General features: G+C 64.5%; 413 protein-coding genes, 1 tRNA gene and 16 pseudogenes (2 of these 430 only partly in view). 189 read left to right on the top strand and 241 right to left on the bottom strand.

The features are described from left to right. The 4 genes from RX327_RS11515 to RX327_RS11500 all read right to left on the bottom strand — a co-directional run. On the bottom strand, positions 1-589 hold the start of the coding sequence (locus tag RX327_RS11515) for an amidase family protein (protein ID WP_317250299.1). Its footprint begins 842 nt before the window's first position; only the first 589 of its 1431 coding nucleotides appear in the window; the start codon lies at positions 587-589; its stop codon lies beyond the left edge, outside the window. Positions 590-628: 39 nt separating this feature from the next. Next, positions 629-2047 (bottom strand): amidase family protein, encoded by a 1419-nt coding sequence (locus RX327_RS11510; RefSeq protein WP_317250298.1) that lies wholly within the window; start codon positions 2045-2047, stop codon positions 629-631. A 44-nt stretch (positions 2048-2091) separates the two neighbouring features. Beyond that, complete coding sequence (locus tag RX327_RS11505; RefSeq protein ID WP_050387872.1) at positions 2092-2886, bottom strand: FadR/GntR family transcriptional regulator; 795 nt, start codon at positions 2884-2886, stop codon at positions 2092-2094. Between the two features lie 208 nt (positions 2887-3094). Further along, the gene (locus tag RX327_RS11500) at positions 3095-3433 is read right to left on the bottom strand and encodes a hypothetical protein (protein ID WP_244482670.1); all 339 of its coding nucleotides are present in this window, start codon (positions 3431-3433) and stop codon (positions 3095-3097) included. A gap of 81 nt (positions 3434-3514) precedes the next feature. Here RX327_RS11500 and RX327_RS11495 point away from each other — a divergent pair, with 81 nt between their 5' ends. Next, positions 3515-3865 (top strand): hypothetical protein, encoded by a 351-nt coding sequence (locus RX327_RS11495; RefSeq protein ID WP_167350464.1) that lies wholly within the window; start codon positions 3515-3517, stop codon positions 3863-3865. Positions 3866-3892: 27 nt separating this feature from the next. Here RX327_RS11495 and RX327_RS11490 read toward each other — a convergent pair whose 3' ends face one another. Further along, on the bottom strand, positions 3893-5014 hold the full coding sequence (locus RX327_RS11490) for an amino acid ABC transporter permease (RefSeq protein ID WP_317250297.1): 1122 nt from the start codon (positions 5012-5014) through the stop codon (positions 3893-3895). 1 nt (position 5015) lies between these two features. Then, entirely contained in the window at positions 5016-6203 is a 1188-nt protein-coding gene (locus tag RX327_RS11485) for an ABC transporter permease subunit (RefSeq protein WP_050387875.1), read from the bottom strand. A gap of 177 nt (positions 6204-6380) precedes the next feature. Between RX327_RS11485 and RX327_RS11480 the strand changes: the two genes are divergently transcribed. The 5 genes from RX327_RS11480 (at position 6381) to RX327_RS11460 (ending at position 11643) form a co-directional block, all read left to right on the top strand. Next, entirely contained in the window at positions 6381-7256 is an 876-nt protein-coding gene (locus tag RX327_RS11480; protein WP_050387876.1) for a MurR/RpiR family transcriptional regulator, read from the top strand. Positions 7257-7261: 5 nt separating this feature from the next. Then, positions 7262-8617: an aspartate aminotransferase family protein gene (locus RX327_RS11475; RefSeq protein ID WP_050387877.1), complete on the top strand. Its 1356-nt coding sequence runs from the start codon at positions 7262-7264 to the stop codon at positions 8615-8617. An 88-nt stretch (positions 8618-8705) separates the two neighbouring features. Next, positions 8706-9716, top strand: a complete 1011-nt coding sequence (locus RX327_RS11470) for an amino acid ABC transporter substrate-binding protein (protein WP_028336994.1) — start codon at positions 8706-8708, stop codon at positions 9714-9716. Between the two features lie 161 nt (positions 9717-9877). Next, positions 9878-10513 carry an aspartate/glutamate racemase family protein gene (locus RX327_RS11465; RefSeq protein ID WP_317250296.1) on the top strand — a complete coding sequence of 212 codons (636 nt, stop codon included), beginning with the start codon at positions 9878-9880 and terminating at the stop codon, positions 10511-10513. A gap of 299 nt (positions 10514-10812) precedes the next feature. Then, entirely contained in the window at positions 10813-11643 is an 831-nt protein-coding gene (locus RX327_RS11460) for a YiiG family protein (RefSeq protein WP_244482671.1), read from the top strand. 122 nt (positions 11644-11765) lie between these two features. On the opposite strand, the gene RX327_RS11455 is transcribed toward RX327_RS11460, so the two are convergent. Continuing rightward, complete coding sequence (locus RX327_RS11455; protein WP_028336997.1) at positions 11766-13100, bottom strand: MFS transporter; 1335 nt, start codon at positions 13098-13100, stop codon at positions 11766-11768. Between the two features lie 341 nt (positions 13101-13441). Between RX327_RS11455 and RX327_RS11450 the strand changes: the two genes are divergently transcribed. Beyond that, on the top strand, positions 13442-14641 hold the full coding sequence (locus RX327_RS11450) for a multidrug effflux MFS transporter (protein ID WP_410712185.1): 1200 nt from the start codon (positions 13442-13444) through the stop codon (positions 14639-14641). A gap of 232 nt (positions 14642-14873) precedes the next feature. Here RX327_RS11450 and RX327_RS11445 read toward each other — a convergent pair whose 3' ends face one another. Then, positions 14874-15299: a DUF983 domain-containing protein gene (locus tag RX327_RS11445; RefSeq protein WP_038377853.1), complete on the bottom strand. Its 426-nt coding sequence runs from the start codon at positions 15297-15299 to the stop codon at positions 14874-14876. 95 nt (positions 15300-15394) lie between these two features. Between RX327_RS11445 and RX327_RS11440 the strand changes: the two genes are divergently transcribed. Both RX327_RS11440 and RX327_RS11435 read left to right on the top strand, forming a co-directional pair. After that, a complete protein-coding gene (locus RX327_RS11440; RefSeq protein WP_050387881.1) occupies positions 15395-16771 on the top strand; it encodes a PLP-dependent aminotransferase family protein in 1377 nt (458 codons plus the stop codon). Positions 16772-16878: 107 nt separating this feature from the next. Beyond that, entirely contained in the window at positions 16879-18177 is a 1299-nt protein-coding gene (locus RX327_RS11435) for a serine hydrolase domain-containing protein (protein WP_410712155.1), read from the top strand. Between the two features lie 12 nt (positions 18178-18189). On the opposite strand, the gene RX327_RS11430 is transcribed toward RX327_RS11435, so the two are convergent. Further along, positions 18190-18390 carry a hypothetical protein gene (locus RX327_RS11430; protein ID WP_028337002.1) on the bottom strand — a complete coding sequence of 67 codons (201 nt, stop codon included), beginning with the start codon at positions 18388-18390 and terminating at the stop codon, positions 18190-18192. Positions 18391-18582: 192 nt separating this feature from the next. Here RX327_RS11430 and RX327_RS11425 point away from each other — a divergent pair, with 192 nt between their 5' ends. Then, positions 18583-19641, top strand: coding sequence for a hypothetical protein (locus RX327_RS11425; protein WP_050387882.1), 1059 nt, complete (start codon positions 18583-18585; stop codon positions 19639-19641). A gap of 720 nt (positions 19642-20361) precedes the next feature. On the opposite strand, the gene RX327_RS11420 is transcribed toward RX327_RS11425, so the two are convergent. Together RX327_RS11420 and RX327_RS11415 are read right to left on the bottom strand one after the other, a co-directional pair. Further along, positions 20362-21126, bottom strand: a complete 765-nt coding sequence (locus RX327_RS11420) for a phage minor head protein (RefSeq protein WP_050387883.1) — start codon at positions 21124-21126, stop codon at positions 20362-20364. Then, positions 21116-21493 carry a DUF935 domain-containing protein gene (locus tag RX327_RS11415; RefSeq protein WP_244482673.1) on the bottom strand — a complete coding sequence of 126 codons (378 nt, stop codon included), beginning with the start codon at positions 21491-21493 and terminating at the stop codon, positions 21116-21118. Before RX327_RS11415 ends, RX327_RS11420 begins: the two co-directional genes overlap by 11 nt. On the opposite strand from RX327_RS11415, the gene RX327_RS11410 reads away from it, so the two are divergent. Beyond that, positions 21483-22106: a hypothetical protein gene (locus RX327_RS11410; protein ID WP_152977957.1), complete on the top strand. Its 624-nt coding sequence runs from the start codon at positions 21483-21485 to the stop codon at positions 22104-22106. The two genes, RX327_RS11415 and RX327_RS11410, sit on opposite strands and share 11 nt — an antisense overlap. Before the next feature lie 5 nt (positions 22107-22111). Further along, positions 22112-22471, top strand: a complete 360-nt coding sequence (locus RX327_RS11405) for a hypothetical protein (RefSeq protein WP_050387885.1) — start codon at positions 22112-22114, stop codon at positions 22469-22471. Between the two features lie 71 nt (positions 22472-22542). On the opposite strand, the gene RX327_RS11400 is transcribed toward RX327_RS11405, so the two are convergent. After that, a complete protein-coding gene (locus RX327_RS11400; RefSeq protein WP_028337005.1) occupies positions 22543-24117 on the bottom strand; it encodes a winged helix-turn-helix domain-containing protein in 1575 nt (524 codons plus the stop codon). A gap of 149 nt (positions 24118-24266) precedes the next feature. On the opposite strand from RX327_RS11400, the gene RX327_RS11395 reads away from it, so the two are divergent. Then, on the top strand, positions 24267-24590 hold the full coding sequence (locus RX327_RS11395) for a DUF1127 domain-containing protein (protein ID WP_080667239.1): 324 nt from the start codon (positions 24267-24269) through the stop codon (positions 24588-24590). A gap of 404 nt (positions 24591-24994) precedes the next feature. On the opposite strand, the gene RX327_RS11390 is transcribed toward RX327_RS11395, so the two are convergent. Continuing rightward, positions 24995-26242 carry a rhodanese-like domain-containing protein gene (locus tag RX327_RS11390; protein ID WP_317250293.1) on the bottom strand — a complete coding sequence of 416 codons (1248 nt, stop codon included), beginning with the start codon at positions 26240-26242 and terminating at the stop codon, positions 24995-24997. A 247-nt stretch (positions 26243-26489) separates the two neighbouring features. On the opposite strand from RX327_RS11390, the gene glgC reads away from it, so the two are divergent. Then, positions 26490-27752: a glucose-1-phosphate adenylyltransferase gene (gene glgC / locus RX327_RS11385; RefSeq protein WP_317250292.1), complete on the top strand. Its 1263-nt coding sequence runs from the start codon at positions 26490-26492 to the stop codon at positions 27750-27752. After that, positions 27749-29203: a glycogen synthase GlgA gene (glgA, locus tag RX327_RS11380; protein ID WP_317250291.1), complete on the top strand. Its 1455-nt coding sequence runs from the start codon at positions 27749-27751 to the stop codon at positions 29201-29203. The genes glgC and glgA overlap by 4 nt, the downstream gene beginning before the upstream one ends. Before the next feature lie 65 nt (positions 29204-29268). Here the strand turns inward: glgA and RX327_RS11375 are convergent, their stop codons facing one another. The 4 genes from RX327_RS11375 to RX327_RS11360 form a co-directional block, all read right to left on the bottom strand. Then, complete coding sequence (locus RX327_RS11375) at positions 29269-29583, bottom strand: hypothetical protein (RefSeq protein ID WP_050387887.1); 315 nt, start codon at positions 29581-29583, stop codon at positions 29269-29271. Positions 29584-29714: 131 nt separating this feature from the next. Then, positions 29715-30845, bottom strand: coding sequence for a serine hydrolase (locus RX327_RS11370; protein WP_082190842.1), 1131 nt, complete (start codon positions 30843-30845; stop codon positions 29715-29717). A 525-nt stretch (positions 30846-31370) separates the two neighbouring features. Next, complete coding sequence (locus tag RX327_RS11365; RefSeq protein ID WP_050387888.1) at positions 31371-31859, bottom strand: DUF417 family protein; 489 nt, start codon at positions 31857-31859, stop codon at positions 31371-31373. A gap of 196 nt (positions 31860-32055) precedes the next feature. Next, a complete protein-coding gene (locus tag RX327_RS11360) occupies positions 32056-32691 on the bottom strand; it encodes a TetR/AcrR family transcriptional regulator (RefSeq protein WP_317250290.1) in 636 nt (211 codons plus the stop codon). A 249-nt stretch (positions 32692-32940) separates the two neighbouring features. Between RX327_RS11360 and RX327_RS11355 the strand changes: the two genes are divergently transcribed. From RX327_RS11355 to RX327_RS11320, 8 genes are read left to right on the top strand one after another with little or no spacing between them, the layout of a single operon-like run. Continuing rightward, on the top strand, positions 32941-34251 hold the full coding sequence (locus tag RX327_RS11355; protein ID WP_317250289.1) for a phytoene desaturase family protein: 1311 nt from the start codon (positions 32941-32943) through the stop codon (positions 34249-34251). A gap of 5 nt (positions 34252-34256) precedes the next feature. Beyond that, a complete protein-coding gene (locus RX327_RS11350) occupies positions 34257-35111 on the top strand; it encodes an ABC transporter ATP-binding protein (RefSeq protein ID WP_317250288.1) in 855 nt (284 codons plus the stop codon). Then, positions 35108-35902, top strand: coding sequence for an ABC transporter ATP-binding protein (locus tag RX327_RS11345; RefSeq protein WP_317250287.1), 795 nt, complete (start codon positions 35108-35110; stop codon positions 35900-35902). The genes RX327_RS11350 and RX327_RS11345 overlap by 4 nt, the downstream gene beginning before the upstream one ends. Further along, positions 35902-37836: an AMP-dependent synthetase/ligase gene (locus tag RX327_RS11340; protein WP_317250286.1), complete on the top strand. Its 1935-nt coding sequence runs from the start codon at positions 35902-35904 to the stop codon at positions 37834-37836. The genes RX327_RS11345 and RX327_RS11340 overlap by 1 nt, the downstream gene beginning before the upstream one ends. Next, complete coding sequence (locus RX327_RS11335; protein WP_317250285.1) at positions 37837-38709, top strand: branched-chain amino acid ABC transporter permease; 873 nt, start codon at positions 37837-37839, stop codon at positions 38707-38709. Positions 38710-38713: 4 nt separating this feature from the next. After that, the gene (locus tag RX327_RS11330; protein WP_317250284.1) at positions 38714-39760 is read left to right on the top strand and encodes a branched-chain amino acid ABC transporter permease; all 1047 of its coding nucleotides are present in this window, start codon (positions 38714-38716) and stop codon (positions 39758-39760) included. A gap of 33 nt (positions 39761-39793) precedes the next feature. Beyond that, complete coding sequence (locus RX327_RS11325; RefSeq protein ID WP_317250283.1) at positions 39794-40954, top strand: ABC transporter substrate-binding protein; 1161 nt, start codon at positions 39794-39796, stop codon at positions 40952-40954. A gap of 4 nt (positions 40955-40958) precedes the next feature. Further along, positions 40959-41711, top strand: a complete 753-nt coding sequence (locus RX327_RS11320) for an NAD(P)H-dependent oxidoreductase (protein ID WP_050387896.1) — start codon at positions 40959-40961, stop codon at positions 41709-41711. 5 nt (positions 41712-41716) lie between these two features. On the opposite strand, the gene RX327_RS11315 is transcribed toward RX327_RS11320, so the two are convergent. Genes RX327_RS11315 through RX327_RS11290 form a run of 6 tightly spaced genes read right to left on the bottom strand, consistent with a single transcriptional unit; the run spans position 41717 to position 47153 of the window. Continuing rightward, complete coding sequence (locus RX327_RS11315; protein ID WP_317250282.1) at positions 41717-42910, bottom strand: acyl-CoA dehydrogenase family protein; 1194 nt, start codon at positions 42908-42910, stop codon at positions 41717-41719. Next, positions 42907-43935, bottom strand: a complete 1029-nt coding sequence (locus tag RX327_RS11310) for an alpha/beta hydrolase (RefSeq protein ID WP_317250281.1) — start codon at positions 43933-43935, stop codon at positions 42907-42909. Before RX327_RS11310 ends, RX327_RS11315 begins: the two co-directional genes overlap by 4 nt. Next, positions 43841-44590 (bottom strand): SDR family NAD(P)-dependent oxidoreductase, encoded by a 750-nt coding sequence (locus RX327_RS11305; protein ID WP_317250280.1) that lies wholly within the window; start codon positions 44588-44590, stop codon positions 43841-43843. The genes RX327_RS11310 and RX327_RS11305 overlap by 95 nt, the downstream gene beginning before the upstream one ends. A gap of 1 nt (position 44591) precedes the next feature. Then, complete coding sequence (locus RX327_RS11300; protein ID WP_317250279.1) at positions 44592-45386, bottom strand: enoyl-CoA hydratase/isomerase family protein; 795 nt, start codon at positions 45384-45386, stop codon at positions 44592-44594. Positions 45387-45399: 13 nt separating this feature from the next. Next, positions 45400-45894: an aromatic-ring-hydroxylating dioxygenase subunit beta gene (locus RX327_RS11295; protein ID WP_317250278.1), complete on the bottom strand. Its 495-nt coding sequence runs from the start codon at positions 45892-45894 to the stop codon at positions 45400-45402. Further along, a complete protein-coding gene (locus RX327_RS11290) occupies positions 45894-47153 on the bottom strand; it encodes an aromatic ring-hydroxylating dioxygenase subunit alpha (RefSeq protein WP_317250277.1) in 1260 nt (419 codons plus the stop codon). Before RX327_RS11290 ends, RX327_RS11295 begins: the two co-directional genes overlap by 1 nt. Positions 47154-47295: 142 nt before the next feature. Here RX327_RS11290 and RX327_RS11285 point away from each other — a divergent pair, with 142 nt between their 5' ends. The 4 genes and pseudogenes from RX327_RS11285 to RX327_RS11270 all read left to right on the top strand — a co-directional run bounded on the left by RX327_RS11285 (position 47296) and on the right by RX327_RS11270 (position 49831). Next, positions 47296-47565 carry a hypothetical protein gene (locus RX327_RS11285; RefSeq protein WP_050387900.1) on the top strand — a complete coding sequence of 90 codons (270 nt, stop codon included), beginning with the start codon at positions 47296-47298 and terminating at the stop codon, positions 47563-47565. Positions 47566-47734: 169 nt separating this feature from the next. After that, positions 47735-47968, top strand: coding sequence for a hypothetical protein (locus RX327_RS11280; protein WP_050387901.1), 234 nt, complete (start codon positions 47735-47737; stop codon positions 47966-47968). 397 nt (positions 47969-48365) lie between these two features. Beyond that, positions 48366-48617: pseudogene (locus RX327_RS11275) on the top strand (TonB-dependent siderophore receptor); the annotation flags it as partial. Beyond that, positions 48617-49831 (top strand): PepSY-associated TM helix domain-containing protein, encoded by a 1215-nt coding sequence (locus RX327_RS11270; protein ID WP_317250276.1) that lies wholly within the window; start codon positions 48617-48619, stop codon positions 49829-49831. The pseudogene RX327_RS11275 and the gene RX327_RS11270, both read left to right, overlap by 1 nt. Positions 49832-49853: 22 nt before the next feature. Here RX327_RS11270 and RX327_RS11265 read toward each other — a convergent pair whose 3' ends face one another. Together RX327_RS11265 and RX327_RS11260 are read right to left on the bottom strand one after the other, a co-directional pair. Then, on the bottom strand, positions 49854-50336 hold the full coding sequence (locus RX327_RS11265) for a DUF4269 domain-containing protein (RefSeq protein WP_244482676.1): 483 nt from the start codon (positions 50334-50336) through the stop codon (positions 49854-49856). Between the two features lie 268 nt (positions 50337-50604). Further along, positions 50605-52242, bottom strand: coding sequence for an isocitrate lyase (locus RX327_RS11260; protein WP_317250275.1), 1638 nt, complete (start codon positions 52240-52242; stop codon positions 50605-50607). A gap of 145 nt (positions 52243-52387) precedes the next feature. Here RX327_RS11260 and RX327_RS11255 point away from each other — a divergent pair, with 145 nt between their 5' ends. Beyond that, positions 52388-53821 (top strand): short-chain fatty acyl-CoA regulator family protein, encoded by a 1434-nt coding sequence (locus RX327_RS11255; RefSeq protein ID WP_028337032.1) that lies wholly within the window; start codon positions 52388-52390, stop codon positions 53819-53821. 9 nt (positions 53822-53830) lie between these two features. Here RX327_RS11255 and serA read toward each other — a convergent pair whose 3' ends face one another. The 3 genes from serA to RX327_RS11240 all read right to left on the bottom strand — a co-directional run bounded on the left by serA (position 53831) and on the right by RX327_RS11240 (position 56250). Beyond that, positions 53831-55084, bottom strand: coding sequence for a phosphoglycerate dehydrogenase (gene serA / locus RX327_RS11250; RefSeq protein WP_317250274.1), 1254 nt, complete (start codon positions 55082-55084; stop codon positions 53831-53833). Positions 55085-55431: 347 nt separating this feature from the next. After that, entirely contained in the window at positions 55432-55767 is a 336-nt protein-coding gene (locus tag RX327_RS11245) for a BA14K family protein (RefSeq protein ID WP_050387906.1), read from the bottom strand. A 186-nt stretch (positions 55768-55953) separates the two neighbouring features. Further along, positions 55954-56250, bottom strand: coding sequence for a hypothetical protein (locus tag RX327_RS11240; protein ID WP_317250273.1), 297 nt, complete (start codon positions 56248-56250; stop codon positions 55954-55956). A gap of 540 nt (positions 56251-56790) precedes the next feature. Here RX327_RS11240 and RX327_RS11235 point away from each other — a divergent pair. Further along, the gene (locus tag RX327_RS11235; protein WP_244482677.1) at positions 56791-57789 is read left to right on the top strand and encodes a helix-turn-helix transcriptional regulator; all 999 of its coding nucleotides are present in this window, start codon (positions 56791-56793) and stop codon (positions 57787-57789) included. A 31-nt stretch (positions 57790-57820) separates the two neighbouring features. Here the strand turns inward: RX327_RS11235 and RX327_RS11230 are convergent, their stop codons facing one another. The 8 genes from RX327_RS11230 to deoC form a co-directional block, all read right to left on the bottom strand. Further along, positions 57821-58912 (bottom strand): ABC transporter ATP-binding protein, encoded by a 1092-nt coding sequence (locus RX327_RS11230; RefSeq protein ID WP_050387909.1) that lies wholly within the window; start codon positions 58910-58912, stop codon positions 57821-57823. Between the two features lie 83 nt (positions 58913-58995). Next, positions 58996-60435: an extracellular solute-binding protein gene (locus RX327_RS11225; RefSeq protein WP_317251245.1), complete on the bottom strand. Its 1440-nt coding sequence runs from the start codon at positions 60433-60435 to the stop codon at positions 58996-58998. A gap of 49 nt (positions 60436-60484) precedes the next feature. Beyond that, the gene (locus RX327_RS11220) at positions 60485-61522 is read right to left on the bottom strand and encodes a carbohydrate ABC transporter permease (protein WP_050387911.1); all 1038 of its coding nucleotides are present in this window, start codon (positions 61520-61522) and stop codon (positions 60485-60487) included. Beyond that, entirely contained in the window at positions 61519-62394 is an 876-nt protein-coding gene (locus tag RX327_RS11215; RefSeq protein WP_050387912.1) for a carbohydrate ABC transporter permease, read from the bottom strand. Before RX327_RS11215 ends, RX327_RS11220 begins: the two co-directional genes overlap by 4 nt. A gap of 7 nt (positions 62395-62401) precedes the next feature. Continuing rightward, positions 62402-63325, bottom strand: coding sequence for a ribokinase (locus RX327_RS11210; protein WP_028337041.1), 924 nt, complete (start codon positions 63323-63325; stop codon positions 62402-62404). A gap of 4 nt (positions 63326-63329) precedes the next feature. Further along, on the bottom strand, positions 63330-63785 hold the full coding sequence (locus RX327_RS11205) for an RbsD/FucU family protein (protein ID WP_028337042.1): 456 nt from the start codon (positions 63783-63785) through the stop codon (positions 63330-63332). Between the two features lie 79 nt (positions 63786-63864). Next, positions 63865-66252 (bottom strand): aldehyde dehydrogenase family protein, encoded by a 2388-nt coding sequence (locus RX327_RS11200; RefSeq protein WP_050387913.1) that lies wholly within the window; start codon positions 66250-66252, stop codon positions 63865-63867. 10 nt (positions 66253-66262) lie between these two features. Continuing rightward, complete coding sequence (gene deoC, locus RX327_RS11195; RefSeq protein WP_050387914.1) at positions 66263-67285, bottom strand: deoxyribose-phosphate aldolase; 1023 nt, start codon at positions 67283-67285, stop codon at positions 66263-66265. 243 nt (positions 67286-67528) lie between these two features. Here deoC and RX327_RS11190 point away from each other — a divergent pair, with 243 nt between their 5' ends. Then, positions 67529-68320, top strand: a complete 792-nt coding sequence (locus tag RX327_RS11190; protein WP_410712184.1) for a DeoR/GlpR family DNA-binding transcription regulator — start codon at positions 67529-67531, stop codon at positions 68318-68320. An 80-nt stretch (positions 68321-68400) separates the two neighbouring features. Here RX327_RS11190 and RX327_RS11185 read toward each other — a convergent pair whose 3' ends face one another. From RX327_RS11185 to RX327_RS11175, 3 genes are all read right to left on the bottom strand, one after another. Then, the gene (locus tag RX327_RS11185) at positions 68401-69552 is read right to left on the bottom strand and encodes a substrate-binding domain-containing protein (RefSeq protein ID WP_050387915.1); all 1152 of its coding nucleotides are present in this window, start codon (positions 69550-69552) and stop codon (positions 68401-68403) included. 101 nt (positions 69553-69653) lie between these two features. After that, on the bottom strand, positions 69654-70646 hold the full coding sequence (locus tag RX327_RS11180; RefSeq protein ID WP_050387916.1) for an ABC transporter permease: 993 nt from the start codon (positions 70644-70646) through the stop codon (positions 69654-69656). Beyond that, on the bottom strand, positions 70643-72223 hold the full coding sequence (locus RX327_RS11175; RefSeq protein WP_317250271.1) for a sugar ABC transporter ATP-binding protein: 1581 nt from the start codon (positions 72221-72223) through the stop codon (positions 70643-70645). Before RX327_RS11175 ends, RX327_RS11180 begins: the two co-directional genes overlap by 4 nt. Before the next feature lie 261 nt (positions 72224-72484). Between RX327_RS11175 and RX327_RS11170 the strand changes: the two genes are divergently transcribed. Further along, positions 72485-74317, top strand: a complete 1833-nt coding sequence (locus RX327_RS11170) for a PQQ-binding-like beta-propeller repeat protein (protein ID WP_050387917.1) — start codon at positions 72485-72487, stop codon at positions 74315-74317. 284 nt (positions 74318-74601) lie between these two features. Here RX327_RS11170 and RX327_RS11165 read toward each other — a convergent pair. Beyond that, a tRNA-Pro gene (locus RX327_RS11165) sits at positions 74602-74678 on the bottom strand. A gap of 78 nt (positions 74679-74756) precedes the next feature. Between RX327_RS11165 and RX327_RS11160 the strand changes: the two genes are divergently transcribed. The 4 genes from RX327_RS11160 to RX327_RS11145 all read left to right on the top strand — a co-directional run bounded on the left by RX327_RS11160 (position 74757) and on the right by RX327_RS11145 (position 78370). Then, entirely contained in the window at positions 74757-75743 is a 987-nt protein-coding gene (locus RX327_RS11160) for an L-threonylcarbamoyladenylate synthase (protein WP_317250270.1), read from the top strand. 134 nt (positions 75744-75877) lie between these two features. Next, positions 75878-77305 (top strand): FAD-binding oxidoreductase, encoded by a 1428-nt coding sequence (locus RX327_RS11155; RefSeq protein WP_317250269.1) that lies wholly within the window; start codon positions 75878-75880, stop codon positions 77303-77305. Between the two features lie 14 nt (positions 77306-77319). Then, positions 77320-77769, top strand: a complete 450-nt coding sequence (locus RX327_RS11150; RefSeq protein WP_317251244.1) for a GNAT family acetyltransferase — start codon at positions 77320-77322, stop codon at positions 77767-77769. 19 nt (positions 77770-77788) lie between these two features. Further along, positions 77789-78370 carry a GDP-mannose pyrophosphatase gene (locus tag RX327_RS11145; RefSeq protein ID WP_317250268.1) on the top strand — a complete coding sequence of 194 codons (582 nt, stop codon included), beginning with the start codon at positions 77789-77791 and terminating at the stop codon, positions 78368-78370. A gap of 154 nt (positions 78371-78524) precedes the next feature. On the opposite strand, the gene RX327_RS11140 is transcribed toward RX327_RS11145, so the two are convergent. Continuing rightward, the gene (locus RX327_RS11140; RefSeq protein ID WP_317250267.1) at positions 78525-78965 is read right to left on the bottom strand and encodes a hypothetical protein; all 441 of its coding nucleotides are present in this window, start codon (positions 78963-78965) and stop codon (positions 78525-78527) included. 273 nt (positions 78966-79238) lie between these two features. Between RX327_RS11140 and RX327_RS11135 the strand changes: the two genes are divergently transcribed. Further along, positions 79239-79493, top strand: coding sequence for a hypothetical protein (locus RX327_RS11135; RefSeq protein WP_317250266.1), 255 nt, complete (start codon positions 79239-79241; stop codon positions 79491-79493). Positions 79494-79582: 89 nt separating this feature from the next. Here the strand turns inward: RX327_RS11135 and RX327_RS11130 are convergent, their stop codons facing one another. Beyond that, the gene (locus RX327_RS11130) at positions 79583-80056 is read right to left on the bottom strand and encodes a hypothetical protein (RefSeq protein ID WP_028334835.1); all 474 of its coding nucleotides are present in this window, start codon (positions 80054-80056) and stop codon (positions 79583-79585) included. Positions 80057-80182: 126 nt separating this feature from the next. Here RX327_RS11130 and RX327_RS11125 point away from each other — a divergent pair, with 126 nt between their 5' ends. Beyond that, positions 80183-80950, top strand: a complete 768-nt coding sequence (locus RX327_RS11125) for a 3-oxoacyl-ACP reductase FabG (RefSeq protein ID WP_317250265.1) — start codon at positions 80183-80185, stop codon at positions 80948-80950. Between the two features lie 169 nt (positions 80951-81119). Next, positions 81120-81380, top strand: coding sequence for a helix-turn-helix domain-containing protein (locus RX327_RS11120; protein WP_016840962.1), 261 nt, complete (start codon positions 81120-81122; stop codon positions 81378-81380). A gap of 113 nt (positions 81381-81493) precedes the next feature. On the opposite strand, the gene RX327_RS11115 is transcribed toward RX327_RS11120, so the two are convergent. Then, positions 81494-82489, bottom strand: a complete 996-nt coding sequence (locus RX327_RS11115) for a hypothetical protein (protein WP_317250264.1) — start codon at positions 82487-82489, stop codon at positions 81494-81496. Between the two features lie 130 nt (positions 82490-82619). Here RX327_RS11115 and RX327_RS11110 point away from each other — a divergent pair, with 130 nt between their 5' ends. After that, a complete protein-coding gene (locus tag RX327_RS11110) occupies positions 82620-83147 on the top strand; it encodes a collagen-like protein (RefSeq protein ID WP_050387341.1) in 528 nt (175 codons plus the stop codon). Positions 83148-83203: 56 nt separating this feature from the next. Here RX327_RS11110 and RX327_RS11105 read toward each other — a convergent pair whose 3' ends face one another. Further along, positions 83204-83428 carry a hypothetical protein gene (locus RX327_RS11105; RefSeq protein WP_028334831.1) on the bottom strand — a complete coding sequence of 75 codons (225 nt, stop codon included), beginning with the start codon at positions 83426-83428 and terminating at the stop codon, positions 83204-83206. Between the two features lie 86 nt (positions 83429-83514). Then, a complete protein-coding gene (locus tag RX327_RS11100) occupies positions 83515-83781 on the bottom strand; it encodes a DUF2277 domain-containing protein (protein WP_317250263.1) in 267 nt (88 codons plus the stop codon). 119 nt (positions 83782-83900) lie between these two features. Between RX327_RS11100 and RX327_RS11095 the strand changes: the two genes are divergently transcribed. Further along, a complete protein-coding gene (locus RX327_RS11095) occupies positions 83901-84146 on the top strand; it encodes a DUF2188 domain-containing protein (RefSeq protein ID WP_016840968.1) in 246 nt (81 codons plus the stop codon). Between the two features lie 15 nt (positions 84147-84161). Here the strand turns inward: RX327_RS11095 and RX327_RS11090 are convergent, their stop codons facing one another. Next, positions 84162-84851, bottom strand: coding sequence for an ArsR/SmtB family transcription factor (locus RX327_RS11090; RefSeq protein WP_152977900.1), 690 nt, complete (start codon positions 84849-84851; stop codon positions 84162-84164). 139 nt (positions 84852-84990) lie between these two features. Between RX327_RS11090 and RX327_RS11085 the strand changes: the two genes are divergently transcribed. The 5 genes and pseudogenes from RX327_RS11085 (at position 84991) to RX327_RS11065 (ending at position 88052) form a co-directional block, all read left to right on the top strand. Then, complete coding sequence (locus RX327_RS11085; protein WP_244482601.1) at positions 84991-85392, top strand: nuclear transport factor 2 family protein; 402 nt, start codon at positions 84991-84993, stop codon at positions 85390-85392. Between the two features lie 111 nt (positions 85393-85503). Then, a pseudogene (locus RX327_RS11080) lies at positions 85504-86559 on the top strand (alpha/beta fold hydrolase). A 40-nt stretch (positions 86560-86599) separates the two neighbouring features. Further along, positions 86600-86923, top strand: coding sequence for an MmcQ/YjbR family DNA-binding protein (locus RX327_RS11075; protein WP_050387343.1), 324 nt, complete (start codon positions 86600-86602; stop codon positions 86921-86923). A 152-nt stretch (positions 86924-87075) separates the two neighbouring features. Continuing rightward, positions 87076-87429: a hypothetical protein gene (locus RX327_RS11070; RefSeq protein ID WP_317250262.1), complete on the top strand. Its 354-nt coding sequence runs from the start codon at positions 87076-87078 to the stop codon at positions 87427-87429. A 215-nt stretch (positions 87430-87644) separates the two neighbouring features. Further along, on the top strand, positions 87645-88052 hold the full coding sequence (locus tag RX327_RS11065) for a hypothetical protein (protein WP_063779990.1): 408 nt from the start codon (positions 87645-87647) through the stop codon (positions 88050-88052). 100 nt (positions 88053-88152) lie between these two features. Here the strand turns inward: RX327_RS11065 and bfr are convergent, their stop codons facing one another. Then, on the bottom strand, positions 88153-88641 hold the full coding sequence (bfr, locus tag RX327_RS11060; protein WP_317250261.1) for a bacterioferritin: 489 nt from the start codon (positions 88639-88641) through the stop codon (positions 88153-88155). 189 nt (positions 88642-88830) lie between these two features. Beyond that, positions 88831-89103 carry a bacterioferritin-associated ferredoxin gene (locus RX327_RS11055; protein ID WP_028334823.1) on the bottom strand — a complete coding sequence of 91 codons (273 nt, stop codon included), beginning with the start codon at positions 89101-89103 and terminating at the stop codon, positions 88831-88833. Positions 89104-89494: 391 nt separating this feature from the next. Here RX327_RS11055 and RX327_RS11050 point away from each other — a divergent pair, with 391 nt between their 5' ends. Both RX327_RS11050 and RX327_RS11045 read left to right on the top strand, forming a co-directional pair. Then, complete coding sequence (locus tag RX327_RS11050; protein WP_016843729.1) at positions 89495-89800, top strand: hypothetical protein; 306 nt, start codon at positions 89495-89497, stop codon at positions 89798-89800. Between the two features lie 236 nt (positions 89801-90036). Continuing rightward, positions 90037-90321, top strand: a complete 285-nt coding sequence (locus RX327_RS11045) for a hypothetical protein (RefSeq protein ID WP_016843728.1) — start codon at positions 90037-90039, stop codon at positions 90319-90321. Positions 90322-90415: 94 nt separating this feature from the next. On the opposite strand, the gene RX327_RS11040 is transcribed toward RX327_RS11045, so the two are convergent. Beyond that, entirely contained in the window at positions 90416-91642 is a 1227-nt protein-coding gene (locus RX327_RS11040) for a lytic murein transglycosylase (protein ID WP_317250260.1), read from the bottom strand. An 82-nt stretch (positions 91643-91724) separates the two neighbouring features. Here RX327_RS11040 and RX327_RS11035 point away from each other — a divergent pair, with 82 nt between their 5' ends. After that, a complete protein-coding gene (locus RX327_RS11035) occupies positions 91725-92576 on the top strand; it encodes a toll/interleukin-1 receptor domain-containing protein (RefSeq protein WP_050387346.1) in 852 nt (283 codons plus the stop codon). Between the two features lie 20 nt (positions 92577-92596). Here the strand turns inward: RX327_RS11035 and RX327_RS11030 are convergent, their stop codons facing one another. Continuing rightward, a complete protein-coding gene (locus tag RX327_RS11030; protein WP_317250259.1) occupies positions 92597-93181 on the bottom strand; it encodes a TIGR00645 family protein in 585 nt (194 codons plus the stop codon). Positions 93182-93347: 166 nt separating this feature from the next. Further along, positions 93348-94997, bottom strand: coding sequence for an energy-dependent translational throttle protein EttA (gene ettA / locus RX327_RS11025; protein WP_317250258.1), 1650 nt, complete (start codon positions 94995-94997; stop codon positions 93348-93350). A 273-nt stretch (positions 94998-95270) separates the two neighbouring features. Here ettA and RX327_RS11020 point away from each other — a divergent pair, with 273 nt between their 5' ends. Next, on the top strand, positions 95271-95522 hold the full coding sequence (locus RX327_RS11020; protein WP_028334817.1) for a hypothetical protein: 252 nt from the start codon (positions 95271-95273) through the stop codon (positions 95520-95522). A gap of 117 nt (positions 95523-95639) precedes the next feature. Then, positions 95640-96603, top strand: a pseudogene (locus RX327_RS11015) (D-2-hydroxyacid dehydrogenase family protein). A gap of 18 nt (positions 96604-96621) precedes the next feature. On the opposite strand, the gene RX327_RS11010 reads toward RX327_RS11015, so the two are convergent. Both RX327_RS11010 and RX327_RS11005 read right to left on the bottom strand, forming a co-directional pair. After that, the gene (locus tag RX327_RS11010; RefSeq protein ID WP_050387349.1) at positions 96622-97365 is read right to left on the bottom strand and encodes a DUF4336 domain-containing protein; all 744 of its coding nucleotides are present in this window, start codon (positions 97363-97365) and stop codon (positions 96622-96624) included. A gap of 101 nt (positions 97366-97466) precedes the next feature. Beyond that, positions 97467-98714, bottom strand: coding sequence for a L,D-transpeptidase (locus tag RX327_RS11005; RefSeq protein WP_317250257.1), 1248 nt, complete (start codon positions 98712-98714; stop codon positions 97467-97469). Positions 98715-99043: 329 nt separating this feature from the next. Between RX327_RS11005 and RX327_RS11000 the strand changes: the two genes are divergently transcribed. Beyond that, positions 99044-99883 carry a hypothetical protein gene (locus tag RX327_RS11000; RefSeq protein ID WP_317250256.1) on the top strand — a complete coding sequence of 280 codons (840 nt, stop codon included), beginning with the start codon at positions 99044-99046 and terminating at the stop codon, positions 99881-99883. A gap of 17 nt (positions 99884-99900) precedes the next feature. Here RX327_RS11000 and sseA read toward each other — a convergent pair whose 3' ends face one another. The 3 genes from sseA to RX327_RS10985 all read right to left on the bottom strand — a co-directional run bounded on the left by sseA (position 99901) and on the right by RX327_RS10985 (position 102595). Then, positions 99901-100758 carry a 3-mercaptopyruvate sulfurtransferase gene (gene sseA, locus RX327_RS10995; RefSeq protein ID WP_317250255.1) on the bottom strand — a complete coding sequence of 286 codons (858 nt, stop codon included), beginning with the start codon at positions 100756-100758 and terminating at the stop codon, positions 99901-99903. A gap of 117 nt (positions 100759-100875) precedes the next feature. After that, positions 100876-101292 carry a rhodanese-like domain-containing protein gene (locus tag RX327_RS10990; protein WP_317250254.1) on the bottom strand — a complete coding sequence of 139 codons (417 nt, stop codon included), beginning with the start codon at positions 101290-101292 and terminating at the stop codon, positions 100876-100878. A 127-nt stretch (positions 101293-101419) separates the two neighbouring features. After that, the gene (locus RX327_RS10985; protein ID WP_317250253.1) at positions 101420-102595 is read right to left on the bottom strand and encodes a VWA domain-containing protein; all 1176 of its coding nucleotides are present in this window, start codon (positions 102593-102595) and stop codon (positions 101420-101422) included. A gap of 182 nt (positions 102596-102777) precedes the next feature. Between RX327_RS10985 and RX327_RS10980 the strand changes: the two genes are divergently transcribed. The 3 genes from RX327_RS10980 (at position 102778) to RX327_RS10970 (ending at position 107282) form a co-directional block, all read left to right on the top strand. Continuing rightward, entirely contained in the window at positions 102778-104676 is a 1899-nt protein-coding gene (locus tag RX327_RS10980; protein ID WP_317250252.1) for a diguanylate cyclase, read from the top strand. Positions 104677-104858: 182 nt separating this feature from the next. Next, complete coding sequence (locus RX327_RS10975) at positions 104859-105701, top strand: MoxR family ATPase (RefSeq protein ID WP_317250251.1); 843 nt, start codon at positions 104859-104861, stop codon at positions 105699-105701. A gap of 78 nt (positions 105702-105779) precedes the next feature. After that, positions 105780-107282: an NAD(P)/FAD-dependent oxidoreductase gene (locus tag RX327_RS10970; protein WP_317250250.1), complete on the top strand. Its 1503-nt coding sequence runs from the start codon at positions 105780-105782 to the stop codon at positions 107280-107282. A gap of 209 nt (positions 107283-107491) precedes the next feature. Here the strand turns inward: RX327_RS10970 and RX327_RS10965 are convergent, their stop codons facing one another. The 6 genes from RX327_RS10965 to RX327_RS10940 all read right to left on the bottom strand — a co-directional run bounded on the left by RX327_RS10965 (position 107492) and on the right by RX327_RS10940 (position 116848). Beyond that, positions 107492-109132 carry a GMC family oxidoreductase gene (locus RX327_RS10965; RefSeq protein ID WP_317250249.1) on the bottom strand — a complete coding sequence of 547 codons (1641 nt, stop codon included), beginning with the start codon at positions 109130-109132 and terminating at the stop codon, positions 107492-107494. 28 nt (positions 109133-109160) lie between these two features. Continuing rightward, positions 109161-109754 (bottom strand): GNAT family protein, encoded by a 594-nt coding sequence (locus RX327_RS10960; protein ID WP_317250248.1) that lies wholly within the window; start codon positions 109752-109754, stop codon positions 109161-109163. Positions 109755-109878: 124 nt separating this feature from the next. After that, the gene (locus tag RX327_RS10955) at positions 109879-110805 is read right to left on the bottom strand and encodes an SMP-30/gluconolactonase/LRE family protein (RefSeq protein WP_317250247.1); all 927 of its coding nucleotides are present in this window, start codon (positions 110803-110805) and stop codon (positions 109879-109881) included. 1023 nt (positions 110806-111828) lie between these two features. After that, positions 111829-112716: a 4-(cytidine 5'-diphospho)-2-C-methyl-D-erythritol kinase gene (locus RX327_RS10950; protein ID WP_317250246.1), complete on the bottom strand. Its 888-nt coding sequence runs from the start codon at positions 112714-112716 to the stop codon at positions 111829-111831. Between the two features lie 255 nt (positions 112717-112971). Next, entirely contained in the window at positions 112972-114756 is a 1785-nt protein-coding gene (locus tag RX327_RS10945) for a tetratricopeptide repeat protein (RefSeq protein WP_317250245.1), read from the bottom strand. Between the two features lie 430 nt (positions 114757-115186). Further along, positions 115187-116848, bottom strand: a complete 1662-nt coding sequence (locus tag RX327_RS10940; protein ID WP_317250244.1) for an electron transfer flavoprotein-ubiquinone oxidoreductase — start codon at positions 116846-116848, stop codon at positions 115187-115189. A gap of 293 nt (positions 116849-117141) precedes the next feature. On the opposite strand from RX327_RS10940, the gene RX327_RS10935 reads away from it, so the two are divergent. After that, positions 117142-117963 carry a uracil-DNA glycosylase gene (locus tag RX327_RS10935; protein WP_317251243.1) on the top strand — a complete coding sequence of 274 codons (822 nt, stop codon included), beginning with the start codon at positions 117142-117144 and terminating at the stop codon, positions 117961-117963. Between the two features lie 106 nt (positions 117964-118069). Here RX327_RS10935 and RX327_RS10930 read toward each other — a convergent pair whose 3' ends face one another. The 4 genes from RX327_RS10930 to RX327_RS10915 all read right to left on the bottom strand — a co-directional run bounded on the left by RX327_RS10930 (position 118070) and on the right by RX327_RS10915 (position 122441). Then, the gene (locus RX327_RS10930) at positions 118070-119578 is read right to left on the bottom strand and encodes a glycosyltransferase family 39 protein (protein WP_317250243.1); all 1509 of its coding nucleotides are present in this window, start codon (positions 119576-119578) and stop codon (positions 118070-118072) included. A gap of 257 nt (positions 119579-119835) precedes the next feature. After that, complete coding sequence (locus tag RX327_RS10925; RefSeq protein ID WP_317250242.1) at positions 119836-120612, bottom strand: ribonuclease HII; 777 nt, start codon at positions 120610-120612, stop codon at positions 119836-119838. 94 nt (positions 120613-120706) lie between these two features. After that, on the bottom strand, positions 120707-121153 hold the full coding sequence (locus RX327_RS10920) for a VOC family protein (protein ID WP_028334799.1): 447 nt from the start codon (positions 121151-121153) through the stop codon (positions 120707-120709). Positions 121154-121274: 121 nt separating this feature from the next. Beyond that, complete coding sequence (locus tag RX327_RS10915; protein ID WP_317250241.1) at positions 121275-122441, bottom strand: PA0069 family radical SAM protein; 1167 nt, start codon at positions 122439-122441, stop codon at positions 121275-121277. A 190-nt stretch (positions 122442-122631) separates the two neighbouring features. On the opposite strand from RX327_RS10915, the gene RX327_RS10910 reads away from it, so the two are divergent. Then, positions 122632-123201 carry a glycosyl transferase gene (locus RX327_RS10910; RefSeq protein ID WP_317250240.1) on the top strand — a complete coding sequence of 190 codons (570 nt, stop codon included), beginning with the start codon at positions 122632-122634 and terminating at the stop codon, positions 123199-123201. Between the two features lie 45 nt (positions 123202-123246). Continuing rightward, a complete protein-coding gene (locus RX327_RS10905; RefSeq protein ID WP_317250239.1) occupies positions 123247-124188 on the top strand; it encodes a helix-turn-helix domain-containing GNAT family N-acetyltransferase in 942 nt (313 codons plus the stop codon). 199 nt (positions 124189-124387) lie between these two features. On the opposite strand, the gene moaB is transcribed toward RX327_RS10905, so the two are convergent. Together moaB and RX327_RS10895 are read right to left on the bottom strand one after the other, a co-directional pair. Continuing rightward, positions 124388-124921 carry a molybdenum cofactor biosynthesis protein B gene (gene moaB, locus RX327_RS10900; protein ID WP_317251242.1) on the bottom strand — a complete coding sequence of 178 codons (534 nt, stop codon included), beginning with the start codon at positions 124919-124921 and terminating at the stop codon, positions 124388-124390. A gap of 213 nt (positions 124922-125134) precedes the next feature. Continuing rightward, positions 125135-126073 (bottom strand): neutral zinc metallopeptidase, encoded by a 939-nt coding sequence (locus RX327_RS10895; RefSeq protein ID WP_317250238.1) that lies wholly within the window; start codon positions 126071-126073, stop codon positions 125135-125137. A gap of 382 nt (positions 126074-126455) precedes the next feature. Here RX327_RS10895 and RX327_RS10890 point away from each other — a divergent pair. The 3 genes and pseudogenes from RX327_RS10890 (at position 126456) to RX327_RS10880 (ending at position 128924) form a co-directional block, all read left to right on the top strand. After that, a pseudogene (locus tag RX327_RS10890) lies at positions 126456-127588 on the top strand (site-specific DNA-methyltransferase). A 216-nt stretch (positions 127589-127804) separates the two neighbouring features. Beyond that, entirely contained in the window at positions 127805-128101 is a 297-nt protein-coding gene (locus RX327_RS10885; protein WP_244482632.1) for a hypothetical protein, read from the top strand. A gap of 136 nt (positions 128102-128237) precedes the next feature. Continuing rightward, complete coding sequence (locus tag RX327_RS10880; RefSeq protein ID WP_317250237.1) at positions 128238-128924, top strand: glutathione S-transferase family protein; 687 nt, start codon at positions 128238-128240, stop codon at positions 128922-128924. A 78-nt stretch (positions 128925-129002) separates the two neighbouring features. Here the strand turns inward: RX327_RS10880 and RX327_RS10875 are convergent, their stop codons facing one another. Further along, the gene (locus RX327_RS10875; RefSeq protein WP_050387360.1) at positions 129003-129425 is read right to left on the bottom strand and encodes a nuclear transport factor 2 family protein; all 423 of its coding nucleotides are present in this window, start codon (positions 129423-129425) and stop codon (positions 129003-129005) included. 151 nt (positions 129426-129576) lie between these two features. Between RX327_RS10875 and RX327_RS10870 the strand changes: the two are divergent. Next, positions 129577-130487: pseudogene (locus RX327_RS10870) on the top strand (LysR family transcriptional regulator). Between the two features lie 79 nt (positions 130488-130566). Here the strand turns inward: RX327_RS10870 and RX327_RS10865 are convergent. Next, entirely contained in the window at positions 130567-131187 is a 621-nt protein-coding gene (locus RX327_RS10865) for a glutathione S-transferase family protein (RefSeq protein ID WP_317250236.1), read from the bottom strand. A 170-nt stretch (positions 131188-131357) separates the two neighbouring features. Between RX327_RS10865 and RX327_RS10860 the strand changes: the two genes are divergently transcribed. After that, on the top strand, positions 131358-132623 hold the full coding sequence (locus tag RX327_RS10860; RefSeq protein ID WP_317250235.1) for a flavin-dependent oxidoreductase: 1266 nt from the start codon (positions 131358-131360) through the stop codon (positions 132621-132623). Positions 132624-132759: 136 nt separating this feature from the next. On the opposite strand, the gene RX327_RS10855 is transcribed toward RX327_RS10860, so the two are convergent. After that, entirely contained in the window at positions 132760-133179 is a 420-nt protein-coding gene (locus tag RX327_RS10855; RefSeq protein WP_317250234.1) for a PaaI family thioesterase, read from the bottom strand. Positions 133180-133326: 147 nt separating this feature from the next. Then, entirely contained in the window at positions 133327-134418 is a 1092-nt protein-coding gene (gene mutY / locus RX327_RS10850; RefSeq protein ID WP_317250233.1) for an A/G-specific adenine glycosylase, read from the bottom strand. A gap of 141 nt (positions 134419-134559) precedes the next feature. Between mutY and RX327_RS10845 the strand changes: the two genes are divergently transcribed. The 8 genes from RX327_RS10845 (at position 134560) to RX327_RS10810 (ending at position 144602) form a co-directional block, all read left to right on the top strand. Beyond that, complete coding sequence (locus RX327_RS10845) at positions 134560-135039, top strand: DUF721 domain-containing protein (protein ID WP_317250232.1); 480 nt, start codon at positions 134560-134562, stop codon at positions 135037-135039. 122 nt (positions 135040-135161) lie between these two features. Beyond that, the gene (locus tag RX327_RS10840) at positions 135162-135818 is read left to right on the top strand and encodes a DsbA family protein (RefSeq protein ID WP_317250231.1); all 657 of its coding nucleotides are present in this window, start codon (positions 135162-135164) and stop codon (positions 135816-135818) included. 332 nt (positions 135819-136150) lie between these two features. Then, positions 136151-139615: a chromosome segregation protein SMC gene (gene smc / locus RX327_RS10835; RefSeq protein WP_317250230.1), complete on the top strand. Its 3465-nt coding sequence runs from the start codon at positions 136151-136153 to the stop codon at positions 139613-139615. A gap of 134 nt (positions 139616-139749) precedes the next feature. After that, a complete protein-coding gene (locus tag RX327_RS10830) occupies positions 139750-140715 on the top strand; it encodes a small ribosomal subunit Rsm22 family protein (protein WP_050387364.1) in 966 nt (321 codons plus the stop codon). A 248-nt stretch (positions 140716-140963) separates the two neighbouring features. Continuing rightward, positions 140964-141524: a LemA family protein gene (locus RX327_RS10825; protein ID WP_317250229.1), complete on the top strand. Its 561-nt coding sequence runs from the start codon at positions 140964-140966 to the stop codon at positions 141522-141524. A 146-nt stretch (positions 141525-141670) separates the two neighbouring features. Then, positions 141671-142900 carry a M48 family metallopeptidase gene (locus tag RX327_RS10820; RefSeq protein WP_317250228.1) on the top strand — a complete coding sequence of 410 codons (1230 nt, stop codon included), beginning with the start codon at positions 141671-141673 and terminating at the stop codon, positions 142898-142900. Positions 142901-143126: 226 nt separating this feature from the next. Next, on the top strand, positions 143127-143873 hold the full coding sequence (locus tag RX327_RS10815) for a hypothetical protein (protein WP_317250227.1): 747 nt from the start codon (positions 143127-143129) through the stop codon (positions 143871-143873). Positions 143874-143933: 60 nt separating this feature from the next. Beyond that, positions 143934-144602 (top strand): hypothetical protein, encoded by a 669-nt coding sequence (locus tag RX327_RS10810; RefSeq protein ID WP_317250226.1) that lies wholly within the window; start codon positions 143934-143936, stop codon positions 144600-144602. Between the two features lie 156 nt (positions 144603-144758). Here RX327_RS10810 and RX327_RS10805 read toward each other — a convergent pair whose 3' ends face one another. Both RX327_RS10805 and RX327_RS10800 read right to left on the bottom strand, forming a co-directional pair. Then, a complete protein-coding gene (locus RX327_RS10805) occupies positions 144759-145298 on the bottom strand; it encodes an adenine phosphoribosyltransferase (protein ID WP_317250225.1) in 540 nt (179 codons plus the stop codon). A 115-nt stretch (positions 145299-145413) separates the two neighbouring features. Beyond that, the gene (locus RX327_RS10800; RefSeq protein ID WP_317250224.1) at positions 145414-147579 is read right to left on the bottom strand and encodes an anthranilate synthase component I; all 2166 of its coding nucleotides are present in this window, start codon (positions 147577-147579) and stop codon (positions 145414-145416) included. 357 nt (positions 147580-147936) lie between these two features. Between RX327_RS10800 and RX327_RS10795 the strand changes: the two genes are divergently transcribed. Next, positions 147937-148935, top strand: a complete 999-nt coding sequence (locus tag RX327_RS10795; protein ID WP_050387570.1) for a VOC family protein — start codon at positions 147937-147939, stop codon at positions 148933-148935. Positions 148936-149150: 215 nt separating this feature from the next. Here the strand turns inward: RX327_RS10795 and RX327_RS10790 are convergent, their stop codons facing one another. From RX327_RS10790 to petA, 3 genes and pseudogenes are all read right to left on the bottom strand, one after another. Next, positions 149151-149825 (bottom strand): dienelactone hydrolase family protein, encoded by a 675-nt coding sequence (locus RX327_RS10790; protein ID WP_317250223.1) that lies wholly within the window; start codon positions 149823-149825, stop codon positions 149151-149153. A gap of 183 nt (positions 149826-150008) precedes the next feature. After that, on the bottom strand, positions 150009-152081 hold the full coding sequence (locus tag RX327_RS10785; protein WP_317250222.1) for a cytochrome c1: 2073 nt from the start codon (positions 152079-152081) through the stop codon (positions 150009-150011). A gap of 72 nt (positions 152082-152153) precedes the next feature. Continuing rightward, a pseudogene (gene petA / locus RX327_RS10780) lies at positions 152154-152677 on the bottom strand (ubiquinol-cytochrome c reductase iron-sulfur subunit). Positions 152678-152956: 279 nt separating this feature from the next. Between petA and RX327_RS10775 the strand changes: the two are divergent. The 6 genes from RX327_RS10775 to RX327_RS10750 all read left to right on the top strand — a co-directional run bounded on the left by RX327_RS10775 (position 152957) and on the right by RX327_RS10750 (position 156493). After that, positions 152957-153442: a tRNA (cytidine(34)-2'-O)-methyltransferase gene (locus tag RX327_RS10775; protein ID WP_028333182.1), complete on the top strand. Its 486-nt coding sequence runs from the start codon at positions 152957-152959 to the stop codon at positions 153440-153442. A 10-nt stretch (positions 153443-153452) separates the two neighbouring features. Beyond that, complete coding sequence (gene queE / locus RX327_RS10770) at positions 153453-154085, top strand: 7-carboxy-7-deazaguanine synthase (RefSeq protein ID WP_317250221.1); 633 nt, start codon at positions 153453-153455, stop codon at positions 154083-154085. A gap of 27 nt (positions 154086-154112) precedes the next feature. Then, positions 154113-154478: a 6-carboxytetrahydropterin synthase gene (locus RX327_RS10765; protein WP_317251241.1), complete on the top strand. Its 366-nt coding sequence runs from the start codon at positions 154113-154115 to the stop codon at positions 154476-154478. Between the two features lie 2 nt (positions 154479-154480). Next, positions 154481-155377 (top strand): oxygen-dependent coproporphyrinogen oxidase, encoded by an 897-nt coding sequence (gene hemF / locus RX327_RS10760; protein WP_317250220.1) that lies wholly within the window; start codon positions 154481-154483, stop codon positions 155375-155377. Next, a complete protein-coding gene (locus tag RX327_RS10755; protein ID WP_317250219.1) occupies positions 155374-156114 on the top strand; it encodes an HAD family hydrolase in 741 nt (246 codons plus the stop codon). Before hemF ends, RX327_RS10755 begins: the two co-directional genes overlap by 4 nt. A 112-nt stretch (positions 156115-156226) precedes the next feature. Continuing rightward, positions 156227-156493 (top strand): YodC family protein, encoded by a 267-nt coding sequence (locus RX327_RS10750; protein WP_050387370.1) that lies wholly within the window; start codon positions 156227-156229, stop codon positions 156491-156493. A gap of 142 nt (positions 156494-156635) precedes the next feature. Here RX327_RS10750 and RX327_RS10745 read toward each other — a convergent pair whose 3' ends face one another. Genes RX327_RS10745 through RX327_RS10730 form a run of 4 tightly spaced genes read right to left on the bottom strand, consistent with a single transcriptional unit; the run spans position 156636 to position 159458 of the window. After that, positions 156636-157892: a CCA tRNA nucleotidyltransferase gene (locus RX327_RS10745; protein WP_317250218.1), complete on the bottom strand. Its 1257-nt coding sequence runs from the start codon at positions 157890-157892 to the stop codon at positions 156636-156638. Continuing rightward, positions 157889-158152 (bottom strand): DUF6111 family protein, encoded by a 264-nt coding sequence (locus RX327_RS10740; RefSeq protein ID WP_317250217.1) that lies wholly within the window; start codon positions 158150-158152, stop codon positions 157889-157891. Before RX327_RS10740 ends, RX327_RS10745 begins: the two co-directional genes overlap by 4 nt. After that, complete coding sequence (locus RX327_RS10735) at positions 158149-158784, bottom strand: CoA pyrophosphatase (RefSeq protein ID WP_410712183.1); 636 nt, start codon at positions 158782-158784, stop codon at positions 158149-158151. The genes RX327_RS10740 and RX327_RS10735 overlap by 4 nt, the downstream gene beginning before the upstream one ends. 32 nt (positions 158785-158816) lie before the next feature. Then, positions 158817-159458, bottom strand: a complete 642-nt coding sequence (locus RX327_RS10730) for a DUF1285 domain-containing protein (protein WP_317250215.1) — start codon at positions 159456-159458, stop codon at positions 158817-158819. Positions 159459-159699: 241 nt separating this feature from the next. On the opposite strand from RX327_RS10730, the gene RX327_RS10725 reads away from it, so the two are divergent. The 6 genes from RX327_RS10725 to RX327_RS10700 all read left to right on the top strand — a co-directional run bounded on the left by RX327_RS10725 (position 159700) and on the right by RX327_RS10700 (position 169584). Then, entirely contained in the window at positions 159700-160704 is a 1005-nt protein-coding gene (locus tag RX327_RS10725; RefSeq protein ID WP_317250214.1) for a MoxR family ATPase, read from the top strand. Further along, complete coding sequence (locus RX327_RS10720) at positions 160704-161645, top strand: DUF58 domain-containing protein (RefSeq protein ID WP_317250213.1); 942 nt, start codon at positions 160704-160706, stop codon at positions 161643-161645. Before RX327_RS10725 ends, RX327_RS10720 begins: the two co-directional genes overlap by 1 nt. Beyond that, a complete protein-coding gene (locus tag RX327_RS10715) occupies positions 161645-164455 on the top strand; it encodes a DUF4159 domain-containing protein (RefSeq protein WP_317251240.1) in 2811 nt (936 codons plus the stop codon). The genes RX327_RS10720 and RX327_RS10715 overlap by 1 nt, the downstream gene beginning before the upstream one ends. A gap of 1 nt (position 164456) precedes the next feature. Next, positions 164457-166520 carry a hypothetical protein gene (locus RX327_RS10710; RefSeq protein ID WP_317250212.1) on the top strand — a complete coding sequence of 688 codons (2064 nt, stop codon included), beginning with the start codon at positions 164457-164459 and terminating at the stop codon, positions 166518-166520. 163 nt (positions 166521-166683) lie between these two features. Further along, positions 166684-167106: a DUF2946 family protein gene (locus tag RX327_RS10705; RefSeq protein ID WP_050387374.1), complete on the top strand. Its 423-nt coding sequence runs from the start codon at positions 166684-166686 to the stop codon at positions 167104-167106. A gap of 111 nt (positions 167107-167217) precedes the next feature. Then, positions 167218-169584 (top strand): TonB-dependent receptor, encoded by a 2367-nt coding sequence (locus tag RX327_RS10700; protein ID WP_317250211.1) that lies wholly within the window; start codon positions 167218-167220, stop codon positions 169582-169584. Positions 169585-169754: 170 nt separating this feature from the next. Here RX327_RS10700 and RX327_RS10695 read toward each other — a convergent pair whose 3' ends face one another. From RX327_RS10695 to RX327_RS10685, 3 genes are all read right to left on the bottom strand, one after another. Next, positions 169755-170072 carry an EthD family reductase gene (locus RX327_RS10695; protein ID WP_016839733.1) on the bottom strand — a complete coding sequence of 106 codons (318 nt, stop codon included), beginning with the start codon at positions 170070-170072 and terminating at the stop codon, positions 169755-169757. A gap of 113 nt (positions 170073-170185) precedes the next feature. Next, positions 170186-170698, bottom strand: coding sequence for an N-acetyltransferase (locus tag RX327_RS10690; protein WP_317250210.1), 513 nt, complete (start codon positions 170696-170698; stop codon positions 170186-170188). Between the two features lie 39 nt (positions 170699-170737). Further along, a complete protein-coding gene (locus RX327_RS10685; protein WP_410712154.1) occupies positions 170738-171262 on the bottom strand; it encodes an NUDIX domain-containing protein in 525 nt (174 codons plus the stop codon). 112 nt (positions 171263-171374) lie between these two features. Here RX327_RS10685 and RX327_RS10680 point away from each other — a divergent pair, with 112 nt between their 5' ends. Further along, positions 171375-172262, top strand: coding sequence for a metallophosphoesterase family protein (locus RX327_RS10680; protein ID WP_050387575.1), 888 nt, complete (start codon positions 171375-171377; stop codon positions 172260-172262). Here RX327_RS10680 and RX327_RS10675 read toward each other — a convergent pair. The 3 genes from RX327_RS10675 to RX327_RS10665 all read right to left on the bottom strand — a co-directional run bounded on the left by RX327_RS10675 (position 172259) and on the right by RX327_RS10665 (position 174115). Further along, a complete protein-coding gene (locus tag RX327_RS10675; protein WP_050387378.1) occupies positions 172259-172999 on the bottom strand; it encodes a glycine-rich domain-containing protein in 741 nt (246 codons plus the stop codon). The two genes, RX327_RS10680 and RX327_RS10675, sit on opposite strands and share 4 nt — an antisense overlap. Positions 173000-173020: 21 nt before the next feature. Beyond that, positions 173021-173593: a hypothetical protein gene (locus RX327_RS10670; protein WP_317251238.1), complete on the bottom strand. Its 573-nt coding sequence runs from the start codon at positions 173591-173593 to the stop codon at positions 173021-173023. Positions 173594-173905: 312 nt separating this feature from the next. Then, the gene (locus RX327_RS10665) at positions 173906-174115 is read right to left on the bottom strand and encodes a hypothetical protein (protein ID WP_317250209.1); all 210 of its coding nucleotides are present in this window, start codon (positions 174113-174115) and stop codon (positions 173906-173908) included. Between the two features lie 428 nt (positions 174116-174543). Here RX327_RS10665 and RX327_RS10660 point away from each other — a divergent pair, with 428 nt between their 5' ends. Then, entirely contained in the window at positions 174544-175989 is a 1446-nt protein-coding gene (locus RX327_RS10660) for a short-chain fatty acyl-CoA regulator family protein (RefSeq protein ID WP_317250208.1), read from the top strand. A gap of 8 nt (positions 175990-175997) precedes the next feature. Here the strand turns inward: RX327_RS10660 and RX327_RS10655 are convergent, their stop codons facing one another. After that, positions 175998-176255, bottom strand: a complete 258-nt coding sequence (locus RX327_RS10655) for a hypothetical protein (protein WP_063779991.1) — start codon at positions 176253-176255, stop codon at positions 175998-176000. A 531-nt stretch (positions 176256-176786) separates the two neighbouring features. Further along, positions 176787-177245: a GYD domain-containing protein gene (locus RX327_RS10650; protein ID WP_244482605.1), complete on the bottom strand. Its 459-nt coding sequence runs from the start codon at positions 177243-177245 to the stop codon at positions 176787-176789. A 281-nt stretch (positions 177246-177526) separates the two neighbouring features. Here RX327_RS10650 and RX327_RS10645 point away from each other — a divergent pair, with 281 nt between their 5' ends. Beyond that, entirely contained in the window at positions 177527-178477 is a 951-nt protein-coding gene (locus RX327_RS10645) for an aldo/keto reductase (protein ID WP_050387382.1), read from the top strand. A 254-nt stretch (positions 178478-178731) separates the two neighbouring features. Here RX327_RS10645 and htpX read toward each other — a convergent pair whose 3' ends face one another. Continuing rightward, on the bottom strand, positions 178732-179664 hold the full coding sequence (htpX, locus tag RX327_RS10640; protein WP_317250207.1) for a zinc metalloprotease HtpX: 933 nt from the start codon (positions 179662-179664) through the stop codon (positions 178732-178734). A gap of 238 nt (positions 179665-179902) precedes the next feature. After that, positions 179903-181555: an ATP-binding protein gene (locus tag RX327_RS10635; RefSeq protein WP_317250206.1), complete on the bottom strand. Its 1653-nt coding sequence runs from the start codon at positions 181553-181555 to the stop codon at positions 179903-179905. Positions 181556-181740: 185 nt separating this feature from the next. Between RX327_RS10635 and RX327_RS10630 the strand changes: the two genes are divergently transcribed. The 4 genes from RX327_RS10630 (at position 181741) to RX327_RS10615 (ending at position 185995) form a co-directional block, all read left to right on the top strand. Beyond that, complete coding sequence (locus tag RX327_RS10630) at positions 181741-183087, top strand: lytic murein transglycosylase (protein ID WP_317250205.1); 1347 nt, start codon at positions 181741-181743, stop codon at positions 183085-183087. A gap of 256 nt (positions 183088-183343) precedes the next feature. Further along, positions 183344-183847, top strand: a complete 504-nt coding sequence (locus RX327_RS10625) for a DUF1993 domain-containing protein (protein ID WP_317250204.1) — start codon at positions 183344-183346, stop codon at positions 183845-183847. Between the two features lie 100 nt (positions 183848-183947). Next, positions 183948-184808: an SDR family NAD(P)-dependent oxidoreductase gene (locus RX327_RS10620; RefSeq protein ID WP_050387386.1), complete on the top strand. Its 861-nt coding sequence runs from the start codon at positions 183948-183950 to the stop codon at positions 184806-184808. Positions 184809-184894: 86 nt separating this feature from the next. After that, positions 184895-185995 carry an alkene reductase gene (locus tag RX327_RS10615; RefSeq protein ID WP_317250203.1) on the top strand — a complete coding sequence of 367 codons (1101 nt, stop codon included), beginning with the start codon at positions 184895-184897 and terminating at the stop codon, positions 185993-185995. 202 nt (positions 185996-186197) lie between these two features. On the opposite strand, the gene RX327_RS10610 is transcribed toward RX327_RS10615, so the two are convergent. The 21 genes and pseudogenes from RX327_RS10610 to RX327_RS10515 all read right to left on the bottom strand — a co-directional run bounded on the left by RX327_RS10610 (position 186198) and on the right by RX327_RS10515 (position 210290). Then, complete coding sequence (locus RX327_RS10610) at positions 186198-187940, bottom strand: ABC transporter substrate-binding protein (RefSeq protein WP_317251237.1); 1743 nt, start codon at positions 187938-187940, stop codon at positions 186198-186200. Positions 187941-188055: 115 nt separating this feature from the next. After that, entirely contained in the window at positions 188056-188382 is a 327-nt protein-coding gene (locus RX327_RS10605; protein ID WP_317250202.1) for a DUF2160 domain-containing protein, read from the bottom strand. 10 nt (positions 188383-188392) lie between these two features. Next, positions 188393-189199 (bottom strand): carbohydrate ABC transporter permease, encoded by an 807-nt coding sequence (locus tag RX327_RS10600; RefSeq protein ID WP_028179651.1) that lies wholly within the window; start codon positions 189197-189199, stop codon positions 188393-188395. Then, positions 189199-190101, bottom strand: a complete 903-nt coding sequence (locus RX327_RS10595) for a sugar ABC transporter permease (RefSeq protein WP_317250201.1) — start codon at positions 190099-190101, stop codon at positions 189199-189201. The genes RX327_RS10600 and RX327_RS10595 overlap by 1 nt, the downstream gene beginning before the upstream one ends. Beyond that, on the bottom strand, positions 190101-191186 hold the full coding sequence (locus tag RX327_RS10590; RefSeq protein WP_317250200.1) for an ABC transporter ATP-binding protein: 1086 nt from the start codon (positions 191184-191186) through the stop codon (positions 190101-190103). The genes RX327_RS10595 and RX327_RS10590 overlap by 1 nt, the downstream gene beginning before the upstream one ends. 12 nt (positions 191187-191198) lie before the next feature. After that, positions 191199-192338 carry an ABC transporter ATP-binding protein gene (locus RX327_RS10585; protein WP_317250199.1) on the bottom strand — a complete coding sequence of 380 codons (1140 nt, stop codon included), beginning with the start codon at positions 192336-192338 and terminating at the stop codon, positions 191199-191201. Then, entirely contained in the window at positions 192335-193879 is a 1545-nt protein-coding gene (gene glpD, locus RX327_RS10580) for a glycerol-3-phosphate dehydrogenase (RefSeq protein ID WP_317250198.1), read from the bottom strand. Before glpD ends, RX327_RS10585 begins: the two co-directional genes overlap by 4 nt. A 199-nt stretch (positions 193880-194078) precedes the next feature. Further along, on the bottom strand, positions 194079-194348 hold the full coding sequence (locus RX327_RS10575) for a hypothetical protein (RefSeq protein WP_050387393.1): 270 nt from the start codon (positions 194346-194348) through the stop codon (positions 194079-194081). Further along, complete coding sequence (locus tag RX327_RS10570) at positions 194345-195103, bottom strand: hypothetical protein (RefSeq protein WP_152977906.1); 759 nt, start codon at positions 195101-195103, stop codon at positions 194345-194347. The genes RX327_RS10575 and RX327_RS10570 overlap by 4 nt, the downstream gene beginning before the upstream one ends. Positions 195104-195217: 114 nt before the next feature. Then, a complete protein-coding gene (locus RX327_RS10565) occupies positions 195218-196057 on the bottom strand; it encodes a DeoR/GlpR family DNA-binding transcription regulator (protein ID WP_317250197.1) in 840 nt (279 codons plus the stop codon). Between the two features lie 136 nt (positions 196058-196193). After that, positions 196194-196388, bottom strand: coding sequence for a hypothetical protein (locus RX327_RS10560; protein WP_016846235.1), 195 nt, complete (start codon positions 196386-196388; stop codon positions 196194-196196). 175 nt (positions 196389-196563) lie between these two features. Next, positions 196564-196995, bottom strand: a complete 432-nt coding sequence (locus RX327_RS10555) for an acyl-CoA thioesterase (protein WP_317251236.1) — start codon at positions 196993-196995, stop codon at positions 196564-196566. A gap of 26 nt (positions 196996-197021) precedes the next feature. Then, on the bottom strand, positions 197022-199118 hold the full coding sequence (locus RX327_RS10550) for a 3-hydroxyacyl-CoA dehydrogenase NAD-binding domain-containing protein (RefSeq protein WP_317250196.1): 2097 nt from the start codon (positions 199116-199118) through the stop codon (positions 197022-197024). A gap of 2 nt (positions 199119-199120) precedes the next feature. Continuing rightward, positions 199121-200404, bottom strand: a complete 1284-nt coding sequence (locus RX327_RS10545; protein WP_317250195.1) for an acetyl-CoA C-acetyltransferase — start codon at positions 200402-200404, stop codon at positions 199121-199123. After that, positions 200404-202546, bottom strand: a pseudogene (locus RX327_RS10540) (acyl-CoA dehydrogenase). Before RX327_RS10540 ends, RX327_RS10545 begins: the two are co-directional and overlap by 1 nt. Further along, on the bottom strand, positions 202479-202661 hold the full coding sequence (locus tag RX327_RS39245) for a hypothetical protein (RefSeq protein ID WP_410712153.1): 183 nt from the start codon (positions 202659-202661) through the stop codon (positions 202479-202481). The pseudogene RX327_RS10540 and the gene RX327_RS39245 overlap by 68 nt, the downstream one beginning before the upstream one ends. 376 nt (positions 202662-203037) lie before the next feature. Further along, positions 203038-204279 carry an SMP-30/gluconolactonase/LRE family protein gene (locus tag RX327_RS10535; protein ID WP_317250194.1) on the bottom strand — a complete coding sequence of 414 codons (1242 nt, stop codon included), beginning with the start codon at positions 204277-204279 and terminating at the stop codon, positions 203038-203040. A gap of 310 nt (positions 204280-204589) precedes the next feature. After that, complete coding sequence (locus RX327_RS10530) at positions 204590-205213, bottom strand: flavin reductase family protein (protein ID WP_317250193.1); 624 nt, start codon at positions 205211-205213, stop codon at positions 204590-204592. A gap of 160 nt (positions 205214-205373) precedes the next feature. After that, the gene (locus tag RX327_RS10525) at positions 205374-205982 is read right to left on the bottom strand and encodes a TetR/AcrR family transcriptional regulator (protein ID WP_317250192.1); all 609 of its coding nucleotides are present in this window, start codon (positions 205980-205982) and stop codon (positions 205374-205376) included. 21 nt (positions 205983-206003) lie between these two features. After that, positions 206004-209142: pseudogene (locus tag RX327_RS10520) on the bottom strand (efflux RND transporter permease subunit). Positions 209143-209186: 44 nt separating this feature from the next. Then, positions 209187-210290 carry an efflux RND transporter periplasmic adaptor subunit gene (locus RX327_RS10515; protein ID WP_317250191.1) on the bottom strand — a complete coding sequence of 368 codons (1104 nt, stop codon included), beginning with the start codon at positions 210288-210290 and terminating at the stop codon, positions 209187-209189. Between the two features lie 183 nt (positions 210291-210473). Here RX327_RS10515 and RX327_RS10510 point away from each other — a divergent pair, with 183 nt between their 5' ends. Next, positions 210474-210755 (top strand): hypothetical protein, encoded by a 282-nt coding sequence (locus tag RX327_RS10510; protein ID WP_028333229.1) that lies wholly within the window; start codon positions 210474-210476, stop codon positions 210753-210755. Between the two features lie 33 nt (positions 210756-210788). On the opposite strand, the gene RX327_RS10505 is transcribed toward RX327_RS10510, so the two are convergent. The 3 genes from RX327_RS10505 to RX327_RS10495 form a co-directional block, all read right to left on the bottom strand. Beyond that, a complete protein-coding gene (locus RX327_RS10505; RefSeq protein WP_317250190.1) occupies positions 210789-212114 on the bottom strand; it encodes an MFS transporter in 1326 nt (441 codons plus the stop codon). Positions 212115-212335: 221 nt separating this feature from the next. Continuing rightward, on the bottom strand, positions 212336-213499 hold the full coding sequence (locus RX327_RS10500) for a winged helix DNA-binding domain-containing protein (protein ID WP_317250189.1): 1164 nt from the start codon (positions 213497-213499) through the stop codon (positions 212336-212338). A 78-nt stretch (positions 213500-213577) separates the two neighbouring features. Continuing rightward, a complete protein-coding gene (locus RX327_RS10495; protein WP_050387403.1) occupies positions 213578-213820 on the bottom strand; it encodes a hypothetical protein in 243 nt (80 codons plus the stop codon). A 157-nt stretch (positions 213821-213977) separates the two neighbouring features. Here RX327_RS10495 and RX327_RS10490 point away from each other — a divergent pair, with 157 nt between their 5' ends. Then, positions 213978-214610: an OmpA family protein gene (locus RX327_RS10490; RefSeq protein WP_317250188.1), complete on the top strand. Its 633-nt coding sequence runs from the start codon at positions 213978-213980 to the stop codon at positions 214608-214610. A 62-nt stretch (positions 214611-214672) separates the two neighbouring features. Here the strand turns inward: RX327_RS10490 and RX327_RS10485 are convergent, their stop codons facing one another. The 4 genes from RX327_RS10485 to RX327_RS10470 all read right to left on the bottom strand — a co-directional run bounded on the left by RX327_RS10485 (position 214673) and on the right by RX327_RS10470 (position 218345). Continuing rightward, positions 214673-215977, bottom strand: coding sequence for a phospholipid carrier-dependent glycosyltransferase (locus tag RX327_RS10485; RefSeq protein ID WP_317250187.1), 1305 nt, complete (start codon positions 215975-215977; stop codon positions 214673-214675). 289 nt (positions 215978-216266) lie between these two features. Beyond that, positions 216267-216755, bottom strand: coding sequence for a VOC family protein (locus RX327_RS10480; protein ID WP_028333235.1), 489 nt, complete (start codon positions 216753-216755; stop codon positions 216267-216269). A gap of 30 nt (positions 216756-216785) precedes the next feature. Then, positions 216786-217223: a VOC family protein gene (locus RX327_RS10475; RefSeq protein WP_317250186.1), complete on the bottom strand. Its 438-nt coding sequence runs from the start codon at positions 217221-217223 to the stop codon at positions 216786-216788. A gap of 105 nt (positions 217224-217328) precedes the next feature. Next, positions 217329-218345: an alpha/beta hydrolase gene (locus tag RX327_RS10470; protein WP_050387407.1), complete on the bottom strand. Its 1017-nt coding sequence runs from the start codon at positions 218343-218345 to the stop codon at positions 217329-217331. 216 nt (positions 218346-218561) lie between these two features. Here RX327_RS10470 and RX327_RS10465 point away from each other — a divergent pair, with 216 nt between their 5' ends. Next, a complete protein-coding gene (locus tag RX327_RS10465) occupies positions 218562-220088 on the top strand; it encodes an amidohydrolase family protein (protein WP_317250185.1) in 1527 nt (508 codons plus the stop codon). A 112-nt stretch (positions 220089-220200) separates the two neighbouring features. Here the strand turns inward: RX327_RS10465 and RX327_RS10460 are convergent, their stop codons facing one another. Further along, positions 220201-220938: an enoyl-CoA hydratase/isomerase family protein gene (locus RX327_RS10460; RefSeq protein WP_050387408.1), complete on the bottom strand. Its 738-nt coding sequence runs from the start codon at positions 220936-220938 to the stop codon at positions 220201-220203. A gap of 75 nt (positions 220939-221013) precedes the next feature. After that, complete coding sequence (locus tag RX327_RS10455; protein ID WP_317251235.1) at positions 221014-221532, bottom strand: cupin domain-containing protein; 519 nt, start codon at positions 221530-221532, stop codon at positions 221014-221016. Between the two features lie 130 nt (positions 221533-221662). Here RX327_RS10455 and RX327_RS10450 point away from each other — a divergent pair, with 130 nt between their 5' ends. Beyond that, positions 221663-221866, top strand: a complete 204-nt coding sequence (locus RX327_RS10450; RefSeq protein WP_028333241.1) for a CsbD family protein — start codon at positions 221663-221665, stop codon at positions 221864-221866. A gap of 57 nt (positions 221867-221923) precedes the next feature. Here RX327_RS10450 and RX327_RS10445 read toward each other — a convergent pair whose 3' ends face one another. The 3 genes from RX327_RS10445 to RX327_RS10435 all read right to left on the bottom strand — a co-directional run bounded on the left by RX327_RS10445 (position 221924) and on the right by RX327_RS10435 (position 224595). Next, complete coding sequence (locus RX327_RS10445; protein ID WP_050387409.1) at positions 221924-222931, bottom strand: D-2-hydroxyacid dehydrogenase family protein; 1008 nt, start codon at positions 222929-222931, stop codon at positions 221924-221926. Positions 222932-222978: 47 nt separating this feature from the next. Then, the gene (locus RX327_RS10440; RefSeq protein WP_317250184.1) at positions 222979-223437 is read right to left on the bottom strand and encodes an FKBP-type peptidyl-prolyl cis-trans isomerase; all 459 of its coding nucleotides are present in this window, start codon (positions 223435-223437) and stop codon (positions 222979-222981) included. Between the two features lie 63 nt (positions 223438-223500). After that, positions 223501-224595, bottom strand: coding sequence for an NAD(P)/FAD-dependent oxidoreductase (locus tag RX327_RS10435; RefSeq protein WP_028333244.1), 1095 nt, complete (start codon positions 224593-224595; stop codon positions 223501-223503). On the opposite strand from RX327_RS10435, the gene RX327_RS10430 reads away from it, so the two are divergent. Further along, a complete protein-coding gene (locus tag RX327_RS10430; RefSeq protein ID WP_050387410.1) occupies positions 224536-224727 on the top strand; it encodes a hypothetical protein in 192 nt (63 codons plus the stop codon). The genes RX327_RS10435 and RX327_RS10430 overlap by 60 nt on opposite strands. A gap of 100 nt (positions 224728-224827) precedes the next feature. On the opposite strand, the pseudogene ggt reads toward RX327_RS10430, so the two are convergent. Beyond that, positions 224828-226295 (bottom strand): annotated as a pseudogene (ggt, locus tag RX327_RS10425) (gamma-glutamyltransferase). A 290-nt stretch (positions 226296-226585) separates the two neighbouring features. On the opposite strand from ggt, the gene RX327_RS10420 reads away from it, so the two are divergent. Beyond that, positions 226586-227377 carry a rhodanese-related sulfurtransferase gene (locus RX327_RS10420; RefSeq protein ID WP_317250183.1) on the top strand — a complete coding sequence of 264 codons (792 nt, stop codon included), beginning with the start codon at positions 226586-226588 and terminating at the stop codon, positions 227375-227377. Further along, positions 227370-227585, top strand: coding sequence for a SlyX family protein (locus RX327_RS10415; protein WP_050387413.1), 216 nt, complete (start codon positions 227370-227372; stop codon positions 227583-227585). Before RX327_RS10420 ends, RX327_RS10415 begins: the two co-directional genes overlap by 8 nt. 29 nt (positions 227586-227614) lie before the next feature. Here the strand turns inward: RX327_RS10415 and RX327_RS10410 are convergent, their stop codons facing one another. Then, on the bottom strand, positions 227615-228502 hold the full coding sequence (locus RX327_RS10410) for a LysR family transcriptional regulator (RefSeq protein WP_244482612.1): 888 nt from the start codon (positions 228500-228502) through the stop codon (positions 227615-227617). 380 nt (positions 228503-228882) lie between these two features. Here RX327_RS10410 and RX327_RS10405 point away from each other — a divergent pair, with 380 nt between their 5' ends. The 3 genes from RX327_RS10405 to RX327_RS10395 all read left to right on the top strand — a co-directional run bounded on the left by RX327_RS10405 (position 228883) and on the right by RX327_RS10395 (position 231408). After that, the gene (locus RX327_RS10405; RefSeq protein WP_028333249.1) at positions 228883-229296 is read left to right on the top strand and encodes a TadE/TadG family type IV pilus assembly protein; all 414 of its coding nucleotides are present in this window, start codon (positions 228883-228885) and stop codon (positions 229294-229296) included. A 1-nt stretch (position 229297) separates the two neighbouring features. After that, a complete protein-coding gene (locus tag RX327_RS10400) occupies positions 229298-230968 on the top strand; it encodes a pilus assembly protein TadG-related protein (protein ID WP_050387414.1) in 1671 nt (556 codons plus the stop codon). A gap of 152 nt (positions 230969-231120) precedes the next feature. After that, the gene (locus RX327_RS10395) at positions 231121-231408 is read left to right on the top strand and encodes a PilZ domain-containing protein (protein ID WP_152977908.1); all 288 of its coding nucleotides are present in this window, start codon (positions 231121-231123) and stop codon (positions 231406-231408) included. Between the two features lie 124 nt (positions 231409-231532). Here RX327_RS10395 and RX327_RS10390 read toward each other — a convergent pair whose 3' ends face one another. Next, positions 231533-231718: a hypothetical protein gene (locus tag RX327_RS10390; protein ID WP_028333252.1), complete on the bottom strand. Its 186-nt coding sequence runs from the start codon at positions 231716-231718 to the stop codon at positions 231533-231535. A 122-nt stretch (positions 231719-231840) separates the two neighbouring features. Between RX327_RS10390 and hemE the strand changes: the two genes are divergently transcribed. Beyond that, complete coding sequence (gene hemE / locus RX327_RS10385; RefSeq protein WP_317250182.1) at positions 231841-232887, top strand: uroporphyrinogen decarboxylase; 1047 nt, start codon at positions 231841-231843, stop codon at positions 232885-232887. A gap of 102 nt (positions 232888-232989) precedes the next feature. On the opposite strand, the gene RX327_RS10380 is transcribed toward hemE, so the two are convergent. From RX327_RS10380 to RX327_RS10370, 3 genes are all read right to left on the bottom strand, one after another. Then, entirely contained in the window at positions 232990-234603 is a 1614-nt protein-coding gene (locus RX327_RS10380; RefSeq protein WP_317250181.1) for a choline dehydrogenase, read from the bottom strand. Positions 234604-234760: 157 nt separating this feature from the next. Continuing rightward, on the bottom strand, positions 234761-236350 hold the full coding sequence (locus RX327_RS10375; protein ID WP_050387417.1) for a bifunctional 3-(3-hydroxy-phenyl)propionate/3-hydroxycinnamic acid hydroxylase: 1590 nt from the start codon (positions 236348-236350) through the stop codon (positions 234761-234763). A 1-nt stretch (position 236351) separates the two neighbouring features. Continuing rightward, positions 236352-237347, bottom strand: a complete 996-nt coding sequence (locus RX327_RS10370; RefSeq protein ID WP_050387418.1) for a VOC family protein — start codon at positions 237345-237347, stop codon at positions 236352-236354. Between the two features lie 271 nt (positions 237348-237618). On the opposite strand from RX327_RS10370, the gene RX327_RS10365 reads away from it, so the two are divergent. Further along, positions 237619-239580, top strand: a complete 1962-nt coding sequence (locus RX327_RS10365; protein WP_317250180.1) for a putative bifunctional diguanylate cyclase/phosphodiesterase — start codon at positions 237619-237621, stop codon at positions 239578-239580. A gap of 37 nt (positions 239581-239617) precedes the next feature. On the opposite strand, the pseudogene RX327_RS10360 reads toward RX327_RS10365, so the two are convergent. The 5 genes and pseudogenes from RX327_RS10360 to RX327_RS10340 form a co-directional block, all read right to left on the bottom strand. Further along, a pseudogene (locus tag RX327_RS10360) lies at positions 239618-240575 on the bottom strand (PDR/VanB family oxidoreductase). 85 nt (positions 240576-240660) lie between these two features. Further along, positions 240661-241650, bottom strand: coding sequence for a DUF2778 domain-containing protein (locus RX327_RS10355; protein WP_050387419.1), 990 nt, complete (start codon positions 241648-241650; stop codon positions 240661-240663). Between the two features lie 261 nt (positions 241651-241911). Further along, the gene (locus RX327_RS10350) at positions 241912-244278 is read right to left on the bottom strand and encodes a putative bifunctional diguanylate cyclase/phosphodiesterase (RefSeq protein WP_317250179.1); all 2367 of its coding nucleotides are present in this window, start codon (positions 244276-244278) and stop codon (positions 241912-241914) included. Positions 244279-244415: 137 nt separating this feature from the next. Continuing rightward, a complete protein-coding gene (locus RX327_RS10345) occupies positions 244416-244826 on the bottom strand; it encodes a DOPA 4,5-dioxygenase family protein (RefSeq protein ID WP_317250178.1) in 411 nt (136 codons plus the stop codon). 21 nt (positions 244827-244847) lie between these two features. Then, positions 244848-245468: a class I SAM-dependent methyltransferase gene (locus RX327_RS10340; protein ID WP_050387422.1), complete on the bottom strand. Its 621-nt coding sequence runs from the start codon at positions 245466-245468 to the stop codon at positions 244848-244850. 188 nt (positions 245469-245656) lie between these two features. Here RX327_RS10340 and RX327_RS10335 point away from each other — a divergent pair, with 188 nt between their 5' ends. After that, entirely contained in the window at positions 245657-246361 is a 705-nt protein-coding gene (locus tag RX327_RS10335) for a hypothetical protein (protein WP_028333263.1), read from the top strand. A 21-nt stretch (positions 246362-246382) separates the two neighbouring features. On the opposite strand, the gene RX327_RS10330 is transcribed toward RX327_RS10335, so the two are convergent. After that, complete coding sequence (locus RX327_RS10330; RefSeq protein WP_317250177.1) at positions 246383-247036, bottom strand: PilZ domain-containing protein; 654 nt, start codon at positions 247034-247036, stop codon at positions 246383-246385. Positions 247037-247427: 391 nt separating this feature from the next. Here RX327_RS10330 and RX327_RS10325 point away from each other — a divergent pair, with 391 nt between their 5' ends. Continuing rightward, positions 247428-248240: an enoyl-CoA hydratase gene (locus RX327_RS10325; RefSeq protein ID WP_317250176.1), complete on the top strand. Its 813-nt coding sequence runs from the start codon at positions 247428-247430 to the stop codon at positions 248238-248240. 277 nt (positions 248241-248517) lie between these two features. Here RX327_RS10325 and RX327_RS10320 read toward each other — a convergent pair whose 3' ends face one another. The 8 genes from RX327_RS10320 to RX327_RS10285 form a co-directional block, all read right to left on the bottom strand. Next, positions 248518-249300: an SDR family oxidoreductase gene (locus RX327_RS10320; protein WP_317250175.1), complete on the bottom strand. Its 783-nt coding sequence runs from the start codon at positions 249298-249300 to the stop codon at positions 248518-248520. Beyond that, complete coding sequence (locus tag RX327_RS10315) at positions 249297-250304, bottom strand: DUF1932 domain-containing protein (RefSeq protein WP_317251234.1); 1008 nt, start codon at positions 250302-250304, stop codon at positions 249297-249299. The genes RX327_RS10320 and RX327_RS10315 overlap by 4 nt, the downstream gene beginning before the upstream one ends. A gap of 5 nt (positions 250305-250309) precedes the next feature. After that, complete coding sequence (locus RX327_RS10310) at positions 250310-251179, bottom strand: hypothetical protein (protein ID WP_317250174.1); 870 nt, start codon at positions 251177-251179, stop codon at positions 250310-250312. 19 nt (positions 251180-251198) lie between these two features. Continuing rightward, positions 251199-251930, bottom strand: coding sequence for a TetR/AcrR family transcriptional regulator (locus tag RX327_RS10305; RefSeq protein ID WP_317250173.1), 732 nt, complete (start codon positions 251928-251930; stop codon positions 251199-251201). Between the two features lie 59 nt (positions 251931-251989). Beyond that, a complete protein-coding gene (locus RX327_RS10300) occupies positions 251990-252868 on the bottom strand; it encodes an SMP-30/gluconolactonase/LRE family protein (protein WP_317251233.1) in 879 nt (292 codons plus the stop codon). Positions 252869-252903: 35 nt separating this feature from the next. Beyond that, positions 252904-253974: an aldose epimerase family protein gene (locus RX327_RS10295; RefSeq protein ID WP_317250172.1), complete on the bottom strand. Its 1071-nt coding sequence runs from the start codon at positions 253972-253974 to the stop codon at positions 252904-252906. A 2-nt stretch (positions 253975-253976) separates the two neighbouring features. Further along, on the bottom strand, positions 253977-254906 hold the full coding sequence (locus RX327_RS10290; RefSeq protein WP_317250171.1) for a Gfo/Idh/MocA family oxidoreductase: 930 nt from the start codon (positions 254904-254906) through the stop codon (positions 253977-253979). Positions 254907-255143: 237 nt separating this feature from the next. Next, a complete protein-coding gene (locus tag RX327_RS10285; RefSeq protein WP_317250170.1) occupies positions 255144-256169 on the bottom strand; it encodes a histone deacetylase family protein in 1026 nt (341 codons plus the stop codon). A gap of 178 nt (positions 256170-256347) precedes the next feature. Between RX327_RS10285 and RX327_RS10280 the strand changes: the two genes are divergently transcribed. Then, a complete protein-coding gene (locus RX327_RS10280) occupies positions 256348-256959 on the top strand; it encodes a TetR/AcrR family transcriptional regulator (RefSeq protein ID WP_317250169.1) in 612 nt (203 codons plus the stop codon). Between the two features lie 3 nt (positions 256960-256962). Here RX327_RS10280 and RX327_RS10275 read toward each other — a convergent pair whose 3' ends face one another. Next, positions 256963-257913, bottom strand: coding sequence for a fatty acid desaturase (locus RX327_RS10275; RefSeq protein ID WP_317250168.1), 951 nt, complete (start codon positions 257911-257913; stop codon positions 256963-256965). A gap of 14 nt (positions 257914-257927) precedes the next feature. Then, entirely contained in the window at positions 257928-258959 is a 1032-nt protein-coding gene (locus RX327_RS10270; protein ID WP_317251232.1) for an alpha/beta fold hydrolase, read from the bottom strand. Between the two features lie 213 nt (positions 258960-259172). On the opposite strand from RX327_RS10270, the gene RX327_RS10265 reads away from it, so the two are divergent. From RX327_RS10265 to RX327_RS10235, 7 genes are all read left to right on the top strand, one after another. Continuing rightward, positions 259173-260510 carry an MFS transporter gene (locus tag RX327_RS10265; RefSeq protein WP_317250167.1) on the top strand — a complete coding sequence of 446 codons (1338 nt, stop codon included), beginning with the start codon at positions 259173-259175 and terminating at the stop codon, positions 260508-260510. A 316-nt stretch (positions 260511-260826) separates the two neighbouring features. Beyond that, on the top strand, positions 260827-261732 hold the full coding sequence (locus RX327_RS10260; RefSeq protein WP_317251231.1) for a LysR substrate-binding domain-containing protein: 906 nt from the start codon (positions 260827-260829) through the stop codon (positions 261730-261732). Between the two features lie 124 nt (positions 261733-261856). Continuing rightward, positions 261857-262798, top strand: coding sequence for a 5-dehydro-4-deoxyglucarate dehydratase (gene kdgD, locus RX327_RS10255; protein WP_317250166.1), 942 nt, complete (start codon positions 261857-261859; stop codon positions 262796-262798). Positions 262799-262826: 28 nt separating this feature from the next. Further along, entirely contained in the window at positions 262827-264182 is a 1356-nt protein-coding gene (gene gudD, locus RX327_RS10250; protein WP_317250165.1) for a glucarate dehydratase, read from the top strand. Positions 264183-264200: 18 nt separating this feature from the next. Beyond that, positions 264201-265649: an aldehyde dehydrogenase family protein gene (locus RX327_RS10245; protein WP_317250164.1), complete on the top strand. Its 1449-nt coding sequence runs from the start codon at positions 264201-264203 to the stop codon at positions 265647-265649. 108 nt (positions 265650-265757) lie between these two features. Continuing rightward, positions 265758-267299: a galactarate dehydratase gene (gene garD, locus RX327_RS10240; RefSeq protein WP_317250163.1), complete on the top strand. Its 1542-nt coding sequence runs from the start codon at positions 265758-265760 to the stop codon at positions 267297-267299. A 93-nt stretch (positions 267300-267392) separates the two neighbouring features. Continuing rightward, a complete protein-coding gene (locus tag RX327_RS10235; protein WP_410712152.1) occupies positions 267393-267560 on the top strand; it encodes a hypothetical protein in 168 nt (55 codons plus the stop codon). 11 nt (positions 267561-267571) lie between these two features. On the opposite strand, the gene RX327_RS10230 is transcribed toward RX327_RS10235, so the two are convergent. Together RX327_RS10230 and RX327_RS10225 are read right to left on the bottom strand one after the other, a co-directional pair. Beyond that, positions 267572-269077: a CYTH and CHAD domain-containing protein gene (locus RX327_RS10230; RefSeq protein ID WP_050387436.1), complete on the bottom strand. Its 1506-nt coding sequence runs from the start codon at positions 269075-269077 to the stop codon at positions 267572-267574. 92 nt (positions 269078-269169) lie between these two features. Further along, complete coding sequence (locus tag RX327_RS10225) at positions 269170-269427, bottom strand: hypothetical protein (RefSeq protein WP_028333285.1); 258 nt, start codon at positions 269425-269427, stop codon at positions 269170-269172. A 197-nt stretch (positions 269428-269624) separates the two neighbouring features. On the opposite strand from RX327_RS10225, the gene RX327_RS10220 reads away from it, so the two are divergent. Further along, positions 269625-269801, top strand: a complete 177-nt coding sequence (locus tag RX327_RS10220; protein ID WP_167350459.1) for a hypothetical protein — start codon at positions 269625-269627, stop codon at positions 269799-269801. A gap of 48 nt (positions 269802-269849) precedes the next feature. Here RX327_RS10220 and RX327_RS10215 read toward each other — a convergent pair whose 3' ends face one another. The 6 genes from RX327_RS10215 to leuC are packed head-to-tail and all read right to left on the bottom strand — an operon-like array spanning position 269850 to position 275797. After that, complete coding sequence (locus RX327_RS10215; RefSeq protein WP_028333286.1) at positions 269850-270722, bottom strand: ABC transporter permease; 873 nt, start codon at positions 270720-270722, stop codon at positions 269850-269852. After that, positions 270719-271552, bottom strand: coding sequence for an ABC transporter ATP-binding protein (locus tag RX327_RS10210; RefSeq protein ID WP_050387437.1), 834 nt, complete (start codon positions 271550-271552; stop codon positions 270719-270721). The genes RX327_RS10215 and RX327_RS10210 overlap by 4 nt, the downstream gene beginning before the upstream one ends. Then, on the bottom strand, positions 271549-272610 hold the full coding sequence (locus tag RX327_RS10205; RefSeq protein WP_050387438.1) for an ABC transporter substrate-binding protein: 1062 nt from the start codon (positions 272608-272610) through the stop codon (positions 271549-271551). Before RX327_RS10205 ends, RX327_RS10210 begins: the two co-directional genes overlap by 4 nt. After that, positions 272610-273743, bottom strand: coding sequence for a 3-isopropylmalate dehydrogenase (gene leuB, locus RX327_RS10200; protein ID WP_082190804.1), 1134 nt, complete (start codon positions 273741-273743; stop codon positions 272610-272612). The genes RX327_RS10205 and leuB overlap by 1 nt, the downstream gene beginning before the upstream one ends. Continuing rightward, the gene (leuD, locus tag RX327_RS10195; RefSeq protein WP_050387439.1) at positions 273740-274390 is read right to left on the bottom strand and encodes a 3-isopropylmalate dehydratase small subunit; all 651 of its coding nucleotides are present in this window, start codon (positions 274388-274390) and stop codon (positions 273740-273742) included. The genes leuB and leuD overlap by 4 nt, the downstream gene beginning before the upstream one ends. 3 nt (positions 274391-274393) lie before the next feature. After that, positions 274394-275797 carry a 3-isopropylmalate dehydratase large subunit gene (gene leuC / locus RX327_RS10190; protein ID WP_050387440.1) on the bottom strand — a complete coding sequence of 468 codons (1404 nt, stop codon included), beginning with the start codon at positions 275795-275797 and terminating at the stop codon, positions 274394-274396. 145 nt (positions 275798-275942) lie between these two features. Between leuC and RX327_RS10185 the strand changes: the two genes are divergently transcribed. Further along, positions 275943-276731, top strand: a complete 789-nt coding sequence (locus tag RX327_RS10185; protein ID WP_028333292.1) for an IclR family transcriptional regulator — start codon at positions 275943-275945, stop codon at positions 276729-276731. A 277-nt stretch (positions 276732-277008) separates the two neighbouring features. On the opposite strand, the gene ald is transcribed toward RX327_RS10185, so the two are convergent. Further along, the gene (gene ald / locus RX327_RS10180) at positions 277009-278124 is read right to left on the bottom strand and encodes an alanine dehydrogenase (RefSeq protein ID WP_317250162.1); all 1116 of its coding nucleotides are present in this window, start codon (positions 278122-278124) and stop codon (positions 277009-277011) included. Between the two features lie 126 nt (positions 278125-278250). Here ald and RX327_RS10175 point away from each other — a divergent pair, with 126 nt between their 5' ends. The 4 genes from RX327_RS10175 (at position 278251) to RX327_RS10160 (ending at position 281836) form a co-directional block, all read left to right on the top strand. Next, a complete protein-coding gene (locus RX327_RS10175) occupies positions 278251-278739 on the top strand; it encodes an Lrp/AsnC family transcriptional regulator (protein WP_028333294.1) in 489 nt (162 codons plus the stop codon). A gap of 192 nt (positions 278740-278931) precedes the next feature. Further along, positions 278932-279870: a hypothetical protein gene (locus RX327_RS10170; protein WP_317251230.1), complete on the top strand. Its 939-nt coding sequence runs from the start codon at positions 278932-278934 to the stop codon at positions 279868-279870. Between the two features lie 85 nt (positions 279871-279955). After that, complete coding sequence (locus tag RX327_RS10165) at positions 279956-280666, top strand: type 1 glutamine amidotransferase (RefSeq protein ID WP_317250161.1); 711 nt, start codon at positions 279956-279958, stop codon at positions 280664-280666. A 138-nt stretch (positions 280667-280804) separates the two neighbouring features. Further along, positions 280805-281836 (top strand): serine hydrolase domain-containing protein, encoded by a 1032-nt coding sequence (locus tag RX327_RS10160; RefSeq protein ID WP_082190793.1) that lies wholly within the window; start codon positions 280805-280807, stop codon positions 281834-281836. Positions 281837-281867: 31 nt separating this feature from the next. Here RX327_RS10160 and RX327_RS10155 read toward each other — a convergent pair. Together RX327_RS10155 and RX327_RS10150 are read right to left on the bottom strand one after the other, a co-directional pair. Continuing rightward, a pseudogene (locus RX327_RS10155) lies at positions 281868-282216 on the bottom strand (hypothetical protein). Between the two features lie 187 nt (positions 282217-282403). Beyond that, complete coding sequence (locus RX327_RS10150) at positions 282404-283339, bottom strand: LysR substrate-binding domain-containing protein (protein ID WP_028333299.1); 936 nt, start codon at positions 283337-283339, stop codon at positions 282404-282406. 186 nt (positions 283340-283525) lie between these two features. Here RX327_RS10150 and RX327_RS10145 point away from each other — a divergent pair, with 186 nt between their 5' ends. From RX327_RS10145 to RX327_RS10120, 6 genes are all read left to right on the top strand, one after another. Further along, a complete protein-coding gene (locus RX327_RS10145; protein ID WP_283089734.1) occupies positions 283526-284512 on the top strand; it encodes a hydroxyacid dehydrogenase in 987 nt (328 codons plus the stop codon). A gap of 51 nt (positions 284513-284563) precedes the next feature. Next, positions 284564-285895: an MFS transporter gene (locus RX327_RS10140; protein ID WP_050387444.1), complete on the top strand. Its 1332-nt coding sequence runs from the start codon at positions 284564-284566 to the stop codon at positions 285893-285895. 29 nt (positions 285896-285924) lie between these two features. Then, complete coding sequence (locus tag RX327_RS10135; protein ID WP_050387445.1) at positions 285925-287253, top strand: MFS transporter; 1329 nt, start codon at positions 285925-285927, stop codon at positions 287251-287253. Positions 287254-287274: 21 nt separating this feature from the next. Continuing rightward, entirely contained in the window at positions 287275-288300 is a 1026-nt protein-coding gene (locus RX327_RS10130) for an amidohydrolase family protein (protein ID WP_050387446.1), read from the top strand. 33 nt (positions 288301-288333) lie between these two features. Beyond that, a complete protein-coding gene (locus RX327_RS10125; RefSeq protein WP_028333303.1) occupies positions 288334-289008 on the top strand; it encodes an RraA family protein in 675 nt (224 codons plus the stop codon). A 617-nt stretch (positions 289009-289625) separates the two neighbouring features. Next, on the top strand, positions 289626-291818 hold the full coding sequence (locus RX327_RS10120) for a TonB-dependent receptor (protein WP_028333304.1): 2193 nt from the start codon (positions 289626-289628) through the stop codon (positions 291816-291818). Between the two features lie 17 nt (positions 291819-291835). Here RX327_RS10120 and RX327_RS10115 read toward each other — a convergent pair whose 3' ends face one another. From RX327_RS10115 to RX327_RS10105, 3 genes are all read right to left on the bottom strand, one after another. Then, positions 291836-292609, bottom strand: coding sequence for an SDR family NAD(P)-dependent oxidoreductase (locus tag RX327_RS10115; protein ID WP_050387447.1), 774 nt, complete (start codon positions 292607-292609; stop codon positions 291836-291838). A gap of 195 nt (positions 292610-292804) precedes the next feature. Continuing rightward, on the bottom strand, positions 292805-293425 hold the full coding sequence (locus RX327_RS10110) for a hypothetical protein (protein ID WP_028333306.1): 621 nt from the start codon (positions 293423-293425) through the stop codon (positions 292805-292807). 63 nt (positions 293426-293488) lie between these two features. Continuing rightward, complete coding sequence (locus tag RX327_RS10105) at positions 293489-294397, bottom strand: LysR family transcriptional regulator (protein WP_050387448.1); 909 nt, start codon at positions 294395-294397, stop codon at positions 293489-293491. 135 nt (positions 294398-294532) lie between these two features. Between RX327_RS10105 and RX327_RS10100 the strand changes: the two are divergent. Further along, a pseudogene (locus tag RX327_RS10100) lies at positions 294533-295305 on the top strand (SDR family oxidoreductase). Positions 295306-295324: 19 nt separating this feature from the next. On the opposite strand, the gene RX327_RS10095 reads toward RX327_RS10100, so the two are convergent. After that, complete coding sequence (locus RX327_RS10095; RefSeq protein WP_050387449.1) at positions 295325-299668, bottom strand: translocation/assembly module TamB domain-containing protein; 4344 nt, start codon at positions 299666-299668, stop codon at positions 295325-295327. Continuing rightward, entirely contained in the window at positions 299668-301731 is a 2064-nt protein-coding gene (locus RX327_RS10090; protein ID WP_317250160.1) for an autotransporter assembly complex protein TamA, read from the bottom strand. Before RX327_RS10090 ends, RX327_RS10095 begins: the two co-directional genes overlap by 1 nt. A 1034-nt stretch (positions 301732-302765) precedes the next feature. On the opposite strand from RX327_RS10090, the gene RX327_RS10085 reads away from it, so the two are divergent. From RX327_RS10085 to RX327_RS09990, 20 genes are all read left to right on the top strand, one after another. Further along, complete coding sequence (locus RX327_RS10085) at positions 302766-304016, top strand: ABC transporter substrate-binding protein (RefSeq protein ID WP_317250159.1); 1251 nt, start codon at positions 302766-302768, stop codon at positions 304014-304016. A gap of 136 nt (positions 304017-304152) precedes the next feature. Further along, complete coding sequence (locus tag RX327_RS10080) at positions 304153-304971, top strand: AraC family transcriptional regulator (protein WP_317250158.1); 819 nt, start codon at positions 304153-304155, stop codon at positions 304969-304971. 120 nt (positions 304972-305091) lie between these two features. Continuing rightward, positions 305092-306102 carry a branched-chain amino acid ABC transporter permease gene (locus RX327_RS10075; RefSeq protein WP_317250157.1) on the top strand — a complete coding sequence of 337 codons (1011 nt, stop codon included), beginning with the start codon at positions 305092-305094 and terminating at the stop codon, positions 306100-306102. Between the two features lie 3 nt (positions 306103-306105). Further along, the gene (locus RX327_RS10070; RefSeq protein WP_317250156.1) at positions 306106-307191 is read left to right on the top strand and encodes a branched-chain amino acid ABC transporter permease; all 1086 of its coding nucleotides are present in this window, start codon (positions 306106-306108) and stop codon (positions 307189-307191) included. Next, complete coding sequence (locus tag RX327_RS10065) at positions 307184-307966, top strand: ABC transporter ATP-binding protein (protein WP_317250155.1); 783 nt, start codon at positions 307184-307186, stop codon at positions 307964-307966. Before RX327_RS10070 ends, RX327_RS10065 begins: the two co-directional genes overlap by 8 nt. Continuing rightward, positions 307959-310172 carry an ABC transporter permease gene (locus RX327_RS10060; protein WP_317250154.1) on the top strand — a complete coding sequence of 738 codons (2214 nt, stop codon included), beginning with the start codon at positions 307959-307961 and terminating at the stop codon, positions 310170-310172. The genes RX327_RS10065 and RX327_RS10060 overlap by 8 nt, the downstream gene beginning before the upstream one ends. A gap of 3 nt (positions 310173-310175) precedes the next feature. Continuing rightward, positions 310176-311009, top strand: a complete 834-nt coding sequence (locus RX327_RS10055) for a phosphoenolpyruvate hydrolase family protein (RefSeq protein ID WP_317250153.1) — start codon at positions 310176-310178, stop codon at positions 311007-311009. 26 nt (positions 311010-311035) lie between these two features. Then, positions 311036-313933: a flotillin domain-containing protein gene (locus tag RX327_RS10050; RefSeq protein WP_317250152.1), complete on the top strand. Its 2898-nt coding sequence runs from the start codon at positions 311036-311038 to the stop codon at positions 313931-313933. A 9-nt stretch (positions 313934-313942) separates the two neighbouring features. After that, on the top strand, positions 313943-314380 hold the full coding sequence (locus tag RX327_RS10045) for an SRPBCC family protein (protein WP_061882131.1): 438 nt from the start codon (positions 313943-313945) through the stop codon (positions 314378-314380). A 216-nt stretch (positions 314381-314596) separates the two neighbouring features. Next, positions 314597-315040, top strand: a complete 444-nt coding sequence (locus tag RX327_RS10040; RefSeq protein WP_317250151.1) for an SRPBCC family protein — start codon at positions 314597-314599, stop codon at positions 315038-315040. Positions 315041-315055: 15 nt separating this feature from the next. Beyond that, the gene (locus tag RX327_RS10035; protein WP_317250150.1) at positions 315056-315874 is read left to right on the top strand and encodes an FAD binding domain-containing protein; all 819 of its coding nucleotides are present in this window, start codon (positions 315056-315058) and stop codon (positions 315872-315874) included. A gap of 5 nt (positions 315875-315879) precedes the next feature. Then, entirely contained in the window at positions 315880-316359 is a 480-nt protein-coding gene (locus RX327_RS10030; protein ID WP_317250149.1) for a (2Fe-2S)-binding protein, read from the top strand. 12 nt (positions 316360-316371) lie between these two features. Next, positions 316372-317964 carry a xanthine dehydrogenase family protein molybdopterin-binding subunit gene (locus RX327_RS10025; protein WP_317250148.1) on the top strand — a complete coding sequence of 531 codons (1593 nt, stop codon included), beginning with the start codon at positions 316372-316374 and terminating at the stop codon, positions 317962-317964. Next, complete coding sequence (locus RX327_RS10020; RefSeq protein WP_317250147.1) at positions 317965-318987, top strand: xanthine dehydrogenase family protein molybdopterin-binding subunit; 1023 nt, start codon at positions 317965-317967, stop codon at positions 318985-318987. It abuts the gene before it with no gap. An 8-nt stretch (positions 318988-318995) separates the two neighbouring features. Further along, complete coding sequence (locus tag RX327_RS10015) at positions 318996-319877, top strand: MoxR family ATPase (RefSeq protein WP_317250146.1); 882 nt, start codon at positions 318996-318998, stop codon at positions 319875-319877. Beyond that, a complete protein-coding gene (locus RX327_RS10010; protein ID WP_317250145.1) occupies positions 319874-320992 on the top strand; it encodes a vWA domain-containing protein in 1119 nt (372 codons plus the stop codon). Before RX327_RS10015 ends, RX327_RS10010 begins: the two co-directional genes overlap by 4 nt. After that, positions 320989-321879: an amidohydrolase family protein gene (locus RX327_RS10005; protein ID WP_317250144.1), complete on the top strand. Its 891-nt coding sequence runs from the start codon at positions 320989-320991 to the stop codon at positions 321877-321879. The genes RX327_RS10010 and RX327_RS10005 overlap by 4 nt, the downstream gene beginning before the upstream one ends. A gap of 51 nt (positions 321880-321930) precedes the next feature. Next, the gene (locus RX327_RS10000) at positions 321931-322779 is read left to right on the top strand and encodes an MBL fold metallo-hydrolase (RefSeq protein WP_317250143.1); all 849 of its coding nucleotides are present in this window, start codon (positions 321931-321933) and stop codon (positions 322777-322779) included. A gap of 12 nt (positions 322780-322791) precedes the next feature. Continuing rightward, positions 322792-324363: an isochorismatase family protein gene (locus RX327_RS09995; protein WP_317250142.1), complete on the top strand. Its 1572-nt coding sequence runs from the start codon at positions 322792-322794 to the stop codon at positions 324361-324363. Positions 324364-324372: 9 nt separating this feature from the next. Next, positions 324373-324999, top strand: coding sequence for an FMN-dependent NADH-azoreductase (locus RX327_RS09990; protein WP_317250140.1), 627 nt, complete (start codon positions 324373-324375; stop codon positions 324997-324999). Between the two features lie 218 nt (positions 325000-325217). Here RX327_RS09990 and RX327_RS09985 read toward each other — a convergent pair. The 3 genes and pseudogenes from RX327_RS09985 to RX327_RS09975 form a co-directional block, all read right to left on the bottom strand. Further along, positions 325218-326153 (bottom strand): annotated as a pseudogene (locus RX327_RS09985) (sensor histidine kinase); the annotation flags it as partial. A 424-nt stretch (positions 326154-326577) separates the two neighbouring features. Then, the gene (locus RX327_RS09980; RefSeq protein WP_317251229.1) at positions 326578-327270 is read right to left on the bottom strand and encodes a response regulator transcription factor; all 693 of its coding nucleotides are present in this window, start codon (positions 327268-327270) and stop codon (positions 326578-326580) included. A 150-nt stretch (positions 327271-327420) separates the two neighbouring features. Further along, a complete protein-coding gene (locus RX327_RS09975) occupies positions 327421-327945 on the bottom strand; it encodes a hypothetical protein (RefSeq protein ID WP_080667014.1) in 525 nt (174 codons plus the stop codon). Between the two features lie 437 nt (positions 327946-328382). Here RX327_RS09975 and RX327_RS09970 point away from each other — a divergent pair, with 437 nt between their 5' ends. Next, the gene (locus tag RX327_RS09970) at positions 328383-329846 is read left to right on the top strand and encodes a catalase (protein ID WP_317250137.1); all 1464 of its coding nucleotides are present in this window, start codon (positions 328383-328385) and stop codon (positions 329844-329846) included. 184 nt (positions 329847-330030) lie between these two features. On the opposite strand, the gene RX327_RS09965 is transcribed toward RX327_RS09970, so the two are convergent. From RX327_RS09965 to RX327_RS09955, 3 genes are all read right to left on the bottom strand, one after another. Further along, a complete protein-coding gene (locus RX327_RS09965) occupies positions 330031-332370 on the bottom strand; it encodes a Tex family protein (protein WP_317250136.1) in 2340 nt (779 codons plus the stop codon). A 98-nt stretch (positions 332371-332468) separates the two neighbouring features. After that, entirely contained in the window at positions 332469-333347 is an 879-nt protein-coding gene (locus tag RX327_RS09960) for an amidohydrolase family protein (protein ID WP_244482616.1), read from the bottom strand. Continuing rightward, positions 333344-334390: an aldo/keto reductase gene (locus tag RX327_RS09955; RefSeq protein ID WP_050387461.1), complete on the bottom strand. Its 1047-nt coding sequence runs from the start codon at positions 334388-334390 to the stop codon at positions 333344-333346. Before RX327_RS09955 ends, RX327_RS09960 begins: the two co-directional genes overlap by 4 nt. A gap of 349 nt (positions 334391-334739) precedes the next feature. Between RX327_RS09955 and RX327_RS09950 the strand changes: the two genes are divergently transcribed. Then, positions 334740-335900 carry a hypothetical protein gene (locus tag RX327_RS09950; protein ID WP_244482617.1) on the top strand — a complete coding sequence of 387 codons (1161 nt, stop codon included), beginning with the start codon at positions 334740-334742 and terminating at the stop codon, positions 335898-335900. Here RX327_RS09950 and RX327_RS09945 read toward each other — a convergent pair. Next, positions 335897-336211 (bottom strand): hypothetical protein, encoded by a 315-nt coding sequence (locus RX327_RS09945; RefSeq protein WP_050387586.1) that lies wholly within the window; start codon positions 336209-336211, stop codon positions 335897-335899. The genes RX327_RS09950 and RX327_RS09945 overlap by 4 nt on opposite strands. A gap of 81 nt (positions 336212-336292) precedes the next feature. Here RX327_RS09945 and RX327_RS09940 point away from each other — a divergent pair, with 81 nt between their 5' ends. Beyond that, the gene (locus RX327_RS09940) at positions 336293-336871 is read left to right on the top strand and encodes a TetR/AcrR family transcriptional regulator (protein ID WP_050387462.1); all 579 of its coding nucleotides are present in this window, start codon (positions 336293-336295) and stop codon (positions 336869-336871) included. 180 nt (positions 336872-337051) lie between these two features. Next, positions 337052-337324 carry a GFA family protein gene (locus RX327_RS09935; RefSeq protein ID WP_244482618.1) on the top strand — a complete coding sequence of 91 codons (273 nt, stop codon included), beginning with the start codon at positions 337052-337054 and terminating at the stop codon, positions 337322-337324. A 149-nt stretch (positions 337325-337473) separates the two neighbouring features. Here the strand turns inward: RX327_RS09935 and RX327_RS09930 are convergent, their stop codons facing one another. Together RX327_RS09930 and RX327_RS09925 are read right to left on the bottom strand one after the other, a co-directional pair. Then, on the bottom strand, positions 337474-338592 hold the full coding sequence (locus RX327_RS09930; RefSeq protein ID WP_050387587.1) for a branched-chain amino acid ABC transporter substrate-binding protein: 1119 nt from the start codon (positions 338590-338592) through the stop codon (positions 337474-337476). 86 nt (positions 338593-338678) lie between these two features. After that, positions 338679-339119 (bottom strand): hypothetical protein, encoded by a 441-nt coding sequence (locus tag RX327_RS09925; RefSeq protein WP_050387463.1) that lies wholly within the window; start codon positions 339117-339119, stop codon positions 338679-338681. A gap of 47 nt (positions 339120-339166) precedes the next feature. Between RX327_RS09925 and RX327_RS09920 the strand changes: the two genes are divergently transcribed. Together RX327_RS09920 and paaZ are read left to right on the top strand one after the other, a co-directional pair. Continuing rightward, positions 339167-339424 (top strand): hypothetical protein, encoded by a 258-nt coding sequence (locus RX327_RS09920; protein ID WP_317250135.1) that lies wholly within the window; start codon positions 339167-339169, stop codon positions 339422-339424. 468 nt (positions 339425-339892) lie between these two features. Further along, positions 339893-341920, top strand: a complete 2028-nt coding sequence (gene paaZ / locus RX327_RS09915; protein ID WP_050387464.1) for a phenylacetic acid degradation bifunctional protein PaaZ — start codon at positions 339893-339895, stop codon at positions 341918-341920. Between the two features lie 8 nt (positions 341921-341928). Here paaZ and RX327_RS09910 read toward each other — a convergent pair whose 3' ends face one another. Next, entirely contained in the window at positions 341929-342588 is a 660-nt protein-coding gene (locus RX327_RS09910) for a TetR/AcrR family transcriptional regulator (protein ID WP_050387465.1), read from the bottom strand. A gap of 585 nt (positions 342589-343173) precedes the next feature. Here RX327_RS09910 and RX327_RS09905 point away from each other — a divergent pair. The 3 genes from RX327_RS09905 to RX327_RS09895 all read left to right on the top strand — a co-directional run bounded on the left by RX327_RS09905 (position 343174) and on the right by RX327_RS09895 (position 344561). Further along, on the top strand, positions 343174-343512 hold the full coding sequence (locus tag RX327_RS09905) for an FAD/NAD(P)-binding protein (protein ID WP_317250134.1): 339 nt from the start codon (positions 343174-343176) through the stop codon (positions 343510-343512). Positions 343513-343761: 249 nt separating this feature from the next. Continuing rightward, positions 343762-344121, top strand: coding sequence for a hypothetical protein (locus RX327_RS09900; RefSeq protein ID WP_317250133.1), 360 nt, complete (start codon positions 343762-343764; stop codon positions 344119-344121). A gap of 8 nt (positions 344122-344129) precedes the next feature. Beyond that, positions 344130-344561, top strand: coding sequence for a hypothetical protein (locus tag RX327_RS09895; RefSeq protein WP_317250132.1), 432 nt, complete (start codon positions 344130-344132; stop codon positions 344559-344561). A gap of 89 nt (positions 344562-344650) precedes the next feature. Here the strand turns inward: RX327_RS09895 and RX327_RS09890 are convergent, their stop codons facing one another. The 3 genes from RX327_RS09890 to RX327_RS09880 all read right to left on the bottom strand — a co-directional run bounded on the left by RX327_RS09890 (position 344651) and on the right by RX327_RS09880 (position 347193). Then, positions 344651-345448 (bottom strand): MetQ/NlpA family ABC transporter substrate-binding protein, encoded by a 798-nt coding sequence (locus tag RX327_RS09890; RefSeq protein ID WP_028333343.1) that lies wholly within the window; start codon positions 345446-345448, stop codon positions 344651-344653. Positions 345449-345481: 33 nt separating this feature from the next. Continuing rightward, positions 345482-346807 carry an O-acetylhomoserine aminocarboxypropyltransferase/cysteine synthase family protein gene (locus tag RX327_RS09885; RefSeq protein ID WP_050387466.1) on the bottom strand — a complete coding sequence of 442 codons (1326 nt, stop codon included), beginning with the start codon at positions 346805-346807 and terminating at the stop codon, positions 345482-345484. Positions 346808-346935: 128 nt separating this feature from the next. After that, a complete protein-coding gene (locus tag RX327_RS09880) occupies positions 346936-347193 on the bottom strand; it encodes a hypothetical protein (RefSeq protein WP_152977913.1) in 258 nt (85 codons plus the stop codon). 30 nt (positions 347194-347223) lie between these two features. On the opposite strand from RX327_RS09880, the gene RX327_RS09875 reads away from it, so the two are divergent. After that, entirely contained in the window at positions 347224-348624 is a 1401-nt protein-coding gene (locus RX327_RS09875) for an LLM class flavin-dependent oxidoreductase (RefSeq protein WP_317250131.1), read from the top strand. Between the two features lie 41 nt (positions 348625-348665). Here RX327_RS09875 and RX327_RS09870 read toward each other — a convergent pair whose 3' ends face one another. Both RX327_RS09870 and RX327_RS09865 read right to left on the bottom strand, forming a co-directional pair. Continuing rightward, complete coding sequence (locus RX327_RS09870; RefSeq protein ID WP_410712151.1) at positions 348666-349445, bottom strand: MetQ/NlpA family ABC transporter substrate-binding protein; 780 nt, start codon at positions 349443-349445, stop codon at positions 348666-348668. A 25-nt stretch (positions 349446-349470) separates the two neighbouring features. Further along, positions 349471-350265: a MetQ/NlpA family ABC transporter substrate-binding protein gene (locus RX327_RS09865; RefSeq protein ID WP_317250130.1), complete on the bottom strand. Its 795-nt coding sequence runs from the start codon at positions 350263-350265 to the stop codon at positions 349471-349473. Between the two features lie 372 nt (positions 350266-350637). Between RX327_RS09865 and RX327_RS09860 the strand changes: the two genes are divergently transcribed. After that, positions 350638-351588, top strand: a complete 951-nt coding sequence (locus RX327_RS09860) for an aliphatic sulfonate ABC transporter substrate-binding protein (protein ID WP_193395278.1) — start codon at positions 350638-350640, stop codon at positions 351586-351588. Between the two features lie 13 nt (positions 351589-351601). On the opposite strand, the gene RX327_RS09855 is transcribed toward RX327_RS09860, so the two are convergent. The 4 genes and pseudogenes from RX327_RS09855 to RX327_RS09835 all read right to left on the bottom strand — a co-directional run bounded on the left by RX327_RS09855 (position 351602) and on the right by RX327_RS09835 (position 355369). Beyond that, a complete protein-coding gene (locus RX327_RS09855) occupies positions 351602-352267 on the bottom strand; it encodes a methionine ABC transporter permease (protein ID WP_317250129.1) in 666 nt (221 codons plus the stop codon). Continuing rightward, positions 352257-353381 carry a methionine ABC transporter ATP-binding protein gene (locus tag RX327_RS09850; RefSeq protein ID WP_317250128.1) on the bottom strand — a complete coding sequence of 375 codons (1125 nt, stop codon included), beginning with the start codon at positions 353379-353381 and terminating at the stop codon, positions 352257-352259. The genes RX327_RS09855 and RX327_RS09850 overlap by 11 nt, the downstream gene beginning before the upstream one ends. Positions 353382-353430: 49 nt before the next feature. Then, a complete protein-coding gene (locus tag RX327_RS09845) occupies positions 353431-353751 on the bottom strand; it encodes a ferredoxin family protein (RefSeq protein WP_016840109.1) in 321 nt (106 codons plus the stop codon). Beyond that, positions 353748-355369 (bottom strand): annotated as a pseudogene (locus RX327_RS09835) (FAD-dependent oxidoreductase). The gene RX327_RS09845 and the pseudogene RX327_RS09835 overlap by 4 nt, the downstream one beginning before the upstream one ends. A gap of 313 nt (positions 355370-355682) precedes the next feature. Between RX327_RS09835 and RX327_RS09830 the strand changes: the two are divergent. Continuing rightward, on the top strand, positions 355683-357023 hold the full coding sequence (locus RX327_RS09830; RefSeq protein WP_028333353.1) for an LLM class flavin-dependent oxidoreductase: 1341 nt from the start codon (positions 355683-355685) through the stop codon (positions 357021-357023). A gap of 5 nt (positions 357024-357028) precedes the next feature. Here RX327_RS09830 and RX327_RS09825 read toward each other — a convergent pair whose 3' ends face one another. Next, positions 357029-358120, bottom strand: a complete 1092-nt coding sequence (locus RX327_RS09825) for an LLM class flavin-dependent oxidoreductase (RefSeq protein WP_028333354.1) — start codon at positions 358118-358120, stop codon at positions 357029-357031. A gap of 417 nt (positions 358121-358537) precedes the next feature. Between RX327_RS09825 and RX327_RS09820 the strand changes: the two genes are divergently transcribed. The 6 genes from RX327_RS09820 to epsC all read left to right on the top strand — a co-directional run bounded on the left by RX327_RS09820 (position 358538) and on the right by epsC (position 364082). Continuing rightward, positions 358538-359293: an ABC transporter permease subunit gene (locus RX327_RS09820; RefSeq protein ID WP_152977927.1), complete on the top strand. Its 756-nt coding sequence runs from the start codon at positions 358538-358540 to the stop codon at positions 359291-359293. After that, positions 359290-360015: an ABC transporter ATP-binding protein gene (locus RX327_RS09815; protein WP_050387473.1), complete on the top strand. Its 726-nt coding sequence runs from the start codon at positions 359290-359292 to the stop codon at positions 360013-360015. The genes RX327_RS09820 and RX327_RS09815 overlap by 4 nt, the downstream gene beginning before the upstream one ends. Before the next feature lie 10 nt (positions 360016-360025). Then, on the top strand, positions 360026-361030 hold the full coding sequence (locus tag RX327_RS09810) for an NrtA/SsuA/CpmA family ABC transporter substrate-binding protein (protein ID WP_050387474.1): 1005 nt from the start codon (positions 360026-360028) through the stop codon (positions 361028-361030). Positions 361031-361072: 42 nt separating this feature from the next. Continuing rightward, a complete protein-coding gene (locus tag RX327_RS09805; RefSeq protein WP_317250125.1) occupies positions 361073-362302 on the top strand; it encodes an acyl-CoA dehydrogenase family protein in 1230 nt (409 codons plus the stop codon). A 136-nt stretch (positions 362303-362438) separates the two neighbouring features. Next, entirely contained in the window at positions 362439-363011 is a 573-nt protein-coding gene (locus RX327_RS09800; RefSeq protein WP_050387590.1) for a flavin reductase family protein, read from the top strand. Positions 363012-363128: 117 nt separating this feature from the next. Beyond that, entirely contained in the window at positions 363129-364082 is a 954-nt protein-coding gene (gene epsC, locus RX327_RS09795) for a serine O-acetyltransferase EpsC (protein ID WP_050387476.1), read from the top strand. Positions 364083-364091: 9 nt separating this feature from the next. On the opposite strand, the gene RX327_RS09790 is transcribed toward epsC, so the two are convergent. From RX327_RS09790 to RX327_RS09770, 5 genes are all read right to left on the bottom strand, one after another. Beyond that, positions 364092-364961, bottom strand: coding sequence for an ABC transporter permease (locus RX327_RS09790; protein WP_317250123.1), 870 nt, complete (start codon positions 364959-364961; stop codon positions 364092-364094). Next, on the bottom strand, positions 364954-365820 hold the full coding sequence (locus RX327_RS09785) for an ABC transporter ATP-binding protein (RefSeq protein WP_317250122.1): 867 nt from the start codon (positions 365818-365820) through the stop codon (positions 364954-364956). Before RX327_RS09785 ends, RX327_RS09790 begins: the two co-directional genes overlap by 8 nt. Continuing rightward, entirely contained in the window at positions 365817-366872 is a 1056-nt protein-coding gene (locus RX327_RS09780) for an ABC transporter substrate-binding protein (protein WP_317250121.1), read from the bottom strand. Before RX327_RS09780 ends, RX327_RS09785 begins: the two co-directional genes overlap by 4 nt. 25 nt (positions 366873-366897) lie before the next feature. Next, positions 366898-367827, bottom strand: coding sequence for a TauD/TfdA family dioxygenase (locus tag RX327_RS09775; RefSeq protein WP_317250120.1), 930 nt, complete (start codon positions 367825-367827; stop codon positions 366898-366900). A 97-nt stretch (positions 367828-367924) separates the two neighbouring features. Continuing rightward, the gene (locus RX327_RS09770) at positions 367925-369361 is read right to left on the bottom strand and encodes an FAD-dependent oxidoreductase (protein ID WP_050387592.1); all 1437 of its coding nucleotides are present in this window, start codon (positions 369359-369361) and stop codon (positions 367925-367927) included. A 388-nt stretch (positions 369362-369749) separates the two neighbouring features. On the opposite strand from RX327_RS09770, the gene RX327_RS09765 reads away from it, so the two are divergent. From RX327_RS09765 to RX327_RS09755, 3 genes and pseudogenes are all read left to right on the top strand, one after another. Continuing rightward, positions 369750-370313, top strand: a complete 564-nt coding sequence (locus tag RX327_RS09765) for a hypothetical protein (RefSeq protein WP_050387479.1) — start codon at positions 369750-369752, stop codon at positions 370311-370313. A 27-nt stretch (positions 370314-370340) separates the two neighbouring features. Continuing rightward, the gene (locus RX327_RS09760; protein ID WP_317250119.1) at positions 370341-371681 is read left to right on the top strand and encodes an LLM class flavin-dependent oxidoreductase; all 1341 of its coding nucleotides are present in this window, start codon (positions 370341-370343) and stop codon (positions 371679-371681) included. A 71-nt stretch (positions 371682-371752) separates the two neighbouring features. Further along, positions 371753-372575 (top strand): annotated as a pseudogene (locus tag RX327_RS09755) (MetQ/NlpA family ABC transporter substrate-binding protein). On the opposite strand, the gene RX327_RS09750 reads toward RX327_RS09755, so the two are convergent. After that, complete coding sequence (locus RX327_RS09750) at positions 372572-373330, bottom strand: SDR family NAD(P)-dependent oxidoreductase (RefSeq protein WP_028333369.1); 759 nt, start codon at positions 373328-373330, stop codon at positions 372572-372574. The pseudogene RX327_RS09755 and the gene RX327_RS09750 overlap by 4 nt on opposite strands. A gap of 81 nt (positions 373331-373411) precedes the next feature. Further along, positions 373412-374677, bottom strand: a complete 1266-nt coding sequence (locus RX327_RS09745; RefSeq protein ID WP_050387482.1) for an ROK family protein — start codon at positions 374675-374677, stop codon at positions 373412-373414. Between the two features lie 241 nt (positions 374678-374918). Between RX327_RS09745 and RX327_RS09740 the strand changes: the two genes are divergently transcribed. From RX327_RS09740 to RX327_RS09725, 4 genes are all read left to right on the top strand, one after another. Further along, positions 374919-375884, top strand: coding sequence for a sugar-binding protein (locus RX327_RS09740; protein ID WP_082190794.1), 966 nt, complete (start codon positions 374919-374921; stop codon positions 375882-375884). Positions 375885-375948: 64 nt separating this feature from the next. Continuing rightward, a complete protein-coding gene (locus RX327_RS09735; RefSeq protein WP_317250118.1) occupies positions 375949-377475 on the top strand; it encodes a sugar ABC transporter ATP-binding protein in 1527 nt (508 codons plus the stop codon). Continuing rightward, positions 377472-378533 (top strand): ABC transporter permease, encoded by a 1062-nt coding sequence (locus RX327_RS09730; protein WP_028333373.1) that lies wholly within the window; start codon positions 377472-377474, stop codon positions 378531-378533. Before RX327_RS09735 ends, RX327_RS09730 begins: the two co-directional genes overlap by 4 nt. A 310-nt stretch (positions 378534-378843) precedes the next feature. Further along, complete coding sequence (locus tag RX327_RS09725; protein ID WP_050387484.1) at positions 378844-380196, top strand: carbohydrate porin; 1353 nt, start codon at positions 378844-378846, stop codon at positions 380194-380196. Positions 380197-380338: 142 nt separating this feature from the next. Here RX327_RS09725 and arcC read toward each other — a convergent pair whose 3' ends face one another. Genes arcC through RX327_RS09685 form a run of 8 tightly spaced genes read right to left on the bottom strand, consistent with a single transcriptional unit; the run spans position 380339 to position 389981 of the window. Continuing rightward, a complete protein-coding gene (arcC, locus tag RX327_RS09720; RefSeq protein WP_028333375.1) occupies positions 380339-381298 on the bottom strand; it encodes a carbamate kinase in 960 nt (319 codons plus the stop codon). Beyond that, positions 381282-382763: an acyl-CoA synthetase FdrA gene (fdrA, locus tag RX327_RS09715; protein ID WP_317250117.1), complete on the bottom strand. Its 1482-nt coding sequence runs from the start codon at positions 382761-382763 to the stop codon at positions 381282-381284. Before fdrA ends, arcC begins: the two co-directional genes overlap by 17 nt. A gap of 57 nt (positions 382764-382820) precedes the next feature. Next, on the bottom strand, positions 382821-384071 hold the full coding sequence (locus RX327_RS09710) for a DUF1116 domain-containing protein (protein WP_028333376.1): 1251 nt from the start codon (positions 384069-384071) through the stop codon (positions 382821-382823). A 10-nt stretch (positions 384072-384081) separates the two neighbouring features. Continuing rightward, complete coding sequence (locus RX327_RS09705) at positions 384082-384273, bottom strand: hypothetical protein (RefSeq protein ID WP_050387486.1); 192 nt, start codon at positions 384271-384273, stop codon at positions 384082-384084. Between the two features lie 54 nt (positions 384274-384327). Then, positions 384328-385380, bottom strand: a complete 1053-nt coding sequence (locus tag RX327_RS09700; protein ID WP_157340700.1) for a DUF2877 domain-containing protein — start codon at positions 385378-385380, stop codon at positions 384328-384330. 31 nt (positions 385381-385411) lie between these two features. After that, the gene (locus tag RX327_RS09695) at positions 385412-387946 is read right to left on the bottom strand and encodes a branched-chain amino acid ABC transporter ATP-binding protein/permease (RefSeq protein WP_317250116.1); all 2535 of its coding nucleotides are present in this window, start codon (positions 387944-387946) and stop codon (positions 385412-385414) included. Further along, on the bottom strand, positions 387943-388818 hold the full coding sequence (locus tag RX327_RS09690) for a branched-chain amino acid ABC transporter permease (RefSeq protein WP_028333379.1): 876 nt from the start codon (positions 388816-388818) through the stop codon (positions 387943-387945). Before RX327_RS09690 ends, RX327_RS09695 begins: the two co-directional genes overlap by 4 nt. Before the next feature lie 38 nt (positions 388819-388856). Continuing rightward, positions 388857-389981, bottom strand: coding sequence for an ABC transporter substrate-binding protein (locus tag RX327_RS09685; RefSeq protein WP_028333380.1), 1125 nt, complete (start codon positions 389979-389981; stop codon positions 388857-388859). 232 nt (positions 389982-390213) lie between these two features. Here RX327_RS09685 and RX327_RS09680 point away from each other — a divergent pair, with 232 nt between their 5' ends. The 3 genes from RX327_RS09680 to RX327_RS09670 all read left to right on the top strand — a co-directional run bounded on the left by RX327_RS09680 (position 390214) and on the right by RX327_RS09670 (position 393381). Then, positions 390214-391212, top strand: coding sequence for a polysaccharide deacetylase family protein (locus RX327_RS09680; RefSeq protein WP_410712150.1), 999 nt, complete (start codon positions 390214-390216; stop codon positions 391210-391212). A gap of 54 nt (positions 391213-391266) precedes the next feature. Beyond that, positions 391267-392478, top strand: a complete 1212-nt coding sequence (locus RX327_RS09675; RefSeq protein WP_050387490.1) for an amidohydrolase family protein — start codon at positions 391267-391269, stop codon at positions 392476-392478. Positions 392479-392604: 126 nt separating this feature from the next. Continuing rightward, complete coding sequence (locus tag RX327_RS09670; RefSeq protein WP_244482619.1) at positions 392605-393381, top strand: TetR family transcriptional regulator; 777 nt, start codon at positions 392605-392607, stop codon at positions 393379-393381. Between the two features lie 54 nt (positions 393382-393435). Here the strand turns inward: RX327_RS09670 and RX327_RS09665 are convergent, their stop codons facing one another. Beyond that, entirely contained in the window at positions 393436-395028 is a 1593-nt protein-coding gene (locus tag RX327_RS09665; protein WP_317250115.1) for a gamma-glutamyltransferase family protein, read from the bottom strand. A 233-nt stretch (positions 395029-395261) separates the two neighbouring features. On the opposite strand from RX327_RS09665, the gene RX327_RS09660 reads away from it, so the two are divergent. Beyond that, entirely contained in the window at positions 395262-396827 is a 1566-nt protein-coding gene (locus RX327_RS09660; RefSeq protein WP_050387493.1) for a winged helix-turn-helix domain-containing tetratricopeptide repeat protein, read from the top strand. Between the two features lie 231 nt (positions 396828-397058). Here the strand turns inward: RX327_RS09660 and RX327_RS09655 are convergent, their stop codons facing one another. From RX327_RS09655 to wecB, 5 genes are all read right to left on the bottom strand, one after another. Beyond that, positions 397059-397502, bottom strand: coding sequence for a hypothetical protein (locus RX327_RS09655; RefSeq protein WP_152977914.1), 444 nt, complete (start codon positions 397500-397502; stop codon positions 397059-397061). Positions 397503-397587: 85 nt separating this feature from the next. Next, on the bottom strand, positions 397588-398568 hold the full coding sequence (locus RX327_RS09650; RefSeq protein WP_050387495.1) for a WecB/TagA/CpsF family glycosyltransferase: 981 nt from the start codon (positions 398566-398568) through the stop codon (positions 397588-397590). A gap of 4 nt (positions 398569-398572) precedes the next feature. After that, a complete protein-coding gene (locus RX327_RS09645; RefSeq protein ID WP_244482620.1) occupies positions 398573-399559 on the bottom strand; it encodes a glycosyltransferase in 987 nt (328 codons plus the stop codon). A 4-nt stretch (positions 399560-399563) separates the two neighbouring features. Continuing rightward, a complete protein-coding gene (locus RX327_RS09640; protein WP_050387496.1) occupies positions 399564-401771 on the bottom strand; it encodes a GumC family protein in 2208 nt (735 codons plus the stop codon). A 12-nt stretch (positions 401772-401783) separates the two neighbouring features. Continuing rightward, entirely contained in the window at positions 401784-403001 is a 1218-nt protein-coding gene (gene wecB / locus RX327_RS09635) for a non-hydrolyzing UDP-N-acetylglucosamine 2-epimerase (protein WP_082190795.1), read from the bottom strand. A gap of 580 nt (positions 403002-403581) precedes the next feature. Here wecB and RX327_RS09630 point away from each other — a divergent pair. Together RX327_RS09630 and RX327_RS09625 are read left to right on the top strand one after the other, a co-directional pair. Further along, positions 403582-404715 carry a glycosyltransferase gene (locus RX327_RS09630; RefSeq protein WP_050387498.1) on the top strand — a complete coding sequence of 378 codons (1134 nt, stop codon included), beginning with the start codon at positions 403582-403584 and terminating at the stop codon, positions 404713-404715. Between the two features lie 109 nt (positions 404716-404824). After that, positions 404825-406369: a hypothetical protein gene (locus RX327_RS09625; RefSeq protein WP_152977915.1), complete on the top strand. Its 1545-nt coding sequence runs from the start codon at positions 404825-404827 to the stop codon at positions 406367-406369. Between the two features lie 16 nt (positions 406370-406385). On the opposite strand, the gene RX327_RS09620 is transcribed toward RX327_RS09625, so the two are convergent. From RX327_RS09620 to RX327_RS09595, 6 genes are read right to left on the bottom strand one after another with little or no spacing between them, the layout of a single operon-like run. Next, positions 406386-406874 carry a hypothetical protein gene (locus RX327_RS09620; protein ID WP_028333393.1) on the bottom strand — a complete coding sequence of 163 codons (489 nt, stop codon included), beginning with the start codon at positions 406872-406874 and terminating at the stop codon, positions 406386-406388. Between the two features lie 15 nt (positions 406875-406889). After that, positions 406890-408461, bottom strand: coding sequence for a lipopolysaccharide biosynthesis protein (locus RX327_RS09615; protein WP_157340716.1), 1572 nt, complete (start codon positions 408459-408461; stop codon positions 406890-406892). Then, on the bottom strand, positions 408424-409605 hold the full coding sequence (locus RX327_RS09610) for a hypothetical protein (protein ID WP_160321819.1): 1182 nt from the start codon (positions 409603-409605) through the stop codon (positions 408424-408426). Before RX327_RS09610 ends, RX327_RS09615 begins: the two co-directional genes overlap by 38 nt. Beyond that, entirely contained in the window at positions 409545-410198 is a 654-nt protein-coding gene (locus RX327_RS09605) for a PIG-L deacetylase family protein (protein ID WP_028333396.1), read from the bottom strand. Before RX327_RS09605 ends, RX327_RS09610 begins: the two co-directional genes overlap by 61 nt. A gap of 5 nt (positions 410199-410203) precedes the next feature. Further along, positions 410204-410998 (bottom strand): glucose-1-phosphate cytidylyltransferase, encoded by a 795-nt coding sequence (locus RX327_RS09600; protein WP_028333397.1) that lies wholly within the window; start codon positions 410996-410998, stop codon positions 410204-410206. After that, positions 410995-412284 carry a class I SAM-dependent methyltransferase gene (locus RX327_RS09595; RefSeq protein ID WP_317250114.1) on the bottom strand — a complete coding sequence of 430 codons (1290 nt, stop codon included), beginning with the start codon at positions 412282-412284 and terminating at the stop codon, positions 410995-410997. Before RX327_RS09595 ends, RX327_RS09600 begins: the two co-directional genes overlap by 4 nt. Before the next feature lie 208 nt (positions 412285-412492). On the opposite strand from RX327_RS09595, the gene rfbC reads away from it, so the two are divergent. Then, positions 412493-413023, top strand: coding sequence for a dTDP-4-dehydrorhamnose 3,5-epimerase (rfbC, locus tag RX327_RS09590; protein WP_028333399.1), 531 nt, complete (start codon positions 412493-412495; stop codon positions 413021-413023). A 4-nt stretch (positions 413024-413027) separates the two neighbouring features. Here the strand turns inward: rfbC and RX327_RS09585 are convergent, their stop codons facing one another. From RX327_RS09585 to RX327_RS09565, 5 genes are all read right to left on the bottom strand, one after another. Next, positions 413028-414287 (bottom strand): DUF4910 domain-containing protein, encoded by a 1260-nt coding sequence (locus tag RX327_RS09585; protein ID WP_410712182.1) that lies wholly within the window; start codon positions 414285-414287, stop codon positions 413028-413030. A gap of 77 nt (positions 414288-414364) precedes the next feature. Then, positions 414365-415435, bottom strand: coding sequence for an NAD-dependent epimerase/dehydratase family protein (locus RX327_RS09580; protein WP_050387504.1), 1071 nt, complete (start codon positions 415433-415435; stop codon positions 414365-414367). 120 nt (positions 415436-415555) lie between these two features. Then, positions 415556-416539, bottom strand: coding sequence for a GNAT family N-acetyltransferase (locus RX327_RS09575; protein ID WP_244482621.1), 984 nt, complete (start codon positions 416537-416539; stop codon positions 415556-415558). Between the two features lie 247 nt (positions 416540-416786). Beyond that, on the bottom strand, positions 416787-418643 hold the full coding sequence (locus tag RX327_RS09570; RefSeq protein ID WP_317250113.1) for a hypothetical protein: 1857 nt from the start codon (positions 418641-418643) through the stop codon (positions 416787-416789). Positions 418644-418793: 150 nt separating this feature from the next. After that, complete coding sequence (locus tag RX327_RS09565; protein ID WP_244482623.1) at positions 418794-420170, bottom strand: O-antigen ligase family protein; 1377 nt, start codon at positions 420168-420170, stop codon at positions 418794-418796. 600 nt (positions 420171-420770) lie between these two features. On the opposite strand from RX327_RS09565, the gene RX327_RS09560 reads away from it, so the two are divergent. Continuing rightward, positions 420771-421919, top strand: a complete 1149-nt coding sequence (locus RX327_RS09560) for a polysaccharide biosynthesis/export family protein (protein ID WP_317250112.1) — start codon at positions 420771-420773, stop codon at positions 421917-421919. After that, positions 421916-423193: an acyltransferase family protein gene (locus RX327_RS09555; protein ID WP_050387508.1), complete on the top strand. Its 1278-nt coding sequence runs from the start codon at positions 421916-421918 to the stop codon at positions 423191-423193. The genes RX327_RS09560 and RX327_RS09555 overlap by 4 nt, the downstream gene beginning before the upstream one ends. Here RX327_RS09555 and RX327_RS09550 read toward each other — a convergent pair. After that, positions 423129-423530, bottom strand: coding sequence for a glycosyltransferase (locus RX327_RS09550; protein WP_317250111.1), 402 nt, complete (start codon positions 423528-423530; stop codon positions 423129-423131). The genes RX327_RS09555 and RX327_RS09550 overlap by 65 nt on opposite strands. After that, positions 423451-424347 (bottom strand): glycosyltransferase, encoded by an 897-nt coding sequence (locus RX327_RS09545; RefSeq protein WP_317250110.1) that lies wholly within the window; start codon positions 424345-424347, stop codon positions 423451-423453. Before RX327_RS09545 ends, RX327_RS09550 begins: the two co-directional genes overlap by 80 nt. 347 nt (positions 424348-424694) lie before the next feature. On the opposite strand from RX327_RS09545, the gene asnB reads away from it, so the two are divergent. Beyond that, positions 424695-426635, top strand: a complete 1941-nt coding sequence (gene asnB, locus RX327_RS09540; protein ID WP_317250109.1) for an asparagine synthase (glutamine-hydrolyzing) — start codon at positions 424695-424697, stop codon at positions 426633-426635. A gap of 13 nt (positions 426636-426648) precedes the next feature. Here asnB and RX327_RS09535 read toward each other — a convergent pair whose 3' ends face one another. Next, positions 426649-426927 (bottom strand): hypothetical protein, encoded by a 279-nt coding sequence (locus RX327_RS09535; RefSeq protein WP_038377337.1) that lies wholly within the window; start codon positions 426925-426927, stop codon positions 426649-426651. 2 nt (positions 426928-426929) lie between these two features. After that, positions 426930-427142 (bottom strand): hypothetical protein, encoded by a 213-nt coding sequence (locus RX327_RS09530; protein WP_028333410.1) that lies wholly within the window; start codon positions 427140-427142, stop codon positions 426930-426932. A 141-nt stretch (positions 427143-427283) separates the two neighbouring features. On the opposite strand from RX327_RS09530, the gene RX327_RS09525 reads away from it, so the two are divergent. After that, on the top strand, positions 427284-427445 hold the full coding sequence (locus RX327_RS09525; RefSeq protein ID WP_160321820.1) for a hypothetical protein: 162 nt from the start codon (positions 427284-427286) through the stop codon (positions 427443-427445). Positions 427446-427566: 121 nt separating this feature from the next. Here RX327_RS09525 and RX327_RS09520 read toward each other — a convergent pair whose 3' ends face one another. The 17 genes and pseudogenes from RX327_RS09520 to RX327_RS09440 all read right to left on the bottom strand — a co-directional run bounded on the left by RX327_RS09520 (position 427567) and on the right by RX327_RS09440 (position 444081). Next, complete coding sequence (locus tag RX327_RS09520; RefSeq protein ID WP_244482625.1) at positions 427567-428763, bottom strand: NADH:flavin oxidoreductase/NADH oxidase; 1197 nt, start codon at positions 428761-428763, stop codon at positions 427567-427569. A gap of 55 nt (positions 428764-428818) precedes the next feature. Next, on the bottom strand, positions 428819-429826 hold the full coding sequence (locus RX327_RS09515; RefSeq protein WP_244978375.1) for a LacI family DNA-binding transcriptional regulator: 1008 nt from the start codon (positions 429824-429826) through the stop codon (positions 428819-428821). Positions 429827-430045: 219 nt separating this feature from the next. Next, on the bottom strand, positions 430046-430933 hold the full coding sequence (locus RX327_RS09510) for an MBL fold metallo-hydrolase (RefSeq protein ID WP_028333413.1): 888 nt from the start codon (positions 430931-430933) through the stop codon (positions 430046-430048). Then, positions 430930-431754, bottom strand: a complete 825-nt coding sequence (locus tag RX327_RS09505) for an aspartate/glutamate racemase family protein (RefSeq protein WP_028333414.1) — start codon at positions 431752-431754, stop codon at positions 430930-430932. Before RX327_RS09505 ends, RX327_RS09510 begins: the two co-directional genes overlap by 4 nt. Continuing rightward, positions 431751-433124: an MmgE/PrpD family protein gene (locus RX327_RS09500; protein WP_050387512.1), complete on the bottom strand. Its 1374-nt coding sequence runs from the start codon at positions 433122-433124 to the stop codon at positions 431751-431753. The genes RX327_RS09505 and RX327_RS09500 overlap by 4 nt, the downstream gene beginning before the upstream one ends. A gap of 11 nt (positions 433125-433135) precedes the next feature. Next, positions 433136-434338 carry an acyl-CoA dehydrogenase family protein gene (locus RX327_RS09495; protein ID WP_050387513.1) on the bottom strand — a complete coding sequence of 401 codons (1203 nt, stop codon included), beginning with the start codon at positions 434336-434338 and terminating at the stop codon, positions 433136-433138. Between the two features lie 11 nt (positions 434339-434349). Then, complete coding sequence (locus RX327_RS09490; RefSeq protein ID WP_283089683.1) at positions 434350-435285, bottom strand: hydroxymethylglutaryl-CoA lyase; 936 nt, start codon at positions 435283-435285, stop codon at positions 434350-434352. Between the two features lie 13 nt (positions 435286-435298). Beyond that, a complete protein-coding gene (locus RX327_RS09485; protein ID WP_050387515.1) occupies positions 435299-436093 on the bottom strand; it encodes an enoyl-CoA hydratase/isomerase family protein in 795 nt (264 codons plus the stop codon). Beyond that, a complete protein-coding gene (locus tag RX327_RS09480) occupies positions 436083-437246 on the bottom strand; it encodes a CoA transferase (RefSeq protein WP_317250108.1) in 1164 nt (387 codons plus the stop codon). The genes RX327_RS09485 and RX327_RS09480 overlap by 11 nt, the downstream gene beginning before the upstream one ends. A gap of 79 nt (positions 437247-437325) precedes the next feature. Next, entirely contained in the window at positions 437326-437589 is a 264-nt protein-coding gene (locus tag RX327_RS09475; RefSeq protein ID WP_317251227.1) for an SDR family oxidoreductase, read from the bottom strand. Between the two features lie 157 nt (positions 437590-437746). After that, positions 437747-438136: pseudogene (locus RX327_RS09470) on the bottom strand (SDR family NAD(P)-dependent oxidoreductase); the annotation flags it as partial. Beyond that, complete coding sequence (locus RX327_RS09465) at positions 438133-439452, bottom strand: MmgE/PrpD family protein (protein ID WP_317250107.1); 1320 nt, start codon at positions 439450-439452, stop codon at positions 438133-438135. The pseudogene RX327_RS09470 and the gene RX327_RS09465, both read right to left, overlap by 4 nt. 75 nt (positions 439453-439527) lie before the next feature. Further along, entirely contained in the window at positions 439528-440220 is a 693-nt protein-coding gene (locus RX327_RS09460) for an ABC transporter ATP-binding protein (RefSeq protein ID WP_050387518.1), read from the bottom strand. Further along, on the bottom strand, positions 440220-440978 hold the full coding sequence (locus RX327_RS09455; protein ID WP_050387519.1) for an ABC transporter ATP-binding protein: 759 nt from the start codon (positions 440976-440978) through the stop codon (positions 440220-440222). The genes RX327_RS09460 and RX327_RS09455 overlap by 1 nt, the downstream gene beginning before the upstream one ends. Continuing rightward, the gene (locus RX327_RS09450; RefSeq protein WP_028333423.1) at positions 440975-442012 is read right to left on the bottom strand and encodes a branched-chain amino acid ABC transporter permease; all 1038 of its coding nucleotides are present in this window, start codon (positions 442010-442012) and stop codon (positions 440975-440977) included. Before RX327_RS09450 ends, RX327_RS09455 begins: the two co-directional genes overlap by 4 nt. Positions 442013-442016: 4 nt before the next feature. Continuing rightward, on the bottom strand, positions 442017-442883 hold the full coding sequence (locus RX327_RS09445) for a branched-chain amino acid ABC transporter permease (RefSeq protein ID WP_028333424.1): 867 nt from the start codon (positions 442881-442883) through the stop codon (positions 442017-442019). A gap of 10 nt (positions 442884-442893) precedes the next feature. Beyond that, the gene (locus tag RX327_RS09440) at positions 442894-444081 is read right to left on the bottom strand and encodes an ABC transporter substrate-binding protein (protein ID WP_152977919.1); all 1188 of its coding nucleotides are present in this window, start codon (positions 444079-444081) and stop codon (positions 442894-442896) included. Between the two features lie 377 nt (positions 444082-444458). On the opposite strand from RX327_RS09440, the gene dctP reads away from it, so the two are divergent. The 5 genes from dctP to RX327_RS09415 all read left to right on the top strand — a co-directional run bounded on the left by dctP (position 444459) and on the right by RX327_RS09415 (position 450364). After that, complete coding sequence (gene dctP, locus RX327_RS09435) at positions 444459-445481, top strand: TRAP transporter substrate-binding protein DctP (RefSeq protein ID WP_050387520.1); 1023 nt, start codon at positions 444459-444461, stop codon at positions 445479-445481. Positions 445482-445490: 9 nt separating this feature from the next. Then, positions 445491-445994, top strand: coding sequence for a TRAP transporter small permease (locus RX327_RS09430; protein WP_028333427.1), 504 nt, complete (start codon positions 445491-445493; stop codon positions 445992-445994). A 110-nt stretch (positions 445995-446104) separates the two neighbouring features. Next, complete coding sequence (locus RX327_RS09425; RefSeq protein ID WP_028333428.1) at positions 446105-447388, top strand: TRAP transporter large permease; 1284 nt, start codon at positions 446105-446107, stop codon at positions 447386-447388. Positions 447389-447420: 32 nt separating this feature from the next. Further along, positions 447421-448950, top strand: a complete 1530-nt coding sequence (locus tag RX327_RS09420) for a class I adenylate-forming enzyme family protein (protein WP_063779994.1) — start codon at positions 447421-447423, stop codon at positions 448948-448950. 745 nt (positions 448951-449695) lie between these two features. Further along, positions 449696-450364, top strand: coding sequence for an outer membrane protein (locus RX327_RS09415; protein ID WP_028333430.1), 669 nt, complete (start codon positions 449696-449698; stop codon positions 450362-450364). A gap of 363 nt (positions 450365-450727) precedes the next feature. Here the strand turns inward: RX327_RS09415 and RX327_RS09410 are convergent, their stop codons facing one another. Further along, entirely contained in the window at positions 450728-450940 is a 213-nt protein-coding gene (locus tag RX327_RS09410) for a hypothetical protein (RefSeq protein ID WP_317250106.1), read from the bottom strand. 462 nt (positions 450941-451402) lie between these two features. On the opposite strand from RX327_RS09410, the gene RX327_RS09405 reads away from it, so the two are divergent. Next, positions 451403-451639, top strand: coding sequence for a hypothetical protein (locus RX327_RS09405; protein ID WP_028352098.1), 237 nt, complete (start codon positions 451403-451405; stop codon positions 451637-451639). Positions 451640-452166: 527 nt separating this feature from the next. On the opposite strand, the gene RX327_RS09400 is transcribed toward RX327_RS09405, so the two are convergent. From RX327_RS09400 to RX327_RS09380, 5 genes are all read right to left on the bottom strand, one after another. Beyond that, a complete protein-coding gene (locus RX327_RS09400; RefSeq protein WP_028333433.1) occupies positions 452167-452577 on the bottom strand; it encodes a hypothetical protein in 411 nt (136 codons plus the stop codon). A 93-nt stretch (positions 452578-452670) separates the two neighbouring features. Next, entirely contained in the window at positions 452671-454215 is a 1545-nt protein-coding gene (locus RX327_RS09395; protein WP_050387598.1) for an ABC transporter permease/substrate-binding protein, read from the bottom strand. A 5-nt stretch (positions 454216-454220) separates the two neighbouring features. Further along, positions 454221-455084, bottom strand: coding sequence for an ATP-binding cassette domain-containing protein (locus RX327_RS09390; protein WP_317250105.1), 864 nt, complete (start codon positions 455082-455084; stop codon positions 454221-454223). A 124-nt stretch (positions 455085-455208) separates the two neighbouring features. Next, entirely contained in the window at positions 455209-456147 is a 939-nt protein-coding gene (locus RX327_RS09385; RefSeq protein WP_050387524.1) for a hypothetical protein, read from the bottom strand. A 786-nt stretch (positions 456148-456933) separates the two neighbouring features. Next, complete coding sequence (locus RX327_RS09380; protein ID WP_244482627.1) at positions 456934-457920, bottom strand: transporter substrate-binding domain-containing protein; 987 nt, start codon at positions 457918-457920, stop codon at positions 456934-456936. A gap of 401 nt (positions 457921-458321) precedes the next feature. On the opposite strand from RX327_RS09380, the gene RX327_RS09375 reads away from it, so the two are divergent. Next, positions 458322-458963 carry an FAD-dependent oxidoreductase gene (locus RX327_RS09375; RefSeq protein ID WP_050387525.1) on the top strand — a complete coding sequence of 214 codons (642 nt, stop codon included), beginning with the start codon at positions 458322-458324 and terminating at the stop codon, positions 458961-458963. Positions 458964-460003: 1040 nt separating this feature from the next. Beyond that, on the top strand, positions 460004-461373 hold the start of the coding sequence (locus tag RX327_RS09370; protein WP_317250104.1) for an AAA family ATPase. 2518 nt of this gene lie beyond the right edge of the window; only the first 1370 of its 3888 coding nucleotides appear in the window; the start codon lies at positions 460004-460006; its stop codon lies beyond the right edge, outside the window.

Below are 461373 nucleotides of genomic sequence, written 5' to 3'. Positions count from 1 at the left end.
TGGCGACGCCGTTGCAATGCGCCGGCCAGCGCAGCGAGCCGCCGATGTCGTTGCCATGGGCGATGGTGCCGATGCCTGCCGCGACCGCCGAACCCGCACCGCCCGAGGAGCCGCCGCAGGTGATATCGGGATCCCAGGGGTTCAGCGTCAGCCCGTGCAGGGGATTGTCGGTGAAGCCGCGCAGCGAGAACTCCGGCGTGTTGGTGAGGCCGATGATGACGGCGCCGGCCTTCTTGAGATTGGCCGTCACCGGCGAGTCGCCCGGCGCGATGTTGTCCTTGAATGCCACCACGCCATTCGAATTGGCCTGCCCCTCGACGTCGATGTTGATCTTGATCGTGACCGGCACGCCGTGCAGCGGCCCGACGGCGCCGCCTCCGCGCTTGCTCGCGGCCAGCGCCTCGTCCGCGGCCTTGGCGGCCTGCATCGCTGAGGCGCCGAGATCGACCACGACGGCGTTGAGCGCCGGGTTGGCCTCCTTCATGCGGTCGAGATGCGCGCGAACCACCTGCTCCGAGGTCACTTCGTTCTCTCGGATCGCCTTGGCCGTGTCGACGGCGGACCATTGCCAGATCGGTGCATTCGTCACGTGATATTCTCCCTTGATGCTCAGTGCTTTGTTGTTGGTTTAGTCTCGCGGGTCGATCGGCGTCAGCTTTGATGCGCGCGCCTCGATCAGCTCGGCCACCGCGAGACAGACGTCTTCCCGGAAGCGGCCGGCGATCACCTGCACGCCGACCGGCACGCCGCCGGCGGTCCCGGTCGGCACCACGACCGACGGAAAGCCGAGCGCGGGCACCGCAAGCAGCGGCCGCTGCGCGTCGAGCAGCGCGCGGACCACCGTCGCATCTTCCTGATCCTGATCGAAACGGAACGGCAGTTGCGCCGAGACCGGCAGGATGATGACGGGATAGCGCTCCTGGAACAGCTGCCAGGCCCGCACGATCGCCAGCCGCTGCTCGAAGCAGGCGAGCACCTGATCGCCGTCGAGCTCGGGCGCGTAGGCGATATGGCACTCGAGATTGTAGCGGCTCCGATCGTCGCCGAACTTGCGGATCATCGGCGCCAGCACGCGCCGCTCCTCGTTGATGACGAGGCGATGCCAGAGATCGGCGGCCTCCGCGAGCCGCGGCGGCACGGTCTCCTCCACGGCAAAGCCGGCCTCCGCGAGCCAGCGCCCGGCGGCGCGTACCGCCGCGCTCACCTCCGGCGCCTCGTCGCCGAACGGCACCGGCGCGATCGCAACGCCGATCGGATGCTTGAGCTCTGGACCTTGCAGCGGCACCGGCAGCCAGGTGCCGTCGCGCGCGTCCGCCTGCGCCATCGCGGCGAGGCCGAGCCCGAGATCGGCGACCGAGCAGGCCAGCGGCCCCTGCACCGACATCATCTGCGCGGTGATCGGACGATCGCTGGTTGCCGACGGATTGAACGCCGGGATCCGCCCCGGCGTCGGACGCAGGCCGGCGACGCCACAGGCGTAAGCGGGATAGCGGATCGAGCCGCCGAAATCATTGCCATGCGCGATCGCGCCCATTCCGGAAGCGACCGCCGATGCGGCGCCACCGCTGGAGCCGCCCGGCGTCAGCCGACGGCTCCACGGATTGTAGGTCGCGCCGTGCAGGTTGTTGTTGGTGAACCAGCGGTGCGAGAAGGCCGGCGTGTTGGTGCGCCCGACGATGACCGCGCCCGCCTTGCGAAGATTCGCGACCACCGGGCTGTCCTCGGTGGCGATCACGTCGCGGAAGGCGACGACGCCGTTGGTGGTGGCTTGGCCGCGCTGGTCGACATTGACCTTGACCGTGACCGGCACGCCATGCAGCGCGCCGAGCTCCGCGCTTGACTTCACCGCGGCATCCGCCGCGTCCGCGGCGGCCAGCGCCTCGTCGGCGAGGACCGCGACGATGGCGTTCAAAGCTGGATTGACCTCGGCGATGCGATCGAGACTGGATTGCACCGCTTCCCGGCTGGAAATCGCGCGCGTCGCGATCGCACGCGCCAGATCGACGGCCGACCAGCTCCACAACTCATTCTCGCGCCGCGTGTCCATTGTCGTTTTCTCCAGGGCGTGATGCAGCAGTCGGCCGATGCGGTTCAATCGAGCCGCAACGGCTGATGAAAGACGGGCAGATCGATGCGCCGGTCTTCCGCGGGAACGACCACCGCTTCGGCGCTCAGCACATGATCGAGCATCACGCGCCGGGCGCGCGCGGCATTGCCGGAGCGGAACGCGGCCATCAGACGCTTGTGAAACTCGATATTCTCGCAAGTGAAGCTGGATGCGAATTCCTGCACGCCGAGCTTGCCGATCAGATGCCTGATGGCCTCGTTGACGAACCGGCACATCAGGCCGAGCAGCGGGTTGGGACAGGCCTCGATCAGGATGTCGTGGAAATCGATCTCGGCGTGGCGATGATGTTCCCAATCGGCGTCGCCGTCGGGATGATGCTCCTGGACCGCGATCGCCTTTTCCAGTGCGGCGAAATGCTCGGCCGTGAGGTGGCCGATCACGCTGAAGGCGAGTTCCGGCTCGATCAGCCGGCGGATCTGGTAGATTTGCGCGGTAGAGACCGACTGGAAATAGAAGTAGTTGCTGAGCAGGCCGACGATCCGGTTGATCGATACCGGCGCCACCCGCGCGCCGCCGCCGGGACCGGTGGTGTTCTGCACCAGCCCCTGTACTTCCAATGACTTGAGCGCCTCGCGGATGGTCGAGCGGCTGCAGCCGAACATCTCGATCAGCTCCCCCTCCTGCGGCAGCCGGTCATTCGGCTGCAAGCCGGCCTGGAAGATGTGGCTACGGATCAGGTCGGCGACCGCGTCGGAGCGCTTGCGCTTGATCGAGGCGCGGCGCGAGGGGTCGAGCGACGGGAGGACCGATTTATCCATTTTATGATCATAAATAGGATCGCAATCACTTTGCAAGCCCACTGGGGCCACACACGTCTCCGGACCTCGTGATGCCGGCCCGCCATGACCGGAGTATCCCCGTCGCCTGGCACCGACCGGGGCGAAGCGCCTACGCGGTCAAAGCCCGACAGGGCGCGGGAAGATGACGACGACAAAGGGACCGCGCGGAACCGAGGCGGCGTCACGCTTAAAGCGGGCTATGGTTCAGCGTGTGGCGCATCTGGCGACAAAATCCTTCGACCAGCTGTGCAAGCGCCTCGAAATTGACCAGCAGCCTTTCGGCCTGCTCCCGGTCAGCCGAATCCGGTGCGAACGAATCCGTCAAACGCCGTTGACGATCTGCACGATCCCGGCACGCTGCGGCCCTGCTTTCGGCAAACTCCAGTTGCTCGCGTCGCCGGCCGAGCTTGTCTTCTTCCTCGAGCAGCCGCTTGTTGAGCATCGATCTCGTGTTGGTCGGAACGTCCGGGCGCTTCAGAAGATCCAGATAGTGGTCGATGTTTGCGCGCGCGGTATACTCGCTCACGTATGTGCCTCCGGCCAGTCGCAGTCTCGGTCGGCGAGGCACAGCTTCAACACTCAGGAGTTGCTCGATCTCTGCCAGGAGTTGGCGAAGCTCATCGGTCGAAAACCCTTGCAGGGCATCGTCGACCTGGCTTCGGGTGCTCTCCGGATAGACGGGGTTGTCTTCGGCCATTGGCGTACGGCAAAAATCAAAAGTGAAGCCCTGTCAGGCACGCACCAAATCAACAAATCAACGGCACCTCGAACGATGCTCACGCGAACAATGATTTCCGTCATCGCGCGCGCTCGCGAATCCACGGCGCTCAAGATAAATGAGGGGCGGAACATCGCCCAGTGCAATCTGTGCCAGCCGCGCTTTTGCGCCAACCATCGGCGACGTCTTGGTTGCCGCATCGTTAAGGCCGGGACGGGCCAGGCCGGCACCGGCATGTGAGGGCAAGCGACGGAGAATCCGGATCGCTCAGCCGTGCGCGCGCTGCGCCTCGAGGCCGCGGCTGTAGCGCGACATCGCAAAGCAGAACACGAAGTAGATCACGCCGACGAACACATAGACCTCGACGCTGAAGGCCTGCCAGGCCGGATCGACGATCGCGGTCTTCGCGGTCGTTAGCAGGTCGAAGATGCCGATGATCAGGACCAGGCTGGTGTCCTTGAAGAAGGCGATGAAGGTGTTGACCAGCGGCGGGATCACATGGCGGATCGCCTGCGGCAACACGATCAGTGCGTTTTTCTCCCAGTAGGACAGTCCGAGCGCATCGGCGGCCTCATATTGTCCGCGCGGCACCGCCTGCAGGCCGCCGCGCACGACTTCCGCAAGGTAAGCGCCGGCATAAAGGATGAAGGCGATCTGGGCGCGCAGCAATTTGTCGATGTTGACGCCGTCGGGCATGAACAGCGGAAACATGACGCTCGCCATGAACAACAGGCTGATCAGCGGCACGCCGCGGATCAGCTCGACATAGAGCACGCAGAGCGAGCGGATCGCCGGCAGCTTGGAGCGGCGGCCGAGCGCGACCAAAATTCCGAGCGGGAAGCCGAACGCCAATCCGAAAGTCGCCAGGATCAGCGTCACCGGCAGCCCGCCCCAGCGATCCTGCGTGACAAAGGACATGCCGAGAAAGCCGCCCCACATCAGGCATCCGATCGCGATCAGGGCCACGACCCATAGCAGGAACAGTTCCTTGCGCCAGAAGCTGCGGCGGCTCGAGACCACGAACAGCGCAATGAAGATCAGAACCGCGAGCGCCGGCCGCCACTGCTCGCTGAACGGATAGGTGCCGAACAGGATGAAGCGGTACTTCTCGGGGATCACCGCCCAGCAGGCGCCGACGCCGCGCAGCGCGCGGCAGGCGCTAGTGTTGTTGCCTGAGACGATCCAGACCGCGTTGGCGATGCCCCACTGCCAGAGCGCGATGCACGCCTTGCCGAGCACGAACAGAAGCAGCAGCGTCATGATGCTCGACGTCACGGACGCGAACAGGTTCGCACGCAGCCAGGCCACGATCTGGCCGCCGAGCGTGCGCTGCGCGCGGCGCCGGCCGATCGGCAGCGGATCCTGCGGAAGGTGTGCGACCGAGCTCATTTCAGCGCTCCACCAGCGCGATCCGCGCATTGTACCAGTTCATGAACAGGCTGATGCCGAGGCTGATGGTGAGGAACACCATCATGATCAGCGCGATCGACTCGATCGCCTGCCCGGTCTGGTTCAGCGTGGTGTTGGCGATCGAGACGATGTCCTGGTAGCCGACCGCGACCGCGAGCGAGGAATTCTTGGTCAGGTTCAGATACTGGCTGGTCATCGGCGGGATGATGACGCGCAGCGCCTGCGGCAGCACGATGTGCTGCAACACGAAGCTGCGCTTCAGCCCGAGCGCCTTGGCGGCGTCCGACTGACCGCGCGGCACCGCCTGGATGCCGCTGCGCACGATCTCGGCGATGAACGCCGAAGTATAGGTGACGAGCGCGATCAGCAGCGCGAAATATTCCGGCGCGAGCGTCAGCCCGCCGACGAAGTTGAAGCCGCGCAGCTCGGGCAGCATGACGCTCCAGCTCGCACCCAGAAGCCACGACACCAGCGCAGGCAGCGCGATGATGAGGCCGAGCGCGTAGGGCCAGGCCGGCCGCGCCTTGCCATCGAGCATCTGCTGCGCGATCAGGCGGCGCCTGACGATGAGGAAGACGATCACGCCGGCGGCCAGCGCAACGAGCGTCCAGTCATTGGCCTCATGCAGCGGCACCGACGGCAGCACCAGGCCGCGGTTGGACAGATAGACCCCGTCGACCGGCTTCCACGCCTGGCGCGCCGCCGGCAGGCCCTGCATCAGCACGTACCAGAACAAGAGTTGCAGCAGCAGCGGCAGGTCGCGCAGCACCTCGACATAGACGGCGGCGAGCCGCGCCAGCAGCCAGTTCGACGACAGCCGCGCGATGCCGACCAGCGTGCCGATCACGGTCGCCAGCACGATGCCGATGACCGCGACGCGCAGCGTGTTGACGACGCCGACGATGAAGGCGCGCAGGTAAGTGTTCTTCGGCGTGTAGTCGATCCAGCTGTCGGCGATCGGCATGCCGGCTTCACGGCCGAGGAAGGCAAAGCCGGTCGAGATGCGCCGCACCGAGAGATTATGAACCGCGTTGGACCACAGCCAGGCGACGACGGCGACCGCGATGGCGACCACCAGGATCTGCCAGAACAGGCCCGCGACGCGGGGATCGCTGAGCGAAAGCCGCCAGGGCCGGGCGGGAGGGCGTTTCGGCGTCGATGTCGTCACAGCACAAGGACCCCAGTGAGAAGCGATCTTCTGCCATGCGCAAGAGCGTTTTCGAGCGAAGCCTGTCCCGGACTTGAACCGGGATGGATACCGGTTCGCGTGAGGAAGACGCGTCAACCTCAAATCCTGCGCACTTCATATGTTGCACCAAATTAAGATTCATGCAACATATGTTTCATGGCCCAGGCTCAGCCGAAACCATCGCCCCTCAACGAATTGTGCAGCGCACTGCCGTCGCTGCCGATGCGCTTGCAGGAGGTCGGCCGGTTCGTCGCCGCCAATGATTACGACGCCACCACCCGCTCGATGCGCGAGCTCGCGTCCGTCGCCGGCGCCGATCCTGCCTCATTCACCCGTCTTGCCAAGGCGCTCGGCTATTCCGGCTGGGACGAATTGCGCGCCGCGCTCACCGAGGCGCGCCGGCCGGCGCAGGGTTCGCCGTTCTCCGGCCGCGCCAGGAGCCGCCGCGCCGGGCCGAATGCCGATGTCAAACTGGTGCACGACAAACTGGAAGCCGAGGCCGCGGGCCTTGCGCGGATTTCAGCGAGCGCGATCGCGGAAGCCGCGCGTGCGCTGCACTCCGCGGACAGGATCTGGATATCGGGGTTTCGCAGTTGCCGCAGCGTCGCGGAACTGCTGACCTATCAGCTCCGCCTGTTCCGCCCCGACGCCGTGCAATTGGTCGGCGGCTCCGGCCCGTTCGATCTCGACCACGGCGCCTTCCGCTCAGGCGACGCCGTGGTCGTGATCGGCTTTGCGCCCTACACCCTGGTCAGCGTCGAGACGGCGCGCGCGGCGCATCAGGCGCGCGCCGCGCTGATCGCGATCGCCGACACCATCAGCGCGCCGATGGCCGAAGGCGCCGATCATCTGCTGCTGTTCGAAGCCGCCTCCTCCCCCGGCTTCTTCCCGAGCCTCACCGGCGCGATCGCAGTCGCCCAGTCGCTGGCCGCCGTCGCCTTCACGCTGGGCGGCGCCGGGGCAAAGCACAAGCTGGAGGAGACCGAGGGCCGGCTTGCCGAGATGTCGCAATATTTTGTCGAGAAAGGATGAGTGTCATGGCAGCCAACAAGAGCCGCGTGATGCATCGAAGCCTGCGCGAAACCCCGCCAAAAGCGATCGGCGGCGACGGTGTCTGGCTGATCGCGGAGGATGGCCACCGGATTCTGGACTCCTCCGGCGGCGCCGCGGTGTCATGCCTCGGCCATCAGCATCCGCGCATCCTGGCCGCGATCGCCAAGCAGGCTTCAAGGATCGCCTATGCCCATACCGGCTTCTTCTCCTCCGAGCCTGCGGAAGAGCTCGCCGAGCGGCTCGTCGGCCACGAGCCCGGCGGCCTCGGCTATGTCTATTTCGTCAGCGGCGGGTCGGAAGCGATCGAGGCCTCGATCAAGCTGGCGCGGCAATATTTCATCGAGCGCGGCGAGCCGAAGCGTGCGCGCTTCATCGCGCGCCGCCAGAGCTATCACGGCAACACGCTCGGCGCGCTGTCGGCCGGCGGCAATGCCTGGCGCCGCGAGCCCTACGCGCCGCTGCTGTCACCCTCGTTCAGCCATGTCACGCCGGCCTTCGCCTATCACGAGAAGCGCGACGATGAATCGGAGGCGGCGTTCGTGGCGCGCCTTGCCGCCGAACTCGAAGCCGAATTCCAACGGCTCGGCCCCGATACGGTCGCGGCCTTCATCGCCGAGCCCGTGGTCGGCGCCACCGCCGGCTGCGTGCCGGCGCCGGAGGGTTACTTCAAGACGGTGCGCGAGATCTGCAACCGCCACGGAGCGCTGTTGATCCTCGACGAGGTGATGTGCGGCATGGGCCGCACCGGCACGCTGCATGCCTGGGAGCAGGAAGGCATCTCGCCCGACATCCAGGCGGTCGCCAAGGGGCTCGGCGGCGGCTATCAGCCGATCGGCGCGATGCTTGCCAGCGGCACGATCGTCGACACGGTGCGCAACGGCTCCGGCGCGTTCCAGCACGGCCACACTTATCTGGCGCATCCGCTCGCCTGCGCCGCCGCGCTCGAGGTGCAGAAGGTGATCGCTGAGGAGAAGCTGCTCGACCAGGTCAAGGAGCGCGGCCGCCAGCTCGAACAGCGGCTCACCGAACGGTTCGGCAATCACCGCCATGTCGGCGACATCAGGGGCCGCGGCCTGTTCTGGGGTGTCGAGCTGGTCGCCGACCGTGCCACGCGGCAGCCGTTCGATCCCAAGCTGAAGCTGCATCAGCGGATCAAGTCTGCGGCCTTCGCCGGCGGGCTCGGCTGCTATCCGTCGGGCGGCACCGCCGACGGCCAGCGCGGCGATCACGTGCTGCTCGCCCCGCCCTATATCGCGACGTCCGGCGACATCGACATGATCGTCGAACGGCTAGGCGCTGCGGTAGACAGCGCGCTGAAGGATATTGGTCACGGAGCATGATCCGGAAAAACGGGCACCGGTTTTCCCGCGACAAACGCGAAGCGTTTGCGCAGAGATCATGCTCAAACGTTAGGAGGAGGAGGAAGACATGCTGAGGGGTATCATCACTCTGACCGTTCTCGCCGCAGGCATCGCGGGCGCAAGCGCGGCGACGCTCGACACCGTCAAGCAGCGCGGCACGCTGGTGTGCGGCGTCTCGACCGGCTTTGCCGGCTTCTCGGCGCCGGACTCGCAAGGCAACTTCAAGGGTCTCGACGTCGACTATTGCCGTGCGCTTGCCGCCGGCGTGCTCGGCGATCCCGCCAAGGTGCGCTACGTCGCGCTGACCGCCCAGAACCGCTTCACGGCGCTGCAATCGGGCGAGATCGACGTGCTCTACCGCAACTCGACGCAGACCTTTCTGCGCGGCACCACGCTTGGGCTGCGGCAGGGACCGGTCAATTTCTACGACGGCCAAGGCTTTGTCGTGAAGAAGGACCTCGGCGTGAAGGAGCTGAAGGACCTCAAGGGCGCCACCGTGTGCGTCGCCCAGGGCACCACGCATGAAGTGACGCTCGGAGACTACGGCCGCGCCAACGGCATCGACTGGAAGCCGCTGGTGTTCGACCGCGTCGACACCATGTACCAGACCTTCTTCGGCGGCCGCTGCGACGCCATGACCCAGGATGCTTCCGCGCTCGCGGGCGCGGTCGCGACCGCAGCCCCGAAGGCCGACGACTACGTCGTGCTGCCGCAGACCATCAGCAAGGAGCCGCTCGGTCCGTTCACCCGCAACGGCGACGAGGTCTGGAGCGACATCATCACCTGGCTGCATTACGGCCTGATCGAGGCCGAAGAGCTCGGCGTCACCCAGGCCAATGCCGACGAGATGGCGAAGTCGCAGGTCCCGGCGATCCAGCGCCTGCTCGGCGCGTCGGGCGATCTCGGCTCACGCCTCGGGCTCGACAACAAATGGCTGGTCGGCGCGATCAAGGCCGGCGGCAATTACGGCGAGATCTTCGAGCGCAATGTCGGCAAGGCCAGCCCCTTGAAGCTCGAGCGCGGCCTCAACGCCACCTGGAGCAAGGGCGGGTTGATGTACGCGATCCCGTTCAAGTAAGTGAAGTCACCTCGCCCCGCCTGCGGGGAGAGGTCGGATTGCGCAGCAATCCGGGTGAGGGGGAGCCTGCGCGCATACTCCTCTCACCTGTTACGATGATAGAACCCCTCATCCCAGGCCTCTCCCCGCAAAATGAGCAGGGAGAAGGAGAAACGCCGATCATGCGCATCACCCTCATTCACGCCTTGAAGCACTCGATCGTGCCGATCGAGGCATCGTTCGCACGGCATTGGCCCGAGGCACGGCTGATGAACCTGCTCGACGACAGCCTGTCTGCGGATCTCGCCCGCGACGGTAAGCTCGACGAGCGCATGACCGAGCGATTTCTGACCATGGGGCGCTATGCTGTCGGCACCGGCGCCAATGGCATTCTCTTTACCTGCTCGGCGTTCGGCCCCTGCATCGAGGCGGTCGCGCGCGCGCATGCGTCGATGCCGGTGCTGAAGCCGAACGAGGCCATGATCGAACATGCCGTAACCATGGGTGAGCGCATCGGCCTGCTCTCGACCTTTCCGCCGACGCTGGCCTCGATGCCGCCGGAATTTCCGTCACAGGTCACGCTGGTGCCGAAGCTTGCCGAGGGCGCGCTGGCGGCGCTCGACCGCGGCGACCGCGCCGAACATGACCGCATCGTGATCGAGGCGTCCAAGGAGCTGCGCGACTGCGACCTGATCGCGCTCGCGCAGTACAGCATGGCGCCGGCCGCCGAGCGCGTCGCCGAAATCACCGGCCGCGAAGTGCTGACGACGCCCGACAGCGCGGTCAAGAAGCTGAAGGCGATGCTGGGGATCAGCTAGGCGCGTACCTTATCGCTAAGTTCGGCGGTCGTGACTTCCGGCCCGTAGCCGACAATCAAGTCTGTCGATAGTGTGCCGCGCGGCCTCGGCGGAGGCTCGTGTGACGTTATTCTCTGCCGTCACATAGACTTCCGGGCTGAGGCGGCCAACTTCCGGCTGAGATGAGGGCAAACTTCCGATGCGAAATCTCCCCTTTCCTTGCGATTGCGGCCATCGCTACTTTCCTCGCACCTGCCGCTGCCCAACAGGCCCCGCCTGCGCCGTCGGGGAGCGCCTCCTCCGCGCAACTGACGCTCAAGATGAACGCCTATGTCGGGTGCATCAACCGCCTCTCGGCGCGCTCGTACGAATCCCGCGAACGCTACTTTTCCTGGGCCGCCAAGGGCGGTCCCACCGGCAAGGAGCGGATCATCTACGGAACCTACACGATCTACGACACGTCCGACTGCAAGACGAGCGTCGCGGCTGCCAATGCAGCGGACCCGCACGACGCCGAGCTTGAAGACGCCGCGAACGCGTATGTTGCGGCCGTCACCACGCTTGAGCCGCTGCTGAAGGAGGCGGACGACTATTACACCCAGGAGAACTACAAGGACGACAAGATGGCCAAGGGCAAGACGCTGCATCCGCGCTTGGTCGCGGCCTGGGATGCGTTTGCCGGCGCCGACAAGGCGCTGCGCGCCGGCGTCGAGGCCATCAATGACAAGCGCGCCGCCGAGCAGCTGGCCGCGATCGAGGCCAGCGAAGGCCGCAAGTCGCACTACTATGTCGAGGCCCTGATGATCCAGGCCAAACGCGTGCTTCGCGCGCAGCAGGCCGACAAACCCAACCTCGACGCGATAACCCAGGCGCTCAACGAGTATGAGGCCACGGTGAAGGCAATGGACGAGGCCTCGGGCAAGGACGACGACGCCAAGCTCGGCTCGATGTTCATCGGCAGCGCCAAATCATTCCTCACCACGGCGAAGCAGCTCATGCGCCGCGTTCGCGACAAGGTGCCCTACAGCTCCGGTGAGAAGATGATGCTGAGCAACGCCGGCGCCGGCTGGATGGTGGAAGGATCGCCGGCGCGGCTGATGCGCGACTACAATCAGCTCGTCGACGGCTACAACCGCGGCGCCCGGATCTGAACGACCGCGCTGCGATCGCAGGCGATGCACCGCTGCGCGGGTGGATTGGCCGAAGGCGCAATCCACCCGCGACGCAGAGACGAGGCCGGATTGCGCCTTGCGGCTAATCCGCCCTACAAGGCCTAAGTGCCGGCGTCGTGCACGTTCAGATCGACGCCTTGCGGATCCCTGATCGTCGACACCGTGATCAGCGAGATCAGCGATAGCACCGCGATGTAGACGCCGACGCGCCAGGACTGGCCGTAGGTGCCGATGATCCACTGCGCGATCATCGGCGCGAAGGCGCCGCCGAAAATGGCGCCGAGCGCATAGCCGATCGAGACGCCGGAATAGCGCACCTTGGCCGGAAACAGCTCGGCATAGAGCGCGGCCTGCGGGCCGTAGGACAGGCCGAGCGCAACCGTGAGCCCGACGGCGCTGACGAAGAACAGCAGCAGGTTCTTGCTGTCGATCAAGAACCACATCGGCACCGCCCACAGCACCATCAGCCCATAGCCGATCTGGAAGCAGCGCACGCGCCCGATTTTGTCGCCGAGGATGCCGCCGAGCAGCGTGAAGATGAACCAGCTGACCGCCGCGAGCGTGCCGATCAGCAGCAGTTGCTCGGACGGCATCTTCAGCGTGTTGGCGCCGTAGCTGATGATGAACGCGATCAGGATGTAGCCGGCCGCATTGTTGGCCATGAAGATCAACGCGGTGCGCAAAATCTCCTTGCTGTGATTGCGCATCAGCTCCTTGAGCGGCGCGGAGGATTCCTTGTGCCGGCGCTGCATCGCCTGGAACACCGGAGACTCTTCGACCGTGCGACGGATCACGATGCCGACGACGATCAGCACGATCGAGAGCAGGAACGGAATCCGCCAGCCCCATTCGATCATCGCCTGCTTGCCAAGCGTCGCGGTCAGCACCCACAGCACGCCGGTCGCCAGGATCATGCCAAGCGGCGTGCCGATCTGCGGGAACGAGCCGAAGAAGCTGCGCTTGTCGACGGGCGCCGATTCCACCGCCATCAGCGCCGCGCCGCCCCACTCGCCGCCGGCCGAGAAGCCTTGCAGGATGCGCAACAGAATGAGCAGCGCCGGCGCCCAGGCGCCGATCTGCGCATAGGTCGGCAGCAGGCCGACCAGCGCGGTCGCCGCCCCCATCAACAGCAGCGTGACGACGAGCATGTTCTTGCGCCCGAAGCGGTCGCCGAGATGGCCGCAGACGATGGCCCCCAACGGGCGGAACAGGAACGACAGGCCGAGCGTCGCGAACGAGACGATCTGCGCCAGCAGCGGATTGTTCGCATTCATCGGCGCGAAGAACAGCGCGCCGAACACCAGGCCCGCCGCCTGGGCGTAGACGAAGAAGTCGTACCACTCGATGGTAGTGCCGACGAGCGTTGCAGTGAGGACCTTGCGCTCCTCATCCGACAGTTCAGCGCCGCGCGAGCGCGCGGACAGTTCGATGGACATGTGGCCTCCCCAAACCCGTTCTTGAACCTGTTCTTGAGCCTGTTCTTGGCCGCGCGGGCGTGATCGGCGGCTATGCGCCTGCCCCGCACGGATGCCGGGCCCGGGATTAGCAGAGGTTTCCGCGCCGCACGAGCAAAATAGTTGCATCCGCAACGATATTCGGCGAATTGTGCTTTTGGCCCTGGTTCCCGACCCCGCTACCTCGACCGCGATCGGCGGGCAGCTATCCCGAAACGCCGATTGTGCATCGCAGCAAGATCGCTACGATGCGAGGATTCCCAAGAGGTTGCTAAGTGTCTGACGTCAATGCCGACGATTGGGTGTCCGCGGGACACCGCCCGATGGGTTTTCCAGAATTCGTCATCGTGATCGCGTCCATCATGGCGCTCAATCCGCTTGCGATGGACATGATGCTGCCGGCGCTGCCCAACATCGGCACCGCCTTCCAGATTCCCGTCGCGAACCATCTCCAGCTGGTGCTGTCGACCTTCCTGATCGGCTTCGGAGCCGGACAGTTCGTCATGGGGCCGCTGTCGGACCGTTTCGGCCGCCGGCCGGTGCTGCTCGGCGGCATGGCGGTCTATGCGGTCGCGAGCGTGCTGGCGGTCGCGGCGCCCTCGTTCGAGACGCTGCTGCTGGCGCGCGCGCTTCAGGGGCTCGGCACCGCGGCGACGCGCGTGATCGCGACCTCGATCGTGCGCGACTGCTATGTCGGCCGCCGCATGGCGAGCGTGATGTCGCTCGCGATGATGGTGTTCATCGCGGTGCCCGTGATCGCGCCCTCATTCGGACAGGCGGTGCTGCTGGTGACGGCGTGGCGCGGCATCTTCGTGGTGCTGATGCTCTACGGGGTGATCGCGCTGGCCTGGAGCGCGATGCGGATGCCGGAGACGCTGCCGCTTGAGCTGCGCAAGTCACTGGCGATCCCGGAGGTGCTGTCCGCGTTCCGCCAGACCATCACCAACCGCCAGACGCTCGGCTACGCGCTTGCCGCCGGCGGCGTGCAGGGCTCGCTGTTCGCCTTCGTGTTCTCCTCGCAGCAGATCTTCACCGAGATCTTCAAGCTTGGGCATTACTTCCCGGTGGCGTTCGCGGCCTGCGCGGTCGGCGTCGCGATCGCCGGCTTCCTCAACTCGCGCATCGTCGGCCGCATCGGCATGCGCGTGATCTCGCACGCCGCGCTGACCGGCTTTGCGGTCGTCGCAGGCGTCCTGCTGCTGGCGGTGAAGACCGACACGCTGTCGCTGCCGCTGTTCATGGTGCTGTCGGGCCTGATGATGTTCGCGTTCGGGCTGATGATGGCGAATTTCACCGCGCTCGCGATGGAGCCGCAGGGCAAGATCGCCGGCACCGCCTCCTCGCTGTACGGCACGATCACGACGTTGCTCGGGATCGGCGTCGGCACCACGATCGGACAGGATTACGACGGCACGCTGGCGCCGTTCGCGACCGGCTTCTTCCTCTGCACGCTGGCCGCGCTCGCCGTCGTGCTGGTGACGGAAAAGGGCCGGATGTTCCGGCCGCACCATCATCCGATTTGATTGATCCGTAGCCCGGATGGAGTGCAGCGCAATCCGGGGTTCTTCGTTGTGCAGGAGTTACCCCGGATTTCGCTGAGCCTGTCATCGGGCGCGCGTTCGCGCGACCCGTTGGCTCCTCCGGGCTACGATCCTGACGTGACCCAGCGCTGTAGCCCGCATGAGCGAAGCGATATGCGGGGCCGCTGTTCCCGGATGTCGCTTCGCTCATCCGGGCTACGATTCTGGGATCGCGTCAGGCTTCGCGAGTTCGTCCGACGCTGCTTTGCGCCCGGGCGGGCGCCACCGCACGCCGGGTCGCCGCGAAACCCTCCATCCCCAGCTGCCACTGCAGGCCGACGATCGCGCCCTTGGTCGGCTGCAGCAGCGCCAGCGCGCTGAACAATGTCACCGGCAGCCAGATCGCCAGTTGCAGCCAGGCCGGCGGCGCGTAGTTCATCTCCAGCCACAGCAGCGCCGGCACCACGACGTGGCCGACCACGACGATCACGAGATAGGCCGGGAAATCGTCCGCGCGCTGCGGCGTGAAGTCCTCGCTGCAGACCTCGCAGTGATCGGCGACCTTGAGGAAGCGGCCGAACAGATGGCCGCGCCCGCAGTTCGGGCACTTCATGGTGAAGCCGCGCCACATCGCCTTTGGCAGGGAAACCGTCTCGGTCATCGTCGTTTTCCTTTGGCCGTTGTCCTTGACCTGATCTGATGATCCATACAATATGCTTTCGACAGCATACAATCAAAGACAAAGCGCTGGATTGCATGGATTGGATCCCTACGGTTTCGGAATGGCACGGCCCGATGTTCCTGCGCATCGTCGATGCGCTGGCCGCCGACATCGCGAGCGGCCGGCTGACTCGCGGCCAGCGGCTGCCGACCCACCGTGCGCTGGCAACCGCGCTCGATATCGATCTGACCACGGTGACACGGGCCTATGGCGAGGCACGGCGGCGCGGCCTGCTCGACGCCCGCGTCGGCCAGGGCACCTTCGTCTCGGAGACCACCGCGCGCGCGGCGTCCGACCTGCCCGCGCCCGTCAACATCGACCTGTCGATGAACCTGCCGCCGCAGCCGGTCGAGGCCAATCTCGACCTGCGCATCGCTCAGGGACTTGCCACCATCCGCGCCGAGGCCGGGTTCTCCGCCTATCTCGGCTATACGCGTCCCGGCGGCACCACTGAGGAGCGCCAGGTCGGCGCCGCATGGCTACAGCCGCGCGTGCCGAACGCATCCGCCGACCGCATCGTGATCTATCCGGGCTCGCAGGCGATCATCTTCAACGCCCTGCTGGCACTGACGTCGCCCGGCGACGTGGTGCTGACCGAGGCGCTGACCTTTCCCGGCATCAAGGCCGCGGCGGCGCGGCTCGATGTTCGCCTGGTCGGCGTCGCGATGGACGCGGAGGGCGCGAGGCCCGACGCGCTCGACGAGGCCTGCCGCAAGCACAAGCCGAAGGCGGTGTACCTGATTCCGACGCAGCAGAATCCGACCACCGCGACCATGGGCGCGGCGCGGCGCAAGGCGATCGCCGATATCATCAGCAAGCGCGGCTGCGTCCTGATCGAGGACGACGTCTACGGCCCGCTCGAACCGCAGATGGCGCCGATCGCAACACTGATTCCGGAGCGCACGTACTACGCCGCGAGCATCGCAAAATGCATCGCGCCGGCGCTGCGCGTCGCCTATCTCCTGGCACCCGATGCCGCCGCCGAGCAGCGCATGCGCGCCAGCATGCAGGCCACCATGCAGATGCCGCCGTCGCTGATGGTCGCGCTGGTCACGCAATGGCTGCGTTCTGGCGTCGCCGCCGACATCATCCGCGCGATCCGCAACGAGGCGGCCGCGCGCCAGCTGCTTGCGACCCGCTTCCTCAAAGGCGTCAGCTATGCGGCGCGGCCGGCGAGCCACCATCTCTGGATGCCGCTGCCGAAGCATTTCGACGGCACCGACCTGCTGTCGCACCTGATGCGCAACGGTCTCGCCGTGGTCGGCGAAGACGCCTTTGCGGCGGGCGAAGCCGCGCCGCGCGGCCTGCGCGTGTCGCTGGGTGCGGCGCGCAACCGCGCCGAACTGAGCCAGGCGCTGCAGGTGCTGTCGAATGCCGTGCGCACGCCCGTCGGCGCTACCCAAATCGTATAATTCCGGCCATCGCCGGGAATAAACTCGCTCCAAAATGATTATGGTGCGCGGGAGCGCACGCCGTTAAAACTCTGCGCTCAGGGCATCAGGCAGGGGCGGGCTTTTCAATGTCGTGCGGGTATGATCGGGCAGTCCACCGTGCTGTGCTGACGCTTCGCGGAGCAGTGACCGCGATCGGTTGTCTTGCAGTTGTCATATCAGGCGCGGCGCGCGCCTCCGATGCCCCTGCCCCGGTGCCGGAAAAACTCGAACGCATCACCGCATTCTTTGACAACGAGGTTGCGGCAGGAAAAATTCCGGGCGCGGTGATCCTGATCCAGCAGCACGGCAAGCCGGTCTATCTGAAGACCTTCGGGTATCGCGACGTGACAACCAAGTCGCCGATGCGGCCGGATACGATGTTCGCGCTGCACTCGATGACCAAGCCGATCACCAACACCGCCGCGATGATGCTGGTCGACGAAGGCAAATTGTCGCCGCAGGACCCGCTGTCGAAATACATCCCGGCGTTTGCCGACGTGAAGGTTGCCATCGAACCGGACGGTGGAAACGATCCGGCCAAGGTTGAGCTGGTGCCGCCGATCCGGCCGGTGACCATTGAAGATATCATGCGGCACACTTCGGGCATCACCTACGAATATATCGGCGCCGACTGGATCCAGAAGATCTACCGTGCGGGACACCTGTTCGACGGCAAGTTCGACAACGAGGAATTCGTCGCACGGCTGGCCAGGCTGCCGCTGGCACGGCAGCCTGGAACGCTGTGGCGCTACGGCCATTCCACCGACGTGCTCGGCAGCATCATCGAGATCGTCTCGGGCCAGACGCTGTATCAATTCGAGAAGGAGCGCCTGTTCGATCCCCTGAAGATGAACGACACCAGATACGTGCTCGATGCGGAGACCGAACGGACAAGGCTCGCCGAGCCGCTGCCCTCGGACACCATCCTGATCGAGGGCGAGAACGACCGGCGCGCCCATCCCGAATGGCAATCCGGCGGCGGCGGCCTGCTCTCGACCATCACCGACTATCAACGCTTCTCGCAGATGCTGCTCAACGGCGGAGAGTTCGCGGGCAGGCGCTATCTCAGCCCGGCCGCGTTCGAGGCCATGACGACCGATCACATCGGACCGGGCTCCGGCGTCGCACGCGACTATTTCTATTTCCCGGGCGACGGCTTCGGCTATGGCTACGGCCTTGCGGTGCGGACCGATCCCGGCAACGCGAAACCGCCGCCGCCGGGCTCGCTCGGCGAACTGAAATGGGACTCCGGCAGCGGCACCTATTTCGGCGTCGATCCCAAGCTCGACATGGTCTACCTCATGATGCAACAGACCCAGAACGAGCGCGGCCGCATCACACCCGCGTTCCGCAAGCTGGTCTACGACGCGTTCAGCCCGGATTGAGTTTAGTCGCACCTATTTGCGCCGAACTGCCTCCTGCCTGGGCCGTGCTGCGGCCGCGATCAGACTCGCGGTGCATTCGTTGCAGGCGAATGCACACTCATCCGTAAACACGCCGATCCGTGCATCGAGGCCGATCGCGCCATCGTCGACGATCCCCCCGATAAGGCCACCGCAGCACACGCATTGGTGGTGCAGCGCCAATTCCCGTTCCATGACGCGCCATCCGGCCGTCGCAGCTTCCTCTCTGCTGCTTCCCTCTCGCTATATACTATCGTATATATCGAAACGACAAGGCAGGCGGGTGAACAATTCGGTCGGGAACCCTGCAGACAACAACCATCGACCGGAGACGATCGCCAAGAAAATCCTGCCTGGTCCAACCAGGTTCATTGAGGAAACGCGATCATGATAAAGAACAATGGCGCCGCGGGACGTCCGCGCGCAACGGGAGAACTGCTCAAGATCCGCCGCGCATCGCTGGAGCGTTTTCGAGCGAAGGTTCGCGTGAAGAAAACGCGCCAAAACAAGAATCTAGCGAGCGCTGCGGCCATCGTCCTTGCGCTTGGCATGGCCGGCGCGGCTCGCGCCGAAACGGCTCCGGTCGGCGTTCCCGACAAGAGTTTTCCGGAGAGCGTGACCTCGACCTCCGACGGAACGCTTTACGTCGGCAGCTTCAACCATGGCGGCGTGACCAAGATCTCGGCCGGCAAGGCCGAGCAGCTGGTCAAGCCGGGCGCCGCCGACAGCCGCTCGACGCTGGGCGTGCTCGCCGACGAGAAGAGCGGCACGCTCTATGTCTGCTCCAACGACATCAGCGCGATGGGCGTGGCGGGGCCGAGCGACGTCAAGGGCGCCTGGCTGAAGACCTTCGATCTCAAGAGCGGCGCGCCGAAGGGCAGCTTTGCCCTGAGCGATCCGAAATCGTTCTGCAACGACATCGTGGTCGGTGCCGACGGCACCGCCTATGTGAGCGATTCCTTTGCGCCATTCGTTTATAGCCTGAAACCCGGCAGCACGGGGCTGGCGACGTTCGCCACCGATCCGCAGCTCGCGCCGGCCAAGGACGGCGTCGGGCTCGACGGCATCGCGATCGGCGCCGACGGCAATCTTTACGTCACGACCTTCATTCCGGCCAAACTGTTCAAGATCGAGATGAAGGACGGCAAGGCGGGCGCGGTGACCGAGCTGAAGCCGTCGCGGCCGCTCGATCACGCCGACGCGCTGCGGGCGCATGGCGGCGGCTTCCTGCTGATCGAGGGCAACGGCAAGCTCGACAAGGTCACGGTGAAGGGCAACGAGGCGACCATCGACACCATCAAGGATGGTCTCGCTGAGCCGGTCTCGGTGACGCAGGTCGGCGATGTCGGCTGGGTCGCCGAGGGCAAGCTGTCCTACGTGATCGGCGACAACAAGGGCAAGGACCCCGGCCCGTTCAAGCTGACGCCGATTGCGTTGCCGAAGTGAAGACCGAAGTATCGCGATCTCGGTCCACTGACTAGCTGTACCTCTCTCGTTTGCGGGGGAGGTCGACGCGCGACGAACGACGCGAAGCGTCGTCCGGAGCGTGGCCGTATATCGTCGTCCACCGCCGTCATCGCCCGGCTCGACCGGGCGATCCAGCACGCCGCGGCTTCTCGATTCAAGCACAGACGTCTCTGGAATACTGGATCACCGGCATGCGTGGGTGATGACACCGCGTGGTGTGACACCTTATCGAGAACCATCCTCATCGTCGTCCCTGCGAAAGCAGGGACCCATAACCACAAATGCCGATTGTGGGCGATGCTGGAACGACGAGTCCCTTCAACAAGGTCCGCCGCAGCGTATGGGTCCCTGCTCCTGTGCGCAATTTGTGACGCGCTGTTTCGTATGACACCCCTGGGCAATTCCGGGATTGACCGGGAATGCGCGGGAAGTGGCGAGTTCTCAAAGGGTTGGACGGGCGGCGGCGCGCGATTGGCGAGACGACAGCGCGCGTGATCGAATGGCACGCAACGGCGCGGCGGCACCAAAAACCCTATTCGATTCAGTCGGCGTCTGGCCGAAGTGGGACTCGATAAGCCCGGCGGCGCGCGCCGAGTCCCACCTAGCTTCAAAGCTTGCTGAAAGCTCTTTAAAACTAGGCTTAACCGCCACTTCGGCCGCAGCAGCACCGCGGACAGGTGGGACTCGCAGGCGGGACTCCTATTCGTCATCGGTTGCGGCCGGTTGCTCACCCGGTCGATAGGCAAAGCCGGGATCGATTCCTTCGGGCACCATGACGGTCCGGCCGCCGACGATATGAGGCACCAGGCGCGACGGTGGCGCCTGGTCGGACACCTGATAGCCGTAGCGATCGAGGTCGGCATCGGAGAGACTTTCAACCCAGCAATGGCAGAACCAGCCGTTCGGCGGGAAATGCGTCTGCCACCACGGGTCGTCGACCGGCAGAATGGTGCCGTCCCAGGCCTCGTGCTCGGCGCGCGGATGGACCTGCCCGGCAAGGTGCTTGTACATCAGGTAAGGCCGCCGCGCCTTCACCTGCTGAATCTGGTCCCAGCGCCCGGCGGCGTAGGCCATGTTGACGTTGGTGTCGAAGATCACGCTGCTGCGCCAACCGCGCGAGCCGTTATAGCTCCAGCCGTACTTTTCGACGATGTCGTCGAAGTCCTTCTGGAACTCCTCCAGCGTGGTGCCATCCTCGATCGCCTTGTTGACGGCGTCGTGGAAGTCCCGGACCAGGTCCTTCGAGGTCGCGCCGGCGACCGTAAATGCGACCGAGTGCTGCTGCTGCCACAGGTCGGTCCAGCTCGACGTCGGCACGTCGAGCTTATCGCGGATGCACCGGATCGCCTCCAGCGGATCGGTGCTGAAGGCAGCGACATCGACGGCGTTCATCGCAAGATGCGCCTGACCGCAGCAACAGCCGCGGAAACTCAGCTTGCGCGGCAGAATGACCCTAGTGTTCATCGGCGATATCGTCGCGGCCGGCGAGCTTCGCCATCACCAGGGCGAGCTGGATCGCCTTTGTCATGTTCTTCGGATCAAGCTTCAACCTTGTCAGGCTGTGACGCACGTCCTCCAAGCTCGTCGCACTCTGCAGCACGACCTTCAGTCTATCGACCAGCTCCTGGAACGCAGGCTGCGCCAGATCTTCAGCAGCGAGCGCCAGCTGGGCCACCTCGTCCGCGGAGCGCAGCGCCGGTCGTCGCGCATGCAGAGATTGGAACGGCTGCTGATCCCCGAACAGCCCGCCGCCGCCGAACATGGGAGCCGTCGGCATGACCAGCAGTTCCTCTTGTGGGCCGGGCTCGGGCAGACCGAGCTTGTCGCGCATCGTCGACATCCCGACTTTCAACCCCATGGGGACGAGCTTTACGACGCCGTCGATCGTCGATACCGGAGCGCTAGCGAACGGCTTCTATCATGTCTTCGTGATAAAGAATCCGACGACGGCGGCAGTCGATGTGCTGATGTCCAGGAGCGCGACCGCGCCGACAATGCCTGCCGGATATACGTTGTTACGTCGCGTCGGTGCCGTTTGGCACAACTCGGGCCGCCTATTCTCGCAGATCCTACAGCGCGGTCGGGAATTCTTTTGGGTCGGCTCGTCGCTGGATTTCACCACAAATACACTCGGAACGACGTTGCAAACGTTCGCGTTGGGAAGCATTCCTACGGGTGTTCGCGTCAAAGCATACATCAACATTATCGCTTGGTGCCCTACGATCAACACCGTTTGGTGGACGCACGAAACCGGTCTTTTCGACAACGCGCCGGGTTACAGTGTCGGCGGTAACGGCATCGAAGTGACAAGCTCGACTTCTGGCAACGCCAACGATTTGCAGATTTGGACGGATACTGCCGCGCAGATTTGTGCGCGATCGGCGGCAGCGAACACATCTTATCGGTGTTTTACGCGCGGCTGGTTCGATCCGTTGGAGAATTAATCATCATGGGCTTCATTGAACGAAACGAAGCGGGCGCAATCGTCAGTTGGTTTAAAGGTCCGCAGCCCCATCTTGTGCTTGAAGGAATCGCTGATGACGATCCGGCTGTTGTCGCATTCCTCAATCCGCCGGCCCCTGTGCCGTCTTCCTGCACCAAGCTCGGTCTCAAGAGGGCCTTTGACGAGCTTGGCACCTGGGCTTCCGTGAAGGCCGCAATTGCGGCGGATGCGGACGTCCAGGAGGAATGGGACTTGGCGACCGAGATCAGGCGGTCTGACCCCTTGGTTCAGCATATGATCGCCGTCGTGGGCCTGTCCGACGAGCAGGTCGATGCCCTTCTGGTCCGCGCCAACGCCCTGGTCTAGGGCGGTTCGGGCTCCAAAGCGGACTATTGGATCGCCGTTGCTTCATGTCGCCTTTTGACCCCTCTGCGACGTTACCCCTCCGGTACTCCTGCCAATCGCATGCCCTCATAAATGCGCTCACGTTTGGCAAGATAAGCTGGATTATCGGTCGACGGGCTGGCGCGGAAGCGGCGGATGCTGAAATTAGGTTGAAGCGCGAGCCCTGCTTGCGCGGCGGCCCGCGCGTCATCGAGTGCTCCAAGCAGTGCTAGGGCAGCGGCGAGCCCAAGATGCGCAAACGGATAATTTCGGTTGGCGTCGATGCTCCTGCGGAGCCAACAGACGGCTTCCTTATCGGCACTAAGTTGCAACTTAGCGAAACCGACATACTGCATCCACATGAAGGCATGAATGTCGCGGGGAGACAGACGGAGTGCCTCTAAGACATGCGCCTCAGTCTCCCCGCCGCGACCGAGGAAAATCTTGGCTTGACCGATTAACCCGTGCGCGTGGGCCAGATTTCGGTCCAGCGCCAAAGCGTGTTGTAGTTCGTCAATGCCCTCAAACACGCGGTTCGTGAAAATTTTTGCTGTTCCCAAATGTAAGTGAGCCAAGGCGTGGTTCGGCGCGAGGGTCAGGGCATGCATGACGGCCGCTTCTGCTGCGGTAAGGTACTTTATCCGATCGTCGGTCATGTAGCCGGCACCAACAATGCCATCAACATGCGCTAAACCCAGACGCGCTTCGATATTGCCGGGATCAAGCGTCAGGGCGCGCTCGAAAAAGTGGCGCGCCTGCAAGATATATTCGGAAGTCAACCCCATATTGAGCTTAGCTCTGCCCTGGAAGTACAACTCCATTGAATTGGGATGCGCCGAACGTTGTGCTCTCATGGCCTCGGCTGCGACGAGCTGCGCGTCCAAGGAGTTAGCTAGTCTAGATATGATCTCGTCCTGCATATCGAACAGATCGGCTAGGAGTTTGTCAAAGCGGTCCGCCCAAAAATGCGTGCCGGTTTCAGCGTCTATCAGCTGCGCGTTGACGCGAAGTCGGCTTTCGCGGCGCTGTACGGAGCCTTCTAGCACATACCGGACGTTCAACTCGCGACCGATTTGCTTGAGGTCAGCCGCTTTGCCCTTGTAGGTGAATGCGGTGTGTCGCCCGATCACCAATGAGCCGCTGATCCGCGACAAGTCCGTAGTGAGGCTTTCCGTCACACCATCGACGAAGTAGTCTTGCTCGGGGTCACCACTAAGATTGACGAATGGCAGGACAACGATAGAAAGACGAGGCGGTGACACCGCTTGCTCCGTGCCGTCGCTCTGCGCCGTCGAACTACTCGAAGTTGCCGGCTTCTGCCCTTCGTGCACTGCGCCAACAAATCGGAAGCCTTTGCGCGGCAATGTTTTTATTAGGCGCTGCCTTTCACCGTCGTCACCGATTGACGCCCGGGCGGCATTGATGCGGGTCGTCAGCGCGGCATCTGAGACGATGCGTCTATTCCAAACCGCGCTGATGAGATCGTCTTTGCTGACGACGCGCTCCCTATTGCGGATAAGGTAATCAAGTAAATCGAATACCTGCGGTGTGATGGAGACGAGGCTCGCCCCGCGATGCAGTTCGCGACGGTCGGTGTCGAATACGTACTCCTCGAAGAAATAACGCAATTGAGGGTCCCTTAGGCGGCCTTCGATCTTCTGCGCCGCTCGGACGCAAAGAATAAGCTGCCGGCAAGGAAAATGTAAGCCGGATGTCAAGCGTGGCCCCCTAACCATGGGGTACCGTCGATACAAGCAATACCGAGGAGGATGCTCCGATGAGCATGACCTATGGTGCAACAGGGTTGGGACAAATTTCCGCATTGACGCGGCGCGTCTCCAGCTTTTTAGGGAAATATTGGGGTGCGCTTCAGGAACGGCGCGAACGCCAGAGGTTACAAGCCGCCTTGTGCGACCTAAGTGATCGTGAGTTAATGGATATCGGCACGACGCGAAGCGAGATTGACTACGTCGTGTCGAACAGAGATATCGACCCGCGAGGCATACGAGCCGAATGGGTCCAATACCTGCCAACAGTGGACGGCCAAATCCACCCACATTGGGACAAGCAGCTCTTAGAAACACGCGTCAAACCTCGCTAACGCAATGCGCGGAAACCCATCGCGGTCCGCTACGCAAGCCGTTATGACTGCGTCTGGCCCTTCTGCGACCTCGGGAGACGTCCGCAATCCGCCGCTGTCGACCGCGAAGCGGACGTCGACCCTGCCATCGGCAGGGGCCAACTTGAGGGGTGACAAACGAACTTGCGCGCGGTGCCATTCGATTTTGCGCGCTACACAATTGCGCGCTAGGCAGGGACGACGTGTTGGAGGAGCCCCGGACTCACATCACGATTTCTGAATAATGGAAGAATACCGCTGATTTGCCCGACGAGTCAAGTTGCCGTGTCCGCCGGCAGCCACCGGCTCCTTTGCATGGGGTTGTTTTCGATATTTTGGCAGTGCGCCCCTGCGACTCGGCACCGACCGATGCGGTCGCACCGCCGTCACCACGCCATCCGCCAGATCACGTAGAACCCATGCGTGCCGTCGCGGCGGAGCTGCTCGACGAGGCCGTATTCCCAGTCGAGATAGGCCTGCATCGCCTGCTCCGCGACGCCGGTGCCTTCATAGGGTCGCCGGTAGCGGTGCGCAGGATCGGGCCGCGGCACCATGCGCGGTGGTCCGACTTCGAGCCGGCCGTCATAGCCGCCGTCGAGCACATAGACCTCCCAGCCCATCTGCGCGAGCCAGGACGCTGTCATGTCGGCGCGGATGCTCTTGTCGTCGCTCAGCACGATGCGCGCGCCGCGCACGGGAGCGGCCATGTCGATTTCCTGCACCAGCTGGCCGCCGGCATAGTGGCGGAAGCCGGCAAGGTGACCGGCCGTGTATTCCTCGGCATCGCGCACGTCGAAGCGATACAGCGTACGGTGCGCGTCCTCGTCCAGCGCGGCGAGTTCATCGATCCCGATGTGACGGACGCCGGCGCGATAGGCGACGTCGCGCGCATTGTCGCCTGCGCCCTCGAACGGAGCGATGCCGCCGCGCTTGCCGGCGCCGTGCTCGAGATCGTGCTTCGCCAGCGTCCAGCCGATGGTGCCGTTGCGCAGCGCGCGCACCCTGTTTGGCACCCCGGCATTGATCAGTGACTGGGTGCCGATGATCGAGCGGGTGCGACCGGCACAGTTGACGATGATCGTCGTCTCGGGATCGGGTGCGGCTTGCCCCGCCCGCAGCACCAACTCCGCGCCGGGCACGCTGACCGAGCCCGGAATGTTCATGGTCGCATATTCGTCGAAACGGCGAACGTCGAGGATGGCGATGTTGGCCTTGTCGGCGATGAGCTTGGCCACCTCGTCGGCGCTGAGCGAGGGCGTATGGCGTCGCGACTCGACCAGTTCGCCGAACGCCTTCGAGTACGAATTGACGTCCTCGAACACCTCGTAACCTGCCGCCTTCCAGCCCCCCAGGCCGCCGGCGAGTGCAGCGACATTGCTATAGCCCAGCGCCATCAACTGCACCGCGGCGGCAGCGACCAGCCCCTCGCCATTGTCATAAAGGACGATCGGCACGTCCTTGCGCGGCAGTCGCAGCTCGGCTTCGAGCGCGATCCGGCCGGACGCCATGTTGGCGGCGAACAGCGGATGTCCCGTCGCGAACTCGGCCTCGTATCTGAGGTCGAGCAGCGCGATCTCCTCGCGCAGCAGCAGCGTTGCGCGGATGTCCTGTGGCGTGACGGAAGAAAGTGTCATGGGATGCTGGCCTGACAGAAGAAAACGGCAGGCTTGCTCTAGGCCGAAATCGCGCCTCGTCAATAGCTTTAACCGGCTCGCAACCCCGATCTTCACGAGCGGGGGTCCGGGGAACGAAAGCCCGCCATCCCGCTTTGCTCAACCGGGATGCACTTGCTACGTTCCCAATCGGCCCCGTTGGCGCCCGATCAGGCCTTCCGGACAAGAGAAGGTAGCGGGGCCAGCCTGAAGTTCTGGGAGGATGACCATGAGATCAGTCGGAAATGAACCCTTGTCGCGTCACGCCCTCGCCTTCGTCCTGGCCGGCGGGCGCGGCAGCCGGCTCCTGGAGCTGACCGACCGGCGTGCCAAGCCCGCGGTTTATTTCGGCGGCAAGTCCCGCATCATCGATTTCGCGCTGTCGAACGCCGTGAACTCGGGCATCCGCCGCATCGCGGTCGCGACCCAATACAAGGCCCACAGCCTGATCCGGCATCTCCAGATGGGCTGGAACTTCTTCCGCCCCGAACGCAACGAGAGTTTTGATATCCTTCCCGCCAGCCAGCGCGTCTCCGAGACCATGTGGTATGTCGGCACGGCGGACGCGGTGTACCAGAACATCGACATCATCGAATCGCACGGCACCAAGTACATCCTGGTGCTCGCCGGCGACCACGTCTACAAGATGGATTATGAGATCATGCTGAAGCAGCATGTCGAAAGTGGCGCCGACGTCACGGTCGGCTGCCTTGAAATGCCGCGCGCGGAATCCTCTGCCTTCGGCATCATGCATATCGACGAGACCGGCCTGATCCAGTCCTTCCTCGAGAAGCCGGCCGATCCGCCGCCGATGCCCGGCAAGCCCGACAAGTCGCTGGCCAGCATGGGCATCTATGTCTTCAATTCGGAATTCCTGTTCGACGAGTTGCGCCGCGATGCCGCCGACCCGAACTCGGCCCACGATTTCGGCAAGGACATCATCCCCTATATCGTGAAGCATGGCCGGGCGATCGCGCATCAGTTCAATGATTCCTGCGTCCGCTCCGGCGACGATCCCCGCTCCTACTGGCGCGATGCCGGCACCGTCGATGCCTATTGGGGCGCCAATATCGATCTCACCGACGTGGTGCCCGAGCTCGACCTCTACGATCGATCATGGCCGATCTGGACCTATGCCGAGATCACCCCGCCCGCCAAGTTCGTGCATGACGAGGACGGACGGCGCGGCCAGGCGGTGACCTCGCTTGTTTCCGGCGCCTGCATCATCTCGGGCGCGTCGCTGCGCCGCTCCCTGCTGTTCACCGGTGTCCACGTCAATTCCTACGCGAATGTCGAGAATGCGGTGATCATGCCTTACGTGAATGTCGGCCGCGGCGCGCGGCTCAGGAACGTCGTCATCGATCGCGGTGTCGAGATTCCGGAAGGCCTCGTCGTCGGCGAGGATCCCGAGTTCGACGGAAGGCGCTTTCGCACCACCGAGCAGGGAATCTCGCTGATCACCCAGCCGATGATCGACAGGCTCAATACATGACGCCTGTTCGCGTCCTCGCGGTCGCCTCTGAAGTCTATCCTCTCGTCAAGACCGGCGGCCTCGCCGACGTGGTCGGCGCGCTGCCGGCGGCGCTGAAGCAATACGGCGTCACGACGCGGACGCTGGTGCCCGGCTATCCCGACGTGCTCAAGGCGCTGGCCACGGCGGAGACGCTGCTGCACTGGCCGGAATTCTACGGCGGGCCGATCCGCGTGCTGGGCGGCACGCATGATGGCCTCGATCTGTTCGCGCTCGACGCGCCGCATCTCTATGCGCGGCCCGGCAATCCCTATGTCGGCCCGGACGGACGCGACTGGCCGGACAACGGCATCCGCTTTGCCGCGCTGTCGCGGATGGCGGCGGAGATCGGCCAGGGCGCGATCACCTCCTTCGTCCCCGACATTGTGCATGCGCATGACTGGCAGGCGGGCCTCGCACCCGCCCTCCTGCATTATGCCGGGCAACCGCGGCCCGGCACGGTGATGACCGTGCACAACCTCGCCTATCAGGGCCAGTTCTCGCCGGACATGCTGACCGCGTTCGGCCTGCCGGGCGAATCCTACGCGCTCCACGGCGTCGAATATTTCGGCGGCATCAGCTTCTTGAAGGCCGGCCTGCGATTCGCCGATCGCATCACCACGGTGTCGCCGACCTACGCGAAGGAAATCCAGAGCGACGAAGGCGGCATGGGGCTCGGCGGTCTGCTTCGTGAACGATCCGGCGTGCTGAGCGGCATTCTCAATGGCATCGACATATCAGTGTGGAATCCGGCCACCGATCCCGACATCGCGGCGCGCTTCAGCGCCGAGCAGCCGGCGGAGCGCGCGGCGAACAAGGCGGCGCTGCAGCGCCGCTTCGGGCTCGATCCCGCGCCGGATGCGATGCTGCTCGGCGTCATCAGCCGGCTGTCGTGGCAGAAGGGGCTCGATCTCCTGCTCGAGGTCATTCCGACCATTTTGCGCGAAGGCATGCAGCTCGCACTGCTCGGTAGCGGCGACCGCGATCTGCAGGATCGCTACGCCGCGCTGGCGCGCGACAATCCCGGACGGATCGCGGTCGTGATCGGTTACGACGAGGCGCTGGCGCATCTGATCCAGGCCGGTTCGGACGCCCTCGTCGTTCCTTCGCGGTTCGAGCCGTGCGGCCTGACCCAGCTCTGCGCGCTGCGCTATGGCGCCGTGCCGATCGTCTCCCGCGTCGGCGGCCTTGCCGACACCGTGCTCGACTTCGACGAAGTCGCGATCACCGGCGATGCGCCGACCGGCGTCAAGTTTGCACCCGTCACTTCGGATGCGCTCGCCCACGGCTTGCGCAAGGCAAACCTGCTGTTCAACGACAAGGTGACGTGGCGCCGGCTGCAGCAGGCCGGCATGGCCACCGATGTCTCCTGGCACAATCGCGCCGGCCGCTACGCCGCGCTCTATCGCGAGCTCGCGACGACGCGGCGCTAAAGCATGATCCCGGGAAGTGCGAAGCGGTTTTCCCGCGACAGAACGCAAAGCGTTTTGCGCCGCGATCAGTTCAGCAGATCGCAGGACGCGACGCGGTTGATGTCGGCGAGGCGCCGGTCGGGATTTCCCTTGAGATCAAGGCTTGCGACGAGATCGAGCAGCCGGCCATAGGCGCGGTCGGCGACCGCGACGGGCAGCGGCTCCTCGTCGAAGGTCTCGACGTAATTGCCGACGAGTCCGCTCAGCAGCCGGCAAACGCCGCGTTGCTCCGGGTCGTCCTTGCTCAGAATCTCGAGTTTTTGCTGGAAGGTCCTGAAGGTTCGCAACCCATGGGGCTGTTGCGAAAGCCAATTGTGCAAATCAGGATACAGATCGGTCATATCAGCCTCTTCAAAATGGAGAAGAAGCTACCGCCTTATACAGCCGATCACGGTTCCGCGCCATCGCGATTTTTGCATGCATCCCCTGCCCTGCTGCGCAGGCCGTGTCATTGGACCGGCACGTGCTGCGACTACAGTCGCGCGAGGGCCGGCAAGATCCTGTAGCGCGCGATCTCGTGCGGATAGTCGCCGCGATTGGCGAGCAGCACGATGCCGAGCCTGCGCGCCGGCACCAGGCCGACATAGGCTGAGGCGTTATTGAGACCGCCCGGTTTGTCGATCACGGTGACGCCGTCCAGCCGCACATGCTCCCATGCCATCGCCTGGCCGAACTTCTCGTCGACGCGAAAACTCTCCCGCTCGGTCATCTGCAACGCCGCGCGCAATTCCGGATCGATCACCGCGCCGTCAAGGCAGGCGCCCAGCAATATGCCGAGATCGCGCGCCGTTGAGAACATCTGGCCGGTGCCTGGAAAATCATAATAGCGCTGCTGATTGCCCGGCGGACCGATCGCCGTGCCGTCGTGGGAGTAGCCCTGAACCACACGCTGCATCATCTCGGGCGCCATCGTCGAGCGATTGTCCTCGCTACGGTCTGGAACGAAGGTCGACGTCATGCCGAGCGGCTTGAGGATACGGTTCCCGATCAACGTCGCGATCGGCATGTCATAGCGCCGCTCCAGCACGAGCTGCAGCAGGACATAGCCGGCATGGCTGTAGACGCGCTGCTTGCCCGGCTGCTCTCCCGCCGGTGGAGTCCATGCATTGAGCATCGCGATGAACTGATCACGGCTGAACGTCCCGTCCGGCCATGGCGGATGATCGGTCGGCAGCAGCAGCCCCGACGTATGATTGACGAGTTCGCCGATGGTGACGCGGCTGACGTAGTCGGCGTTGAGCTCGGGCAGATACTTGCCGACCGGATCGTCCAGCCGTAATTCGCCGCGCTCGGTGCCGAGCGCGACCAGCGTCGCCTCGAACAGCTTGCGCAACGAGGCGAGGTTGAACAGCGTGTCCGGGGTGACCGGTCGCTTCGCTGCGGCATCAGCGAAACCGTAGTTGAAGAAGGCGACCCGGCCGCCGGCATAGACGGCCACGGCGAGGCCGCCCGGGTCGGCCGCAGTCGCGGTCGGCGCGAGTTCCGTCGTGACGATGTCCCTGATCTGCGCGTCCATGTCGGAATCGGCGCGCGCGACCCCGAGCACGCCAACAGCGACGACGAGCAGGACGGCTGCGATCCGGACGGTGAGCCATTGTCTCATGAAGAACGAAATCGGGACGATGTTGCGATGTGACCCGCGGGCGAGTCTGTTCACCATCGAGAGATGGCAACATCACGATCCTAGCGGTGGAACCGATGCGTCCGAATTCACGATTGCGCGTCTTGCGCCCGTTCCCCGTCCGGCTGGGAACGGGGCGGCCCGATCGCTGTTCCGGTGGTCACTTCCGGAAGCCGCGATCGCGACCGCCCTCCCACTCCAGCCACGGTGCGGGAACTGCAATCGAACAAAAAATGCGGGACGTTTGAAAATGACGGGAGTGGGCTTGGACGAAAAGGCAAGATCGGCGCTTGCCGATCGGGCCAAGGATATTTCTGACTTCGTCACATTCCGCTCCCAACCGGGGACGTTTCTTCCTAGCAACAATTCGTCAATCGAAGGTTGCATAAGCCGGTTGGATTCGATTTCCAAGACACGGTCGTCCGCGACGTTTTGTCCTGTTCCAGATGCCGGATACTCGCGATGGCTGTTTAAGCATCGGTTAACCATCGATGCGCGGCGCGAGACCTATGGGGCGCGCGAGCGGACGATCGACCGCGGCAACGACGCCAACAGCAGCACGAGGCAGACGCACAGCAGCACGATGTCCTTGAACAGGAACTCGCCGGCCAGGTTCCAGGCCATCGGATCGGCCGACAGGCTCCATTTCACCACGCCGGGCGTCGTAAAAAAGAACGACCACGTCACCGCAAACGTGACGACGCCCATCAGCGCGCCGATCGCCGAGAGAAGCGGGCTGAACGCGCCGGCGGCGAGCAGCGCCGCAATGCCGAACTCGGCCACCCCGAGAACATAGGCCTCACCCCGGAGACCGAACACCGACAGCCACGAAATGAACGGGCTGTTGCTGATGAACTGCGCGATGCCTTGCGCCGATTGCAGTGTGAACTTCTGCATGCCGAACGACACGAAGATCACGACCATGACCCAGCGCAGGATCGCGAGCGAACGATAGGACCCCTCGCCCCGTTCGGCGATGTTGAACGACAAATTCATGCGGATGTTGCTTCCCTCGCTGCGATGTCACCATCGGCCGCCGTTGCGGCGCTCGTGTCAGGACTACGCAGCGCGCCGCGCGCGCGTTACGCGCGGGACAACGTCTCGGCCTTCACGATGATGTGCAGCTGAGATGAGGAATAATCGCCGCGAGAGATATCATCGGCGCGAAGCCGCCGTGCGGGCCGCGACGGCCTCACGCGCGCTGGCGCAGCGGCCGCGCGGCATCCTTTGCCGGCACCGGCATGGTGAAACCGTACAGGAACAGATCCACCACCATGTCGGCGAACTCCCTTGGATCGATCCCTCCCTTGGGATCGTACCAAGTGTGGCTGAAGTTCAGTGTGCCAAAGAGCATCATGGCGTAGACCTTCCGCGTCCGCTTGACGATCTTGCCCTCCTTGTCGAGCTTGACCAGGAGATCCGAGACCGTGTCGACCAGCTGGCGCTCCAGCGCCTTGATCGCATCCTGCTCGGTCTCTCCGAGGAACGAGAGGTCGTTGAGGATCACGCGCTGCTCGTCGCTCGAACGCGCATTCAGCGCGACGATGGCCTGGATCGCGGCGCGGAACTGCTCCAGCGTCGTCGCCTTTTCGGCCATCGCGGCTTCGACGTCCACGATCATCTCGCGGATATGGGCGTCGAGGATCGCGAACAGGATCGCTTCCTTGGAATCGAAATAATGGTACAACGCGCCGCGCGACAGCTTGCAGGCATCCGCGAGGTCGGCGATCGAGGCACGCATATAGCCCTGCCGTGCGAACAGGCCGCAGGCGGTGGTGAGAATGTTCCGCTGAATCTCGTCGTAATTCTCTGAGCGCGTCCGCGCCATTGCCGTCTCTCTCGTGCACCATCGGCGCCGCCGGAATCGGGCGACTGCCTCTCTCTATACTACCGCCACCCCACGCTCTCCTCCCTTTTGCGGGCACCATCCACCAGAACTCTTCCATCGTCCGTGCGATGAGCGACCTGCGTCAAAAAATAATTTGAACGACCGGTCGGATTATATTAGACTGCCTTCCATCAAGCAAGCGGATTGCGCATGCCGGGAGCAACCCGGCGGCATCGCGGGAGGTTGCGCGTGGATTCTCAGAGGATCGATGCTGTCGTGATCGGAGCCGGTGCCGGCGGGCTGTGTGCCGCGGCGCGCCTCGCCCATGGCGGGCTGCATACGCTCGTCGTCGACGACAAGGACCGGCTGGGCGGCCGCGCCTCCACCGAGGAAATCGACGGCTTCAAGGTCAATATCGGCGCGATCGCGATCGAGTTCGGCGGCGTGTTCGAGGAGACGTTTCGCACCGTCGGCGTCCCGCTCGACATTCGCGCGCCGGAGCCGGCAAGCTCCTTCTTCATCGACGGCAAGCTGATCGACGTCGGCCGCGGCGGCTGGTCGCTCTTGCTCGGGCAACTGACCAAGCAGGCCTCCCGCATCCTCGAGAAATTCGCCGACGCCCGCTCCGGCAATCTGCCCGACGGCCGGCAATCGACCGAAGACTGGCTGAAGGGCTACACCAGCAACGCCACCGTACATGCGCTCTTCCGCAATCTCTGTGCGGCGATCTTCGCCTGCAATGCGGCCGAGCTGCCGGCTCGCGCCTTCCTCACCTATTTCACCAGCAAGGGCGCCTTCAAGAAGTTCGGCTTCTGCCCGGAAGGGACAGTCGGCGTCTGGAACAGCCTGGGCAATGCCGTCAGGCGCAATGGCGACATCTGGCTTGGAACGCCGGCGACCACGATCCACACATCAGATGGCCGCGTCGAAGGCGTCACCGTTCTGCGCAATGGTGAACGGGTGCGGATCGACACCGATCTCGTCATCAGCAATGCCGGCCCTAAGACAACCGTCGCGCTTGCCGGCGAAACCGCTTTCCCCGCTGATTATGTCACGAGAGTCAGGAACGATCTTCGTCCGGCCGCCAACATCGTCATCAATGTCGCGAGCCGCGAGCCGCTGCTGAACCATCCCGGTATCGTGACGTTCGGCAAGACGCGCCGGCTGTGCAACATGGCGAACCTCTCCGCCACCTGCCCCGAGCTCGCGCCGCCCGGCTGGCATCTCTATGTTGCCTATGCCGTGCCGGTTCCCGCACTCGCCGATTTCGATGCGGATGCGGAGGTCGCGCTCGCGCTCGAGGATCTGCGCGAGCAGTTCAGCAATTTCGATCAGGCCAAGATCCTCTCCATCCGCGTGATGCGCGGCGACTGGCCGGCGCAACGGAGCTGCGCCGGCTACGACCTGCCGCGCGAGACCGGCATCGAGGGCCTGTGGTGCGTCGGCGATGCGGTCAAGCAATACGGCAATGGCGGCACGCAGGCCTGCGCCGAGACGGCGAAGATCGTCACCGACGCCATCCTCGCCACGCGGCCGCGCTTAACGGCAGGCCGGGTCTGAGCACGATGCCGACGACCATCCCGCATCCGATGCCGCAAGCAGCGCCGCAGGCCGCGCCGGCGCAGGATGGCCTGCTCGAATTCCGCAACATCCGCATCGTCTATGACAACGCGATCGAGGCCATTCGCGACGTATCGATTGCGGTGCCCGAGGGTCGCATCGTCGCCCTGCTCGGCTCCAACGGCGCCGGCAAGTCGACGCTGCTGAAGGCGATGTCCGGCATCCTCTACACCGAGGAAGGCGTGATCGAGAACGGCAGCATCCGCTTCCGCAATGACGAAGTGCATCGCCTTGCGCCGGACGAACTGGTCCGCCGCGGCATCGTGCAGGTGCCGGAGGGCCGGCGCGTGTTCGCGGCACTCACCATCGACGAAAATCTCCAGATGGGAGGCTACACGAGGACCGCTGCGGAAGCGCGCGAGCGTCGCGACAAGGTATTCTCGCTGTTCCCGCGACTCCACGAACGGCGCGACCAGATCGCCGGCTACATGTCCGGCGGCGAGCAGCAGATGCTCGCGATCGGCCGCGCACTCATGACCGATCCGGTTCTGCTCGCGCTCGACGAGCCTTCGCTGGGGCTCGCGCCTCTGATTATCGACCGCATCTATGAGGTGATCGCCCGCCTGCGCGACGAGCTGAAGATGACGGTGCTGTTGGTCGAGCAGAACGCGCAGCGCGCGCTGGATCTCGCCGATTATGGCTACATTCTCGAAACGGGGCGCGTCGTGCTTGACGGCACTGCCAGCAAGCTCACAGCCAACGAGGATGTCCAGGAATTCTACCTCGGCGTCTCCTCGGCCGGCCGCAAGAGCCTGCGCGAGGTCAAGCACTACAAGCGGCGCAAGCGGTGGCTATCGTGACCGCGCTCCTCACCGTCGAAAACCTCAGCAAGCGTTTCGGCGGCCTCCAGGCCATTGCCGACGTCAGCCTCACGGTCGCGCCCGGCGAGATCTGCAGCGTGATCGGCCCGAACGGCGCCGGCAAGACCACCCTGTTCAACATGATCTCCGGCGTGCTGCGGCCGAGCGGCGGGCGCATCGTATTCGAAGGCGTCGATGTTTCGACCATCTCGCCCTGGAGGTTTGCCGCGGCCGGGATCGGCCGCACCTTCCAGAACCTCGCTCTGTTCAAACACGGCACGGTGGTCGAGAACATCCTGACCGGCCGCCACACCCACCTGCGCTCCAACGTGATCGATGCCGTGTGGTTTTACGGGCGTACCCGCAAGGAGGAAATCGCTGCACGGCAGCGCGTCGAACACATCATCGAATTCCTCGAGATCGAGCATGTCAGGGACGCGGTCGTCGGGACGCTGTCCTATGGCCAGCAGAAACGCGTCGAGCTTGCACGCGCGCTCGCCTCGGACCCCAAGATCCTGCTGCTCGACGAGATGGTCTCGGGCATGAACCAGGAGGAGACGGAGGACATCGCCCGCTTCGTCCTCGACATCAGGGACGAGCTCGGCATCACCGTATTGATGATCGAGCATGAGATGCGGATCGTCATGGACATCTCCGATCGCGTCCACGTGCTCAATTTTGGCCGCAAGATTGCCGAAGGCACACCTGGTGAGATCAGGCGCGATCCGGCAGTCGCGGAGGCCTATCTCGGCGGCCAGCGCTCCGAGGCGATGGCAAAGGCGGGCGCGTGATGTCGACGCTGGACAGCCTGCGCACCGCTCATCCGCCGTTGCAAGCGAGCACGCCGCGCAACCCACCGGCAACCGGCGCCGACGCGTTGCAGGCTACGCTTGCGGATGCCGCCATCACCATCCCACAATTGCTGCGGCAGCGCGCCGCCATGCACGGCGAAGCGCGGGCCTTGCGCGAAAAGGACTACGGCATCTGGAATCCCCACTCCTGGCGCCACTATCACGAGACGGCGCGTGCGGTGGCGCTGGGCCTGCTGTCGCTCGGCATCAAGGCGGGAGACCGCGTCGCCATCGCCGGCGAGAATACGCCGGAATGGTTTTACGCCGATCTCGGCGCGCAGATGATCGGGGCCGTGACCGTCGGCATCTATCCAACCAACCCCTGGGTCGAGCTGCAATACATCGTCAAGCATTCCGGCGCGCGTGTCGTCGTCACCGGCGACCAGGAGCAGACCGACAAGGTGCTGGACGCAATGGCCAACAATGGCGGGCTTCCCGGTGTCGAGGCCATCGTCTGCATCGACATGAAGGGCCTGCGCCACTACCGCCAGCCGGCGCTGATGTCGTTCGACGCGCTGTGCGAGCGTGGCAAGACCTACGCCCAGCAGAATCCGGAGGCCAACGCGACGCTCGACCGCCTAATCTCGCAAGGCGCGCCCGACGACGTCTGCATCCTGGTCTACACCTCCGGCACGACGGGCCCGCCCAAGGGCGCGATGCTGACGCATCGCAATCTCGTCTACGCCGCCTTCACCTACGCGGAAGCCGTCGGCATCGCGGACAAGCCGTTCGAGGCCGTCAGCTACCTGCCGCTGTGCCACGTCGCCGAGCGTTGCTACGGTATGGTGACGCATCTGGTGCTCGGGGGCACGGTGAGCTTTGCCGAATCGATCGACACCGTCGCCACCAATATCCGCGAGATCGCGCCGACCTTCTTCGTCGGCGTGCCACGCATCTACGAGAAGCTGCAGCAGGGCTTTCTGTTCCGACTCGGCGAAAGCGGCAGGCTGCGGCAAGGCCTGACCAGGGCCTGCCTCGCCTGGGGCCGCACACTTTCCGACCGCCGGCAGGCGGGCAAGGCCAATGTGCTCGACCGCGCCGCCCATGGGCTCCTCTATCTCCTGATGTTCCGGAATCTGCAGCGTCACCTCGGCTTCGCCTATAGCCGCCATCGGCTCTGCGCAGGCGCGTCGATCTCACCCGAGACCCTGCGCTTCTTCGACATCATCGGCCGCCCAGTCTCGCAGGGCTACGGGCTCACCGAAAGCGGCGGCGTCGCCTTCGTCCAGTCGGCAAGCCACCACCGGATCGGCGGCTGCGGCCTGCCCCTTCCCGGGACGGAATGGAAGCTCGACGACGACGGCGAGATCCTGCTGCGCAGTCCCGGTGTCTTCAAGGGCTACTTCCTCGACGAAAAGGCCTCGACGGCCTCCCTCGAGGCCGGCGGCTGGCTGCGCACCGGCGACATCGTCGAGGTGCTCGACGATGGCGAGATCGCCGTGGTCGACCGCAAGAAGGCCATCATCATCACCGCCGGCGGCAAGAACATCGCGCCCTCCGAGATCGAGAACGCGCTGAAGGATTCCGAATTCGTCAAGGAAGCGATCGTGGTCGGCGAGGCCAAGAAGTATCTCGGCGCCATCATCCAGGTCGACTACGACAATGTCGGCCGCTGGGCGCGCGACCGGGCGCTGGCCTATACCAACTACAAGTCGCTGTCGCAGCTTCCCGAGGTTCACGAGCTGGTCGAGCGCATCGTTGGCGAGACCAACAAACGCTTTGCCCGGGTCGAGAACGTCAGACGGTTCGCGATCCTGGAGAAGGAGCTCGACCACGATGACGGCGAGCTGACCGCCACGCAGAAGGTACGCCGCGCCATGATCGAGAAGAAGTTCGCGCGCGAGCTCGCCATCATCTATCCCGCGGAGGACTGAATGCAGTATCTCCTGCAGCTCCTGATCTCGGGCCTTGCGATCGGCGCGATATACGGCCTGATCGCGATGGGCTTTGCGGTCATCTACAAATCGACCGGGCTGGTCAATTTCGCGCAGGGCGAGATGACTATGATCACGGCCTATATCGCCTGGACCATCTCGACCACCGTCAGCGGAAACGTCGTCGTGGTCGCGTTCGGCGCCATCCTCGCCGCGGTCCTGCTCGGCCTGATCATCGAGCGCGTCGTGATGCGGCCGATGCTGGGCGAGCCGGTGTTCGCGACCGTGATGGTGACCATTGGGCTCGCGGTGATCCTGCGCTCGGCGATCAACTTCGTCTGGGACGCCTATCCACATGGCCTCGACGTCGGCATGGGTCGCGACATCGTCCGCCTGGGTGGAATTGGCGTCCGCACCGGACAGATCGCCGTCATCGCGACGCTGCTGTCGCTGCTCGCGGCGATCTGGGCGTTCTTCCGCTACAGCAAGATGGGGGTCGCGATGCGCGCGGTTGCGGCCGACGACCGGACCGCGTTGCTGATGGGCATCAGCGCCACCCGCGTCCATGCGCTGGCCTGGGCGGCCTCTTCGGTCATCGCTGGGATCGGCGGAGTGTTCTTCGCGCTTTCCTACGATCTGTCACCGGCCATGTTCCAGCTCGGGCTGAAGGCGTTTCCGGCCACCATCCTGGGCGGGCTCGATGCCGTGCTCGGCTCCGGCCTCGGCGGCCTTTTGATCGGCATCACCGAAAATCTCGCCGGCGGCTATCTTGGCTCCGGCATGAAGGAGATCGCGGGCTTCGCGATGATCATCGTCGTGCTGATGATCCGCCCGTTCGGAATGTTCGGCGAACGCGACATCGAGAGGGTCTAGGACGATGCGCACCGGCGACTACAAGCAGACCTATGGCGAACTCGTCGCCCTGATCGATTCACCCCCGGTCTGGCTGTGGTCGGCGGTGCTGATGCTGGCGCTGATTGCCGCTCCCTACGTGCTGAACGCCTACGCGCTGTCGTTCCTGATGATCATCCTGATCACAGTAATCGGCGCGCTCGGCCTCAACATCCTGACCGGCTACACCGGATTGATCTCGCTTGGCCACGTCGGCTTCCTCGTCGCCGGCGCCTATGCTTATGCGGTGCTGATCACAAAGTACCACATGCCGCCGCTGGTCGGCTTCCTCGGCGCGGGCCTCGTCCCGGCGCTGGCCAGCCTGATCGTCGGTGCGCCGTCGCTGCGCCTGAAGGGCCTCTACCTCGCGATCACGACGCTTGCGTTCTCGTTCATCATCAACACGGTGATCCTGGAGATGCGCTGGCTCACCAACGGCGCCCGCGGCATCTCCGTGCAGCGGCCGGAGATTCTCGGCATCAGCTTCGACGGCGACGCGGCCTTCACCTACCTTTGCCTCGGCGTTGCCACGCTGACCCTGTTCGCCACGCTCAACATTCGCCGCAGCCGGGTCGGTCGGGCTTTTGTCGCGATCCGCGACAACGACACTGCGGCCCGCGTCATGGGCATCAACCTGCATGCCTACAAGCTGCTCGCCTTCGTCACGTCGGCCTTCATTACCGGCCTCGCCGGCGCCCTTTACGGCATCTACCTCTCCTTCGTCAGCGTCGAAGGCTTTCCGTTCCTGCTATCGATCGAGGCGCTCGCGATCCTGATCGTCGGCGGCCTCGGCTCGGCGCTCGGCGCCGTGCTCGGGACCGTTCTGATCGTACTGCTTCCCGAGGCGACGCGCCTCGTCTTCAGCCTCTTCAGCGCGCAGCTCGACGCGGTGTTCACGACCGGGGCGCAGGAGCTGAAGAGCATGCTCTACGGCCTCGTCATCATCCTGTTCCTTCGGTTTCAGCCGCGCGGCCTGGTCGGTGCCTGGCACGACATCCGCCGCGCCTGGGTGAACTGGCCGCTGCGATACTAATCAAAAAAGACGCAACACCATGAGGAGGAGACGATGATCAAACACCTGGCGGCGGCCTCGCTGCTGCTCACCACGGCCTGTCTCGCGACCGGCCCGGCTACTGCCGCCGACCCTGGTATCACCGACACGGAGATCCTGATCGGCGACGTCGAACCGCTCACCGGTCCACCGGCGCTACTTGGCGTCGCCGCTTCGATCGGCCACAAGATCGCGATCACGGAAGCCAACGCCGCCGGCGGCATCAACGGCCGCAAGATCAAGTACGTGCTGGAGGATGACGGCTACGTCACCGCACGCACCATCCAAGGCGCCAAGAAGCTGATCGAGGTCGACAAGGTCTTTGCCATGCTCGGCATGTCCGGCTCCGGCCAGTCGATCGCCGTGATGCCCGTGCTGGAGAAGGCAGGCATCCCGACGGTGATTGACGTCGCGCCGGTCAAGCTGCTGTGGGAGCCGCCGCGCAAGAACGTGTTCGTGGTCGGTCAATCCTACGAGGAAGGAATCATTCATCTCGTCAACTACCTCGCGGAAAAGAACCCCGGCAAGAAATGGGGTCTCATCACACAGGACGACGACTACGGCATCACGGTGCGCGATGGCTTCGATTCCGTGGTCAAGTCGAAGAATCTGAACGTCGTCTACAGCGGCAATTACAAGAAGGGCCAGCAGGATTTCTCGTCCGACATGCTCCAACTGAAGGATTCCGGCGCCGAAGTCTTTCTGGCCGGCGGTATCATCGCGGAGAATATCGCGATGATGAAGGAGCTCGAGAAGCTCAACGTCAAGCCGGTGACCGGCATCTTCTGGCCCGGCCGCGTCGAGCCGGTGCTCAAGCTGATGGGACCGGCCGGCGATGGCATCTTCGCGGTGGACTATGTCGAGCCTTTTGCCGGCGAAGCCGGCAAGGCGTTCCTCGATAAGGCAAAGCCGCTCGTGTCGGAAGCCGAGTTCAAGGGGATCAATCGCTACACGATGAGCGGCTATGCCGCGGCCAAGGTCCTGATCGCGGCGATCGAGCGTTGCGGCAAGCAGCCGACCTGGGCCTGTACGATCAGCGAGCTGGAGAAGACCAAGAATGTCGAGACCGGCGTGATGGCTCCGATCAGCTTCGGACCCGGCATCCGCTTCTCGAACCAGAAGCTGCAGATCATGCAGGCCGATACGGCGACGGTCAGCTTCAAGCCGGTAAACTAGAGAGATGAAGGTCCTGATCGTCTTTGCCCATCAGGAGGCGCAGTCGTTCAACGCTGCACTGCTGGCGCGGTCGGTGGCGGAACTGACCGCGCTCGGGCACACGGTCAGGATCTCCGATCTCTACGCCATGCGGTTCAACCCGGTGGCGACCGCCGAAGATTTTGGCGCGCGGCGGTTTCCCGACCGGCTGCAATATGACCGCGAGCAGAAATACAACCTGCAGCACGGGGCACTCAGCGGCGATATCGCCGCCGAGATCGAGAAGCTGCTGTGGTGCGACCTCTTGATCCTGCAGTTTCCGCTGTGGTGGTTCTCCGTCCCCGCCATCATGAAAGGCTGGATCGACCGCGTGTTCGTCAATGGCGCAATTTACGGCAGCGGCCGCCGCTACGACACCGGCGGCCTCAACGGCCGCCGCGCCATGGTCGTGACCTCGACCGCCGCCTATCCCGGCATGTGCGCGTCCGACGGGCTGGTCGGTGCGCTCGATGTGGTGCTGTGGCCGATCCAGAACGGCATGCTGGCCTATGCCGGCTGCAAGGTGCTGCCGCCGTTTGTGTCGTATTCAGTGAACTTCGTCGACGAGGCCACGCGGCACCGCTATCTCGACGACTATGCCGAACGGCTGCGGCAGCTCGAGACCACCGAGCCGCTGTTCTTCCATCCGCTCGCGGATTTCGGCGAGGACTGGCGGCTGAAGCCGGGCATTGCGGCGCGGACGGTCGGCCAGGGCAAGCCGGCGGCCCGTAGGGGCTGAGCCCCTCACATCCGCTTCGCGACTTCTTCCAGCATGACTTCGGTGGCGCCGCCGCCGATGGTCAGGACCCGCGCATCCCGAACCATGCGCTCGATCGGCGTGCCGCGCATGAAGCCGCTGCCGCCGTGCAACTGCAGACAGCCGTGCACGACTTCGTGCAGCACCTCGGGCGACAGCGCCTTGACCATCGACACTTCGCGCAGGCAATCCTGCCCGGCCGCCGCGAGCTCGGCGGCCTGATAGGCCAGCGCCCGCGCCGCCGCCGCCTTGGCCGCGAGCTGGGCGAGCTTCAGCCGCACGGCCTGCTGGTTCCAGAGCGGTCCGCCGAACACCTGCCGTGTCTTCACGTAGTTTGCCGTCAGCTCGATCGCCTTGGCGGATTCCCCGGCGCAGATGCCGCCGATGCAGATGCGCTCGTTCTGGAACGTCTCCATGATGCCGTAGAAGCCCTTGTTCTCCTCTCCAAGCAGAGCACTGGCCGGTACACGGACGTCCTGGAAGGCGATTTCGGCGGTGTCCGAGCAGAGCCAGCCATGCTTGTCGAGCTTGGTCACGGCGATGCCGGGCAGATTGCGCTCGACGACGAACAGCGAAAGACCGCGGCTGCCCTTGGCATGCGGATCGGTACGGGCCGCGACGATCAGGATATCGCCGTAGACCGCGTTGGTGATGAACATCTTGGAGCCGTTGATCACCCAGCCGTCGCCATCGCGGGTTGCCCGGGTCTTCAGGCCCGCAACGTCGGAGCCGGCGTCTGGCTCGGTCACTGCGATCGAGCAGATGGTCTCGCCGCGGATGATCGCCGGCAAATATTTCTGCTTCTGCTCCGGCGTGCCGCGCAGCGAGATGTGCACCGCCGACATGTCGGTGTGCACCAGGGTCGACGACGTAAACCCGCCGAAACTCGAGCGTCCCAGCTCCTCGGCGAACACCATCGAGGCCAGCGGTCCCATGTCGGCGCCGCCATACTCCGGCGCATGGCGCATGCCGAGGAATCCGAGCGCGCCCATGCGGCGAAAGATCTCGCGCGGGATCTTGCCGTCGCGCTCCCAGCCGTCGCCATGCGGCACCACCTCCCTCTCGACAAAGCGGCGTACCTGCTCGCGCAGCATGCGAAGCTCCTCGGGCAGATTGGGCTGCTCCGAGAATTGGAATTCGGTCTCAGTGAGCTGGCGCGGATCCGACGTCATGACGTTCATTGTGGCGCCCTCTGATGGCCGATGTGAAGATGGTTGCGCAAAAAAGCTGCCAGCGATGCGATCGCCTCGCGCGCCTGCGGGATTTCCGGGAACATCTGGAACACGTGGATCATGCCATCGAAGACCTGCAGCTCGACGTTGACGGCGGCAGCCCTGGCTCTGGCGGCGAGCTCGGTCGAATCGTCGCGCACCGTCTCGCGGTCGCCGACCTGGATCAGAAGCGGCGGCAGACGGCTGAGATCGGCATAAAGCGGCGAGGCGAGCGGATTGCTGACATCGCCGTCCTTGCCGAGATAATTCCTGGCGAGCGCCAGGATCATAGCACGCTGGTGGATCGGATCGGCCTCGGCCCTGCTCTGATAGCTGGCGCCGCTCGCGGTAAGATCGGTCCAGGGCGACATCAGCGCGCCGGCGGCGGGCAGCGGCAAACCACGGTCGCGCGCCGCCAGCATTGTGCACAGCACGAGATTGCCGCCGGCCGAATCCCCGGCGAAGGCGATATCCGCCGGATGCAGCCCCTGCTCGCGCAGATATCGATAGGCAATCAGCGCATCATCCAGCGCAGCCGGAAACCGATGCTCAGGGGCGAGCCGGTAATTGATCGAGAGCACGCGGCAGCCGGATGCATCGGCAATACGTGCGGCCAGGTCGCGATGCGACGCGACCGAGCCGATGCGGAAACCACCGCCGTGAAAATAGAGGATCACCTTGTCGTGTGGCGCATCTGTCGGCACGAGCCATTCGCCGTCGACCTCGCCGGCAGAGACCGGCTGGCACGTCACCGGCACCGAGCAGCCGGCAAAGGCGGCGTCCCAGTCGTCGCGCATCTGCGCCACTGACGTCTCGCGGGTCCAGCCGCGATAGATCGTGCGCAAGCGCTCGATCGCGCGATCGACAGGCGTGATTGCGATATCGTCCGCGCTGTCCATTTCAGCCGCCGATGCCCATGCCGCCGGAAACGCCGAGCGTCTCTCCGGTGATATAGGCGGCCTGGTCGGAAGCCAGGAACAGCGCGGCAGCCGCAACCTCTTCGGGCTCGCCGAGGCGGCCGAGCAGCGTTGCACCGGTCATTGCCTGCAGGATCCTGTCGCCGCCCTTTGCCACCGCCTTCTCCAGCATCGGCGTGCGGATCGGTCCCGGCGCGATCGCGTTCGCGGTGATGCCATAGCGTGCATTCTCCCGCGCGATGCTCCGGGTGAACGAGATCACGCCGCCCTTGGCCGCGGAGTAGACCGCACCCCCTTTTGAGCCGAGCCGGGCGGCTTCGGAAGTGATGTTGATGATGCGGCCGTACCTTGCAGCCTGCATCGCCGGCAGGACGGCGTGGGTGCAGGCCAGAACGGACGTGAGATTGACCGCGATCAGCTTCGCCCAGTCCTGCGGCGTTGTTTCCGTGAAAAAGGCGTGCTGGTCGATCCCGGCATTGTTGACCAGGATGTCGAACGGCCCGTGCTGCGCCATCACGGCCTGCACTGCTGTAGCATCGCTGACGTCCAATCCTGCAACGCCGGCGCCGGTTTCGCGCGCCAGCTCCGAGGCCGCGGCGACATTGAGATCGGCGATCACGACCCTCGCGCCCGCGCCGGCAAAGCTGCGGGCGATCGCAGCACCGATGCCCCGCGCGCCGCCGGAGACGAAGGCGCGGCGGCCATCGAGACGTCCGAATGGCAAGCTCGCCACCTCAGCGTCCCGCGAAGACGGGCTTGCGCCGCTCGATGACGGCGGCAAGGCCCTCGCGCGCGTCGGCCATGCCCGACAGCTCCGAGACCGTGCGCGCCTCTTCGGACAGGCATTGCTCGATACTCGTCCCGGTGCCGGCCCAGACCAGGCGCTTGGTCGCGGCAAGCGCCTTCGGCGCGCCGGCGGCGAGCTCGCGCGCCAGCGCCAGCGAGGCCTCAGTGAGTTCGTCGTCAGGAACGACCTTGGTGACGATTCCCATGTGCAACGCTTCCGCCGCCGGGATCACGGGATTGGTGAGGAGGATCGACATCGCGCGCCGCAGGCCCACCAGGCGGGACAGCGTGACGGATACGCCCGCATCCGGCGCCATCGCCACCCGCGTCGCCCCCGCAAGGAACCTGGCCGACTCGGCCGCGATGACGATGTCGGAGGCGCAGACGAGGCCGAAGCCGCCGCCGCCCGCCGCAAAGCCGTGCACCGAGGCGATGACGGGTGCTTCGAGCCGCAGCAAACCGGTGACCGCATTCTGCAGATAGGCCGTCGCCTGGCGGATATAGTCCGGCAATTTCTCGCCCTTGGATGCAAAGGCACGCACGTCGCCACCGGCGCAGAAGTTCGCGCCCTCGCCGCTCAGCAGCACCACGCGCAGATCGGGGTGGCCGTGACACGCCATGATGGCATCGCAGAGCGCGCCGAGAAGCTCGACGCTCATCCCGTTCGCGGCATCGGGCCGGTTGAGACGCAGATGCGCGATGCCCTCGGTGATGTCGAGCAGAACGGGGCCCTTGTCGATCATGGCGCGTTTTCCTCTAGACTAGGAATGACAGCGTGTAGATCGCCTTGTCGTTGTTGACGAGCACCACCTTCTTGTAAGCCATGCGCAATTCGCCATCGACATGGCGCAGCCGGTATTCGTTGCGAGCGGCCCACAGCGTGTCGTCGCGCAAGCTCGATTCGAAGATCAGGCTGTTGCTGGCCACCGCAATGTCGCCGCCCGGCTGCTCGTCCATCAGCTCGATGTTGGAGACGAGCCGGCGCAAATTCGATTGCGGCGTCTGGGTGAAATGCTTGCCTGTCATGAGCTGGCGCACGCGCAGGGCTATCCGCGATCGATTGTCGTAGATGATGGACATCTCCCGCTCCGGATCGATATTGGCGCCGTTGGCCGGCACCCAGTAGACGCCGTCATCGGTCCAGAGCCTTTCCCAGGCTTCGTATTGATGCTCGTCCTGCAAGCGCGCCTCGCGATTCAGGAAGGCGGTCACGGCGCTCATCAGCGTGGCGCTGCTCTCGCGCGACAGCATCAGGCGGCCTCCATCAGCTTGCGATAGTGGGCCCAGATGCCGCGCGACGGCACCTCGTCCGTGACGTGGCCGACCTTGAAGCCGAGCTCGTCCCGGCGCTCGCGCTTTTCGCCGCGGCCGAGAAAGACCCACTCCGGATTGCGCGCCAGCACGCCGCGATGGCAGCGCTCGTACATCTCGGAATCATCGGCGAGCAGGAAGCCGGCCGGGCCGACGGAGCCCATGGTCTGCTGGCGCAGGCGGCGGTTGAGCTCGGGCGCCCCCTTGAACTGGAGCGCAGTGACGTGCTGCACGCTGTCGTCGACACCGAGCGGTTGAATGACGAACATCTGGATTTCGGCAATGAACAGGTTCGGGAAGATCATCACATGCGGCGTGCCGTCGATCATGATCTCGCGCGCGGACGTATCGCCATAAGCCGCCTTCATGCGCGCCGCGTAGTCGGGCAAGCGCTCTTCACTGGTGCCGAACCAGCTCATCGGCAGATCGCGCTTGCGAAACTCGGGCCGCAGGTCGATCTCCGTGTGGCCGTTGCCGTAGTCGCGGGTCAACGCAGTCGAGGTCCCGCCATAGAGCTTGCCGATCATGCTGTCGGCGACGCCGAAGATCGAGGTGTGAACGAAGGCCGGATGGTACCCGTCACACTCGTTCTCCAGGATGAACTTCCAGTTCGCCTTCACGCGATGCTTGAGGAAGCCCGCCGTGATCTCGACCTCGCCCTCCGGCGAGGTGCGCGCCAGCCGGTCGATGGTCTCGGCGGCGCCTCCGAGATGCTCCTTCAGCGTTGGCCCATCGGCGGCGAAGGAGCCGAACACGAACCCGCGGTAGGATTCGACGCGCGTCACCCGACCGAGCGCGAGCTCGGCCCTGTCCTGTCCCTCGTAGCCGTCGGGGAAGGCATAGCCGACCAGGCGGCCGTCATTGGCGAACGTCCATGAGTGGAACGGACAGGTGAAGGACCGCGCATTGCCGCGCTCATAGGAGCAGACCTGATTGCCGCGATGGGAACAGCGGTTGAGCAGCAGGTTGACCTTTCCCTGCTCGTCGCGCGTCATGATCACGGATTGCGGGCCGATCGACTTGACGACGTAGTCGTTGGCCTTAGGGACCTCGCTCTCGTGGCCGACATAGACCCAGGTCCGATACCAGATGTTCTGCAGCTCCGCCTCGAAGATCTCGGGATCGGTATAGAGCGACCCATGCACCCGGTCGGGCCGGATCAACCGTTCCCATGGCGAGGCGCCGGTCATTATGTTCATCGTTCCGTCTCCCTCACCGATCGCCTGCGGCCGACGTTTTCTTCGACGGTCAATAATAATCCGAACGGTCGTTCGACTAATAGCACACCTGGGACAGGCCAGCAAGCGGCTTTACGATCGCCGCCCCGGCCCATGCGGACAGATGCAATTCTCGGTGGTCGGCGACGGCACGGGTCAGCCTGGCGCGACGGCTTCGCTGCGCCCGCGATCTGCGATCTGGCGCTACATCGACTCCCGCGTCGTCGCGAACGCTACCTTGAGCGGAGCGCAGATCCTGCGCCGCAGCGGCCGTTCGATCTCAGCGCGGCATCGCAATTGTGACCGCCGCGGAGATTCGCGCCGCGGCTTCCCCCTCAAGGAAGGGCAACCCATCACCAAACAACAGTTGAAGCCACATGGCGGTCGCGGCTGAGTTGCAGCCATTGCGGGTCATCGGTTCCATCGCCTGTTGAGTCCCGGCAACACCGCCGAACAAAATGCGCAATCGTGCAGATTGCGGCGTTGTGAACCACGAAGGTGCCGCATCCCTGTCAAATCCTGTCTGCGGGTGGCGCAACAAAAACACTTTGGGGAAAACCTACATGCAGCAGGCACCGCTGGGCGCACGGAGTGCGGAATCGTCTGGATATGTTCTCTACTTCCAGTTCGCCAGCAATGGCACAAGACGCGCGTGCAGTCTGACGATCCAGGCGGAAAGTGCCAACGAGGCGGCGCGGATCTTTCGCGAGAACTGGAACGAGATCGAATCGATGGCGCGCGACGGCGTGAGCACCGGAGTGGTCGGCAAGGCGCCGGTCAGCCTGGCGTTGTCGTGAGGCGCATCGCGCGGCCGACGGCAAACCATACACCCGAGATGTGACAGGACCACGGCCGCAACCTCAGGCGACGATGGCACGGCCATTTGACGCGCAGACGCGACAAGCAGGTCACGAGGTTCAGGGCTCGCGCACGCGCGCGAGCCCTGTCGCGTCTTAGAATAATTCAAATCCATTCCGGTTAGAGAGATTCAAGTCTGCTCCGGTTCTTTTCGCGCGCGCCGACTGCTAGAGGCGCGCCGTGAACGAGTTCGCGTGAATCGGAAGTGCAAGAGTGCCCGTGAATGCTGATGGCCGGGTTGTCGGCGACCGTCGAAATGCCGCCGACAAGGGCCGCACCCATCTGCTGATCGGCGCAGCGAAGCCTGCCGGGCAGGGTGGTGCCGAAATCATAGATCGCCTCGGCGGCGGCGCGCGCTATGTCGGCGACCGGCCAGGCGATGCCGCGAACAGCTTCGTGCCGCCAGCCTACACGGTCGCGGACGTGTTTGCGACCTACGAGACCAAGGTCCAGTCGTTCCCGGTAATCTATCAGCTCAACGTCAAGAACCTGTTCGACACCGTCTACTATACCTCCGCCAACAGCATCCTGACGGTCGCGATGGGCGACGCGCGGCGCTTCTCGCACTCGGCGACGGTGAAATTCTGATGCGTGACGTTTGGCGCCCGATCAAGGCTGCACTGCTGCAGGTCCATTCCCTGGTTGGCCTTGTGTTGGCGCTGGTATGGGCCGTGGTCGGCCTCACCGGCGCGACGATGGCCTTTGAGGATGAGATCGAGGCCAGCCTGAACAGTCAGATGATGCGCGTCGAGGCCAGCGCGACCCAACGGCTCACGCCGGACGAGTTGATCGCGCGGCTGGCGGCGGCGGGCGATTTCAGCAAGGTCTCGGCCGTGACGATGTCGAGCGATCCATCGGCCGCGGCCCGCATCCGTTTCGCTCGCAGCGAAGGCGGCACGCGGCCGTCCTCGGTCTATGTCGACCCCTATGACGGGCACGTGCTCGGCTCGCCGCGCGGCGAGGACTTTTTCGCAACCGTCCGCAAGCTGCATCGCTGGCTGCTGTTGCCGGGTGACGGCAATGGCATCGGCCGCAAGATCACCGGGTCGGCTGCGATCTGCCTGATCGTGATGCTGATCACCGGCCTCGTGTTGCGCTGGCCGCGCCGCGCTGGCAGCGTGAAGATGTGGCTGAAGCCGAATCTCGCGCTGAGCGGCCGCGGACTGCACCGGTCGCTGCATGCGGTGATCGGCACCTGGGTGCTTCCGATCTATCTGGCGATGACGCTCACCGGGCTGTGGTTCTCTTTCGAATGGTATAAGGACGGCGTGACCTGGCTGTTGGCGCGGCCTCAGGCCATAGCAAACGCGATGCAATCCAAGCCGCCGCGCGGCGGCGCGGCTGCCGAGAGCAAGGGTCAAGCCAAGACCGAAGCGAAGGCCGAGGCAAAGCCGCTTGCCTTCGATCACGTCTGGTCGGCGTTCCTGCAGCAGGAGAACAACAGTTACGGAAGGGCCCTCATGACGCTGCCGGCCGGCGCGGGCACGGCCGTGCGCGTGCGGTCATGGCCGCAGGATTCGACACGCGAGGCGGTGCGTGACGAATTCCGTATCGATGCCCTTACCGGCCGCCTCATCTCATCGGATCGCTACGCCGACAAGACGTTTGGCGAACGCGTCCTCGCCAGCGTGCTCGACATCCACCGCGGTGCGATTCTGGGATGGCCCGGCAAGCTCGCGTTCATGCTGGCCGCCGCCATGATGCCGCTGTTTGCCGCGACCGGCCTGCTGCTTTATCTGTCCCGCCGCAAGCACCGGCGCCTGGCGCGGCCGCCGGTCGGCCACCTCGTTCCCGGTGAATGAAGCCGTTTCATCAATTTGGCGCTCAGCCGAGATCGCACGCCGCGAGCCGGGCACGTAACTCGGCGTCCGTTTCGGCCGCGAGCTCAAGCAATCCACGATAGGGGTCGCCCGATATCCCGAGCACGGCAGCGAACGCAGGCTCGGTCTTGAGACCGCCCGCCCTCAATTCGCTGACGGCTCGCCGCAGCGGCCCATCGTCAAGCGCAAGCAGCCGCCGTTCGACCTCGAAGTGGATCCAGCCTCGTTGCTGCTCCACTGGACGCTGATCACCGAACAGTTCGAACGGCCAGCCGTCGCACACAAAGCGGGCAATCACCGGCCGCGTCCCCGAGGTCCATCGGAAAAGAGCGAAATCATCGCGCGCTTGATAGTGAGCCCAAACGACGTCCGCGAATGCGTTCGGGTCGGACGCATGGCAGACGATATCGATGTCGCTGCCGGGCACGGCGAGACCGAGCGGCAGCGTTCCGACGATACGGGGATCGAACGGCTTCAGCCGTTCCATCACGGCGGAGCTGGTGACGGCGGATGCGTAGTGCCCGACACTCATCGCGTGGCATGCCCTCGAGATCGCAGCGACGCATTACCACACGCGCATGGTACGCGCGAACCTCTGCAGATGGGCGGGCTTGAGGGGAAGCGAGCCCAAAAACGTTACGGGGCGATCTCGACCGCGTCACCGTGGTCGAAGATCGCCCCGCCGCCGGCGGACAGGCCAGGCTGCTCGCGCGCCAGGCCGTCCGGCCGATAGTCGAAATGATCCGTTCGATCGATTAGCCGAACTGGTTCATCGTGTTGTGGGCGCCGCCCGCCTTCAGGGCCGCCTCGCCGGCGAAGTACTCCTTGTGGTCGTCGCCGATGTCGGAGCCGGCCATGTTCTGATGCTTCACGCAGGCAATGCCCTGACGGATCTCGGCGCGCTGGACGTTCTTGACGTAACCCAGCATGCCCTGCTCGCCGAAATACTCCCTGGCCAGATTGTCGGTCGAGAGCGCTGCCGTGTGATAGGTCGGCAACGTGATCAGGTGGTGGAAGATGCCGGCGCGCTTGGCCGAATCCGCCTGGAAGGTGCGGATGCGCTCGTCGGCTTCCTTTGCCAGCGGCGTGTCGTCGTACTCCGCCTTCATCAACTCGGCACGGTTGTACTTGCTGACGTCCTTGCCGGCCTCCTTCCAGGCGTCGAAAACCTGCCAACGGAAGTTGAGGGTCCAGTTGAACGAGGGCGAGTTGTTGTAGGCCAGCTTCGCGTTCGGAACCACCTTGCGGATGCGGTCGACCATCTTCGCGATCTGCTCGATATGCGGCTTCTCCGTCTCGATCCAGAGCAGGTCGGCGCCGTTCTGCAGCGAGGTGATGCAGTCCAGCACGCAGCGATCTTCGCCGGTGCCCGGACGGAACTGGTAGAGGTTGGAGGGCAGCCGCTTCGGACGCATCATCTTGCCGTTGCGGTTGATGATGACGTCGCCGTTCCTGGCGTTCTCCGCCGTGACTTCCTCGCAATCCAGGAAGCTGTTGTACTGGTCGCCGATGTCGCCGGGCTTGTGGCTGACGGCGATCTGCTGCGTCAGGCCGGCACCGAGCGAGTCGGTGCGGGTCACGATGACGCCGTCTTCGACGCCGAGCTCGAGGAAGGCGTGGCGGCAGGCACGGATCTTCGCCAGGAAGACCTCATGCGGCACGGTGACCTTGCCGTCCTGGTGGCCGCACTGCTTCTCGTCCGAGACCTGGTTCTCGATCTGCAGCGCACAGGCGCCCGCCTCGATCATCTTCCTGGCGAGCAGATAGGTCGCCTCGGCATTGCCGAAGCCGGCGTCGATGTCTGCGATGACGGGCACGACATGGGTCTGGAAGTTGTCGATCTTCTCGATCAGCTCCTTCTCACGGGTCTTGTCGCCTTCCTTGCGCGCCTTGTCGAGGGCGCGGAAGATATCGTTCAGCTCGCGCGAATCCGCCTGGCGCAGGAAGGTGTAGAGCTCTTCGATCAGCGCCGGCACCGAGGTCTTCTCGTGCATCGACTGGTCGGGCAGCGGACCGAACTCGGAGCGCAACGCGGCGATCATCCACCCCGAGAGATAGAGGTAGGTGCGATCGGTCTTGCCGAAGTGCTTCTTGACCGAGATCAGCTTCTGCTGGGCGATGAAGCCGTGCCAGCAGCCGAGCGACTGGGTGTACTTGGTGGGGTCGCCGTCATAGGCGGCCATGTCCGCGCGCATCAAGGCCGCGGTGTAGCGGGCGACGTCGAGACCGGTCTTGAAGCGGTTCTGCAGGCGCATGCGCGCGACGGCCTCGGCCGTCACACCGTTCCAGGTGTCCTTGGTCTTGAGCAGCGCTTCGGCCGCCTCGATCTCGCTCTGATACGAAGCCGGTCCCTGGATGGCCCGGTCGCTGATCCCGCGCGGTTGGAAGTTCATGTCCGTGATCCCTTCGGTGACGAAATAACTGCACCGTTTGTCACCCGCGGCGCCATCCGGAGCTAGACCTGGCGCGGAAAACTTGTCATAACTTACAAGAAAGCGTTGTATTGTTGTAAGAATCTTACAAACCTTGGATAAGGCGATGGTAACCTCAAGCGCCCGTTCCGTTTTCATGGGTCCACGACTGCGCCGGCTGCGGCGCGACCTCGGGCTGACCCAGGCCGACATGGCCGCCGATCTCGAAATCTCGGCCCCCTATGTGGCGCTGCTGGAACGCAATCAGCGCCCGGTGACGGCCGACATGCTGCTGCGGCTTGCCCGCACCTACAAGATCGATCTGGCCGATCTCGCCGGTGACGGCGGTGCCGATCACACCGCCCGCATGCAATCGATTTTGAAGGAACCGATGTTTGCCGACATCGACATCCCCGCGCTCGAGGTCAGCGACCTCGCAGTCAGCTACCCCGGAATGACCGAGGCGTTCCTGCGCCTCTACACCGCCTATCGCGAAGAGCAACTGGCGCTTGCGGAGCGCAGGGCTCCGGACATGGCGATCGCTTCACCGGGTCAGGAGAACTTTGACGCCAACGATCCCGTCGCGGAGGTCCGACGATTTCTCGCCGCGCGCCGCAACAATTTTGCCAGCCTCGACGATGCCGCCGAGCGGCTCGTCCACGAACCGGCCGGACCGGCCGGATTTATCGAGCGGCTTCGGGAGCGACATAAACTCCAGGTCCGTTATCTGCCGCCGAACGTCATGCTGGGTTCGATCAGGCGACTGGACCTTCATCGCAGACAATTGCTGCTGGAGGACTCGCTCGATACCGCGGGCCTCAATTTTCAGCTGGCCAAGCAACTTGCCTATCTGGAACTGGAAAACGAGATCGGTGCCGCCGTCGAAGCCGGCAAGTTCACGACCAAAAGCGCCGAACTGCTGGCCCGCCGTGCGCTTGCGGCCTACGCCGCCGCCGCACTCATCATGCCGTATTCCGTATTCGCGAAAGCGGTCGAGGCGCGCCGCTACGATCTGGAAGCGCTGGCGCGTCAATTCGGCACCAGCTTCGAGCAGATCGCGCACCGCGTCACGACCTTGCAACGGCCGGGTCTTGAGAAGGTCCCGTTCTTCCTGATCCGGGTCGATCCGGCCGGCAACATTTCCAAGCTGCTTGACGGCGCCGGCTTCCCGTTTGCAAAGCACGGCGGCGCATGTCCGCTGTGGTCAGTGCATGATATCTTCAAGACGCCGCGCCAGATCGTCACGCAATGGCTGGAATTGCCCGACGGACAGCGGTTCTTTTCGATCGCCCGCACCGTGACCGCCGGCGGCGGCGCGTTCGGCGCCATCCGCGTCGAGCGGGCGATCGCGATCGGCTGCGCCGCCGAACATGCGGGCCAGTTGATCTACACGCGCGACGGACAGGGACCGAATGCCGACGAGCCGACGCCGATCGGCGTCGCATGCCGGGTCTGTCATCGCCCAAGATGCGCGGCGCGGTCGGCGCCGCCGATCGGACGCGAGATTCTTCCGGACGATTTCAGGACCTCGAGCGTGCCGTTCGGCTTCTCGGCGGATTGACGAAGTCGATCACCCCTGCGGCCGGTTCGCGTCATACAGCACCCGCACGCGGATCGTGCCGTCAATGGCTCTCAAATCGGCCAACAATCCCTCGCCCTCGCCGCCGACCACGTCGGTCTCGAGCACGACATAGCCGACTTCCGGATCGGTCTGCAGATATTGCGCCAGGATATTGATCCCGTGCCGGGAGACCGCGTCGTTGACCTGGCGCATGACGCCGGGAACGTTGCGATGAACATGGATGAAACGGGTGCCGGTCGGTCGCGCCGGCAATTGCACCTGCGGAAAATTGACCGCGCCGAAGGTCGATCCGACATCGGAATAGTCGATCAGCTTGCGCGCGACTTCGCCGCCGATGCGATCCTGCGCTTCTTCCGTCGAACCGCCGACATGCGGCGTGAGGATGACGTTAGGGAGACCTTGCAGCGGCGAGACAAAGCGCGCCTCGTTCGACACCGGCTCGACCGGAAACACGTCGACCGCAGCACCCGCCAGCCGGCCCTCACGCAGCGCGCTCGCCAGCGCATCGAGATCGACCACGGTCCCGCGCGAGTTATTGATCAGATGGGCCTCAGGCTTCATCAGCTGGAGCTGGGCCGCGCCAATCATGTTGGCGGTGGCCGGCGTCTCCGGCACATGCAGCGATACGACGTCGCTGGCTGCGAGCAACGCGTCGAGCGATTCGGCGGGCTCCGTATTGCCGTGACGAAGCTTGTCGGTGCGGTCGAAGTAGATCACGCGCATGCCCATGGCTTCGGCCAGCGTCGAGAGCTGCGAGCCGATATTGCCGTAGCCGACGATGCCCAGCGTGCGGCCGCGCACCTCGCGGCTGCCGGTCGCCGACTTGTCCCAGCCGCCCTGATGGGCCGAGACCGAGCGCGGAAAGATCCGCCGCAGCAGCATCACGATCTCGCCGATGGTCAGCTCCGCCACGCTGCGGGTGTTGGAGTATGGCGCGTTGAAGACGGGGATCCCCAGCTTCCGCGCGGCGTCGAGATCGACCTGATTGGTGCCGACCGAAAAGCAGCCGACAACGAGCAATCGGTCGGCGGCCTCCAGGATGTCCGCGGTCAACTGGGTTCGCGAGCGAATTCCCAGCATATGGATGCCTGACAGCGCCTGCCTGAGTTCTTTGGGTCCCAGCGCCTTGGGCAGACGTTGCAGCTCGGTATAGCCGTTCGCCTCGAACATCCGGGCCGCGGATTCGTTCACGCCCTCCAGCAGCAGCACGCGTATTTTGGTCTTGGGAAGCGACAACATCATCGAGATCCGGATTCGTAAGGTTCGGGCAGATCCTGCCACGAGCGCAGTTTCGACGGATCGCGTGATAGCATAGAAAACGATCCCGTCAGAAGCCGCCGTGGGCCGCCCGCGCTGCGATTCCCGATGAAGCCCTTCGATCCGCGCATCCAGGCGCGGAGCGGGAACCCGTTCAGTCAAAGGTCCTGGCCAATTCGCCGGCAGAAGCCGCGTTGCAGCTCCTGGGGCGCTCGAACGCCCGCTCCGGCTCCCTGGCCGGAGCTCCATTCGTGCTCAGCTCGGCGCCGAAGGCTATTGTCTGGAGCGGCGGTTTCACTTCCCCGTCCCGGCGCCGCAAGGCTGCTGCCGTCTCATTGGCAGGGATATCGCCGGCCGTCCTTTGCCTGGAACGTATTCGACGCCGCATCGTACGACCGATAACGCTGGGCGCAGGACGCTGCATGCTGCTGGGCGGCAGCAGCTTCCTGCTGCGCGGCGGCGTTGGCTGCGCCGGCCGCGATAACGCCGCCGATGAGGCCACCGACCAGTCCGCCGACGGCCGCGCCGCCGCCATTGTCGTAGCACTGCCCGTAACGGCACCAGACCTTCTCCGTCAACGACGGCACTGCTGCCGCAACGCCGGCACCGTGCTGCAACGGAGCCGAAATGGCGGAGGCCGAAAACACCGTGGCAGCGGTGGCGGCCATCAAAACGACTCTCAGAAAGCGAGCCCTACGCATCATATCTCCTGCTTTATTGCTGTGGGCGCAGGCCGACACCTGCGCCCCGATTCCCAAACATGGATGGGCTCGCCTGGTCTCAGACCGGACACACCCGGACACGCGCGGCCGGTTACAATTCGCGCGTCAGCCTGAATTCACGGATGGGCGAGTTCATTGGCCGGCTGCGTTCACGACGCGGCAGAGGTTATCGCCGATACCTGGAGCCAACTGTCCCGGCGGCAGGATGAAGGTCGCATCGACGCGGCTGCCTTTGCCATCCTTGCGGACGACGACTTGCAACGTTTGCGGCCGGCCGGAGCCGGTGGTCTCCTGCTGGGTGGTCAGCGTGCCGAGTTTCTTGTCGACGTTCACACCGACAAAACCCTCGGCCAGAACGGCGCGGGACACCTTGTCGAGGGCAGCACCGGGATTGACCGACGGAAAGGTCATCCAGGTCTTGTGCGTCATGCCCGTTACCATCGGAACGCCGGTGCTCTGGACGTGATCTGCGCAACCATCGGCCAGCGCGGGCATGGACGAAAGAACTGTAAGCGCGAGTACGCAAGTAATCCTTGTAAGCATGCTTTCATAACCCGTTTGAGTTGGTCGTGACGATTTAGGCCAAATGGGCTACGAGTCCATGGACGACGTCGCATTCCGGATGCAGGCGTTCGGATTGTGGCTAGGACGATCGATTGCGAACGTTGTGCATTCTCCCGTGCACTCGAACGTCGGCGCGACAGGATTGATTTGAAGCTTTCGCGCAATACCGGCGGAGCCAATGAGATCAAATGGTACCTTTGACGGCCCGATTGCGCGATCTGGATATCCCGTTCGAAAATCGGATATTGAGAGGATCAACAGAAAGAGAGCACGACCGGAATTCACCGAAAGCCGTGCTAGTGTGATGGCGCGATTTGTGCGTGTGGCAGCGGCTTCAACGATGATTGCCCGGTCCGACGGACCGGGTCACTTCGCGGACAGCAAACTTCCGATGGTTGGGATTTGATGGTCGACGACGTACTCGCTGCAGCTCCCACGCGATCGGGATCTTCGTTTGAAGAACTCCTTGAAATGCTTCAGCCGCACGGGATCAATGCGCATTCCTCGCCGCAGCGTGATGAATCGTTTCGCTGGCATGCGGATATAGCCATAGGCGCAGAACTTGATGTCGTGCGGGCCGATCTGTCGGCCGGTTGGGATTGGCGCTATTCATACGAGAATTCTGCCGGAGAGCTCGCTATAGGCGTGCTGAATGCCGGCAACGCCGAAATGCTCATTGCAGGAAAGAGCATCCAGCGAACCCCCTCCGAGATCGCCATCGTGCCCCTTCCGACGATGCAAGCGCAGCGGGTCGAAGCGGTCGATGGACGATACTCAAGCGTCACGCTCACCTTGCATACCGGCGCAGTTACCAAGGTGCTGTCTGCGACGTTCGGGAGCACGGCGCTGGAAGATCTCAATCTGACGCCGATCGTCGACTTGTCGACCGGCGTTGGACAGACCCTTCTTCAGCTTGTCCGCACGAGCACCACCGGTCTGTATGACGGGATCCTGGCACGCTCTCCGAAAGCCAGTGCGCTGCTATCGGAAGCGGCGATACAGCTCATCCTTGAGAACGTTCCTCATCGGTTGACCGACCGGTTGAGCCGCCACCCGCTGGATGCGCCGCCGCGCTACATTCGCCGTGCGGTCGAGCATATGCGGGCCAATCCGCATCTGCCGCTGACGATATCGGATATTGCCGCAACGGTTGGGGTCAGCAGCCGGCTGCTGCAATTGGGCTTCCGCAAAGTTCACGGCACGACGCCGGTCGCCTATTTGCGACAAATTCGGCTGGAGGCCATCCACGACGAACTGTCGCGACCGGAAAACATGCTCCCGGTCAGCGAAGTTGCCCTGAAGTGGGGCTTTACGCATATGGGCCGTTTCGCTGCGGTCTACCGCTCGGCTTTCGGCCTGTATCCGTCCGATACGGTCCGGCGCGCGCGAGGGTTCTGCAGCTAGGCAAGCGGTTGTCGAGCCAGGCTGCGGCAAATCAGCAAATAGCCGTCCCGGACGCCTTGTCGAACAAGTGCGTTCGCTCGAGATCGAGCGCGACGTCGATGACATGATCCGGCTCCGCGGCGACGCCGACCGGCATTTGCGCCGTGAACGCGAATGGGCCGACGGTCCCGATCACCAGCGTGTGCGGCCCGAGCGGCTCCACGTCTTTCACAAGGATCCGGATCGAAGAGCCCGCCGGTGCGTCTTGCCGCAACACATGGTCGGGCCGGACGCCGAGCACCACGGGCTTGCCGACGCTGCCGGCATAGGCCGCCTCGCGTGACTTCGGCACTCTCAACGCCGTGCCCGACGGCTCGGTGAAGGTGAGCGCGCCGTCGCGGGCGACGAGCTCGCCATGGATGAAATTCATGCTGGGCGCGCCCATGAAGCCGGCGACGAAGAGATTGCTGGGCTTCTCGTAGATCGTGATCGGATCGGCCGCCTGTTCGATGCGGCCGCGGTTCATCACCACGACGCGGTCGGCCATGGTCATGGCTTCGACCTGGTCGTGCGTGACATAGACGATCGTCTTGGCGAGACGGCGGTGCAGCGCCTTGATCTCGGTCCGCATCTCGATACGGAGCTTGGCGTCGAGATTGGACAATGGCTCGTCGAACAGAAAGACATCCGGGCTGCGCACGATGGCCCGCCCGATCGCCACGCGCTGGCGCTGGCCGCCGGAGAGCTGCTTGGGCCGGCGCTGCAGATATTGTTCGAGGTCAAGCACGCGTGCCACGTCATTGACGGCCTTCTCGATACTGGCGCGCGATTCGCCCCGCACCTTCATGCCGTAGCCGATGTTCTCTCCGACCGTCATATGCGGGTAGAGCGCGTAGTTCTGGAACACCATCGCGCAATTGCGCAGGCCTGGACGCAATTGCGTCACGTCGCGATTGCCGATGCGGATGGTTCCGCTCGTCACCGCCTCCAGTCCCGCGATCATGCGCAACGTCGTCGTCTTGCCGCAACCGGACGGGCCGACAAGCACGACAAACTCCTCGTCGGCCACGTTGAGGTCGAGCCCCTCGATGATCTTGTAGGGCCCGTATGCCTTGCTGACGTTCTCGATCTCGACATGCGCCATGGATGCCTTTTCCGTCCCTTCGTCGACGGCAAGTAAAGTCCCGGACGATGCTCGCGCATCATCCGGGACGTCTCGCTGGAAAGCTAGTTCTTCGGCGGAAGACCCATCGCCGCGCGATAGGCCGCAAGCTGCTTGGCCCGGCCGAACTCGTCGGTCAGCCGATTCCACTCCTTGGCCATCGCGTCGAGCGCCGCCTGCGGCGTGGTTTGGCCGGCCAGCGCCTTGCCGAGCTCGATCTCCACCACCTCGGTATAAGAGAAGTAGCCGGGCAGACGCATGTCGAGCGCGACGTTCTTGGCATTGATGGAGTTGGATTGCGCGCCGAGATATTGCTTGGCCTCTTCCGGCGAGAAGATCTTGCTCCACAGTTGCAGATTGGCAGTGTGCGATTTGCGATAGGGATTGACGCCGCTGCCGCCGGTGATCGCCGCCTGGCCCGACACTTCAGGGCTTGTCAGTGTCTTGACGAAATCCCACGCCGCCTTCTGGTTCTTGCCGGCCTTCGGCACCGCGATCTGCCAGCCGCCGAATGCCATGAACGGGCCCGGAAGCACGCTCGGGAACTTGTCCCACTTCTTGGTCTTGGCGTTCCAGATCTCGTCCGAACCGGGCAGCATCGCCGAACCGACCTTGCCCGAGATCTTCGACTGCTTCGGGTCGGCGGCGATGACGCCGGTGTCGCCCCAGCCGATCGATTCCGCAACCTGGCCGCCGGCCACGGCAGCGTTCACCTCGCCGAACGAGAAATTCAGCGCGTTGGGCGGCCCGAGCTTCGATGCCCTGATGTATTCCTCGAGCCCCTTCACCCATCCCGGGTTGTTGATCTGCGCGTCCATCGTCTCGGGGTCAAAGAACATCGCGCCCGGATAGTTCGGATTGTTGGTGTAGGCCGCCGCATGGCTGAAGAAGAACCAGAACTGCTGACCGCCGCGGCGGAAGGCTTCCGCCGTTCCCCACAGCCCCTTGTCGGGCCGCTGGAAGAACTCCGCAATGTCGAGATACTGCTTCCAGGTCTTCGGCGGCGCGAGGTCGTAGCCGTATTTGGCCTTGAAGGCGTCCTTCTCCTTGGGATCGCTGAACAAGTCGGTGCGGTAGGTATAGGTGTGGACGTCGCCATCCATCGACTGCGAGTAGATCTTGCCTTCCCACACCATCAGCCGTTCGCGATAGGCCGGCTCGATATCGTCCCAGTCCTTGCCGGACTGCATCTCCTTAGGCATCTCGCTGAGATAGGGCACGAAGTCCGGCAGCCAGGCCGGCGCGAAGCTGACGAGGTCGAACGTCGCGTCCGACGCCGTCAGCGATGTCGCGATCTTCGGATAGAGCTCGGACCACGGGAATTCGACGACATTGACCTTGCCGCAGGTCTTCTTGGCCCATTCGTCCGCGCCGAGCTTGAGCGCGGAGGCGATATACGGCCCGGTCTGCGACGCCACCGTCAGGGTGACGCCGGTATAGTCCGGGCTGCAGACCGCATTCGCCTGACTCGCGGCACAGGCCATCGCGAGCGAGGTGGTCAGCATCAGGAACGTCCGTCGCAACATCGTCTAGTCCTCCCTACAAGGTTTTTTGCTATTTGATGGCCCCGAGCAGCAGGCCCGACCGCATCATCCGGCTGAGCAGGCCCGCCATGATCATCATGGGAACGATGGCGACGAGCGCCGCAGCCGAGATCGCCCACCATTCGTCGCCGCGCTGGCTGTTCTGTCCCGCCACCAGGATCGGCAGCGTCTGCCATCTGGAATTGGTCAGGAACAGCGCGAACAGAAACTCGTTCCAGACGAAGGCCAGCGTGATCATGAACGTCGCCAGCAGCCCGTTCATCGACATCGGCACAACGATTCCAAAGAAGATGCGCCAGCTCGGCACATTGTCGACCATCGCCGCCTCCTCGACCTCGATCGGCACAGCCTCGAAGAAGTCGCGCATCAGCCAGACGACGATCGGCAGCGAGAAGGCGACGTAGCACAGCGTCAGGCCGATAAAGCTGTCGATCAGCTGGAAGCCCAGCCGGCCGATCTCGCTGTAGAGCAGATACAGGGCGAAGGCGGTGACGATGGGCGGGAACATGCGCTGGCTGACGAACCAGAACAGGATGTCCTCATTGCCGAGGATCGGTCCCGGCAGCGGCAGGCGGTTGGCGGCGACGGCCACGATCAGCGCAATCGGAAAGGCCAGCAACAGGGCCTGCGGGCGGGTGAACCCGAACGTCGTGTTGAACAGCAGGTAGCCGCCGAGCGCGAGCAGGAAGAACACGAGGCCCGCGCCGAAGCGGACCTTGAATTCGAACCGCACCAGCGCATAGGCCGCCATCGCGCCGATCGCCGTGGCGATCGCTGCCGCGGACAGGCCAACAATGGTCGAGTTCAGGAAGGTCCGGAAGAACTCGCCGCGGATGCCCTGATAGAGATCGATGAAGGGCTGCAAGGTCGGCGTGAAATCGATGAACGGCAGATAGGTAGGTCCGCCGACGACGCCGGGCGGCGTCTTGAAGGCGGTCACCACCACCCAATAGAGCGGAAACACCGTGATCAGGCACCAGACGAGAACGCCGGCTGCGACCAGGCGGCGGCTCCATGGCGACAGTCCCGTCAAGCCCTGCCCGCTCATCGGCGCTTCTCCAGATGCGGCCGCAGCAGCGCAACATACGTGACACCGATGATCGTGATCGCGATCAGGAACAGGAAGCTGAGCGCCGATGTGTAGCCAAGATTGAACTTCTTGAAGCCTTCCTGATAGGCGAACAGCGTCAGCGTCTCGGTGTCCACACCCGGCCCCCCGCCGGTCATCACGAACACCGTGTCCATGATCTTGTAGCTCTCGATCAGGCGGATGAAGACGACGGCGGCCGAGATCGGCAGCATCATCGGAAAGGTGATACCCCAGAACTGCTGCCAGGCGCTGGCATTCTCGAGCTCGGCGGCCTCGTAGACATCTTCGGGAAGCGTTTGCAGCCCGGCCAGCATCATCAGGATGATGAACGGGGTCCACTGCCAGACCTCCACCGCGATGATGCAGGCGAGTGCCCAATGTCCATTGGTGAGGAACGGCAGGTTGACCAGGCCGAACTTCGACAGGAACTGATTGAGCGGTCCCATCGTCGGATTGAAGATCATGCGCGCCACCAGCGCGACCGCGACGGGCGCCAGCAGCATCGGCAGCAGCAGGGCGACGCGGAACAGCCGCTCGCCCGGCACCCGCGCATTCAGCGCCAGCGCGACGCCGAACCCGATCGCGTATTGCAACCCGACCGCGATGAGCGCAATCAGCGTCGTGGTGAAGAGCGCATTCCAGAACCGCGGCTCCTGCAACAACGTCGCATAATTGCCGAGCCAGACGACGCGCGGTGGGATCGGCGGAATCAGGCGGTAGCTGAGGAAGCTCGTGGTCAGCGAATAGATCAGCGGAAATATCGAGATCGCCAGCACGACGAGCACCGCCGGCCAGATGAAGACGTGCTTGATCGGATCATTCCGCATCATCGCAGCATCATCCCCTCAGCAGCGCTTCGATCTCCGCGCGCCGCGGCATCGCGGGCGCGGTGCCCGGCCGGGTCACCGAGATTCCCGCCGTCGCCGAACCGAACCGCGCAGCCTCGAGCGGATCGACGCCGTCCGCGAGCGCCGCCGCGAAGCCGCCGACGAATGCATCGCCCGCGCCGGTGGTTTCGACGACTTTGCCGGCCGCGAAGGGCGGCACGTGCAGCGAGCGATCCCGCGCATGGAATAGCGCGCCGCGCTCGCCGAGGGTGATCAGCGCCGTCCCGGCGCCTTTGGCCAACAGGGCGTCGCCGGCACGGCGGGCTCCGGCGAGATCGCCCACCGCGATCCCGGTCAGCGCTTCGGCCTCGGTCTCGTTCGGAACGACATAATCGCACAGCGCAAACAGGCCATCGTTGAATTGGATCGCCGGCGCCGGATTGAACACCGTGATGCTGCCGGCGGCGCGCGCGATCTCGAGCCCGCGCCGCGCTGCATCGAGCGGCTGCTCAAGCTGCGTCACGAACACGCGGCTGTCGCGGATCGCGTCCGCCACCGCGTCGACATCGGTCGGGCCGATACCGCCTGCTGCACCCGGCACGACGATGATGGCGTTGTCGCCGCGCGTCTCATGGACGTAAATGAAGGCTGCGCCGGTCGGCGCGTCCGCCGTCCTGGCCACGCGCGGCCGAATTCCCTCGGCCTCCCAGGTCCTGATCGCAAGCTCGCCGAAGGCGTCGCTACCGATCCGCGAGATGAAGCTCACGCCGGCGCCGGCCCGCGCGGCCGCGACAGCCTGGTTGGATCCCTTGCCGCCCGGCCCCATCGCGAATCCCGAACCGGCGATCGTCTCGCCGATCGCCGGCATGTTGCCGGCGCGGAACGCGAGGTCGACGACGAAGACGCCGAGGACGGCGACGCCACTCTTGCTCATCTCGTCACTCCCCGTCCGGCCCGATCACGCCCTTGCTGAACAGGAAGCAGCCGTAGAAGCGCCGCTCGCCCGTCGCGATCACGCAATAGGCCGCCTTGGCCTTTTCGTAGAAAGCGTGGCGCTCGACGCCGACCAGCGGCCAGGACCGTCCCTCCGCGCGATCGATCGCGACCTGCACCTCGCGCTGCACGGGTGGCACTTCCTGCGCCTGGCCGACAATCTCCATGCGGATCGCGGCATCGTCGACAAACGTATCGAGCGGCATCACCGACAGGATCGCCTCAATCGCCCTGGCCGCGCTGACATTGTCGATGCGCAGCAACCGGCCGAGAACCGTCTGGCGCGCGATCGAGTCGGCCGGAAAATTGGTATCGCACACCACCAGACGATCACCATGCCCCATCGCCCGCAGGGCGTAGAGCACGTCGGCATTGAGCAGTGGATCGATGCCCTTGAGCATGTTGCGTCCCTCCCTTGTCTTCAAACTCGCCGGACTCTGACGGTCCGAACCCCATCGATATCACCGCAAGGTGACGTCGCTAGTCGCCGTACGGAATCCAGATGTTCTTCACCTGCACCGCGTGGCGGAGCAGGATCGGGCCCTCGCTCGCGGCCTTGTCGTACCAATCGAGCGCGAGGCCATGATCGACCAGCGTGCGCTTGAGGTTGCCGATCGACAGCCGTTCGGCGGCCGCTGAGGCATCCTGCGATCCGAACGCCCAGAGCGCGTCGACATCGTCATGCTCGGCGAGCACCTTGACCAGCTCGCTGTGGTCTCCGGTGACGATGTTGACCACGCCGCCCGGCACGTCCGAGGTCTCCAGCACCTGGTAGAAGTCGGTCGCGGCGAGCGGATGCCGCTCGCTGGGCAGGGCGACCACCCGGTTGCCCATCGCAATCAGCGGCGCCACCAAGCTGATGAAGGCGAGCAGCGGCGCCTCGTCGGGACAGGCGACGCCGACCACGCCAATCGGCTCATGCATCGCGAGCGCCACGCCGCGCAGCGGCGGCGCGTGGATGGATCCTTCGAATTTGTCCGCCCAGGCGCCATAGCTGAACAACCGCTCGATGCTCGCATCGACTTCCGTGCGCGCCTTCGCAGCCGACACGCCGGTCATGTCGGCGATGCGCCGGGCGAATTCGTCGCCGCGCGCGGAAAGATTCTCGGCAAGGTAATAGAGGATCTGGGCGCGATTATGCGCCGTTGCCCGCGTCCAGGACTCGGCGGAGCGCGCCGCGGCCACCGCATTGCGGATATCCTTGCGATTGCCCTCGCCTGCCTCGCCGAGGCGCCGGCCCTTCGGCGACATCACCGGACGCGAATAATTACCGTCCGGGCGCACCTGCTTGCCGCCGACGAACAGTTTTGCCGTCCGATCGATCGGCGGCACATCGAATCCGGCGCTGGCGCCAGAAGCCGTCGGCAGCGGCGATGCCTTGGTCCGCGCCTTGCGCCCGCTCCAGGCCTTCGGCTTGAGATACTCGTACATGCCTTCACGGCCGCCCTCGCGGCCGGATCCGGACTCGCGATAGCCGCCGAAGCCGACGCTGGCGTCGAACAGATTGGTGGCGTTGACCCAGACCACGCCGGCCAAGAGCTTCGGCGCGACATCGAGCGCCAGACCGATCGTCTCGCTCCACACGCTGGCGGCAAGGCCGTAGCGCGTGTTGTTGGCGAGCATCACGGCCTCGTCGGGGGTGCGAAACGTCATCGCCACCAGGACAGGGCCGAAGATCTCTTCGGTCGCTACCGTCGAGGACGGATGCACGTTCCAGAGCAAGGTCGGCGGATAGAAACATCCTTCCGCCGGGATCGCACCGGACGCCTGATATTTCTCGGCGCCCTCCTTCACTCCGGTCTCGACCAGCGACTTGATCCGTTCGAGTTGAACCGGCGCGACCACCGCGCCCATGTCGATCGCCTTGTCGAGCGGCATGCCGACGCGAAGCGTCTCCATGCGGCGGATCAGGCGCCTGCGGAAAGTGTCCGCGATCCCCTCCTGCAGCAGCAGCCGCGAGCCGGCGCAGCAGACCTGCCCCTGGTTGAACCAGATGGCATCGACCACGCCTTCCACCGCGCCGTCGATATCGGCATCGTCGAACACGATGAATGGCGACTTGCCGCCGAGCTCGAGTGTCAGCGATTTGCCGGTGCCCGCGGTCGACTGGCGGATCAGCCGCCCGACCTCGGTCGAGCCGGTGAACGCGATCTTGTCAACACCGGAACTTTCGACCAGCAATGCACCGGTCGCGCCATCGCCGGTCACGACGTTCAACACGCCCGGCGGCAAGCCGGCCTCAGCCGAAAGCTCGGCGAACAGCAGCGCGGTGAGCGAGGTGAACTCCGCCGGCTTCAACACCACCGTATTGCCCGCGGCCAGCGCCGGCGCGATCTTCCAGGCCAGCATCAGCAGCGGGAAATTCCACGGAATGATCTGCCCGATCACGCCAACCGGCACCTGATCGGCGAGTTCGCGCTCCTGCAGCTGCGCCCAGCCGGCGTGATAGAGGAAATGGCGCGCAGCGAGCGGCACGTCGAGATCGCGGGTTTCCCGGATCGGCTTGCCGTTGTCGATCGCCTCCAGCACGGCGAACAGCCGGGCGTGACGCTGCAGCATGCGCGCCAGCGCATAGAGATGACGCGCACGGCCGTGACCGCCGAGCTTTGCCCACGCTGCCTGCGCGGTGCGCGCGGCGCTAACCGCCGCCTCGACATCGGCAGCAGCGCCCTGCGCGATGCGCGCCAGCGACTTGCCGGTGGCGGGCTCGGTCGTCGTGAGGTGTTTACCGGCATGCGGCGCTGTGAACTTGCCGGCGATGAAATGCCCGAACACGGCGTCATGCCGCGCCAGCCAGGCGCGTGCCTCGCCGTCAGCCTCCGGCGCGGGGCCATACTCCATGGTCTCGAAATAGTTTGCGACGCTCATCGCTGGAGTCTCATCCCACGGGGTGGCGATTGAAGGCCGAATAGTGGCCAGTCACGTGATGCTCGAGCTGTCGCTCGATATCGGCGAGCAGGCTGGAGGCGCCGATGCGGAACAGGTCCGGCTCGAGCCAGTCGCGTCCCAGTTCCTCCTTCATCAGGAACTGATAGTTGAGCACGTCCTTTGCCGTCGAGATTCCGCCGGCCGGCTTGAAGCCGATCTGGTAGCCGGTGCGCTCCTGATAGACGCGGATCATCCGCAGCATCGCGAGCGTCACCGGCAGCGTCGCGTTGACGCCTTCCTTGCCGGTGGAGGTCTTGATGAAGTCGGCTCCGGCCATCATGCAGACCATCGACGCCTTGGCGACGTTGCGCAGCGTCTTGAGATCGCCGGTGGCCAGGATCGTCTTCAGATGGGCGTCGCCGCAGGCGGCGCGGAAATCCCGCACTTCGGCGTAAAGCGCCCGCCAATCGCCGGTCAGCACATGCTCACGCGTGATGACGATGTCGATCTCCTCCGCGCCATCGCGGACCGACGCCTCGATCTCCTTCAGCTTCAGATCGTGCGGCACGAGACCTGCGGGAAATCCGGTCGAGACCGCAGCGACCGGGATGCCGGATCCTTCGAGCGCTTCGACGGCCGTCGCCACGAACCGATGGTAGACACAGACCGCGCCGGTATGCAGCTCGCGGCCCGCAAAGCCGAGACGCTCGAGAAGGTCGCCGCGCACCGGCGCTTTGGCCTTGGCGCAGAGGCGCTTCACCCGTTCGGTCGTATCGTCGCCATTGAGCGTCGTCAGGTCGATGCAAGTGATCGCCTTGAGAAGCCACGCCGCCTGCGCGTCCTTCTTGACCGTGCGCCGGCCCGGCAGGCTCGCAACGCGGCGTTCGGCGGCCGACAGATTGATCCTGATCTCGTCGACCCAATCCATCTCGAGCGCACGGCCGCTGTTGCGCGGGAGCGGATGCTCGCCGCCCGGGGAAGGCGGCTGCGCTGCCAATGGGGACGGATTCTGTATGAAGACGCTCTGCGTCATGGAGGCGCCGTGCGGTCCTAGCGAATCGACGAGATCGCCAGATAGACTGAATGTGTCGATCGCAACATGTGATCCTCCCTGACCTTGCCGCGGGGTTTGCCGACTGCCTGAGGACGACATCGTCCCCGACCCTCGATCAGCCCGCCGAACTGGATGTTATTATTGTAACAAATCGACGTTGATAAACTCACAACATTGTAAGATCATTGTCAATCGGATAAGCAAGCCCGGCGATCAAAATGACTGAAACATCGAACGCACGACCAAGCGAGACGCGCGTGCAGCGCCTGCAGAGGCTGCGCCGCGCCGTCGAGTTCGAGCGGCACGCTGCATCTGAAGGACGCCGCCGAGCTCCTCAAGGTGTCCGAAATGACGGTCCGGCGCGATCTCGCCGGGCCGGACGCCGCGCTGGCGCTGCTCGGCGGCTACGTCGTCAATGCGGCGTCGCCGACCGGGGTCAAGTACACGTTCGAGCAGGAGATCGATCAGCACACCCAGGACAAGCGTCTGGCCTGCCGGTCTGCCGCGGCCTCGATCAAGGAAGGCGATACGATCTTCATCGATTGCGGCACAACGATGCAGTCGCTGGCCGACTGCCTGCCCGAGGACCTGCCGCTTTCGGTGATCTGCTATTCGATGAACGTGGCGTCGATCGTGACGCGACGGCCGGCCACGCAGGTGATGGTGATGGGCGGGCTCTACCATCCGTCGTCGCAATCCTTTGCGTCGGACGACGGCCTGTCCTATCTGCGGCGGCTCGGTATCAACAAGGCCTTCATCTCCGCAGGCGGCGTGCACTGGACCCGCGGCGCGAGCTGCTCGAATTTTCACGAAGTCGCCGTCAAGCAGGCCGTCATCGAGACCGCGATGGAAAGCATCCTGGTGATCGACGCGAGTAAGCTCGGCAGCCTCAAATCGGCATTCTTCTCCGATATCGGCGCGTTCTCGCGGATCATCGTCGGCGGCGCGGCGTCGGCGGACATGCGCAAGCACTTCCGCAGCCTTCCCGTCGAATACGTGACCGGCGCAACCTGATCCGAGCGGGGGCTGGCACGCCCGGATCAGGCTGCTCACGATGCGCGGGCTCGCGGGACCACGCATCGAACTCCCGTAGCTCAGTTGCAGGCAGGCTTCGCCTTGTTGCAGGCGTCGGTCAGCTCCGGCGGCGGCTCCTTCTTGAACACCGTCTTGTAGGATTCCAGCACGTTGGACTGCGTCACCGGCAGCGACTGCACGCCGATCCAGCCCGGCGTTTCCTTGCCGAGCAGCGCGTTCATCATCGCCATCGCTTCCGCGACACCCTGGTCATAGGGACGCTGCGATCCGGTTGCCTTCAGCGGTCCGCCCTTGGCGATCTCGATCGCCGATTGCAGGCCGAGATCGACGGTGGTGACCGGAATGTCGATGCCCTGCGCGCGCATCGAGCTCAGCGTATCCAGCGCCGGCTGATCCCAGACCGCGAACAGGCCCTTGATATCAGGATTGCCGGTGAGGAAGTCGCCCGCGATCTGCGACACTTTGGGCGGGTCGGTGAAGTCGACCTGCTTCATCTTGATGTCGGGACGATTCTTCTGCATCCACTCGCGGACGCCCTTGGTGCGCTCGTTGGTGCTGAAATAATCGACGCCGAAATTGACGAGACCGATGGTACCGCCCTGCGCGACGCAGGACGCCAGGATCTGGGCCGCGATCAGGCCGTTGCCCTGGCTGTCCGCCGAGATCATGGACGCATATTCCTCCGGATGCTTCAGGCCGGTCGGGATGCTGTCCATCAGTACCAGCTTGATGCCGGCCTTGGCGATCTTCTTGTAGGTCGGCGCGGTCGCGGTGAAATCGACCGGGATCGAGATGATGCCATCCGGATGCTGCTGGATGGTGTTCTCGATGTCGGCGATCTGCTTGTCGACCTGATATTCGGCGGACGCGACGCCGGTGACGGTCACACCATACTTCTTCAGCGTGTCGGTGATGCCCTGGATCTGCAGTTGCGCCCAGTCGAGATTGACGGTCTGCATGGAGATGCCGACCTTGAAATGCTTCTCCTTGATCCTGGCGGCATCGGCGTCCGACAGCGCCAGCACCTCGGGCGAGGCGGCCTTCTCGCCATGAGGCCCCTGACCGACGATCGATTTCGGTCCAAGCGTCGCGAGATCGACGCCCTTGACGCAGGTTGCAGGCACTTCGGCGCGAGCCGAGGCGGCGATCGAAATGGCCGTCGCCGCGATCAGCGCGGTCAGTGGCAGGGTTTGTCGCAAGATTGGCTTCATTGTTTCCTCCCGTTTTGGTCGCCGATTGACCGGAGGCCGGCGACCTTGCCCTTACCCTTGCAACGCCTGACCGTGCGGCGCACGCGCTGCGCCATCGTGCTCTAGCGTTTCGTGAAGGCGACCGCGGCCACGATGATCGCTCCCTTGATGACGAGCTGCAGCGGCGAGCTGACGCCGAGCAGCACGAGGCCGTTGTTGAGCGTGCCGATGATGAGGCTGCCGAACAGCGTCCCCAGGATGTAGCCACGCCCGCCGAACAGGCTGCAACCACCGAGGATCACGGCGGCGATGACGTCAAGCTCCATGCCCTGCACGACGTCGGGCCGCGCGGCGTGCGAGCGCGCGGACAGCACCAGCGCCGCAAGCCCGGCGAGCGCGCCGGTCAGCACAAAGGCCGCGGTCGTCACCCATTTGGTGTTGATGCCGGAATACAGCGCCGCGGTCGGATTGCCGCCGACCGCATAGATGCGGCGGCCAAACACGTTATAGTGCAGCAGCAGGATGCCGACGATCATCGCCACCAGCGTCCAGGCGATCGGAACCGGTATGCCCAGGAACGAGCCCTCACCGAAGATCGCGAAATAGGTCTCGTTGGTGATGATGACAGGCTTGGTATTGGTCACCATCATCGCCAAACCGCGTGCCATGCTGAGTGAACCCAGCGTCACCAGGAACGACGGGATCGAGAGCTGCGTGGTCAGGATGCCGTTGAGCAGCCCGACCAGCGCACCGGTGCCGAGCCCGGCAGCGGCGCCGACGATCCAGCTGTTGTTGATCTGGCTCATCGCGAGCGCCGCGGCCATGCCCGACAGCGCCAAGGTCGACGCGACCGACAGATCGATCTGGCGCGCGATGATCACAAAGGTCATGCCGACCGCGATGATCGAGACCAGCGTGGTCTGGCGTCCGATGTTCAGGAAGTTGTCGACCGACAGGAACCAGGGCGAGGACAGGCTGAACACGACCAGCAGCACCACGAAGGCGATGTACAGCATGTAGGGCCGCTCGCCCCGCAGCAGATTCTGCAGCAGCTTGCGGCGTCGATCGGATCGGGTCGACGAGGCGACGAGGTTGGGCGCAGTCAGTTCGGTCATGCGTGTGGCTCTTGCAATACGCCTTGTTCGGAAGCCTGGTAGATCTGCAGCAGATGATGGAGCTCTTCGGCATCATCGATCTCCCCGCGCACCAGCGTTCGCGCCACGCGTCCATCGACGATCACGGAGATACGGTCGCAGAGCTCGATCAGTTCGACGAGGTCCGACGAGACCACCAGGACGCCGGTGCCGTCGCGGGCAGCATTGCGGATCACGCCGTAGATCTCCTCGCGCGCGCCGACGTCGACGCCGACCGTCGGCTCGTCGAGCAGCAGCACGCGCGGCCGCGGATCATTCCATTTTCCGAACACGACCTTCTGCTGGTTGCCGCCGGACAATGTCCTGACGAGGCTCGAGGCGCCTTGTGCCTTCACCGATAGCTTCGCCACCGCAGCGTCGGCACGCCGTGCGGCGGCGCGCTGCTGCATGAAGCCCCAGCGCGAGAAATGCGGAATCCGCGGCAACGTGATGTTGCGCTCGATCGAATGATCCAGCACCAGGCCCTGCACGTGCCGGTCTTCCGGCACCAGCGCGACACCCTGTGCGATCGCATCGGCCGGGCTCCTCGGCAGCCACGGCCGGCCGTCGATCTGGCAGGCGCCGCTGTCGACCGGCCGAAGACCGAAGATCGTCTCCAGGACCTCGGTGCGTCCGCTGCCGATCAGTCCGGCAAGGCCGTGGATCTCACCCTTCATGACGGACAAATCGACGGCCGACAGGCGATCGTTCGACACGCCCGACAACGACAGGACCGGCGACGGATCGAACGAACGCGCGGCCGCAGCCTCGGCGCGCAACGCCGCGGGCGCCAATCGGTCGGTGCCGATGATGGCGTTCACCAGCCGCTTCATGTCGGTCTCGGCGGTGACGAACGTGCCGGCATTGGCGCCGTCGCGTAGCACCATGACACGCTGCGAGATCTCGAAGACCTCGTTGAGCCGATGGGTCACATAGATCACGCCGACACCGCGGCGCGTCGCCTTGCCGATCGCATCGAACAGGATGCGAACTTCATCCGAAGTCAGGGACGATGTCGGCTCGTCGAGGATCAACAGGCGCACCTCGCCCATCAGCGCCTTGGCGATCTCCGTCATCTGGCGGTAGGCGAACGGCAGCGAGCCGACCGTCGCCTTGGTATCAAGGGGAATGCCGAGCTCGCTCAGGAATGTCCCGGCCCTGGCCATCAGTTCGCGCTTGCGGACAAAGCCGAACCGCGTACGCGCCTCGCGGTCGAGCAACAGATTGTCGGCGACGCTCAGCGACTCGACGAGACTAAGGTCCTGATAGACGACGGCGATGCCCGCCTCGCGCGATCTAGCCGGACTGTCGAACGTCGCTGGTTTGCCGGCGATCTCGATCGTGCCGCTGTCGGCCGCATGGACGCCACTGAGGATCTTGATCAGCGTGGACTTGCCGGCCCCGTTCTCGCCCAGCAGCGCGTGCACCTCGCCGGCCCGGACATCGAGGTTGACGTCGCGCAATGCCCGCACGCCGCCGAAGCGCTTGCTGATGCCACCGACCATCAACAGCGCCGTCGACGGCCGAGGCTCGGCTGCGATCGAACCGGACAATTCCAAATTTTCCTCCCGTCGACCGCGCGAGGCGCTGGTACGATGGTGACATGTTGTTATTTTTGCAACTTATTGTGTTATAATTCTATCACATCGGCCGGCCTGTCAATGGGAGATCGCGCGGGCGGGCGCTCGAATTGAAGGCGGCGGCGATCGGATCCTGCACCGTCATGCATGCCGCCGGCCTCCGCCAGGCACGATGGCAGCCGGAAGGTTGTGCTAAGCTGCAATCGCTCTCTTCATCAAAGCCAACGCCGGTGAATCACGATGAAACCGAGTGCTGCGATTGCCATCGCCCTGATCTCGTCTTGCCTGCCCGCAACCGCACAGCAAGGCGGTGCCGACCTCTACGCGCAACGCTGCGCGCAATGTCACGACAGCAGCAACACGGGTATTCGCGCGCCGAGCCGCACTGCGCTGCAATCCAGATCGTTCGACGAGGTGCTTGGTGAGATGACCACCGGCCCGATGGCATCCTTCGCGCAGGGACTGACCAGCGACGAGCGGGCGGCGATCGCCTCGCTCGTCACCGGAAAGGCCGCTTCGCTCGCGGCAGCCGAGAGCGCGGGACAATGCGCGCAGAACGAGACCGGCTTTCCGCAGCCGATCGACGGGCCGCGGTGGAACGGTTGGGGCGCGGACATCAACAACAGCCGGTTTCAGCCGGCGGCAATGGCCGGCCTGGCGCAAGATCAGGTCCCGCGACTGCGTCTGAAATGGGCGTTCGGATTTCCTGACACGTCCAACGCCAACGCGCAGCCGGCTGTCGTCGGCGGCTTGCTGTTCGTCGGTGGCGGCGACCGCAAGGTCCATGCCCTCGACGCCAAAAGTGGCTGCACGCGCTGGGCGTTTCCGACCGAGGCGCCGGTGCGGACGGCCATCAGCTTTGCCCCGCTGGACAACGGCCAGCCTGCCATCTTTTTTGGTGATGTGCGTGCCAACGTCTACGCCCTCAATGCCGCGACCGGCAAACTGATCTGGAAGAGTAAGGTCGACGATCATGTGGCGGCCCGGATTACCGGTGCGCCAGTGTTCTATTCCGGCGTCGTCTATGTCGGCGTTTCATCGATCGAGGAGGCCATCGGGTCTCGCCCCACCTACCAGTGCTGTACGTTTCGCGGCAGCGTCGTTGCGCTGAAGGCCGAGACCGGCGCACCGATCTGGAAGGCCTACACGATCCCCGAGGCACCGCATCCGACACGGGCGAACGCGATCGGGACCCAGCTGTTCGGTCCGGCCGGCGCGTCGGTCTGGTCCGCGCCGACGATCGATGTGCAGCGCCAGGCGCTCTATGTCGCGACCTCGAACAGCTATGCCGACCCGGCAACCGACACCAGCGATGCCATCCTCGCGCTCGATCTCGCGACCGGCCGAATGCTGTGGCATCAGCAGGCCACGCCGAAGGACAGCTTCGTCGTTGCGTGTTTCGGCACCGATCAGAGCAACTGTCCGGAAGACCGCGGCCCCGACCATGACTTCGGCCAATCGCCGATCCTGATGACCTTGCATAACGGACAGCGCGCACTGGTGATCGGCCAGAAATCCGGCGTGGTCCACGCGCTCGATCCCGACCATGAGGGCAAGATCCTGTGGCAGACGCGGATCGGCAAGGGTGGCGCGTTGGGCGGGACCGAGTGGGGTTCCGCCGCCGACCAGGACCGAATCTATGTCGCCAATTCGGACGTACGATTTCTAAGGGACGGCACCCGGCGTCTGAATTCAAACGAAGGTGGCGGCCTGTTCGGACTCGATCTTGCGACCGGGAAGATTGCGATGCAGGTCGCGCCGGTGGCCTGTGGCGACCGCCCCCAATGCAGTCCCGCGCTCTCCGCGGCGGTCACTGTCATTCCCGGCGTCGTCTTCTCGGGCGGCGTGAGCGGCTTCCTGCGCGCCTACGCGACCGATGACGCACGGTTGCTCTGGGAAATCGACACCGCCCGCGACTACACCACGGTCAACGGCGTTCCGGCCCATGGCGGTGCCATGGACGGACCCGGCCCGGTCGTCGTCGATGGCATGCTGTACGTCAATTCCGGCTACGCGCAATGGAGCGGGCTGCCCGGCAACGTTCTGCTGGCCTTCGAGGTCGGCAACCCCTGACAGGTATTCGCGCGCCGGCAAGCTGAGCACTACTCGCCGCGGGCTATTCGTGCTTTGATGCCGGACAGGATCGGCCGAGAGGTCCGAAGGGAGACCGTGTGGTGCTTGGTGACGTGCTACGCAACATCACGTCAGGGGCCGTTACCCTCGCGCGCTCCAATGGTCCCGAATCGCCGATAAGAGGGACCGGCGTCCCGAAATCGACCGACATGGCAGCCGCGCTTCAAATCGATGCGCATGTTGTTGCGCACAAAAAACATCGAAACTATAAGTACTTGAAAGAATGGTCGGAGTGGCAGGATTCGAACCTGCGACCCCTGCGTCCCGAACGCAGTGCTCTACCGGGCTGAGCCACACTCCGACAAGAAGGCGGCTTATAGCGTCGGGTTTGGGGGACCGCAAGGGACCACAAGGCACTCAATTGAGGAATCTAGTCACAGTGGATACAGGTCTGAAAACGCACGTTTTGTCCGCCGGCGCCGCCGCCACGGCGACCGCCGCCGGGGTCCTGGCCGAGGGCGGCCTGGTCGCGTTTCCGACCGAGACGGTCTACGGGCTCGGGGCGGACGCCGCCAACGCCACGGCGATCGCCCATCTCTACGCCGCCAAGGGGCGGCCGGCGTTCAATCCGCTGATCGCGCATGTCGCCGATATCGCCGCCGCCCGCCGGATTGCCCTGTTCAATGGGCAGGCCCTGCGATTGGCGGACGCGTTCTGGCCGGGTCCCCTGACCCTGGTGCTGCCGAAGGCGCTGTCCTGCCCGGTTGCGGAACTCGCGACCGCCGGGCTCGATACGGTCGCCATACGCATCCCGGCCCACAAGGTGGCGCGCGACATCATCAAGGCTTTCGGCGGCGCCGTGGTGGCGCCGTCGGCCAACATCTCCGGCCACGTCTCGCCGACGCTGGCCGCCCATGTCGAGAGCGACCTCGCGGGGCGGATCGACCTGATCGTCGACGGCGGGCCTGTTACGGTCGGGGTCGAATCGACCATCGTCGGCTGCTTCTCCGATCCGGTGCTGCTGCGGCCGGGCGGGCTGACGCGCGCTGAGATCGAGCGCGTGCTCGGCCACCCCTTGCAGTCGCCGCCGCAAGACGCGGAAAGCGACGCCCAGCCGGTTGCCCCCGGCATGCTCGCCTCGCACTACGCGCCGCGGACACCGGTCCGGCTCAACGCCAGCGACGTCCATGTCGGCGAAGCCCTGCTGTCGTTCGGGCCGGCCAAGGTTGCGCGGCGCGAATGCGCCTCGGTGGAGATGAACCTGTCCGAGCGCGGCGATCTTGCCGAGGCCGCCGCCAATCTATTCGGCTACCTTCGCACCCTCGACAAAAGAAACGCGGATGCGATCGCGGTGATGCCCATTCCCGAGGAGGGATTGGGCGAAGCCATCAATGACCGGCTGCGCCGCGCAGCCGTTGGGCGGTAACAAGCATGACCCGGACCGGAACGGCCGCGTTAGCGCCAAGCGGGAACCGGTTTTCCCTCGCGACAAACGCGAAGCGTTTGCGCGAGGGGCATGCTTAGGCAAAGATCCCCGACTGAGTGAAAGACCAAGAAAAAATGAACATCGTCCAATCAGCGGTGCCGCCGCTTCCGCCCGAATTGCTTGAAAAATTCCGCGCCATCGTCGGCGCGAAATATGCGGTGACCGACGTCGCCGACATCGAGCCTTACGTCACCGAGGAGCGCAACCTGTTCCACGGCCGCTCGCCGCTGGTGCTGCGCCCGGGCTCGACCGCGGAAGTCTCGGACATCTGCAAGCTCGCCTCCGCGCACAACATCGCGCTGGTGCCGCAGGGCGGCAACACCGGGCTCGTCGGCGGGCAGACGCCGCACAATGGCGAAGTGGTGGTGTCGCTGCGCCGGCTGGACAAGATCCGCGAGGTCGACACCGCCTCCAACACCATGACCTGCGAAGCCGGCGTGGTGCTGCAGATCGCGCAAGCGAAGGCGGCGGACGTGGACCGGCTGTTTCCGCTCTCGCTCGGCGCCGAGGGAAGCTGCACCATCGGCGGCAATCTCTCGACCAATGCCGGCGGCACCGCGGCGCTCGCCTATGGCGTCGCGCGCGAGATGGCGCTGGGCCTCGAGGTGGTGCTCGCCGACGGGCGCGTTCTCAATTCTCTCTCGAAGCTGAAGAAGGACAACACCGGCTACAATCTGCACAACCTCTTCATCGGCGCCGAAGGCACGCTCGGCATCATCACGGCGGCGACCTTGAAGCTGTTCCCGAAGCCGCGGGCGGTCGAGACCGCCTTCGTCGGGCTGAAATCGCCGGCGGCGGCGCTCAAGCTGCTGACGATCTCGCGCGATCAAGCGGCCGGAGCGCTGACGAGCTTCGAGCTGCTGTCGGAGATGGCGGTCGATTTCTCGGTGCGGCACGGCATCGACGTGCGCGATCCGCTTGAGGCAAAGCATCCCTGGTACGTGCTGATGGAATTGTCCTCGCCGGGCGAGGATGCCCGTACGCCGCTGGAGACGATCCTGACCCGGGCCATGGAGGAGGAGATCGTCGACGACGCCGTGATCGCGGCCAACCTCACCCAGCGCGCCGGCTTCTGGAAGCTGCGCGACGAGATGTCCGCGGCGCAGAAGCCGGAGGGCGGCTCGATCAAGCACGACATCTCCGTGCCCGTCGCGGCCGTGCCCGCCTTCATCGCCGAGGCCGATGCCGCCGTGGTGAAGCTGATCCCCGGCGCGCGGCCGGTGCCGTTCGGCCATCTCGGCGACGGCAACCTGCACTACAATGTCAGCCAGCCGATCGGCGCCAACACGGCCGATTTCCTGGCGCGCTGGCACGAGATGAACGCGGTGGTGTTCGAGATCGTGCTGCGCATGGGCGGCTCGATCTCCGCCGAGCACGGCATCGGCGTGCTCAAGCGCGACGAGCTGCCGGAGGTGAAGGACAAGACCGCGATCGAGCTGATGCGCTCCATCAAGGCGATGCTCGATCCGCTCGGCATCATGAATCCGGGGAAGGTGCTGTGAGCGCGCAGGCGACGATGCCCTCCTCCTCTGCCTCCCTCGCCATTGCACCGATTAGCGATAACGACATCGCCGATGTCGTCGCGCTGTGGCAGCGCTGCGGCCTGACGCGGCCCTGGAACGATCCGCATGCCGACATCGCGCTGGCGCGGCGGCGCGACAATTCCACCGTGCTGGTCGGCCGCGACAACGGCGCGATCGTCGCCACCGTGATGGTCGGCCATGACGGCCATCGCGGCTGGGTCTATTACGTCGCGGTCGATCCCGACCGCCAGGGCACGGGACTTGGCCGCACCATCATGGCGGCGGCCGAGGACTGGCTGCGCGCGGCCGGCGTGCCGAAGCTGCAACTGCTGGTGCGACGGGAGAACGCCAAGGCCGGCGCGTTCTACCAGTCGCTCGGCTATGACGAGTCGACCTCGGTGATGCTGGCCAAATGGCTCGACGGGCGCGAAGCGACTCCCTGAGAGCGTTGAGGATCGACGCATGAGCATCGCCGACCGCGTTCGCGTCAAGGACGTCGAGCTGCTTTCGAAGCGCCACTACGAGCTGAAGAGCGCGACGTTCGACTACCGGCGCGCCAACGGCGAATGGCAGACCCAGGTGCGCGAGGTCTATGACCGCGGCAACGGCGCGGCGCTGTTGCCCTACAATCTGACGACCCGCAGCGTCGTGCTGGTGCGCCAGTTCCGCTACCCCGCTTTCGCCAACGGCCACGACGATCTCCTGATCGAGGCGGCCGCCGGCGTGCTTGACAACGCCGAGCCCGAGGCGCGCATCCGCGCCGAGGCCGAGGAGGAGATCGGCTACCGGCTCGCGCATGTGCGCAAGGTGTTCGAGGCTTTCACGTCTCCGGGCGCGGTGACCGAGAAGCTGCATTGCTTCGTCGCCGAATACGACGCCGCCATGCGCATCGGTGACGGCGGCGGCCTCGAGCACGAGGGCGAGGACATCGAGGTGCTGGAGCTCGGCATCGACGAGGCACTGGCGATGATCGCCGACGGCCGCATCATCGACGCCAAGGCGATCATGCTGCTGCAATACGCGGCGCTGCATCTGTTCAGGTGAACGCCACCTCGTCCCGGCCTGTGCCGGGACGACATCGCCTGCGCCCGCGCACTAGAGCGTTTTCGAGCGAAGTGGATACCGGTTCGCGTGAAGAAAACGCGTCACAACAAGAGTTCTAGAGCCCCGTTCCGATTCTATCGGAACGGGAAAGGCTCTAGCGCATCGTGATCGCAAGGCCACTCAGATCGGCGTTGGCCATCAGGCCGACCTGGTGGCCGGTCAATTCAAGCACCGCGCCCTTCTGATTGGTGAGCACGATCGCGCGGGCGCCGCGGCCGACGGCAAGGCCGGCACCGGCGGCGCCGTAGACGCCGGCGACGTCCGAGGGGCGGTTGATGTTGGAGACGCGCCCGCGCAGCACGGTTTTCGAGCCGCCGAACACGAGGCCGTAGTCGAGGCCGCCGGTCGAGAGCGCATAGGAGCGGCCGCGGAAGTTGAGCACGCCCGAACCGCCGGAGCCGCCGATGATCCAGCCCGCCTTGTAGATCGTCAGCGTCACGAAGCCGCTGTCGGCGCGGGCCGCGGAAGAGAAAGCCAGTCCCGTGAACGCCAGCAGCGCGACAAGCGCAGCACGCAGGGTGGATGAAGGTTTCATGTGCGGTCTCCCCAGGATTTACTCATGTCGATTTGCTCTCGTCGATTTGCTCGCGTGGTGACACGGCTGCGAATCGCGATGCGTCGACTGTAGCAAGCGCGTAAACAGGCGCAATTTGGCACAGCGATGGCCGATTTGTTGACGGGTGCTTTCGCACGACCGGCGTTGAACCTGTTCCCGGGGTTGCAATACTCACTGCATGTCCGGGGCGATCGGCCCCTGAGCTCCAGGATTTCCCCGCGGAGCATTCATTTTTCAAACCGGAGATTTCCCATGCGTCGTCTTGCGATTGCCTGTGCCGCCATTGCCGCCACCGTGTCGGTGCTTGCCACGGCAAGCCCGGCCAGCGCCACGCCCTATCATCTGATCCGCTGGCAGGACAGCGGCTTCTGCCAGATCTGGGACGAGAGCATCCCGACCACGCCGTGGCCGGCGAACTTCTCCATCGTCAGCGAGCAGCTGCCGACCTTCGACGCCGCGTTCAGCTACAAGACCGGCCTCCTGAACAACGGTACCTGCGCGTTCTGAGCGATCGCCATTCGATCACGCGCAACGGCGGGCCCGCGGCAACAGCGCGGCGCCCGTCCTTTTGCTGTCAGGTATGACGCGATCCAGCGTCAGTGATGCTTGATCAGGGCGTCGCGCGCGGCAGCGAGTTCGAGGAATGCCGCGCCGTTGCCGCCGCCGTCGGGATGCACCGTCTTGGCGGCGCGCTTGAAAGCCTGCTGGACTTCGGTCGCAGCGAGGCGGCGGCCCAACGGCAGGCCGAGCAATTGCCGGTACTGCTCCTCCTGCGTCAGCACCTTCGGCGTCAGGCCGCGCCGGCCGAACCGCGGCGCCGACAGCATGTGCAGTGCGTCGCTGACGATGCCGAGACGGCGCTGTGCCATCGATTTGGTGCGGCGGTCGGCCGATTTCAGCGCCGCCTGACGCAGGATCGGCAGCACCTGTGCGGCCGCATGCCGCAGTGTCTCGTCGATGTCGGTCGCGGCGATCTCGGCGACCATTTTGGCCATCTCGCGATAGTCGGGATCCGGCGCCGCGCAAAAGCGCTCGATCGCAACTTTCCAGTGTCTGATGTGCGGGTCCATGTCCGCGGTCCGTAACTGTCATCCGAATTCGGATAACAGCAACGCGCAAACGCGGCTTGGCGTTTCGGTTGGCGCAGTTTTGAATAGTGTTGTCGACAACGCTTACAATCATAACGAGGAAACGCCATGGCCCTTCTCGACAATCACATCGCCGTCATCACCGGTGCAGGCTCGGGTATCGGGCGTGCCATCGCACTGAGCTACGGCTGCGAGGGCGCGCGCGTGGTGCTGCTCGACATGAACGGCGATGCGGCGGCGGAAGCGGCCAAGGAGATTCGCAGTGCCGGCGGCAAGGCGGAGAGCTTTGCACTCGACGTGACCGATCGCGATGCCTGCGTCGCGATGGCAAAGCAGGTGGCCGACAAGGTCGGGCCAGTCTCGATCCTGGTCAACAATGCCGGCATCGCGCGCCGCAACGGCATGCTCGGCACCGACGAGGCCGTGATCAAGGATTGGAACGACATCATCTCGCTCAACCTCAATGGCGTCTTCAACATGACGCAGGCGTTCCTCGCACCCTTGCGCGCGAGCAAGGGTCGCATCGTCAACATCGGCTCGATCCAGTCCTTCGTGCATCTGCGCACGCCGAGCTCGGCGGCCTACACCACCTCGAAGCACGGCGTGCTCGGCTTCACCAAGGCGCTCGCCGCCGAGCTCGGCAAGGAAGGCGTGCGCGTCAACGCGATCGGTCCCGGCTTCATCGAGACGCCGTTGAACGAGAAGGTGCGCGCCACCAATCCCGACCTCGTCAAGGTCTTCATGGACCACACCCCGCTCGGCCGCGCCGGCAAGCCGGAGGACATCGTCGGCCCCGCCATCTTCCTCGCCTCGGACCTGTCGGCATATGTCTCGGGATCGATCGTGATGGTCGATGGCGGCTACCGAACATTGTGACAGATGGAACCGCAATCGTGGCGATTTCTGGGTATTTTGCTTACAGAGCAGGGAGTTAGGGACACGTTAAGGGCTTGTTAACCAAACCGGCACACCGTGGATCTACGGGGTAGTTGGTTCTCGATGTCTTCGCTTCACCGACGAAGCGGGCGTTGATCGGGAGGAGTTCATGTCTTACGCGTCCACCGTACCTTCGCCGGAAGCTCTGCTGCCGTCGCTGGCTCCAAATGAAATCGTTCCGCTTCTGATCGGCGCCACGGTCGACGAGGTCGAGCGTGAGCTCGTGCTCCAGACGCTCGCACGCTGCGACGGCAACCGCACGCGCGCAGCGCGCGTGCTCGGCCTGTCGGTGCGCACGCTGCGCAACAAGATCCGCGAATATTCGGCCGACGGCATCGACGTGCCGCTGAGCGAGCACGCCGCAGCCTAGAGCAAGATCCGGAAACGCGCGATGCGGCTTTCCGGGACGATCATGCTTGGACAACGAGCTAAGCGTGATGACGATCCAACCCGATCGCATCACGCTTTAGCGGCACGTCGACGCTAGATCGGCAGATCGATCGCAAGCCACCGCCAGCGCGACAATAGCTCGCTGCCGTCGGCATCGAGGCAGCGAGCGAGACGCACCTCGGTCGTCGCGGCCCGTTGCAGCGTCTGCGCGACCAGCGCCGTCGCATAGTCCCAATAGTCGCGCCGCCCCTTCGGATCGTCGTCGACCAGCGATTTTGCGAGGATCTCGACATAGATCGCAGCGACGGCTCTTTGCCAGAGCTCACCCGCGCGCTCGCCCTCCGCCGAGGGCGCGCCGGTCCGCGACTGCCATGCCAACCAATAGTTTTCCTCCGCGCCGACCCAAGCGGATGGCAATAGCGATGGATCGAGGCATGGCGAGCGGCACTCAAGCGGCTGCATGCCGCGCGCGTCGCAAAAGAAGCAATAGCCGAGCTTGTCGTACCAGCTGACGCGCAGCAATCTGCGAATCTCGGTCTGTTGATCCGCTGCGAGCTGCCTCACGCCCGTCCGTTCGAGATCGCCGATGATCGCCGCCAGGCGATCGCGATCATACGGCTCGACCTCGAGCACCACGCCGATATTGCGTGGAAACAGGGCGTCGAGCATCTCGATCATCTCGCGATAGAATCGGCCCGCCAGGCCGCCGCCGCGCCACGCCTTCGCGACGCCGACATAGTTGCAGTAGATCAGCTCGCTTGCGTGATCGTAGGTGAAGAAGCCGAGGCCGATCGCGCGCGCCTCCGCGCGCAAGATGAAGCAGCGCGAGTCGAGGCAATATGACAGCTTCGGACCGCCGACGCTGAACTCTCGCCGCTCGCCGACATCATCTGACAGCACCCAGCGCACAATGTCGTCGGGGGCGTCGCGCTCGTTCGGAGGAAACAGCTCGGCATACAGATCGAGGACGCCGGTGTTGCGAAACGCCGCTTCATCGCGCAGATCGTGCCGCGTCACCACGATGTCGAACGTCAGCGCCCCTGTTGCGTCACCTGCAACTGCCCCGCGCCTGTCGTTCAGAATCCGCAACGCGTCCTCCCGTCGCAATCTTCGCATCGAATTATGACTGTTGATCGCTTGCATCGGCCGCGCCGCGCAGAATTGAAGCCGTCATCCAACCTCTGTTACAAGCGGCTTGAAATCGCGACGGAGCATATCAGTGGCTGACGAGACAATCTCCCGCCAGGGGTCACGAGGGGCGCAGGGACCGCAGGGTCGTCAGGGCGAGCCGGGCCGGCCCGGTCCGCAAGGGCATCCGGGGCGGCCGGGGCCGGAAGGTGCGCGCGGCAAGCCGGGTCCGCAGGGCAAGCCCGGACTGGTTGGAAAGGCAGGCGCCCAGGGCAAGCCGGGAGCACAAGGCAAGGCGGGCGTGCAGGGTCCGCGCGGCGAAGCTGGCCCACAGGGACCGCAGGGACCGGCCGGCCCGCGCGGTGAAGCCGGCCCGCCCGGACAATTGCCGTCGATCGAGCAGGTGATGCCGTGGCTGCACATGATCTTCGACGCCTGGGAAGACTACAAGCGCACCAAGGAGCGCGAAGCCGCCGAGTTCGCCGAGCGCGATGCCGTCGAGCGCGCGGCGGCGGAGGCGATCGCGCTTGACGTCGACGCCATCGACTTCGCGGAAGATGACGACGAGGACGACGATTACAAGAAAAAGAAGAAGCACCGCAAGAAGGACAAGAAGTAATCCTTCCTGTCCTGGCGCGGCGACACGGCCAGCTCTGTCCGTGTCGCGTCCGATGCCTACTGCTCCGCGCCCGGATTGGCCGGAGGATCGGAGGGTCGAGCGAGGTGCATGAGCTGGAAGACCCAGCGCATGGCGTAATACCAGGCAACGCCCGCGAGCGCCCCGCAGGCCGACAAGATGATGACGTTGGCAAGGTCGATCGTCCCGCTCGACCACAGCATGCCGCAGGTCCAGAGCACGGCGAACGCAATCGAACAGGACGTGAGCAGGGCAGGCTTCATGGCGTCGCTCCGGGATCGGGTGAACGGGACCGATGCCCGGACGCGCGAAGCGGTACCGTGATCTGCATCACGGTACGCCCCCGCCCTCAGCCAAACCGCAGGCGCGAACGCTCCTTCGCCTTCTCCGCCTCCACCTCGCGATCGCGCGCTGGTGCCGTGGTCTGCAACGAGATCAGGAGCTTGCGCGCAGCGTTCGAGACCTCGGTCACGGCGAGGTTGAAGGCGGCCTCATTGGACTGCGACGGCTTGTTGAAGCCGGACAGTCTGCGCACGAATTGCAGCGCCGAGGCGTGAATCTCGTCCTCGGTGGCGGGCGGCTCGAAGTTGAACAGCGTCTTGATATTGCGGCACATGTCGGTCTCCCTCGCCCGCAGCAACGGGGCGGCTCTCTCAAGGACGATCGGCTGCTGCAAAATACGACATCGTGGTCTATTCTGGCAGTGTCATCGTCCACGGTGGAGCGAGGTTCCGGATGAGCCACGTGATCTACAAGGTCGTCCAGCACGACGGCGGCTGGGCCTATACCGTCAACGGGGTGTTCTCGGAACCATTTCCTACCCACGCCGCGGCACTCGCCGCTGCCCGACGCGCCGCCAACGAGCAGCGCGTCCCCGGCCGCACCGAGGCGATCCAGTACGAGACGTCGGACGGCAAATGGTTGACCGAAACCGCATCCGGCAACGACCGCCCGGAGACCGAGGTCGAGGACGGCCGCTAGCTCACCTCGTCGCCTTCAGAACGGAACCTGGACGCCAAGCCGGTCGAAGAACGCCCGCCCCCGCTCGGTGATCCGCAATGCGCGCGGAATCCGATGCGGCGCAACGCCGCGCATCTCGACCAGCCGCGCCAGCACGGCATTGGCAAACGGACCGGCGAGATGCGGCACGCGCTCGGTCCAGTCATTGCAGAGCCGCAGATGCGGCTGCCGCGCCGGATCGAAATCGATCGCCTCGGCCCGGCACCAGGCCAACCCCTGCTCGGTCACGCGACCATTGCGGCCATCGATCACGACGAGGCGGCGGCGGATCAACGCATTCGACAGCAACACGCCGAGCTGACCCGCAAGGTGGTGGTAGCAGGTGCGCGATTGCCTGAGCTGCTCGGCCGGCATCGCACGCCGCCGCCCGACGGTGGCCTTGGCCGCAAGATCGACGAGGTTCTCGATCAGCGCCGCGACGTCGTCGTCCCTGATCCGGTAATATCTGAACCTGCCCTGTGCCCAAACCGACAGCACGCGGGCGTCGACCAGCTTCTGCAGATGCGCGCTCGCGCCCTGCGGCGAAATGCCGGCAACCGCAGCAAGCTCGCCCGCCGGCAGCGCCTTGCCGTCGGCCAGCGCACTGACCATCGCCTCGCGCACCGGATCGCCCAAGGCCTCGGCGATCCGCGAAAATCCCGTCTGCAACGCTTGGGATGATCCCACCGTATCGTCCTCCAGATCGCGCCGAAGCGTCCTGCCCACATGCGCTGTGCCACGCAGCTCATTTCAGATTTTCCTGAAACGTCGCGACGGCCTCTTCCGCTCAAATGGGCGGCAGTCGACGAAACGCAAGGGAACAATCATGACAGCTGACAGCAACGACGCGGAACGCATCTACCGGCTCTGGGATGAAGCGCTCGGCAACAAGGACCTCGAGGCGGCGCTCACGCTCTACGCAGCCGGCGCCTCGATCGAGAGCCCGCTGGTCCAGCATTTGATGCAGACCAAAGACGGGATCGTGCAGGGCCGTGAGCCGCTGCGCGAGTTCATCGCGCGCGTGTTCCGCACCAACCCGCCGCAACGGCGGCGCTTCAAGCAGGGTTTCTTCAGCGACGGCCGCGTTCTTACCTGGGAATATCCGCGGCAGTCTCCGGACGGCGATCAGATGGATCTGGTCGAGGTCATGGAGATCGATGACGGCCTGATCCAGCGTCATCGCGTCTATTGGGGATGGTATGCGCTGAACGTACTCAAGGAGAGCTAGCCGAACACATCTTCGCCAGCCGTGCCGACGTGCTCTCGGACATCTCCTTCCCCCATGCTAGGCTTGCACCGAAGCGGCTGGACAAGCGCGCCGCGCGTGGGAAGAAGCATGATGATCCGTTGGTGCGCGGCGCTCGTGGCCGCTCTCGTCTCGATATCGGTACCGGCCATGGCTGCAGATTACCCCACGCCGCAGGACGGCGAGTGGACCGCAAAGGACTTCAAGTTTCACAGCGGCGAGGTGATGCCGGAACTGCGGCTGCACTACACCACGGTCGGCGCGCCGACCGGACAGCCGGTGCTGGTGCTGCACGGCTCCGGCGGCTCGGCCGCCAGCATGCTGACGCCGACCTTTGCCGGCCAGTTGTTCGGCCCCGGCCAGCCGCTCGACGCGGCGAAATACTACATCATCATCCCTGATGGCATCGGGCACGGCAAATCGTCGAAGCCGTCGGACGCGATGCGGACGAGCTTTCCGTAATACGACTACAACGACATGGTCGACGCGCAATATAGGCTCGTCACCGAAGGGCTCGGCATCAAGCATCTGCGGCTCGTGATCGGCAACTCGATGGGCGGCATGCACACCTGGATCTGGGGCGTGCGGTATCCACGGATGATGGACGTGCTGGTGCCGATGGCCTCGCAGCCATCAGCGATGGCAGCACGCAACTGGATGCTGCGGCGGACGATGCTGGAAACGATCCGCAACGATCCCGACTACAATGGCGGCAACTACACCAGCCAACCGCGGATGATGAAATACGCCATCGCCGCCTATCGCTTCGCCAGTGCCGGCGGCACGCTCAATTACCAGGCGCTGGCGCCCACCGCAGCGCAGGCCGACAAGATGGTGGACGACCAGCTGGCGCTGCCGGTCACCGCGGATGCCAACGACTACATCTATCAATGGGAGGCCTCGCACGACTACGATCCCTCCGCCGGACTGGAGAAGATCGAGGCAACCCTGCTTGCCATCAATGCCGCCGACGATGAACGCAACCCGCCGGAGACCGGCGTCACCGAAGCTGCAGTGAAGCGGATCAAGAACGGCAAGATTGATCTGATCCCGGCAAGCAGCGAGACACGCGGCCATCTCACCACCGGCGATGCGAGGTTCTATGCCGGGCACTTGCAGGAACTGTTGCAAACGGCGCCGACGATGTAGTCATCGAGGTCAGGGCAATGTCCGCTGATGCTTCCGCCGCATCGCGCTCGACCTGCCCGAGGTTGTTGAAGGCGCGCATCACGGCACAACCGATTTCCGCGTCGGCAAGCGCATCTTCGCGACGCTCGGCTATCCCGACCAGGATTGGGGCATGGTGAAGCTGACACCCGAGCAGCAGGCGATGGTGGTCGAGGCCGAGCCGGAGGTCTTCCGGCCGGTGCCGGGCGGCTGGGGCAAGAGCGGCAGCACCAATGTCCGCCTCGCGAAAGCGGATCACGTCACGCTGCGCAGCGCACTCAAAATGGCGCGGGACAATATCGCGGTGAAGGCCGCGAAGAAGGGGCGCGCGAAGCAGCCAATCTGAGCGCAACCATCTCGCACTGCATCAAGCAGACACGCGGATTCGCTGATTCTTTGAGCATGCATCTCGCGCGCGGTTCGTGCCTAATCGCGCAAACACCGGATTCGCGTGACGCTATGCGCGGGTCACGTAGAAGTTTTCGCCGGGGGAAGGCAATGCGAAGGCTCACGCACGTCGCGGTGCTTGCGTGGCTCGCCATGATGGCGGGCGCTGCACTGGCGTTCGACAACGGCCAATACGACCACGTCCCGCCCGATATCCGCGCCTGGTTCAAGAGCGTGATCGCGCCGAACGGCGTGCCCTGCTGCGACATCTCCGATGGCCATCGCACCGAATACGACGTGCGCGGCGGCGCCTATTGGGTGCCGATCGACGGACAATGGATGGAGGTGCCCGCGCGCGCCATCATCCGCGACCGCGGGAATCCCGTGGGCCAGGCCGTGGTGTGGTACGTCCACCATCGCGGCGCCATCATCATCAGTTGCTTCGTGCCGGCGGATGCCGTCTGAACGGCGCCCGCCGCTTGCGCGGGAAGCCCCGCGCGCGGGATCGCGCCAATTTGAAACAGTTACTCTCTGTTAACCTTACTTTTTAACCAATAATTAAGGATGAGTTTGCGGGCGCCGTGAGGCGCGGCCTAGCGTCTGCAGAAATGCTCCGTAACCGCGAGTTGGTGCGTGCCATGAGCTTTCGAAGGTTGGCGTATCGAACAACTGGGGCGCTGATGGCGTCCCTTGGCGTTTCCCTTGGCGTTTCCCTTGGCGTTGCAGCGCTGCTGCTTGCTTACCCGACCGAAACCTATGCGAGATCCGGATCCGCAGCGCGCGGCACGTTCTCCTCGCATCATCCAGCCTTCCGCCATCATGTACGGGTGCCCGGCATCGTGTTGCCGGACGCGGGCGGATATTATGATGGCGCGGCGGGCGTTCCCTACGCTGCCGAGGTCCCGGCGCCGGTCTCGAGCGACGTCCGTTACACCTACACCCAGGACGTGCCCTGGGATTGGGCGCATCGCTATCCGCCGGCCGTGGTGCCGTCGGACCGGCCCTATGTGTCGAGCTGCCCCACAGAGAGCGTCACGGTGCCCGGCCGCGGCGGCGACCGCACCGTCAACATCACGCGGTGCTACTGAGAAGCTTCGCCCCAATCAGAATCGCAAAAACAAAAGAGGCCGCCCGCAAGGACGGCCTCTCGTATTTTGGCAGACGCTCGGCGCGCCGGCTGACAGCCGGTCAGGAATCCTCGCCCTTCAGATGACCGACGTGCTTCTGGGTGTAGAGTTCGAGACCGATGCGACCAATCAGGTCGAGCTGGGTTTCGAGGAAGTCGATGTGGTGCTCCTCGTCGCTCATCAGCTTCTCGAACAGGTCACGCGTGACGTAGTCCTTGGCGCCGTGGCAGTAGGTCGCCGCTTCCTGGTAGAGCGCACGCGCGCTCATCTCGGCGGCGAGATCGCATTCGATGATCTCCTTGACGTTCTGGCCGATGCGCAGGGGATCCAGCACCTGCATGTTCGGAAAGCCGTCGAGGAACAGGATGCGCGCGGTGAGCTTGTCGGCATGCTCCATCTCCTCGATGGACTCCTTGCGCCAGACCTTGGCCATGTCCAGCAGGCCCCAATTGTCGAGGAAGCGGTAGTGCAGCCAGTACTGATTGATCGCAGTCAGCTCGTGACGCAGTGCCTTGTTGAGATAGTCGATGACCTTCGCGTCGCCCTGCATGGTTCACTCCACCTGTCGCGGCCAACCTTGGCCGACGCTAAACTTAGAACGTTTCTAAATGAGATTACCGGCAAGAGCAACCCTTCGCAGAAACAGCGCGTGGATAACCGGATTCGAAGGATTTGGCGCAGCGTCTTCCAGCGAAGCGGAAGCCGGTTCGCGCCAGGAAATGCGTCGAAATAAGAAGCTTTAGCAGGCCGCGAGCGCGAATTCGGCCGGCTCGGCGTCCTCGTTGGCGGCGTGAGGATGGCTGCTGTGGGGGCAGCCGGAGCAGCAGGCCTTGGCGCAGGGACCGAGCGCCTCGTCGATGATCGCCTTGATGGTGCGCGCGCAGCGGCCGCATTCGGCACTGCAGCCGAGGCAGCCGTACACCTGCTTGGCATTTCGTGTCACGGACCCACCGCCATTGACGGCATTGCGGACATCGTGGTCGCTGAGGACGTTACAGGAACAGACAATCATCGGAGAAAGGCGGGGTCCAACGGTGATGCTTGGCAATATGGATATTGTCGGCTCCCGCGCGATGCAAAAGGAAAAAGCGGTTTTTGTAGCAATTCCAAACTGATGTGGGATTCATATTGGAATGAGTCTAAATCGGTCGGAGGTCAGGAATCCGACACCCGCCGGGTGGCTGACGGGCCAATAACCGCTTCCTTCGCCGCCGGCCCCCATGAGCACACGCCTCGCCGCGGCACTGTCGGGCTCGTGCGTTGCAAGATATTGCAAAAGCTGCAAGCATTTGGTCGCGAATGCGGCGGCGTCGTTCATTGATCATTCAAGGTGAATATGGAACCCTCCAGTGAGACAGATCGCCAATGCACGCTGTCCCTGCTGCCGCGAGAAAGGTGAGGCCATGAAGAAGACATTGCTGGCGCTTTGCGCCGTTGCCGCTGTGGCGGCTTCGACTGTGGCGGTGCCCGCCCCCGCCCAGGCACAACGCGGTGTCGCCGCCGGCGTTGCTGCGGGATTGATCGGTGGCGCCATCGTCGGTGGCGCGATCGCATCGCAGAACCGCTACTACGGTCCCGGCTACGGCTACTATGCGCCCGGTCCGGCCTATGTCGCCGAGCCCGGTTATGGTCCCGACTGCTTCTGGCAGCGCCAGCGGTTCTGGGACGGCTACACCTGGCGCGTTCGCAGCGTCCGCGTTTGCGATTGATCGCCGTTCATCTCGATTAAATCGAACCAAATGTCCCGGAAAACCGACTGTTTCTCCGGGACATCTGCTGCAGATGGCCAGAAAAAACCGCTTTTCTGCGCGATCAGCCTGCGGACGTTTACTTTCGGTTGACTGTTCTGCGCTGTTTAGCAAGACAGCAGTTCGAGATCAGCGTGCGAGTCACCTCAACCCGGCGCCGAACCACGACGCCACCACCTTCCAGGAGAGCCAAAGACATGAAGAAGACTTTAGCTGCCCTTGTCGCCGTTACCACGATTGCCGGTTCGCTGGCCGTTGCTCCGGCTGCCAAGGCTGGTGACGGCGGCGCCGTCGCAGCCGGCGTTGCCGGCGGCCTGATCGGCGGCGCCCTGCTGGGCGGCGCTATCGCAGGCGCTCGCCCCGCCCCGGTCTATGTCGCACCGGCACCGGTTTACGTCGAAGAGGCCCCGTGCCGCATGGTTCGTGAGCGCTTCTGGGACGGTTACGGCTGGCGCTTCCGTCGCATCCAGGTTTGCGACTGATCGACCGACACGTTTTCAGCATCACACTCGAAAACCCGGCCTCGCGGCCGGGTTTTGCTTTTACGCCACCAGGCGGTCTTGCGAGCCAGCCCGATCAGCGCTGCCCGTGCATCGAGCGCAGCACCTCTTCGCTCGGCCAGCAATCGACCTTGAGGCCCGCCGACTTCTGATAGGCGCCGAGCGCGGCGCGCGTCTGCATGCCGGCCTTGCCGTCGATCTTGTCCTTGTAGAGCCCGATACGCGTCAGCTCGCGCTGCATGGTCTCGACGTCTTTCGTGCGCAGCTGCTTCGAAGCCGACCACGGCGTTGCGAATGGCAGCGGGCTGGTCATGCGGTCGCTGAGATGCCCGACGAACAGCACGTAGAGGTCGGAGAAATTGTATTCCTTGATGACGAAGTAGTTCCTGGTGGTCAGGAAGGACGGGCCGTAGATGCCTTCGGGCTGGAGCAGCGAGGCCTGCTGCGCCTGCTCGGCGGCACCGAGTTTCTGGCCACGCACCGGCACAAAGCCTTCGCGCAGCCATTGACCGATCGGCTTCGTCACCTCCGGTACGCCCGTGGTGCAATCGACCTTCGCGGGCGCCTGCACCTCATAGGCCCAGCGGAGGCCACTCTGCCAGCCCTTGTTGACAAGCTGCTGCGCGGCGGAGGCCAGCGCATCCGGCACGGAGTGCCAGATATCGATGCGGCCATCGCCGTCGAAGTCGACGCCATGCTTGTAATATTCCGACGGCAGGAACTGCGTCAGCCCGGTGGCGCCGGCCCAGGACGAGCGCATGTCCTTGCGCGTCACCACGCCCTCGCCGAGAATCTTGAGCGAGAGGATGAACTCGTTGCGATACTGGTCCTTGCGACGTCCGACATAGGCTTGCGTCGCCACCACGCGCAGCGTGTCGTAGGGCAGCGAATAGCGCCCGTAATCGGTCTCGCGGCCCCAGATCGCCAGCACGACGGTGGCCGGGACGCCGAACCGCTTCTCGATCGCATCGAGCGAGGAGCGATATTTTTGCAGCAGCCGCTGCCCCTCGCCGGCGAGCCGCGCGATCGACGCTTCCCTGACGTAATCGGCCGGCACCTGCACGAACTCGGCCTGCGACGGCGCGCCGGTCGCAGGCCGGCCCGGCAGAAGCAGGTCGGGCAGCTTGTAATCAGGCTCGAGCGAGCGTGTCTCGCGATCGAAGGTCTCGCGCGACACGCCGGCGGCCTTGGCCTCCGGCCACAGCGAGGCGATGAACTGGGTGAACGCAGCATCGGCGGCGAATGCTGGCAGCGGCGCACACAGCAGCACCGCGAATGCGACGATGGTGGCTGGCCATTTCATGATCGATCTCACCCTGCGGAAACGGGCATTGCAACGCGGATTCGGCAATTGTCAGAATTCAATTCTGGGTGGTAAGTTTGCCATGCGCATATTTCTGTCATTTCCCTCCGAACTGGAATCGCAGGCTGACAGCATCGCCCAGTCCCTGCGCAATTGCGACCATGACGTTTTCTTTTCGCACGACGATCTTCCGCCGGGCGACAGCTTCGATGCGCGCGTCGAAAAAGCCATCGAAAGCAGCGATTTTATGGTGTTCCTGATCAGTCCGGGATCGGTGACCAGGGGACGCTACTCGCTGAGCGAGCTCGCCTTTGCCCGGAACAAATGGCCGAACCCCAGCAATCGCGTGCTGTCGGTGATGATGGCGTCGACCCCGCTCGACCAGGTTCCGACCTATCTCAAGGCGGTCACGATCCTCGAACCTCAGGGCAGCGCGGCCGCCGAGACACGGGCCACCGTCGATCGCATGCTGGAAGCCAAATTCGAGCAGTCGCGCGACCGATCGAATTTGCCGTTCGCCGTGCTGTCGCTTGCGTCGGCCGTCGTGTGTACCCTGGCCACCACTTATGCGCTCAACGTCCTGCAATATTCGTTCGTCGCCTCCGACCCCGGCGGCATCACGATCCTGCCCGGCGTGATATTCGGCGCGGCGATCGCGACCTGCAATGTGATGTTTGGCGCCAGGGACAGGTTTCAGCTGGCGCTGGTGGTCGCGATCACGACGGCGGCGTGGATCGCGGCCATCGCAGCCGGAACGGTTTGCGGCGCGATCGTCAGGCTGCCGACCTTGCCGGGCTGGCCGGTGCTGTTCGGCGTCTGGCAGACCGCGTTCGTCCTCGCGATGGCCCGCGGATTTCCGCGCGGCGCGGCGCAAATCCCCGAATGGCTCGGCAGATCCGCGCCGGCACTGTTTGGCTCGCGCGCGGCGCGGTGACGCCGCGCCGCCGTTCATCCCTAATGCCCAACCTGTTGCTTGGCGCCTTCGATCGAGTCGTTCGACAGCTTGTCGACGATGGCGATGCCGATCGCCGACAGGATGAAGACGCAGTGGATGATGGTCTGCCACATCACGCCGGTCTCGGTGTAGTTGCCCTTGCCTGACGACAGCGCACCGGCCTCTATGAAGGTGCGCAGCAAATGGATCGAGGAAATGCCGATGATCGCCATCGCGAGCTTGATCTTGAGCACGCTGGCATTGACGTGGCCGAGCCATTCCGGCTCGTCGGGATGCCCGGCCAGGTTCAGCCGTGAAACGAAGGTCTCGTAGCCGCCCACGATCACCATGATCAGCAGGTTCGAGATCATGACCACATCGATCAGCCCGAGCACGACCAGCATGATCTGCTGCTCGCTGGCGTCGAACGAGTGCACGACCAGATGCCAGAGCTCCTTCAGGAACAACAGCACATAGACGGCCTGAGCGACGATGAGGCCGACATAGAGCGGCAATTGGAGCCAGCGCGAGCCGAAGATCAGCTTCGGAACGGGACGCAGCGACCGGCCCTTCAGGGGGGTGCGCGCATCTGAAACAGCGGACATGTTGGAGTGCTCGCAGGATTAAAAATTGCGGAGCGCTCTATCTACGCAATCCCGCGCGCTTGAAAAGCGACAACTGGCCGCAGATTGCGCCGCGGTGCCGTCACGATCCTGCCAACGAGCAACGGTCGAACGCGGCACGATGGCCGCGCTCGACCGCTTGAACCAATCAGCGCGTCAGCTTCTTGTACTTCACGCGGTGCGGGATGATGCTGTCCTGGCCGAGGCGGCGCATCTTGTCCTTCTCGTAATCCTGGAAGTTGCCCTCGAACCATTCGACATGGCTGTCGCCTTCGAAGGCCAGGATGTGGGTCGCGATACGGTCGAGGAACCAGCGATCGTGGCTGATGATAACGGCGCAGCCGGCGAAGTCCTCCAGCGCCTCTTCGAGCGCGCGTAGCGTGTCGACGTCGAGGTCGTTGGTCGGCTCGTCGAGCAGCAGCACGTTGGAGCCGGACTTCAGCATCTTGGCGAGATGAACGCGGTTGCGTTCACCGCCGGAGAGCGCGCCGACCTTCTTCTGCTGGTCCGCGCCCTTGAAGTTGAACGCCGAGCAATAGCCGCGCGAGTTCACTTCCTTCTTGCCGAGCAGGATCAGCTCGTTGCCGCCGGAGATCTCCTCCCAGACGGTCTTCTTGCCGTCGAGCGCATCGCGCGACTGGTCGACATAGCCGAGATGCACGGTCTCGCCGACAGTGATCGTGCCTGCGTCCGGCTTCTCCTGGCCGGTGATCATCTTGAACAGCGTGGTCTTGCCGGCGCCGTTCGGGCCGATCACGCCGACGATGCCGCCGGGCGGCAGCTTGAACGTGAGATTGTCGATCAGGAGGCGATCGCCAAAACCTTTGCTGAGGCCTTCGAAGTCGACCACGTTGGCGCCGAGCCGCTCGGCGACCGGAATGATGATCTGCGCAGTCTGGGTCTGCTTCTCGCTCGCCTTCTTGAGCAGCTCCTCGTAGCGCTGATAGCGTGCCTTCGACTTGGCTTGGCGCGCCTTCGGCGAAGACGCGACCCATTCCTGCTCGCGGGCGAGCGTCTTCTGGTGCGCCGCGTCCTCGCGTCCCTCCTGCTCCAGGCGCTTTTGCTTCTGCACCAGCCAGGACGAGTAGTTGCCCTCGTAGGGAATTCCGCGGCCGCGATCGAGCTCGAGGATCCAGCCGGTGACGTTGTCGAGGAAGTAGCGGTCGTGGGTGACGATCAGGATCGCACCGGGATAGTTGCGCAGATGGCCTTCCAGCCACGACACGGACTCGGCGTCGAGATGGTTGGTCGGTTCGTCCAGCAGCAGGAGTTCGGGCTGGTCGAGCAGCAGCTTGCACAGCGCGACGCGGCGGCGTTCGCCGCCGGAGAGCTTGGTCACGTCGGCATCGTCGGGCGGACATCGCAGCGCGTCCATGGCCTGGTCGACCTTGCTGTCGAGATCCCACAGGCCCTGGGCCTCGATCTCATCCTGGAGCTTGGTCATCTCGTCGGCGGTCTCGTCGGAATAGTTGACCGCGAGTTCGTTGTAGCGATCGAGGATCGCCTTCTGCTTGGCGACGCCCTGCATGACGTTCTCGCGCACGGACAGCTTGGGATCGAGCTGTGGCTCCTGTTCGAGATAGCCGACGCGGGCGCCCTCTGCGACCCAGGCCTCGCCGGTGTACTCCTTGTCGAGGCCAGCCATGATCTTGAGCAGCGTCGACTTGCCCGAGCCGTTGACGCCGAGCACGCCGATCTTGGCATCGGGGTAGAAGCTCAGGTGGATGTTATCGAGCACCTTCCGGGTCGGGTAGCTCTTGGTCAGGCCCTGCATGAAATAGATGAACTGGCGCGCCATCCGCTGTCCCTGGAATTGATCCGATTTGTGGAAATTTTGCTGCCGCCGATGTAACGGCCGGCCCCCGAAAGCGCAACCGCGGGACCTCTGTTTTCCGTCCGTTCACCACGTTTCGCGGCTTCACCACGGGTGATTACGGGTTCGACGCCATGTGTGCGCCGAATCACGACAATTGAAACCATCTTTTAATAAATCAGACCAAAACTCGTTCTCAACGCCGAAAAACGGCGATTTTCGCGGCAGAACCGCGGCCAAAACAGTTGAGGCCACGTCATGGCTACCATCATTTCAGCACCCCTTTCGCGCCCGGCGACCAAGGCCGAGGCGACGCTGTTCGCCGAATTCAGCGCATTTTGGCGCGCCTTCGTCGCCAGGGCTTTCAATCCCTACCGGCCGGAACTGCACTATATGCGCGGCCCCGGTCCAGCCTGCCGCGCCAAGCAGATGGCGCTGTCGCCGGCAGTCCGCTCGATGCTCGCCGATATCCGCGCCACGAAGACGCAGAAGCCGTCGCCGCGCGTGTGACAATCGCCGCTTTTTGAAACCGCGGCCGCTTGCGCGCCTGCCGATTGCGCGCGACCATGACGGGTATCCCGACGGTTGATCTCCCGCCGTCGTCCTCACCCTGAATGGACCTCCCCGATGACGCGGCTCCGCTGTGCAATCCTCGACGACTATTTTGACATCGCGCTTTCGGTGGCCGACTGGCCGAAGGTCAAGGACCGGGTCGACGTCACCGTGTTCGACAAGCCGTTCGCGAGCGAGGCGGAAGCGGCAACGAAGCTGAAGGACTTCGACGTCATCTGCGCGATGCGCGAGCGCACCGCTTTTCCCAAGAGCCTGTTCGACAAGCTGCCGAAGCTGAAGCTGCTGCTGACATCAGGCATGCGCAACGCTTCGATCGACATGGAGGCCGCCAAGGACCGCAAGGTGGTGTTGTGCGGCACCCAATATAACCGCGACCCGACGGCGCCGCTCACCATGGGCCTGATCCTGGAGCTGACCCGCGGCATCGGCCGCGAGAATGCACGCATGCATGCCGGCGAGCCCTGGCAGAGCTTTGCCGGCGTCGAGATCGAGGGCTTGACGCTCGGCATCGTCGGGCTCGGCAAGCTCGGCAGCAAGATGGCGGGCATTGCGAGACCGTTCGGCATGAACGTGATCGCCTGGAGCCCGAACCTCACGCCGGAGAAGTGCAAGGAGGCCGGCGTCGGCTACGCCAGCAAGGAGGAGCTGTTCGCCAAGGCCGATATCGTCACTATCCATGTGGTGCTGAGCGAGCGTTCGCGCGGGCTGGTTGGAGCTGCCGATCTCGCGCGGATGAAGCCGACCGCCTTTCTCGTCAACACCGCGCGCGGGCCGATCGTGGACGAGCAGGCGCTGCTCGAAGCGCTGCAGCAGAGGAGGATCGCAGGCGCCGGCTTGGACGTGTTCTCGGTCGAGCCGCTGCCGGTCGGATCACCCGCTGCGCAAGCTCGACAACGTCGTGATCACGCCGCATCTCGGCTATGCGACGCGCGAGAGCCTGCAGGCGCATTATCAGCAGATGGTCGAGTGCATCGATGCCTTCACCAAGGGCAACGAGCCGCCGCGGCGCCTGGCCTGACAGCGGCATTCACTGCGGCTAGCCGAGCCAGCGGAACGCGCGTTCGAGCTCGGCGCGGCCGTCCCGGTCATACCAGCGCCCGTGGGCGAGGATAATCCGCTCCGGATCCCATTCGATCATGCGGGCGACCGCGGCCTTCATCGCGTCCCTGTCCTGCAGGAAGGTCGAGCGCAGATCCGTTGGCGTGCTGCCGTCAGGATCGCGCACGCCGCCGAGCCAGATCAGGAACCGCATCAACGGCGAGCGAACGCGCCCGGCCTCAAAATTCTCGATCAGGTCCGTCAGCAGCAATGTCCGCGACGGCAGATGGAAGAACACGACCTCCGTCATGTAGCTGCCTGCCACCGGCAGCGTCGCGATCCACTCATCCCAGGGATAACCGGATGATCGTTCCAGTGGCTCGCCTTCGAAGGTCAGCCCACTGCCCGCCTGTTGCTTGATCCCGGGCGCAAGGAAGATGCGCGCGTCGGGATAGGCAGCATGCCATTTCGGAATCCACCAATAGTGCAGACGATTCGGACCGATGATCCAGCGCGGTGCGCCCAGCTTGACGACTGCGGCCTTGAGTTCCGCCAGCAATGGTGTCGGCGAGTGAATGAACAGACGCCCACCCGGCAGACGAAGGATCGTCGCGCGCGTTGGAAACGGCATCTTGAACCAGCGCGGGCCGAACCGGATGATCGGACCATCGATCATCCATACGTCATCGGCGACAGGCTTTGGCGCATTCAGCGGCGGATAGGTCTCGCAGACGTCCTGCATCGCATTGCCTCCCAGGCGGCAACGTGGAGATGCGCGGCTCGTTGCAACAAAAAAGGCGCGCTGTTCGCGCGCCTTTTTCAATGATGAACTTGCCGGTTGGCCTAGCGCACCGTCACCGGTGCGGGCAGCGGCTGCACCGTGGTCGGCTGCGTGCCGGGCAGCGGCGCCGCCGCCTGAGCCTGAGCCGACGCGGGAGCCATCGGGTTTGGAGGCGCGGCAGAAGCGGTCGCCGTTCCCGGCGGCGGACCACCCGGCATCACCACCACGCGGGTGCCGACCTTGACGCGATCGAACAGGTCGGAGACGTCCTCGTTGAGCATGCCGATGCAGCCGGAGGAGACGAACTTGCCGATCGTCGAGGGCTGGTTGGTGCCGTGGATGCGATAGACGGTCGAGCCGAGATACATCGCGCGGGCGCCAAGCGGATTGCCCGGGCCGCCGGCCATGAAGCGCGGCAGGTAGGGCTGACGCTCGATCATCTCGGTCGGCGGATGCCAATCCGGCCATTCGGCCTTGCGGGTGATCTTCTGCACGCCGGTCCAGGTGAAACCGTCGCGGCCGACGCGGACGCCGTAGCGGATCGCACGGCCGCCTCCGAGCACGTAATAGAGATAGGTGTTGGGCGTATCGACCACGAGCGTGCCGGCCGGCTCCTTGGTCTGGAACGCGACCTCCTGGCGGCGCAGGTTCGGCGGCAGCTGCACCGGCGCGTCTTCGGGCTGCTCGTCCGGCGGCAGCGCCGCGATCTGCACCGGCTTGCCATTGGCATCGACCGGCGCCTGCTGCTGCGGCACGGCTCCGGTAACGCCCTCGGGCGGACGCAGGCCGCCGCGGTCGTCGCCGTAGGAAACACCGGCGGCCGGAACGCCATTGTCGCGGTTAGCTTGTTGCGCACCCGGACGATCGCCGTAGATCACCGGCGGCGGCCCCATCGGACGGCCATAGCGGGGATCATCGGGCGACATCACCGGCCCAGTCGGCGCACCACGGTCGGAATAGACCGGAGGAGCATTCATCGGACGGCCATAGCGCGGATCGTCCGGCGACATCACGGGGCCGGTCGGCGCGCCACGATCGGAATAGGTGGGCGCATTCGCCGGACGGCCATAGCGCGGATCGTTCGGCGACAGCACCGGACCGGGCGGCGGCAGTGCAGCCGAATCCTGCCCGTCATCGTCATTGAGAGCGTCGAAATCCGGCATGCTGCCCTGGGGGGGGTAGGGCTGGGGCGCCGTCGAATAGGCGGTGCCCTGGGGCGCCGGATAACCCTGCTGCGCATGCGCAAGCGAGGTTCCTGCCACGCCGAGAGCCGCGGCAGCGCAAATCGTCAGAATGCGGTTGATCATCATTGCTCTGTTATAGTCCCCAAGCCACACCGGACTGTTAACGGCCCAATGCAGGAAGATAGCGGCGCATTCAAGACAAATCCGCGAAACCCGGGCTATTCCGGGCCTTTTGTGATTTCGCGTCAACGCTGCGGCAATGATGTCTCACGGGTCGGCAAAGTCCGTCCAGATGGCCAAAGTCATCAATCACCCGCATTTTGTAACAAACAGTGCCGGGACGTTGCGATATCTTCGAATTGGCCTGATTCGCGCTCGCGACGCCGGCTTTCTTGTGTGGTCACCGCGTTCCCTCGACATCGAAGACCCTCCCGCAGAAGGGGGAACCCGCGCCCATGCTCCCCGGCCTTCGTTTTCTGTTCGCCGCGATCGTGCTGGCGAGCTCGCTTCTGGTGTTCGGGTTAGGGGCAGCCGCGCTGTTTCGCGCGGCGCATGAAGAGTTCGCAAGCATTCCGGCCCGCCGGGCGCCGCCGCCCGAGCCGCAATTCGCGCAGCAGCCCGAGACCCCGCCAGTGCTTGCCATGGTCCGGGTCGACCCGCCCGCCGCCGACAAGGTGACGACCGAAACTCCGGCAGCCCCGTCCGAGCCGGCCGCGTCCGAACAACCGGCTGCTCCCGCTGAAATCAGCCCTGCAGCCGAGCCGGAGAAGGTCGCCGCCGTGACGGCGGATGATCCGGTCCCGACCGCCCCGCCGAAGCCGGAAGCCCAAGCCACGGAGACCCCCGCGCCAGCTCAGCCCGCCGACAGCGCGGCGCAGATTCCGACCGCAGATCCGTCGCCGGCATCGGAGCCGACGCCCGCTGCCGCCGAAGCCGCACCGGGGGCCACCGAGGACAAGGTCGCCGCCGTCGCCGATCCGCCCGGCCCCAGCGAGCCAGCGCTTCCGCCGCCGGCACCCGCGATGGCAGCGCCCGAGCCCGCCCCGCCGCCGTCACCCGAGGCGATGGCGGCCGCGACCAGGATCGCAACGCTGGGCGGGCCCGAAGTTGTTGCCGAAGCGCCGGTGGCGCCGAAGGCCGCTGAGGCGAAGAAGCCGGTGCGCAGCGCGGTCAGCAAGCCGGCACATCGCAAGGAGCGGCGGCGGATCGTCCGCGCGCAGCCGGTTCGGCAGGTCGTTCAGCAGCAGCTCGATCCGTTCGGCCAGCCGACCCTGGTGCCGCTCACCCGGCGCTAGCAAGCAGGAATGACCTGTTACGCCGGCCCCGTCGCGATCGGCGGGCCGCCGGCCTGGCCCCATTCCGACCAGGAGCCGTCATAGAGCGCGGTGTCGGTAATCCCCAGGCGATAGAGCGCGAGCGTCAGCACGCCGGCGGAGACGCCGGAGCCGCAGCTCGTGACGATCGGCGCATCGAGCTTGACGCCGGCGCCCGTGAAGACGGTGCGCAGCTCCTCGAGCGGCTTCATCTCGCCGGTCGCGGCATCGAACAGCAGGTTGTAGGGCACGTTGCGCGCGCCGGGGATGTGCCCGGAGCGGATGCCCGGACGCGGCTCGGGCGCGCGGCCCTCGAAACGGTCGGCGGCGCGCGCATCGATCACCTGCTCCTTGCGGCTTTCGACATTGGCGACCAGCTGCTGCATGCTGCGCACGCGGTTTGAATCATAGCTGGCCTTGAACGTCGCAGGCTTCGGCTTGACCTCGCCACTCTCCACGCGGCGGCCCTCGGCACGCCACTTCTTCAGGCCGCCATTGAGGATGCGCACATTGCCGTGGCCGTAGGACAGGAACATCCACCAGGCGCGCGGCGCTGCGACCCAGCCGCCGGCATCGTAGATCACGACGGTGTCGCTATTTCCGATACCGAGATTGCCGACATCGCGGCCGAACTGCTCGGCGCTCGGAAACATGTGCGGCAGCGGATTGGAATGATCCGACACCGCATCGACGTCGAAGAACACCGCGCCCGGCAGGTGCGCGGCGAGATAGTCGTCCTTCGGCAGCGGCAAGACGCCCGGCAGCTTGAAGCTGGCGTCGAGGATCTTGACGTTGGCGTCGCCCAGATGCGCAGCCAGCCATTCGGTCGAAACGAGCGGATCGTCGGTCGTCGTCATTCGGCATTTCCTTCGTCATTCCGGGGCTCGCGCAGCGAGAACCCGGAATCTCGCAAGACAACCTCTGGATTCCGGCTCGCGACTGCGTCGCGCCCGGAATGACGGTGGATGGGGCGTTCACCCCTTCTTCTTCGGCTCCCATTTCTCCGTCGGACCGCCGGCGTCGCGCCAGGCGGCGTAGCCGCCGGCGATGTGGGCGACGGGCTTGAGGCCCATGTCCTGCGCGGTCTTGGCCGCGAGCGCGGAGCGCAGGCCGCCGGCGCAGTGGAAGACGAATTTCTTGTCCTCCTGGAAGATCGGCTTTGCGTACGGGCTCTGCGGATCGATCCAGAATTCGAGCATGCCGCGGGTGCAGGCGAAAGCGCCGGGGATGCGGCCGTCGCGCTCGATCTCGCGGGGGTCGCGGATGTCGACGATGACGACGTCACCGTTCTTGGAGATCAGCGTGATGGCGTCCTTGGCGGTGAGGGTCTCGATCTCGGCATTGGCCTCGTCGATCAGCGCCTTGATGCCGCGGGTGATGGTCTGGGGCATGGGTTACTCCCTTTGTCTTTGTGCTTTCGCGTTTTCTGCCACCGTCATTCCGGACGGACGCAACGCGGCTGATCCGGAATCTCGAGATTCCGAGTTCGCTTCGCGCCCCGGAATGACGAAATCAAAGTCAGCGCACCAGCTCCCGCATCGCGTTCTCCAGACCTTCGATCGTGATCGGATACATGCGCTCGGAGAACAGGCGGCGGATGATGGTGGTCGATTCCGAATAGTCCCAGTGCTTCTGCTGCACCGGGTTCAGCCACACGCTGTGCGGATAGGTACGGATGATGCGATCGAGCCAGACCGAGCCCGGCTCCTCGTTGACGTGCTCGACCGAGCCGCCGGGCACCATGATCTCGTAAGGCGACATCGAGGCGTCGCCGACGAACACCACCTTGTAGTCGTGCGGGTATTTGTGCAGCACGTCCCAGGTCGGCGTGCGGTCGGTGAAGCGGCGCTTGTTCTGCTTCCACACGCCTTCATAGAGGCAATTGTGGAAGTAGAAATACTCCATGTGCTTGAACTCGCTCTTCGCCGCCGAGAACAGCTCCTCGACCTGCTCGATATGCGCGTCCATCGAGCCGCCGATGTCGAAGAACACCAGCAGCTTCACCGCATTGCGCCGCTCGGGGCGCATGTGCACGTCGAGATAGCCGTGATTGGCGGTCTCGCGAATCGTGGTGTCGAGATCGAGCTCGTCGGGCGCGCCGGTGCGCGCGAACTTGCGCAGCCGGCGCAGCGCCACCTTGATGTTGCGGATGCCGAGCTCGACATTGCCGTCGAGATCTTTGAACTCGCGCTTGTCCCACACCTTCACGGCGCGGTTGTTGCGGTTCTTCTCCTGGCCGATGCGCACGCCTTCGGGATTGTAGCCATGGGCGCCGAACGGCGAGGTGCCGGCGGTGCCGATCCACTTCGAGCCGCCCTGGTGCCGGCCCTTCTGCTCCTCGAGGCGCTTCTTCAAGGTCTCCATGAGCTTGTCCCAGCCCATGGCCTCGATCTGCTTCTTCTCTTCTTCCGTCAGGTATTTCTCGGCGAGCTTCTTCAGCCACTCCTCGGGGATCTCGGCCTTGTCCATGGCCTCGAGCAGGCTTTCCAGCCCCTTGAACACCGTGCCGAAGACCCGGTCGAACTTGTCGAGGTTGCGCTCGTCCTTCACCAGGGAGGCGCGCGACAGATAATAGAAATTCTCGACCGTGTAGTCCGCGAGGTCAGCGTCGAGCGCCTCCATCAGCGTGAGGTATTCGCGCAGCGTCACGGGGACCTGCGCGTCGCGCAGAGAGGTGAAAAACTGCAGGAACATATTTACTTAAATCGCCCGCCCTGCCGGTGCCGTCAAGGGCCCCTCCCCCGGTTGCGGCTGCGGATCAGCCATTCACTTTCACTTAACCACCCCGGCCAGCTTCGGCTCCCGGCGGCGAAACGTGACATTAAGATCGGGCGTTGATCACTGGAGGCGACACGACGCCAGTGGACCCGACCGACTTGTCCAACAGCCCTGCCAAGCTGCCGAAACTGTTTTCGCCGACAGCGATCGTCGCCGCCGTGGTGGCGGCCATGAGCATATTCGTGCTGGGTCTGTTGATCTGGAAGGCGGTCGAGGCGCGCACCACGGCGCTGGCCCAGGGCGAGCGCGACATCCGCAACCTGACCCACTCGCTGGCGGAACACGCCTCGCATTCGGTCCAGGCGATCGACGTGGCCATGAACGCCATGGTGGATCTGCTGAAATACCAGAAGCCGCGCGTCGACCGCTTCAACGCGGCGCTGCGCAAGACCGCCGACGCGCTGCCGCAGATCAAGGAGATCGGCGTGATCGACCCCGACGGCAACAGGATCTACTCGTCGGCCGCGGAGCTGCCAGCGCACAACAATGCCGATCGCGGCTATTTCATCGGCCATCGCGACTCGACAGATGCATTGCTGCATATCAGCGAGCCATTGCAGTCGCGGCTGACCGGTCAGCCGACCATCGTACTCTCGCGACGCGTCACCAGGGAGGATGGCGGCTTCGGCGGCGTGTTGTTCGCGACCATCGAGACAAGCTATTTCGACAACTTCTATCAAGCCTTCAAATTCGGTCCGCATGCCGGAATTACCCTGCTTCGGCTCGACGGCATGGTCTTGGCGCACTGGCCGGCGGGCAAGTGGAACAAGGAGGTTTCCGCGGCTTTCAAGGCGAGGATCGAGCAGGACCGGACGGGCTACACGAAAACCACATCGCCGTTCGACGGACGCGTCAAATATCTTGGCTTCGAGCGCGCTTCGCAATATCCGATCGTGGTCACCGTCGCCTTGCCGGAAGCCCAGGTTCTCGCCGCATGGCATGACGATTTGCGCAACGACCTGCTTGTCGCCGTCATCCTGATGGGAGGCGTCATCCTGTTCGCGATCCTGCTCGGCAAGGAGTTTGCCAAGCGCACCAGGGTCGCGCGGATGCTCAGGGAACGCGAGGCACGCTACCGGCTGCTGGCCGACAACATCGCCGATGTGGTGATCCTGCTGGACCGTAACGGCAGCTTCCTGTTCGTGTCGCAATCGGTCGAGACCATCCTCGGCCGCAAGCCGGACGATCTGATCGGCAAATCCTGCTTCGAGTTCGTGCACCCCGATCATCTCGCCGACGTCGCCAAAGCGACATCGGAATTGACCAACTGGACCACCACCAAGACCGTCGAATTCAAGACCTTCCGCGCCAACGGCAGCGAGGTCTGGGTCGAGATTAATTTCAAGCTTGCGGGCGCGGCGGAAGATCACCAAGCCATCGAGGTCGTCGGCGTGCTGCGCGACGTGACCGAGCGCCGCAAGATGGAGGACGAGCTCAACGCGCTGAACATCCGCCTGTCCGAGCTTGCGACCACCGATGGCCTGACCGCGCTCGCCAATCGCCGCAGCTTCGACAGCGCGCTGCCGCGCGAGTTCCGCGATCGGGAGCAGATCTCGCTGATTATGCTCGACATCGATCACTTCAAGGGTTTCAACGACACGCAAGGTCACCAGGCCGGCGACGAATGCCTGCGGCGCGTGGCGCGCGTGATCGCGGGCGCCACCGACAACACCACGGCGCTGGCGGCGCGATACGGCGGCGAGGAGTTCGCGATCATCCTGCCCGGCGTCGGCGAGCAGGATGCACTGAAGGTCGCCGAGGCGATGCGCCTCACGGTACGGTCGCTGGCGATGGCCAATCCGGCCGCGCGCCGCGGCGTGGTTTCGATCAGCCTCGGGATCGCCAGCCGGTCGGCCGCGACCGCGAGCGAGACCGAACTGCTCGGCCGGGCCGATCTTGCGCTCTATGAGGCGAAACGTTCGGGACGCGACCGCACGGTGCTGGCCTCGTCGCTCGCGGGTGACAATCATTCCGCGGGGCGGAAACAGTACGCCTGACATACTATGCGCCCGGTGCCGTCTAGGTACCGCTGCGCTGCGGAATCCGCGCTAGACCGCCCGGCTTTTTCAACTAGAATTGTACCGGACAAGATATCGGAGAGGACATGCGACCGCTGCGAGAGCGGTCGTTTCGTGTGGGGGCCGGGGCCGCCGACGAACGAAGCAAGGCAAACAGATAGATGAAATTTACCGGCACCAAGGACTATGTTGCGACCGACGATCTCAAGGTCGCCGTCAATGCCTCGATCGTGCTGGAGCGCCCGCTCCTCATCAAGGGCGAGCCCGGCACCGGCAAGACGGTGCTGGCGGAGGAGGTGGCGAAGGCGCTGAACGCGCCGCTTTTGACCTGGCACATCAAGTCCACCACCAAGGCGCAGCAGGGCCTCTACGAATACGACGCGGTGTCGCGTCTGCGCGACAGCCAGCTGGGCGATGCGCGCGTGTCCGACATCAAGAACTACATCAAGCGCGGCAAGCTGTGGGAGGCCTTCACCGCCGAGCAGCGCCCGGTGCTCCTGATCGACGAGATCGACAAGGCCGACATCGAATTCCCCAACGATCTGCTGCTCGAGCTCGACCGCATGGAATTCCATGTCTACGAGACCGGCGAGACGATCAAGGCCAAGCAGCGCCCGATCATGATGATCACCTCCAACAACGAGAAGGAGCTGCCGGACGCGTTCCTGCGCCGCTGCTTCTTCCACTACATCAAGTTCCCCGACGCCGACACGATGGGCCGCATCGTCGACGTCCACTTCCCCGGCATCAAGAAGCGCCTCGTCGAGGAAGCGCTGCGCATCTTCTTCGAGGTGCGCGAGGTGCCCGGCCTGAAGAAGAAGCCGTCCACCTCGGAGCTTCTGGACTGGCTCAAGCTGCTGCTCAACGAAGACATGAGCGCCGAGCAGTTGCGGGAAAGGGACCCGCGAAAACTGATCCCGCCGCTGCACGGCGCGCTGCTCAAGAACGAGCAGGACGTGCATCTGTTCGAGCGGCTGGCTTTCCTCAGCCGCCGCGAAGTCTAGTTCCGATATCGGCAAACGCCGGGGCGATGGCTTCGGCGTTTTGCTTCTGCAGCTCCACAAACAAGAAGACCAGGGAAGATGAACGTCCAGACCCAGATCCGGGCCGCCGAGCCCGTCACCACAGAGCACTTCGACGTCCTGATCGCAGGCGCCGGCATCTCCGGCGTCGGCGCCGCCTACCACCTCGCCACGCAATGCCCCGGCACCAGCTTCGTGGTGCTCGAGACGCAGAAGACTTTTGGCGGCACCTGGTCCACCCATCGCTATCCGGGCATCCGCTCCGACAGCGACCTGCACACCTTCGGCTATCGCTTCAAGCCGTGGACCAGCGCGCCGATCGCGACCGCTGCAGAGATCCTGAAGTACATGGGCGAGGTGATCGAGGAGAACGACATCGCCCGTCACATCCGCTATCGCCACACCATCACCGCGGCGAAGTGGTCGAACGAGACCAATCTCTGGACCATCGATGCGACGCGCATCGACACCGGCGAGCGGCTGCGCTTCACGACCAATTTCTTCTGGATGTGCCAGGGCTATTATCGCCACGACGCCGGCTATACGCCCGAATGGACCGACATGGCGAAGTTCAAGGGCACCGTCGTGCATCCGCAGACCTGGCCCGACGACCTCGACTACAAGGGCAAGCGCGTGATCGTGATCGGCTCCGGCGCCACAGCTGCGACGCTGATCCCGGCGATGGCCAAGGACGCCGCCCATGTCACCATGCTCCAGCGCTCGCCGACCTATTTCCGTCTCGGCCGCAACGCCATCGAGATCGCGGAAGAGCTGCGCCGGCTTCAGATTGACGAGACCTGGATCCACGAGATCGTGCGGCGGAAGATCCTGTTCGAACAGGATGCGTTCACCAAGCGGACCTTCGCCGAGCCCGAGGGCGCCAAGAAGGACCTGCTGGCAGCGGTCGAAGCCGTCCTCGGCAAGGACTACGACATCGCCACCCACTTCACGCCGAAATACCGGCCATGGCGGCAGCGCATCGCCTTCGTGCCGGATGCGGATCTGTTCAACGCCATCAAGGGCGGCAAGGCGTCGGTCGTCACCGACGAGATCGACCGCTTCACCGAGACGAGCATCCTGCTCAAGTCCGGCAAAGAGCTCGAGGCCGACATCATCGTCACCGCGACCGGCTTCAACCTTGCGGCGCTCGGCGACATCGAATTCGAGATTGACGGCAGGCCGCTCGCTTTTGGCGACACCGTCACCTATCGCGGCATGATGTTCACGGGCGTGCCCAACATGGTCTGGGTTTTCGGCTACTTCCGCGCTAGCTGGACGTTGCGCGTCGACCTCGTCGCCGATTTCGTCTGCAGCCTGCTGCAGCACATGAACGCGACCGGCGCGAAGAAGGTGACGCCGAAGCTGCGTCCCGAAGACCACAACATGCCGATCCTGCCCTGGATCGATCCGGAGAACTTCAATCCCGGCTACATGATGCGCAACATGGACCTCTTGCCCAAGCGCGGCGATAAGCCGGAATGGCAGCACAGCCAGGATTACTGGATCGAGAAGGACGAATTCCCGGCGATCGACCTCAAGGACAAGGCGTTCGTCTACAGCTGAGCTCCACTATATTTCGCGTCATCCTGAGCCGCTAACGGCCACACACTCTCCGCTGTCGTCCCTGCGAAAGCAGGGACCCATACTCCGCGGCGGATGTTGTGGGTTGGACTCGTCATTCCACCGACACGCAACAATAACCATCGGTGGTTAGGGGTCCCGGCCTTCGCCGGGACGACGCTGAACGGTTATTGTCGTACGTATCAACTCCCTCACGCATACTCCGGCAGCTTCGCAGCCGCCTCCGGTGCCTTGCCGCGGATCATGTCGGAGGCCTTGTCGGCGATCATCAGGGTCGAAGCGTTGAGATTCGCCGAGATCATGCGCGGCATCACCGACGCGTCGATCACGCGCAGGCCCTCCAGGCCGTGGACGCGGAGCTGGTCGTCGACCACGGCCCAGGTCGAATCCGCCGGGCCCATGCGGCAGGTGCAGCCGGGATGGAAGGTGGTGGTGCCGCGCTCGGTCGCAGCGGCGAGCAGTTCGTCGTCGCTCGTGACCTTCGGACCCGGAAAGTCCTCGTAGGCGTAATACGGACTGAGCGGCTCGGAGGCGAGCAGCCTGCGCGCGAGCTTCATGCCGCCGACGACGACGCGGCGGTCGAGCTCGGCGTCGAGATAGTTGGTCTGGATGATCGGCGGCGCAAACGGATCGCTCGAGCGGATGCGGACGTAGCCGCGACTCTCGGGCCGCTGCTGCCAGGATGCGACCGTCATGCCGGGCTCGTCCTCGAGCTGGCCCTGCACGCCTTCCTTGTAGCTCGCCGGCGTGAAGGTGAGTTGCAGGTCGGAGCTCTCCGCGCTCTCGCCGGAGTGCCAGAAGCAGTAGACCATGGTCGGCGACAGCGAGAGCAGGCCCTTGCGCTGGGTTGCCCATTTCAACGCCTCGATCCACAGCGAGAAGCCGCGGCGGAGCTCGTTGATGGTCTTGATGTCCTTGACGCGCGCCACCGTGCGGGGGGCGTAATGGTCCTGCAGGCCTTCGCCGACGGGAAGCGCGTGACGCACCGCGATGCCGTGCTGCTGCAGCAGATCCGGCGAGCCGACGCCGGAGAGCTGCAACAGCTGCGGCGAGTTGTAGGCGCCGCCGGAGAGGATCACCTCCTTGTTGGCGCGCACCTCCAGGGGATCGCCGTGCTTGCCGCCGCGATTGTAGCGCACGCCGACGGCGCGCTTGCCCTCGAAGACGATCTCGGTCGCGTGCGCATGCGTGCGCACGTCGACATTGGGCCGCCGCCGCGCCGGATGCAGGAACGCGGTCGCGGCGCTGACCCGGCGTCCATTCAGGATGGTGCGCTGGCAGTAGGAGACGCCTTCCTGGGTCTTGCCGTTGTAGTCGGGGTTGCGGGGAATACCGAGCGAGACGGCGCCCTCCATGAAGGCCTCGCAGAGCGGATCGCGCCAGTCCATCGTCGTGACCGTGAGGTTGCCGTCGCGGCCGCGATAGGTGTCGTCGCCCTCGCCGATCCTTCTCTCCATTCGCCGGAAGTAAGGCAGCACGTCGGCGTAGCCCCAGCCGCGATTGCCCATCTGCGCCCAGGTGTCGAAATCCATGCGCTGGCCGCGGTTGTAGATGTGGCCGTTAATGGAGGACGAGCCGCCGAGCGTCTTGCCGCGCGGCGCATAGATGCTGCGCCCGCCGGTCCAGGGCCCCGGCTCCTGCTGATAGGCCCAGTTGATGCTCTTCATGTGGAAGGTCTTGATGAAGCCCGCCGGCAAATGGATGTAGGGGTGCCAATCCCTCGGGCCCGCCTCGAGCACGCACACGCGGGTCGCGGCGTCTTCACTCAAGCGGTTGGTCAGCACGCTCCCGGCGGAGCCCGCGCCGATGATCACATAATCGAACGTTTCCATCGTCTCGTTTCTGGCGCCGACTATCGTGTCAGCGCGGCTTGTCGTTGAGTTGAAATTCCAGATGCGCCTGCACCGTCGGCCATTCGGCGGCGGTGATGCTGTAGACCACGGTGTCGCGCAGCGTGCCGTTCGGCGCGATCTGGTGGCTGCGCAGGATGCCGTCCTGCTTGGCGCCCAGGCGCTCGATGGCGCGGCGGCTCTGGTGGTTGAAGAAATGGGTGCGGAACTCGACCGCGATGCAGTCCAGCGTCTCGAAGGCGTGGCGCAGCAGCAAAAGCTTGCACTGCGTGTTGAGCGGGCCGCGCTGCGCGCCCTTTGCGTACCAGGTCGAGCCGATCTCGACGCGGCGGTTGGCGGCATCGATGTTCATGTAGGTGGTCATGCCGACGATCCTGCCGCCGGCGTCGAACACGGTGAACGGCAGCATCGAGCCGGCCTTTTGCAGGCCGAGCCGGCGGTCGATCTCCTTGGCCATATTCTCCGGCTGCGGGATCGCGGTGTACCAGAGCTTTGACAGCTCGCCGTCCTTCACCGCGTCGACCAGCCCGTCGCAATGATCGTAGGACAGCGGCTCCAGCCGCGCATGTGCGCCGCGAAGGGTGACCGGTTCAAGCCAGGGCATTCGAGATCTCTCCATCTTTGTCATTCCGGGGCGATGCGAAGCATCGAACCCGGAATCTCGAGGTTCCGGGTCTGGTGCTTCGCACCATCCCGGAACGACGATTGCGCTTCGCGAAGCGCAATCGTCATCTATTCAGAAAGTTCAGCGGCAATCCCGGCCGCGGCCAATCCATGGCGATCAGCTCGCCCTTGCCTGATAGCGTGATGTAGGCGGTCTTCAGCTCGGGGCCGCCGAAGGCGATGTTGGTGGTGACGCGGTCGCCGGTCGGGACCTGCTCGACCAGGGTGCCGTCGGGCGCGATCACCGAGATGCAGCCGGAGACGAGGGTGGCGACGCAGACATTGCCGCCCGCCTCCACCGCGAGCGAATCGAACATCTGGTAGCCGCCGAGGCCGCAGATCGGCTTTCCCCGCTCCCCGCGGTAGATCACGTCGCGCGGCTTGAGCGTGCCCGGCGCGGAGAGCTCATAGGCCCAGAGCCGGCCGGTCGGCGTCTCCGCGATGTAGACGGTGTTCTCGTCCGGCGACAGCCCGATGCCGTTGGCCGGCAGGATCCCGTGCACGACCTCCACGATCTCGCTCATGCCGGGCTTGAGGTAATACATGCCGCCGACGTCCATCTCGCGCGCGCGGCGCTTGCCGAGATCGGAGAACCAGAGGCCGCCCTGCCTGTCGAAGACGAGGTCGTTCGGCCCGCGCAGATCATGCGCGCCGCATTTGCTCACGACGGTCTCGACCTTGCCGGACTGCAGATCGACGCGCTGGATCGCGCCGCCGAGATAATCGTCCGGCTGCGGACCCGGCATGATCATGTTGCGGGTCGGGATCCAGGAGAAGCCGCCATTGTTGCAGATGTACATCTTGCCGTCGGGGCCGAGCGCGGCGCCGTTCGGACCGCCCGGAATCTTGGCGACGATCTCCTTGCGTCCGTCAGGATAGACGCGCGTCAGGCGCTGGCCGCGGATCTCCACCAGCACCACCGAGCCGTCGGGCATCACCACGGGGCCTTCGGGAAATTCGAGGTCGGTGGCGAGAACGCGGATGTTGGTCATGACATCCTCCCGGCTCTTTGGCTGCAGGCGGATTCTGAACGGTCCCGCACGCGCAACGTTGTTGTTTCATCCTGTTATGGCAAACGGGGTTTGGCTTGCCAAGCAATGGCCCCGCAAGGCTGCCCGGCGTTGAGGTGGGATGGGCGCGCCGCAAATGCCCCTGTCGTCCCTGCGAAGGCAGGGATCCATACTCCGCGGCGGATATTGTGAATGGGACTCGTCGTTCGGGCGTCGCTCAACAATGACGGCCTGTGGTTATGGGTCCCTGCTCCCGTGCGCACTTGCGCACTAAAGCGCGATGACATTTGGATGAATCGTCATCGCGCTTTAGGTTGTTGTTTACGCATGATCTTTCCGGAAAACCGCTTCGCACTTTTCCGGATCATGCTTTAGGCAGGGACGACACCGAATAGGTGGCACGGTCAGTGAGTCAAACTTCCGCATTCTCGCGACATGATCTGTCCGAGCTTTGCTCTTCGTTCCGCCCTCTCATCAGCAGAGGGCGCAGGAAAAGCCGGGTGCCGATCGCACCCATGGGCCCCGAGCAGTGGGTAGAAGGCTTGGGGGTAGGACCACAGGTGTAACCGGAAACAACCCGGCTTTCCCTGCGCGATGGGTTACGGCTTATACGTGCTCTCCCCGGTGAGACTTGGCTTTTTTGTCACCGCCTTCACAAGACACGTCGCGTTTTGCGAAGAGACACCAGCCTCTAGGGCGTCAGGCCTGCACGATTTCGCCGTCCGCCTCATGCGCACTCGTCGACTGCACAATCGGCGTCCACCGCATCTCGACCCACGTTCGTGACGACCGCGAAGCGCCCCTCAATCGGGTGAGACGGCTGCTTCTATAGCACTGAGTTGCGCTTCTGATAAAGCGAAATATTTTCGCGTGCGAGGATTGACAGGTTTTGCTGGGTTGTTTTGTCGCACCCCTCTCCGTCGTCATTCACGGTGCGCAATTGCGCACCTGAGGGCGCGCCTCCTGGCGCAAGCCTCGGAATGACGGAGAGAGAATGGCCACGCGCTAGCTCAGCGTGCCCGCATGCACCCACCAGCCGGGGTGATCGGCGCGGAGTTGTTCGCCGGCCGCCTCGGCGTCGGCGTCGGTTCCGAACACGGCAAAGCAGGTCGCGCCCGAGCCCGACATGCGCACCAGGCGAACGTCCCGGGTCTTACGCAGCGCGGACAGCACGTCACTGATGACGGGCTGGATGCGCGCCGCGGGGGCTTCGAGATCGTTGGTGCCGCGCTCCAGCGCCGCGATCCAATCGTCGATCGCGCGGCCGGCTTCCGGCCACGACGGCGCCTGCATCACGACATCGGTGGCGCCGATCAGGAGTTCGCCATTGCGCAGACCCAGCGCCTGGAACACGTCCTTGGTCGCGACCGGTACGCGCGGATTGACCATGACGCAGGGCATGCTCGGCAGCGCGAGCGGCAACAGCTGCTCGCCGACGCCGGTCATGTCGCAGGCGCGCGAGATGAGGCACACCGGCACGTCGGCGCCGGTCGGCAGCGCGACCTCCATGATCCTGCTATCGTCGAGCGAGAGCTCATTGAGCCGCGCCAACAGCCGCAGCGCCGCCGCGGCATCCGCCGAGCCGCCGCCGATGCCGGCCGCAACGGGCAGCACCTTCTCCAGTGTGAAATGGCCGACCTCGAGGTCCGCGACGCGCTCGCCGAGCAGCCGCGCGGCCTTCAGCACCAGATTGTCCGATGTATCGCCGCAGGCATCGGCCAGCGGTCCCGCCATCGAAAGCGACAGCTCCGGTCCCGGCTCGAGCGTGAGACGATCGGCGCAATCGGCAAACGCGACGACGCTCTCCAAGTCGTGAAACCCGTCGACGCGCCGCCCGACAACCTTCAGCGTCAGGTTGACCTTGGCACGCCCTTCTTCAATCAGCGCCGGCACGGCGATGAACCCCTAAAAAACAAACATCGTGATGCGATTAGCGTAAATCGCCGCACGATCCTATCCCTTTGTTTGGATGGAATTCCGCCATGACTCGTCATGCCCGGGCTTGACCCGGGCATCTATCAACCAAGAACGAATTTCTCGAAGGGATGGATGGCCGGGTCAAGCCCGGCCATGACGGGCAAACGTCAATGCCCGGGACTAGCCCGGGCATCACGGTATTTCATAAAGATGCAGCGCGACGACCGCCGCTCAGCCGCCCTTGCCGTCGTCGTCCTTCTTCTTCTCGGCAGCGGCGGCGTTGGAGGTGTCGTCCGGCAGACCGTTGGCGATCTTGGCCTCGATCTTCGGAAGTTCTTCCGGCTCGGGCTTGAGATCGCGGGCATGCGACCACTGGAATTTTGCCTCCAGCGTGCGGCCGACGCGCCAATAGGCGTCGCCGAGATGGTCGTTGATGGTGGGATCCTCGGGCTTGAGATCGATCGCGCGCTCGAGGTTCTTCACCGCCTCTTCGTAGTTGCCGATGCGGTAATAGGCCCAGCCGAGGGAATCGACGATGTAGCCGTCGTCGGGACGCTGCTCGACGGCACGCTTGATCATCTTCATGCCTTCGTCGAGATTCACGCCCTGGTCGATCCAGGAATAGCCGAGATAGTTGAGGACGTGCGGCTGGTCGGGCTGAAGCTCCAGCGCCTTCTTCATGTCGGCCTCGGCCTTGGCCCACTGCTTGGAGCGCTCCTCGCAGATGCCACGATAATAATAGGTGACCCAGGCGTTCTTGTCGCCGCCGGCCGGCAGCGCGTCGATCGCCTGCGAATAGGTGGTGGCGCAGTCGGCGAACTTCTTGCGACCGCGCTCGATATTGCCGAGCGCCATGATGGCTTCGAGGTCCTTGGGGTCCTCCGACGTGACGCCCTTGAGGATCTTGATCGCCTCGTCGGTGCGGTCGGCGGTGTCGAGATCAATGGCGAGCTGTATCTGCGCATTGCGCTTCAGCGGCGAGGTCGCGGGCACGCGCTCATAGACCTTGATCGCCATCTTCGGCCGCTTCACCGACTCATAGAGATCGGCGAGCGACAGCAGCGCCAGCGGATGGGTCGGCTGGAGGTAGAGCGAGAGCTGGAGATAGACCAGCGCCAGATCCTCGCCGCCGCGGCGGGTCAGCGTGGCGCCGATGCCGTAGAGCGCTTCGGCGGCACCGGCCTGCGCGGAATCGACCAGTGGCGGCATCTTCTTGCCGGCCTTGGTCTCCTTGATGCCTTCCAGCACCAGCGGGTGACGCGGCAGCTTCTTGTCGAACGCCTCGTACATCGCGGTCGCGGCGGCCGCGTCCTTGTTGCGCGAGGTCCAGCGCGCATATTCGTCGACCGTGCGCAGCATCGAATCGTCGAGCTTGTAGACGCGCTCGAAGCGGGCGCCGGCATCCTTCTCCTTGCCGGACAGCTCGTAGATCATGCCGGCATGGAGGTCCTTGAAGATCGGATACCACTCGGGGCCGGTCAGCTTGTCGATCGAGGCGACCGCGGCTTTGCTGTCGCCGGCACCATAGGCGGCCCAGCCCGACAGCAGCGTGGCGACGAGATCGGTGATCGGGCCGCGGATCGACTGGTTGATGTTGGCCTGCGCGGCCGCATATTTCTTCAGCTTGAGATCATGCACGCCGACGACGAGACGCGCGACGCGGTTGGTCTTGTCGATGGTGAGGATCCGCTCGGCGAGCTTGACCGCCTCCTCGAGGTCGCCGTCGGCGACCGACGAGATGAAGGCACGGTCGAGCAGCTCGTTGTTCTTGGGATCGGTCCGGAGCGCCGAACGGTAGAATGCGGCGGCGGAGGCCGCGTCACGCTCGACGCTGGCGTGGCGGGCGGCGAGATAGCTGCCGGCACCGGTCAGCGATTTCAGATCGTTCTTGGACGGGAATTGCGCGGTATTATCGGTCGGATGGTCCGGCGTTTGCGCTGCAAGCTGCGCAGGCACGGCAAGTGCCGCGGCAGCGAGAACGGCAATCGTCAGGCGGTTGAATCGAGTGGACAGCATCACGGTCGCCTTGCTCCAGGGATTTACGCCAAGATGGATTTATGGCCAAGATCTTGCGATCAGTCTCAAAATGCGAACCCAAGCGGCGGCATCACGGCGGGGCGACAATGCCGCTTTTGGCGCTTATCCGCAAGGATCGCCCAAAGGCAACCCATGACGAATCAATTGGCAGATTAGGCCTTAGGCCCGCTGATCCAGCCAGCCCCCGCAAGACGCCCCCAGTATGGCGGTATCGTGACCGGGCCGGGCATATTCGCATGCGGACGAAAAAAGCGCGAGATACGGGTGCCACGGCACCCTTTTCTGCGTCTTCTGTTGTCGCCGGTGGTGCAATCCGGCCGCTCCACACGCGGAGAGGCCAAGCGGAGGTTGCGGCAACGCGCGTCGGCCTCACGCAAATGTGGTCGGCCGCCTCGAGCTCACCCTTGCCTTACATCGCCTCGTAGTTCGGGCCGCCGCCGCCCTCGGGCGGAACCCAGGTGATATTGCCATTGGGGTCCTTCACATCGCAGGTTTTGCAGTGGACGCAGTTCTGGGCGTTGATCTGGAAGCGCGGGCCTGAACCCTCCTCGATCCATTCATAGACGCCGGCCGGGCAATAGCGGTTCGAAGGACCGGCGAAGACGTCATGTTCGGAGGTCTTCTGGAGGTTCATGTCCGTGACCTTCAGATGGACCGGCTGGTCCTCCTCATGATTGGTGTTGGACAGGAACACCGAGGACAGCTTGTCGAAGGAGATCTTGCCGTCCGGCTTCGGGTAGGCAATCGGCTGGTGCTGCTTGGACGGATCGAGCGTGGCACGATCAGGCTTGGCGTGCGACTGGGTGCCGAACAGCGAGGCGCCGAACAGCGTGTTGCACCACATGTCGAAGCCGGACAGCACCGTTCCGAGCACGGTGCCGAACTTCGACCACAGCGGCTTGACGTTGCGGACCAGGAACAAATCCTTGCCGACGGACGACGTGCGCCAGGCATTCTCGTATTCGACGAGCTCGTCATTGGCGCGATCGGCGGCAATCGCGGCTGCGACGTGCTCGGCGGCGAGCATGCCGGTGCCCATCGCATTGTGCACACCCTTGATGCGCGGCACGTTGACGAAGCCGGCCGCGCAGCCGATCAGTGCGCCGCCCGGGAAGCTGAGCTTCGGCACCGACTGGTAGCCGCCCTCGGTGATCGCGCGCGCGCCGTAAGCGAGCCGCTTGGCGCCCTCGAAGGTGCCGCGGACCGCGGGATGGGTCTTGAAGCGCTGGAATTCGTCGAACGGGGACAGGTAGGGATCGTCGTAGTTGAGATGGACGACGAAGCCGACGGCGACGAGATTGTCGTCATAATGATAGAGGAACGAGCCACCGCCGGTCCTGTCGTTCAGCGGCCAGCCGAGCGTGTGCTGCACCCGACCCTTCTTGTGCTTCGCCGGGTCGATCTGCCAGACCTCCTTGAGGCCGATGCCGAACTTCGGCGGCTCGGAGTTGGCATCGAGATTGAACTTCGCGATCAGCTGCTTGGACAGCGAGCCGCGTGCGCCTTCGGCGAACAGCGTGTACTTGCCGAGCAGCTCCATGCCGCGGGTGTAGGAATCCTTGTGGCTGCCGTCCCTGGCAATGCCCATGTCGCCAGTGGCGATGCCGCGCACCGCGCCCTTGTCGTCATAAAGCACTTCGGTCGCCGCAAAGCCCGGATAGATCTCGACGCCGAGCGCCTCGGCCTTGCGCGCCAGCCAGCGGCAGACATTGCCGAGCGAGCCGATGTAGCAGTGATGATTGTCCATCAGCGGCGGCATCAGAAAATTCGGCAGCTTGATCGCGCCGCCGGCCGTCATCCAGTAGAAGCGGTCGTCCTTGACCTGCGTCTTCAGCGGGCAGTCGGCATCCTCGCGCCAGTCCGGGATCAGCTTGTCGAGCCCGGCCGGGTCGATCACCGCGCCGGAGAGAATATGCGCGCCGACCTCGGAGCCCTTCTCCACCACGACCACGTTGAGATCGGCGTTGAGCTGCTTCAGCCGGATCGCGGCGGACAGACCGGAGGGGCCGGCGCCGACGATGACGACGTCGAATTCCATGGATTCGCGCGGGGGAAGTTCTTCGGCACTCATGATCTTGATCTCAGCCCATTGAGAACGCTTCTAAGCTTTTCAGGGGTCGTTGTTTCCGATTTTTGGCGGAAGGACAACCATGGAATTGCGCTTCCATGGGTTTGCACGGCCCGGGTACCCCAGAGAATAATCTTTTCCGAAAAGGAGCCTGCACTTTTCCGGATCATGCGCTCGATCACGATGCGTTCCCGCGGAATCGCATCATGATCTCATCTCATTGTTTGAGCATGATCTCATCGGAAAACCGGTTTCCACTTTTCCGGATCATGCTCTATATTGCCGCGATCATGGCCCTGATGCCCGAGCCCACCCCTACACTGCAGCAATTGCTGGCCTTTTACCTCGAGGCCGGGGTCGATTGCGCGCTTGGCGATGCCCCCATCAACCGGCTCGAGGAGCCGGAGCCAGTTCCCGCCCCTGCCGCGCCGCGTCCATCAGTTGCGCTCAATCCGCTGCGTCCGCCGCCGATGCCGTCAGTTCCGCGCAGCGAAATCACCGTGGCGCCGGATGCCGCCATCGCCTCGGCACGCGAGGCCGCGCGCACAGCGCCGACGCTGGAGGCACTGCGCGAGCTGATGCAGGGCTTCGAGGGCTGCGCGCTGAAGCACACCGCAACGCGGCTGGTGTTCGCCGACGGCAATCCGCAGGCGCGCATCATGTTCATCGGCGAAGCGCCGGGCCGCGACGAGGACATCGAGGGCCTGCCTTTCGTCGGGCGCAGCGGCAAGCTGCTCGACCTCATGATCGGCGCGATCGGGCTCAACCGCACCACCGCCTACATCGCCAACGTGATCCCCTGGCGACCGCCCGGCAACCGCACGCCGACGCCGCAGGAGACGCAGATCTGCCTGCCCTTCATCCAGCGCCATATCGAGCTCGTGAACCCGGACGTGCTGGTGACGCTCGGCAATCCCTCGACGCAGACTCTGCTCGGAACGCGCGAAGGCATCATGCGCACCCGCGGCAAATGGATCGACTACGACACCGGCACCCGCACGATCCGCGCCGTCGCCACCTTCCATCCGGCCTATCTGCTGCGCTCGCCGTCGTACAAGCGGCTGTCGTGGCAGGATCTGCGCGCGATCGCGAAGGTGCTGCAGGCGGCGAACGCGTAGCTTCGTAGCCTGGATGGAGCGAAGCGCAATCCGGGTGGATCAGGTGGTGTGAAAGAGCGGCCCCGGATTTCGCTCCGCTTCATCCGGGCTACAGCTCCGCGTCAAATCACGTCCCCTTCGGCCGTACGATCGCCCAGCCGATCCGCAGCACCGGCTGCCGTCCGTTGACCAGCCGGTCGAACGAACGCGGCACTTCCGGCACGAGGCCGGGGAAGCGCTGCGCGATGTCGGGCGGCGGCGTGCCGGCGGTGTCCTGTGCGCGCCACACCACGACGCCGCCTGTTTCGTTGAACTTTGCGACCGACAGCCACGGCGTCCGCTGCGGCGTGGCGTCGAGCAAAAGATGCGGGCGGCGGCGGTTCATCGCAATCAGACTGGCAAGCTCGGGATCGCCGGCCACCGCGCGCAGGCGCTGGTTGGTGCGGCGCTCATAGCTGTCATCGAAGAAGCGGCCCATCGCGGCTGCCGGCAGCGAGGTGGACGCCTCCGTGGTGCTGGTCCAGGGCAGGAACAGCACTGCCGCCAGCGCGAGCGCGGCAGGCGCCGCGACCGCCAGGGCCCAGACCGAACGCAGCTGCCGCTGCCGCCTGAGCGGGATCAGATCGCCGGTCGCGACGACGACGGCGAGCCCGGACATCAGCAGCGCCACGCCGGCGCCGCCGAAGGCGCGATCGAGATTGAACAGCCCGGAGACGAAGCTGCCGGCGATCGCCGGCGCGAACGCGAAGAAATACACGAATTGCCGCGCCAGTTGATTGACCGGCGGACGGTAGATGATCGGAGCATCCTCCGTATCGCGGGCGAACCAGCGCGAATTGAGGATCGCCAGCACCGCGATCGCGGCGGTCGCCACGATCAGCCCGCCGAGCACCACACCCCAGCGCAGCGCGTGCGCCTTCAGATTGGCGAGTGCCGGCAGGGACGGCAGCGCCAGCACGTCGGCGCGGAGCAGCCAGATCAGGTAGGGCAGTGCCAGCACGATGATCACGAGCAGCGCGTAGATCGGATCGACGGACCTGAGCATGCGCCGCCCGCGCTCGGTTGCGAGCGCAAAGCCTGTCACGAGCAGGATCATGCCGATCGCCGCCGGTGTCGTCAGCAGCAAGAGGCCCGCTTCGATCGACCAGGCGAACCAGGCATTGCCGCGGCGCTGGCCGATGATCTGCCAGGAATGCAGCAGCAAGAGCGCCCAGAGCGGCCGCGCCAGCACCAGGGGGCCGAAGTCGACGCTTGGCGAGGAGAACACCACGACCGTCATCGACAGCAGCACCGCCAGCACGCCCTGCGGGCCGCCGACGATGGCGCGCGCCAGGGCGTAGAAGGCGATAAAGGTGACGATTTCGCAGACCTGCGCCAGGAGATAGACGCCGAACACGTGATTGCCGACGGCGCGGAAGGCGATGTCGGCGAGCCAAAACGCGAGCGGCGGTCCCATGTCGGTGCCGACCTGATATTCGCGGCCGAAGGCGAGGATGGTGGCGAGGTTGCCGGGCGGACTGCCGTAGAAGATGGCCGGCAGGAACAGCCAGATCGCGGCCTGCGCCAGCACCACGATCCAGACCACGAGGCGCGGCCGGGCGCGGATCAGTTCGACAACCAGGGAGGTAAACCGCATGAAACGCCTGAAATGCCCCAGCCACCCCTATCAAGCGGCGCCATCTGATCCCGAGGGTTTTGATAAACGGCGGCGGCGGTGGAGGCAACCGGGGCCGGATGAGTCCACGGTGCAAAGTCAAATGCAGGTGTCATGCCCCGCGAAGGCGGGGCATCCAGTACGCCGCGGCCTCGCGGCTCAATCACAACTGTCTCTGGAATACTGGATCGCCCGGTCAAAGCCGGGCGATGACACCGAGAGTGCGGCGCCGCCGCGCTTTACGCCGCTTCGGATGCCGCGGCTTCGCTTTCGGCGTCCACCGTGAACAGGTCCGGCTCGGCCGGGACCGGGAAGTGCTTCAGCCGCGCCGCGACGACGGGGGCGAAGAAGCTGCGGTGGTGGATGGACGGGCCCAGCCGGTCGAGCGCCTCGAGATGTTCGGGGACGGCGTAGCCCTTGTGCTGCTCGAAACCGTAGCCGGGGCAGTCCTGCGCCAGCGCGCACATCAGCCGGTCGCGCGTCACCTTGGCGACGATGGATGCCGCAGCGATCGACAGCACGATACCGTCACCGCCGATCACGGCCTCGCAGTCGCATTCGGTGTCGAGCCGGTCGCGGCCGTCGACGAAGACGTGCCTGGGCGTCTCGGGCAGTGCCACCACGGCGCGCTTCAGCGCCCACAGCGAGGCACGCAGGATGTTGTCGCGGTCGATCCGCGCCCGTGACGCCACCGCGACCGAGAACGCTGCTGTCGCGCAGATTTCCTCGAACAGTTCCTCGCGGCGCTCGACGGTCAGCCGCTTCGAATCATCGAGCCCCTTGGGAATCCGATTTGGGTCCAGCACCACGGCGGCGGCCACCACGGGACCGGCCAGCGGGCCGCGGCCGGCCTCGTCGCAGCCGGCAACCGGCCAGATGCCGCGCTTGATCAGCGCCCGCTCGCGGCGGAAGCTCGGCCGCGTCACCACGATGACGCGCTTGTCCGGCTTGGCCGGCTCGGCCGGTTTCCTCTTCGACGCGGTCTTGGACGTGCCGCTGGACTTGTCCCGAATCATACCGGGATGGTGATCAAGCCCGGCCCGTGGCGCAACCGGGAACCTGGCGCCCTTCCCCGCTATTCAATCCGCCGCTCCAATCGGGATCGGCGCTCTAATCGGGAATTGACACCCGGCGGTCGTCGCGAACCTCAAAGCCCGGCGCGCGCACCACTTCCCAGGCGTGGCCGTCGGGATCGCCGAAATAGCCGCAATAGCCGCCATAGCTGGTGGGCTGCGCGGGCTTCAGCAGCCTGGCGCCTTTCGACAGCGCGAACGCCATCACACGATCGACCTCGGCGTCGTCGTTGCAGTTCCAGGCGATCGCGACGCCGCGGAACGCTAACGGCCGTGGCTGATCCGGCAGCCCGGCATCGGCGGCGAGCAGATGCCACGGGAACAGGCCGAGCACGGTGCCGCCGGTCTCGAAGAAGGCGACCTCCTCGCCGGTCGCGCGCATCTTCCTGGTGAAGCCAAGCGACTCATAAAAGCCGATGCTGGCGCGCATGTCGCTGACGCCGAGCGTGAGGACGGTGAAGCGTGCGGTCGGGGTGTTACTCATGTTTGCACTCACTTATTGTTATGTTCGTAGCCCGGATGGAGCGAAGCGCAATCCGGGAAAGCTTCAGCCGCTAACACGGGACCCCGGATTTCGCTGCGCTCCATCCGGGCTACGCCCTCGCCTAGAACAGGCTGAGCTGATCGCCGTTCCGCTTCGGCCGCGCAAAGTGATCGATGGTCAGCTTGGAGCGCCGCTTGTTGAGGCCGAGCCTGTCGCAGGCGATCTCGAAGCGGCGGCCGATGGTCCAGGCCATCGGGCCGGTGCCCTTCATCCGCTCGCCCCATTTCGCATCGTAGTCGCGCCCGCCGCGCATGTCGCGAATCAGGGTGAAGACGTGGCGATAGCGGTCCGGATAGTTCGCCATCAGCCATTCGCGAAAGAGATCGCGGACCTCCAACGGCAGCCGCAGCAGCACATAGGAGGCTTCCTTGACGCCGGCATGGGCGGCGGCATCGAGGATGCGCTCGATCTCGGAATCATTCAGCGCGGGGATCACGGGCGCGACCATCACCGTGGTCGGAATGCCGGCCTCCGAGAGCAGCTTCAGCGCCTCCAGCCGCTTCGGCGGCGTCGCGGCGCGCGGCTCCATGGTGCGCGCGAGCTTCGGATCGAGCGAGGTGACCGAAATCGCGACCTTGGCGAGGTTGCGCTTGGCCATCCGCGCCAGAATGTCGATGTCGCGCACCACCAGCGCAGATTTGGTGACGATGCCGACCGGATGGCTGGCGCGTTCCAGCACCTCGAGGATTCCGCGCATGATCTTTCGCTCGCGCTCGATCGGCTGGTAGGGATCGGTGTTGGTGCCGATCGCGATCATCCTGGGTTCGTAGCCGGGGGCGGCGAGCTCCTTCTCGAGCAGCGCCGGCGCCTCGGGCTTCACGAACAGCTTCGACTCGAAATCCAGCCCCGGCGAGAGGCCGAGATAGGCATGCGTCGGTCGGGCGAAGCAGTAGACGCAGCCGTGCTCGCAGCCGCGATAGGGATTGATCGAGCGGTCGAAGCCGATGTCTGGGGAATCGTTGCGGGTGATCACCTTGCGCGAGGTGTCGACACCGATACTGGTCTTGAACGGCGGCAGCTCTTCCAGGCTCTGCCAGCCGTCATCGAAAGCGACGCGCGCCTCGGCCTCGTAGCGGCCGCTGGCATTGGATTGCGCGCCCCGGCCGCGCCGCCGCTCGCGCTCGATCGCGACCGCAAGCTCGGGAAAAGGGGTGGGTGCACCCGCCGGGTTATCGGAGGGCGCCGTTACCGGCGGGTGCTTGAGGGCATGAGAGGATGCTCGGCTCATGCTTTGAAGCTAGCACAGCGTTAGAACAAATCAAGAACACGAACGCAGAAATTCCACAGAACCTCGCTAGAAAATTCTGCAGGCGAACAGGCTGCTTTGAATCTGCAGGCGAACAGGCTGCTTTGAATATGACAAGGTGATAACACGGCCTGAGTTTCTCCACCGCTTGAGCCATCGAAGCCTCAAAATCATGCTGAGCGTGATCATTCCAACCGACGGCGTCGAGCGCACCGCGGTCGCAACGTTGGCGGCGCTGGTGCCGGGCGCGGCCGCGGGCGTCATCCGCGAAGTGCTGCTGGTCGACCGCAGCAACAGCGACGTGATGGAGCGCGTCGCCGACGTCGCCGGCTGCCGCTTCCTGCGCTTCGAGGGCACGCGCGCCGCGGCGCTTGCGGCAGGCGCGCTCCAGGCCCGATCGCCCTGGCTGATGTTCCTTCCCGCAGGCGCCGTGCTGGAAACCGGCTGGATCGAGGAAACCACCCAGTTCATCCAGATGGTGGCGGCGAGCGGCAAGGACCGCGCCGGCATCTTCCGCTACGCCCGCGCGCCCTACACCGACCCGGGCCTGCGCGACGGCCTCAAATTCGTCGCCCGGATGATCACCGGTCCCTCGGCCGAACAAGGGCTCCTGATCGCCCGCGAGCATTACGAGCGGATCGGCGGCTACCGGCCCGACGCCCGTCGCTCCGAGGCGCGCCTGCTGCGCCGGCTCGGCCGCTCCTCCCGCACCATGCTGCGGAGCCGGATCATGGTGGCCTGAACAAAGCGCTTGCGGATTATTTGATTCCGTCAAATAATATATTTGATGAAATCAAATTCCCATGACACCACGCTTGAGAGCCAGGTCGCCGCGGTCCGCGGCTTCAGCCGGTTCTATACCCGCAAGCTCGGCATCATCGAGCCGAAGCTGCTGCACTCGACATTCACGCTGCAGGAAGCGCGGATCATCTACGAGCTCGCGCATCGCGAAAATTGCACCGCAACCGATCTGGTGCGCGATCTCGACCTCGATGCCGGCTTCGTCAGCCGCACGCTGGCGGCGCTGCAAAGGCGCCAGATCGTGACGCGCAAGCCGTCTAAGGCCGACAAGCGCGTCAACGAGGTGGCCCTCACGGCCAAGGGCCGCACCGCAGCCGCCGATCTCGACCGCCGCTCGCGCAGCGAGGTCGGGGCGCTATTGAAGCAGATGGACAGCGACCGTCGCGCCGCGGTGGTGCGCGCGATGGGCACGATCGAGCAATCGCTGGAGCCGCCGGCCGAGAAACCGGTCGGCTTCATGTTGCGCAGCCATCGCGTCGGCGACATGGGCTGGGTCGTCTCCCGACAGGGACAAGCCTACGTGGAGGAATATGGCTGGGACATCAGCTACGAGGCGTTGGTGGCCGAGATCTGCGCGCAGTTTCTGCGATCGTTCGATCCCGCGCGCGAGCACTGCTGGATCGCGGAATTGGGCGGCGAGCCGGTCGGCTCGGTCTTCCTGGTCAAGGCCACGGGCGAGATCGCCAAGCTGCGCCTGTTGCAGGTGGAGAAGAAGGCGCGGGGCCTCGGCGTCGGCCGCGCGCTGGTCGAGCAATGTATCCAGGGCGCGCGCGAGCGGGGCTACAAGAAGATGACGCTGTGGACCCAGAGCATCCTGGTCGCCGCGCGCGGCATCTACGCCCGCGCCGGCTTCGAGCGGGTCAAGGAAGAAAAGCACCACAGCTTCGGCGTCGACCTGGTCGGCGAGACCTGGGAGCTGGAGTTGTGAATCCGCAGCGCCGAGGCGCCTGGACTGCGTAGCCCGGATGGAGCGAGCGCAATCCGGGAGCGGTGCTGCCGCGGAAGAGACTGCCGCGGATTTCGCTTCGCTCCATCCGGGCTACGGAAGCTCACCCTTGAGATTCGGGTTCGTGGTTCACACGCCCTCAGATGCGCAATTGCGCGTCGGGATGACAAAAAAGGAGCGGCTAAGCGCTCGCGCCTTGCGCCTTCGGCCGGCGCAGGTGCTCGTCCAGCCGCGGCATGATCTCGACGAAATTGCAGGGGCGCGTGCGGTAGTCGAGTTGGGCTGCGAGGATGCCGTCCCAGCCATCGCGGCAGGCCCCCGGTGAACCAGGGAGACAGAAGATGTAGGTCGCACCCGCAACGCCCGCGGTGGCGCGGCTCTGGATCGTCGATGCCCCGATCTTGGCATGGCTCAGCATGTGGAACGCGATCGAGAAACCGTCCATGCGCTTCTCGAACAGCGGCTCGATCGCCTCCGGCGTGACGTCGCGGCCGGTGAAGCCGGTGCCGCCGGTGGTGATGACGACGTCGACGCCGCCATCGGCAATCCAGCGGCGGATCACGGCGCGGATCGCCTCGACATCGTCGGTGACGATCTCGCGCGCTGCGAGATGATGACCCGCCGCGGTGAGGCGATCGACCAATGTCTGGCCGGACTTGTCATCCGCCAGCGCGCGCGTGTCGGACACCGTGAGCACCGCGATGTTGAGCGGGATGAATTATTTGGATTCGTCGTGTGAGGACATTTACACCTCTTTCCATCCCGCTGACGTCATCCTGAGGTGCTCGCCTTACGGTGCACTTGCACCGCTGGGCGAGCCGCGAAGGATGGGCCACGGGCTCCGTCATCCTTCGAGGTCGCCAAGAGGCGAACATATCCCGAGTGAGCGCATTCGCGCTCATCCGGGGATGACGCTACCGGCACGCAGCTACAAGCTACCGCCGAACGTGTTGCAGGCCTGGACCGTGCCCTGCTGGTAGCCGGTCATGAACCATTGCTTGCGTTGCGCCGCCGAGCCGTGGGTGAAGGAGTCCGGCACGACGCGGCCCGTCGACTGGCGCTGCAGCGTATCGTCGCCGATCGCGCTCGCTGTGGTCAGCGCAGCCTCGATGTCGCCGGGCTCCAGGAAGTTCGGACGCTTCTTCGCCTCGCGGTTGACCCAGACGCCGGACAGGCAGTCGGCCTGCAACTCCACCTTCACCTGGAGCGCATTCGCCTCGGCCTTCGAGCCGACCTGCTGCTGGAGCCGCGTGACGCGGGGAATGATGCCGAGCAGGTTCTGGATGTGATGGCCGGCTTCATGCGCGATGATGTAGGCCGTCGTGAAATTGCACGCCGACTTGCCGGAGCAGCCGCGGAAGCGCGTCTCGACCTCGCGGAAGAAACCGGTGTCGAGGAAGATGGTCCGGTCGGGCGGACAATAGAACGGCCCCATCGCCGACTGCGCCATGCCGCAGCGGCCCCCGTTGGTGGCGTTGCGGAACAGCACGATCTTCGGACCCGTGTAGGACTGGCCGCTGGCCTGGAAGATCTCGCTCCAGCGATCGTCGATCTCGCCGAGAATGCCGGAGATCATGCTGCCCATCTCGTCGGTCGGCGCGCCGCGCTTGCCCGAGGACGCCTGGCGATCGGTCTGGTAGGTCGGCGCATGGCCGCCGCCGGTCAGAACCTCGGCGCCGCCGATCAGGATGCGTGGATCGATGCCAAAGGCGTAGCCGACCAGGCCGAGGATAATGATGGTACCGATGCCGAGCCCGCCACCGCCGATCGGCAGGCCGAACCCGCCTCCGCCGCCGCCGCCAAAGCCACCACCTTCGTCGCGACGATCCTCGATGTCGTCGCTGCGGCGGAAGTCATCGTAACGCATGGCGGCTTCCCTTCATTCCAGTCGGCGACCCAACGCGGGACACTCCAACCTAAAATTTCCATTCTGTTAATCAATATCCTGCCCGGCAATAATTGCCTAGTCCGGAAGAGGCGCATCCCTTGCGGTGCAAACGGCTGCGAATGAGGGCGAATCTACCGCGCAAATCGTGCCGGTTTGATGATCCGCAAATTTTTTCGCCGAACGCGCTGATGTTGCAGCACAACGCCGACGGCACTGCGCCATGACGCGCAAAAGATGCTGCAATCTTTTGCATGAAGATTTCCAATTAAGTCGTTTTTTACTTTGCCCCTTCAATGTAACGCCAGTCGGTTGTTTGGTCCCGCGTCGCCGACAGCGTCGCCTGAGTCAGAGTTCTTGAGTCATGGTAGAGTCGCGTCGCGGGGCGTCTGCAAGGGCGCCCCGCACAAATTTGAGAGTGCCCCATCGAGCCACATCGTCATTGGCGATTGCGTCGCCGAAATGTCGAAGCTTCAGGCTGGTTCGGTCGACCTGGTGTTCGCCGACCCGCCCTACAACCTCCAGCTCAAGGGTGATCTCAAGCGCCCCGACGAATCGCATGTCGACGCCGTCAACGACGACTGGGACAAGTTCGATTCGTTCGCAGCCTATGACGATTTCACCCGCGCCTGGCTGCTTGCCGCCCGCCGCGCGATGAAGCCATCGGCGACGATCTGGGTGATCGGCTCCTATCACAACATCTTCCGCGTCGGCGCGATCATGCAGGACCTCGGCTTCTGGCTCCTGAACGACATCGTCTGGCGCAAGTCGAACCCGATGCCGAATTTCCGCGGCCGCCGCTTCACCAACGCGCACGAGACCATGATCTGGGCCGCGCGCGACGAGAAGGCCAAGGGCTACACCTTCAACTACGAGGCGCTGAAGGCCGCCAACGAGGACGTGCAGGCGCGGTCCGACTGGCTGATCCCGCTCTGCACCGGCGAAGAGCGCCTCAAGGGCTCGGACGGCAAGAAGGTGCATCCGACGCAGAAGCCGGAAGGCCTGCTCGCGCGCGTGCTGCTGTCGTCATCCAAGCCCGGCGACCTCGTGATCGATCCCTTCAACGGCACCGGCACCACCGGCGCGGTTGCCAAGCGCCTCGGCCGTTCCTACATCGGCTTCGAACGCGACAAGACCTACGCCAGGGCGGCCGAGGCGCGCATCGCCGCGGTCGAGCCGCTGCCGGAAGAGAGCCTTGCCCCGTTCATGACCGCGCGCGAAGCGCCGCGGGTGGCGTTCTCCGAGCTGATCGAGCGCGGCATGATCATGCCCGGCACGAAACTGTTCGACGCCAAGAAGAAGCTGGGCGCGCTGGTCCGTGCCGACGGCGCCATCATGCTGGGCGACAAGGTCGGCTCGATCCACCGCATCGGCGCCGTGGCGCAAGGCGCGCAGGCCTGCAACGGCTGGACCTTCTGGCATGTCGAGACCAAGAAGGGTCTCAAGCTGATCGACGAGCTGCGCGCCGAGATCCGCGCCGAGATGGCCGCGGGCTGAGGCAAGCCGGCTAATCTTCCTCGTCATTCCGGGCTCGCCGCTTCGCGGCGCCCTCAGATACGCAATTGCGCAGCCGGGAATGACACGTTGGGGAAGATGACGCCGTCTTGAACGCGGGCCGCCTTGTTGCGCCGCGACGGCGGGACTAGATTCGGCCCCATCACTTGCCGCTTCGATTGGTCGCCGATGCGAAGACAATCCGAGACCTTGCTGCTGGTGCCGCTGCTGCCGGTCTTCCTGCTCGGCATGTTTCCGATGCTGCTGATCGGCCTGCTCGGATTCTTCGGCCTGATCATTTTAGGCATCCTGCTCGTCTGCGTCGGGCTGACGCTCGCCCTCGAGGCGCATGGCGAGTTCAATGAAGAGATCATCGTCCATGGCTACGCGCGGGGATCAGAACGCGCGACGCAGGTCTCCCATTTGCGTGCTGCGACCCGCTCCGCCGCCGCGCTGGACGTCGCGGGCATCGCGCTGGTTGTCGCGGGTATCCTGGGCTTCTTCTGGGCCGGCTGACCAGCGCGCCACGCGACCCTGATTCACAAACTCGTCGCTTGCGCAGCGCAGCGAAATTTGCGCATGAGGGGATCGTCTGCGGCCTTCCCCGCCGCATCCCGATCTCGCCGGCTACAAGAACCAAGGGAGTCCCTTCATGCTCAAATTCTATTTCAACGGATCGCCGAATCCGACCAAGGTTGCGCTGTTTCTGGAGGAGTCCGGACTGGCCTTCGAGCCGGTCAAGATCGACACCCGCAAGGGCGAGCAGTTCGCGCCCGAATTTCTGAAGATCAATCCGAACGGCAAGGTGCCGGCCATCGACGACAACGGCACGATCGTTTTCGACTCGAACGCCATCCTGCTCTATCTCGCCGAGAAGACCGGCAAATTCCTGCCCGCCAATACGCCGGCCAACCGCGCCGCGACGCTGTCCTGGCTGATGTTCGTGGCGACCGGCGTCGGGCCGTATTCGGGTCAGGCCGTCCACTTCAAGCATTTCGCGCCGAAGGATCTCGACTACGCCAACAACCGCTACCAGTACGAGGCGCACCGCCATTACAAGATCCTCGACGATCACCTGGCGAAACAGCGCTACATGGTCGGCGACAGCTATTCGATCGTCGACATGGCACTGTGGGGCTGGGCGCGGATGGTGCCGTTCAAGCTGGGCGACGACGCCTTCGCGCGATACCCGAACGTGAAGCGGCTCGTCGACGAGATCTCGGCGCGGCCCGCGGCGGCGCGCGCCATCGCCCTGAAGGACAAGTTCACATTCAAGGCCGAGATGGACGACGAGGCACGCGACATCATGTTCGGCCACCTCAAGTCCAAGGTGGCGTAAGCCAATCCACAAGACGGCAAGACGACGGCGCCCGGATGGGCGCCGTCTTCGTTTGTGCCGCCCATTGGCGGCGCGCCGCTACGCAGGAAACGCGCCGAGCGCCCTCTCGGTCAGGACCGAGTCACAATATTCCCGTACCTCCTTGATCCGACCGCCATCGAAGCGGAACACCAGGCAGTAGTCGTTGTCGTAGCGCTGACCTTGCTTGGTGAGGTTGTCGCCCTTGGCCTCGATCACGACGATGTCGCCGTCGGCGATGATGCGATGGGCGACGGTGCGGCCGCGCTCGACCAGTTTCGAGCGGACATGGCCGTGCAGATCGTTGATGATCGACTGCTTGCCGGTGAAGGTACGCGACCAGGAATATTGCCCGGTCACGGTCCAGATCGCGTCGTCGGCAAGCGTTGCCATGAACAGCGAGTTCTCGCGCACCGCGGGATCGGGACTGCCTGCGATCACGAACATCTCCTGCACCAGTTTCTTGTTGTCGGCTGCGCTCATGGCGCCTCTCCTTGCGATTGATAGACCTTGATTTCAGGCGTTTGCTCACGCGATACGGTCTTCGGCTCGCGTGAAAAATGCCTTGCCCGCAATCCTGCGGCGCCTGCGAGCATTCTTCAAATCGATAGTCGATATGATATATATTCGCTTTATGAATTTGAATTCGCTTGACCTCAATCTGCTGACCGCGCTCGATGCGCTGCTGCGCGAGGCCAATGTCAGCCGCGCCGCGCTGCGGCTCGGGCTGTCGCAGCCGGCGGCGAGCCATGCGCTCCAGCGCCTGCGCGACATTTTTGGCGATCCGCTGCTGGTACGCACCGGCGCGCGGATGGAGCTGACGCCACGGGCCCTGGCGCTGCGCGCCCCGCTGGCGCAGGCGCTGGACCAGGTGCGCGGGCTGTTCGTGCCCGACGATTTCGATGCCGCGCGCAGCGAGCGGCAATTCCGCCTGATGATGCCGGATCTCGCGGTCGAGCTGTTGATGCCGCGCTTCATGGAGAAGGTGACACAGGCCGCGCCCAACGTCCGCATCGACGTCGTGCCGTGGCGGGGATCGGCGATCTTCCATGCCGAATTCGCCCGCACCATCGACCTCGTGATCTCGATCGGAAACGCCTTCAAGGGTTTTCACCGCCAGCTGCTCTATACCGACAGCGACGCATTGGCGGTGCGGCGCGGCCACCCCGCCGGCACGAAGCTGAAGCGGCGCGAGACGTTCCTGGCTGCGCGCCATGTCGGCGTGATCATCCGCGGCCCGAGGACCTGATCGACCCCTGGCTGCGAGCCAAGGGCATCGAGCGGCATATCTCGCTGGTGGTGTCAGGCTATCTCGAGGCGCTGCACGTCGCCGCCCGCACCGACCTCGTCGCCTTCGTGCCGCGCCGGCTGATCGCGGCGCTGTCGAAGCAGCTCGGCCTCGTCACGGTGACGCCGCCGCTCGATCCCGGGATCGACGAGCAGTTCATGTTCCATCCGACCCGCGCGCAGATGGACCCCGGCTCGATCTGGCTGCGAAGGCTGATGCTGGAGACCGGGCGGGAGCTGGAGACGGGGAAAGTGTAGCGGCGCGCTCTATCCCCGCGTCGTCCCGGCTTGCGCCGGGACGACAGCGAGTTCTTGGCTTCCGCCTTGTCCTCCGCGCTTACGCCCTCTGCTCCGCCAGCACCTTCTGCACCGCCGGGCGGCTCTCCATCGCAGCGCGATGCGCCTTCACCTTGGGCAGCGTTGCGATGTCGACCCCGTCGCCGTCGAGCCAGAGGGTCAGCGTGTAGAGATAGGCGTCGCCGACGGTGTAGTTCTCGCCCATCACCCACGGGCCCTTCAGCATGTCGCGCTCGATCAGCTTGAAGCAGGCCGCCATGGTCTTCGGGACCATTGCCTTCATGTCGGCGAACGAGCTCTCCTGCGTCGCCCAGCGCGCGCCGCGCATCTTGTGAGCGTGGTTGATGTGCACGGTCGAGCAGAGATAGGAGTTGAACGACTGCACCTCGGCGAAGTCGAAGGGATCGTCGAGCGGTGCGAGCTTCGCCTTGGGGAAGGTCTGCGCGATGTAAGCCAGCATCGCCGGCGTCTCGGTCAGGACGCCACGGTCGGTGACCAGCGCCGGCACACGGCCCTTCGGGTTGATCGCAAGATAGTCCGGGCTGTTCTGCTGGTTGTCCTTGAAGTCGATCTTCACGGTCGTGTAGGGCGCGCCGGCCTCGGCCAGCGCGATGTGGGACGCGAGCGCGCAGGTGCCGGTGGCAAAATAGAGCTTGAGCATGTTGCTGTCCTCTCCGAGCCTTATCGGTTCGTTGCGAACGCGGCTCTGGTTCTTGTTCTGACGGCGCGGAGGTTAGCGGCAGCCCCCTTTGCCGTCCACCCCGCGCGCCGCGGAGCTTGCCCGCGGTAGTGCCGTCGTGCGATGACCATGGCCAATCGAGGGGATTTTTCATGACTGTGCTCATTGCAGGCAGCGGAATTGGCGGGCTGACGCTGGCGCTCAGCCTGCACCAGATCGGCGTGCCGGCCCGCGTCTTCGAGAGCGTGCCCGAGCTGCGGCCGCTCGGCGTCGGCATCAACGTGCTGCCGCATGCGGTACGCGAGCTGATCGAGCTCGGCCTGCACGATGTGCTCGACGCTTCAGCAGTGCGCACCCGCGAGCTCGCATATTTCTCCAAGCACGGCAAGCCGGTCTGGAGCGAGCCCCGCGGACTGGAGGCCGGGTACAAATGGCCGCAATTCTCGATCCATCGCGGCACGCTGCAGCAGCTCCTGCTCGACGCCGCGATCGAGCGGCTCGGCCGCGAGAACATCCTCACCAGCCACCATCTGACCGGCTGGACCGAGACGGCGGACGGCGTGCGCGCCGAATTCATCGACCGCGCCACCGGCAAGCCCGCCGGCAGCTATGACGGCGCGGTGCTGATCGCCGCCGACGGTATCCATTCTGCCGTGCGCGAAAAGCTCTATCCGGGCGCAGGCCCGCCGATCTGGAACGGCCGCATCCTCTGGCGCGGCGTGACGCCCGCGAAGGCCTTCCTCAGCGGCCGCACCATGATCATGGCGGGGCACGAGATCCTGAAATTCGTCTGCTATCCGATCTCGAAGGAGGCCGGCCCCGACGGCAAGTTCGAGATCAACTGGGTCGCCGAGCGGCACATGCCCCCGACCTATCAGTGGCGGCGCGAGGACTATAACCGCACCGCGCGGCTGGAAGAGTTTTTGCCCTGGTTCGAAAGCTGGCAGTTCGACTGGCTCGACGTGCCCGGGCTGATCAAGAACTGCCCGCACGCCTATGAATATCCGCTGGTCGACCGTGATCCGGTGTCGCGGTGGACCTTCGGCCGCGTCACGCTGATGGGCGATGCCGCGCATCCGATGTACCCGATCGGCTCGAACGGCGCCTCGCAGGCGATCCTCGATGCCCGCGTGCTGACGCGCGAGATCCTGGCGCGTGGCCCGACCCAGGCGGCGCTCGCCGCCTATGAGGCCGAACGGCGGCCCGCGACCACGGACCTCGTGATGCTGAACCGCCGCAACGGCCCGGAGCAGGTGATGCAGCTGGTCGAGGAGCGCGCGCCTGATGGCTTCAACGTCGTCACCGACGTGCTGTCGCAGCAGGAGCTGGAAGACATCGCCGCCAACTACAAGCGCGTCGCCGGTTTCCAGGTCGAGGGACTGAACGCCAAGCCGCCGATCGTGCAGCGGGCGGGCTAAGTTGTAGCGCGGCGCACTATCTATCACCGTCACCTGAGGAGCCGCGAAGCGGCGTCTCGAAGGATGAACGGCCCGGCTGGTGAGGCTCGCTCCGCTCGCACCTCAGCATGACAGCCTTACCAATGCGGGCGCGGCTTCACCGCAGCGCGCGCGCCGCCTCCACCAGGCGGATGCTGCTGCTTGCGGTGGCGAGCAGTGTGCCGTCGACGGCGATCAGCTTCCCCTCGACGAAGGCGATGGTCTTGCCGAGCTGGGTCACCGTCGCCTCGCCGATGATGGGCCCCGGTTTTGCCGGCGCCAGGAAATTCACGGTCATCGTGATGGTCGTGGTGAAGAGCCGGCCCTCGGTCATCACGAACACCGCCGGCCCCATCGTATCGTCGAGCATTGCCGAGAGCATGCCGCCTTGGATGAAGCCGGCCGGATTGCAAAAATCCGGCTTGCCGTCGAACACGATCCTGATCCAGCCCTCCCGCGGACGGGCGTCGACCACGCGCCAACCCAGTAGCTTTGCGACGGGCGGCATCGGAATGCGGTCGAGTGCGGTTGCGATCATGGCGGCCTCCGGTTTCCGGAGGTAATAGCGAAGCCCTGCTGCCAGCATGGTGTCAGCAGGTCAGAGCATGATCTGGAAAAGTGGGAACCGGTTTTCCGAAAAGATCATGCTCAAAAAAATGAGCCGATGATGTGATTCATCCCATCGTCAGAGATCGAGCCCATGCGCGACAACCTTGCGCATCAGGTTCGGAAACGCCTCGCCGTCCAGCGTCGCCACCGGCACCCAGCGCATGCCGTCCGGCGCGCGGCTCCGCGGCGGCACGCTGGCGGTATAGACGACGAGCTCGAGCGGGAAGTGCGTGAACACGTGGGTGACGACGCCCGCCCTGCGGTGCCAGTGCGTGACGCCCTTCAGTTCCGGCGCCTGGGCAAGTGCCGCAGCGTCTTCCTGCCCGGCCAGCCATTGCGATCCCGGAACCTCGGTCATGCCGCCGAGCAGGCCTTTTTCCGGGCGCGAGCGCACCAGGAGCTCGCCGCCGCGCGTCACCACGAAGGCCGCGCCGCGGCGCAAGTTGCCGCTCTTCTTCGGCGCCTTGCGCGGGAACGACTCCTGGTCGCCGCGCGTGCGCGCCGCGCAGTCGTCATTCAGCGGACACAATGAGCAGGCCGGCTTCTTCGGCGTGCAGATCGAGGCGCCGAGATCCATCAGCGCCTGCGCGCTGTCCCCCGCGCGGGACGTGCCGAGCAATGTCGCCGCCATCTCCAGGATCAGCGGCTTGGCCTGCGGCAGCTCCTCCTCGACCGCGAACAGGCGCGACACCACCCGCTCGATATTGCCGTCGACCGGCATGGTGCGGCGGTCGAAGGCGATCGCGGCGATCGCCGCCGCCGTGTAGGGCCCGATTCCCGGCAGCGCGCGCAGGCCTTCCTCCGTATCGGGAAAGACGCCGTCATGCTCGCGCGTCACCGCGACCGCGCAAGCGTGCAAATTGCGCGCCCGCGAATAATAGCCGAGCCCCGCCCACATCCGCAGCACGTCGTCCAGGGAAGCCCGCCCCAGCGCCGTGACATCCGGCCATCGCGCGACGAATTTCTCGAAATAGGGGCCGACCGCCTTCACCGTGGTCTGCTGGAGCATGATCTCCGACAGCCAGACGCGATACGGATCGGCCCGCTCCCCCGCCACTACGCGCCACGGCAGTGTCCGGCGATGCCGGTCATACCAGGCGAGCAGCCGCGCCGGGCGGTCGGCCTGCTGATCGGTCGATTTGATTTTGGCGGCCGCGCGAGAGCTCATGAACGTATCTTAGCCACATCTCGCCATGTCATGCCCGGGCTTGACCCGGGCATCCACGTCTTTTCTTCGCCCGGCACGGAAACGCCGGCACAATGATGAACACGGTTTCAGCCACATCACCACCACTGCTATAACCCTCCCATGTCCAGACCCGGCCCGATCAGCGCCAAGCCCCTGTCCATCCTGCTCGACGACGTCTTCGCCGAGGCCTATGCCAAGCAGGGTTTTGCCGCGCGCGAGCTGGTGACCCGGTGGGCGCAGATCGCGGGGCCGGAGATCGCGGCCCACGCCGAGCCGCTCAAGATGCAATGGCCGCGCCCGGTGGAGGGCCAGCCGCAGGAGCCGGCCACCCTGGTGCTGCGGGTCGAGGGACCGATGGCGCTGGAGATCCAGCACTCCGCCGATGTCATCCTGGAGCGGGTCAACCGCTTCTTCGGCTGGAATGCGGTCGGCAGCCTGACCATCCGGCAGGCACCGCTCTCGCGCCGCAGCCGCCCGGTACGGCCGCGCCCGCCGGACGCCAAAACCGTGGCCCGGGAGGCGGCAAACCTTGCGGCCGTCGAGGACGACGATCTGCGCGCGGCGCTGGCCCGTTTGGGTGCCTCGATCAAGCGAAATTGACGCTTTTCGGCAGGCCGTTCGCGAGACCGCGGCATTGCCACAATGGCCGTTTCAAGCTAGCGAAGGCTTCTTTTTCGGGACCCCTTCATTGTGGCGTGAATGCGCCAATCCGGGAGCTGACCTTGATCATCACGCGCCGCGCTTTCACCACCGCTCTCTCGCTGACCGGGCTCGCCGCCCTCGCCGGCCTGTCGCCGCTGCGCCTGATCACCGACGCGTTCGCGCAGACTGCCGCCGAGGTCGCCAAGCCGCAGTCGCTGCCGGACATGGGGCTCGGCCCGCAGGACGCCAAGGTCACCATCACCGAATACGCCTCGATGACCTGCCCGCACTGCGCCGCCTTCAACGAGCAGGTGTTCCCGAAGATCAAGAAGGAATACATCGACACCGGCAAGGTGCGTTACATCTTCCGCGAGTTCCCGCTCGACATCAAAGCCGCCGCCGGATCGATGCTGTCGCGCTGCATCGCCAATGGCGACGCGCAGAAATATTTCGCGGTCACCGACATGCTGTTCCGCCAGCAGAACGACTGGGTGCTGAAGAACACCACGGAGACCTTGACGCGGATCGGCAAGCAGGCCGGCCTCACCCAGCAGCAGGTCGAGGCCTGCCTGAAGGACCAGGCGCTGCTCGACAAGATCGCCGCCGACCAGAAATATGCCAGCGACGTGCTGAAGGTCGATTCGACGCCGACCTTCTTCATCAACGGCGAGAAGATCAAGGGCGAGGCCTCGTTCGAGGAATTCGCCAAGAAGATCAATCCGCTGCTCAAGAGCTGATCGGGAGCCCGCGAACCTGACGTCTTTGTGCCTCGCTTCGAGTCGAGGCACGATAATTGTGGATGATTTGCGATCACGGCACGCGACCGTCGCATCATTTGGTTGTTGAAAACTTGATTCGCACGATGCGAATCGTCGAGGACATGCAAGGGCCATAAAACCCTGCAAATCCCTTGGGAAAAGCTTGCTCAAGCGGTTGCCCTCACGCGCTCGCATCGCCATTGTCGCCGCTCATGAGAGCTGCACGCAGCAACTCACCCAGACAGCGACATTGCCTTCCATGGTATTGTCCCGGCAGGGAGATTCGCGCCTGCCAACAGAGATGCGTGTTTATGAAAATCACCCGCCTGCGCCTTCACGGCTTCAAGTCCTTCGTTGAGCCCACGGACTTCGTCATCGAGCCCGGCCTGACCGGCGTGGTCGGTCCCAACGGTTGCGGCAAGTCGAATCTCGTCGAAGCGCTGCGCTGGGCGATGGGCGAGACCTCGTACAAATCGCTGCGCGCCGCCGACATGGACGCGGTGATCTTCGCCGGCTCCGGCAACCGTCCCGCGCGCAACCACGCCGAAGTGACGATGACGATCGACAATGCCGATCGTACCGCGCCGGCGGCGATGAACGACAGCCAGCTTCTGGAAGTCTCCCGCCGCATCGAGCGCGAGGCCGGCTCGGTCTACCGCATCAACGGCCGCGACGTGCGCGCCCGCGACGTACAGATCCTGTTCGCGGACGCCGCCACCGGCGCGCGCTCGCCGGCGCTCGTCCACCAGGGCAAGATCGGCGAGATCATCCAGGCCAAGCCGGAACAGCGCCGCCGCGTGCTGGAAGACGCCGCCGGCGTCGCCGGCCTGCACGCCCGCCGTCACGAGGCCGAGCTGCGGCTGAAGGCGGCCGAAACCAACCTCACCCGCGTCGAGGACGTGATCGGCCAGCTCTCCGGCCAGATGGAAGGCCTGAAGAAGCAGGCCCGCCAGGCGGTGCGCTATCGCGAGGTCGCCGCCAAGGTCCGCAAGGCCGAAGCCACGCTGTATCATCTGCGCTGGATCGGCGCGCATGCCGACGTCAACGAGTCCGGACAGACCCACGATCTCGCGGTGCGCGAGATGGCCGAGCGCACCCAGCACCAGGCCGAAGCCGCCCGCATCCAGGCGATCCGCGCTGCGGAGATGCCTGCACTGCGCGATGCAGAAGCGCGCGCTGCAGCCGGGCTCCAGCGCCTGACCAATGCCCGCGAGCTGCTCGACCGCGAGGAAGAGCGCGCCAAGGAGCGCGTCGCCGAGCTCGAGCGGCGCCTCGCGCAGTTCGAAGGCGACATCTCCCGCGCCCAGCAGCAGACCATGGACGCCGACGTCGCCCTGCAGCGGCTCGACGCAGAAGACGCCGAGCTGAAGGAAGAGATCAAGTCGCGCGTCGAGAAGCGCTCCGGCGTCGACGAACGCGTCGCCGAAGCCGAGGCTGTGCTGACCGAAACCGAGCAGAAGTTCGCCGAGCTCACCACGGCGCTCGCCGACCTCACCGCCAAGCGCAACCAGCTCGAGGCCAACGTCCGCACGCACCGCGACAGGTTGGCGCGGCTCGATCAGGAGATCGCCAGCGTCCAGGCCGAGGAAACCAAGCTCGCGCAGGAGACCGGCAATCTCGGCGACATCGACGCGCTGGCCGCCGCCATGGAGATGGCGCAGCAGACGCTCGCCGAGTCCGAGGCCGCCGTGCAGACCAGCGAGGCGCATCACGCCGCCGCGCGGCAGACGCTGGAAGCCTCGCGCAATCCGCTCACCGAAGCGGAGAAGCGCGTGCAGCGGCTCGAGACCGAGGCGCGCACGATCTCCAAGATCGTCAATGGCGAGACCAAGAATCTGTGGCCGCCGATCATCGACGGCATCAACGTCGACAAGGGCTTTGAAAAGGCGATCGGCGCCGCGCTCGGCGACGATCTCGATGCACCGATCGACCCGTCGGCGCCGATGCGCTGGACCAATGTCGGCGTGGCCGGCGAAGATCCTTCGCTGCCCGATGGCGTCGAGCGGCTGGCCGACCATGTCCAGGCGCCGCCGGAACTGGCACGCCGCCTGGCCCAGATCGGCGTCGTGGCCAAGGAACGCGGCGCGGAGCTGGTCTCGCAGCTCAAGACCGGCCAGCGGCTGGTCTCGCCCGAGGGCGACGTCTGGCGCTGGGACGGCTTTGTCGCCGCGGCTCACGCCCCCACCGGTGCCGCACGCCGCCTTGCCGAGCGCGCCCGCCTCGTCGATATCGAGAACGAGCTGGAGCAGGCCCGCATCGATGCCGCCACCAAGCGCCAGGCGCTGGAGACGGCTGAAGAGGAACTGCGCTCGGCGTCCGCCGCCGAGGGTGCCTCGCGCGAAGCCGTCCGCGCCGCCCGCCGCGAGGCCGACGCCGCGCGCGAGCGCCATGCCACCGCCGAGCGCGAGATCAGCCGCCACGCCGCGCGCAAGGCCACGCTGTCGGAAGCGCACAGCCGTCTCGCCGCCGACCGCGCCGAGGCCGAGGCCGCGCATGAGAGCGCGGCTTCCGCGCTCGCCGAACTGCCGCCGGGTGTCGAGACCGAGGCCCAGCTCGCCGCGGTTCGCGCCGAGATCGACAACCAGCGCCGGGCCGCGGCGCAAGTCCGCGCCGAGGCGCAGGCGCTGGCACGCGAAGCCGAGCTCGCCGACCGCCGCGTGCAGGCGATCCTCGCCGAGCGCACCGAGTGGCAGAACCGCAAGGCCAGCGCCGCCTCGCAGGTCGAGACCGTCGAGGCGCGCATCGCCGAGGTGTCGGCCGAGCGCGAGGAACTCGCCAATGCGCCCGAAGTGTTCGCGGAGAAGCGCAGCGCGCTGATCACCGAGATCGAGTACGCCGAGAACGACCGCCGCATGGCCGCCGACGCGCTCGCCACCGCGGAAAGCGCGATGGCGGAGACCGATCGCGTCGCCAAGGCCTCGCTCGAAGCGCTGTCCTCATCCCGCGAAGCTACCGCGCGCGCCGAAGAGCGCATGGAAGGCACGCGCCGCCGCCTTGCCGACATCGAGCGCGAGATCCGCGACATGCTCGAGGTCGAGCCGCAGGCGGTCGCCGGCCTTGCCGAGATCGAACCTGGCCAGGAGCTGCCGCCGGTCGCGCAGGTCGAGGAAGAGCTCGAAAAGCTGCGCCGCGACCGCGAGCGGCTCGGTGCCGTCAATTTGCGCGCCGAGGAAGAGCTCAAGGAAGTCGAGACCCAGCACACCGCACTGACCACCGAGCGCGACGACCTCGTCGAGGCCATCAAGCGGCTGCGCCAGGGCATCCAGAGCCTCAACAAGGAGGCGCGCGAGCGGCTCCTGACCTCGTTCGAGGTCGTCAACAACCACTTCAAGCGCCTGTTCGTCGAGCTGTTCGGCGGCGGCGAGGCCGCGCTGCATCTGATCGAGAGCGACGACCCGCTGGAGGCCGGCCTCGAAATCATCGCCAAGCCGCCGGGCAAGAAGCCGCAGACGCTGTCGCTGCTCTCGGGCGGCGAGCAGGCGCTGACCGCAATGGCGCTGATCTTCGCGGTGTTCCTCACCAACCCCTCGCCGATCTGCGTGCTGGACGAAGTCGACGCGCCGCTCGACGACCACAACGTCGAACGGTACTGCAACCTGCTGCACGAGATGACCAGCTCGACCGATACGCGCTTCATCATCATCACGCACAACCCGATCACGATGGCGCGGATGAACCGCCTGTTCGGCGTCACCATGGCCGAGCGCGGCGTCTCGCAGCTGGTGTCGGTCGACCTGCAGGGCGCGGTCGACATCCTCGACCAGAACGTGGCGTAACGATTAAATGCCGTCATTCCGGAGTGGTCCGAAAGACCATATCCGGAATCTCGAGATTCCCCAGGGGCGCAATTGCGCCCCTGGGGTTCGATGCTGCGCATCGCGCCGGAATGACGTGCAAATGACGGCGAGCCATGACCTCACCCGACCTCCCCGCCGAACTCAGAGCAGCCCTGAACGCCAGGCTCGAAGGCCTGTCGCGCAGCGACGCCGCCGGCCGCGCGGCGGTGATCTCGCAGACCTATCGCGAAGGCGGCGGCTCCTCGACGATCAGGACCGAGACCGATGCGCTAGCCTATGCGCTGGCGCGGATGCCGGCGACCTATGCTGCGGTCGTGGCATGTCTCAATGCGCTGACCGAGATCAGGCCGGACTTCGCGCCGGCGCGCCTGCTCGATGTCGGCGCCGGCCCGGGCACCGCGACCTGGGCCGCCGCGGAAGCGTTCGCGTCGCTGCGGGACTTCAATCCGCTTGATGCCAACGGCGCGTTGCGGACGCTCGCCGAGGGGCTGTTTCACGGCAGCATTCGCCTGCATGACATCAGCTACGAACTCGGCCAGGCGCGTGCCCTGCTCGACAAGGCCGAGCCCGCCGACCTCGTCGTCGCCAGCTACATGATCGGCGAGCTCGGCGACGCGGAGCGCGGGGCGCTGGCCGATGCGCTGTGGTCGAAAACCAGCGACACGCTGCTGGTCGTCGAGCCCGGCACGCCCGCCGGCTATGCGCGGATCATCGCACTCCGCGCGCGATTGATCGCTGCGGGTGCGCATGTCGTTGCCCCCTGCCCGCATGACGGCGGCTGTCCGCTGGTCGCGCCCGACTGGTGCCATTTCTCGCAGCGCCTGCAACGCTCCCGCGCGCACAAGCAGCTCAAGGGCGCCAACGTCCCGTTCGAGGACGAGCGCTTCGCCTATGTCGCGCTGAGCCGCACCAAGGCCGCAGCGCGCCTGTCCCGCGTGCTGGCGCAGCCGGATCTCGGCAAGGTCGAGATCGCGGCCAAGCTGTGCACACCCGAAGGCGTCACGGTCGCCAGAGTGCCGCGCCGAGCCAAGGGCGATTACGCCCGCGCGCGGCACTGGCGCTGGGGCGATGCGGTCTAGTTACTTGCGTCGTCCCGGCGAAGGCCGGGACCCATAACCACCGAGGTTTGTTGCGAGTGAAGTCGTCGCCGCTTGCGCCCCTTCCGCGGGCCGCGGCGTATGGGTCCCGGCCTTCGCCGGGACGACGATATTGAACTAATTTGCGGCCATCACCGACTAACGCTTGCCCACCTTTCCGCGGCGGGCTGCCCTGCGCCCCGATCTTGGGCTACGGTGCCGCCGTCTCGTCCATCAGGAGCTGCCCCGTCATGTCGACCGGCTGGATCGTTCTCGGCGTCATCGTCGTCCTCGTGCTGTTCGCCTTCAGCGCCTATAACCGCCTGGTGGCGCTGAGCCAGCGCGTCGGCCAGGCCTTCGCCGATATCGACGTGCAGCTCAAGCAGCGTCACGACCTGGTCCCGAACCTGGTCGAGACCGTGAAGGGTTACGCCTCGCATGAGCGCGGTACGCTCGACGACGTCATCAAGGCGCGCAATTCGGCGATGTCGGCGCAGGGGCCGGCGCAGGTGTCCGCCGCCGAGAACCAGCTCTCCGGCGCGCTCGGCCGGCTGATCGCGCTGTCGGAGGCCTATCCCGACCTCAAGGCGAACGCCAATTTCCAGCAGCTCGCCAGCGAGCTCTCCGACCTCGAGAACAAGATCGCGGCCAGCCGCCGTTTCTTCAACAACGCGGTCCAGGAATACAACACCGGCATCCAGCAGATGCCCGCCGCCCTGTTCGCCGGCATGTTCGGCTTCACCAAGAAGGACTTCTTCGATCTCGGCGCCAGCCGCACCGAGGTCGAGGCGGCGCCGAGCGTGAAGTTCTGATTACTTCCTTCGAGATGACGCCCCTTCGGTCATTCCGGGGCGATGCAACGCATCGAACCCGGAATCTCATCTCACTCACTAATCTCGAGATTCCGGGTTCGCGCGTGCCACGTGCCCCGGAATGACGGTGGAAGCGGACGCGCACCATGGCCGCGTATGGTCTCTACACGCACATCGCCTCGAACAAGTTTCGTTCGATGCTGCTGCTCGCCGGCCTGTTCATGCTGGTCTACGTGCTGGTCTATGCCGGCGCACTGGTCGCCGAGGTGATGATCGATAGCGGCCGCACCGTCGACTATTATCTGACGCGGGCCTCGCGCGACCTGGTCTCGGCCTTCCCGTGGGCGACGATCGCGGCGGCGCTCTGGACCGTGATCGCCTATTTCTTCCACCAGTCGATGATCGACGCCGTGACCGGCGGCCACGACGTGACCCGGCAGGAGGAGCCGCGGCTCTACAATCTGCTGGAAAACCTCTGCATCTCGCGCGGCATCACCATGCCGAAGCTGAAGATCATGGAGAGCCCGGCGCTGAACGCGTTCGCGACCGGACTGAACCGGAGCCAATACGCCATCACCGTCACCACCGGCCTGTTGAACGCGCTGAACGACAAGGAGATCGAGGCGGTGCTGGGCCACGAGCTGACCCACATCAAGAACGGCGACGTGCAGCTCATGGTCGTCGCCGTCATCATTGCCGGCGTGGTCGGATTCTTCGGCGAATTGTTCTTCCGCCTGTTCACGAACTTGTCGTGGAACTCGAGCGGCGGCGGAGGCGGCTGGTCGTCTTCGTCCTCTCGCTCCTCGTCATCCTCCTCGGACCGCGACAGCAAGGGCTCGGGCGGCGGCGCGATCATCGTGATCATCATCGCGGTCGCGCTGATCGTGTTGGCCTGGCTGCTGTCGCAAGTGGTCAAGCTCGCGCTGTCGCGCTCGCGCGAATTCCTCGCCGATGCCGGATCGGTGGAGTTGACCAAGAACCCCGATGCGATGATCTCGGCGTTGCGCAAGATCGAAGGCCGCGGCGAGCTGCCTGGCGCGACCTCGGCGGTGATGGAGCTCTGCGTCGACAATCCGCGCGAGGGCTTTGCCGATTTGTTCGCGACCCATCCCTCGGTGCAGTCCCGGGTCGATGCGCTGGTCAAGTTCGCCGGCGGCCACGACCCCGGTCCGCTGGCGCTGCCGGACGAGACGGAGTCGCAGGATGTGCCGTCCGCGGCGGGCGACCAGCCTCCGCCGGCGACCCATGGCCCATGGAGCGATACGCCGCCGGCGCAGCCGAACAATCCGCCGCCGCTGCCGGGCACAACTCCCAGGCAGGGACCGTTTGGTCCGCTTCAAGGTCCGCTCCAGGGCCCTTGGGGCCCGCGCCGCTGACCGCTTGAGCGGTTTGATTTGACCATGATTGTCTCGGAAAACCGGCTGCGCATTCTTCCGGATCATGGCCCTAGCTTACTCAGTCCATTAAGGAAATTCCCACCAAACCGATCGTGGGCGCCTTAAGGAATTGAATTCTCCCTTGTTTCTGCCATGTTCGCGCCCAAAGCAGTGTGGGGACTTGCCGATCGCCCTCGCGATCGGGGGCGCGCGTTAGGGGACAGCAATGGCAAAGCCGGCAGTGGTTGTGGTGGGCGCGGACAAGGGCGGGGTCGGCAAGACCACGGTGTCGCGGACCTTGCTCGATTATTTCTCAGCCAACAACGTGCCGACGCGGGCGTTCGACACGGAGTCCCCGCGCGGAACCCTGAAGCGCTTCCACCCTGATATCACCGAGATCGTCGACATGACGACGACGGCGGACCAGATGAAGATCTTCGACACGCTCAATGCGGTGAGCCCGTCGGTGACCGTGATCGACGTCCGCGCCGGCCTGCTCTCGCCGGCCCTCGCCTCGCTGCGCGACATCGGCTTCCTCGATGCCGCCAAGGCCGGGCAGATCACCTTTGCCGTGTTCCACATCCTGGGCCCCTCGATCGCCTCGCTGGAGGAGATCGCCGAGACCGCGGGCTTCATGAGCGGCGCGAAATATTTCCTGGTGAAGAACTTCATCAACGACACCCAGTTCTTCCAGTGGGACCAGGCGACCTACAATTCCTATTTCCACCGCATCAAGGACGCGACCGAGCTGACCATCCCCAAGCTCAACGAAATGGCCTATGAGCAGGTCGAGGTCTCTTCCGTCCCGTTCCTGAAATTCGTCGCCAACAAGGGCATCAACGACGAGGCCGCCAACTACTCCTTCGTGCTGCGCGGCTATGTCCGGCACTGGCTGGCCAATGTCTGGAGCGAGTTCGACCGCATCCGGCTGACCGACATCGTCGGCGCCAAGTCGGCCAAAGGCGAAAAATAGTCGGACCTTCGACCTTGATGGGGCTGGATTAGGCGAAAATTTGGCCTGATATAGCGGGCGATGTCATCCACACCCGTCTACATCATCTGTTCGCCCCGCCCGCAGGTCGGCAAGACCCTGCTGGCGCGGCTCCTCAGCGAATTCCTGCTGCTCAAGAACGGCAACGTGGCGGCCTTCGACGTCAACCTGAAGGAGCCGTCGCTGCTCGACTATCTGCCGAAGGTCACGGAAACCGCGGACGTGATCGACACCTACGGCAAGATGCAGCTGATGGACCGCGTCATCCTCGATGACGGCGTTGCCAAGGTGATCGACCTCGGCTTCCACGCCTTCGACGAGTTCTTCAAGATGACCGACGAGATCGGCCTGTTGAAGGAGGCCGCGCGCCGCCATGTCGCACCGCAGATCCTGTTCGTCGCCGACACCGACCGCGCCTCGGTGCGCGGCTACCAGACGCTGCTCGGCATGATCCCGCCGAATGCGCTGATCGTCATCGACAACGAGTTCGTGGTGCGCGGCGAGCTGCCGCCGGTCATGACCGGCAGCCGGGTGCTGCGCTTCCGCGCGCTGCCGGTGTTCCTCAAGACCTATATCGACCGGCTGAGCTTCTCCTTCACCGGCTATCTGCGCCAGGAAAAGGACGCCTCGACCGAGCTGCACCAGTGGACCCGGCGGAACTACATGACGTTCCGCGATCTCGAATTGAGCATGCTGCTGCAGCGGGGATAACTCTGCTCCCTCGCCCCGCTTGCGGGGAGAGGGTCGGGGTGAGGGGCTGCTTCCGCAATCACGGTCAGAGTTGGACTGCGCGGAGAGTCCCCCTCACCCGGATCGCATCTTCGATGCGATCCGGCCTCTCCCCGCAAGCGGGGAGAGGCTAAGAGATCAATGTCCCTCGAACGTCATCAGCGTGCGCACCGGCACGTCCATGGCGCGCAGCTTGGCGGCGCCGCCAAGCTCGGGCAGATCGATGATGAAGCAGGCGGCGACGACGTTGGCGCCGATCTGGCGCAGCAGCTTCACCGCGCCCTCGGCGGTGCCGCCGGTGGCGATGAGGTCGTCGACCAGGATGACGCGTTCACCAGGCTGGATCGCGTCGACATGCATCTCCATCTCGTCGATGCCGTATTCCAGGGAATAGGCGATGCGCACGGTGGTGTGCGGCAGCTTGCCCTTCTTGCGGATCGGCACGAAGCCGGCCGAGAGCTGGTGCGCCACCGCGCCGCCGATGATGAAGCCGCGCGCCTCCATGCCGGCGACCTTGTCGACCTTCGCCCCCGCCCAGGGATGCACCAGCTCGTCCACCGCGCGGCGGAACGCGCGCGCGTCCGCGAGCAGGGTCGTGATGTCGCGGAACATGATGCCCGGCTTGGGATAGTCGGGGATGGTGCGGACGCTCGCCTTGATGTCGTGGTCAAAGGTCATTCGTTTCGCTCTGAGGGTCATTCCGGGGCGATGCGAAGCATCGAACCCGGAATCTCGAGATTCCGGGTCTGGTGCTAACGCACCATCCCGGAATGACGATGGTTAAACTTTGCCTTCACTTGCTACTCACATTAAGCCGGAAGGCATTTTCGACAATACGCAAGCCCACCTCGCCGCCGAGCGACATCAGCGATTCCGGATGGAATTGCACGCCCGCCACCGGCAGGGTCTTGTGCTCGAGCGCCATGGCGACGCCGTCCTCGGTGCTGGCGGTGACCGACAACACCTCCGGCATGCTGTCGCGCTCGACATAGAGCGAGTGATAGCGGCCGATGACGATCTCGTTCGGCAAATTGCGCATCAAGCGCCCGCCGCGCACCTGGACCCGCGAGGGCCGGCCATGGGCGGGATGGGTGAGCTGGCCGAGCTCGCCGCCGAAATATTCGCCGATCGCCTGCACGCCGAGGCAGACGCCGAATACCGGCAGCTTGTTCTCCAGCGCCGCATCGATGGTCTTCTTGATCCCGAAATCTTCGGGCCTGCCCGGGCCGGGCGACAGCACCAGCAAATCCCACCTCTTCTGCTTGAGCATGTCCTGGGCATGGACGTGCCTGACCACGGTGACGCTGGCGCCGACCTGGCGGAAATAGTCGGCGAGCATGTGTACGAAGCTGTCGTCGTGGTCGATCAGCAGCACCTGCTTGCCCGAGCCGGTGGCATCGGGTGCAAAGGTCGACAGCGGCTTTGGCGGATCGCCGCGCAGCGCCTGGAACAGCGCCGCAGCCTTGACCTGGCACTCGCGGTCCTCCGCGGCAGGATCGGAATCGAACAGGCAGGTGGCGCCGACGCGCACCTCGGCGAGCCCATCTTTCATGCGGATGGTGCGGATGGTGAGGCCGGTGTTGATGCTGCCGTCGAAATTCACCGCGCCGATCGCCCCCGCATACCAGCGCCTCGGCGAGCGCTCGTGATCCTCGACGAACTGCATCGCCCAGAGCTTTGGTGCGCCTGTGACGGTCACCGCCCAGGCATGGGTGAGGAAGGCGTCGAGCGCGTCGAAGCCGGGGCGAAGCATGCCCTCGACATGATCGACGGTGTGGAACAGCTTCGAATAGGTCTCGATCTGGCGGCGCGCCAGCACCTTGATCGTGCCCGGCACGCAGACGCGCGCCTTGTCGTTGCGGTCGACGTCGGTGCACATGTTGAGCTCGAACTCGTCCTTTTCCGAGTTCAGCAGCTGGCGGATCTGCTCGGCATCGCCGATCGCGTCGGCGCCGCGCGCGATCGTGCCCGAGATCGGGCAGGTCTCGACCCGGCGACCGTCCGAGCGCACGAACATTTCCGGCGAAGCCGAGACCAGAAACTCGCCCTCTCCGAGATTCATCAGCGCGCCATAGGGCGACGGGTTGATGACGCAGAGCCGCTGGAACACTTCGGCCGGCGAGCGGTCGCAGGGCTCGGCGAAGAGCTGCCCCGGCACGGCTTCGAACAGATCGCCCCGCGCGAAGGCCGCGCGCGCGGTCTCGACGGTGGCCTGATATTCGCCAGGCGCGTGATCGGCGAAGCCCTGCCGGCCGTTCCTGGCGTAGAGGCTCGGCGCGGTCTCCTGCGACAGGCCGGCCGTGGATTTGCCGTTCCATGCGAAGTCGTAGGAGAGCACCACACCGCGCCCGGTGGCGCGGTCATAGGCCAGCAGGCGATCGGGCACATAGAGCACGATGTCGCGCTGGTCGGCCTCGCGCGGGCGCTTCTGCACGAGATCCTCGATCTGGAAGACGAGGTCGTAGGCGAAGGCGCCGAACAGGCCGAGCAGCCCGTCATCATTGGCGTACAAGGCGGCGACGAGGTCACGCACCAGCGACATCACGCTGGCGCGCCGCGTGCGCTGGTCCTCCTCGACCGGCGCATCGCCGCGGATGATGTGGCCGGCAAGGCGTGTGGCCGACTTCTCGGAGATCACCACGCAGGGCTCGCGCAGCACGTCGCCGAGGAAGGCGATCAAGACCCCGCCGCGCGGGTTCAGCGCCTGCAACGAGAAGTTGGTGCCCGACGTCTCCAGCACCAGCGGCGGATCGGCAAAGCCGAGATCGAAGCTCTCATAGCGGCCCGGCACGGTCGTGCCCGAAGACAGCACCACGCCGCGGCGGCGGTCGAGCAGGTTGACGAGGTCGTCGAGCCTGTTGGCGCCGCCGGTAAACTGCTCCGCCACGCGCGTGATCGCAAGGCCGCCATTGGTCACATAGTCGCTTCGGGCCGGGAGGGCAAAGACGGTCCTGTTCATGGGGTCCTCTTACGAAACTTGCCGAGGGAACGCCACACAGGACAAACGAAGGGCGAATAAACTAACCATCGGTCGCACTGCGATGGCGACCTTCGACGTTTGTGAAAAAAGAAAACGCACCGGCCACCTATGAAAAGGTGGGCCACCAACGACGGGATGGGCTGGCAACGGTGCTCATGGCCCGTTACTCACCACCCGGCGCGGGCCGTGTCAAGAGATGGCCTGACAGCCCTGCCCCAGGGCGGGACGCCCCCTGGACGGCATTTTCGGGGTTTGAAGGGGCAAGAAACCGCGTAGCATTCGTCGAAATGGCGGCGGGTCGTCCGCCCAAAAAACAGACGGATGGCGGAGGCGCAGATGGCGATTTTGGGTCTCGGATATGCCGGCTTCGGCTCCGACGCGCTCGACGACTGGCGGCAGTTCGGCACTGGCCTCGTCGGGCTGCAGGCGGTTGAGCGCGGCAATTCGCTGCTCGCGTTCCGGATGGACGACCGCAAGCAGCGCATCGTGATCGACCGCGCGCAGGGCGAAGGCACCCGGTTCTTCGGCTGGGAGGTGGCTGACAGTGCGGCCCTCGACGCGCTGGCGGCACGGCTGGAGCGCGCCGGCGTAGCGGTGATATCAGAGCCGCAGGCGCTCGCAGATAGCAGGCGGGTGCGCGGCTTGATCTCGTTTCGGGATCCCGCCGGCAATCGTCTCGAGGCGTTTCATGGCGCCGAGATCGACGACACGCCGTTCAGGCCGGGCCGCTCGATCTCCGGCTTCCGCACCGGGCCACTCGGCCTCGGCCACGCCGTGCTGACCGTCGAGCACATCGCCCCGGTGATGAGCTTCTATGTCGACGTGCTCGGCTTCGGCCTCAGCGACTACATCGAAAAGCCGTTCCGCGCCTATTTCTTCCACATCAATGCCCGCCACCACTCGCTGGCGCTGATCGAGACCGGCACGAACGGCATGCATCATCTGATGGTGGAACTGTTCTCGCTCGACGATGTCGGCCAAGCCTATGACGTCGCGCAGCAGGAAGACCGGGTCAACGTCACGCTCGGCCGCCACACCAACGACCTGATGACGTCGTTCTACGCCAAATCGCCGTCCGCCTTCATGGTCGAGTGCGGCTGGGGCGGCCGCGAGATCGATCCCGCGAACTGGACACCGTTCGAGATGCATGACGGCCCGAGCCTGTGGGGCCACGAGCGGGTCTGGCTGTCGCCGGAGGACCGCGCCGTCGCGCGCGAGATGCGGATGCGTGCCGCCGCCGAGGGCAAGCGCGCGCCGGTGCAGGTGATGGAAGGCAATTTCAAGCTGATGTCCGGGACCTGCCCGTGGTGGGACGGGGTGCGAAATAACAGCTGACAGTCGGTAGCCCGGATGAAGCGCAACGCAATCCGGGCGACGAGCTATGCGTAGTGAGATGGCGCGCCTCACACTCACCTGTCGTCCCGGCGAACGCCGGGACCCATAACCACAGGGTGCAGTTGCTGGCGCATGACTACCAATCTGCCCATTACGGCGGTCGCGGCGTATGGGTCCCTGCTTTCGCAGGGACGACAGCTTGCTTGAGGATACACCTACCCTAGGTGCTTCTTGAAGAAGTCCGTGGCGCTGCCCCAGGCGAGCTCGGCGGCTTCGCGGTCGTGCACGGCCTGGCGCTGCTCGTTGACGAAGGCGTGCTCGGCGTCATAGCGGAACAGCTCCAGCGACTTGCCGGCGGCCTTCATGGCCTTTTCGAAGCCATTGACCAGCTCCGGCGTGCACCAATCGTCCTTGTTGGCGAAGTGAGCCTGGAGCGGGATCCTGACGTCGGCGGGCTTGGCCGCCTGCTCGGGCGGAATGCCGTAGAACACGACACCCGCGGTCAATTCCGGCACATGCACCGCGCCGATGATGGTCACGGCGCCGCCGAGGCAGAAGCCGGTCAGCCCGACCTTGGCGCCATTGCGCGCAAGATATTGCGCAGCGCCGCGCACGGTCTGCGTGGTGGCGTCCATGAAGTCGAGCGAGCTCATCTCCTTGTTGGCGGAATCGGTGTCGTGATAGGGCACGACCTTCCCCTTGTAGAGATCGGGCGCCAGCGCATCGAAGCCTGCCAGCGCAAAGCGGTCGCACAGACCCTTGATCTGGTCCGACAGCCCCCACCATTCCTGGATCACGACCACGCCCGGCGCGTTGCCGCGAGCGGCGTTGGCGAGATAGCCCGAGGCGTCCTTGCCGTCCGGGCGCTTGAAGGTGATGGCGGTTCCCATGAGTTCCTCCGCAATGTTTGCCGGCTGATTGGCCGGCATCTTGTCCGCACTCGGCGGCCGACGCAATTGACGACACTGTCATTCCGGGTTCGATGCTACCGCGTCACCCCGGAATGACGGAGAGATTACAAACAAAAAAGCCCCCGAAGGGGCTTTTTCAAACTCGCTATACCGTAGCCGAGATCAGTGGGCGTTGGCCCAGACCTTGCGCTTGGTGAAGTACATCAGGAACGCGAAGACGACCAGGAAGAAGAACACCTGCATGCCGATCCGCTTGCGCGCTTCCATGTGCGGCTCGGCCGTCCACATCAGGAACGTGGTGACGTCCTTGGCGTACTGGGCGACCGTAGCCGGCGAGCCGTCGTCATAGGTCACCTGGCCGTCGCTGATCGGCTTCGGCATCTTGATGGCATGGCCCGGGAAGTACCTGTTGAAGTAGGAGCCCTCCGGGATGGTGACGCCGGCCGGAGCCTTGTCCTCGAAGCCCTGCAGGATGGCGTCGACGTAATCCGGTCCCTGCTCCTGGTACTGGGTGAAGAAGTCGATCGCGAACTGCGGGAAGCCGCGCTTGTAGGAGCGCGCCTTGGTAATCAGGGACAGGTCGGGCGGCGCCGCACCCCCGTTCGCCGCACGCGCAGCCTGCTCGTTCGGGAACGGCGAGGGGAAATAGTCCGCCGGCCGGCCCGGACGCTCGAACATGTCACCCGCATCGTTCGGACCGTCCTTGACCTTGTACTCGGAAGCAAACGCCGACGCCTGCGCCACCGAATAGCCGGGCCCGCCGGCCTCGGCGAGGTTGCGGAAGGCGACATAGGACAGGCCGTGACAGGCCGCGCAGACTTCCTTGTAGACCTTCAAGCCGCGCTGCAGCGAACCACGGTCAAACTTGCCGAAAGGGCCGGAGAACGACCACTTCTGGGCCGGCGGCGCAGTGCCGCCCTCATCTGCCTTGGCGTTCTGGGTGCCGCCGACGAGCAGGCTGCCGGCCACCACCATCGCGAGCATTACAGAGGCCGCGGTCGCGGCCCTGCCCTTGCTCTTCGCCAGCACGTCGTCTGCGATCGAGTTCGGCACCGGCCGCGGCTTCTCGATGCGCGCGAGCAGCGGTAGCACGATCAGGAAGTAGGCGAAGTAGCAGACCGTCAGGACCCGGCCCGCAATGACGTAGATGCCCTCCGGCGGCTGCGCGCCGAGATAGCCGAGCAGGATGCAGACCGCGACGAAGATCCAGAAGAACTGCTTGGCGAGCGGACGGTACTTCGACGACCTGGTCTTGGCGCCGTCGAGCCAGGGCAGGAAGCACAGGATGATGATCGCCCCGAACATCGCGATGACGCCAGCGAGCTTGTCCGGAATCGAGCGCAGGATCGCGTAGAACGGCAGGTAATACCATTCCGGCACGATGTGCGGCGGCGTCACGCCCGGGTTCGCCGGAATGTAGTTGTCGGCGTCGCCGAGATAGTTCGGCATGTAGAAGATGAACCAGGCGTACAGCAGCAGGAAGCAGGCGACGCCGAACATGTCCTTGATGGTGGCATGCGGCGTGAACGGCACCGTGTCCTTTTCCGTCTTCGGCTCGACGCCGTCAGGATTGTTCTGACCGGCGACGTGCAGCGCCCAGACGTGGAGCACGACGACGCCCGCGATCACGAAGGGCAGCAGATAGTGCAGCGAGAAGAAGCGGTTCAGCGTCGGGTTGCCGACCGAATAGCCGCCCCACAGCAGCGTCACGATGCTCTCGCCGACATAGGGAACGGCGGAGAACAGGTTGGTGATGACGGTGGCGCCCCAGAAGCTCATCTGGCCCCAGGGCAGCACGTAGCCCATGAAGCCGGTCGCCATCATCAGGAGGTAGATGATGACGCCGAGGATCCACAGCACCTCGCGCGGCTCCTTGTAGGACCCGTAGTACAGGCCGCGGAACATGTGGACGTAGACGGCGACGAAGAACATCGAGGCGCCGACCGCGTGCATGTTGCGCAGCAGCCAGCCGTAGTTCACGTCGCGGACGATCAGCTCGACCGACTTGAAGGCGAGATCGGCATTCGGCGTGTAGTGCATCGCCAGGATCACGCCGGTCAGGATCTGTATCCCCAGCATGAAGGAGAGGATGGCACCGAAGGTCCACCAATAGTTCAGGTTGCGCGGGGTGGGATAGGCGACGAAGGAGGAATGGATGAGACCAAAGATCGGCAGGCGCCGCTCGATCCACTTCAAGGCGGGGTTGCTCGGTTGGAAATCAGATGGTCCGCTCATTGATGCGATCCTGAAGAAGAAAAACGACGCGATGGGTCCAAGTGGAAGCTGAAATCCCGGAGGGGCCGGGACTTAGCCGATCTGGATTTTGGTGTCGGAAACGAACTGGTACGGCGGCACGGCCAGGTTCGAGGGCGCAGGGCCCTGGCGGATGCGGCCGGACGTATCGTAAACCGAACCATGGCAGGGGCAGAAGAACCCGTCGTAACTGCCTTCATGAGCGATCGGGATGCAGCCGAGATGGGTGCAGATGCCGATCACGACCAGCCATTGATCGTGACCGGACTTGACCCGGGCCTCGTCGGTCTGCGGATCGGGCAGGCTCGCCACGTTCGCGCTTCCTCGATCTGCTTCTTGGTGCGGTGGCTGATGTAGATCGGCTTGCCGCGCCAGAACACCTTGATGTCCTGGCCCTCGGCGATCGGGCTGAGATCGACCTCGATCGGCGCACCGGCGGCGATGGTCGAGGCATCCGGGTTCATCTGCGCAACCAGCGGCCAGACGGTGGCGGCTGCGCCGACCGCGGCGGCAGCTCCGGTTGCAACAAAGAGGAAATCACGGCGTGTCGGATGGTCCGCCGAAGACGCTGTCGTCACGATTCCAACCCTTTCTTCTTGTGCTACCGGTGGAACCGCCCCGGAGACGCAGGACGCGCCTCAGGAAAGGCTGCCGGCGCCCGCGGCCCCCCCGCGGCGGCAGAAAACCGCTATTCCCCACCCCAAATGGCGGAACAGCAGTCCAGAATCGTTCTATTGGCACCCTTGCCGGGCGAGCGCAAGCCCGCTAACGGCTCGCACACGTGCAATGCACGAAATCCGCGCCGAGCGATGTTTTATTGAGACAATTTCATCCGGATTTCACAGGCCGCCCGCACCATGCAGATCGCGCTGTTCCAGCCCGACATCCCCCAGAATACAGGGACAATTCTGCGCCTCTGCGCCTGTCTGGACGTGGCAGCCCATATCATCGAACCGGCGGGATTCGACACCTCGGACCGGAATTTCCGCCGGGCGGGTATGGACTATCTCGACCATGTGCGGTTGAAGCGTCACGACTCGTGGTCGAAATTCGAGGAATGGCGGGCCGAGGCCGGATGCCGGCTGGTGCTGTTCACGACCAAGGCGGCGAAATCCTATCTTGATTTCGCGTATACGGCCTCCGATGTGCTGCTGTTCGGGCGCGAGACGGCAGGGGTGACCGACGCGGTGGTGGCGGCTGCGGATGCGCGGCTGGTGATTCCGATCCGGCCGACGATGCGTTCGCTCAATGTGGCCGTCACGGCGGCCATGGCCGTCGGCGAGGCGCTGCGGCAGACCGGTTCAGGAAGCGCCGGTTCGGGAATTGCCGGTTCGGCAACTTAAGGGATTTTTGGTGAGTTACGCGGTCAAGGAGATCTTCCTGACCCTGCAAGGCGAAGGCGCCCATGCCGGGCGTGCGTCCGTGTTCTGCCGTTTTGCCGGCTGCAATCTCTGGAGCGGCCGCGAGGCCGACCGCGCCGACGCGACCTGCAAGTTCTGCGACACCGATTTCGTTGGCACCGATGGCACCCTCGGCGGCCGTTATGCTTCGGCCGAGGAACTCGCGGACACCATTGCCGCGCAATGGACCGGGGGCGAAGCCGATCGCTACGTCGTGCTGACCGGCGGCGAGCCGCTGCTCCAGGTCGATGCCGAGCTGATCGAAGCGCTCCACGCCCGCGGCTTCGAGATCGGCGTCGAGACCAACGGCACGATCCCCGCGCCGGAGGGACTCGACTGGATCTGCGTCAGCCCCAAGGCTGCAGCCGAGCTCGTGGTGCGCAAGGGGCACGAGCTCAAACTGGTCTATCCGCAGGTGGAGAACACACCGGAGGATTTCGCGGGGCTTGCCTTCGAGCGCTTCTCGCTGCAGCCGATGGATGGGCCCGAGGTCATCAGGAACACCGCGCAGGCGATCGACTACTGCCTGCGCCATCCGCAATGGCGGCTCAGCGTGCAGACGCATAAATCGCTCGGCATCAGATAAACTAACAGAATCGGATTGTTGAACGAGATGTGGGAATTGACGAAAGCGTTTCGGTTCGAGGCTGCGCATGCGCTGTCCGGAACGACCTTTGGCGCCGCCAGCGAGGAGATTCACGGTCACTCCTTCCGCGCCGAAGTCACCGTGCGCGGCACGCCCGATCTGAAAACCGGCATGGTGGTCGATCTCGGCCTGCTCGAACGCGCGATGGCCGAGGTGCAGAAGACGCTCGACCATAAGTTCCTGAACAAGATCGAGGCGCTCGGCGTGCCGACGCTGGAGAATCTGTCGCGCTTCATCTGGGAGCAGTTGCAGCACGCAGGCAAGCTGACCCGCGTCAGCGTCCATCGCGACAGCTGCAACGAGAGCTGCACCTATTTCGGCCCGCAAGGTTAATCATGCTGCCAACAGATCCCGCCATCATCGAGGACCGCAAGGCGCGTGCGCGCGGCTGGTTCGAGGCGCTGCGCAACGACATTTGCGCCGCCTTCGAGAAGCTCGAGGACGACGCCCCGTCCACGCTTTATCCCGACGCCTCCGGCCGGTTCGTGCGGACCCCCTGGGACCGCACCGACCACACCGGCAAGCCGGGCGGCGGCGGGGTGATGTCGATGATGCACGGCCGCCTGTTCGAGAAGGTCGGCGTGCACTGCTCGACCGTGCACGGCGAGTTCGCGCCCGAGTTTCGCGCACAGATCCCGGGCGCCGCGGAAGACCCGAAGTTCTGGGCCTCCGGCATCTCGCTGATCGCGCATATGCGCAATCCGAACGTGCCCGCCGTGCACATGAACACCCGCTTCGTCGTCACCACCAAGGCCTGGTTCGGTGGCGGCGCCGACCTCACGCCGGTGCTGGAGCGGAGGCGGACGCAGGAGGATGCCGACACGATCGCCTTCCATGCCGCGATGAAACAGGCCTGCGCGCAGCCGAACGGCGTTGCCGACTACGACAAGTACAAGAAGTGGTGCGATGACTATTTCTACCTGCCGCACCGGAAAGAGGCGCGCGGCATCGGCGGCATCTTCTACGACTGGCACGACAGCGGCGACTGGGACGCCGACCTCGCCTTCACCCAGGATGTCGGCCGCGCCTTCCTGAAGATCTATCCTGAGATCGTGCGGCGCAATTTCGCGACGAGCTGGACCGCGGAGGATCGCGAGGAGCAGCTGATCCGGCGCGGCCGCTATGTCGAGTTCAACCTGCTCTACGACCGCGGCACCATCTTCGGACTCAAGACCGGCGGCAATGTGGACTCCATCCTGTCGTCGCTGCCCCCGGAGGTGAAGTGGCCATGACCACGATGAAGCTGCCGCGCGCCATGCTGATCGACATGGACGACACCATCCTGTCGGCCTATGGCCGGCCGGAGATCGCCTGGAACACGATCGCGAACGAGTTTGCCGAGGAGCTTGCGCCGCTGCCGCCGGACCAGGTCGCGACCGCGCTATTGGCCTATGCACGGCAATTCTGGTCGACCGCCGAGCCGATCTGGCGGATGAAGCTCGCCGAGGCGCGGCACCTGACGGTCAAGGGCGGCTTTGCCGCGCTTGCGGCGGCCGGCCATCGCGCCCTGCCCGACGATCTCGCCGTTCGCCTCGCCGACCGCTTCACCGCCTATCGCGAGGAGGAGATGTTCGTGTTTCCGGGTGCGCATGAGGCGATCGACCGGTTCAAGGCGCTCGGCATCAGGCTCGCGCTGGTCACCAACGGCGCCGCGGACATGCAGCGCGCCAAGGTCGAGCGCTTCGAGCTGGCGCACCGCTTCCACCACATCCAGATCGAAGGCGAGCACGGCTTCGGCAAGCCCGAGGACCGCGCCTATCTGCACGCCATGCAGGCGCTCGGCGTCACCGCCGAGGAGACCTGGATGATCGGCGACAACCTCGAATGGGAAGTCGTGACGCCGCAGCGTCTCGGCATCTACTCGATCTGGATGGACGTGCATGGCGACGGCCTGCCCGAAGGCTCGACGGTCAAGCCCGACCGCATCATCCGCTCGCTCGGCGAGCTGCTTCCTGCCGCGCGCAAATAACGCAGCGGCTGATTTCACAGCAAATCCACTGCGCCAGGCGCCGGCCGTGATTTGACTGTCATCACCGGTCGCTAGCCTGCCGCCCGCGTTATCCAGCGCGGAGGGAAAAATCATGGAACTGAAACCAGGCGATGTTGTCATGCTGAAGTCCGGCGGCCATCCGATCACGGTCGTCGAAATCGACGAGGACAAGGTCGAGTGCCTGTGGATGGGTACGGACGGCGATCTGTTTCGCGAAACCTTGCCGCTTGTCGCGCTCGAATCGACCGAGCTCGATCCGGAGGACAATGAAGAGGAAGACGACGAAGACGAGGACGACGCGGAAGAAGAGGACGAAGACGACGACGGCGACCGCAAGAAGAAGCGCAAGGCGGCGTGATCTTTTGGCGCGATGCTGACTGGCAGGTGCCGGCAGCATCGTCTCCATGCGACGTTCGACCGATCGTCGTTCAGCCAATTGCCACCGTGCCGCCGCGGATCACGGCGGCATCGAGACGCCGGCAAGAAAACTCAGAGGAAATTCAAAGCCGATGATCGCGGGTGAAACGGGCCGCGGTCTGGTCGGCGATATCGGACAGTATCTTCGGCTCCAGCGGAAAGTCCGCGGCCAGCCAGGCATCCTCCGCCAGGGTCAGGACATGGCCGAGTGCCGGTCCCTCGGCAATGCCGCGCGCGATGAAATCCGAGGCCCGCAATGGAAAGTGAGGGGCGCGCCAGCGCTCCGGCAGCGTGGCGAGCGCGCGCCACTGATCGACGTCCTGGCCCGCGCCGGTTCGCGCCCAGGCCAATAGCACCCGGTCGCGATAGGGCTCCTCGTCGAGCCGGTAGAGCCTTCGCCTGGCATGCGCCTCGTCCATGGCGGGCAAGCGCCACCAGCGATGGCCCATCGAATCGAGCGCCTTGGCCTCGGCGTTGGAGAGCCGCAGCCGGCTGGCGATGCGCCGCGCGTCCTCCGTCACGGCGACCGTCAGCGCGGCGAGCCTTCGCATCGCGCTCGGCGCGAGCACCATCAGCCGCTCGATTTCGATCATCGCCGCGAACGGCCCGGTATAGGCAACGCCGCCAAACAGCGGCTGCAGCAAGCCGCCGTCACCCATCGCGACCACCGCGCTCGCGGCGCCGTTCGCGACCACGAGCTTGAGCATCTCCATACGGATCCGCTCAGCCGAGAGGCCGGAAAGTCCCGCGCGCCCGCCGATGCAGGCAAGATAACCGGCGCGATCGACCTCGCCCGCGCCATAAGCGGCATGAAAACGGAAGAAGCGCAGGATGCGCAGATAGTCCTCGGCGATGCGCTGGTCGGGATCGCCGATGAAGCGCACGCGCCTCGCCTCGATGTCGGCGAGGCCGCCGACGTGATCGTGCACGACGCCCGAGGCGTCGACCGACAGGCCGTTGATGGTGAAGTCGCGCCGCTCGGCGTCACGCACCCAGTCGCGGCCGAACGCGACCCTGGCCTTGCGGCCGAAGGTCTCGGTGTCCTCGCGCAGCGTGGTGACTTCATAGGGGTGCCCGTCGATCACCAGCGTGACGGTGCCGTGCTCGATGCCGGTCGGCACGCCCTTGATGCCGGCGGACTTGGCACGCCGCATCACCTCCTCCGGCAGCGCCGTGGTCGCGATGTCGATGTCGCCGAGCGGAATCTGCATCAAGGCGTTGCGCACGGCCCCGCCGATCACCCGCGCTTCCTCGCCGTCGGCGTTGAGCAGGTCGAGTACGCGCGCCGCAGGCCCGGAAGCGAGCCATGGCGCGTCGGACAACAGGCGCACCTCGCTCATTTCTCAACTCCCGGCACCAGCTTGCCGTTCTCGATATGGGCTGGAACGTAGGTCGAATTCGGCGGCGCGCCAGTCAATTCGGCCAGCAGCACGAAGCTCACGATGACCATCACCAGCGCCACCAGCGTCAGCTTTGCGATCATGTCGAGCGGCCATGACGCCGGCAGCGTCACGCCGGACCGCGTCGCGATGAGGAAGATGGCATAGACCGCGAACGGGACCAGGAAGATTCCGATCTCGGTCAGAATCGTCCGGATCATGATGAATAGATCCGCTCATACAGCACACGCAACATTCCGGCCGTCGCACCCCAGATGTAGCGTTCCGCGAACGGCATCGCGTAATAGGACCGCGCCATGCCGCGGAATTCCTTGCTGTGCACCTGGTGGTTCACCGGATCCATCAGGAAGGATAGCGGCACCTCGAACGCATCGACCACCTCCGCCTCGTTGATCGCAAGCGTGAATCCCGGCTTCACCTTCGCGACCGTCGGCAGAATGCGGAAGCCGAACGCGGTGCCATAAAGGTCGAGATAGCCGACCGGGTCGATGAATTCCCGCTTCAACCCGACTTCCTCGCCGGCCTCGCGCAGCGCCGCATCCAGCGGCGAGGAATCGGTCGCGTCGATCTTGCCGCCGGGAAACGCGATCTGACCGGCATGGTCGTTGAGATGGGCCGAGCGCTGCGTCAGCAGGATGGTGGGCTCGGGATGGTCGACCACCGCGATCAGGACCGCCGCCGGCCGCACCGGCTGCTCGCGCGCGATGATCTCGAGCATGCGGTCGTTGCCGGAGTCTCCGGTGCGCGGAATGATATGCGGATCGACCAGGCCCGGCGGCACATCGAAAGTGAGCCGCGTGCGGGCCCGCGCGAAGAATTCCGTCGAGCTGATCGTCGCCGGCTCCACCTTCAGCAACGGCTCGTTCAAAGTGCGTCCCTCACCTGACTGGCATCGGCCATGGCGAAGAACTCGCCGGCCGACTCGACACCGAACATCGGCTGGCCATCGACCATCCGCTCCTCGCCCATGTCAACCAGATCGTAATAGAGCGCCCTTGTGACCTTGGCCCAGAGATCGGCGCGGACGTGCAAGTAGGGCGTCAATCCGCCGTCCTCGGCCGCCTCGAATCTGAGGCCGTGGCCTTTTTCGCAATCGACCCAATCGTCGACATTGGTGCGGAACCTGAGCAGGCGGCCGCGCACGTCTTCCCCGGTCTGCATTTCCACGGCAATGAACGGCGCGTCGTCGACGCGGATGCCGACCTTCTCCACGGGCGTGACCAGGAAATGCTTGTCGCCCTCGCGCTTGAGGATGGTCGAAAACAGGCGGACCAGGGCAGGACGTCCGATTGGCGTTCCCAAGTAGAACCAGGTGCCGTCAGGCGCGATTCGCATGTCGAGATCGCCGCAGAATGGCGGATTCCACAGGTGAACCGGCGGCAGGCCCTTGCGTCCGGCCGGACCCGATGTCGCAGCTTGATTGGCGGCCGTGGTGAGCCCTTCGAGACCCTTGCTCCCGAGGCCCGTAGTTTCCCTGCCGGAATCGCTCTGCCCTTGCTTCGCCATTGTTTGCCTTAAAGTTTCCTACCTTCAATCTGGCACGTTTGGTGCACATATCCTGAGATGTGGTCGGGATGTCATTCTCGCCACTTCGTGATGCCGTACATACCCCGAAGCACCGATAAGGTGGGGATAGGTTAATTCAACGAATACATGGCCTTCGCTCAGGTTTAGCATGAGGGCCGAGATGACGACAGATGATGACGACGCGCCAATGTGCGCGCATCGTCAAGAAGGAGCGGATCGAATGGCTGGTGCAGACAGTGTCGAGAAACTCGAGGACGGGATCGTCCGTTCGGCCGAGCAGGTGTCGAGCCAGATTCGCGCCGCAAAGGAAGCGATCGCCTCCGTCATCTTCGGCCAGGATCGCGTGATCGAGAACACGCTGGTCACCATTCTCTCCGGCGGCCATGCGCTCCTGATCGGCGTGCCGGGCCTCGCCAAGACCAAGCTGGTGGAGACGCTCGGCGTCACGCTCGGTCTCGACGCCAAGCGCATCCAGTTCACCCCCGATCTGATGCCGTCCGACATTCTCGGCGCCGAGGTGCTGGACGAGAGCACCGCGGGCAAGCGCGCCTTCCGCTTCATCGCCGGTCCCGTGTTCGCGCAGTTGCTGATGGCCGACGAGATCAACCGCGCCAGCCCGCGCACCCAGTCGGCGCTCTTGCAGGCGATGCAGGAGCAGCACATCACCGTTGCCGGCGTGCGACACGATCTGCCCAAGCCGTTCCACGTGCTCGCGACGCAGAACCCGCTGGAGCAGGAAGGCACCTATCCGCTGCCCGAAGCCCAGCTCGACCGCTTCCTGATGGAGATCGACGTCGACTATCCCGATCGCGATGCGGAGCGCCGCATCCTGTTCGAGACCACCGGCGCCGAAGAAGCCGCGGCCAAACCGTCGATGGATGCCGAGACGCTGATCACCGCGCAGCGGCTGATCCGGCGCCTGCCGGTCGGCGATTCCGTCGTGGAGGCGATCCTGTCGCTGGTCCGCGCCGCGCGTCCCGGCACTGAGGGCGGCGAGGCCGGCAAGCTGATCGCCTGGGGCCCAGGTCCGCGCGCCAGCCAGGCCTTGATGCTCGCGGTGCGCGCACGTGCGCTGATCGACGGGCGCCTCGCGCCCTCGGTCGACGACGTGCTCGACCTCGCCGAACCCGTGCTGAAGCACCGCATGGCGCTGACGTTCCAGGCGCGCGCCGAAGGCCGCACGATTCCGGACGTGATCCGGCAATTGAAGACACGGATCGGTTGATGGCAGCAGACAACAGGCACCAGAACGAGGAGATCCTTGCGGTTCGACGTGCCGATGGCGAAAGTCGCACGCTCGCCGCTTCGCTGCCGCGTCTGGTGCTCGAGGCCCGCCGCATCGCCGCCAACGTCATCCACGGCCTGCATGGAAGGCGCCGCGCCGGCGCCGGCGAAAATTTCTGGCAGTACCGCCGCTTCGTCTCGGGCGAGCCGTCGCAGAATGTCGACTGGCGCCGCTCGGCCCGTGACGACCATCTCTATGTCCGCGAGCTCGAATGGGAAGCCTCGCACACGGTCTGGATCTGGCCTGACCGCTCGCCCTCGATGGCCTTTGCCTCGCGCGAGGCGCGCGACAGCAAGCTGGAGCGCGGACTAATCGTAGCCTTCGCGCTCGCCGAGTTGCTCGTTGCGGGCGGAGAACGCGTCGGCATTCCCGGCCTGCTGAATCCGACGGCAAGCCTCAACGTGATCGACAAGATGGCGGAAGCGATGTTGCACGACGAGAAGACGCGCGCGAGCCTGCCGCCGTCCTTTGTACCCGCGGCGCTGGCCGAGATCATCGTGCTGTCGGATTTCTGGTCGCCGGTCTCCGAGATCAGGACGATGCTCGCAGGGCTCTCCAGCTCCGGCGCGCACGGCACGATGGTGCAGGTCGTCGATCCCGCCGAGGAGTCGTTTCCCTATTCCGGCCGCGTCGAGTTCGTCGAGCCGGAGATCGGCAGCGTTATCACCGCGGGCCGCGCCGAGAGCTGGGCGAGCGATTATGTCGCCCGGCTCGCCCTGCATCGCGACCAGATCCGCGCCGAGACCAACAAGCTGGACTGGCTGTTCACGACGCACGCGACCGACCGCTCGGCCGCCGAGCTGCTGCTGTTCCTGCATGCCGGCATGCAGGTGAGCAAGGGCGGCGGCCGCTCAATAGTCAAGGCGGGACGCAGCGCATGATCGCAGGCCTCCCCCTCTCCTTTGCCGAACCGCTGCTCCTGATCGGCCTCGTCAGCCTGCCCGTGCTGTGGTGGCTGCTCCGCGTGATGCCGCCGCGGCCGCGCCGCATCGAATTTCCGCCGACGCGCCTGCTGTTCGACATCGCCCCCAGGGAGGAGACGCCCTCGCGGACGCCGTGGTGGCTGACGGCGCTCCGCCTGCTCGCCGCCGCGTTGGTGATCTTCGCCGCCGCCGGCCCGATCTGGAATCCGCAGACTGGCGTTGCCGCCGGTAAATTGCCGCTGATGATCATGTTCGACGACGGCTGGAGCGCCGCATCGCACTGGGACGTCAGGATCAGGACCGCCGACGAGCTGATCGCCAATGCCGACAACGACGGCCGCGCCATCGCACTGGTGCCGCTGTCGGAGCCGAACCGCGACATCACCCTGATGCCGGCGGGCGCCGCGCGCGTCGCGCTGCGCCAGCTCGCGCCGAAGCCCTACTCGGTCGATCGGGTTGAAACCCTCGGCGCGCTTGGACGTTTCCTCAAGTCGACCGGCGACTGCGATATCGCCTGGCTGTCCGACGGCGTCGACACCGGCCGCGGCAGCGAATTCACCGAGGGGCTCGGCAAGGTGATCGAGAGCCGCAATCTGACGATCTATGCGGGCGGAGCCCAGTCGGCGCAAGCGCTGGTCGCGGCCGAGAACGCTGCGGCGAAGATGACGGTGAAGGTGCTGCGCACCGACAGCGGCATCGCGGCGGGAACGGTGCGCGCGGTCGACGCCAAGGGCTCGCCGATCGGCGAGGCCCGTTACACATTCGGACCGCAGGATCGGGAGACCGAAGCCGCGTTCGATCTGCCGGTCGAACTGCGCAACGACATCACCCGGCTCGAAATATCCGGCGAGCGCTCCGCCGGCGCGGTGCAGCTGCTCGACAAGCGCTGGCGCCGCCGCGCCATCGGCATCGTCTCGGGCTCGACCAGCGAGACCGCGCAGCCGCTGCTGGCGCCGACCTTCTATCTCACCCGCGCGCTGGCGCCGTTCGCCGACGTCCGGCTCGGCGATCGCGGCGCGCCGCAGCAGGTGATCGGGCAATTCCTCGACCAGCGGCTGCCGATGATCGTGATGGCCGACGTCGGCACGCTATCGCCGGAGATTCGCGAGCGCCTCAATGCCTGGGTCGACCAGGGCGGCGTGCTGGTGCGGTTCGCTGGTCCCCGGCTGGCACAGGCCGAGGACGACCTCGTGCCGGTCAAGCTGCGCAAGGGCGGCCGGACGCTCGGCGGCAGCCTGACCTGGGAGAAGCCCCAGCATCTGGCCTCCTTCGCGGCCGACGGCCCGTTTGCCGGCGTCGTGGTCCCCAAGGACGTCACCGTGAGCCGCCAGGTGCTGGCGGAGCCCGACGCCGTGCTCGCCACCAAGAGCTGGGCCTCGCTGGAAGACGGCACGCCGCTGGTGACCGGCGAGCATCGCGGCAAGGGCCTCGTCAGCCTGTTCCACGTCAGCGCCGACATGCGCTGGTCGGACCTGCCGATGTCGGGCACCTTCGTCGAAATGCTGCGGCGGGTGGTCGACATGTCCGGCTACACCGCCAAGCCCGGTGCCGGCGTTGCCAGCGATCCCAATGCCGAGACGGTTGCGCCGCTGCGCACGCTCGACGGATTCGGCGTCTTTGGGCCGCCGCCCTCGAGCGCCAAGCCGATGTCGGCGGACTATCGCGATCGCGGTACAGCCGACCATCCGCCCGGCTTCTACGGCACTGCCGAGAGCCCGATCGCGGTCAACACGCTCGCCTCCGCCGATCGCATCGCGCCGCTCGACACCTCGGCCCTGCGCGCGACGCGTGCGAGCTACACCAACGCCGAACCGCGCGACCTGCGCGGCATCATGCTGTCGACGGCGCTGGCGCTGTTCCTGCTCGATGCAATCGTGGTGGCCTTGCTCGGCGGCGGCCTTGCCGCGCTGGTCCGGCGGCGCGCGGCACCGGCCGTGCTCGCCTTGGCCTTCATCCTTGCGACCACGATGGTGCCTTCGCCGACACGCGCGCAGAACGCCAGCAGTGACGACTTCGCGATGAAGGCGGTGTCGCAGACGCGACTCGCCTACGTCGTGACGGGCAATGCCGACGTCGATTCCATCGTCAAGGCGGGGTTGAACGGGCTGACGCTGTTCCTGGCCCAGCGCACCGCGCTCGAGGCCGGCGATCCCGTCGGCATCGACCCGGCGCGCGACGAGCTCGCCTTCTTCCCGCTGATCTACTGGCCGATCGTACCGGGCGCACCGAAGCCGCCGCAGGACGCCATCAACAAGATCGACGCCTACATGAAGCAAGGCGGCACCGTCATCTTCGATACCCGTGACGCCGTCGAAGCGCCGCCGGGGGACAACGGCTCATCGCAAACGCCCGGCATGCAGACGCTGCGCGAGATACTCTCCTCGCTCGACGTGCCCGAGCTCGAGCCCGTGCCGCGCGAGCACGTGCTGACCAAGACCTTCTATCTGCTGCGCGACTTCCCCGGCCGCTTCACCGCCGGCCAGACCTGGGTCGAGACGCTGCCGCGCGAAGAGGACGAGGACAGCGCGCAGCGGCCGGCGCGCGGCGGCGACGGCGTCTCGCCGATCATCATCACATCGAACGATCTCGCCGGCGCCTGGGCGGTGCGGCCCGACGGGCAGGCCATGCTGCCGGTGACCGGCGGCGACGCCCGCCAGCGCGAATTCGCCTACCGCGCCGGCGCCAATATCGTGATGTACACGCTGACCGGCAACTACAAGGCCGACCAGGTGCACGCTCCGGCGCTGATCGAGCGGCTGGGACAATAATATGAATTACGGCATCGCATTCACGCCGCTTGTTCCCGCGATCGTGCTGTGGCTCGCGTTCGCCGCGATCGTCGTCATCGCGCTCGTGCTGCTGCTGGCGCGCGCGCGCGGCGCCGCGGTGCGCGTGGCCGCGCTGGCGCTGGTCCTGCTGGCGCTCGCCAATCCCTCCTTCACCCGCGAGGACCGCGATCCCCTCACCTCGGTGGCGGCCGTCGTCGTCGACAAGAGCCCGAGCCAGAATTTCGGCAACCGCAACCGCGAGGCCGCCCAGGCGCAGGAAGCGCTGGTCGACAGCCTGAAGAAGATCAAGGGCCTCGAAGTCCGCGTCGTCGAGGCCGGGCAGGCCGACGGCGAGACCGACGGCACCAAGCTGTTCGGCGCCCTCGCCTCGGCATTGGCGGACGTGCCGGTCGACCGCGTCGCCGGCGCCTTCCTGATCACCGACGGCCGCGTCCACGACATTCCGGCGAACGCCGCCGCGCTGGGTTTCCAGGCGCCGGTGCACGCGCTGGTCACGGGGCAGAAGGACGAGCGCGACCGCCGCATCGCGATCACGGCGGCGCCGCGCTTCGGCATCGTCGGGCAGACCCAGACCATCAACTATCGCCTCGACGACCAGGGTGTCTCCGGCGAGCGCGCCAGGGTCACGATCCGCCGCGACGGCGAGGTCATCAACGAGCGCACGCTGGGAAGCGGCCAGAGCGCCAGCGTCGACGTCGACATCAAGCACGCCGGTCCGAACATCGTCGAGATCGAGGCCTCGCCGCTCGAACGCGAACTGACGCCGGTGAACAACCGCGCCGTCGTCGCCATCGACGGCGTGCGCGACAAGCTGCGGGTGCTCCTGGTCTCGGGCGAGCCGCATTCGGGCGAACGCACCTGGCGCAATCTGCTCAAGTCCGACGCCAGCGTCGATCTCGTCCACTTCACCATCCTGCGCCCACCGGAGAAGCAGGACGGCACGCCGATCAACGAATTGTCGCTGATCGCGTTTCCGACGCGCGAGCTGTTCCAGCAGAAGATCAACGAATTCCAGCTGATCATCTTCGACCGCTACGCCCGCCAGGGCGTGCTGCCGATCGCCTATTTCGACAATATCGCGCGCTATGTCCGCTCGGGCGGCGCGGTGCTGGTCTCGGCCGGGCCCGACTACGCTTCCAACACCAGCATCTGGCGCACGCCGCTGGATTCGGTGCTGCCGGCCGAGCCGGTCGGCGTGACGGAAAAGCCGTTCTATGCGCATTTAAGCGATGCCGGTAAGCGTCATCCGGTCACGCGCGGGCTGGAGGGCTCCGCCAGCGAACCGCCGCGCTGGAGCAGGTTCTTCCGCACCGTCGACACCCGCAATGCGGTGAACCCGCCTGTCATGACCGGCGTCGACGGCAAGCCGCTTCTGTTCCTGTCGCGCTTCGGCGAGGGCCGCGTCGCGCTGCTGCTCTCCGACCACATCTGGCTGTGGGCGCGCGGCTATGAGGGCGGCGGGCCGCATCTCGATCTGCTCAGGCGGATGTCGCACTGGCTGATGAAGCAGCCTGATCTGGACGAGGAGGCGCTGCGGCTTCAGGTGCAGGGCAAGGACCTCGTCGTGGTGCGCCAGACCATGGCGGACAGCGTCCAGCCGGTCACCGTGACGTCGCCGAGCGGCACCACGCGCGAACTGACGCTCACCGCCGGCGATCCCGGCGAGTGGCGCGCCAGCCTGCCGGCGAACGAGCTCGGCCTGTGGCAGGCCACCGACGGCACGTTGAAGGCGCTGATCAATGTCGGCCCGACCAATCCGAAGGAGTTTTCGGAAGTCACCTCCACGGTCGAGACGCTGAAGCCGCTGACGCAGGCAACGGGCGGCGACGCCGGGCGCATCGTCGACGGTTCGAGCCTCGACATGCCGCGCGTCGTGCCGGTGCGTTCCTCCTCGATCTTCCGCGGCGACGGCTGGCTCGGCGTCAAGATGCGCGACGCCAGCGTCGTGAAGGGTGTCGGCGTGCTGCCGATGTTCGCCGGCCTGGTCGGCCTGCTGCTGTTGCTCGGCGCATTCGCGGCAACATGGCTGCGCGAGGGACGCTGAGCCCGGCCGGGCTCGCGTCGGCGTTGCGTCAAACACACACAGGCAACGCATCGACACGGTTTGTCTGAACGCTGGTTGACATCGCGCAAGCCATCCGATGTTATAATGTAACATCGGAGCGCTGGGGTGTTGATGCGCTCCCGATTGGGCGGGCGTTATCGGCATGAAGTGGTTCCGGCAACACATCAAGACTGGCTCGCGGCTGGCGCTGTTCGCGCTCGCCGTCCAGTTCTTGCTGTCATTCGGGCATTTCCATCCGATCGCGGCTGCGCAAGCGGCGCCCGCAGTCCAGACCGGGCTGTCGCTGGTCGATCTCGCCTATATCGGGACCTCGGCGACGCCGGACCTCGCCGTCCAGGTGACCGGGACGCCACAGCCCGCCAATCCCGACAACGACCGGCATCCGGCCGACAATTGCGCGATCTGCGCCGTCATCTCGCTCGCGAGCAGCATGCTGTTCACGGCGCCGCCGGTGCTGTTGCTGCCGGAAGCCATCGAGCTTCTGTTCCGCACCACCAATGCCGAATTCGCCCATCTGAAATCGGCGCCGGCGGCCTTCCACTCCCGCGCACCTCCCCTGTCCTGACATCGACTGATTGCTGCACGCCCTGAGCGGACGGCCGCGTCACATTCGCGGCCTGCGCCAGCGGGGCAAATCGGAATCGATCCGTCATTTCGACGGGCCTGGATCGGGACAATGACACTTCAGAAGAAACGAGCACTCCACATCGGGAGCGTGAGCTGGCTATTGCTGGGCGCGATGAGCCACAATGCGCTGGCCGACGACACGCCGACGCAACTCCCTGACATCACCGTGACGGCACCGAGCCCGATCCAACGGCACCGGACCGCGCCAACGCGCACGCCGAGCCATGTTGCCCGGTCCGCGCCGAGCCGCAACCGCGAACGCGCCGCGGCCGTGCAACCGGCGCCTGCGGCACCGGCGCCGGCACCGCAGCAGGGCGTGCTGCCCGTGGTGACCGATCAGTTCGCCACCGTCACCGTGATACCCAACGAGGAACTGCGGCGCTCCGGCAGCGCCACGCTCGGCGATCTCCTGTTCTCCAAGCCCGGCATCACCGGATCGAGCTTCGCGCCCGGCGCATCCAGCCGGCCCATCATCAGGGGTCTCGACGTCAACCGCGTCGGCATCGTCGAGAACGGCACCAATGCCGGCGGCGCCTCCGATCTCGGCGAGGATCATTTCGTCCCGATCGATCCGCTCGCGACCAACCAGGTCGAAGTGGTGCGCGGGCCGGCGGCACTGCGTTACGGCTCGACCTCGATCGGCGGCGTGGTCAGCGCCACCAACAACCGGATTCCGGACGCAATGCCCTCCTGCGCGGCGGCGCCGTTCCAGAGCTACGGATTGCCGGTGAAGGCGCCGCTGGCCGACGGCGGTGCGCCGGGTTGCCTCAATGTCGAGACCCGCACCTCGGTGAGCTCGGTCAACCGCGGCGTCGAGGGCGGCATGCTGCTGGACGCCGGCGGCAACAATGTCGCCGTGCATGCCGACGCCTATGGCCGCACCACCAGCGACTACAGCATCCCGAGCTATCCCTATTTATTTGTGCCCGGCCAGCCATTGAACGGCCGCCAGCCCAACTCGGCGACGCGCTCGGACGGCGCCTCGATCGGCGGCTCCTACTTCTTCCAGGGCGGCTATATCGGCGCGTCGATCACGCAGAACGACTCGCTCTACCATATCCCCGGCATCGACGGCGCCGACCACAACACGCGGATCGACGCGCACCAGACCAAGATCAACGTCAAGGGCGAGTACCATCCCGACGCGGCCGCGATCGACGCGATCCGCTTCTGGGCCGGCGCGACCGACTACCGGCACAACGAGATCGGCCTTGCCGATCCCGCCGACCTCAACACCGACGGCATCAGGCAGACCTTCACCAACAAGGAGCAGGAGATCCGCACCGAGGTGCAGCTGATGCCGTTCAACGCCCGCTTCGCCGAGGTGACGACCGCACTGGGCTTCCAGGTCGGCCATCAGGAACTGAGCGCGCCGAGCCCGGACAATCCCGGCACGCTGTTCAACGGCCTGTGGGACCCGAACAACAGCACGCGCGTTGCCGGCTACGCCTTCAACGAGTTCAAGTTCACGGAGGCGACCAAGGCGCAAATCGCCGGCCGCATCGAGCATGTCGACCTGCACGGATCGATGCCGAATTTCCCGGCGGACTATCTGCCTGACGGCGCACCGCAGAGCTCGATCGCACGCAATCCTTCCTACACGCCGGTCAGCGGCAGCATCGGCCTGTTGCAGGACCTGCCGGGCGGCATGGTCGGCAGCATCACCGCGCAATATGTCGAGCGCGCGCCGAAGGCGGCCGAGCTGTTCTCCCGCGGCGGTCACGACGCGACGGCGACGTTCGACATCGGCAACCCGAACCTCACCATCGAGACCGCGAAATCGGTCGAGCTCGGGGTGCGCAGGGCGACGGGGCCGTTCCGCTTCGAGGCGACGGTCTACTACACGCATTTCGACAATTTCATCTATCGCCGCCTCACCGGGGTCATGTGCGACGACGACTTCGCCTCCTGCGGTAATGGCGACCCCAACAATGAGGCGCGGCAGGCGGTTTATTCGCAGCGCGACGCGATCTTCCGCGGCGCCGAATTCCAGAGCCAGTTCGACATCGGCCCGCTCAACGGCGGCATCTGGGGCATCGAGAACCAGTTCGACTTCGTCCGCGCCACCTTCAGCGACGGCACCAACGTGCCGCGGATTCCGCCGGTGCGGCTTGGCGGCGGCTTCTATTGGCGCGACAGCAACTGGCTGACCCGCATCAATCTGGTGCACGCCTTTGCGCAGAACGACATCGCCGTCATCGGCGAGACCCCGACCGCGGGCTACAATCTCCTCAACGCGGAGATCACCTACAACACCAAGCTGAATTCGTCATGGATCGGCGCGCGCGAGATGACGCTCGGTCTGGCCGGCAACAACCTGCTCAACGAGAACATCCGCAACTCGGTGTCCTATACCAAGGACGAGGTGCTGCTGCCCGGCATCGGCGTGCGGGCGTTCGCGAATCTGAAGTTCTGAGCCAAGCGTATCCCTCTGCCGCCAGCGGCAGAGGGATTTTGCGATCGCGTAGCCCGGATGGAGCGCAGCGCAATCCGGGAGATTGCTCCCGCGATGAGACTGATCCCGGATTTCGCTTCGCCCCATCCGGGCAACCAGCGTCTCTGAGGGGAGCCGCGTAACCTGCTCGATCAGTGGCCGACGACGACTTCGCTGATCTGGATCACCGGCTGCAGATCGGTGTAGTTCGGGATGTCCCCCATGATCTCTTGGGCGTGCTTGCCCATGCCGGCGGCAAAGGCCTCAACCGAGTCACAGAAGATGTGGCACATTCCGACATAGGTTGCGGGTTGCCCCGGGGCGCCGCCGGCGAGGCCCTTGTCGACGGTGTAGTATTTGCATGCGTCGCCCAGCCGCGCCTTCACCAGCGGCATGTGCTTGTCGCGATAATAGTCGTGATCAAAGCGTGCGCCTGGATTATTCGGATACATCACACTGACCTTGATCATGGCGCACACTCTCCCTGTTGATATGACATGCGCCGGTCTTGTCCCGGCGCTTGCCTCAACTGTGCTTCAGTTTCCGATGGTGCGCAACCGTTCCGGCACCGCTCGCGCGGATGTCAGATCGCCTTGCTCCAGTCCGGCTGGATCGGCCCGGATACGCCCTCGAACGCGCCGTCGACCAGTTCCATGACAAGCAGGCGACTGTAATCGACCGGGCCGGGCATGGTCATGCGTCCCTTCGGGACCGGCTTGAAGCCGACCCGCGCATAATACGGCTCGTCGCCGACCAGCACGATCAGCCGGTGACCCTTGGCGCGGGCGTCGTTGATCGCACGCTCGAGGAACGCACGGCCGACGCCGCGGCCGCGGAACGGCGGCTCGACGGTGAGCGGCCCGAGCAGCAGCGCGGGCGTGTCGCCGATCAGGATCGGCAACTGCCTGACCGAGCCGACCAGCAGCGTGCCGATGCGGGCGGTGAAGGACAGTTCGAGCAGATGGTCGACGTGCTCGCGAATCCGGTAGGCGCTCAGCACGAAGCGGCCGGGACCGAAGGTACGTTCGTGCAGCCGCTCGATCGCCTGAGCGTCTTTCGGGGTCTCGGGCAGGATGGTCAGGGACAATTCGGTCATTGTGGGGCGCGGGATAGCATCTGGCGCGGGCGCGGTCCATCACCGCCATGTCGCCGTCGGCGGCTTGCCCTCGAGCACTTCCGCGATCCGCAGCCGCGTGCCGGGCGTGGTCTCGTCAGGCAGATCAGCCGGATCGAAGAACCCGCATTCGACGATCTCGCGGTTGGGCGCGGGCAGGCGGTCCTGCCTGAACTGCCTGACGACGTAGACCGCGACGTGGTCGCGGCGGGAGACGTGGCTGTTGAGGAAGATGCCGTGCAGCGCCGGCTCGCCCTTGAGCTCGATCCGCCCCTCCTCCTCCAATTCGCGCCGCAGCGACTCGATAAAGCTTTCGCCGACCTCGACCCCGCCGCCCGGCAGATACCAGCCGTGGACGTAGCTGTGCTTGACCAGGAACACCCTGTTGTCGGCATCGAGCACGACGGCACGGACCCCGAGCGTCATGCTGCGGACCAGCCGCCAGTAGAAATGAAACACCCATCTGATCTGCGGCTCGTAGCGCTTGCGTAAATCGAGCAGGACCGTCACTGAACCCTCGACATCATGGTGCTTTGATCCGTGCATTGATCCTTGCGCGCCTGCGCGGCTCTTGCCAATACAGGGCAGGACGTTCGGGATAGCACGACATGACCGGCTGCCGGCCACTTTTCGCGGACAATCCGAAGGGAATCGCATGATGGCGGCGTTCCGCCTCGCGCATCTGTCGGACCCGCATTTGCCGCCGCTGCCGGCGGCGCGGCTGCGCGATCTCGCCGGCAAGCGCGCCTTCGGCTACCTGAACTGGACGCGCAACCGTCACAAATATCACCGCCGCGACGTGCTCGACGCGCTGGTGTCGGACATGCAGGCGCAGCAGCCGGACCATGTCGCCGTGACCGGTGACCTGGTCAATCTGGCGCTGGATGCCGAGTTCAATCCGGCCCGGCAATGGCTGGAGGGCGTGGGTTCACCTGCCGACGTCACCGTGGTCCCCGGCAACCACGACGCCTATGTGCGCGCGACCCGGCATCGCTTCGTCAGTCACTTCGGCGACTATCTGCGCGGCGACGCTGACGGCGCGACAGCGCATTTTCCGTTCGTGCGCCGCCGCGGGCCGCTGGCACTGATCGGCGTCTCCTCGGCGGTGCCGACCCCGCCGCTGATGGCGACCGGCTGGCTCGGCCATCCCCAGCTCGATGCGCTTGACGCGATCCTCGCGCAGCTGTCGCGGGAGAACGCCTTCCGCGTCCTCCTGGTGCATCACCCGCTGCACTCCGACGGCCGCGCCAAGCGCCTGACCGATTCGCATCAGCTGCTGGCGCTGCTCAGGCGCCACGGCGTCGAGTTGGTGCTGCATGGTCACGACCACATCCATTCGACGATGTGGTTCGACGGCCCGGAGCGGAAGATCCCGGCGATCGGCGTGCCGTCGGCATCGGCGCTGGCGCGCAAGCACTATCCGGCGGCGGCCTACAATTTGTTCACGATCGAGCGTGACGGCAATGGCTGGCGCTGCGAGCAGACCGTGCGCGGGCTCGGCGATCACGCCGGCATTCGCGAATTGAAGCAAGTACGACTGTCCTAATCGCCGCCCCCGCCACCGCCACACCCGCCGCCGCTGTCACCGCCGCCACCATCGCCGGCGCCGTCACCGCCATCGCTGCCACTGCTCCCGTCGCTGCCGGCATCGCCGAAGCCGGCTGACGATCCGTCGATCGAGGAGTCGGAGAAATCGCCGCCGCAATAGGGACTGCTGCCACCGATGCCGCTGCGGCGCAGCGCCTCGCAGTCGGTGTGGTAGATGAAGCCGTTCGCGATGTTCAGCTTGGCGTCGAGCGCGAACAGCAGCGGCAGCCGTGTCGGCCTGACCGGATCGATGTTCTCGTATTTGCAGCAGTACCACCAGACCCGCCGCAGGCCCTCATTGCTCCTGCGCCGCTCCTTCACCAGGACGACCGCGGGGGTGTGATGCAGGAAGCCGCCGAAGGCGCGGCGGCAGAACGCATCGTATTCGCGGGTGTAGAGAATGAATTCGTGCCAGAGGTCGTCGGCCGCCTGCGACGGCATCGAGACGTAACGCCTGCCGCTCATCAGATAGGCGAGGAAGAACTGCCGCAGGCCGCGCGAGACCAGCGCGCTGTCCTTGCGGGTGAAGCCGGGGTGACGCTTCTCGAGCCGCGCCAACAGGCCCGCCGGCCAGTGAAAGGTGCGGATGTATTCGGCACGCCGCAACGTCTGCCACTTGCCGAACAGCACGGCGCTGCCGACCACCGCGGCGGCCGCGAGGACGCCGAAAAATGCCGAGGCGGGTGTTATGACCACGATGCCCCGCCCCTCGAGCGGCTAGAAGTTTTGCAAGCTCGCAAACAGCGCGAGACCGAACAGCGCGAGCGCGCCCATGACGAAGCCGAACACGAACATGCCGATCCCGCCACGGCGCTTCGGCGCCACCGGGACGGGCGGCCGCGCCGGCGGCTCGGCAACCGGAAGCGGCGTTGCCACCATCGCCCGCTCGCGCTCGACCATGCGGCGCGCGACATAATCGGTGACGGCCTCGACGATCACGGCGGTGTCGTGCGATTCGGCGAGGACGATGCGGCCGAAACGGGTGTCCTGGACGAAGCGATACATCCGCTTGTCGCGCCCCATCACGATGTGGGCGACGACGTCGATCCAGAGTCTCGGCGTATCGCCCTGGCTGATGCCGCGGTCGAACAGGTCGATCTGATCAGGCACCTGCGCGAACAGGGGATCGAGCGCGTCGTTGAGGATCTCGAGCCGCGCCACCTCGGCGTCGCGCAGTTCGACGACAACACCGGTGCGATCGGCCGCCTCGATCCGCGCCCGCCGCAGCGCCTCTCGCAGCGTCGGCCGCATCTCGCGCGCCTCGCTGCCGGTGTTGTGCGGATCGGACATGCCTTGCGGCCTCGTGGTGACGGGTTTCCTGCGCATTAACCTATCAGCAACCAAGATGTCCGCAAAGGGCGTTGGTTCCCAAGCACTTAGGCCGCCACTTATCCCCAGATCAAGGGCCTGACGCTGTCCCAAAAGCGGTCGACCCCACCCGGATGAAACCGGATGGGGCCGCCGTCCTTGGACGTTTTCTTAGCTGCCTCACGATGCGATCGCGTATCGCGACGTCATCTCTTGTTTGAGCATCATCTCCGCGCAAACGATTGCGTTTGTCGCGAGGGAAAACCGGTTCCCACTTTTCCGGATCACGCTCGCTCAGGCCGAAACCCGTGACGGCTCTTCCACGATCGAGAAGCGGACGCCGGCCTTGTGGCGGCTCTCTTCCGATACCTCGCGCCAGCAGTCCTCAGCCTCCTTGCGGGACTTGAACGGACCTTTGACCTGGGCCGAGCCTTCCACGAGCTTGTGGAAGTTCATCGAACCGAACTCGCCGCCGATCACCCAGAAATTGCTGCCTTTGGTCATTGTCAGTCTCCTACAAAAAATCGGGCTGCCTTTGCCCAGCCGCCTGCACCTTGATTCCCGCAACTGTTCGCCGCATCGACATTCTTGACAGCGCATTGCGAATTGCGTGTCAGGAGATAAACGCGAAAACGCGAAGTTCGTACAGATGCCTTGTTTTTTATTGGTGATGTCATGTAACATCTGAACTTGTAATAAATGTCGATTTGTAAATATTGTCACAACATAGGTCAGGAAGCCTGCCATGCCCGCCGGTTTTTCTTCTCCCTCTCCCCGTTCTTACGGGAAGAGGGTTGAGGTGGGGGGATGTCTCCGCAGCGAGACTCGCGGAGAGTCCCCCTCACCCGGATCGCATCTGACGATGCGATCCGGCCTCTCCCCGCGCGCGGGGCGAGGCGGTCAGAATTTGCTGCGACAATCGAGACCAACCCGTGCCCGGTGAATCCGGCAAGAAACTCTTCGTCGGCCCGCGCTTCCGGAGGATCCGGCAGCAATTGGGGCTGTCGCAGACCCAGATCGCCGAGGGCCTCGGGATCTCGCCGAGCTATGTCAACCTGATCGAGCGCAACCAGCGCCCGGTGACCGCGCAAATCCTGCTGCGCCTTGCCGAGACCTATGACCTCGACCTGCGCGACCTCGCCACCGCCGACGAGGACCGCTTCTTCGCCGAGCTCAACGAGATCTTCTCCGATCCCTTGTTCCGCCAGATCGACCTGCCCAAGCAGGAGCTGCGCGACCTCGCCGAGCTCTGTCCCGGCGTCACCCACGCGCTGCAGCGGCTCTACGCCGCCTATACCGAGGCCCGCCAAGGCGAGACGCTGGCCGCCGCGCAAATGGCCGACCGCGACGTCGGCTCGCGCTATGAAGCCAATCCGGTCGAGCGCGTGCGCGAGCTGATCGAGGCCAACCGCAACTATTTCCCGGAGCTCGAGCAGGCCGCAGAGACTCTGCGCGATGAGCTGAACGTGCCGGCCGAAGACCTGTTCACGGCGCTGACCACGCGCCTGCGTGAAAAGCATTCGATCCAGACCCGCATGATGCCGGTCGACGTGATGCGCGAGACGCTGCGGCGCTTCGACCGGCATCGCCGCCAGCTCCTGATCTCCGAGCTCGTCGACAGCTCCGGCCGCAGCTTCCAGCTTGCGCTGCAGATCGGCTTTGTTGAGTGCGGCGCCGCGATTGACGCCATCGTCAGCCGCGCCGGTCCGCTCGACGACACCGCGCGCCGGCTCTACCGCATCACTCTCGGCAATTACTTCGCAGCGGCGGTGATGATGCCCTATCCGGCCTTCCTTGCCGCAGCCGAAGCGCTCAACTACGACATCCACGTGCTGGCGCAGCGCTTCAATTCCGGCTTCGAGCAGGTCTGCCACCGCCTCACCACCCTGCAGCGGCCGAACGCGCGCGGCATTCCGTTCTTCCTGCTCCGCGTCGACAATGCCGGCAACGTCTCGAAGCGCTTCTCTTCCGGCACCTTCCCGTTCTCGAAATTCGGCGGCACCTGCCCGCTGTGGAACGTGCACTCGACCTTCGACACGCCGGACCGCCTGCTCAAGCAGGTGATCGAGCTGCCGGACGGCACGCGCTATTTCTCGATCGCGCAGATGGTGCGCCGCCCCGTCGCGCCGCACCCGCTGCCGCAGCCGCGCTTCGCCATCGGCCTCGGCTGCGAGATCCGTCATGCGGCCAAGCTCGTCTATGCCACTGGCATGGATCTGGAAAAGGCCGAGGGCACGCCGATCGGCGTCAACTGCCGTCTGTGCGAGCGCGAAAACTGCGCCCAGCGCGCCGAGCCCCCGATCACGCGCACGCTGATCCTGGACGAGACGACGCGGCGCGTGTCCTCGTTCGCGTTCTCGAATGCGCGGGAGTTGTGAGCTCAGGATCAATCCACCGCGGCAAAGGCCTTGCACCAGCCGTCCTTGCTGATCGCGCCCCCGACCACCTTGCAGCCATCGGGCGCGACAAACAGCGTGCACATTCCGCAGGAGTAGATGCCGTTCGGCGTGTCCCGATATTCCGCCTGCGGTTTGGTCATCTTGTCGAAGGCCGCGGCGGTTCGCAGCAGAAGTGTCGCGGGAAGTCCTGCCATAGCGGCACCGATGAAAGCGCGCCGCGAACGTCCGGTTTGTCGTTTGGCCATGGTGTTCCCCCATGCGTCGTCCCTGCGAAAGCAGGGACCCATACGCCGTGACGGACATTGTAGACAGGACTCGTCGTCCCAGCGTCGCTCGACAATCAGCATTGGTGGTTGTGGGTCCCTGCTTTCGCAGGGACGACACCGAGCTTGTGGCTCAGCCACTGAGTCATGCCTCCGCATTCTCGCGACATGAGACATCAACGGTCGCACAACTAGTCGCTCATTGTTTTAGACATGTGACGCGCGCCGAGATGCCGGCGGTGCGATGCGCGCGTGACTCAGGAATGGCGGCGATTTTCGCCCGACGACATGCCGAGCGAGGCGGCGGACGTCATGCGACGGCACAACCAGCCGGGGCTTGCGAGCCGGCATGCGCGCAGGACATCCGCCTGAGCGACTGCCCATCCGTCGACCGCGCCCCGGATCTGTGGCGCGCAACGGCCCTCGCCTTCGCGCGGCGCGCTGGCAAGCGCCGCCGCGCGAGAGAGACAACAGCGTCAGATCGATCTGCGCCGTTTTGGATCGCTCGGTCTGCTAGCCGCCGGGCGGCGTGTAGGCGGTCTTGAGCTTGGTCGCGTGCTGACGCACCACCTTGATCTCATCCTGGGTAAAGAGCCGGACCAGCCGCACATTCTGCATGGCGCCGGCCGCCACGACCACGCCGCTGATCGCAGGCGCGAAGCTCGGATCCGGCACGTCGAAGATCACCATCACGCCGGGGCCATCGGTCGCCGTGCTGTACATCGAAATCAGCTTTCCGCCGGCGGCCTCAATCAACTTCTTCGCGGCCTCGTATCGATTGGTCGTCGGGTTTTCCATGATGTTGTTCAGGGAACGCGGGGTGTATTCACCAGAGAAGCAGAAATGCATGGCAATCGCTCCGTTTGGTTGGAATGAAAAAACATTCACCCAGGCGCGCGGCCCGGGCAGAGCATTTCGTACTGAAAAATGAGAAGAAATGGCCTGCCGATGGCCAGTCGCGCTGCCGCTCATTCTCCGGATTTCGGCGCAACCGGTGGCAGCTCGCCGCGCAATCTACATCAGACCCGCGGCAAATAAAATCGCGTTTCTGCTCTGCGACGAAATCTCTCCTTGGTCGATGCGGCACCGAGGGGCAGCGCGCTTGACCTGACCGACGAACGGATCCGATCCATCCGAGCTGGCCAAGCGACGCATGGGCGCCTGCCAGGCGGTTACGGGACGACGCCTTGCAAACAAGGGCGATCTGCCTCAGTGTCCGGCGCCCGCTATCAAGAACAAGCGAAAGAAAACTCATGAAGCATCGCGCGCTCGGCCGCTCCGGCCTCACTGTTCCTCCCCTGTGCTTCGGCTGCAATGTATTCGGCTGGACCGTGGACGAGACGTCGTCGTTTCGCCTGCTCGACACCGTGCTCGATCAGGGGCTGACATTCCTGGATACGGCGGATGTCTATTCGCGCTGGGTGCCGGGCCACAGCGGCGGCGAATCCGAAACGATCATCGGCAAATGGATGAAGGCGCGCGGCAACCGCAACCGCATCATCCTCGCCACCAAGGTCGGCATGGACATGGGCGGCGGCAATGTCGGGCTGAAGCCGGACTACATCGCGCGCGCCGTCGAGGACTCGCTGCGGCGGCTGCAGACCGATTTCATCGACCTCTACCAGTCCCACAAGGACGATGAGACGACACCGCAGGAAGAGACGCTCGCGGCCTATGACAAACTGATCAAGGCCGGCAAGGTCAGGGCGATCGGCGCCTCGAACTTCTCGGCGGAGCGACTCCAGAGCGCGCTCGACATTGCCAAGGCGAACGGCCTGCCGCGCTACGAGAGCATGCAGCCCGAATACAGCCTCGCGGAGCGCTCAAGCTACGAAGGCGCGCTGCAACGCGTCTGCGAGGCGAACGACGTCGGCGTGATCACGTTCTTCTCGCTCGCCGCCGGATTTTTGACCGGCAAATATCGCTCGGAGAGCGACTTCGCCAAGAGCCCGCGCGGTGCACGCAGCATTCCAAAATACATGAACCCGCGCGGCATGCGCATCCTGGCCGGCCTCGACGAGGTCGCCGCGGAAACCCGCGCCGAGCCGGCCGCGGTCGCGCTCGCCTGGCTGATGGCAAAACCCGCCGTCACCGCGCCGATTGCCAGCGCCACCAGGCCCGAGCAGGTCGCAACGCTGGTCGAGGCAACCAAACTTGAGCTGAGTAAAAACCAGGTCGAACGGCTGGACGCCGCGAGCGCGTAGCGCGGCTCCACTTCACCTCGCCCCGCGTGCGAGGAGAGGCATAGGCGGCCTTCGGCCGCCGTTCTCAAGAACGCCGAAGCGAAGCTTCGGCTATGACGCATCGCTAGATGTGTTCCGGGTGAGGGAGAGCTTCCGCGAATGCAGCTATCGCCGTATTTGCGGAGACAGCCCCTCACCCCAACCCTCTCCCGTAAGAACGGGGTGAGGGAGCACACCGCCTTCGCGGCTGCCGTCCAATCTCGCCTCACCTCACCCTAGCCCCACGGGCCGCGCTGGCCTGATCCGCCCCATGGGCTGCGCGGCGGATAGCTTCCGCCGGCCGGGCGCGGCGCGGTCTGGGTGCCGAGTTCGGCGGCGAGCTGCTGCAGCGCGGCGATGCGGTTCTGGGTCGAGGGGTGGGTCGCAAACAGATTGTCCACGCCGTGGCCCGACAGCGGATTGATGATGAACATGTGCGCGGTCGCGGGATTCCGCTCGGCCTCGTAGTTCGGCACCTGATGCGCGGCGCCCTCGATCTTCACCAGCGCCGAGGCCAGCCACATCGGCTGCCCGACGATGCGCGCGCCGAGATTGTCGGCGGCGTATTCGCGGGTGCGGCTGATCGCCATCTGCACCAGCATGGCACCGAGCGGAGCGAGGATCATCATCAGGATCGAGCCGACGATGCCCAGACCATTGTTGTTCTCGCGATTGCCGCCGAAGAACATGCCGAACTGTGCCAGCATGGAGATCGCGCCCGCGATGGTCGCAGTGATGGTCATCAGAAGCGTGTCGTGATGCTTGATGTGCGCGAGCTCGTGCGCGATCACGCCGGCGAGCTCCTCGCGGCTGAGCTGGTTCATCAGGCCGGTAGTGACGGCAACTGCGGCGTTCTCCGGGTTGCGGCCGGTCGCGAACGCGTTGGGCTGCACCTCGTCCATCACGAACACGCGCGGCATCGGCAGGCCGGCGCGCTGCGCCAGCTCGGCGACGAGATTGTAGAGTTCGGGCGCCGAGCCCGCATCGACCTCATGGGCGCCGTACATCGACAGCACCATGCGGTCGGAGTTCCAGTAGGTGAAGAGATTGGTCGCGGCGGCAATGACGAGCGCGATCATGGCGCCCGAGGCGCCGCCGATCAGATAGCCCACGCCCATGAACAGGGCGGTGAGGCCGGCAAGCAGGAGCGCGGTGCGGAAATAGTTCATCGTGGTTCCCTGACGGCAGACGGAATGCTGCCACAACTGACGCCGCTGAGGTAGGGATTTTGCCGCTGAAGCCGCAAGGGGAACCAGTGCGTCGCAGCGACGCGGCGCGGGTTAACAATCGGTTATGTGCAAGCAGTCACCCGTAGCCCGGATGAAGCGCAGCGAAATCCGGGATCGCTTCTGCGGCGCACATTGCCCCCGGATTGCGCTTCGCTCCATCCGGGCTACAGGGGCGCGCCTACGCCGCCGGCTCCTGCGCGATCGCCGCTTCGTCCTCGCGCAGCGCGACGCGCAACATGCGGGCGAGTTCGGCGCGGCTGTAGGGTTTTGCCAGGAACAGGATGCCCTGCTCGAGCTTGCCGTCCTGGTCGATGGCGTCATCGGTATAGCCCGACGTGAAGAGGACGCGGAGGCCGGGGCGGCGTTTCCGCGCCTCGGTGGCGAGGTCGCGCCCGTTCATCGCGCCCGGCATGATGACGTCGGTGAACAACAGATCGATCGGCGCGCCGCTGTCGAGCACGGCAAGGGCTTCGCGGCCATTATTGGCCGACAGCGTGGTGTAGCCGAGGCTCTCGATCTGGGTCAGCACGTAGGAGCGCACCAGTCTGTCGTCCTCGACGACGAGCACGATTTCCCGCGCGCCGCGCGCGTCCGGCTGCCGCCGCTCGGGTATTGCTGCCGCTGAGACCACCGCCGCGCGCGGCAGATAGAGCATCACCCTGGTGCCGCGACCGACCTCGCTGTCGAGCACGACGTGGCCGTTGGATTGCTTGACAAACCCGTAGACCATGCTGAGGCCGAGACCGGTGCCCTTGCCGACCTCCTTGGTGGTGAAGAACGGTTCGAACACCTTGGCCAGATCGGCTTCCGCAATGCCTCGGCCGCTGTCGGTCAGCGCGATCGCGACATAGTCGCCGGCGGCAAGCCCGTCATGGCCGTTCACGTCCGATGGCTTGAGCTCGGCGTTGCTGGTTTCGATCGTCAGCCTGCCGCCCTTCGGCATCGCGTCGCGCGCATTGAGCGCAAGGTTGATGATCGCGGTGACGAGCTGGTTGCCATCGACCAGTGCGCGCGGCAGATCGGGTGCGGAGCGAAAATCGATGTCGACATGGTCGCCGATGGTCGGCCGCAGCAGCTCGATGGTGTCGGCCATCAGCGCGTTGACGTCGATCTCGCGCGGCTGCAGCGGCTGCTTGCGCGCGAAGGCGAGCAGATGCCGGGTCAGCTGCGCGCCACGCTCGGCGGCATCGCGGATCAGCGCGGTGATCTCCGTGAGCTGGCGGTTGTGGGTGACCGCCTCCGCGAGAATCTCGATCGTCCCGGTGATGACGGTCAGAATGTTGTTGAAGTCATGCGCAACGCCGCCGGTGAGCTGGCCGACAGCCTCCATTTTCTCGGCGTGACGGATCTTGCTCTCATTGGCCTCGGCCTCGCGGAAACGCTCGAGCAGGAATTCCGAGCGCTGGCGCTGCCGTCCCTCCTCCGCGAGCGCGACATGGGCCTCGCGCAGTTGCTCTTCGGTCGGGATCGCGAGGATCCGCGGGATCAGCGGCCAGAGCAGCACTGCGGTGAAGATCGAGGCGACAGCGGTCAGCGCCTTGAGCAGGCCCTCGAGACCGTAGATCGGCACCCACAGCGTGTAGATCGAGAACACATGGGTGAGGCCGCAGGCGAGGATGAACGCGGCGAACGGCCACGCCATCCAGCCGAACTGGAAGTCGCGCCGCTTGGAGACGAGGATCGCCAGCGCAAACGGAATCGAGAAATACGAAGCGGCAATGATCGCGTCTGAAATCACGTGGAGCCAGATCAGCTCCGGCTCCCACAACAGGCAGATGCCGTGCGGCGAAAACGTCGACGAATCCAAGAGACGCTCGAGAAAACTCCACATGGGTCCCTCCGGGCGTGATCGATCCGCCGACACCCCTGCCCGCGAATCACCCGCCGATCATAGCGGCGGCGTCTTGCCGTGCCGAAGCCCAATTGGTCTAAGAGCGGCACCCCCGTTGTTGCCTGGTGTCGCCCTGGTGTATGCAGATTGGGCTTCAATTCCCCTTTTTCCAACCGGTGACATCGATGCCAGCCTCTCCCCTCCGCGCCCCGATCATGATCGCAGCGATCGCGGGGGCGCTGGCGCTCTCTACCCTCGCCTCGGCGCAGCAGCCGTTGCCCAGCCCCTTGAATCCCGCGCCGGTCAGGCCGCGCCCTGCCGCCGTCGCCTCGCCGAGGGCTGCGTCCTGCCACAACGGGCAAAACTTCGATCGCTTCCTGGCGGACGTGAAGCAACAGGCGGTGGCTGCCGGCGTGTCACAGCACACGATCGCGGAGGCTTCACCGTATCTCGTCTACGACCAGGGCATCGTCAACCGCGACCGTGGCCAGCGCGTGTTCGGCCAGCTCTTCACCGAATTCGCCGGCCGCATGGCCGCGCCCTATCGCATGCAGAAAGGCCAGCAATACATCCGGACCTATGCCGCCGCGTTCGCACGCGCCGAAAAGGAATATGGTGTGCCACCGGCCGTGATCGCCGCATTCTGGGGCCTCGAGAGCGACTTCGGCGCCAACATGGGCAATCTGCCGACGCTGAAATCGCTGGTGTCGCTCGCCTATGACTGCCGCCGCTCGGAGATGTTCGTGGGCGAGACCATCGCTGCGCTGAAGATCATCGACCGCGGCGATCTGCATCCCGATGAGATGATCGGCTCCTGGGCCGGCGAGCTCGGACAGACGCAATTCCTGCCCGTGCATTACGTCAATTACGCGGTCGACTATGACGGCGATGGCCATCGCAATCTCCTGCAAAGCGGCCCCGACGTGATCGGCTCGACCGCGAACTACATCGCCAACGGTTTGAAGTGGCGGCGCGGCGAGCCGTGGCTGGAGGAGGTGCGTGTGCCGCAGGCGGCAAACTTCCCGTGGGACCAGGCCGACCTCACCATCAAGCTGCCGCGCTCGAAATGGGTATCGCTCGGCGTCAGCTTGACCGACGGCAAGCCATTGCCGAATGACGAGATGCCGGCCTCGCTGCTGCTGCCGATGGGCCGCTTTGGTCCGGCCTTCCTCGCCTATCCAAATTTCGCGGCCTACACCGAATGGAACAACTCGTTGATCTATTCGACCACCGCGGGCTATCTCGCCTGCCGCATCGCGGGGGCACCGCCGATGCAGCGGCCGCACGGGCCGGTCGCGCAATTGCCGTTCAATGAGATCAAGGAGCTGCAGGGACTGCTCGCGCGCGCCGGCTACGACGTCGGCAAGATCGACGGCGTGCTCGGACAGGCAAGCCGCAGCGCGGTGAAGGCGATGCAGATGAAATACGGCCTGCCGGCGGATTCCTGGCCGACTGCGGAGCTCCTGGCGCGGGTGCGCGGCGGGCCCCGCACCCAGCCGGCCGCCGATGCCGCGGCACCGGGGATGCGGTAGAGCGAACGCCCATTTTCCGTAGCCCGGATGCAGCGCAGCGAAATCCGGGGCAAGCCCCGATGCGCCTCCCCGGATTGCGCTGCGCTCCATCCGGGCTACGCGACCTCGAACGATCCGTCACTCTGAGAGGGTGCACGGGTGGGAAATATTTGACCAAGTGTTACAACCGTCCGCAGTTGTATTCTTCCCCTCGTCGCCCCACTTGCAACATCGCCGTTCGGTAACATCCGAATTTCATCAGAACAGGGAGCATCACATGTCCTTCTACGACGCCGTCGTCCCCGCCTATCTGCAGATGCTGAACAGCGTGACCGGGCTGCTCACCAAAGCCGAGGCGCATTGCGCGGCGAAAAAGATCGCGCCCGAGGTGCTGCTGGGATCGCGGCTCTATCCCGACATGCTGCCGCTGACCAAGCAGGTGCAACTGGTCTGCGATCACGCCGCACGGGGCTGCGCGCGGCTGACCCATAGCGAGGTGCCGTCGACGCCCGACACCGAGAAGAGCTTCGGTGAGCTGAAGCAGCGGCTCGCCAAGACGATCGACTACGTCAAGTCGTTCAAGCCCGAGCAGTTCGAAGGCGCCGATGCCAGGGACGTTACCTTCCCGGCCGGCCCGGACAAATCCATCACCATGAAGGGACAGCAATTCCTGAGCTCGTTCTCGCTGCCGAACTTCTATTTCCACGCCGCGACCGCCCACGGCATCCTGCGCCACAACGGCGTCGAAATCGGCAAGCGCGATTTCATGGGCGTCAGCTGACGCACTTCGGCGATCCATATTCCCCGCGACGGGATTTTCGCTTCACGCCCTCGCCCGTGCTACTGCTCCCTGACAACAACAAGACGTCAGGGAGCACGCCATGTCGACCACAACCCACGCACCGAAAGCCATCGATCCGTCCGCTTCGCTGCATGCCGAAGCACTGGGGCTGGCGAAGAACCACGGCCGCCTCGCCGGGCGGCGCATCATCGTGGTCGGCGCGGGACAGCGCACAACCGTGGATGAAGCCCCGCCGATCGGCAACGGCCGCGCCATGAGCGTGCTGTTCGCGCGCGAGGGCGCGTCGGTCGCCTGCCTGGACGTCAACAAGGACGCCGCCGACGATACCGTCGCGCAGATCACAGGCGAAGGCGGCAAGGCCTTCACCGACGTGGTCGATGTCGCCGACGTCGCAGCGATCGCGCCCGCCGTCGAGCGCTGCGCGCAGAAGCTCGGCGGGCTCGACGGGCTGGCGCTGAATGTCGGCATCTCCTCCGGCCTGTCGCTGCCCAAGATGACGGCCGAAGCCTGGGACCGCGACTATGCCGTCAATGTCCGCAGCCACATGCTGTTCGCGCAGAAGGCGCTGGAGGTGATGGCGCCGGGCGGCGCGATCATCCTGATCTCCTCGATGGCGAGCCAGCGCGCCGGCGGCCGCAACCCGGCCTATGAATCCTCCAAGGCGGCGCAGATCGCGCTGGGGCGGGCGATCGCGCGGGCCGGCGAGGACAAGGGCATTCGCTGCAATGTGATCGCGCCCGGCTTCATGGACACGCCGATGGGGCGCGACGCCAGCCGCAGGCGATCGGACCGCGCCGTGACAGTGCCTTTCGGCCGCCAGGGCACCGGCTGGGAGGTCGCCTATACTGCGCTGTTCCTGATTTCGAATGAATCCTCCTACGTCAACGCGCACACCTTGTTCCTCGATGCCGGCCACATGGGCGGAATTGTGCGCAGCTAGCCTGCGGAGTGCGAATGCCTCGGGCATTGCGCTCGTCGCGGCAATGCACAATTCTCCTTCATCAGTCATTCTCTGGAACATTTCGCATGAGCCAATCGACCAAACTTCTCGAGCCCTACAAGCTCGGCCCGCTGACGCTGCCGAACCGCCTGGTGATGGCGCCACTGACGCGCAACCGCGCGGTGCCGCCCGGCATGGTGCCGAGCCCGCTCGCGGTGGACTATTACGGCCAGCGCGCCTCCGCAGGGCTTCTGATCACCGAAGCGAGCCAGATCTCGCAGCAGGGCCAGGGCTACCAGGACACGCCCGGCATCTACAGCAAGGACCAGGTCGCCGGCTGGCGCAAGGTCACCGACCGCGTGCATGAGCGCGGCGGCAAGATCTTCATCCAGCTCTGGCATGTCGGCCGCATCTCGCATACCTCGCTGCAGCCGAACGGCGGCGCGCCGGTGGCGCCGAGCGCAATCCGCGCCAAGGGCAAGACATTCGTCAACGGCACCTTTGCCGACGTCTCCGAGCCGCGCGCACTCGAACTCTCCGAAATTCCAGGGATTATCGACGACTTCAAGCGCGCGGCGAAGAATGCGCTCGAGGCCGGCTTCGACGGCGTCGAGATCCACGGCGCCAACGGCTACCTGCTCGACCAGTTCGCGAAAGACGGCGCCAACAAGCGCACGGATGCTTACGGTGGCTCGATCGAGAACCGCGCGCGTCTGATGCTTGAGGTCTCCAAGGCCGTCGCCGCCGAGGCCGGCGCGGACCGCACCGGCATCCGCATCTCGCCGGTGACGCCGGCCAACGACATCTCCGACAGCAACCCGCAGCCGCTGTTCGATCACATCGTCGACGGGCTCAACGCGCTCAAGCTGGTCTATCTCCACGTCGTCGAAGGCGCCACCGGCGGGCCGCGCGACATCGCGCCGTTCGACTACGCCTCGCTGCGCAAGCGCTTCAAGCAGGCCTATGTCGCCAACAACGGCTATGATTTCGAGCTTGCGACCAAGGTGCTGGACGCGAACGCGGCTGATCTCATCGCCTTCGGCAAGCCGTTCATCTCCAACCCCGACCTCGTCGAACGGCTGAAGCAGGGCGCGCCTCTGAACGACTGGGACAAGAACACCTTCTACGGCGGCGGCGCCAAGGGATACACGGACTACCCGACGCTGGCGGCCGAGCCAGCGGAGTAATGTCGACCAAAGACTGTCATGCCCCGCGAAGGCGGGGCATCCAGTATTCCAGAGACGGTAGCGATTGAACCGAGACGCCGCGGCGTACTGAATCGCCCGGTCAAGCCGGGCGATGACAGCGGAGAAAAAAAAAAGGCCGGGATCGCTCCCGGCCTTTCGTTGTCTTCGGATGGCGTGGGCTGGTACGCCTTTGCTTGCTGCCTTACTTCGCTTCCGCGCGCTTGGGCGGGGTTGCCGGCCACGACTTGATCAGCGTGTCGTAGTCGACTGTCTCGCCCTTCGGCTTCTCGTTGGCGAGCTTGCGCTGGGGCGCGATGGTGCCGTCCTTCTCGGCCTTCGCGAACCAGTACTCCGGCTTCTCCTTCTTGTGGAGCTTCGGACCGCAGGCACCCTGCACGCCCGACTTCTCCAGGCGCTCCATGACCGAGTCCTGGGCCGCGGCGAGCGCGTCCATCGCCTGCTGCGGGGTCTTCGCACCTGACGAGGCGTCGCCGATGTTCTGCCACCAGAGCTGTGCGAGCTTCGGATAGTCGGGCACGTTGTTGCCGGTCGGGGTCCACTGCACGCGCGCGGGCGAGCGGTAGAACTCGATCAGGCCGCCGAGCTTCGGCGCACGCTCGGTGAACGACTTGTCCCAGATGTCGGATTCACGGATGAAGGTGAGACCGACATGGCTCTTCTTCAAGCTCACCGACTTGGAGACGATGAACTGGAGATAGAGCCAGGCTGCCTTGCGGCGATCCGCCGGGGTCGACTTCAACAGCGTCAGCGATCCGGCGTCCTGGTAGCCGAGCTTCATGCCTTCCTTCCAGTACGAGCCGTGCGGCGACGGAGCCATGCGCCATTTCGGCGTACCGTCCGCGTTCATCACGGCGATGCCCGGCTTCACCATGTCGGCGGTGAAGGCGGTGTACCAGAACATCTGCTGGGCGATGTTGCCCTGCGCCGGCACGGGTCCCGACTCGGAGAAGGTCATGCCCTGGGCCTGCGGAGGCGCGTACTTCTTCATCCACTCGAGATATTTGGTGATCGAGTAGACCGCCGCCGGACCGTTGGTGTCGCCACCACGCTCGACGGAAGAGCCGACCGGACGGCAGCCCTCCATGCGGATGCCCCATTCGTCGACCGGCAGACCGTTCGGAATGCCCTTGTCGCCGTTGCCGGCCATCGACAGCCAGGCGTCGGTGAAGCGCCAGCCGAGCGAGGGGTCTTTCTTGCCATAGTCCATATGGCCATAGACCTTGACGCCGTTGATCTCCTTGACGTCGTTGGTGAAGAACTCGGCGATGTCCTCATAGGCGGACCAGTTCACGGGCACGCCGAGCTCGTAGCCATACTTGGCCTTGAACTTGGCCTTGAAGTCGGGGTTGGTGAACCAGTCGTAGCGGAACCAGTAGAGGTTGGCGAACTGCTGGTCGGGCAGCTGATAGAGCTTGCCGTCCGGCCCGGTGCCGAACGACTTGCCGATGAAGTCATTGACGTCGAGCATGGGGTCGGTGACGTCCTTGCCCTCGCCTGCCATATAGTCCGACAGCGCGATGGTCTGGCCGTAGCGGAAGTGGGTGCCGATCAGGTCGGAATCGTTGATCCAGCCGTCATAGACGTTCTTGCCGGACTGCATCTGGGTCTGCAGCTTCTCGACGACGTCACCTTCCTGGATGAGGTCGTGCTTGAGCTTGATGCCGGTGAGTTCGGAGAACGCTTTCGCCAGCGTCTGCGCCTCGTATTCGTGGGTGGTGATGGTCTCGGAGACGACGTTGATCTCCATGCCCTTGAAGGGCTCGGCGGCCTTGGCGAACCACTCCAGCTCCTTCTTCTGGTCTTCCTTCGACAGCGTCGAGGGCTGGAATTCCGCGATCCATTTCTGGATCACCGCCTCGTCGGCGGCGCGGACCGGCGTGGCGACCGCGAGCGAGGCTGCGATCAGCGCGGCGGCGCTGGTCATAGTCAAAAGACTATCCTTTGTCGTTCTCAAATGTCGCATTATGATTCCTCCGGTTGCAGCGACAAACAAAACCCCAGGCCCGGGTAGACCCCGGATCTGCTCTTCTTCGCTTTCGTCAGACGGTGCGAAAGATCGCCACGGCTGAAAGAAGCGAAATCAGCGTTGCGAGCCACAGGCTCGAAATTTCCACACCCTCTCCGATCGGCAGCGTGGCGATGGGATCGGTGCCGACGAGACCGATCCACGCGAGGTGGATGACGGCGGCAGCGATCAGCGAGATGAACAGGCGATCGCCGCGCGTGGTCGGGATGCGCAGCACGCCGACGCGCTCGGCCTCGGGATAGACCGCGGCGAGCCACGTCATCACGGCCAGCGTGCAGGCGAGCGCGACGAAGAAGATCGCGGTCGGCAGCGTCCAGGCCATCCATGCGATAGACTCCATGGTTGCCTCCTTACACGCGGCCGAGCGCGAAACCGCGCGCGATATAGTTGCGGACGAACCAGATCACCAGCGCACCCGGAATGATGGTGAGCACGCCGGCGGCGGCGAGCAGGCCCCAGTCCATGCCGGCCGCCGACACCGTGCGCGTCATGATCGCGGCGATCGGCTTGGCCGACACCGAGGTCAGCGTTCGCGCGAGCAGGAGCTCGACCCAGGAGAACATGAAGCAGAAGAAGGCGGCGACGCCGATGCCGCTGGCGATCAGCGGCACCAGGATCTTGATGAAGAAGCGCGGGAAGGAATAGCCGTCGAGGAAGGCGGTCTCGTCGATCTCGCGCGGCACGCCGGAGACGAAGCCCTCGAGGATCCACACCGCCAGCGGCACGTTGAAGATGCAGTGCGCCAGCGCGACCGCCCACGGCGTATCGAACAGGCCGATCGCCGAATAGAGGTTGAAGAACGGCAGCGCATAGACCGCAGCCGGCGCCATGCGGTTCGACAGCAGCCAGAAGAACAGGTGCTTGTCGCCGAGGAAGCGGTAGCGCGAGAACGCGTAGGCCGCGGGCAGCGCCACCGAGATCGAGATGACGGTGTTGAGGATGACGTATTGGAGCGAGTTGATGTAGCCGGAATACCAGCTCTCGTCGGTGAAGATGCGCTTGTAGTGCTGCAGGGTCGGGGTGTGCGGCCAAAGCGTCATCGTCGAGACGATCTCGCTGTTGGTCTTGAAGCTCATGTTGACGAGCCAGTAGATCGGCAGCAGCAGGAAGACCAGGAACAGCCCCATGATGAGGCGGCGGCCGGGGATCGAATGCATCAGGCCACTCCTTCCTTGGCCGGACGCTCGGAGCCGGCATTGGTCATGACGGTGTAGAAGATCCAGCAGACGATCAGGATGATGAGGTTGTAGACCAGCGACAGCGCGGCGGCCTTGCCGAGGTCGAACTGGCCGAGCGCGATCTTGACGAGCTCGATTGATACGAAGGTCGTGGAATTGCCGGGTCCGCCGCCGGTGACGACGAACGGCTCGGTGTAGATCATGAAGCTGTCCATGAAGCGGAGCAGCACGGCGATCAGCAGCACGCGATTCATCTTCGGCAGCTGGATCGCCTTGAACACGGCCCAGCGCGAAGCGCCGTCGATCTGAGCGGCCTGGTAATAGGCTTCGGGAATCGACTTCAGGCCGGCATAGCAGAGCAGCGCGACGAGGCTGGTCCAGTGCCAGACGTCCATCACGATGACGGTGACCCAGGCATCGAACTCGTTGGCGACGTAGTTGTAGTCGATGCCGATGGCGTTGAGGGTATAGCCGAGCAGGCCGATGTCGGGCCGGCCGAAAATCTGCCAGATCGTGCCGACCACGTTCCACGGAATCAGCAGCGGCAGCGCGAGGATGATCAGGCAGGCTGCAACCGTCCAGCCCTCGCGCGGCATAGACAGCGCGACGACGATGCCGAGCGGCACCTCGATCGCGAGGATCACCAGCGAGAAGAACAGGTTGCGGCCGAGCGAGGCGAGGAAGCGCCCGCCGAGATCGGTCGAGGGATCGAGCAGCTCCTTGAACCAGCCGACACCGTTCCAGAAGAACTGGTTGTTGCCGAACGTGTCCTGCATCGAATAGTTCACCACCGTCATCAGCGGCAGTACCGCCGAGAAGGCGACGACCAGGAACACCGGCAGCACCAGGAACCAGGCTTTTTGGTTGACGGTCTTGTCCATCAGGCGGCTCCCTCCACCAGAAGGCTGTCGGCATAGACGTGTACGTGCGCGGGATTGAAGATCAGCCCGGCGGTATTGCCGGAGACCGAGAAGCCCGGCGGCACGCGCGCGGCGAATTTGGTATCGCCGACGCGCACGCGCGCGAAACGGATGCGGCCGAGATCGTCGATGCGCTCGATGGTTGCCGACAGCAGCCCTGACGCCGGCGGCGCGACATCGACGAATTCCGGCCGCACGCCGATCTCGATCTTCTTGCCCGCAGGCAGCACACCATAGTTTCGATGCAGGCCGATGACATGGCCGTCGACCCGCGCCTCGTGACCACGGACCTCCGCCGGCAGGATGTTCATGCCGGGCGAGCCGATGAAATAGCCGACGAAGGTGTGCGCCGGCTTGTCGAACAGTTCGGCGGGCGTGCCGCTCTGCACGACGCGGCCGTCATGCATGACGACGACGGTGTCAGCGAAGGTCAGCGCTTCGGTCTGGTCGTGGGTGACGTAGATCATCGTGAGATCGAGCTCACGATGCAGCGCCTTCAGCTTGGAGCGGAGCTGCCATTTCAGCTCGGGATCGATCACCGTCAGCGGCTCGTCGAACAGCACGGCGGCGACGTCCGAGCGGACGAGGCCGCGGCCGAGCGAGATCTTCTGCTTGGCATCGGCGGTGAGTCGGGTGGCCTTGCGGTTCAGATAGGGTTCGAGGTCGAGCAGACCGGCGATCTGCCTGACCCGCGCGTCGATCTCGGCCTTCGGCACACCGCGGTTCTTGAGCGGGAACGCCAGGTTCTGCCCCACCGTCATGGTGTCGTAGATCACCGGAAACTGGAACACCTGGGCGATATTCCGCTTCTGGGTCGACAGCGGCGTGATGTCCTTGCCGTCGAACAGGATCTTCCCGCGCGACGGCGTGATGATGCCGGAAATGACGTTGAGCAGCGTGGTCTTGCCGCAACCGCTCGGTCCCAGCAGCGCATAGGCGCCGCCCTGCCGCCACGTCATGGTGACAGGCTTGAGCGCAAAGCTCTCTGGGGCGGCGTCATTGCCGCCGTAGGAATGGGCGAGATCGACGAGGTCAATGCGGGCCATGGCGCACCTCCCTCACTTGCCGTTGCCAGCTGACGCGTTTGCTGCACGCGCACTGCGATGCACGTTGCCCGAAAACGCGGTCGCAGGCGACGCGACGAGGCGGTCGGCCGCGTCGAACACGAAGATGTTGTCGGGATCGAGCGCGGCGTCGAGCACCTGCCCGGGTTCATATTCGTGCACGCCGTGCAGCACCGCGACCCAGTTCGAGCCGTGGACATGGACGTGCACAAAGCTCTCCGACCCAGTGATCTCGGTCACCGTCACCGCGGCGGAAAATTTGTGGCGGCCGGCCGCGACATTCCCGACCTCGAGCTGGTGCGCGCGGAAGCCGGTCCGATAGAGGCCGTCGGGCAGATTGGCATAGAGGCCGGCCGCGGGCGCCTGCTCGCCACCGGCATAGATCACTTGCGCCCCCTTCTTCTCGATGCCGACGAGGTTGAGCGGCGGATCGGAAAAGACCTGCGCGACGCGCAAGGTCTGCGGCCGGCGGTAGACGCTGGCGGTCTCGCCCATCTGCAGCGCCTGGCCTTCCCACATGCACACCGTGTTGCCGCCGAGCAGCAGCGCCTCGGTCGGCTCTGTGGTGGCATAGACGAAGATCGCGCCCGAGGCCTCGAAGATGCGCGGCAATTCGGCGCGCAGCTCCTCGCGCAGCTTGTAGTCGAGGTTGGCGAGCGGCTCGTCGAGCAGCACGAGATCGGCGCCCTTGACCAGGGCGCGCGCGATCGCGGTGCGCTGCTGCTGGCCGCCGGAGAGCTGGAGCGGCGTACGCTTCAGGAACGGCTCGAGCCGCAACAGTTTTGCAGCCTCCGCCACGCGCGCCTCGATCTCGTCGCGCGGCTTGCCCTGCACGCGCAGAGGCGAGGCGATATTCTCGTAGACGGTGAACGAGGGGTAGTTGATGAACTGCTGATAGACCATCGCGACCGAGCGCTGGCGCACGTCGACGCCGGTGACGTCCTTGCCGTTGACCAGCACCTTGCCCGTGGTCGGCTTGTCGAGACCGGCGAGCAGCCGCATGATCGAGGTCTTGCCCGACAGCGTCGGCCCGAGCAGGACGTTGAGCGTACCGCTCTCGAGCGTCAGCGACACATCGCGGATGGTCGGAATGCCATCCACGGTTCGCGTGACATTCTGCAGTGTGACGCTCATGCCCGTCCTCCCGCTTCGCGGAGGGGACGTTCACCGGACACGCGGTTGGCGAGCATCCACTCGTCGAGCGCGGCGATTTCACCCGCCGTCATCCGCAAGCCCAGCTTGGATCGTCGCCAGACGACATCGTCCGCAGTCCGAGCCCATTCGTTCGCCATCAGGTACCTGACTTCGCTTTCCGTCAAGGTGGCGCCGAAGGAGCGGCCGAGATCGGCCGTCGATGTTGCGTTGCCCAAGACTTTGCTGGCGCGCGTGCCATAGGCATGGGCGAGACGATTGGCGTGCAATTGCGCGAGAAACGGATAGTTGCGGATCAATTCGGCGCTCAGCGCCGCGACCGCCGACACATCCATGTCGCCACCGGGCAGCGGCCATTTGCCGGTCCAGCCCTCGCGCGCTTTCGCGCTGCGAAGATAGGGCGCAAGACGTTCCAGGGCCTCTTCGGCGAGCCTGCGATAGGTCGTGATCTTGCCGCCATAGATGGACAGCAGCGGAACCCCGCCGGGCGTGTCGAGCTCGAACACGTAGTCGCGCGTCGCGGCCTTGGCTTCGCTGGCGCCGTCGTCATAGAGCGGACGCACGCCGGAATAGGTCCAGACCACGTCATCCGGCGTGACCGGCTTGGCGAGATATTCGCTCGCCGCGGTGCAGAGATACTGGATCTCCTCGGCCGTCGCCTTCACCTTGGCGGGATCGCCGTCATAATCGCGATCGGTGGTGCCGATCAGCGTGAAATCGTCCTGGTACGGGATGACGAAGATGATGCGGCCATCGGCATTCTGGAACATGTAGGCACGGTCGTGATCGTAGAGTTTCTTCACGACGATATGTGAGCCCTGCACCAGGCGCACCTTGGCGCGCGCGTTGACGCCGGCGCCCGAGGCCAGGACCTGCTCGACCCAGGGACCGCCGGCATTGACCAGCACGCGTGACTGGATCGTGTCGCGGGCACCCGTGACACTGTCCTCGACCGTGACGTGCCAGACGCCGTCGACCTGCCTGATCTCGACCGCGCGGGTGCGGGTGCGGATCTCGGCGCCCCGATCGGCGGCATCGCGCGCGGTCAGCGCAACCAGCCGGGCGTCGTCGACGAAACAGTCGGAATATTCGAATGCGCGGGCATAGCGATTCGGGATCAGCGGCTTGCCGACCTCGTCGCGCCTCAGATCGACCGAGCGCGTGGCGGGCAGCAGATGCCGGCCGCCGATGTGGTCATAGAGGAAGAGGCCCAAGCGCAGCAGCCAGGCGGGACGCAGGCCGGCATGATGCGGCAGGACGAAACGCAGGGGACGGATGATATGGGGCGCGATCCCCCACAGGATCTCGCGCTCGATCAGGGCCTCGCGGACCAGGCGAAACTCGTAATATTCGAGATAGCGCAGGCCGCCATGCACCAGCTTGGTCGACCAGGACGACGTCCCGCTCGCCAGATCGTTCATTTCGCACAGGAAAACCGTGTTGCCGCGGCCCACCGCGTCGCGCGCGATGCCGCAGCCGTTAACACCGCCTCCAATGATGGCGAGATCGAAAATTCGGTCCAAAGAACGCTTCCCCCGGCAACCGCCTTCGCTTTGACGATTTTACTTTCGGATTGGAGTAAATCACAACCAAAAACGAAAGCAAAGTGAAAATGGGGAACTTTCGCTGGGGATTTCCTGGGCGGCGTGCTCACGGTCAGAGCTTTTGGGGAGACGAGACGGCGACGCTTGAGGCAACGCCGGGCAAGACGGCGGCGGACGATCAGGGACGCTGTGGCGATCGTCCAACGCGCAATTCCGGCAAGGCCTTCTCGGGGTCGTAGGTGCGGCGAGCGCCACCGCCGACCCGCCTTGCACACGCGCGGCTGTCACGCCCAAGCCAAACGATGAGCGCAAGCACGCCGATCATCGCGACGGCCGTATGACCGCCGCCGAACAGCACGAAGAGAACCAGGAATGCGACGAAAAGGATCGCATACCATTTGAGGGCGAAGCGGAGATAGATTCGCCCGACGGAGCGATCCCTGTTCACCTGATCGCCCGATTGCCTGGCAGCGACGCCGACAGCACGAGAAAGAAAAGCGGAAAGAACACGAAGACCGCGACATAGGCCCAGAGGTATCCGCCGCCGAGCGCGACTTGCAGGCCGCTATGTCCCGATGATTTTCGGTGCGCCAGGATCGCCCAGAATGCAAAGCAGAACAGCGGCATCGTGAGATACTTCCACTGCTCGCGCCAGTCGCGCAGGATGGTCACGAGGTCGCCAAGCAATGCAATCATGAACAGCGAAACCGTGACTGCATAAAGCGAGACCAGAGGCAGGAAGAGGTGCTCGAACCTCACTCGCGCGATTGCTTCAGCCGACATCGGGATGCCATCCGCAAACATGCTCCCGAACGGCGGGATTGCGAACAACCGCATGTCAAAGCCCATCGCCTGGCCAAGCCAGAACACGACGATCGCCATCAGGCCGATTGCCGACTGCGCGAGGAAGGCCCCGCTCGCGGTGCGCTGACAGAGCGATCCCGAAAGCAAGATCCGCGACAGTCCGTAAAGCAGTTTCCTGCCACGGCCGTTCTGCGTTTCCAGCTCTGAAAGCCAAGCCGAACCGTTCCCGCTGCCGAAGCGAAAGATATCGGGCCGGACGCTACGCGATGGCGGCTGGGTCTCACCATCGAAAGCGCGCATGACCACAAGCACGGAAACACCGCCGGCCAGCGCCGTTGCGCACGCGGATGCGACGTTAAAGCCAAGGACAAACGAGACGATGCCGAACAGCGCCGCCATGCCCAATGCCGTGACGATCTTGAATTGCGTGCTGACCAACGAACCGCTCCACCTCAGGCAAGCTACAGCAGCCGCCGAAAGGCATCCGAAACAAGTTCGCTAAAACTTGAGCGATCAAGCGCCTTGCGCGCTGCGCAGCGTCGCGGGTGCCGCGTCGGCGGCGTTGTCGTCGAGATCGACTTGCGGCTTGTCCATCGCGACGACCACCTCGATACCGCGGCTATGGCAGATATTGGCGAGGCCTGCGGGGAGCGGTGAATCGGTGACGAAGGTCTGGATCTGGGTGATGTGGGCGATGCGCACCGGCGCGCTGCGGCGAAGCTTGGTGGAATCGGCGACCAGCATGACGCTGCGGGCATTGGCGATGATGGCCTGCGCCACCTGCACCTCGCGATAGTCGAAGTCGAGCAGCGCCCCCTCCTCGTCGATCGCGGACGCGCCGATGATGGCATAGTCGACCTTGAACTGGCCGATCAGCTGCGTCGCGGTCGAGCCGACCACTGCGCCGTCGGCGCGCCGCACCGTGCCACCCGCGACCACCACCTCGATGCGGGGATGGCGGTAGAGCAGCATGGCGACGTTGAGATTGTTGGTGATGACGAGCAGGTCCTCGTGCGAGGTCAGCGCGCTCGCGACCTCCTCCGTCGTGGTGCCGATGTTGATGAACAACGAGCAGCCGTTCGGGATCAGCGAAGCGGCCGCCGCGCCGATCGCCTTCTTCTCGTCGGCGGCGACGAAGCGGCGCGCCTCATAGGCGAGGTTTTCGACGCCGGAGGCGATGATGGCGCCGCCATGGATGCGGGTCAGCGATCTCCGCTCACAGAGATCGTTGAGATCCTTGCGGATGGTCTGCGCCGAGACTTCAAAGCGGCGCGCGAGCTCCTCGACCATGACGCGGCCCGAAGCGCGCGCGATGTTGAGGATTTCAGTCTGGCGATGGGAGAGTCCGGCCACGGCGGCCCCCTTGAAACGGCGAGTCGCCCATGGTGCGACCGTTCGGCACGGAGGTCAACGTGCAGTGCCGGGTCAGGGAGGGCCTGGGCGAAGGTGGATGCTTCGCCCAGGCCACGCGCAATGACGCGAAGGCGTTCTACGACGCCATCTGCATGGATTGACCGGTGAGCAGCCGGCGCGCCGCGCGCTCGGCCTCGCGGGCATTGCGGAAGATTTGGCCTTCAAGGCGGTCGAAAAGGTGCGATGCAGCAAAGAACTGATAACCACGCGCATCGCGCACCACGATACCCGCCGTCTGCGAACTCACTTCGATCACGTAACTGTCGGACATTTTCAGCCTCGGTTTGACTCCGGCCCGACAACGGAGTCGCTGGCTGTTTGTTCCTTGATTATTTGCGCGGCAAAGCGCCAAAAACTCCGGGTTTTTGCAATCAAATCACGCTCCGGACTCAGTTTCGACGCGTTTCCTTTCCCACCGAATCAGCGGCACTGGTGCGCGAAAGATGTCAGGTTTCGATCGTCGCGCCGTCGCGCTGAATCGGTTGCGGACGGCCGTGGTCGTCGATCGAGACATAGGTGAAATTGCCGTCGGTGACGAGGAACGACTGCTGCTCGCGACGGCGCAGCACCCAGGCCTCGAGATGGACCGTCAGCGAGGTGCGCCCGACGCGCACGAGATTGGCGTAGACCGAGACGAGATCGCCGACATAGACCGCTTTGCGAAAGTTCATCGCCTCGATCGCGACCGTCACGGTGCGCGACCTCGCAGCCTTCGAGGCGAACACGCCGCCACCGACGTCCATCTGGCTCAGGAGCCAGCCGCCGAAGATGTCGCCGTTTGCGTTCGTGTCGGCCGGCATCGCCAGCGTGCGGATGCAGAGATCGCCGCTCGGCTCGATCTCGCTGCTGAGCGGCGCGTGAGCGTGGGCGTCGGTCACTTGCGAGTCGGTCACTTGCGGATCGCTCACTTGAATGCCTCCCAGCCGGGATCCGGCGCAAATCGTCCGCCGAACTTGCGCATCAAGGCCTGCATGGCCGACACCACATTGTCGACGCCGCGGCTGCGCGCATAGTTCAGCGGGCCACCGCGGAACGGCGCGTAGCCGGTGCCGAAGATCATGGCGCCATCGACCGCATCGGCATCGTCGACGATGCCTTCGCGAAGCGCCGCGATGCAGACGTTGGACATCGGCAGCACGAGGCGGTCGATCATCTGGTCGTTGACGCGCGGGCCGGTTTCGGGAAGCGGCGCCTTCTCCGCCTTGCCGTCCTTCCAGGTGTAGAAGCCCTTGCCGGACTTGCGCCCGAGCTCGCCCTTGGCGACCTTCTCGCGCAGCCAGGCCGGCGTCGGCGGCAGCAGATCGCCAAACTTGGTCCGCAGCATGTCGCCGACGTCGAGGCAGATGTCGAGCCCGACCTGATCGGCGAGCTCGATCGGCCCCATCGGCATCCCGAACTGCTCGGCCGCAGCGTCGATCAGGCGCTGGTCGGTCTTCTCGTCCAGCATCACCATCGCTTCCAGCATGTAAGGCGTCAGCGCGCGGTTGACGAGGAAGCCGGGCGAGCTCTTCACGGCGAGCGGCAGGCGGTCGATCGCGCCGACAAAGGCGAGCGCGTCCTTCAGCACCTGCGGATCGTTGCCGTCATGACTGACGACCTCGACCAGCTGCAACCGCGACACCGGATTGAAGAAATGCAGGCCGACCAGCCGCTCCGGACGCGCCAGAGTGGTGCGCAAGTCCTGAAGCGGAATGCTCGACGTGTTGGTCGCAAGGATCGCACCCGGCTTCATCCGCGGCTCAAGGCCGGCATAGACCTTCTGCTTCAGCTCGAGCTTCTCGGGCACCGCTTCGATGATGAGATCGGCATTGCGGACGCCCTCCCCGTCGATGTCGGGAATCAGCCGGTCCAGCGCGTCGCGCTGGTCGATCCGCTTGCGCATGATCTTGCCGAACAGCTCCGACGCCCGCTTCACCGCCCCCGCGATCGGCTCCGCCTTCATGTCGGCGAGCGAGACGCGCAGCCCCTGCCCCGCACACCAGGCGGCGATGTCGCCGCCCATCGCGCCGGCGCCGATGACATGGACGTGCCTGATCGCGTTGCCGCCGCCTGCGGCCTTCTTCATCTGCTCGCGCAGGAAGAAGACGCGGATCAAATTCTGCGCGGTCGGCGTCACCATCAATTTGGCGAAGGAAGCCTGCTCCGCCTTCAGCATCGCCGAGCGGTTGCCGGCGTGCTTCTCCCACAGATCGATCAGCGCATAGGGCGCCGGGTAATGCTTGCGTGGTGCCGCCTTCTCGGCCTCGCTGCGCATCCGCGAGGCGAGGAAACCACGCGCCGCGCCGAGATTGAGGAGCGAGTTGAGCGCGCCCGGCCTGGCGCGCTTCAGTCGGCCGAACACCGCGTCCTTCACCGCGTTGCGGACATGGCGCTCCTGGGTAACGGCATCGACGAGGCCGAGCGCCCTGGCGCGGCGCGCATCGATGGTGCGGCCGGTCAGCATCAGCGCCATCGACTGGGTCGGATTGACCAGCGCGGTGAACCGCGCCGTGCCACCGAGGCCGGGGTGCAGGCCGAGCATCACCTCAGGGAAGCCGAAGCGCGCACCGTCGATGGCGATACGCGCCTGGCAGGCGAGCGCGACCTCGAGCCCGCCGCCGAGGCAGAAGCCGTGGATGACCGCGACCGTCGGCACGCGCAGCGCCTCGAGCCGGTCGATCACCGCATGGGCGCGGCCGATCGCGGTCTCGACCGCGCTGGAATCGCTGGCGCCGCGAAACTCATTGACGTCGGCGCCGGCGATGAAGCCGCTTGGCTTGGCCGAGCGCACCACGAGACCGGTCGGCCGCTGGTTCTCCAGCGCCGCGACGATGGCATCGAGCTCCTCGAGCAGATCGGCCGACAGCGTGTTGGCGCTGGCGCCGGCGCGGTCGAACAGCAGCCAGGCGATGCCGTCCTCGTCACGAGTCAGCTTGAAATTCCTGTAGGGACTGTCGGCGGCAGGCTTCGGCCCGAGTTCGAGCACGCGATCGGCGAGAACGTTCATGATCTTCGAATCCATGGTCACACCGCCTCGATCAGCATGGCGCCGCCGAGCCCGCCGCCGATGCATTCGGTGGCAACGCCACGCCGCGTGCCGAGCCGCTTCATGGCGTTGACGAGATGCAGCACGATGCGGTTGCCGGACGTGCCGACGGGATGGCCGAGCGAAATCGCGCCGCCGTCGACGTTGAGCCTGTCACGGTCGATCTCGCCGGCCGCGCCGTCCAGCCCAAGAATCTCGCGGCAGAATTTGTCGTCGTTCCAGGCGGCGAGGCAGCCGAGCACCTGCGTGGCAAAGGCCTCGTTCAGCTCCCAGGTCTCGACGTCCTGCAAGGTCAGGCTGTTGCGCTTGAGCAGCGTGCTCGCCGAGAGCACCGGGCCGAGGCCCATGATGCTGGGATCGAGCGCGGCCCAGTTGCTGTCGACGATGACGGCCTTCGGTGTCAGCCCGTGCTTTGCGACCGCGGCGTCGGACGCCAGGATCACCCAGGAGGCACCGTCGGTGATCTGCGAAGAATTGCCGGCGGTGACCTGTCCCCAGGGGCGCTCGAACACCGGCCGGAGCTTTGCCAGCGTCTCGACCGTCGAATCCGGACGCACGCCGTCGTCATGGTCGAAGAACTTGCCGTCGCGGGAGAACGCGGTCTCGACCTCGCCCTTGAGAAAACCGGCGCCCTGCGCATGCGCAAGGCGGCGATGGCTCTCGGCGGCATAGGCATCGGACTGCGCGCGCGTGATGCCGAAGAGATGGCCGACCACTTCCGCGGTCTGGCCCATGTTCAGCTCGGTGATGGGATCGGTCAACCCGCGCTCGAGGCCGATAATCGGCTTGAGATAGCGCGGCCGCAGCTTGAAGGCCGCCGCGAGCTTGGCGGCAACGCCCTTGGCGGTGGCGAGGCCGGCGAACCAGCGTACGCCGGAATTCGGCCAGACCAGCGGCGCGTGGCTGAGCGCCTCGGTGCCGCCGGCGAGGATCATGTCGGCATGACCCTCGCGGATGTAGCGGTAGGCGGTGTCGATCGACTGCATGCCGGAGCCGCAATTGATCTGCACGGTGAAGGCGACCATGTCCTCGCCCATACCGAGCCGGAGCGCGGCGACACGGGCCGGGTTCATCTCGTCCGCGATCACGTTGACGCAGCCGAGGATGACCTGATCGAAAGCGTCAGGCGAAAACGGCTGGCGCGCCAGGAGCGGCCGGCCGCACTGCACGGCGAGATCGACCGGCGTGAACGGACCGGGCCCAGAACGCGCCTTCAGGAACGGCGTCCTGCTGCCGTCGACGATGAAAACCGGTCGTGCCATCAGCTCGCCGCCCTCTGTTCACCGAGTTCCTGGAAGAACTGATGCACATTGACGGTTTTCTTGTAAATCGGCGACAGCGCCTCCGGCGCAAAATCGTCGACCTCTATCACTTTTGTGACGGCTTCGCGGGCTGCGGCGAGCTGCTCGCCCTCGGCCTGCGTGATCACGCCTTTCTTGACCGCCTCCTTCCAGTCATGCAGGCGCGCCGCGCGCAGCTGCTTGGCGACATCCTCGGCCTCGGTGACGAGGCGGAAGGCCTTCTCCAGCCTTGCGATGCCGCCGTCATCCTCGACAAAAGCGAGGTCCGGCGTCAGCCGGTCGCGCGCCGCGGAGGGCGACAGCACGAGCTGCGCGCATTGCTGCACGACGCGGTCCGTCGGGCCGGTGACGCGCGCGCCGAACGGCTGGACCAGGAATTTCAGCAGCCAAGCCACCGGACGGTTCGGCAGATTGGCGAGGATCTCGGCGAGCCGGTTCTCGATGGTCCGGAATCCCGTCGCCATGCACCATTCCAGCGCCGCAAAATCCTCCTTCTGCCGGCCCTCGTCCTGCCAGCGCTTCAGCGCGGCCGAGAGCAGATAGAGCTCGGACAGGATGTCGCCGAAGCGGGCCGACAGCATCTCCTTGCGCTTGAGCGCGCCGCCGAGCGTCAGCAGCGCCATGTCGGCGCAGAGCGCAAAGGCCGCGGAGTAGCGCGAGAGCTGGCGATAGAATGGCGTCGCCGGCATCTGGCGCCGGCGCGAACATGCCAAAACTCCAGTTGCGGCCCCAGGCGCGGAACATGGTCGCGAAGCTGTGGCCGAGATGCTTCCAGAACGCCTTGTCGAACGCGGTGAGGCCGCGCTCGCGGTCCGAATCGGCGAGCGCATTCATCTCGTCGAGCAGATAGGGGTGCGCGCGGATGGCACCTTGCCCGAACACGATGAGGTTGCGGGTCAGGATGTTGGCGCCCTCGACCGTGATGCCGACCGGCACGGCGCGGTGCAGATTGCCGAGATAGTTCTGCGGACCGTCGATCACGGCCTTGCCGCCATGGATGTCCATGGCGTCGTCGATCGCGGTGCGCATCCGCTCGGTCGCATGCAGCTTCATGATGCCGGAAATGACGGCGGGATGAATGCCGGCATTCAGCGCAGCACAGGTCAGCCGCCGTGCCGCGTCGAGCTGGTAGGCGGTGGCGACGATTCGCGCGAGCGGCTCCTCGACACCTTCGAACTTGGAGATGGAGATGCCGAACTGCTCGCGGATGCGGGCATAAGCACCGGTGGTGCGCGCCGCATAGGCGGCGCCCGCGGCCGAGAGCGACGGCAGCGAGATGCCACGGCCGGCGGCAAGCGCCGTCATCAGCATCTTCCAGCCCTGGCCCAGCCGCTCCTTGCCGCCGATGACATAGTCGAGCGGGATGAAGACGTCGCGCCCCCAATTCGGCCCGTTCTGGAACACCTGCATCGATGGCAGATGGCGCTGGCCGATCTCGACGCCGGGCAGATTGGTCGGGATCAGCGCCACTGTGATGCCGAGCTCTTCTTGATCGCCGACCAGACGATCCGGGTCGTAAGCCTTGAAGGCGAGGCCCAAGAGCGTCGCGACCGGACCGAGTGTGATGTAGCGCTTGTGCCAGTTGAGCCTGAGGCCGACGGTCTCACGGCCCTCGAACTCGCCCTTGCAGATGATGCCGGTGTCGACCATCGAGGCGGCATCTGAGCCGGCTTCGGGGCTGGTGAGCCCGAAGCAGGGAATGTCGCGGCCGTCGGCGAGGCGTGGCAGCCAGCGTTCCTGCTGCTCCCTGGTGCCGAAGCGCATCAGGAGCTCGCCCGGGCCGAGCGAGTTCGGCACCATCACGGTGACGGCCGCCGCGATCGAGCGGGTCGAGATCTTGCGCACCACTTCCGAATGCGCGTAAGGCGAGAAGCCGAGGCCGCCGAACTCCTTCGGGATGATCATGCCGAAGAACTTCTCGCGCTTGACGAAATGCCAGACATCCTGCGGCAGGTCGCGCCATTCCCAGAAGATCTTCCACTCGTCGAGCATGGCGCAGAGTTCGTCGACGGGGCCGTTCAGGAAGGCCCGTTCCTCATCGGTCAGCCTCGCCTGCGGCCAGCAGCTTCGACCAATCAGGGTTGCCGGTGAAGAGATCGGCATCCCACCAGACGTCACCCGCCTCCAGGGCCTCGCGCTCGGTCTCGGACATCGCCGGCAGCACGCCGCGCGCCCAGGAAAAGATCGGCTTTGTGATGGTGTCGCGGCGGAAGCTCATGGCAGACCTCATGAAACGGCGGCGCGGATGGGTGATCTTATCGGAAAGTGCCGTTCACCGGTGAACACTTCACCTTGCAGATAAAGCGAAATTGACGCGGCCCAGGCGCCGTTTTGTTAACGGCACGCCGCGGGTTCAGTTCCGAAAGCTGAGCTGCGACAATCAGGTAGCTGGGGATGGCGCCGGCTGGTGAAGCCAAGTTCGATCGGTCTCGCGGCGGACTCCTCGCTCTTAGGTCGCCGCGCATTAGCGCGGCGGGTGGGGCTCTCTCCACGATACAACTCGCGGAGAGAACCCCCACCCCAGCCCTCCCCCGCAAGCGGGAGAGGGAGCGCAGTTTCCTGCGCGGTTACGGCCCCACTTAGTCTCGCCGTGCCTAGGCGGGCCCCGCTCCCTGGGTTGCCGTATACACTGCGTAGAGCGATTGGCTGGCGGCCATGAAAAGGCGATTTCGTTTCGGACCGCCGAAGCAGACGTTGCCGCAGACTTCGGGCAGGCGGATGCGGCCGAGCAGCTTGCCCTCCGGCGACCACACGGTCACGCCGCTGTAGCCGACGGAGCGGCCGGCATTGCTGGAGGCCCAGAGGTTGCCATTGACGTCGCAGCGCAGGCCATCCGGCCCGCACTTCACGCCGTCGATCACGCAATCGCTGAACCTCTTGAGATTCGAGAGCTTGTTGTCGCTGCCGACGTCGAACACGAAGATCTCGCCCTTGCCGCCGGGGCCGGTGTCGCCGGGCCCCTTGCCGGTGGAGGCGATGTAGAGCTTCTTGTAGTCGAGCGAGAAGCAGAGCCCGTTCGGGTCGGGCACCTGGTCCTCGGTGACGACGAGATCGATGCGGCCGGAAGGATCGATGCGATAGCAATTGGTCGGCAGCTCGCGCCTGCCCGGCACGAAGCCGGCCGGCTGCCCGATCCGCGGATTGAGCTTGCCGCCCGCATTGCTCGGGCCGCCCGCGACGTCGGGCTCGCCCTCATAGAGCTGGCCGCCATAGGGCGGATCGGTGAACCAGTAGCTGCCATCGGGATGCGCCGCGATGTCGTTCGGCGAGTTCAGCTTCTTGCCCTGATAGGAGTCGGCCAGCACCGTGGCGGTGCCGTCATGCTCGTAGCGCGTCACCCGGCGCGTCAGATGCTCGCAGGAGAGCTGGCGGCCCTGGAAGTCAAAGGAGTTGCCGTTGGAATTGTTGGAGGGCGAGCGGAATACGCTGACGCGGCCGTCGTCCTCGCTCCAGCGCATCTGCCGGTTGTTGGGAATGTCGCTCCAGAGCAGATAGCGGCCCTGCGCGCTCCACGCCGGGCCTTCGGCCCATAGCAGTCCGGTGTAGAGCCGTTTGATTGCGGTGTTGGGCTGCGCGAGATCGTTGAAGGACGGATCGACCGCGATGATGTCGGGGTCCCAGAAATAAGTGGTCGGCGCACCGTGGGGGCCGAAATCGCGCGGCGGGCTCGTGATGGTGGTTGGCGGCCCGACCGGCGCGGGCGCGTTCTGAGCCAGCGCACTGCCGATGCCCGCGACGGCGGCGGCGGAAACCGCCAACCCCTGAACCAGCGTGCGTCGTGAAACATTCGGATCGCGTTGTTCTTCGTTAGGATCGCGCCGCGATTGGCGTGTCATCGCATCCTCCCACTCTGTTGGCCGGCCGTTGATCCGGCCTGGCGGGTGGAGGTTAGACTGCTCTCGGAGAGGTTGCGAGTGACGGTTTTTCATCCCCGCGCGCGGAAATTTCACATTGTTGTGGTGCGGGCCGTCGTTGCGGAGCGACGTCTCTTACCTCGCCCCGCTTGCGGGGAGAGGTCGGATTGCATCGCAAGATGCGATCCGGGTGAGGGGGGTACAGGTCTCACGACGATCATAACCGATGGAAGCAGCCCCTCACCCTACCCTCTCCCCGTGAAGAACGGGGAGAGGGAGGATAGAGCAGCACTCAATCCGGCCGGATCATCTCGAACATGTTTTCCGGCTTGATCTCGAAATAATCGCCGCGGCGGCCGGCGCGGACGATCGGGCGGGCGGCGGCGGTCTGGTAGATGCCGTCCTTGATCAAGGCCTTGTCGATGTGGACGGCAACGACCTCCCCTAACGTCAGCCAGGCGTCGGCCTCCTTGCCGTCGGCGCCCTTGAGACGGACGATGTCGGACACCTTGCACTCGAAGGCGACGGGGCTCTCTCCCACCCGCGGCACGTTGACGAGCTTGCCGGGCACGGCGGTGAGCCCCGCAAGCTTGAACTCGTCGACCTCCGGCGCGACATGCGCCGCCGTCGCGTTCATGTGCTTGGCCAGGTCCATCGTGGCCAGATTCCAGACGAACTCGCCGGTCTGCTGCATGTTCTCGACCGTGTCCTTCCAGTTGGTGGAGGAGAAGCCGATGATCGGCGGCACGTAGCAGAAGGCGTTGAAGAAGCTGTAGGGCGCGAGGTTGACGTGGCCCTTGGTATCGCGCGAGGAGATCCAGCCGATCGGCCGCGGCGCGACGATGGCGTTGAAGGGATCGTGCTTGAGGCCGTGGCCCTTCGACGGCTCGTAGAAATGCAGGTCCTTGGCGGTCACGGCTAGCCCCTCTCACGTAGCCCGGATGGAGCGCAGCGTAATCCGGGACGGTCTCGCAAGCGGAAGTGGCCCCGGATTGCGCTGCGCTCCATCCGGGCTACAAACCCGATTTGCCTGCTATGCCGGAAGAGTCAACTGACGAAAATGTCAGCCCTGGCGCTCAATTGGTGCGGCCGCGCGGCGACAGACCCGCGATGACGAAATCGATCATCTGGTCGATGGTCGGGCCAGGCTTGGTGGCACACTGGGCGATCATCTGGGGGTGGAAGAAGCGCATCATCGCGGTGCAGGCGCACAGCGAGGCCAGCTGCAGGTCCGTGATCTCGAACTCCCCCGACGCCGCTCCTTGCGCGATCACCTCGCCGATAATGGAGGCGATACACTCCATATGGTTGACGCAGACCTGCCAATCCTCCTGCATCGCGATCTCGACCATCTCGTGCAACTTGTTGTCGCCGACATAGCGCTCGGTGTTCATGCGGTGGATGGTGGTCATCATCTGGCGCAAGCGCGGCGCCGCCGGCCCTTCCGAGCGGGCGATGCGCTGCGCCTCGATCTCGACCTCGCCCATCAGGCCGCGGGCCACGCTTTCGTGGATCGATTTCTTCGATTCGAAGAAGCGATAGACGTTGGCGGGGCTCATCCGGAGCTCCTTGGCGATATCCCCGACCGTGGTCTTCTGGTAGCCGATCTGGCGGAACAGCCGCTCAGCCACCTCGAGAATACGCTCGCGGGTGTCGGTTTCGCTATGTTCCGAGATCAGTGTCATGTTGGCCTGCTCAATCTTCAATTATTCGGCCGCCTCAGCAAGCGGAAATGCGCGTTGCGCATCGCCGGCATGCTGCGGCGCAGTATCGATTTGCTCGGAGCCGCTTTCCTCGAGGGTCTTGCGGAACCACAGGGCGTAGAGGCCCGGCAGATACAGGAGCGTGAGGAAGGTCGCGACGAACAGGCCGCCCATGATGGTGATCGCCATCGGGCCCCAGAAGGCCGAGCGTGACAGCGGGATCATGGCGAGGATGGCGGCGAGCGCCGTCAGCACCACGGGCCGGGCGCGGCGGACGGTGGCTTCCACGATCGCCTCGCGCCGGGGCAGGCCGTGCGAGACGTCGGTCTCGATCTGGTCGACCAGGATGACCGTGTTGCGCATGATCATGCCGGCGAGCGCGATCAGGCCAAGCAGCGCCACGAAGCCGAACGGGGCATTGGCGATGTTGAGGCCGAGCGAGGCGCCGACGATGCCGAGCGGCGCGGTCAGGAACACCAGGATCAGGCGCGAGAAGCTCTGAAGCTGGATCATCAGCAGCGTCAGCATCACCATCACCATCACCGGGAAGAGGATGAAGATCGAGGCGTTGCCCTTGGCGGATTCCTCGAACGCGCCGCCCGCCTCGATGCGGTAGGCCGGCTCGAGGTGATCCTTGATCTCCTTCAGCTTCGGCGTGATCTGGTTGGTGACGTCGGGCGCCTGCACGCCGTCGACGACGTCGGAGCGCACGGTGATCGCCATGTCGCGGTTGCGCCGCCACATGATCGGTTCCTCATGGGCATATTCGATCTTGGCGATCTGCTGCAGCGGGACGGCAACGCCATTGCGCGAGGTGATGGTGAGATCACCGACGCCGCCGAGGTCGAGGCGTTCGGACGGGACCGCGCGGGCGACCACGCCGACCTTCTCGATGCCGTCGCGAACGGTCGTGACCTGCGAACCCGAGATCAGCATCGCCAGCGCCTGCGAGACGTCCTGCGGGGTCAGGCCCATGGCACGGGCGCGATCCTGATCAACGACGAGCTTGAGGTAAGGCGATTGCTCGTTCCAGTCGAGCTGGACGTCCTTGACGCTCTTGTTCTGCCGCATCACGTCGCGGACCTGGTAGGCGATCTCGCGCACCTTGTTGGCGTCGGGGCCGATCACGCGGAACTGGACGGGGAAGCCGACCGGTGGACCGAAGTTAAAGCGGTCGACGCGCACGCGCGCCTCGGTCAGGAAGCCTTCGGCAGCTGCGTTCTCGATCTTCGCCTTGATGCGCTCGCGCGCCTCGACGCCCTTGGCGACGATGACGATCTCGGCGAAGGCCTCGTTCGGAAGCTGCGGATTGAGGCCGAGCCAGAAGCGCGGCGAGCCCTGGCCGACATAGGAGGTATAGGTCTCGATGTCCTTGTCGTCCTTCAGCAGCGTTTCGGCCTTCTTCACCGCCTTTTCGGTGACGTTGAAGGCGGTGCCTTCGGGCAGGCGCAACTGGAGGAACAATTCGGGCCGCTCCGACAGCGGGAAGAACTGCTGTTGCACATGGCCGAAGCCGACGATCGAGGCGACGAAGACGACGACGGTGGCAACCACCACGGTGATGCGGTGATTGACGCACCATTGCACGATGGCGCGCAGGCCGCGGTACATGCGGGTCTCGTAGACCGCGTGCGGATCGTGGTTGTGGTGCGCCTTCATGTCCGGGAGCAGCTTGACGCCGATATAGGGCGTGAAGATCACCGCCACGAACCAGGAGGCGACCAGCGCGATCGCAACGATCCAGAAGATGCTGCCAGCATATTCGCCGACCGCGGAATTGGCAAAGCCGATGGGGAGGAAGCCGGCAGCCGTGACCAGCGTTCCCGTGAGCATCGGGAACGCAGTCGATTCCCAGGCAAAGGACGCCGCGCGCATGCGGTCCCAGCCCTGCTCCATCTTCACCACCATCATCTCGACCGCGATGATGGCGTCGTCGACGAGCAGGCCGAGCGCGATGATCAGCGCGCCGAGCGTGATGCGGTGCAGGTCGAGCGACATCGCGTTCATGACGACGAAGACGATGCCGAGCACCAGCGGCACCGACAAGGCGACCACGATGCCGGTGCGCCAGCCGAGTGCCAGGAACGAGACGAACAGCACGATGACGAGCGCTTCCATGAAGGAATGCACGAACTCGCCGACGGCGTGCTCGACCACCTTGGGCTGGTCGGCGATCAGCTTGACGTCGATGCCCTGCGGCACGGCCTTCATGAACTCGTTGGTCGCCTTCTCGACCTCCTTGCCGAGCTCGAGAATGTTGGCGCCCTTGGCGGTGACGACGCCGATGCCGATCGCGGGCTTGCCCTCCTGGCGCACGACGAAGCTCGGCGGATCGACAAAGCCATGGGTGACGGTGGCGATATCGCCGAGGCGGAACACGCGGCCGTTGCTCTCGACCGGCGTTTCGGCGACGGCCTTGGCACCGTCGAGCGCGCCGGTGACGCGCAGCGGCACGCGCTGCGACGAGGTCTCGACCGTGCCGGCCGGCGTCACGTTGTTCTGCTTGGCGAGCGAATCGAACAGCGCCTGCGGCGTGATGCCGAGGGTGGCGAGCTTGGCGTGGGAGAACTCGACGAAGATGCGCTCGTCCTGATTGCCGTAGACGTCGACCTTGGTCACGCCGGGCACCTTCAGGAGGCGCTGACGAAAACCTTCCGAGACCTTCTTCAGCTGGGCATAGTCGGCGCCGTCGCCGGTCATCATGTACAGGATGGAATCGACGTCGGAGAACTCGTCGTTGACGACGGGCCCGAGAATGCCGGACGGCAGCTGGCCCTGCACGTCGACCAGCTTCTTGCGCAAGAGGTAGAAGAGATAAGGCACGTCCTTCGGCGAGGTCGAAATCCTTGAAGGAGACCTGCATCGCCGTGAACCCGGGCTTGGAATAGGTCTGCACCTTCTCGAAATAGGGCAACTCCTGGATCTTCTTCTCGATGGGATCGGCGACCTGGGTCTGCATCTCCTGCGCGGTCGCGCCCGGCCAGATCACGGAGACGTTGACCACCTTCACCGTGAAGAAAGGATCCTCGGCGCGGCCGAGCTTCTCATAGGAGAAGAAGCCGGCGACGCCGAGCACGATCATCAGGAAGAGAACCAGCGTCGGATGGCTGACGGCCCAGGCCGAAAGGTTGAAGCGCTTCATCGCTCTCTCCAGGTCCCAGAACCGTTTCTGCTGCTATGCGAGGGTTAGAACGACAGCGACGACACGACCCGCACCTTCTGGCTCGGATCGAGTTTCTGCACGCCGAGGGCGACCACCTTGGCGCCATCGTCGACGCCGCCGGAGATGACGACGTTGTTGCTCTCATAGGCCTTCACCTTGACCGGCTTCAGCGCGATGTCGCCCTTGTCGTCGACGATGTAGAGCGAGGGATCGCCGCCCTGGCTGTACAGCGCCGACAGCGGCAACTTGGCGACGCGCTCGCTCGCCTTGTCGGACAGCGTCAGCGTCGCGGTCATGCCGAGCGCGACCTTGTCGTCCGCCTCAGGCAGCGAGAACTTTGCCAGATAGGTGCGCGTGGCCGGGTCGGCCGCCGGCGCGATCTCACGCAGCTTGGCCGCATACTTCTTGGCATCCGACCACAGCGTCACCGTGGCTACGCCCGACCTGGCACGAGCAAGAAGCGTCTCAGGGATCGCGACGACCGCTTCCTTTTCGGCAAAGCGGGCGACACGGATCGAGGCCTGGCCCGCGGCAACCACCTGGCCGGGCTCGATCAGCGTTGCGGTGACGACGCCTCGGGCGTCGGCGTTGAGCGTCGCGTAGGAAAGGGAATTCTTGGTCAGTTCGACCGAGCGCTCGGCCCGGTTCAGGCGCGCACGGGCCTCGTCGGCGGCGGCGCGACTCGAATCCAGTTGCGCATCGGTGGTCCAGCCCTTGGCCTTCAGGTCCTTGGCGCGCTGCTCGGCGGCGGCGGCCTGGGCCAGCACACCGGTCGCGGCAGTCTGCTCGGCGACGGCCTGCTCGGCCTGGAGCTTCAGGTCGATCTCGTCGAGGGTGGCCAATGGCTGGCCGACTTCGACGGTCTGGCCGACCTCGACCAGCCGCTTGGCCACCTTGCCGGCGACCCGAAAGCCCATATCGGCTTCGATACGGGGCTTGATGGTGCCGACAAAGCTGCGCTCAGGGGTTTCAGCTTCATAATGGACGGTCGCTACCAGAACGGGGCGTCCCGGATCGGCGTTTTCGGCCGCCTTTTCATTGCAGCCGGTCAGCGCGAACACCGCGAAAGCCAATGATGCTCCCGTCAAGAGCCTGTAATAGCTCGAGAAAACGGAACGAACGAACATCTGAAATCTCCATCGGGCTGACGACTGATGAAGAGTATCGATTTATCACTGATAAATGTCAATATTCGTCAGTGATAACCAATTCGTGAGGACGGGGTCGGAATCGGGCTCCTCCAACCGATACCGCGACTTTCGTTTCAGCCTTTTACGGTTGCGGAAGCGCCAGCATGCGAGGCTGCGGCCATGTCATGGATCCTTGCCCTTGGTTACGCCGGCTTCTTGATCTGGTTCGTCGGCAGAGCGCGCGAACGCGCGGCTGAACACGCCGCGACTGGAATGCTGCGTTCGCCGCTCTATTGGTCCGGCGCGGGGCTCATCGGCATGCTGGTGATGCTGGCGCTTTCCGAGCGCTACGCCCTGACACAGGGCGGCATCCTGATGTGGACGTGGCTGGCAACGCTCGGCACCACGCTGGTCGCGATCTTCTTCGTCCGGCGCGCGCTGAAGTGGCGCTATCCGGTCTAAGCATTCAAGAACTGTCCTACGCAGGCGCCACGGCTACTTCGCGCCGGCGAACTCGGTCTTGGTTTTGTGGCTGCCGAGGAAAACCAGCAGGCCCGCCGCGAGCGGCAGCAGCGACAGCACCAGCAGGCCGGTCGACGTGCTGCCGGTGGCTTCCTTGACCCAGCCGATCAAATAGGGGCCGCCGAAACCGGCGAGATTGCCGATCGAGTTGATCAGGGCGATCGCGCCGGCCGCCGCCGTCCCGGACAGCCAGGCGGTCGGCAACGTCCAGAACACGCCGAAGCAGCAGAACACGCCGATCGCGGCGACCGTCAGCGCCACCATCGTCAGGACCGGATCGGTGATGTAGCTGGAGACGGCGAGCGCCAGCGCAGTGAGCAGCAGCGGGGCGCCGACATGCATGACGCGCTCGCGGCTCGCATCCGAATGCCGCGCCCACAGGACCATGGCGATGGTGCCGAACAAATACGGAATCGCGGTGACGAAGCCGGTCTGCGCGTTGGTGAGGCCGAACGCCTTGACGATCTGCGGCAGCCAGAACTGCATGCCATAGAGCGCGCCGACGAAGCCGAAATAGATCAGGCTGAGTGCAATCACCTTCGGTGACGACAGCGCTTCGCCCAGCGAGAAGTGCTTCACTGCCTGCTTTGCCGCGATCTCCGAGTCGAGCTTCGCCTTCAGCCAGGCCTTCTGCTCGGCCGAGAGCCAGTCCGCCTTCTCCGGTCTGTCGGTGAGATAGAACCAGGTGACGATGCCGAGCAGCACGGAAGGAATGCCCTCGATGATGAACAGCCACTGCCACCCCTTCAGCCCCATCATGCCGTCGAGCCCGAGCAGCAGGCCCGAGATCGGCGCGCCGATCACGGTCGAGACCGGAACGGCGATGGCGAAGGCCGCGAGGAAGCGGGCGCGATATTGGGCCGGATACCAGTAGGTGAGATAGAGGATGATGCCGGGGAAGAAGCCGGCCTCGGCGACGCCGAGCAGGAAGCGCAGCGCATAGAAGCTGTGCTCGTCATAGACCGCCGCCATCAACGCTGAGATGATGCCCCAGGTCACCATGATGCGGGCGATCCAGCGGCTCGCGCCGAATTTTTCCAGCGCAAGGTTGCTCGGCACCTCGAAGATGAAATAGCCGATGAAGAAGATGCCGGCGCCCCAGGAGAAGATCAGCGGGGTGAACTTCAGCTCCGCATTCATGGTCAGCGCGGCAAAGCCGAGATTGACGCGGTCGAGATAAGAGAAGAAGTAGGCCAGCACCAGGAACGGAATCAGGCGCCAGGAGATGGCGCGGATGGTCGAGGTCTCGATGTCGCTGCGGGCGCCGCGATCAGGCGCGATGGTTGCTGTCTGGCTCATGAGCTTTCCCCGGGTGTTGCTTGCCGTGAGGATTATTGGCTGGCTCCGCTTTGAGCAATGGCAAAAACTCATAGCTCACAGCGCAAACCGGAACCGAGGCTGTGGTCGATCTCTCCCCAAACTCGTCATGCCCGGCCTTGTGCCGGGCATCCACGTCTTGTTATCCGCGTGAGAAAGACGTGGGTGGCCGGGACAAGCCCGGCCATGACGGCGTAGCGGAGCTAGTCCGCGAGCTGGAAGCGCTCGAAGCGGTCGAGCTCTTCCTCGATGCGCCGCTTGAGCTCCTTGCGTGCCGCCTGCTTGTTGCCGTTGCCGACCCAGCTCCATTTCTGCATCAGCAGCTTCTTGTTCTGCCGGTCGGTCTTGAGGTCGAGGGCGGCGACGATGTCGTCGCCGACCAGCACCGGCAGCGCGAAATAGCCGAACAGGCGCTTCTCCTTCGGCACATAGGCCTCGAAACGGTGGCCGTAGCCGAAGAACAGCTCGGTGCGCTTCCGCTGGATGATCAGCGGATCGAACGGCGAGAGGATGTGAACCAGGGTGGGATCACCCTCGCCGGTTGCCTCCAGCACCTCGGGCCGCGCCCAATGCTCCTGCTTGCCGGCGCCTTCCAGCGCGACCTGGACCAGTTCCTTGCGGCGCAGGCGCGCCTCGATCAGGCTGCGGACCGGCTTCTTGCTCGGCGCGTCGAGATAGCAGATCGAATCGAGACTGACCACGCCCTGCGCGCGCAGCGCGCGGTCGAGCAGATAGGCCGTGATCTCCCTTGCCGATGCCGGCCTCGGCAGCTTGTCCCAGCCGAAATGACGGTTCATCAGCTCATAGGTCTTGAGCATGCCCTGGCGCTCGCTGATGGTGACGGCGCCGGTATAGAAGGCGAGTTGCAACGCGCGCTTCGACGGCTTGCGGCTCTGCCAGAGGTGCTCCTTTTCGACGAGCACGTCGTCCTCGATGTCGCGGATCGTCAGCGGGCCGGCGCGCAGCAGTCGCATCACCTTGCGCGTGTCGGCCGGCTTCACCGAGCCGAACCATCTGTGTCCCTCGCGCTTGTGCGCCTTCATCGCCGGCAGGAAGATGCCGATGTCCTTGGACGGAATGTAGGACAGCGCGTGCGTCCAGTACTCGAACACGCTCTTGTCACGGCTCTGCGCCTGCTTGAGGTCGGCGCGGCGGTAGTCCGGAATGCGGGTGAACAGGATGTGGTGATGGCAGCGCTCGATGACGTTGATGGTGTCGATCTGCACATAGCCGAGATGAGCGACGGCGGCCGCGACCGCCGACGCCCCCTCGCCGAACGGCACCTGGGTATCGAGCCGCTGCGCGCGCAGCCAGATATGGCGGGCGGCAGCATTGTTCAACGAAAGGGGTTCGGCGGCGCGGGACATTGCCCCAGCAATGTAGTGAGATTCGCGCTGCTGTGGAGAGCCGCGCGGCGGAAATCAGCTCCGCATCATTCGGAGCGGCTACGTCGATCCGACGACCCGCCGCAACCACGCAACGTCCCCGATCGCCGCCGCGAGCGCGGCGCTTTCTCCACGGAAGATGCGGGACGAATGACCGCCGACCGGAAACCAGCCACTACCATCTTCGACGTCCCGCCGATATTCCTCGAAGCCGATGCTGCCGTCCGGGCGAAGGAAGATATCGACGCAGCGCGAGGCAGCTTCGTCATTGATCGAGCGGAGGACGCGATTGACGTTGGCCATGATGTCCTCGCTTCCTGCCTGCCTTCCTAACGCAAGGCAGGGCGGCACACTCAACCGTGACCCAGATCACATTCCGAGGTTTGAACCCGTCCTAGTCTCCCAGCATCAAAACGACAGCAAGCCGGATTGGCTAGCCCGACATTTGAGGACGAAAACCATGACCCGCTCTTTTTCCTTGTCTTTTCTGACAATCGGCGCCGCGCTGTCGATGACGGCGGGCGTCGCACTGGCCGGCAGCGAGGCCGTGCCGGCCGCACAGATTCTCAATGCGCTGAAGCCGAAGTCGGCCACCCGCGGCCTTTCCGCCGGCACGCAGGTCGACCTCGCGGCTTCCGCCAAGGAGGCAAGCTTCCTCAACACCGTCCGCAACCGGCAGACCCGTTCGTTGTCGCGCGTTGAACGCCAGCAGATCGCCGAGCTCGCGGCGACCAAGCCGAAGATCGATCTGGAGATCCAGTTCGACTACAACTCGGCCGACATCGCCAAGACCTCGACCCAGGCGGTGCAGGCGCTCGGCAAGGCGCTGTCCGATCCGGCGCTGAAGGGCTCGACCTTCGTGGTCGCCGGTCACACCGACGCGACCGGCGGCGAAGCCTACAACCAGGACCTGTCGGAGCGTCGCGCCGACACCATCAAGAAATATCTGGTCGAGCATTACGGCCTGAACGGCTCGGATCTCGTCACCGTCGGCTACGGCAAGACCCGGCCGAAGGACCCGAGCGCGCCGATGGACCCGAGCAATCGACGCGTGCAGGTCGTCAACATGGATACCAAGACCGCGTCGCAGTAATCTCCCGCCGCCTCGATCCGCCTGCCGCGCCCGGCAGGCGGATCACTCTACTTCAAAGACCGTCATATCCAGCCCTGAAACAGCATCAACCGGTTGAACGTCGCCATCGACGTCTCGATGACAGCGGCCGTGACCGGCAGCATCGCAACAAACCCTGCACATCCAACCGCGACGAACGCCCACAGCAGCCAACGCGGCGCCCCCTTGCGCGTCAAGGCGTAGACCAGCACGAAGCTCGCGGTGGTTGCCGCCGGCAGATAGTAATAGATGAAACCGAGCGTGCGCGGCAGCAGCGCCCAGGCGAGATACGGGCCGAGGTAGAACGCCAGCACGAGAAATGCATCACGGCCGCGCCCGATGATCCAGTCGCGCAGCGCAATGATCAGCGCGATCAACGCCGGCCACAGCACCAGCGGGTTGCCGAGGAGCACGATCGCGGCGAACCTGTCATCGCCGACCTTGTCGAACAGGAACCACACCGGGCGCGCGAGCAACGGCCAGGACGGCCATGCGCTCATATAGGTGTGGCCGGCGATGGCCGTCGTGGTGTTGTCGGCGAAGATCCGCCGCTGCGCCTCGATGATATCCGTGAACGAGAGGCCGTAGAGCGGCACGAAGGTCGCGAGATAGACGGCCGCCGGGATCAGCACGAAACAGACGATGAAGTGAGGAAGACGAAAATCCGGCCATAGCTCCGGCTGATACCAATCCTCCGCATTGCCGTCGGCAAAGCGCGTGCGCCAGCCCTGCATCAGGCGGATCGCAACCACGATCGCGATGCAGGTCGCGAGCACGAACAGCCCGCTCCATTTGCAGGCACTGGCAAGCCCCGCGAAGAGCCCCGCCAGCGCAAAGGCGGATTGCGGCTGCTTTTGCCTGAAGCCGTGGACGAAAGCCGCGATGGCGAACAGGCCGAAGGCGAGCGCGAAAATATCCAGCATCGCGATCCGCGACTGCACGAACAGCATCTGGTTGAAGAAGGCGAGCAGCACGGCAGCGATCGCGCGTTGCTGCGACGCGAACAGCGCAAGCCCGCCGAGATAGACGCCGACCAGCGCCAGCGCACCGAACAGCGCCGCGGGATAGCGCCATCCGAGCGGCCCGTCGCCGAATGCCTTGATCGAGAGGGCGATGATCTCCTTGGCGAGCGGCGGATGCATCGGGTTGAGGATCGGGCCCTCGCGCACCGGCAACAGCATCTGCCGCGCCGCCGGCACATAGTGCACCTCATCGAAATAGAGCTTGTCGGGCGCCGTGATCCCGAGCAGGAGCACGACATGGGCGACGATGAAGATGATGGCAGCGGCGATCGCCGTGCGCGCGGCGCGACGTCGTGGAACAAAATGCGAATTGGATACGATGTTCAAAGGGCAAGCACGGTGCGAGGGGAACGCAGCTTGCGACAAATATACGATATCAGCGGCATCCGCGATCCGTCGCCACGGTCATGTGACGGAACCATCGTGCCCATACAGTCATGCCCCGCTTCATGCGGGGCATCCAGTACGCCGCGGCCTCTCGGCCGAGCCCGAAATCTCTGGAATGCTGGATCGCCCGGTCCCGTCTACGCCAAGGCTTCGACGAGGCGACGAATCCCCGGCTCGCCGAAGCTTTAGCGAAGGCGGCGAGCCGGGCGATGCCAGCGAAGTCCTTACCTCACGCTGCGGACTTGCCCTCATAGGCGCGGCGCAGGCCTTCGATATCGAGCTTGATCATCCCGAGCACGGCCTGCATCACGCGCGCGGCAGCGGCGGCGTCGGGCCCGCCGAGATATTGGCGGACCACTGCCGGCACGATCTGCCAGGCGACGCCGTAGCGATCGCGCAGCCAGCCACACTGCTCGGCGGTGCCACCAGCCGCGAGCAACGCGTCCCACAGGCGGTCGACCTCGGCCTGGTCGACACAGTCGATCGCGAACGAGACCGCGTGGGTATGCTCCATCCTCATCCCGCCGTTCAGCGCCATGAAGCGCTGACCGGCGAGCGTGAATTCGACCAGCAGCACCGTGCCGGCCTTTCCGCCGGGGCTGTCAATGACGTTCTTCTGGACGGTCTCGATCCGCGAACCGGGCAGCAGCGAGACGTAGAGGTTCGCGGCCTCCTCGGCCTCGCCGTTGAACCACAGGCAGGGAGATACCTTGGACATGCTTGAGCTCCTCGTGATGGCGGGATGCGATCAGGCGGTCGCCGCGGCGGACTGCGCCTTCATCGCCGCCTCGACGTCCATCCACATCACTTCCCAGATGTGGCCGTCGGGATCCTCGAAGCTGCGGCCGTACATGAAGCTGTAATCCTGCTTCGGAGATGGATCAGCGTTGCCGCCCGCACCCGTTGCCTTGGTGACATAGCCGTCGACCGCGTCGCGGCTGCCGGCGGACAGGCAGATCAGCACCTCGCTTGTGGTTTTGGTGTCGGCAATTTTCTTCGGGGTGAACTCGCGGAACTTGTCGTGCGTCAGCAGCATGACGTGAATGGTCTCGGAGATGACCATGCAGGACGCGGTATGATCGGAAAACTGCGCGTTCTTGGTCGCGCCGATCGCCTCGTAGAAGGCGGTCGCGTGGACGAGATTGCTGACCGGCAGGTTGACGAAGATCATTGTCGGCTGGGCCATGAGGTGCTCCTGTTGGCGGGGTTGTGCCCCGAGGACGAACCGCATGACCGGCTCCCGACATCGCCGTGCCGATTTTTTCTTGCGGCGTCCTGCCGCAGGGTGACGTCAGGTCACAATCGGTGTCGGCATGGTCAGGAATGCCCGCGTCACATGCCAGAACAGCTCCCGATTGGTGGCAAGCGCCACCGAATGGGCGGTGCCGGGCAGGATGATGAACTGCCGGTCGCCGTTCGGCAGCTTGTTGAAGAACTCCTCGAGGTCCGGAACAGCGGCGATGCCGTCATATTCGCCGCGGACCAGCAGCACCGGCGCCAGCACCCTCTCCGGATGCACGACCGGCAAATTGGCGGTCATGTCGAGATAGGTGCCGGTCGGGATCTGGTCGCCGAACTGCATCTCGACGTCGGCAAGCACCTCGACCACGGCGGGGTCCGACGTGCCGGGCCTGTCGCGGGTCGCGATCGAACGGATCATGTCGCGGTCGCGCCTGCGCATGTTGTGGCTGCGATAATAGGCGAGCTGCTCGGCGCGCTTTGCCAGCGTCGGCGAGCCCTCGCCCTTGTAGGTGAAGGCCGCGAACACCAGCCGGTCGATGCGTTCGGGCGCCGCCATTGCGAAAGCGCCGGCCCGCAACGCGCCGGAGGATTCGCCGACGAAGTGATATCGCCGCTGCCCGGTCTCACGCGCGATCACCTCGACCGCGGCCTTCAGATCCTCGACGCCGCTCGCAATATCCGCATTGCCCGACGTGCGGCCGGACTTGCCGTAGTTCTCGTGGTCCATGGTCCAGCAATCGAAGCCGTAGCGGGCAAATGTGTTCAGCAGCGAATACTCGCCCTTGCCCGGCACCGTGAGGTCGAACACCCTTGATGTCACCGACGAGCCGTGGACGAAGAACACCACTGGCCGCCCCGGCTCGCCCGGCTTCGGCGCACCGATCCGCTTGCGGAACATCCACAAGGGGATGTCGCCCTTCTTCGCCCAGTATTCGTTGCTCCATATTTCTCCTTCGGCAGGAACCGCGGTCGCGGCTTGCGCCGACGCTGCGCCGAACACGCCGGCCGCCGTTGCAATGCCGATGCCTTTGATCATGCTGCGCCGCGAATGGTCAGATGACATCATGGTTCGCTCCCTTCCGGATTTCTTCGTCCGATCCGGTGCGATCGAGCATAGCAGCGGGCAAAGCAGCCCGCGCGACGCCGGCTTCTCACGGCGGCAAATAGGATGCACGATTTTGTGAACGCGGCTTCCGGCCAACGGCGCGGACGACGGACGGACTTGGTCCTAGTCTCCGCGGCGATCCGACCGGAAAAATCCGGCGAGAAGCGGGAGCGAAGAATGAGCAGCAATCTCACCGACGAAGAACTTGCCGCCTTGATGCCCTCCGAACTGTGCCAGCACCAGACGCCGATCCCGACCCAGATCGTCTCCAGCGACGAATTCTATCCCGACCCGCAGAACGAACGTCAGCGCGAGGTCGAGGCGCGGCTGCTCGCGATGGCCGACGATCTCGGCGGCAAGCAGGGCTTCGACCGCCGCAAATTCTTCCAGACAGCGGCCGGCATGGCCGCCTCCTTCGTCGCGATGAACCAGGTTTACGGGGAGCTCTTCGCCGTGACGCCGGCGGAGGCCGCGACACCCGCGATGGCGCAGGAGCGCGCCAGCGCCCTGAAAGACCAGTTCATCATGGACATGCACACGCATTTCCTGCGCGACGACACGCGCATCATGGGCTTTGTGGAAATGCGCAAGGCGGTCGGCAAGGCCGGCTGGAACACGGAGCTCAACGATCACGAGCAGACCATCGAGGATCTCAAATTCAACAACTACAAGAAGGAGATGTTTCTCGATTCCGACACCAAGATCGCGCTGATCTCCTCGGCGCCGTCGGATATCGAGCAGGACTGGTTCCTGACCAACGAGCAGATGGCCGACGCGCGCAAGAAAATGAACGACGAGGCCGGTTCGCGGCGGGTGTTCTGCCACGCCATCTTCACGCCCGGGCAGCCCGGCTGGCTCGACAAGCTCGACGCCGCATTGGCGCTGAAGCCGGAATCCTGCAAGGGCTACACGATCGGCGACAACACCCACAAGGAGATCAGCCGCTACCCTTGGCGGCTGGACGACGAGAAGGTCGCCTACAAGGGTTATGAGAAGATGGTGAAGGCGGGCATCAAGAACGTCTGCGTCCACAAGGGACTGTTTCCGCCCGGGATCGAGAAGCAGTATCCGAATCTGCGCGGCTTCGCCGACGTTGCCGATGTCGGAAAGGCCGCCAAGGACTGGCCGCAGCTCAACTTCATCATCTACCACTCGGCCTATCGCCATGTCGGCGGCGACCCGAAGGTCGCGCTCGCCGAGTTCGAGCGCACCGGCCGCATCGCCTGGACCTCGGATCTCGCCGACATCCCGGCGCAGTATGGCGTCAACAATGTCTATGGCGACGTCGGGCAATTGTTCGCGACCACGCTGGTCGCCGAGCCCAATGTCTGCGCCGCGCTGATGGGTACCCTGATCAAGGGGCTCGGCGCCGACCACGTCTGCTGGGGCACCGATGCGCTATGGACCGGCGCGCCGCAATGGCAAATCGAGGGCCTGCGGCGGCTGGAAATCCCGGAGATGATGCAGAAGAAGTTCGGCTATGCACCGCTCGGCCCCGCCGACGGGCCGGTGAAGACGGCGATCTTCGGCGACAACAACGCCCGGCTCTACAACATCCAGCCGAAGCGCGCGATGCTCGACCTCAAGGGCGATCGCTTTGCGATGATGAAGGCGCAGTACGAGAAGGCCGGCGTCGAGCCGTCGAACACGCGTTACGGCTATGTGGTGCCGAACGGTGTGATCGATCACCGGGTGTTTGCCTGAGCCCGTCGTTCCGGGGCGACGCGCGAGCGTCGAACCCGGAACCTCGAGATTCCCCGATGCGCAATTGCGCATCTGAGGTTCGACGCTGCCGCGTCGCCCCGGAATGACGGCGTCACCTCCCCGTAAACCTCGGCTTGCGCTTTTCGCTGAACGCCCTGGCGCCTTCCTTGAGGTCCTCGCTGTCCTTGATGGCGTCGAGCTGCCGGCGCACCTCCGCGACCGTCTCCAGCGGCCCCTTCGGCATCGCGTCACGCGCGAGTTTCTTCAGCGCCTGCACCACCAGCGGCGCGTTGCCCGCGATCTTGGCCGCCAGCTCCTGCGCCGCCGCAAGGTGCTGCCCCGGCGGCGTGATCCGATTGACGAAGCCGATCTGGTAGGCCCGCTCGGCCGAGAGCTCCTCGCCGACGAGCAGGAACTCCATCGCGATCTTGTGCGGCATGCGCGCCAGCACCGAGGAGACGCCGCCGCCGGTGGTGCCGATCTTGGCTTCCGGATAGACGAACCGCGTCGTTTCCGAGGCGACGCAGATGTCGGCCATCTGCACCAGAACGAAGCCGCCGCCCACCACCCAGCCCGACGTCGCCGCGATCACCGGCTTGTCGAGCTCGACACCGAGCCCGGGCACCGCCTGCCACATATTGGCAGGGAAATCCCTGACGTCGGCGCCGACACAGAAATACTTCTCCTCGGCCGAGGCCAGCACCGCGACGCGGTCATCGCTGTCGCGAAAGCGCCGCCAGGCTTGCTGCAATTCGTCGCACAGCGCGTTGTTGAGCGCGTTGTGCGAGGAGACACGGTCCATCGTGATGGTCGCGATGTGGTCGGCGCTCTCGTAACGCACGAGCGTCATGCTGGCCTCCTCCCCTGGACTGTCATTCCGGGGCACGCGAAGCGTGAACCCGGAATCTCGACGCAAATGTCGCGGCTACTTCTTCTCGTTGGGATCGCGGTGCACCGGATCGATCCAGAGCACGGTCTCGGGCTTCTCCACCGGCTCGATGTCGAGATTGATCGCGACCGCCTCGCCGTCGCTGCGCACCAGCACACATTCCAGCACCTCGTCCGGGCTGGCGTTGATCTCCTGGTGCGGCACGTAGGGCGGGACGAAAATGAAATCGCCGGGGCCGGCTTCCGCGGTGAACTGCAGGCTCTCGCCCCAGCGCATCCGTGCCTTCCCCTTCACCACATAGATGACGCTTTCGAGATGGCCGTGATGATGCGCGCCGGTCTTGGCATCCGGCTTGATGCTGACCGTGCCCGCCCACAATTTCTGCGCGCCGACGCGTGCGAAATTGATGGCGGCCGCGCGGTCCATGCCAGCCGTCGAGGGCACGTTCGTGTCGAGCTGGTTGCCCGGAATGACGCGCACGCCGTCATGTTTCCAGCGATCATCGTCGTGATGGTGATGATCTTGGGAATGGGTGTGATCGTGGGAACCGCTCATCATTCTTGCTTTCGTTGGCCTGATTTCCTGCGTGGAACGCTAGCGAAAAGCAGCCGCGCAGGCGAGCGGAAAATCGGAACATCGCCATGTTCCGGCGCGTTACCTCAGCGTATTCCGAAGGAGTAATTTCATGGGTAGCACGACCGATAGGATGAAAGGCACGGCCAACGAGGCGATCGGCAGGTTCAAGCGGCGTCTTGGCAAGGTCACCGGCTCGCCGGCGATGCAGGGCCGAGGCGCGATCCTGGAAGCCAAGGGCAAGGGACAGAAGGCACTCGGCGGCATCAAGAGGATCGTCGGCAGGGTGACCGCAGCGGCTCACTGGCCTCGCTGAACGAGAGATGACACGGCCGCCCCATCGAGCCGGCCGATCGAGCATGAACGACGCTGCTCAGCCGCGCGGGCGCAGATGTGCCAGCACATCCGGATGTGCCAGCACATCCGGATTGACGACATTGGTCGGCGCGCCGGCCGCGTAAGCCAATATCTGGTCGAAGATGTCGGTGAACTGGATTTCGTACTCGTCGCGCGAGACGTAGCCGAGATGCGGCGTGCAGACCACATTGTCCATGTTGAGCAGCGGGTCCGCGGTGTCGCGCAACGGCTCCTTCTCATAGACGTCGATCGCGGCCATGCCTGGCCGGCCGGCGCGCAGCGCATTGACCAGCGCGCCGGGCTCGATCAACGGCGCGCGGCTGGTGTTGACGATCAGCGCGGTCTGTTTCATTTGCGCGAGGTCTGCCGCCTTGACGATGCCGCGCGTCGCGTCCACCAGCCGCATATGCAGCGACAGCACGTCGCAACGGGCAAAGAAATCCGCCTTGCTGGCTGATGTCTCATAGCCGTCGGCGCGCGCCTTCGCCATCGCGCCCTCGCGCGCCCAGACCAGCACGTTCATGCCGAACGCCTTGCCGTAGCCCGCGACCACGGCGCCGATGCGACCGTAGCCATAAATGCCGAGCGTCTTGCCGCGCAGCGTATGACCGACGCCGATCTGCCACTTGCCCGCCTTCAGCGCCTCCATCTGTTGCGGGATCGCGCGCATCGCCGCGAGGATCAGGCCCCAGGTGAACTCGGCGGTGGCGTAGGACGGCGTATCGGCATGCTGGCTCGACGACACGATGATGCCGAGCCGCGTGCAGGTGTCGATGTCGATATGCGGATAGACGCTGCGCTGGCTGATCAGCTTCAGCTGCGGCAGACGTTCGAGCAGCGGCGTGCGGATCTGGGTTCGCTCGCGGATCAGGACCAGCGCGTCGGTATCGCGCAGCCGTTCGGCGAGCGCATCGACGTCCTGGACGTGATCGTTCCAGATCTTGACGTCATACCCGTCGAGCTTGCGGTAGCAATCGAGGGTACGCAGCGTGTCGAAATAATCGTCGAGGATCGAAATCTTCATCGCTGCGCCCCTTGTTGTTGCGGGCCGGTTACTTGACGCCCATCGGCTTATTTGACGCCGAGCAATTCCACGTCGAACATCAGGGTCGCGTTCGGCGGAATCACGCCGCCGGCGCCGCGCGCGCCATAGCCGAGCTGCGGCGGGATGATCAGCGTGCGCTTGCCGCCGACCTTCATCGAGGCAACGCCCTCGTCCCAGCCGGCGATGACGCGGCCCTTGCCGATCGGGAATTCGAACGGCTCCTTGCGATCGACCGAGGAGTCGAATTTCTTGCCCTTCTGGCCGTTCTCATAGAGCCAGCCGGTATAGTGCATCACGCAGATCTGACCGGGCTGCGGCGAGGCACCGGTGCCGACGGTGGAGTCGATGATCTGCAAGCCTGAAGCTGTGGTCATGGTCTTTCCTGCGGTCTGGGCCGTTGCCGTCCCGCTGACAACGGACGTGGAGACTGCCGCCGCAAGGCCGGCGAATGCAGTCTTGATGATCGTGCGTCGGGAAGATCGCATCTTGCACCTCTCGTGAAGGACGGCCGTCTCTAGCCCAGTGCGAGCCGAATCCCTAGCCATTTTTCAGTGACCGGCCATGCCGCCGTCGCGGTCCAGTGCAAAATCGTCGAGCAATGGCGACGACGCACCTGCGATCAGATCGCCGATCAATTGCGCCGCCAGATAGGAGAAGGTGATGCCGTTGCCGCCATAGCCATACGCGGCATAGACGCCCTTCGCGCCGGGCACCGGGCCGATCAGCGGCAGGCCGTCGCACGTGGTACCGAACGTCCCGGCCCAGCGATAATCGATCTCGGTCTCCGCAAGCGGCCACAGCGCGGCAAGGCGTTTCGCCAGCGCGCGCGATTTTTGCGGGATCAGGCGGTCGCGTGCGTCGGGCTCGATGATCTCATTGCTGTCCTCGCCGCCGACCATGATGCGGCCCTCCGGCGTCGTGCGCGCGTAGAGATAGTCTTTCGCGCACTCCCAGATCAGCACGCCATCCTTCCAGATGTTCTGCGGCTGCGGCGCGGTCGTGATCGCCCAGCTCGAGGACACCGCCTGGACCCTGGAATGAACGATGTCCGGCATCGCATAGCCGGTCGCCAGCACCACGGCTCTGGCGGCGATTTCGCGGTCATTGTCGAACCCGACCGTGACCGCCTCACCTGCCGGATCGAAGGCCGTGGCCTCGGCATCGAACGCCCGCGCACCGCGCGCGACCGCGAGCCTGAGCAGACTGTGGGCAAGCTGCAGCGGATCGGCATCGGCCGCGCCGGATGACACGATCGCGGCGGCGCGCGCCATGCCAAAGGTCTCGAGCAATTGCCTATGGTCGAGGAAATCGCCCGGCAGGCCGATGCGGCTGCGCAACCGGTGTTCGTCGAGCAATTCCGCAGCAGAGCTTCCAGTTGCCAGATACAGCGAGCGTTTCGCCCTGATCTCGCTGAGAATGTCGTGGTCGCGAACCAGCGTCGTCAGTCCGGTCACGGCCTGCAGGCTCGCCCGATAGACGCGCGCCGCGCGATCGAGGCCATAGATGTCCGTCAGCTCGACCAGCGGACGATCGATCTCCCACAACAGCATCGAGGTGCTCGCCGCGGTGCTGCCGCGGCCTGGATGCTCGCGATCGACGATGACGACGTCGAGCCCCTGACGCGTCAGCCGCTCGGCGACCAGCGCACCGGTGATGCCGGCGCCGACGATCAGCGCATCGCAGGAGAGATTTTCAGCGAGCGGCGGCGGACGCTTCGACGCCGCGCGCCAGGGTGGAGAGCCGCCACGCAGATCGGCCTGTTCGGTCTCGTCTGAATCGAGGGTGCGGATAGCGGACCTCGCGGGGATGGGCTTTCAGCACCAACCCTCGCGATAAAATCTTGTTCCCTCCGCCGAGCCTCGCCGGCCGCGACAATCAATAGCCGAGGGCGCAGCCGTCCTTGCGCGGATCGGAGCCGCCGGTGAGCGTGCCCTTGTCCCAGTCGATCCAGATCGCCTGGGCGCCGCCGAGCGGGCCGACCACGCTGGTGGTCTTGTGGCCAAGCTTCTTCAAGCCTTCGACGATCGAAGCCGGCACGCCGTCCTCGAGTTGATATTGGCCCTCGTAGTGCAGGCCGCGCGGCATGTCGATCGCCTCCTGCACGTCGCAGCCATAGTCGAGGATGTTGGTCAGCACACGGGTCTGACCGACCGGCTGGTACTGCCCGCCCATCACGCCGTACGGCATCAGCGCACGGCCGTTCCTGGTGACCAGCGCCGGGATGATGGTGTGCAGCGGGCGCTTGCCGCCTTCGATGCAGTTGGGATGGCCGGGCTGGATGCGGAAGCCGCCGGCGCGGTTCTGGAACAAGACGCCGGTCTTGTTCGAGACGATGGCGGAACCGAAGGAATGCGCGATCGAGTTGATGAACGAGCAGACGTTGCGGTCCTTGTCCACGACCGTGATGTAGATGGTCGAGGGGTTCATCGGCGGCGCGACATTCGGCAGGTCGAGCATGCCGGTCCATCCGGATGTTCTTGATGTGCCCTTCGGCGAATTCCCTGGCGAGGATACCGGCAACGTCGACATGCACGTGTTGGGGATCGCCGATATGCTGCTCGCGCATCATGTAGGCGATGCGGGCGGCTTCCGCCTCGAGATGGAAACGCTCGACGCTGACGGGCGCGTACTTGGTCAGATCGAAGCGCGACAGGATGTTGAGCATCAGGAGCGCGGTGACGCCCGGGCCGTTCGGCGGGCACTGCCAGAAGTCGTAGCCCTTGTACATGGTGCCGATCGGCGTCGTCACCTCAGTGGTATGCGCGGCGAAATCGTCGAGCGTGTGCAGGCCGCCGATCCCGCGCAGCGTCTCGACCATGTCGGCGGCGATCTCGCCGCTATAGAAGGCGTCGCGGCCTTTTTGCGCGATCGCGCGCAGGGTCTTCCCGAGCTCGGCCTGGCGAATGACGTCGCCGGCCACCGGCGGCTTGCCGCCCGGCAGCAGGTAGCGCACGGTGTTGGTGCCATTCTTCAGCTTCTCGAACTGGTTCTTCCAGTCGAAGGCGATGCGGGGCGCGACGACGTAGCCTTCCTCGGCCGCCTTGATCGCGGGCTGAAGCAGCCGGTCGAAACCGAACTTGCCGTGCTCCTTAAGGATCACGTCCCAGGCATCGACCGCGCCGGGAATGCTGACCGCATGCGCGGAGGTCAGCGGCACAGAGTTGATCTTGCGCTCGAGATACCAGTCGGCGTTCGCCGCCTTGGGCGCACAGCCGGAGCCGTTATAGGCGATGATCTTGCCCTCGCCGCGCGGCTGGATCAGCGCAAAACAGTCCCCGCCGATGCCGGTCGATTGCGGCTCGATCACGCCGAGCAGGGCGGAGGCGGCGACGGCCGCGTCCACTGCCGTGCCGCCATCGCGCAGCACCTCGATCGCCGCGAGCGAGGCTTGCGGATGCGAGGTCGCAACCATTGCGTTGGTGGCGTGGACCGTGGAACGGCCGGCGAAATGGAAATTCCTCATGACAGAGTGCTCGCTTGATCGTGATGGTCTGATGCGGCTGCGGCGGATGATGCCAAGTACATGACACACTCATCCCCGGCTGAGCAATGCCTGGCATGCCAGGGGAATTATCCCGACAATGCATGGCTTTGCGGGTTTCGCCGGGCTGGCCGGCCTGATAAACCCCGGCGATGCCCTTCAAGGTCGCCGCCTTCTACCAGTTCGCCGCGCTGCCGGACTTCCGTGCGCTGCGCGAGCCGCTGCGTACGTTCTGCGCCGGGCTCGATCTCAAGGGCAGCGTGCTGCTCGCCCATGAGGGCATCAACGGCACCATTGCCGGCACCGACCAAGGCATCGATGACTTCGTTGCGGAGCTCAGGCACGGAGCGCTGTTCGGCGGCCGCCTCGACAATCTCGAGCTGAAGTTCTCCGAAGCCGCGCAGATGCCATTCCGGCGGCTCAAGGTGCGGCTGAAGAAGGAGATCGTCACGCTCGGTGACGAGACTGCCGATCCGAGCCGCCAGGTCGGCACCTATGTCGATGCCACCGAGTGGAATGCGCTGATTGCCGCGCCTGACATCATGGTGCTCGATACCCGCAACGCGTTCGAGGTCGCGATGGGCACGTTCGAAGGCGCGGTGGATCCCAGGATCGCGAGCTTTGGACAATTCAAGGAATTTGCGGCGCGAAACCTTGATCCGGCCAAACACCGCAGGATTGCGATGTTCTGCACCGGCGGCATCCGCTGCGAGAAGGCGAGCGCGCATCTGCTCGCGCGCGGCTTTACCGAGGTCTATCACCTCAAAGGCGGCATCCTCAAATATCTCGAGGAGGTACCCGAGGCGGAGAGCCGCTGGCGCGGCGAATGCTTCGTGTTCGACGAGCGCGTGGCGCTCGGCCACGGTTTGCGCGAGAGTGCGGGTGCGCTTTCGAGCGACGCGGAGCGCGAGAGTGCCCCCTGCGAGGCTGCCGTCCATGAATGACACGGCCAGGCTGAGCGAGCGGATCGATGCGTTGGAGGTTCGCCTGACCTATCAGGACGAGGCCATCGAGACGCTGAACCAGACCATCACGGCACAATGGAAGCAGATCGACGCGCTGACGCGCCAGATCGCCGAGTTGCGCGACCGGCTTCAGGAGGCCGAACGCCAGGCGCCCGGCCCCGGCAACGAGCGCCCACCGCACTATTGATCAGTGCCGCCGGACCGCGGCAGCACCGGCTACATGTTGCTCACCTGACGCATCGGCTTCGCGCCGCTGAAGAACAGGCTGGACAACCGCTGCACCATCGCCGTGGCGCGGCTGCCTTCGAGACCAGGGCGAACGCATAGCAGGCGCTTCTGCACCGGAAGCTCCGGAAGATAATAGTCCTTCGCCGAGATCAGCGAGGACGGGATCATCCGCTCGGGGCACGCCGTCAGGCCGTATCCGGCCCGTGCGGCTTCCAGCCGCAGCTGATGGTTCGGGCTCCTGAACACGATCTTGTACGAGATGTTGTGCTTGGTGAGCGTCCGGATCATCCAGTCGTCACCGGGCCAGGCCAGGATCGGGATCGGGGCGCCCGGCCGCAGCACAAAATCGCGCGATCGCACCCACACCGACCGCTCGTCGGCTTCGGCGGCGATCGTCACCTCGTCTTCGTTCTCCTGCGAAGGGTTGCTGTAGACGAACGCGATGTCGATGTAGCCGTCGATCAATCCCCTGATGACGGCCGGTGACATGTCGGCGTGCAGCAGAACGTCGGCGAGTGCATCGGATGGATGCAGCTTCAGGAACTCCTCGGCGAGCATCGTGCTGATTCCCAGCCGCAACGGCTGGGGTCCTTCGTGATTGCCGCCGAGCCGAAGCAGTTGATCGTTGGCTTCGAGGATGCGCCTCGCCTGCTGCACGGCGACCTTGCCAAGCTCCGTGGTCGTGGTGCCGTTTGCGGTTCTGACGAAGAGTGCGCCACCAATCAGGCTTTGCAGGCGCTTGACCTGCGAACTGATCGCCGGCTGGCTGAGGCCGAGACGCTCCCCGGCTTTCGACAGGCTGCCTGTCTCCGCGATCGCAACGACGGTGCGAACGATTTCAGTAGGAATATTCAAATGCTGACGCGGTCTATGCATCGCGAGCCCTCCAGTCTCAGCACGGGACGCAATTCCAATCTTCAGAGTATGTGATCAGGCTATACTAACATTTGGTTGCACTTTCGTTTAGCTACAATTACCGCCAAGGCACTGATATTGCAGGCCATATGTATTGTTACGTGCATTGCTCCGCATATCACGGTATCCCACAACTACATCTCCACACGCTGCAGCACCTCAACCGCGCCACACTCCGGGTTTTTGCGGATATCGCATCAAATATTCTGATCGCCCCATAACGTTTCACTGACCCGATAAGTCTGAATTGCGGCCGCTGATTCGTGAAAGCGTTTTCATAGTTTTCCTTAATCAAAGCCTCGCAACGTGACGTCGTAGTTGGCGTTTCGAGGTGTGTTGCAATGACCAGATTTTTTCGCTGCCGAAGCGGTGCGTCCGCCGTCGAATTCGCGCTGATGCTGCCGCTGTTTCTTGCCTTCATTTTCGGCATCATCGTCTTCGGCTCGTATCTCGCCATGGTGCATGGCGTTCAGCAACTCGCCGCCGAAGCGGCGCGGTCATCCATCGCGGGAATGACCGACACCGAACGCAACAGCCTCGCGACGAGCTACGTCACCGCCAACGCGTCGACCTATCCGTTGCTCGTCCCCGGCAATCTCACGGTCAATGCCGCGCCGTCTCCATCGAATGCCAACGTCTACGTCGTGACGGTCAACTACAACGCAGCCGGCAACTTCATCTACAAGCTGCCCTTCGTCCCCGCCCCGGCGAGCACGATCGTCCGCTCCGCGGCGATTCAGTACGGGGGATTCTAGGATGAGAGGCGTCCTCATGCTGATGCGGCGCTTCGGCGCCGACGAACGAGGAAACTTCGCGATGATCAGCGCCGGCCTGATGACGCTCCTGATCGGGTGCGCCGGGCTCGCCATCGATCTCGGCACGATCTTCGCCGACCGGCGCAAGACGCAGAGCACCGCCGATCTCGCCGCGATCGTCGCCGCCGCCAACCTGAACAATCCGGTCAACGCCGCCACCGCGACCGTGACGCAGAACAAGTACCCGGCCAGTGCGCTGGTCAAGGTCGAGACAGGAACCTACACCGCAAACAGCGCCATCGCGCCGCAGGCCCGTTTCGTGACCCCGGCGGTCGGCACTCCCAACGCCGCGCGGGTCACGCTGAACACCCAGACCCCGCTCTACTTCGCGCGGTACCTCACCGGCGCGAGCAGCTTCACCATCAAGACGACCGCCACCGCGACATCGACCGAAATGGCCTCGTTCGCGATCGGGTCGAGGCTGCTCTCGGTCAACGGCGGCGCGCTCAATGCGCTGCTCGGCTCGATGCTCGGCACCACGCTGTCGCTCTCGGTGATGGACTACAATGCGCTGATCAGCGCGAAGATCGACGCACTGGACTTCCTGTCGGCACTGGCGACCCGGGTCAACCTGACCGGCGTCACCTATAGCGACCTGCTGAGCAGCAACCTCAAGGTCGGCGACATCGTCGCGTCCGCGCTGACCACCCAGCAGATCACCAACGGCGCCAACGCGGCGACCACAGCGCTGTCGACGATCTCCCAGGGCGTCACCGGCTCCACCACCAAGATTTCGCCGGGCACGCTGGTCGACCTCGGTCCCTTCGCCAATCTCACGGTGGGGCAGAAACCCAAGGTCGGCGCCAGTGTTTCGGTGTTCGACCTGATTTCCACGGTGGCCCAGATCGCCAACGGCAACCATCAGATCGCTACCTCGATCAATCTCGGGCTGCCCGGCATCGCCAACGTCTCCGTGATCGCAACAATCGGCGAGCGCCCGGTCGGCTCGAGCTGGATCGCGATCGGCACCCAGGGTGTGAGCGTCCACACCGCGCAGACCAGGATCCTGGCAACGATCAATGTGCTCGGCTCCGGCACCGTGTCTGCGATCAATCTCCCGGTCTATGTCGAGGTCGCCTCGGGTACCGCGACGCTCAACGCTGTGTCCTGCGGCCACCCGAACATCAACACCTCGCAGGTGACGATCGGCGTGACGCCAGGGATCGTGGATGCATGGATCGGCAACGTCACGGTCGCCGACATGACCAACTTCACGACCAAGCCCAATCCGCCGCCGGCGACACTGGTCAACCTCGGTCTCGCCACCGTCACCGGCCTCGCGCATGCCGGCATGGGCAACACCACGCCGACCAATGTCAACTTCAGTTACAGCGACATCCAGTCGGGCACCAAGAAGACGGTGACGACAACCAACTTCCTTTCGTCGCTGACAGGAAGTCTGCTCGGCAACATCTCGCTGACCATCAATCTCGGCCCGCTCGGGCTGCCGATCCCGGGATTGGGGGCGCTCGTCATGAGCATCCTGAACGGCGTGACGAGTTCAGTCGATCAGGTGCTGGCCTCGCTGCTCGCGACGCTCGGCATCGGGCTCGGCCAGGTCGACGTTTGGGTGCTGGGCATTCGCTGCGATGGCGCCGTGCTGGTAAACTAAAGCATGATCCGGAAAATTGCGAAGCGGTTTTCCCTCGCGACAAACGCAAAGCGTTTGCGCGGAGATCACGCTCAAACAAGAAGCGAAAGCGCGACCATCGCGCTTGAGGGGACCGATCGCGACGGGCATCACATCGGGGTCAGGAGACTGCCGTGAGCACAACGATAAGATACAAGACCGACAGCCAACGAACGATCCTGCTGAAGCGCGGGACGATCTTCTTCCGCAACACCAGTGTCGGATGTCTTGTGCTCAACCTCTCGACCGGCGGCGCGGGGCTCGCCGTGGAAAGCGACGTCGCAATCCCGCTCGCGTTCGAGCTCGAGATCGAGAGCGAACCGATCCGGCGGCACTGCATCGTGGCCTGGCGCCTGGAGCGACGGCTCGGCGTGACCTTCGAATCTGACCGGATGCAGCGCCCCGCCGGCGGCCCCGTCTAGACTATCCCGGCGATCAAGGTATGCGGACGGGCCCGGTCGCTCCAAGCCATCGCTCCGCGGCGAATAGTTCGCCGCATGTTGAACTCATGCGGCATCGTGGTTAGCAGCCGGTGGGATATACCAGCTAATTGTCCCGATTGCCGTCGTGCTTCGACGGCGCCGGCTGCGTGGCGCTGACCGGATCGGAGGCCGGGAAGGTATCCTCGAGCCCCTCCTTCAGCCGGGTGCGAGCCTTGCGGTCGGCAGCCTGCGCCTCGTGCGGCTTCTCGGCATGCTTGTCGTGCGGGGCAGGATCGAATTTGTCGGCCATGTCGTCCCTCCATTCGGGGGGACAACGCGGCCACGCAAAAAGGGGTTCCAGAACCGCCTTGGCCCATTGCGCTGCAGCGTGTATCAGGGGCGCAAACTTTGACCTGATCAGGAACTATCCGCGTGCCCCAGGATCCCACCAAAAAGCCGCTCATCGACGTCCTGTCGGGCCATCGGCAGGCCGTGCCGCCGCTGTGGATGATGCGCCAGGCCGGGCGCTACCTTCCGGAATATCGCGAGGTGCGCGCCAAGGCAGGCGGCTTCCTCGATCTCTGCTTCAACCCGGAGCTTGCCGCCGAGGTGACGCTGCAACCGATCCGCAGGTTCGGCTTCGATGCGGCGATCATCTTCTCCGACATTCTGGTGATCCCCTATGCGCTCGGACGCTCGGTGCGGTTCGAGGTCGGCGAGGGCCCGCGGCTCGAGCCGCTGGCAACGCCCGGCGAGATCGCGACGCTGGCGGCCCATGCCAATTTCGACAAACTCGAGCCGGTGTTTGAAGCGTTGCGCCGCGTCCGTCGCGAACTCGCCCCCAAGGTCGCGCTGATCGGCTTTTGCGGCGCGCCCTGGACGGTTGCGACCTACATGGTCGCCGGCCACGGCACGCCGGACCAGGCGCCGGCGCGGATGATGGCCTACCGGCATCCGGAGGCGTTTGCGAAGATCATCGACGTGCTGGTCGACAGCTCGATCGAATATCTGGTCGGCCAGTTGAAGGCCGGCGCCGACTGCCTGCAGATCTTCGACACCTGGGCCGGCGTGCTGCCGCCCGCCGAGTTTGCGCGCTGGTCGACCGAGCCGACGCGGCGCATCGTGGCCGGAGTGCGCAAGCAGGTCCCCGATGCCAGGATCATCGGCTTCCCGCGCGGCGCGGCAGGCATGCTGCCGGCCTATGTCGAGCAAACCGGCGTCGATGCGGTCTCGATCGATTGGGCCACCGAGCCGTCAATGATCCGCGAGCGCGTGCAAAGCAAGGTCGCCGTGCAGGGCAATCTCGATCCGCTGGTGCTGATCACAGGCGGTGCCGCGCTCGACCGCGCGGTCGACGATGTGCTGGCCAATTTTGCGCAAGGGCGGCTGATCTTCAATCTCGGCCACGGCATCCAGCCGGAAACGCCGATCGCCCATGTCGAGCAGATGATCGCGAGGGTGCGCGCATATAAGGGCTGAGGCCTTGTAGCCCGGATACAGCGCAGCGCAATCCGGGTGCCTGTTGCGGTGTAGAAGGTCCCGGATTTCGCTCCGCTGCATCCGGGCTACGTCACTGCGAGTCTACCGCGCATCCTCCAAAATCATGTCGGACGCCTTCTCCGCGATCATGATTGTCGGCGCATTGGTATTGCCCGACATCAGGTCCGGCATGACGGACGCATCGACCACGCGCAGACCTTCGATGCCGCGCACCTTCAGCCGCTGATCGACCACCGCGAGCGCGTCGTTGCCCATACGACAGGTCGAGGTCGGATGATAGATGGTGCTGCCGGTGCGCCGGCAGAAATCGAGCAGGTCGTCGTCGCTGACCACCTTGGCGCCGGGATCGACCTCGCCCACTGAATAGGATTTCAGCGCCGGTGCGGCCAGGATCTTGCGCAGGATACGGATGCCGTCGATGAAGGCGCGGCGGTCGGTCTCGGTCGACATGTAGTTGATGCGGATCTCCGGCGGCACGGTCGGGTCCGCGCTCTTGATGCGCAAGGTCCCGCGGCTCTCGGGCCGGAGCTGGCACACTGACGCCGTGAAGCCGGAGAAATCGTGCAGCTTCTCGCCCATCTTGTCGGTCGAGAACGGCAGGAAGTGGACCTGGATGTCGGGCGAGGCGAGCCGCGGGCTGGTCTTGAAGAACGCGCCGGAGGTGCCGGCGGCGATCGTCAACGGTCCTTTGCGCAGCGCGGCGTAGCGGAGGCCCGCCATGACGCGGCGCACGGGATGATTGATGACGTCGTTCAGCGTGACGGTTTGCGCGCAGCGCGTGACGATGCGGACCTGCATGTGATCCTGCAGATCGTTGCCGACGCCGGGCGCATCGAGCACGATGTCGATGCCGTGCTGCTTCAACAGATCGGCGGGGCCGACGCCGGAGAGCTGCAACAATTGCGGCGAGTTGTACGCACCGCTCGATACCAGCACCTCCTTGCGCGCCTTGGCCTTGCGCAATTGCCCGTTCTGCTTGTAGGCGACGCCGCTCGCGCGCTTGCCGTCGAACAGGATGCGCTGCGCCAGCGCCGAGGTCTCGACATGAAGATTGCCGCGCGTCAGCGCCGGCCGCAGATAGGACCGCGCCGTCGAGGCGCGCCGGCCGCGCCGCGTCGTGGTCTGGAAGAAGCCCGCGCCCTCCTGGGTCGCGCCGTTGAAATCCGGATTGGTGGGAATGCCGACCTCGGCTGCGGCATGCACGAAGGCCTCCGACAGCGGATCATGATGCCGCCAATCCGACACCGGCAGCGGGCCTCCGGCGCCGTGATATTTGTCGCCGCCGCGCTGCTGATCCTCGGCCTTCTTGAAATACGGCAGCACGTCGTCGTAACCCCAGCCGGTGTTGCCGAGCTGGCGCCAGCGATCATAGTCCTCGTGCTGGCCGCGGACATAGAGCAGGCCGTTGATCGAGCTCGAGCCGCCCAACGTCTTGCCGCGCGGCTGGAACACCTGGCGCCCCTTCAGCTCGGGCTCCGGCTCGGTCTGGTACATCCAGTTGACCGTCTTCTCCTTGAACAGCTTGCCGTAGCCGAGCGGGACGTGGATCCAGATGTTGGAATCCTTCGGGCCGGCTTCGAGCAACAGCACGCTGTGCTTGCCGCTGGCGCTCAGCCGGTTGGCGAGCACGCAGCCGGCGGAGCCGGCGCCGACGATGACGTAATCATACTCCGCCGCATCGTTATTGTTGTTCACTGGTTTCCCCCGGAATTTCTTTCTTCCGGTGGTACAGACAAAGCGCCCGCTTGAAAAGACTAGGGCCCCGTTCCGATGGCATCGGCACGGGGCCCTAGATTCCTGTCTTGACGCGTTTTCTTCGCGCGAACCGGCATCCACTTCGCTCGAAAACGCGCTAGTGCCATGCGCGGAGGTTCTGGAGCAGTTGCCCGACAAGCATATTGAGCTCTTCGGCGCCGCCTGCGGCACCGAACACGTAACGGTCGGGCCGCACGATCACCGCCACGGCACCATGTTGCCGCATCCATTCGGCGAACAGCCCGTCGTGTTCGACCACGGTCAGGATACCGCCTCGATCGGCAGTTTCGCCCGATGCGGCGATGACGACGCGCTGGCCTGACAGACGCTGCCAGGCGGCAGCGGACGCATCCGACAGCCACGCCATCGGCTCCGCCGTCGTCGTCACGATCGCGAATTCCGGTTTCAGCAGATCGTCGAGCCGGCACGTCCGCCCATCTGCCGCGCGCACATGCGGCTGCACGAACAGCCGCCCGGCAAGCGCAGCATCGCGCGCGATCAGGCCGGAAACGAGATCGGGGATGAATTTCTGCCTGATGGTTTCGGCCTTGCCGGCCTTCAGGTCGGCGCGCAGCCGCACGTCACGTTCGACGGCGGCCACCGGATCGAGCTCGCCGATGATCTTGCCGAACTCCTTGGCGCTGGCGACGACGGCGCGGACATGCGGCTTGCGCTCGATCTCGTAACTGTCGAGCAGCGCACCGCCCGCGTCGCCGCGAAGAACCAGCCTCAACTTCCAGGCCAGGTTCACCGCATCGCGGATACCGGCGCACAGTCCCTGCCCGAGGAACGGCGGCGTCTGGTGCACGGCATCGCCCATCAGCAGCACGCGGCGGTCGCGCCAGCGCTGGCCGAGCAGCGCGTGAAAGCGATAGACCGCCGAGCGCCAGATCGTGAGGTCGGAGATATCGGTGAAACCCCTGAGCAGCTTCACGACGTTGTCGGGCGCGCCGGCCGCCTCGGGGTCCTCGCCGGGCAGCAACTTGATCTCCCAGCGCCGCAAATTGCGCGGGCCCGGCACGAAGGTGCCGGGACGCGACGGCCAGCAATACTGAAAGCTCCTGGCCGGCCGCTTGGCGGGATCGCTGGTCAGCGTGTCCACCACCATCCACCATTCATCGAAGGCGAGGTCGTCGAGGCCGATGCCGAGTTGCTTGCGGACGAAGCTGTTGGCGCCGTCGCAGCCGACCAGATAGCGCGCCCGGATCAAGACCTCCTCGCCGGACTCGCGACGCGCCGTCAGCATCACCGCGCCATCGTCCTGCTGCAGCGCCACGCCCGTGGCCGCAAGGAAAATGTCGGCATGCGGATAGTCGGCGAGCTTGTCGCGCAGCGCCTGCTCGACGTCCGGCTGCACGAAGGTCACGTTCGGAATCCAACCAAGCGGAAACGGCGGCGGCATCGGGTCGAAGATCTTGATGACCTCGCCGTCGACGCCGAGATAGTGCGAGCCGTTATGCGGGGCGATCGCCTGCTCCATGAAATCGCCGAGTCCGATCGCCTGCAGCACGCGCAGCGCCTCGTGATCGAGCGTGATGGCGCGCGGCTTGTCGTAGATGTCAGCAACGCGCTCGACGACGGCGACCCTCAAGCCGGATTTCGCGAGCAGATTGGCGAAGATGGCACCGACCGGCCCGAGGCCGACGATGGCCACGTCATGGATGGGATTATCGGCTGGCAATGACATGCTACTTCGCGAGGTAGCTCTCGAGCGTCAGCGGTTTCGGCTTCACCTGCGGCTCGCGGATCGCGACACCTTCGAACGGCGTCGCCTCCTCGAACCAGGCCTGCCGCGCCGGCAGCCCCCACGGGAACGAAATCGTGTGGTCGGACGGATCCCAGCCGACCGGCGCGTTCTCGATGTCCATGATCTGGTAGTGCGTGTTGAACAGCTCGACGCGATGCCCGTCGGGATCGCGCATGTAGACATACATCGCGTGTCCCGGGCCATGGCGCCCGGGGCCGCGTTCGACGGCCGCGCCATAGCCGAGCTCGCCGGCGACATCGCAGGCGTTGAGCAGATGATGAACTTCGGGCGCGAGAAATGCGAAATGATGCAGCCGCGGTCCGGCACCGTTGAAGAACACGATGTCGTGCGGATTGCCCTTGCGCTGCAGGAACACGCCTCGCAGGTCGAAGGTATCAGCGGGCGCGATATATTCGCTGAGCCGGAAGCCTGCCGCGGTGTAGAACTCGCACGCCTTGCGCACCTCCGGCGTCAGCACCTGGTAGTGATCGAGCCGCAGCGCCGAGCCGCCGGCATGGCGGGTGAATTTGGTGATCATGCGCGGCTCGACCGGCATGGTCGCGCAGAACTCCAGCGGCGTGCCGGCCGGATCGGTCGCATGCAGGGTGCGACCCTGATGCCGCACCTCGGCCCAGGCGGCCCGGCATCCCTGCGCTTCGAAGAAGGCCTTGAGCCGGTCGAGGTCACCGTCCAGAAAGACCCGCAGGCCCAGCCGCGCGCAGGCGGCGCCCTCGCCTTTGCGCAATACAAGGCTGTGATGACAGGCCTCCTCGACGCCGCGGAAATAGAGCGCATCGCCCTCCTCCGCGGTCAGGATCAGCCCGATCACCTTTTCGTAGAACTGCCGGCTCTCCGCGAGATCACGGACGGTCAGGACGACATGGCTGGCTCGCGTGATACGGAACCCGGGATCGTGGTTCGTCGTCGGGAGGCTCATGCGCACCTTCTGGTTTTTGCCTTGCCGTTCGCGGGAACCCGACTCATTGCGAAAAACCCGCGGTGGATCAAGCAGCGCGGCGTCAGGCCGGCTTTGCCGCTCCGTGACCTCGCGTCACGCATTTGTATCGATTTGTTAGCAATGCCGGCCGGTGGAACCCAAGCGGGGGGCCGCCGCGGCACGGTCCGTTCCAATAGTTCATAGTTTGTCAAAGGTTTGCAGAGAATTCTTCGCCACTGCGCCATGGCCAAACCGGGCAGGCAACGTAGTGATGCGTACCCATCTGAGATCATATTTCGCGACCCTGTTCGCGGGCGACCTCGCGGCCTTCGGTGCACCACCGGCGGATGAAGCGCTTGTCGGCCACATCCGCGCCGAACAGGTCTCGCTGGTGCTCGGCTATTCCTTCGGCATCATGCTGGCCAACGCCTGCAACGCGCTGGTGCTCGCGATTGCGCTGTGGCAATCGCCGGACTGGGCCTTTGCGCTGGTGTGGGCGGCCGCGGTGGGCAGCGCGGCGCTGTTCTTCGGCCTGCAGGCGCGGGCATCGCGCCGCATCGCCAAGCCGCAATTCGTGTCGCGCCGGACCATGTACCGGCTGGTGCGCAATGCGCTGGCGCTCGGCACCGCCTGGGGCATCGTTCCGGTGGCCTTCTTCGCCGACGCTTCGACCGGCGGCCAGCTCGTCATCACCTGCCTGTGCTCGGGCATGCTGGCCGGCGGCGCGCTGGCCTTCGCCACCATCCCGATCGCGGCCATCGCGTTCACGGCCCCCATCTTCGTCGGGATCGCGATCTGCCTCGGCAGGAACGGCGATTTCGTCTACCTCCTGATGGCCGTGCTGGTGCTGGTCTACGGTTCGGTGCTGCTGCGCGGCGTGTTCGTCAACGCGTTCGAGTTCAGGCGCCGGATCATCGCCCAGCACGAGGCCGAACGGACGGTGAGGCAGGATCCGCTGACGCATCTGCCGAACCGCGTCGCCTTCAATGAAGCGCTCAACGGTGCACTGAACCGGCTGGCGCGGTCGGGTGAGGAATTCGCGGTGCTGCTGCTCGACCTCGACCGCTTCAAGGAGGTCAACGACCAGTTCGGTCATCCCGCCGGGGACGAATTCCTGGTCCAGATTGCAAGCCGCCTGCAACGCTGCACGCGCGCGGCCGAGCATGTCGCGCGCATCGGCGGCGACGAGTTCGCGCTGGTCATGGCCAATCTGGCGCGGCCGGAGGATGCGCTCGAAATCGCCGAGCGCTTCGTCGCGGCCTTCACCGAACCGTTCCAGATCGAGGGGCTGGAGGTCAACCGCACCATCAGCATCGGCATCGTGCTCGCGCCCCGGGACGGCAGCACGTCCCACGACCTGCTCAAGCATGTCGACATCGCGCTTTACCGGGCGAAGAAATCCGCCCCCGGCACCATCTGCTTCTTCGAGGCCAGCGACGACCGGTCGGCGCGCGACCGCCGCGCCTTGCAGCGGGATCTCGAGCACGCGATCGAGGCGGACGAGCTGTTTCTGGTCTACCAGCCGTTCCTCGACATCCGCAAAGGCCGCGTCACCGGCTTCGAGGCACTGTTGCGATGGCAGCATCCGACGCGCGGCCTGATCCCGCCGTCCGTCTTCATCCCGATCGCCGAGGAGAGCGGACTGATCCACCAGCTCGGCGAGTGGGTGATCCGCCGCGCCTGCACGATGCTGTCGCGCTGGCCGGACGACATCCGGATCGCGGTCAATTTCTCCGCGGTCCAGTTCCAGAACGTCGGCATCCTGCAGACGATCGTCGACGCGCTGGCCGAGGCGAATGTCGCGCCGAGCCGGCTCGAGATCGAGATCACGGAATCGATGCTGCTGTCGAAATACGGCTCGGCCGCGACGGTCCTGAACGCGCTGCTGGAGCTCGGCGTCACAGTGGCGCTGGACGATTTCGGCACCGGCTTTTCCTCGTTGACCTACCTGCGCAAGCTGCCGTTCAGCCGCATCAAGATCGATCAGTCCTTCATCCGCGACATGCTGGTGCAGCCGGACTGCGCCGCGATCGTCAAATCGGTGATCGGGCTCGCGCGCGATTTGCGGATCGGCGTGGTGGCGGAGGGTGTCGAGACTGCCGACCAGCTCGAATGCCTGCGCCAGATCAGTTGCGACGAGGTGCAGGGGTATCTGATCAGCCGGCCGGTGTCAGGCAGCGAGATTTCCGCACTGCTCGATCACGATCCGCAGCACTCGGTGCACGCGGCGTAGCCCTGATCGGACGCCGCCCGAGCGCCGCTCGGTTGGGTCAGAGCGCGTCCGACCGATGCAGCGTGTCCACCGTGATGGTGCCGCGGGCGCGGGAGACGCAGGCGCATATCTTCTGGTTGCTGTGCTTCTGGTGGTCGCTGAAGAAGACGTCGCGGTGGTCGATCTCGCCGTCGACCTCGACCACGTCGATGGCGCACAGGCCGCATTCGCCGCGCTTGCAGTCGAACATCACGTCATGGCCGCTGGCGTTGAGCACGTCCAGCATCGAGCGCTCGCGCGGGATGACGAACTCGGTCCCCAGTTCGGTCCCTTGGCCCCTGAGCCGCACGCGGAACGGCTCGGTCGGCAGCAGCCCGCTCGATCCAAAGGTCTCGTAGCGCAAATCGGAGAGCGGGCGACCTGATGCCTCCCAGGCGCGCCGCGCCGCGTCCAGCATCCGCATCGGGCCACAGAACAGCGTCATCATATCCTGCGGCAGCGCCGCAAAGACGCCGCCGAGGTCGAGCCGCCTGCCTTCGTCGCCGGCATGAACGGAGAGGCGGTCGCCGAGCGCACGCTCGAGCGTATCGAGATAGACCGCATCGCCGCGCGCGCACGGCATAGTGCAGCGTCACGCCGGCGTCGCGGCGCGCCAGCGCCTGCGCCGCGCCGAGGATCGGGGTGATGCCGATGCCGCCGGCGATCAGGCAATAGTTCTGCCGCGTCCAGTCCACGGCGAGCAGCGAGGCGGGCTGCGTGATGTCGAGCCGCGCGCCCGGCTGCAGGGACCACATGTAGCGGGAGCCGCCGCGGGAATCCTCTGCGTGCCGAACTGCGATCCGGTAGCCCTGCGGATCGACTTCGCCGACCAGCGAATAGGACCGCGTCTCCGGCTGGCCGTCGATGGTGACGCTGACATTGATGTGGCTGCCGACCGGATAGGCCGCACCCGCGGCGCCGCCCAGGGAGAGCTGGCGACGACGTGGCGCGATTTTCCGCGACGATGGGAGAAGCAGCTAGGCCGCTCTGGAGGCGGTCAGCGGATCGAAAGCTGGAATCTGCAAGCGCCTGCGCGATTTGCCGGAGGCGCCGGCGCGCGGCCTACGAGTTCGACGCCGCGCGGGTCGAAGCCGACTGAACATCCTTGATGTTGATCACCACGGCGATGCGCTTGATCGTGCCGCTGCGATAAGCCTGCAGGAACTTGTCGTAGTGCTTGACCGAGATGCAGCCGTTGGAGTCGCCGTTCGGCCCGAGCATGTAGCTGTGGACCAAGAGGCCGACGCGCCCGAACGTGTCGCTGCCATCGACCGGCGTCATGCGCAGCGCGGGCACGCCGTGGAACAGCTTTTCACGCGGCTTCATCTCATAGATGCCGGGCGGCGTCGCGCCTGCGTTGCGGGCATTCACGTGCGCCGGGTCGTCGAGCAGATTGCCGAGGCCTGAATGCGCCTCGAACTTGGTGCCGTCGGGCATGTACACGATGCGGCCGGTGATGTCGTAGACCGCCGTCGTGCTGTCATAACCGAGCTTGCCGAGATCGGGACTCGGACCGGACAACAATCCGTCATTCGGATCGAGCGAGGCCAGCTGCAGCTTGCCCGGCATCATATCGGCGATCTTCTGCAGGAATGTCCGGTTGTCGCCCTGCTGCACCGGCGCCTGCGGCGGTGGCGGCTGATCGTTACGCGCAAGCAGATTGGCCTCGGCCGGCCGCGACCGCGGCATCGGCACGGAGGACGTCGTCGCTGCGGTCGTGGCAGCGACGGACGCCGTTGCCGACTGGCTGGTCGGCAGTTCGGTCTGCGTGTCGCGTAGCTGGCCGGCCAGCGCGTCCTCGATCTGGCCGAACTCGGAATTGAAATCGCCGCGGCTCGAACGGAACCCGCGGCGCAGTGGATAATAGAGTGAGGCCGAATTGATCGTGGAGCGCGAGCCGAAGCGATCGTCGAAGTTCAGCGAGGCTGAGGTGTTGGCGAGCGCCGGACCGTGAAGCCATGCGGTGGGGTCGATGCCGACCATCCAGGCGGCAAGGCCAGACGACAGGGCAAGCGCGCTCACGGCAAACGCCGTGCTGCCCACCAGTGACATGCCGCGGCTCGACTTACGCCGGGCAGCTTTCGTCGTTCGTTGACCCATCAATCCCCAAGTTCGGTGCTCTGGGGCCTGTTACCCGGCCCACCGGGATTCACCGATCACTCATCATATCAGGGAATTAGAGTAAGGCATAATCGAGACAAAGCGGACAACGAGAGGATTTTTAAACGTTTTTCGGATGGAAAGTGCCAGAGAATCAGCCTTGGGCGGGCTGAATTGACCGAAAAGGTCCCGATTCGGGACGATTTCGACGGCTCAGGCGATCTTTTCCTCCCAGAGGGTGAGCACCGGGACCGGCTTCCCGATGGCGTAACCCTGGGCGTAATCGACCCCGATCTGGCGCAGCTCGTCCAGGATCGCGAGGTTCTCGACGAACTCCGCGACCACCTGCTTCTGCATGATCTTCGCGGTCTTGGTGATCATCTCGACCATCGCCCGATCGACCTTGCTGTTCAGTATCTCCTTCACGAACGAACCGTCGATCTTGATGATGTCGACCGGCAGGTGCTTCAGATAGGCGATCGAGGACATGCCGGTGCCGAAATCGTCGAGCGAGAAGCTGCAGCCGATCTCGCGCAGCCGCGCGATGAACTTCTGCGCCTCGTCGAGGTTCGAGATTGCGCTGGTCTCGGTGATCTCGAAACACACCGATGCCGGCGAAACGTCAAGTTGCGCGAACAGCCCGGCGACGAAGTCGACGAAGTCGCTGTCGCCGATGGTGGCGCCGGACAAATTGATGGCGTAGCTCGCAATCTTGCGCGGCTGGTGCTTGCGCTCGGCGATGATCTCGAAGGCGCGGCGAACCACCCAGCGGTCGATCAGCGGCATCAGCCCGTAGCGTTCGGCGGCGGGCAGGAAACTGCCGGGCGGCACCAGCGCGCCGTTCTCGTCGCGCAGGCGCAGCAAGAGCTCGCGCCGGTCGTTGCCTTTCAGCGCGCCGTTCACCGGGCGGATCTCCTGCTCGTAGAGGCAGAAGCGTCCTTCGTCCAATCCCTTGCGAATGCGATTGACCCAGCTCATCTCGGCAACGCGCACGGCCATGCCGGTGTCGGACGGGCGGTGCTCCTGGACGCGGTTGCGTCCCTTGTCCTTGGCAAGGAAACAGGCAACGTCGGCAAGCCGCAACGCGTCCTGCACGCCGGCGCTGTCGGCCAGCCCGACCAGGCCGATGCTCGCGCTGATCCGGAAGCTCGACCCCTCATAAACGAAGTTCGACTGCTCGATCACCGCCCTGATCCGCTCCGCGACGTCGGCAGCGACGTCGTGCGTCGCGGAGCCGTCGTCACGCAGCAGAATGCCGAACTCGTCGCCGCCAAGACGCGCGACGAGGCCGCTGCTGCCGACTTCGGTTGCAAGCAGCCTCGCCACCTGCTTCAGCAACCGGTCGCCCGCCATATGGCCGCAGGTGTTGTTGACGATCTTGAACTGATCGAGATCGATCAGCATCAGGTCGGCGCCGATGGCCGGCGAGCCCGACATCGCCTTGTGCAGTTCGAACTCGAACTGCCGCCGGTTGGCAAGGCCGGTCAGCGCGTCATGCGAGGCAGCCCACGCCAATTCCTCGACCAGCCGCCGCTCGGCAGTCATGTCGTGAATGATCATGACTCGGCCCGCCGGTTCTCCGGCATGCACGATCGGGGTCTCGACCACCGAGACCGGCACGCTGGAGTGGTCCGGCCGCACCAGGAGCTGCGGCCGGCTTTCGTCGGCGGCGTCGAACGATCCGCGCACCGGCTGTTCGGCAATGTTGAACAGCGACGCCAGCGACCGTCCCGTCACCTCCTGCCCTGCCGCCATGAGCCGCTGCGCGGCGGCGTTCACGTAGTCGACCCGATCGTCCTGCGTCGTCACGATGACGGCATCGCCGATCGACGCCAGCGTGAGCTGGGCGCGCTCCTTCTCGACCGCGAGCGCGGTCTCGGCAAGCCAGCGCCGCCACAGCATCCGCCTCGTGTGGACCAGCACGATGCCGGCAAGGCAAGCCGCGATCACGAGGTTGACCAGCAGCAGCAGCGCGGAGACCTGCCGCGACGCCTTGCCGAGATGATCGGAGAAATCGACGGCGAGCGTGCTCAGCGCGGCGTCGACCATACCGATCCGTTCGGCCCAATGCCGGATGGTCGCAGCCGACGGGTCGTGCAGCGCGACGTCGCTCGCGGCCTCGTTCCGGATTTCAATCAGCTGATCGAGCAACGCATCCGAATTGCGCCATGCCGTCACCGCGCCCGCCACGTGGTGCATTGTGCGGAAGTATTTGAACAGCCAGATCAGGCCGCCGATGTCGTCATCATGATTACCTGCCCTGGCGAAGCCGGCGCTCGCCACCGCGTCATTGTCGCCAGGCGCCTCCAGGGCGCGCCGCGCCGTACGATCGGCCAGCGGCACCGCGATCGCGGCATCGAACTTCTGCAGATAGAGCGGCGCGCCTGTGCTGACATAGGTCTGCAGGTAGTGGATGGCGTCCTTCTGCCCCTTCGACCACATGCTTTCGCCGGCCACATAGGCCCTGACCGCCGACATCACCTGCAGGCTGCCCACCGACAGGCCGCCGAGCAGCAGCACGATGGCCAGCAGCGGCCCCACCACCCGCCACAATGACCAGCTTCGAAACGAAAAGAACATGCCCAATGCGCCCCGACCCTGAAATTTATCGGGTAGCCTAGGAACGGTGACTTAACCTCACGTTGCAAAACGGGATGAGTTTGAAACGACTTGGCAGCAGCGCAATTGCGTCAAACTTTACGCAACGGCCGCGACGCTCAAGGACGCAGCGTCGGCGACGTGTTCGGCGCGGGCGCCTGCTCCATCTCGGCCACCTCGGGCAGCTTGTCGGCGTGAACGGCCAACGGCGTGCCGATCCAGAGCGGATCGTCGTGGTGGTCGCGGCGCGGATTGGTGGTGTTGGGATGGACCAGGATGCTCAGGCTGCCATGGTTCAGCATCAGCCACGGCACCAGCGTCGGAAACAGTTCTGCCGCAAACGCCACCTGATACATCGTCTGATCGTGCGGGCCGACCTTGACATCGTGCCAGCGCCCGAGCGTGACCAGGAAGCGCTCGCCGATCCAGTTGCGCAGCCGCTCCGCCTCATCCCGGCTGGTCGCGGGGTCGTAATAGACATGAGCGTGATAGCTCGCGATCTCGCCGATCGTCCGTGGCGCGCCCGTCATCTCAGCTCTCCTTCTGACCGGTCATTTGCGCCGCAGCACACTGAACTGGAACGACTGCGTCGCGCCCCAGGGCGTGACGTGCCGGTGCGCCTCATGCGCGATCAACTCGAATGCCGGACCAATGGTCCTGCTGAGCGTCACGGGATCATAGCGCTGCACCGGCAGGCCGCTGCACTTCTCCGGGCCGTCCAGCGCAAAGGTGCCGATCACGGCGTGGCCATCTGCTTTGACGCCGCGATGCAGCCGGTCGAGATAGGCCGCGCGGTCTGGTTCCTCGACCAGGAAGTGGAACGCCGCACGATCGTGCCAGATGTCGAAGGCCTGCTCCGGCTGCCAGACCGTCGCGTCACCTACGATCCAGCGCACCGCGTCAGCTGCTGCGCCGATCCGCTCCCGCGCGCTCGCCAGCGCCGCCTCGGAGAGATCGAGCAGGGTCACATCATGAAAGCCGCTCGCCAGCAGCGCATCGACAAGTCGCGAAGCTCCGCTGCCGATGTCGACGATCGAGGCGTCGCGGCCGGGCGCAACCGATTCGATCAGGCGCAGCGAGGGCTGCGGATCGGCCTGCGACCAGCTCACCTGCTGCTCGCGCTTGGTCAGATAGACGGTCTGCCAATGCGATTGGCGATCAGAAGCAATCATGGCGATAGGTCCCGAAAGCGGCGCCAGCAACCCGCGTTGCGCACGATTAACCATGAGCTAGGCGCGGACGTTTCCCGCGTCAACCCGCAGCAGCCGACGCGCCAGCCTTGCAGCAGCAAATGCCGCATTTGATTTGCGGCATTTTCAGACTAACCTGACCGACAGGTTGAGATCGGGGCGCCCGGGGGATGGCCAACTTCGGCTGGACACGCGTCAACAAGCCTGCACAAGCGGAGGACGCCGCCAGCGACTTGCGCGGCCTCAGCGATCCGGCGGCGTTTCTCGCCGCGCTCGACAAGGTGGTCCCGCGCTATCTCGATCTCGCCGACAATGGCGTGCTGGTCTATCCGGCCTGCAAACGCAAGTCCGGCGATCTGCTCGGCGACATCAGTGCGATCTGGGAGCACACGCGGCTTGAAGCGATGCGCTATGTCCCGATGGTGCCTCGGCAGGACATCTCGCTGCTGGTCGATCCGGCCCGCCAGGCGGAGATGATCGATGCTTTCCTGCGCCAGCGCGCACACGACAAGACCGTCGTCGATTTCACCGGCACCGCGATCGAAGACTACGGGATCGCGATCTACGCTGGCTTGAACTGGCTGAACCATTGCGGCGCCCTCGTGGGTGCCGATCCGCAAAAGTTCTCCGGCACATTGCGGAGCTTCCGCAGGGTCATGGTGGTCGCCCAACAGTGGTGGGCGATCGACGGCGCGGCCGAGCGCTGTCGGCAACTGCTCGAAGCGCGCGAACGGCCGCCGCTGGTGTTCTTCCTGCTGTGGGCCGAATGCACCAATTTGGCGCGGGAGATCGCGATCGCTGCGGCCGGTCCGAATGCAACCGAGGACACCATCTCGCGGATGCGCGCGGCCGAAGATCCGGAACAGCTGACCTAGGAAGCCGGCGGAGCCCGGCCGTCAGGCGACAGGGTCCCCGTCGGCGGACGCCAGCTGCAATTCCTTGGACTTGCGCGAGATCAGGCGGGCCAGCTCGCTCTGCTTGTAGGTCTCGACGAACTTGATGGCGAAGCCGTTCGGCAGATGCCGGACCACTCGCCCGACGCAGGCGCCGATCGCCAGCGGCATGCCGATCGGCGGCTGCGCCTCGGAGGAGACGGCCGCGCCGGACAGCGACATATCGATGATAAAGCAGCTCTGCATGGTGCCGTCCGCCAGCGTCAGCATGGCATGCGGCGCGACGGGAGCGAAACGCGGGTTGTTGCGCGCCTCGCGGATGCTCGGATCCTTTTGCTTCTTCTCGATCCAGGTCAGCTTGTCGGCGAACTTCTCACGCATGGCATGCGTCATCTCGAGCTCGAGCAGGAAGCTGCCGCCCATCGTGTCGGTGATGCAGCCGTCGAACTTGCCGAACTCCTCGAAATACGAAGTCAGCCGCTCGCCGACCTTGCCGACGACAGGCACGTCCACGATCATGCGGAAGGGCGAGACGCGCTTGGTCCGGCAGGCAAAGCTGCGCAGCTTGCCCTGGGCATCGTACCAGTTCGGCAACGTGTAGCTGCCGTTGACGGTGATCTTGACCGCGCGTTGCTTGAGAAACTTTTCGACGGACACGACTGAACCTCGCCCGAGGCGATGTGAATGTACGGAGGTCGGGATTGACCGGCTTCACTGCCGGTCCGGTGGTGGGGAAGTCTGCTACCGACGCGATGGTAGCGGGGAGCTGCGGCACGCATCCCAGCGCGTGGCGGAATGGTCTTGGCGCGATGGTCCTGGCGCGCAGGCGTACAGCCATACCGTCGAAAAACTAGGAAAAAGTTAAACCGGGGCGGAGCGCCGGCGGCGCACTCTATGGCGCAACCGTTGCGCGGCGGTTTATTTTGAGAACCGTACAACTACCGGGAGAGTTGCTGTCCGGTAATGCAATCGCGCCGTGCTCCAAACCGCCTGCCTCGGCTGTCGGCCGGGTGCTAGCCTTGGCCGAAATCAGACCGGACCCCCTCATATGCCAAACCTGTCAAACAAACCGCTTGCCGACGGCAAGATCCTGCAAGACGTCGTCGACGGTGTCGGCGTGGTCACCTTCAACAATCCCGACAAGCACAATGCGATGTCGCTGGAGATGTGGGAGGGATTTGGCGAGGCGCTGGCGGCCTTGCGCGACGACGACACCGTGCGCGTCGTGATCCTGCGCGGCGCCGGCGGCAAGGCGTTCGTCTCGGGCGCCGACATCAGCCAGTTCGAGAAGGTCAGGCACAATGCAGCGGCGTCGGAGGAGTACGCCAGGCGCAGCGCTGCCCAGCGTGCGCTGCTCGCCGACTATCCCAAGCCGACCATCGCCTGCATCGACGGCTATTGCCTTGGCGGCGGCATGCAGGTCGCGATGCTCGCCGACATCCGCCTCGCCTCGCACGGCAGCCAGTTCGGCATTCCCGCAGCCAGGCTCGGCATCGCCTACGGCTATGACGGCTTGCGGCATCTGGTGTCGCTGGTCGGCCCGGCCTGGGCGCGGCTTCTGATGTACACGGGCATGCGGATCGATTCCGCCGAGGCGCTGCGCATCGGTCTCGTCGAGCGCCTGCTGCCGGACGCCGAGCTCTGGGACGCGACCATGGAGATCGCGCGCACCATTTCCGGCAACGCCCCGCTCGCGATCAAGGCCGCCAAGATCACCATCGCGCAAGTGCTGAAGGACCCAGCCGACCGCGACATGGCCGCGATCAAGCAGGTCGGCATCGAATGCATGGATAGCGCGGACTTCCGCGAAGGCCGCAGCGCCTTCATGGAAAAGCGCGAGCCGCAGTTCAAGGGCCGCTAACGGCGTCCCCATCCTCACCTGTCATCGCCCGGTTCAACCGGGCGATCCTGAACGCCGCGGCCATCGGCTCAAGCACGACTCGCCTCTGGAATACCGGATTACCCGCATGCGCAGGCGATGACACCGGATGGCTACTGTGATATTTCTGTATAACGGAATAATACCGCCGATTTGCCCGACGCGCCAGGCTGCCTGGTCGAACGCCGGCCGCCGGCGGCTACTTTGCATGGGGTTGTTTTCGATATTTTGGCAGTTTGCTCGCGATTGAACCTGCCCGCTACTTCTTCTCGCTGACCGGCACCGTGTAGTTCAGGATCAACCGCCCGCCGTCGGGATAGATGGTCTGGCCGGTGATGTAGGAGGCATCGTCGCTGGCCAGGAATGCCACGACGGAGGCGACCTCGCTCGGCTCGCCACAGCGGCCGGCCGGCGTCCGCGACAGCACGCTGCGCCGCGCGTCCTCCGAGGAGAAGATCGCCGTCGCCACCATGTCGGTCAGGATCGTGCCGGGGCCGACCGCCACCACACGAATGTTGTGCGGGGCGAGCGCGACAGCCGCGACCGACGTAAGCTGCTTCATGCCGCCCTTGGACATTGCATAGGTCGCCAGCGCCGGGATCGCGAGCAGCGCATTCACCGAGGACATGTTGATGATGACACCGCCGCCGCCCTGCGCGATCATTTGCCTCGCCGCCGCCTGCACGCCGAAGAACGCGCCCTTCAAGTTGATGCCGATGATCTCGTCGAACTCCTCTTCGGTAATGTCGAGGATGTCCCGGTTGCGGGCGACGCCGGCATTGTTGACCATGATGTCGAGCCGGCCGAACTCCTTCACGGCGGTCGCGACAATGCGATCGACATCGGCGCGCTTGCTGACGTCGGCCTCGACCGCCCGCAACTGATCGATATGTCCGAGGTCCTGGGCGGTGTGGACAAGCCCTGCAGCGTCGACATCCGAGATGACGACCCTGGCGCCGTCGGACAGGAAGCGCGCCGCGCAGGCCTTGCCGATGCCGCGTGCCGCTCCGGTGATGGCGACGACCTTGCCGGAATTCTTCATGGGAGTGCCTCCAGAACAAACTGTTCATGGAGCAATAGCGCATTGCGCGTCGGCAGGGAACGCGGCGGATTCTCCGGGCGAGACCTCAGGGACTTGATGCGCGCGAGAATCCGGTCGGCCTCGGTACGCCAGTCGGCGCTGCGGGCGAAGTCCGGCGTTCCCTTGGCTCCGAACACGCCCTCATCGGCAAGATCGGCGATCCAGCCCTGGCGCTCGGCGGTGCCCGAGGCAGACCACGGCGTCAGCCCGGCCTCGCGCACGGTCTCCGCCACCTCGCGCACCTCCTCGGCGCGCCGCCGGCCGTGCTCGATCACTCGCTGAAAGAAATAGGCGCCCTGCTTCTCCCAGTCGATCGACGGAAAGGTTTCCTTGAGCGAGGCGAGCACCGCATCCTCGACGCCATAGGCGCGTGCGGTGGTGAAGCTCTCGATCACCATGGCCTCCAGCCCCTTGATCATGATGCAGCGGCACATCTTGACCGCCGAGGAGACGCCAAGCTCGTCACTTGCGACCTTCGCCGCAAAGCCGAGCGCGAACAGCTGCGGCGCGAGCTCCCGCGCGCCTTGCCCGCCGAGCAGCAGCGGCACCTTGATGCGATAGGGCGGCACCGAGGTCATCACCGCGCCCTCGACATAGCGCCCGGCAGCGCCGTCGATCAGGGCGGCGGCGCGCTGCTTGGCGCCTGGAGAAGCCGAATTGAAATCGAGAAACCAGGCGCCGTTGCGGATTGCGGGCGCGCAGGCCGCGGCCACCGGCACCGCCTGGCTCGCCGTCACCGCCGAGATGATGAAATCGGCCCGCGCCGCGAGATCGGCATGGGATTGTGCGAGCTCGACGCCGATCTCGGCCGCGTGTGCGCGCAGCGCCGCGCCCTGCCCGCGGTCAAGCTTGATGTCGTAGGCCGAAACCCTCACGCCCTGCTGGCGCAGATCCTCGGCAAGGATGCGGCCGACCTCGCCATAGCCCAGCATGCCGATTTGCCATTGCCTCGGATCGCCGGAGATTGTCATCAGTTCAAGTCCCGTGTTGTGTCGTCGAACAGCTCGTCGACCGTGACGTGCCGGGGGATCAACGCCTGCTGCGCGCAATAGTCGATCATCAGCTCGAGCGGCTTGCGGTTCGCCGCAACGCCGAACGGCAGCAGGTCCGGCATGCCGGGTGGTCCGGCCTCTTCCTTGCCGCGCTTGAGGAGATCGTACAGGCTCAGCACCACGTCCGGCCGCGACGCCGCAAGCCGCGATGTCACCACCACCAGATGATTGACCGGCACCACGCCGTGCCGCGCATACCACCGCGCCGCCTCTGCGGCCGGATCGGCGAACAATGGCTTGAATGCCGGATCGCTGGAGGTCTCGCCGAGCACGGCGTCGAGTTCGCCGTCCCTCAGCATCTGGACGATGGTCTTGCCCTTTGGCGCACGCTCGGTGCTGTCGACATATTCCGCGACATGCGGATCCTCGAACGTGACCCAGTTGATCCTGTCGAGGTTCACGCCATGGTCGTTGGCAAGGATGCCGCGCATCCATGCCCCGGTCGTGGTCGTGAACGAGCGGATGCCGACCCGTTTGCCTTCGAGATCGGCAGGCACGAGCGTACCGCGGTCGGCGCGACAGAGCGCATGGCCATGCTGGAAGCGTCCGAGCATGGTCGCCGGCAGCAGCACCAGCGGCTTGCCGTGCGCCTTCGCCATCAGGTAGGTGACGATCGCCATCTCGCAGACGTCGAAGGCCTGCTCGCGCACCATCGGCTTGAACGCCGTGTTGGTCGGCGTGTACGTGATGAAGTCGAGATCGAACAGATCAGAGCGGAGCTCGCCGCTCTTCACCGCCTGGATGTGCGAATGATTGCCGAGCACGGCGCGTAGCCGAAGTTTCTCCATCGCGACAAGCTCCGGACGTTCAGGTCACCACTCGCCCCGGATTCGCGGCCGGGATCTTGCGCGGCGCCCCTTCGTCGAGCGGCGCGGCCTGCAACGCGGCGACGGTGGCGCGCACCAGCTCCTCGATGGCGTGGCCGGCATCGCTGCCGTCGGCCTCGCCGCGCGACAAGCGCGAAACGCGCTCCGGCGTCACCAGCGAATAATAGAGCGCACCGAGCAGGAAGTGGCTCCGCCAGACGATGTCCGTACGCGGAATATGCGGCAGGCTCTCGTGGATCGCGTCGATGAAGGCGTGGCTGGTGTCGTCGAAGGTCTGCGCGATGATTTTTCGCGCGACCTCGTTGCCCTCCGCCGACATCACCGCGCGCAGCCGCGTGAAGCGCGCCCCGCCGCCCGCGAGATCGCTGCCCGAGGTGAAGGCCGGCACCACATAGGCGCGCACGATCGCCTCCAGCCGGTCCTGGAGATCGCGCACACGCCTGGCAGCGGCAAGCAGCTCGGAACGGCGCAGGTTCATCGGCCCGCAATGGCGCCGGTAGATCTCCAGCAGCAACCCGTCCTTGGTTCTGAAATGATATGTCACGCTCCCCGGATTGGCCCCGGCGGCATGCGCGATATCTCGCACCGACACGGCATTGAAGCCGTTGGTGGCGAACAGCTCCTCGGCCGCGGCGAGGATCGCCTCGCGCATGTTCGGCTTGCGGGTGCTAGCGGCGGCCTTCACGTCAGACCTGGCAGGTTTGCGGACCATATTTGTACTATCGTCCAAATAATCCGGTCGCGTCAACAACGCCGCGCTGCACGCATCCGTCAGGATAGTTTGACGTCGGGCTCGGCACGACCGCGCGCGGCAGCGTCGAGCAGGAACGTCCTGCCATGGTCGGGATCGGCCGCACGCTGCGCCTCATCCATGTCCTGCCAGGCCGAGGTGACCAGCACGCGCGAGAAGTCGCGGCCGACGAATGCCGGGCAGCTCGATTGCCTCGCCGGTACGCGCAGCGAACGCAGATGCCGGCCGGCGGGATCGTAAACGTCGACGGAGCCACCGCCCCAGCGCGCGTTCCAGATCAGCCCGTCGGCATCGACGATCGCGCCGTCGAGCCCGCCGCTACCTTGATGCCTGATCAATTCGGTGAGCTCGCCGACCGGCAGTCCTGTTGCTGGATCGAGCGGCACGCGATGCAGTACGTTGGTCGCGGTATCGGCGAAATAGCCGATGTCGCCCGCGGGCGAAAAGCAGATCGCATTCGGGATGGTGATCCCGGGATACAGCCGCACGATGCGGCCCCGGTGCAGCGCATAGATCGCGCCGGCACCCTGCTCGGCATGGCGCCCCATGGTGCCGAGCCAGAACGTGCCCGACGGATGCACGCGCGCATCGTTGGAGCGCGTCAGCGGATTGTCGGCCTCCAGCGCGGCGAACAGCTCCAGGCGGCCGTCGGCAACGTGCCGGACATAAAGTCCATCTTCGGTCAGGATCAGCTGCCGCTCGCCGTCGATCCGCGCCAATGCACTCGCCATTTTCGGCAATTCATGGATCACAGTGGTGCCGCCTGCAAATCGATGCTCGAACAGGCGGCGCTCGCGGATGTCGAACCACCAGGCGGTGTCGGTGGTTGCGTCATAGGTCGGCCCTTCGCCGAGATGGCAACGCTCCGCCGACAGCACCGATGTCGGCACCTCTTCCATCAGCGGCTCGGCGGCACGGTCGGTCATTGCGTCACTCACGCGGTTGAGAAGCGGTAGACGATGCTGCGCCGATAGAGCTGCCCCGGATCGAGCCGCGCCGACGGGAAGTCGGGCCGGTTCGGCGTATCCGGCCAGGCATGCGGCTCGAGACAGAGCGCGTCGAATTGCCGGTAAAGACGATCGCCCTTGCCGGCGGTCGAGCCGTCGAGGAAATTGCCGGAATAGAACTGCAATCCCGGCTGATCGGTGAGCAGTTCCATCACGCGGCCGCTATGCGGCGCCTCGAGGCGCGCGGCCAGGCGAAGGTCCGTCCCCTTGGCCAGACAGAAATTGTGGTCGTAGCCGCGCCCAAGCTGGAGCTGCTCGTCATGCATCCTGATCCACGCGCCGATGGCCGTGGGCTTGCGGAAGTCGAACGGCGTGCCGTCGACCGGCCGCGGCGGGCCCGGTAGCGGGATCGCCGTGGCATCCACCGCGAGGAAATGGTCGGAGACGATCGTCAGGCGGTGATCGAGGATCTGCATGCCCGAGCGCGCGCCCTCGAGATTGAAGAAGCTGTGGTTGGTCAGGTTGACGATGGTCGGCCGGTCCGTCGTCGCCTCGTAGGTGACCGAGAGCTCCATCGGGTTGCGCACGCTGTAGGTCACCCGCGCCTGAAGATTGCCGGGATAGCCTTCCTCGCCATGCGGGCTCTCGCGCTCCAGCACCAGCGTCGGTCCCGGATCATCCGATAGTTCGACGATCCGCCACAGCTTGCGATCAAAGCCTTGCAGGCCGCCGTGCAGCGCGTTGGGACCGTTGTTGGCGTCAAGCTGCACGGTCTCGCCATCGAGCACGAAACGCGCGCCGGCTATCCGGTTGGCATAGCGCCCGATCGTCGCGCCGAAGAATTTGCGCTGTGCGAGATAGCCGTCGAGCTCATCGTGGCCAAGCACGATGTCGTCGCAATGCCCGTCACGATCCGGCGCAAGCAGCGCTTGCAGCGTGGCGCCGAACGGAAGGATGGCGGCCTCAAAACCGTATTCGCCGCGCAAGATCACGCGCTCGACCACGGTGCCGTCGTGCAATTTGCCGAAGGGGGCGCGACCAATGCTGGCTGATATCATTGTCAGTCCTTGAACGCCTCGACGAGGCGCCGTCGCCCGAGCATGAAGCTATCGGCGACAAGCCGCAAGGGCGCGAGGTCGACATCGGATTTTCCTTCCGAGGTCAACGCGACGAAACGGCGGTAGAGCGCGGGGTATTCCTCATCTGGCGCATCGACCACCAGCCTGCCGCCATCGCGCAGCTGCCTTCCACCTGTCGACAGCGTCACAGGTCCGGCCTCGGTCTCGCACAGGATGTCCCAGCTCGGCGATCCGGTCTGGCGGAAATCGAATTCGGCGTGAATTGGCAAGCCACCCGCGTCGGAGAGTTCGATCTCTGCCGCAATCGGCGCCTCCCGATTGGATGGAAAGTCCAATGCCGCACTCCTGATGAAGACCGCACGCGGCAGGATCTCGGTCAGGATCGACAGCGCATTGATGCCGGGATCGAACACGCCGAGGCCGCCCGGTTCCCAGATCCAGGCCTGGCCGGGATGCCAGACGCGGACGTCTTCCTTCCAGCTGATGGTCACCTTGTTGATGGTGCGTCTCGCGAGCAATTGCCGCGCAGGACCGACCGCGGCCGCATAGCGTGAATGCCATGTGGCAAACAATGTCCGACCCGCCTCCTGCGCGGCCGCGATCAGCGGCGTGAGTTCGCTCAACGTCGTGCCCGGCGGCTTCTCCATCAGCACATGCTTGCCCGACGCGAGCGCGGCGTCGGCCTGCGCGTGGCGCACCTGCGGTGGCGTACACAGCGCGACCGCATCGATCTCCGGCCCGTCGCGCAACAACTCCTGCAAATCGCGGAAATGCGGCAGGCCGGGCGGGGTTTTGACGGGATCAACCACCGCAACGAGAGCTACGCCTGACGTCTTCGCGATCGCAGGCACGTGCTGCCGGCACGCGATCTCGCCATAACCGACGATGGCGATGCGAAGCAGGTCACTCATGGCCGTCCTCGCGTTGCGGTCGACCTGCCGGCTGAAACCGCCAGGCAGAATCATAAGCCAGCGCCGAATACCAACGGCATGATGTGATTTTGGTTGCGGACGCGCAAGTCCACGACGCTCTGGTGTGCACCTCGCGGCCGGGGCATCGGCTTTGATCAAATCAAGGCCGATGCTCCAGATTCCGGTCTTGACGGGCTTTCTTCGCGCGGACCGGTCACCGCCTCGCCCGGAATTGCGCTAGCGCGCGGCCTCAAACCCGCCGAGCACCGCCGTCAGATTGGCGCCGAGGATGTCGGAGAGATAGCCGCCCTCCTGCACCAGCACCGTCGGCAGTCCGAATCGGGCCAGCCCCTCGCCGATGCGACGAAAGCCGTCGGTGGTGACGGCGAGACCGGCAAGCGGGTCCTTCTCGGAGGCGTCGAGACCGAGCGCGACCACGAGCGCGGTCGGAGCAAAGGAGCGGATCGCCTTCTCCGCCGCTGCGAGCGCCTTCATGTAGTCGTCGTCACCGGTGCCGATGGCGAGGGGAATGTTGAGATTGGTGCCGAGACCGGGGCCTTCGCCGCGCTCATGCGCATAGCCCCACACGAAGGGGTAATAGGCGGTCGGATCGGCATGGATCGAGATCGTGTAGACGTCGGGCCGGGCATAGAAGATGCCTTGCGTGCCGTTGCCGTGATGGACGTCGACGTCGAGGATCACGACACGCTCGTGCTTGAGCCGAAGATGCGCGGCGGCAATCGCGCTGTTGTTGAGGAAGCAGAAGCCGCCGGCCATGTCGCGATAGGCGTGATGGCCGGGCGGACGGCACAGCGCGTAGGTCGCGTCCTCGCCGTCCATCACCATCTGCGCCGCCGTGACTGCGACATCGGTCGCGGCACAGGCGGCCGCCCACGTGCCCGGCCCGATCGGCGCCGCGGTGTCGGCGGTGTGCCAGCCGAGCTTGCCGACGATATGAGCAGGGTACGTGCCGGCATGGCGCACCGGATGGATGTTGCCGATCATCTCCGGGCCGGAATCGCCGAGCGCCGTCCAGGCGTCCCAGGCTTCGCTGAGGAACGACAGATATTCCGGACTGTGAATGCGCGCGCGCGGCCCCTGCCCGAACCTGGTCGGCTCGACCAGTTGATGCTTTCCGTCCTTCAATCCCTTGAGCAGGCGGTCTGCGCGCTCGGGCTGCTCGGTGGTGCGCTTGACGACACCGCGAACCAGGAAGAATTGCGGATCGTGGCTGCGGTGCAGATCACTGTAGACGGCCTTCACGGGGACACTCCTGTTCGATCGGCTGAGCTGGACAGAGCGAGGGCAATGTGCCGCACGCAAGCTTTGGCTTGCGCGTTGTACACTATCAGCGACGGCGACGATCTGAAACCGAGCGCGATTTCATGCTATGCCCGCATGCAGCGCAATGATTGAAAGACGCAGGACGCGAAGTCCGGCCATGGCCAGCGGCAAGACGGTGACAGAGGAAACGGCAACGGGGCGGCGCGGGCGGCCGCGCTCCGCCGCGACCACGGCCGCGATCCTGGAAGGCGCCTATCAGCTGATGGCCTCCACCGGCCTTGCCGCCACCACCATCGACGCGGTCGCGCGCCATTCCAGCGTCTCCAAGATGACGATCTACAAATGGTGGCCGTCCCGCGAGGCGCTGTTGATCGACGCCTTCCTCGACCAGGCCTCGCGGGCCGTGCCGCTGCCCGAAACCGGCAATCCGGTGGCCCGCGTCCGCCGTCATGTCGCAACCTATGTCGAGGCGTTGCAGGGCGAGTTCGGTCGGGTCCAGCTCGCCGTCATCTCCGAATGCATCTCGAAGACCGGATCGGCGGAGCTGTTCTACGCGCGCTACCTCGGCCTGCGCCGCAGCAAGATGCTGGAGATCATCGCCACCGGCCAGAAGGATGGCAGCATCGGCGCGCCGGCCGTCCCCGGCGACATCTACGATGCGATCTATGGCAGCCTGTTCTATCGCTACGTCTTCGGCATCACGCCGGTCACTCCGGCTTACGCCCGCAATCTCGTCAATCTGGTGCTGCGGCCACGCGCGGACGCTTGACTATCAAGCAGAGCGCTGGCGCTGACGGCGGAACCAGACCCAGGTCTCGCGCGTCACGGCCCGGTAACTGCGGCCGCGATGCACGATCTCGCCGTCGACGATTTCGTTCAGCTTCGGCAGCGCGTGAAAGGGGATCGAGGGATAGGCGTGGTGCTCGACATGGTAGGGCATGTTCCACGCAAACCATTTCATGATCCTGCCGGTCATCGTGGTGCGCGTGTTCTCGAACGCGCTCCGCGTCCGCTCGCAGCCGGTGTGCTCGGCATAAAGATAGGGGCGCAGGATGAGCTGACCGGCCAGGAGCGGCACGACCCACACAAAGAGCAGGATCGCGCTGTGCAGCGCGAACGATGCCACAAGCAACAGCAGATAGCCCGCGAGATAGAGCCGCGCCTCCAGCACGATCGAGGCCCGCTTGTGCGCCGAAATCCATGGCACAACCACCTTTCCGGTGAGTGCATGCCAAAACATCAGGCGGATGCGAACCAACACCTGCAGCAGTCCCGAATAGGCGATCGCGAGCTGGGTGTCCGACGCGGGCTTGGGGCCGACGATCAGCTCCGGGTCTTTCTCAGGATCCTGCGTGTAGCGGTGATGGTCCCAGTGAAACAGGCAGTAATACTGGTAGGGCAGTCCGATCATGAAGGCGGACAGATTGCCGACGACAAGATTGAGCACTGGACTGCGGAACGCCGTCTTGTGCGCGGTCTCATGCACCACCATGAACAGGAATGCGACGAAGTAGCCCTGCACGGCAATCAGCGGCAGCGCCCATGGCAGACCGTAGCGCGATGAGACCAGGGAGATCAGCGCACCGACGATGACGATCATTCCGTAATGGCTTGCCGCGCGCACCGCGCCGGCAAGGTTCGACTTGGTCGACAAATCGCGCAAGGTCAGCGGGCTGAGCGGCTTCAGGCGGGGTCCGGCGTCACTGGTCTCTGCGGTGCTCATGGTCGTCTCACCTATCAGCGTTGCAGCAGCGCCGAGATTTCGGCGTTGATGAAGGCGCGGTCTTCGGCGTTGTTGGCGGGGTTGCCGGCCCGATGCCCATGGATCGAGGGAATGGCGTGCAGCGCGGCCGAGCGTGCGTTGACGAGGCGACCGAGTTCATCCTCGTTGTCGCGCGGGTCGAAATAGCGATCAGTACGCCCCGGAATCAGCAGGACATGCGCCCTGATCGCGGCCAGCGCCCGGTCGAAGTCGCCGCCGAATTGATCGCAACGGCTGATATCGCCGACCTGCCAGATCGCGATCTGCGCCAGCAGATCATTCGCATCGCGCCGCGCGAAGGCACCGTCCCAGGATCCCGCCAGATAATCCTCCAGCGAATTGAAGCCGGCCTCGCGCCAGAGCTCGTCGCGATAGAAGCCGTGCGACATCGCCCAGCCGGCATAGACGCGCCCCATGGCGCGCAGGCCCGCCACCGGCTTGGCGACGAAGCGGCCATCCCGATAGGCCGGGTCGGCGGTCAGCGCGGCCTTCACGCCTTCGAGGAAGACATGATTATACGGCGAGCACCGCGCGCTGCCGCAGACGACCGCCGCGCGCTCGACCATGTCAGGGTGCAGCGCCGCCCAGTGATAGGCCTGCATCCCGCCCATCGACCAGCCATAGACCAGCGCAAGCCTGGTCACGCCAAACCGCTCGACCAGCAGCCGCCGCTGGATCGCGACCGCGTCATGATAGGTGAAGGCAGGAAACGGCGCGCCGCCCAGCAGCTCGGCGGAATTCGACGGCGAGGAAGACAGACCATTGCCGAACAGATTCGCGATGACGATGAAGTAGCGCTCGGGATCGAGCGCGCCGCCCGGCTGCACCAGCCATTCGATGTCGGTGTGCTGTGCGGTGAACGAGGTCGGATAGAGGATGACGTTGTCCCGGGCCGGGCTCAGCGTGCCGTAGGTCTTGTAGGCGAGCTTCAGTTGCGGAAACACGGCACCGCCCTGCAGCGTCACATCACCTGCCTCGAACACCTCATAGTCGCGCAGCGTGGTCATCAGCATTCGACCTCGAGCAGCAGGCGCAACGCTGCGCCCTCCATAGCTGTACTATTCGTACACTAAATGCGGAACCCCGGCAATAGCGGCGAAGGTGGAATGACACCGGGCCGATCCATTCAAAATCGGTATGGATCAATACCCGTTTCGGCTTGGACCCATTCTCGTCATCTCTCTAGGAGAGACCCCGAGGAAATTTTCGAGGAGGCGCTAATGAGCGCAATTGTGTCCGCCGCAGACACGCGGCGATCCCGCGTCAGGCTGTTCATCGTGACCATGTTGTTCCTGGTCACGACAGTGAACTATGCCGACCGCGCCACGCTGTCGATAGCAGGTCCCGCGCTCTCCAGGGAGTTGCATCTCGATCCCGTCGCCATGGGCTGGATCTTCTCGGCCTTCGGCTGGTCCTATGTCGTGGCGCAGGTGCCGGGCGGCTGGCTGCTCGACCGTTTCGGCTCCAAATGGGTCTATGCGATCAGCATCATCGTCTGGTCGATCTTCACCGCGATGCAGGGCCTGGTCGGGTTCCTGTCCGCCGGCGCGGCCGTCGTCGTGCTGTTCGCGCTGCGCCTCCTCGTCGGCGTCGCGGAAGCACCGTCGTTTCCCGCCAATGCCCGCATCGTCGCGGCGTGGTTTCCCGGCAATGAGCGCGGCACCGCGTCGGCCTTCTTCAATTCGGGACAATACTTCGCGACCGTGATCTTCGCGCCGCTGATGGGCTGGATCGCGCACGCCTATGGCTGGCGCTTCGTGTTCTTCGTGATGGGGGCGCTCGGCATCGTCATGGGTCTCGTCTGGATCAAGACCATCTATGGCCCGAAGGAGCATCCTTCGATCAACGAGGCCGAGTTCGACTACATCAGGAACGGCGGTGCGCTGGTCGACATGGATGCGGCGAAGGCCGGCAAGACGCAGGACAGCGGCCCCAGCTGGGACCACATCCGCCAGTTGCTCTCCAACCGCATGATGCTCGGCGTCTATCTCGGCCAGTACTGCATCAACACGCTGACCTATTTCTTCCTGACCTGGTTCCCGGTCTACCTCGTCAAGGAGCGCGGGCTGTCGATCCTGCAAGCCGGTTTCGTCGCGACGCTTCCTGCGCTGTGCGGCTTCATCGGCGGCGTGCTCGGCGGCATCATCTCCGATGCGATCCTGCGCGGGACCGGCTCGCTGACCATGGCGCGCAAGATCCCGATCGTCGGCGGCATGCTGCTGTCGATGTCGATCATCGCCTGCAACTATGTCGACGGACAGGCGCTCGTGGTGGGCTTCATGGCACTCGCCTTCTTCGGCAAGGGCATCGGCGCGCTCGGCTGGGCCGTCGTCTCCGACACTTCGCCCAAGGAGGCCGGCGGCGTCTCCGGCGGCCTGTTCAACCCGTTCGGCAATCTCTCCTCGATCACCACTCCGATCGTGATCGGCTACATCCTGGCTGCGACCGGCTCGTTCAACGGCGCGCTGGTGTTCGTCGGCCTCAACGCGCTGGTGGCGGCGTTCGCCTATCTCGTCATCGTCGGCAAGATCGAGCGGGTGCAGCTGAAGGCGGCCTGAACGCGACCTCTCCCCGCCCTTCCGCGGGGAGAGGTCGAAATTCGCACAGCGAATTTCGGGTGAGGGGCAAAGCAACACGTCTCCGCAGAGACAGTCCTTCCGACTCGTTCGGATCGCGCGTGCACATCGAGGCGGCCGCTGCGCGGAGAGAGCCCCTCACCCCAACCCTCTCCCCGTAAGAACGGGGAGAGGGAGCAGAAAACCAAACGGCGGCTTCGGCCGCCGTCTTTGTCTGCTTGTTTGTCTTCTTGGCCAGTGGGAGGCATCGATGCTAGAACGTACAAATCCCCGCGCGATCAATTCCGGGCTTGTATCGATGTTCGACCTCAACCAGCTCCGCTGCTTCGTCACGGTGGCGGAGGAACTGCATTTCGGCCGCGCCGCCGCGCGGCTGAACATGACCCAGCCGCCGTTGTCCCGGCAGATCCAGGTGCTCGAGCACATCATCGATGCGCCGCTGCTCGAACGCACCAGCCGCTCGGTGCGCCTGACCCCTGCCGGGCGCAGCTTCCTGCCGGAGGCGCGGCGCATCCTCAAGCTTGCGGAAAGCGCCTCGCAGGTCGCCCGCCGCATCGCGCTCGGCAAGATCGGCTCGCTGAAGATCGGATTTACGGCGGCCGCCGCCTACGGCTTCCTGCCCGAGCTCGTCGCCGCCTGCCGCGCCAAGCTGCCCGAGGTCGATTTCTCGCTGAAGGAGATGGTGTCCGGCGACCAGTTCGAGGCGCTGACATCCGGCCAGATCGATGCCGGCCTGCTGAGGCCGCCGATCGCGCGTCCCGAACTCGCCAGCCGCCGCGTCGTCGCCGAGCCTCTGCTCGCGGCGATCCCGAGGAAGCATCCGCTGGCGAACGCCGACAGCATCGCCATCAAGGATTTCGACGACCAGCCCTTCGTGATGTACTCGCCCTATGAGAGCCGCTACTTCCACGACCTCCTGGTCGCACTGTTCACCCGCGCCGACGTGCTGCCGCGCTACGTCCAGCATCTCAGCCAGATCCACTCGATCCTCGCGATGGTGCGCGCCGGCCTCGGCCTTGCCATCGTGCCGGAAGCGGCCGCCAGCCTGAAGATCGCGGAGGTCAAGCTGAAGCCGTTGAAGCTGCGATCACCCGGGCCGGTCGAGCTGTTCATGGTGTGGCGGCGCGATCACGAGAACCAGTTGCTGCCTTCGCTCATCGAGATCGCGACCGAAATCGCAGCGCCGCATCTGCGCGGCGATTGATGCAGAGTTAGCATCGCTCGATACCGCGTTTGGCTTGGACGCGCATCGAACCATTCCCTAGAAATTCCGCCATGGACGCGCGCTGCTCGCGCATCCCGTTCCCAACATCATCAGGAGTGGCGCCATGAGCAAGATGACCCCTCAGGAGATGGCCGCTAGAATCGGTGGCGGCCTCCTGTCCTTCCCCGTCACGCCGTTCGGGGCTGACTACTCCTTCGACGAGGCGACCTACCGCGCCAACATGGACTGGCTGTGCGGCTACGACGTTGCCGGCCTGTTCGCCGCCGGCGGCACCGGCGAGTTCTTCTCGCTGACCCCGGCAGAGGTTCCGCAGATCGTCAGGGTCGCCGTCGAGGAGACCAAGGGCCGCGTGCCCGTGCTTGCCGGCACCGGCTACGGCACCGCAATCGCGCGCGAGATCGCCATCGGTGCCGAGAAGGCGGGTGCCGATGGCCTGCTGCTTCTGCCGCCCTATCTCACCCATTCCGAGCAGGACGGCCTCGCTGCCCATGTCGAGGCGGTCTGTGCTTCCGTGAAGATCGGCGTCATCGTCTACAACCGCGATAACGCCATCCTCCAGCCCGACACGCTCGCGCGCCTCGCCGAGCGCTGCCCGAACCTGGTCGGCTACAAGGACGGCATCGGCGACATCGAGCTGATGACCCGCGTCTACACCAAGCTCGGCGATCGCCTCACCTATATCGGCGGCCTGCCGACTGCGGAGACCTTCGCGCTGCCCTATCTCGACATGGGCGTGACGACCTATTCCTCGGCCGTGTTCAACTTCGTGCCGGAGTTCGCCACCAGCTTCTACGCCGCTGTGCGCAAGCGCGATCACCAGACTATCCATGCCGGCCTGAAGAACTTCATCCTGCCGCTGATCGCGATCCGCAACCGCAAGAAGGGCTATGCGGTCTCGATCATCAAGGCCGGCATGAAGGTGATCGGCCGCGACTCCGGCCCGGTCCGGCCGCCGCTGACCGATCTCACCGAGCAGGAGATGGCGGAACTCGCGGCCCTGGTAGCCAAGCTGCCGCAGGCCGCGACCCAACAGGCAGCGGAATAAACCAAACGAAGGACGAAGGGAGGAGCAGATGATCCAGGACACGATCCGCACCGGCTTTGCCGGCGCACCTGTTGTCACGGCGATGCAGGTGATCCCGGTCGCTGGCCGCGACAGCATGCTCCTCAACCTCAGCGGCGCGCATGCGCCGTTCTTCACCCGCAACATCGTCATCCTCACCGACAATTCCGGCCATACCGGCGTCGGCGAGGTGCCGGGCGGCGAGAAGATCAAGAAGACGCTCGAGGACGCCCGCGACCTCGTCGTCGGCCAGACCATCGGCGCCTGCAACAACGTCCTGGCCTCGATGCGCCAGGCCTTCGCCGACCGCGACGCCGGTGGCCGCGGCAAGCAGACCTTCGACCTGCGCGTGATGATCCACGCGGTCACGGCGATCGAATCCGCACTGCTTGATTTGCTGGGCCAGCATCTCGGCCTTCCGGTCGCAGCCCTGCTCGGCGAAGGCCAGCAGCGCAAGAGCGTCGAGACGCTCGGCTATCTCTTCTTCGTCGGCGATCGCAGGAAGACCAACCTTCCTTACGTCGAGGGCGAGACCGGCAAGCCCGACTGGTTCGATCTGCGCCACCAGGTGGCAATGACGCCGGAGGCGATCGTGCGCCTCGCCGAGGCGACGCAGGACCATTACGGCTTCGCCGACTTCAAGCTCAAGGGCGGCGTGCTCCGCGGCGAGCAGGAGATCGAGGCCGTCACGGCCATCGCAAAGCGTTTCCCGAACGCGCGCGTCACACTGGACCCGAACGGCGCCTGGTCGCTGGACGAGGCCGTCAGGCTCTGCAAGGGCATGCACGGCATCCTCGCCTATGCCGAGGATCCCTGCGGCGCCGAGGCCGGCTTCTCCGGCCGCGAGATCATGGCCGAGTTCCGCCGCGCAACGGGGCTGCCGACGGCGACCAACATGATCGCCACCGATTGGCGGCAGCTCTCCCATGCGCTGCGCCTGGGCGCGGTGGACATCCCCCTCGCCGATCCCCATTTCTGGACCATGCAAGGCTCCGTGCGCGTGGCCCAGACCTGCCGTGACAACGGCCTGACCTGGGGCTCGCACTCCAACAACCACTTTGACATCTCGCTCGCCATGTTCACCCATGTCGGCGCCGCCGCTCCCGGCAAGGTCACCGCGATCGATACCCACTGGATCTGGCAGGACGGCCAGGCGCTGACGAAGGAGCCGCTCCAGATCAGGGGCGGCAAGATCGCGGTGCCTGATCGCCCCGGCCTCGGCATCGAGATCGACCGCGTGGCCATCGAGGCCGCGCATGAGCTCTACAAGAAGCATGGACTTGGCGCCCGGGATGACGCTATGGCCATGCAGGACCTGATCCCGGGCTGGACCTTCGACGACAAGCGTCCGTGCCTCGTGCGATAAACAAGAAAGGTTGGAAACATGACCGCTCACCAAAAGAACTTCATCGGCGGCGAATGGGTCGACGGCTCCGGCGTCACCAGGAACATCAACCCCTCCAACACCAACGACGTCGTCGGCGAATATGCCAAGGCCGACAAGGCGCAGACCGAGAAGGCGATCGCCGCCGCCAAGGCCGCCTTCCCCGCCTGGGCGCGCTCGACGCCGCAGGAGCGCTATGACGCGCTGAACAAGATCTCCGCCGAGATCCTCTCCCGCAAGGAAGAACTCGGCCGCCTGCTCGCCCGCGAGGAAGGCAAGACGCTCCCTGAGGGCATCGGCGAGGTTGCGCGCGCCGGCCAGATCTTCGCGTTCTTCGCCGGCGAAGCGTTACGCCTGATCGGCGAGAAGGGCGCCTCGGTCCGTCCCGGCCTCGATGTCGAGCTCACGCGGGAGCCGGTCGGCATCGTCGGCATGATCACGCCCTGGAATTTTCCGATCGCGATTCCCGCCTGGAAGATCGCGCCCGCGCTCTGCTACGGCAACACCGTGGTGTTCAAGCCGGCCGAGCTGGTGCCGGGCTCGGCGCACGCGCTGTCCGAGATCATCACCCGCTCGGGCATTCCGGCCGGCGTGTTCAATCTCGTGGTCGGCTCCGGCTCCGTGGTCGGCCAGACGCTGATCGAGCATCCCGACGTCGCCGCGATCTCCTTCACCGGCTCTGTGCAGACCGGCCGCAAGATCGCGCAGGCCTGCGTGCTCTCGAACCCGATGAAGAAATTCCAGCTCGAGATGGGCGGCAAGAATCCGCTGGTCGTGCTCGACGACGCCGACCTCAAGACCGCCGTCGAGGTCGCCGTCAACGGCGCCTATTTCTCGACCGGCCAGCGCTGCACGGCCTCTTCCCGTCTCATCGTCACCGAAGGCATCCACGACCGTTTCGTCGCGGCGATGGCCGAGCGGCTGAAGGGCCTGTCGGTGGACGATGCGCTCAAGGCCGGGGTGCATATCGGCCCCGTGGTCGACCAGAGCCAGCTCGACCAGGACCTGCGCTACATCAAGATCGGCCAGGACGAGGGCGCCAAGCTCGCCTTTGGCGGCGAGCTGCTCAAGCGCGAGAACCCCGGTCACTATCTCCAGCCGGCGCTGTTCACCGAAGCCAGCAACAACATGCGCATCGCGCGCGAGGAGATTTTCGGCCCCGTCGCCGCCGTCATCCGCGCCAAGAACTACGAGGAGGCGCTGGCGATCTCCAACGATACCGAGTTCGGGCTTGCCTCCGGCATCTGCACCACCAGCCTGAAATACGCTTCGCACTACAAGCGCAACAGCGAGGCCGGCATGGTGATGGTCAACCTGCCGACCGCCGGCGTCGACTATCACGTGCCGTTCGGCGGCCGCAAAGGCTCGAGTTACGGCGCCCGCGAGCAGGGCTCCTATGCGCGCGAGTTCTACACGACCGTGAAGACGGCCTATACGTTCCCGGGCTGAGGCTTGTGGCGTGGGTTAGCCGAAGGCGTAACTCACGATGGCCACAACGTACCAAACATGACGGGTTACGCCTTCGGCTAACCCGTCCTACAACTTCCGGAGTCCACGATGGACCAGTCGATCGGCGCGCAAGAGCAGCCCCGCTACATCAAGCTCAACGAGCGCGACAATGTCGCGATCGTGGTCAATGATTTCGGGCTTCCCGCCGGCTCCCGCTTCGCCAGCGGACTGACGCTGCGCGCCTTCGTGCCGCAAGGGCACAAGACCGCGCTGGTCGACATCGCGCAAGACGCGCCGATCATCCGCTATGGCGAGATCATCGGCTACGCGCTGTCGCCGATCCTCGCCGGCGAATGGGTGGACGAGGCGCGCATCCGCATGCCGGAGGCCCCTGCCCTCGACAAGCTCGAAATCTCGACCGCCGTCCCCGCGCCGCTGCCGCCGCTCGAAGGGTTCACCTTCGAGGGTTATCGCAATCCGGACGGCTCGGTCGGCACCAAGAACATCCTCGGCATCTCCTCCTCCGTGCAATGCGTCAAGGGCACGATGGAATATGCGGTCAAGCGCATCCGCGCCGAGCTGTTGCCGAAATATCCTGATGTCGACGACGTGGTGCCGCTGACCCATGCCTATGGCTGCGGCGTCGCCATCAATGCGCCCGACGCGGTGGTGCCGATCCGCACCCTGCAGAACCTCGCGCTCAATCCGAATTTCGGCGGCGAGATTCTGGTCATCAGCCTCGGCTGCGAAAAGCTGGCGCCCGAGCGGCTGGTGCCGGAAGGTATCAGCGATGCCATCGTGCGCATGCAGGACGAAGCCTTCGACGGCTTCGGCGCCATCGTCGATGCGATCATGACCCAGGCCGAGGCCCGGCTGAAGGTGCTCAACACCCGCAAGCGCGAGACCTGCCCGGCCTCCGATCTCGTCATCGGCCTGCAATGCGGCGGCAGCGATGCCTTCTCCGGCGTCACTGCGAACCCCGCCGTCGGTTTCGCCGCCGACCTCCTGGTGCGCGCCGGCGCCACCGTGATGTTCTCGGAAGTCACCGAGGTGCGTGACGCCATCCAGCTGCTCACCCGGCGCGCGATCAACGAGGATGTCGGCCGCGCGCTGGTGCGCGAGATGGCCTGGTACGACTCTTACCTCGCCCGCGGCGGCGCCGATCGCAGCGCCAACACCACGCCGGGCAACAAGAAGGGCGGACTCGCCAACATCGTCGAGAAATCACTGGGCTCGATCGTGAAGTCCGGATCGAGCGCCATCACCGGCGTGCTCTCGCCCGGCGAGAAGGCGACGCAGAAGGGCATGCTGTTCGCGGCAACGCCCGCCTCGGACTTCATCTGCGGCACGCTCCAGCTCGCCTCCGGCATGACGCTGCAGGTGTTCACGACCGGCCGCGGCACGCCCTACGGCCTTGCCGCCGCGCCCGTGATCAAGGTCGCCACCCGCAGCGAGCTTGCGCGACGCTGGAAGGACCTGATCGATTTCGACGCCGGCAGCATTGCCACCGGCGAGAAGACCATTGAGGAATGCGGCTGGGACCTGTTCCGCCTGATCCTCGACGTCGCCTCTGGTCGCACCAAGCCGTGGTCGGACCGCTGGGGCATTCACAACGATCTGACGCTGTTCAATCCGGCGCCGGTGACCTGAGGATCCGCGGCTCCTTAACCACCCGTTAGCCACGTCCTGATCGGCCCGGGAACGTGGCAATTCGATTCAATTTGTCTGGGCATGGAGGCACACATGACCCGGACAACCAACGATCTCAGAGATCAGGCCGACCGCGCCGAGCGGCTGGCACGCACCGGCATAGACTCGTTGACGGTCGAGCGCCTGCGTGCCTACGCGGAGGAATGTCGCATCGCAGCGGCCGAGCGGGAGAGGCAATCGGGGGCATCACCACCGGCATAGATGTCCGGTCGTCAAAACGTCTTTAGGCCCCGCACTTCCTTGGCGGCGACCTTGATCAGCGGCTTGACCGCCTGTTCCTCTCGGCCGAGCACGACGCCCGAGGCAAAGGCGCTGGCGCGCTCCTTCCGATGCGGGGCCTTCAGCGCCGCATCGACCGCCAGCTCGCGGTGCGCGACAAAATCGTTGAGCGAGCCGAGCGCATCCTGGACCCGCTTCAGATGCCGGGACAGCCGCGCGAGTTGCTTGCGCTCACCCTTGCGCGAAAACAGGCTTTCGAAGAAGTCGATCGCGTATCTGAGCTTCTTGGCCCTGATGCGCAGCTTGTGCCGCTCCTCGGCCGACAGCTCGTCGAGACGCCGGCCATCCTTGCGCAGCTTCCTGATGCGGCGATGCAGCAGCGCGGCGGCGAATTCCTCGATCGGACCGCCTTCGTCCTCCGCGGCAATGGTCTGCCTTGCCTCGATCCATTGCAGCGTGTCGATCAGCATGGACCGATAGCGCCGCGAATTGACCGCGTGCCTCGCGCCGGCAAATGCGCGGTCGCGGCGACCGGAAAACTCCCGCCGGATCGCTTTGCCGCCGCGCCGGAGCAGCGCGTCATGCGATGCAGGCTCGATATCTTCCTTGACGAACACATCAAGCTCGCGCGCCGGCGCGAGCGCGTTGGTGAGCCACTTCAGCTGCGTCTTGATCTCCTCCGTCGGAGCTACGGTGAGGATCTTCGAGAACAGCGAGATCGCAGCGCGCAGCCGCCGCAACCCGACCCGCATTTGGTGAATGCCTTCCGCCTCGCCCTCGCGGACCGCGTCGGCATTCGACGAGAAGTGACGAAGCGCGCTGCGCGCGACCACCCGGAATGCCGCGCCGGCGGTAAGTCCGGCGTCGAGCACGATGCTCCCGGCGGAGACGACGACATGCTCCTCGCCATCGGCAAGTTCATAGCCGTGTTCGGCTTTCGAGCGCAGATCGAGCTCCGCCGCCGCCTTCCGCTCCAGCGCCCTGGCGACCCGGAACAGGTCGAGCGGGCGGCCGCTCTTGAGCTCGAGTTCGACCTCGTCGATTCGGCGCGAACGGTGCCCGGCCGTGGTGTAGCCGCGATCGATCGCGAGTTCGATCTCGCTGCGTTTGGTCCGCAGCGGCACGGTGATACGCCGCACCGACGTTTCGAACACCGGCTTCAGCTTGCGACGCAGCCTGCCAGACGCGAGCTTTTCGAGCGGCGTACCTTCAGCCTTGTCGAGGTCGAGGTTTCCGTCCGCCAGGTCAGTCTCCCATTCGCCCCGTTCAAACTGCGGACCCGCTCCCGACTTGATAGTCTGAACATAGTTGCCGCCATCGCGCCGCACGCGCAGCGTCAGTCCGTGCCGCTTGAGCTTGTGCTTCGCCGTGTCGAAATAGGTCGAGACGAGATCGCTCTCGGATGGTGCACCGCTCTTGCTGCCGGCGACCCGCGGTTTCTTCAGCCCCTTGAGCTTGCGCGCGGGAACGTGGAATTTGAGCTCCGTCTCGGCCGCCATCGTCGCTCCATGCCTGGGGCACCAAGCAGACGTCCGCCGTGACGAAGTCAGCGACGGACGTTCATGCTCACACAAGATCGCCTGAGTTGGCGTCAATCGTCGTCGTTATGGATGACGGTCTTGCTGCGATTGCCGAATTCGTCCCGCTTCTTGATGACCGTGGTCCGGTCATGGCGCGGCTCACGCTCCCTGATCACGGTGGTGCGATCACGATCGCGGTCGCGATACTCGGGCGCCCGACCAACGGTCACGCCCGCGCCGACGGGACCTGCGCGGACACCGATATCATCGGCGAACACAGGCGATGCGATCGCGGTCACCATGGCCGCGGCTAGCAGATACGTCCTCATGCCGTCTCTCCTCCTCCAGTTGCGATGTGAAGAAGGAACGTCGAGTGCGACACACCGTTCCTGTATCGACCGTGTTGCAGACATCGCGCGGGGAACTCGCTGAACAAGCATTCATCTGTGTGGCGAAATACCCATGTTCCACGCGTTGAATAGCCTGAATTGATGTCCCACGTCCTTAACTAATAGGAGGACGTTCCATGAAACAGTCACAGCACTTCCGCGACAATGCGGAGAACTGCGCGCAGCTTGCCGAGCGTGCCGACGACGCGCCGACCTACAATCGCTTCAAGCGAATGGAAGCGGCCTGGCGCGCGCTGGCAAAGGAACAGGACTGGCTCGACGGCGAGACTTCGCCATCGGAAAATGCAGCCTAGATCCAGCCCGGCCGTGGCGGCAAATGCGACGTCGCCACGGCTCGCGGCCTATTCGGCGCTGCGTTGCCGCTGCCAGCGCAACAGATAGGCCTGCAGCCGCCAGATGATCGCCGACAGCACCACACCGACCAGCATCAGCACCACGACAGCAACCATCATGCCCGAGGCCTCGCCGCGCGCCTCCGATTCGATGATGAGACGGCCGATGCCGCGCTCGGCGCCTATGAACTCGCCGACGATCACGCCGATCAGCGCGAAGGAGATCGCAGGCGTCAGCGAAGCGAACACCCAGGCCATGGTCGAGGGGATCACCACCGTCCGGGTGATCTGCCATTCGCTGGCGCCAAGCAGCCGCGCGGCATTGGTAAAGCCCTCGTCGATCGAGCGCGCGCCCTCGAAAGTGTTGAAGAACACCAGGAACACGACGACGATCCACGACGTCACGATCTTCGACATGTCGCCGATCCCGAACGCCAGCACGATGATCGGCGCCAGCGCGATCCGTGGGATCGAATTCACCGCAGTGATGAAGGGCTGAAAGATCGCGCTCAGCCGATCGGATCGTCCCAGGATCAGCCCGGCGACGAAGCCGCTGACCACGCCGGTAACGAAGCCGAAGAAGGTATTCTTCAGGGTGATGGCGGTCGCGGCCCAGAGGTTGTTCTCGTTGCGCGCCAGGCACTTTCCGAAGTCGCCGTTGAACCAGCTGTTGAAGGCGCCGAGCTTCGAGGTCAGGCAGCTCTGGATCAGGAAGTTGTCGAAGATCATCGACGGCTTCGAGATGAAGTAGGGATCGAGCAGGTCGGGCACCAGCCAGGGCAGCTTGGTGCGGAGGTCGTAGCCCCATTGCCAGACCGACAGCACGACGGCGCAGATCAGGACCTGCCAGCCGACCGTGCCGAGCGTGCCGTATCTCTTCATGCGCTGCGGCCCTTGACGAATTCCTCGCCCAGCGAATGCCAGATGTGCTGGAACAGCTCGGCATAATGCGGGGTCTCTCGCACCTTCACCGCATCGCGCGGCCGCGCGAAGTCGACCTCGAACATGTCCTTGATCCGGCCCGGCCGCGCCGAGAACAGGATGATGCGGTCGGCCAATGTCAGCGCCTCGCCGAGATCGTGGGTCACGAACAGCACGGTCTGCTGCTCGCGTTCCCAGATCCGGAGCAGCACCTCGTGCATGTCGATCTTGGTGTGGGTATCGAGCGCGCCGAACGGCTCGTCCATCAACAAGATCTGCGGCTCGACGATCAGCGTCCGCATCAGCGCCGCGCGCTGGCGCATGCCGCCCGACAGCGCCGACGGATAGGCGTTCTCGAATCCCTTCAGGCCCGCCTGCGCGACGCATTCGGCGATGCGCTCCTTCCGTTCGTGAGCCGGCACGCCTGATAGCTCCAGCCCGTAGCCGATATTGTCGCCGACGGTCCGCCATGGAAACAGCGTGTCGCGCTGGAACACATAGCCGACATTGGGCGTCGCCTTGCCGGCGGCGACGCGCTTGCCGTCGATCAGGATCTCGCCACCGGTCGGGCGGATCAGCGAGGCGATCATGTTGAGCACGGTGCTCTTGCCGGAGCCCGACGGCCCGAGCAGCGCGACGAACTCGCCGCGGCGGACGTCGAAGGTCACGTCGCGCACGGCCTCGATCGTGGTTTTGGCGAGCTGGAACGACTTGCTCAGGCCCTTGACCTCGACGCGGCGATCGGCCGAGGCGCGCGGCGATACGGTTGCGCTTGTCTCGAGCGCGCTCAACCCGGATAGGCCTTTCGCGCCGCTTCGATGAGGTTCGAGTTGACCACGTCGGCGATCTTGAGCGGCTTGATGCCGGTCATCTCGCGGAACCAGACCTTCTCGCCGCGCGCGAAGCTTGCGGCGTCGATCGAGCCCTCATAATCCGCGACCTTCTGGATCGACGTGATCTCCAGCAGATTGGCCTCGCGCGAGGTGCTGCCGACATAGGGCTCGATGGCCTCATAGACCTCGGTCGGCTTGTGGGTCTTGATCCATTGCGAGGCGCGCCACAGCGCGGTGACGTAGGCCTGCATCTTGGCCGGATCCTTGTCGATGGTGGCCTGCAGCGTGAAATGCGCGGTCACCGGCACCTTGCCGCCGATGTGCTTGTTCCAGATCGCTTCATCGGTGCCGTCGAACAACAATTCGCCCCAGCCCTGCTGCTGCGCCTCGTTCAACAGCGACAGCGAGCTGACGAGAATATCGACCTGTTTCGACTTCAGCGATCCCAGCATGGTGTCGACATTGCCGGTGCCGATCCAGGTCACCTTGTCGTCGAGCCCCATGGTTTCCATGTAGTATGACGACCAGACATGGTTGGTGCCGCCGAGCGAGGAAACCGAGACGATCGGCTTGCGGCCGTCGGGCCGCTTCCATTGCGTGAAGGCCTCCAGCGAGTTGATGCCCTGGTCCTTCAGGTCCTTGCGGATAATGAACATCACCGAGTTCGATCGCGTGTCGACCGGCAACAGCACGCGCGCGGCGCGGCCGTGATTGGTCAGTTGCATCGGATGGGTGACGTCGCCGATACCGATATCGCCCTGCGACGAGGCGATGATCTCGCGGGTCTTCACGCCGCTGCCGCCCTGCACCAGCTTGCAGTCGAGCCCGGCCTCCTTGAAGTAGCCGATACGGTCGGCGACGAACTGCGTCTGATAGACCGGCACCGCGACCGGATAGATTGCGCGACCCGCGGCCGCCTGCGCCCATGCACGGCCACCCGCCAGCGCGGCGCCACCGGCGGCGATCACCGTCAGCGCCGATCGCCTTGAAATGTGGGGCATGGTGGGGCGCGCCATCACGCGTGCTCCTTGGCCGAGATCTTGTCGAGCGCGCCGAGCACCGCATCGCCCATCTGGACAGTCGACAGCTTTTTCGCCCCGGCCTCGGCGATATCGGCCGTGCGCGCGCCGGAGGCCAGCGCGGTCTGCACCGCCTTCTCGAGCAGGTCCGCATCCTCGGGCCGGTTCAGCGTCAGGCGCAGCAGCATTGCGACGCTGAGGATCGAGCCGAGCGGATTGGCGATGCCCTTGCCCGCGATATCGGGCGCGCTGCCATGCACCGGCTCATACAGCGCCTTGCGCCGGCCGAAGCGATCGACCGGGCCGAGCGAGGCCGACGGCAGCATGCCGAGCGAGCCCGAAGCCATCGCCGCGCAGTCGGACAGGATGTCGCCGAAGATGTTGCCGGTCACCATGACGTCGAACTGCCGCGGCTCGCGCACGATCTGCATTGCGGCGTTGTCGACATAGAGATGGGCCAGCTCGACGTCGGAGAACTCCTCCTTGTGCAGCTTGATCACCTCCTCGCGCCAGACCACGCTGGTCTCCAGCACATTGGCCTTGTCGACCGAGCAGACCTTGTTGCGCCGGGTCCGCGCCAGCTCGAAGGCCGAGCGCGCGACGCGGCGGATCTGGTTCGTGGTGTATTGCTCGGTGTTGAAGCCGCGGCGCTGGCCGTCGGGCAGCGTCTCGATGCCGCGCGGCTCGCCGAAATAGATGCCGCTCGTCAGTTCGCGGATGATGACGAAATCGACGCCGTCGAGCACCTCGGCCTTGAGCGGCGCGGAGGCCGACAGTGCCGGGCTCGCCACGATCGGCCGCAGATTGGCATAGAGATCGTATTTGCTGCGCAGGCCCAGCAGACTGCCGGCCTTGCGTGCCGCGGCCGGCACTTCGGTCGTCTCCGGCCCGCCGGTCGCGCCCCACAGGATGGCGTCGGCCTCGTCCATCGCCTCCGCGGTATCCTCGGGCAGCACCTTGCCGGTCGCCAGATACGGGATCAGGCCGTATTGCGCCTCGCGCAAAGTCATCGGCACGTTACGTTTCGCCGCGAACCAGTCGAGCACGCGGCGCGACTGCGCGGTGACCTCCGGGCCGATGCCCTCGCCGCCGACGACGGCGACCTTGACCATGTTGGATTGCGTGCTCATGCCGGTGTCCTTGAAGCGGGTGTCCTTGTCGAATGAATCCATGGCCGCGCCGCGCGGTCGGAGACCTGGAAAGCGTGGATATCATCGTCGCGCTGCAGCGTCAGCGCCACCTCGTCGAGCCCCTTCAGCAGCCCCTCGCGCCGCCGCGGATCGATCTCGAACGAATGCCGCGCGCCCGACGGCGAGACGATGGTCTGGGCCTCGAGGTCGATCGAGACCTTACCCGCGCCCTGCGTCGCCTCGATGTCGGCGGCAAGCTGATCGACCACCGCCTTGTCTACGATGACGGGCAGGATGCCGTTCTGGAAGCAGTTGGCGAAGAAGATGTCGCCGAAGCCGGAGCCGATGATGGCGCGGATGCCGCGCTCCTGCAGCGACCACACCGCGCCCTCGCGCGAGGAGCCGCAGCCGAAATTCGGTCCGGTCACCAGGATCTCCGCCTCGCGGTATGGCTCGCGGTTCAGGATGAACTCCGGGTTCTCCGAGCCGTCGGGCAGATAGCGCAGCGAGCCGAACGCCCATTTGCCGAGCGTGCCGCGGATCGAATTACCCACCAGCCGCTCGATGCGGATGATGACGTCGGTATCGATATTGCCGCGCATGATCGGCGCGGCGGTTGCGGTGAGCCTGTCGAACGGTTTTGGCATGCTCTAGCGTCCCATCATCCTGACATCGGCGATCGCGCCGGCAATGGCGGATGCTGCGGCGCTCGCGGGGCTCGCCAGATGCGTCCGCGCGCGCGGCCCCTGCCGGCCGACGAAATTGCGGTTCGAGGTCGAGACCGAGCGCTGCCCGGGCGCCACCACCTCGCCATTGGCGGCAAGGCACATCGAGCAACCCGGCTCCCGCCACTCGAAGCCGGCGTCGATGAAGATCTTGTCGAGCCCTTCGGCGACCGCCTCGCGCTTGACATTCTCCGAACCCGGCACCACCCAGGCGCGGACCCCGGCCGCGACCTTGCGGCCGCGGGCAACCTCGGCCGCGGCGCGCAGATCGCTGAGCCGGCTGTTGGTGCAGGAGCCGATGAACACCCAATCGACCGGCGTGCCGGCGATCGGCGCCCCGCCTTGCAGGCCCATATACTCCAGCGCGGTCTCGATCGCGGCGCGCCGCAAGGGATCGTCGACCGCATTCGGATCGGGAATCACGCCATCGACGCCGACGACGTGCTCGGGGCTGATGCCCCAGGTCACCTGCGGGATGATCTTCTCGACATCGATCACGACCTCGCGGTCGAACACCGCGTCGGGATCGCTCGGCAGTTCGCGCCACGCTTTCACCGCGAGATCCCACATCTCGCCTTGCGGCGCATAGGGACGGCCGCGGAGAAATTCGAACGTCTTCTCGTCCGGTGCCACCATGCCCATCTTGGCGCCGAGCTCGATCGAGAGGTTGCAGATCGTGAGCCGGCCCTCGATCGGCAGCGCGCGGATCGCACTGCCGGCATATTCGACTGCATAGCCGGTGCCGCCGGCGGCGCCGATATGGCCGATCAGCGCCAGGATCATGTCCTTGGCGGTGACGCCGAGCGGCAGCTTGCCCTCGAAGCGCGCGCGCATCGTCTTCGGGCGGCGTTGGATCAGCGCCTGCGTCGCCAGCACATGGGTGAGCTCGCTCGATCCGATGCCGAAGGCGAGCGCCCCTAAGCCGCCATGGGTGCAGGTGTGGCTGTCGCCGCAGACGATGGTCGCGCCCGGCAGGCTCAAGCCGAGTTCCGGACCGATGACGTGGACGATGCCCTGGCCGGGCTGGTCGACGTCGAACAGCGTGATGCCGCTCGCCGAGGTCTCGACCCGCAGCGCCGCCAGCAATTCCAGTCCGATCTTGCTGGTTCCGGCGCGGCCGGGCGCCGTGGACAGCGCGTGATCCGGCGTTGCAAAGGTCAGTTCGGGATTGTGGACCTTGAGGCCCCGGCTCTTCAGATCGAGCAGGCCGCGCGAACCACCGAGATCGTGCAGCAGATGGCGGTCGATATGAAGGAGGTCTGTGTCTTCGCTGAGGCGAGCAATGACATGCTGGCCCCAGATCTTCTCGAGCAAACTTCGGCCGGGCATCCGCCTTCCCCTGCTCTCTGCGTTTCCATGCGCCTTGATCTAATTGGCGCCAATCTGGGCCAAAGTTGTCGTCAAGTGAAGCAGTTTTGCCTTAACATCACATATGTGATGGAAGTGCGGTACTTGCCCCACCGAGGAGCCAGCCATGCCGAATCTGAATAAGACGGCCATCGTCAAGTCGGCCATGCGGACGTTTGCAGTTCTGGAGTTCTTTCGGAAAACAAAGCGGGCTGCTTCCGTGACTGAAATATCGTCCGCGCTGGAGATGCCCCAATCGAGCACGTCCGTGTTGCTTCGCTGTCTCGTTGAATTGAACTACCTGGAATACGAGCGAAAGACCCGACGTTTCATCCCGAGCTACCGGGTCAATCTGCTCGGTGATTGGATCCGTCGTTCTCCGTTCCGTGATACCAAGCTCACCGATCTGATGGAGGAACTCTGGACCGCGACGGGCGGCGAAACCGTCATGCTTGGGCAACAGGCCGGCGCGGCCGGGATGCAATATCTGCACGTGGTCCCTGGCGGCTCTCAGCTTCAGTACACTGCACAGGCCGGTCAAATACGGCCGATGGTTCGAACCGCGCTCGGACATGTGCTGCTGAGCCAAATGCCGAACACCAAAATTCGCGGCATTATCCGTCGCAACAACGCCGAGGAGCCCAGTCAGTCGGCGCGCGTTCGCGAATCCGCCTTTCTCGAGGAGGTCGAGCGCATTCGCCGCCGCGGCTTTTCCGAGTCAGGCGGCCGCACGACGCCGGGCGCAAACACAATAGGCATGCTCGTTCCCCTGCCAAAGCGACGCGCTCCGCTGGCCATCGGCATCGGCGGCCCCATCGAACGTATCGCGGCAAAGCGCTCGCACATCATTGAAGTCATGCAGAGCCGGCTGAAGGAATTGACGGAGGAAGCCGGGCCAAGATTCGTTGAGAAATGACCTCTCGGGACACCTAACGCGTGGTACGGATGGCAAAGCCGCAGCCCGGATGGAGCCAATGGGTCGCTCGAACGCGCGCCCGATGACAGGCTTCGCGCAATCCGGATTACGCGACGGCACAACACACTCGATGTCGTCCCGGCGAAAGCCGGGACCCATAACCACGAACGCCTGTTGCCTTGCTCAGCTGTGTCGACGAATCCCCCCATAACGTCCGCCGCGGAGTATGGGTCCCGGCTTTCGCCGGGACGACAATGGGAAAGGCTGCTCGCAAATGTTACGACGCCAGCGCTTCTTCCGGCATCACGGCCGACAGATGCTGGCTTTCGGCCACGGCGCGGTTGGTGATGCGGCCGCGATGCACGTTGAGGCCGGTGCGCAGATGCGGATCCTCGACCAGCGCGCGCAGTCCCTTCGCGGCCAGCGCCAGGCCGAACGGCAAGGTGGCATGATTGAGCGCCTGACTCGAGGTCACCGGCACCGCGCCCGGCATGTTGGCGACGCAATAATGCACAACGCCGTCGACCTCGTAGGTCGGCTCGGCGTGCGTGGTCGGATGAGAGGTCTCGAAGCAACCGCCCTGGTCGATCGCGACGTCGACCAGCACGGCGCGGCGCTTCATGCCCGCAAGCTGCGCGCGCGACACCAGCTTGGGCGCGCTGGCGCCGGGCACCAGCACCGCGCCGATCACAACGTCAGCCGCGAAGACCTCCTGCTCGATCGCTTCCAGCGTGGCGTAACGGGTGCGGACCCGGCCGAGGAAGAGATCGTCGAGCAGGCGCAGCCGCGGCAACGAGCGGTCGAGGATGGTGACGTCGCTGCCGAGCCCTGCCGCCATCCGTGCCGCATGGGTACCGACCACGCCGCCACCGATGATCGCAACCCGCGACGGCGGAACGCCGGGCACGCCACCGAGCAGCTTGCCCATGCCGTCGGCGGATTTGCGCAGCGCGGCGCCGGCGGCCTCGATCGTGAGCCGGCCCGCGACTTCGCTCATCGGCGCGAGCAGCGGCAGGTGACCGCTCGCATCCGTGACGGTCTCATAGGCGATCGCGGTGCAGCCGGAGTCGATCAGACCCGCGGTCTGCGGCACGTCGGGCGCCAGATGCAGATAGGTGAAGAGGATCTGATTCTCTCGGAGCTGGACCCATTCGGACGGCTGCGGCTCCTTGACCTTGACGATCATCTCGGCGACGGAGAACACCTCTTCGGCGGTGTCGGCGATCCGCGCGCCGGCCTGGGTGTAGACCTCGTCGCCGGCACCGATGCCGTCGCCGGCGCCGCGCTGGACCACGACCTCGTGGCCGTGCGCCACATATTCCCGCACCGAGGCAGGCGTCAGCCCGACCCGATATTCCTCGACCTTGATTTCCTTGGGCACGCCGATGCGCATGGTCCGCTCCTTGAAGGATTCGTTTCCGCCGGCCTCAAGGCTATTCCCCGTCACATGGCGTTTCTCAGCGATTTCCGGCTTGCTCACAGCCAGATACGCTCATATCCTTCGCATTCAGCTCAGCTCTTGAAGGAAATCTGCGTGGACGGTCTCGATCGTATCGACCTCAGAATCCTCGCCGAGCTGGTTAGTGATGCCCGCGCGAGCCAGATCGAGCTTGCCGAGAAGGTCGGGCTGTCGCCGACCGCCTGCGCGCGGCGCATCCGCCATCTCGAGGAGATCGGCGTGATCCGCGGCTACCGCGTCGACCTCGAACCATCAGCGCTTGGCCTCGTGACGACCGTCGTCGTCACCATCACGCTGGAAAAGCAGAGCGAGGATTATCTCGCAGCCTTCGAGGCCGCGATCGCGCGCTGCCCCGACGTCGTGTCCTGCCATCTGATGTCGGGCAGCGACGACTATCATCTGCAGGTGATCGCCCGCGACATCGCCGACTTCGAGCGCATCCACAAACAGCATCTGTCGCGGATGCCGGGCGTCGCCCGCATCCATTCCAGCTTCGCGATGCGCGAAGTGGTCCGCCGTACCATCCCCGAAACCGCGCTGCGCGGCTGACGGTCACGCACCACCGCACACTGTCACAATCGGGCGCTGTCACAATCGAGCACTGTCATATTAGGACACTGTCATAATCGGACCTGCCCGGTTTGCTCCCACACGCATTTTTTAGTCGTGATTCGCCGCCTTCTATGACAAAATTACTACGGTTCGATATCAGTTCGGTTACGCGCGGAGCGGTGAATGAGCATGGAGTGGCGGGCACGGCCGGTTTCGCTGGCTTGGTCAAATCCAGTGGTCCGGTGGTGGGGCTTCTTGAGCCTCGTCAGCGCCACCAACATCGCGATCTGGTTCGCGCTTTACCGCCAGTTCAATGAACAGGCCAATGGCAGCTTCAGCAACACCTCGGACATCGGGCTGATGTTCCTGCTGTGCGCCGGCTATGTGTTCGGCTGTGCCTTCCGCTCGGTGCTGCCGCGCGCCGACGTGCAGCGCATCTGCCTGTTCGACACCTGGCTATCGAGCGTCTTCGTGGGACGCTCCGTCGCGACCGTCGCCGAGGTCTGCTTCGCGGCGCAATGGGCCATCATCCTGCATCAGCTCGGCACCATGACCGGCGCCGAAACGGTGGTGAACATAGCGTGGATGATCGTCCCGGTGATCATCATCGCCGAGTGCTTCTCCTGGTACGCGGTGGTGACCACCAACTATCTCTACAACGCGATCGAGAATTCGCTGTGGGCGGTGGTGTTCTTCCTGGTCGGGATTGCGCTGTGCCGGCTGCTGCCGGAGTTTCATGGCCCGGTGCGCTGGGCCTTCATCGTCGCGATCCTCGGCATCGCCGGCTTCCTCGCCTTCCTGATGACCGTCGACGTCCCTATGTATCTGAACCGCTGGCGCGCCAACCTCGCCACCGGCGGCACGCTGCTGCATCCGCTGGAAGGCCTGCGCGACGTCAGCCGGCGCTGGGTCGTGACCCACGACATCGCCGAGTGGCGCGAGGAGATCGCCTGGATGTCGCTGTATTTCAGCATGGCGGTCTGGTCGAGCCTCGCGCTCTGCGTCGGCTACTCGCTCGAGGATCAGCTGCCGCGCTACCGCACCGAACCTGCGATCGTGACGGCGACACCGGCGCCGACAGCGCAGCACACCGCCAAGATCGACGCGGCGGCACCGTCGCGGAATTGATCGGCGACCGCCACGCAAGGCTTGTCGCCGTCGGTGCTTTCGGAGTAAAGGCTGAGGCGTCCCCGCTCATCCGTCAGCGCGCTCCATGCCCCGCATCACCATCATCGAAACCGGGTTCGTCAACCCGCAAGCCCGCGAGCGCCACGGCAGCTATCCGCAGATGTTTCAGCGGATGGTGGCCACCGCCGATCCATCTGTTGGCTGCGACGTCGTCAGCCTCGCTAGCGGCGAGACACTGCCGGATCCCACCACATTGGATGCGATCCTGATCACGGGATCATCGGCCGGCGTCTACGACGATGTCGCGTGGATCGCGCCGCTCGAAGCCTTCGTGCGCACGGCCCATGACAAGCGCATTCCGATGGTCGGCGTCTGCTTCGGCCATCAGCTGATCGCGCAGGCGCTCGGCGGCAGCGTTCGAAAATCGGAGAAGGGCTGGGGCATCGGCCGACACGTCTACCAGGTGCTGCCGGAGAACGGCGTGATCGACGGCGAAACAATCGCCGTTCCCTGCTCGCATCAGGACCAGGTGATCAACCCGCCCGCCTCCGCGCGCACGATCCTGTCGTCCGAGTTCACCCCGCATGCCGGCCTGCTCTACGCCAACGGCACGACGCTGACCGTGCAGTCGCATCCGGAATTCACCGCCGACTATGCCGACGCGCTGTGCGATCTACATCGCGGCCGCGCGCCGGATGCCCTGATCGAAGCCGCCAAGACCTCGCTCACTGAGCCGCTCGACCACGCTACGCTGGGCGGCATGATCACGCGCTTTCTCACGCGCCGCAACGTCTAGCCGCGCGCGGCCGATTGGCCGGGCATCAGGGTCGAGTTGACCTTGGCGGCATGGCTGGACATGATCGTTCGCTCCGGTCGCGACCATTGCGGCTAAGATCAAGTGTGAGGAACGCCGCGTGCCGACGGATCACGACGGATGGACTGTCGCCACCCCCGCGGACGTTGGACTCGACGGGTCAAGGCTCTCCGAACTCGACAGGTTCCTCCGACATGGCCCAGGCACAATGTTCACGCGGTCGTCGTGGCACGACGAGGCAGGCTCGTATTCGAGCGCTATTTCTCCGGCACGGAGCGGCGCTGGATGGATTGGTCGGGCCTGGTCCAATTTTCCCCGACACAAAAGCACGACATCCGCTCGATCTCGAAGAGCGTGACGTCGCTTCTGATCGGTGCGGCAGTGAGCGAAGGCAAGTTTCCCCCGCTCGAATCGACCGTGATCGACTACCTTCCTGAATATGCCGATCTGCGCACGCGCAAGAACGAGCGCATCGCGTTCCACCACCTGCTCACCGTGTCACATGGGCTGCGGTGGGATGAAAGCCGAAGTTGGAAAAGCCGGGCCAACAACGAGCGGCAATTGCTCGAGGCGAAGGATCCCTATCGGTACGGGCTGGAGCAGCCGATAGCGCTGCCGCCCGGCACGTCGTTCAACTACAGCGGCGGCGCCACCAGCCTGCTGAGCGCGGCTCTGGCCAAGGCGGTCGGCCAGCGGATCGATCAGTTTGCGAGGGAGAAGCTGTTCGAACCGCTTGGGATCGCCGATGTCGAGTGGCATTGCTTCACCGGAAGCGCCGAGATCGCGGCCTTTGCCGGCTTGCGGCTGAGGCCGCGTGATCTCGCCAAACTCGGCCAGCTCGTGGCGGATGAGGGACGTTGGGATGGCAGGCAAGTGCTGCTCGCCTCGTGGATAGCCGAATCCACCAAACCGCATGTGAACGCCGAAGGAAATGGGGCGTTGTGCTACGGCTATCACTGGTGGCTTGGCCGCTCCTTGCTGAACGGCCTCGAGCTGAGCTGGATCGCCGGTTTCGGCAGCGGCGGCCAACGGCTCTTCGTGGTGCCTAGGCTCGATCTCGTCGTTGTCGTCAACGCTTTCAACTACCGGGATCATATCCCGATCGCGATTCTCAACCGCCTGGTCATGCCTGCCGTGACCGACGGTCCCTGAACGCCCGACGATTTGGCCCGGACGATGCGCCTCAGGTCATGCTGCCCGGCATGAAGCAGCGCACGCGCGGATGGCCGTCGATATAGTGCTTCCAGACCATGGTGCGGCCGAACTTGTTCGGCACGGTGATCACCGCCTCGTTCGGCACGACAACCCATTCATTGTCGATGAGCACGCGAAAGTGGCCGTGATCCGACTCCGTCGGGATCAGCGACCACATAGCCATCGGCATCCGAGCAGCATTGTCCATAGCCGCTGTGCAGGCTTTCGAACCAGGGCTTTAGCGGTGAATTGGCATAGCGGCCGTCGTCTCGCGCCAGGGTCGGCGATGTCAGCCACATCGTCCCGAGCAGCAGTGCCGCACGCGTGATGGCGTGCATATCGTCGTCTCCGCAAGCGTCTATCCAGCTGCGGGCACGTCGCAGACTGCTCGCCTGCGACGCTGTCGCCGCGGGCGAGCACGCGACACATCCGCGCCCCAGCACCTGACATTGAACGATGCAAGAGCAAGGCCAGACGGGATGCCGGAAGACTACAGCCGACGAAAGTATAGGGCGTGCGGCGCGATCAACGACTCACTGCCGCAACCTCCGGAACGAGCGGCGGTGCGCTGCGCGACGCCGCCTGCAGCGTGCATTCGACGAACCGGCGCGGCAGCAGCGAAGCGTTGGAGCGCATCGCCACCAGCATGCGGCTCTCCGCATCCGGCGTGTCCAGCGGCTTCGCCACCACATTCATCACGCCGGCCTGCTGGTAGCAGGACGGCAGGATCGAAAGCCCGATCCCGGCCGCAACCAGGCTGAGCACGGTGCGCAGCTCATGCGCCTCCTGCACCACGCGCGGGGCGAAGCCCGCCCGCCGGCACAGCATCGCGGCCTGATCGCCGACGCCGCAACCGCTCTCGGCCATGCCGACGAATTCATGCTCGGCAAGGTCGGCCATCTCGAGCGCCCCCTTCGCGCCGGCCAGCGGGTGATCCAGCGGCAGAAACACCATCAGCCGGTCGCGCCACACCACATGCACCTGCAGATCGGCCGCTGGCCTGAAATCGAGCGGCGGGCGCATGATCGCGACATCGAGCTCGGCGTCGGCAAGCGCGCGCAGCTGCGTTGCCGTCGACATGTGCCGGAGCTCGATCTTCACCCGCGGATAGCTGGCGCGAAAGCTGCGGAACAGTTCGGCGAACATGTCGAGCATCGGGACCGAGCCGGTGAAGCCGACCCGGATCATGCCGGCCTCGCCGCGCGCCGCACGGCGCACCGTCTCCGACGCCAGATCAAGCTCGCTGACCGCGCGCCGCGCATGTTCCAGCAGCAACTGCCCGGCCTGCGTCAGTTCCACCGCGCGCCGCGTTCGCGCCAACAGGCGCGTGCCGAGCTCTTCCTCCATCGCCTTGATCTGCGTGCTCAGCGGCGGCTGGCTGACATGCAAGCGTTTCGCTGCGCGGCTGAAGCTGAGCTCTTCGGCCACCGCGATGAAGTAACGAAGCTGCCTGTAATCCATCGCTTATTCCGATTCCCTATAAGTCGGGGGTCAACAAGGTATTTGACCTCACGGGGCCGTTTCCCGATCTTCGCGCGAAATCACCAGTCCTCCAAGGGAGAAGCGCGCGAAATGCGTCAGGTTCAGGCACGACGGCGCGGCGCTCGCAGCGGGTCAGCCATGCAATATCGCAGCGGACGATAGAAGATGACCGTTCCGTTTCGCGTTCTCGTCACCGGCGACAGCCTCGCGCCGGCCGCCGTCAATGTCCTCAGCGAGATCGGCGCAGATGTCGTGCTGATGCGCGATGCCGTCACGCCCGAACGTCTCGCGCACGAGATGGCGCGGGCGCCGACGCAGGCGATCCTGATGCGCGGCAATCCGGTGTTCTCCGCCGCCACCATCGCCGGAAATCCGCACCTGCGCGTGATCGCAAAGCACGGCGCCGGCGTCGACAGCGTCGATATCGACGCCGCAACAGCCAGGCGCGTGCTGGTGATGGTCGCGGGCGACGCGAATGCGCCCGCGGTCGCCGAGCACACCATCGCGCTGATCCTCGCGCTCGGGCGCGACGTCGTTAGCCTGAACGCACGAACCCATTCCGGCGCCTGGGACCGCGCCACCTATCGCGGCCGCGAAATCCGCGGCCGCACGATCGGCCTGGTCGGCTTCGGTCGCATCGCCCGCCACGTCGCCCGCGCGGCGGGCGCGCTCGGCATGAGCGTCGTCGCGCTCGGCCGGAGCAAAGGCCGCGTCGATCCGGCGCTGGCGCGCGAAGCCGCCGACCTCGCCGAGCTGCTCGCGGTCTCCGACATCGTCAGCCTGCACGCGCCGCTGACCGATGCGACGCGCGGCATGATCGATGCGGGGCGGCTCAACGCCATGAAGCCCGGCTCCCTCCTGATCAACACCGCGCGCGGCGCGCTGGTCGACGAGGACGCGCTTTGCGCGGCGCTGCGAAGCGGCCATCTCGCCGGTGCCGGCCTCGACACGCTGGCAGAGGAGCCTCCGGCGAAGGACCGGCCGATCCTGCAGGCGCCGAACCTGATCTTGACGCCGCATATCGCAGCCCAAACCGGCGCATCGATCACGCGGACCGGCGTCGAGGCCGCGCGCAACATCGTCGCGGTCCTCACGCAACGCGACATCGATCGCGCCAATGTGGTGAACCCGGCGGCACTCGACGCGCCTTAAATCTCGCAGAAACGGCCCACCAAGAGGCCGCGATATCAAGAGGAAACGAACATGAATCTGGGGTGGCTGTCCAAGCTGTCCGCCGTCGAACGCAAGACCTTCTTCGCCGCCTTTGGCGGCCTTGCGCTCGATTCGATGGACACCACGATCTACGCGCTGGTCACGCCTGCGCTGATCGCGACGCTGAGCCTGTCGCGACCCGACGCCGGCATCCTTGCCTCAAGCTCGTTGGTCGGCACGGCTGTCGGCGGCTGGATCGCCGGAATTGCCGCGGACCGGTTCGGCCGTGTGCGCGTGCTGCAATTCACCATACTCCTGGTCGCGGTCTCCACCTTTGCCGCCGCCTTTGCCGACGGCTTCTGGTATCTGCTGGTCGCGCGCGCCATCCAGGGCATGGGCTATGGCGGCGAGGCCGCGGTCGGTGCCGTGCTGGTCGCCGAAGTGGTTTCGGCCGGCATGCGCGGCCGCGTCGCCGCCGCGATCCAGAGCGGATACGCCGTCGGCAATGCGCTGTCGGTGGCGCTGTTTCCCGTCATCTTCGGCTGGCTGTCGCAGGACATGGCCTGGCGCGTGTTCTTCGCGATCGGAATCCTCCCCGCCCTGCTGGTCTTCTTCGTCCGCCGCTTCGTGCCGGAATCCGCGATCTTCGTCGAGGAGAGGGCGCAGCGCGCCGCCTCGCCGACGCACAGCTTCTGGACCATCTTCACCGGCGAGCATCTGTTCAAGACGCTGGTCGCGACCTTCTTCACCACAGGCACGCTCGGCGCGGCCTATGTGATGATCACCTGGCTGCCGACCTATCTGCAAACCGGGCTGCATCTGCCGGTCACGCACACCGCCGGCTATCTCGCCGTCAACATCTTCGGATCGTTCGTCGGACCGATCGCCTTCGGCCTGATCGCCGACCGCATCGGCCGCCGCAAGGGTTTCATGCTGTTCCTGATCTGCCAGGCGCTGAACGTCGCGGTCTACACCCAGGCGCCGATCGGCCAGGGCATCACCGTCATCCTCGGATTCTTCCTCGGCGCGTTGCAGGCCGGCCTCGCCTCCGGCCTGATGCCGACCTTTGCCGAGCTGTTTCCGACCAGCATCCGCGCCAACGGCGCCGGATTCGCGCTGAGCGCAGGGCGGGGCCTCGGCTCGATCGTGCCGGCGACCGTCGGCATTCTCTCGACGCGGATGCATCTCGGCGACGCAATGGCGATCTGCGCCATCTGCGGCTACACCGCCGCCTTCTGCGCGGCATTGCTGCTGCCCGAGCAGCAAGGCATCGACCTCAGAACAATGGCAGCTGGCGCCGCGCCGGACGAAGCCGATCGCCTGCCGCACGAACGAGAGGCCGGACACCCAAACAACATCCGAAATGGCGTCGCGACCCAATGAACGCCATCACAACGAACGGGAGGATTGCAATGACTGGCGCGTCCGTCACTGAGCTCGAACAGCAGACCATCCGCCGCGTCTATTGGCGGCTGATCCCGATCCTGTTCGTGATGATGTTCTTCAACTATCTCGACCGCATCAATCTCGGCTACGCCGGGCTGACGATGAACAAGGACCTCGGTCTCAGCCCAGCGATCTTCGGCTTCGCGGCCAGCATCTTCTTCCTCGGCTATATGGTGCTCGAGGTGCCGAGCAACCTGATGCTGCACTGGCTCGGGGCGCGGATCTGGCTGGCGCGGATCCTGATCACCTGGGGCCTCGTCGCCGCGCTGACAGCCTTTGTCCGGAATCCGCTCAGCCTCTATGTGATGCGGTTCGGCCTCGGCGTCGCGGAAGCCGGCTTCATGCCCGGCGTGGTGCTTTACCTCACCTACTGGTTCCCGGCGCGCTATCGCGCCCGCGCGGTGGCGGGATACATCATCGCCGGCTCGTTCTCGGCGGTTTTGGGCGGGCCGATCTCGACCAGCATCATGACCTGGTTCGATGGCGCTGCCGGTCTCCACGGCTGGCAATGGATGTTCCTGGCCGAGGGCGTGCCGACCATTCTGCTCGGCCTGTTCACGCTCTATTATCTCACCGACCGCCCGGCCAAGGCGAGTTGGCTCACCAAGGAGCAAGCGGCCTGGCTGGAGGGCGAACTCGCCGCCGAGCGGGCCGAGATCGAGCAACAGGGGCAGCACAGGTTGATCGAATGCGTGCTCGATATCCGGGTCTGGCTGCTGGCGGCGCTGTTCGGCTGCGCGCTGGTCGGGATCTACGGCCTCTTGCTGTGGCTGCCGCAGATCATCAAGGGAATGGGCAATCTCAGCAACATCCAGGTCGGCTTCCTCTCGGCGATCCCGCCGCTGCTCGGCGTCATCGGCACCATCGCGGTCAGCCGCAGCTCGGACAAGACCGGCGATCGCAAGTTTCATCTTGCCGCGGTCTATCTGCTGGCCGCGGTTGCGATGCTCGGCAGCGCCTATGTGGCGAGCCCGGTGCTGGCCTTCGTGTTCCTGTGCATCGTCGGCTTCAGCCTCAACGCCGGCAATCCGCTGTTCTGGAGCATCAACGCCTCGCTGCTGACCGGTGCGGCCGGTGCCGCCTCGATCGCGCTGGTCAACACGCTGGCGCAGTTCGGCGGCCTGATCGGACCCTGGTGCATCGGCTTGATCAAGGACTCCACCGGAAGCTTCTCCTGGGCATTGGTCGGCATCGCCGGCTTCCTGTTCGTCGCCTCCGCCATCGCCGCCACCATGCGCGTCAAGCCGCGCGAGACGGAATTGATGGGCGCGATCCCGTCATCCGTCGCTCACTGACAACCTACCAAGGAAGCAACCATGATCATCGATTGTCACGGCCATTACACCACCGAGCCGGCCAAGCTGCAGATATTTCGTGACAAACAGCTCGCCGGCCTCGCCGACAAGTCGCGACGGCCGCTCACCACCAATCTCGGCATCACCGACGAGGAGATCCGCTCCAGCGTCGAGGGCGCACAGCTCCGCCTGCAGAAGGAGCGCGGCACCGACGTCACCATCTTCTCGCCGCGCGCCGCCGGCATGGCGCACCACGTCGGCAAGGAAGCGACCAGCCGCGAATGGACCACGATCTGCAACGACCTGGTGCACCGCGTCTGCACGCTGTTCCCGCAGAACTTCGTCCCCGTGTGCCAGCTGCCGCAGAGCCCGGGGGTCAAGCCTGCCAACTGCATCGAGGAGCTGGAACGCTGCGTGACCCAGCTCGGCTTCGTCGGCTGCAACCTCAATCCCGATCCGGCCGGCGGCTATTGGTGCGATCCGCCGCTGACCGACGAATGGTGGTATCCGCTGTACGAGAAGATGGTCGAGCTCGACGTGCCGGCGATGGTTCATGTCTCCTCGTCCTGCAATCCCTGCTTCCATGGCACCGGCGCGCATTACCTCAACGGCGACACCACCGCCTTCATGCAGTTCCTGACCTCGGATCTGTTCAAGCGCTTCCCGACCCTGCGGTTCATCATCCCGCATGGCGGCGGCGCGGTGCCCTATCACTGGGGCCGCTACCGCGGCCTGGCGCAGGACATGAAGTTGCCGCCGCTGTCGGAGCATCTCTTGAAGAACGTGTTCTTCGACACCTGCGTGTATCATCTGCCCGGCATCGAGCTGTTGACCAGGGTGATTCCGGTCGAGAACATCCTGTTTGCGTCGGAGATGGTCGGCGCCGTGCGCGGCATCGATCCTGAAACGGGTCATCACTTCGACGACACCCGCCGCTATATCGACGCGCTGCCGCTGAGTGCTGCGGACAAGGCCAAGATCTTTGAAGGCAATGCCCGCCGCGTCTATCCTCGCCTCAACGCCCATCTCGACCGCCGCGCGCATTGAGCGACCGCGCCGCCAACACACCGGAGAAAACCGATGGCCATAGGATTTGCTATTCACAAGGCGAAGCGGAAAGTGTCGCCCGATCTCGTCGCGCGCTACCGCACCCTACCGGTCGCCAATATCAGCGATTCGATGTCGCGCATCGCAGGCACCAACCGGCTGCGGCCGATGCACGCGGGCGGCTGGCTCGGCGGCCCGGCGCTGACGGTCAAGACCCGGCCCGGCGACAATCTGATGGTCCACAAGGCGATCGACCTGGCGCAGCCGGGCGACGTCATCGTGGTCGATGCCGGCGGTGTGCTGGTCAACGCCATCATCGGCGAGATCATGTCGACGCTGGCTGAGAAGAAGGGCGTCGCGGGCTTCGTGATCGACGGCTCGATCCGCGATGCTGGCGCGATCCGCGCCGGATCGTTCCCGGTGTTCGCCGCCGGCGTCGCCCATCGCGGCCCCTACAAGGACGGCCCGGGCGAGATCAACTGCGCCATCTCGATCGACGGCATGATCGTCGAGCCCGGCGACCTCATCGTGGCCGACGACGACGGCGTGCTCTGCGTGCCCTATGACGACGCCGAAGCCATCTGCAAGCTCACCGAGGCCAAGAAGGCCACCGAGGAAAAGGCCATCCAGCAGATCCTCGCCGGCACCAGCGACCGCCGCTGGGTTGACGAGGCCCTGCAGCGCCTCGGCTGCGAGTTCAAGGACTAGACGACGACGGTCCCAAAAGGCGGCGATGCCTGCCTTTTGGGCACCAATTTGCGCCAAGTCGGCCGGAATCATCCCGCCCGTATCGGGTGCGCTTGCCCATCCATCAAAATCGGGAATTTTTCCCGATTACAGTTGGAAAAGAATCCCGGCCTTCCGGGACTGATGTTGTTTGCCAAAGCCACGCCGCTCCCGCAGTCTCCGAGCCAAGGTTCGTCGGGGATCAAGCGGACCGTGGCTTGGGGGTGGGCGTCATGGCTGGTGCGTTGTTGCGTGCGGCAACACGGTCTTTGTCTTCTTCGGTCTATACGCGCGGCGCTGCGGCCGTGCTGGCTGTTATTGGCTCTGCACTGCCCTCGACTGTCCTGCACGCTCAGACGGCCGATCCGGTCCCCACTGAACTGCCGCCCGTCAACGTGATTGCGCCCACACCGCTGGCCGGCACCCGCAGCGCAAAGCCGGCGGCACGGCCGGTGGTTCGGACCACGCGAACCGCGCGAACCCGAACCGGACCTGTTGCTCCGGCAGCGGGACCCGATGTCGGCACCGCTGCACCCGGCCCCTCCGACCGCGACTCCACCCTGATTGATCGCGACAAGGTCCCGTCCAACACCGCGGTGATGACGACGCAGGATTTCAGCCACAACTACTCGACCAACTTCCTCGATGCTGTGAACCGCAAGCTGCCCGGCGTCACGCTCGGCGACCAGACCGGCAATCCGTTCCAGCGCAATCTCGACTACCGCGGCTTTACCGCCTCGCCGGTCCAGGGCACGCCGCAGGGCATCGCGGTCTATCAGAACGGCGTGCGCATCAACGAATCCTGGGGCGACGTGGTCAACTGGGATTTCATCCCGGAAAAGGCCATCGACAGCGTCGCATTGTTTCCCAACAATCCGGTGTTCGGCCTCAACGCGATCGGCGGCGCGCTGAGCATCCAGATGAAGAACGGCTTCACCTATCAGGGCTCCGAGGCTGAACTGTTCGGCGGCTCTTACGGGCGCGTGCAGGGCAGCGTGCAGGCCGGCGGCCAGAGGGACAACATCTCCGCCTACGCTGCGTTCGAATCCGCGTATGATCGCGGCTGGCGCGACTACGCCAATTCATCGCACATCAACCGCATGTATGTGGATGTTGGCGCACGCAACGACGACACCGAATTTCACGTCAATTTCACCGGCGCCAGCAACCTGCTCGGCAACGTTGCGGCAACGCCGGTCCAAATGCTCAATCAGCGCTGGTCGAGCGTCTACACCTGGCCGCAGACGACGCTGCTTCAGCTCGCCTTCGTCAACGCGACGCTGAACCACAATTTCTCCGACACCTGGTCCTTCCAGGGCAATGCCTATTTCCGCGGCTTCCGGCAGACCCATGTCGACGGCAACGGCACCGACGTGCATGCCTGCGACGGTGGAGACAGTTTGTGCATCGGCGACGACCTGCCGATTTTCGGTCCGGCGGGCGGTCCCTCGGTTCCGAACACGCTGGGCAACGCCTTCCTTGGCGAAGTCGACCGCAACCGGGCCGCGACCAACAGCTTCGGCGGCACAGCCCAGCTGACCAACTCGGACAAGCTGTTCGGACACGATAACCACGTCGTGATGGGCGTCAGCGTCGACCACGGCAACACGAAATTCACGGCGACCAGCGAGCTCGGAACGATCGATCCGAACAACCTGTTCGTGACCGGCACCGGCATCTTCATCAACCAGCCCGACGCCGGTCTCGCCCCGGTCGACCTGCGCGCCACCAACACCTACACCGGCGTCTATCTCACCGATACCTTCGACGTGACGAACAGGTTCTCGGTCACTGCCGGTGGACGATTCAACTATGCCCAGATCGATCTGCAGGACCAGACCGGGACTAACGATGCGCTCAACAGCAGCAACCGCTTCCAGCGCCTCAACCCGGTGATCGGCGGCACCTACAAGATCACGCCGAACCTCACCTTTTATGCCGGCTATTCAGAGGCCAACCGCGCGCCGACGCCGCTCGAGCTCGGCTGCTCCGATCCGGCCCGCCCCTGCGTCATCGATTCCTTCCTGGTGTCCGATCCGCCGCTCAAGCAGGTCGTGTCGCACACCGTCGAGGCCGGCTTCCGCGGCACCTGGGGCAACGACGCCAGGACCGGCATGCTGAGCTGGGGCGTCGGCGCGTTCCACACTCTGTCCGACGACGACATCATCCGGGTGCAGAGCCCCATCGGCACAGGCAATTTCGGCTATTTCCAGAATGCGGGGCAGACCCTGCGGCAGGGCATCGAAGCCAAGCTCGACTACCGCGTCAATCGCTGGAACGCCTATGCCAACTACACCTTCATCGATGCGACCTATCGAAGCGCAAATACGTTGCCGGCTCCCGACAACCCGAACGCCCTGACCGACCCGAACAACGATGACGTCCGGTTCATCAACGTCAAGCCGGGCGACCATATCCCGGGCATTCCGGCGCACCGCTTCAAGGCAGGTGTCGAGTACCTCGCCACCGACGCATGGAAGGTCGGCGCCGACATCAATGTGGTGGGCAGCCAATGGCTGGTCGGCGACGACACCAACCAGAGCCAGAAGGTCCCGGCCTACGCGGTCGTGAACCTGCACACCTCCTACAGGATCACACCAAATATCGAGGTGTTCGGCCTGATCAACAACGTCTTCAACCAGCATTATTATCTCGGCGGCGCGTTCTACGAGACCGGCGGCTTTGCCAGCGCCGGAGCTGCGCCCAACCTGATGGCCCAGCTGACCGATCCGCGCACCTTCGTCCCCGGCATGCCGCTCGCGGCCTATGCCGGCATCAGGGCGAAGTTCTAGGGCAATTCCTGAAGACGCTACGCCACCGTCCCGCCGTCGACCGGCATCGCGATGCCGGTGACGAACGACGCCTTGTCCGACAGCAGGAACACCGCGACCTCCGCAATCTCCTCGGGGCGCGCCGCGCGGCCCATCGGATTGCGGGTGACCGCGGCCTTGATCAGCTCCTCCGGATCGGCCTCGTTGTGGCCCAGCTGGTCCGGCCGGTTGACGAACACCCGCAGCATCGGCGTGTCGATCGCACCGGGGCAGATCGCGTTGACGCGGACGCCGTCCTTGGCGTGGCGCTTGGCGAGCGCGCGCGCCAGCCCGATCACGCCGGCCTTGGCCGCCGAATAGGTCGGACTCCACGGCGAGCCGACCAGGCCCGAGGTCGATGCGGTGAACAGGATGCTGCCCTGGCGCCGCGCGGTCATCTGGCCGAGCGCCGCGTTGGTGGTGATCAGCTGCGAGCGCAGATTGAGATCGACGCTGAGATCCCAGCCCTCGAGATCGTCGATCACGGACGGACCGGGAATGCCGAGATGATTCCACACGCAGTCGAGCGCGCCGAATTCCTTCACCGTCGCAGTGACGATATCGCGCGCAAAGCCGTCGTCGCGCAGATCGCCGGCCAGCGCCAGCGCGCGCCCGCCGCCCTTTTTGATCTCGTCGACCACCGCCTTCGCGCCGGCCTCGTTCTGGTCGACCACCGCGACCGCCGCGCCCTCGCGCGCGAGGATGCGTGCCCCGGCGCGGCCGGCGCCCGATGCCGCGGCGGTGACGAGTGCGATCTTGCCCTGCATGTCCATGTTTCGATCCTGACTGTGCCCGTGACTTCGAGCCTTCTTGGTTTGACGTTCTGGTTGAATCAGGACCGCAGCGCTGCCGTCTTGCGCTGACGCGCTAAAGCATGATCCGGAAAAGTGCGCAGCGGTTTTCCGAAAAGATCGTGCTCAAACAAGGAGCTAAAGCGCGATGGCGCTTCAACCTGATCTCGTCGCGCTTTAGCGCCCGCCGAACAGGACCGGAGACTGGCCGGGCAGCAGCTGCGAATGAATGTCGCTGTCCATGCGCTCGGCCCCCTGCTGGGTAAAGCTCGCGCCGAAAGACAGGCTGAGATTCGAAGTCGGCCGGAACTCGAGGCCCGCGCGCGCGGAATAGCCCGCGTTGACACCGGGATTGCCGCTGAACGGCGCCAGCGGTCCGCCGGCACCGGGCGGATTGTATTTCAGCGTGTCGAAGCCGGCGAAGAACGTCACGGGCGTATTACCGACACCCCTGAAATTGTAGCCGAACTGCGCGCCCTGATATTCCAGCGAGCCGAACGCCGCCGATTGGCCGAGCGCGTTCCAGCCGACGCGGCCACCTTCGCTGCCGGCGAACCAGCCGTCGGGCCGGCCGTTCAGATATGAGAAATCGCCGCCTTGCGCGCCGGCGGCGTCAAAGCTCGGAAAGTTTCCGTAGGTATCTGCCTTCTGGCCATCGGCAAGGCTGCCGCCGAAACCGAACAGCGAGCCCGGCGTCCAGTAGCGCACCGGGCCGGCCTGAGCACTGGCCTGCTGGCCGCTCAGGCACAGCGCCAACACTGCTATTGCGAGGCCGAGTTTACTTACCAAAGTGGTCATCAGGTTACCGTCACGAGCGCCGGGATTATACGGCCCACCGAGCGGGAACGCCAGCCTGCACCCCTACCCCGCCGCGAGCAGCTTCTGTTTCAGCAAATCCGTCAGCCAGTCGGCAAACACCTGCAGCCGCCGCGATAGATGCTGGCGGTGCGGATAGAGCAAGGTCATCGGCATCGGCGCGGCGCGGTGCCGCGTCATCAGCTCAATGAGCTCTCCGGCATCGATATGCCGCTTCACGTCGTAGGCGGGAATCTGGATCAGGCCGAGGCCGGCGAGGCAGCAGGCGATATAGGCCTCGGCGCTGTTGACGGTGACGCGGCCGCGCATCGCGACCGTGCGGGTTGCGCCCTGCTCGCACCACTCCCATTCCTCGATGCGGCCGGTGGAGGGCGAGGCGTAGTTGACTGCCCAATGCGCGCCGAGATCGTCGGGCGTTCGCGGCGCGCCGTGGCGCGCGAGATATCCGGGGCTTGCGACATTGATCAGCGTCAGATCGCCGAGCGGCCGCGCGATCAGACCGGAATCGCTGAGCGGGCCGACGCGCACGACGCAATCGGCGGAATCCTCGATCAGGTTGATGGCGCGATCGGTGACGCCGAGATCGATGTCGATTTGCGGATAGCGATCAAGGAAAGCCGGCAACGCCGGTGCGATGATCAGGCGGCCGATCCGCCCGGGCACGTCGACCCTGAGCCTGCCGGACGGTTCGGCGGCGGCGTGGCGGAACAGGGTCTCGGCTTCCTCGACATCGGCAACGACGCGCAAGGCTCGTTCGTAGAAGGCCGCGCCGTCATGCGTGGGCGACACCTTTCGCGTCGTGCGATGGAGCAGCCGCGCGCCAACGCGCTGCTCCAGTTCCGCGACCGCTGACGAGACCGACGAGCGCGGCAGGCCCAGCGTATCGGCCGCCCGCGTAAAACTCGCGCACTCGACGACGCGAGCGAAGATGCGGAACAGGTCGATGCGGTCCAAAATCGTCCCCGATTGTTCGCCATTCCCGACAAGTGATATCAAGATGCATGGCTTTATCGGCAAATTCTAGACGATATCGTCCTCTCCAGAAAGCGGCCGCAGGGCGCTGCCGCGAGACCTGGAGAGGCGAACGCCATGACCGACCACAGCATCAAAGGCAAGACCGTCATCATCGCCGGCGGCGCCAAGAATCTCGGCGGCCTGATCGCGCGCGATCTGCCGCCCACGGCGCCAAGGCGATCGCGATCCACTACAATAGCGCGGCCACTAAGGCCGATGCCGACGCGACGGTGGCGGCGCTGCAGGCCGCAGGTAGCAAGGCGGTAGCCTTCCAGGCCAACCTCACGACATCGGGCGCGATGGAGAAGCTGTTCGCCGACGCGGTCGCTGCGATCGGCCGCCCCGACATCGCGATCAACACCGTCGGCAAGGTGTTGAAGAAACCGATGGTCGAGATCTCGGAGGCCGAATATGACGCGATGAGCGCGGTCAACGCCAAGTCCGCGTTCTTCTTCCTCAAGGAGGCCGGCCGCCGCGTCAACGACAACGGCAAGATCTGCACGCTGGTGACGTCGCTGCTCGGCGCCTACACGCCGTTCTATGCAGCCTATGCCGGCACCAAGGCGCCGGTCGAGCATTTCACCCGCGCGGCATCGAAGGAGTTCGGCGCGCGCGGTATCTCGGTCACCGCGATCGGACCCGGACCGATGGACACGCCGTTCTTCTATCCGGCCGAAGGCGCGGACCCGGTCGCCTATCACAAATCGGCGGCAGCATTGTCCGGCTTCTCCAGGACCGGGCTCACCGACATCAAGGACATCGTGCCCTGGATCCGCCTGCTGGTGTCGGACGGCTGGTGGATGACCGGCCAGACCATCCTCGTCAACGGCGGCTACACCACGAAGTGAGGCGCGATCTCAGTCGCCTTTACCATTCGAATCGCGTGCCGACTCCGACGGATGTCGAGCCCTTCGCATCGACATCCGACTCGACGCGGATATGGCGCGTCACGTCGACATTGGCCGACACTCCTGACTGGCTGGCGCTCGCGCCCGTCCGCACGCCCACGCTCAGCCTGTCGCCGATCGCGCGCGAGGCACCGACCATCGGACCGCCCGCTCCGGCGCCCACATCCAGATTGTCGACCCCGAGCGAGCGGCGCATGCGGTCCACCGTTCCCTCGCCACCGCTCGCGAACTGAGCGGCGGCCCCTGCGAGTTGCACGGCCTGCGAGGTCGTCAGGCTGCCCGAAGCTTTCTGAAAGAGAATGCGCGACAGGATCTCGTCCTGCGGCAACTCGGGCTGCGAATGGAAGGCGAAGACCGGCGCGGCCGCCGGGCCCGAGATTCCGACCTGCGCGGTGATGTCAGAGGCCTGTATCTCTGCCGCGAAATCGAGCTCGGGCGCGAGATCGCCATTGAAGGAGAGATTGCCCTTGGTGAAGGTCAGCGTCTTTCCGAGCACCACCAGCTTGCCCTGATAGAGCGAGAAGGCCCCCTTCGGGACCGGCGCGTTGCTCGTGCCGCCGACATGAACGGAGCCGCCGAGTTCCGCGGTTACCCCGCGGCCATGGATGAAGACGTGGTTGGGCGCCGAAACTGTCACGTCGAGCGCAGCATTGAAAAGCGCCGGACGCTTCTTGTTGCCTTTCGGCGTCTCGGCCTTGCGCGCAGCTGCGAGCCGTGCAGCGGCCTGTCCCGAGGCGTTCACATGGTTGATGCCGTCGATCGGCTTCAGCGTCGACGGCAGGCGATCCGGAATATCGACGTTGACGCGAGTCAAGTCGACGCGACCGACGATCCGCGGATCGCGCGCCAGGGCGCCTGTGACGTCGATAGCGAGATTGGCCTGCGCGGTCGCCAGCGCGCTGGAAGCAAGCGTCGCCTGCTGACCGCGAATCGAGATCGTGCCTGGAAAACCTGCATCCGGGGCGACCCGTACCTGACCGGCGCCGGACAACGTACCGCCGTTGGGCGTTACCGCGGCCAGGCGCTCCACGACGATGCGCTCTCCTTCGGCGGTGATTTTCGCCTCGACGGCATCGAGGCGCGTGCCGAGCATGCTGTCGCGGAAGGTACCCCCGCTCATGGTGGCGACACCGCCGATCTGTGGCTTGGTACGCGTGCCGCCGACACGGGCATCGAGCGTAACGCTGCCGGACACGGTACGGCCGGAGGCGGCAAGCGCGGCATTGGCGACGGCGGCATCGAGGCGGCCCTTCGCGGTCAGCGCGATCAGACCCGTGGCGTCGAGCGGCACCGTGCCCGACGCCGTGATCGCGCCGGCTCTTCCCGCGGCAATTGTGGTGTTCAGGCTCGCACGGCTGCCATCGAGTCGTCCGTCCGCGGCAACGTCGATCGGCGGCAGGCCGGCGTTTCTGGTCTGTGGCGCCGTGAGCTGCCTGACCGCGACCTTGTACTGGCCGATCGGCGCGCTGATGGAGCCCGCAATCGCCGCTGACGCGTCGAGGGTCCCGCTCAGGCCCAGACCGGGTATCGCGACATCGGCCTCGCCGAGCGGGATCGCGCTGGCCATGGCCTTGAGGTCGAGCACCTGGCCGGCTTTGCCGTCCACCGTGAAGCGGCCGCGTCCAATCGCGAGCGCCAGATGCTCGATCAGCACCGTGCGATCGTCGAGCGTGAAGCCCGCGGGGCCCTGCAGCGCAATCGCTTTGGCGCCACGGCGCGCGGTGAAGCGGTTGAGATCGAACCGCACCCGTTCCCTTGTGGTCAATGCACCCGCGGCATCGAGATCGAACCCGGCAGCCTTGGCGGACAGGCCGATCGTGCTCGCATCGGCATTGCCCGTGGCCGCCAGCGTGACGTTTGAGACTGTCTGACCGCCGAACTCGGCACCATTGACCTGCACATCAGCATTGAGCACCGGATGGCTGTAGAGATCGGCGCCATCGGCGCGCAGATCGAAACTGCGGACGGCCGCACCCGCGGCACGGATTCCCGCGCCCTTGCCGGCAAGCCGGACCGACTGTTGGCCGCCGTCGGCCGAAGCGGCAAGGTCGAGTGAGGCCGAACCGGCGAGTTCTGTGAGGGCAAGCGGCGAGAGGTCGGCGAGCGTCCCGGCCGCGAAGCGAATCTGCCCGCTGGCTAATCTCTGTGCGTCGATCGTTGCCGCCCCCTTCAGGAATACCGACCCGATCGCGATGTCGATGGTCTTTGCGTGCCATCCGGCAAAGGCGGGAGCTGCGCGATCGTCGGACTCCGACGATCGACGGCTCACCTGAACAATCCCGCGCGCTGGCTTGCCGTCGACGAAGCCGTCGAGTTTGGCCTCGACAGCACAAACTCCGCTGATGTCGCTGACCGTCGCGGCGAGCGCCAGATGCGGAATCGGACGCCGCATCGCGGTGGCGCGATCCACCGAGGCCACGAACGAAACCCCGGGATGCGCGAGCCCGCCGGTCAGGCCGACGTCGAGAGCTCCCGCGCCGGTAAGGCGCGCATCGGCCGCCGAGAGATCCGGCAGGTCGATACGTGCCAACAGGTCACTCGAGTCGCGCGTCACTGTTCCTTTGGCGCGAACCGCAACGTGGGCGCCATCGATCGACGCGTCGCGGACCGTGTAAGTGTCGCGGCCATCAGCAGAGATATCGACTGCGAGTGCGAGCCGCGCCCCCGCGAGCCCATCGAGCGCCGCAAGTCCCGTCGCAAGCTTCTCGCCGGCACCTGACATTCTGATATCGAAGCTGCCACGCTGTAAATCCGTGTCGAGATCGAGGCCGAACGCCACCGAGCCCTTGAGCTTCAGCCCGGCAAGGTCGGTAAAGGCGCCGAGGTCGGGCATGGTTCCGGTTGCCCGGCCATTCAGGCGATCGGCGCTGACATCGCCTGCATAAGTTGCCTGAACCGTTGATGTGCCGATCTCGAGACGCTCGATCCTGGCGCGGCCGCCCAGGTCCGTATCGCCGTGGAGCACGATCGACGCGCTGTTGCCGATCGCGGCCGCCAAACTCGCGTCGCGTGGCACAATGCCGGAAGCGCGCAGGTTCGCGTCAAGGACGATACGCGTTGCCGGATCGCTGGCCTCGGCACGAGGAACGGCCGTGATCGAAGCATCAAGCGTCTCGACGTCTCCGTCCGGCAGATGAGCACCCGATAGCGCGAGCTTGACCGATGCTGTCGGAGCCTTGATTGGGCCGTTGACGCGGCTGTCGAAGACGAGGCTGCGGATCGAGCCTTGGTCAGTCTCGGTCACGTCGCCGTTGCTTGGCAAGGCGCGGATCGAAGCCGCGAAATCCACGACCTTGTCGGCTGCGAGCTGACCTTTCGCATCGAGCCGCGCGAGACGGCTCGTAAGCGTCAGCCCATCCAGGGTGACGCTGCCGTCGTCACCAAAATGCGTCGTGCTGTCGAGACTGGTTTCACCGGCGAAGACCGGCGCGGCGATCGCCGGCAACAACGGTTCGAGGTGGCTGGCAAGGCGCGTTGCGAGCACTCGGGCCGTGCCGTTTCGGTCGAGCGTAATCGTGCCGGTCGCATCGATCGAGGGGCCGGCCTGCAACTTCAGGGCACCGCGAAAGCTGTCGAGCGTGCCCTTGCCGCCCAGTGCGAATGTGACGGGCGGCTCGCCCGGCAGATGGCCGAGCTTCGACATGAGTCCGTGGGCCGGCTCGTCGAGCGTGACGTCGAGGGTAAGCGCATTTCCCTGTGGAACGTAGGCGAGCGCGGCCTTGAAGTGGCCCGGGAAATCCTTGCGGGTGGCATCGAGGTTGAAGACGAGCCCTTCCGAAGGCGAGCCGAGCTCGGTATTGCCGGTCGCCGCGACACTCAAAGCTTCACCCAGAATCGACCGTCCCAGCGTCAGGGCCCGCAGGTCGAAAGCCTTCACCTGCACCTTCACCGGAAGGTCAGGCAGGATCGGCTGATCGGACTCGGCGGCAGGCTGGTCGGACGGAAGCGGTTTTCGCTTGATCTCAAGCGTGCCGATCTCGAGACGGTCGATTTCCAGCCGTCCTAGCAACAATGCGCTGCGTCGCCAGACGAGGCGCGCCTTGTCGAGCGTCAGCCAGACACCGTCCTTGTCGGTGATGCTAACGTCGCGGACCGTTGCATCCGAGGACAGCACACCATCGACGGCGCCGACATGGACCCGGGTCGCCGGCGTCGAGAGCGTCCGCGAGACGAGAGTGGCTAGCACATCCTGCTGGTTCTCGCCGCCCCGAACCGCCATGCCGTAGAGCACGAGCACCGCAGCGGCAATGAGGCCCAAGGCCACGACGGCGGAAACGACGATGAACAGCCGTCGGATGCGCATCAGAAGGCTTGCCCAATGCTGACATAGATCGCGTACCGGCTGTCGCCGGGGCGAGGGTTCAGCGGTGTCGCAACGTCAAGGCGGATCGGGCCGACTGGCGTGAGATAACGCAAGCCAAGTCCCGCGCCGTAGCCCACATAGTCGTCGAAGCCTGGCAGGGATGATCGGGAGGCGGTGCCAAAGTCGAAGAATGGCACGAGACCGATGGTGGGCGTGATCCTGACCCGCACCTCGGCGGAGCCCTCGATCAAGCCGCGACCACCGGTGATTTGGCCGAACATCATCGGCGAAATGGTGTTGAAGCCGTAACCGCGCACGGATCCGCCGCCGCCGGCGAAGAAGCGATGTGCATCCGGAATCTGGTCGAGCGGCGCGCCCGCAAGCGAGCCTGCGGCCAACCGACCCGCCAGAACGTAGTCGGCCTGCTCGTCGAGCGCATAGTAGGCCGAGCCCGCAACCCGCGCTTCGAACAGATCGATCGTGGAACCCATCAGCTTCGGATAGGCATTGACGGTCGCCGAGAGGCGCACACCGCGCGTGGGGTCGAGCGGATTGTCTGTCGTGTCGTAGCGGCCGGTCGCCGTGAAGCCGATCAATGTCGCATCGACCCGCCCCAGCACGTCCTGCGATTTTGATTGCTCGACCTGAAGACCGGCCTGCAGCGAAGCCGCCTCCGAAAAGCGATGGATCACGCCGAACGTGCCGCGCACCGTGTCGTCAGTGTAACCGCCGAGGTCGTTGTTGCCGACACGCTCGCGGAACGCAGTGGCCTCGATCAGCAGATCGTTGGCCGTACCGAATAAGCCTGGCTTGATGAAGGTTCCGGTAAACCGTGCGCCAAAATCCGAGCCGCTCAGATTATTGAAGCCGGTGAAGGACGTACCGTCGATCCGTTGCAGGAGCGAGGCAGACGCTTCGAGCCTCAGGCGCTCGCCGCCGCCGAATATGTTCCGATCCTCGTAGTAGCCAGCAATGCCGGGACCATCGACAGTGGAATATTTCGCCGAGAGGCCCACCGCGTGCCTGGGCCTTTCCGTCAAATCGATGAAGACCGGCAGATTGCCATTGGCATCGAGCTTCTCGGCCTCGCGGACGCGAATTCCCCCGATGGCCGGGATCTTTGCGATCGAGGTTTTCGCCAGGGCAAGCCGCTCTGGCGAATAGGGCTCGCCTTCCCTCAGGTAGACATGCGTGGCCACCACTCTCGGATCGACATCTCCGCCCGAGATCATCACGGCGCCGATGCCGGCCTTGGAGCCCGCTTCGACCCGCAACCGAAAGTCCATCGCAGCGGCGCCATGATCGACGGTGGCCTTGACGTCGGCGACCTTCGCGAGCGGATGTCCGTTGCTGCGGAACCAGTCGACGAGCTTCACTTGCGCGGCGCGCAGGTCGGCGGAAATCGCAGGATCCCCGGACTTCAGCGCAAACGCGCGTCGCGGCAAGCCCTGCGGCGCTTGGTCGCGCGGATAATCTACATCAACGGCGCGCAGCTTGAACAACGGACCAAGTCGCGCGATGACCTTGACGGGCACAACCGTCCGATTGCGAAAGCTGTCGGCCCGGTGCGCGGCCGCGGCAAGCCCAGTCTCGTCGAGGGAGATTGGAACTCCATCTATCGTCACATCGATCTGGGCGTTGTAGCGGCCAAGCCCCCAAAGTGCATCGAGCAGCGGATTGATATCCGCCTGCAGCCGGCGCGCGAGACCATCCCCGTCCGGCGGCGGTTCCTGTCGAAGGCGATAGGTGCTGGCGGCATCGCGCAATGCTTGTTCGGCGTCGCTATCGTTCTTGCCCTCCGGCGTCTTGGCTTCGATCTCCAACCGATAGGACAGCGTCGTGGCGCTGACCGGCGGCGGATCGTCGGAACCGAACAGACCAAAGAAGTCGAGCGCGTGAGCCTGCTCGCACAGCGAGCAACCGACGACAGCGACGCACGCCGAACGCAGAACGCGTCGCGCTGCAGCGATGAAATATCTTCGCCTTGCCCGCGCCGGCAAAGGCGGCAGGCATCGTCGCACCACGATTTGCTTGATTGTTCCGCTCCGCCTGCCTGTTGACACGACCCGAGTCTCCGCACCTCGGGTTCCGGCGATCCCCTGTCTCCGCATTCAACAGGCACCACACGCGAAGTTGATAGACTCATGATGGACAATGTTGGGCAAACGTAAGGGAACCTCGACGTTCGTCGCAGTTATCCGACCTCCAATGCGCGCCACCATCGGTTCCGGCAACCGCATCTTGCGAGCAATCCGCCACGCGCGTGATCAGGATTACGTGGCGCTGATGCTGGAATCGTCGACAGTTAAAAGCAGAGTGCAAGCTCGGCCGATCCTATCCGCAAATGCAGGGGAACAAGTTCAGGCCGAGCCGGCAGGCTGCTGCCGCGGCCGATCAACGCGGAGCCCGTCGGGCGGCGCGTTGCGCAGGCGCTTTAACCAATCCAGGCCCTGCCACTGATTTGCCCGACGGCGCAAGCCGCCGCAGCTGTGGTCTTACCTCCCGCGTTCTTTATTACGCGGGACCTATGGGTGCGATCGGCACCCGGCTTTCCCTGCGCCCTCTGTTTTTAGAGTGGCGAAACGAAATGCAAAGCTCGGACAGATCATGTCGCAAGAGCGCGGAAGTATGACTCACCGGCAGCGCAATACATTCGGTGTCGTCCCAGCGAAGGCCGGGACCCATAACCACGAATGCGAATTGGGTTGCAGAGCTGCGACCACAGCTCATTTCAACAACACAGCCCTGTGGTATGGGTCCCTGCTTTCGCAGGGACGACGTGGGGAAGGAGTCGTGTGCTTTCATTCTCCCCGGTATTATGCCCGCGAAGGCGGGCGATCCAGTACGCCGCGGCCTCTCGGCGTCTCTGGACCGGATCACCCGCATGCGCGGTGATGACACAGAACAAGCTCCGCGGCATTGCGCCGCGAGCCGCGCTGCGGCGCAACAATCAAAATGAGACTGCCCGTTAAGCCACCCGGCGCCGACGACATCCGCGCCGCGCCCGCCTTCGGCTAGCTTTGCCGGCAACAACCGGACGTCCACCAGCCTTCGCACGCCAAGCGGACGCCGGCGACAACACAGAGGGAGGAGCGCGATGTTGAAAGGCAGTTTGGGACTGATTGCGTTGAGCAGCCTGTTGCTTTCGGGCACGGCGTTCGCTCAGGAGAAGATCAAGGTGGGCGTGACCGCAACACTCGAAGGCACTTACACCGTGCTTGGCGAGGATGGGATGCGCGGCCATCAGACGGCACTCAATGTGCTGGGCAAGAAGATCGGCGATAAGGAACTCGAATTCATCGTCGCCTCGACCGACGCAACGCCGGACTCAGCCGTGCGCGCTGTGCGCAAGCTGATCGAGCAGGACAAGGTCCAGATCCTGCTGTCGCCGCTCTCTGGCGACGAGGGCATCGCGGTGAAGAACTTTGCAAAGACCCATCCCGAGCTGACCTTCATCAATGCGGCCTCGGGCGCGCAGGAAACGACCTATGTCGACCCTGCCCCGAACTTCTTCCGCTACAATATGGACGGCGCCCAGTGGCAGGTCGGCCTCGGCAAATACGCCTATGAGGACAAGAAGTACCGCAAGATCGCAACCGTCGGCGAAGACTATTCCTTCATCTACACCCAGGTGTTCGGACTGGTGCTCGAGTTCTGCGGAATGGGCGGGCAAGTCACCAACCGACAATGGGTGCCGTTGGGAACGAAGGACTTCGCCTCCGTCATCGCCGCCCTGCCCGACGACGTCGACGCCATCTATCTCGGGCTCGGCGGCGCGGACGCCGTCAACTTCCTCAACCAATATCAGCAGGCCGGCGGCAAGGCGCATCTGATGGGAGGTTCCATCATGATCGACCAGACCATCCTGTCGTCAAAAGGGAATGCGAAGAACGCCCTCATCGGCACCATTGCAGCGAGCGGCCAGGCCGACACCTGGGACGATCCGGGCTGGCAGAAGTTCGTGAAGGCCTATCAGGACGCCTTCCCGCCCAACAAGCGCTTCCCGAGCCCCTCGCTGCTGGCGACCAACTATTATGATTCAACCATGGCGCTGATCCTCGCGCTGCGTCAGGTCAACGGTGATCTCTCCAACAACCAGGCGAAATTCAAGGAAGCGCTGGCGAAGATCGAGCTCGATGCACCAAACGGCAAGATCAAGCTCGACTCCAACCGCCAGGCCATCGGCACCAACTTCGTCACCGAGGTGGTCGACGACGGCAAGGGCGCGCTGTTCAGCAAGGTCGTGAAGGTGATTCCGAACGTGAACCAGACGCTCGGCTACGATCCAGCCGTCTTCTCCAAGATCGGACTGCCAAGCCGCACCGTTCCGGAATGTAAGAAGTACTGACGTATTTGTTGCAGTGCAGGCTGAACGGCCGCGGCATGGTGCGCGGTTGCATCAAGAGCCCTGCTCGCCCTTGCTTTCCGCGGGCGGATGATGAACGCTTGTCGAAAAGACAAGAACATCCCGCGGGAGGGGAGGCATGAGCAGGGCGCTTGCCGTCTTCCACGGCCGGTTCGGTCGCGCGACGGTCTATCAGTTGAACCGTCCCTTCAACGTGCATGCGCACCGCGAGGGGCATCTGATCTTTCATGTCGGCGGAACGCCGGCGCAGATCGACGTCTCGGAGCAGCGGCTGCTGCTCAAGGACGATACCGTGGTCGCGGTCAACCCGTGGGAACCGCACAACTTTCTGCCGACCGACATGGACCACGGCGCGATCTTCTTCGTGCTCTATGTCAACGCCGAATGGTTCGCGCCGCAGCCCGCGACGGCACAGGGCCTGCGGTTCGGCCGCACCTTCTTTCCGCGCACCGAAGCGCTCGACCGGCTGATCCGCCGCACCGCAGCACTGGTGTGCGGCGCGCCGTCGCTGCGCAGCCTCGATTGCGAACTCCGGCAGCTGATCAACTCCTGCTACGAGGAGAGCTGGCAGGCCGCGCAGGACGCGCGCGCGGCGGCCGCGGTAACCGACTTCAGGGTCCGCAAATCGATCAAGCTGATGTCGGAAAGCCCCGGCGCCGAGATCGAGCTCGATGCGATCGCGCGCGAGGCCGGGCTGTCCCGGCCGCATTTCTACCGGCTGTTCCGCACCCAGACCGGCGTCACCCCTCACCTCTACATGAACACGCTGATCATGGAACAGGCGCTCGAAGCGCTGGTGGCGAGCGAAACGCCGATCGCCGACATCGGCTTCGATCTCGGCTTCTCCTCGCAGAGCGGATTCACCCGCTTCTTCGCCGCCAATGTGGGGATGGCCCCGACCGATTATCGTCGCGCAGCCAAGGTTTTGCGGCCGTGAAGGAGTTCCGGAGCACACGATAAAAGATACTGTCGATCAAATCCTGAGCTCTCGCCCTCGGTAGGATACTGGACACGCGGCCCGGCAGACGGCCGCGACCAGTGAGGGAACGCGACGGAGATGGCCAGGTTCATCGAACGCCATCCGGCCTGGGCGCTGATCGTAATCATCGCGGTCGCGGTGCTCGCGTGGCTGGTGTTCGCGATCTGGCCGCCGGGGCTGGAGGCCGCAATCGGCCGCAAGCGCGTCTTCCTCAACGCCGTCTTCAACGGCATCACGCTCGGGGGCCTCTACTTCCTCGTCGCCAGCGGCTTCACGCTGATCTTCGGCCTGATGCGCAACGTCAACCTCGCCCACGGCTCGCTCTATCTGTTCGGCGGCTATGTCGGCTACGCCATCAGCACCTCGACCGGGTCCTGGGTCCTCAGCTTCATCGCCGCCTTCATCCTGACCGCTCTCGTCGGCGTCCTGCTTCAGGTCATCGTGTTCCGCCGAATGGAGGGACAGGATCTCAGGCAGACCATGGTGACGATCGGGCTTTCGATCGTGTTCGCCGACCTCATGCTGTGGGCCTGCGGCGGCGACTTCTACCAGATCCAGACCCCGAACTGGCTGATCGGGCCGGTAGAGCTGCCACTGATCACCGCGATCAAATCCTCCGGCGAACCGGTCTATCTCAGATATCCCTCGGTGCGGCTCGTGATCTTCGCGGCGTCCGTCGTGATCGGGATCGCGATGTGGCTGGCGCTCAACCGCACGCGGATCGGCATGATCGTGCGTGCCGGCGTCGACGACCGCGACATCCTGGCTGCGACCGGCGTGCGCATCCAGCTCGTCTTCGTGCTGGTGTTCGCGTTCGGCGCGGGACTTGCCGGCATCGCCGGCGTCGTCGGCGGCACATTCCAGTCATTGTCGCCGGGCGAAGACATCCGCTTCCTGCTCGCCTCGCTCGTGGTCGTGATCGTCGGCGGCATGGGCTCGATCCCCGGCGCCGCGCTCGGCGCGCTCATCATCGGCCTCGCCGAGCAGCTCGGCTCGGTCTACATCCCGACCTATGCCATCGTCGTGACCTTCCTGATCATGGTGCTGGTGCTGGCGCTGCGGCCGCAGGGCCTGCTCGCGAGGCGATGACAGATGTCGTTGCTCCAGAGCACCCAGTTCCGCCCCGATCCATCCGCCGACGCGCCCCGCCGCGCCTGGGTCCGTGCCTGGCCGGAATTCCAGAACCCCGCGGCCTGGCTGGTCGCTCTGGTCCTCCTGATCATGCCGCTGATCGCCAGCGGATTCTTCCTGATCGAGATCTTCGCCTCCACCTTGATCCTCGGAACCATCGCGCTGAGCCTGATGTTCCTCGCCGGCTATGGCGGCATGGTCAGCCTGATGCAGCTCACTATCGCCGGTTTCTCGGCCTATATGGTCGCCGTGTTCGGCGTCAGCGGCAACGCCAATATCAGTCTCGGCTGGCCCTGGTGGCTCGCGGTGCCGATGGCGCTGGCGCTGGCGACCGCCTTCGGCACCCTCGGCGGAGCGCTCGCGGTGCGCACCGAAGGCATCTACACCATCATGATCACGCTCGCGATCGGCGCGGCCTTCTACTATTTCACCAATCAGAACTGGGCGATCTTCAACGGCCACACCGGCATCAACACGGTGGCGACGCCGCACTTCTGGGGCGTCAACTGGCGCGCAGACATTCCCTTCTACTATATCGTGCTCGCGGTCGCCGCGCTCTGCTATTTCGCGGTCGAGTATCTCTCGCGCGCGCCCTTCGGCCTTGCACTGCAGGGGGTCCGCGACAATTCCCGTCGCATGGCCGCGCTCGGCTTCAACGTCAATGCCCACCGCATCGCGGCCTATGCTTTCGCGTCCCTCGTGGCCGCGCTCGCCGGCGTCCTCCAGGTCTGGAACTATCGCCAGATCTCGCCGGGCTCGGTCAGCGTCGGCGCCTGTATCGACGTGCTGATCATCGCGGTCGTCGGAGGCATCACGCGCCCGATCGGCCCCTTCATCGGCGCGCTGATCTTCGTGTTGCTCCGCACCTTCGCGCTCGACTTCCTGGTCCGGCTTGGGCTCGACGGCAACCGCTTCCGCCTGCTGATCGGGCTCGGCTTCCTCGCCATCGTGTTCTGGTCGTCGGATGGCGTCATCGGCCTATGGGAACGCTGGCGGCGGCGCAATGCATCCTCGACCCAACGTTCAGGCGGAGGCCGGCATGGATAGCGTCGCTCAACGCCTTTCCGCCGTTGGCGCCGGCGCCGCCCTCGAGCTGCGCGGGGTGACACGGTTTTTCGGCGCCCTGGCGGCGCTGACCGACGTCACCATCACCGTGCGTCCGGGCGAGCGGCGCGCCGTGCTCGGCTCGAACGGCGCCGGCAAGACCACGCTGTTCAACTGCATCACCGGCGATTTCCCGCCCTCCTCCGGCACCATCCGCTTCTTCGGCGAGGACGTCACGCACTTCCCGCCCTATGAACGCATCCGCCGCGGGCTGCGCCGGACCTATCAGATCTCGGCGCTGTTCCCCGGCCTCACCGTCCAGGACAACGTCTATCTCGCCTGCCGCGGCGTCTCGCGCGGGCGCTTCTCGTTCCTGCGTCCGGGACATAACGATGCCCTGATGCATGCGGCGGACAATCTCGTGCAGGCCGTGCATCTCTCCGCGGTGAAGGACCAGCGCGTGGCCGAGCTCGCGCACGGCCAGCAGCGTCAGCTCGAGATTGCGCTCGCGCTCGCCGGCGCCCCGCGCTTCGTCCTGTTCGATGAGCCTGCTGCTGGCTTGTCGCCGACCGAGCGGGCCGAGCTGATCGAAATCCTGACCTCGCTGCCGGCGCACATCGGCTACATCATCATCGAGCACGACATGGACGTCGCCTTGCGCGTCGTCGAGAGCGTCACGATGATGCACAACGGCCGCGTCTTCAAGGAGGGCCTGCCGGAGGAGATCCAGTCGGATCCCCAAGTGCAGGAGCTCTATCTCGGAGGCGGCCATGAATGAGGCCCGCCGCAGCAGTGCCGCACTCGAGGTCCGCGGCCTCGACGTCTACTACGGCCACTCGCACGCGCTGCAAGGGGTCGACCTCACGCTGGAGAGCGGCGTGTTCTCCGTCGTCGGCCGCAACGGCATGGGTAAGACCACCCTGTGCAAGGCGATCATGGGGCTGGTGCCCGTGAGCGGTGGGTCGATCCGCGTGCGGGGCGAGGACGTCACGCGGCGGCCGCCGGCGCAGATCGCCCGGCTCGGTGTCGGCTATGTGCCGCAGGGCCGCCGTCTCTGGCGCTCGCTTAGCGTCGACGAGCATCTGCGGCTCGCCGGAGGCATGCGCTCCGGCGCCTGGACCGTCGAGCGCATCTACGACACCTTCCCGCGTCTCGCCGAGCGCAAGGATCATGGCGGCGGTCAGCTCTCCGGCGGCGAACAGCAGATGCTGGCGATCTCACGCGCGCTGCTCACCAATCCTCATCTGCTGATCATGGACGAGCCGACCGAGGGCCTCGCACCCGTCATCGTGACTCAAGTCGAGGAGATGCTGCTGCGCTTGGGCGAGGACGGCGACATGTCCGTGCTCGTGATCGAGCAGAACATCGGCGTTGCCACCGCGGTCTCGCGCAACGTCGCGATCATGGTCAACGGCCGCATCAACCGCATCATCGACTCCGCGCGCCTTGCCGCGGACCGCGAGCTTCAGCAGCGCCTGCTCGGCGTCGGGACTCATGGCGCTGACGAGACCGACGCCGAGACTGCGCCGGTAAAGGCCGAAGCGGCCGGCGCGCCGCAGCCGCAGCGCAGGGGACCGACCCGCGTCTACGTCTCCAATCCCGTGCTGCCGACCCGCTGGTCGCAGCCGGTGCCGATCGCCCGCATCGAGGCCGCCGCGCGGACGCAGTCCGCCGGAGTCACGCGGCTCGAGGAGGCAACCCGGCAGCGACGCGAACCGACGACCTCCCGAACGTCCGGGCCGCCGGTCGTCCTCATCGTCGGCACGCTTGACACCAAGGGTGCCGAGCTGCGCTTCATCCGCGAGATCATCGCCGGCAGCGGCCTGCGCACGCGACTGGTCGACGTCTCGACCAGCGGCAAAGCGGCGAGCTGCGATGTCACCGCGCAGGAGATCGCACTGAACCACGGCCGGGGCGGCTCCGGCGTGTTCGGCGCCGATCGCGGCGCCTCGGTGACGGCGATGGCGGAGGCGTTCGAGCGATGGCTGCGCCGCCAGGGCAATATCGCCGGGATCATTTCCGCGGGCGGCTCCGGCGGCGCGTCGTTGGTTGCGCCGGGCATGCGCGCGCTGCCGGTCGGCGTGCCGAAGCTGATCATTTCCTCGGTCGCGTCCGGCGACGTCGGTCCCTATGTCGGTCCCGCCGACATCACCATGATGTATTCGGTGGCCGACGTGCAGGGTCTCAACTCGATCTCGCGCACGGTGCTCGGCAACGGCGCCCATGCGCTGGTCGGCATGGTCAAGGCGCGGCTCGATGAGCAGGCCGGCAAGCAGCGCGATGCAGGCGCGAATCTTCCGGCGGTCGGCATCACCATGTTTGGCGTCACCACACCGGCCGTTCAGAAGATCGCGGCGGAGCTGCGCGATGATTTCGAATGTCTCGTGTTCCACGCCACCGGCGTCGGCGGCCGTTCCATGGAGAATCTCGTCGAGTCCGGTCAGCTGGCCGGCGTGATCGACCTCACCACGACCGAGATCTGCGACCTGCTGATGGGGGGCGTGTTTCCGGCGACGGAAGATCGCCTTGGCGCGATTGTCCGCAGCCGCCTGCCCTATGTCGGCTCTGTCGGCGCGCTCGACATGGTCAATTTCGGTGCGCCGGACACGATTCCCGAACGCTACCGCGGCCGCAAGTTCCACGTCCACAATCCGCAAGTGACGCTGATGCGGACGACCGCCGAGGAGAACGAGCGCATGGGCCGCTGGATCGCCGAGCGGCTCAACCAGATGGACGGCCCCGTGCGCTTCTTCCTGCCGGAGGGCGGCGTCTCCGCGCTCGATGCGCGAGGCCAGCCGTTCTGGGACCCGGAAGCCGACGCAGCCCTGTTCCGTGCGCTCGAGCGCAACGTGCGGCAGACCGGCAACCGTCAGATCATCCGCATCAAGCGCAACATCAACGATCCCGAGTTTACCGCCGCTATCGTCAACGCGTTCCGCCCTTTGCTCGGACGCGCCGGTGGTCGGCGGAGAGTGGCGAGGTGACCCATGGCCAGGTTTGAACGCAATGCGCTGTTGAAGAAGTTTCACGCCATGATCGCACGCGGCGTGCCGATCGTTGGTGGAGGTGCTGGCACCGGGCTGTCGGCCAAATGCGAGGAAGCTGGCGGTGTCGATCTCATCGTCATCTACAATTCCGGCCGCTATCGCATGGCTGGCCGAGGCTCGCTCGCGGGCCTGATGGCCTACGGCGACGCCAATGCCATCGTGCTGGAGATGGCCTGCGAGGTGCTCCCGGTCGTGACCAGGACCCCGGTGCTCGCGGGCGTCAACGGCACCGACCCGTTTCGCGACATGGACGTCTTCCTCGACCAGTTGAAGGCGCTTGGTTTCGCAGGGGTCCAGAACTTTCCGACGGTCGGCCTGATCGACGGCACCTTCCGGGCCAATCTCGAAGAGACCGGCATGTCCTACGCGCTCGAGATCGACATGATCGCGAAGGCGCACGACAAGGACATGCTGACCACGCCCTACGTGTTCAGCGAGAAAGAGGCGACCGCCATGGCGATCGCCGGCGCCGACATCATCGTTTGTCACATGGGCCTGACGACCGGCGGCACGATCGGTGCGCACACCGCGCCAAAGCTCGGGGACTGCCCTGCCCGCATCGAGGCCTGGGCCGAGGCAGCGCTCAGCGTCAATCCGGACATCCTGGTGCTGGCGCATGGCGGTCCGATCGCGGATCCCGCCGACGCCGATTTCATCATGAAGAACACCCGCCATTGCCATGGCTTCTACGGCGCCTCCTCGATGGAGCGACTGCCGGTCGAGCGGGCGCTGACGGAGCAGGTACGTCAGTTCAAGGCGATCGGCGCGCGGTAACGCCGGAAGGTTCGAGGGAGGGAAAGATGTCAGGGATGCTGGTCGGTGAATTGATCCTCTGGCTGATCGTCGCGATCATCGTGATCGTGGTTGGCGTCTACATCGTGAACTGGCTCTACCATCGCTCCTCCAAGGAGACCTCGTTCGTCCGAACGGGTTTCCTCGGCGAACGCGTGGTGATCAATGGCGGCGCCTTCGTGCTGCCATTCATCCACGATTTCACGCCGGTCAACATGAACGTGCTGCCGATGGGTGTCGTCCGCTCCAAACAGGATGCCGTCATCACCCGCGACCGCATGCGGGTCGACATCGAGGCCGACTTCTACGTCCGGGTGCAGGCGACCCGCGAAGCGGTCTCGATCGCCGCGGCGACGCTCGGCCGCCGCACCATGGCGCCGGAGCAACTTCATGCGCTGCTTGCCGGAAAATTCATCTCCGCGATCCGCTCGGTCGCCTCCGAGATGACCATGGAGGAGATGCACGAACGGCGCGGCGACTATGTCGCGCGCGTCAAGACCGAAGCGGCGGAAGCCCTCGCCCAGAACGGCCTCGAGCTGGAATCGGTCGCCATCACCGATCTCGACCAGACCGATCTCGAATTCTTCAACCCCTCGAACCGGTTCGACGCCGAAGGTCTGACCCAGCTGATGCAGGACATCGAGGCCAAGCGGAAGCTGCGCAACGACATCGAGCAGGACTCGATGATCAAGATCCGCGCCCGCAATCTGGAGGCCGAGCGGCAGGCGCTGGAGATCGAGCGCGAGAGCGAGACCGCGCGCCTGGAGCAGGAACGCGACATCGAGATGCGCCGCGCGCTCCAGCGCACGGAAGTCGCCCGCGAACGGGCACTCCGCGAGACCGAGGCCGAACAGGCGCAGATCTCCGCCCGCGAGGCCATCGAGAAGGCGCGGATCGCCAACGAGCAAGCGATCACCGAAGCCCGGATCGCCTCGGAACGCGAGACCCGGCACAAGGAGATCGAGCGGACGCGGGCGGTCGAGGAGAAGGAACTGCTGGCGCGCGAAGAGATCGAGAAGACCCGCATCGCCAACCAGCGCTCGATCGACACCACCCGCATTGCCTCCGAGCGCGAGGTACGCCAGCGCGAGATCGAGCGGATGCGCACGGTCGAGGAAGCCGAGATTGCGGCACGCGAAGCCATCGAGAAGGCGCGGATTCAGCAGGACCGCGTCGTCACCGATGCGCGGATCGCCAACGAGGAGGAAACGAGGCGCCGCGAGATCGAGCGCACCCGCGCCGTCGAGGAAGCCGAGATCGCCGCGCGCGAGGCCACCGAAAAGGCCCGCATTGCCCAGACGATGACCGTCAATGTCGAGCGCATCTCCTCGGACGAGCGTACCCGCGCGCTTGAGATCCAGCAGGTCCGAACCATCCAGGAAGCCGAGATCGAGGCCCAGCGCGCCGTCGAGGCTGCCCGCATCGCGCGCGAGCGGACGCTGGCCGCCGAGCGGATTGCCGCCGACCACACCACGCGCAAGCTCGAAATCGAGCGCAACCAGGCGGTCGAGATCGCCGGGATCAGTGCCCGCGAAGCCACCGAGGCGACGCGCATCGCCCAGGAAGAACGCGTCCGTTCGCTGGAGATCGCCCGCAACCGCGCCGTCGAGGAAGCCGACATCGCCTCCCGCGAGGCGATCGAGGCGGCGCGCATCGCCCAGGAAAAGGCGGTCGCGGCCGAACGCATCCAGGCCGAGCGCGAAACCCGCGCGCTGGAAATCGAGCGCACCGGCGTATTGGAGGCCGCCGAGCTGAAGCGTCGCGACGCGATCGAGCGGCAGCGCATCGATGTCGAGCTGACGCTGGAGAGCGAGCGGATCGCCTCCTCCAGGACCCGCGAAGTGCTCAACATCGACCAGAAGAAGGCGATCGAGATTGCCGACGAGGAGCGCGTCATCGCCCTCTCGACCAAGCGCTCGGAACGGATCGATGCCGACCGTCAGGTAAAGCAGGCCGAGATCGTCGCCCGCAAGGAGGTCGAGACCACCGATGTCTCCCGCGAGCAGGCGCTGGAGGCGGCGCGCATCGAGCGGCGGCGCGCCATCGAGCAGCTCGAGGTCGCCCGCGTCCAGTCGCTGCAGGAAGCCGAAATCGGCGCGCGCGAGGAGGTCGAGCGTGCCCGCATCGCCTCCGACCGCGGTCTCGACGAAGCCCGCATCGGCCGCGAGCGCGAGCTGCGCAAGCTTGAGGTCAATCGCGAGAAGGAGGTCGAGACCGTCCTGATGGAGAAGGCGATTGCGATCCATCTGAAGTCCCTGGAGGAATCCGCGGCCCGCGCCGCGGCCGAGGACGCCCGGATCCGCGCGACGGAAGCTACCGAGCGCGTCGTCACGGCCCGGGAGAGCGAGATCGCCAAGCGGCGCAAGACCGTCGAAATCCTGCTCGCCGAGAAGCAGGCCGAGGAGACGCGCATCGCGGCCGAAGCCGAGCGCGTGCGCGCGGCGGTCGAGGCCGAGGCGCAGCGGATGCTCAACGAGGCCGAGAACGTGCTCACCGACCAGGCGCGATACTCGCTGTTCCGGCGCAAGCTGCTCGACCGCATCGAGGGCATCGTGCGCGAGAGCGTCAAGCCGATGGAGAAGATCGAGGGCATCCGCATTCTCCAGGTCGACGGGCTCAACGGCAACGGTCACGGAAATGGCAATGGCGGCCGCAGCGCCACCGACGAGGTGATCGACTCGGCGCTGCGCTACCGCGTCCAGGCGCCGCTGATCGACTCGATCCTGTCCGACATCGGCGTCGAGGGCGGCAGTCTCTCGAAAATGCCGGGCCTGATCCGCGAGGCCCGCGACATGCAGGGCATCAAGGATTCCGCACGCAAGAGCGGCAGCGATGCCAAGCCGACGGCGCCCGAGGGCGGCGGCGAGCCGGCGCGACCTGAGCGCACGCCGCGCAAGAAGGACTGAGCTTACGCCATGGCCCGCGTCTACGTGTCCACCGTCGTCAACGCTCGCAACGACCGCGTCTGGGCGCGGGTGCGCGATTTCAACGGCCTGCCGAACTGGCACCCGGCCATCGCCGAAAGCCGCATCGAGGGCGGCGAGCCTTCCGACAAGATCGGCTGCGTCCGGGATTTCCGCCTGCGCAACGGCGATCGCATCCGCGAGAAGCTTTTGGGGCTCTCCGACTACGACATGTTCTGCACCTATTCGATCCTGGAATCCCCGATGGGCGTCGAGAACTACGTCGCGACGCTGCGGCTGACGCCCGTCACCGACGGCGACCAGACCTTCGTGGAATGGACGGCCGAGTTCGACTGCGCGCCGGAACGCGAGACGGAGCTCGTCAGCAACATCGGCGGCGGCGTGTTTCAGGGCGGCTTCGACGCCCTGAAGCGCGTGTTCGGAGGTTAGCTGAATGCATAGATCAGATATCTCCGAGCAGACGGTCCACCTCTCCCCTTGTGGGAGAGGTCGGATCGCATCGCAAGATGCGATCCGGGTGAGGGGTTACTCTCTCTCGTGGGACCTGCGCCCCCTCACCCGGCGCAACGCGCCGACCTCTCCCCGCTGGGGAGAGGTGAGGCACGCGGCTCGAGACATCAAAACCGCAGATATTGGATTTTGACCGTGCCGCATATCGTCAAGAGCACCATCTTGAACGCGCCGACGGAGGCGGTGTGGAGCGTGCTGCGCGATTTCAACGGGCACGATCGCTGGCATCCTGCGGTCGCGACCTCCGCCATCGAACGCGCGCAGTCGGCCGACAAGATCGGTTGTGTCAGGCGATTCAAGCTCAAGGACGGCTCGGAGCTGCGCGAACAGTTGCTGGCGCTGTCCGACCTCGAACAGACCTTCAGCTATTGTCTGCTCGATACGCCGATTCCGATGTTCAACTACGTCGCCCATGTCCGCCTGCTGCCGGTCACCGATGGTGACCGCACCTTCTGGCATTGGGAATCGCGCTTCACCACGAAGCCCGATGACAGCGACCGCATCACCCACATGGTGGCGGAAGACATCTACCAGGCGGGATTCGAGGCGATCCGCCGCCATCTGAAGGAGACCGCGTAAGCGGAGAGCACCATCATGCCAGTCACGGTGAAAACCTTCACCAGCACCCATGACGCCGCGGCAGCGCTGTCGTCCGATCGCAGCGCCCGCTATCTCGGCGGCGGCACGCTGGTGATGCGGGCGCTGAACGAGGGCGACGTCTCGATCTCGACCGTCGTTCGCGCCAGCGATCCCGCGCTCACCCGTATCGATTCGTCCGGCCCGCGCATCATGCTGGGGGCCGGCGTCACTTTCGCGCGCATTCTCGCCGAACGCGACCTCGCCTTTCTGCACGCCCCGGCGCGCTCGATCGGCGGACCGGCGGTGCGCAACGTGGGCACCGTCGGCGGCAATCTGTTCGCGCCGGTGCCGTATGGCGACTTCACGGTCGCGATGCTCGCGCTTGATGCCACCGTGTCCGTCCAGGGCGGCCTCGGCGGCCGCGAGATCCCGATCGAAGAGTTCCTGCAATCGCGCGATCGGCAGGCCGGATCGCTAGTGCTGGCGATCTCCTTTGCCAGGCCCGGCAGCACTGAGGCCTTCCGCTACCGCAAGATCGCGCGGATCAAACCCAAGGGCGGCGCGGTGATCACCCTCGCGGCACATCTGACGGTCAACGGCAGCCGGATTGTCGGCGCCCGCGTCGCGCTCGGCTCGATGGCGCCGACGCCGATCCGCGCCCGTGCCGCCGAGCGCGCGCTGGAAGGTCGCACGCTCGACGCCTCCACCATCAACGCGGCCGCCGCGGCGGCCGTCGAAGGAACATCGCCATCCGACAACGCGCTCGGCAGCGCCTGGTATCGCCGCGAGATCGTCGGCGTGCATCTTCGCCGCCTGTTGTCCGGTCCGGAATAAACGTGATGGCCAAGACTGCCCTTCAATTCCAGCACAACGGCCGCGACGTCGCAATCTTCGTCGATGGCGGCACCAATCTCCTGGTGGCGCTTCGCGAATTGATAGGCGACATGACCCCGAAATTCGGCTGCGGCCAGGGCGGCTGCGGCACTTGCAGCGTGCTGATCGACGGCGAACTTCACCTCTCCTGCCTGACACTCGCCGAGACGGTCGCAGGTCGCTCGGTCGAGACACTCGATGGCATGAAACAGGGCCCGAGCCTGCATCCGCTCCAGCGCGCCTTCGCCGACAGTTTTGCCGCTCAGTGCGGCTATTGCACACCGGGCATGCTGATGGCGGCAAAAGCCCTGCTCGACCGCAACCCTTCGCCGAGCCGCGACGAGGTCGTCGAGGCGATCTCCGGCAATATCTGCCGCTGCACCGGCTACGAGCCGATCATCAACGCCATGCTATCAGCCGCGTCCGGCGGCCGGGCGCGTGCGTAAGGGAACAGTGCCATGCTGGAACTGCGCAAAGACATCTTCGCCGACGAGCGCGACGACAACCTGAACGAAATCGGCAAGGGCACCCAGCGCCAGGACATGCTCGGCCATGTCACGGGCACGTCCAGCTATTTTGGCGACCACAAGCTGCAAGGCATGCTGCATCTGAAGGTGGTCCGCAGCGCCCATGCGCATGCACGGGTGCGCCGCATCGACACCTCGGAGGCCGAGCGGTCGCAGGGCGTGCGACGCGTGATCCGCGCCTCCGACGTGCCGCGCAACCTGAACACGCTGCTCAGCCTGATCAATTTCGGCAAGGATGACGAGCCGTCGCTTGCGGTCGACAAGGTACGCTACAAGGGCGAGCCGATCCTTGCCGTCGTCGCCGACAGCGAGCGCGAGGCCTTCGAAGCCATCGCAAAGGTCCGGATCGACTACGAGCCGTTGCCGACCGTGTTCGACGTCGAGGACGCGCTCAAGCCGGGGGCGCCGGTGGTCAACGAGACCTATCCGAAGAACGCATTCATCTATCATGAGACCTATGATCACCAGCAGCTGCGCTTCGGCGATGCCGACCGCGCGCTTGCAACCGCCGACCACGTGCTCGAGCAGCGCTACCAGATGTCGCCGATCGAGCACGCACCGACCGAGACCAACGGCGCGATCGCCGCGCCCGACACCAACGGCCGCTACGTGGTTTACACCTCGACGCAGGCGCTGTTCTTCTCGGTCGACACCTGCGCCAAGATTTTGGACGTGCCCTCCAACACCTTCCACTTCATCGGCGGCACCGTGGGCGGCGGGTTTGGCGGCAAGGTGGATACGCTGACCGAACCGCTCGCGATCCTCGGCGCCATGCTGACCGGACGCCCCGTCCGCTACGTATTCGGCCGCGAGGAGGAGATGCAATACGGCCCGCCACGCGGCGCCGAGCGCATCTACATCAAGGACGGCGTCATGCGGGACGGCCGCATCGTCGCGCGCAAGATCCGCGCCTATTTCGACAGCGGCGCCTATACGCGGCTGTCGAGCTACGCTGCCGTCAAGTGCGCCGCCCACCTGCCGGGCCCCTACACCATCCCGAACGTCCATGGCGACGTCTATTGCGTCTTCACCAACCGCACGCCGGCCACCGCCATGCGCGGCTTCGGCGTCACCGCGATGGACTTTGCGATCGAATGCCAGATGGACAAGCTGGCAAACCTCGTCGGCATGGACCCGATGGAGTTCCGCATCCTCAACGCCTATCGCGACGGCGACATGAAGGCGCACCGGCGCGAGGCCAAGAACACGGCGCTGATCGAATGCGTGCAGGTCGCCGCGGAAAAGGCCAAATGGCCGATCCGCGACGAGTTCAAGCGGATGTCGTCGCGCAAGGATGGCGGCGGCGCGCGCGCCGCGGTGACACCGACCCCGCGCGAGACACATGCGCCGCCGGCCGCGCCGTCCCAGCAGCGCACGACGTATGACCGCGCGCCGGCCGCGACCCGCGAGCCGCCGCCACCGCCGCCCTCTTCACCGCCACCGTCACCTCCGCCGCCGCGGCCGGCCACGCCATCGCATGGCGCGACCCGCTTCTCCTCCGTATTCGGGACCAGGAGGCGCTAGATGACCCGGCATCGCGGACGCGGCATGGCGTCGATCAACTATCCCATCGGCATGAACCTCGGCGGCGATCCGAGCCAGGCGCTAGTGCATTCCAATCCGAGCGGCAAGTTCACGGTGGCTTTGTCGTCGATCGACCTCGGTCAGGGCATGAAATCGGTGACGCGGCAGATCTGCGCGGAGACGCTGGGCGTGCCCGTCGAGGACGTCTATGTCGACACGGCGGATTCCGACACCGGCCCACACTGCATGGGCTCGTTCGCCTCGCGCGGCACCCATCGCGTCGGCAATGCGGTGATGGCCGCCGCTCGCGAGGCGCGCGGCGTGATGATGGAGGCCGCGGCCGAGGAGCTCGAGGTCAACGCCGCCGATCTCGATACCGACGGGCGCGGCAACATCCATGTCAAAGGCGCGCCGCACCGCTCGATCTCGACCAAGGACGTCGCAATCGCGGCGCAGTTCAAGCAGGGCAAGACCATCTCCGGCCGCGGCATCTTCCTGGTCCCCCTCTCCAACGTCGACCCCGAGACCGGCGAGATGTCGCCGGCAACTTGTTATGCCCATGCCTGCCTCGTTGCCGAGGTCGAGGTCGATGACGAGACCGGCGAGGTCGCGATGGTCCGCATGGATTCCGCCTATGAGCTCGGCCGCGCGCTCAACCCGCGCCTGGTCGAGCAGCAGCTCGTGGGCGGCGCCTGGATGGGCGTCAGTCACGCGCTCTACGAGACGCCCGAACCCTACTACCCGGATCCAGCTCACGGGCCTCGCGACTTCGTCGAATATCTGATGCCCGGCCCCGGTGACATCTGCCCGCACGACATCGCGGTGCTGGAGCGTCCCGCTCCCGATGGCCCGTTCGGAGCCAAGGGACCCGGCGAGATGTGCGCCAACCCGGTGCTGCCGGCCGTCGCCAATGCGATCTTCAATGCGGTCGGCGTTCGGATCGACGATCTGCCGATCACGCCCGAGAAGGTGCTGCGCGCGATCAAGGCGCAAGGCGGCGCACGGCCGCAGGCGCGGCGCTAGGTTTCTCTATGGCGGTTCGCAGCAACATCGTCGGCATCGATAGCCCCGAAGCGCTGGAGAAAGCGCTTCGGGCGGCCTATTACCTCGCCGACGACAGCATCGCGACCGCCTCCTATCTCTCGCTTGCGCTGGGTAAGCCGCTGCTGCTGGAAGGCGCCCCCGGTGTCGGCAAGACCGAAGCAGCAAAGGCAATCGCCGCCGTGCTCGGCCGCCGCCTCATCCGCCTGCAATGCTACGAGGGCATCGACTCCTCCGCTGCGCTCTATGAATGGAACTACCCGCGCCAGATGCTGGCCATCCGCCAGGCCGGCGACGAGAGCATCGACATCTATGGCGAGGCATTCCTGATCGAACGACCGATGCTGGCGGTGCTCCGCGCACCCGATTCCACCGTGCTCCTGATCGATGAAATCGACCGCGCCGACCAGGAGTTCGAAGCCTTCCTGCTCGAGTTCCTGTCCGATTTCCAGATCTCGATCCCCGAGCGCGGCACAGTGCGCGCTGCCGAGCATCCCGTCGTGGTGCTGACGTCGAACCGGACGCGCGATCTGCACGAGGCGCTGCGGCGGCGCTGCGTCTATCACTGGATCGATTATCCGAATGCCGAGCGCGAGGCGCGTATCGTGATGATGCGGGCATCCAGCGTCGCCGAGGCGACCGCCCGCGCCGTGGTTGCCGCCGTCGGCCGGCTGCGGCGCGAACCGCTGAGCAAGGCGCCCGGCATCGCCGAGGCTGTCGACTGGGCCGAGGCCGCGACGCTCCTCAACAGGGGCGGCGCGCGCTGGCCGGACGCCTTCAAACGCTCAATCGGCGTAGCGCTGAAGGACGAGGAGGATCTGCACTTCATCGCACCCCGGCTCGATGCCATGCTCGCGGAGGCGACCGCATGAGCACCGAGTTGCAGCTTCCGCGCGCCGCCCGCATCTTCGTTTCCTTCGCCGCGCTGCTGCGCGTCAACGGCTTTTCGGTTGCGCCGGAGCAGACGACAAGCTTCCTCGCGGCAATCGAGCTGCTCGGTCCGCGCAGCCTCGAGCACATCCGCCAGGCCGGGCTCGCGACGCTGGCGCCGCCGCCCGAGCGCCGCGCGACCTATGACCGGCTGTTCGACATCCACTTCTGCGGCGCTGATGCCATCGAGCAGGCCGATGGCGAGGATGAGGAGACCGTTCGCCTGCAGGAGGAAGGCCGCGGCGAGGACGAGCCACCGCTCGCCGACGAGGCCAATGAGTCCGGCCTCGCCGCGGCGCGGGCCGAGGCACTGGTCGAGCGCCGCTTTGCACAGGCCGCGACCAGCGATCCGCTGCGAAAACTGTCGCGCGAGGCGGCAAGGCGACTGCCGCGACGGCGCGGCCACCGGCGACGCCGCGCGCGCAGCGGCCCGTTCGCCGATCTGCGCCGCACGCTGCGCGACAGCGTCCGCAATGACGGCGAGGTGCTGCGGCTCGGGCGGATGCGCCGCCGCCAGCGCCCGCGCAAGATCCTGTTGCTGATCGACGTTTCCGGCTCGATGAAGAGCCGCACCGAGGAGAACATGAGGCTCGCGCATGCGCTGGTGCAGGCCGCTCCGAACGTCGAGGTCTTCACCTTCGGCACACGGCTGACCCGTGTCACCCGCGCGCTGCGGCTGAAACGCCGCGAGCAGGCGCTGAGCGCGGCGTCCTTCCTGGTCAGCGACTGGGACGGTGGCACAAGGATCGGCGATGCGCTGCAGGCGTTCCTCGCCGTGCCGCGGTTCGGCGGATATGCCCGCGGCGCCGCGGTCGTGATCGTCTCCGATGGCCTCGAGCGCGGCGACCCGGCGGCATTGCGCGATGCGGTGGCAAAACTGTCGCGGCGGGCCTGGCGCCTGAGCTGGCTGACGCCCCTCGCGACAGGCCCCGGCTTCCGCCCGCAGACCGAAGCGCTGGTCGCGATCGAACGCTTCGTCGACGATCTCGTGGACGGCGGATCGAGCGCGGCTGTGGTCGCGCATCTGCTGTCGCTTGGAACAAGGAGAGCTGCGTGACTGGCATCGTCGACGGCCATCATCACATCTGGCGGCAGGCCGATCTGCCCTGGCTGACCGGCCCCATGCAGCCGCGCATCTTCGGCCCCTACGAGCCGATCCGGCGCGATTATCCGATCCAGGAATATCTCGACGACCTCAAGGGCACCGGCGTCACCCGCTCCGTCTACGTCCAGACCAATTGGGCCAATGACCGTTTCGAGGACGAGGCTGCCTGGGTGCAGCAGACGGCTGATGAGCACGGCTGGCCGCACGCCATCGTCGCCTACGCCGATTTTTCCGTCGCCGACGTCCGCCCGCAACTCGATCGATTGAGGCGCTATCCGCTGGTGCGCGGCGTGCGCATGCAGCTGCACTGGCACGAGAACCCGCTGTACCGCTTCGCCGCCCGTGCCGATCTCTGCACCGATCCCGTAATCCGGCGCAATGTCGGCCACCTCGCCGACTACCGCTGGAGTTTTGACCTGCAGGTGTTCGCGCCGCAGATGGCCGATGCGGCCGGCCTTGCGGAGGCCTGCCCTGACGTGACGTTCATCCTGCAGCATGCTGGCATGCTGGAGGATCTGTCGCCGCGGGGCCGCGCCGCCTGGCGCAGCGGGATGACGCGACTCGCGCAATATCCCAACGTGGTATCGAAACTGTCGGGGCTCGGCACCTTCATCCATCGCAACGATGCCGCGCATATCGCCGGCATCGTCACCGACACCGTCGCGATCTTCGGCGCCGAGCGCTGCCTGTTCGGCTCCAACTTCCCGATCGAGAAATTGTGGACCAGCTATCGCGAACTCATCACCGCTTTCAAGACGGCAGCCGAACGGCTCAGCCCCGAGCAGCGCGAAGCGATCTTCAGCACAACGGCGGCGCGGGTCTATCGGCTGGGGCCGTAGGCGCACCGCGGGCTCGAACATAACAACGAACACGAATTGGGAGGGAGACAGATGCCGCTGGAGATCAAGATCCTGGACTACGGCGATATCGAGCTGGAATCGAGCTTCCTGGTGCTCGGCCGCGACTGCGGCCGCACCCGCCGCGTCCTCACTCTCGGCTTCCTGATCCTCGGCGGCCCCTATCCGGTCGTGGTCGACACCGGCTATCGCTCCAACCAGATCATGGAGACGCTGGGCATGCGGGGGCTTCAGTACCACGAGAACATGATCGAGAACCAGCTGGCGCGGCACGGCGTGCGCATGGGCGACGTCCGCTTCGTCTGCCACACGCATCTGCACATCGACCATGCCGGCAAGGACGACCTGTTCCCGATGAACACGACCGTCGTGCTCAACCGCAAGGAGCTCGAATATTCCGTGTCCGGCCTGATGCATCCGCAATATCCGGCACCTGACATCAAGCACCTGATCGACCGCCTGCATACCAAGAGCGCGCTGCGCTTCCTCGACCTCGAGATCACCGGCCCGATCGAGCTGATGCCCGGGGTCTATTGCGACGCCGCCAACGCTCACACCGAAGGATCGATGAACATCATCGTCCACACCGCCGATGGCATCGCCACCATCTGCGGCGACGTGATCTACGATTTCAATGACCAGATCGTGACGCCGTTCCACGAAATCCACGATTGGGAGCCGCGCACCACCGGCAACCACGGCACCAGCAAGCGTGCCGAGAAGGCGGCGATCAAGAAGCTGCTCTCGAGCTCCCGCTATCTGCTTCCGGTGCATGATCGCCCGGCCAAGATCGAGGGCGGCATGGTGGTCGGCCGCCTGCATGACCAGGTACCCGGGCCTGTCGTGCAGAGCCTGCCGCAGCGCAACTGGTTCCCGGCGTAGAGGATCGAGGCGATGACGCATGTGACGTTGCGAAGCGAGTTCGACAACCTGATCGACCCTTATGCACCGGTCGCACAGATCGGCACCGGCTTCGATTTCACGGAGGGGCCGATCTGGCATCCGGTCGATCATTATCTGCTGTTCTCCGACATGCCGGGTGACGTGCGCCGGCGCTGGGATGCGCGACGGGGCGTCGTCGAGGTCAAACGCCCGTCGAACAAATGCAACGGCATGACCTACGACGCCGAGCTCAACCTGATCGTTTGCGAACACGCGACGTCGTCGCTGGTCCGCGAACGCCCGGACGGACGGCGCGATGTGCTCGCTTCGCATTTCGGCGGCCAGGAGCTCAACAGCCCGAACGACGTCTGCCTACACTCCACCGGTGCGATCTATTTCTCCGATCCCTGGTATGGCCGCATGCCGGTCTACGGCGTCGAGCGACCGCGCCAGCTCGGCTTCCAGGGCGTCTATCGGGTGCCGCCCGGCGGCGGCGCGCCGAAATTGCTGGTCGACCGCTATCTGTTCGAGCAGCCGAACGGGCTGTGCTTCTCGCCCGACGAGCGCATCCTCTATGTCAATGACACCGTGCAAGCGCTGATCCGCGCCTTCGACGTCACGGCGGACGGCTCGCTCGGTAATCCGCGCGTGTTCGCCTCCGGCATCCGCTCCGAGCTCGAACCCGGTCTGCCCGATGGCATGAAGTGCGACCAGCACGGCAATATCTGGGTCACCGCGCCCGGCGGCGTCTGGGTCTATTCGCCGCGAGCCGAACTGCTCGGCAAGGTCCGCGTGCCGGAGCTGGTCGCCAACCTCACCTGGGGCGGGCCGGATTTCCGCACGCTCTATCTCACCTCGACGCATTCGGTCTATGCGATCCCGACCAAGGTCGGCCCGCGCCACGAGCCCTATGTGAGCGGCAAGCGCGGCGGCGCGGGTGCCGCTTCGTCCACGCCTGCGCCGAATCTCGCCGCCGGCGAGATGCGACTCGATCCGCAGCGCTGCGCCATGATCATCCAGGATCTCCAGAACGACGTCATCATGGACGGTGGCGCCTTCGCCGAGTCCGGTGCGCCCGCACACGCCCGCCAGCAGCATGTCGTCGAGAACGTTCGCCGCGTCGCGGAGGCTGCACGCGGGCGCGGTGTCGCCATCATCCATGTCTGGTTCGTCGTGGAGCCCGGCGCCCCCGGCGTCACGCTGAATGCACCATTGTTCGAGGGCCTCGTCGACAGCAAGGCGATGGTGCGCGGAAGCTGGGGCGCCGCGCCCGTTTCGGGCCTCGAGCCGCGGCCCGGCGATTTCGTGGTCGAGAAGATGCGCATGAGCGCCTGGGAAGGCACGCGGCTGGAGACGATTCTCAAGGCCACCGGCCGCGACATGATCATCAATACCGGCGCGTGGACCAACATGTCGGTCGAGCACACCGCTCGCACCGGTGCTGACAAGGGTTATTTCATGATCGTGCCCGAGGATTGTTGCTCGACGATGAATTCGGACTGGCACAATGCCTCGATCAATTTTGCCATGCAGAACGTCGCGGTCGTGACCAACGCCGACGCCGTGATCAAGGCACTCGGCTAGGGAGGCGCGGTGCCGAAGCTGCTGCACCTTAACTGCTCACCGCGCCCCGATTCGGAATCGGCGGCCGGCGCGCGTGCTTTTCTCGATCGCTTCCGTCAGGCGCGGCCGGACTGGGAGATCGACGCGATGAACCTCTGGCGCGAGCCGCTGCCGGAATTCGAGGGATATCTGCTCGAGGCCAAATACGCCCGGATCGACGGCAAGAGCTTCACCAATTCGCAGCACGACGCCTTCGCAATCGCCGAGCGCCTCGCGCTGCGGCTGTCGCTTGCCGATCGGGTCCTGATCTCGACCCCGATGTGGAACTTCGGTATTCCCTACAAGCTCAAGCAGTGGTTCGACATCATCGTCCAGCCCGGGCTCACCTTTCGCTTCGATCCAGCCCAGGGCTATCTGCCGCTGCTCAAGGACCGCCCGACGATCGTGATCCTCGCAAGCGGCAGCGACTTCGTCACCGGCATGAACCGCGGCCGCATCGACATGGCAACGCCCTATCTGCGCGAGGCGCTGCGCTTCATCGGCATCAGCGACGTGAGCTTCGTGCCGATCGGCCCGACCACCGGGCCCGCCGAGCCGATCCGCGCCGCCCGCGAGGCGGCGCACCGGCGGCTGGCGGAGATGGCAAGACGGTTTTGAAAGAGACTCCACTCCGTCGTCGTCCCTGCGAAAGCAGGGACCCATAACCACAGGATTGCGTTGTTAAAGTGAACTGTGGCCCCAGCGGCCCAAGCCAATCAGTAGCGGTGGCTATGGGTCCCTGCTTTCGCAGAGACGACATCGAATGTATGGCTTGGCCGGCGGGCCATTCGCTTTCATTCTCGCGAAACGATTTTGTGGGCCACTCCGCGCTAGCCCTACGTTTCCGCGGCGGGAAAGACCAACCTGCACAACAATCCCGGCGCATTGTCGCGCAACTCGATCCGCGCGCCGTGCAAACTCGCCACGGCCGCAACAAGGCTGAGGCCGAGGCCATTGCCCGGCGTGTAGCGGCTCCGTTCGAGCCGGTAGAAGCGCTTGAAGACGTGATCGCGCTGCTCGGCGGGAATGCCCGGACCGTCGTCGGCGATCGTGATCACCGCGCCTCGCTCATCGTTGTCGCAGGTCACCGTCACCCGCCCACCCGGGCGACCATGCTTGATCGCGTTGTCGACGAGATTGGCAATGGCGTCGAACAGCAGGTCGCGGTCGCCGGTGACCAGCACCGCCTGATCGCCGGCAAGATCGAGGCGGGTGGTAACCTCCTCAGCCGCGGCATCGTAGAGTTCGACCACCTCGGCGGCGATCTCGACGAGATTGACGGTGCGAAACGCACCCTTGCGGGCGCGGGTCTCGATCTCCGAGATCCGGGTGATGGAGGCGAACATGCCGAGCACGGCATCGAGATCGGCGATGGTGTCCCCGATCAGCGCGGAATCGGTCTCGCTGTTGCGCGGGGCGTGATAGGCCTTTTCCAGCCGGCCGCGCATGCGCGTCAGCGGCGTCCGCAGATCGTGCGCGACGTTGTCGCTGACCTGCTTGACCTCGCCCATCAGCGTCTCGATGCGGTCGAGCATCTGGTTGAGGTTTTCGGCGACGCGGTCCCACTCGTCGTTGCTGCCGCGCAGGGGGATACGCTGGTCTAGGCCGGAGAGCATGATGGCTCGGCTGGTGGCGTTGATCTGTTCGATCCGTCCGACGGTTCGCCGCGTGACGCCGATGCTGGCAGCAGCCGCAAGCCCGATGATCAGCACGACGACGGCAATGCCGGCGGCCCTGATCTGCGCCATGAAGCCGTCAAGATCGCTGATGTCATGGCCGACCAGCAGCCGATCGCCGTTTGACAGGGTTTCCGTCACGCCTCGCAGCAGGGAGGAGCCCGAGGCAAGCTGTGGCAGGGAGGCACGAAATTCAGCCCATCCCTTCTCGGCAGCGCCCGCCGGCCACTGCCTGAGATTTCCCGCCAGCACGGTCGATCCGGGACCGACCAACAAATACACATGATCGGCAAAGCCCTTGTCCGCGACGCGTTGCGCGATCAACGCGGTCAGTCCATCGCGGCCGGACCGCGCGTAGGCATCATCGAGGCTCGCCTGCTCGGTCATGATCGCGCGGTCGGATCTGTCGCGCACATAGGACAACGTCGACCAGTAAACATAGGCGAAGATCGCGGAGACGATCAGGCCAAAGACACCGATGGCGATCAACGCCAGGCGGAACGTCGACGACTTGAGGGTCTTAGCCAGGAGCACGGAGGCAATATCCGATGCCGCGGATGGTATGGATCAGCGGATAGGCCTGGGCATCGTCGACCTTGCGACGAACGCGCCCCACATAGACGTCGATGATATTGGTCGACGGATCGAAATGCAGGTCCCAGACGTGCTGAAGCAGCATCGCACGAGATACGACGCGGCCCTCGTTGCGGACGAGATATTCGAGCAGCTGGAATTCGCGCGGCAGCAGCGGAATCTTGCGGCCGCGGCGGCTGGCGCTGCGTGCGATCAGGTCGATCGAAAGATCGCCGACGCGCAGAAGCGTCTCCTTGGCAATGGTCTCGCTGCGGCGGCCGAGTGCTTCGAGCCGCGCCAGCAATTCGGTGAAGGAGAACGGCTTGACGAGATAATCGTCGCCGCCGGCGCGCAGTCCGCGCACGCGGTCGTCGACTTCGCCGAGCGCGGAGATGATCAGGAACGGCGCGGCGACGCCATCGTCGCGCAACTGGCGCATCACGCTGATGCCGTCGATATCGGGCAGCATGCGGTCGATGGTGATCACGGCATAGTCACGCGCGGCGCCGTGGCTCAGGGCTTCGCGGCCATTCGCCGCCAGATCCACATCATAACCGCTGGTGGTGAGCTCCTCGACGAGCTGACCTGCGGTTTCCGGATCGTCCTCGACGACCAGGATGCGACGGTGGGCACCGGTCATATTCATGAACTCTCCGAGCTGTCTTGAACTCTCCGAGTTCGCAAACTCTCCGAGCGGCCGCCCCGCGACAATCGCCGCCAGACTATCCCATTCCGGGGCTGGATGGAACGTCTGGCGACGACCGCGACAACGGTGCGGTTGGTTGGGCGATCACCAATAGTCCCCGCACACATTGACCCATTGCAGACCGTAGGCCGTCCATACCCTGCGATAGCAGCCATAGTCATAGCCGGCGTAGAGATAGGGCGCGCCGAAGAATGCGAAGCGATGGAAGCGGTGGTGGCGGAAGCCGCCATGATGGAAGAAGCGCGAACCGCGGAATCCGGCGCCGGCAAACCGCGGGCCGATCGCCGGTGCACCGACGAAGCGGGGACCACCAACGTGCCCGCCGGCGAAATGTCCGCCACCGCCCATGGCGGCGAACGCCGCTCCACCACCACGCATCCCGCCGCCGAAACCACCGCCATGCATGCCGCCGCCAAAGCCGCCACCATGCATGCCGCCACCCATGGCACCCATGGCACCACCAACGCCACCGCCGTGGCCGCCACCGAAGCCACCGCCGCCGCCATGTCCGCCGCCACCACCGCCACCTCTGGCGAGGGCAGCGGGTGCAAGCGCAACGCTGACGGCGAGCGTCGCTGCCGTGAGACACTTAAGAAGCCTGTTCTTCATGAAACCCTCCCTGATTGAGACCGCGGCGAATTCGTATCGCCGCACGCGAGCATGATCAGAAGACGCAAGCCGATGCCCGACTTCAACTGACAAATGCGCCAGATTCTGACACCCGATTTAGAATTGGCGTGCCGGCATGCCGAGCGGCGGATGCCTGGATCCGCCGCCACGATTGCGTTGGCCGGGATCGACGGACATTTGGCTGGAATCAGCGGATAGCGCTCGTTGAATCGATCGGCCGCGGTTCTTAATCCTGCAGCTGTTGGAGAACAACGACGGCGTCGAGGGATCGCAGACCCGCTTCACAATTTGTCGATCACCGGACTTTTCCCCCTCCCCGCCGGCCGTCATCCAACCCGCGATGCAATCGCCTTTCGCCTGGCCTCCCTGCGGGGCGCTGGGACGGCGAGGTGCTGACCTTCAGCAAGGAGCTTTCGATGAGCGACGAGACCAAAAGACCGTTTCTGACCCACGCCTCCGGCGCCCCCGTTGCCGATAATGTGAACATCCTGACGGCGGGGCCGCGCGGACCCGCATTGCTGCAGGACATCTGGCTGATCGAGAAGCTGGCGCATTTCGACCGCGAGGTGATCCCGGAGCGGCGCATGCATGCCAAGGGATGGGGCGCCCACGGCACCTTCACCGTCACCCAGGACATCACCCGCTACACCAAGGCCAAGATCTTCTCGGAGATCGGCAAGCAGACGCCGATGTTCGCGCGGTTCTCGACCGTCGCCGGCGAGCGCGGCGCGGCCGACGCCGAGCGCGACATCCGCGGCTTTGCGCTGAAGTTCTACACCGAGGAAGGCAACTGGGACATGGTGGGCAACAACACCCCCGTGTTCTTCTTCCGCGATCCCCTGCGTTTCCCCGACCTCAATCACGCGATCAAGCGCGATCCGCGGACGGGGATGCGCAGCGCCGACAACAATTGGGATTTCTGGACGCTGCTGCCGGAGGCGCTGCATCAGGTCACCATCGTCATGAGCGAGCGCGGCATTCCCAGGAGCTATCGTCACATGCACGGGTTCGGCAGCCATACCTACAGCATGATCAATGCCGACAATGAGCGCGTCTGGGTGAAATTTCATTTCCGCACCCGGCAGGGCGTCCAGAACCTGACCGATGCCGATGCCGAGGCGCTGGTCGGCAAGGACCGCGAGAGCCACCAGCGTGACCTGTTCCAGAGCATCGAGCGCGGCGACTTCCCGCGCTGGACTCTGTTCATCCAGGTGATGACCGATGACCAGGCCAAAGCGTTCCCGTTCAACCCGTTCGATCTGACCAAGGTCTGGCCCAAGGCGGATTTTCCGTTGATCGAGGTCGGATATTTCGAGTTGAACCGGAATCCGGAGAACGTCTTCGCCGAGGTCGAGCAGGCGTCGTTCTCGCCGGCCCATGTCGTGCCCGGCATCGGCTTCTCGCCCGACAAGATGCTGCAGGCTCGCCTGTTCTCCTATGGAGACGCGGCGCGCTATCGCCTCGGCGTCAACCATCATCTGATTCCAGTCAATGCGCCGAAATGTCCATTCCACAGCTATCACCGCGACGGCGCGATGCGCACCGACGGCAATCTGGGCGCCACGCTGACATACTGGCCGAACAGCCATGGCGAGTGGACGGATCAGCCGCAGCTGAACGAGCCGCCACTCGAATTGTCAGGCGCGGCCGCGCATTGGGATCATCGCGTGGATGACGACCACTGGCAGCAGCCGGGCGACCTGTTCCGCAAGATGAATGCCGCGCAAAAGCAGGCTCTGTTCGACAACACCGCCCGTCAGGTCGGCAATGCGTCGAAGCACATCCAGGAACGGCACGTCGCGAATTGCAGCAAGGCCGACCCGGCCTACGGCAAGGGCGTCGCGGATGCGCTGGCGAGGTTTGCGGCGGGCAATTTGTAGCGAACGCCGGAGCGAATTAAGTACCGCATCCCGTCATCCCCGCGCAATGGCGCAGCCATTGTCGCTGGAGGTGCGCGCGCAGCGCGCCTCGAAGGATGAACGGCCACAGCCGGACCGTCGTGCTTCGGGACGGCCGCTCCGCGGCCTCCTCAGCATGACGGGAACGGAATTGTGCCCGCGCGGACTAGGTCGGCTTGCCGCGTCCGTTCTTCTCGGCCGCGCGGCGCAGTGCGTCGGCGAGCGCGCCGCCGCCGGACTGCTCCTGCGGCCGGCGCGGAGCCGACGACGTCATCTTGCCGGAGCCGCGCGAGAAATCGCGCGACAGCGCCGCATTGTCCTTCTTAGGCCCGACCTCGTCGTCGAGGCGCAGCGTCAGCGAGATGCGCTTGCGGGCGACCTCGAAGTCCAGCACCTTCACCTTGACGATATCGCCCGGCTTCACCACCTCGCGCGGATCCTTGATATAGGTCTTGGACATCGCCGAGATGTGCACGAGGCCGTCCTGGTGCACCCCGATGTCGACGAAGGCGCCGAAGGCGGCGACGTTGGTCACGGTGCCCTCGAGGATCATGCCCTTCTTGAGATCCTTGATCTCCTCGACGCCCTCCTTGAACACCGCGGCCTTGAACGCGGGGCGCGGGTCGCGGCCCGGCTTTTCCAGCTCGCGCAGGATGTCGGTGACGGTCGGCAGGCCGAAAGTCTCGTCGACGAAGGATTGCGGCTTGAGACCCCGCACCACGTCGGCATTGCCGATCAGCGCCTTGATGTCGCTCTTGGTCGCCGCGAGAATTCGGCGCACCACCGGATAGGCTTCCGGATGCACGCCGGAGGCGTCGAGCGGGTCCTCGCCGCCGAGGATGCGCAAAAAGCCCGCGCACTGCTCGAACGCCTTGGGCCCGAGCCGCGGCACGTCCTTCAGTGCCTTGCGGGACTTGAATGGGCCGTTGGCATCGCGGTGCTGCACAATGCTTTGCGCCAGTCCCTGGCCGATGCCCGACACCCGCGCAAGCAGCGGCGCGGAGGCGGTGTTGACGTCGACGCCGACGGCGTTCACGCAGTCTTCGACCACCGCATCGAGCGATTTTGCGAGCTTGGCCTGGCCGAGGTCGTGCTGATACTGGCCGACGCCGATCGCCTTGGGCTCGATCTTGACGAGTTCGGCAAGCGGGTCCTGGAGCCGCCGCGCGATCGAGACGGCGCCGCGCAGGGTGACGTCGAGGCCGGGCAATTCCTCCGAGGCGAAAGCCGAGGCCGAATAGACCGACGCGCCGGCTTCCGACACGACGATTTTGGTCATCTTCAATTCGGGCAGGCCCTTGACGAGGTCCGCGGCGAGCTTGTCGGTCTCGCGCGAGGCGGTGCCGTTGCCGATCGCGATCAGCTCGACGCGATGTTTCAGCGCGAGCCTGCCGAGCGTCGCCAGCGACTCGTTCCACTGCCGCTGCGGCTCGTGCGGGAAGATCGCCGTATGCGCCACCACCTTGCCGGTCGCATCGACGACCGCGACCTTGACGCCGGTGCGGTAGCCGGGATCGAGCCCCATGGTGACACGGGTGCCCGCCGGCGCGGCCAGCAGGAGGTCCCGCAAGTTGGAGGCGAACACGCGCACGGCCTCGGTCTCGGCCGCATTCCACAGCCGCATGCGCAGGTCGATGTTGAGATGCACCTGGATCTTGGTGCGCCAGGCCCAGCGCACGGTGTCGATCAGCCATTTGTCGCCCTTGCGGCCCTGGTTGGAGATCGCAAAGCGGTTCATGATCTTAAGCTCGTAGAGGCCGGGCTGGCCGACGACCGGCTCCTGCGCCTCCGGCTTGATCGCGAGATCGAGGATCTCTTCCTTCTCGCCGCGGAACATCGCGAGAATGCGATGCGATGGCAGCTTGGTCAGCGGCTCGGAGAAATCGAAATAGTCGGCGAACTTCTCGCCCTCGGTCTTCTTCCCGGTGCGGACGGTCGAGGCCATGATGCCGTTCGACCACATCTCCTCGCGCAGCGCGCCGATCAGGTCGGCATCTTCGGCGAAGCGCTCGACCAGGACCGCGCGCGCGCCGTCGAGCGCCGCGGCGACGTCGGCGACCTGCTTCTCGGCATTGACGAAGGGCGTCGCGGCCTCGTTCGGATCGCTCTCGGGCTGCGTCAGCAGCTGATTGGCGAGCGGCTCCAGGCCCGCTTCCTTGGCAACTTCCGCCTTGGTGCGGCGCTTCGGCTTGAACGGGAGATAAATGTCTTCGAGGCGCGCCTTGCTGTCGGCGGCCATGATCGTGGCTTCGAGGGCTGCATCGAGCTTGCCCTGCTCGCGGACCGAATTGAGCACCGCGGTGCGGCGCTCCTCGAGCTCGCGCAAATACGTCAGCCGCTCCTCCAGCGTGCGCAGCTGGGCGTCATCAAGCGCGCCGGTGAGCTCCTTGCGGTAGCGGGCGATGAAGGGAACCGTGGCGCCGCCGTCGAGCAGCGTCACCGCCGCCTCGACCTGCTCGGCGCGAACCCCAAGCTCCTGCGCAATTTGATGATGAATCTTTGCCACGCCTGTCTCTCTGAAATTCCGTTGCGCCGCCGGATCACTGATGGCGCGGAGGCCGCTTATGAACCATCCCGGATTGATTCATCAAGGCGCGCTGTGGATCAAATTGGGCGCGGGCTGCAATCTATTTCCGGGATGTTGACCGTCCGCGGCTTGACAAATAGATGCGCGCCGCATTGCCGCCGAAAAATCGCGGCCCTCGCGTCACTTGACAAATCAGCCAGCAAGGTCTCCGCCGCCGCGAGCCAGTGCCCATAGCCGCCCGCGAGATTGACGACGGGCCAGTCGCTGCCCCACAGCATCCGCTGCGGCCCGAAACATGCCAGTGCATGATCCACAGCCTCGCTGAGATCGGCGACCTGCCAGTTCGGTGCCGCCTCAGTCGCAAGGCCCGAGAGTTTGCAGACGACGTTGGATCGTGTGGCGAGGCTTGCGATGTCGTCCTTCCAGGCCGCGATGTCGCCGGTCGCAAGGTGCGGCTTGCCGAAATGGTCGAGCACGAATTGCAGGTCCGGATGGCGATCGACCACCTGAATGAGCCGCGGCAAATGGCGCGGCAGCACCAGCGCGTCGAAGACGAGGTCACGCCGCGCCATGGCCTCGAACGGCGCCGCCAGTTCGGCGCGCAGCAGCCAGTCGTCATCGGCGATGTCCTGCATCATCGGCCGCAGCCCGACGAGGAGCTCGCGCCCGGCGATCGCATCGATCCGCGCCGCGGCATCGGCGGCGTCGAAGTCGACCCAGCCGACCACGCCGCGCACCTGCTCGGCGCCTTTTGCGATATCAAGCAAAAATGCGGTCTCCGCTTCGGTCGGCGCGGCCTGCACCAGGATGGTGCCTTCGATCCCGGCCGCGGCGAGATGCGGCGCGAGATCGGCCAGGCCGAAGTCGCGGTAGATCGGCCCGCGCTCGGGCGTCAGCCAGCCGTAATCCGCGCGCGCCAGGGTCCAGACATGGTGATGGGCGTCGATCCGCATCATGCCGGCACCGGCGCATGCTGGTCGAGCAGCCCCTCATTCTTCAGGTCGCGCCACAGCGCGGCAGGCACGGGCGACGACACCGCGGCGACGTTGCGCTCGACCTCCTGCGGCGTCTGCGCGCCGAGCACGAGGCTTGCCACCGCCGGATGGCCGAGCGCGAAATGCAGCGCCGCGGTCGGCAGCGCCACGTTGTGGGCGCGGCAGACCCGATCGATCGCCGCCACCTTCCGCATCACGTCCGGCGGCGCGTCCTTGTAATTGTACTTGGCACCGGCAACCGCGCCGGTCGCCAGGATGCCGGAGTTGAAGACGCCACCGAGCATCATGCCGATGTCCCTTGCTTGCGCCAGCGGCAGGAATTCGGCGAGCGCGGGTTGCTCGAGCAGCGAGTAGCGGCCGGCGAGCAGCATGGTGTCGAACGTTCCGGCCTTGGCGAAGCGCCCGCACATCTCGGCCTCGTTGACGCCGATCCCGATCCCCTTGACCACGCGCTCGGAACGCAGCTTGTCGAGCGCAACATAGGCGCCCTCCATCGCCTCGCGAAACCGCGCCTCGATCGCGTCAGCTCCGTGGGTCCAGACGTCGACGTCGTGGATCAGTAGCAGGTCGATGCGATCGGTGCCGAGCCGCAGCAGCGACTGCTCCACCGAGCGCATGGTGCCGTCATAGGAATAGTCGAACACCGCGCGATGCGGCGCGCCGCCGGCGAAGTTGGAGCCGTCGCCGCGGCCATGGAACGGGTCCATCCAGCGCCCGACCTTGGTGCAGACGACGACGTCGTCGCGCGCCACGCGGCGCAGCGCGGTGCCGCTGCGGTGTTCGGCGAGGCCATGGCCGTAGAGCGGCGAGGAATCCAGCAGGTTGACCCCCAGCGCGAATGCCCGCTCCACCGTCGCAATCGCAGCAGTGTCGTCGAGCCGTGCGAACAGGTCGCCGAGCGGCGCCGTGCCGAAGCCGAGAATGGAGACATCGAGCCCGGTCCGGCCGAGCCTGCGGCGTGGCAGTGCCGGGGAGCCCGGATCGGAGGATTGTTGTTGGGTCATTATGGCCTCCCGCCTGCGTTTCTTGTTAGCCCCTCATCAGACTAGCGTCGTTGACCGGGATCGTGAAGAGACCTTGGCGGCCGACGCCGCGGTGAGGTCTCTCATCGCGCACGCACCACATCGCTAAAATGCAATGCACAGCTTCACGTTGCCTATCGGCGGGAAATAGGCTATGGGAGCTCCGCAACTTCAACGCAGGAGGCGACGATGTTCAGGTCTGCGCGCCTCCCGGGTTCGCCGCGCGATATTTGACGCGCGTCCCGGGATCGTATCCCGGGTGAAATCGCAACACCCACACGCAATCGAATCTGCTGCGAGCCTTCGGCTCCGCGCTTGCGGAACTTTTGTCATGACCTCGACGCTTCCGGTGGCCTCTCGTCGCGAGGCCACACGCTCCGCGCTGCTCGAACGTCAGCTGCAGAGGTATCATCCGAACGTTCAGGGAAAGGTCCGCGCGCTGGCCATGCGGCACACGCGTCTTGCGGACCTTGCCGCGAGCTTTCCTGCGCTGCTGTTCGCGCTGGCGGTCCCGCGAGCCGGGATCGCTTCGGCGCGCGCACGCGCATGCGTCGTCGACGGCCGCTCCCTCGCGGACGCCGCGGCCGCGGCGGGCATTCCGCTGTGGCTGCGCAGATTGCCGCCGGAGGCATTCACCGCTCCGATCACGGGACTGCCCGATGACGAGCTGTTTCGCCGACAGATCGCGAACCACCTGCCGTTATCACCGAAGCTCGCGCCGATCTGGCTGAGATCCGTCGCGGCGGTTGCCGAGCTCGCACATGGACCGGCGGCGGTCTGGATCGCGCGCGAGCTGGTCCGAGCGCCGCCGCGCACCGATCCTGTGCGATTGCGGCTCGTCGGCCTGTGGGCGTGGTTCTCCACGCAGCCGGCGACGCTGGGACATACGCTGATCGACCGGAGGTGGACGCCGAGCATGCAGATCGGCTCGGCGCTCGCGGCCGCCGATGCATGGAGCACGATGATCGCGCTGCATGTCAGCCTCGGCTCGGAGAAGATCGCGGATATGTGGCTGCAGCCGGGCCGCGTTGACGGTTACGACTTCATCCCGCTGAACTCGACCACGGATATCTCGGAGGAGGCGGAAGCGATGCAGAATTGCCTGCGCACCTACGGTCCCAACCTCGCCCACAATCGCTCGCGGCTGTGGAGCATCAGGCGGAATGGGCAACGCGTCGCCACCCTGAGAGTCGCGGCGCGTTTTGAGGGCCCGTTGCCAGGCATCGCCGAGCTCACCGGTATCCGGAACGCCGAGATGCCGCGCGAGGTCTGGTGGGCGGCGCGCCAATGGCTGCATAGCTACGGCCTGTTGCGGATGGAGGTCGAGCAACGCAGATGGGGCACCGCGCCTCTCGACCGCCGACCTGGCGCGCGATCTGGCGGCCGTACTGGCTCGCCAGGCGGCAGATTCCGGAATGGCTGCCGCTCGCTCCGTCGCGCAAGGCGCTCAATGCGCTGTGATGCGCATCCGCCACCGCCGTGTCGTTGCTAATCGTCGGCAACAATCTGCTGGGCAAGGTTGTCGACCACCACAGGACTCTCGAAATAGGTGACGATCGGATCGGCGCCATATTTCTCCCGTGCGCGGGCGCGCCACGCATCGGTGTACAGCGCCTCCGCCTCCACTCTCGAGTTCCAGAAATAGATGCCGCCGGCCGTCATCCCGTCCTCGGACAGCACATAGGTCTTTCGGGACAGCCCCAGAATGCCGCGATAGATCGGCGCGGTACTCAGGAAGATGCTGCGAGCTTCCTCGCGCGTGATCGGCTTCGGCAGCTTGAACGTCGTGACAGCGGTAATCATCCGGATCTCCTGCAGCATCATTCTTGACACGATCGTCAATATTGACATTAATGTCAAGAATGAATCGATGGAGCGAGCCGCATGGTGGGCGTGCGTCAGTTTGACGAAGACGAGATGATCGCAACCGCGCTCGACGTGTTCTGGCGCAAGGGCCTGCACGATGCGACCATGCAGGACCTCGCGGCCGCAACCGGCGTCCAGCGCGGCAGCCTCTACAACGCCTATGGCGACAAGGAAGCGATCTTCCTGCGCGCCTTCGATCAGTATGCCGCGCAATTCCTGGACGCGGCCAGCAGCGCGCTGGCGCAGGGCGATACCTCAGCGAGACTGAGGGACTTCTTTGACATGATCATCGTCAACATGACCGACGGCACGCCGCAGCGGGGCTGCCTGACCACGCGCACCGCGCTCGACGCGGCCATTTCGAGCCCGGATGTACGCCAGCGCGTGCAGGACGTGCTCACCCGGCTCGAGCAGCTGGTCGGCAAGGCCATCAGCGCGACGCCGAACAGGCGCAGCACGGCCGATGCAAACCGGCTGGCGCGCGTCATCGTGACGTTCACGCGCGGGCTCGCCGTGATGGAGCGCGCCGGATACAGCCGCAAGCAGTTGAGGGAATCCGCCACCACATTCATCGATGCCGTGATTGGCGACGCCTGAGGCGGCGTCCCTGTCCCGGCGACGGCGTCATCGTAAGGGAGAAACCAGCATGCAGGAACGGAACGGCGGCTGCCTGTGCGGCGCGGTGCGTTACACGTCAAGAGCGAACCGCGGAGCATCGCGATATGTCATTGCACACATTGCCAGCGGCAAAGCGGCAGCCTGTTTTCGTTCAACCTCGTGATCCGCGAAGCCGACTACCAGCAGTCGGGCGAGACGGTGGTGTTCGTCGACAAGGGCGACAGCGGCCATCCGGTCCATCGTCATTTCTGCGGGCGCTGCGGGTCCCCTCTGCTTGCGAAGACTGCATTGATGCCCGGCAAGGTCGTGGTGAAAGCCGGCACGCTCGACAGCATGGAGGGATTGCAGCCGCAAGCCGAGATCTATACCGATCGCGCCGTCGCATGGCTCGCGCCGATCCCCGGCGCTGCGCGCTTTGCCCGGAACGTGTGACCGGATGCGCCGGTCACGGACGCAGCGGGAAACGATTCAGCCTGGCCAGGGTTGCCTCCGTTCCGATTGCATCGGAACGGAGCTCTCGACTTTGCTTTGACGCGTTTTCTTCACGCGAACCGGTACTTCGCTCGAAAACGCTCCGGCGATCATTGACCGGCCGGCAATTCGGCGTAGTTGCCGTCCTTGTCACGGCGGTACACGACGTAGTCGATCAGGGTGATGTCACCCTTCGGCGTGTAGCTGATCTTGCCGAGCACGGTATCCCAGCTTCCGGCCTTGATGGCCGCCGCGACCTTCTTGGCGTCGGTGGTCTGGGCACGGGCCGCCGCCTGGCTCCAGATCTGGAACGCGGCATAGCTGTAGAGCGTGTAGCCGTCGGGATCGATGCCCTTGTCCTTGAACTTCTTCAAGGTCGCGGCCGCGGTCGCCTTCTTGCGCGGGTCGGGCGAGAAGGTGAACAGCGAGCCTTCGGCAAGCGGACCTGCGATCGCGGCGAACTGCTTGTCGACCAGGGCGTCGCCGCCCATCAGTACAGCATTGACGCCCTGCTCGCGCATCTGGCGCAGGATCAACGCAGCCTCGGCATAATAGCCGCCGACATAGACGAAATCGATCGACTCCTTCTTGAAGCGGGATACCAGAGCAGCAAAATCCTTGTCGCCCTTGGTATAGGCCTCATAAAGCTTTTCCTTCACCCCCGCGGCGTTGATGGCCTTCTTCGTTTCGTCGGCAAGGCCTTTGCCGTAGGTCGTCTTGTCGTGGATGATCGCGACGTTCTTGGTCTTGTAGTTCTTGATAATGTAGGCGGCCGCAACCGTACCCTGCTGGTCATCCCGGCCGCAGACACGGAACGTGTTCCACAGCCCGCGCTCGGTGAATTGCGGATTGGTCGAGCCCGGCGTGATCTGCAGCACATTGCCCTCGGCATAGGCGTCCGACGCAGGGATCGAGGTCGATGAGCAGAAATGCCCAACGACGAACGGAATCCTCGCGCCTGCCATCTTCTCGGCAACCGACACCGCCTGCTTCGGATCGCAGGCATCGTCGCCGACCTCCAGCTTCAGCTTCTTGCCAAGCACGCCGCCCGCCGCATTGATGTCGGCAATCGCGAGATCAGCACCGTTCTTGAACTGCTGGCCAAAGCTCGCCTCGGAGCCGGTCATCGGTCCGACCACGGCAACACTGATATCCTGCGCCATGGCGGCGCCGGACAAGGCTAGGCTCGCGCCGAGCGCAAGAAAATATCCTCGAAGTGCAAACTTCATCACATTCTCCTCGATGGTCTCAAGTCGCCTCAATGCATCGCAGTCGACGAATCCGCCGATTGCGACGATCACCGGGGGGCTGCCTTTTAAGCGCGAGACGATTGGCAGGCTCGGACTGGGGCGACGGGGATTGGACATATGCGACATCGGGCAACAATGTGAAACACGTTGTCGTGCATTGGCGTCTGGAATCGCCCGCAGCGGACGTGATTGGGCGGCGATGTTGTGTGCGCGACAGCACACAGGCTGGCGGAGAACGCTGTTTGCGACGTCGCCCCGAGATCGACCAAATGCCGGACGACGGCGCCGCGCAGCTCGGGCGTCGCGAGCTGGTAGCTGTCGTCAAGCTCCCTGATGTAGAGCGCCAGCAGACGCATCGCCTCGGTGTTCGAAGGCAACGGCCGGATCAGCATGTCCTCGGGATCGCGGACCAGCACCAGCGCCTTGCGCGGCAGCCTGAGACCGACGAAACGGCTCGGCGAGACCGGGACCACCATATTGCCGGCCTCCGTGCTCGACCGCAGCATGGCCTGCCCCGGGCCGAGCTCGACGTCGCGGCCGCGCGATCTTGAGGTTGCTGCACGCCCAGGATCCGATCCCGAGCCCAGGCAACTCGCGCACATTGGCTTCGGCATGGAACGCGCCGACGCTCAGCGGCTCCCGGATCGAGCTTCACGATCATCGGCCCGATCTGCTCGCGAAAGATCGGCAAGCGGTCGCGCTCGCCGAAATCCGCGGTCGAGAACCGAAACCCGGCGATATCCGGCGACTGCATCGTCATCGGCTGGTCCTCATCGCGGCGCTGATATGCGGCCGATTTGTGGCAGCATGACACCGCTCGAGCGCACGGGACCGTGCTTACACGTCGGCACTTTTGTTGCAGACAGGCGATGCTCGCCGGATCATCCTGACGTTCTTGCCGGGTCTGAAATCGCAACCAAGACCGAAATCGTGCTCGCTCGATATTGCCCGGCGTCGTCATCCAAGCCGTTACGCGGATTATAACGGTCAATAGTAATCCAAGCGCAGGTCACGTAACCTTCGGCCGCCAGAAGCCGCAATGGGAGGTCATCATGGTCAGCGATTTGGTGTTGACCGATATCCGCGCCGGATATCGCGTCGTGACGCTCAACGCCTTTCTCGAAAAGCGCGCGACGCGCTTTGTCGGACGAGCCAAAGCTTGAACGTTCGGATTGAACGTTCCACCGTCAAGGCGAGACGCATCATTGATCACAAGTCAGAAGGTCCAATTGCGATGACACAGCCTCAATCCAGTGGTGCACGGACGGCGGGCAACGTCATGAAGCTCGACAGCTTCGTGCGCGGAAAATGGTCCGGCCCGGGCGAACCGGCAGCCGAGATTCACAGTGCCGTCACCGGCGATGTGGTGGCGGTCACGACCAGGAGCGATCTCGACATGCGCGAGATCCTCGCCTATGGCCGCGCAATCGGCGGCAAACATCTCAGAAAACTGACGTTCCACCAGCGCGCGGGCCTACTGAAGGCGCTGGCCGACTATCTGACCCAGCACAAGGACCGGCTCTACAAACTGTCATTCCATGCAGGCGCAACCCGAACCGATGCAATGATCGACGTCGACGGCGGCATCGGCACGTTGTTCAACTATGCCGGCAAGGGCCGCCGTGAGCTTCCGAACAGCAAATTCCTGCTCGACGGCAATGTCGAGGGGCTCTCCAAGGGTGGCGCATTCGCCGGTCAGCATATCGTGACGCCGCTGCACGGTGTCGCCGTGCACATCAACGCATTCAACTTCCCGTGCTGGGGCATGCTGGAGAAGCTGGCGCCGGCGCTGCTGGCCGGCGTGCCCGTCGTGACCAAGCCCGCGACGGTCACCTCCTATGTCGCCCACGAGCTGGTCCGGATCATCACCGAATCCGGCGCGCTGCCCGAAGGCGTGCTGCAATTCATCATCGGATCGACCGGCGACTTGTTCGACCATCTGACCTGCCAGGACGTGGTGTCCTTCACAGGCTCGGCCGACACGTCGCAAAAACTGCAGCGGCATCCGGTCATCGCGCGCGAAGCGGTCAGGTTCATCGCCGAACGGGATTCGCTGAACGCCGCAATCCTCGCTCCGGACGCCGTACCGGGCAGTCCGGAGTTCAACCTCTTCGTCAAGGAAGTGGCGAAGGAGATGACGGTCAAGGCGGGGCAGAAATGCACCGCGATTCGCCGCGCGCTGGTGCCGTCAGCGCAGCTCGACGCCGTGATCACGGCGCTGCGCGACCGCCTGGCCAAGGTCACGATCGGCAATCCCGAAAACGACAAGGTCAGGATGGGGCCGCTGGTCGGGCTCGGCCAGCGGAGCGATGTGCTTGCCCATGTCGCGAAGCTTCGCACCGAAGCCGAACTGGTGGCCGGCGATCCCGGCGACTTCGCGCTGCTCGATGCCGACGCGACGCGCGGCGCTTTCATTCCGCCGCTGCTGCTGCATTGCGCCAAGCCGCTCGCCGCATCCGCGGTCCACGAGATCGAGGCGTTCGGGCCTGTCAGCACCGTGATGGGTTACGACGACCTGGAGCAGGCGATCGCGCTGACCAATCGCGGCGGCGGCAGCCTCGTCGCATCCATCTACACGCACGACATCCCGGCCGCGACCGAACTGGCATTTGGCATCGGCAGTTTTCACGGCCGTGTCGCGATCATCGACCGCGACTGCGCGAGCGAGCACACCGGACACGGTTCGCCGATGCCGCAGATGGTTCACGGCGGCCCCGGCCGGGCCGGCGGCGGCGAGGAACTGGGCGGCGTCCGCAGCCTCCAGCACTACATGCAGCGCACCGCCTTGCAGGGCTCGCCGACGATGCTGAGCGGCGTCACCGGCCGCTGGTTCAAGGGCAGCCCGATGCTCGAAGGCGACCTGCACCCGTTCCGCTATCACTATGACGATCTCGAGATCGGCCGCACGCTGGTCTCGAAGGCACGGCAGATCACGCTCGACGACATCGAGCACTTCGCGCATTTCACGGGCGACACCTTCTACGCCCATATGGACGAGGAAGCGACCAAGGGGCATCCGTTCTTCCCGGGCCGCGTCGCGCATGGCTACCTGCTGCTGTCGTTTGCGGCCGGCCTGTTCGTCGATCCCGACTATGGGCCGGTGCTGGCGAATTACGGCCTCGACTCGCTGCGCTTCGTCAAACCCGTCCAGCCTGGCGAACAGATCCAGGTGCGGCTGACCGCGAAGGAGAAGATGCCGCGCAACAAGCAATATGGCGAGGTACGCTGGGACGTCGAGATCACGACCGGCACCGGCGAAACCGCGGCGACCTACGAGCTGCTGACCATGAACGCGATGCGGGGTTAAGAGGCGCGTCAAAGCAACTCGGCCTGCCGGCTGCGGCCGGCCGATTTCGCCTTGCCGCGCGGCCGGGTGGCGGCGGCCGCGGCATCGTCGGCGCCGGCCAGCACGAGCTGCGCGACGAAACCGGCATATTCGGCGCGGGTCATCGGCCCGCCCTCGCGGAACCACATGTAATGCCAGTTCAGCATGCCGAAGACGCTCATCGTCAGCGGCTTGAGCACGCGCTTCTGCTTCGCCGCCGGCACGGCGGCAGCGAGTGCATCCGACATGATCCCGACCAGGATCCGCTCGCTTGCGAGCAGCGGCTGCTGCTTATCCTTCGGCAACAGCTTGAGACTTGAGATCTGGACCTGATGTTCGGCGTCGGCATGCCGGTAGAGCTCGAGTAGGGTCGCAACGATCGTCCTGAAGCGTGCGGCCGGATCGCCGGCCTGTGCGCTCGCCTTGCGGAGTGCCGCCACCAGTTTCGCGAGATGCGACGACAGGATATCGAACAGGATCGCTTCCTTGTCGGGATAATAATGATAGAGCAGAGCCTTCGAAACACCGCAGGCATCGGCGATGGTGTTCATCGACGTGCCGACATATCCCGATGCGGCAAACAGCTCGGCCGAGCGATGCAGCATCGAGAGGCGCTTGTCGTCATAGTCCTTGGCGCGCGATCGGGCCATGTCTTGTCCGTTCCACCAGGCGGCCGTTCGGCCATCGTCCAGAGATGTCAGTCAATAGTCGCAAGGTTCCGGGACCACAGCCCCGGCGCCTCCGAACTGCTATTTATTGACCATCCGGTCGGACAATTCCATAAGCCCGGCGATCGGGCAACATTGCCCGGAATGAATTTTCCTGGCGCAGCGTCGCGAGAGCATCTCTCTGCTGCAAATCGCCTCGTCATGCGCGTCTGATTGCAAAGTTCGCGGCGCCGCCGAGTTTCGCGCGCGTCCCGAACAGGAGCGTGTTATCGTTCATCGAACGGCTCGGAATGCGAAGGAGGCTCTGGGTGCGGACATCCTCTTGGCTCCACGTCCTTCGTCGCGCGGCCCGTCGGCTGAAGAGATGGCAGCGGCGATTAGCGCGCGCTGCCAACCCCGACGGCAAGGACATGCACGAACTCTTTCTGTTTGGTCCTCACGGCTGATCGCTCGTTGCCGCGACGCATGCCCAATCGAGACCGCGGCAGATGTGATCCATCGCCACGCTGACGTCAGTCTGCCTACGCCGCACATGTCGAGCGGCAGGATCACGCACAGAGCGATAGCATGACAGCTCCTCGAGCGCGTCACGTCATCATCGTCGGCGGCGGCGCGAGCGGCGTCCTGCTGGCACATCAGTTGCTGCGTCAATCGGCGGACGATGTCCGGGTCAGCCTGATCGAGCAGGGCCCCGATATCGGGCGCGGCATCGCCTATCATACCGGCAATCCGGATCATCTGCTCAATGTACGGGTCGCCAATATGAGCGCGCTGCCCGATCAGCCGGATCATTTCTGGCACTGGCTGATCTCGCGCGGGGCGGACGCGACGCTCTGCCCTGATCCCTATTGCTTCGTGCCGCGGCGCATCTTTGGCGACTACATTGCCAGTCTGCTCGAGCAATAGGCGTCCGATCAGGCCGACATCCAACGCCTGTCGATCGCGCACGCCAGATGCATCGCGATCCGCGAACGGCGGGGCAACGTCGCCACCAGCCTCGACGACGGCCGGCAGCTGATCGGCGACATCGTCGTTCTCGCAACCGGGCACGATCCACGCGCGAACAGTCCGGGACATGCCGGTCCCTGGGCGGTACCGTCTGTCGCTGCGATCGCCGACGACGCGACCGTCCTGATCCTCGGCACGGGGCCGACGATGGTCGATTACGTGCTGTCGTTGCTCCGCGACGGGCATCGCGGGCCGATCGTTGCGATGTCGCGCCGGGGCCTTCTCGCGAAACCGCACCGCCGGGTCGACGCCGTGCGCATCGAGGAGGCGGAGGTCCCCTTCGGCTCCGGAATCGGCAGCCTGCTTCGCTGGCTTCGCGGCCGCATCGACCGGCACATCGCTGCGGGCGGCGACTGGCGCAGCGTGATCGAGGGCTTCGCCCCCCACACCCAGCGGCTGTGGCGTGAGCTCCCGCTTTCGTCCAAGCGCCGGTTCCTCGAACACGCACGTGCCTGGTGGGACGTACCGGCACCGGATGGCGCCGCAAGTGGAGGTCCGGATCACTGAAGCAATCTATGGAGGCCGGCTCACCCCCGATAGCCGCAAAGCTGATCTCGGCCGAGCCCGACCGGACAGGCGCGATCGTCAGTTACCGGCGGCGCGGCGAGAGCAGGCTCCGTCGCATGCACGTCGGCGCCATCGTCGACTGCACCGGCATCGTCAAGGATCCACGCGCAACCGCCAATCCCGCGGTGCGCAGCCTGCTCGAGCGTGGCCTGGCGCGCGTCGATCCGCTCCGCATCGGCATCGAAACCGATCGCAATTGCGCGATCATCGGTCACGACGGCGTGCCGTCACGCCGCCTGTATGCCGTCGGCCCGCTCACGCGCGCCGCGTTCTGGGAGATCAGCGCAATTCCCGTCATCCGCAACCAATGCGCCGAGCTCGCCACTCTGCTGGTCCGCTCCGACGAAGAGCGGCGGCTCGCATCCCTCGCGCGCGTCTAGAAGCTTCGGCTCTGATCAATCAGAACCGAAACTGCAGCCTCTTGTTTTGACGCGCTTTCTTCACGCGAACCGGCGTCGACTTCAACGCCCTAGCTGCCGAAGCCGGCCGGAATGAACGCCGGCAGCTTCTCCTCGATGAAGTGCTTGACCTCGGGCGAGTTGAAGACCTGGATGAAGGCCTTCAGGCGCGGATCGTCCTTCTTGTCCGGCCGCGCGGTAAAGCGCAGCACGAGACCATCATCGACCGTGCGGTCGATCACCAGCGCCGATTTCGGATCACCGCCGGCCGGTATCAGATAGGTGATATTAACGAGCGCAAGCGAGACGTCGTCGAGCGACCGGTAGGTCTGCGCCGGATCGAGCTCGACGATCTTCAGGTTCTTGGGATTTTCGATGATATCAAACCGGCTCACCGAAAAACCCTTGCCCGGCGCCAGCTTGATCAGTCCGGCGCGTTCGAGCAGGATCAAGCCACGCGCGCCGTTGAGCGGCTCGTTCGGGATCGCAACGCTGTCGCCGGACTTGATCTCGTCGAGCGACTTGATCTTCTTCGAGAACAGCCCGACGGGCGCGATCACGCCGACCTTGTCGACCTGGATCAGGTTGAAACCGCGCTGCTTGTTCTGGATCGCGAGATAGGTGGCGTGCTGGAACAGGTTAGCGTCGACATCGCCGCTATTTACCACCTCGTTCAACGCGACCCAGTCCGACAGCTCGACGATCTTGACGTCCTGCCCCTTGTCCTTGGCGAGCTTGGCGGCAAAGGCAGCCAGCTGACCGACCGGGCCGGCGCTGGTCGCGATCTTGAGAGGTTCGTCCGCAACGGCGGCCGCAGTCATGGCAAGCAGCACGCCAGCTGCCTGCGCCAGGCGCAACAATGTCTTCATGGTCTCGGTTTCAACTCCGTCTTCAGGGATCGATCAGGCCGCCTTGCGGCCGCGGCTTCCCGCTTCAGCCTCGGCCAATGCCTGGGTGAGGTCGGCGAGGATGTCGTCCGGATGCTCGATGCCGACCGAAAGCCTGATGTAGCCGGGCGTCACGCCTGCCGCGAGTTGCTCCGCGGCGCTCAGCTGCTGATGGGTGGTCGACGCCGGATGGATCGCCAGCGAGCGCGCATCGCCGATATTGGCGACGTGATAGAACAGTTTCAGCGCATCGATGAAACGACGGCCGACCTCGACGCCCCCTTTCAGCTCGAAGCCGACCAGCCCGCCATAGCCGCCCTTCAGATAGAGATCGGCGCGGCGCCGGTCCTCCCCGCTCTGCAGTCCGGGAAAGATCACATGCGAAACGGCGGGATGCCGTGCCAGGAAATTCGCGACCTTGATCGCGTTCTCGTTGTGCTGACGCAGCCGCAACGGCAAGGTCTCGAGTCCCTGGATGAACTGAAATGCGTTCTGGGGAGCGACCGAGGCGCCGAGATCGCGCAGCAGCTTCACGCGTGCGCGCAGGATGTAGGCGATCGGGCCAAGCGGCTTGGCTGCCTCGGTCCAGATCGCGCCGTGATAGGCATCGTCCGGCTGCGTCAGCAACGGGAAGCGCTCGGCGTGCGCCGCCCAGTCGAAATTGCCGCCGTCGATGATCGCTCCGCCGATCGATGTGCCGTGGCCGCCGATATACTTTGTCGCGGAATAAACGACGATCGCCGCGCCGTGCTCGAACGGGCGCGCAATGAGCGGGACGGCGGTGTTGTCGAGAATCAGCGGCACGCCGAGCGAACGGCCGATATCCGCGACTTCCCTGATCGGGAACACGTTGAGCTTGGGGTTCGGCAGCGTCTCGGCGAAGTAGGCCCGGGTCTTCGCATCGGTCGCCCGGCGGAAGTTTTCCGGATCGGCCGGATCGACGAAGCGAACCTCGATGCCGAACTGCTTCAGCGTCTGCGACAGCAGCGTCAACGTGCCGCCGTACAGATCGGTCGATGAGACGATATTGTCGCCGGCTTGCGCGATGTTGAAGATCGCGTAAGCCGTCGCCGACTGGCCCGACGCTACGGCCAGAGCGCCAACGCCGCCTTCCAGCGCGGCCAGGCGCTCCTCGAACACGTCAGCCGTCGGGTTCTTGATCCTGGTGTAGATCTGTCCGATCGCCTCCAGGGCGAACAGCCGCGATGCGTGATCGGTATTCTCGAATTGAAAGGACGTCGTTTGGTAGATCGGAACAGCCACGGCGCCGGTCGCCGGGTCGGATCGGTACGATCCGCCATGCAAGGCGAGCGTCTCGACATTCTTGGTTTCGATCGGCATTTCGAAATCTCCTGAAATCCATGGACCCAGCATCAAAAGGCAGAGAATGATGCGCAGCAGCGTCCGCGACTGTCGAGACGTCGGCGAAAATAGCGATGAGCGTGCTGACCGCACGTCTGATGGCGTCGCTAATTTTTCAGCCGCTGCTCCCATCGCGTAACATTTGTTTCACTGCGCCGCCGTGTTGAACGGATCAGCGGAGTTGATGAGCCATCAGCTGATCGAGCCTGCAAATCAATGCGCCATGTCGCGCATGCCGTCATTTCGAACAGCACCACGACGTTGAACAAACGAATCTCTGCTGCGCCGGATCGAAGATGGAGCACGATTTTGATCCTGTCTTTGCGAATAGAAAATAAAGCCGCGCAGCGGTCGTGATAAATCACCTCTCAGTCCTCAATTGGCGGAATCGCGCGATGACCAGACCGAAGGAACTTCGTTTCAACGCGTTCAACATGATGGCGCCGAGCCACAACTGGGCCGGCCTCTGGTCGCATCCGCGCGACACTTCACTTAACTACAACTCGCTGGACTATTGGGTTGACTACGCCAGAACAGCCGAACGCGGCCTGCTCGACGGCATCTTCCTCGCCGACGTCTTTGGCATCTATGACGTCTACGGCGGCAGTCCTGAGACGGCGCTGCGTCACGCCGTTCAATTGCCGAACGCCGAGCCGACCCTGCTCGTCTCCGCCATGGCTTATGCAACGAAGCATCTCGGCTTTGGCATCACGTCCAACCTCACCTACGAGCATCCCTACCAGTTCGCCCGCCGCTTCTCGACGCTCGATCACCTCACCGAGGGGCGGATCGGCTGGAATGTCGTCACCGGCTATCTCGACAGCGGCGCCCGCGGAATGGGTCTTGAGGCCAACCGCGCGCATGATGAACGCTACGAGGCGGCCGAGGAATTCCTCACCGCGGCCTACAAGTTGTGGGAAGGCAGCTGGGAGGACAGCGCGGTCCGCCGTGACCGGACAGCGCGCGTGTTCACTGATCCGGCAAGGATCCACAATGTGCGGCACCAGGGACTTCATTACCGGGTCGACGGCATCCACCTCGCCGAACCCTCGCCACAGCGCACGCCCCTGCTCTATCAGGCGGGCACCTCGAAGCGCGGCCGCGCCTTCGCGGCGAGGCACGCGGAGGCGATCTTCCTCAACGGCCAGACCAAGCCCATTCTAGCCCGCGCCGTACGCGAGATCAGGGAGGCGGCCAAGGCGTTCGGACGCGATCCCTATGATATCCGCCTGTTCGCCGGCGCGACCGTGATCGTTGCCCCGACGCGCGCGGAGGCCAACGATCTGCTCGAGGAGTACGCAGGGTATGTCGATCAAGCCGGCCAGCTGGCTCTGCTCTCGGGCTGGACCGGCATCGATTTCTCGAACTATCGCCCCGACCAGGCGGTGCAATATGTCGAGAGCAACGCGATCCAGTCGATGGTCGAGAATTTCACGTTGCGGAGCGACCGGCCGGTCAAGGTCGGCGATCTCGCGACGCTGAGCCGGGTCGGCGCACGCTCGCCATTCGTGGTCGGCTCACCCCAGGACGTGGCGGACGAGCTGATCGCCTGGGTCGACGAAACCGACGTCGACGGCTTCAACCTGTTCCGCCTCGTCGCGCCGGAATCGCTGACGTCATTCGTCGACCTCGTCGTGCCGGAATTGCAGTCACGCGGGGTCTACAAGACAGCCTATCGCGAAGGCACGCTTCGCGAGAAGCTGTTCCCCGGACGCGGACCCTATCTTGACGCCACGCATCCCGGCGCCGGCTTCCGCCGCGCCTCGCCGGCAGCGCGCACCGAGGCCGCCGAATAGATCAGCCTGGAAACCTCCTGGCGATGGGCGATGAACGCCCGTCACCAGGTTGCGATGTAGGTGCCCTTGAAGCGCTTCTCGAGGAACGCCTTGACCTCTTCGGAATGGTAGGCGTCGATCAACTGCTTGACCCAGGGCTTGTCCTTGTCCGCTTCGCGCACGGCAACGATGTTGACCCACGGGCCATCGGCCGCCTCGCGAGCAATGGCATCGGTGGCGGGATTGAGCCCGGCCTGAACCGCATAATTGTTGTTGATCGAGACCAGGTCGACATCTTGCAGTGAACGCGGCAGTTGCGCGGCATCAAGCTCGACGAAGCGCAGATGCTTCGGATTGTCGGTGATGTCGGCAATAGTCGACGCGACGTTGTTGGGATCCTTGAGCTTGATCACGCCATGCAGGGCCAGGATCATCAGGCCACGCGCGCCGTTGGAGGGATCGTTGGCGATGGCGACGCGGGCGCCTTCCGGAAGGTCCGCGAGCTTCTTGTACTTCTGCGAGTAGACGCCCTGCGGCGAGCCGATCGTGTTGGCGACCTTGACGATCTTCCAGCCGGTCTTGGCGATCTGGTTCTTCAGGTACGGCTCGTGCTGGAACGAGTTGGCCTCGAGGTCCTTCAGCGCCAGCGCCTGGTTGGGGATCACGTAATCAGTGAACTCGACCACCTTGATGTCGAACCCATGGCCCGCAGCCACCTTCCTGACGACCTCCAGGATCTCGGCATGTGGTCCGGCCGTGACGCCGACCCGGATCGTCTCGGCCCTCGCGGTGCCGACCAAGAGTGCTACCGCGGCAACCCCCATCATCAGGATACGCATCATCTTCCCTCGACAATTGGATCGGTAACTACCAGCTCGGCAGCACGGCGCCCTTGAACTTGGTCAGCACGAACTCCTTGACCTCCGGGGTGTGATAGCTGTCCACGAGGATCTTGACCCAGGGCTTGTCCTTGTCGGCGGTGCGGACGGCGATCAGGTTGACGTAGGGGCCCTTCGGATCCTCGCGCAGGATCGGATCCTTGACCGGATCGAGGCCGGCCTGGGTTGCATAATTGGTGTTGATCGCGGCAGCATCGACGTCGTCGAGCGCACGCGGCGCCTGCGCCGCGTCCACCTCGATGAACTTCAGCTTCCTGGGATTCTCGGTGATGTCGAGCACCGTCGGCTTGAAGCCGACACCGTCCTTCAGCTTGATCACGCCCTTGTCGCGCAGCAGCAGCAGTACGCGGCCGCCATTGGTCGGATCGTTCGGGATCGAGACCTTGCCTCCGTCAGGAACGTCGGCCCAGCTCTTGTGCTTGCGCGAATAGACGCCGATCGGGAAATTCACGGTCAGGCCGACGGCCTCGATCTTGTAGCCGCGATCGGCCTTCTGGTTGTCCAGGTAGGGCTGATTCTGGAACGAATTGGCCTGGATCTCGCCGGCGTCGAGCGCGGCGTTCGGCACCACGTAATCGGAGAACTCGAGGAGCTGGATGTCGAGCCCCTGCCTGGCAGCGATCGGCTTCACGGCCTCGAGGATCTGCGCATGCGGACCCGGCGTCACCCCGATCTTGATGGTTTCTGCCGCGGCGGCGGTCGACCAGATCGCAACAACGCCTGCAAGAGCGAAAATCGATCGAAGCAACATCTTGGTCTCCATGGAACTGAACTCGCTATGAAGCTCATCGCCCGCGCCGGGGACGAAATCAATGAAATGAGAATCCAAATTTTTCCCCATGACGAGTCGCCGCTGCTGTGGGCGCGATGAAAAGAGAATGGAGCCGGCCGGGCATCTTGGCGCAGCGAGCGACTTATCTGCTGATGCCGGCTGCAACGCGCAGGCCAAAAATACTTTTCTCGCGGACTTCGCTTGCAGAGAAAATTGCACTCGTTCGGACGACTTCTCCGCGATTGCCTCCGGCGCACCGATTGCACACAAATGGCAAAAGATCGAACCGGCTCAGGACAACTTGCCATGCCCATCTTTGCCCGCCCCATCCCGCAAGCGCAGGCCGCATCATCGGCGACTGCGATGTCGCGCCGTCTTGCTGTCGCCGCCATCGGGCTGCTTGCGATGACCTCGCTGGTTCGGCCTGCGGCCGCCGAGGAAATCCGGATCGGCTACCAGAAATCGTCGACGCTGACCGCGATCCTGAAGACCAACGGCGCGCTGGAGAAGGCGTTGGCGCAGCTCGGCATCACCGTGTCGTGGCACGAGTTCACCAGCGGCCTGCCGCTGCTCGAGGCCATCAATGTCGGCAGCATCGATTTCGGAGCCGACGTCGCCGACACCGTGCCGATCTTCGCCCAGGCCGCCGGCGCCAAGCTCGCTTACGTCGCCGAGGAAACCGCTTCTCCATCGGCGCAGGCGATCCTGGTGCCGAAGGATTCCGCGATCAAAGCGCTGGCCGATCTCAAGGGCAAGAAGGTCGCGGTGACAAAGGGCGCGGGCAGCCACTTCCTGCTGCTGGCGGTGCTCGCCAAGGCCGGACTGTCCTTCAAGGACATCACGCCGGCCTATCTGACGCCGGCCGATGGCCGCGCGGCATTCGTCAGCGGCAATGTCGACGCCTGGGTCGCCTGGGATCCGTTCCTCAGCAGCGCGCAACGCCGGTCCGGCGCGCGCATCCTGACCGACGGCAGCGGCGGGCTCGCAAGCTACAAGCGCTACTATCTCGCGTCGGCCGCGTTCGCCGAAAAGCGGACCGATGCACTGAATGTGATCTTTGCCAGGCTGGTCGAAACCGGCACCTGGGTCAAAGCCAATCCGAACGTGGCCGCGGCGCTGCTCGCCGGCCTGTGGGGCATCGACGCCGCCACGGTGGAGGAGGCCAACAGCCATCGCTCCTACAAGGTCGGCGTGGTCACCGCGGCCGGCCTTTCCGAGCAGCAGAAGATCGCCGATACCTTCACAGCGGAAGGTCTACTGCCACGCAAGGTCGATACCGGCGACGTCAAGATCTGGGCACCGAAGGGATCGTGACGCCGCCGCACCTTCAGCGATGCCGCAGCCGGCGGTTGACCCGGCGCGCCAGATAGTCGCCGGCGCTCTGGACGAGTTGCACCAGTGCGATCAGCACGACGACGACGGCCAGCATCATCTCCGGCATGAAGCGCTGGTAGCCGTAGCGGATGCCGAGATCGCCAAGCCCTCCGCCGCCGACCGCGCCCACCATCGCGGAGTAGCCGAGCAGGCTGACCACGGCGAGCGTCAGCGCCAGCAACAGGCCGGGCAGCGCCTCGGGGATCAGCACCTTGAACACGATCTGGAGCGGGCTCGCGCCAAACGAGGATGCTGTCTCGATCAGACCAGCATCGACCTCGCGGATCGCCGCCTCGACCAGACGGGCAATGAACGGCGTCGCCGCGATGGTGAGCGGCACGATTGCCGCGCCCGATCCGATCGAGGTGCCGGCAATCAGCCGCGTGAAAGGAATGATCGCAACCACCAGGATGATGAACGGCGTCGAGCGGGCCGCATTGACGATCACGCCGAGCAGGCCATTGGCTGACGGCGCGGCGAACAGCTCGCCTTTCCGGCTGGTCGCCAGGAAGACACCAAGCGGAAGGCCCAGCGCGGTCGCAACCAGCGCGGCCACCGAGACCATGAAAAGGCTCTCGCCCGTGGCCTGAACGATCAGGTTGATGAGTTCACGCGACATGGCCGAGACGCTCCACCAGAATGTCATGCTGAGAAAGATAGGCTAGGGCCTGCCTGGCCGCGGCTTCACCGCCGGGAATGCTGAGGATCAGCGAGCCCACGTGCTGGCCGCCGATCTCATCGATGCGGGCCGACAGCAGCGCCACGTCATGGGAAAGTTCGCGCGAAAGCCGCGCCACCACGGTGTCGCCGGCCTCGGTGCCGCGCACCTGCACGCGAAGGACCGCCTGCCCGCCGGCAACCGGCTGTGGCGAAAGGCGGCTCGCCAGCGAGACCGGAACACTGTCCCCGATCACCTCGGAAAGGAACGCCTGCGTGACCGGATGCCGGGGATGTGTGAAGATGTCGGCGACATGGCCGCTTTCGACGACGTGGCCGGCGTCCAGCACCACCACTTCCTTCGCGAACTGGCGCACAACCGACATTTCGTGGGTGATCAGCACGATGGTCACGCCGAGCTCGCGGTTGATGTTCGCGAGCAGGTCGAGGATCGCGCGCGTGGTCTGCGGATCGAGCGCGGAGGTCGCCTCGTCCGACAGCAGCACGCTCGGCCGCGTCGCCAGCGCTCGCGCGATGCCGACCCGCTGCTTCTGTCCGCCGGAGAGTTCCGACGGATAGCGGTCGTGCTTGTCGGCGATGCCGACGAGCGCGAGCAGCTCAGTCACACGGGCCTTGATGTCGGCCTTGGCCCAGCCGGCGATCTCGAGCGGCAGGGCGATGTTGTCGGCCGCGGTGCGCGAGGACAGCAGGTTGAAGTGCTGGAAGATCATGCCGATCGAGCGCTGCGCCAACCGCAGCGCGCGGCCGGCAAGCGCCGAGATCTCGCTGTTATCGACGACGACGCGGCCGCTCGACGGCTTCTCCAGGCCGTTGATCAGCCGCACGAGGCTGGACTTGCCTGCGCCGGAGCGGCCGATCACGCCGGTAATGGACCCGCGCGGAATCGCGAAGTCGATCGCCTGCAGGGCATGCACGCTCGGCTTGTCGCGATAGGCCGGATAGACCTTCGAGACGGCCTCGAAACGGATCATGGCATCGCTCGCGCCTGATGCGAGCGGGATGGGCGGCAGCGGCGCAACAGCCTGCGCCGTCGTCAGGGATTGATGTACATTCATTCAGTCGGTCCAATTAGGAAATGGCTTCGGTCGCCGGGAGCAGCCGGGCTCAATGACCAAAGAGCAGATAGCTGCGATCGATGCCGCGGAGATCGCGCGTCTCGTCGGTCCAGCCGACCGCGCGGCGGTAGCTGCCCAACGCGGCAGTCTGCCGCAACGCGACCACGTCGGTCGGGCGAGGCTCCTCCGCATAAGGCGACACGTAAAGCGCGTCCTCGGGACAATACAATTCGCAGAGGAAACAGGTCTGGCAATCGCCCTGACGGGCGATCACCGGGATCCCCTCCGTCTTGTCGAAGACATTGGTGGGGCAGACGTTCACGCAAATGTCGCAGGACGTGCAGCGCTCGGCGTCGATCACCTCGATCATTCCGCGGCCTCTGAGTAGCTGGCATCGGCATGCGGCCGCACCGTGGTCCAGACCTCGTCCAAGCCGCCGCTCGTCACGTAATGGCGTTGGCGGTCGTCTTGATAGGGATAATCGTCACGACGATGCATGCCGCGGCTTTCCTGACGCGCCAGTGCGCTGCGGTACATCCATCGCGCTGTGGCCAGCATCGCCGCGCTTTCGCGGGCACGCAGCAGATCGTCCTTGCTCGCCGCATCGGCCGATGATGCATCGACCCACGCCGCATCCAGCCGCTCGAGGGCGCTTTCGAGACGCGAGGCGTGCCGGAAGTAGTTCAGCTCATACGGGTAGACCTCGTCCTGGACCGCTTTTGTCAGCGTGGCGGGCTCAAACGCGCGACCCGCCTTGCTTCGGAACGCGACGGTGCCGGCGGACGCCAGTCGTCGCTGACGTGCTGGGCCCAGCTGCCTTGCATAGCCGGCAGCGCCCCATCCGGCCCAGGTCCCCGACGTCATCGCCCAGGCGGCGTTGTGGCTGCCGCCGCCGGTGAAGCCACCGCAGATCAATTCGCGCGTCGCCGCATCTCCGGCGGCATAGAGCCCGGGGACGGTGGTTGCGCAGGTCTCGTCGACGATGCGAAGGCCGCCGGTGCCACGCACGGTGCCTTCCAGTCGCAGCGTAACCGGAAAACGATCCTTGAACGGATCGATTCCGGTGCGGTCGAAGGGCAGGAAGAAATTCGGTTGCGAGGCCCGCATGTGCAGCTGGACGTCCGCGTCGGCCTTGTCGAGCCGCGCATAGACCGGCCCCCCGAAGCAGGGCTCGGGCAATCGCGGAACGACCGCCTTTGGATGCAGCACCAGCTGCCGTCTTCATAGGTGAAGTTGGCCCAGCCATAGAACAGCGTCTTGGTGACCGAGCCGAACGCCGGCGAGATCGCGTAGGGATTGGAAAACTCCATGCTGCTGAATTCGGCGCCGGCTTCGGCGGCCATGAGATAGCCGTCACCGGTGAGCACGTTCGAACCTAGCGTCTTGCTCAGAAACGCACAGCCGCCGGTCGCGATGACGACGGCCTTGGCGCGCACGGTCCAGCGATCCTGCTTCTGGCGACGCAGGCCGCTCGCGCCCGCAACCGCCCCGGCCTCGTCGAGCAATAATTCCAGCGCCGGGCTGTGATCGAGGACGGTGACGCCGGCCTGCTTGGTCCGCTTGCGCATCAAGCGCATATATTCGGGGCCTTGCAGCGAGTTGCGCTGCGACTTGCCGGTGTCGTCGACCGGGTAAGGGTAACCCCAGGCGGCCAGACGATTGCTGTCCTCGTAGGTCTGGTCGAGCACGCGCGCCATCCAGCGGCGATCCTGCAGGTGCCCGCCCATCTTTTCGCGATTGGCCATCGCGGCCTCGCGCAGCGCCGGCTTGGGATCGACATACCAGACGCCGGTGCCGGCAGCCGCGGTGGCACCCGACGTGCCGCAAAATCCCTTGTCGGCGAGCACGACGCGAGCGCCGCGCTCGGCGGCGCTCACCGCGGCCCACGTGCCCGCCGGTCCGCCGCCGATCACCAGCACATCAGCGTCGAATTCGACCGAGCCGCCTGGCGCGGTTCGCTGTTCGGCGCGTCGCTCGTGGACTGTCATGGTTCAGTGCTCCGGGCGGCACCGATTGCTTGCAACGCGCCGCAACAGCATCGTTACGCGCGCAGGCCGCTCTGGCAATTTCAGATATTTGCGCAGACTTGGACGAAGCTTCCCCTGCCGCGGCACGTGGCAGAATATTCATGCGGCGGCGGAGAGGACGTTCCGTTCATTGCAGAAGATCGACACCGGATTTGTCCGCAGATCACGCAGCGGAGACGGATATTTCTTTTTGCATGCACGCGCCGGTCGTTCGTTTTCATGTGGCCTGACAGGCGATACTTCGTGAGTTGTCTCACCTCACTGCGTGGCAGCCATGTCCGATCGTCAGCTTCACCTCAATGTCAACCTGCTGCACTCCGGCGTCTATGCGTCGGCGTGGCGGCTGCCCGAAAGCGATCCTCGCGCCTGCTTCGACGTCGGCCATTATGTGCGCGTGGCTGAGATCGCCGAACGCGGCAAGCTCGATGCGATCTTCCTTGCCGACACACCGGCGATCACCGACCGCATCGACTACCGCTCCTTCATGTCGATGGAACCGACGATCGTGCTAGCGTCGGTGGCCGCGGCGACCAGCCATGTCGGGCTGATCGCGACCGCCTCGACCACCTACAACGAGCCCTACAACATCGCGCGCCGCTTCGCGACCCTGGATCTCGCGAGCGGCGGCCGCGCCGGCTGGAATGCGGTGACCACTGCCGACACGTCGGCCAGCCGAAATTTCGGCCTCAGCAACGTGCTGGAGCACAAGGCCCGCTACGAGCGCGCCAAGGAGTTCGCCGAGGTCGTCCATGCACTGTGGGACAGTTGGGAGGACGACGCCTTTGTCGGCGACAAGTCCTCGGCGCGATTTGTCGATACGTCGAAGGTTCATCCGATCGCGCATCGCGGCGCCCATTACGCCGTGGCCGGTCCACTCAACGTGCCACGTTCGCCCCAGGGCCGTCCGGTGACCGTGCAGGCCGGCGGCTCGAGCGACGGGCGTGACCTCGCTGCCGCGCAGGCCGAAGCCGTGTTCACGCTGGCGCAGACGATCGAGGAAGGCGTCGCCTATGCGCGCGATCTGCGCGCCCGCGCCGCGACCTACGGCCGCGCCGGCGACTCCATCGTCATCCTGCCGGGCCTTGCCACAGTGATCGGCAGCACCGAAGCCGAGGCGAAACGGCGGCAGGATGAGCTGTGGGAGCTGGTTCCGATCGAGTACAGCCTGGCGCGTCTCGCGGGCACATTGCAGGTCGATCCTGCGATCCTTGAGCTCGACAAGCCGCTACCCGATCCGCTGCCGCTGCCGGCCAACGCCAACCACACCATGTTCCAGGGCACGGTGAACCTTGCCCGCCGCGGCAACCTCACCGTCCGGCAGTTGTTGCGCGCGCTCGGCGGCGGGGTCGGACACCGCATCATCGTCGGTACGCCCGAGCAGATCGCCGACGACATCGAGGCCTGGTTCAAGGCTGGCGCGGCCGACGGATTCAATCTGATGCCGGACGTGCTGCCGACGGGACTCGAGGTCTTCGTCGACAGCGTGGTGCCTATCCTGCAGCGCCGCGGTCTATTCCGAACCGATTATGCCGGCACCACCTTGCGTGAGCATTTTGGCTTGCCTCGGCCGATCAGCCGCTTTGCACGTCGGACGGAAGCCGCCGCAACCGCGTGACGCAGTTACCGCGAGCTCGCCAGCAGTGCTGGGGTGTCATTCGCAACAGATGACGCTTCGCGGACGCGCGGGATGATCTCCTTCGCAAAGCGCTCCATCTCGGCCTCGAAAGGCTGGAATTGCAGCATGAATAACTCGATGCCTGCGGCATGGAACGCCCCGATCCTGGCGGCCACGTCATCATAGCTGCCGACCAGACCGGCAGCGGTGCCGCCGTTGCTGCCGACCCGCTCCGACTTCTGCATGGTCTGCATCATCACGACCTTCGGGTCGGTGTTCTGTCGCTGGATCGCCTTCATCGAGGCGTCCTTCCGCGACAGCTCAAGCAGCCGCTCATAGGCGGCCTGGGCCTCGGCCTGCGTCTGGCGCGCGATGACGAAGGCGGACAGCCCGAAGCGAAGCGGCGCCGACGTCCGCGGCCGCGCCGCCACGTCGGCAATGAGGCCCGCAACATCCTCGAGCGGCTGACCGTTGATGAACCAGACGTCGCCGCGGTCGGCGACCAAAGCGCGCGCCGGCTCGGACTCGCCGCCGACATAGATCAATGGTCGCGGTCGGTAGAGGCTCGACGGCCGCAACAGATAATCGCGGACATCGAAATGCTCGCCCTTGTAGGTCAACCGCTCGCCCTGCATCAGGCGCGAGACAATCGTGATCCACTCGCGGCCATAGGCGTAACGGGCATCATGCTCGGCAAAGCCGATACCGGCCTTGTCGAGTTCGGGCCGGTTCCAGGCATTGACCAGGTTGATCGCGAAGCGTCCGCGGCTGATGTTCTCGATCCCGAGCGCGAGCTTGGCGAGAACCACCGGATGATAGAGATAGGGCTTGATGGCCGCGATGATCTCGATCCGGCTGGTCAATGCCGCAACGGCCGCCGCCGCGCTCCAGGCCTCGAGCTGATCGAAATCCTCCTGATGCGGATTGATGGTGTGCTGCGCGATCAGCGTGGAATCGTAGCCCAATGCCTCGGCGGCAAGCACGAGGTCGCGATTGCGCTCCCACGATGCGTCATACGGCTCTTCTGGATCCTGATAGGCCGCGCGCGAACCATGGACCAGCGCCCAGATGCCAAAGCGAAGCGGTCGTGTCGACATGCCGTCTCTCCGATTTCCCTGACGTTACGTCGGTGTGTTTTCAAAGAAGCACGGCGACAGATCAAGCAGCGGCGCATCAAAAGATTTTCCTTGCCGCGCCGCGCGCGCCGATAAACCAGAAAACTCCGGACGTAGCGACAATTGGAATACGGCTCTATTTCTGTTCGAGAAAATTCGTGGGACAGTTTGCGTCGCATGAGCCGCGCGCGCTTTCGAACGGACGAACCGTCGATCGAGAGAATGGCGGACCATGCCGCGCGCGATCAATGATGCTCGCGCGCAATGTTAGACGAGGACAGAACAGACTTGAGCAACCTCGAACAGGCTGCGTCATCGATCGCGTTTGAGTCAACGCCGCGCAGCGATCAAACGGCATCGCCGTCCCGGAAGGCACGAGTAGAGATCGACCGGCGCGGCATGCTGCTGCTGTCGTGGCTCGCCCCGGTCGTGCTTCTGATCGTCTGGGAGTTGCTGGCGCAAGCCGGCTGGCTCTCGCCGCAGGTGCTGCCGGCACCGAGCAAGGTCGTCCGGACGGCATTCAAGCTGGCGACGTCCGGAAGCCTGCTGAACGATCTCGGCGCCAGCCTGCTGCGCGCAACGGCCGGTTTTGCGATCGGCGGCAGCGTCGGATTCGCGCTCGGCATCCTCGTGGGCTTCTCGCGAATCGCGGAGGCTGCGATCGACCGCAGCATCCAGATGATCCGCGCGATCCCGTTTCTCGCCGCGCTGCCGCTGGTGATCGTCTGGCTCGGCGTCGGCGAAGCCCAGAAGATCTTCCTGGTCGCGCTCGGCGTCGCCTTCCCGATCTACATCAACACCACGCTGGGCATCCGGCAGGTCGACCCGAAGCTGCTCGAGCTCGGACGCGTCCAGGGCCTCGGGACACTCGAGCTGATCCGGCGCGTCATCCTGCCCGGCGCCCTGCCCTCGATCCTGACCGGTGTGCGCTATGCGCTGGCGACCGCGTGGCTGGCGCTGGTGGTCGCGGAGACCATCGGCGCCCAGTCCGGCATCGGCTTTCTCGCCATGGATGCGCGCGAGTTCCTGCGCACCGACGTGATCGTGCTGACGATCGCGATCTATGCGCTGATCGGCGTCGCCGCCGACGGCATCGCGCGCACCCTGGAGCGACGGCTATTGGCCTGGCATCCGAATTATGGAAGCGCGCGATGACACTGCACGCCGTGCCCTCACCGGCCGCGATTGCGCCGGCCGTCGCGGTGACGGGACTGCATCGCGCCTATGGCAGTCGCGTGGTGATCGAGAACCTCAACCTGCGCATCGAGCGCGGCGAGTTCGTCGTCCTGCTCGGCGAAAGCGGCTGCGGCAAGACCACGCTGCTGCGGGCGCTGGCCGGCCTCGATGCGATCGACGGCGGGCGCATCACGGCACCACGGCGCCCCGCCGTCGTTTTCCAGGAGCACCGGCTGCTGCCCTGGGACAGTCTGTGGCGCAACGTCTCGCTCGGCCTCAATGCGACCGACGCCCGCCAGCGCGCCGCCACCGCGCTCACCGAGGTCGGACTCGGCGGCCGTCTCGATGACTGGCCGCGCAACCTCTCGGGCGGACAGGCGCAGCGCGTGGCGCTGGCGCGCGCGCTGGTGCAGGAGCCCGAGCTGCTCTTGCTCGACGAGCCGTTCGCAGCGCTCGATGCGCTGACCCGCATTCGGATGCACGATCTGGTGCGCGAGCTGGTCGCCGTCCATCGACCCGGCGTCCTCCTGGTCACTCACGACGTCGACGAGGCGATCGCGCTCGCCGACCGCATCCTGGTGATGCGCGAGGGCCGGATCGCGTTCGAGCATCGCATGAAACGTAACGGCGCAGCGCCTATCGCCCGCACCGACCTGCTGGCGGAGCTCGGCGTCGGCACCTCTCACCCCATTCCTGCCTGAGGACCACTCAATGTCTATCCCCCGGTTCACCAACCCCACCCGTCGCAGCTTCCTTGGCGGCGCCGCCTTCGGCATCGGCGCGCTTGCCGGCTTTGACCTGTCCGAGCCGGCGCATGCGGCGACCGGCCGCGTCACCGACACGGTGCGTCTGACCTGGGGTTTGAGCGGCCTCAATCTGATCGCCAAGGAGCGCGGCGAGTTCGAGAAGCTGCTGGCCAGGGACGGCATCAAGGTCGAGTGGCTCGGGCCGTTCCCCAATCATGCACCGACGCTGCAGGCTGTGACCGGCGGCAGTGCCGATTTCAGCTTCGGCGGCAGCACGACGCCGGCACTCGCCGCGATTATCGCCGGCTCGCCGCTGGTGTTCACCCAATTCGTGGTCTACGAGCCGCGCACCACGGCGATCATCGCGCGGGATGACTCTGGCATAAACAAGGTCGAGGATCTCGTCGGCAAGTCGGTGGCGGTGAACCGCTCGGGTCTCGGCGAATTCCTGCTGGTTGCGGCGCTCGAGAAGCACAAGGTCGACCGCTCTAAGGTGACGTTCGTCTATCTCAACCCGCCGGACGCAGCGCCGGCGCTGGCCTCCGGGAAGGTCGACGCCTGGTCGATGTGGAGCCCGGGCGTCGATATCGCGCGGCTCGAATACAAGGCGCACGACATCTTCCTGGAAGGTCGCGATCTCGAGTTCCAGATCGATTACACGTCCTACCTGACCACCCGAAAATTCGCGACCGACAATCCTGCGCTGGTCCGGGCCGTCAACGATGCCTTCCGCGCCGAAGGCAAGTGGATCTCAGCGAACAGCAAGGATGCCGAATACATCGCGCAGAAGGCCGGCAAGTACAGCGACCAGGTCCGCGACCAGTTCATCGCGCTGAACCGGCAGTATCGCTACTTCGCCGCCAACGACGAAAACTTCCTCGCCGAGCTGCAAAGGGCCGCCGACTGGCTGGTCGCGCGCAAGGTGCTCCCGGAGCCGATCAAAGTCACCGACCACCTGGCCCAGCTCTGATCAGCAGCCGTCATATCAATCAACGCCATTCGGGTGATACCAATGAACAAGCCTCTGTCCGCCACCTCGCTGGAGCCTTCCGACCGCCTGCCCAGCCGCGCACCCGATATCGACGCGCTGCTCGGCCGCATCGCGGAAGGCGCCGCCGACCGCGAACGCGAGCGCGTCCTGCCGTTCGCGCAAGTCGATCTCATTCGCAAGGCCCGCCTCGGCGCGTTGCGGCTTCCGATCGAATCCGGCGGCGCCGGCCTGTCGATTCGCGCATTGTTCGAGATCGTCATTGGTCTCGGCGAGGCCGACGCCAATGTCGCGCATATCCTGCGCAACCATTTCAGCGTCGTCGAACGCCTGGTGCGCCGGCCGAAGGACGATCAGCACAGGCAGTGGCAGAAGGCAGTTGCCGACGGCGCGATCATCGGGCTCGCGGCGACCGAGCTCGACACGCCGAAGATCGGCAATGTCACGCCGAACACGACACTCACTGCCGACGGCGACGACTACCTGCTCAACGGCACGAAATACTACAGCACCGGCACACTGTATTCGGACTACGTCCTCGTTCGCACCGCCGACACTTCCGCCACCAATGCTGCCGTGCTAATTCCGGTCAACCGCGAGGGCATTGAGCTCATCGACGACTGGGACGGCCTCGGGCAGCGGCTGACGGCGACCGGCACCACCCACTTCCGCAACGTGCGCGTCAAGCGCCAGGAAGCCGTGTTCGACGCACCGGATACCGGCTACGGCATTCCCTACTCCAACACATTTGCCCAGCTGTTCCTGACTGCGATCAATGCCGGCATCGCGCGCGCCGTGCTGCGCGACGCCAGCGCCCTGGTGCGGACCCGCAAGCGGACGTTCTATTACGCGCCCAGCGAGCTTCCGGCGGACGACCCGCTGCTGCAACAGACCGTCGGCCAGATCGCCAGCGGCGCATTCGCGGCGGAGACCGTGGTGCTTGCGGCCGCGGAGGCGCTCGATATCGCCACCAATGCTTTCGATGCAGGCGACGAAAAGGCCGTCGATGCGGCGCACAGGGCCGCGCTGCTGTCGGCCAAGGCCAAGATCGTTGCGGACGAGTTCGCGATCCGGAGCGGCAGCCTGCTGTTCGACGTCGGCGGCGCATCGGCCACCAAGAAGGCGACTAATTTCGACCGCCACTGGCGCAACGCGCGCACCCTGGCGTCGCACAATCCAAACACCTTCAAAGCGCGCTCGATCGGACAATACGAGATCAGCGGCACGCCGCTACCCGCCAAGGGCTTCTTCTAGAGTTCCGTTCCGATCGAGTCGGAACGGAGCCTAAATTCCTGTTTTGATGCGTTTCTTCACGCGAACCGGTATCCACTTCGCTCGAAAACGCTCTGGCGAGGTCCAATCCGGCGAGGCAATGCAGGGGAGAATCCTGATGAGCAGGCCGGATATTCATCTTGTGGACGCCGACCACGAGATCGAGCGTCAATTTCGCCTTGTCATGCGCCGCCTCCCGGGCGGCGTTTGCATCATCACCGCAGGACAAGGTGAGGACATCACCGGCATGACGGTGACCTCGCTGACGTCGCTCAGCGCCAGCCCACCCCGGTTGCTGGTCAGCATCAACCGGCAGGCATCGTCCTTCGCACCGATCGCCCGCCATCGGCTGTTCGGCGTCAACATCCTCGGCTCCGACCAGCAGGTCCTGGCCGAGCGCTTCAGCGATGGCCGGCTGAAAGGCAGGGAGCGCTTCGAGGGCACCGACTGGACCCATGGAGCCTCGAGCGTGCCGTTGCTGCAGCGTTCGCTTGCGATGATCGAATGCCAGGTCGAGGAGATCATCGAGCGGCATTCCTATGGCATCATCGTGGGCCGTCTCGCCAGCATGGAATTGTCGCACCGGCTGTCCGGCCTCACCTACTGGAATGGACAGTATGTCCAGATCGATCACGAGGCCGATCTCGACCTATTGGCCGAAGTCAGCATTCCTCTGGCGCATGTCCGTTAGAGCGTTTTCAAGCGAAGTGGGTACCGGTTCGCATGAGGAAAACGCGTCAAAACAAGAATAGAGAGCCCCGTTCCGATGCAGTCGGAACGGATCTCTAGGACAGGGAAAGGCATAACTATGAAACGCGAAACGCCGCCACCATCGCCTCGGTCGTCAGCCGGCTCAGTCAGCCGACAACCGGCCCGCTGGCAGCTCGACCGGATCGTGGCCGAGCTGCGCACCTCCCGCGAGGAGACCCACAGCATCCGGCAAGACGGCGAGGCTCGCCGTGCCCCCTCGCGCGACGCGCTGGAGGCGATCCTCGACGGCCTCACCGAGGCGCTGTTTCCGCGCCACTACGGCCAATCCGACCTCGACGGCGAGAACATCGACTATTTCGTCGGCAATACGCTAAGCGCAGCATTGGATTCGCTCAGCGCGCAGGTCCATCGCGGCGCGCTGTTCGTCGGCGACGAGCTAGAGCCGGGCTTTGCGCACGAAGAGGCGATCGAGCTGACACGCGCATTCGCCACCCAACTGCCGTCGGTCCGCGGGCTGCTGATCAACGATCTGCGGGCGGCATTCGTTGGAGATCCGGCGGCGCGGAATTTTCCCGAGATCCTGATCGGCTATCCCGGGATGACCGCCATCATCCACCATCGCCTTGCCCATCTGCTCTACCAGATCGGCGCGCGGCTGGTGGCTCGCCTGATGTCGGAGATCGCCCACACAAGGACCGGCATCGATATCCATCCCGGCGCCCGGATCGGCTCTGGCTTCTTCATCGATCACGGAACCGGCGTCGTGATCGGCGAAACCGCCATCATCGGCAACAAGGTCCGGATCTATCAGGCGGTCACGCTCGGCGCCCGGCATTTCCCGACCGACGACGAGGGCCATGTGATCAAGGGCGACGCCCGCCATCCGATCGTCGAGGATGACGTCGTGATCTACGCAGGCGCAACCATACTCGGCCGGATCACGATCGGCCGCGGCTCGACCATCGGCGGCAACGTCTGGCTGACCAAGGACGTGCCGCCGAACAGCATTGTGACGCAGGCCACCGCACGAAACAGTCCGAGCGGCGCCTGAACCACGATCTCACGCCGAGACCTGCGCCTTCCATCGCATCAAGCGCCGTTCCAACGCCTCCAGGACGGCATTGAATGCCAACCCAATCACGGTGATCCCGATAATGCCGAAATACATCTGCGGGATCAGGAAGCTGTACTGGCTGTTGATGATGAGATAGCCGAGCCCCGCCTTCGCCCCGACCATCTCGGAGGCGACCAGCACCAGCATGGCAGAGGCGCTGGCGAGGCGAATGCCGACGAAGATGGTCGGAAGCGCTGCCGGAAGAATGACCTTGCGGAACAATTGCTGCGGGCTCGCGCCCATGGTGCGCGCCGACTTGATCAGGAGCGGATCGACCTGCTTGACGGCGGCGATCGTGTTGAGCAGCAGCGGCCAGGCGCAGCTATAGACCACCATCGTGACCTTCGAGAGCTCGCCGATGCCAAGCAGCAGGATGAACACCGGCAACAGCGCGAGCGGCGCGGTATTGCGGCAAATCTCGATGAACTGGTTCAGCAGATCGCCGAGCCTTGTGTACCAGCCGACGGCCAGCCCGAGCGGGACGAACAACGCGACCGACACCAGAAACCCGCTCAGGGCGCGGAGCAGGCTCGCGGAGGCGTCGTCATAGAGCTCGCCGGTTTGCGCGAGCTGCCAGCCTGCGGCGATGACTTCCGAGAAGGGCGGCAGAAACACCGCGTCGATCAAGCCGAGCCTGGGCGCGGCTTCCCAGAGCGCCAGAAGGGCGATCAGCAGCAGGGAGCGGCGCCCGAAAGCTGCCAGACCGCGGGTCGCGGCGCGGGCCGCGCTCACCAGCGGTGACCGCGCGGCCGCCGGGTGCTCGTCTCGCCGCCCATGCGCGAGCTCCAGCAATGTCAGCATCTCCAGGCTAGACATGAGCGACTTCCTTCACTTCACGGTCTACACGGCCTGCGCTGACCCTGCCCGCCGATTGTCCCTGCTGCGCCTTCTGCACCTCTTCCCGGAGCAGGCTCCATATCTCGTGCCTGACCTGACCGAACTCCGGCAGCGAACGCACGTCCTCATCTTCGCTGCGCAAGGCCGCGGGGATATCGACGATCTCTTTGATCCGGCCCGGGCGCGAGGTCATCACGGCCACGCGTTGGCCAAGCGCTACGGCCTCGTCTATGCCATGGGTGATAAAGACGATGGTCTTGCCGGTGGCGCGCCAGATCCGCAGCAGCTCGGTCTGGAGCGTCTCGCGCGTCTGGGCATCGAGCGCGGCGAACGGCTCGTCCATCAGCAGCACCTCGGGATCGTAAGCAAGACTGCGGGCAATCGCGACGCGCTGCTTCATGCCGCCGGAGAGCTCGTGCGGATAGCGGCTGGCAAATCCGGACAGGCCAACGAGGTCGAGGAAATGCCGCGCGATCTCGCGTCGCTGCGCGGCCTTCAGCCCGGCGATGTCGAGCCCGAACTCGACATTCTCCAGGGCGGTGCGCCAGGGAAACAGCGCGTATTGCTGGAACACGATGCCGCGGTCGCGGCCGGGCCCTTTGATCTGCCGCCCGTCGAGCAGGATGCGGCCGCTGGTCGGCGTCGTCAGCCCACCCAACAGATCGAGCAGGGTCGATTTCCCGCAGCCGCTGGGACCGACCAGGGCCAGGAACTCACCAGTGCGAACATCGAGCGTGATGTCCTCGAGGGCGGTGAAACGGCCCGCCGGCCGGCCCTTTTCGCCTCGTGTGACGAACTCCTTGCGGACCTTGTCAAAGCTGATCTTGACCGACGTCATCGGGCCTCCGCCGTCTTGCCGGGACGGAAATAGTTGAAGGCGTTGGTGTAGGTCTCGGAGGCCTTGACCTGGCCCGGCTTGAACAGACCGTCCTTCTCCAGCCAGTCGATCCACACCTGGATCTCGGCATCCGAGATCACCCCGCCTTTGCTCGCGACGCCCGTGCTCTTCCAGTACTTGATCGAGGAGGCATCCTCGTTGCGCTTGCGCTCCGCGATGATCCGGTTGAAGCGAGCCCGCACTTCATCGGGCGGCGCCGTCTGCGCCCACTGGATCGCGCGCGAGATCCCCTCGACCAGCTTGCGGGCCATGTCCGGATTGTCCTTGATGAACTTGTCGCGCAGGACGTAGGAGCCGCCGGTGAAATTGCCGAACAGACCGGTGTCGTTGAACAGCGAGTGGATGCCGCCACGCTCCAGTGCCTTGTCGCGCAGCACGCCGCTAAGGGTGCTCACTTCGACCTGGCCTTGCCGCAGCGCCTGCTCGGCGGTGACGGGTGGGACCGCCACCAATGTCACCTGCTTGACCTCGACGGCGCTAAGGCCGTTCCGCGCCAGATACTCACGGAGCACAAATTCCAGATGGGCACCGAGCGTATTGACGGCGACCTTCTTGCCGATCAGGTCGCGCGCGGTCTTGATTGGGCTGTCGTCCCTGACGAAGTAGCCGTTATAGGTGTTGGCGTCCGAGCCGTAATAGCCGACCACGGCCTTGATGGGCGCCTTTGCCGCGATCAGCTTGAGGATCGCGCCGTAGAAAGCCCCGCCGATGTCGATATCCCCGGTCACCACGGTCTGGATGTCCTGTGGGCCGCTGATGGTGTTGCCGACCCATTTCAGCTTCAGGGGCGCCAGATAGCCGAGGTCGTCGGCGAGCTCGATGAAGGTCACCTGCCCCGCCCAGCCCTGATACCGGATCTCGCTCTTGTCGAGCGGCGGCTCGGCGAAGGCGGGAGCGATCAGACCCAACGCAAAGGCGCCGGCCAGCAGCAATCGCGCCGCGCGGCGCGCGGCGGCTCGCCGCGCACGCAGAATTCGAATGATGGCTTTCATTGTGTTGCTCCAATAGGAGACATGCTCAGGCTGCCTTCGCCGACTGCAGCTTCGGCGCCTTGACGCGCGTCACGCTGTGACGACCGTCGACGCTGACAGGCACTTCCCCATCGATGGTGGCGCGGCGGACGACGCGGTGCTGATCGCCATAATCGTTGACGGCGTAGTGCTGGGTTGCCCGGTTGTCCCAGATCGCGAGGTCACCGGCCTGCCAGGTCCAGCGTACGGTGTTCTCGGGAGCCGTGATGCGGGACTGGAACAGATCGAACAGCTTCTGGCCGTCATATTTCGGCAGGCCGACAAAGCGCTGGACGAAATTGCCAAGCACCAACGTGTGCTCGCCCGTTTCGGGATGAACCCGCACGACCGGATGCTCCGTCTCATAGATCGTGCCGGTAAAAACCTCGTCGAAATGCTTGCGATCCGCTTCGCTCGCGGGCGTCTTCACCGCGTAGTCGTAAGCGTTGCTGTGGACCGCCCAGAGCTCGTCGGCAAGCTTGCGCAGCGGCGCCGGCAGGTCGAGATAGGCCGCCGCCGTGTTCGACCACACGGTATCGCCGCCGTATGGCGGGATCACAACGCCACGCAGCACCGAGATTTTCGGATAGGCATCGACGAAGGTGACGTCCGTGTGCCACTGGTCTGCACGACCGCCGCCACGACCTGAATCGAGCTCCAGGATCGATGAAGTGCCCTTGGTCGCACCGACCGTCGGATGCGGCACGAGCTTACCGAGCCTGACCGCGAAGCGCTCCTGCTCGGCGTCGTCGAGGTGCCCTTGGTCGCGAAAGAAGATCACCTTGTGCTCGAGCAGCACCTGGTTGACAGCGCGGATGACCGCGTCGGGCAGGTCACCCGACAGCTTCACATTCTTGATTTCGGCACCGAGCCGGGCCGCACGTTTGACGATATCGGCGCGCGGAATGACGTTGTCGATGGTGATCGTGCTGCTCATGATGTTGGTCTCGTCGCCGCGATCCCCTGGACAAGGCTCCGCCATGCGCCGGTCGCGGAAACGACGGCGGAGATGAATGATGTAGTCGTGATCCTCGCTATTCCGCCGCGATGGGCTGCGGCGGTCGCCAGACAGCCGGTGCATAGAGCTCGGCGGTGAAATCCTCCGCGATCTCTCCGTTGATGCGCGCCTCGTGAGATGCAAGGTCGGCCAGGAACAGATCGCGGCTGATCCTGGCCGTGATCCCCGGAATGTCGCGCTTGAAGCTTGGAACGTCGCCGATCGGCAGGCCGAAGCTGACAAGTGCTGCCGGGTTGAAGACGTGAATGTCCTTCAGATACGGCGCGCGGCCCGGAACTTTCTCCAGATACTCGTGCCCGGTCCCGAGATAAGGATAGGCCGCCAGGCGATCGTCCTTCTCGTCGTCAGGCGGCACGAAGCGATTTCGCCACAGCAGGATTTCGTCGGCGAAGTCGCCGAGCTCTGACTGCGCGCCCAGATCGACGGAATAGCCTGTCCCCGCAATCGCGAAATCGAACGCGAAATCGCCCTGCGGAGTGATCGCGACCGGCCGCCCCCCCTTCAATTGCGCCGAGGTCCACGGTGCGCCCAGGTGCAGATGAAAATTGGGGAAGGCTACCGCGCGCGAGATCGCATCCGGCGGCGGGGTCGACCCAGCCTGCCTGAACCGGATCGCCTGATGCCAGCGCACCCCGTCGGGCAGGCTGCCATAATTGTCATAGGCTCCCGGGTAGCCGCGGATCCGAATGACCGGCAACGCGGCCACGGTTTCCCGGCGCGCAAACAGGTGAACGTCACGCGCTCCGGCCTCAAGGGCCGCGGCCGCCGCATCGAAGGCCGACGCAGCACTCCCGACCACCGCAACGGAGAGACCACGCAGCGTCCTGAAATCGATCTTCTCCGATGTGTGCGCATGGAATCGTTTCGGCAGGGCCCGCAGCGCGTCGGGGACATAGGCGCCCCCGCTACCCGCAAAGCCGGTTGCGAGCACCAGCTTGCGCGTGGTCTCGATGGTCGTGACCCCGCTCCGCTCCAGATGTAACCGTAGATGATCGGCTGCGGGCTCGATGCGGAGCAGCCGCGTACCGTAACGAATGCCGACGCCGGTCACGCGGCGATACCAGTCGAGATAGGCCGCCCAGTCGAGCCGCGGAATCCGATCGAGCGCGTCGAAGGCCGCCGCGCCATGGCGCGCTTCATACCATGCCTGGAAACCGAGCCCGGGCAGACCGAGCTCCGGACCTGGAAGCGTCTTCGGGGTGCGAAGCTTGTGCATTCGCGCGCTCGTCAGCCACCCGCCGGCCTTGCCGGCGTCGGCGGCGACATCGATCACCGAGACCTTGCCGATCCCGGCGCGCCGAAACGCAAACGCGAAGGCCGCGCCGGATTGGCCACCGCCGACCACGACGACGTTGTGATCGATTCCGTCGCGATCAGGCACCCAGTTCTGCGGGTCGGCCCCGATCAGCCGGAGGGCCTCGCGGGCGACGCTGTCGGGATCGGATTGCGGCATGAATGACCACCTCGCTTTGACGTTGCAAATCGTAAAAGCGATCGACATTCAGTCAATGAAACGAAATCAGCTTTGTTTTTGATAGCAGGCAATGTTCGCGTCGTGGACAACGCGGGCATTGAAATATTTGCGATGATCGCCGCCTGACCGATCACCTCATGTGCGTTGCGACGTGCGGGATCGGCGCGATCGATCGGGAGAACTTCCCAAATCATACGTCGCCGGGATCGGCGCGATCGCACTCATCTCCGGTGAACGACGAACTCGTCACGTTCATGCTCGCTTGCCGTGCAACAACGCAAATTCATTTCACCGCCGCCGACATAGAGTCTGACGCAACGCACGCGCCTGACGTCGACGCGCGGCGAGCAACGATGGATCTCTCGAAATGCCGCGAACTGCTGGCGACATCAGCCTTGAACACGATACTCCGGAGCTCGCCCGCTCCTATGATGAAGCTGGACTCGTTCAATTTCGCCACGGCAAGTTCCTGATCGGGCCGCTCGCCACGCTGCGGGAGATCCGGCGCGTGCTCAGGCCCGGCGGCCGCCTCGGATTGAATGTGCAGGATCCGTCCAGGCCGCACCAGTCGCGCCAGCTGCTTCGTCGCGCCATCATCGAGGCGGGTCTTGCCGGCGATCGCCAGGACTCGAACCCGGTGCTCGGATCGACCGACGAGGAGCTCAAATCGCAGTTCGCGGCACACGGCTTCGCCGGCTACCGCAGCGAGCTGCGCGCGCTGATCGATATCCACGACGATGCGGCATCGCTGCTGCAGTGGTCGGAAGCGAGCGCATTCGGAAATTTCCTCGAAGCGTTCACCCCTCACGAGCGCGAACGGGTGCGCCGCACCTTCGCGCGCCTTGTCGAAGAAAAGCGCACGCCCGAAGGTTTGAAGCTGGAGCGCTACCTGCGCTTCGCATTTGCGCACAAGGCGCCGTTCCACCAATAACGATCAGCAGAACTCACGAGATCCGAGATGAGCAAACAACAGCTTTCCCTTAATCTCTTTATTTATCCCGGCGGCCATCACGAGGCGGCATGGCGCTACAAGGGGTCTGCGGCGGATCGCATCCTTGACGTCAGCTATTACCAGGAACTGGCGCAACGCGCCGAAGCGCACAAGTTCGACGCGGTCTTCTTCGCCGACGGGCCGGTGCTCTCGGATAACGTCCGCTACGCGCAGCGCTTCCGGCTCGAGCCGATCACCTGGCTGGCCGCGATCGCCGTCGCCACGAAACGGATCGGCCTGATCGCGACCGCTTCAACCACCTACACCGAACCCTACAATCTCGCTCGGCTGTTCGCGTCGCTCGATCACCTCAGCCGCGGGCGTGCAGGATGGAACATCGTGACGACAAGCTCGCCACAGGCAGCGCAGAACTTCGGCTTGTCCGAGCATCCACCTCACCACGAACGCTACGAGCGGGCGCGGGAATATATCGATGTCATCACGCGGCTGTGGGACAGCTGGGAAGACGACGCCGTGGTGAACGATCCCGCATCCGGCATTTTCGCCGATATGGGAAAGATCCATCCGATCGATCACGTCGGAAAGCACTTCCGGGTGCGCGGCCCGCTCAACATCTCGCGGACGCCGCAGGGACGGCCGGTCTATGTCCAGGCGGGTTCGTCTGATGACGGACGCGCCTTTGCCGCGCGCTATGCCGAAGCGATCTTCACCGCGCATCAGACGCTGGCGAGCGCCCAGGAGTTCTATGCGGACATCAAGCGGCAGGCGCGCGCCTTCGACCGCAGCCCCGATCAGGTCAGGATCCTGCCGGGCATCAGTCCGTTCATCGCTAGCACGCAGGCCGAAGCCGACCTGTTGCAGGACGAGTTCAACGAGCTGATCCAGCCGGAATACTCGTTGACCCAACTTCGCCAGATGATCGGGCTCGACCTCTCCGGCTTCGACCTCGACGGTCCCTTTCCGCGCCACCTGATCGACACCGGCAGCGCCCGCGGGGTCGCCAGCCGCTTCAAGCTGATCGTCGACATCATCGATCGCGAAAAGCCCACGATCCGCCAGCTGGTGCAGCGCCTCGCCGGTGCGCGCGGGCATTGGGTCATCGCCGGCCCCCCGGAAAAGATCGCCGACAACATCCAGACCTGGTTCGAGAACGGCGCAGCCGACGGTTTCAACGTCATGCCTCCGTGGCTGCCGGGCGGGTTCGACCTGTTCGCCGAACAGGTCGTGCCGATCTTGCGCAAGCGCGGCCTCTTCCGCGACGAGTACAGCGGCACGACGCTGCGCGACCATTACCAACTGAGCCGGCCGCAAAGCGTGTTTTCCGGATCGATCAAGGCGATCGCCTGACGTGATCGAAACCGCCGACCCCGCGTCAGCCGGATCGCTATTTGCCCACAGCCCAAGGATTTGAGAATTCAATGACCACTGCGCGCGTCCTGTTCCTTTCGACCCTGCTCATTCTCGGTGCTCTTACCGGCGCCGCCCTGCACGCGGAGACATCAGCCAAATCCGATCTGAAAGTCGGCTTCGTGCCGGGCCCCTACATCGACGAATTCAAGGTTGGCGTCGCGCCGGAACTCGAGAAGAAGGGCTACCGTGTCCGCTATGTCGAGTTTTCGACCGGGCTGGAAGCCAATAATGCAGTGTTCAAGGGCGAGATCGACGCCAACGTCATGCAGCACACGATCTTCCTGAACTCGTACAACGAGCGGCAGCAAACCGACCTCGTCGGCATCGTCCACGTCCCGACGCCCCCGATGGCGCTTTACTCGAAGAAGCACCCGGTCGGCTCGCCGATCAAGCCCGGCTCGACCGTGGCCGTGCCCAACGATCCCGTCAATCTGCAGCGCGCGCTCTGGATCCTGCGCGATCTCGGCCTCGTCGAGATTCGCGAACTCCAAGCCGGTCGATGTCAGCGAACTCGACGTGATCAAGAACCCCGGCGGCATCAAGATCGTGCCGCTGGAAGCGGCACAGGCGCCGCGCGCGCTCGATGACGTTGATTTCGCCGCCATCCAGGGCAACTTCGCGATCTACAGCGGCTTGAAGCTGACCAATGCATTTGCCCTGGAGAAGATGACGACGCCCTATATCAATGTGGTCGCGGTGAAGCAGGCCAATGCAGGCTCGCCGTGGGCGCAGGACATCGTCGCCGGCTACAAATCACAGACGTTCAAGACCACGATCCTCTCCGACCGCTTCTATGACGGGTTTACCTTGCCGGATTACCTGAAGCGCTAGACCCAGCCACCATCCACGATATGGCTCTGGTTGGTGCAGGCACCGCTGTCATCGGCGGCAAAGAACAGCACGACACGGGCGATGTCATCAGGCACGAGTTTGCGCTTGAGGCATTGGCGCTGCATCAGCTCGGCCACGCCTTCAGACGTCAACCACAGATCCTGCTGCCGCTGGGTCATGATCCATCCGGGCAGGATGGAATTGACCCGTATGTTGTGCGGCCCGAGATCGCGGGCCAGCGCCCGGGTGAGGCCCTGAACGGCTGATTTGGCCGTTGTGTAGCAGGGCATGTTGCCCTGGCCGATCACCCAGCTCACCGAGCCGATGTTGACGATCGAACCGCCCCCTGCCTGCTTCATGTCCGGCGCGACCGCCTGGGCGCTGAAGAACTGGTGTTTCAGGTTGACGGCGATCCGCTCGTCCCAGAATTCCGGTGTGACATCCTCGATCGCGTGACGGTCGTCGCGGGCCGCATTGTTGACCAGGATGGTGACCGGCCCGAGCGCCTCGCGGATGCCGGCGACTGCGCGCCGCAGCGCGCCGATGTCGCGCAGATCGGCATGTTCGAAGTGCACGCGGGCTTGTGCCCCGAGATCGGACAGCAGCTGCTCCGACGACGCCAGATCGATATCGATGAATCCGACCCGCGCGCCCTGGCCGATGAACCGGCGGACGATCGCCTCGCCGATGCCGGAACCGCCGCCGGTGACCAGTACGGTCCGGTCCTTGAGACTTGGATAGATGGCGCCCTGCATTGGCATCCTCTCGATTTTGGCGCCTGAAGGGCGTCGGTTGCGTTGCTGCGGCTCAGGCAAGAGGGCCACAGATTCCGAAGTTCACTCGGTTGTCTCCATGAGGCTGCGGTCCACGACCCGCAGCGTCCGCCGCACCATGCCGTCGACGATGGTCGCCGACTCGCTTGGACGCACATATATCGCCGTGGACTTGAGCAGCCACGGCAGCACCGCCTGGTCGAGCCTCTCCTCATAGGCACTGCGCATCATGTCGAATGCCTGCAGGCCAGGACCTGCGAGGATGACATGATGCGGGCGCAGCACCGATATCGTCGTGGCGACCGCTTCGGCAAGCGCGTGGCCCGCCTGCTGGAACAAGTGCTCGAGACGGGAATCGCCGCTCCGTGCCCGATCGCGTAGCAGAGCCATCTGCGCCTCGGACGGCTGCTGCGACGCCGCCGGCGGCAGGTCGAGAAAGGTGCGGGCATCGCGGTAAAGCGCATAATCGGCAAGATGGGCCTCGATGCAGCCGCGCTGACCGCAGCGGCATTGCGGGCCGTTCAGCGCCAACTTGACATGACCGATCTCACTGCCCGCGCCGGCACCCCAGCGCGCTTCACCGTCGACAATGATGCCCATGCCGACGCCGTGGCCCACCATGATCGTGGCCGTGAGGCCCTGCGCCAGTGCCGGTTCGGCGGCAGCGAGGGACAGCGCGACCGCGACCGCGTCGTTCGCCATCACGACCTCGGCACCGAACGCCTGGCGGATCGGCTTGGCAAGATCGACGTCGGTGATCGACAGCGCCGGGCTCCACAGATGCCGGCCGGTATCGCCGTCGACGATGCCTTGCAGCGCTATTCCGATTCCGAGCAAGCGATGTCGCGGCGTGGCGGTCGCCTCAAGCATGGCGTCGATCTGTGCGATCACGAGCTCGCATAATGCGCTTGCATTGAGCGCGCGCGTCGCGAGTTCAAGTCGCGATTGCGCTAGGGCGGAGCCGCTGAAATCGGCGATCAGTGTCTCGACCAGATTCATGCGCAGCGAGACCGCGATGATGCGGCCAAATTCGGGATTCAGGGTCAGCAGGACTGCCGGCCGGCCGCGGCGACGGCCGCCATCCGTGTCCTCTTCGTCGGCGTCGTCGGGCCACAGCGTCGCCGCATCTGTCTCGGCTTCGCACAGCAGGTCTTCCGCCATCAGCTTCGACGTGATGGCCGAAATGGCGGGGAAGCTCAGGCCCGTGCTGCGTGCGAGCTCGACCCGCGGCAACGGCCCCTGGCGTCGCAGGACCTCGACGAGACGGCCGGGGTTCGATCCGCGGGCCAGGCTCGAAGCACGTCTCAACGGCTCGGGCTGTTCGTTCATATTGCGTTTTTTAATTCTCTTGATGAAATTATTCAACGCAGGCTACTCGTTTGCGGGTCAAAAAGCGCGGATAGCGACTGAAATACGTCACTCCTATACTGTTATTGGCTGAAGATGTGATCATTAACATCCTTGACTGGACATTTTGTCGCGCTAATTTATTCGTTACGTGAATAAAATAAGGCGTGAAAAGCGCCGAGCGTGAAATCCCCTCACCGAGGGTGTCGACAGGGAGGTGCATATGAATGTCTCAACCAGAAAATTGATCGTGCCGCTCTTGGCGGGCGCAGCCGCGTTCGCCATGGCGACGGGGGTAGCACAGGCACAGCAGAAAAAGACCATTGCGCTGGTGACCAATGTCGCGGCCGACTTCTGGACCATCGCGGGCCGCGGGCTTGAGAAGGCGCAGAAGGAGCACCCGGACTACAATATCGAATTGATCGTCACCAATGAAGGGACGGCGGCCGGCCAGCGGCGCGAACTGGACGATCTGCTGGTGCGCGGCGTCGCCGGTATCTCGATCTCGGTCGACGATGCACCGCATGCAACCGAAGAACTCAACAAGGTTGCGGCCAAGACCGTGCTAATCACCACGGACAGTGACGCGCCGCAGAGCAATCGCCTCGCCTATATCGGCACCGACAACGTCGCGGCAGGGCGGCAGGCCGGCGAGGAGATCAAGAAGGCGCTGCCGAACGGCGGCAAGATCGCGCTGTTCGTCGGAACGATGGACGCCGACAACGCCCGCGAGCGGGTGCAGGGCATCAAGGAAGCGATCGCCGGCACCAAGGTCGAACTGGTCGACGTGTTCACCGACCAGGTGGACTTCGCCAAGGCCAAGGCGAACATGGAGAACGTGCTCGTCAAATATCCCGACATCGCGCTGCTGTCCGGCCTGTGGAGCTACGAGACGCCGCTGATTTATGACGCGGTGAAGGCCGCAGGCAAGGCCGGCAAGGTGAAGATCGTCGGCTTCGACGAGGATCAGCGGACGCTGCGCGGCATTTCCGACGGCACGATCGAATCCACGGTCGTGCAGCAGCCCTACGAGTTCGGCTATCTCTCCGCCACCAACATCATCAAGACGCTGAACGGCGACAAGTCCTGGATTCCGAAGGACAGCAAGCTGATCGTGCCGACCGAGGTGATCAGCAAGACCAACGTCGCGGAGTTCGCCGCACATCTGAAGGAACTGCTCAAGAAGTAACTTCAGACGGCTTCAACGCCCGACCGACACAGGCCGCCGGGCGTTGTGCAGGAGGACATGCCGAATGGCGGAAACGCTGCTGGAACTCAGCGGAATCAGCAAGACCTATCCCGGCGTCAAGGCGCTCGACGACGTTAATTTGCGCGTCAATCGCGGCGAGGTGCTGGGCCTGATCGGCGAGAACGGTGCCGGCAAATCGACGCTGATGCGCGTGCTCGCCGGCGTGATCGCGCCGAGCGCTGGCGTGATCCGCATCGGCGGCACCGAGCACGCCCGGATGACGGTGACCGAGGCGATGCGATCTGGCATCGCCTTCGTGCACCAGGAACTGAACCTGTTCGAGAATCTCGACGTCGCGGCCAATGTCTTCATCGGACGCGAGAAGCTGGCCGGCGGCCCGCTGAAGCTGGTGGACAATGCGCAGATGCACGCCCGCGTGATGCCGCTGCTGGAACGGCTGGGCGCCGATTTCATGCCGGGCACGCTGGTCGAGAATTTGTCGATCGCGGAGCGCCAGATGGTGGAGATCGCCAAGGCGCTCTCGATCGACGCCCGCGTTATCATCATGGACGAACCGACCTCCAGCCTGACGATTTCGGAGACGGAACGGCTGCTCGAGGTGATTGCCGACCTGAAGACGCACGGCATCTCGGTGATTTATATCTCTCACCGGCTCGGCGAGATCATGAGCTGCGCCGATCGCGTCGTGGTACTGCGCGACGGGCGCACGGTGGGGGAATTGGCGCGCGACGAGCTCAGCCACGCCGCCATGATCCGGCTGATGATCGGCCGCGACCTGAAGGCGCTGTATACACCGCCGTCCTGCACGCCGCAGCCCGGCGGCTGCGATGTCGCCGGCGTCGTGACCACTGCCTTTCCTGACCGGCAGATCAATCTGTCCGTGCTGCGCGGCGAGATCCTCGGCCTCGCCGGGCTCGTCGGCGCTGGCCGCACCTCGCTTGCCCGCGCGGTGTTCGGCGTCGATCCGCTGCTGGGCGGCGAGATCCGGATCGACAACGCCCCGGTCCGCGTCGCCTCGCCGCGTGACGCGATCAGGCAAGGAATCTACCTGGTGCCCGAGGATCGCAAGAAATCCGGCCTGGTGCTGGAACTGCCGATCCGGGAGAACGTGACGCTCGCGAGCCTGCTGGATCATGCGCGGATGTGGCTGGTCAACGGCGCGGCCGAGCGCAGAATCGCCGAAGACCAGGCCAGGCGGCTGTCCATCAAGGCGCCGAGCATCGACATCGAAGCCGTCACACTCTCCGGCGGCAACCAGCAAAAAGTGGTGCTGGGCAAGTGGCTCTCCATGCAGCCGCGCGTGATGTTCTTCGACGAGCCGACCCGCGGCATCGATGTCGGCGCCAAGAGCGAGATCTACGCGCTGATGCGCAGCCTCGCCGACCAGGGCGTCGCGATCGTGATGATCTCCTCGGACATGGAGGAAGTCATCGGCGTCTCCGACCGGGTGGCGGTGATGCATGAAGGCAGTGTCAGCGGCGTGATCGAGCGCGACCAGTTCAGCGAATACAACGTGTTGAGACTGGCGGTCGGCCAAGCACTCGAAACCATGGAGGCCGCTGCGCCATGATGAAGAAGGAACTCGGCCTGTTCTTGCTGCTGGCGGTGATCTCCGCCATCACCGGCGCGATCAATCCGGCCTTCCTGTCGTTCGTGAATCTGCTGAACATGGCCAATCTGATCGGCCTGTTCGGTGTGTTCGCGCTGGGTGAAGGTCTCGTCATCATCACCGGCGGAATCGATCTTTCGCTCGGCTCGATGTTCGCGCTGCTCGGCGTCATCTTCATCGACCTGCTGACGACCTATCAGGTGCCCTGGCCGTTCGCGCTGCTGCTGGTCCTGATGGGCGGGCTTGCGCTGGGCGGCATCCAGGGCTTCCTGATCACGCGGCTGAAAATGCAGCCCTTCATCGTAACGCTGTGCGGCTTGCTGATCTATCGCGGCGCCGCGCGCTATTACACCAGCGATTCGACGCGCGGCTTCGGCTACGGCGACGAGGCGAGCACGCTGAGCAACATCGCCTCCGGTAATATTGCGGGCATCCCGAACACCTTCATCTTCCTGATCATCCTTGCGCAGATCCTCGGCGTCCTGTTGCACCGCTCGGTCTACGGGCGCTGGCTTTATGCCGTGGGCAAGAACGAGGAAGCGGCGCGCTTCTCCGGCATCAACACCAATCTCGTGATCGCGACCGCCTATGTCATCAGCGGCGGGCTCGCCGGCGTCTCGACCGTGATGTTCGTGTTCTACACCAACTCGGTCTCTCCGAGCTCGTTCGGCAACTTCTACGAACTCTATGCGATCGCAGCAGCCGTCCTCGGCGGCTGCAGCTTGCGCGGCGGCGAGGGCTCCATTCTGGGCATCGTGCTCGGGACGGCGTTGCTGCAGGTGCTGCAGAACCTCGTGAACATCCTCGGCATTCCCAATTCGCTGAACTTCGCGGTGATGGGGACCGTGATCCTGATCGGTGTGCTGGCGGATCAGCAATTGCAGGCCCGTCGACGGCGCAAGGCCGCGCTCGCAGGCCTCGCCCGCACTGCGCCAAGACCGAAGGAAAGCACAATTCTGCAAGGCGCGGCTCCGCATAGCGCGGCTGCGTTGCCGACGACGACGGGCGATCAGGCATGACAACTCGAAAAGGAAGGACCCGGACCGGGAATATGGTCGCGGCAGCTTGAGTAGAGGAACGAGGGGAAGGAGTTCGAGGCGCAAGATCAATCAAGCTCGCGGCGCTCGTATCCAGATTGGCGCGCAGGCCTGGCCCAGCTGAGCCGCAGGCAGACCCCTCGCCGCCGTCTTGAAGGGCTTTGCGCGCGCACGGATTCTATCTCTGGTTGAATGATCGATGCACTGAAACGACCACGTTACCCGCTGAAGGGCTTTGGGCGGGAACGTGGCACAAAAATAGACAAAGCCGGGGACGCTGGGAGCGCAGAAAATGTCACTTAGGTCTGTAAACACCGCGCGGGCGTGCGGCGTGGGGATGGCGTTGTTATCTCTGTTCAGCGGCGGCGGCGCGCATGCGGCCGATCTCATGACGAAGGCTCCGCCGGTGCCTTACACGGAGACCGATGATTTCTGGACAAGACCATATCTGTTCGGCGATCTCGGCAGGACGCAACTAAAGGAGCGAGGGATTTCGCTGGCCCTGACGCTGGGCGACGAAGCCGTCGGCAATTTGTCGGGCGGCAACAGGAACACCGCGACCCAAGCCGGACAGCTTTTCTTTCAGGCCAAGTTCGACATGGCAAAACTTGCCGGCATCCAGGGCGGCACGGTTGGCCTCACGCTGGTCGACCGCTTCGGCCGCAACCTGAATGACGAGGCGGGAATTCCGGCGCTGCAGCTGACCAACGAAGTGTTCGGCCGCGGCAGCATTCTTCGCCTGACCGAACTCTACTACTCGCAGAAGCTGTTCGATGATCGCCTTGAACTCAAGGGCGGCCGTCTTCCGGTCGGCTCCGACTTCTTCTTTGGTCTCTGCGAGTTCATCAACCTGACCTTCTGCGGCGGCCAGCCCGGCAACATCCAGGGTGGCTACATCTACAATTGGCCGGTGAGCCAATGGGCCGGTGTGGTGCACTACAACTTCGCCAAGGAATGGCAGCTTTCGGTCGGCGTCTACGATGCCAACCCGAACTACCTGACAACGTCGGACTCCGCGACTTACTTCCTGCCGGGTGTCCCCGGCTCTAGCCCCGCCTCGGGCGTGCTGGTGCCGGTCGAGGTGGTCTGGGCGCCGAGCGGTCCGTTGAACGGGACTTGGAGATTTGGCGGCTGGTATGACAGCGCATCGACAATTGATGGCGGCCTGCCTGGGATCATTGCGATCTCTCCGGGTACCGGCGGCGTCTCGGACCAGAATCTCGGAGATTCGCGCGGTCGTTACGGCGTCTACGAATCGATCCTGCAGCGGCTGACGGTTGAAGGTCCCAAGGCACAGGGCTGGTACACCTTCCTCAATACGACTGTCGCCGACCACCGCACGTCGTACCAGGATTACCAGATCGCATTCGGCTTCAGGCACACCGGAACGTTCGCCTCCCGCCCGGAGGACGAAGTCGGCTTTGCGGTCGGTACGACCCATGTGAATACGGCTGCGCTCACGCCCAACGCCGGAGGAAACGAAGTTCCGATCGAAGCCTGGTACGGGTGGCAGGCGACGGGCTGGATGAACCTGAAGTTCGACGCCCAGTATGTGATGCATCCTGGCGGGCGCGGGTACAATGCCGCCGGCATGAAGACCGACAACGCCTGGATTCTCGGTCTGCGCACGCTGGTGCACTTCTGAGCGGAGGTGGCCAGCATGCTTGAGCAAAGCCAGCCATGGTAACCCCTCACGACGCCGGGCTAGCAGTGCCGGAGTTGAAGGTCATCGGCAAGGAGTTCGGCGCCATTCGCGCGTATGGCGTCGCCATCGCATCTGACGAGCGCTAGGGAACAACGTGAGTCCCGGTCTCGCCGGTCAGCGCGGCCATTGCGCAATTGAGGTGGCTGATGATCGCTCGCTTTCCACCACCCTCGAGAAAACGGATGGCGGCATCGACCTTGGGCCCCATGCTTCCCGGCGGAAAATGGCCCGCGCGATGATAGGCCTTGATCTCCGCCAGGCTGACCTGATCCAGCTCCCTCTTGTCGGGCTTGCCGAAATTGATCGCGACGCGGGGCACCGCGGTCAGGATCAGCAGTTCCTCGATGCCAAGCACGTTGGCGATATGGGCCGAGGTCAGGTCCTTGTCGATCACTGCCGGCACGCCGGTGCGCACGCCCCGTTCGTCGCGGATCACGGGCATACCGCCGCCGCCGCCTGCGATGACGATCGTGCCGCGCTTGACCAGCGCGTCGACCAGCGAAATGTCGCAGACATGTTTCGGTTTCGGAGACGGCACGACATGGCGCCAGCCACGCCCGGAGTCCTCGCGCATTTTCCAGTTCAACTCGGCGCTGATGCGCTGGGCTTCCTGCTCGGTGAAAAACGGTCCGACGAACTTGGTCGGATTGGCGAAGGCGGGATCGTTGGCGTCGACCTCGACCTGGGTCAGCAGGCTGGCGACGTGCCGCCCGTTGCCATGCGCGCGCAAGACGTTCTCGATCGCCTGCATCAGAAGATAGCCGATACCACCCTGGCTGTGCGCGACGCAGATGTCCATCGACATCGGCGGGATCCGGCTCATCGTCAGCATCTGGCGCATCATGATCTTGCCCACCACCGGCCCGTTGCCGTGGGTGATCACCAGCTCGTTGTCGAGCTCGGCGAGCGGCAGCAGCGCCTCGGCCGTATGCCGGGCGACGGCCTTCTGCTCGTCCGAGGTGCCGCTGATGTCTTCGGGGTGGACGGCATTGCCGCCGATCGCGATCACGAGACGGCGCGGGACCTCATTGAGTGTTCGCATAGCGCGGCATCCTGACGTCGTTGACGGAAAGAGCGAGAGCGAGGTCGCAGGCATGGGCATTCGACGGCGCCACCACGATGCCGGCGTCCTCGAGCAGCCTGATCTGCGCCGAACGCACCTGGCGATCGAGCTCGGTCCCCGTCACCGACGCAACCAGGACCGGCGCGTCATCGGCGCGGCCCGCCACGACGGCCGCCAGATGCGCTGCCGGATTGGCATGTGCGCCGTATCCGATCACGAGATCGAGCAGGATGACGGCGACCGCGGGATCGGCCAGCGCCGCCCGCAACGCATCGTCGCGCACCGAGGGATCGATCATCGGATGCGGCCGGCCCTGGGTATGTTCGTCGGCCCCGAGGTCGACGATGCGGTCCCTCCCCTGCGCCTCCGGCTCGCCGAAATGCGGGACGCCGGGAATGGCGGCGTTGGACGCCACCTTGCGGCCGCCCGCGGCAAGGATCACCTGCGCCTCGGCACAGAGCGTGCCGCCGGCGAACAGCCCTTCGATGCGCTGCGCCGCCCTGCGTCGCTGCGGTAAACGCGCAGCCACGGCGGCAGCGTCGAACGTGCCCCCAATGCTCCGGCCGTTGCCCAGGGTTTTCTCGGCCGCTTCCCTCAATGTAGTCGCAAAGCGTGCATTTGGCGGCAGATCCGCCGCGGCGGCGCCGATGAAGCACACTGTGTAGGGCTTCGAGCTCCGGCCGACCCGACCGAGCACGGCCCTGGCGACGTCCGGATGCGGCGGCTTGGAGATGAGCACGACGTGATCGGTCTCGGGATCGGCATCAAGGGCGTCGATCGCCATCAATGTCGTGATGCCGCCAATCTCCTTCTTCAAATCCCGTCCGCCGACGCCGATGGCGTGGGAAATGCCTTCGCCCGCCTCGGACAGCAGGCACGACACCTCCTGCGTACCGGTCCCCGATGCGCCGATGATCCCGATCCTCCCGCGCTTCAGCCGGTTGGCGAAGGCGAGCGGCGCGCCGCCGATGATCGCGGTGCCGCAGTCCGGTCCCATCATCAAGAGGCCCGCTTCGCGCGCCTGCTGCTTCAGCGACAATTCATCCGCAATCGAGACATTGTCGCTGAACATCAGGACATGAAGTCCGCGGTTCAGCGCCTTGCGCGCTTCTGCCGCGGCGAACTCGCCGGGAACGGAGATCAGGGCGAGGTTGGCGGCGGGCGCGGCCTTGACGGCTGCGGCAATGCTGCGCGGCCGCCACGCCGCTTCGCCGGTGCTGCTCGTCTTGGGACGGTCGAGCGCCTTTTGCGCTTCGGCAAGCGCGGCGCTCGCCGCCGCTTCGCTCTCGGCCTTGATCGCGAGAATCAGATCATTGCCCTGGGCGATCACCTCGCCGTCGAGCAACCCGGCGTTGCGCAGGATCGCCTGGTTGGACGGCGTGCCCATCATCAGCGCGGCTTCGACGACGCCCGCCGCCGACGCGATCTCGCGCGACAACCGCATCAACGCCACCGAGTTCGAGATAGAAGCCTTTACGAATTTCGTTCAGGACAAACGCGCTCATGACACCCCCAGATCTTCCGCAATGGCGAGGACGGCCTGCCGGAAGCAGGCCATCGGCGCCCGCACCACGCCGGCGCCGACCTGGCCGATGCCGGGCTCGCGATGCGCGATGCCGGTGTTGATGACCGGTGCAAGGCCGGTCTCCACCACCAGGCGAACGTCGATGCCGGTCGGCACTCCGGCAAAGTCGAGCGCGGGGATCGTCCATTCCGGATTCTGCCCGACGGTGATTTCACTCATTGCCCGCGTGAAATTGCCCGCCGACGACGGCGCCCCGGCGCCAATGAATCCGGCAACCGCCGGAGCTGCCGCCATCGCGAAGCCACCAAGCCCGACCGTCTCGACGATCGCGGAGTCGCCCATGTCGGGATTGGCATCCTTGCGCGAATAGCCCGGGAAATAGAGCCCTTCCGGCATTTCCACCGGCGCCGTGAACCAGCGATCGCCCAATCCGCTGACGCGGACCCCGAAGTCGGTTCCATTGCGGCACATCGCGGTCACCACCGTCGAACCGCGAATGCCGTTGGCGGGATCGGTCAGCGCCTTGCCCATCGCCATCGCGATGTTGAGAAAGAACTGATCGTTCTGCGCGATGAAGCCAATGCAGCTTGCGAGAACCTCGTTGTCGTTCGAGGTGCGCGCCAGCGCCGACCCGATCTCGCGCAGGAACACGCTGGAGCAGGCCAGGTTGCGCTGGTGCATTTCATCGCCCATCGAGAGCCCGCGGGCGATGATCGCCTTCAGGTCGATCCCGCCATGCGCGCGGATCGACCTGGCCAGCACCGGCCCGAAGACGTCACGCAGCCAGGCGAGGCGCGCCAGCACGCTATCGTCATTGCCGCCGAAGCGCATGACCTTGCCGAGGCCCTCGTTGATGGCGCAGTAGGCGCGGTTGCCGTATTTGACGTTCTCGACGACGAACACCGGCATGGAGACCGTGGTCATCCCGGTCATCGGACCGACCGCGCCGAAATGATGGTTGGGGTGGAAGGCGACGCCGCCGCCGGCCGCGAGTTCGAAGGCGGCTTCAAGATCCGGAGCCCAGCCTTCGAACACGATCGCGCCTGCCACTGCGCCTCGCATCGGGCCGCACATTCGGTCCCACGTGATCGGCGGCCCGGCATGAAGGATCATGCGTTCCTTCAACCCTTCCAGCACATCGCGTGCCGTAACGATATCGATCAGCCTGGGCTCACCCTCGAGGATGCGGGCCAGCGCCTGCTTGTTGGCGTCTTCGATCAGCTTCATGGCCGCGCTCTCACGTACCGAGCTTGGCGAGCAGCGCCGCCATTTTGGGATCGCCGTCGGCAGGAGGCGTCCAGTCGACCTGCACGACCTCGATATCGCAGTCCCGCAAGTCTTTCACAAAGCCTGCCAGCCCGACGTTCACCACGCTCGGCTTGCTCATCAACAGACGCCCGCTCGGCGTTCCTTCCTGCTTGATCACCACTCGCGGCCTCCCTATATCCGATGCGTCGATCTTAGTAAGAAAGTTTTTACTTTGTCAAACACGCGCAGCCTTTGGTCCGAATTCCCGTCGCGTCGCATGATCGATTAGGCCCCCTGCGATTGATCGCGTCGGCGGTCCGTTGCCGGCGAGACCGGCATGATGCAGCGCGCTGTCGTTGAGCAGGCGGCACTCGATCGCGCGCACCACCATCAACGCACCTGCAAACGCATCCAGTCCGGAGCTTTGCCCGATCCTCGACAGCGCCGCGACCGCGGACTTGATACGATTGACCCGTCCGCCAATCGTCGCGTCGATGGCTTCATGCAGCGCCGCCGCCGCGAAGCCGAGCCCGGCACTTTGCAGGTGGGCGGCACTGATCTCATTGGTGCGGCCGAGATGCGCGCGACAGGTCTTCCACAGCGCGTCGCGCGTCGCGAGACGGCCGAGGCCCGCGAGCGCGACCAGCGCGCCGCCGATCAGGTCGTCGCCGGATGGCGTGAGCCCGGGACCAAGTCCGATCAATTCGACGATCTCCGGGTAGTCACGCGGTGCACATCGCTCTCCACGAAGCCCGGCCTCGATCAATCGCTTGAGCGCGGCGAGCCCCGGCGCCGCAGCAGCGAGCACCCGCGACGGCCTTGCGGCCGGCTCCGCGCCACCCGACGACGCCAGTCCCTGCTCGACCGGCAAGCGACGCCAGACCTGATCGACCATCGCAAGCCCTGCCCGCAAACTGTCGATCGTCCATTCCGGCGAAGGCGGCGGCGCCCATACGGAGGCCGTCTCGAAACCGGCAAACCGCATACCGTCGACGAGCAGCATCGTGTCGAGGATCGCAACCTCTTGTCCGGGAACGAGCAGCCGCGGCTCGATCCCGGTGCACAGAAGATGCAGCGGGCCGGAGCCGAGGTCTTTGACACCGATGCAGATCCAGCGATCGTCGAGCACCGCATAAAGGCTGCGCTCGAACACCGCCGCAATACGGCCGCGCCGTCCGCTGCGCAGCGCGCGGCGGGCAAGCACGCCGACCTCGATCACGGCACCGCCGTCGAATCGTTCTGACACGGGCGCGCCGGGCAGGTCGCGAAACGTATTGCCTGGCCGCATCACACCGATCTCCCGTTGCGCAACCATGGCGTCAGGACGCGAGCACGGCGGTTCGCGGCACGCTACTGCCGTGAGCCTCTCCGCCGAGATAGGCGGCTTCAAGCGAGGGATCCTCCGCGATGATTTCGGCCGCACCGCTCTTCAGGATGGCGCCGGTCTCGAGCAGATAGGCCCTGTCGGCAAGCGCAAGGGCTTGCCCGGCCATCTGGTCGACCACGATCAAGGTCATCCCCTCGACGCGAAGCTGCTCGAACGAGGCGAACAGCTCGTCGACGACGAGGGGCGCCAGTCCAAGCGATGGCTCGTCAAGCATGAAGACCTTGGGCGCGGTCAGGAGCCCACGCGCGACTGCGAGCATCTGTTGCTCGCCGCCCGACAAAAGGCCCGCGCGATGATTGATGCGTTCCTTCAGGCGCGGAAAGCGGGCAAACATCGCGTCGATCTCCGCATCGAGATCAAGACCCTTGCGTGCGAAGGCGCCGAGCTGCAAGTTCTGCCGCACCGTCAGCTCGGGAAACACCTGCCGTCCTTCGGGTACCAGCACGATGCCGGCCCTGGCGCGGATATGCGCCGGCATCTTGTCGACGCGGCCGCCGGACAGCCTGATCTCACCGACCGACCGCGGCGGTTCGAGACCGGCAATCGAGCGCATCAGGGTGGTTTTGCCCGCTCCATTGGCGCCGAGTACGGCGATAGCCTCGCCGGGCGCGACGGCAAGGTCGATCCCGCCGAGCGCCCGTGACAGGCCATAAAAGGCATCGAGTGTGCGGACTTCGAGTGCCGTGCCTTGTTTCGCAGGGCGCGGCGCGCGGCGCCGCTCACCGGACGGCGCGTCGCCGAGATAAGCCTTGCGGACCAGCGGATCGTTGCGGATCGCCGCCGCATCGCCGATCGCAATGCGCTTGCCGCCATCGAGAACGACGATGAGGTCGCTCAGCGACATGATCATCGGCATATCCTGCTCGACGATGATCACCGCGATCCCGGTCTCCGCGATGCGACGGAGCAGAACCGTCAGCCGCTGCTTGTCACCCTTCGAAAGACCCGCGGCCGGCTCGTCGAGCAGCAGGGCCTTCGGACGCAAGGCGAGCGCCCTCGCGATCTCGACCAGTCGCTTCTCGCCATGGGGCAGCGCGTCCGCGCGTCTGCTCAAATCGCCGTCGACACCGGCAAAGCGCAACAGCGACCGCGCAAGGCGCTCCTGCGCGTCATTGTGCAGCGCCGACACGATGTTACCGAGCTTGCCGGCCGCCGCCGCCAGAAGGACGTTCTCGATGATCGAGAGCGAACCGAATAGCTGCGTCGTCTGGAACGTTCGCGCCACTCCGACACGTGCAAGCTGGTGCGACGGCAAACCGGTGACGTCGCGGTCGCCAAGCTTCACGGTGCCGGATTTCGGACGATAGAAGCCACAAAGCAGATTCAGCGCGCTGGTTTTCCCCGCACCATTGGGGCCGATGACGCTGGTCACCGTGCCGGTTTCGGCGGTAAACGAGACGTCCTGCACGGCGCGGACACCGCCGAACGAGATCGAGAGGTTTGTGACGTCAAGACGCGACGCGCTGCTGGTCCCGATGCCGAGGTCGGCGACCGGCTCGACGTCCCCCGCACCCGTATCGGCCTTCGATCCCGTCGGCAGGAACCTTGCCGCGAATTGCTCGATCAGCCCCATGATGCCAGAGGGCGCGACCCGCAGCACGGCGAAGAGCAACACGCCAAAAGCAAGCAGACGATACTCCGCGAGATCGGACAGCATTTCCGGCAGCAGCACGACGAGCGCTGCCCCGATCATCGGCCCCATCGCCGAGCCGGCGCCGCCGACCATGACGCCGAACAGCAGCAGGATTGATTGCAGAAAGGGGAACGAACTCGGACTGATATAGCCCTGGAGGGGCGCAAACAGCGCCCCCGCCAGCGCCATCGCTGCGGCCGAGATGATGAACGCCACGGTGCGGACCCGCACGAGATCAATGCCGATCGAGCGCGTCGCAACCTCGGTGTCGCGGGCGGCACGCATGGCGTAGGCCCAGCCACTGCGCTTCAAGCGCTCGAACAGGATGAGGCCGGCGAACACCAACACGATGCCCGCGATCGCCAAATGCCGCTCCGACAGTGGAAAGCCGAACACCTCCGGCGGCGCGGTCAGGATCAGGCCGTTGCCGCCGCCCGTGAGGTCGCGCCACTCGATCGTGCCGTGCTCGACGATGAAGCCGAAGGCGATCGTCACCATCGCGAGATATGGACCTCGCACGCGCAAGGCCGGCATGGCGAGCAGGCCACCGACGACGCTGACAAGAGCAATCGCTGCAGCCGTCGCCGCAAGATAGGGCCACCCCGCCTTCTCCATCAGAAGCACGGTCGTATAGGCCCCGATCGCCATGAAACCGATGTGGCCGAGCGAGATCTGCCCGGCGAGACCGAGCAGCACGTTGAGGCCGATACAGGCGATCGCCGTCAGCGAGATGGTCGCGACCAGGAACACGCCGTAGCTGTCGGCAACGGCGGCATAGAGGATGGCGGCGGCGAGTGCCGCGACGGCGGCGAGAACGGAGACGCGGGAGGTCATACCTTTTTCACTCCGGCTCGGCCGAGCAGCCCGTGGGGGAGGACGACAAGTATCGCGATCACCGAGGCGAATGTGATGATCTGGGTGTAGACCGATCCCAGATAGTTGGTCGCGAACACTTCGATCAGGCCGAGACAGAGCCCGGCCAGCATCACGCCCCAGGCGCTGCCGAGGCCGCCGATGATCGCCGCCGCGAAGGCCTTGATGCCGAACAGCGTGCCCATTTCGGAGGACACGTTGAACAGGGGCGCGATCAGCAGCGCCGCAACGCCGGCCAGCATCGCCGAGACCGCGTAGCTTGCCGCGATGGCGCCGCTGACGTTGATGCCCATCAGCCGCGCGGCGTTCGGGTTCTGGACCACCGCGAGCATGGCGACACCGTGACGCGTCCGGCGACTGAGCAGATGAAGTGCCAGCGCCAGCAGCAATCCGACCACGGGAATCAGGAGCTGCAACGGATAGACCCCGGCGCCCTCGACGATCTGGATCGGCTTGGCCGCCAGGACCGACGGAAAGCTGCGCGGCTCCTTGCCGAAGACGAACATCATCACGTTGTCGACGATGATGCCGACCGCAACGGTCGCCATCAGCCAGTTGTCGGAGCCGCGCTGCACGAACGGCCGAACGGCAAGGCGCTCAATCAGCAGGCCGTAGACCGCGCAGACGAGCAGAACGGCGGGAATGCCGGCCGCGGCCGGCCATCCCCACAGCACGAGGAAGAAGTAGCCGGCGACGGCTCCCAGGGTCATCGAGCTGCCCTGGGAGAAATTGACCGTGCCGGAGACGGCGTAGGTGACGTGGAAGCCAAGCGCAAGCAGCCCATACATGCTCCCAAGCGCCAGCCCTGTTATCACCGCGGGAAGAAATGACATCGATGACCACCCTGCTTGTTTGTCGGACGATCTCGCGGTCAGTTCCGCGCGAACGGCATGATGTGGTTGTCCTCAAACCGCGCCCAGATGTAGTCGCCCGCCGTTAGCGCATCGTGCTTGTCCTGCGCGAACGGCTTCTCATAGGTCTTGATCAAGCCGTCCACGCGGTCGATGGCGTAGAAACCGTCACGGACGGCGGTCGGTTCGGTGCCGCCCGCCTTTTCGATTGCTCGCGCAATGACCAGGATGGAGTCGTAGGCGTTGGCGACGCCAACCGCCGGCGTCACGTCCGCAGGCCCCTTGATATCCGAATACTTCGCCTGCAGCGCCGACATCACTCGCTTGCCGACGGGCGACAGGTTCCCGAAGAAGCTGTAGGTCTGGACGAAGATCACGTTCTCCGCGCTCGGCCCGGCGAGCTCGGTGAAACGGCCGCCGGCCGGTCCCCAATGCGAGACGATCGGCGGCGCCCAGCCCATGCGGTCGAGCGATTTCACCACCTGGGAGGACGGTCCGACGTTGCCGACCAGGTAGAGCGTGTCGGCGCCTGCCTGCTTCAAGCGCGACAGCTGGGAAACGACGTCGACGTCGTTGCCTTCAAACTTCTCGACGCCGGCAGGCTCGATTCCTGCGGCCTTCAATGCCGCCTTCAGCCCATGCTCGTTCGACTCGCCCCAGGGATTGTTGACCAGGATGAGCCCGGGCTTCTTCGCATTGTAGGTCTTGCGCGAGAACTGGACGATCGCCTTGTCGACCTCATCGTCCATGGCCGACACGCGGAACACGTAGTTGGACGGGGCGCCGTTCCGCGTGATGTTGGTTCCGGCGGCCCACGGCACGACGAACGGCACCTTGACGTTGTTGACGAACGGCACGATGGCAAGCTCGACCGGCGTGTCGAGGCCGCCGACCAGGACGGCGACCTTTTCGCGCTGAATCAGCTCGCGCGCGGCGATCAACCCTTTGGCCGGATTGCTCTCATCGTCGCGGCGGACGAGCTCGAGCGGACGTCCGAGCACGCCGCCCTTCGCATTGATTTCCTCGATGGCGATCGTCGCTCCGCGGGTGAGCGCCTCGCCGGCGCGCGCCGACTGTCCCGACAGGGCGGTCACCAGGCCGATCTTGATCGGTTCGGCCGCGCGCGCGCCGGACGCGAACGGCAACGCGGCCAGCAGGATCGTCGCTGCGGCGTGCCAAGCCGGCCAACGACGCGCAGGTCCGGACGAAACTATGCTCCTGAAGTTCATCTTCGGTGTTCCTCCGCTGATGGCGGCCTCGGCATCGAAGCCGCCAGTTCCTCCGCTGCCGCTTATGCGCGGACTTGACGGAAGTAAAAACTTTCTTCAAAAATATTCCGATGTCAAGCGAGCGATCAACCGCGCGGGGAAAATTCCGATGGACCCAAGGATTGTCGAGGCCCGCGACGTGTTGATCTCGATCGCGGAAGATGGCGACCGCCTGTCGCGCGGGGAAGCCGTGCTGCGCTCGGATTCTGTCGGACCGGCCCTCGCCGCTCACGGACGCTATCGCTACAGCGCGATCGCGCAACGCCCGGATTTCAATTGGCCGCAAGGACGGCGGCTTGCCGTCTACGTCGGTCTCAACCTCGAGCATTTCGCGTTCGGCGACGGGCTCGGTGCCGAGCTCTGCCCCGGCGGTCCGCATCCGGACGTCCTCAACTACGCCTGGCGCGACTATGGCAACCGCGTCGGCGTATGGCGCCTGATCGAGCTGTTCGACGAGCTGGAGCTACCGCTGTCGGTGCTTGCAAACAGCAGCATCTATCACTACTGCCCTGAAATCATGGAGGCATTTCGCGCCCGCGGCGACGAAATCGTCGGTCACGGCCGCACCAATTCCGAGCGCCAGGGTGTGCTTGCGCCTGACGAGGAGCGTCAATTGATCGCGGAAGCGACCGATGTCATCGCACGAGCCGAAGGGCGGCCGCCGCGCGGCTGGCTGGGGCCCTGGATTTCGCAATCACAGGTCACGCCCGATCTACTGGCCGAAGCAGGCTACGAGTACCTGCTCGACTGGTGCATGGACGATCAGCCGGTGTGGTTCTCGACGCGGAACGGCGGCCGCATCCTTTCAGTGCCCTATCCGCAGGAGTTGAACGATATCCCCTCAATCGTCGGTCGCAAGGACTCCGGCGAGCAGTTCGCCGCCATGATCACCGACACGTTCGAGGAGATGCTGGCACAGTCGAAAGGGCAATCGCTCGTCATGGGAATTGCACTGCACCCCTATCTGGTCGGGCAGCCGCACCGCCTGCGTCCGCTGCGCCGCGCCCTGCAAACGATCCTGGCGCGTCGTGACGAGATCTGGATCACCACCGCTGGAGGAATAGCCGCGTTCTCGCGCGCGCTGCCCGATGGCATCGTCCCAACATGATGGAAACAAATCGGGCCCGATCGCCTCGCCGTTGCAACGAACCGGAGACGACCAGTGAGCACTGCCGACACGCTATTTCGAAACGCCCGATTGGGCGATGGACGCACCATCGATATCGCCGTGCGCGACGGCCGCATCACCTCGATCGCGTCGCACTCGCAATCGCCGGTCGCGGCCGGCGAAACCCTTGATCTAGCCGGACGCCTGGTGCTGCCGGGGCTGGTCGATGGTCATATCCACCTCGACAAGGGCTTCGTCGGCGACGATTGGAAGTCCCACCGCCCCTGCACCGCAGGTTTCAGCGTGCGCGAGCGCGTCAAGTTCGAAAAGGGAGCGCTTGCCGGCGCCAGGCCGATTGCGGTGCGGGCGGCGGCGCTGATCGACCTCTGCGTCGCGCACGGCACGACCCGGATGCGCAGCCACGTCGATATCGACCTTCAAGTCGGGTTGCGCAATCTCGAGCAGGTCATAGCCGCGCGCGAGGCGTACCGCGACAAGGTGTCGGTCCAGATCGTCGCCTTTCCGCAAAGCGGCATCGTGACATCGCCGGGCGTGGCCGGACTGCTCGACGAGGCGGTTCGCGCCGGCGCAGACCTGGTCGGCGGCCTCGATCCGGCGGGTTACGATGCCGACATCGACGGGCATCTCGACGTCATCTTCGGCATTGCTGACCGGCGTGGGGTCGGCATTGACATTCACCTGCATGACGGCGGCTTGCTCGGTATCTTCGAGATCGAGAACATTGCACGCCGGACGAAGGCCCTCGGGCTCGGCGGCAAGGTCACGATCAGCCATGCCTATGCTCTCGGCGAGGTGCCTCGAGACGTGGTTCAGCGCACCGCGCAGCTGCTCGCCGAGGCTGGAGTCGCCATTTTGACCAACGCGCCCGGAGCGCATGCGTTTCCGCCGGTGTTGCTGCTGCGCGATGCCGGCGTCAATGTATTCGCCGGCAATGACAACATCCGCGATTCCTGGTGGCCCTACGGCGACGGCGACCTCCTGGAGCGCGCCATGATCGTCGGCTACCGCTCCGGCTTCAGCACCGATGCCGACCTGGCGGCGGCGTTCAACATGGTGACCACCAACGCCGCGCAGGCACTCGGCCTCCCGGACTATGGGGTGGCCGAGGGCGCGGCGGCGGACTTCGTCGTGATCGACGCCCAGCACGTGCAAGAGGCCGTGGTGGCCCGGCCCAGGCCGCGCGACGTCTACAAGAATGGGCGCCTCGTCGCGCATGGCGGCACGGTCGTGACGGCGGCGCGTTGATCTGGATGTGGAGACCGAAACATCCGGAAGGTTACCCCTTGACGAGCCACCGCAATAGCGATCTCAATCCCGCGAGCCTGCACGGCAGGGCCCCGCATCCCGTTGAACATGATGGGCGGGGACATATTGTCCGCGCTGGGCTCGTACAACCTGAGAAAAGCTTGTCCCGTGACTGAAACGACAGCATCGACCAACCCGGCCCGTAGCGCCACGCGCGGCAGACGGGCACGCGATTCCGCGTTGACCAAGGAAGCGATCCTGCACGCGGCGACGTTCGAATTCTGCCGCAACGGCATTGGCGGAGCTCGGGTTGAAGCCATCGCGAAACGCGCCAAAGCCAACATGCGGTTGCTGTACGCCTATTTCGGCGACAAGAACGGCCTTTATCTCGCCGTGCTCGAACACGTCTACACCGAGATCCGCGCGGCCGAACAACAACTCAAGCTCGACGACCTCGATCCGGTCGCAGCCATGCGCGAGCTGATCAACTTCACGTTCACTTTTTTCGGGGCGCACCAAAACTATATTGCCCTGATCAACAATGAGAACCTGCAGCGCGGGCGCAACCTGCGCAAATCGCGCAAGATCGCCGACCTCACGCTGCCCTTGGTTGCGAGCATCGAAAACATCCTTCGCCGGGGCCTCGCGGTCGGGCTCTTTCGCAGCGACGTCGATCCGGTTCAGCTCTACGTCACGATCACGGCCATGAGCTATTTTCATGTCTCCAACCGCTACACGCTGTCGGCGATGTTCGACAAGGATCTGGGAGAGCCGGACTGGCTGGAGAAGCGTCGCCATCACGCGCTGGACGTGATCATGACCTGGTTGACGGCGACGGCGGCCGCAAGCGAGGGAAAACGGAAACCGTCCGCAGCCAGAACACCGGCCGGCGCCGCACGCTAGCTCGCGCGCGGCAAATTCCGAACAGCCTGCGGGTGAGCGCTAAGGGTGCTCGCTTCACCGGGCAGCGACGACGCCGTCGCTGCGGGGATCGGTGGCGCCCTCGAGCAGTCCATCCGGGTGCCAGACGATTGCGCCGGCGTGGCCCATGAATTCCTCGAACGCACCGACCACCTGGATATCGTGGCCGAGCGCCCGTAGCGCGTCGATGACGGCAGGATCGAAACGCGATTCGACCTTGAGATTGTTGTTCTCCTCGCCCCATGTGCGACCGAGCAGCCAGCGCGGCGCGGTCACTGTCGACTGAAGATCCTGACCGTGCAACGCGTAGCGAGTGAAGATCGCGGCCTGGGTTTGCGGCTGCCCTTCGCCGCCCATCGTGCCGTAGGACAACAGCCGGCCGTCGCTGAGTTCAGCCATTGCGGGCTGAATGGTGTGGAACGGCAGCCGCCCAGGTTCCAGGCGGTTGATATCGGTCTCGGCGAGACCGAAGCTTGTCCCACGGTTCTGCCAGGTGACCCCGCTTTGGGGCAGGATGACGCCCGAGCCAAACTCCCAATAGATGCTCTGAATGAAGCTGACGCTGAGGCCGTTCCGGTCGGTCGCAGCAAGCCAGACCGTATCGCCCTGGGCCGTCGGGTCAGGCCAGCGCGCTGCATGATCGACGGCAACGGTCTTTTCGAGCGCCGAAATGGACTCGTCGGTGAGGAACCCGGCCGCCGACCGCGCCATGTGGTCGGGATCGGTCACGTAACGATTGCGGATGCGGAACGACGCCTTCGTGCTCTCGACCAGCCGGTGCAGATGATCGACCCCGTCCGCCTCCTTCGCCATGCGCCGGGCATAGAGCGCAAGAATCAACAGCGAGGCCAGGCCCTGCGTCGGCGGCGGCATGTTGAACACCTTGTGCCCGGCCACATCGACCGACAGCGGTGTCACCAGTGCGGCTCGATGCTGCTCCAGATCGGATAGGCGGAGCGGGCTGCCGAGCCGTTCGAGATCAGCGGCCATCGAACGCGCCAGGTCGCCGCGATAGAAATCGGAAAGGCCGGCTTGCGCCAGCTGCCGCAACGTGGCCGCGACGCGCGGCTGCCGCAACCGTGCGCCGACTGCAAGCGGAACGCCCTGCGGCAGATAGACATCGGCAAAGCCCGGCACATCCTGCAGTTCAGCGCGCTTCTTCGAGGTGTTGTCGTGCAGGGTCTGGGTCACGGCGACGCCATCGGCGGCGTAGCCGATCGCAGGTTCGAGCAACCGCGACAGCGGCATGCGCCCCCCATGGCGATCGCGGCTGAGCTCATAGGCCTTCTGCCAGCCATCGACGGTCCCCGCGGCGGTGAGTGCCGCGAGCGGTCCGCGGCTTGGGATGGTGCTGCAGCCATGCTCGCGATACCATGCGCGGCTGGCGGCCTTCGCCGACCGTCCGCACGCCTGGATTCCGACCGGTGCGGAACCCGCCCGGCCGACCAGCCAGAAGCTGTCGCCGCCGAGGCCGTTCATGTGGGGATAGACCACCGCGATCGTGGCGGCGGACGCAATCATCGCCTCGACCGCATTGCCACCTTCGGAGAGGACGGCGAGCCCGGCCTGCGCCGCAAGATGATGCGGCGCGGTCACCATTCCGCTATAGCTTCGCTTGGTCTGCAGCATGAGCGCGTTCTCCGAAAGCAGCAGTTTGTAATAATATTCTTACTTACATTGTCAAGCGGCCGTCGCCTCGCCGTGGCGGCGCGAACGGCTGGCGGAGGTGCCGCGCGTGGTGGATCGAGGCGAAAGCGGAAAATCGGCCGCGCAAAGCTGCGCGGCAGCGGGGCGGGTCGCCGGATTCCCGGAGGTCCCGAATCTGTTCCGAAAAAGAAGCAAAAAATGTAGTCTCCTGAACCATGGCGACGATCCACGAATTCGGCCCCTACCGCCTCGACGCGGAAGCCGTGATGTTGTTTCGAGCGTCCGAACCGGTCGCGCTCGGGCGGCGCGCGGTGACGCTGCTTCGGCTGCTTGTCGAGCAGGCCGGAACGCCGGTTTCCAAGGACGCATTGATGCAGGCAGCGTGGCCGGGGCTTGCGATCGAGGAGAGCAACCTGACGGTGCAGATCGCCGCTCTGCGGCGGGTATTTGCCGACGTCGAGGGCGGCGCGACCTGGATCGAGACCCTGCCGCGCCGCGGCTACCGCTATGTCGGGCCACTGGTCGCCGCCGAATCCGGCGCCGGCCTGCCCGCCTCGCCGGCAGCGACGGTGCCGGATGGGCCGTCACTTGCGGTGCTGCCGTTCTCGAATCTCAGCGGCGATCCCGCGCAGGAATATTTTTCCGATGGAATCACGGCAGACATCATCGCCGAACTGTCGCGCTTCCGCTCGCTGTTCGTTGTCGCCCGCCACTCCAGCTTCGCTTACAAGGGCAAGACGCCTGAGATCAAGCAGGTCGGCCGCGAGCTCGGCGTCAGGTACGTGGCCGAAGGAAGCGTACGCAGGATCGGCAGCCGGATGCGGGTGATCGTCCAGCTTCTCGATGGCGCCAGCGGTTACAATCTCTGGACCGAGCGCTACGACCGCGAACTCGAGGACGTCTTTGCCCTGCAGGACGAGATCGTCCGCGCTATCGTCGCAGCCCTTCCGGGCCGGCTCGAGGACGCCGGCCGCGAGATCGCCAGACGCAAGCCGACCCCGAGCATTACCGCCTATGACCTGGTTCTGCTGGGCAACGAGCGGTGGCGTCAATTGACTGTGAAGGGCATGGCGGAAGCCAGGCAGTTTTTCCGGGACGCCGTCGCGCTCGATCCGCAATATGCCTGCGCTCACGTCAACATTGCCTGGACGATCGTCTGCGACGCGTTTCTCGAATCGCCCGGTACGGCGAAGCTCGACGACGCGCTGAGCGAGATCGAGACCGCGCTCGACATCGACGGCGGCGACGCCTGGGCCCATGGTGTCTTCGCGCAATTGCTGTTCCTGCGTCGCGAGGACGCCAAGGCCGAAATCCATTTCAGCCGGGCGCTCGCGCTCAATCCAAACGACGCCGACGTCGCCGCCGTTTTCGCGAACATTCTGGTCTACTGGGGACGGTGGCGAGAGGCCCTCACCTGGATCGGTGCGGCCAAACAACTGAACCCCTTCCCGCCCAATCTGTACCACTGGTACCACGCGCTCGCGCTCTATTCGGGGCGCCAATACGATGAAGCAGTCAAGACGCTGATGGAGGCGCGATCCCCCGACCGTTGGTCGCACAGTCTGCTTGCCGCCTGTTATGCGCAGATGGAGCGGCACAACGAAGCGCGATCCGAAGCCGAAGCGTTCGTCACGGAACGTTGTCGTGAAATGAGCGCGAACGGCGCAACGCCGCCAGCGAACACCCTCGATCTCGTTCGAGCGCGGGCCGAAAGGTACAGAATTTCAGCCGAACGCGAGCACTTCCTCGACGGCTTGCGCAAGGCCGGCCTATCCGGCTGAGCCGTAACGAGGGTCGCAACAGGCTGTTCGAAATTGACCGACAACGGTGCTCCGCCTCGACTTGCTTCGACCTCAAATTTCTGAGCCGCCGCTGCTGTCCGGATTGTGCAATGGTGGAGGATCGACGCTTGGCGTGGCGGAATTCGTAGCCCGTGGTAGCCGGGGAGCGCCGCCGCCATTCCCCAACACTCAGAAAAACGCTTCCAATGCGCGCTGTGCCGAAGCAGCTCTTTATAGAGGTCGAGGACGAAGGGGAGCGTGCCCGCGGAAAACCGCAGCCTCTGATCTTTGAATCTTTTGGATCTGGCCTGGGATCAGCTCGATCTGAGGAGATCGAGCATGCGAAAACTCCATGAAGGCATCTGCGGTTTCGAACATTTGATCCACGAGCCCGCGATGCTCTGGTTCAATGATGGAGTAAATGTCGGGTTTGTCGCACCTCCACCATCCTGACCATAGTTCCGCTTTCTTCTCATTGGGATCAAAAATAAGGATGAGCGCCCCTCCGTCCTCATAGATGAACTCGGCGGGCACGCAGCCGTGTTTGATCAGCGTTTGCAGAACGTGGCAAAACTCATACCCGAATACGTACACATCGGGCTTTAGCTTAACGACTATGGGTTGGCCTGCGTTATCGTACCCGAAGGAATCGGTGCTGCTTGGCGGTTTAATCACTTTGATGCTTCCCGCGCTTGCGCCATGAAGCGAATCGCTGAGCTGCCTGCTTGGGATCACTGATCCTGGTGGGTCAGCCGATACGTCAGGCGCTCACCTCGATACCCTTGAGAGCATTAGCCGACCGTGCCCGACGCTCTGAGATACGTCGCTCTATGCCGCGCCGGCGATCGGGCATCGGAACCCGCGAATCCCGCACGTTGCTCCTTCGCCGGACAAGAATTCGCCGATCAGCTACCCTGCGTTCCGTACCCACGTTTCGGTCGTCTCTCCGCACCACGCTTGTCGATCCGGCGATCGCTCTCTCCGGACGGGCGGCGTAAGCCCTGCGCGCCACCACGTCGCGGAGCGCCAGCCAGATGAACTCGCTGTTGGTGGAAAGATATCGCCGCCATAATTTGCGCGGCTCCATCATCAGGCGCCAGAACCACTCGAGACCGAGCGATTGGAATAGCCGAGGAGCGCGCCTGATAAAGCCGGCCAAGACGTCGAAGCTGCCGCCTACCCCCAGGATGACGGGAACTTGCAGCCGATCCCGATAGCGTTCGCTCCACACCTCTTTGAACGGGGACGGCAAGCCGATAAAAAGAATGTGGGCGCCGCTGGCTCGTATCTCATCGACGATAATTTCGTGCTCGTCCGGACCGAAGTAGCCGTTCCGAAAACCAGCGATCTTCAGCTGTGGAAAGCGCGCCTCGCAGACGCGCACGAGCTTTTCGACGACTTCCTGGTGCGCCCCTAGAAAATAGACACAAAGTCCGTTGGACGCGGCACCCCTTAAAAGTCCTTCCATCAGATCGATGCCGGCCACGCGTTCCGGCATGTGTTGACCTGACGCTCGTATTGCCCAAACCACCGGCATACCGTCCGCCACCGTCATATCTGCCGCGGAACATGCGTGCGCCAACTCCACGTCTCGCCGCATCATGCAGAGATGCGACGCGTTGATCGTCATCACGACGTGAGAATTGTTCGAGCGGAGACAGATATCGACACAGCGCTGCGCCGCCTGACCGAGCGTAACCGCATCAAATTCGACGCCCAATAGGCTCGCGTGTTGCTTCATCTGCTCAACTCCCCTGCGGCGATTGCCGGCTGGCTTGCCACCGAGCCACTTGCTCGGCGTCCAGGCGAGCCGTCGCAGCTCGTTTACCCAGTCTCAGGCACGCGTGCTGATACGTACGAAGAAAACGTCTGAACTCGGGGTCATTATAGCGCGGCAACCCCTTTGCCCAGCTGCTGAAGTAACCCCAGAGCATCGCGACGCTTCCGATGAACATTGGGTGCGCGCGAAGGCGGGAAGCCGCCACCGCCAGATAGTAAAAAGGCGAAGTGCCCATGAAATACTGACCGAAGCCAGCACGAATTCTGCCCGCCCAGATGCTCTTCTGGCTGGCCCCTTGCGGACGAAGGTGGACGAATCGAATTGGCTCTGAATCGACGCTCTCCGCGATCCAGCCCAGCATTCTGGCGCGGTGGCAATCGATGCCATCCCACATGACCTGTCGCACGAAACCCCCGATCTGCTCGAAGCACTCAACCCGATAGAATTTCGTCATCCCAACCGACATTTCGTCACCGCAGATCTCGGGCACGAGATCGCCGGTTTGGGGATGAACGAACCAGGGTTTGCCCGAGGTCGTCCCGACGCGCGGATTGCCTTCCATCCGCTGCATCAGCAGTTCGAAGTAGCGAGGCGGCAGGATGAGATCCATATCTAGCTTGCACAAATAGTCGAAGTCGCCGAGCGGCACTTGATCAAGACCATCGTAGAACGCCTCAATCACGCCGGGCCCTACCCGCCGGTGGCCGCGGTCCTGACGGCGCACGACGCGCAGATAAGGCAATCGCGCCGCATACTCTTCCAGGATCCGTGGCGTCTCGTCGGTAGATCCGTCGTCAACGACGATCCACAGCGCAGGCGGCACCGACTGTGCAGCCACGCTATCCAGCGTGTGGCGGAGATAGGGCCCCTCATCGCGGCAGGGCGAAATCAGCACATACCTGCGCGGCGCTACGCCGTGCGGGGACACTGAAGCGCTGTCAAGCTCGTCCACAGGTCTACTCCCGGTAATATCCTTCGGACCTGACGCCATTTCTTGCCTCGATGGTTCTAAGCTCGACGGGATCGATCTGGTTGAGCACAATGGTCGACACGCGCTCACGGATGAGCTGCGTTACCGACAAGGCTTCAAGCACGCTTGTGCGCTTGGTCTGACCGCATTCCACAACGAAGACGAACTCGTCGATGAAGCGTTCGATCAGCCTTGCATCGACGACCGACATGATCGGCGCCACCTCCACTACAATGTAGTCATAAGACTTCCGTGCGACCGCAAGCAGGTTTTCCATCTCCTGCGACCCCAGGAGTTCAGCAGCGTTGGGAATCCGAAGGGTGCAAGCATTCGGCAGGACATCCAGCCCCGAATGCGGCCGCTTGCAAACAAACTCGCCAAGACGGGACGGATCTTCCAGCGCTTCGAAAAGCCCGACCTTCGCATCCGGGGAAAGTGCAGTCGTGAGATTCCGGAGATGAAGGTCGGCATCGATCAGCAGCGTGCGCGATCCAGAGGACGACAATATGAGCGCGGCAAGATTGGCGGCAACGACAGTCTTTCCCTCTTTCGAAACCGCCGACACGACGCCGATGACCTTTCCCCCGGTCGAGGCCGACGAATGGTCGAGCATCGCCTTCACATTGCGAAGACCTTCCGCGAAGCGCGAGAAGGGGGCAGCAAGGACATGCTCCTCGATTGGCAATTGACCAGCATAGACGAAGGGCAGTCCGATGCACCGCGTCTCGGTTACCTGTTCGACGGCCTTGGGCGTACGGAACACATCCGCCATCCATTCGCGTCCGAAGGCAGAGCCTATGCCGAGAAACAGACCGAGAACAATGCTGCCTGCCGCCACGATGAGGGTTTTCTTGGAACTCTTGGTCAGCGGCGGAACTGCTCTCGTGATGATCTGCGCACTTTGGGCCGGAAGCGTCTCCGCCTGCGCCGCCTCGATCTCCTTATGCTTTTGCAGGAATCCGCTATAGAGATTGCGCAGCGCCTCGGCGGCGCTCTCGAGTTCGCGCAGCTGGCTTCCGGTTTCCGCGGAAAGCTTTGCGGCGGTGTCTTCGAGTTCGGTCTGTCGCGCCTTGGCGACTTCGTATTCGCTGGCGTAGGAATCGGTAATGCGCCCCTCGTCGGACCGAATGGCGGCGTCAACGCTGTTGAGCTGCGCACGAAGCTTGACGACAGCCACGTGCTTGCGACCGACGCGAGCTTCCATCTCCGCAAGCCGAGACGTAAGGTCGCGCTTTTGCGTGCGGAGACGTGCAAGTTCGCTGTTGTTGAGCGCGAAGTTGATGACTGCCGCTCGCTTGTCGTTGAATAGTGCGTCCGTCGACACGGCCGACGGAATCCCGTTTGCCTCTGTCCGCTTGATCCGGTCGAGGCGTTCCTTTGCCTCGACTGCCGCGAACTTGGCATTCATCAGCTGGGTATTCAGACTTGCCAAGAGCTCGGTATCCTGAGCGCCAGTGCTGCTGAGATTGTTAGCCGTCTTGAAGTCCTGCAGCGCCTTGTCCGCATCGGCCACCTGCTTCTTCAGCTCGATCAGCCGCTCCTGCAGCCACTTGCTCACCTTCTGCGTTGACCTCAATTTTGCGTCCTGAAGGGATGCGAGATAGCTATCCACGATGCCGTTGGCGATCTTCGCGGCCTTCTCCGCACTCTGCGACTCGACCGTCACATTGATGACGTTGGCGACATCCTCTCGCGCAATTGTCACGCGCTTCAACAGGGCTTCGAGAGCAGCTCGTTCAGCGGCCGCATTGGCTTCCGCCGTGCTGGAGTTCCCGTCTGCGGCGCTGCCAAGCGCAGATCGCCCGGCAAACTCGCTATCACTGGCCAGACCCAGCGAGCGAATAACCGGAAGCAGGACCCTGTCTGATGACAGTACGTAGAGCTGGCTGCCGACCTCCACTTCGTCCATCGTCGGCTGATCCACGATCTTGTTGGTCTGCAGATAACGATTGAGACTTCGATCGATGAGGATGCGTGCACTGCTCTTGTAGGGCGCCTTCATGACAACAACGGAAGCCACGGCGACCGCCAGCCCAATCAACAGTCCGATAACGGGCAACCGCCATTCGCGGCGTAGAACGTCAACGACGTCCCACAGGCCGAAAGTCGGCCGGGCCACCGCTGGCACAGCGTAATCCTCAGCGAGCTGCTGGCCGTATTCCTGAATAACCAATTGATTGGTTCTGGTGTCCATGGCTTCGTTTGATCAGTGCGCCGGTTGGGAGAGTGGTGGTGTCGGCCGCGACTGCATCTCGGCAGTCGGAAAGCCATTGACGCTCGTGATGTGATCAGTTGGACGTTGCGGCCGACGGACGTTCAGAAGATCACGCACGATGAGTTTGCTGGCTCGCCCGTCACCGAATGGATTGGCACCGAGAGACATGGCTTCGTGCTCCGTTGGCACATCAAGCAGGCGTTCGACGCCTGCGACGATACGAACCGGGTCGGTGGTGACCAGGCGAGCGACGCCGGCGTCAACGGCCTCCATCCGCTCGCTGGTATCTCGCATGACGAGTACCGGCTTACGAAGCGCCGGTGCTTCCTCCTGAATCCCACCGGAATCGGTGAGGATGAGATACGAGCGCGTCATGAGGTAGACGAACTCGGGATAGTTGAGGGGCTCGATCAGGAAGATATTCGACGCATCGCGCAGATGGTCGAATACCGGCCCGCGCACATTCGGATTCAGATGAACGGGATACACGATTTGAATATCGTCCCGCCGACTGATCGTCTTCAATGCCTCGCAGATCTGCCGGAACCCGGATCCAAAGCTCTCGCGCCGATGTCCGGTCACGAGGACGAGCCGCTTCGAGGTATCGAGCCATGAGTATTTCGCTTCAAGCGACCGGCGAAGCTCGCCCGGTTGAGAGATATTTGAAGCCATACGAAGCAGCCCGTCGATCACGGTATTGCCGGTGACAATGACGGCGTCTGGCGGATACCCTTCCTTCAGCAGGGCAGAACGCGCACGCAACGTCGGCGCATAATGCCTCGTCGTTACGACGGCAGTGACCCGCCGATTGGCCTCCTCCGGCCATGGACTCATGAGATTGCCGGTTCGCAATCCCGCTTCGACATGCCCGACACTGACCGACCGGAAGAACGCGGCAAGTGCAGCCGCCGTACTGGTTGCGGTGTCGCCCTGTACAAGAACGTAGTCCGGATTGTAGTCGGCGATGATCGGATCGATTCCAGTCATGACCGCGCTGAACACCTCGCTCAACGACTGGTTGGGTCGCATGATGTTCAGGTCGTAGTCAGCCTTCAACGAGAAGGCCGACATCACGTCGTCGAGCATCTGACGATGCTGGCCCGTTACGCAGACGCGCGTGTCAATTCCTTCTGCTTCGCCCAGCGCCAGCACAAGCGGTGCCATTTTGATCGCCTCTGGACGAGTACCAAATACGCTAAGAATACGCATGAAGCTCGACGCCGCCTGTGTTCAAAAATTTTGTCGTGTTGAATATTCTTGCCGTGTCGAAATGATGCGGCACGCTACCGGATTTTCCCGACGCGTTCATCGCCAACGTTGGCTCGGCGCATGTTAAATGAAATTTATAGCTAATTCTCGGAGTTGCCGCGGAGCGCGTTGCGCATCATCGATGCCGGCTGTTGTCAGGCGGTTCCAGATTTAACCTTTTCGGGTTAACGCGCATTGTCCGCTGACGTTCTTCCCTACTGCCGGCGAGTTCCAGATTTAACTTCTCCAGGTTAACGCGCATTCGCTGTACCGTTCGCAATCGTCGTCGGTGCATCCCGTGCTTGCATTCGCAACAGCTCGGCGAGAGTGCAATCGCGCGTGCAATGAATTCCGATGACAGACTCGCATTATCCAATTTCGGGAAAACTTGGACAAAACAAGATTAAATAGCGTATGTGGACTTGCGTAGATTGGCACCGTTCGTGGCGACGATCACTGCGCAACTCGCTCCTGGTCGGGGGATTCCGGAAGTCGTGTGGCCGGCACTTTCCGGCATTTGATAGATCGGAGGCAGCGCCTCGTGGAAGGCAAGGTTTTACTCCTCTCGCAGCGTCGGATTTCCGATCTTGTCGCATTTTGTCTCAGCTATGAGTTCGAGGACAATTTGGCGGCGATGACGCGCGCCGATCGGTTCGATGTTCAAGATCGCGCTGCATTGGAGTTCTCGCGGCGGGTCTACAAGTGGACGCGCCTTGCATCAGGATCGACCAAACTGGCAGGTGTGCTGGCACCCTCCCCGCCGCAGCTGCGGCTGCAACGCGATTACGAACTGTTCTTTCCGATCTTCAGCAATGCGTATCAACTCCACGCGCTCGCGGCGATTCCCGACTGGCGCAAGCGGTGTCGCAAGGCGGCGTGCTTCATCACTGAAGTCTGGGCAGACGAAATCCCGGAGTATCTGATCGAGCTCCTGTCCGGATTTGATCATATATTTGTCGGCCTGCATCACTGCGCATCGCAGATCGCGCGAATAGCAGGTCGACCGTGCAGCTATCTGCCGTTGGCGGTCGACGTTGAGCGGTTCGCGCCGAAACCCGAGCAGCAGCGATCGATCGCCGTGTGCAACATCGGGCGTCGTTCGGCGACGACCCACGCCGCGTTGCTGGCCGGCGCCGAGAGAGAGCGGTTCTTCTACTACTACGACACTGTGGCGGCGAGCGGTTCGAACCGAAAGGAAAGGACGTTCCGGGTCGACAATCCGGAAGAACACCGCATCATGATTGCGAATATCTTGCAGCGCAGCCGCTATTTCATTGCCAATCGCAGCCACGTCAACAACCCGGAGTTCACGGCTGGCCGAGACGAGATTTCCGCTCGCTATTATGAAGGTGCTGCAGCCGGGGCAGTGATGGTCGGAGAAGCGCCGCGCACCGAAGAGTTTGCACGGCAGTTCGACTGGCCCGATGCTGTCATTCACGTGCCCTTCGAGTCGCCGGACATTTGCCAGGTCCTCGAAGCGCTGGACGCAGACCCGGCGCGACTGCGAGCGGTTCAGAACGCAAACGTCCGGGAAGCCGCGCTGCGGCACGATTGGCTCTACCGTATACAGACGGTATTCGACATCCTCGGTATTGCTCACACCGACCAGATGAGCGCACGAGCCAACCGTCTGCGCCAGATCGCCGGATCCTTTGAGCTGCCGGCAGCCGCCTGAAATCGTCACCTCGAGTGATACGGAGCAATGCGACATTTCCGCCGGTTTATGGTTAACGCCCTGTTAAGCGGCGGCTGCTACATCCCAGCAGGTAGGCGATCCTTTTCATATGATCGCCAAGGTGTCGCGAACGTCCGCAACGGCGGACAAACGTCAAGCTGCGTATCCAGGCATGAAACGCTCCAGTCAGCTCCCCTCGGCTCAGGCGGCCATCCTCAATGCGCCGCCTTTGCCACGTCAGGCAGACAGGCTTGCTGCACCTCTGCGACGGCGTGGCGCCTGGACACAATTCGTCGAAGCCCGCCTGCGCGAGCCCGTAAATCCGGAACGAAATCCCGCCGAGCCGCCGCCAGACAGTCCGACCGACAAGCAACCGACGATCCTCGGCGACGATCCGAGCTCGCCAAGCGGTGGGCCGACGAATGAAGCCCACCAGCTCGCCGACTTGGAACACCTGCAGCCGATTGCGCTCCCGCAGGATGAGGTCAGTCGGCGGCTGAATGAGGCCGCGGAGAACATCGGCCGTCGGACAAATGTGGCTCCGCCTGATGCCGGACCAGACGACGAGTCCGCCCCCCCTGCGGCCGATCCAAACGATGTTTCAGCGGAGGAATCCGACAACCCCACGCAGCCAGCGCCATCGGACTCGCATGCCGGCTCAGCGGTAGCCACGTACACGCCTGAGGCAGATGAAGGAGAGGGATTCCGTCCGGCCGCGGACCCAGGTCCGAACTCGGTGCCGCCGGCGTCAATCCGTCCAGCAGTGCAACCGCCCGTGCACACAAGCACTGCCGAGGCGAGCGTCGCGGTGCAGGAACAGCAGATCATACTGATCGACAAGCTCATCGCGGAAGAACTTCAGAGCTCGCCGCGGGACCGACGTTCGGTCAGCAGCGAATGGAAAGTGCGCAACTTTGTATGGTTCCTCGCTCCAACAACGGTTCTGCTGGCGATTGGGACCGGAATGCTCATGCGGGGCAATGTTGCATCCCTGTTCAGCACAGCATCCCAGGTTGTCAGCCATTCGAACGCGACGCCCGTTCAGCCGCCACCGCAAGGCAGACGCAAGCTGAAACCTGCAATTGCCACCTTCGTACATCGTGCTCCGATCGAAGCAGCCGCAACGGCACCACCCGCACGTTCACTGCCGACGACATACGGGATTTTTGCGTCAAGCAACGGGCGGATGATCCGGCTCGAGCCGATGAACATCCGCCTTCCCGACAGCCGGATCGCCGTGTCGGTATTGACCACGAAGCCAGGCACCGTTGTGGTGCCGCACGGCCCGCTTTCGTTTGTCGTGTATCAGCGCGAGCTTATGACAAGCGCACCCGACAACGCACAATTGCGCATTCTCGCCCAGGTCGCACGAACACCGTCGTCACCGGCAGTCGCTATGGCCAACGATGCCTGGGCAATCCGGTCCGTTTCCGTCGACCTGACCGTAGCGCCGGTCCCTGAAAGCCGCGAGATGGTCGAGCTGCAGCCAGTGAACCCCGATCTCGTCCTCTCACCCGGCCGTTACGTGCTGGTTTTCAAAAACCAGGCCTACGACTTTGTCGTAGCCGGCAAGGTTACCGATAAGGCCCATTGCCTCGAGAGGGCGGAAACGCCGGACGGCGACAGGTTCACCGAGTGCCGCAGGCTCCCGTAATATAGGGCGGCCGGTCCTAGGGCGGCGTCGACGCGACCGCGGCCGGCGGCAACTTCGTCGCTTTCGCAGTGGCGGCACCGACGCTGAGCTGGCCGGTCCTACGCCAAAGCAGCAGCCCTGCTCCGCCGCCGATCGTACAGATCGCAAGCAACATAATTTCCCCGCGCCCCAATCCAGGAGAGATCAGCGCGTAGGGCAGCATGCCCAGACCCATCCAGAAGAGCTTTTGCCACTGGTAGGAGTCGTACCTCTTGCCAAGGTTGCGCCGCTTGAACCATAGATCTTTCGCTTCGCGCGAAAACGGAAGAACACGTCGGCACACGGCCGGCACGAGGCGAAGCGCGAGCAGCAGAGCAAGGAACATCGCCAACACGACCACGATACGATCGTCGCCGCCGGACAGCAGTCGGAACACCGGCAAAATGCAAAGGCCGAGGCCGATCCTTAGCAATGCCCCGGCGGACCAGGTGTCCAAGTTAATCAGGAAGCGCTCAAAGGACGTCATAGGCGTAATCCAAGATTAGGAGTTGACTTGCAGTCGTACGATGCCGAAATCGCGTAGCAAGGACCACGCGAGTTGCAGTGGCCGCGTGATCCTGAAGACACCAACCACGACGGTCAGGTAGGCCGTCACGCAGATCACGCTCGCGACCGGGATTCGCAGCAACCGCGGCAATTCCAGCAGAAATGCCTCCTGTATCGAGAAAGCAACCGCGACGGCGACCAGCGCAGCAATGGTCTGCGGCGCAGTCGCGCGCAGGACGTCCCCGATGCTGATCCCGACCGGCCTGCCGGCGTAGACGAGCGCAGGAACGAACAGCACGAACATGGTGACCGTGTAGGCGATCGTCACCCCGACCACGCCGAACGGCAGTCCGGCTGCAAGCGCAACCAATTGGCAGATCGCACTGAAGATGCCCCATCGCATCCATCGATCGGGACGTCCGACCGCAACATGAACCCAACCGAGAGTTCGCTCGATGCAGTCGGCAATGCCTCGAATTGCAAGGATACAGAGCAAGGGGCCCGCGGGAGACCATTTCTCTCCGAGAAGCACGATCACGATGTCATGAGCGCTCACGGCCAGAGCGGCGAAGGCAGGCCCCGAAAAGTAGCAAAGCAGTGACAGCGCGCCTTCCCAGGAGCGCTTCAGTTCGGCTGCACTGTGCTGGAGCTTGCTCAGTCCCGACACCGCGATGTTATGCAGCGGCTCACTGAGAATCGACAGCAGGTTGTTGTAGATCGTGAAGGCGTTCTGAAAATAGCCAAGCGGCCCTGCACCGAGGAAATACCCCATCGCGATTCTGTCCGCCGAACGAGCGAAGTAATCCGTCATGGTGAAGCCGGTCACTCCCAGCCCGAACCGCAGCAGTTCCTTGACCATTGGCGTGAGCCTGGGCCTGCCCGGTATCCATCGACAGGCGGTCCAGGCTCCCACGACGGTCAAAGCCGACGTTATGATCGGCTTGGCGATCAGCGCCCAGTAGCCCCAGCCCGAAAGCGCCAGTCCGACGCTTGCAGCGCTTCCAATGATGTTCGCCGATATGTCGATCATCGCGATGCGGCGAAACTGCATTGCCCGACGCATCAGCGCATAGTGCTGCGTCGACAAAGCCATCATCAGGAAGGTCACCGACAATGCCAACGCCATGCCCGCGAGCGATGGCTCGCCGAAGGCACGCGCTATCCACCGACCGGACGCAGCCAGCACGACAGCCAGCACGACGCCGATCAGCACATTCAGCCAGAACAACGTGCTGACCTCGGCTCGTGAGATGCTGCTCCGCTGGGCGGAGGCCTCGCTCATCCCGAGATCGACGAAAAGGGGCGCGAAGCCGATCAGGGCCAGCATCATGGCCACCAACCCGAAATCATGCGGTCCGAGCAGCCGCGCCAGTACGATCGTCGAGGCCAACTGAACGAAGATATTCAGTCCGCGCGCAGCAATGAACGCCACGCCGCTGTGCAGCGACCTGCGGCCAAGGCCTGAGTATGGCTTGTTGTCCGCAAAATACTGATCGGTACGTTCGTTCCGCTGCACGCGTCGTTCCCGTTCAATTCGCTGGATTCTGGCTTTGAGGTACCCGCTCAAGCCAGATTTCCCGCCAATAGGGATAGATGGCGCGCGGGCAGAAGCGGCGGCAGATCGCATAGCGCGCCTCACACACGACATCCTTCAGGATGATCGCGTCCGTCTTGAAACGGACCATCTTGCACGAACCTTCGTCGATGATCTGCTTTTGACGCCTCTCGACCTCGTACTCGCGTTCGGTGAACGGTACCATCTCCGGATCGAAATACAGGCCGCGGTTGCGGTAGTTGCAGTCCAGTGTTTCGAGGATGTCCTTGTACGGCTTGACGCGCACGACGTCGCCCGCCTGCAGATCAAGCCGGGACTGCGGGACCTTGCTCCCTTCCGGCACGCCGAAGGGCCTGATCGGATAAGGTACGCCACCTCTGAAGCGTTGGAATGTGTCGTAGATCCAGCGCATCGCGGTGCCGATGCCCAGCCCTGCTTCGGTGACCGTACGCCAGACCGAGAACGTCAATCCGGCGACGAGGTCCTGCAGCCGAACGTTACCGGAAGCGTAGTCCTCGACATACTGTCGCGGATCCCACCACTTCAGGGGCTGCGTGGCGAATTTCACCTGCGTGTTCTGGCAAACGTAGGTCGGCTCGGTTTCGCCCACCTTCGGCGGATGCTTGATCGTGCTCCACAGCGTTTCCTCGCTGCAGCCGCCAGACCCGAACGGCTTGCCCGCGCCATTCGGCGACGGCCCTTTCTCGCCCGCCGGCTTCAACCAGGCGTCCTTCCAGAATATCAGACAGGCCGCCTCGCAGCCGTCATGAGCCGCGCCGTTGCAGCGGATGTTCTCGAGATGGACCGTGTTCAGCATCTTGCGGCCGCCGATACCGAGCGCGGGATCGCAGGTCTTGTGAGCTCGCTTGCCGACGCGGAGCGTCTTGCCGCAATACTTCAGCATCTCGGGCATGAAGGGCATTTCCTCCAGGCGGCCGTTAGCATCCAGCGTCGCGAGAATCTCCTCCTTGCTTCTGACCTCCACCAGGTCACCAGCGCGAAAGATACTTGAAAATAGCGTGCTCATATCGTGCGCCTTGAGATATACCCTGCAATCAGAAATTCGCCGGCTGCGCGACGTCCGCGCAACCATCGTCAGATCAGTGTCAATTTTCGCCCGAAAAATGCCTCGGCGAAGCGTTCCGCAGCCCTGCACTCCATGCCCCGAATCCGTGCGAGGCCGCGAAAGGTGTCTGCATCGAACCACTGCTTGGATCGCTGCGTCCCGAAATGCTTGAGCAGGAGTTCAATCTTACGATCGAGCGCCGCCGCCGATACCGGCATGTAAACGTTGGGTTGACCGAAGTCGCCATCCCACTTCGGAATCTCATATTCCAGGATCTGATGATCGCGAAACGTGTTCCATGTCAGGCGGCAGACCTGGCGATGGTCCTGATGGGCATCATCCCTGCGATGCGTCAGAATGACGTCAGGCTCGACCCGCCGCTTCAGCGATTCAAACCATTCCTTGATGGCTTCTCCCCTCTCCGGGAAAAATCCATCGGGAAACGACAGCACCTCGACATTCGCGGATGCAGCCCCGGACAAGAAGTCAGCCGCCGACGCTCTGGCCTCAGCCTCCCGTATGGCGCCACCGCTTAGAACGCACCAATGCACATCCAGCTTGATACCGCGCTCGATCAGCTCCAGCAGCGTCGCTCCCGCGCCGATTTCGATATCATCCGAATGGGCGCCAAAGCACAGGATCGACAGATGGTCTCCGGGCCTGGCAAGCTGCAATGCTCTCATTCCGGTTAAGCCGCGCTGGCTACCGACGAGTGATTCAGCCGCCACGGCGTGTCGCCGCGCTCCACCATGTCCTCCAACACTTGTCTATCGCGCAAGGTATCCATGGCGCGCCAAAAGCCCTCATAGCGATAGGCCATGAGGTGACCGCCCTCGATCAAACGGTTGAACGGTTCCTGGACGAGCTCTTCTCCCTCCTTGATGTAATCGAAGATTTCGTTACGGAAGATGAAGTAGCCGCCGTTGATCCAGATCTCGGACTCCTGACTGGAGCGAATCCGCTGCACCGACCCGTGAGCATCAAACTCGGCAAGGTGGAAGCTGATCGGTGGATGGATCGCCACGAAGCAACCGATCTTTCCGCTTTCCTTGAACTTCTGGATCATGTCAGGTAGCGGCGCGTCGGTCAGCCCGTCGCTGTAGTTCGCAAGGAACATCTCTTCGTCCTTGACGAGATGGCGGACGGCCAGCAAGCGCTGCCCGATGTTGCGCCATGTCCCCGTATCCACCAGCGAAACCCGCCAGTCCGGTTGATGTTCGCCGATCAGCTCGACCTTTTTGCCGTACTCCGAAATCACGCAGTCGCTGTTCGCAGTCGCGCGATAATTCAGGAAGTAATCCTTGATCACGTTCGCCTTGTAGCCAAGGCACAAGATGAAATCATTGTGATTGTACTGGCTGTAGTACTGCATCACATGCCAGAGGATCGGCTGATGGCCGATCGGGACCATCGGCTTCGGTATACTTTCCGAATACTCGCGGATCCGCGTACCGAGACCGCCGCAAAAAAGGACAACCTTCATGGCGCAACCTCACGCGGATCAATGATTTCGACGTTAGGAATCGGAACGATGAACTTGCAGCCCCAGTCCGCGACATGCCGCATTTGCGCAACGATTTCCCTCTTCAAATTCCAGGGAAGGATGAACAGGTAGTCGGGACGCGCCTCGTCGATGGCTTCGACCGGCAGGATCGGAATGTGCATGCCCGGCGTATAGCGGCCGTGCTTGTAGGGGTTGCGGTCCACGGTGAAGTCGAGGAAGTCGGTTCCGATGCCGCAGTAGTTGAGCAGCGTGTTACCCTTGCCGGGAGCGCCGTAGCCGCAGATCCGCGCCCCCTTGTTCTTGCTCTCAATCAAGAACGACAGCAGTTCGCGCTTGGTGCGATGAACCCGCGATGTAAACTGCTCGTACTGCCCTATGTCTTCCAGGCCGATCCGACGCTCATGGGTCAGCAGTGCGGTCACCGCGGCGGAGACGGCGTGAGTCGCATCGGCGCGGCAGAGGTAGACGCGAAGTGAGCCGCCGTGCGTTGGGATCTGCTCGACGTCGAAAACTTTCAGATCATGCCGCCGCGCGAGACGATCGATCGTTACCAACGAGAAATACGAGAAATGCTCGTGGTAGATGGTATCGAACTGATTTTCGTCGATGAGCCGCTCAAGATGCGGGAATTCGAGCGTAATCACTCCTTGCGGCGCGAGCAGGCACGCCATTCCGGCGGTGAAATCGTTTAGATCCGGAACCTGTGCCAGCACGTTATTGCCGATAATCAGATCGGCCCGCTTGCCATCCGACACCAGCTTCCGCGCGAGTTCCAGGCCGAAGAACTCGACCATTGTCGGGACGTTTTTCTGCCTTGCAACTTCGGCCACGTTGGCCGCCGGCTCGATTCCCGTGACCGGCACCCCGAGCGGCAGGAAGTGCTGCAACAGGTAGCCGTTGTTGCTCGCGATCTCGTAGACGCGGCTCTCGGCACCAAGGTTCAGCCTGGCCTTGATCATCTCACAGTAGCGCCGCGCATGTTCCACCCACGACGTCGAGTAAGACGAGAAGTAAGCATACTCGGTGAAGATATGCTCCGGTTTGACGTATTCCTGGAGTTGCACCAGGAAGCAGGACCCGCAAACCACGGTGTGCAGCGGGTAGTACGGCTCCATGGCGTCGGTCTGGTCGGCTGTGAGGAAACTTTCGCAGAGAGGCGACATTCCCAGGTCGACAAATGTCGATTTCAACGTCGCGCCGCACAGACGGCAGTTACCGTGAGAGGATTTCGACCGAATCGATTCGAATCTCGAGTGAGCGTTCATTGGGCCGTACCATGAATATAGGATTGCCGAATATGAGATTGCCGGCGCTTAAATCGGGCTCGTTAGATTGAATTTTATCGTATGAAAGCGAACAATATGAAGCGATATCGAACAACAAGGTAAACCACGCAGTTGCTGAAAATTTTAGTAAAATTGTATAGAATTGGTCGTCGACAATTGGCCTCTCGGTCGGGAGTGGATGCGTCCCATGCGCTTTGAAGCAACAGGACTTGACGGAGCGTGGCTCGTCAAACTCGAGCCTGCACACGATGAGCGCGGCTTTTTCGCGCGCACATTCTGCGAAGACGAGTTTCGCGCATACGGGCTCGTGACCAGATTTCCCCAGCACAGCATCTCGAGCTCCTCGCGCAAGGCGACATTGCGCGGAATGCACTTTCAGAATGAGCCGCACGGCGAGGTTAAGCTCGTGCGCTGCTTGAACGGATCGATTTGGGACGTCATCATCGATCTGCGTGCGAACTCGCCGACCTTTCGTCAATGGCGCGGCTTCGAGCTTTCAGCGGAGAACGGTTCGCAGCTCTACATCCCCAAGGGGTTCGCGCACGGCTTTCAAACCTTGAGCGACAACGTTCAGGTCAATTATCTGATTTCGGAGTTCTACGAGCCTTCGGCTGCTAACGGCGTCCGATACGACGACCCGATGTTCGGCATCAGCTGGCCTCTGGCCATAAGCACGATCTCCGATAAGGACCTGAACTGGCCGCGCCGGGGTGCGTGAGCGCTTACTGCACAGGCGCGAGGAGTCCGTGGCGCTCGAGCACTTTTGCTGTCTTCAGAATGACCGGGAACGGCAGGTCGGCACGCCTGGCGATATCAAGCAGAGAATGATGCCCATCGGACAGATTTAGGATCCACAGCATCGCCATGTTGGCTGCAGCGGCGTCCTTGTCACCGCCGATCGCACCATAGAGTCCGCGTCTGCCCAGTTGCGGTTCGCCTTTCGGTGACGTGTTATAGTAGCTGCGGTTGCCTTCGAGCAGGTCGATGACTTCGGAAATGATGCGGAAAGATTCCCCGAGGTGCTCCGGCCGAATGAAGCTCAGGTCGTCGGCCGAGGTGTGATACTGCGGGATGGCGCCGAAGCGGCTGCGCTGAAACAATCCCACCGGCAGGTTGAACCCCGGCGAGCAGTATTGCCGCTCATCATAACCGTAGGGCGAAAACTCCAATATCGTCGGCGCCAGTTTGGAATGCTGCAGCGTGTGTATCATTGCACGGTCGATTTCGGCATCGCCCTGCCTGCTCTTCTTGTATGTCGGACCGGCGCCGTCTCCGACCATTGATACCACGAGGCCATGCTTGATACGAGACACACGATGCTCGTTGCGGGCGAGCCAGGTGATCGCGCCAATCGTTCCCGGCGCAAAGAGAAACCGATAGCTGTATCGCGTTCGCATCTGAGAGATGCGGCTTGCGATCTCCGCGAGCAGGGCCAGGCCCGAACAGTTGTCATTGGCAAGCGAGGGATGGCAAACATGCGCCGACAGAAGCACCTCGTCGTCTGACTCTCCCTGGTGAAGATACTCACCATAGGTCAAATGCCCGTCGGCGAGGGTCGAGTCGATCACGACCTCGTAGCTATCCTCCCGCAGTTGCTCCAGCTGTCGGTGGGCCATGCAGAAAGCCCAGTTTTCCTGGTAGTAAGACGTTCGGTATGGGACCAGGTCCGGCTGATCGGGCAATGTGAAGACGTGGGACTTAAGGTCGTCCAGCGACATGGTGCGGCACACCGGCACGCTGTAGCTCATGACGTGCAGGTTGGATTCGTTGAAATCCACGACTTTCCGGCCGCGCGGGTCCTTGATGTACGCGTCCCGGATGTTCCACTCACGCGGCACGACCCAGTCGAGAACGGGTGTACCGGTCGGCACCTCGTGGACATCAAGGGAGATGTGCGCACCGATCTCCCGAAGGGTCTGCCGCACACCGTCACCGGTAATACTGCGGCAGATCGGGTAGATCCTTTCCGCAAGCGCAAACATCCTCGCGCCTGCACTTGTGACGTCGTCTGCCGCCGACACGCCGTCCTCCTGGTGTGTCAAATCGATCGGCGCGTGTATTAGTTCGCGACGAGTGCCGATTGCCCGACGCCCTGCCTCGACTTTACATGGCGGAGATCCGCATCGAGCACGCCGTCCGCCAGCAGCTTGTTGACGTGGCTGATGCGCTGATACCGGGGACCTTCGAACTCTTCGAGCGTGATGCCCGAGGCCCGGTAGGCCTTATAAAGCTGCTCCGCGCCCATCTTCGCATCCCATCGCGGCTTGAACTCCGGCAGCCGGGTTCGGATCTTTTCGAAGCTCACCCGATAGGACCGCGTGTCGGGGCCAGCGCCATCGGCGAATTCGATCTGACAGCCAGGGACAACATCGGCGACGATCTTCGCGAGATCGCGGATCTGGTAGTTGTGCGCCGTCTGGCCGACGTTGAAGGCTTCATTGAACACCGCCGCCTCGGGAGCTTCCATCGCCGCGACAAAGGCGCGGGAGATGTCCTCAATGTGAACGATGGGCCGCCAGGGCGTGCCGTCCGACTTCAAGAGGATCTTTCGCGTTGTCACCGCCCAGGCGACGAGATTGTTCAGCACGACATCGAATCGGAGCCGGGGAGATACGCCGTAAGCCGTTGCCGGTCGCAGGTAGACCGGACAAAATCCGTCACCGGCGAGGCCGGCAATATCGCGCTCCGACTGCACCTTGGATTCGCCATAGGCAGTCACCGGGTTGAGCGCTCCGGTTTCGTCGATCATCCCGTCGCCCGCCTTGCCGTAGTTGCTGCAGGAGGATGCAAACACGAACCGTCGCACACCGGCTTGCTTGGCCAGTTGCGCGAGGCGCACGCTGGCTACGTGATTGATCTGGTCGGTAAGGCCAGGTCTCAGATTGCCGAGCGGATCGTTCGACAGCGCGGCAAGATGCAGGATCGCGTCAAAAGCCTTCAGGTCCGCAAGTTCGACGTCTCGCGTGTCCTTGCAAATGGCCGGCACATCCACGATCGACCCGCCCTCTGCAAATGTGCAGCGAGAGTACAGATCGCTGTCGAGGCCAACGACTTCATGCCCGGCACGCCATAGCATCGGGGTGAGCACTGTACCGATGTAGCCGAGATGTCCGCTCACGAGAACGCGCATCTTAACGCCTCCAAATTTATTCTGTTTCTATCCCCCCTGCTTATTTCAAAATCGCTCACTGATGCACGTGTTTGTAAAACCTTAGTTAATGGCACGCTTGAAATAGCGGGAACGATCCGCTCAAGACGACGGGAAATGGTTGAGCCGTCCGCCATGATCGTTGACGTCGCCGGTTGCGGCGCCAGCCGAGAGACGCCGCAGCAGCGCTTGGGGAACTCTGCGTAGTTGCCGGTGAAGCCGGTAACGAGTGGTGGAACGGCTGACGTCGAAACGATTGGCCAATTCTCCGCCGAACGCCACAACGAATTTGTATCGCGCCTCGTTCTCAATTCCGCCATCGAAATCGAAATGAAGGCCCCGCTCGTGCGCCAGCTCGATGCCACTCCAGAGGAGCAGACTTACTGCGCCTGGATGGGCAATGCTCCTGTCCCGCGATGACAGGAAATAGTGCACGAACTTGTGGTCCCAGACAAAGAAGACCTGGGCGTGGACGTTGTTGTTCGAGTCCACCGCCGCGAGGATCCTGCATTGCTGTCGCTCGCTCGCGGCGGCATAGACAGCTTCCAATCGCGAGAGGTCGAAATACGATTTCGCGCCCTCCAGGTTAGCCTGGTAATACTTCACGAAGTATTTTGGGGACGTGACTTCGCGAATGGCAAGCCGTTCCCGCGCGCGTCGTATCACGTTCTTCGTCTTGTCGCGCAATCCCGACCAGAGCTCGTCTCGGGAGATCGTGCATTTCAGCATGAAAGTCGGATGCGCCCGCACCTCGTAGCCGCACGCGAGGAACGCGGCCACATCGCTGAACCCGGTATCGAGCGTCATCTCGACGTGATCGAAATCCGCGACCTGCTTGAGCAGGTCAGTGATGACCGCATGCGCCAACCGCATGCGTGCTTCCGTCTTGCCGGACTGCAGCGTGACTGTCGGCCCGAGAAAGCGCGTGATTTGAGGCATCTCGCATATGTTCATCCCGCCTTCAGTACGCGTGACGAACCGGAGAGAACCAACAACGCGCCCGCCACGCGAACAAGTGACTTCGCGCCAGCCACCGGGAGCCAGCGCATCCAGCCACCAATCCTCGTGAAAGACCGATTTGCGCATCAAATTCCTCTTCCGGAGACTAACCGGATAGCGAATCGGCAATCTGATTAAACCAAAACGTGCAGAAATGCCCAAGGTCCGCGCGGATCAGAAGGCCTTAGCTTCTATTGTAGTTAACGACGTCTGCAGCATTTAAATCGGGGCGCTCGCCTAGTTAGCCTCTGAGTTCGTCGTCGGTCAGGTGACGCATTGACGCAATACCGCGCCTGTTCAAAACATATTTAATCATTGCCCACGAGGCATGTGCTCACTGCGAACTTTTGCGTGCCGATCCATCCAAATTCGGCTGCACGAACGGCGTGCCGGCGTCATAGCGCGCTTTGGCCGGAAGCACATGAAGCTTCGTCTCTCCGACCGGGTCCACCCAAGGCCAATCGTATCCGCGCCCGACATCGAAGAACGGGGGGCGGCTTGCGAGGTACATGGAAGCAGGCAGGGCGCGATCCTCGCTTCCGGAATCCCAGTGCGTTTTGTTGGTGAGGTAATCAAAATTGCCATATCGAATCGTGGACATCGCAACCTTTGCGTCCGTCGGATATGGCTTCACGGCGTCCCAGCCGAGCATCCAGACGCCGGGCTTTGCATCGGTAAAGCGGGTTTCATACGACCAGCCGTCCATCTGACCGGGAACCCCGAGCACGTTTCCTATGAAAGACATCCAGTAGGAATACGCCATCAGGCCGGCGGCGCGCCGCGGCCCATTGCGGGGCTGCGACATATCATCGATGGTCCCGCCAGCCTGATTGTCGAACGCTGCCCGGACGCCGCGTAGATAGTTGCGGAAAAACGTGTGATAGATGCTGTTGCCGTGAGTGTCGTCGCTGTCGGCGTTCTGAGCGTAGTTGCCCTCGAACAAGACGTGATGGGCGCCCACCATGTGGCTGGCGTTGAGCCCGGTCTCGATCCAGGCTCCATTCGTATTGATGTAACCCATGTCCATGTAGTTATAGCCGACCACGGAGCCCGCCCCGGCGGAACGCGCCACCACCAGCTTGTTGGCCCTCACGGCAATTCCATTCTCGATCAGAACTTCCGACGATCCGGCGGAAAGACTAATGGCATATCCGCCTCCGCCGGGTTGAGCCCAGGCCGCGTCGTGCACGTAGAACTCGCGTAGTTCGACCCGGAAGGAGTTGTGAATTGCAAAGCCTTCGCCGTGCCAAACCGAATTGTCGACGTTCTTCGCCCACGAAGAAGCAGCCCAATTGAAGCGAAGATTGCCCGCGTCGCCCCCCTTGAGCGCCAGATCTTCGACGCCCGCGTGCTTCACATGCGGCTGCGCGAACCGTGACAGTTGAGCGGCGTTTGCCTTCCGATAGCTGATGTGAATTGGGGTCGTGAAGGTGATCCTGGAACCGGAGACGGTGCTGATCTCCTTGACCTCGGCAACAGGCCGATCAGGTCTCCCGAACCACGATCCAGCGCTTTGCGGCGTCGATGGAAACGCATCGGGTGCAAAGTCATCGACAAACTGAATCGCAGGTTTGTGCTTTTGCCAGACAACCCTGAAATCTTCCGACGCCCAGATCTGCCCTCGCCCCTGCGGGTCGACACGCCAATCGGCGGCCGACGCCTCGTCGAGCAGCACGATCTGTCCAGGCACAAAGCCCGCGGCGTCGTCGACCTCGACCGTTCTTTCGCCCTTTATTGCATCATTCCGAAGGTTCGCCGATCGCACGGCATTGACCGTATCGCTCGTGCTGGAGAAAAGCGACGGTCCCACCACGACCAGCGGAGACGGCCTGGCACCGACTGCGTCATTGAAAGGTTTCGCGCCATCCTGCTTTTCGAGCGTCGTCCGGCCCGGACCGGAGCCGCGCAGGGTAATTGCCTTGTTGAGCAGCAGGAAATTGCCGCCATTGATCAGAAACCGTCCCGCCGCCAGTTGCACGACCTGCCCTACCGGGCATGCGTTGATTGCGCCCTGGATTGCCGCAGCGTCATCGAGTGTGCCGCCACGAGGCGACAGCGTCGCGCAGATGGTTTTTCGAGAGGGTATCCCACCTTCAGCCATCAGGCCGGGTTGCCAGGTCGTCCCGCGATCTGAGGGCAGTATTTCCATCGAGTTCGAGAGCAAATGCGGACGAATGGCTTGAGCATGCAACGAAGATCATCGTTGCAGCCAAACACCGCCAATGCCGCCGCAGGGCCGCCCGCATCGTCTCGTGACCAGGGTTGCGCCGCGTCGCGATGACCTTCCGGTTGAACATGCATCCTCTGACTTGCAGCGCCAAACCGACTGGCTTCGCGCCTGCTAGCGTGACCTCACGACGTTAACGGGAGTAGACGGCGGCCTGAACCGCGGTCCGTGGATGCGCCGCATTGCTGGGCGCCTGGCTATCGCCAAATTTGCCGCGGGACGCGCCTGCCCCCAATATCTGGCAGCTTCAACCGCGGCTATAACGAACACCACCCACAGCATTTCGAAGCCGCGCATCCATGTGCTCTCGAGACCGTTCGTAATGGCAACGTAGAGAACGATCGACAGCAGGATCCATGCCCGCGAAACATCAAAACGCGCCAGGCGACCAATGCCGTGTATCGTCGCAAGGATGAATCCGACAAGCAGGAAAAATCCCGCATAGCCTAGTTCAAGCAATGTGTCTTCATAACCATTGTGGGCGTTGGGCATCTCCTTGACCCAGCCCGGCGCTTCCACGATGCTCGGCGCGTCGGGTCCAACCAGCCAGAACGACTGATAACCCCAGCCCAGCAGCGGCTTCTTTACGATTTGCATATTTGCAAAATCCCAAATGATGGTACGGCCCGTGAAAGTCGAATCGCCGTACAGCATGTACGACACGCGATTCATGCTGATGCCGGTGACGAACGAAAAGACCATCCAGCAAATCGGTATCGATACGACAATCACCCACACCGGAACGCGGGTAGCCCTGGAAAGCTTGAGCAAGGTCCAGGCGAACGCCGGGACAAGCACCGCAAGTGCAAGCGCCGTCTTTGAATTGCTCAGCAGCAGCAGCGCGACAGACATGAGCGCGGTAACGATGCCGAGAACCCGTCGCCGTCCGGGATGAAGCAGCTCATGGAGCGCAAGCAGGAATGCAACGGCAGCGCATTCGCCTAGATAGTTCTTGCCCGAGAAATAGCCCGGGTAGCCCCATGTGGCGTACTTCACGTCGATCGGCGGCCTGCCCATGACGAACAGCATGTTCAGCACGGCAGCGATAAAAAAGCACCAGAACAAGCCGCGTAGCAGGTCGGTCGATCGAGTGGCAACGATCGCCGGGAGCGCGATCGAGGCAATGATCATGGCCTGCTGCGCAAATCTGATCCCTGAAGCCTCCGGCTTGAATGCCCAGGCAACGCTCGCCCCCGCCAGTGCAAGATAGGCAAACAGTATGATCAGGATCGGCGGAAAGCGGAGTCGCGACCGATTGCGCAGCGCAACGACGAGCGCGACTGCGGACAGGATCGGCCAAAAGATTTTGCTCTCTGGTCGAGCTTCCAAAAGACAAGCCGAGTCCGTCGGACTACAGGTCACGAGGATCAGGGGAAAAGCAATCGTGGCATAGACGCAGGCCAGCAACGGGATGATCGCGTATCCATCGATTACCCGACCGGACGAAGCCGCCAAGCCTGGTCGCTGAGAACGCAATACGGCTTCGTGCATGCTCGGTGCCCGTCAACTCCAGTCGCCAAGGCAGCAAGCTGATCGTTAATCGCCTGCCTTGCCCGACCGTGGGGCCGCGCAGCGAAACGATCAGCCTCTCAATGGCGCTGGCGCCAACACGTACTCAGACACGGCTCCGAACACCAACGATAAGTCAATCTTTCCTGAATTTTTATAGTGAACGCTTCGTTAACGCTTGTCCCCTAGCGTGGCGCACAGGGCGGGCTGTTTCGCTTGGTCGATTGATATTCCGGGAAATTGTGGATGCCGCGTAAGTACATGTTTACTCGCGCAAATTTCTTCCGAGCCTCCGCCCGGCAGTACGGCGGTCGATGCCGGACGGCGACGACCGCAAGCGGCGCGCGAGCAAGCACGAAGAAGAGACCGGCGTTTACCAAGACTCCGTTCGTTAATCTTCGTTAACCAGGGTCCAATGTCGTGCCGAGAAGTGCAGGCAAGAATAGTCAACGAACGCGGTGCCTGACCACTCGCGAAGTGGCGCCGGCGCATTCGGCTGGCAATTCCTCGCGTCTCAGTGGTGGCCGCCTATTGGGCGCTTTGGCCGTCACAGCGACAATCGCGCTCGCTGGCTGCTCGACCATGCCGACCTCGGGACCGGCAAGCTCCTATGTCCGCGCGGGGCAGACCGACCCTGAAAGCGTGCACTATGCTCTGGTACGTCTGACGACCGACACCGAGAGGGTGCTGGTGCGCAACTCTACGCGGATCGACCGCGTTTTCACGGATCGCCGCGGCCCGCCCGAGATTCGCTTTGGCATCGGCGACACGGTGAGCGTGACGTTGTTTGAATCGATGGCCGGTGGCCTGTTTACTCCGACCGAAGCCGGTACGCGTCAGGGTAATTACGTCAACTTGCCCAATCAGGCCGTGAATTACAAAGGCAACATCACGGTTCCGTACGGTGGCTCCATCCGCGCCGCGGGCCGGACACCGGACGAAGTCCAGAATGCAATCGTGAAGTCCCTGCAGGATCGTGCGATCGAACCACAGGCGGTGGTTGCGCTGGTGGATCAGAAGGCAACCTCGATCAGCGTATTGGGCGAGGTCGGACAGCCTGCGCGTTTGCCTGCAAGCGCCAGCGGCGAGCGGCTGCTCGACATCATCACGCGGGCGGGCGGCCCCAAAAATCCCGGCTTCGATACCTGGGTGACCCTCGAACGCGATGGACGGCACGGTACTGCACCGTTCGGATCGCTGCTCAGCCAACCGGCAAACAACATCTTTGTTCGTCCCCAGGATACGGTCTACGTGTACACGCAGCCGCAAACCTTCCTCGCGATGGGCGCCGCCGGGCAACAGGGGCAGTTCTCGTTCGGGGCCTGGCGCCTGTCACTGGCCGAGGCCATGGCGAAGGCGGGTGGCCTTAAGGATGATCACGCTGACCCTGGGTCGGTGTTTATCTACCGAGGAGAACCACGCGAAGTTGCCAAGCAGCTCGGCGTCGACTGCACTCGCTATAGCGGGCCCCTTGTCCCCGTTATCTATATTCTCGATTTGAGAGATCCCGGCGGGTACTTCATCGCGACAGAATTCGAGATGCGGAATAAGGATGTCATCTTCGCGTCCAACGCAACATCTGTCGAAGCGACAAAGTTCATGACTTACCTTCGGATGATCATCGGCACCGTGAGCGATCCAATCGTCGCCGGGATCGATGCCTACACGCTGAAGGGACTCGCCAACGGCAGCATCTCCGGAGCGACAACCATCGTTACGTCGTCCCGATGACATCAATTGGCTTGGCGGAATCGACTCCCGCGGCAGGTATGCTGCCGGCAACCGAATCCGCCGAGGCAACTGTCCGCGACCGGTGGCCCCGCCTTCACGGACACATTCCTGCGCTCGACGGAGTGCGGGGACTTGCCATCGTGTTGGTGATGCTACTGCACTTCGTCGGCAACACGTTGCCGACCAACGCTGTCGAGAAGATCGTCGTCGGAATCACCAACTACGGCTCCTATGGCGTCGAGTTGTTCTTCGTCCTGTCCGGCTTTCTCATCACCGGAATCCTCTATGATTCACGGGAGGAGCCGAACTTCTTTCGCAATTTCTATATACGGCGAGTGCTGCGTATTTTTCCGCTCTATTATGGCGTGCTCGCGCTCGTCTTCTTCGTCGCTCCGCTTTTGAGCCCGCTGCGTGGTCCGACCCTCGACTATCTGATAGATCGCCAGGCCTGGGCCTGGCTGTACGGAGTCAATGTCTACATCGCATGGAACGGTGACTGGTCATTCTCGTATCTGGAGCATCTCTGGTCGCTTTGCATCGAAGAACATTTCTATTTCTTCTGGCCGCTCGTCGTATATCTGGTCGCGAAGCAACCGAGAAAGTTGATTGTGGTCAGCCTCGGCCTATCGGTCGCTGCGATGCTCGCTCGCCTGGGCGGCTCCTTGGCCGGACTTAGCTGGTGGACAACCTATGTGTTGACACCGTTTCGGCTGGACGGTCTGGCACTCGGCGCCTTTCTCGCCGTGGTGGTCCGACAACAGGGCGGACTTCAGCGACTTGTGGGCGCCCTTCCATACGTTGCGACCTCTGCATTTGCCTTGCTATCCCTGACTTTCATCTGGACGCGCCTGGTGACCGACCAAGGTAACGCTTTCGTCCTTCCGGTTCGGTCTTCCATCATCACCGTGCTGTTGGCTTGTCTCCTCATCTGGGTGCTTGTTGCGCCAAGGCGTTCCTTGGTATCGCGCCTTTTCTGCAGCCGACCCTTGATGCTTCTCGGGACCTATAGCTACGGCCTATACGTCTACCATCACTTCATATCATACTACCTTGTGACTCATCGAACCGAACTGACACTCGGCGAATGGCTTGGCTCTCACAGCGCAGCCGTGGCAATACAGGCGACAGCGGGCGCGCTCGTCTCGCTGCTAATCGCTTATCTGAGCTATGAATTCGTCGAAAAGCGCTTCCTGGACCTGAAGCGGTTCTTCAACGCTCGGCGCGCCGTTGCTGCTGGCGAAGCGTTGGCGCCTTCCCATCCGTACCGCAACTGATGGCGAGCCTCGTACGGTAAAAACCCTCGAGAGCGTGAGCTGCTGAACTCCAGGCATACTTGCTTTCGGCCAAAAGCCTTGCGGAACGTCCGAGATCCGCAGCGCGATCGGCATCGCCCAGCAGGCCGCTGACACGGGCGGCAAAGCTCTCGACATCGTCCGCGATCATGATGTCACGATCCGGCACGGCCTCGATCCCCTCGGCGCCCAAGGTTGTCGAGACGATTGCCTTGCCCATCGCCATAGCCTCGACAATCTTAAGCCGTGTCCCGCCTCCCAATCGCAGAGGGACGACGACGACTGCCGCCTCGGCGAGATGCGGTCTCAAATCCGGCACGAAGCCGGTGAACTCGAATTCGGGGACCTGCCAGCGCTAACAGGGCGGAGGGCGGCGAACCGCCAATGATCTTGCAACGCGCATCCGGATGGCTGGCCGCGATGCGCGGCCATATATCGTTGATGAAGTGGATGACACCGTCGACATTCGGTGCATATGACAAGAGGCCAAAGAACACGACAGTGCGTCCGTCAGGCTTCGGATCGTCGGCACGCGGGCGATAGAACTCGATATCCGCGGCATTTGGAATGACAGTAGTCCTGGCTTCCGGCATTTCTTCAAGCAGCCGACGTTCGTCAGTCGCGCTGCACAGATAGACGCCATCCGCGTCACGATAGGTCCCGAGCTCCTCCTTCCGAAGCTTGCGCCAATTGACCTCGGAATAAAGGCGACGAAACAGACTGTCGCCGCTTTGGGCGTACTGGCGGGCAAGGTCGTAGTCGATATTGTGAGAATCCACGACCAATACCGGAAGCTTCTCTCCTGCCGGCGCCTTGCGCAGCTCGTAGTGTCCAAGGAACGTGAACTCGAGATTAACCACGTCGAAGCGCGTCGACCCCAGCAAGTCGTCCAGCGTCTGACGCACTACGTCTGCCGTGATTCGCAAACGCTCGAAGCTGAGGGGCGATACCAGGGAGCGCAGTTGAAGCAGGCGCTTCGGCATCCCATCGCGACCGAACGGGTTACGCACGAGCACCACCTTGCGGCAGTAGGCCTGCATGGCAGTTCGGCATTCCTCGATGTCGTGCTCGTCATCCACGAGCATGACTGACGTCAGGTCGTGACGTTGAGCCAATTCCGTCATCAAACCGTGCATGCGTGCCTGCGCGCCGATCCGCGGCGGGCTCGCAGGCATCTGTGACACGAAGAGAACATTTAGGCGGTCTGAGTGCATCGATCCAAACCTGCCTGCCACATCGGCAGGTACTGAGATGCTCGCTGGGGCCCACATTCACACAGCTCGGCTTACTCAATGCTTAAGCCGGAGCTTTGCGTTAATAGTTGCCGCGTTCCTCTTAACGAAACAATGATAGAAAGGCGGCGTATCCATTTATCCGCTTGGATTTTCGACGTAGAAGCATTGCCGAAGCAGTCTTGGTAGGTTCTCCGCAACGTTACCTCGTGCGGGCCAGCTCAAGCTCAAGCCGCGAAGGCGACGATTGAATGTGCGGTATCTCCGGTATCATCGGCCGGCTTGACGAAAACAACCGGGCCGCGCTCGCTCGGATGAGCAAGGCCATGATCCATCGCGGGCCGGACGGCCATGGCTCGTGGGCTTCAACGCCGGATGCCCGCGGCTGGGGTGTCATGCTTGATCACCGCCGTCTCTCGATCCTTGATCTGTCGTCCGCCGGCGCTCAACCGATGGTGGACGATACAACCGGGCACGTGATTTCGTTCAACGGCGAAATCTACAACTATGTCGCCCTGCGCAAACGCCTCGAGAGCGAAGGACAATCTTTTCGGTCTAGCGGCGACACCGCCGTCATGCTGCGGGCACTCGGGCTGCATGGCCTGGAGGCAGTCGGATGGCTGCGCGGCATGTTCGCATTCGCAAGCTGGGATCCGCAACAGCGACGACTTCTGCTCGCGCGCGACCAGCTCGGCATCAAGCCGCTCTATATCGCACAGTCCAGTAATCCGAACACGACGTGGTCGCTGATCTTTGCATCCGAACTACGTGCATTGCTGGCCTCAGGCTTGCTCGGAACGCCGCGCCTTGATCCGCAGGCGGTTGCGAGCAATGTATGGAACGGGTTTGTTGTCGGCCCTTGCACCTCGGTCCAGGGTGTTGAACTTCTTGCGCCGGGTCACTACGCCGAGTTTGACGGGGCAGGCCGTAAAATAAGCGAGCACGATTTCTGGCGCATTCCCGGAGAGTCGCCAAAGCCGACAATGGACGAAGCGACGCTTGCCTCGATCCTCGACGAAGGGATGAGGCTTCACCTCGCCAGTGATGTGCCGCTCGCGGTTTTCCTGTCGGGCGGCATCGATTCCTCCGCGATGGCGAATCTCGCGCAACTGACCGCTGACGCCCCGGTTCATACTTTCACGCTCGCGTTCGAGGACCAGCAGTTCAACGAAGCGCCGTTCGCAAGGCAGACCGCTGCGGCAATCGGCACTCAGCATCATGAGGTAGTGTTGTCCGAGCAGCGGTTCGTCGACAGTCTGGACGACGCCCTCGATAGTCTCGACCAGCCAACCTTCGATGGACTGAACGCCTATTTCATCTCCCGGGCTATTCGCGAAGCAGGCTTTACCGTCGCGCTGTCGGGAACCGGGGGCGACGAGCTGTTCGGCGGGTATCCGACGTATCGCGATCTTCCGATCTTGCAGCAGTGGTGTCATCGGGGCCGCGCCTTTCCAAGAAAATGGCAAGCCAAGGCTGCAGCCTTGCTGACATGGCCCTTGCGACGATCCTCGCATCCCGTAGCGCCTCAAACGCGCTGGGCGAAGCTTCCGGATATGGTCGATCGTAGCGAGGATCTGCTGGCGTTATACCAGATGGCCTACGCACTCTTCCTGCCTGGATTTCAGGGTGAATTGCTTGCACCGGATTTCGCGAGCGCGCTCGTGGACGGCCTTCCCGACGCGATGCGCCGGCGGCTGATGGCCGAAACGGCAGGCCGTACCCCTGTTTCCGCTATTAGCGTGATGGAACAACGTCTCTTTTTGGGTGAACGCCTCCTGCGCGATAATGATGCAGCAAGCATGGCCAGTTCGCTCGAGCAGCGCGTTCCGCTGGTCGACCACGTATTGTTTGAAAGCGTCGACGCCCTGTCGGACCAAGCGCGATATCAGCCCTTGGGGCGCAAAGATATGCTTCGGCGGATCGGATTGCGCGGTCTCGATCCTGCGCTCTTCGAGCGCCCAAAGACCGGCTTCGTCATGCCCTTTGACCGGTGGATTCGCCGCGGATTGAAGGACGCCATGGATCGGACCATGCGCGATCCGCAGGCGATCGCGCCTACGGGCCTAAATCCCGCCGCGGTCGAGCGACTTTGGCGAGCCTTTCTCGACGGAGCGCCCGGCATGTACTGGTCGCGGGTCTGGTCCATCTACACGTTTGTCCGTTGGTGCCATCGCAACGGCGTTTACGCATGATCAGCGAGTGCCTTCACCGGCTTTCCCGCCGTTCGCTCTGACCATTCGTCCAATCGATAACGTCGAACTCGAGCCCTCGCTTCAGCATCTCCGCCTCAAGATCGGTGGCATGCCGCTTCCATTCGGCCGTCGACCGGACTCGGAATTTGGGATCTTTGCCGCTTGCCTCGAATTCATCGTCGGCCTCGAGCGCGCCGCGGATAGCTTCATATATCATCCTCAGACTGGGATCGGTGATGGCGCCGCAGGCCATTGGTTTCAGTGTCTCGATCTCGTCGAAGTTTTTGCTCATGACTATGGTCGATCCTCATCCACGCGCGCTAGCGCGCCTTCGATGACCTCGATCTCCTCGCGAAGGATATCGCTCACAATCGACGGCTTGAACCCTGGAATGGTGTGCATCTGAACATCATCCAGCAATTGCTGACGATGGTGCCTCAGCTTTTCCAAGGCTTGGCGATCCTTCAATGAAACGTAGCCGGCAACGATCTGCTCGATGGCTTTCATCGGAAATGCGCTCTACAATAAGAATAACGTACTGCAATCTCTCGAATAAACTGGCCAAATCGCTTCCTGACAAGACCCCCGCCTTTGTGCTCGTGCGGTAGCGTTAACGCTCAGCCCGTAAAAACCCGGACCCTCCACGAAATGATTTCGCCGCCGTTTGTCGGGATCCGGCAAAGCGAAGACGTCAGTTCGATCGTTGTTGCCGAGTCACTTCCACGCAACGCGACGGGGAAGGTGCAGAAGAGCCTGTTGTGCGACCGCTTCGCCGATATCTCCTCGGCGGAAGTTCAGCAGCGAATCTGAAACGGACTCCTGCGACCCGCGACATGATGCCCGTCGCGCGGTACTGCGGATCCTCGAAGATAGCAGCGATGCTGTGGGCGGCGTTCCGTTCACCGGCCGCGAGCGACGTGCGTGACGCCAGTCAGGAGTGGCGCATAACGACACCCGTCGGCGTGGCAAAGCCCTGGAGTGTCTTGATCCGCTTCTCGAGCCACCAGCCGAACTCCGGCGACCAATCTTCGAAACGGCTGTTGATGCCGAGATCGTGCGCCCAGTGGTGGGCGATGTTGGGATTGAACTGCGACTGCCGCCCGACGGCAATGAGGTCGGCCTGGCCTTTTTGAAGGATGGCCTCGGCCTGCTGCGCCTCGAGAATGATGCCGACGGCCATGGTGGTGATATCCACCTCCTTGCGCACGCGCTCGGCGAAGGGAACCTGGAAGCCAAGGCTGCGCGGCACTTGCGCTGCCGTAGCCGCGCCGGAGATTCCGCCGGAGGAACAGTCGACGACGTCGACGCCGCGCGCCTTCAGCTCGTGCGCGAAGGCGACCGTATCATCCATGTTCCAGCCCTCGACGGTGCCGTCGACGGACGAGACGCGCACGAACAGCGGCATGTCCGCCGGCATTTCGCGGCGCACCGCCTCGACGATCTCGAGCGGCAGACGCATGCGGCCAGCGCGGTCGCCGCCGTACTCGTCATTGCGTGTGTTGGAGACCGGCGACAGGAACGAGGCCAGCAGATAGCCGTGCGCGGTGTGGATCTCGATGGTGTCGAACCCGGCGGCAACCGCTCGCCTTGCAGCGGCTGCCCAGGTACCGACCATGGCCTTGCACTCGGCAGTGGTCAATTGCCGTGGCGTCAGCCAGCCCTTGGCGACCGGCTCGGCGGTCGGGCCGACCGGCTGCCAGATCCTGGCGCCGGCTTTCAGATTCTCCTCGGTCAGCGGCCCCATGCCCTGCATGGCGGACTGTGCCGACGACTTGCGGCCGCCATGGCCGATCTGGATGCCGATCGCCGTCCCCTGACGCTTCATGAAGGCGACCAGCGGCTTGAAGCTCTCGGCCTGCTCGTCAGTCCAGATGCCGAGATCGTTTTCGTTGGTGAGCCCGACTTCCTCCACCGCCGTCACTTCGACGAAGACGAGCCCGAATCCACCGAGCGCATAGCGACCAAGATGAACGAGATGAAACGCTCCGCAGGTATTTCCCGGTTCGCAGCTGTAATGGACCATCGGCGGCACGACGAGACGGTTCTTCAGCGTAAGGCCTCGAATCGTGAGTGGCTGGAACAGCATCGGCCGCTCGTCTTCTTTGCCGTTGATCATTTCACCACTCATGGAACTGTCTCCTTGCATGCTATGGCCGTCCGGTCGTGCCATGGACGGCAAGTCTTCAGGTACGTCTTGGGGGCCCCAGCGACGCGCGCGGGATGAACTCGTTGGGCACGAGCACGCGCCGCGGCTCGCGCGGACCGTCGTTTCGGATGCGATCGAGCAGCATGCCGGCCGCAATCCGGCCGACCTCCGCCTGATCCCAGCCGATGATGGCGACCGCCGGCGAGACGAGCTCGGCGAGTTCGGAATGGCCCGACGCGATCAGCGACACGTCCTCCGGTATCCGCAGGCCTCGCCCGCGCACCGCGCGCAGCACGCCAGACAGCATGTCGATGCCGCCGGAAATGATCGCGGTCGGAGGGTTGCGCTGGCCGAGCAATGCCGAGGTGATACGAAATCCCGCGCCGGGCAGGAAGCTCCCCGCGTGAACGAGCGAAGGATCAGGCTCGAGATTTCGCGCGGCAAAAGCCTCCTGATAGCCGCGAACGCGTTCGCGCGCCGGATAGAGCCCGGCGTCGCCGGTGATCAGCGCCACGCGCCGATGACCGAGATCCAGCAAATGACTGACCGCGACGCGCATCCCTTCAGCGTGATCGGCCATAACGGCATCAGTCCAATCCGGCTGATCACGATCGATCAGCACGATCGGAATATCGAGATCGCGCAGGAAGGCCTCGAACTCACCGGCGACCGGCGTGTACGGCCCCATCATCACGCCGTCGGCCTGCCGCCGCGACAGCCGGCTGAGCAGCTCCCGCTCACGCTCCTTGCGGCCTTCCGAGTTGGAGATGAGCAGCGAGAAGCCGACCTCGTCCAGCACGTCGTGCGCGGCTTTGACGAAACCCGCGAGTTGCGGAATGTTGATCTCACGCAAGATGCAGCCGATCGTGTGGGTCGACCGGATGCGCATGCTCTGCGCCACCGCGTTCGGCGTATAGCCCAGATCGTCGATTGCGCGCTGGACCTTCCGGCGGATGTCGGGATGGACGGTGGCATTGGCATTGAGCACCCGCGACACCGTGCCGGTCGAAACGCCCGCTGCGGTCGCCACGTCGCGGATCGTCAATTTGCTTCCGCGACCTGCCGTTTGCTGTTCTGCCATCACCATCACCGGGGCTGAGACCTCAATCCCCTGCACAATACGCGGAAGCCAATTCGGCCGCAGGTGCTATCAGCCGGCCGAAGGCAAATGATTTGTGCATTTCTCCACCGTGATCCAAACGGCCTGGCCTCCCGTCCTTGTTCCGGAACGATCAGATGGCGTCGGCTTCGACGATATTGCGGCTCATACTTCGAACGCCCACTGCTCCGCCACCAGGCTGTATCGGCCTGCCTCGCGCCGCATATGTCCGAACCCGGGGAAATGCAGATGCATGCCGCCGACCAGCATGTCGTCAGTGACCACCATGTCGAACATCATCTGACGAGCGGCCGCGGCGGCCTCGGGGTCGGTGTCGAATTCCATCGTCACTTCCGGACGTGCAACCTGGATCTCCGGCACATGGACCGTGTCCCCCCAAACCACCATTGATTCGCCGCCGCACGATACGACATAGGCGGCGTGGCCGGGGGTATGACCGTGGATCGGGATCGCCGTGACGCCCGGGAGCACCTCGCCCTTCCGGAAAGTCTTGACGCGATCGGCAGCCATATAGGGCTTCAGCTGGGTGCGGCCGGCCTCGAAATAGCGGCGCCGGGGCCGCTCGGCCGCCTTGGCCATCGCCTCATCGTTGAACCAGTGATTGATCTCGTTCTCATGGACGATGACTTCCGCATTGGGAAACAGCCGCGTTCCGGTTGCGGCATCTGTCAGCCCGTTGGAATGGTCGGGATGAACATGGGTCAGCAGCACCGCGTCGACCGAGGCCGGATCGATGCCGGCGGCAGCGAGATTTGCCGGCAGGCGGCCGCAGGTCGGCCCCATCAGATCCGCTGATCCGCAGTCGATCAGGTAGGTCCGGTTGTCCATGCGCACGGCAAAGGCGTTGACCGAGATGCGCGGCGGCGAGGTGCGATGATCGCGCGCCAGAATGGCTTTGGTTTCCTCCTCGGGGATATTGCGAAAGATCGTGTATCCCATGTCGACGTAACCATCGCTGAGGCCTGTGACCAGCGCATCGCCAAGCTTGCGGTGATAGACTCCTGCGACTTGCGTTGAGGGTGAAGTGCTCATTGTGCGTCCCCTTGCCAAAATCTTGCAACGATCGCTGCATCGTCGCGCCTGTGGTGCCAGCTCCGGCCCACGCCAAGTTGTGCCTTCGACCAGAGCCTGATCTGCATCAGCGCGTAGGCCCAGGTGACGGCAAACACGTCCATCACGGGAGCGCCGGCGATGCGATGGACGCCGTGACGAACAAGGAGTTCCGCCAGCACACCTTCCGCCGGAATGATGACGTCAGCGCCGCGCGCCACCAGGCGCTCGGCCGCGGCCGTGAAATTTGCGATGACCGGAGCCGGGTCGGCGTAAGCACGCGCCAGCTGCGGCTCGTCGAGCGGCGGATCCATCGCCGCGACCTCCAGCACACGCGCGGCGAGCTTGTGCTTGTCGACCGCAACCTTGGTCATCCACTGCACCGCCGGCGCATTGGAGATCAATGCCACATAGCTGCCGAGCGAGCAGCCGACCAGCAGGCCGCTCTCGGTCAGCGAGGCGACGGGAATATCCACCGCGGAGCGGATCTCGCGCAGAAACGGTTCGCTGAACGAACCGATCACGAAGGCATCATAACCCTGCCGCTCGGCCGCGATCGCATTGTCGATCACCCGGCTGAGAATGCGGTGATAGGCGAATGCATTGCCGAGCACCGCAGTGGCCGAAGCGCCGGCGTATGATCCGGACGGAAGCCCGTGGACGACGACCTCGGCGTCGTCGCCAAGAATTTCCGCCGCATGGGCCTCGAGCGCGCGCTTGTAGACTTCGAGATGATCGAGCTCGTTGACCGACTGGTGCCAGATGCGCGGCGTCGATCCCTTCCCAGCCATTGCCGCGCTCATGCGTCGCTCCGGTCGTTGGTCAGGCGCAGCGAACGGATCGACCTGAGGTCCTCGATATTCCAGAGCTGCTCGAACAGGGCGTCGGCCTCGCCTTGCTTGAACACCCGGGTCGCGCAGTCCATGAACTTATCCTGCAGTTCGTCGCGCGAAAGCGGGCGCTGCCAGCTGCCCTTGGCATGAACCACCGGCGCGTGCTCAAGCACTTCGCCCGATGTCAACACGACGCTGACGCAGTCGGCCGGCGCGAACGGCTGATCTCCCGGCATGATTTCATCGGTTGTCGTACAGTGGACCTTGGCGAAGGTAGCGCCGACGTCGGGCCGCGAGACGAACTCGTCGGTGAGCTCGGACAGCCCGACGCGGCCGGCGATCAGCGCGGCGGTCATCGCGAATTCCATGCTGAACTTGGCCTCGAGACCGGTCTGCGGATTGGTGTTGCGCAACATCAGCCTTTGGGTGACGCCGGTGTGGACCCGAATTTCCTTCACGTCGTCGGGTTTGAGCTTGTGCGCATTCACCAGGCCAATCATCGCGTCGATCGAACGATGGGTCGCATAGCAGGTCGGATAGCGCTTTACATTGATGCCGAGATCGGCAAGCCGCCAGTTGCGGCCGATATCGATCGTGCCGTTTTCGATATCCGGCGTGCCCGAGGGCGAATGGGCGCGCAGGAAGCCGGTTTGGTGCTCGAGCACGTCCAGCGATGCGGTAAATCCCTGATCGGCGAGACGCGCGGCAAGCACGCCAGATTGGGCGGTGCGACCGGCATGCAGCGATTTGGTCATGGTGCCGAAATTGGCGACCAGTCCGGAGGCGAGCGAAGCGGCGATCGCGATGGCATGCGCGGTCTTCGTGGAGTCGAGATTGCGCAGCCGCGCACAGGCGGCCGCGGTGGCAAGCGCACCCATCACGGCCGTCGGATGAAAGCCGCGCTCATGGAGGTGACCGGGCTCCAGCGCAATGACCTGCGCCCAAACTTCGTAGCCCGCGGCATAGGCGGCAAGCGCGTCGGCGCCGCCGGAGTCGAGCGACCAGCCTTCGGCCAGGATGGCCGGCACCAGCACGGTGCTCGGATGTCCGGCCAGCGCCACGTCGTCATAGTCGAGCACATGCGCCGCGACACCGTTGACGAGCGCGGCATCCGGCGCCGCGAGATTGCGACCCGACGGAACCTCGGGCGCGCCGTCGTTCTGGGTGGACGCGGCCACCATCGCCGACACGATCCGCACCGGCTGCTCGGCGGCGCCAGCGATCATGACGCCGACGCAGTCGATGATGCCGGTCCGCGCCGCCTCGCGGCAGCGGCCGGACAGATCGGACAGCTTGAGGCCGGCTACAAAATTCGCCGTCTGACGCGTGATATCCAGCATGGGTCGTCTCCTCAGTAGGAACGCGGAAGACCGAGCACGTGCTGCGCCACAAAGGCCAGCACCATGTTGGTCGAGATTGGGGCTGTCTGGTAAAGACGGACCTCACGCCATTTGCGCTCGACGTCGTATTCCTGCGCAAAGGCGAAGCCGCCATGGGTCTGGAATGTCGTATCGGCCGCCTTCCAGGTGGCCTCCGACGCCAGCAGCTTGGCGATGTTGGCGTCTGCTCCGCAGGGCTGCCCAGCCTGGAACAGCGCGGCGGCACGGCGGCACATCATGTCGGCGGCTTCGAGTTCGGCGTAGGCACGCGCCAGTGGAAACTGGATGCCCTGATTCTGGCCGATCGATCGTCCGAAGACGCGCCGCTCATTGGCATAGGCGACACCCTTGCCGAGAAGCCAGCGCCCGTCGCCCACACATTCGGAGGCGACCAGGATCCGCTCGGCGTTCATGCCGTCGAGGATGTAGCGAAAGCCCTTGCCTTCCTCCCCGATGAGATTGGCGGCGGGCACTTTCAGGTTCTCGATGAACACCTCTGTCGTGTTGTGATTGACCATCGCCTTGATCGGACGGATTTCGACGCCGTTGCCCTTGGCCTCACGCAAGTCGACGAGGAACACCGAAAGTCCGTCGGTGCGCCGCTTCACCTGATCGACCGGACTGGTGCGCGCCAGCAGCAGCATCAGGTCGGAGTGCAGCGCCCGCGACGTCCAGACCTTCTGGCCGTTGACGACATAGACATCCCCCTGACGCTCGGCGCGAGTCTTGAGCTGGGTGGTATCGGAGCCGGTATTGGGCTCGGTCACGCCAAAGGCCTGCAGCCGCAGCCGGCCCGCCGCGATCTCCGGCAGGTAGGTCCGCTTCTGGGTCTCGTTGCCGTGACGGAGCAATGTACCCATGATGTACATCTGGGCATGCGCGGGACTGGCGCTGCAGCCGTTCGCATTGATCTCTTCGAGGATCACCGCGGCCGCACGCAGCGGCAGGCCCGAACCGCCATACTCCTCCGGGATCAGCGCGCCGAGGAATCCCGCTTCCGTCAACGCCGCGACGAATTCGGTCGGATAGGCGCTTTGATCGTCGAGCTTGCGCCAGTATTCGCCCGGAAAGCCCTTGCAGATCTGCCGCACCGTGTTGCGCAGGTCGGAGAAATCCTCGCCCAACGCGACGGTGACCTCCATGTCGGCGGGTTGGGCGGCGTCGTGATAGTTCATGTCATATCCTTTCAGGCGGCGGCGCTGGCCGACACGCGGAACGTTTTGGGCAGGCCGGCGCGGGCGATCGCGCCGGAGAACCGTTCGCCGGGCAGCCAGCTCTCGACCTCGCGTCGCAAGGCAACCAGCCGCTCGACATCGGCGCCGGTATCGAAACCAAGTTGTTCGAGCAGGAAAACGGTATCCTCGGTGTCGATGTTGCCGGTGGCGCCGGGTGCGAACGGACAGCCGCCGAGTCCGGCGAGGGATGCATCGAACGCGCGTACACCCGCATCCAGTGCCGCCGTCACATTGGCGAGACCGAGACCGCGCGTGTCGTGGAAGTGGCAGGCGACCGGCAGTGGACGCACCGCTGCGATCACTGCGCCCATCAGGCGGCGGACCTGACCCGGATCGCCATAGCCGACCGTGTCGGCGACGATGATCTCGTCGGCGCCCATCCCGGCGAGCCGCACCGCGATCTCGACCACTCGTGCCTCCGATACCGCCCCCGAGATCGTGCAGCCGAACGCGGTCGCGATGCCCGCACCAAGTCCGATTCGTGCTCCGGGGCGCTGATCGCGCGCCGCAGCGATGCGCGCGAAGTCCTGCAACGACTCCTCGGTGCTGCGGCGAACATTGGCCTGATTGTGCTCCTCGCTCGCCGAAAGCACGTAGTTGACGATTGGCACACCGAGCGCGAAGGCGCGCTCGGCCCCCTTCAGATTCGGAACCAGAACCGACGGCCGCAAGCCCGGCATTGTCAGTGCCCCGCGGGCCACCTCCTCCGCGTCGGCAAATTGCGGGATCACCTTGGCCGGCACGAATGAGGTCACCTCGATCTCGCGGATTCCGGCCTCCACCGCGCCACGGCACCAGGCCAGCTTGCGCGCGCTCGGCAAGATGGTCTTGACCATCTGAATGCCGTCGCGGGGTCCGACCTCGCGAACATGAGCTTTCTCACGCACTTCGCGCCTCCTCCTACTTGCCTTGAAAGTTGGGTTTGCGGCGCTCGTTGAACGCCAGCACGCCTTCGCGTCGGTCCGCCGTCGGGACCAGACGGTTGTAGGCTTCGATCTCGAAGGCGAGGCCATCGGCGAGCGACATCTGCAAACCGCGATGGATCGCCTGCTTGGCCTGGCGCACCGAGATCGGGCCATTGGCAGCGATGCGATGGGCGATGGCGAAGGTCGCCTCCAGCAATTCCCCTGGCCGCAGCACCCGATTGACCAGCCCCCACTGCTCGGCCTCGGCGGCCGAGAACGGCTGCCCGGACAGGATCAATTCCTTGGCGCGGCGCTCGCCGACGGCGCGCGGCAGATTCTGCGTGCCGCCGCCACCTGGCATGATGCCGAGCGTCACTTCGGTCAGCGCGAAGCGTGCATTGGTCGAGGCGTAGACGAAGTCGAGCGCCGCCGCGATCTCGCAGCCGCCGCCATAGGCCGCACCATTGATCGCGCCGATCACGGGAATCGGACAGCCCAGCAGAGCGCGCAGCATGCGCTCGAAGACCAGATGCTGCGCCTGCCAGGCCTCGTCCGTCATGCCGTTGCGCTGCTTCAGATCGCCCCCGGCGCAGAACGCCTTGTCGCCGTGTCCGGTCAGGATCACCGCGCGCAACCCCTCGATGTCGGTCGAGAAGCCCTCGAACAGTTCCACCAGATCGAGGCCCATCTGGGTGTTCATCGCATTCGACGCTTCCGGCCGGTGCAACGTGACCAGCAGGATATCGCCATCACGCCGTTCGACCTTGATGGTCTGGAAATCAGTTCGCATTGATGGCTCCCTTGCTCGCAGGCTTTCGAAGAATGGCATTGTGCTGGCCGAGCGCCGGCGCAGCGGTGCGTGCGCGCGGTCGCGTACCGTCGAAGGCAAGCGGAACGCCGACAAGATCGATATCGTCGCCGGCACATCGCACCATCATGTCGAGCGCGCGGGTTTGCGGATGCTCCGCAACCTGATCGGTGGTCAGCAGCGGTGCATTGGGAACCCCGGCCCCGTCGAGAATGCCGCCAAGCGCATCGGCCGTATACTTACGCACCGCGGCCGCGATTTGCGGGATCAGTCGTTCGCGGTTGACGACCCTTGCCGCGTTGGTCGCGAAGTCAGGATCATGCGCAAGCGCTTCGAGATTCAACGCCACGCACAGCTTGCGGAACAGATTGTTGTTGCCGGCGGCAATCATCAGCCATCCGTCGGACGCCTCAAATGCCTGATAGGGCGCGATTTCCGCGGTGCCCGATCCATAGGGCTTGCGCACCTCACCTGACGCCGCATAGCCGGCCAGCGGAACGGTCATCCACGCGAGCCCGGTCTCGTAAAGCGAGGTCGCAATGCTGCGACCCTGACCGCCCTTGTTGCGCGCCACCAACGCAGCGAGCATGCCGATCACTGCCCACATGCCGGACCCCATGTCGACCAGCGAGACGCCGACACGCACCGGCGGCCGTCCGCCCTCGCCGGTGACGCTCATGATGCCGGTGCTGGCCTGGGCGAGCGGATCGTAGCCGGGCTTGCTGGCGAGCGGCCCCTTGGCGCCGAACGCGCCGATGTCGCACCAGATCAGCGATGGCTTCGCGGCGCTAAGCGCATCCGCGGTGAGACCAAACTTGTCCAGAATGCCGGGCCGCAGATTCTGGATGACGGCATCCGCCTCGTTCAGGATCAGCGACTTCAGCCTCTCGCAATCCTCCGCTGCACCGAAATCGACGGTGATGCCTTCCTTGCCGCGATTGAGACTATGGAACACACTTGCCGTCCCGTTCCAGAACGGCGGCCCCCAGCCACGCGCATAATCGCCACTCTTGGGATTTTCGACCTTGACCACGCGAGCGCCGAGATCGGCCAGAATCAGTCCGGCATAGGGGGCGGCCACGCTGTGTCCGAGTTCAACCACGGTGATACCAGCGAGCGGCTTGTCAACGTCCATCAAATCCTCCCGGCCGCCGCAAGGGCCGCCGCCGTTCCTGTTGTCATCAATCGGTTCATCACGTCGAGCGGCGTCGCTTTCACGACTTGTCCTGCGCATTGTCGGCAACCAGCACCGCGCCGTTGACGAAGCTCGCGCGGTCGGACAGCGCGAAGACAATCAAATTGGCGAGTTCCTCCGGCGTGCCCCAGCGCGTGTTGCGCATCGAATTATTTTCCGACCAGCGCTTGCGTTCGGCTTCCGCCTCCTCTTCGCCCAGATTGCGCTTGGCGAGTTCGCGCTCCCATTTTGCAAAACGTTCCGGAGTATTGACGAACCCAGGAACGACGCAGTTGACGCGAATGTTGTGCGGCCCGAATTCGTTGGCGAGAAATCTTGGAGAAGCGGATTTCGGCCGACTTGGCCGGACCGGTGCAGGACGACAGGAACGGCGGCATCGTCACCATGATCCCGGTTTCGCCCGACACGTTGACGATGCTGCCGCCGTTCTGCTCGATCATGATCGGGATGATGCGCTGACAGATACGGAACTGAGCGAAGAAATTGATCGCCATGCCGTATTGCAATTCCTCGTCGGTGACTTCGAGGAACGGCTTGTAGGTGCCGGTGCCGGCATTGTTGACCAGGATGTCGATACGGCCGAGACGGTCGCGGGCGACCGCCGGCAGCCGCTCGATCTGCTTCAGATCCGTCACATCAAGCGACAGCGTTTCGACCTTGACGCCGGTGCTCCGCTCGACGTCAGAACGACATTCGGCCAGCGCGTCCTCGCGGCGCGCGCAGACCAGAACCTTGACACCCTCCTCCGCCAGCAAGCGTACGGTCTCGAGACCAATGCCCTTGCTGCCGCCGGTGACGATCGCAGTCTTGCCTTCAAGTCCAAGTTTCATCTGATCGCATCCCTCTGAGATCGGGTCAGGCGGTCGAGCAGCCTGCGCACAGGCATCGATCCGCCGCTACGTGCCGAAGCGAAAACCTCGGCCGCAAGGCTGGCGCCTTCGCCGGCCGGAATTCCGGTTCCGGCCAGGCGGCTCTCAAAAACCTCAGTGGCACGGGCTTCGTCCTGGAACACCAGAACCTTGGGCGCCTCGCGCGCGGTCCGGCGAAGACGCGCACCATTTTCCATCTCCAGTTCGACGGTCGCGTCGAGATGGGTACCGATCGCGTCCGGCTCGACGATCATCTTGTCGACGAGTGCCATGATCTCCCGGTCCTGGCGGTGCTCGACGCCCATCTCGTAGTCGAGGCGGCCGTAGCGCAGCATGGCGGCGACCGCAAAGGCGGTGCTGGCCTGGGTCTGCACCGTCCGCGTGAACGGTCCCTTGAAGGACGTTCCCGGATACTGCGTATAGGGCTCCCAGATCGTCACGGTGATCAGCTTTACCTGCGGCAGATCGATGCCGTCGCGGTGAAGCACATGCGCCGCCAGCACCGCCGACATATTGTCGCCCAGGGTTGCGAACGGCTTTGCCATGATGCCGATCATCGTCGCGACATCGGGGCCTCGCTGCCATTGTTCTGGCGTGCGATCGAGGCCGGCAAGCGAGCGCAACAACCCCTTCGGTCCTTCCAGCGCATCAGGCGCCCCCTGGACGCCGCGCGCCGCAAGCTCCGCGGCCACCAGCCCGCCCTGGGCGGCGCGCCCGTTCTGTACGCGCCATTCATCGGAGCCGCAGCGCACCGGCTCCAGCGTGCCGCCGGTCGTACAGGCCGCGATTGCAACCGCGCTGGTGGACCTCGATGGATCGAGCCCAAGTGCGGCTGCGGCCGCCGCCGCGGCACCGATCGTGCCGAAGGTCGGGCTGGTCCGTACGCCCCTGCGGATCAGGCCGCGGGCAACGACTTCACCCGCACCAAGCCATTTGAGCGCGGAATAGCCGACCGTAAGAGCGGTCAATACGGTGCGCAGCGGCGCATCCAGCGTTTCGCCAAGCGACACCGCGACCGGCGCAATCAGGGATCCCGGGTGCGTCCATGAATCGTGGTCGGTATCGTCCTGAAAATGGGCATGAACGGCAATGCCATTGGCGAGAACCGCCTCGGACAGCGCGGCATGTTTGCCGCTCGCCCAGATGCGCGCGGTACGCGGTCCAGGCAGCACCTCCGCGGCCATCGCGCGCGCGGCCGCGGCCGTCGGCTCGTGCCGCGCCGCGAGCGCGAGCCCCAGCGAGTTCGAGCAGGCAAATGGCTGCCTTCGTGGCGACATCCGGGGACAGTTCGCTCGCCGACGTCGTTGTGGCGAAGGTCCCGAGCAGCGCAGTGGCGTTCAGAGTAGCTGACATCATAGATACTCCTCGGCAAGCGCAACGTCGCGAATTTCGGCAACGGTGCCGCTCCGCCTGACCTCACCACCGCGCATCACGTAGCCGCGTGTGGCAAGCTTGAGCGCCGGACGCGCCATCTGCTCGGTCATGAGAATGGTCGTGCCGCGCTGTTGCATATGGCGGATCGCCTCGCTGATCTGCGCGATCCACACCGGCGCAAGTCCGAGAAACGGCTCATCCAGCAGCAGCAGCTTGGGAAACGAACTCATGGCGCGCGCCAGGGCGACGATCTGCTGTTGTCCCCCCGACAATTGTCCGGCCGGCTGGCTGGCGCGCTCCTTCAGGATCGGGAAGATGCCACAGAGCCAGGCCCAGGCTTGGCGCTGGCTCGCCCCGCCGTGCCAGCAGGCGCCACTCAGGACGTTGTCGGCGACCGACATGGTCGGGAATACGCGGCGGCCTTCGGGCGAATAACCAATTCCGGCCCGCGCGCGCCCGTCGCAGGAAACGGCACTGAGATCACGGCCCGCGAAGCGCACGCTGCCATGCGAGGCCTGGACCAGACCGATGATAGCGTTGATCAGGCTCGACTTGCCGGCGCCATTGGCGCCGATCAGCAGGACCGTCTCGCCCTCGGCGACGTCGATCGAGACGCCGCTGATTGCCGTGATGCCGCCGTAGCGGACTTCGAGGTCTTTCACCGCCAGCATCAGGCCGCCTCCTCGTCCACTGTCCCGAGATAGGCGTCGATGACATCCTTGCGTGCCAGGACGTCGGCGGGAGCGCCCTCGGCCAGAACACGGCCGGAATCGAGCACCAGTATTCTCGGACAGAGGCGGCGCACGAGATCCATGTCATGCTCGACGATCAGGACCCCGCAACCGAGCACCGTCCTCACGTGGCGCACGAAAGCATCGACCCGCAGGCGCTCCCGCCGCTCGAGACCGGCCGCCGGCTCGTCGAGCAGCAGGACTTTCGGCCGAGCGGCGCAAGCCAGAATGAGGCCCAGCATCTTCTGGAGCCCGTACGGCAGCTTGTCGCTCTGCTCGTCGAGTTGCGGTTCGAGCTCGAACTCGTCGATCAGCGGCGCGACGCTGTCCCATCCGGGCCCACTGCCGCTGAAGCGAAGGGCCCGCGAAATGTTCTCGCGGACCGACGCCGTACGAAAGGTGTTGGTCTGTTGAAAGCTGCGGATAATTCCCATGCGACTGACGGCATGCAGCGGCTTGCCGGTCATATCCTTGCCGTCGAGCCGCACCCGGCCGGTGGTCGGCGGCAGCATGCCGCAAATGACGTTGATGAGCGTGGTCTTGCCGGCGCCGTTCGGCCCGATGACGCCAAGGACGTCGCCTGGCGGGATGGCGAAGCTGATATTGTCGAAGACATGCAGCCCGCCGAAACGCTTGGAGATGGCTGCGACCTCGAGCAGCGCGCCGCCGTCGGTCCGTCCGGTGCGTTCAGTCGTCATTGCAGGGGCTCCATCGCATTGGGCACGCTCAGCGTCGGCGACGAGGCGACGGTGGAAGACCGCGACGGCGACGGCGGAGAAAACACGCGGACGCCGAGGCGATGGATCGTCCCGACGACGCCCTCGCGCGCGACCAGCACCACCACCACGATCAGGAAGCCGAACAGGAACTGGGAATACTCCCCGCGCAGTGCGAAGACGTCTCCCGCCCAGATCAGGAGAGCGCCACCGACAACCGGGCCAAGCATGCTGCTCTTCCCACCGATGATCGCATAGGCAATGTAGTTGACCGATGACAGCGCGCTGAACGAGGTCGGATGAGCGGTGAGCAGCATGTTGACGAGAGCGAAGCCGGCGAGCCCGGATACACCCGCCGCGATGGCGAAGCCGAACGCCTTGTAGTGCCAGACGACAAGGCCGAGACTCTGGGCGAGCAGTTCGTTCTCCTCGATCGCCGCGAAATGCTGGCGCAGCGTGCGGGTCACCGCAGCGGTGACGATAGCGCCGGCGAGCGCCAGCCCGATCGTGACCTGCAGCACCGCGCGGTTGTCGGCGAGCTCCAGCCCGAACAGCGTCACGGCCGGCATGCCGACCAGTCCATTGGACCCGCCGGTCCATCCCGGCGTTTCAAACAGCAACAGTTGCGTGATCTCGGTGAGAACGAACGTGACCAGCACGAAATAGACGCCGGTCAGACGGAGCACCAGCGCACCGAGCGGCAGCGCAAACAGCGCCGGCACCACGAAGCTCGCAAGCCCCAGCAGCAGCACATCGGTCACGCCGTGACGAAGCCCCAGGATCGCGACGGTGTAACCGCCGATCGCCATGAAGGTCGGCACCGCGAAGGTCATCAGATTCATGCGCAGCATGATGTAGACGCTGAACGCGGCCGTAATCGCGATCAGCATCTGGTTGGCCAGCGAATAGACCATCGGGTTCTGGCTGAGCCAGGGAACTACGAAAGCGGCCGCGATAACCACGACGCTTGCTGCCTCGGCCAGGTCGCCGCGCTTGGAAAGGGTGCGGGCTGTCATGTGCTCAAGCTCCCCGAACCCGGTGGCCGAACAGACCCGATGGCTTGACGACCAGCATGACCAGGACGAGCACGAACAGCGCGAGTGCGCCCTTCGAGCCACCGAGATAGACCGCCGAGAACGCCTCCGCCATGCCGACGATGAAAGCCGCGACTGTCGCACCACCGACGCTACCGAGACCGCCGAGAATGACGATCAGGAAGGACGTCGCCAGCACAGGATCGCCGATATGCGGCGCAAGCGACAGGATCGGTGTGACCAGCGCGCCGGTGAGGCCGGCGAGCCCCGTCGCCAGGGCGAAGGCGGCCGGAAACAGAATCGCCGGACGCAGTCCCTGCGCCGTCGCCACCGCGCGGTCATCAGCCAGCGCACGCAGCGCGCGACCGAAATCGGTGTAATAGATCAGGCCGTAGATCGACAGGATTCCGACGATGCAGACGCCCAGCACCACGAGATTCTCGATCGGCACAAAGAAGCCATGGCCGTGAATGACACCGGTCAATGGAAAGGCGAAGGCCGGAGATTGCGGTCCGAACACCACCAATATGCCGCTCGACATCATCAAATAGAGGCCGAGCGTCAGCATCAGTGTCGCCAGATGATCGTCGATCACGCGATCCAGCACGAAGCGTTCGAACAGGAATCCGAGCAGCGTGGTGCCCAGCGCCGCGCAGATCACCGCCAGCGCGTAGGGCATACCGAGATAGGTCACCGCGGAATAGGCGAGATATCCTCCGAGAACGTAGAAGCCGCCATGTGCGAAATTGACGACTCCGAGAATGCCGAAGATCAGGGTGAAGCCGAGGGCGAGCAGCGCGTACTGCGCACCCAGGCTGATGCCGATGAGGCAGGTGGCGACAAAACCTTGCACGGAGTACCCGCTACTTGCCGCCGGCCGCTTCGACCCTGATGGTCGGTTGCAGCTTGCCTTTTTCCACTAGCCCGACGCCGAACGGGAACGACAGTTCCTGGTTGATGCCGAAGAAATCCTGCCCGATCCAGTGACCGGGACCGATATTGGGATCCTCAACCGGCAACGATCGCAGGGCCTCGGCAACCTTGGCCGTGTCCGAGATGGTACCGGCCTTGGCGATGGCTTTGGTTACCATGCGGGCGGCGGAGACCCACTGAAAGAACAGATTGTTTTCCGGCCGCTCGGCGCCGAGCAGCTTCTTGTACTCGTCGGCGATCAATTGCACTTTCTCGTCAATGAGAACCGGCTCGTACCAATAGAAGTCCTTCAGCACCTCATCGCCACCGGCGACGCGGGAGATTTCGGTGTATCCCGGACCGCCGAGACGTCCGATCGGTCCCTCAAAGCCAGCCTGACGCAATTGCTTCACGATGATGCCGGCGTCGCCAGGTGGCGATGAAGCGAGATCGACGGCATCAGGCTTGGCGTTCATGATCCGGGTCACGATCGGCGCGAAATTGGTGGTGCCACGCTGATAATATTCTTCAGAAGCGGTGATGCCGGTTCTCTTGTATGCGTCGGCGTCGACGCTCGCGATATCCGTGCCGCCCTGGTCGTTCGGCGCGACCAGCACCACGCTCTTCATGCCGAACTTCTGCTTGGCGATCTTGATGATCGGCTCGGCCCAGCCCGAAGGACCCGGCCCCATGTGAAAGACCAGCGGCAACTGCGGCGATAGTGCATCCTTGGCGTAGCCGTTGCCCATCACCAGCATCGAATTGCGCTTGGCGATCGGCTTCACGCCGGTGAGCTCGGGCGAGCCGATCGGGCCGATGATGAATTTGACGCCCTGCCCTGCCAGCGTGTTGGCTGCAGCGGCAGCGCCTTCGGCCGTGTACTTGCTGTCGATGGCGACGACGTTGACCTTGCATGGCGCCCCGTCGACCTTGATCAGGCCGTCCCGGTTGGCCTCGGCAGCGACGAGTTCGACCGCGCCGCGCAGCGCGAGGCCCCATTGCGCAGCGGGACCCGACAGAACGCCGACGACGCCGAGCGTCAATTCCTGTCCCGCCGCCATCACCGAGACATTCGAACTGGCCAGCGCAGCGCCGACGGCGATGCCGGACAACAGCAGATTTCTCCGCGTAGTGCTCATCACTCCCCCCGTAATTTGTTGCGGCTCATGCGCCGTCCACTTGTTGCGTGGAAACCCGAAGCGTTCCGCTCCGGGGCCGCGCGTATCGCTCGGCGCCGGGACGCTAGGCGCGCGGAGGCTGCCTTGTCAATGAAACGTTTCATGAAAAATAGGGCAGATCAGCTATGCTTGAGATGAGTCACCGTTCCGAACGTACAATAAATGCAAATAATAACAGTATCTTACGCTATCGATCGAACGATCCATCAGAACTCCCAACGACGCGCCGCTACTGACACACCCGCACAATGAAACGTTCCACTTGAATCAATCTGGCCCGGCCGTTAGCTTCCGTGACCCGTCGCGCACAGAAGACGACGGCCAAGGGGAGAAACTCGATGATGCGGGGCGCCGTGACGGCCGTGCTTGCCGTGCTTGCGATTCAGTGCAGCCAGGGAGCGCTAGCAGCCGAACCTCAGTTCAAGCTGCGGGCTTCGGTGGACACCTCGGCGACACACGGACGGACATTGTCTGCCGCCGACTACCTGAAGAAGCTGCAGGAAAAATCCGGCGGCCGGATCACGACCGAGCTGTTCCACAGCGGCCAGTTGTTTCGCGACCGCGACGTGGTGAAGGCGCTGCGTCAGGGCGCCGTCGAGATGGCGATCCCCGGCACCTGGGTGCTGACCGGCTTCGTCCCCGATGCAGACGTCTTCCAGCTGCCGGCATTTTTCGGGCAGCCCTATCCGGTGGTCTATGCTGCTGCCGACGGCAAGATCGGCGAGATCATCAACAAGCAATTCGAGAGCAAGCTCGATGTCAAATTGCTCGGCCCCTGGCTGCAGCTCGGATATCAAAACACCTACAGCACCAACAAGCCGATCCGCGACTTCGCCGATCAGGCCGGCATGAAGATCCGCAACTCCGGCGGTGCCGGACAATCGGCGCGGGCCAAGTTCTTCAATGCAACACCGAACGTCACAGCCTGGCCGGACGTTCCGCTGGCGCTGTCGCAAGGCACGTTCGACGGGCTGAGCTCGACCGATGAAAGCCTTGCCAGCGCAAAGCTCTGGGAATCCGGCGTGAAGTATGGCTTTGCGGATCGCGAATTCGTCGGGTTCTACGTGCCGATGATCAGCGAGAGCTTCTACAAGAAGCTGCCGCCGGATCTCCAGAAGCTGGTCGTCGACCTCTGGCAGGAGAACATCGATGCCTACCGCAAGAGCATGGAAGAGGCTCAGACCGAGGCGCGCCATACGCTGGAAAAGAACGGCATCGTGTTCGTTTCGCCGTCCGAGAGCGCGCTCGCTGAGGTCCGCGCCAAGATGCTGCCTTTGCAGGACGGCATCGCGAAGGAGTTGCGGATTTCGCCCGCCTTGCTGCAGCAGGTGCAGGCGGATGTAACGACCGTCGGCCATTGATTGCCACCCATGATGAAGATCTGGAACAGGCTTGAACTCCTGTTGATAGGAGTTCTTGGTGCCGCCGCGCTGACGGTCGGGACCGCTCAGGTCATCGGCCGTTACGTGAACAAGAATTTCGCTTTCATCAATGGCGAGGAGGTAGTGGTCTATCTGACGGTCTGGGCGGTGTTTCTGGCGTCGAGCCAGTTGGTCCGGACCGATGGGCATGTCAGGCCCGACGTCGTCCTGCGACTGTTGCCGCCGCAAGGGCAAAGATGGGTCGAGGCATTCAACTGCTGTGTCGCGATCTTGTTTTGTGGCGGCCTGGCCTATTGCGGCTTCCAGGTTTCCGACGTCGCCCGCAGCCTCGACGAGCGCAGCATCACGGGCCTCGAATTCCCGATGTGGATCTACTACTCGGCCATCCTGACCGGCGCCGTGCTGATGCTGTTGCGCTACGTCATCAAGCTATATTTGCTCGTCTTCCGCTTCGATCCCGCCACCATGGTCATCGCCGTTCACGATCACTGAGCGATCGGCGGCGACGTCAGCCGTCTTGATGACCGATCTGCCATCGGCAAACTGACCGTCGTGGTCCCGCATCGGGACGCTTCAGGTCCAGCAACAACGAGACCGACACGATGTGGACGATGCTTTTCCTGCTGATGTTCTTCGGGCTGCTCTGCGCGGGAATGCCGATCTTTCTGGTGTTGGGTCTCTGCGCGGCGGTCCTGTTCGGCTTCAGCGACCAGCCTCTGGTGGCGATCGCGCAGAAGATCGCCGATGAAATGAATTCCAGCACACTGATGGCCTTGCCGTTGTTCGTGATGGCTGCCGCATTCATGCGGCGCGGCGGCGTCGCCAAGGCACTGGTCGATGTCGCGATCGCCTGGTTCGGACGATTGCGGGGCGCGCTCGGTCTCGTGACGGTGGTGTCATGTACCCTGTTTGCCGCGATCTGCGGCTCCTCGGTCGCGACTGCGCTCGCCATGGGCACCATTCTGGTGCCGGCGATGATCGAGCGCGGCTATCCGCGTCATTTTGCGCTTGGCGTGGTCGGCGCTTCCGGCACGATCGGCATCGTGATTCCACCCAGCCTGTCGCTGATTCTTTACGGGCTGATCGCAGAGCAGTCCGTGCCGCGCCTGTTCCTGGCCGGCATCATGCCCGGGCTGCTGCAGGCAGCGATGTTCTTCGGCTGGGTGTTCTACTACTCGCACAAATACGAGCTGCCGCGCGAGCCGGCCGTGCCACGCACCGAACTGGTGCGGATGAGCCTCAATGCCCTGCCCGCGCTTTGCGTACCTTTCATCGTGATGGTCGGAATCTACGGCGGCCTGATGACGGTCACCGAAGCAGCCGCGGTCTCGGCCACGGTGGCTCTTCTCGTCAGCCTGTTCTTCTATCGCGGCTTTAAGGTCAGCCAGACGCTCGAGGTGATCGCCGAGGCAATCAAGAGCGCCGCGACGATCATGATCATCGTCGCGACCGCTTTGGCGTTCGGCCACTGGATGACGGACTCGGGCATCCCGGCCTCGCTGGTGAAGTTCACGCTCGACAACCAGCTTCATCCCTGGCAATTCCTGCTCGCGATCAACGTGCTGCTGCTCGTGCTCGGATGCTTTCTCGAGGTCGCCGCCACGCTGCTGGTGGTGATGCCGATCCTTGCGCCTGCGCTGAAACCGCTCGGAATCGATCCCGTCCATTTCGCGATCGTCTTCACCCACAACATGGAGATCGCGCTGGTTCATCCCCCGGTCGGACTGAACCTCTACGTGCTGGCCACGATTTCGACGGCGCCGGTCACCGAAGTGGTGCGCGGCGTTCTGCCGTTCCTCGGCCTGCTGCTGCTGTGCCTTGCGATCATCACCTATGTCCCACAGCTTTCGCTTTGGCTGCCCAATCTGGTCTACGGCGCGGGCTAGCAACGCGGATCGTCTCGACGGAGAGCTCGAGCATGTCATCGAAATCGATCCATTGGGCCGGCGAATTCTCCGCGCTCGCGCTCCGCTACGGCAACAGGCCGGCCGTCGTCGACGCCGCCGGCACAACGTCCTATGCGGAGTTGTTCGCCAAAGCCGCCGGCGTTGCGGATGCCCTGATCCAGGCCGGGGTCGGCCCGACAGATGCCGTGGCTACCTTGTTCCGCAACAGCGCCGACGCCGTTGCGGCCACTTTCGGCGTCATGCTGGCGGGCGCCGTCGAAGTCCCGATCAACCCTGCGCTGAGCAGCGACGAACGCGCTTACTGCCTCGCGGTCTCCAACGTTCGCCTGTTGATCACCGGCGCGGCCATCGCGACCGAAAGGACTGCCGGCGGTCCGAACATCATCGAGGTCGAAAGCATCGAACGGACCGCGTTGGATCCGGCCGCCTTCCCGCAGGTCGACGGCGACGCGCCGGCGCGTATCGTCTTCACCTCTGGTACCACTGGTCGCCCGAAAGGCGCGGTTCACACCCAGATCGGCCGCTGGACGGCCAACATATTGCTGCGGGCGAACCTGCCGTTCCGGCCGGGTACCGGCAGCAATGTGCTGCTGATGACACCATTCTCGCACGGCTCCTCGTTGATGACGCATGCCTATCTGTCGTCGGGTGCGGCCGTGACACTGCTCGACGGCGTCGACCCGCCGCGCGTACTTGATATCCTCGCACGCGGCGCATGCGATGCGATGTTTGCGCCGCCGACCGTGCTGGCAAAGATCGTGGCCGCCGCGGGCACGTGCCAGTTCTCGTCGCTGCGCACGATCTTCTGCGGCACGGCGGTGCTGAAGCCCACGCTCTATGTGCGCGTCAGGGAGATGTTCGGCCCGGTGGTGCGGGTCACCTATGGCAAGAGCGAGGTATTCAATCCGATCACGGTGCTCGAAGCCGAGGAGACCGAGTCCTGGTATGCATCCGGAGGCGAGGACGCCTGCGTCGGCTGGCCCGCTCCTGGTGTTGAGGTCGTCATCCGCGGCGAGGACGGCCGGCCGGCCGCGGCGGGCGGCGACGGCGAGGTTCTGATCCGTGCACAACACCTGATGACCGGGTATCTCACCACCGATGGTTTTAGCGCGCTCGCACCGAATGAATTCCACGAAACCGGCGATCTCGGCTATCTCGATGCATGCGGCCGGCTGCACCTCACCGGCCGTAGCGCCGACGTCATCAAGTCGGGCGGCTACAAAGTAGCGCCGGAAGAGGTCGAACGATTGCTTGCGCCGGCGCTGCAGCCATCGGAAGTCGCGGTGGTCGGCATTCCCTCGGACTATTGGGGCGAGGTCATTCTGGCGGCGGTGGAAAATCCTGCGCCAGGCTGGGAGGAGCGTATCAATCGCGTGGTGCCGACCATGACCGACTACAAGCGCCCGCGCCTGCTGATTGCCCTCGACGAATTGCCGCGCAATGGGATCGGCAAGATCCTCCGCGGCGCCATTCGCACCGACGTGCTGTCCCGGTTCCGCATCACCGAAGGGCCGCGGCCGCGGCTCGAAAAGCGCTCCTAGTTCAGCGCGAGCGACGAAGCCGAGTTCGCGTTGCAGGCGCAGAGAGTGTGGCCGCATTACGGGCACTTTACTCCGGCGGAACGCACAGCACGCCGGTTTCACGAGAACGGCGCCGTCCAGCGAACGAGAAGGCTTACGTAGCGCCCCAATCGATGACCTGTCGCCATTATGTGGCGTTTGCCCCAATAGTTGGAGTCGTCATCGCCCCCTTGGCCTTAGCTCGTGGCTCATCGGCCGAGTCTGACGCTACATCCTCTCCGGTAATTGACGCAGCCCGGTTCGGGACTCCCATCATCGGGACGCTGCCCTGCATTATCGCTGGATCAATCCGCCAGAGATATCGGGCGGGTGTTGCGTGCACGCAAAAAGACTGCGACGCGGGGCTGGTATGCGTCGGGCCTCCCACTTCGTTCCGCTGCGGGACAGAAGCCCGACAGTGAGTCTCCCTTTTGGCTCGACAAGCACTGCAGGCCCGCGCTTCGCTCTCATTCGTCTTCGGGCTCGCCCCAGTTCCATGCGAACACAACCATCTATCCACCGGCGCGTTGCGCCGGAATGTGATCTGCAATGCATAACCCGCGTCACGAAAGTTCCGAGCTCGCCTAACGCCAAGCGTTCCTTGTCCTTGCCGTGAGCGGCCCGCGTTTGGCGCCGCCTGTTGCAGCCAGGTTACAGCAATTCCGCACGTGTCTGATAGGCGATGAACTTGGGGCCGGGCTAGTACAAGAAAGTTGGAATGAAAAAGATGAAGAAAATTCTGCTTGTCACCGCCAGCATGATCGCGCTCGGCGCGGTCGCGCCCGCTTCCGCGGCTGATCTCGCGCCTCAGCCCTACACCAAGGCTCCGCCCTATGTTGCTCCGACCCCGATCTACAACTGGACCGGGTTCTACATCGGTGGTCACGTCGGTGGTGCGTTCGGTGGCAACGACAACGTCCTCGCCCCCGGCTTCGGCGGTGGCAACGACGGTGTGTTCATGGGCGGCGTGCAGGCTGGCTATGATTACCAGTTCGCGCCGAACTGGGTGATGGGTCTTGAAGCCAACTACAGTTTTCTGGATACCAGTTCGAGCTTCGCTAATCGCGGCCTCGGTTCGGTAACCGGCCGCCTCGGCTACACCTGGGGTCCGGCGCTGCTTTACGTCAAGGGCGGCTATGCCTGGGCTGACACGCGCTTCTCAAACGGCTTCGGCGGCGACGGCGGCCGTGACGGCTACACCGTCGGTGCCGGTCTCGAATACATGTTTACCCAGAACTGGTCGGGCAAGCTCGAATACCAGTACTATGACTTCGGCACCGTCAACGTGTCCGATTCTCTCGGCTTTATCGGCAGCTTCCGCAACGACCAGCACACCATCAAGGCGGGCTTGAACTACAGGTTCAACCTGGGCGGCCCGGCCGTCGCTAGGTACTGATCGCTCGCTTAACTCCAAGCGACATGAAAGCTCCGGGCCCAGACAAAGGCCCGGAGCTTTTTCGTTGGAGCGGTGGTTCCTCCCGGATTGGAAGCCTCCAGCGCGGTCGACTGACGCAACGCCGTGAGGGCCAATACGAGGCGACCGCGCACTACTCCGAGCATCCTCAACGGACCGATCAGTGACGACATGACGCACGACGATCAATGCGTCATGGAACTGACCTCCAGAGGACGATGGCAGCTAACGCTCATCGGGCTGATGGAGCGCGAACAGGAGGCCCGTTGCGAGCGGTTCGGCCAGGCTGGTTGATTTGGGCAGGCCGGTCGGATTTGCCGCATGGGCGCCGCGCGCCGCGAGGCTTCAGCGCCGATGCCTGATCTGCACGGCCTTCAGATAGTCGGCAACCTGCTCAGCCCAATCGGCGGGTGGCGCCACGCCTGTAACTTGCGGGCTGCGACCGCAGCCAACGCAGATCGGGTGAGTGTCCTGATCGCTCTCGAAGCTATAGGCATCCGCGCCGTCGGTAATCACGCACGGCGTCATGTCGGAGCGCTTGCGGTCGCAGCGTTTCATCATGGCCTCCGTTCCCCGGCGAGTGCTAGCCGACACACTTTGCGAGTCCAGTGCTGGATCATGAGTTGCCCACCACCGCCGAGGAAAATCCAAAGTGAAACGCATTCGATGGAACAGCAACACGCGTGGGCGTTTTGGTTGTTGATTGATTATGATGCAATCGTGACCATGGAACCTGTGCTGTTGGCACGGACTGCACATCCCATCACGAGGCGGTTGTGATCTCATTGCGTGCATCGGATCGACCGAGCACGCGCATCGGCTCGGCCAATCCGAAATACTGGCAAAGACGGCTCCGGCGCGGCCCTCAGACAGCACGTCGGGGCCGTCGCTTGCGTCAGCGGAGCTTGCGAGATGGGTCGGCAGCCATCAAGTGCCGTTGTCGGATATGCACGCGCGCGTGTTGACGCGGCGTTCCCGCGCTCAATAGCTTTGCCGGTTGGGGTGGCTTGATGCGCGGTGATGGCGATGTCGAGAATAGAAGTGAGCGCGGAAGAGAAGGAATTGATTCTAATGCTGCGTGAATGGAAACGCGACGTGCGCGGATTTGGATCGTCCGAGGTTTTGATTTCACGCCAGCATGGACGCGGATGGGAAATCAGGCTTGCGCTTAACACGGATCAAGTGTCGTCCATCGGACTGAGCTTCGGCTTGGCCTGGAATGCACTCGCGGCAACACAGTTGGGTGCCGCACGATAGGACGGGCAGCGGAACTGGTTGTGTTGGCACAAAGTGCACTTCTATCCAAGGCCGAGTGTGATCTGATCAATCGCTCGGATCAGCCGAGCCCCGCAGCGCATCAAACTCGGATAGTCCGAAGCACTGGCGAAGACGGCTTCGACGTTGAAGCCCCTCAGACTCACGTCGGAGCCGTCGAAAAAGGTGGCGCCAATGAAAACTCGAACAGGCACCGAATGGGCCATCATCGCCGCTGAATGCTGGCTCGCAGTGGTCGCGGTGGCGATCTTGCTGATCGCGCTACACCCGGAAGTTGGCTGATTGCGACACGCGCGGCTGTTGGGATCTATCGGACGATTTTGGCTAGGGTGGTACCCAAGCGCATGGCGCGGGCCGAGATTCGTCGTCGCCTTCAGGACGACCGCCGCAGGCGAGCGAGCGGAGCATCGCCGTCCCCTCGGCCAGCGCCTTGATCGCGTCTAGTGCCCAGGAACCCGAGAGATGGACCACGCTGCCGGCGATACCTAAAACAGCGTCTCGAACATGCTTCAACGGGCAACTGTAGACGGAGATTCAGGAGTTGCGCTCTTGGGCGCGTCGTTCGACTGTTCGGCGGCAACGACGGAACGAATCTCGTCGATTCGTCGACACGCGCGGATCGCACACTCTCTCAACTCATCGATCGATTGCGTTTCTGCCCGTGTCTTTTCGATCGCTTCGATTTGCGAATTGAGGGCTGCAAGTTCTGCCTGGAGCAGCTCGAGTAGCGATTGGTTGGAACCAACCGCCCTTTCCACTCTTTTTGCCCGCATTGTCATCCCCAAATACGGTTGTACGTTCGTGACAACGATTCGTGGCGTCATTATGAATCCGAATGCCCCCAGCTTGGACCGGAGCTTCGCGTCACCGCAAAAGCATTGCCAACGGCGCCCGACCACGCTGCCGAACTGATCGCTCATTGCAAGACGCGCAATTTCGTTCGGGACCTCGAGCGCGACTCATCGGCGATGGTCGAGCCTCGAACGAGAACGCTCCTGATCGTGTTCTCGTATTTATCGTGACTGCAAATGCACGGCCTTTGCCAAGGCTCGCGCTGCCTCTTCCGGAGACGCCTTGTCCGTATCACCGTCGACTAAGAGGTTAGCGGCGCGCATAGCCTCAACGGGAACCGAGCCGACAAGCGGAGCAAGTGCTCGCTTCAGCCGCGCATCGGCGGCGCGCTTCGGCGCGATGAGGATCAGCGCATCATAGGAAGGTATCGCGTGCTTCGGGTCAGCCAGCACGAGAAGATCAAGCGCCGCGATACGCCCGTCGCTCGAGAACGCGGAGATGACATCGGCCTCGCCGGCCTCGAGAGCATGATACATGATCGTCGGATTGAACGAGCGTCGCGTTCTGAACGACAGACCATAGGCATTCCTGAGCGAGCGCCATTCCGGTCGCCCCAGGAACTCAAGGTCATCGCCGATGGTGAGTTGAGGTGCAACACGAGCAAGATCAGCAATCGAGGTGACGTTTAGTGCCTGCGCTCTCTCCCGTTTCATCGCGAGAACGTAGGCGTTTTCGAAACCAAGCGCGCCAAGCACCGTGACGCCCTGCTCCGCTTTCATCCAGCGGACGATCTCCGCCTGCATCTCCTCGCGCGACGGCATATCGGTGCGACCAATAACGTTGCGCCAGAGCGTGCCGGAGTAATCGACGTAAGCATCAATGTCATTGTGAGCCAGCGCGCGAAAGGCGATAGCCGAACCGAGCCCATCCTTGCGCGTTACGCCGACTCCTTCAGCCTTCAGCCGGTCACCCATCAGGTTCGCCAGAATGAACTGTTCGGAGAAGCTCTTCGCGCCGATGACATAGGTTTCTGCTTCGTTCGAGAGCAGCGGCGTGAAACCGGCGAGCGTGCCGAGGGCAAGTCCGGCGACACCGAACACCACACGCTTCCTGCTGCGTTCAGACGCCCCTGTCTCCACGAGACCGAGACAGAAGTCGGTGATCAGAGCAAGCCCGGCCGCGGCGATGCAGCCGAACAGCACGGAAACCCAGTTCTCGGTTTGCAACCCCGTAAAGATGTAATTGCCAAGGCTGGTTTGGCCGACGGGCGTGGAAAGCGTGGCTGCTCCAATCGTCCATACAGCTGCAGTCCGCACCCCGGCCATGATGACGGGCGTGGCGAGCGGCGCCTTGACGCGTGTCAGAATCTGCTGAGGCGTCATACCAACGCCTTCTGCCGCTTCGACGATAGCAGGACTGACGCCATTCAAGCCAACCACACTGTTGCGCAAAATCGGAAGCATCGCATAGAGCGTCAATGCAATCAGCGTCGGCAGGAATCCCAGCGCGGGGATGCCGAAGCCGAAGAGCCGTGCCGTCAATGTCGAGAGCGCAAGGAGCAACGGATAGAACAGTGCGAGCAACGCAAGTCCCGGTATGGTCTGGATCAAGCTCGCGATCGCAAGCACCAGCCTGCGTAGCCATGGTCGTTCCGCCGCGAGGGCAGCCAGCGGCAGGCTGACGAGTAGTCCAAGCGCAAGCGCCGTGGCGCAAAGTACAATATGCGGTGTGAGATAGGTGGGAAGCAGGCGCCAGGCGTCGAACAAGGCGTCTAATCGGGCACTGGAAAGCAGCTCAGCGCCGGCATCAGGCACGGGCAGGTCCGTTCTGAGTTCGCAAGCGCGGCGATGCGCTCCGCTTGACGTCGCGGCACTTCCATCAAGGCGGTCACGTCCGGATCGTCAGAACCAGAGCCCATCATCAAAGTGTGCGGCGTATCGTCCGCAAGTACGCGGCCGTTCTTCATGACGACGATTCGATCAGCCATCAACGCAGCTTCCTGGATGTCATGGGTCACCATCAGCGTCGTCATGCCGAACCGGTCGTGCAGCTCGCGGTAGGAAGAACCCAGGCTGTCGCGGGTGACAGGATCGAGTGCACCCAGCGGCTCATCCATCAGAACAATGCGCGGTCGGGCGGCGATTGCACGCGCGACGCCGACCCGTTGGCGCTGACCTCCGGACAGCATGTGCGGAAAGCGGCTGGCGTAATCCTGCGGCAAGTCCACCATATCCAGCATCTCGGCCACCCGCGCTTCGATCTCGCTCGCCTGCCAGCCACGCAATTTGAGCGTTACGGCAATGTTGTCGGCAACTCGCATGTGCGGAAACAAACCGATCCCCTGAAAGACGTAGCCGATGCTCCGCCGCAGCATCGGCGGTTCGGCTTCGCTTACAGGCACTCCGTCGATCCTGACTTCTCCAACGTCAGGATCGACCAGTCGATTGATGGTCTTCAGTAGCGTGGTCTTGCCGGATCCCGAGCCGCCCACGAGCGCGACCAGTGAACCCTGCTGTACGTCGAGCGATACGTTGGAAACAGCAACACTCCGCCCCCCATCGTAGGATTTTGATACGGCATCGATCTCGATATACGGCGCGGAATTAGACGGATTCGAAATCGGCGAAGCTGTCATGAACAGGGCCTCCCTGTAGACTGCAGAACTGGCAGAAAGTAGCCAAGCAGGAGTCAGGGCATGATCCACTTGGGTGCACGGGTTCCTGGGTCACACCCACGCCCATCTTCGGAAGGCGAGCCCGTCACGGCTCCAGCGCGACCTGCAGGCCGTCGTCGCCCTCAACATGGACATAACGGGGTCCGATCGGACGCCCCCTGCCGCTGGCAACAGTGACGATGTCTTCCAGGGGAGCGGCGCGCGCATCCGCCTCAGGCCGGGACAACATCAGATCGGCGTGAAACAGCCCTTCCGACTCAAGACCGGTGGCATCGATGCCAAGAGCCGCCAGGCTGGCCAAGCAACTCTCAAACTCATCAGCATCGCGAAAACGACGCTGGATAAAAGTCGCGCCGGCAAGACGCTCCGTCACAAGGCCACGCTTCGCGAACGTCGCGGCTAGAGAATCGAACGGGAACATTCGTAGCACGAACGAAATGATCCATGGACGCTTCTCCGTCGCATCGAGAATCTTGCTAAACGTCTTCTCGGTGACGTAGCCGATGCACCCCGTCGACATGATGACATCCGCGGATCGGATAAGATGCGCGCTGTCCGTCGAGAGCGCCTCCGTTTCAAGATCTGCGACAATGCCCTGCTCAAGCAGACCAACACCCGTTGCATACCTTATCGCCGGCGCCGATACATCGAGACCGATAAATCGCGCGAGACCGACATCCGGCCAGGCCGCATAAAAATTGCGATCGAGACGCACCAATGTCTCAGAACCGATCGCCCTCATCTCGCGTCGAGCGTAGCGATGGCGCAAGCCCCCGAAAGTCAGTGGAAACCGATGCACCGCTGCGTTGATTCCGTATGAACAGCCAACATCAAGCACGGTCGGCTTGACGCCGGTTTCCGAAACCTTCGCTGCCAGAATTTGGCGCACAACCGGCTCAGCCACGTCCGGGATCATGTAATCCAAATCTCCCAGGACAGAGAAATACGCCCTGGGATCATCCAGGGCATAAATATCATCGAAGACGGCCTTGGACTGATTGATGCGCGAAAAATGTGTTTGCAACCCGGTCTCCTATTTCAACTTACAAGCCACTCGACGGCTGCTGCGTTCAAGTGCTTGATACCTTATTGTAGAGATTGACCGACGCATAAACCCATTGCGCTTTTTCAACCTCGCTTCGTGGAACTGCGCTGCGCCCCGATGTGCACGCGCGTGTAACGCGGCCTCTTTTTCGAAACCATCGCTGGTTGGGGCGGCTTGATGTGCGGTCAGGATGATGCCGAACACGCCGGTCGCTCCGGCAGAGAAAGAAATCAATTCTAATGCTGCACGAATGAAAGCGTGCGGGCAGCCGGCCTCGATAGTCGACAATGCTGGTCAGGCACGGACGCGACAGTTGGGATATCACGCTCGCGTTGCGTGACCGGTGGCGCCAGTCGCCGCGCCGGAGAACATCTCGCAGAAGCATGGAATGCACTCGCACCAGCACAGTTGCCGACAACAGGTTGAGACCGCGCCAATAGGAAGGCCGCTCAGATGGGAATGATTGGCCCGCGTAGTTGGCCGATGGATCGAACTCGGCCTACGGATAAGGCGCGCTGGAGCAGTTCCTCGGCAACGGCAACTCACGCACGTGGTTTGGGGGCCATGTTAGAAAATGCGCCAAGTCGCCACGCCGAGGATGAACCAAGCTTGAAGCTGATTTGGTGGAACAGCAACTCGCGCATGCGCACAGGGCTATTGACGGTTTGCATCGCTCGCGAGGCCGATGTTCGGAACTTTGTCGGTTCCGCTCCAACGATGAGAGCCTGACAGCACTGAACGGACCGGGCTCCTCGCAGGGTATCGTCAGCGAGATTGAGCGTTTCCAAGCGTCTCGAACACTGTCTGCTGCCACCAATCACCTTCGATTTGATCGAGTACGGCGAGATCGAGCATCGGCCGCAAGGCGCTGTCTTTGGGCAGTACGATCGCATAGCTCTCGCTGCTGAAGCTGGTATCGACGACGCGAGCCGAGGCCGAGAAGTCGCTGCGAACCATCCAGGTCAGCAACGGCTTGTCATGAACAAAGGCATCGATTGTCCCGCGCCCCAGCGCGGAGAGGCCGCCTTGGATGTCCGGAAACGTTCGAAACGAAAGCCGCTGACGAGCGAGGTAGTCGGCAGTCGCGGAGTTCGCGACCGCGCCGACGCGCACGGAACGCAGGTCGTTGAAGCCGTGAACGGCGCCCTCGAGCCCTCTGCGCGTCAGGGTGGAGGTGATACCGGCGGTGAACACCGCAATCGCGATCACGGAAGCGATCATCCATCCCATTGCGACGATCCTGCCGGGGAGGGTTGTCGGAGCATTCTGAGCGGCCCCCGCTTGCGTCATGGCGATGGTCGACCACCAGAAGCTGGAGCCGAGTCCCTTGGCGCCGCCACCGAAGTGCTCGGTTTTGCGCCGTTCCAGCATCCAGATCAGGAATCCGACCGCCATTGCGAAACCAAGCAGCACCGCGACGGCCTGGAAGAATCCGAAAGAGAGAAGCGCCCGTCCGATCGCGACCCAGGGGTTTTCGTTGACCGGCACCGCAACGCCGAGCCCGGTGTTGTAAAACGGCTGTGTAAAATCGACCTTGCGCGCACGCTCGGCAGTCACTGTGACCGCCGCGACGCCAACGTCGAATCTGCCGTTTGCGACGCCGTCCAGCAAATCCGGCACGCCCTGGGTTTCGACCAGGCGAAAACGTAGGTGTGCCTGATCGGCGATCCTTTTCCAGAGCGCGATGCTCATACCGCTCCAGCTCCCATCCGGCTGCTTGATGGCAAATGGAGGGGCCTGCTTGGTCGCCACGACTAGTTCCCTGTCAGGGGCCGTGGCAGCTTGTGCGTGAAGGGCGCCGGAGCCGAACGCGGCCACCGCCAGCGTCAAGATGCATAACCAGACCGGTCGAATCGACGTCCGCTTGCGTTGCGAGATTGGATCTCCCCGCCTGGCGCTGTGGGCAGCCATCTCACGCGAGACCCCTCCCAAGTCGCGGTCGTGCAGAGCTAACGGGAAAGCCTCGAATGAACTCATTGCTCACCTCGATGCATACCGGGATTGCCGACCAGAGCACCGCTACTCTCTTGGCAGCACTTCGTCACACACCTGTCCGTCAAAACAATGGCGAAGGAGTCTTCGGCCATGTCCGGAGGGCCAACTGACCTCAGGTTGGATTCCACAACGCAGACGCTCGATCGTCGACGTTGCGGGTGACGGCCGAAGCTGCGTTCTCAGCATGGTCGGTTGACCGGTTGGTCCGTCAGCTCGCGGCGCTATCCTTCAACTGCAACTGCACGGCAAGATGCTCTGTCCACCAGAATGCAGGTGCAGCTCGCTTCATCGACAAGAACACGATCGAGACGAGCGCCGGACTGCGGATCTCCGCCGACAAGATCATCATTTGCACCGGCGGAGAGAGCCGGCTACTGCTTATCCCCCGGCTTCGAGCTGACAGGCACCCACGGCGATGCATGGGCCCTGACTTCGGTCTCGCCATCCATGATCGTCGTCGGGCAGGTGCGACGGGTGTTCAGGTTGCCTCGATCTTCAATGCATTCGGCTCACGCGTTCAGCTGTTCGAAGCCGGTCCGCGCATTCTGGCCACGGAAGACGCTGACATTTCAGCTGCGGCCGCGATCGCCCTGCGGCAATCGGGAATAGCGGTGCACGAGAGTTTCGGCACCATCGAGGCGTTCGCGAAGACACCCGCTGGCGTGCGCATGGTCTTTACGAAGAATGGAGCCCGGTTGGATGCTGAAGCCTCGCTTGCGGTTGTGGCGGTGGGTTGGGTCGCAGATACGAAGCGGCTGAACGTCGCGGCTGAGCCTACCCCACCTACGGAGGGATCTTGACCCGGGCTGCGGTGATGGCGGCAGGACAGATCGGCTTGAGCATAGGCTCGCAAGCGCACCGGTTCGAGAATGTATCGCCTGCGACCCAGTCGGGAGAGGTTGGGGACCTTCCCGGTCGCCCGTCGCAAGGGAGATTTCCGCAAATTTCGGCAAGTATCGCGACGTTCGAACGGCCCACGGAGACGGGCTAGCAGTCCCGACCAGTAAGCCGATCCTGGTCAACCCACAGCACTGAAAACCATCCAATCCCTGCAGTCGGGCAGCCCCCGCGACAGGCAGAATGGCTAGTCCGTTTTGTTCAATATCCCTTTCAGCGACGAACACGGCAGCCACCACAACGAAAACGCTGGGCAATGGCGGCATTATTCGCGGGGTTATCCAGTCCATGCCATTGAATTTGCTTGAGATATCCCTCCTGCCGGGATCGCCACGTCATTTTCCGCTCCAGTGTTTTCAATACGTTGAGCCTCAATTTGGAAGTTGAGCTTGTTCAGAAGGCGCAGCCTCATGAAGACTGGAACGAAAGCAAAGCGTCGAAAGCTAAGAGAGCCAGTGACCGTCCTTTGGCGCGCGTTCGCGCCGCGTCATGCACACGGCTCGGCCAGCCCTTCATGTGCACGTCGACATGAAAACACCGAGCCTCGCTCAAGCCCACATCTGCTCGGCGTGTGAGTGACAAGTCATCGCCTGTGGTCGCGTTCTTTCCGGATCACGAACGGACCCGAAGTTTGACGATCATTGTGAGCCACCCCACAGCCCGCATGCCACCGAAGTGATAAAAGGCATTTTTAGACATAAAGGCATAGTGTCAAAGCAATTGGACAAGACCGCTGACGGTCTCCGGCGGTCCGAGAACCGCAGGTTTGTTGATTTTCTCTCCAAGACAGGGTTCCATTCCGGCTCCATTGAGCCGAGGTCGTGCAATGCCTGCCGGAGCTGTCGCGAGGGAGCAAGCCGCCCACACGCCAAAATGGGTGAATGCACGCCTCCGGTCTCAGGAGTGGACCAACAACCCTCGCGCGGACGCCCGGACCGCGGCGGTGCTACTTATCGACATTGCCGGCTTCACAGCGAAGACCGACCGAGCTGCCGGCGACGGCGCTGAAAGCCTTACCTACTTCATCAACGATTGCTTTGCCATACTGGCCGACGTGATTGATTCAGAGGGAGGCGACATCGTCGCTTTCGCCGGCGACGCCATTCTCGCGATTTGGGTCGATCCGGACGCTGCCGTCGCGACCGCGCAGGCCGTGCGCTGCGGCCTTGCGCTGCGACAGGCCATGACCGCCGGGCCGGGCCGAGAAGCGATCAGTGCGCGTACGGCGGTGGAAACCGGCGAAGTGTTCTTCTGCAGGCTCGGCGGCTGGCAGGACAAATGGCACTATGTTGCGGCCGGAGAACCCTTTTACAGCATCGGCCTCGCCTATCAGAAAGCCGCGATCGGCGACATCGCGTTGTGTGCAAACGCCGCGCGGCTGTTGACGGGCTCGTGCGAACTCGAGCCCATGCCCTATGGGGCACGGCTCCTTGGAATGAACTCGCCCGATGCCGTCGCACCGATAGACGGCACTATCTTCGGAAGCCACACGGGCAAAGCCGATGCCAGCGACTGGGTCGGCGAGTTTCGCACGCTCACAGTGGCGCGGGTCGGCCTCCCCGATTTCAATTTCGATGATGATTTCTTGACGAGACTGCAGGCCTTCGTCGTTGACGTCCAGCAAATCGCCGAACGGCTCGAGGGAACCGTTCATCAGGTCCTGATGGACGACAAGGGCCTGACTCTTACGCTCGTCTTCGGATTGGCTCCGCTTGCCCACGAAGACGATCCCTTCAGGGCAGTCGAGGCGTGTCTGCGCCTCCGTCGCCAGCTGGAGGCGAAGGCCATTCCGATTTCTGTCGGCCTGGCGACCGGCCGCCTGTTCTGCAGCAATTATGGCGGCCTCGATCAAAGGACATTCGGGATTTTTGGGCAGGCGATCAATGTGGCCGCGCATTTCGCCGAGGCCGCACAAGGCGACATCGTCTGCGACGCCACGACGGCCCAGGCCGTCGGGCGCAGGATCGTGTTCAATCTGCTGCCACATCTCCAGGTTAAGGGGACGGGCGCATCGATGTTGGCGTTCAGTCCGGCGGCAGTAACCGACGATTTCCATGCTCCACCCCGGCGCACCATCATCGACCGCGTCAGCGAAACCGCGATGCTCAGGAGCTGTCTCGACGGTCTGAAGACAGGAACCGGTAAGCTCGTCCTCATTGCAGGCGAAGCCGGCATCGGAAAATCGCGCCTGCTCGAAGACTTCATCGGATCGGCGCAGGCCGACAATCACGCCGTCCTGGTTGCAAATGCCACGGCGATCGAAAGATCGACGCCCTATTTCGTGTGGCGCGCCGTATTGCGGCAGATCTTGCA

It is taken from the genome of Bradyrhizobium sp. BEA-2-5 (assembly GCF_032918025.1).
GTDB classification, from domain to species: Bacteria; Pseudomonadota; Alphaproteobacteria; order Rhizobiales; family Xanthobacteraceae; genus Bradyrhizobium; species Bradyrhizobium pachyrhizi.
This window is presented reverse-complemented; position numbering and strand designations above follow the sequence as displayed.

Coding starts and splice junctions, on each gene's coding strand:
- glgC (WP_317250292.1), top strand. CDS start 26,490: ATGAGATCAGTCGGAAATGAACCCTTGTCGCGTCACGCCCTCGCCTTC.
- RX327_RS10375 (WP_050387417.1), bottom strand. CDS start 236,350: ATGTCATTGCCAGCCGATAATCCCATCCATGACGTGGCCATCGTCGGC.
- RX327_RS09595 (WP_317250114.1), bottom strand. CDS start 412,284: ATGAACGCTCACTCGAGATTCGAATCGATTCGGTCGAAATCCTCTCAC.
- RX327_RS10610 (WP_317251237.1), bottom strand. CDS start 187,940: ATGACCAGCGCCGCCGCGCTGATCGCAGCCTCGCTCGCGGTCGCCACG.
- paaZ (WP_050387464.1), top strand. CDS start 339,893: ATGAAGCTCGACAGCTTCGTGCGCGGAAAATGGTCCGGCCCGGGCGAA.
- RX327_RS09465 (WP_317250107.1), bottom strand. CDS start 439,452: ATGTCGCCACGAAGGCAGCCATTTGCCTGCTCGAACTCGCTGGGGCTC.
- RX327_RS10830 (WP_050387364.1), top strand. CDS start 139,750: ATGACCTCACCCGACCTCCCCGCCGAACTCAGAGCAGCCCTGAACGCC.
- RX327_RS10990 (WP_317250254.1), bottom strand. CDS start 101,292: ATGCCCCAGACCATCACCCGCGGCATCAAGGCGCTGATCGACGAGGCC.
- RX327_RS11055 (WP_028334823.1), bottom strand. CDS start 89,103: ATGATTGTCTGTTCCTGTAACGTCCTCAGCGACCACGATGTCCGCAAT.
- RX327_RS09565 (WP_244482623.1), bottom strand. CDS start 420,170: ATGCACGAAGCCGTATTGCGTTCTCAGCGACCAGGCTTGGCGGCTTCG.
- RX327_RS11065 (WP_063779990.1), top strand. CDS start 87,645: ATGGCGTCCCTTGGCGTTTCCCTTGGCGTTTCCCTTGGCGTTGCAGCG.
- RX327_RS11490 (WP_317250297.1), bottom strand. CDS start 5,014: ATGAGCTCGGTCGCACACCTTCCGCAGGATCCGCTGCCGATCGGCCGG.
- RX327_RS11230 (WP_050387909.1), bottom strand. CDS start 58,912: ATGGCGCATGTCGAGATCGAGAACGTCAGCAAGGCATACGGGCCCTAC.
- RX327_RS11045 (WP_016843728.1), top strand. CDS start 90,037: ATGAAGAAGACTTTAGCTGCCCTTGTCGCCGTTACCACGATTGCCGGT.
- RX327_RS10205 (WP_050387438.1), bottom strand. CDS start 272,610: ATGGCGCGCCCCACCATGCCCCACATTTCAAGGCGATCGGCGCTGACG.
- ettA (WP_317250258.1), bottom strand. CDS start 94,997: ATGGCGCGCCAGTTCATCTATTTCATGCAGGGCCTGACCAAGAGCTAC.
- RX327_RS10595 (WP_317250201.1), bottom strand. CDS start 190,101: ATGGACAAGACCGTCAACCAAAAAGCCTGGTTCCTGGTGCTGCCGGTG.
- RX327_RS11120 (WP_016840962.1), top strand. CDS start 81,120: ATGTCTTACGCGTCCACCGTACCTTCGCCGGAAGCTCTGCTGCCGTCG.
- RX327_RS11205 (WP_028337042.1), bottom strand. CDS start 63,785: ATGCTCAAGGGCATCGATCCACTGCTCAATGCCGACGTGCTCTACGCC.
- RX327_RS10045 (WP_061882131.1), top strand. CDS start 313,943: ATGGCCCGCGTCTACGTGTCCACCGTCGTCAACGCTCGCAACGACCGC.
- RX327_RS10945 (WP_317250245.1), bottom strand. CDS start 114,756: ATGCTGTCCACTCGATTCAACCGCCTGACGATTGCCGTTCTCGCTGCC.
- RX327_RS10095 (WP_050387449.1), bottom strand. CDS start 299,668: ATGCGCATCCGACGGCTGTTCATCGTCGTTTCCGCCGTCGTGGCCTTG.
- RX327_RS10110 (WP_028333306.1), bottom strand. CDS start 293,425: ATGACCACTTTGGTAAGTAAACTCGGCCTCGCAATAGCAGTGTTGGCG.
- RX327_RS10590 (WP_317250200.1), bottom strand. CDS start 191,186: ATGGCCCGCATTGACCTCGTCGATCTCGCCCATTCCTACGGCGGCAAT.
- RX327_RS10585 (WP_317250199.1), bottom strand. CDS start 192,338: ATGAGCGTCACACTGCAGAATGTCACGCGAACCGTGGATGGCATTCCG.
- RX327_RS11150 (WP_317251244.1), top strand. CDS start 77,320: ATGCCCTCCTCCTCTGCCTCCCTCGCCATTGCACCGATTAGCGATAAC.
- RX327_RS10320 (WP_317250175.1), bottom strand. CDS start 249,300: ATGAAGAATTCCGGCAAGGTCGTCGCCATCACCGGAGCGGCACGCGGC.
- RX327_RS10685 (WP_410712154.1), bottom strand. CDS start 171,262: ATGCACGGATCAAAGCACCATGATGTCGAGGGTTCAGTGACGGTCCTG.
- RX327_RS11050 (WP_016843729.1), top strand. CDS start 89,495: ATGAAGAAGACATTGCTGGCGCTTTGCGCCGTTGCCGCTGTGGCGGCT.
- RX327_RS10340 (WP_050387422.1), bottom strand. CDS start 245,468: ATGATTGCTTCTGATCGCCAATCGCATTGGCAGACCGTCTATCTGACC.
- RX327_RS10960 (WP_317250248.1), bottom strand. CDS start 109,754: ATGCCCTGGCTTGAACCGGTCACCCTTCGCGGCGCACATGCGCGGCTG.
- RX327_RS10510 (WP_028333229.1), top strand. CDS start 210,474: ATGTCATGGATCCTTGCCCTTGGTTACGCCGGCTTCTTGATCTGGTTC.
- RX327_RS10825 (WP_317250229.1), top strand. CDS start 140,964: ATGTCGACCGGCTGGATCGTTCTCGGCGTCATCGTCGTCCTCGTGCTG.
- RX327_RS11445 (WP_038377853.1), bottom strand. CDS start 15,299: ATGACCGAGACGGTTTCCCTGCCAAAGGCGATGTGGCGCGGCTTCACC.
- RX327_RS10020 (WP_317250147.1), top strand. CDS start 317,965: ATGACCCGGCATCGCGGACGCGGCATGGCGTCGATCAACTATCCCATC.
- RX327_RS09525 (WP_160321820.1), top strand. CDS start 427,284: ATGATTTCGCCGCCGTTTGTCGGGATCCGGCAAAGCGAAGACGTCAGT.
- RX327_RS10060 (WP_317250154.1), top strand. CDS start 307,959: ATGAATGAGGCCCGCCGCAGCAGTGCCGCACTCGAGGTCCGCGGCCTC.
- RX327_RS10495 (WP_050387403.1), bottom strand. CDS start 213,820: ATGGCCAACGTCAATCGCGTCCTCCGCTCGATCAATGACGAAGCTGCC.
- RX327_RS09730 (WP_028333373.1), top strand. CDS start 377,472: ATGATGAAGAAGGAACTCGGCCTGTTCTTGCTGCTGGCGGTGATCTCC.
- RX327_RS11130 (WP_028334835.1), bottom strand. CDS start 80,056: ATGGACCCGCACATCAGACACTGGAAAGTTGCGATCGAGCGCTTTTGC.
- RX327_RS10075 (WP_317250157.1), top strand. CDS start 305,092: ATGGCCAGGTTCATCGAACGCCATCCGGCCTGGGCGCTGATCGTAATC.
- RX327_RS10910 (WP_317250240.1), top strand. CDS start 122,632: ATGCTGAGCGTGATCATTCCAACCGACGGCGTCGAGCGCACCGCGGTC.
- mutY (WP_317250233.1), bottom strand. CDS start 134,418: ATGAGCTCTCGCGCGGCCGCCAAAATCAAATCGACCGATCAGCAGGCC.
- RX327_RS10765 (WP_317251241.1), top strand. CDS start 154,113: ATGTGGGAATTGACGAAAGCGTTTCGGTTCGAGGCTGCGCATGCGCTG.
- RX327_RS10955 (WP_317250247.1), bottom strand. CDS start 110,805: ATGACCAACATCCGCGTTCTCGCCACCGACCTCGAATTTCCCGAAGGC.
- RX327_RS10670 (WP_317251238.1), bottom strand. CDS start 173,593: ATGTCCGATCCGCACAACACCGGCAGCGAGGCGCGCGAGATGCGGCCG.
- RX327_RS09955 (WP_050387461.1), bottom strand. CDS start 334,390: ATGACCCAACAACAATCCTCCGATCCGGGCTCCCCGGCACTGCCACGC.
- RX327_RS09825 (WP_028333354.1), bottom strand. CDS start 358,120: ATGTCGACACGACCGCTTCGCTTTGGCATCTGGGCGCTGGTCCATGGT.
- RX327_RS10220 (WP_167350459.1), top strand. CDS start 269,625: ATGAAACAGTCACAGCACTTCCGCGACAATGCGGAGAACTGCGCGCAG.
- RX327_RS09555 (WP_050387508.1), top strand. CDS start 421,916: ATGACATCAATTGGCTTGGCGGAATCGACTCCCGCGGCAGGTATGCTG.
- RX327_RS09745 (WP_050387482.1), bottom strand. CDS start 374,677: ATGAACGAACAGCCCGAGCCGTTGAGACGTGCTTCGAGCCTGGCCCGC.
- RX327_RS09940 (WP_050387462.1), top strand. CDS start 336,293: ATGGTGGGCGTGCGTCAGTTTGACGAAGACGAGATGATCGCAACCGCG.
- RX327_RS09980 (WP_317251229.1), bottom strand. CDS start 327,270: ATGACCGGTGCCCACCGTCGCATCCTGGTCGTCGAGGACGATCCGGAA.
- RX327_RS10335 (WP_028333263.1), top strand. CDS start 245,657: ATGGCCAACTTCGGCTGGACACGCGTCAACAAGCCTGCACAAGCGGAG.
- RX327_RS10695 (WP_016839733.1), bottom strand. CDS start 170,072: ATGATCAAGGTCAGTGTGATGTATCCGAATAATCCAGGCGCACGCTTT.
- RX327_RS10915 (WP_317250241.1), bottom strand. CDS start 122,441: ATGAGCCGAGCATCCTCTCATGCCCTCAAGCACCCGCCGGTAACGGCG.
- RX327_RS09410 (WP_317250106.1), bottom strand. CDS start 450,940: ATGAAACGCTGCGACCGCAAGCGCTCCGACATGACGCCGTGCGTGATT.
- RX327_RS10135 (WP_050387445.1), top strand. CDS start 285,925: ATGACTGGCGCGTCCGTCACTGAGCTCGAACAGCAGACCATCCGCCGC.
- RX327_RS11415 (WP_244482673.1), bottom strand. CDS start 21,493: ATGCGCGACAAGCTCGGTCTGCCCGAGCCCGGCCCACAAGAGGAACTG.
- RX327_RS11135 (WP_317250266.1), top strand. CDS start 79,239: ATGCGTCGTCTTGCGATTGCCTGTGCCGCCATTGCCGCCACCGTGTCG.
- RX327_RS10140 (WP_050387444.1), top strand. CDS start 284,564: ATGAATCTGGGGTGGCTGTCCAAGCTGTCCGCCGTCGAACGCAAGACC.
- RX327_RS09925 (WP_050387463.1), bottom strand. CDS start 339,119: ATGCTGCGGTCGAGCACGGAGGCCGGCAATATGGTGGTCCCGGTCTCG.
- RX327_RS10390 (WP_028333252.1), bottom strand. CDS start 231,718: ATGGCCGACAAATTCGATCCTGCCCCGCACGACAAGCATGCCGAGAAG.
- RX327_RS09905 (WP_317250134.1), top strand. CDS start 343,174: ATGACAGCTCCTCGAGCGCGTCACGTCATCATCGTCGGCGGCGGCGCG.
- RX327_RS09855 (WP_317250129.1), bottom strand. CDS start 352,267: ATGTCGCGTGAACTCATCAACCTGATCGTTCAGGCCACGGGCGAGAGC.
- RX327_RS11395 (WP_080667239.1), top strand. CDS start 24,267: ATGAGCATGACCTATGGTGCAACAGGGTTGGGACAAATTTCCGCATTG.
- RX327_RS10145 (WP_283089734.1), top strand. CDS start 283,526: ATGACCGTTCCGTTTCGCGTTCTCGTCACCGGCGACAGCCTCGCGCCG.
- RX327_RS10310 (WP_317250174.1), bottom strand. CDS start 251,179: ATGGAGAAACTTCGGCTACGCGCCGTGCTCGGCAATCATTCGCACATC.
- smc (WP_317250230.1), top strand. CDS start 136,151: ATGAAAATCACCCGCCTGCGCCTTCACGGCTTCAAGTCCTTCGTTGAG.
- RX327_RS10445 (WP_050387409.1), bottom strand. CDS start 222,931: ATGAAGATTTCGATCCTCGACGATTATTTCGACACGCTGCGTACCCTC.
- RX327_RS09485 (WP_050387515.1), bottom strand. CDS start 436,093: ATGCGAACTGATTTCCAGACCATCAAGGTCGAACGGCGTGATGGCGAT.
- fdrA (WP_317250117.1), bottom strand. CDS start 382,763: ATGCGGTTGTCGCGCGAGATCGCGTCGGCGGCGGGCGTCGTCGAAGCC.
- RX327_RS10170 (WP_317251230.1), top strand. CDS start 278,932: ATGGAGTGGCGGGCACGGCCGGTTTCGCTGGCTTGGTCAAATCCAGTG.
- RX327_RS10290 (WP_317250171.1), bottom strand. CDS start 254,906: ATGAGTGACCTGCTTCGCATCGCCATCGTCGGTTATGGCGAGATCGCG.
- RX327_RS10965 (WP_317250249.1), bottom strand. CDS start 109,132: ATGGAAACGTTCGATTATGTGATCATCGGCGCGGGCTCCGCCGGGAGC.
- RX327_RS09945 (WP_050387586.1), bottom strand. CDS start 336,211: ATGATTACCGCTGTCACGACGTTCAAGCTGCCGAAGCCGATCACGCGC.
- RX327_RS09605 (WP_028333396.1), bottom strand. CDS start 410,198: ATGAGAGCATTGCAGCTTGCCAGGCCCGGAGACCATCTGTCGATCCTG.
- RX327_RS10215 (WP_028333286.1), bottom strand. CDS start 270,722: ATGAAGAGATACGGCACGCTCGGCACGGTCGGCTGGCAGGTCCTGATC.
- RX327_RS09695 (WP_317250116.1), bottom strand. CDS start 387,946: ATGACCTCCCGCGTCTCCGTTCTCGCCGCCGTCGCGGCACTCGCCGCC.
- RX327_RS10160 (WP_082190793.1), top strand. CDS start 280,805: ATGGACTGTCGCCACCCCCGCGGACGTTGGACTCGACGGGTCAAGGCT.
- RX327_RS10410 (WP_244482612.1), bottom strand. CDS start 228,502: ATGCATAGACCGCGTCAGCATTTGAATATTCCTACTGAAATCGTTCGC.
- RX327_RS10775 (WP_028333182.1), top strand. CDS start 152,957: ATGCAGATCGCGCTGTTCCAGCCCGACATCCCCCAGAATACAGGGACA.
- RX327_RS09580 (WP_050387504.1), bottom strand. CDS start 415,435: ATGCGCGTTCTCGTGAGCGGACATCTCGGCTACATCGGTACAGTGCTC.
- RX327_RS09970 (WP_317250137.1), top strand. CDS start 328,383: ATGAGCGACGAGACCAAAAGACCGTTTCTGACCCACGCCTCCGGCGCC.
- RX327_RS11325 (WP_317250283.1), top strand. CDS start 39,794: ATGATCAAACACCTGGCGGCGGCCTCGCTGCTGCTCACCACGGCCTGT.
- RX327_RS09820 (WP_152977927.1), top strand. CDS start 358,538: ATGCTGCTGCTGTCGTGGCTCGCCCCGGTCGTGCTTCTGATCGTCTGG.
- RX327_RS10400 (WP_050387414.1), top strand. CDS start 229,298: ATGAGAGGCGTCCTCATGCTGATGCGGCGCTTCGGCGCCGACGAACGA.
- RX327_RS11085 (WP_244482601.1), top strand. CDS start 84,991: ATGACAGCTGACAGCAACGACGCGGAACGCATCTACCGGCTCTGGGAT.
- deoC (WP_050387914.1), bottom strand. CDS start 67,285: ATGACGCAGAGCGTCTTCATACAGAATCCGTCCCCATTGGCAGCGCAG.
- RX327_RS11140 (WP_317250267.1), bottom strand. CDS start 78,965: ATGAAACCTTCATCCACCCTGCGTGCTGCGCTTGTCGCGCTGCTGGCG.
- RX327_RS11360 (WP_317250290.1), bottom strand. CDS start 32,691: ATGGCGCGGACGCGCTCAGAGAATTACGACGAGATTCAGCGGAACATT.
- RX327_RS11100 (WP_317250263.1), bottom strand. CDS start 83,781: ATGTGCCGCAATATCAAGACGCTGTTCAACTTCGAGCCGCCCGCCACC.
- RX327_RS11420 (WP_050387883.1), bottom strand. CDS start 21,126: ATGAACACTAGGGTCATTCTGCCGCGCAAGCTGAGTTTCCGCGGCTGT.
- RX327_RS09530 (WP_028333410.1), bottom strand. CDS start 427,142: ATGAAAGCCATCGAGCAGATCGTTGCCGGCTACGTTTCATTGAAGGAT.
- RX327_RS09865 (WP_317250130.1), bottom strand. CDS start 350,265: ATGGAGACCAAGATGTTGCTTCGATCGATTTTCGCTCTTGCAGGCGTT.
- RX327_RS09910 (WP_050387465.1), bottom strand. CDS start 342,588: ATGGCCCGATCGCGCGCCAAGGACTATGACGACAAGCGCCTCTCGATG.
- RX327_RS10985 (WP_317250253.1), bottom strand. CDS start 102,595: ATGTTCCTGCAGTTTTTCACCTCTCTGCGCGACGCGCAGGTCCCCGTG.
- RX327_RS09770 (WP_050387592.1), bottom strand. CDS start 369,361: ATGCCGCAATCCGATCCCGACAGCGTCGCCCGCGAGGCCCTCCGGCTG.
- RX327_RS09895 (WP_317250132.1), top strand. CDS start 344,130: ATGGAGGCCGGCTCACCCCCGATAGCCGCAAAGCTGATCTCGGCCGAG.
- RX327_RS10440 (WP_317250184.1), bottom strand. CDS start 223,437: ATGCGATCTTCCCGACGCACGATCATCAAGACTGCATTCGCCGGCCTT.
- RX327_RS10545 (WP_317250195.1), bottom strand. CDS start 200,404: ATGGCACGACCGGTTTTCATCGTCGACGGCAGCAGGACGCCGTTCCTG.
- RX327_RS11300 (WP_317250279.1), bottom strand. CDS start 45,386: ATGATCGACAAGGGCCCCGTTCTGCTCGACATCACCGAGGGCATCGCG.
- RX327_RS10570 (WP_152977906.1), bottom strand. CDS start 195,103: ATGGCGGCGCTGTTCGGCATCGTCTCGTTTGTCCTTGGCTTTAACGTC.
- RX327_RS11480 (WP_050387876.1), top strand. CDS start 6,381: ATGGCCCAGGCTCAGCCGAAACCATCGCCCCTCAACGAATTGTGCAGC.
- RX327_RS10415 (WP_050387413.1), top strand. CDS start 227,370: ATGAATGACACGGCCAGGCTGAGCGAGCGGATCGATGCGTTGGAGGTT.
- epsC (WP_050387476.1), top strand. CDS start 363,129: ATGAAACGCGAAACGCCGCCACCATCGCCTCGGTCGTCAGCCGGCTCA.
- RX327_RS10185 (WP_028333292.1), top strand. CDS start 275,943: ATGCCGAATCTGAATAAGACGGCCATCGTCAAGTCGGCCATGCGGACG.
- RX327_RS10280 (WP_317250169.1), top strand. CDS start 256,348: ATGGCCAGCGGCAAGACGGTGACAGAGGAAACGGCAACGGGGCGGCGC.
- RX327_RS09620 (WP_028333393.1), bottom strand. CDS start 406,874: ATGACGTCCTTTGAGCGCTTCCTGATTAACTTGGACACCTGGTCCGCC.
- RX327_RS09765 (WP_050387479.1), top strand. CDS start 369,750: ATGCCGCGAACTGCTGGCGACATCAGCCTTGAACACGATACTCCGGAG.
- RX327_RS10740 (WP_317250217.1), bottom strand. CDS start 158,152: ATGATCCGGACGATTCTGACCGAGATCGGAATCTTCCTGGTCCCGTTC.
- RX327_RS11260 (WP_317250275.1), bottom strand. CDS start 52,242: ATGAACTTCCAACCGCGCGGGATCAGCGACCGGGCCATCCAGGGACCG.
- RX327_RS11105 (WP_028334831.1), bottom strand. CDS start 83,428: ATGAAGCCTGCCCTGCTCACGTCCTGTTCGATTGCGTTCGCCGTGCTC.
- RX327_RS10845 (WP_317250232.1), top strand. CDS start 134,560: ATGTCCAGACCCGGCCCGATCAGCGCCAAGCCCCTGTCCATCCTGCTC.
- RX327_RS10620 (WP_050387386.1), top strand. CDS start 183,948: ATGTCGACCACAACCCACGCACCGAAAGCCATCGATCCGTCCGCTTCG.
- RX327_RS10525 (WP_317250192.1), bottom strand. CDS start 205,982: ATGACACTGATCTCGGAACATAGCGAAACCGACACCCGCGAGCGTATT.
- RX327_RS10370 (WP_050387418.1), bottom strand. CDS start 237,347: ATGAGCCTCCCGACGACGAACCACGATCCCGGGTTCCGTATCACGCGA.
- RX327_RS09390 (WP_317250105.1), bottom strand. CDS start 455,084: ATGACAGCTTCGCCGATTTCGAATCCGTCTAATTCCGCGCCGTATATC.
- RX327_RS09735 (WP_317250118.1), top strand. CDS start 375,949: ATGGCGGAAACGCTGCTGGAACTCAGCGGAATCAGCAAGACCTATCCC.
- RX327_RS10800 (WP_317250224.1), bottom strand. CDS start 147,579: ATGAACAGGACCGTCTTTGCCCTCCCGGCCCGAAGCGACTATGTGACC.
- RX327_RS10270 (WP_317251232.1), bottom strand. CDS start 258,959: ATGACCACGCTGCGCGACTATGAGGTGTTCGAGGCAGGTGATGTGACG.
- RX327_RS10230 (WP_050387436.1), bottom strand. CDS start 269,077: ATGGCGGCCGAGACGGAGCTCAAATTCCACGTTCCCGCGCGCAAGCTC.
- RX327_RS10505 (WP_317250190.1), bottom strand. CDS start 212,114: ATGAGCCAGACAGCAACCATCGCGCCTGATCGCGGCGCCCGCAGCGAC.
- RX327_RS10470 (WP_050387407.1), bottom strand. CDS start 218,345: ATGATGTCATCTGACCATTCGCGGCGCAGCATGATCAAAGGCATCGGC.
- RX327_RS09860 (WP_193395278.1), top strand. CDS start 350,638: ATGTCGCGCCGTCTTGCTGTCGCCGCCATCGGGCTGCTTGCGATGACC.
- RX327_RS09520 (WP_244482625.1), bottom strand. CDS start 428,763: ATGAGTGGTGAAATGATCAACGGCAAAGAAGACGAGCGGCCGATGCTG.
- RX327_RS10455 (WP_317251235.1), bottom strand. CDS start 221,532: ATGAGCGGTTCCCACGATCACACCCATTCCCAAGATCATCACCATCAC.
- RX327_RS09480 (WP_317250108.1), bottom strand. CDS start 437,246: ATGGACGTTGACAAGCCGCTCGCTGGTATCACCGTGGTTGAACTCGGA.
- RX327_RS10345 (WP_317250178.1), bottom strand. CDS start 244,826: ATGACGGGCGCGCCACGGACGATCGGCGAGATCGCGAGCTATCACGCT.
- RX327_RS09535 (WP_038377337.1), bottom strand. CDS start 426,927: ATGAGCAAAAACTTCGACGAGATCGAGACACTGAAACCAATGGCCTGC.
- RX327_RS10615 (WP_317250203.1), top strand. CDS start 184,895: ATGAGCCAATCGACCAAACTTCTCGAGCCCTACAAGCTCGGCCCGCTG.
- RX327_RS11265 (WP_244482676.1), bottom strand. CDS start 50,336: ATGGAACGGCTGAAGCCGTTCGATCCCCGTATCGTCGGAACGCTGCCG.
- RX327_RS09710 (WP_028333376.1), bottom strand. CDS start 384,071: ATGAAGCTGATCGAAGACGCCAACAAGCAGGCGCTGGCCCGCATCCTC.
- RX327_RS09875 (WP_317250131.1), top strand. CDS start 347,224: ATGACCAGACCGAAGGAACTTCGTTTCAACGCGTTCAACATGATGGCG.
- RX327_RS10450 (WP_028333241.1), top strand. CDS start 221,663: ATGGGTAGCACGACCGATAGGATGAAAGGCACGGCCAACGAGGCGATC.
- RX327_RS10480 (WP_028333235.1), bottom strand. CDS start 216,755: ATGTCCAAGGTATCTCCCTGCCTGTGGTTCAACGGCGAGGCCGAGGAG.
- RX327_RS11440 (WP_050387881.1), top strand. CDS start 15,395: ATGGATTGGATCCCTACGGTTTCGGAATGGCACGGCCCGATGTTCCTG.
- RX327_RS11405 (WP_050387885.1), top strand. CDS start 22,112: ATGGGCTTCATTGAACGAAACGAAGCGGGCGCAATCGTCAGTTGGTTT.
- RX327_RS10120 (WP_028333304.1), top strand. CDS start 289,626: ATGACGACGCAGGATTTCAGCCACAACTACTCGACCAACTTCCTCGAT.
- RX327_RS09780 (WP_317250121.1), bottom strand. CDS start 366,872: ATGAAAGCCATCATTCGAATTCTGCGTGCGCGGCGAGCCGCCGCGCGC.
- RX327_RS10975 (WP_317250251.1), top strand. CDS start 104,859: ATGAAATTTACCGGCACCAAGGACTATGTTGCGACCGACGATCTCAAG.
- RX327_RS09700 (WP_157340700.1), bottom strand. CDS start 385,380: ATGCGGCCAGGCAATACGTTTCGCGACCTGCCCGGCGCGCCCGTGTCA.
- RX327_RS10970 (WP_317250250.1), top strand. CDS start 105,780: ATGAACGTCCAGACCCAGATCCGGGCCGCCGAGCCCGTCACCACAGAG.
- RX327_RS10125 (WP_028333303.1), top strand. CDS start 288,334: ATGGCCATAGGATTTGCTATTCACAAGGCGAAGCGGAAAGTGTCGCCC.
- RX327_RS11375 (WP_050387887.1), bottom strand. CDS start 29,583: ATGACCGATCTGTATCCTGATTTGCACAATTGGCTTTCGCAACAGCCC.
- RX327_RS09575 (WP_244482621.1), bottom strand. CDS start 416,539: ATGCGCAAATCGGTCTTTCACGAGGATTGGTGGCTGGATGCGCTGGCT.
- RX327_RS09640 (WP_050387496.1), bottom strand. CDS start 401,771: ATGGACACCAGAACCAATCAATTGGTTATTCAGGAATACGGCCAGCAG.
- RX327_RS11335 (WP_317250285.1), top strand. CDS start 37,837: ATGCAGTATCTCCTGCAGCTCCTGATCTCGGGCCTTGCGATCGGCGCG.
- RX327_RS09930 (WP_050387587.1), bottom strand. CDS start 338,592: ATGAAGTTTGCACTTCGAGGATATTTTCTTGCGCTCGGCGCGAGCCTA.
- RX327_RS11070 (WP_317250262.1), top strand. CDS start 87,076: ATGCGAAGGCTCACGCACGTCGCGGTGCTTGCGTGGCTCGCCATGATG.
- RX327_RS10535 (WP_317250194.1), bottom strand. CDS start 204,279: ATGACACGCCAATCGCGGCGCGATCCTAACGAAGAACAACGCGATCCG.
- RX327_RS09800 (WP_050387590.1), top strand. CDS start 362,439: ATGAGCAGGCCGGATATTCATCTTGTGGACGCCGACCACGAGATCGAG.
- garD (WP_317250163.1), top strand. CDS start 265,758: ATGGACCAGTCGATCGGCGCGCAAGAGCAGCCCCGCTACATCAAGCTC.
- RX327_RS09890 (WP_028333343.1), bottom strand. CDS start 345,448: ATGAAGACATTGTTGCGCCTGGCGCAGGCAGCTGGCGTGCTGCTTGCC.
- RX327_RS09430 (WP_028333427.1), top strand. CDS start 445,491: ATGATGAAGATCTGGAACAGGCTTGAACTCCTGTTGATAGGAGTTCTT.
- RX327_RS10940 (WP_317250244.1), bottom strand. CDS start 116,848: ATGAGTGCCGAAGAACTTCCCCCGCGCGAATCCATGGAATTCGACGTC.
- RX327_RS11435 (WP_410712155.1), top strand. CDS start 16,879: ATGTCGTGCGGGTATGATCGGGCAGTCCACCGTGCTGTGCTGACGCTT.
- RX327_RS39245 (WP_410712153.1), bottom strand. CDS start 202,661: ATGAGCTTCCGCCGCGACACCATCACAAAGCCGATCTTTTCCTGGGCG.
- RX327_RS11350 (WP_317250288.1), top strand. CDS start 34,257: ATGCCGACGACCATCCCGCATCCGATGCCGCAAGCAGCGCCGCAGGCC.
- hemF (WP_317250220.1), top strand. CDS start 154,481: ATGCTGCCAACAGATCCCGCCATCATCGAGGACCGCAAGGCGCGTGCG.
- RX327_RS11225 (WP_317251245.1), bottom strand. CDS start 60,435: ATGCTGACCACCTCGCTCGCGATGGCCTGTGCCGCGAGTCAGGCGAAT.
- RX327_RS09690 (WP_028333379.1), bottom strand. CDS start 388,818: ATGTCATTTCTTCCCGCGGTGATAACAGGGCTGGCGCTTGGGAGCATG.
- RX327_RS11005 (WP_317250257.1), bottom strand. CDS start 98,714: ATGATGATCAACCGCATTCTGACGATTTGCGCTGCCGCGGCTCTCGGC.
- RX327_RS10925 (WP_317250242.1), bottom strand. CDS start 120,612: ATGATTCGGGACAAGTCCAGCGGCACGTCCAAGACCGCGTCGAAGAGG.
- RX327_RS10905 (WP_317250239.1), top strand. CDS start 123,247: ATGAAATCAAATTCCCATGACACCACGCTTGAGAGCCAGGTCGCCGCG.
- RX327_RS10055 (WP_317250153.1), top strand. CDS start 310,176: ATGGCCAGGTTTGAACGCAATGCGCTGTTGAAGAAGTTTCACGCCATG.
- RX327_RS09960 (WP_244482616.1), bottom strand. CDS start 333,347: ATGATGCGGATCGACGCCCATCACCATGTCTGGACCCTGGCGCGCGCG.
- arcC (WP_028333375.1), bottom strand. CDS start 381,298: ATGCGAACACTCAATGAGGTCCCGCGCCGTCTCGTGATCGCGATCGGC.
- bfr (WP_317250261.1), bottom strand. CDS start 88,641: ATGCAGGGCGACGCGAAGGTCATCGACTATCTCAACAAGGCACTGCGT.
- RX327_RS10865 (WP_317250236.1), bottom strand. CDS start 131,187: ATGCTCAAGCTCTATTTTGCCACCGGCACCTGCGCGCTCGCGTCCCAC.
- RX327_RS11155 (WP_317250269.1), top strand. CDS start 75,878: ATGAACATCGTCCAATCAGCGGTGCCGCCGCTTCCGCCCGAATTGCTT.
- kdgD (WP_317250166.1), top strand. CDS start 261,857: ATGAGCAAGATGACCCCTCAGGAGATGGCCGCTAGAATCGGTGGCGGC.
- RX327_RS11245 (WP_050387906.1), bottom strand. CDS start 55,767: ATGGCCGCCACCGCTGCCACGGTGTTTTCGGCCTCCGCCATTTCGGCT.
- RX327_RS10930 (WP_317250243.1), bottom strand. CDS start 119,578: ATGCGGTTTACCTCCCTGGTTGTCGAACTGATCCGCGCCCGGCCGCGC.
- RX327_RS10745 (WP_317250218.1), bottom strand. CDS start 157,892: ATGAGCGAGGTGCGCCTGTTGTCCGACGCGCCATGGCTCGCTTCCGGG.
- RX327_RS11290 (WP_317250277.1), bottom strand. CDS start 47,153: ATGAACATAATGACCGGCGCCTCGCCATGGGAACGGTTGATCCGGCCC.
- RX327_RS10015 (WP_317250146.1), top strand. CDS start 318,996: ATGGCGGTTCGCAGCAACATCGTCGGCATCGATAGCCCCGAAGCGCTG.
- RX327_RS09505 (WP_028333414.1), bottom strand. CDS start 431,754: ATGAGCGCGGCAATGGCTGGGAAGGGATCGACGCCGCGCATCTGGCAC.
- RX327_RS11020 (WP_028334817.1), top strand. CDS start 95,271: ATGGCTACCATCATTTCAGCACCCCTTTCGCGCCCGGCGACCAAGGCC.
- RX327_RS11220 (WP_050387911.1), bottom strand. CDS start 61,522: ATGAGCGGGCAGGGCTTGACGGGACTGTCGCCATGGAGCCGCCGCCTG.
- RX327_RS10855 (WP_317250234.1), bottom strand. CDS start 133,179: ATGATCGCAACCGCACTCGACCGCATTCCGATGCCGCCCGTCGCAAAG.
- RX327_RS09545 (WP_317250110.1), bottom strand. CDS start 424,347: ATGCACGGTTTGATGACGGAATTGGCTCAACGTCACGACCTGACGTCA.
- RX327_RS10690 (WP_317250210.1), bottom strand. CDS start 170,698: ATGACCGAATTGTCCCTGACCATCCTGCCCGAGACCCCGAAAGACGCT.
- RX327_RS11330 (WP_317250284.1), top strand. CDS start 38,714: ATGCGCACCGGCGACTACAAGCAGACCTATGGCGAACTCGTCGCCCTG.
- RX327_RS10820 (WP_317250228.1), top strand. CDS start 141,671: ATGGCCGCGTATGGTCTCTACACGCACATCGCCTCGAACAAGTTTCGT.
- RX327_RS11430 (WP_028337002.1), bottom strand. CDS start 18,390: ATGGAACGGGAATTGGCGCTGCACCACCAATGCGTGTGCTGCGGTGGC.
- RX327_RS09995 (WP_317250142.1), top strand. CDS start 322,792: ATGACGCATGTGACGTTGCGAAGCGAGTTCGACAACCTGATCGACCCT.
- RX327_RS10700 (WP_317250211.1), top strand. CDS start 167,218: ATGACACTTCAGAAGAAACGAGCACTCCACATCGGGAGCGTGAGCTGG.
- RX327_RS11390 (WP_317250293.1), bottom strand. CDS start 26,242: ATGACACTTTCTTCCGTCACGCCACAGGACATCCGCGCAACGCTGCTG.
- leuC (WP_050387440.1), bottom strand. CDS start 275,797: ATGCCCGGCCGAAGTTTGCTCGAGAAGATCTGGGGCCAGCATGTCATT.
- RX327_RS09830 (WP_028333353.1), top strand. CDS start 355,683: ATGTCCGATCGTCAGCTTCACCTCAATGTCAACCTGCTGCACTCCGGC.
- RX327_RS10710 (WP_317250212.1), top strand. CDS start 164,457: ATGAATTACGGCATCGCATTCACGCCGCTTGTTCCCGCGATCGTGCTG.
- RX327_RS10795 (WP_050387570.1), top strand. CDS start 147,937: ATGGCGATTTTGGGTCTCGGATATGCCGGCTTCGGCTCCGACGCGCTC.
- RX327_RS10260 (WP_317251231.1), top strand. CDS start 260,827: ATGTTCGACCTCAACCAGCTCCGCTGCTTCGTCACGGTGGCGGAGGAA.
- RX327_RS10720 (WP_317250213.1), top strand. CDS start 160,704: ATGGCAGCAGACAACAGGCACCAGAACGAGGAGATCCTTGCGGTTCGA.
- serA (WP_317250274.1), bottom strand. CDS start 55,084: ATGATGTTGTCGCTTCCCAAGACCAAAATACGCGTGCTGCTGCTGGAG.
- RX327_RS09510 (WP_028333413.1), bottom strand. CDS start 430,933: ATGAGCACTTCACCCTCAACGCAAGTCGCAGGAGTCTATCACCGCAAG.
- RX327_RS10815 (WP_317250227.1), top strand. CDS start 143,127: ATGGCAAAGCCGGCAGTGGTTGTGGTGGGCGCGGACAAGGGCGGGGTC.
- RX327_RS09740 (WP_082190794.1), top strand. CDS start 374,919: ATGAATGTCTCAACCAGAAAATTGATCGTGCCGCTCTTGGCGGGCGCA.
- RX327_RS10300 (WP_317251233.1), bottom strand. CDS start 252,868: ATGGAAGAGGTGCCGACATCGGTGCTGTCGGCGGAGCGTTGCCATCTC.
- RX327_RS10305 (WP_317250173.1), bottom strand. CDS start 251,930: ATGGTCCGCAAACCTGCCAGGTCTGACGTGAAGGCCGCCGCTAGCACC.
- sseA (WP_317250255.1), bottom strand. CDS start 100,758: ATGACGACGACCGACGATCCGCTCGTTTCGACCGAATGGCTGGCTGCG.
- RX327_RS10785 (WP_317250222.1), bottom strand. CDS start 152,081: ATGAGCGGACCATCTGATTTCCAACCGAGCAACCCCGCCTTGAAGTGG.
- RX327_RS10085 (WP_317250159.1), top strand. CDS start 302,766: ATGTTGAAAGGCAGTTTGGGACTGATTGCGTTGAGCAGCCTGTTGCTT.
- wecB (WP_082190795.1), bottom strand. CDS start 403,001: ATGCGTATTCTTAGCGTATTTGGTACTCGTCCAGAGGCGATCAAAATG.
- RX327_RS09900 (WP_317250133.1), top strand. CDS start 343,762: ATGGTCGATTACGTGCTGTCGTTGCTCCGCGACGGGCATCGCGGGCCG.
- RX327_RS10115 (WP_050387447.1), bottom strand. CDS start 292,609: ATGGACATGCAGGGCAAGATCGCACTCGTCACCGCCGCGGCATCGGGC.
- RX327_RS11185 (WP_050387915.1), bottom strand. CDS start 69,552: ATGAAGCCAATCTTGCGACAAACCCTGCCACTGACCGCGCTGATCGCG.
- rfbC (WP_028333399.1), top strand. CDS start 412,493: ATGCGCTTTGAAGCAACAGGACTTGACGGAGCGTGGCTCGTCAAACTC.
- RX327_RS09405 (WP_028352098.1), top strand. CDS start 451,403: ATGGCGATGTCGAGAATAGAAGTGAGCGCGGAAGAGAAGGAATTGATT.
- RX327_RS09420 (WP_063779994.1), top strand. CDS start 447,421: ATGTCATCGAAATCGATCCATTGGGCCGGCGAATTCTCCGCGCTCGCG.
- RX327_RS11295 (WP_317250278.1), bottom strand. CDS start 45,894: ATGCTGTCGCGCGAGAGCAGCGCCACGCTGATGAGCGCCGTGACCGCC.
- RX327_RS11425 (WP_050387882.1), top strand. CDS start 18,583: ATGATAAAGAACAATGGCGCCGCGGGACGTCCGCGCGCAACGGGAGAA.
- RX327_RS11315 (WP_317250282.1), bottom strand. CDS start 42,910: ATGAACGTCATGACGTCGGATCCGCGCCAGCTCACTGAGACCGAATTC.
- RX327_RS11180 (WP_050387916.1), bottom strand. CDS start 70,646: ATGACCGAACTGACTGCGCCCAACCTCGTCGCCTCGTCGACCCGATCC.
- RX327_RS11270 (WP_317250276.1), top strand. CDS start 48,617: ATGCGTGACGTTTGGCGCCCGATCAAGGCTGCACTGCTGCAGGTCCAT.
- RX327_RS09850 (WP_317250128.1), bottom strand. CDS start 353,381: ATGAATGTACATCAATCCCTGACGACGGCGCAGGCTGTTGCGCCGCTG.
- RX327_RS10730 (WP_317250215.1), bottom strand. CDS start 159,458: ATGGCGAAGCAAGGGCAGAGCGATTCCGGCAGGGAAACTACGGGCCTC.
- RX327_RS09845 (WP_016840109.1), bottom strand. CDS start 353,751: ATGATCGAGGTGATCGACGCCGAGCGCTGCACGTCCTGCGACATTTGC.
- RX327_RS10665 (WP_317250209.1), bottom strand. CDS start 174,115: ATGACCAAAGGCAGCAATTTCTGGGTGATCGGCGGCGAGTTCGGTTCG.
- RX327_RS10705 (WP_050387374.1), top strand. CDS start 166,684: ATGAAGTGGTTCCGGCAACACATCAAGACTGGCTCGCGGCTGGCGCTG.
- RX327_RS11200 (WP_050387913.1), bottom strand. CDS start 66,252: ATGAGCGTCGCAAACTATTTCGAGACCATGGAGTATGGCCCCGCGCCG.
- RX327_RS11125 (WP_317250265.1), top strand. CDS start 80,183: ATGGCCCTTCTCGACAATCACATCGCCGTCATCACCGGTGCAGGCTCG.
- RX327_RS10810 (WP_317250226.1), top strand. CDS start 143,934: ATGTCATCCACACCCGTCTACATCATCTGTTCGCCCCGCCCGCAGGTC.
- RX327_RS10460 (WP_050387408.1), bottom strand. CDS start 220,938: ATGACGCTCGTGCGTTACGAGAGCGCCGACCACATCGCGACCATCACG.
- RX327_RS11095 (WP_016840968.1), top strand. CDS start 83,901: ATGAGCCACGTGATCTACAAGGTCGTCCAGCACGACGGCGGCTGGGCC.
- RX327_RS09790 (WP_317250123.1), bottom strand. CDS start 364,961: ATGTCTAGCCTGGAGATGCTGACATTGCTGGAGCTCGCGCATGGGCGG.
- RX327_RS10025 (WP_317250148.1), top strand. CDS start 316,372: ATGCTGGAACTGCGCAAAGACATCTTCGCCGACGAGCGCGACGACAAC.
- RX327_RS09650 (WP_050387495.1), bottom strand. CDS start 398,568: ATGAAGCAACACGCGAGCCTATTGGGCGTCGAATTTGATGCGGTTACG.
- RX327_RS11210 (WP_028337041.1), bottom strand. CDS start 63,325: ATGAGCAAGAGTGGCGTCGCCGTCCTCGGCGTCTTCGTCGTCGACCTC.
- RX327_RS10350 (WP_317250179.1), bottom strand. CDS start 244,278: ATGTTCTTTTCGTTTCGAAGCTGGTCATTGTGGCGGGTGGTGGGGCCG.
- RX327_RS09495 (WP_050387513.1), bottom strand. CDS start 434,338: ATGAACTATCACGACGCCGCCCAACCCGCCGACATGGAGGTCACCGTC.
- RX327_RS10725 (WP_317250214.1), top strand. CDS start 159,700: ATGGCTGGTGCAGACAGTGTCGAGAAACTCGAGGACGGGATCGTCCGT.
- RX327_RS09680 (WP_410712150.1), top strand. CDS start 390,214: ATGGACCCAAGGATTGTCGAGGCCCGCGACGTGTTGATCTCGATCGCG.
- ald (WP_317250162.1), bottom strand. CDS start 278,124: ATGCGCATCGGCGTGCCCAAGGAAATCAAGGTCGAGGAATATCGGGTC.
- RX327_RS10630 (WP_317250205.1), top strand. CDS start 181,741: ATGCCAGCCTCTCCCCTCCGCGCCCCGATCATGATCGCAGCGATCGCG.
- RX327_RS11280 (WP_050387901.1), top strand. CDS start 47,735: ATGCAGCAGGCACCGCTGGGCGCACGGAGTGCGGAATCGTCTGGATAT.
- RX327_RS09600 (WP_028333397.1), bottom strand. CDS start 410,998: ATGAAGGTTGTCCTTTTTTGCGGCGGTCTCGGTACGCGGATCCGCGAG.
- glgA (WP_317250291.1), top strand. CDS start 27,749: ATGACGCCTGTTCGCGTCCTCGCGGTCGCCTCTGAAGTCTATCCTCTC.
- RX327_RS09975 (WP_080667014.1), bottom strand. CDS start 327,945: ATGAAGAACAGGCTTCTTAAGTGTCTCACGGCAGCGACGCTCGCCGTC.
- RX327_RS10275 (WP_317250168.1), bottom strand. CDS start 257,913: ATGAGCACCGCAGAGACCAGTGACGCCGGACCCCGCCTGAAGCCGCTC.
- RX327_RS09775 (WP_317250120.1), bottom strand. CDS start 367,827: ATGAGCAGCACGATCACCATCGACAACGTCATTCCGCGCGCCGATATC.
- RX327_RS10625 (WP_317250204.1), top strand. CDS start 183,344: ATGTCCTTCTACGACGCCGTCGTCCCCGCCTATCTGCAGATGCTGAAC.
- RX327_RS10875 (WP_050387360.1), bottom strand. CDS start 129,425: ATGAGCGCAGCCGACAACAAGAAACTGGTGCAGGAGATGTTCGTGATC.
- RX327_RS09585 (WP_410712182.1), bottom strand. CDS start 414,287: ATGTTTGCGCTTGCGGAAAGGATCTACCCGATCTGCCGCAGTATTACC.
- RX327_RS10030 (WP_317250149.1), top strand. CDS start 315,880: ATGGCCAAGACTGCCCTTCAATTCCAGCACAACGGCCGCGACGTCGCA.
- RX327_RS11460 (WP_244482671.1), top strand. CDS start 10,813: ATGAACGCCTATGTCGGGTGCATCAACCGCCTCTCGGCGCGCTCGTAC.
- RX327_RS10560 (WP_016846235.1), bottom strand. CDS start 196,388: ATGTCCGACAGTTACGTGATCGAAGTGAGTTCGCAGACGGCGGGTATC.
- RX327_RS09805 (WP_317250125.1), top strand. CDS start 361,073: ATGAACAAGCCTCTGTCCGCCACCTCGCTGGAGCCTTCCGACCGCCTG.
- RX327_RS10605 (WP_317250202.1), bottom strand. CDS start 188,382: ATGGAGTCTATCGCATGGATGGCCTGGACGCTGCCGACCGCGATCTTC.
- RX327_RS09660 (WP_050387493.1), top strand. CDS start 395,262: ATGGCGACGATCCACGAATTCGGCCCCTACCGCCTCGACGCGGAAGCC.
- RX327_RS10465 (WP_317250185.1), top strand. CDS start 218,562: ATGAGCAGCAATCTCACCGACGAAGAACTTGCCGCCTTGATGCCCTCC.
- RX327_RS09760 (WP_317250119.1), top strand. CDS start 370,341: ATGAGCAAACAACAGCTTTCCCTTAATCTCTTTATTTATCCCGGCGGC.
- RX327_RS11370 (WP_082190842.1), bottom strand. CDS start 30,845: ATGAGACAATGGCTCACCGTCCGGATCGCAGCCGTCCTGCTCGTCGTC.
- RX327_RS10790 (WP_317250223.1), bottom strand. CDS start 149,825: ATGGGAACCGCCATCACCTTCAAGCGCCCGGACGGCAAGGACGCCTCG.
- RX327_RS11145 (WP_317250268.1), top strand. CDS start 77,789: ATGAGCATCGCCGACCGCGTTCGCGTCAAGGACGTCGAGCTGCTTTCG.
- RX327_RS11035 (WP_050387346.1), top strand. CDS start 91,725: ATGCGCATATTTCTGTCATTTCCCTCCGAACTGGAATCGCAGGCTGAC.
- RX327_RS10680 (WP_050387575.1), top strand. CDS start 171,375: ATGGCGGCGTTCCGCCTCGCGCATCTGTCGGACCCGCATTTGCCGCCG.
- RX327_RS10080 (WP_317250158.1), top strand. CDS start 304,153: ATGAGCAGGGCGCTTGCCGTCTTCCACGGCCGGTTCGGTCGCGCGACG.
- RX327_RS11170 (WP_050387917.1), top strand. CDS start 72,485: ATGAAACCGAGTGCTGCGATTGCCATCGCCCTGATCTCGTCTTGCCTG.
- RX327_RS09810 (WP_050387474.1), top strand. CDS start 360,026: ATGTCTATCCCCCGGTTCACCAACCCCACCCGTCGCAGCTTCCTTGGC.
- RX327_RS10420 (WP_317250183.1), top strand. CDS start 226,586: ATGCCCTTCAAGGTCGCCGCCTTCTACCAGTTCGCCGCGCTGCCGGAC.
- RX327_RS10755 (WP_317250219.1), top strand. CDS start 155,374: ATGACCACGATGAAGCTGCCGCGCGCCATGCTGATCGACATGGACGAC.
- RX327_RS10245 (WP_317250164.1), top strand. CDS start 264,201: ATGACCGCTCACCAAAAGAACTTCATCGGCGGCGAATGGGTCGACGGC.
- RX327_RS09870 (WP_410712151.1), bottom strand. CDS start 349,445: ATGATGCGTATCCTGATGATGGGGGTTGCCGCGGTAGCACTCTTGGTC.
- RX327_RS11455 (WP_028336997.1), bottom strand. CDS start 13,100: ATGTCCATCGAACTGTCCGCGCGCTCGCGCGGCGCTGAACTGTCGGAT.
- RX327_RS10295 (WP_317250172.1), bottom strand. CDS start 253,974: ATGATATCAGCCAGCATTGGTCGCGCCCCCTTCGGCAAATTGCACGAC.
- leuD (WP_050387439.1), bottom strand. CDS start 274,390: ATGCCAAAACCGTTCGACAGGCTCACCGCAACCGCCGCGCCGATCATG.
- RX327_RS10500 (WP_317250189.1), bottom strand. CDS start 213,499: ATGTCCCGCGCCGCCGAACCCCTTTCGTTGAACAATGCTGCCGCCCGC.
- RX327_RS10325 (WP_317250176.1), top strand. CDS start 247,428: ATGCCAAACCTGTCAAACAAACCGCTTGCCGACGGCAAGATCCTGCAA.
- RX327_RS10070 (WP_317250156.1), top strand. CDS start 306,106: ATGTCGTTGCTCCAGAGCACCCAGTTCCGCCCCGATCCATCCGCCGAC.
- RX327_RS10010 (WP_317250145.1), top strand. CDS start 319,874: ATGAGCACCGAGTTGCAGCTTCCGCGCGCCGCCCGCATCTTCGTTTCC.
- RX327_RS10130 (WP_050387446.1), top strand. CDS start 287,275: ATGATCATCGATTGTCACGGCCATTACACCACCGAGCCGGCCAAGCTG.
- RX327_RS09665 (WP_317250115.1), bottom strand. CDS start 395,028: ATGCTGCAGACCAAGCGAAGCTATAGCGGAATGGTGACCGCGCCGCAT.
- RX327_RS11240 (WP_317250273.1), bottom strand. CDS start 56,250: ATGACGCACAAGACCTGGATGACCTTTCCGTCGGTCAATCCCGGTGCT.
- RX327_RS11320 (WP_050387896.1), top strand. CDS start 40,959: ATGAAGGTCCTGATCGTCTTTGCCCATCAGGAGGCGCAGTCGTTCAAC.
- RX327_RS10600 (WP_028179651.1), bottom strand. CDS start 189,199: ATGCATTCGATCCCCGGCCGCCGCCTCATCATGGGGCTGTTCCTGGTC.
- RX327_RS11465 (WP_317250296.1), top strand. CDS start 9,878: ATGCGCATCACCCTCATTCACGCCTTGAAGCACTCGATCGTGCCGATC.
- RX327_RS10860 (WP_317250235.1), top strand. CDS start 131,358: ATGACTGTGCTCATTGCAGGCAGCGGAATTGGCGGGCTGACGCTGGCG.
- RX327_RS10165 (WP_317250161.1), top strand. CDS start 279,956: ATGCCCCGCATCACCATCATCGAAACCGGGTTCGTCAACCCGCAAGCC.
- RX327_RS10475 (WP_317250186.1), bottom strand. CDS start 217,223: ATGGCCCAGCCGACAATGATCTTCGTCAACCTGCCGGTCAGCAATCTC.
- RX327_RS10035 (WP_317250150.1), top strand. CDS start 315,056: ATGCCAGTCACGGTGAAAACCTTCACCAGCACCCATGACGCCGCGGCA.
- RX327_RS11470 (WP_028336994.1), top strand. CDS start 8,706: ATGCTGAGGGGTATCATCACTCTGACCGTTCTCGCCGCAGGCATCGCG.
- RX327_RS10000 (WP_317250143.1), top strand. CDS start 321,931: ATGCCGCTGGAGATCAAGATCCTGGACTACGGCGATATCGAGCTGGAA.
- RX327_RS11215 (WP_050387912.1), bottom strand. CDS start 62,394: ATGATGCGGAATGATCCGATCAAGCACGTCTTCATCTGGCCGGCGGTG.
- RX327_RS09500 (WP_050387512.1), bottom strand. CDS start 433,124: ATGCTGGATATCACGCGTCAGACGGCGAATTTTGTAGCCGGCCTCAAG.
- asnB (WP_317250109.1), top strand. CDS start 424,695: ATGTGCGGTATCTCCGGTATCATCGGCCGGCTTGACGAAAACAACCGG.
- RX327_RS09460 (WP_050387518.1), bottom strand. CDS start 440,220: ATGCTGGCGGTGAAAGACCTCGAAGTCCGCTACGGCGGCATCACGGCA.
- RX327_RS09625 (WP_152977915.1), top strand. CDS start 404,825: ATGATCGCCAAGGTGTCGCGAACGTCCGCAACGGCGGACAAACGTCAA.
- RX327_RS09450 (WP_028333423.1), bottom strand. CDS start 442,012: ATGACAGCCCGCACCCTTTCCAAGCGCGGCGACCTGGCCGAGGCAGCA.
- RX327_RS09885 (WP_050387466.1), bottom strand. CDS start 346,807: ATGCCGATCGAAACCAAGAATGTCGAGACGCTCGCCTTGCATGGCGGA.
- RX327_RS11000 (WP_317250256.1), top strand. CDS start 99,044: ATGCTCCCCGGCCTTCGTTTTCTGTTCGCCGCGATCGTGCTGGCGAGC.
- RX327_RS11365 (WP_050387888.1), bottom strand. CDS start 31,859: ATGAATTTGTCGTTCAACATCGCCGAACGGGGCGAGGGGTCCTATCGT.
- RX327_RS11340 (WP_317250286.1), top strand. CDS start 35,902: ATGTCGACGCTGGACAGCCTGCGCACCGCTCATCCGCCGTTGCAAGCG.
- RX327_RS10355 (WP_050387419.1), bottom strand. CDS start 241,650: ATGTCACTGGTGGGCAGCACGGCGTTTGCCGTGAGCGCGCTTGCCCTG.
- RX327_RS10550 (WP_317250196.1), bottom strand. CDS start 199,118: ATGGATTCGAAGATCATGAACGTTCTCGCCGATCGCGTGCTCGAACTC.
- RX327_RS10645 (WP_050387382.1), top strand. CDS start 177,527: ATGAAGCATCGCGCGCTCGGCCGCTCCGGCCTCACTGTTCCTCCCCTG.
- RX327_RS10805 (WP_317250225.1), bottom strand. CDS start 145,298: ATGACCTTTGACCACGACATCAAGGCGAGCGTCCGCACCATCCCCGAC.
- RX327_RS09750 (WP_028333369.1), bottom strand. CDS start 373,330: ATGCAGGGCGCCATCTATCCAAGTCTCAAGGACCGGACCGTACTGGTC.
- RX327_RS09950 (WP_244482617.1), top strand. CDS start 334,740: ATGACCTCGACGCTTCCGGTGGCCTCTCGTCGCGAGGCCACACGCTCC.
- RX327_RS10515 (WP_317250191.1), bottom strand. CDS start 210,290: ATGTTCGTTCGTTCCGTTTTCTCGAGCTATTACAGGCTCTTGACGGGA.
- RX327_RS09400 (WP_028333433.1), bottom strand. CDS start 452,577: ATGAGCGATCAGTTCGGCAGCGTGGTCGGGCGCCGTTGGCAATGCTTT.
- RX327_RS11505 (WP_050387872.1), bottom strand. CDS start 2,886: ATGGATAAATCGGTCCTCCCGTCGCTCGACCCCTCGCGCCGCGCCTCG.
- RX327_RS10655 (WP_063779991.1), bottom strand. CDS start 176,255: ATGGCCAAACGACAAACCGGACGTTCGCGGCGCGCTTTCATCGGTGCC.
- dctP (WP_050387520.1), top strand. CDS start 444,459: ATGATGCGGGGCGCCGTGACGGCCGTGCTTGCCGTGCTTGCGATTCAG.
- RX327_RS10365 (WP_317250180.1), top strand. CDS start 237,619: ATGCGTACCCATCTGAGATCATATTTCGCGACCCTGTTCGCGGGCGAC.
- RX327_RS10430 (WP_050387410.1), top strand. CDS start 224,536: ATGCTCGCGATCGACGATGACGACGTCGAGCCCCTGACGCGTCAGCCG.
- RX327_RS11510 (WP_317250298.1), bottom strand. CDS start 2,047: ATGGACACGCGGCGCGAGAATGAGTTGTGGAGCTGGTCGGCCGTCGAT.
- RX327_RS11285 (WP_050387900.1), top strand. CDS start 47,296: ATGCAATTCTCGGTGGTCGGCGACGGCACGGGTCAGCCTGGCGCGACG.
- RX327_RS10920 (WP_028334799.1), bottom strand. CDS start 121,153: ATGAGTAACACCCCGACCGCACGCTTCACCGTCCTCACGCTCGGCGTC.
- RX327_RS10750 (WP_050387370.1), top strand. CDS start 156,227: ATGGAACTGAAACCAGGCGATGTTGTCATGCTGAAGTCCGGCGGCCAT.
- RX327_RS11030 (WP_317250259.1), bottom strand. CDS start 93,181: ATGTCCGCTGTTTCAGATGCGCGCACCCCCCTGAAGGGCCGGTCGCTG.
- RX327_RS10235 (WP_410712152.1), top strand. CDS start 267,393: ATGACCCGGACAACCAACGATCTCAGAGATCAGGCCGACCGCGCCGAG.
- RX327_RS11010 (WP_050387349.1), bottom strand. CDS start 97,365: ATGCAGGACGTCTGCGAGACCTATCCGCCGCTGAATGCGCCAAAGCCT.
- RX327_RS09560 (WP_317250112.1), top strand. CDS start 420,771: ATGCCGACCTCGGGACCGGCAAGCTCCTATGTCCGCGCGGGGCAGACC.
- RX327_RS10265 (WP_317250167.1), top strand. CDS start 259,173: ATGAGCGCAATTGTGTCCGCCGCAGACACGCGGCGATCCCGCGTCAGG.
- RX327_RS09815 (WP_050387473.1), top strand. CDS start 359,290: ATGACACTGCACGCCGTGCCCTCACCGGCCGCGATTGCGCCGGCCGTC.
- htpX (WP_317250207.1), bottom strand. CDS start 179,664: ATGAACTATTTCCGCACCGCGCTCCTGCTTGCCGGCCTCACCGCCCTG.
- RX327_RS10150 (WP_028333299.1), bottom strand. CDS start 283,339: ATGGATTACAGGCAGCTTCGTTACTTCATCGCGGTGGCCGAAGAGCTC.
- RX327_RS11450 (WP_410712185.1), top strand. CDS start 13,442: ATGGGTTTTCCAGAATTCGTCATCGTGATCGCGTCCATCATGGCGCTC.
- leuB (WP_082190804.1), bottom strand. CDS start 273,743: ATGAGCACGCAATCCAACATGGTCAAGGTCGCCGTCGTCGGCGGCGAG.
- RX327_RS10650 (WP_244482605.1), bottom strand. CDS start 177,245: ATGAGCGGCAGCGCGACTGGCCATCGGCAGGCCATTTCTTCTCATTTT.
- RX327_RS09425 (WP_028333428.1), top strand. CDS start 446,105: ATGTGGACGATGCTTTTCCTGCTGATGTTCTTCGGGCTGCTCTGCGCG.
- RX327_RS10880 (WP_317250237.1), top strand. CDS start 128,238: ATGCTCAAATTCTATTTCAACGGATCGCCGAATCCGACCAAGGTTGCG.
- gudD (WP_317250165.1), top strand. CDS start 262,827: ATGATCCAGGACACGATCCGCACCGGCTTTGCCGGCGCACCTGTTGTC.
- RX327_RS09455 (WP_050387519.1), bottom strand. CDS start 440,978: ATGACGACTGAACGCACCGGACGGACCGACGGCGGCGCGCTGCTCGAG.
- RX327_RS09725 (WP_050387484.1), top strand. CDS start 378,844: ATGTCACTTAGGTCTGTAAACACCGCGCGGGCGTGCGGCGTGGGGATG.
- RX327_RS11475 (WP_050387877.1), top strand. CDS start 7,262: ATGGCAGCCAACAAGAGCCGCGTGATGCATCGAAGCCTGCGCGAAACC.
- RX327_RS11235 (WP_244482677.1), top strand. CDS start 56,791: ATGGTCGACGACGTACTCGCTGCAGCTCCCACGCGATCGGGATCTTCG.
- RX327_RS10490 (WP_317250188.1), top strand. CDS start 213,978: ATGACCCGCTCTTTTTCCTTGTCTTTTCTGACAATCGGCGCCGCGCTG.
- RX327_RS10635 (WP_317250206.1), bottom strand. CDS start 181,555: ATGTGGAGTTTTCTCGAGCGTCTCTTGGATTCGTCGACGTTTTCGCCG.
- RX327_RS10225 (WP_028333285.1), bottom strand. CDS start 269,427: ATGAGGACGTATCTGCTAGCCGCGGCCATGGTGACCGCGATCGCATCG.
- RX327_RS11255 (WP_028337032.1), top strand. CDS start 52,388: ATGGTAACCTCAAGCGCCCGTTCCGTTTTCATGGGTCCACGACTGCGC.
- RX327_RS09785 (WP_317250122.1), bottom strand. CDS start 365,820: ATGACGTCGGTCAAGATCAGCTTTGACAAGGTCCGCAAGGAGTTCGTC.
- RX327_RS10405 (WP_028333249.1), top strand. CDS start 228,883: ATGACCAGATTTTTTCGCTGCCGAAGCGGTGCGTCCGCCGTCGAATTC.
- RX327_RS11040 (WP_317250260.1), bottom strand. CDS start 91,642: ATGAAATGGCCAGCCACCATCGTCGCATTCGCGGTGCTGCTGTGTGCG.
- RX327_RS09415 (WP_028333430.1), top strand. CDS start 449,696: ATGAAGAAAATTCTGCTTGTCACCGCCAGCATGATCGCGCTCGGCGCG.
- RX327_RS10895 (WP_317250238.1), bottom strand. CDS start 126,073: ATGCGTTACGATGACTTCCGCCGCAGCGACGACATCGAGGATCGTCGC.
- RX327_RS10050 (WP_317250152.1), top strand. CDS start 311,036: ATGTCAGGGATGCTGGTCGGTGAATTGATCCTCTGGCTGATCGTCGCG.
- RX327_RS09440 (WP_152977919.1), bottom strand. CDS start 444,081: ATGAGCACTACGCGGAGAAATCTGCTGTTGTCCGGCATCGCCGTCGGC.
- RX327_RS10065 (WP_317250155.1), top strand. CDS start 307,184: ATGGATAGCGTCGCTCAACGCCTTTCCGCCGTTGGCGCCGGCGCCGCC.